Annotated in this window: 394 protein-coding genes, 2 tRNA genes and 2 riboswitches (2 of these 398 cut by a window edge); of the genes, 166 read left to right on the forward strand and 230 right to left on the reverse strand. The window is 64.0% G+C overall.

Annotation, left to right across the window (positions count from 1 at the left end; all coding sequences use genetic code 11):
* On the forward strand, positions 1 to 546 hold the 3' portion of the coding sequence (locus O0879_RS06055) for an alpha/beta hydrolase (RefSeq protein WP_289915367.1). 513 nt of this gene lie to the left of the window's left edge; 546 of the gene's 1,059 nt are visible here — the last part of the coding sequence; its start codon lies beyond the left edge, outside the window; it ends in the stop codon at positions 544 to 546.
* A 79-nt stretch (positions 547 to 625) separates the two neighbouring features.
* Positions 626 to 1,324, forward strand: coding sequence for an alpha/beta hydrolase (locus tag O0879_RS06060; RefSeq protein ID WP_289915370.1), 699 nt, complete (start codon positions 626 to 628; stop codon positions 1,322 to 1,324).
* 9 nt (positions 1,325 to 1,333) lie between these two features.
* Here the strand turns inward: O0879_RS06060 and O0879_RS06065 are convergent, their stop codons facing one another.
* A complete protein-coding gene (locus O0879_RS06065; protein ID WP_099664247.1) occupies positions 1,334 to 2,320 on the reverse strand; it encodes a magnesium and cobalt transport protein CorA in 987 nt (328 codons plus the stop codon).
* 185 nt (positions 2,321 to 2,505) lie between these two features.
* Here O0879_RS06065 and O0879_RS06070 point away from each other — a divergent pair, with 185 nt between their 5' ends.
* The 3 genes from O0879_RS06070 to O0879_RS06080 all read left to right on the forward strand — a co-directional run bounded on the left by O0879_RS06070 (position 2,506) and on the right by O0879_RS06080 (position 6,486).
* Entirely contained in the window at positions 2,506 to 3,033 is a 528-nt protein-coding gene (locus tag O0879_RS06070; RefSeq protein WP_289898178.1) for a sigma-70 family RNA polymerase sigma factor, read from the forward strand.
* Position 3,034: 1 nt separating this feature from the next.
* A complete protein-coding gene (locus O0879_RS06075) occupies positions 3,035 to 4,003 on the forward strand; it encodes a FecR domain-containing protein (protein ID WP_289915372.1) in 969 nt (322 codons plus the stop codon).
* A 62-nt stretch (positions 4,004 to 4,065) separates the two neighbouring features.
* A complete protein-coding gene (locus O0879_RS06080) occupies positions 4,066 to 6,486 on the forward strand; it encodes a TonB-dependent receptor (protein WP_289915375.1) in 2,421 nt (806 codons plus the stop codon).
* 72 nt (positions 6,487 to 6,558) lie between these two features.
* Here O0879_RS06080 and O0879_RS06085 read toward each other — a convergent pair whose 3' ends face one another.
* The 12 genes from O0879_RS06085 to O0879_RS06140 all read right to left on the reverse strand — a co-directional run bounded on the left by O0879_RS06085 (position 6,559) and on the right by O0879_RS06140 (position 33,215).
* Entirely contained in the window at positions 6,559 to 7,935 is a 1,377-nt protein-coding gene (locus tag O0879_RS06085; protein ID WP_289915378.1) for an OmpA family protein, read from the reverse strand.
* A 195-nt stretch (positions 7,936 to 8,130) separates the two neighbouring features.
* Positions 8,131 to 10,650, reverse strand: coding sequence for an ATP-binding protein (locus tag O0879_RS06090; RefSeq protein ID WP_099664252.1), 2,520 nt, complete (start codon positions 10,648 to 10,650; stop codon positions 8,131 to 8,133).
* Positions 10,651 to 10,660: 10 nt separating this feature from the next.
* Positions 10,661 to 11,689 (reverse strand): NrtA/SsuA/CpmA family ABC transporter substrate-binding protein, encoded by a 1,029-nt coding sequence (locus O0879_RS06095; protein WP_289915382.1) that lies wholly within the window; start codon positions 11,687 to 11,689, stop codon positions 10,661 to 10,663.
* Positions 11,686 to 13,323, reverse strand: coding sequence for a response regulator (locus O0879_RS06100; RefSeq protein ID WP_289915384.1), 1,638 nt, complete (start codon positions 13,321 to 13,323; stop codon positions 11,686 to 11,688). The genes O0879_RS06095 and O0879_RS06100 overlap by 4 nt, the downstream gene beginning before the upstream one ends.
* 133 nt (positions 13,324 to 13,456) lie before the next feature.
* Positions 13,457 to 15,655 (reverse strand): aldehyde oxidoreductase molybdenum-binding subunit PaoC, encoded by a 2,199-nt coding sequence (gene paoC / locus O0879_RS06105; RefSeq protein WP_289915386.1) that lies wholly within the window; start codon positions 15,653 to 15,655, stop codon positions 13,457 to 13,459.
* A gap of 4 nt (positions 15,656 to 15,659) precedes the next feature.
* Positions 15,660 to 16,619 (reverse strand): xanthine dehydrogenase family protein subunit M, encoded by a 960-nt coding sequence (locus O0879_RS06110; protein WP_289915387.1) that lies wholly within the window; start codon positions 16,617 to 16,619, stop codon positions 15,660 to 15,662.
* Complete coding sequence (gene paoA, locus O0879_RS06115; protein ID WP_289915389.1) at positions 16,616 to 17,263, reverse strand: aldehyde dehydrogenase iron-sulfur subunit PaoA; 648 nt, start codon at positions 17,261 to 17,263, stop codon at positions 16,616 to 16,618. The genes O0879_RS06110 and paoA overlap by 4 nt, the downstream gene beginning before the upstream one ends.
* Before the next feature lie 115 nt (positions 17,264 to 17,378).
* Positions 17,379 to 18,101 carry a sigma-70 family RNA polymerase sigma factor gene (locus tag O0879_RS06120; protein ID WP_289915391.1) on the reverse strand — a complete coding sequence of 241 codons (723 nt, stop codon included), beginning with the start codon at positions 18,099 to 18,101 and terminating at the stop codon, positions 17,379 to 17,381.
* Positions 18,098 to 30,742 (reverse strand): filamentous haemagglutinin family protein, encoded by a 12,645-nt coding sequence (locus O0879_RS06125; protein ID WP_289915393.1) that lies wholly within the window; start codon positions 30,740 to 30,742, stop codon positions 18,098 to 18,100. Before O0879_RS06125 ends, O0879_RS06120 begins: the two co-directional genes overlap by 4 nt.
* Positions 30,743 to 30,907: 165 nt before the next feature.
* Positions 30,908 to 31,891 carry a DUF4880 domain-containing protein gene (locus tag O0879_RS06130; RefSeq protein WP_289915394.1) on the reverse strand — a complete coding sequence of 328 codons (984 nt, stop codon included), beginning with the start codon at positions 31,889 to 31,891 and terminating at the stop codon, positions 30,908 to 30,910.
* 8 nt (positions 31,892 to 31,899) lie between these two features.
* Complete coding sequence (locus O0879_RS06135; protein ID WP_289915395.1) at positions 31,900 to 32,475, reverse strand: RNA polymerase sigma factor; 576 nt, start codon at positions 32,473 to 32,475, stop codon at positions 31,900 to 31,902.
* On the reverse strand, positions 32,472 to 33,215 hold the full coding sequence (locus O0879_RS06140; protein ID WP_289915399.1) for a hypothetical protein: 744 nt from the start codon (positions 33,213 to 33,215) through the stop codon (positions 32,472 to 32,474). The genes O0879_RS06135 and O0879_RS06140 overlap by 4 nt, the downstream gene beginning before the upstream one ends.
* Before the next feature lie 211 nt (positions 33,216 to 33,426).
* On the opposite strand from O0879_RS06140, the gene O0879_RS06145 reads away from it, so the two are divergent.
* The 3 genes from O0879_RS06145 to O0879_RS06155 are packed head-to-tail and all read left to right on the forward strand — an operon-like array spanning position 33,427 to position 36,295.
* Complete coding sequence (locus tag O0879_RS06145) at positions 33,427 to 34,443, forward strand: M14 family zinc carboxypeptidase (RefSeq protein WP_289909597.1); 1,017 nt, start codon at positions 33,427 to 33,429, stop codon at positions 34,441 to 34,443.
* A complete protein-coding gene (locus tag O0879_RS06150) occupies positions 34,440 to 35,255 on the forward strand; it encodes an alpha/beta hydrolase (protein WP_289915401.1) in 816 nt (271 codons plus the stop codon). The genes O0879_RS06145 and O0879_RS06150 overlap by 4 nt, the downstream gene beginning before the upstream one ends.
* Entirely contained in the window at positions 35,246 to 36,295 is a 1,050-nt protein-coding gene (locus tag O0879_RS06155; RefSeq protein ID WP_289915403.1) for a serine hydrolase domain-containing protein, read from the forward strand. The genes O0879_RS06150 and O0879_RS06155 overlap by 10 nt, the downstream gene beginning before the upstream one ends.
* A gap of 3 nt (positions 36,296 to 36,298) precedes the next feature.
* Here the strand turns inward: O0879_RS06155 and O0879_RS06160 are convergent, their stop codons facing one another.
* Together O0879_RS06160 and O0879_RS06165 are read right to left on the reverse strand one after the other, a co-directional pair.
* Entirely contained in the window at positions 36,299 to 37,429 is a 1,131-nt protein-coding gene (locus O0879_RS06160; RefSeq protein ID WP_289915405.1) for a YbfB/YjiJ family MFS transporter, read from the reverse strand.
* The gene (locus O0879_RS06165) at positions 37,426 to 38,298 is read right to left on the reverse strand and encodes a LysR family transcriptional regulator (protein ID WP_289915425.1); all 873 of its coding nucleotides are present in this window, start codon (positions 38,296 to 38,298) and stop codon (positions 37,426 to 37,428) included. Before O0879_RS06165 ends, O0879_RS06160 begins: the two co-directional genes overlap by 4 nt.
* A gap of 87 nt (positions 38,299 to 38,385) precedes the next feature.
* Between O0879_RS06165 and O0879_RS06170 the strand changes: the two genes are divergently transcribed.
* Positions 38,386 to 39,447, forward strand: a complete 1,062-nt coding sequence (locus O0879_RS06170; RefSeq protein WP_289915427.1) for a nitronate monooxygenase — start codon at positions 38,386 to 38,388, stop codon at positions 39,445 to 39,447.
* 20 nt (positions 39,448 to 39,467) lie between these two features.
* Here O0879_RS06170 and O0879_RS06175 read toward each other — a convergent pair whose 3' ends face one another.
* The gene (locus O0879_RS06175; protein WP_289915430.1) at positions 39,468 to 40,559 is read right to left on the reverse strand and encodes an agmatine deiminase family protein; all 1,092 of its coding nucleotides are present in this window, start codon (positions 40,557 to 40,559) and stop codon (positions 39,468 to 39,470) included.
* Positions 40,560 to 40,581: 22 nt separating this feature from the next.
* Positions 40,582 to 41,739: an agmatine deiminase family protein gene (locus O0879_RS06180; RefSeq protein WP_289915432.1), complete on the reverse strand. Its 1,158-nt coding sequence runs from the start codon at positions 41,737 to 41,739 to the stop codon at positions 40,582 to 40,584.
* Positions 41,740 to 41,863: 124 nt separating this feature from the next.
* Here O0879_RS06180 and O0879_RS06185 point away from each other — a divergent pair, with 124 nt between their 5' ends.
* A complete protein-coding gene (locus O0879_RS06185; protein ID WP_289915434.1) occupies positions 41,864 to 42,760 on the forward strand; it encodes a LysR family transcriptional regulator in 897 nt (298 codons plus the stop codon).
* Here the strand turns inward: O0879_RS06185 and O0879_RS06190 are convergent, their stop codons facing one another.
* From O0879_RS06190 to O0879_RS06225, 8 genes are all read right to left on the reverse strand, one after another.
* Complete coding sequence (locus O0879_RS06190; protein WP_289915435.1) at positions 42,761 to 43,312, reverse strand: phospholipase D family protein; 552 nt, start codon at positions 43,310 to 43,312, stop codon at positions 42,761 to 42,763.
* A gap of 803 nt (positions 43,313 to 44,115) precedes the next feature.
* Positions 44,116 to 44,457: a DUF2004 domain-containing protein gene (locus tag O0879_RS06195; RefSeq protein ID WP_205701141.1), complete on the reverse strand. Its 342-nt coding sequence runs from the start codon at positions 44,455 to 44,457 to the stop codon at positions 44,116 to 44,118.
* A gap of 126 nt (positions 44,458 to 44,583) precedes the next feature.
* A complete protein-coding gene (locus O0879_RS06200; RefSeq protein ID WP_289907219.1) occupies positions 44,584 to 44,883 on the reverse strand; it encodes a hypothetical protein in 300 nt (99 codons plus the stop codon).
* Positions 44,884 to 44,938: 55 nt separating this feature from the next.
* Entirely contained in the window at positions 44,939 to 45,370 is a 432-nt protein-coding gene (locus O0879_RS06205) for a hypothetical protein (protein WP_289915441.1), read from the reverse strand.
* A 156-nt stretch (positions 45,371 to 45,526) separates the two neighbouring features.
* Positions 45,527 to 46,381, reverse strand: coding sequence for a hypothetical protein (locus O0879_RS06210; protein ID WP_289915443.1), 855 nt, complete (start codon positions 46,379 to 46,381; stop codon positions 45,527 to 45,529).
* Positions 46,382 to 46,528: 147 nt separating this feature from the next.
* On the reverse strand, positions 46,529 to 47,578 hold the full coding sequence (locus tag O0879_RS06215) for a hypothetical protein (protein WP_289915445.1): 1,050 nt from the start codon (positions 47,576 to 47,578) through the stop codon (positions 46,529 to 46,531).
* 21 nt (positions 47,579 to 47,599) lie between these two features.
* Entirely contained in the window at positions 47,600 to 48,397 is a 798-nt protein-coding gene (locus tag O0879_RS06220) for a hypothetical protein (RefSeq protein ID WP_289915447.1), read from the reverse strand.
* 47 nt (positions 48,398 to 48,444) lie between these two features.
* A complete protein-coding gene (locus O0879_RS06225) occupies positions 48,445 to 49,977 on the reverse strand; it encodes an MFS transporter (protein ID WP_289915449.1) in 1,533 nt (510 codons plus the stop codon).
* Positions 49,978 to 50,100: 123 nt separating this feature from the next.
* On the opposite strand from O0879_RS06225, the gene O0879_RS06230 reads away from it, so the two are divergent.
* Positions 50,101 to 50,961 carry a LysR substrate-binding domain-containing protein gene (locus O0879_RS06230; protein ID WP_289915452.1) on the forward strand — a complete coding sequence of 287 codons (861 nt, stop codon included), beginning with the start codon at positions 50,101 to 50,103 and terminating at the stop codon, positions 50,959 to 50,961.
* Here the strand turns inward: O0879_RS06230 and O0879_RS06235 are convergent.
* The gene (locus O0879_RS06235; RefSeq protein ID WP_289915454.1) at positions 50,941 to 52,335 is read right to left on the reverse strand and encodes an MFS transporter; all 1,395 of its coding nucleotides are present in this window, start codon (positions 52,333 to 52,335) and stop codon (positions 50,941 to 50,943) included. The genes O0879_RS06230 and O0879_RS06235 overlap by 21 nt on opposite strands.
* 93 nt (positions 52,336 to 52,428) lie before the next feature.
* Here O0879_RS06235 and O0879_RS06240 point away from each other — a divergent pair, with 93 nt between their 5' ends.
* Positions 52,429 to 53,325 (forward strand): LysR family transcriptional regulator, encoded by an 897-nt coding sequence (locus O0879_RS06240; RefSeq protein ID WP_289915456.1) that lies wholly within the window; start codon positions 52,429 to 52,431, stop codon positions 53,323 to 53,325.
* Positions 53,326 to 53,433: 108 nt separating this feature from the next.
* A complete protein-coding gene (gene gstA, locus O0879_RS06245; RefSeq protein WP_289915457.1) occupies positions 53,434 to 54,048 on the forward strand; it encodes a glutathione transferase GstA in 615 nt (204 codons plus the stop codon).
* Between the two features lie 22 nt (positions 54,049 to 54,070).
* On the opposite strand, the gene O0879_RS06250 is transcribed toward gstA, so the two are convergent.
* Complete coding sequence (locus O0879_RS06250; protein ID WP_251349073.1) at positions 54,071 to 54,523, reverse strand: PaaI family thioesterase; 453 nt, start codon at positions 54,521 to 54,523, stop codon at positions 54,071 to 54,073.
* A gap of 151 nt (positions 54,524 to 54,674) precedes the next feature.
* On the opposite strand from O0879_RS06250, the gene O0879_RS06255 reads away from it, so the two are divergent.
* Positions 54,675 to 55,247, forward strand: coding sequence for a DUF4337 domain-containing protein (locus tag O0879_RS06255; RefSeq protein WP_251349074.1), 573 nt, complete (start codon positions 54,675 to 54,677; stop codon positions 55,245 to 55,247).
* Between the two features lie 21 nt (positions 55,248 to 55,268).
* Here the strand turns inward: O0879_RS06255 and O0879_RS06260 are convergent, their stop codons facing one another.
* The 4 genes from O0879_RS06260 to O0879_RS06275 all read right to left on the reverse strand — a co-directional run bounded on the left by O0879_RS06260 (position 55,269) and on the right by O0879_RS06275 (position 57,980).
* A complete protein-coding gene (locus O0879_RS06260) occupies positions 55,269 to 55,889 on the reverse strand; it encodes a ParB-like protein (protein WP_289915463.1) in 621 nt (206 codons plus the stop codon).
* Positions 55,890 to 55,937: 48 nt separating this feature from the next.
* On the reverse strand, positions 55,938 to 56,369 hold the full coding sequence (locus tag O0879_RS06265; RefSeq protein WP_289916159.1) for a sodium-independent anion transporter: 432 nt from the start codon (positions 56,367 to 56,369) through the stop codon (positions 55,938 to 55,940).
* A complete protein-coding gene (locus O0879_RS06270; RefSeq protein WP_289915464.1) occupies positions 56,272 to 57,624 on the reverse strand; it encodes a SulP family inorganic anion transporter in 1,353 nt (450 codons plus the stop codon). The genes O0879_RS06265 and O0879_RS06270 overlap by 98 nt, the downstream gene beginning before the upstream one ends.
* A 62-nt stretch (positions 57,625 to 57,686) precedes the next feature.
* A complete protein-coding gene (locus tag O0879_RS06275; protein ID WP_289898210.1) occupies positions 57,687 to 57,980 on the reverse strand; it encodes a hypothetical protein in 294 nt (97 codons plus the stop codon).
* A 119-nt stretch (positions 57,981 to 58,099) separates the two neighbouring features.
* On the opposite strand from O0879_RS06275, the gene O0879_RS06280 reads away from it, so the two are divergent.
* Positions 58,100 to 59,206, forward strand: coding sequence for an acyl-CoA dehydrogenase (locus O0879_RS06280; protein ID WP_289915466.1), 1,107 nt, complete (start codon positions 58,100 to 58,102; stop codon positions 59,204 to 59,206).
* A 27-nt stretch (positions 59,207 to 59,233) separates the two neighbouring features.
* Here O0879_RS06280 and O0879_RS06285 read toward each other — a convergent pair whose 3' ends face one another.
* The 3 genes from O0879_RS06285 to O0879_RS06295 are packed head-to-tail and all read right to left on the reverse strand — an operon-like array spanning position 59,234 to position 61,254.
* Positions 59,234 to 59,725, reverse strand: a complete 492-nt coding sequence (locus O0879_RS06285; RefSeq protein ID WP_289915468.1) for a cupin domain-containing protein — start codon at positions 59,723 to 59,725, stop codon at positions 59,234 to 59,236.
* Positions 59,726 to 59,761: 36 nt separating this feature from the next.
* Positions 59,762 to 60,148, reverse strand: coding sequence for a carboxymuconolactone decarboxylase family protein (locus O0879_RS06290; RefSeq protein WP_289915469.1), 387 nt, complete (start codon positions 60,146 to 60,148; stop codon positions 59,762 to 59,764).
* A gap of 20 nt (positions 60,149 to 60,168) precedes the next feature.
* Positions 60,169 to 61,254: an alpha/beta hydrolase gene (locus tag O0879_RS06295; protein ID WP_289915472.1), complete on the reverse strand. Its 1,086-nt coding sequence runs from the start codon at positions 61,252 to 61,254 to the stop codon at positions 60,169 to 60,171.
* A 239-nt stretch (positions 61,255 to 61,493) separates the two neighbouring features.
* On the opposite strand from O0879_RS06295, the gene O0879_RS06300 reads away from it, so the two are divergent.
* The 3 genes from O0879_RS06300 (at position 61,494) to O0879_RS06310 (ending at position 63,783) form a co-directional block, all read left to right on the forward strand.
* Positions 61,494 to 62,327 carry an HDOD domain-containing protein gene (locus tag O0879_RS06300; protein WP_289915474.1) on the forward strand — a complete coding sequence of 278 codons (834 nt, stop codon included), beginning with the start codon at positions 61,494 to 61,496 and terminating at the stop codon, positions 62,325 to 62,327.
* 92 nt (positions 62,328 to 62,419) lie between these two features.
* A complete protein-coding gene (locus O0879_RS06305) occupies positions 62,420 to 62,851 on the forward strand; it encodes a hypothetical protein (RefSeq protein WP_099664287.1) in 432 nt (143 codons plus the stop codon).
* Positions 62,848 to 63,783 carry a DUF2145 domain-containing protein gene (locus tag O0879_RS06310; RefSeq protein ID WP_289915476.1) on the forward strand — a complete coding sequence of 312 codons (936 nt, stop codon included), beginning with the start codon at positions 62,848 to 62,850 and terminating at the stop codon, positions 63,781 to 63,783. Before O0879_RS06305 ends, O0879_RS06310 begins: the two co-directional genes overlap by 4 nt.
* A gap of 5 nt (positions 63,784 to 63,788) precedes the next feature.
* Here the strand turns inward: O0879_RS06310 and O0879_RS06315 are convergent, their stop codons facing one another.
* From O0879_RS06315 to O0879_RS06330, 4 genes are all read right to left on the reverse strand, one after another.
* A complete protein-coding gene (locus O0879_RS06315) occupies positions 63,789 to 65,057 on the reverse strand; it encodes a nucleotide disphospho-sugar-binding domain-containing protein (RefSeq protein ID WP_289915477.1) in 1,269 nt (422 codons plus the stop codon).
* A gap of 159 nt (positions 65,058 to 65,216) precedes the next feature.
* Positions 65,217 to 65,666, reverse strand: a complete 450-nt coding sequence (locus O0879_RS06320) for a GNAT family N-acetyltransferase (RefSeq protein ID WP_099664290.1) — start codon at positions 65,664 to 65,666, stop codon at positions 65,217 to 65,219.
* A 46-nt stretch (positions 65,667 to 65,712) separates the two neighbouring features.
* Positions 65,713 to 66,342: an NAD-dependent dehydratase gene (locus tag O0879_RS06325; protein WP_289915479.1), complete on the reverse strand. Its 630-nt coding sequence runs from the start codon at positions 66,340 to 66,342 to the stop codon at positions 65,713 to 65,715.
* Between the two features lie 46 nt (positions 66,343 to 66,388).
* On the reverse strand, positions 66,389 to 67,669 hold the full coding sequence (locus O0879_RS06330) for an arsenic transporter (protein WP_251349086.1): 1,281 nt from the start codon (positions 67,667 to 67,669) through the stop codon (positions 66,389 to 66,391).
* Between the two features lie 153 nt (positions 67,670 to 67,822).
* On the opposite strand from O0879_RS06330, the gene O0879_RS06335 reads away from it, so the two are divergent.
* Positions 67,823 to 69,304, forward strand: a complete 1,482-nt coding sequence (locus tag O0879_RS06335; protein ID WP_289915481.1) for a phage tail sheath C-terminal domain-containing protein — start codon at positions 67,823 to 67,825, stop codon at positions 69,302 to 69,304.
* A gap of 24 nt (positions 69,305 to 69,328) precedes the next feature.
* Here the strand turns inward: O0879_RS06335 and O0879_RS06340 are convergent, their stop codons facing one another.
* Positions 69,329 to 70,984, reverse strand: coding sequence for a DUF4394 domain-containing protein (locus O0879_RS06340; RefSeq protein ID WP_289915482.1), 1,656 nt, complete (start codon positions 70,982 to 70,984; stop codon positions 69,329 to 69,331).
* Positions 70,985 to 71,180: 196 nt separating this feature from the next.
* Between O0879_RS06340 and O0879_RS06345 the strand changes: the two genes are divergently transcribed.
* Genes O0879_RS06345 through O0879_RS06355 form a run of 3 tightly spaced genes read left to right on the forward strand, consistent with a single transcriptional unit; the run spans position 71,181 to position 72,615 of the window.
* Positions 71,181 to 71,453 carry a DUF6150 family protein gene (locus O0879_RS06345; protein ID WP_289915485.1) on the forward strand — a complete coding sequence of 91 codons (273 nt, stop codon included), beginning with the start codon at positions 71,181 to 71,183 and terminating at the stop codon, positions 71,451 to 71,453.
* A gap of 42 nt (positions 71,454 to 71,495) precedes the next feature.
* Positions 71,496 to 72,071, forward strand: coding sequence for a type VI secretion system tube protein Hcp (locus O0879_RS06350; protein WP_289915488.1), 576 nt, complete (start codon positions 71,496 to 71,498; stop codon positions 72,069 to 72,071).
* A gap of 4 nt (positions 72,072 to 72,075) precedes the next feature.
* A complete protein-coding gene (locus tag O0879_RS06355; protein ID WP_289915490.1) occupies positions 72,076 to 72,615 on the forward strand; it encodes a contractile injection system tape measure protein in 540 nt (179 codons plus the stop codon).
* A gap of 44 nt (positions 72,616 to 72,659) precedes the next feature.
* Here O0879_RS06355 and O0879_RS06360 read toward each other — a convergent pair whose 3' ends face one another.
* Genes O0879_RS06360 through O0879_RS06370 form a run of 3 tightly spaced genes read right to left on the reverse strand, consistent with a single transcriptional unit; the run spans position 72,660 to position 78,355 of the window.
* Complete coding sequence (locus O0879_RS06360) at positions 72,660 to 74,048, reverse strand: efflux transporter outer membrane subunit (RefSeq protein ID WP_289915492.1); 1,389 nt, start codon at positions 74,046 to 74,048, stop codon at positions 72,660 to 72,662.
* Positions 74,048 to 77,194, reverse strand: coding sequence for an efflux RND transporter permease subunit (locus O0879_RS06365; protein WP_289909538.1), 3,147 nt, complete (start codon positions 77,192 to 77,194; stop codon positions 74,048 to 74,050). The genes O0879_RS06360 and O0879_RS06365 overlap by 1 nt, the downstream gene beginning before the upstream one ends.
* A gap of 33 nt (positions 77,195 to 77,227) precedes the next feature.
* Positions 77,228 to 78,355 carry an efflux RND transporter periplasmic adaptor subunit gene (locus O0879_RS06370; RefSeq protein WP_289915493.1) on the reverse strand — a complete coding sequence of 376 codons (1,128 nt, stop codon included), beginning with the start codon at positions 78,353 to 78,355 and terminating at the stop codon, positions 77,228 to 77,230.
* A gap of 163 nt (positions 78,356 to 78,518) precedes the next feature.
* Here O0879_RS06370 and O0879_RS06375 point away from each other — a divergent pair, with 163 nt between their 5' ends.
* On the forward strand, positions 78,519 to 79,268 hold the full coding sequence (locus tag O0879_RS06375; RefSeq protein WP_289909535.1) for a response regulator: 750 nt from the start codon (positions 78,519 to 78,521) through the stop codon (positions 79,266 to 79,268).
* On the forward strand, positions 79,268 to 80,350 hold the full coding sequence (locus O0879_RS06380) for an ATP-binding protein (protein ID WP_289915495.1): 1,083 nt from the start codon (positions 79,268 to 79,270) through the stop codon (positions 80,348 to 80,350). The genes O0879_RS06375 and O0879_RS06380 overlap by 1 nt, the downstream gene beginning before the upstream one ends.
* On the opposite strand, the gene O0879_RS06385 is transcribed toward O0879_RS06380, so the two are convergent.
* Positions 80,351 to 81,238, reverse strand: coding sequence for a LysR family transcriptional regulator (locus O0879_RS06385; protein ID WP_289915498.1), 888 nt, complete (start codon positions 81,236 to 81,238; stop codon positions 80,351 to 80,353).
* A gap of 115 nt (positions 81,239 to 81,353) precedes the next feature.
* Here O0879_RS06385 and O0879_RS06390 point away from each other — a divergent pair, with 115 nt between their 5' ends.
* Both O0879_RS06390 and O0879_RS06395 read left to right on the forward strand, forming a co-directional pair.
* Positions 81,354 to 82,352 (forward strand): aldo/keto reductase, encoded by a 999-nt coding sequence (locus tag O0879_RS06390; protein ID WP_289915499.1) that lies wholly within the window; start codon positions 81,354 to 81,356, stop codon positions 82,350 to 82,352.
* A gap of 121 nt (positions 82,353 to 82,473) precedes the next feature.
* On the forward strand, positions 82,474 to 83,112 hold the full coding sequence (locus tag O0879_RS06395; RefSeq protein ID WP_289915501.1) for an NAD(P)H-dependent oxidoreductase: 639 nt from the start codon (positions 82,474 to 82,476) through the stop codon (positions 83,110 to 83,112).
* 60 nt (positions 83,113 to 83,172) lie between these two features.
* Here the strand turns inward: O0879_RS06395 and O0879_RS06400 are convergent, their stop codons facing one another.
* The 3 genes from O0879_RS06400 to O0879_RS06410 all read right to left on the reverse strand — a co-directional run bounded on the left by O0879_RS06400 (position 83,173) and on the right by O0879_RS06410 (position 85,396).
* Positions 83,173 to 84,483 carry an ATP-binding protein gene (locus tag O0879_RS06400; protein WP_289915502.1) on the reverse strand — a complete coding sequence of 437 codons (1,311 nt, stop codon included), beginning with the start codon at positions 84,481 to 84,483 and terminating at the stop codon, positions 83,173 to 83,175.
* A complete protein-coding gene (locus tag O0879_RS06405) occupies positions 84,477 to 85,142 on the reverse strand; it encodes a response regulator transcription factor (RefSeq protein ID WP_289909527.1) in 666 nt (221 codons plus the stop codon). Before O0879_RS06405 ends, O0879_RS06400 begins: the two co-directional genes overlap by 7 nt.
* Positions 85,143 to 85,219: 77 nt before the next feature.
* On the reverse strand, positions 85,220 to 85,396 hold the full coding sequence (locus O0879_RS06410; RefSeq protein ID WP_289915504.1) for a hypothetical protein: 177 nt from the start codon (positions 85,394 to 85,396) through the stop codon (positions 85,220 to 85,222).
* A 249-nt stretch (positions 85,397 to 85,645) separates the two neighbouring features.
* Between O0879_RS06410 and O0879_RS06415 the strand changes: the two genes are divergently transcribed.
* Entirely contained in the window at positions 85,646 to 87,511 is a 1,866-nt protein-coding gene (locus O0879_RS06415) for a LodA/GoxA family CTQ-dependent oxidase (protein WP_289915506.1), read from the forward strand.
* Positions 87,508 to 88,608 (forward strand): tryptophan 7-halogenase, encoded by a 1,101-nt coding sequence (locus O0879_RS06420; protein WP_289915508.1) that lies wholly within the window; start codon positions 87,508 to 87,510, stop codon positions 88,606 to 88,608. The genes O0879_RS06415 and O0879_RS06420 overlap by 4 nt, the downstream gene beginning before the upstream one ends.
* Before the next feature lie 51 nt (positions 88,609 to 88,659).
* Here the strand turns inward: O0879_RS06420 and O0879_RS06425 are convergent, their stop codons facing one another.
* Positions 88,660 to 89,238 (reverse strand): TetR/AcrR family transcriptional regulator, encoded by a 579-nt coding sequence (locus O0879_RS06425; RefSeq protein ID WP_289915510.1) that lies wholly within the window; start codon positions 89,236 to 89,238, stop codon positions 88,660 to 88,662.
* Positions 89,239 to 89,330: 92 nt separating this feature from the next.
* Between O0879_RS06425 and O0879_RS06430 the strand changes: the two genes are divergently transcribed.
* The gene (locus O0879_RS06430; RefSeq protein WP_289915512.1) at positions 89,331 to 90,179 is read left to right on the forward strand and encodes a siderophore-interacting protein; all 849 of its coding nucleotides are present in this window, start codon (positions 89,331 to 89,333) and stop codon (positions 90,177 to 90,179) included.
* A 22-nt stretch (positions 90,180 to 90,201) separates the two neighbouring features.
* Here O0879_RS06430 and O0879_RS06435 read toward each other — a convergent pair whose 3' ends face one another.
* From O0879_RS06435 to O0879_RS06450, 4 genes are all read right to left on the reverse strand, one after another.
* Positions 90,202 to 90,831, reverse strand: coding sequence for a hypothetical protein (locus O0879_RS06435; RefSeq protein WP_289915515.1), 630 nt, complete (start codon positions 90,829 to 90,831; stop codon positions 90,202 to 90,204).
* Positions 90,832 to 90,968: 137 nt separating this feature from the next.
* Entirely contained in the window at positions 90,969 to 91,580 is a 612-nt protein-coding gene (locus O0879_RS06440; protein ID WP_225242261.1) for a DUF799 domain-containing protein, read from the reverse strand.
* Positions 91,581 to 91,627: 47 nt separating this feature from the next.
* A complete protein-coding gene (locus O0879_RS06445) occupies positions 91,628 to 91,996 on the reverse strand; it encodes a DUF4810 domain-containing protein (RefSeq protein WP_230521897.1) in 369 nt (122 codons plus the stop codon).
* Positions 91,997 to 92,004: 8 nt separating this feature from the next.
* Entirely contained in the window at positions 92,005 to 92,679 is a 675-nt protein-coding gene (locus tag O0879_RS06450; RefSeq protein WP_077403418.1) for a CsgG/HfaB family protein, read from the reverse strand.
* Between the two features lie 312 nt (positions 92,680 to 92,991).
* On the opposite strand from O0879_RS06450, the gene O0879_RS06455 reads away from it, so the two are divergent.
* Positions 92,992 to 94,191 carry a YbfB/YjiJ family MFS transporter gene (locus O0879_RS06455; RefSeq protein WP_289915517.1) on the forward strand — a complete coding sequence of 400 codons (1,200 nt, stop codon included), beginning with the start codon at positions 92,992 to 92,994 and terminating at the stop codon, positions 94,189 to 94,191.
* Between the two features lie 30 nt (positions 94,192 to 94,221).
* On the opposite strand, the gene O0879_RS06460 is transcribed toward O0879_RS06455, so the two are convergent.
* Positions 94,222 to 94,590: a cupin domain-containing protein gene (locus O0879_RS06460; RefSeq protein ID WP_215409092.1), complete on the reverse strand. Its 369-nt coding sequence runs from the start codon at positions 94,588 to 94,590 to the stop codon at positions 94,222 to 94,224.
* Positions 94,591 to 94,824: 234 nt separating this feature from the next.
* On the opposite strand from O0879_RS06460, the gene O0879_RS06465 reads away from it, so the two are divergent.
* A complete protein-coding gene (locus O0879_RS06465) occupies positions 94,825 to 95,358 on the forward strand; it encodes an ankyrin repeat domain-containing protein (RefSeq protein WP_289915518.1) in 534 nt (177 codons plus the stop codon).
* A gap of 751 nt (positions 95,359 to 96,109) precedes the next feature.
* Here O0879_RS06465 and O0879_RS06470 read toward each other — a convergent pair.
* From O0879_RS06470 to O0879_RS06500, 7 genes are all read right to left on the reverse strand, one after another.
* Positions 96,110 to 96,367 (reverse strand): hypothetical protein, encoded by a 258-nt coding sequence (locus tag O0879_RS06470; protein ID WP_289915520.1) that lies wholly within the window; start codon positions 96,365 to 96,367, stop codon positions 96,110 to 96,112.
* Positions 96,364 to 116,652: a hemagglutinin repeat-containing protein gene (locus tag O0879_RS06475; protein ID WP_289915521.1), complete on the reverse strand. Its 20,289-nt coding sequence runs from the start codon at positions 116,650 to 116,652 to the stop codon at positions 96,364 to 96,366. Before O0879_RS06475 ends, O0879_RS06470 begins: the two co-directional genes overlap by 4 nt.
* A 103-nt stretch (positions 116,653 to 116,755) precedes the next feature.
* Positions 116,756 to 118,528 carry a ShlB/FhaC/HecB family hemolysin secretion/activation protein gene (locus O0879_RS06480; protein WP_289915523.1) on the reverse strand — a complete coding sequence of 591 codons (1,773 nt, stop codon included), beginning with the start codon at positions 118,526 to 118,528 and terminating at the stop codon, positions 116,756 to 116,758.
* Between the two features lie 261 nt (positions 118,529 to 118,789).
* Complete coding sequence (gene guaA, locus O0879_RS06485; protein ID WP_101480991.1) at positions 118,790 to 120,400, reverse strand: glutamine-hydrolyzing GMP synthase; 1,611 nt, start codon at positions 120,398 to 120,400, stop codon at positions 118,790 to 118,792.
* 176 nt (positions 120,401 to 120,576) lie between these two features.
* Positions 120,577 to 122,037: an IMP dehydrogenase gene (gene guaB, locus O0879_RS06490; protein ID WP_034752206.1), complete on the reverse strand. Its 1,461-nt coding sequence runs from the start codon at positions 122,035 to 122,037 to the stop codon at positions 120,577 to 120,579.
* Between the two features lie 143 nt (positions 122,038 to 122,180).
* Complete coding sequence (locus tag O0879_RS06495; RefSeq protein ID WP_289915526.1) at positions 122,181 to 122,477, reverse strand: RnfH family protein; 297 nt, start codon at positions 122,475 to 122,477, stop codon at positions 122,181 to 122,183.
* A complete protein-coding gene (locus tag O0879_RS06500; protein WP_034752216.1) occupies positions 122,470 to 122,901 on the reverse strand; it encodes a type II toxin-antitoxin system RatA family toxin in 432 nt (143 codons plus the stop codon). The genes O0879_RS06495 and O0879_RS06500 overlap by 8 nt, the downstream gene beginning before the upstream one ends.
* 93 nt (positions 122,902 to 122,994) lie before the next feature.
* On the opposite strand from O0879_RS06500, the gene smpB reads away from it, so the two are divergent.
* The gene (smpB, locus tag O0879_RS06505; protein ID WP_034784131.1) at positions 122,995 to 123,444 is read left to right on the forward strand and encodes an SsrA-binding protein SmpB; all 450 of its coding nucleotides are present in this window, start codon (positions 122,995 to 122,997) and stop codon (positions 123,442 to 123,444) included.
* A gap of 313 nt (positions 123,445 to 123,757) precedes the next feature.
* Here smpB and O0879_RS06510 read toward each other — a convergent pair whose 3' ends face one another.
* The 5 genes from O0879_RS06510 to ppsA form a co-directional block, all read right to left on the reverse strand.
* Positions 123,758 to 124,066: an H-NS histone family protein gene (locus O0879_RS06510; RefSeq protein WP_010397665.1), complete on the reverse strand. Its 309-nt coding sequence runs from the start codon at positions 124,064 to 124,066 to the stop codon at positions 123,758 to 123,760.
* 634 nt (positions 124,067 to 124,700) lie between these two features.
* Positions 124,701 to 125,645, reverse strand: coding sequence for a stomatin-like protein (locus O0879_RS06515; RefSeq protein ID WP_099664320.1), 945 nt, complete (start codon positions 125,643 to 125,645; stop codon positions 124,701 to 124,703).
* A 15-nt stretch (positions 125,646 to 125,660) separates the two neighbouring features.
* The gene (locus tag O0879_RS06520) at positions 125,661 to 126,077 is read right to left on the reverse strand and encodes an NfeD family protein (protein WP_099664321.1); all 417 of its coding nucleotides are present in this window, start codon (positions 126,075 to 126,077) and stop codon (positions 125,661 to 125,663) included.
* A 177-nt stretch (positions 126,078 to 126,254) separates the two neighbouring features.
* Complete coding sequence (locus tag O0879_RS06525) at positions 126,255 to 126,752, reverse strand: Dps family protein (RefSeq protein ID WP_034752224.1); 498 nt, start codon at positions 126,750 to 126,752, stop codon at positions 126,255 to 126,257.
* A gap of 146 nt (positions 126,753 to 126,898) precedes the next feature.
* The gene (gene ppsA, locus O0879_RS06530) at positions 126,899 to 129,331 is read right to left on the reverse strand and encodes a phosphoenolpyruvate synthase (protein ID WP_077409088.1); all 2,433 of its coding nucleotides are present in this window, start codon (positions 129,329 to 129,331) and stop codon (positions 126,899 to 126,901) included.
* A gap of 152 nt (positions 129,332 to 129,483) precedes the next feature.
* Here ppsA and O0879_RS06535 point away from each other — a divergent pair, with 152 nt between their 5' ends.
* Entirely contained in the window at positions 129,484 to 130,332 is an 849-nt protein-coding gene (locus O0879_RS06535; protein ID WP_035818186.1) for a pyruvate, water dikinase regulatory protein, read from the forward strand.
* A gap of 124 nt (positions 130,333 to 130,456) precedes the next feature.
* Here the strand turns inward: O0879_RS06535 and O0879_RS06540 are convergent, their stop codons facing one another.
* The 17 genes from O0879_RS06540 to rpsB form a co-directional block, all read right to left on the reverse strand.
* Positions 130,457 to 131,659 carry an aminotransferase class V-fold PLP-dependent enzyme gene (locus O0879_RS06540; RefSeq protein WP_289915527.1) on the reverse strand — a complete coding sequence of 401 codons (1,203 nt, stop codon included), beginning with the start codon at positions 131,657 to 131,659 and terminating at the stop codon, positions 130,457 to 130,459.
* 11 nt (positions 131,660 to 131,670) lie between these two features.
* A complete protein-coding gene (locus tag O0879_RS06545; RefSeq protein WP_251349116.1) occupies positions 131,671 to 132,456 on the reverse strand; it encodes an RNA methyltransferase in 786 nt (261 codons plus the stop codon).
* Positions 132,453 to 133,091 (reverse strand): ribonuclease HII, encoded by a 639-nt coding sequence (gene rnhB / locus O0879_RS06550; protein ID WP_289915528.1) that lies wholly within the window; start codon positions 133,089 to 133,091, stop codon positions 132,453 to 132,455. Before rnhB ends, O0879_RS06545 begins: the two co-directional genes overlap by 4 nt.
* A 44-nt stretch (positions 133,092 to 133,135) precedes the next feature.
* On the reverse strand, positions 133,136 to 134,320 hold the full coding sequence (gene lpxB, locus O0879_RS06555) for a lipid-A-disaccharide synthase (protein WP_289915529.1): 1,185 nt from the start codon (positions 134,318 to 134,320) through the stop codon (positions 133,136 to 133,138).
* Entirely contained in the window at positions 134,304 to 135,095 is a 792-nt protein-coding gene (lpxA, locus tag O0879_RS06560) for an acyl-ACP--UDP-N-acetylglucosamine O-acyltransferase (protein WP_289915530.1), read from the reverse strand. Before lpxA ends, lpxB begins: the two co-directional genes overlap by 17 nt.
* A gap of 1 nt (position 135,096) precedes the next feature.
* Positions 135,097 to 135,591: a 3-hydroxyacyl-ACP dehydratase FabZ gene (gene fabZ / locus O0879_RS06565; RefSeq protein WP_071077748.1), complete on the reverse strand. Its 495-nt coding sequence runs from the start codon at positions 135,589 to 135,591 to the stop codon at positions 135,097 to 135,099.
* Complete coding sequence (gene lpxD, locus O0879_RS06570; protein ID WP_289915531.1) at positions 135,588 to 136,643, reverse strand: UDP-3-O-(3-hydroxymyristoyl)glucosamine N-acyltransferase; 1,056 nt, start codon at positions 136,641 to 136,643, stop codon at positions 135,588 to 135,590. Before lpxD ends, fabZ begins: the two co-directional genes overlap by 4 nt.
* A 70-nt stretch (positions 136,644 to 136,713) precedes the next feature.
* Positions 136,714 to 137,232 carry an OmpH family outer membrane protein gene (locus O0879_RS06575; protein WP_099379860.1) on the reverse strand — a complete coding sequence of 173 codons (519 nt, stop codon included), beginning with the start codon at positions 137,230 to 137,232 and terminating at the stop codon, positions 136,714 to 136,716.
* A 51-nt stretch (positions 137,233 to 137,283) separates the two neighbouring features.
* Positions 137,284 to 139,620 carry an outer membrane protein assembly factor BamA gene (gene bamA, locus O0879_RS06580; RefSeq protein WP_289915533.1) on the reverse strand — a complete coding sequence of 779 codons (2,337 nt, stop codon included), beginning with the start codon at positions 139,618 to 139,620 and terminating at the stop codon, positions 137,284 to 137,286.
* A gap of 83 nt (positions 139,621 to 139,703) precedes the next feature.
* Positions 139,704 to 141,065, reverse strand: a complete 1,362-nt coding sequence (gene rseP / locus O0879_RS06585; RefSeq protein WP_099664328.1) for an RIP metalloprotease RseP — start codon at positions 141,063 to 141,065, stop codon at positions 139,704 to 139,706.
* The gene (gene ispC, locus O0879_RS06590) at positions 141,062 to 142,246 is read right to left on the reverse strand and encodes a 1-deoxy-D-xylulose-5-phosphate reductoisomerase (RefSeq protein WP_289915536.1); all 1,185 of its coding nucleotides are present in this window, start codon (positions 142,244 to 142,246) and stop codon (positions 141,062 to 141,064) included. The genes rseP and ispC overlap by 4 nt, the downstream gene beginning before the upstream one ends.
* An 8-nt stretch (positions 142,247 to 142,254) precedes the next feature.
* On the reverse strand, positions 142,255 to 143,088 hold the full coding sequence (locus O0879_RS06595; protein WP_289915538.1) for a phosphatidate cytidylyltransferase: 834 nt from the start codon (positions 143,086 to 143,088) through the stop codon (positions 142,255 to 142,257).
* Positions 143,088 to 143,855: a polyprenyl diphosphate synthase gene (gene uppS / locus O0879_RS06600; protein WP_099664331.1), complete on the reverse strand. Its 768-nt coding sequence runs from the start codon at positions 143,853 to 143,855 to the stop codon at positions 143,088 to 143,090. Before uppS ends, O0879_RS06595 begins: the two co-directional genes overlap by 1 nt.
* A gap of 99 nt (positions 143,856 to 143,954) precedes the next feature.
* Positions 143,955 to 144,515 carry a ribosome recycling factor gene (frr, locus tag O0879_RS06605; protein ID WP_034784152.1) on the reverse strand — a complete coding sequence of 187 codons (561 nt, stop codon included), beginning with the start codon at positions 144,513 to 144,515 and terminating at the stop codon, positions 143,955 to 143,957.
* Between the two features lie 176 nt (positions 144,516 to 144,691).
* The gene (gene pyrH / locus O0879_RS06610; protein ID WP_034752258.1) at positions 144,692 to 145,408 is read right to left on the reverse strand and encodes a UMP kinase; all 717 of its coding nucleotides are present in this window, start codon (positions 145,406 to 145,408) and stop codon (positions 144,692 to 144,694) included.
* Between the two features lie 148 nt (positions 145,409 to 145,556).
* Positions 145,557 to 146,468 carry a translation elongation factor Ts gene (gene tsf / locus O0879_RS06615; RefSeq protein WP_034752260.1) on the reverse strand — a complete coding sequence of 304 codons (912 nt, stop codon included), beginning with the start codon at positions 146,466 to 146,468 and terminating at the stop codon, positions 145,557 to 145,559.
* Positions 146,469 to 146,626: 158 nt separating this feature from the next.
* Positions 146,627 to 147,379, reverse strand: a complete 753-nt coding sequence (gene rpsB, locus O0879_RS06620; RefSeq protein ID WP_010397614.1) for a 30S ribosomal protein S2 — start codon at positions 147,377 to 147,379, stop codon at positions 146,627 to 146,629.
* A gap of 390 nt (positions 147,380 to 147,769) precedes the next feature.
* On the opposite strand from rpsB, the gene map reads away from it, so the two are divergent.
* The 4 genes from map to O0879_RS06640 all read left to right on the forward strand — a co-directional run bounded on the left by map (position 147,770) and on the right by O0879_RS06640 (position 152,891).
* Positions 147,770 to 148,582, forward strand: coding sequence for a type I methionyl aminopeptidase (gene map / locus O0879_RS06625; RefSeq protein ID WP_099668116.1), 813 nt, complete (start codon positions 147,770 to 147,772; stop codon positions 148,580 to 148,582).
* A 34-nt stretch (positions 148,583 to 148,616) separates the two neighbouring features.
* Entirely contained in the window at positions 148,617 to 151,184 is a 2,568-nt protein-coding gene (locus O0879_RS06630) for a [protein-PII] uridylyltransferase (RefSeq protein WP_289913815.1), read from the forward strand.
* Between the two features lie 40 nt (positions 151,185 to 151,224).
* Positions 151,225 to 151,974 carry a pseudouridine synthase gene (locus O0879_RS06635; protein ID WP_289915539.1) on the forward strand — a complete coding sequence of 250 codons (750 nt, stop codon included), beginning with the start codon at positions 151,225 to 151,227 and terminating at the stop codon, positions 151,972 to 151,974.
* 152 nt (positions 151,975 to 152,126) lie between these two features.
* Positions 152,127 to 152,891 carry a PilZ domain-containing protein gene (locus tag O0879_RS06640; protein ID WP_289915541.1) on the forward strand — a complete coding sequence of 255 codons (765 nt, stop codon included), beginning with the start codon at positions 152,127 to 152,129 and terminating at the stop codon, positions 152,889 to 152,891.
* 177 nt (positions 152,892 to 153,068) lie between these two features.
* Here O0879_RS06640 and def read toward each other — a convergent pair whose 3' ends face one another.
* From def to O0879_RS06675, 7 genes are all read right to left on the reverse strand, one after another.
* Positions 153,069 to 153,605 (reverse strand): peptide deformylase, encoded by a 537-nt coding sequence (def, locus tag O0879_RS06645; protein ID WP_076569759.1) that lies wholly within the window; start codon positions 153,603 to 153,605, stop codon positions 153,069 to 153,071.
* Entirely contained in the window at positions 153,602 to 154,495 is an 894-nt protein-coding gene (galU, locus tag O0879_RS06650; protein ID WP_289905338.1) for a UTP--glucose-1-phosphate uridylyltransferase GalU, read from the reverse strand. Before galU ends, def begins: the two co-directional genes overlap by 4 nt.
* Positions 154,496 to 154,519: 24 nt before the next feature.
* Complete coding sequence (ligA, locus tag O0879_RS06655) at positions 154,520 to 156,871, reverse strand: NAD-dependent DNA ligase LigA (RefSeq protein WP_289915544.1); 2,352 nt, start codon at positions 156,869 to 156,871, stop codon at positions 154,520 to 154,522.
* 14 nt (positions 156,872 to 156,885) lie between these two features.
* Positions 156,886 to 158,049 (reverse strand): cell division protein ZipA C-terminal FtsZ-binding domain-containing protein, encoded by a 1,164-nt coding sequence (locus tag O0879_RS06660; protein ID WP_289915545.1) that lies wholly within the window; start codon positions 158,047 to 158,049, stop codon positions 156,886 to 156,888.
* On the reverse strand, positions 158,046 to 161,573 hold the full coding sequence (gene smc / locus O0879_RS06665) for a chromosome segregation protein SMC (protein ID WP_289915554.1): 3,528 nt from the start codon (positions 161,571 to 161,573) through the stop codon (positions 158,046 to 158,048). Before smc ends, O0879_RS06660 begins: the two co-directional genes overlap by 4 nt.
* Positions 161,574 to 161,763: 190 nt before the next feature.
* Entirely contained in the window at positions 161,764 to 162,399 is a 636-nt protein-coding gene (locus tag O0879_RS06670; protein ID WP_257218642.1) for a phosphatase PAP2 family protein, read from the reverse strand.
* A gap of 167 nt (positions 162,400 to 162,566) precedes the next feature.
* Positions 162,567 to 163,139 (reverse strand): ATP-dependent Clp protease proteolytic subunit, encoded by a 573-nt coding sequence (locus O0879_RS06675; protein WP_289913826.1) that lies wholly within the window; start codon positions 163,137 to 163,139, stop codon positions 162,567 to 162,569.
* Between the two features lie 169 nt (positions 163,140 to 163,308).
* Positions 163,309 to 163,395: riboswitch (glycine riboswitch) on the forward strand.
* 28 nt (positions 163,396 to 163,423) lie between these two features.
* Positions 163,424 to 163,529: riboswitch (glycine riboswitch) on the forward strand.
* A 74-nt stretch (positions 163,530 to 163,603) separates the two neighbouring features.
* On the opposite strand from O0879_RS06675, the gene gcvT reads away from it, so the two are divergent.
* From gcvT to gcvP, 3 genes are all read left to right on the forward strand, one after another.
* Positions 163,604 to 164,725: a glycine cleavage system aminomethyltransferase GcvT gene (gene gcvT / locus O0879_RS06680; RefSeq protein WP_251349130.1), complete on the forward strand. Its 1,122-nt coding sequence runs from the start codon at positions 163,604 to 163,606 to the stop codon at positions 164,723 to 164,725.
* A gap of 71 nt (positions 164,726 to 164,796) precedes the next feature.
* Complete coding sequence (gene gcvH / locus O0879_RS06685) at positions 164,797 to 165,177, forward strand: glycine cleavage system protein GcvH (RefSeq protein WP_077403327.1); 381 nt, start codon at positions 164,797 to 164,799, stop codon at positions 165,175 to 165,177.
* Between the two features lie 103 nt (positions 165,178 to 165,280).
* Positions 165,281 to 168,181 (forward strand): aminomethyl-transferring glycine dehydrogenase, encoded by a 2,901-nt coding sequence (gcvP, locus tag O0879_RS06690; RefSeq protein ID WP_289915556.1) that lies wholly within the window; start codon positions 165,281 to 165,283, stop codon positions 168,179 to 168,181.
* Positions 168,182 to 168,261: 80 nt separating this feature from the next.
* Here gcvP and O0879_RS06695 read toward each other — a convergent pair whose 3' ends face one another.
* Positions 168,262 to 168,420: a hypothetical protein gene (locus O0879_RS06695; protein WP_161789584.1), complete on the reverse strand. Its 159-nt coding sequence runs from the start codon at positions 168,418 to 168,420 to the stop codon at positions 168,262 to 168,264.
* A gap of 163 nt (positions 168,421 to 168,583) precedes the next feature.
* On the opposite strand from O0879_RS06695, the gene O0879_RS06700 reads away from it, so the two are divergent.
* From O0879_RS06700 to O0879_RS06715, 4 genes are all read left to right on the forward strand, one after another.
* Positions 168,584 to 169,801 carry a Bcr/CflA family efflux MFS transporter gene (locus O0879_RS06700; protein ID WP_289915558.1) on the forward strand — a complete coding sequence of 406 codons (1,218 nt, stop codon included), beginning with the start codon at positions 168,584 to 168,586 and terminating at the stop codon, positions 169,799 to 169,801.
* 22 nt (positions 169,802 to 169,823) lie between these two features.
* Positions 169,824 to 170,435: a TetR/AcrR family transcriptional regulator gene (locus O0879_RS06705; RefSeq protein ID WP_289905346.1), complete on the forward strand. Its 612-nt coding sequence runs from the start codon at positions 169,824 to 169,826 to the stop codon at positions 170,433 to 170,435.
* A 386-nt stretch (positions 170,436 to 170,821) separates the two neighbouring features.
* On the forward strand, positions 170,822 to 173,506 hold the full coding sequence (gene mgtA, locus O0879_RS06710; RefSeq protein ID WP_289913833.1) for a magnesium-translocating P-type ATPase: 2,685 nt from the start codon (positions 170,822 to 170,824) through the stop codon (positions 173,504 to 173,506).
* 36 nt (positions 173,507 to 173,542) lie between these two features.
* On the forward strand, positions 173,543 to 173,896 hold the full coding sequence (locus O0879_RS06715) for a DUF6677 family protein (RefSeq protein ID WP_289915559.1): 354 nt from the start codon (positions 173,543 to 173,545) through the stop codon (positions 173,894 to 173,896).
* A gap of 11 nt (positions 173,897 to 173,907) precedes the next feature.
* On the opposite strand, the gene O0879_RS06720 is transcribed toward O0879_RS06715, so the two are convergent.
* On the reverse strand, positions 173,908 to 174,474 hold the full coding sequence (locus O0879_RS06720; protein ID WP_251349136.1) for an Rrf2 family transcriptional regulator: 567 nt from the start codon (positions 174,472 to 174,474) through the stop codon (positions 173,908 to 173,910).
* 59 nt (positions 174,475 to 174,533) lie between these two features.
* Positions 174,534 to 175,742, reverse strand: coding sequence for an FAD-dependent oxidoreductase (locus O0879_RS06725; protein ID WP_289915560.1), 1,209 nt, complete (start codon positions 175,740 to 175,742; stop codon positions 174,534 to 174,536).
* 143 nt (positions 175,743 to 175,885) lie between these two features.
* On the opposite strand from O0879_RS06725, the gene O0879_RS06730 reads away from it, so the two are divergent.
* Positions 175,886 to 176,578: a ribonuclease HI family protein gene (locus O0879_RS06730; RefSeq protein WP_289915562.1), complete on the forward strand. Its 693-nt coding sequence runs from the start codon at positions 175,886 to 175,888 to the stop codon at positions 176,576 to 176,578.
* On the opposite strand, the gene O0879_RS06735 is transcribed toward O0879_RS06730, so the two are convergent.
* From O0879_RS06735 to O0879_RS06745, 3 genes are all read right to left on the reverse strand, one after another.
* Positions 176,575 to 178,221, reverse strand: coding sequence for a methyl-accepting chemotaxis protein (locus tag O0879_RS06735; protein ID WP_289915563.1), 1,647 nt, complete (start codon positions 178,219 to 178,221; stop codon positions 176,575 to 176,577). The genes O0879_RS06730 and O0879_RS06735 overlap by 4 nt on opposite strands.
* Positions 178,222 to 178,293: 72 nt before the next feature.
* Positions 178,294 to 179,934, reverse strand: a complete 1,641-nt coding sequence (locus tag O0879_RS06740) for a methyl-accepting chemotaxis protein (protein ID WP_289915565.1) — start codon at positions 179,932 to 179,934, stop codon at positions 178,294 to 178,296.
* Between the two features lie 309 nt (positions 179,935 to 180,243).
* Positions 180,244 to 180,735 carry a chemotaxis protein CheW gene (locus O0879_RS06745; protein ID WP_035818113.1) on the reverse strand — a complete coding sequence of 164 codons (492 nt, stop codon included), beginning with the start codon at positions 180,733 to 180,735 and terminating at the stop codon, positions 180,244 to 180,246.
* Between the two features lie 454 nt (positions 180,736 to 181,189).
* Between O0879_RS06745 and O0879_RS06750 the strand changes: the two genes are divergently transcribed.
* The 4 genes from O0879_RS06750 to O0879_RS06765 all read left to right on the forward strand — a co-directional run bounded on the left by O0879_RS06750 (position 181,190) and on the right by O0879_RS06765 (position 185,067).
* Complete coding sequence (locus O0879_RS06750; protein WP_289915567.1) at positions 181,190 to 181,840, forward strand: HD domain-containing protein; 651 nt, start codon at positions 181,190 to 181,192, stop codon at positions 181,838 to 181,840.
* Positions 181,841 to 181,996: 156 nt separating this feature from the next.
* Positions 181,997 to 183,280 carry a TCR/Tet family MFS transporter gene (locus O0879_RS06755; protein WP_099664352.1) on the forward strand — a complete coding sequence of 428 codons (1,284 nt, stop codon included), beginning with the start codon at positions 181,997 to 181,999 and terminating at the stop codon, positions 183,278 to 183,280.
* A 100-nt stretch (positions 183,281 to 183,380) separates the two neighbouring features.
* The gene (locus O0879_RS06760) at positions 183,381 to 184,202 is read left to right on the forward strand and encodes a transporter substrate-binding domain-containing protein (protein WP_289898344.1); all 822 of its coding nucleotides are present in this window, start codon (positions 183,381 to 183,383) and stop codon (positions 184,200 to 184,202) included.
* A gap of 7 nt (positions 184,203 to 184,209) precedes the next feature.
* Entirely contained in the window at positions 184,210 to 185,067 is an 858-nt protein-coding gene (locus O0879_RS06765) for a DMT family transporter (protein WP_289915569.1), read from the forward strand.
* Here O0879_RS06765 and O0879_RS06770 read toward each other — a convergent pair.
* A complete protein-coding gene (locus O0879_RS06770; RefSeq protein WP_289915572.1) occupies positions 185,064 to 186,953 on the reverse strand; it encodes a CocE/NonD family hydrolase in 1,890 nt (629 codons plus the stop codon). The two genes, O0879_RS06765 and O0879_RS06770, sit on opposite strands and share 4 nt — an antisense overlap.
* A 383-nt stretch (positions 186,954 to 187,336) precedes the next feature.
* Between O0879_RS06770 and trpS the strand changes: the two genes are divergently transcribed.
* The 4 genes from trpS (at position 187,337) to O0879_RS06790 (ending at position 192,152) form a co-directional block, all read left to right on the forward strand.
* Entirely contained in the window at positions 187,337 to 188,416 is a 1,080-nt protein-coding gene (trpS, locus tag O0879_RS06775; RefSeq protein WP_289913851.1) for a tryptophan--tRNA ligase, read from the forward strand.
* A gap of 129 nt (positions 188,417 to 188,545) precedes the next feature.
* Positions 188,546 to 190,135: a pyridoxal-dependent decarboxylase gene (locus O0879_RS06780; protein WP_289915575.1), complete on the forward strand. Its 1,590-nt coding sequence runs from the start codon at positions 188,546 to 188,548 to the stop codon at positions 190,133 to 190,135.
* A gap of 35 nt (positions 190,136 to 190,170) precedes the next feature.
* Positions 190,171 to 191,424 (forward strand): voltage-gated chloride channel family protein, encoded by a 1,254-nt coding sequence (locus tag O0879_RS06785; RefSeq protein ID WP_289915577.1) that lies wholly within the window; start codon positions 190,171 to 190,173, stop codon positions 191,422 to 191,424.
* Complete coding sequence (locus O0879_RS06790; protein WP_289915578.1) at positions 191,421 to 192,152, forward strand: class I SAM-dependent methyltransferase; 732 nt, start codon at positions 191,421 to 191,423, stop codon at positions 192,150 to 192,152. Before O0879_RS06785 ends, O0879_RS06790 begins: the two co-directional genes overlap by 4 nt.
* Before the next feature lie 7 nt (positions 192,153 to 192,159).
* On the opposite strand, the gene O0879_RS06795 is transcribed toward O0879_RS06790, so the two are convergent.
* The gene (locus tag O0879_RS06795) at positions 192,160 to 192,717 is read right to left on the reverse strand and encodes an XRE family transcriptional regulator (protein ID WP_289898350.1); all 558 of its coding nucleotides are present in this window, start codon (positions 192,715 to 192,717) and stop codon (positions 192,160 to 192,162) included.
* 51 nt (positions 192,718 to 192,768) lie between these two features.
* Here O0879_RS06795 and O0879_RS06800 point away from each other — a divergent pair, with 51 nt between their 5' ends.
* The gene (locus tag O0879_RS06800; RefSeq protein WP_289915580.1) at positions 192,769 to 193,674 is read left to right on the forward strand and encodes a DMT family transporter; all 906 of its coding nucleotides are present in this window, start codon (positions 192,769 to 192,771) and stop codon (positions 193,672 to 193,674) included.
* A gap of 3 nt (positions 193,675 to 193,677) precedes the next feature.
* Here the strand turns inward: O0879_RS06800 and O0879_RS06805 are convergent, their stop codons facing one another.
* The 6 genes from O0879_RS06805 to O0879_RS06830 all read right to left on the reverse strand — a co-directional run bounded on the left by O0879_RS06805 (position 193,678) and on the right by O0879_RS06830 (position 200,902).
* Positions 193,678 to 194,625, reverse strand: a complete 948-nt coding sequence (locus tag O0879_RS06805) for a cupin-like domain-containing protein (RefSeq protein WP_289915582.1) — start codon at positions 194,623 to 194,625, stop codon at positions 193,678 to 193,680.
* 52 nt (positions 194,626 to 194,677) lie between these two features.
* Positions 194,678 to 195,664, reverse strand: coding sequence for a chemotaxis protein CheB (locus tag O0879_RS06810; RefSeq protein WP_289915584.1), 987 nt, complete (start codon positions 195,662 to 195,664; stop codon positions 194,678 to 194,680).
* 126 nt (positions 195,665 to 195,790) lie between these two features.
* Entirely contained in the window at positions 195,791 to 196,534 is a 744-nt protein-coding gene (locus O0879_RS06815; protein WP_046684938.1) for a DNA-binding protein, read from the reverse strand.
* Between the two features lie 142 nt (positions 196,535 to 196,676).
* Positions 196,677 to 197,294 carry an LON peptidase substrate-binding domain-containing protein gene (locus O0879_RS06820; RefSeq protein WP_289913864.1) on the reverse strand — a complete coding sequence of 206 codons (618 nt, stop codon included), beginning with the start codon at positions 197,292 to 197,294 and terminating at the stop codon, positions 196,677 to 196,679.
* 67 nt (positions 197,295 to 197,361) lie between these two features.
* The gene (locus O0879_RS06825) at positions 197,362 to 198,600 is read right to left on the reverse strand and encodes a DEAD/DEAH box helicase (protein ID WP_099668119.1); all 1,239 of its coding nucleotides are present in this window, start codon (positions 198,598 to 198,600) and stop codon (positions 197,362 to 197,364) included.
* A gap of 118 nt (positions 198,601 to 198,718) precedes the next feature.
* Entirely contained in the window at positions 198,719 to 200,902 is a 2,184-nt protein-coding gene (locus O0879_RS06830) for a TonB-dependent receptor (protein ID WP_289915586.1), read from the reverse strand.
* A 283-nt stretch (positions 200,903 to 201,185) separates the two neighbouring features.
* On the opposite strand from O0879_RS06830, the gene asd reads away from it, so the two are divergent.
* Entirely contained in the window at positions 201,186 to 202,034 is an 849-nt protein-coding gene (gene asd, locus O0879_RS06835) for an archaetidylserine decarboxylase (RefSeq protein WP_251349155.1), read from the forward strand.
* Positions 202,035 to 202,051: 17 nt separating this feature from the next.
* On the opposite strand, the gene O0879_RS06840 is transcribed toward asd, so the two are convergent.
* The gene (locus O0879_RS06840; protein WP_099664365.1) at positions 202,052 to 202,957 is read right to left on the reverse strand and encodes a LysR family transcriptional regulator; all 906 of its coding nucleotides are present in this window, start codon (positions 202,955 to 202,957) and stop codon (positions 202,052 to 202,054) included.
* 124 nt (positions 202,958 to 203,081) lie between these two features.
* Here O0879_RS06840 and O0879_RS06845 point away from each other — a divergent pair, with 124 nt between their 5' ends.
* Positions 203,082 to 203,681 (forward strand): NAD(P)H-dependent oxidoreductase, encoded by a 600-nt coding sequence (locus tag O0879_RS06845; protein WP_099664366.1) that lies wholly within the window; start codon positions 203,082 to 203,084, stop codon positions 203,679 to 203,681.
* A 57-nt stretch (positions 203,682 to 203,738) separates the two neighbouring features.
* A complete protein-coding gene (locus tag O0879_RS06850) occupies positions 203,739 to 204,602 on the forward strand; it encodes a pirin family protein (protein ID WP_289915588.1) in 864 nt (287 codons plus the stop codon).
* A gap of 143 nt (positions 204,603 to 204,745) precedes the next feature.
* On the opposite strand, the gene O0879_RS06855 is transcribed toward O0879_RS06850, so the two are convergent.
* Positions 204,746 to 205,753 (reverse strand): restriction endonuclease, encoded by a 1,008-nt coding sequence (locus O0879_RS06855; protein WP_289915589.1) that lies wholly within the window; start codon positions 205,751 to 205,753, stop codon positions 204,746 to 204,748.
* Between the two features lie 235 nt (positions 205,754 to 205,988).
* On the opposite strand from O0879_RS06855, the gene O0879_RS06860 reads away from it, so the two are divergent.
* A complete protein-coding gene (locus O0879_RS06860) occupies positions 205,989 to 206,939 on the forward strand; it encodes a cation diffusion facilitator family transporter (RefSeq protein WP_289915591.1) in 951 nt (316 codons plus the stop codon).
* A 41-nt stretch (positions 206,940 to 206,980) separates the two neighbouring features.
* On the opposite strand, the gene O0879_RS06865 is transcribed toward O0879_RS06860, so the two are convergent.
* From O0879_RS06865 to O0879_RS06875, 3 genes are read right to left on the reverse strand one after another with little or no spacing between them, the layout of a single operon-like run.
* Positions 206,981 to 209,233, reverse strand: coding sequence for a bifunctional (p)ppGpp synthetase/guanosine-3',5'-bis(diphosphate) 3'-pyrophosphohydrolase (locus O0879_RS06865; protein WP_099664369.1), 2,253 nt, complete (start codon positions 209,231 to 209,233; stop codon positions 206,981 to 206,983).
* 39 nt (positions 209,234 to 209,272) lie between these two features.
* Entirely contained in the window at positions 209,273 to 209,623 is a 351-nt protein-coding gene (locus tag O0879_RS06870; protein WP_034784210.1) for a RidA family protein, read from the reverse strand.
* A gap of 39 nt (positions 209,624 to 209,662) precedes the next feature.
* The gene (locus O0879_RS06875) at positions 209,663 to 210,544 is read right to left on the reverse strand and encodes an alpha/beta hydrolase (protein WP_077403235.1); all 882 of its coding nucleotides are present in this window, start codon (positions 210,542 to 210,544) and stop codon (positions 209,663 to 209,665) included.
* Between the two features lie 226 nt (positions 210,545 to 210,770).
* Between O0879_RS06875 and O0879_RS06880 the strand changes: the two genes are divergently transcribed.
* Both O0879_RS06880 and O0879_RS06885 read left to right on the forward strand, forming a co-directional pair.
* A complete protein-coding gene (locus O0879_RS06880) occupies positions 210,771 to 212,108 on the forward strand; it encodes a dicarboxylate/amino acid:cation symporter (RefSeq protein WP_257218648.1) in 1,338 nt (445 codons plus the stop codon).
* 237 nt (positions 212,109 to 212,345) lie between these two features.
* Positions 212,346 to 212,756, forward strand: coding sequence for a DoxX family protein (locus O0879_RS06885; protein ID WP_077409084.1), 411 nt, complete (start codon positions 212,346 to 212,348; stop codon positions 212,754 to 212,756).
* A 50-nt stretch (positions 212,757 to 212,806) separates the two neighbouring features.
* On the opposite strand, the gene O0879_RS06890 is transcribed toward O0879_RS06885, so the two are convergent.
* Positions 212,807 to 213,457, reverse strand: a complete 651-nt coding sequence (locus tag O0879_RS06890; RefSeq protein ID WP_251349161.1) for a CoA transferase subunit B — start codon at positions 213,455 to 213,457, stop codon at positions 212,807 to 212,809.
* 21 nt (positions 213,458 to 213,478) lie between these two features.
* Complete coding sequence (locus tag O0879_RS06895) at positions 213,479 to 214,180, reverse strand: CoA transferase subunit A (RefSeq protein ID WP_077403224.1); 702 nt, start codon at positions 214,178 to 214,180, stop codon at positions 213,479 to 213,481.
* Between the two features lie 147 nt (positions 214,181 to 214,327).
* Between O0879_RS06895 and O0879_RS06900 the strand changes: the two genes are divergently transcribed.
* Positions 214,328 to 214,894, forward strand: coding sequence for a LuxR C-terminal-related transcriptional regulator (locus O0879_RS06900; RefSeq protein ID WP_166450196.1), 567 nt, complete (start codon positions 214,328 to 214,330; stop codon positions 214,892 to 214,894).
* Between the two features lie 100 nt (positions 214,895 to 214,994).
* On the opposite strand, the gene O0879_RS06905 is transcribed toward O0879_RS06900, so the two are convergent.
* Positions 214,995 to 215,771: an SDR family oxidoreductase gene (locus tag O0879_RS06905; protein ID WP_034752351.1), complete on the reverse strand. Its 777-nt coding sequence runs from the start codon at positions 215,769 to 215,771 to the stop codon at positions 214,995 to 214,997.
* A 264-nt stretch (positions 215,772 to 216,035) separates the two neighbouring features.
* Between O0879_RS06905 and O0879_RS06910 the strand changes: the two genes are divergently transcribed.
* The 10 genes from O0879_RS06910 (at position 216,036) to O0879_RS06955 (ending at position 228,343) form a co-directional block, all read left to right on the forward strand.
* Positions 216,036 to 217,712 carry an electron transfer flavoprotein-ubiquinone oxidoreductase gene (locus tag O0879_RS06910; RefSeq protein WP_174718100.1) on the forward strand — a complete coding sequence of 559 codons (1,677 nt, stop codon included), beginning with the start codon at positions 216,036 to 216,038 and terminating at the stop codon, positions 217,710 to 217,712.
* Positions 217,713 to 217,942: 230 nt separating this feature from the next.
* A complete protein-coding gene (locus tag O0879_RS06915) occupies positions 217,943 to 220,552 on the forward strand; it encodes a tetratricopeptide repeat protein (protein ID WP_289915593.1) in 2,610 nt (869 codons plus the stop codon).
* Positions 220,549 to 221,682, forward strand: coding sequence for a DegT/DnrJ/EryC1/StrS family aminotransferase (locus O0879_RS06920; RefSeq protein ID WP_289915595.1), 1,134 nt, complete (start codon positions 220,549 to 220,551; stop codon positions 221,680 to 221,682). The genes O0879_RS06915 and O0879_RS06920 overlap by 4 nt, the downstream gene beginning before the upstream one ends.
* The gene (locus O0879_RS06925; RefSeq protein ID WP_289915597.1) at positions 221,679 to 222,422 is read left to right on the forward strand and encodes a CatB-related O-acetyltransferase; all 744 of its coding nucleotides are present in this window, start codon (positions 221,679 to 221,681) and stop codon (positions 222,420 to 222,422) included. The genes O0879_RS06920 and O0879_RS06925 overlap by 4 nt, the downstream gene beginning before the upstream one ends.
* On the forward strand, positions 222,415 to 223,011 hold the full coding sequence (locus O0879_RS06930; protein WP_289915598.1) for an acyltransferase: 597 nt from the start codon (positions 222,415 to 222,417) through the stop codon (positions 223,009 to 223,011). Before O0879_RS06925 ends, O0879_RS06930 begins: the two co-directional genes overlap by 8 nt.
* Positions 223,012 to 223,183: 172 nt before the next feature.
* Positions 223,184 to 224,035 carry a flagellin gene (locus tag O0879_RS06935; protein WP_099664377.1) on the forward strand — a complete coding sequence of 284 codons (852 nt, stop codon included), beginning with the start codon at positions 223,184 to 223,186 and terminating at the stop codon, positions 224,033 to 224,035.
* 184 nt (positions 224,036 to 224,219) lie between these two features.
* Positions 224,220 to 225,071 carry a flagellin gene (locus O0879_RS06940; protein WP_099664378.1) on the forward strand — a complete coding sequence of 284 codons (852 nt, stop codon included), beginning with the start codon at positions 224,220 to 224,222 and terminating at the stop codon, positions 225,069 to 225,071.
* 184 nt (positions 225,072 to 225,255) lie between these two features.
* Positions 225,256 to 226,134, forward strand: coding sequence for a flagellin (locus O0879_RS06945; RefSeq protein ID WP_289915600.1), 879 nt, complete (start codon positions 225,256 to 225,258; stop codon positions 226,132 to 226,134).
* Between the two features lie 173 nt (positions 226,135 to 226,307).
* Positions 226,308 to 227,186, forward strand: coding sequence for a flagellin (locus O0879_RS06950; protein WP_099664379.1), 879 nt, complete (start codon positions 226,308 to 226,310; stop codon positions 227,184 to 227,186).
* Between the two features lie 56 nt (positions 227,187 to 227,242).
* A complete protein-coding gene (locus tag O0879_RS06955) occupies positions 227,243 to 228,343 on the forward strand; it encodes a hypothetical protein (protein ID WP_289915602.1) in 1,101 nt (366 codons plus the stop codon).
* Positions 228,344 to 228,411: 68 nt separating this feature from the next.
* Here the strand turns inward: O0879_RS06955 and O0879_RS06960 are convergent, their stop codons facing one another.
* The 7 genes from O0879_RS06960 to O0879_RS06990 form a co-directional block, all read right to left on the reverse strand.
* Positions 228,412 to 230,499 carry a flagellar biosynthesis protein FlhA gene (locus O0879_RS06960; RefSeq protein ID WP_099664380.1) on the reverse strand — a complete coding sequence of 696 codons (2,088 nt, stop codon included), beginning with the start codon at positions 230,497 to 230,499 and terminating at the stop codon, positions 228,412 to 228,414.
* Positions 230,496 to 231,635, reverse strand: coding sequence for a flagellar type III secretion system protein FlhB (locus tag O0879_RS06965; RefSeq protein WP_077403194.1), 1,140 nt, complete (start codon positions 231,633 to 231,635; stop codon positions 230,496 to 230,498). The genes O0879_RS06960 and O0879_RS06965 overlap by 4 nt, the downstream gene beginning before the upstream one ends.
* A gap of 137 nt (positions 231,636 to 231,772) precedes the next feature.
* Positions 231,773 to 232,570, reverse strand: coding sequence for a flagellar biosynthetic protein FliR (locus O0879_RS06970; protein WP_077403190.1), 798 nt, complete (start codon positions 232,568 to 232,570; stop codon positions 231,773 to 231,775).
* A gap of 11 nt (positions 232,571 to 232,581) precedes the next feature.
* Complete coding sequence (locus tag O0879_RS06975) at positions 232,582 to 232,854, reverse strand: flagellar biosynthetic protein FliQ (protein ID WP_034757874.1); 273 nt, start codon at positions 232,852 to 232,854, stop codon at positions 232,582 to 232,584.
* A gap of 3 nt (positions 232,855 to 232,857) precedes the next feature.
* Positions 232,858 to 233,628: a flagellar type III secretion system pore protein FliP gene (gene fliP / locus O0879_RS06980; protein ID WP_251349167.1), complete on the reverse strand. Its 771-nt coding sequence runs from the start codon at positions 233,626 to 233,628 to the stop codon at positions 232,858 to 232,860.
* Positions 233,625 to 233,990, reverse strand: a complete 366-nt coding sequence (locus O0879_RS06985) for a FliM/FliN family flagellar motor switch protein (protein ID WP_077403184.1) — start codon at positions 233,988 to 233,990, stop codon at positions 233,625 to 233,627. The genes fliP and O0879_RS06985 overlap by 4 nt, the downstream gene beginning before the upstream one ends.
* A gap of 1 nt (position 233,991) precedes the next feature.
* Positions 233,992 to 234,870, reverse strand: coding sequence for a FliM/FliN family flagellar motor switch protein (locus O0879_RS06990; RefSeq protein WP_257218649.1), 879 nt, complete (start codon positions 234,868 to 234,870; stop codon positions 233,992 to 233,994).
* 551 nt (positions 234,871 to 235,421) lie between these two features.
* Between O0879_RS06990 and O0879_RS06995 the strand changes: the two genes are divergently transcribed.
* From O0879_RS06995 to O0879_RS07075, 17 genes are all read left to right on the forward strand, one after another.
* The gene (locus O0879_RS06995; protein WP_034787870.1) at positions 235,422 to 235,760 is read left to right on the forward strand and encodes a flagellar hook-basal body complex protein FliE; all 339 of its coding nucleotides are present in this window, start codon (positions 235,422 to 235,424) and stop codon (positions 235,758 to 235,760) included.
* A gap of 60 nt (positions 235,761 to 235,820) precedes the next feature.
* On the forward strand, positions 235,821 to 237,551 hold the full coding sequence (fliF, locus tag O0879_RS07000; RefSeq protein WP_077403175.1) for a flagellar basal-body MS-ring/collar protein FliF: 1,731 nt from the start codon (positions 235,821 to 235,823) through the stop codon (positions 237,549 to 237,551).
* Positions 237,529 to 238,569, forward strand: a complete 1,041-nt coding sequence (locus O0879_RS07005) for a flagellar motor switch protein FliG (RefSeq protein WP_077403172.1) — start codon at positions 237,529 to 237,531, stop codon at positions 238,567 to 238,569. Before fliF ends, O0879_RS07005 begins: the two co-directional genes overlap by 23 nt.
* On the forward strand, positions 238,566 to 239,255 hold the full coding sequence (gene fliH, locus O0879_RS07010) for a flagellar assembly protein FliH (RefSeq protein WP_034787861.1): 690 nt from the start codon (positions 238,566 to 238,568) through the stop codon (positions 239,253 to 239,255). The genes O0879_RS07005 and fliH overlap by 4 nt, the downstream gene beginning before the upstream one ends.
* Positions 239,252 to 240,562 carry a flagellar protein export ATPase FliI gene (gene fliI / locus O0879_RS07015; RefSeq protein WP_289898369.1) on the forward strand — a complete coding sequence of 437 codons (1,311 nt, stop codon included), beginning with the start codon at positions 239,252 to 239,254 and terminating at the stop codon, positions 240,560 to 240,562. The genes fliH and fliI overlap by 4 nt, the downstream gene beginning before the upstream one ends.
* An 8-nt stretch (positions 240,563 to 240,570) precedes the next feature.
* Positions 240,571 to 241,008 carry a flagellar export protein FliJ gene (locus O0879_RS07020; protein ID WP_077403163.1) on the forward strand — a complete coding sequence of 146 codons (438 nt, stop codon included), beginning with the start codon at positions 240,571 to 240,573 and terminating at the stop codon, positions 241,006 to 241,008.
* Between the two features lie 89 nt (positions 241,009 to 241,097).
* Positions 241,098 to 242,507 carry a flagellar filament capping protein FliD gene (fliD, locus tag O0879_RS07025; RefSeq protein ID WP_289915603.1) on the forward strand — a complete coding sequence of 470 codons (1,410 nt, stop codon included), beginning with the start codon at positions 241,098 to 241,100 and terminating at the stop codon, positions 242,505 to 242,507.
* Positions 242,508 to 242,557: 50 nt separating this feature from the next.
* Positions 242,558 to 242,947 (forward strand): flagellar export chaperone FliS, encoded by a 390-nt coding sequence (gene fliS, locus O0879_RS07030; protein ID WP_070219791.1) that lies wholly within the window; start codon positions 242,558 to 242,560, stop codon positions 242,945 to 242,947.
* Positions 242,948 to 242,978: 31 nt separating this feature from the next.
* Positions 242,979 to 243,257 (forward strand): hypothetical protein, encoded by a 279-nt coding sequence (locus O0879_RS07035; RefSeq protein WP_289915605.1) that lies wholly within the window; start codon positions 242,979 to 242,981, stop codon positions 243,255 to 243,257.
* Positions 243,254 to 244,399 carry a flagellar hook-length control protein FliK gene (locus tag O0879_RS07040; RefSeq protein ID WP_289915607.1) on the forward strand — a complete coding sequence of 382 codons (1,146 nt, stop codon included), beginning with the start codon at positions 243,254 to 243,256 and terminating at the stop codon, positions 244,397 to 244,399. The genes O0879_RS07035 and O0879_RS07040 overlap by 4 nt, the downstream gene beginning before the upstream one ends.
* A gap of 11 nt (positions 244,400 to 244,410) precedes the next feature.
* The gene (locus tag O0879_RS07045) at positions 244,411 to 244,872 is read left to right on the forward strand and encodes a flagellar basal body-associated FliL family protein (RefSeq protein ID WP_306558280.1); all 462 of its coding nucleotides are present in this window, start codon (positions 244,411 to 244,413) and stop codon (positions 244,870 to 244,872) included.
* 33 nt (positions 244,873 to 244,905) lie between these two features.
* Complete coding sequence (locus O0879_RS07050) at positions 244,906 to 245,649, forward strand: FliA/WhiG family RNA polymerase sigma factor (protein ID WP_077403148.1); 744 nt, start codon at positions 244,906 to 244,908, stop codon at positions 245,647 to 245,649.
* Between the two features lie 56 nt (positions 245,650 to 245,705).
* Positions 245,706 to 246,620: a flagellar motor stator protein MotA gene (gene motA, locus O0879_RS07055; RefSeq protein ID WP_034757817.1), complete on the forward strand. Its 915-nt coding sequence runs from the start codon at positions 245,706 to 245,708 to the stop codon at positions 246,618 to 246,620.
* Complete coding sequence (locus O0879_RS07060) at positions 246,547 to 247,608, forward strand: flagellar motor protein MotB (protein ID WP_289915609.1); 1,062 nt, start codon at positions 246,547 to 246,549, stop codon at positions 247,606 to 247,608. The genes motA and O0879_RS07060 overlap by 74 nt, the downstream gene beginning before the upstream one ends.
* Positions 247,609 to 247,624: 16 nt before the next feature.
* A complete protein-coding gene (flgM, locus tag O0879_RS07065) occupies positions 247,625 to 247,915 on the forward strand; it encodes a flagellar biosynthesis anti-sigma factor FlgM (RefSeq protein WP_034757812.1) in 291 nt (96 codons plus the stop codon).
* Positions 247,912 to 248,352 carry a flagellar export chaperone FlgN gene (gene flgN, locus O0879_RS07070; protein ID WP_099664388.1) on the forward strand — a complete coding sequence of 147 codons (441 nt, stop codon included), beginning with the start codon at positions 247,912 to 247,914 and terminating at the stop codon, positions 248,350 to 248,352. The genes flgM and flgN overlap by 4 nt, the downstream gene beginning before the upstream one ends.
* Positions 248,339 to 249,091 (forward strand): glucosaminidase domain-containing protein, encoded by a 753-nt coding sequence (locus O0879_RS07075; RefSeq protein WP_289915610.1) that lies wholly within the window; start codon positions 248,339 to 248,341, stop codon positions 249,089 to 249,091. Before flgN ends, O0879_RS07075 begins: the two co-directional genes overlap by 14 nt.
* Positions 249,092 to 249,096: 5 nt before the next feature.
* On the opposite strand, the gene flgA is transcribed toward O0879_RS07075, so the two are convergent.
* The gene (gene flgA / locus O0879_RS07080; protein ID WP_289915612.1) at positions 249,097 to 249,744 is read right to left on the reverse strand and encodes a flagellar basal body P-ring formation chaperone FlgA; all 648 of its coding nucleotides are present in this window, start codon (positions 249,742 to 249,744) and stop codon (positions 249,097 to 249,099) included.
* 254 nt (positions 249,745 to 249,998) lie between these two features.
* Between flgA and flgB the strand changes: the two genes are divergently transcribed.
* From flgB to O0879_RS07140, 12 genes are all read left to right on the forward strand, one after another.
* Entirely contained in the window at positions 249,999 to 250,361 is a 363-nt protein-coding gene (flgB, locus tag O0879_RS07085; RefSeq protein WP_034758109.1) for a flagellar basal body rod protein FlgB, read from the forward strand.
* 8 nt (positions 250,362 to 250,369) lie between these two features.
* A complete protein-coding gene (gene flgC / locus O0879_RS07090; RefSeq protein WP_034757795.1) occupies positions 250,370 to 250,786 on the forward strand; it encodes a flagellar basal body rod protein FlgC in 417 nt (138 codons plus the stop codon).
* Positions 250,787 to 250,789: 3 nt separating this feature from the next.
* Complete coding sequence (locus tag O0879_RS07095) at positions 250,790 to 251,443, forward strand: flagellar hook capping FlgD N-terminal domain-containing protein (RefSeq protein WP_099664390.1); 654 nt, start codon at positions 250,790 to 250,792, stop codon at positions 251,441 to 251,443.
* Between the two features lie 58 nt (positions 251,444 to 251,501).
* Complete coding sequence (locus O0879_RS07100) at positions 251,502 to 252,680, forward strand: flagellar hook-basal body complex protein (RefSeq protein WP_289915614.1); 1,179 nt, start codon at positions 251,502 to 251,504, stop codon at positions 252,678 to 252,680.
* 26 nt (positions 252,681 to 252,706) lie between these two features.
* Positions 252,707 to 253,435 carry a flagellar basal body rod protein FlgF gene (locus O0879_RS07105; protein ID WP_099664392.1) on the forward strand — a complete coding sequence of 243 codons (729 nt, stop codon included), beginning with the start codon at positions 252,707 to 252,709 and terminating at the stop codon, positions 253,433 to 253,435.
* 32 nt (positions 253,436 to 253,467) lie between these two features.
* Positions 253,468 to 254,256, forward strand: a complete 789-nt coding sequence (gene flgG, locus O0879_RS07110) for a flagellar basal-body rod protein FlgG (RefSeq protein WP_171985002.1) — start codon at positions 253,468 to 253,470, stop codon at positions 254,254 to 254,256.
* Between the two features lie 11 nt (positions 254,257 to 254,267).
* A complete protein-coding gene (flgH, locus tag O0879_RS07115) occupies positions 254,268 to 254,930 on the forward strand; it encodes a flagellar basal body L-ring protein FlgH (RefSeq protein WP_180278556.1) in 663 nt (220 codons plus the stop codon).
* A gap of 9 nt (positions 254,931 to 254,939) precedes the next feature.
* A complete protein-coding gene (locus O0879_RS07120; protein WP_070219890.1) occupies positions 254,940 to 256,052 on the forward strand; it encodes a flagellar basal body P-ring protein FlgI in 1,113 nt (370 codons plus the stop codon).
* Positions 256,052 to 256,441 (forward strand): rod-binding protein, encoded by a 390-nt coding sequence (locus O0879_RS07125; RefSeq protein ID WP_251349231.1) that lies wholly within the window; start codon positions 256,052 to 256,054, stop codon positions 256,439 to 256,441. Before O0879_RS07120 ends, O0879_RS07125 begins: the two co-directional genes overlap by 1 nt.
* Positions 256,442 to 256,522: 81 nt before the next feature.
* On the forward strand, positions 256,523 to 257,884 hold the full coding sequence (gene flgK, locus O0879_RS07130; RefSeq protein WP_099664394.1) for a flagellar hook-associated protein FlgK: 1,362 nt from the start codon (positions 256,523 to 256,525) through the stop codon (positions 257,882 to 257,884).
* 10 nt (positions 257,885 to 257,894) lie between these two features.
* Positions 257,895 to 258,806: a flagellar hook-associated protein FlgL gene (gene flgL, locus O0879_RS07135; protein ID WP_099664395.1), complete on the forward strand. Its 912-nt coding sequence runs from the start codon at positions 257,895 to 257,897 to the stop codon at positions 258,804 to 258,806.
* 5 nt (positions 258,807 to 258,811) lie between these two features.
* Positions 258,812 to 259,855 (forward strand): hypothetical protein, encoded by a 1,044-nt coding sequence (locus O0879_RS07140; protein WP_289915616.1) that lies wholly within the window; start codon positions 258,812 to 258,814, stop codon positions 259,853 to 259,855.
* Here O0879_RS07140 and O0879_RS07145 read toward each other — a convergent pair.
* The 3 genes from O0879_RS07145 to O0879_RS07155 all read right to left on the reverse strand — a co-directional run bounded on the left by O0879_RS07145 (position 259,852) and on the right by O0879_RS07155 (position 263,581).
* The gene (locus O0879_RS07145; protein ID WP_289915617.1) at positions 259,852 to 262,017 is read right to left on the reverse strand and encodes an EAL domain-containing protein; all 2,166 of its coding nucleotides are present in this window, start codon (positions 262,015 to 262,017) and stop codon (positions 259,852 to 259,854) included. The genes O0879_RS07140 and O0879_RS07145 overlap by 4 nt on opposite strands.
* Before the next feature lie 118 nt (positions 262,018 to 262,135).
* Positions 262,136 to 262,981 (reverse strand): DUF5672 family protein, encoded by an 846-nt coding sequence (locus O0879_RS07150; protein ID WP_251349177.1) that lies wholly within the window; start codon positions 262,979 to 262,981, stop codon positions 262,136 to 262,138.
* A 144-nt stretch (positions 262,982 to 263,125) separates the two neighbouring features.
* Entirely contained in the window at positions 263,126 to 263,581 is a 456-nt protein-coding gene (locus tag O0879_RS07155) for a hypothetical protein (protein ID WP_289915618.1), read from the reverse strand.
* 182 nt (positions 263,582 to 263,763) lie between these two features.
* On the opposite strand from O0879_RS07155, the gene O0879_RS07160 reads away from it, so the two are divergent.
* Positions 263,764 to 264,231, forward strand: coding sequence for a PACE efflux transporter (locus tag O0879_RS07160; protein WP_099664399.1), 468 nt, complete (start codon positions 263,764 to 263,766; stop codon positions 264,229 to 264,231).
* Here O0879_RS07160 and O0879_RS07165 read toward each other — a convergent pair.
* Positions 264,207 to 265,088 carry a LysR family transcriptional regulator gene (locus O0879_RS07165; RefSeq protein ID WP_099664400.1) on the reverse strand — a complete coding sequence of 294 codons (882 nt, stop codon included), beginning with the start codon at positions 265,086 to 265,088 and terminating at the stop codon, positions 264,207 to 264,209. The genes O0879_RS07160 and O0879_RS07165 overlap by 25 nt on opposite strands.
* A 74-nt stretch (positions 265,089 to 265,162) precedes the next feature.
* On the opposite strand from O0879_RS07165, the gene O0879_RS07170 reads away from it, so the two are divergent.
* Positions 265,163 to 265,366, forward strand: a complete 204-nt coding sequence (locus tag O0879_RS07170) for a DUF3460 family protein (RefSeq protein WP_289905409.1) — start codon at positions 265,163 to 265,165, stop codon at positions 265,364 to 265,366.
* A 25-nt stretch (positions 265,367 to 265,391) separates the two neighbouring features.
* Here the strand turns inward: O0879_RS07170 and O0879_RS07175 are convergent, their stop codons facing one another.
* Complete coding sequence (locus O0879_RS07175) at positions 265,392 to 266,108, reverse strand: DUF882 domain-containing protein (RefSeq protein ID WP_099664402.1); 717 nt, start codon at positions 266,106 to 266,108, stop codon at positions 265,392 to 265,394.
* 158 nt (positions 266,109 to 266,266) lie between these two features.
* Positions 266,267 to 267,100 carry an EAL domain-containing protein gene (locus tag O0879_RS07180; RefSeq protein ID WP_077403090.1) on the reverse strand — a complete coding sequence of 278 codons (834 nt, stop codon included), beginning with the start codon at positions 267,098 to 267,100 and terminating at the stop codon, positions 266,267 to 266,269.
* A gap of 234 nt (positions 267,101 to 267,334) precedes the next feature.
* Here O0879_RS07180 and O0879_RS07185 point away from each other — a divergent pair, with 234 nt between their 5' ends.
* Positions 267,335 to 268,147, forward strand: a complete 813-nt coding sequence (locus O0879_RS07185; RefSeq protein WP_289915619.1) for a class II glutamine amidotransferase — start codon at positions 267,335 to 267,337, stop codon at positions 268,145 to 268,147.
* Positions 268,148 to 268,213: 66 nt separating this feature from the next.
* Here the strand turns inward: O0879_RS07185 and O0879_RS07190 are convergent, their stop codons facing one another.
* Positions 268,214 to 268,744, reverse strand: a complete 531-nt coding sequence (locus O0879_RS07190) for a GNAT family N-acetyltransferase (protein ID WP_099402317.1) — start codon at positions 268,742 to 268,744, stop codon at positions 268,214 to 268,216.
* 301 nt (positions 268,745 to 269,045) lie between these two features.
* Here O0879_RS07190 and O0879_RS07195 point away from each other — a divergent pair, with 301 nt between their 5' ends.
* A complete protein-coding gene (locus O0879_RS07195; protein WP_152252574.1) occupies positions 269,046 to 270,101 on the forward strand; it encodes a sulfate ABC transporter substrate-binding protein in 1,056 nt (351 codons plus the stop codon).
* Between the two features lie 58 nt (positions 270,102 to 270,159).
* Here O0879_RS07195 and O0879_RS07200 read toward each other — a convergent pair whose 3' ends face one another.
* Positions 270,160 to 270,660, reverse strand: coding sequence for a hypothetical protein (locus tag O0879_RS07200; protein ID WP_289915621.1), 501 nt, complete (start codon positions 270,658 to 270,660; stop codon positions 270,160 to 270,162).
* A 175-nt stretch (positions 270,661 to 270,835) separates the two neighbouring features.
* Here O0879_RS07200 and O0879_RS07205 point away from each other — a divergent pair, with 175 nt between their 5' ends.
* On the forward strand, positions 270,836 to 271,054 hold the full coding sequence (locus tag O0879_RS07205) for a TOBE domain-containing protein (RefSeq protein ID WP_034757699.1): 219 nt from the start codon (positions 270,836 to 270,838) through the stop codon (positions 271,052 to 271,054).
* A gap of 51 nt (positions 271,055 to 271,105) precedes the next feature.
* Here O0879_RS07205 and O0879_RS07210 read toward each other — a convergent pair whose 3' ends face one another.
* Genes O0879_RS07210 through O0879_RS07220 form a run of 3 tightly spaced genes read right to left on the reverse strand, consistent with a single transcriptional unit; the run spans position 271,106 to position 273,582 of the window.
* Positions 271,106 to 271,534, reverse strand: coding sequence for a DsrE family protein (locus O0879_RS07210; protein WP_289905411.1), 429 nt, complete (start codon positions 271,532 to 271,534; stop codon positions 271,106 to 271,108).
* Positions 271,535 to 271,576: 42 nt separating this feature from the next.
* Positions 271,577 to 272,326, reverse strand: a complete 750-nt coding sequence (locus O0879_RS07215) for a LytTR family DNA-binding domain-containing protein (protein WP_289915623.1) — start codon at positions 272,324 to 272,326, stop codon at positions 271,577 to 271,579.
* Complete coding sequence (locus tag O0879_RS07220; RefSeq protein ID WP_289915625.1) at positions 272,323 to 273,582, reverse strand: histidine kinase; 1,260 nt, start codon at positions 273,580 to 273,582, stop codon at positions 272,323 to 272,325. The genes O0879_RS07215 and O0879_RS07220 overlap by 4 nt, the downstream gene beginning before the upstream one ends.
* Before the next feature lie 416 nt (positions 273,583 to 273,998).
* On the opposite strand from O0879_RS07220, the gene O0879_RS07225 reads away from it, so the two are divergent.
* Positions 273,999 to 274,877, forward strand: a complete 879-nt coding sequence (locus O0879_RS07225; RefSeq protein ID WP_152255233.1) for a serine hydrolase — start codon at positions 273,999 to 274,001, stop codon at positions 274,875 to 274,877.
* Between the two features lie 119 nt (positions 274,878 to 274,996).
* Here O0879_RS07225 and O0879_RS07230 read toward each other — a convergent pair whose 3' ends face one another.
* Positions 274,997 to 275,929, reverse strand: a complete 933-nt coding sequence (locus O0879_RS07230) for a DMT family transporter (protein WP_289915628.1) — start codon at positions 275,927 to 275,929, stop codon at positions 274,997 to 274,999.
* 109 nt (positions 275,930 to 276,038) lie between these two features.
* On the opposite strand from O0879_RS07230, the gene O0879_RS07235 reads away from it, so the two are divergent.
* Complete coding sequence (locus O0879_RS07235; RefSeq protein WP_289915630.1) at positions 276,039 to 276,938, forward strand: LysR substrate-binding domain-containing protein; 900 nt, start codon at positions 276,039 to 276,041, stop codon at positions 276,936 to 276,938.
* Positions 276,939 to 276,945: 7 nt separating this feature from the next.
* On the opposite strand, the gene O0879_RS07240 is transcribed toward O0879_RS07235, so the two are convergent.
* From O0879_RS07240 to O0879_RS07265, 6 genes are all read right to left on the reverse strand, one after another.
* A complete protein-coding gene (locus O0879_RS07240) occupies positions 276,946 to 278,868 on the reverse strand; it encodes a methyl-accepting chemotaxis protein (RefSeq protein WP_289915632.1) in 1,923 nt (640 codons plus the stop codon).
* A 159-nt stretch (positions 278,869 to 279,027) separates the two neighbouring features.
* Positions 279,028 to 280,986: an exodeoxyribonuclease V subunit alpha gene (recD, locus tag O0879_RS07245; protein ID WP_289915634.1), complete on the reverse strand. Its 1,959-nt coding sequence runs from the start codon at positions 280,984 to 280,986 to the stop codon at positions 279,028 to 279,030.
* Complete coding sequence (gene recB, locus O0879_RS07250) at positions 280,976 to 284,659, reverse strand: exodeoxyribonuclease V subunit beta (protein ID WP_289915636.1); 3,684 nt, start codon at positions 284,657 to 284,659, stop codon at positions 280,976 to 280,978. Before recB ends, recD begins: the two co-directional genes overlap by 11 nt.
* Positions 284,656 to 288,075, reverse strand: coding sequence for an exodeoxyribonuclease V subunit gamma (recC, locus tag O0879_RS07255; RefSeq protein WP_289915637.1), 3,420 nt, complete (start codon positions 288,073 to 288,075; stop codon positions 284,656 to 284,658). Before recC ends, recB begins: the two co-directional genes overlap by 4 nt.
* A gap of 75 nt (positions 288,076 to 288,150) precedes the next feature.
* Positions 288,151 to 291,198 (reverse strand): CHASE domain-containing protein, encoded by a 3,048-nt coding sequence (locus O0879_RS07260; RefSeq protein WP_289915639.1) that lies wholly within the window; start codon positions 291,196 to 291,198, stop codon positions 288,151 to 288,153.
* 143 nt (positions 291,199 to 291,341) lie between these two features.
* Positions 291,342 to 292,232 carry a LysR family transcriptional regulator gene (locus O0879_RS07265; protein ID WP_289915642.1) on the reverse strand — a complete coding sequence of 297 codons (891 nt, stop codon included), beginning with the start codon at positions 292,230 to 292,232 and terminating at the stop codon, positions 291,342 to 291,344.
* Positions 292,233 to 292,340: 108 nt separating this feature from the next.
* Between O0879_RS07265 and O0879_RS07270 the strand changes: the two genes are divergently transcribed.
* The gene (locus tag O0879_RS07270; RefSeq protein ID WP_289915644.1) at positions 292,341 to 293,333 is read left to right on the forward strand and encodes a cyclase family protein; all 993 of its coding nucleotides are present in this window, start codon (positions 292,341 to 292,343) and stop codon (positions 293,331 to 293,333) included.
* 1 nt (position 293,334) lies between these two features.
* Here the strand turns inward: O0879_RS07270 and cobA are convergent, their stop codons facing one another.
* The 11 genes from cobA to O0879_RS07325 all read right to left on the reverse strand — a co-directional run bounded on the left by cobA (position 293,335) and on the right by O0879_RS07325 (position 306,308).
* Entirely contained in the window at positions 293,335 to 294,105 is a 771-nt protein-coding gene (gene cobA / locus O0879_RS07275; RefSeq protein ID WP_289915645.1) for a uroporphyrinogen-III C-methyltransferase, read from the reverse strand.
* Positions 294,106 to 294,119: 14 nt separating this feature from the next.
* Positions 294,120 to 295,298, reverse strand: a complete 1,179-nt coding sequence (locus O0879_RS07280; protein ID WP_289913942.1) for a CmpA/NrtA family ABC transporter substrate-binding protein — start codon at positions 295,296 to 295,298, stop codon at positions 294,120 to 294,122.
* Positions 295,299 to 295,455: 157 nt separating this feature from the next.
* Positions 295,456 to 296,094, reverse strand: a complete 639-nt coding sequence (locus tag O0879_RS07285) for an ANTAR domain-containing protein (RefSeq protein ID WP_099664422.1) — start codon at positions 296,092 to 296,094, stop codon at positions 295,456 to 295,458.
* Positions 296,095 to 296,170: 76 nt separating this feature from the next.
* A complete protein-coding gene (locus O0879_RS07290; RefSeq protein WP_289915647.1) occupies positions 296,171 to 297,670 on the reverse strand; it encodes a CoA-acylating methylmalonate-semialdehyde dehydrogenase in 1,500 nt (499 codons plus the stop codon).
* Positions 297,671 to 297,684: 14 nt separating this feature from the next.
* The gene (gene iolB, locus O0879_RS07295; RefSeq protein ID WP_289915650.1) at positions 297,685 to 298,479 is read right to left on the reverse strand and encodes a 5-deoxy-glucuronate isomerase; all 795 of its coding nucleotides are present in this window, start codon (positions 298,477 to 298,479) and stop codon (positions 297,685 to 297,687) included.
* Positions 298,476 to 299,390 carry a myo-inosose-2 dehydratase gene (gene iolE, locus O0879_RS07300; RefSeq protein WP_289915652.1) on the reverse strand — a complete coding sequence of 305 codons (915 nt, stop codon included), beginning with the start codon at positions 299,388 to 299,390 and terminating at the stop codon, positions 298,476 to 298,478. The genes iolB and iolE overlap by 4 nt, the downstream gene beginning before the upstream one ends.
* Positions 299,387 to 301,228, reverse strand: a complete 1,842-nt coding sequence (gene iolD, locus O0879_RS07305; protein WP_289915655.1) for a 3D-(3,5/4)-trihydroxycyclohexane-1,2-dione acylhydrolase (decyclizing) — start codon at positions 301,226 to 301,228, stop codon at positions 299,387 to 299,389. The genes iolE and iolD overlap by 4 nt, the downstream gene beginning before the upstream one ends.
* Complete coding sequence (gene iolC, locus O0879_RS07310) at positions 301,225 to 303,171, reverse strand: 5-dehydro-2-deoxygluconokinase (protein WP_289915657.1); 1,947 nt, start codon at positions 303,169 to 303,171, stop codon at positions 301,225 to 301,227. The genes iolD and iolC overlap by 4 nt, the downstream gene beginning before the upstream one ends.
* Before the next feature lie 8 nt (positions 303,172 to 303,179).
* Complete coding sequence (locus O0879_RS07315; protein WP_289915659.1) at positions 303,180 to 303,965, reverse strand: ATP-binding cassette domain-containing protein; 786 nt, start codon at positions 303,963 to 303,965, stop codon at positions 303,180 to 303,182.
* Positions 303,966 to 303,968: 3 nt separating this feature from the next.
* Positions 303,969 to 305,090 carry an ABC transporter permease gene (locus O0879_RS07320; RefSeq protein WP_289912220.1) on the reverse strand — a complete coding sequence of 374 codons (1,122 nt, stop codon included), beginning with the start codon at positions 305,088 to 305,090 and terminating at the stop codon, positions 303,969 to 303,971.
* Between the two features lie 171 nt (positions 305,091 to 305,261).
* Positions 305,262 to 306,308, reverse strand: coding sequence for a sugar ABC transporter substrate-binding protein (locus tag O0879_RS07325; RefSeq protein ID WP_251351991.1), 1,047 nt, complete (start codon positions 306,306 to 306,308; stop codon positions 305,262 to 305,264).
* A 251-nt stretch (positions 306,309 to 306,559) separates the two neighbouring features.
* Here O0879_RS07325 and O0879_RS07330 point away from each other — a divergent pair, with 251 nt between their 5' ends.
* The 3 genes from O0879_RS07330 to O0879_RS07340 are packed head-to-tail and all read left to right on the forward strand — an operon-like array spanning position 306,560 to position 309,456.
* A complete protein-coding gene (locus tag O0879_RS07330; RefSeq protein WP_034757651.1) occupies positions 306,560 to 307,426 on the forward strand; it encodes a MurR/RpiR family transcriptional regulator in 867 nt (288 codons plus the stop codon).
* Positions 307,419 to 308,405 (forward strand): inositol 2-dehydrogenase, encoded by a 987-nt coding sequence (gene iolG, locus O0879_RS07335; RefSeq protein WP_289916160.1) that lies wholly within the window; start codon positions 307,419 to 307,421, stop codon positions 308,403 to 308,405. Before O0879_RS07330 ends, iolG begins: the two co-directional genes overlap by 8 nt.
* Before the next feature lie 28 nt (positions 308,406 to 308,433).
* A complete protein-coding gene (locus O0879_RS07340; RefSeq protein ID WP_289915662.1) occupies positions 308,434 to 309,456 on the forward strand; it encodes a Gfo/Idh/MocA family oxidoreductase in 1,023 nt (340 codons plus the stop codon).
* 13 nt (positions 309,457 to 309,469) lie between these two features.
* On the opposite strand, the gene O0879_RS07345 is transcribed toward O0879_RS07340, so the two are convergent.
* Positions 309,470 to 309,808, reverse strand: coding sequence for an addiction module antidote protein (locus tag O0879_RS07345; RefSeq protein ID WP_099664432.1), 339 nt, complete (start codon positions 309,806 to 309,808; stop codon positions 309,470 to 309,472).
* On the reverse strand, positions 309,765 to 310,139 hold the full coding sequence (locus tag O0879_RS07350; RefSeq protein ID WP_289916161.1) for a type II toxin-antitoxin system RelE/ParE family toxin: 375 nt from the start codon (positions 310,137 to 310,139) through the stop codon (positions 309,765 to 309,767). The genes O0879_RS07345 and O0879_RS07350 overlap by 44 nt, the downstream gene beginning before the upstream one ends.
* Before the next feature lie 240 nt (positions 310,140 to 310,379).
* Here O0879_RS07350 and O0879_RS07355 point away from each other — a divergent pair, with 240 nt between their 5' ends.
* Positions 310,380 to 311,597 (forward strand): hypothetical protein, encoded by a 1,218-nt coding sequence (locus O0879_RS07355; RefSeq protein ID WP_289915663.1) that lies wholly within the window; start codon positions 310,380 to 310,382, stop codon positions 311,595 to 311,597.
* 3 nt (positions 311,598 to 311,600) lie between these two features.
* Here the strand turns inward: O0879_RS07355 and O0879_RS07360 are convergent, their stop codons facing one another.
* Positions 311,601 to 312,980 (reverse strand): MFS transporter, encoded by a 1,380-nt coding sequence (locus O0879_RS07360; protein ID WP_289916162.1) that lies wholly within the window; start codon positions 312,978 to 312,980, stop codon positions 311,601 to 311,603.
* A 229-nt stretch (positions 312,981 to 313,209) separates the two neighbouring features.
* Here O0879_RS07360 and O0879_RS07365 point away from each other — a divergent pair, with 229 nt between their 5' ends.
* The 3 genes from O0879_RS07365 to O0879_RS07375 all read left to right on the forward strand — a co-directional run bounded on the left by O0879_RS07365 (position 313,210) and on the right by O0879_RS07375 (position 316,617).
* Entirely contained in the window at positions 313,210 to 313,755 is a 546-nt protein-coding gene (locus O0879_RS07365; RefSeq protein WP_289916163.1) for a TetR/AcrR family transcriptional regulator, read from the forward strand.
* Positions 313,756 to 313,843: 88 nt separating this feature from the next.
* Complete coding sequence (locus O0879_RS07370) at positions 313,844 to 314,884, forward strand: ParB/Srx family N-terminal domain-containing protein (RefSeq protein WP_289915665.1); 1,041 nt, start codon at positions 313,844 to 313,846, stop codon at positions 314,882 to 314,884.
* Positions 314,885 to 314,961: 77 nt separating this feature from the next.
* Positions 314,962 to 316,617, forward strand: coding sequence for a ParB-like protein (locus tag O0879_RS07375; protein ID WP_289915667.1), 1,656 nt, complete (start codon positions 314,962 to 314,964; stop codon positions 316,615 to 316,617).
* Between the two features lie 67 nt (positions 316,618 to 316,684).
* On the opposite strand, the gene ugpC is transcribed toward O0879_RS07375, so the two are convergent.
* From ugpC to O0879_RS07400, 5 genes are all read right to left on the reverse strand, one after another.
* Positions 316,685 to 317,794: a sn-glycerol-3-phosphate ABC transporter ATP-binding protein UgpC gene (gene ugpC / locus O0879_RS07380; protein ID WP_099664438.1), complete on the reverse strand. Its 1,110-nt coding sequence runs from the start codon at positions 317,792 to 317,794 to the stop codon at positions 316,685 to 316,687.
* Positions 317,795 to 317,803: 9 nt separating this feature from the next.
* Complete coding sequence (locus O0879_RS07385; RefSeq protein WP_034777933.1) at positions 317,804 to 318,673, reverse strand: carbohydrate ABC transporter permease; 870 nt, start codon at positions 318,671 to 318,673, stop codon at positions 317,804 to 317,806.
* Positions 318,670 to 319,554, reverse strand: coding sequence for a sugar ABC transporter permease (locus O0879_RS07390; RefSeq protein WP_010397323.1), 885 nt, complete (start codon positions 319,552 to 319,554; stop codon positions 318,670 to 318,672). The genes O0879_RS07385 and O0879_RS07390 overlap by 4 nt, the downstream gene beginning before the upstream one ends.
* A 115-nt stretch (positions 319,555 to 319,669) precedes the next feature.
* Entirely contained in the window at positions 319,670 to 320,923 is a 1,254-nt protein-coding gene (locus O0879_RS07395) for an ABC transporter substrate-binding protein (protein ID WP_099664439.1), read from the reverse strand.
* Positions 320,924 to 321,279: 356 nt separating this feature from the next.
* Positions 321,280 to 322,593, reverse strand: coding sequence for a carbohydrate porin (locus O0879_RS07400; RefSeq protein ID WP_099664440.1), 1,314 nt, complete (start codon positions 322,591 to 322,593; stop codon positions 321,280 to 321,282).
* 346 nt (positions 322,594 to 322,939) lie between these two features.
* Between O0879_RS07400 and O0879_RS07405 the strand changes: the two genes are divergently transcribed.
* Positions 322,940 to 324,853, forward strand: a complete 1,914-nt coding sequence (locus tag O0879_RS07405; protein WP_289915669.1) for a glucokinase — start codon at positions 322,940 to 322,942, stop codon at positions 324,851 to 324,853.
* Positions 324,837 to 325,931, forward strand: a complete 1,095-nt coding sequence (locus O0879_RS07410) for a LacI family DNA-binding transcriptional regulator (RefSeq protein WP_289915672.1) — start codon at positions 324,837 to 324,839, stop codon at positions 325,929 to 325,931. The genes O0879_RS07405 and O0879_RS07410 overlap by 17 nt, the downstream gene beginning before the upstream one ends.
* A gap of 28 nt (positions 325,932 to 325,959) precedes the next feature.
* Here O0879_RS07410 and O0879_RS07415 read toward each other — a convergent pair whose 3' ends face one another.
* The 4 genes from O0879_RS07415 to O0879_RS07430 form a co-directional block, all read right to left on the reverse strand.
* On the reverse strand, positions 325,960 to 326,883 hold the full coding sequence (locus O0879_RS07415; protein ID WP_289915673.1) for a carbohydrate kinase: 924 nt from the start codon (positions 326,881 to 326,883) through the stop codon (positions 325,960 to 325,962).
* Positions 326,880 to 328,094: an AGE family epimerase/isomerase gene (locus tag O0879_RS07420; protein WP_289915675.1), complete on the reverse strand. Its 1,215-nt coding sequence runs from the start codon at positions 328,092 to 328,094 to the stop codon at positions 326,880 to 326,882. The genes O0879_RS07415 and O0879_RS07420 overlap by 4 nt, the downstream gene beginning before the upstream one ends.
* Positions 328,095 to 328,162: 68 nt before the next feature.
* Positions 328,163 to 329,164 (reverse strand): tetratricopeptide repeat protein, encoded by a 1,002-nt coding sequence (locus tag O0879_RS07425; protein ID WP_289915678.1) that lies wholly within the window; start codon positions 329,162 to 329,164, stop codon positions 328,163 to 328,165.
* Entirely contained in the window at positions 329,161 to 330,003 is an 843-nt protein-coding gene (locus tag O0879_RS07430; protein ID WP_289915679.1) for a tetratricopeptide repeat protein, read from the reverse strand. The genes O0879_RS07425 and O0879_RS07430 overlap by 4 nt, the downstream gene beginning before the upstream one ends.
* Positions 330,004 to 330,137: 134 nt before the next feature.
* Here O0879_RS07430 and O0879_RS07435 point away from each other — a divergent pair, with 134 nt between their 5' ends.
* Positions 330,138 to 330,527: a DUF1090 family protein gene (locus O0879_RS07435; RefSeq protein WP_180278561.1), complete on the forward strand. Its 390-nt coding sequence runs from the start codon at positions 330,138 to 330,140 to the stop codon at positions 330,525 to 330,527.
* Here O0879_RS07435 and mmsB read toward each other — a convergent pair.
* The 3 genes from mmsB to O0879_RS07450 are packed head-to-tail and all read right to left on the reverse strand — an operon-like array spanning position 330,524 to position 334,210.
* Positions 330,524 to 331,429 carry a 3-hydroxyisobutyrate dehydrogenase gene (gene mmsB, locus O0879_RS07440; protein ID WP_289915681.1) on the reverse strand — a complete coding sequence of 302 codons (906 nt, stop codon included), beginning with the start codon at positions 331,427 to 331,429 and terminating at the stop codon, positions 330,524 to 330,526. The genes O0879_RS07435 and mmsB overlap by 4 nt on opposite strands.
* Before the next feature lie 10 nt (positions 331,430 to 331,439).
* Positions 331,440 to 332,966: a CoA-acylating methylmalonate-semialdehyde dehydrogenase gene (locus tag O0879_RS07445; RefSeq protein ID WP_289915684.1), complete on the reverse strand. Its 1,527-nt coding sequence runs from the start codon at positions 332,964 to 332,966 to the stop codon at positions 331,440 to 331,442.
* A 26-nt stretch (positions 332,967 to 332,992) separates the two neighbouring features.
* A complete protein-coding gene (locus O0879_RS07450; protein WP_289915688.1) occupies positions 332,993 to 334,210 on the reverse strand; it encodes an ABC transporter substrate-binding protein in 1,218 nt (405 codons plus the stop codon).
* A gap of 124 nt (positions 334,211 to 334,334) precedes the next feature.
* Between O0879_RS07450 and O0879_RS07455 the strand changes: the two genes are divergently transcribed.
* The 3 genes from O0879_RS07455 to O0879_RS07465 all read left to right on the forward strand — a co-directional run bounded on the left by O0879_RS07455 (position 334,335) and on the right by O0879_RS07465 (position 337,805).
* Positions 334,335 to 335,252 (forward strand): LysR family transcriptional regulator, encoded by a 918-nt coding sequence (locus tag O0879_RS07455; RefSeq protein WP_289915689.1) that lies wholly within the window; start codon positions 334,335 to 334,337, stop codon positions 335,250 to 335,252.
* A gap of 43 nt (positions 335,253 to 335,295) precedes the next feature.
* Positions 335,296 to 335,826 carry an isochorismatase family protein gene (locus O0879_RS07460; protein WP_099664454.1) on the forward strand — a complete coding sequence of 177 codons (531 nt, stop codon included), beginning with the start codon at positions 335,296 to 335,298 and terminating at the stop codon, positions 335,824 to 335,826.
* A 107-nt stretch (positions 335,827 to 335,933) separates the two neighbouring features.
* Positions 335,934 to 337,805 carry a hypothetical protein gene (locus O0879_RS07465; RefSeq protein ID WP_289915693.1) on the forward strand — a complete coding sequence of 624 codons (1,872 nt, stop codon included), beginning with the start codon at positions 335,934 to 335,936 and terminating at the stop codon, positions 337,803 to 337,805.
* Between the two features lie 7 nt (positions 337,806 to 337,812).
* Here the strand turns inward: O0879_RS07465 and O0879_RS07470 are convergent, their stop codons facing one another.
* From O0879_RS07470 to O0879_RS07510, 9 genes are all read right to left on the reverse strand, one after another.
* Entirely contained in the window at positions 337,813 to 338,970 is a 1,158-nt protein-coding gene (locus O0879_RS07470; RefSeq protein WP_289915695.1) for a heparan-alpha-glucosaminide N-acetyltransferase domain-containing protein, read from the reverse strand.
* Positions 338,971 to 338,979: 9 nt separating this feature from the next.
* Entirely contained in the window at positions 338,980 to 341,067 is a 2,088-nt protein-coding gene (locus tag O0879_RS07475; protein ID WP_289915697.1) for a TonB-dependent siderophore receptor, read from the reverse strand.
* A gap of 70 nt (positions 341,068 to 341,137) precedes the next feature.
* On the reverse strand, positions 341,138 to 342,880 hold the full coding sequence (locus O0879_RS07480) for an ABC transporter ATP-binding protein (protein WP_289915698.1): 1,743 nt from the start codon (positions 342,878 to 342,880) through the stop codon (positions 341,138 to 341,140).
* On the reverse strand, positions 342,877 to 344,613 hold the full coding sequence (locus tag O0879_RS07485; protein ID WP_289915699.1) for an ABC transporter ATP-binding protein: 1,737 nt from the start codon (positions 344,611 to 344,613) through the stop codon (positions 342,877 to 342,879). Before O0879_RS07485 ends, O0879_RS07480 begins: the two co-directional genes overlap by 4 nt.
* Complete coding sequence (locus O0879_RS07490) at positions 344,610 to 345,395, reverse strand: ABC transporter ATP-binding protein (protein WP_289905452.1); 786 nt, start codon at positions 345,393 to 345,395, stop codon at positions 344,610 to 344,612. The genes O0879_RS07485 and O0879_RS07490 overlap by 4 nt, the downstream gene beginning before the upstream one ends.
* Positions 345,392 to 346,384: an iron ABC transporter permease gene (locus tag O0879_RS07495; protein WP_289905600.1), complete on the reverse strand. Its 993-nt coding sequence runs from the start codon at positions 346,382 to 346,384 to the stop codon at positions 345,392 to 345,394. Before O0879_RS07495 ends, O0879_RS07490 begins: the two co-directional genes overlap by 4 nt.
* A 74-nt stretch (positions 346,385 to 346,458) precedes the next feature.
* Complete coding sequence (locus tag O0879_RS07500; protein WP_289915701.1) at positions 346,459 to 347,583, reverse strand: ABC transporter substrate-binding protein; 1,125 nt, start codon at positions 347,581 to 347,583, stop codon at positions 346,459 to 346,461.
* A gap of 4 nt (positions 347,584 to 347,587) precedes the next feature.
* Entirely contained in the window at positions 347,588 to 349,747 is a 2,160-nt protein-coding gene (locus O0879_RS07505) for a TonB-dependent siderophore receptor (RefSeq protein ID WP_289915702.1), read from the reverse strand.
* Between the two features lie 119 nt (positions 349,748 to 349,866).
* Positions 349,867 to 350,727: an AraC family transcriptional regulator gene (locus tag O0879_RS07510; RefSeq protein ID WP_289915703.1), complete on the reverse strand. Its 861-nt coding sequence runs from the start codon at positions 350,725 to 350,727 to the stop codon at positions 349,867 to 349,869.
* 183 nt (positions 350,728 to 350,910) lie between these two features.
* Between O0879_RS07510 and O0879_RS07515 the strand changes: the two genes are divergently transcribed.
* Positions 350,911 to 351,234, forward strand: a complete 324-nt coding sequence (locus O0879_RS07515) for a tetratricopeptide repeat protein (RefSeq protein ID WP_289915704.1) — start codon at positions 350,911 to 350,913, stop codon at positions 351,232 to 351,234.
* A 7-nt stretch (positions 351,235 to 351,241) separates the two neighbouring features.
* Here O0879_RS07515 and bla read toward each other — a convergent pair whose 3' ends face one another.
* The 12 genes from bla to O0879_RS07575 all read right to left on the reverse strand — a co-directional run bounded on the left by bla (position 351,242) and on the right by O0879_RS07575 (position 362,463).
* Complete coding sequence (gene bla, locus O0879_RS07520; RefSeq protein WP_289915706.1) at positions 351,242 to 352,183, reverse strand: subclass B3 metallo-beta-lactamase; 942 nt, start codon at positions 352,181 to 352,183, stop codon at positions 351,242 to 351,244.
* 81 nt (positions 352,184 to 352,264) lie between these two features.
* The gene (locus O0879_RS07525; RefSeq protein ID WP_289915709.1) at positions 352,265 to 354,028 is read right to left on the reverse strand and encodes a M56 family metallopeptidase; all 1,764 of its coding nucleotides are present in this window, start codon (positions 354,026 to 354,028) and stop codon (positions 352,265 to 352,267) included.
* Complete coding sequence (locus tag O0879_RS07530) at positions 354,025 to 354,417, reverse strand: BlaI/MecI/CopY family transcriptional regulator (protein WP_099664459.1); 393 nt, start codon at positions 354,415 to 354,417, stop codon at positions 354,025 to 354,027. The genes O0879_RS07525 and O0879_RS07530 overlap by 4 nt, the downstream gene beginning before the upstream one ends.
* A 63-nt stretch (positions 354,418 to 354,480) precedes the next feature.
* Positions 354,481 to 355,980: a hypothetical protein gene (locus O0879_RS07535; protein ID WP_289915711.1), complete on the reverse strand. Its 1,500-nt coding sequence runs from the start codon at positions 355,978 to 355,980 to the stop codon at positions 354,481 to 354,483.
* Between the two features lie 104 nt (positions 355,981 to 356,084).
* The gene (locus tag O0879_RS07540; protein ID WP_289915713.1) at positions 356,085 to 357,431 is read right to left on the reverse strand and encodes a DUF3422 domain-containing protein; all 1,347 of its coding nucleotides are present in this window, start codon (positions 357,429 to 357,431) and stop codon (positions 356,085 to 356,087) included.
* A 99-nt stretch (positions 357,432 to 357,530) separates the two neighbouring features.
* Entirely contained in the window at positions 357,531 to 358,739 is a 1,209-nt protein-coding gene (locus O0879_RS07545) for a multidrug effflux MFS transporter (RefSeq protein ID WP_289915715.1), read from the reverse strand.
* Positions 358,736 to 359,410 carry a CerR family C-terminal domain-containing protein gene (locus tag O0879_RS07550; RefSeq protein ID WP_289915718.1) on the reverse strand — a complete coding sequence of 225 codons (675 nt, stop codon included), beginning with the start codon at positions 359,408 to 359,410 and terminating at the stop codon, positions 358,736 to 358,738. Before O0879_RS07550 ends, O0879_RS07545 begins: the two co-directional genes overlap by 4 nt.
* A 122-nt stretch (positions 359,411 to 359,532) precedes the next feature.
* Positions 359,533 to 360,003: a copper chaperone PCu(A)C gene (locus tag O0879_RS07555; RefSeq protein WP_251351251.1), complete on the reverse strand. Its 471-nt coding sequence runs from the start codon at positions 360,001 to 360,003 to the stop codon at positions 359,533 to 359,535.
* A gap of 20 nt (positions 360,004 to 360,023) precedes the next feature.
* Positions 360,024 to 360,620: an SCO family protein gene (locus O0879_RS07560; RefSeq protein WP_251351250.1), complete on the reverse strand. Its 597-nt coding sequence runs from the start codon at positions 360,618 to 360,620 to the stop codon at positions 360,024 to 360,026.
* A 62-nt stretch (positions 360,621 to 360,682) separates the two neighbouring features.
* A complete protein-coding gene (locus O0879_RS07565; protein ID WP_289911530.1) occupies positions 360,683 to 361,048 on the reverse strand; it encodes a DUF2946 domain-containing protein in 366 nt (121 codons plus the stop codon).
* Between the two features lie 57 nt (positions 361,049 to 361,105).
* Positions 361,106 to 361,699: a hypothetical protein gene (locus tag O0879_RS07570; RefSeq protein ID WP_289915723.1), complete on the reverse strand. Its 594-nt coding sequence runs from the start codon at positions 361,697 to 361,699 to the stop codon at positions 361,106 to 361,108.
* Between the two features lie 62 nt (positions 361,700 to 361,761).
* Positions 361,762 to 362,463, reverse strand: coding sequence for a Crp/Fnr family transcriptional regulator (locus O0879_RS07575; RefSeq protein WP_251351247.1), 702 nt, complete (start codon positions 362,461 to 362,463; stop codon positions 361,762 to 361,764).
* Positions 362,464 to 362,576: 113 nt separating this feature from the next.
* On the opposite strand from O0879_RS07575, the gene O0879_RS07580 reads away from it, so the two are divergent.
* Positions 362,577 to 364,211: an acyl-CoA synthetase gene (locus tag O0879_RS07580; protein ID WP_289915725.1), complete on the forward strand. Its 1,635-nt coding sequence runs from the start codon at positions 362,577 to 362,579 to the stop codon at positions 364,209 to 364,211.
* A gap of 2 nt (positions 364,212 to 364,213) precedes the next feature.
* Here the strand turns inward: O0879_RS07580 and O0879_RS07585 are convergent, their stop codons facing one another.
* The 8 genes from O0879_RS07585 to O0879_RS07620 form a co-directional block, all read right to left on the reverse strand.
* A complete protein-coding gene (locus O0879_RS07585; protein WP_289911533.1) occupies positions 364,214 to 365,629 on the reverse strand; it encodes an MFS transporter in 1,416 nt (471 codons plus the stop codon).
* A gap of 73 nt (positions 365,630 to 365,702) precedes the next feature.
* On the reverse strand, positions 365,703 to 366,419 hold the full coding sequence (locus tag O0879_RS07590) for a hypothetical protein (RefSeq protein ID WP_289915726.1): 717 nt from the start codon (positions 366,417 to 366,419) through the stop codon (positions 365,703 to 365,705).
* 69 nt (positions 366,420 to 366,488) lie between these two features.
* The gene (locus O0879_RS07595; RefSeq protein ID WP_289911536.1) at positions 366,489 to 367,589 is read right to left on the reverse strand and encodes a branched-chain amino acid aminotransferase; all 1,101 of its coding nucleotides are present in this window, start codon (positions 367,587 to 367,589) and stop codon (positions 366,489 to 366,491) included.
* Positions 367,590 to 367,706: 117 nt separating this feature from the next.
* The gene (locus O0879_RS07600; RefSeq protein WP_289915730.1) at positions 367,707 to 368,204 is read right to left on the reverse strand and encodes a transcriptional repressor; all 498 of its coding nucleotides are present in this window, start codon (positions 368,202 to 368,204) and stop codon (positions 367,707 to 367,709) included.
* Positions 368,205 to 368,337: 133 nt separating this feature from the next.
* Entirely contained in the window at positions 368,338 to 370,686 is a 2,349-nt protein-coding gene (locus O0879_RS07605) for a TonB-dependent siderophore receptor (RefSeq protein ID WP_289911539.1), read from the reverse strand.
* A gap of 93 nt (positions 370,687 to 370,779) precedes the next feature.
* Positions 370,780 to 373,185 carry a TonB-dependent siderophore receptor gene (locus O0879_RS07610; RefSeq protein ID WP_289915731.1) on the reverse strand — a complete coding sequence of 802 codons (2,406 nt, stop codon included), beginning with the start codon at positions 373,183 to 373,185 and terminating at the stop codon, positions 370,780 to 370,782.
* Positions 373,186 to 373,276: 91 nt separating this feature from the next.
* Positions 373,277 to 374,293 carry a FecR domain-containing protein gene (locus tag O0879_RS07615; RefSeq protein WP_289915732.1) on the reverse strand — a complete coding sequence of 339 codons (1,017 nt, stop codon included), beginning with the start codon at positions 374,291 to 374,293 and terminating at the stop codon, positions 373,277 to 373,279.
* Complete coding sequence (locus O0879_RS07620; RefSeq protein WP_289915733.1) at positions 374,280 to 374,870, reverse strand: sigma-70 family RNA polymerase sigma factor; 591 nt, start codon at positions 374,868 to 374,870, stop codon at positions 374,280 to 374,282. Before O0879_RS07620 ends, O0879_RS07615 begins: the two co-directional genes overlap by 14 nt.
* A gap of 184 nt (positions 374,871 to 375,054) precedes the next feature.
* Here O0879_RS07620 and O0879_RS07625 point away from each other — a divergent pair, with 184 nt between their 5' ends.
* The 4 genes from O0879_RS07625 to O0879_RS07640 all read left to right on the forward strand — a co-directional run bounded on the left by O0879_RS07625 (position 375,055) and on the right by O0879_RS07640 (position 378,926).
* Positions 375,055 to 377,601 (forward strand): sulfite reductase flavoprotein subunit alpha, encoded by a 2,547-nt coding sequence (locus O0879_RS07625; protein WP_289915734.1) that lies wholly within the window; start codon positions 375,055 to 375,057, stop codon positions 377,599 to 377,601.
* 137 nt (positions 377,602 to 377,738) lie between these two features.
* Positions 377,739 to 377,921, forward strand: coding sequence for a hypothetical protein (locus O0879_RS07630; protein ID WP_251351239.1), 183 nt, complete (start codon positions 377,739 to 377,741; stop codon positions 377,919 to 377,921).
* A 151-nt stretch (positions 377,922 to 378,072) separates the two neighbouring features.
* A complete protein-coding gene (locus O0879_RS07635) occupies positions 378,073 to 378,228 on the forward strand; it encodes a hypothetical protein (RefSeq protein WP_180278567.1) in 156 nt (51 codons plus the stop codon).
* Between the two features lie 299 nt (positions 378,229 to 378,527).
* A complete protein-coding gene (locus O0879_RS07640; protein ID WP_099664476.1) occupies positions 378,528 to 378,926 on the forward strand; it encodes a hemerythrin family protein in 399 nt (132 codons plus the stop codon).
* A 3-nt stretch (positions 378,927 to 378,929) separates the two neighbouring features.
* Here the strand turns inward: O0879_RS07640 and O0879_RS07645 are convergent, their stop codons facing one another.
* Positions 378,930 to 379,793 (reverse strand): hypothetical protein, encoded by an 864-nt coding sequence (locus O0879_RS07645; RefSeq protein WP_289911550.1) that lies wholly within the window; start codon positions 379,791 to 379,793, stop codon positions 378,930 to 378,932.
* Between the two features lie 324 nt (positions 379,794 to 380,117).
* On the opposite strand from O0879_RS07645, the gene O0879_RS07650 reads away from it, so the two are divergent.
* Positions 380,118 to 382,352: a TonB-dependent siderophore receptor gene (locus O0879_RS07650; protein WP_289911551.1), complete on the forward strand. Its 2,235-nt coding sequence runs from the start codon at positions 380,118 to 380,120 to the stop codon at positions 382,350 to 382,352.
* Between the two features lie 15 nt (positions 382,353 to 382,367).
* Here O0879_RS07650 and O0879_RS07655 read toward each other — a convergent pair whose 3' ends face one another.
* Entirely contained in the window at positions 382,368 to 383,129 is a 762-nt protein-coding gene (locus O0879_RS07655; protein WP_289915736.1) for a nucleotidyltransferase domain-containing protein, read from the reverse strand.
* 94 nt (positions 383,130 to 383,223) lie between these two features.
* Between O0879_RS07655 and O0879_RS07660 the strand changes: the two genes are divergently transcribed.
* The 3 genes from O0879_RS07660 (at position 383,224) to O0879_RS07670 (ending at position 384,737) form a co-directional block, all read left to right on the forward strand.
* Complete coding sequence (locus O0879_RS07660) at positions 383,224 to 383,790, forward strand: methylated-DNA--[protein]-cysteine S-methyltransferase (RefSeq protein WP_289915738.1); 567 nt, start codon at positions 383,224 to 383,226, stop codon at positions 383,788 to 383,790.
* Between the two features lie 58 nt (positions 383,791 to 383,848).
* Entirely contained in the window at positions 383,849 to 384,223 is a 375-nt protein-coding gene (locus O0879_RS07665; protein WP_289915740.1) for a DUF1294 domain-containing protein, read from the forward strand.
* A 124-nt stretch (positions 384,224 to 384,347) separates the two neighbouring features.
* Positions 384,348 to 384,737, forward strand: coding sequence for a hypothetical protein (locus O0879_RS07670; protein WP_251351233.1), 390 nt, complete (start codon positions 384,348 to 384,350; stop codon positions 384,735 to 384,737).
* Between the two features lie 88 nt (positions 384,738 to 384,825).
* Here O0879_RS07670 and O0879_RS07675 read toward each other — a convergent pair whose 3' ends face one another.
* On the reverse strand, positions 384,826 to 385,545 hold the full coding sequence (locus O0879_RS07675; protein WP_289898943.1) for a hypothetical protein: 720 nt from the start codon (positions 385,543 to 385,545) through the stop codon (positions 384,826 to 384,828).
* Positions 385,546 to 385,703: 158 nt separating this feature from the next.
* Here O0879_RS07675 and O0879_RS07680 point away from each other — a divergent pair, with 158 nt between their 5' ends.
* Both O0879_RS07680 and O0879_RS07685 read left to right on the forward strand, forming a co-directional pair.
* The gene (locus O0879_RS07680) at positions 385,704 to 385,883 is read left to right on the forward strand and encodes a hypothetical protein (RefSeq protein ID WP_289915742.1); all 180 of its coding nucleotides are present in this window, start codon (positions 385,704 to 385,706) and stop codon (positions 385,881 to 385,883) included.
* Between the two features lie 124 nt (positions 385,884 to 386,007).
* Entirely contained in the window at positions 386,008 to 386,220 is a 213-nt protein-coding gene (locus O0879_RS07685) for a hypothetical protein (protein ID WP_099664484.1), read from the forward strand.
* 63 nt (positions 386,221 to 386,283) lie between these two features.
* Here O0879_RS07685 and cydX read toward each other — a convergent pair whose 3' ends face one another.
* The 5 genes from cydX to cydD form a co-directional block, all read right to left on the reverse strand.
* Positions 386,284 to 386,409 (reverse strand): cytochrome bd-I oxidase subunit CydX, encoded by a 126-nt coding sequence (gene cydX / locus O0879_RS07690; protein WP_077402854.1) that lies wholly within the window; start codon positions 386,407 to 386,409, stop codon positions 386,284 to 386,286.
* A 22-nt stretch (positions 386,410 to 386,431) separates the two neighbouring features.
* Positions 386,432 to 387,586, reverse strand: coding sequence for a cytochrome d ubiquinol oxidase subunit II (gene cydB, locus O0879_RS07695; protein ID WP_099664485.1), 1,155 nt, complete (start codon positions 387,584 to 387,586; stop codon positions 386,432 to 386,434).
* 13 nt (positions 387,587 to 387,599) lie between these two features.
* A complete protein-coding gene (locus tag O0879_RS07700) occupies positions 387,600 to 389,177 on the reverse strand; it encodes a cytochrome ubiquinol oxidase subunit I (RefSeq protein ID WP_289905483.1) in 1,578 nt (525 codons plus the stop codon).
* 114 nt (positions 389,178 to 389,291) lie between these two features.
* Positions 389,292 to 390,974: an ATP-binding cassette domain-containing protein gene (locus O0879_RS07705; RefSeq protein WP_289915744.1), complete on the reverse strand. Its 1,683-nt coding sequence runs from the start codon at positions 390,972 to 390,974 to the stop codon at positions 389,292 to 389,294.
* A complete protein-coding gene (gene cydD, locus O0879_RS07710; protein WP_289915747.1) occupies positions 390,971 to 392,659 on the reverse strand; it encodes a thiol reductant ABC exporter subunit CydD in 1,689 nt (562 codons plus the stop codon). The genes O0879_RS07705 and cydD overlap by 4 nt, the downstream gene beginning before the upstream one ends.
* 138 nt (positions 392,660 to 392,797) lie before the next feature.
* On the opposite strand from cydD, the gene O0879_RS07715 reads away from it, so the two are divergent.
* The 3 genes from O0879_RS07715 (at position 392,798) to O0879_RS07725 (ending at position 394,530) form a co-directional block, all read left to right on the forward strand.
* Positions 392,798 to 393,349, forward strand: coding sequence for a GbsR/MarR family transcriptional regulator (locus tag O0879_RS07715; protein WP_175560510.1), 552 nt, complete (start codon positions 392,798 to 392,800; stop codon positions 393,347 to 393,349).
* A gap of 289 nt (positions 393,350 to 393,638) precedes the next feature.
* Positions 393,639 to 394,205, forward strand: a complete 567-nt coding sequence (locus tag O0879_RS07720) for a PEP-CTERM sorting domain-containing protein (RefSeq protein ID WP_099664489.1) — start codon at positions 393,639 to 393,641, stop codon at positions 394,203 to 394,205.
* 145 nt (positions 394,206 to 394,350) lie between these two features.
* Positions 394,351 to 394,530: a hypothetical protein gene (locus O0879_RS07725; protein ID WP_251351227.1), complete on the forward strand. Its 180-nt coding sequence runs from the start codon at positions 394,351 to 394,353 to the stop codon at positions 394,528 to 394,530.
* Between the two features lie 84 nt (positions 394,531 to 394,614).
* Here O0879_RS07725 and O0879_RS07730 read toward each other — a convergent pair.
* From O0879_RS07730 to O0879_RS07755, 6 genes are all read right to left on the reverse strand, one after another.
* Positions 394,615 to 394,689 (reverse strand) — tRNA-Arg (locus O0879_RS07730).
* 94 nt (positions 394,690 to 394,783) lie between these two features.
* A tRNA-Pro gene (locus O0879_RS07735) sits at positions 394,784 to 394,860 on the reverse strand.
* A gap of 81 nt (positions 394,861 to 394,941) precedes the next feature.
* On the reverse strand, positions 394,942 to 396,279 hold the full coding sequence (glmM, locus tag O0879_RS07740) for a phosphoglucosamine mutase (RefSeq protein WP_077402831.1): 1,338 nt from the start codon (positions 396,277 to 396,279) through the stop codon (positions 394,942 to 394,944).
* Between the two features lie 40 nt (positions 396,280 to 396,319).
* Positions 396,320 to 397,153, reverse strand: a complete 834-nt coding sequence (gene folP, locus O0879_RS07745; RefSeq protein ID WP_289915751.1) for a dihydropteroate synthase — start codon at positions 397,151 to 397,153, stop codon at positions 396,320 to 396,322.
* Positions 397,154 to 397,258: 105 nt separating this feature from the next.
* Positions 397,259 to 399,139 carry an ATP-dependent zinc metalloprotease FtsH gene (gene ftsH / locus O0879_RS07750; protein WP_035817778.1) on the reverse strand — a complete coding sequence of 627 codons (1,881 nt, stop codon included), beginning with the start codon at positions 399,137 to 399,139 and terminating at the stop codon, positions 397,259 to 397,261.
* Between the two features lie 202 nt (positions 399,140 to 399,341).
* The gene (locus tag O0879_RS07755; RefSeq protein WP_034757436.1) at positions 399,342 to 400,025 is read right to left on the reverse strand and encodes an RlmE family RNA methyltransferase; all 684 of its coding nucleotides are present in this window, start codon (positions 400,023 to 400,025) and stop codon (positions 399,342 to 399,344) included.
* A 42-nt stretch (positions 400,026 to 400,067) separates the two neighbouring features.
* Here O0879_RS07755 and O0879_RS07760 point away from each other — a divergent pair, with 42 nt between their 5' ends.
* On the forward strand, positions 400,068 to 400,538 hold the full coding sequence (locus O0879_RS07760; protein ID WP_010397237.1) for a YhbY family RNA-binding protein: 471 nt from the start codon (positions 400,068 to 400,070) through the stop codon (positions 400,536 to 400,538).
* 98 nt (positions 400,539 to 400,636) lie between these two features.
* On the opposite strand, the gene O0879_RS07765 is transcribed toward O0879_RS07760, so the two are convergent.
* The 6 genes from O0879_RS07765 to O0879_RS07790 form a co-directional block, all read right to left on the reverse strand.
* Positions 400,637 to 401,080: a DUF4149 domain-containing protein gene (locus O0879_RS07765; protein WP_289915752.1), complete on the reverse strand. Its 444-nt coding sequence runs from the start codon at positions 401,078 to 401,080 to the stop codon at positions 400,637 to 400,639.
* The gene (greA, locus tag O0879_RS07770; protein WP_034757428.1) at positions 401,080 to 401,556 is read right to left on the reverse strand and encodes a transcription elongation factor GreA; all 477 of its coding nucleotides are present in this window, start codon (positions 401,554 to 401,556) and stop codon (positions 401,080 to 401,082) included. Before greA ends, O0879_RS07765 begins: the two co-directional genes overlap by 1 nt.
* Positions 401,557 to 401,719: 163 nt before the next feature.
* Positions 401,720 to 404,950, reverse strand: a complete 3,231-nt coding sequence (gene carB, locus O0879_RS07775) for a carbamoyl-phosphate synthase large subunit (protein ID WP_099664494.1) — start codon at positions 404,948 to 404,950, stop codon at positions 401,720 to 401,722.
* The gene (gene carA, locus O0879_RS07780; RefSeq protein ID WP_251351224.1) at positions 404,943 to 406,121 is read right to left on the reverse strand and encodes a glutamine-hydrolyzing carbamoyl-phosphate synthase small subunit; all 1,179 of its coding nucleotides are present in this window, start codon (positions 406,119 to 406,121) and stop codon (positions 404,943 to 404,945) included. Before carA ends, carB begins: the two co-directional genes overlap by 8 nt.
* A gap of 295 nt (positions 406,122 to 406,416) precedes the next feature.
* The gene (locus O0879_RS07785) at positions 406,417 to 406,824 is read right to left on the reverse strand and encodes a heme-binding protein (protein WP_034786036.1); all 408 of its coding nucleotides are present in this window, start codon (positions 406,822 to 406,824) and stop codon (positions 406,417 to 406,419) included.
* 59 nt (positions 406,825 to 406,883) lie between these two features.
* Positions 406,884 to 407,795 (reverse strand): patatin-like phospholipase family protein, encoded by a 912-nt coding sequence (locus O0879_RS07790; RefSeq protein ID WP_289915753.1) that lies wholly within the window; start codon positions 407,793 to 407,795, stop codon positions 406,884 to 406,886.
* Between the two features lie 238 nt (positions 407,796 to 408,033).
* On the opposite strand from O0879_RS07790, the gene O0879_RS07795 reads away from it, so the two are divergent.
* From O0879_RS07795 to O0879_RS07815, 5 genes are all read left to right on the forward strand, one after another.
* Positions 408,034 to 408,477, forward strand: a complete 444-nt coding sequence (locus O0879_RS07795; protein ID WP_289911560.1) for a hypothetical protein — start codon at positions 408,034 to 408,036, stop codon at positions 408,475 to 408,477.
* 119 nt (positions 408,478 to 408,596) lie between these two features.
* Entirely contained in the window at positions 408,597 to 409,259 is a 663-nt protein-coding gene (locus O0879_RS07800; RefSeq protein WP_289915754.1) for a hypothetical protein, read from the forward strand.
* Positions 409,260 to 409,273: 14 nt separating this feature from the next.
* Positions 409,274 to 409,543, forward strand: coding sequence for a barstar family protein (locus O0879_RS07805; RefSeq protein ID WP_289915755.1), 270 nt, complete (start codon positions 409,274 to 409,276; stop codon positions 409,541 to 409,543).
* 352 nt (positions 409,544 to 409,895) lie between these two features.
* Positions 409,896 to 411,602 carry a 2-isopropylmalate synthase gene (leuA, locus tag O0879_RS07810; protein WP_099664506.1) on the forward strand — a complete coding sequence of 569 codons (1,707 nt, stop codon included), beginning with the start codon at positions 409,896 to 409,898 and terminating at the stop codon, positions 411,600 to 411,602.
* Positions 411,603 to 411,769: 167 nt separating this feature from the next.
* Positions 411,770 to 413,371, forward strand: coding sequence for a methyl-accepting chemotaxis protein (locus tag O0879_RS07815; RefSeq protein WP_289915756.1), 1,602 nt, complete (start codon positions 411,770 to 411,772; stop codon positions 413,369 to 413,371).
* Between the two features lie 5 nt (positions 413,372 to 413,376).
* On the opposite strand, the gene egtB is transcribed toward O0879_RS07815, so the two are convergent.
* On the reverse strand, positions 413,377 to 414,618 hold the full coding sequence (egtB, locus tag O0879_RS07820; protein WP_289915757.1) for an ergothioneine biosynthesis protein EgtB: 1,242 nt from the start codon (positions 414,616 to 414,618) through the stop codon (positions 413,377 to 413,379).
* A 9-nt stretch (positions 414,619 to 414,627) separates the two neighbouring features.
* Entirely contained in the window at positions 414,628 to 415,620 is a 993-nt protein-coding gene (gene egtD, locus O0879_RS07825) for an L-histidine N(alpha)-methyltransferase (RefSeq protein ID WP_289915758.1), read from the reverse strand.
* 322 nt (positions 415,621 to 415,942) lie between these two features.
* On the opposite strand from egtD, the gene O0879_RS07830 reads away from it, so the two are divergent.
* The 3 genes from O0879_RS07830 (at position 415,943) to O0879_RS07840 (ending at position 422,843) form a co-directional block, all read left to right on the forward strand.
* Positions 415,943 to 416,635, forward strand: coding sequence for an ABC transporter ATP-binding protein (locus O0879_RS07830; protein WP_289905495.1), 693 nt, complete (start codon positions 415,943 to 415,945; stop codon positions 416,633 to 416,635).
* Between the two features lie 181 nt (positions 416,636 to 416,816).
* Complete coding sequence (locus O0879_RS07835; RefSeq protein WP_034786045.1) at positions 416,817 to 417,104, forward strand: hypothetical protein; 288 nt, start codon at positions 416,817 to 416,819, stop codon at positions 417,102 to 417,104.
* Positions 417,105 to 417,365: 261 nt separating this feature from the next.
* On the forward strand, positions 417,366 to 422,843 hold the full coding sequence (locus O0879_RS07840) for a CHAT domain-containing protein (protein WP_289915759.1): 5,478 nt from the start codon (positions 417,366 to 417,368) through the stop codon (positions 422,841 to 422,843).
* Here O0879_RS07840 and O0879_RS07845 read toward each other — a convergent pair.
* Positions 422,776 to 423,537 carry a GNAT family N-acyltransferase gene (locus tag O0879_RS07845; RefSeq protein ID WP_099664512.1) on the reverse strand — a complete coding sequence of 254 codons (762 nt, stop codon included), beginning with the start codon at positions 423,535 to 423,537 and terminating at the stop codon, positions 422,776 to 422,778. The two genes, O0879_RS07840 and O0879_RS07845, sit on opposite strands and share 68 nt — an antisense overlap.
* Before the next feature lie 145 nt (positions 423,538 to 423,682).
* Here O0879_RS07845 and O0879_RS07850 point away from each other — a divergent pair, with 145 nt between their 5' ends.
* Positions 423,683 to 426,007, forward strand: a complete 2,325-nt coding sequence (locus O0879_RS07850; RefSeq protein ID WP_289915761.1) for an FdhF/YdeP family oxidoreductase — start codon at positions 423,683 to 423,685, stop codon at positions 426,005 to 426,007.
* On the opposite strand, the gene fdhD is transcribed toward O0879_RS07850, so the two are convergent.
* The 4 genes from fdhD to O0879_RS07870 form a co-directional block, all read right to left on the reverse strand.
* Complete coding sequence (gene fdhD, locus O0879_RS07855) at positions 425,983 to 426,810, reverse strand: formate dehydrogenase accessory sulfurtransferase FdhD (RefSeq protein WP_289911571.1); 828 nt, start codon at positions 426,808 to 426,810, stop codon at positions 425,983 to 425,985. The two genes, O0879_RS07850 and fdhD, sit on opposite strands and share 25 nt — an antisense overlap.
* Positions 426,811 to 426,877: 67 nt before the next feature.
* On the reverse strand, positions 426,878 to 427,570 hold the full coding sequence (locus tag O0879_RS07860; RefSeq protein ID WP_289915764.1) for a hypothetical protein: 693 nt from the start codon (positions 427,568 to 427,570) through the stop codon (positions 426,878 to 426,880).
* Positions 427,571 to 427,663: 93 nt separating this feature from the next.
* The gene (locus O0879_RS07865) at positions 427,664 to 429,121 is read right to left on the reverse strand and encodes a Ppx/GppA phosphatase family protein (RefSeq protein WP_289912227.1); all 1,458 of its coding nucleotides are present in this window, start codon (positions 429,119 to 429,121) and stop codon (positions 427,664 to 427,666) included.
* Positions 429,122 to 429,285: 164 nt separating this feature from the next.
* Entirely contained in the window at positions 429,286 to 430,368 is a 1,083-nt protein-coding gene (locus O0879_RS07870) for an ionic transporter y4hA (protein ID WP_289915765.1), read from the reverse strand.
* 295 nt (positions 430,369 to 430,663) lie between these two features.
* On the opposite strand from O0879_RS07870, the gene O0879_RS07875 reads away from it, so the two are divergent.
* Entirely contained in the window at positions 430,664 to 430,993 is a 330-nt protein-coding gene (locus tag O0879_RS07875; RefSeq protein ID WP_251351213.1) for a hypothetical protein, read from the forward strand.
* A 6-nt stretch (positions 430,994 to 430,999) separates the two neighbouring features.
* Here O0879_RS07875 and O0879_RS07880 read toward each other — a convergent pair whose 3' ends face one another.
* A complete protein-coding gene (locus O0879_RS07880; RefSeq protein WP_289898968.1) occupies positions 431,000 to 432,151 on the reverse strand; it encodes a GGDEF domain-containing protein in 1,152 nt (383 codons plus the stop codon).
* Between the two features lie 37 nt (positions 432,152 to 432,188).
* On the reverse strand, positions 432,189 to 432,464 hold the full coding sequence (locus O0879_RS07885; RefSeq protein WP_034757372.1) for a hypothetical protein: 276 nt from the start codon (positions 432,462 to 432,464) through the stop codon (positions 432,189 to 432,191).
* Between the two features lie 154 nt (positions 432,465 to 432,618).
* Between O0879_RS07885 and O0879_RS07890 the strand changes: the two genes are divergently transcribed.
* Both O0879_RS07890 and O0879_RS07895 read left to right on the forward strand, forming a co-directional pair.
* Positions 432,619 to 433,389: a transferase spermidine synthase gene (locus O0879_RS07890; protein ID WP_289915774.1), complete on the forward strand. Its 771-nt coding sequence runs from the start codon at positions 432,619 to 432,621 to the stop codon at positions 433,387 to 433,389.
* 154 nt (positions 433,390 to 433,543) lie between these two features.
* The gene (locus O0879_RS07895) at positions 433,544 to 436,423 is read left to right on the forward strand and encodes an EAL domain-containing protein (protein ID WP_289915776.1); all 2,880 of its coding nucleotides are present in this window, start codon (positions 433,544 to 433,546) and stop codon (positions 436,421 to 436,423) included.
* On the opposite strand, the gene O0879_RS07900 is transcribed toward O0879_RS07895, so the two are convergent.
* From O0879_RS07900 to O0879_RS07920, 5 genes are all read right to left on the reverse strand, one after another.
* Positions 436,413 to 436,661, reverse strand: coding sequence for a hypothetical protein (locus O0879_RS07900; RefSeq protein ID WP_099664520.1), 249 nt, complete (start codon positions 436,659 to 436,661; stop codon positions 436,413 to 436,415). The genes O0879_RS07895 and O0879_RS07900 overlap by 11 nt on opposite strands.
* Positions 436,662 to 436,670: 9 nt before the next feature.
* Positions 436,671 to 437,552 carry a LysR family transcriptional regulator gene (locus O0879_RS07905; protein WP_099664521.1) on the reverse strand — a complete coding sequence of 294 codons (882 nt, stop codon included), beginning with the start codon at positions 437,550 to 437,552 and terminating at the stop codon, positions 436,671 to 436,673.
* A gap of 91 nt (positions 437,553 to 437,643) precedes the next feature.
* The gene (locus tag O0879_RS07910; RefSeq protein ID WP_289915778.1) at positions 437,644 to 438,261 is read right to left on the reverse strand and encodes a hemolysin III family protein; all 618 of its coding nucleotides are present in this window, start codon (positions 438,259 to 438,261) and stop codon (positions 437,644 to 437,646) included.
* Positions 438,262 to 438,397: 136 nt separating this feature from the next.
* Complete coding sequence (locus O0879_RS07915) at positions 438,398 to 439,903, reverse strand: NYN domain-containing protein (protein WP_289915781.1); 1,506 nt, start codon at positions 439,901 to 439,903, stop codon at positions 438,398 to 438,400.
* Between the two features lie 111 nt (positions 439,904 to 440,014).
* On the reverse strand, positions 440,015 to 441,202 hold the full coding sequence (locus O0879_RS07920) for a CocE/NonD family hydrolase (protein WP_289915783.1): 1,188 nt from the start codon (positions 441,200 to 441,202) through the stop codon (positions 440,015 to 440,017).
* Between the two features lie 168 nt (positions 441,203 to 441,370).
* Between O0879_RS07920 and O0879_RS07925 the strand changes: the two genes are divergently transcribed.
* Positions 441,371 to 441,742 carry a flagellar basal body protein gene (locus tag O0879_RS07925; protein ID WP_289915785.1) on the forward strand — a complete coding sequence of 124 codons (372 nt, stop codon included), beginning with the start codon at positions 441,371 to 441,373 and terminating at the stop codon, positions 441,740 to 441,742.
* Positions 441,743 to 441,779: 37 nt separating this feature from the next.
* Here O0879_RS07925 and O0879_RS07930 read toward each other — a convergent pair whose 3' ends face one another.
* Complete coding sequence (locus tag O0879_RS07930; RefSeq protein ID WP_289911585.1) at positions 441,780 to 442,379, reverse strand: TetR/AcrR family transcriptional regulator; 600 nt, start codon at positions 442,377 to 442,379, stop codon at positions 441,780 to 441,782.
* A 139-nt stretch (positions 442,380 to 442,518) separates the two neighbouring features.
* Between O0879_RS07930 and O0879_RS07935 the strand changes: the two genes are divergently transcribed.
* Genes O0879_RS07935 through O0879_RS07945 form a run of 3 tightly spaced genes read left to right on the forward strand, consistent with a single transcriptional unit; the run spans position 442,519 to position 445,408 of the window.
* Positions 442,519 to 443,580 (forward strand): sugar phosphate isomerase/epimerase, encoded by a 1,062-nt coding sequence (locus tag O0879_RS07935; protein ID WP_099664526.1) that lies wholly within the window; start codon positions 442,519 to 442,521, stop codon positions 443,578 to 443,580.
* A 35-nt stretch (positions 443,581 to 443,615) separates the two neighbouring features.
* Positions 443,616 to 444,482, forward strand: coding sequence for an alpha/beta hydrolase (locus tag O0879_RS07940; protein ID WP_289905513.1), 867 nt, complete (start codon positions 443,616 to 443,618; stop codon positions 444,480 to 444,482).
* A complete protein-coding gene (locus O0879_RS07945) occupies positions 444,479 to 445,408 on the forward strand; it encodes an alpha/beta hydrolase (protein WP_289915786.1) in 930 nt (309 codons plus the stop codon). Before O0879_RS07940 ends, O0879_RS07945 begins: the two co-directional genes overlap by 4 nt.
* Positions 445,409 to 445,459: 51 nt before the next feature.
* Here O0879_RS07945 and O0879_RS07950 read toward each other — a convergent pair whose 3' ends face one another.
* Both O0879_RS07950 and O0879_RS07955 read right to left on the reverse strand, forming a co-directional pair.
* Entirely contained in the window at positions 445,460 to 445,996 is a 537-nt protein-coding gene (locus tag O0879_RS07950; protein ID WP_289915788.1) for a molybdopterin-dependent oxidoreductase, read from the reverse strand.
* 30 nt (positions 445,997 to 446,026) lie between these two features.
* The gene (locus O0879_RS07955; protein ID WP_289915789.1) at positions 446,027 to 448,033 is read right to left on the reverse strand and encodes a TonB-dependent receptor; all 2,007 of its coding nucleotides are present in this window, start codon (positions 448,031 to 448,033) and stop codon (positions 446,027 to 446,029) included.
* A gap of 277 nt (positions 448,034 to 448,310) precedes the next feature.
* Here O0879_RS07955 and O0879_RS07960 point away from each other — a divergent pair, with 277 nt between their 5' ends.
* From O0879_RS07960 to O0879_RS07995, 8 genes are all read left to right on the forward strand, one after another.
* Positions 448,311 to 449,135: an IclR family transcriptional regulator gene (locus O0879_RS07960; RefSeq protein ID WP_099664531.1), complete on the forward strand. Its 825-nt coding sequence runs from the start codon at positions 448,311 to 448,313 to the stop codon at positions 449,133 to 449,135.
* A 39-nt stretch (positions 449,136 to 449,174) separates the two neighbouring features.
* Positions 449,175 to 450,329 carry an acyl-CoA dehydrogenase family protein gene (locus tag O0879_RS07965; protein ID WP_034782861.1) on the forward strand — a complete coding sequence of 385 codons (1,155 nt, stop codon included), beginning with the start codon at positions 449,175 to 449,177 and terminating at the stop codon, positions 450,327 to 450,329.
* Positions 450,330 to 450,340: 11 nt separating this feature from the next.
* Positions 450,341 to 451,879 carry an AMP-binding protein gene (locus O0879_RS07970; RefSeq protein ID WP_289915795.1) on the forward strand — a complete coding sequence of 513 codons (1,539 nt, stop codon included), beginning with the start codon at positions 450,341 to 450,343 and terminating at the stop codon, positions 451,877 to 451,879.
* 60 nt (positions 451,880 to 451,939) lie between these two features.
* Entirely contained in the window at positions 451,940 to 453,106 is a 1,167-nt protein-coding gene (locus tag O0879_RS07975) for an ABC transporter substrate-binding protein (protein ID WP_099664533.1), read from the forward strand.
* A gap of 105 nt (positions 453,107 to 453,211) precedes the next feature.
* Positions 453,212 to 454,084 (forward strand): branched-chain amino acid ABC transporter permease, encoded by an 873-nt coding sequence (locus O0879_RS07980; RefSeq protein WP_035817692.1) that lies wholly within the window; start codon positions 453,212 to 453,214, stop codon positions 454,082 to 454,084.
* Positions 454,081 to 455,043, forward strand: coding sequence for a branched-chain amino acid ABC transporter permease (locus O0879_RS07985; protein WP_289915797.1), 963 nt, complete (start codon positions 454,081 to 454,083; stop codon positions 455,041 to 455,043). The genes O0879_RS07980 and O0879_RS07985 overlap by 4 nt, the downstream gene beginning before the upstream one ends.
* Positions 455,036 to 455,749: an ABC transporter ATP-binding protein gene (locus O0879_RS07990; RefSeq protein ID WP_077402687.1), complete on the forward strand. Its 714-nt coding sequence runs from the start codon at positions 455,036 to 455,038 to the stop codon at positions 455,747 to 455,749. The genes O0879_RS07985 and O0879_RS07990 overlap by 8 nt, the downstream gene beginning before the upstream one ends.
* Complete coding sequence (locus tag O0879_RS07995) at positions 455,742 to 456,443, forward strand: ABC transporter ATP-binding protein (protein WP_289915800.1); 702 nt, start codon at positions 455,742 to 455,744, stop codon at positions 456,441 to 456,443. The genes O0879_RS07990 and O0879_RS07995 overlap by 8 nt, the downstream gene beginning before the upstream one ends.
* Here O0879_RS07995 and O0879_RS08000 read toward each other — a convergent pair.
* Positions 456,440 to 456,904 (reverse strand): alpha/beta hydrolase, encoded by a 465-nt coding sequence (locus tag O0879_RS08000; RefSeq protein ID WP_289915801.1) that lies wholly within the window; start codon positions 456,902 to 456,904, stop codon positions 456,440 to 456,442. The genes O0879_RS07995 and O0879_RS08000 overlap by 4 nt on opposite strands.
* 262 nt (positions 456,905 to 457,166) lie before the next feature.
* On the reverse strand, positions 457,167 to 458,096 hold the full coding sequence (locus tag O0879_RS08005; RefSeq protein WP_289915803.1) for an HDOD domain-containing protein: 930 nt from the start codon (positions 458,094 to 458,096) through the stop codon (positions 457,167 to 457,169).
* Positions 458,097 to 458,130: 34 nt separating this feature from the next.
* Between O0879_RS08005 and O0879_RS08010 the strand changes: the two genes are divergently transcribed.
* The 5 genes from O0879_RS08010 to O0879_RS08030 all read left to right on the forward strand — a co-directional run.
* Positions 458,131 to 458,337 carry a hypothetical protein gene (locus tag O0879_RS08010; protein WP_289915805.1) on the forward strand — a complete coding sequence of 69 codons (207 nt, stop codon included), beginning with the start codon at positions 458,131 to 458,133 and terminating at the stop codon, positions 458,335 to 458,337.
* Positions 458,334 to 458,918 carry a DinB family protein gene (locus tag O0879_RS08015; protein ID WP_289911607.1) on the forward strand — a complete coding sequence of 195 codons (585 nt, stop codon included), beginning with the start codon at positions 458,334 to 458,336 and terminating at the stop codon, positions 458,916 to 458,918. Before O0879_RS08010 ends, O0879_RS08015 begins: the two co-directional genes overlap by 4 nt.
* Positions 458,919 to 458,950: 32 nt before the next feature.
* On the forward strand, positions 458,951 to 459,490 hold the full coding sequence (locus O0879_RS08020; protein WP_289915807.1) for a GNAT family protein: 540 nt from the start codon (positions 458,951 to 458,953) through the stop codon (positions 459,488 to 459,490).
* A 111-nt stretch (positions 459,491 to 459,601) separates the two neighbouring features.
* The gene (locus O0879_RS08025; RefSeq protein WP_289915809.1) at positions 459,602 to 461,200 is read left to right on the forward strand and encodes an oleate hydratase; all 1,599 of its coding nucleotides are present in this window, start codon (positions 459,602 to 459,604) and stop codon (positions 461,198 to 461,200) included.
* A gap of 126 nt (positions 461,201 to 461,326) precedes the next feature.
* A protein-coding gene (locus tag O0879_RS08030; protein ID WP_289905532.1) for a hypothetical protein crosses the window boundary here: on the forward strand, positions 461,327 to 461,373 show its 5' end (the start). The gene runs 205 nt beyond the window's last position; the window shows 47 of its 252 coding nt (coding positions 1-47); the start codon lies at positions 461,327 to 461,329; its stop codon lies off the right edge, out of view.

Below are 461,373 nucleotides of genomic sequence, written 5' to 3' on the forward strand. Positions count from 1 at the left end.
TTCGATTACCTGGCCAGCGGCGGCTATGAAGAACCCGCACCGACGCCCTACGACGAACCGCCGCCCGGCCCGGCCGACCTGGCATCGCTGGACGCCTCGATCGCCTATGCCAGGCGCATCAACAAGCAATGGTGGCCCGCGCTGGAAGCGAACTGGCGCGATGCGCTGGAAGTGCTGCCCGACGGTTCGGTGCGGCCGAACACGCCGCCCGCCATCGCCAGGGCCATGGACGTGGCCGCGCACAATTTTTCGCCCGACTACCGCCGCGTGCGCGCGCCGGCGCTGGTCGTCACCGTCGATCCCGGCACCTTGCGCAACCTGTTTCCATGGCTGCTGCAAGCCGATACCGCCACCCGGGCCGCCGCGCAGGAAGTACTCGACTTTATCCGGCCGCTGCGCCTGGCCGACGGCGAGCGACTGGCCGCCGCCCTGCCCGGCAGCAGCCACCTGGTGATGCGCAACGGCTTCCACAGCGATTTCTTCATCGAATACGAGAGCACGGTGGTCGACGCCATCGAGGCCATGCGCTGGGAAGGTCTACAATAGGCGTGCAGCCAGCCGCCGCGCAGTGCCGCCTCGCACACGGCGCGGTCTTCTCCGTTTCCCTTGTCCCAAGGAGTTCCGCATGAGCAAGCAAGCCACCATCGTCCTCGTCCACGGTTTCTGGGGCGGCGCCGCCCACTGGAGCCGCGTCATCGTCGAATTGCGGCGCCACGGCCACACGGCCATCCGCGCCGTCGAACTGCCCTTGACGTCGCTGGCCGACGACGCCGAGCGCACGCGCAAGATGGTGGCGCAGGTCGATGGCCCGGTGTTGCTGGTGGGGCACTCCTACGGCGGCGCCGTCATCAGCGTGGCCGGCAATGCGCCGAATGTGGCGGGCCTCGTGTACATCGCCGCCTTTGCCCCCGACGCGGGCGAAAGCCCGGGCAGCATCACGCAGGAACACCCGCCCCTGGGCGCGGCCAGTCTGGAAGGCGACAGCGACGGCTATCTGTGGGTCAAGCCCGAGCAATACCATGACAGCTTTTGCCAGGACCTCGACGCGGAAGAAGGCGCCGTGCTGGGCGTGGTGCAGAAAGCGCCGCTGGCCAGCACCTTCGGCGACACCGTCAGCGACCCGGCCTGGAAACATAAGCCCAGCTGGTACCAGGTGTCCAGCGCCGACCGCATGATTTCCCCCGTCAACCAGGAGCGCATGGCGGCGCGCCTGCAGGCGAGAAAGGTCATCACCCTGAACGCCAGCCACGCCTCGCTGGCTTCGCGCCCCGTGGAAGTGGCGGCGCTGATCCTGGAGGCGGCGGGCTCGCTGGCCGCAGCGTAAGCTTGCCGGCTACAGCCAGCCTTCGCGCTTCAGGCGCCGGTGCAGCCACCAGCAGCCGGCGATGATGACGACGATCACGGCCGGATAGCTGCCGCGCCACTTCAGCTCCGGCATGAATTCGAAATTCATGCCGTACAAGCTGAAGACCATGGTGGGCACGGCCAGGATGGCGGCCCAGGCGGCCAGGCGCTTGACGACCTCGTTCTGGCGGATCGAAATTTGCCCCAGCGCCACCTGCATGGCCGAATTGACCAGCTCGCGCATCTGCCCCGCCGTGTGCGTGACCCGTTTGACGTGGTCGAGAATGTCGCGGTAATAGATGCGGTTTTCCTTGGGCACAATATCGCCATGGAAACGGATCAGCTGGGTGCAGATGTCATGCAGGGGATTGACGGCCGCGTCGAGCTTCAGCAGTTCCGTCTTGAGCTGGTAGAAGTCCTGCAGCTTGTCCTCGCTCAAACTGGGCTTGAACAGCTGCAGTTCATGGTGCTGGAAGCGGGCCTGCAAATGGTCGATGCACGGCTGGTACTGGTCGACGATGAAATCGATGATGGAATACAACACGTAGCCGGGACCGCTGGCCAGCTTCTCGGGCATGCTTTCCTTGCGTTCGCGCAACTTCGCATAGCCGGCAGAGGCGCCGTGGCGCACCGTGATGATGAAGCGGGGACCGAGAAAGACGTGGGTTTCGCCGTAGACGATGGCCTCGCCATCCAGGGTGGCCGTGTGCATCACCATGAACAGGGTGTCGCCGTACTCTTCCAGCTTGGGGCGCTCGTGCGCGCCCTGCGCATCCTCGACGGCCAGTTCGTGCAGGCCGAAGGCCGCCTGCAGCGCGTGCATGGCCGTGACGTCGGGGCTGGCCAGACCGATCCACACGAAACAATCGGGGTCGCCGAGGAAGTCGCCCACCTTGTCGATATCAAAGTGCGCGATCTTCTTGCCGTCGCGATACGCTTCGCAATTGACGACGGCGGCGTGGGTACTCAGGTCCATGGTGTTTTTCGGCCAGGGGCAACAATATTGGGGGGCCAGTATAGCGGAAAGCGCATGATTGCCATGCCAATCCGGCTACCGCATTGACATTCGGGCACGCCAATGTAAAATGAGAACCATTCGCATTTAAGAAGAGCCTGCATGCGCCAGCGGCACGGGACTTCCGCGCCAACCTGGAGTGTGCTGTGACGTATGCCGTATCGCCTGCCGCCGATTCTCAAAGCCCCATGTCATTGAGTCAGCTGTATGGCCAGCACCATCCGTGGCTGTTGCGCTGGCTGCGCGGCAAATTGTCCTGTACGGATCACGCGGCCGACCTGGCGCAGGATACCTTCATCAAGCTGCTGGCCACGCCCGGCGAGCGCGCCGTCACCCTGCGCGAGCCGCGCGCCTACCTGACCACCGTGGCGCGCCGCCTGCTGATCGACCATTACCGCCGCCAATCGCTGGAACAGGCCTGGCTGGCCACCCTGGCGCAGCTGCCCGCCCCCGTCACGCCGTCGGCGGAAGACCGCTTGCTGATCCTGGAAACCCTGCACCAGATCGACGCCATGCTCGACGGCCTGGGGGCGAAAGTGCGCACGGCCTTCCTGCTGTCGCAGCTGGAAGGCATGGCGTATGCGGACATCGCCGCGCGCCTGAAGGTGAGCGAGCGCACCGTCAAGCGCTACATGGTGCAGGCGTTCGAACAATGCATCCTGCTGCTGGCCTGACATGAGCGCGCCCCTCGATGCGCGCGCCGCGCGCGAAGCGGCGCACTGGATGATGCGCCTGCAAGGCGGCGAACTCGACGCTGCCGCGCAACAGGGGCTGGCTCGCTGGCGCGCCGCCCACCCCGACCATGAAACGGCGTGGCAGCGGGCCGAGCAAGTGTGCCGCACCTTCGGCATGCTGCCCCCGCCGCTGGCCATGCCCTTGTCCAGGCAAGTGCTGGACCGCCCGTCCGGCGCGCAGCGCCGCGCCATCCTGAAGACCCTGGCCGTGCTGATCGTCGCCGGCCCAGCCGGCTGGGCCATGCTGCGCGTGGCGCCATGGCAGGCATGGACGGCCGACCTGCGCACGGCCACGGGAGACATCCGCCATTTCCCCCTGGCCGACGGCAGCGGATTGAGCCTGAATACGGCCAGCGCCGCCGATGTCGCCTTCGGCGCATCCCTGCGCCTGGTGCAGCTGCGCGGCGGAGAGATACACGTGGCGACCAGCCCCGATCCCCTCGGGCGTCCCTTCATCGTGCGCACCAGCAACGGCAGCATCCGCGCCCTCGGCACGCGCTTCACGGTGCGCCAGGACGACAGCCTGCTGGGCGCGCGCACCCACGTGGCCGTCTCGCAGGGCGCCGTGGAAGTGCGGCCAGCCGAAGGCCGGCCCGTCACCGTGCAGGCGGGCTGGCAAGCCAGTTTCGATGAAACGGCCGCCGGCGCGGCGCAGCCGCTGGCGCCGCACGCAGCGGCCTGGCTCAAGGGCTTGCTGTACGCGGACGACACGCCGCTGGAGCAGGTGCTGGCGCAGCTGGCCCGCTATCGCCACGGCGTGGTGCGCTGCGATCCGGCCGTGGCGCGGCTGCGCGTGTCGGGCGTGTACCAGCTGCGCAACACGGATGCCCTGCTGGCCCTGCTGCAAGCGTCGCTGCCCATCCGCGTGCGGCGCCACAGCCGTTGGTGGATTTCTGTCGAGCCCGCATAAAAATTTTTGAGAAGAATGTCCCTTTCCGTCATGTGCCCCGTCAATCCACACAGGACCAACACATGAACGAAGGGAAACAAGCAATGAAGCACTACCGCCACACCAGCATCACCCTGGCCCTGCTGGGCAGCCTGGCCCTAAGCGCGCCCGCATCCGCCCAGCAGCAACCGCAGCAGGCGCCCGCGCGCCACTACCAGGTGGCCGCCGGCCCCCTCGGCGCCGTCCTGTCCGCGTTTGCGGCCGACGCCGGAGTCAGCATTTCCGGCGCCGCCAGCCTGTATGCGGGCTTGAACAGCCGCGGCTTGAACGGCAACTACCAGGTGGCCGACGGTTTCGCCCGCCTGCTCGATGGCAGCGGCCTATACGCTGTCGACCAGGGTGGCGGCCACTACGCCGTGCGCAAGCTGCCCTCGGCGGCCGATGCGGCCACCCTGCCCGGCATCGCCGTGCGCGCCACGGCCGAGCGCAGCACGAGTACGGAAGGCACGGGCTCGTACACGACGCCGGCCACGGCCAGCGCCACGGGCCTGGTGCTGTCCTTGCGCGAGACGCCGCAATCGGTCAGCGTCATCACGCGCCAGCGCATGGACGACCAGGACTTGCTGACGGTGCGCGACGTGCTGCGCAACACGCCCGGCATCGCCGTCAACCAGTTCGACACGGAACGCAGCACCTTTTCCGCGCGCGGCTTCGACGTCGACAACTTCCAGTACGACGGCGTGCCCACCACCTATAAGGTGCAGTATTCGGGCGGCGAATCGGAAATGGATTCGCTGATCTACGACCGCGTGGAAGTGACGCGGGGCGCCACGGGCTTGCTGACGGGCGCCGGCTACCCGTCCGCCTCGATCAACCTGGTGCGCAAGCGGGCCAGCGCCAGGCAATTCGAAGGGCAATGGTCGCTGGCGGCCGGCTCGTGGAGCGATTACCGGGGCACGCTCGACCTGGCCGCGCCGTTGAACGGGGATGGCTCCGTGCGCGGCCGCGTGGCGGGCGCCTGGCAGGACCGCAAGTCGTTTACCAATGGCTATTCGAACCAGCGCCAGCTCGTCTACGCCACCGTCGAAGCGGACCTGGCGCCCGGCACCGTGGCCATGCTGGGCGCCAGCTACCAGAAGAACGACCCGAAAGGCAGCAACTGGGGCGGCTTCCCCCTGTGGTACAGCGACGGCACGCGCACGAATTTCGACCGCTCCGTCACGACGGCGCCCCGCTGGGCCGCCTGGGCCACGGAACAGACGAATGTGCACGCCACCGTGGAACATGCGCTGGGCCAGGGCTGGAAAGCGCAGGCGCAAGCCATGTACAGCAAGCACACGGAAGACACGCCGCTGGTATTCCTGGCCGAACGGCCCGATAGAATCACGGGCCTGGGCATGCTCGGCTATCCGAACCGCTACATCGGCGCGCGCGACCAGAGCAGCGCCGACGTGAAGCTGTCGGGGCCATTTTCCCTGGGCGGACGCCAGCATGAAGTCATCGTCGGGGCCAATTACACGGTGCAGCACGCCGAGTTCAGCGTCAAGGAAGCGCTCGACCCTGAACCGATCGGCAATTTCCTCGCCTGGGATGGCAGCTACCCGCAGCCCGCCTGGGGCGAACTCGTGCTGTCGGAAAAATACACGACCAAACAATATGGCGCGTATGGCGCGGCGCGGCTGAACCTTGCCGACAACACCAAATTGATACTCGGCGGTCGCTTGAGCCGCTGGGACAAGGACCGCATCGGCTTTGACGGCAGCGCCCGCTTTGCCTTCGCCAAGAGCAAGTTCGTGCCGTATGCGGGCGTGGTGGTGGACCTGAACGACACCTATTCGGCGTATGCCAGCTACACGGACATCTTCCGCCCGCAGGAAAACCAGGACCGCACGGGCGCCTGGCTGGACCCGCTGACGGGGCAAAGCATGGAAGTGGGCTTGAAGGGAGAACTGGCCGGGGGCCGGGCCAACGGTTCCATCGGCATCTTCGAGATCAAGCAGGACAAGCTGGCCCAGCCGGCCGGCGCGCACAGGATTCCCGGCACCACCACGCAAGCGTATTATGCGGCGCGCGGCGCCACCAGCCGCGGCATCGAGGGAGAATTGTCGGGCCGCTTGGCGCCGGGCTGGAACGTGACAGCCAGCGCCAGCCACTTCCGCGCCAGGGACCGCGAGCAACAGGATATCAACACCCTGTCGCCCCGCTCGACGGCGCGCCTGTTCACCACCTGGAAGGTAAAGCCCGACCTCACCGTGGGCGGCGGCGTCAACTGGCAAAGCAAGTTCTACTTTGACGACGAAGGCCCGAACGGCAAGGAAAGAGTGACGCAGGAAGCCTACAGCACAGTCAGCCTGATGGCCACGTACCAGCTGTCGCGCCAGCTGACGACCCAGCTGAACGTGGAAAACGCGCTGGACAAAAAGTACATCAACATCAACACCTACGCACAAGGCACGTATGGCATGCCGCGCAGCGTGCGGGGGACGTTGACGTACCGGTTCTGATATCGCATCCAACGGCATAACACGCCAGGCGAGTTGCGGAAACGGCTGCAAACGCCGCTGCCACCGCTCGCCTTACTGCGTTTGCGCGTACAGCACGCGCACCTCCACCCTGCGGTTCAAGGCATTGCACTGTTCCGTTTCATATGCGGTAGTGCTTGCCTCGACAGGGCATTTCACGCGCGGCTCCCGCGCACCCGCCCCTTCCGATCGCATTGTCAGATTCTTTCCATCCAGCGCAGTTCTGAGTACATTGACAATCGCCTCTGCGCGCAGCTCCGATAGACGTTGATTATCCACGGCTTTTCCAGCAATACTGCCCGCGAAAGGACGGGCGTCACTGTGGCCGCGCACCATAATGTCATGCGGCGTACCCGATGCCAGAATGGCTGAGGCAAGAGCCTGCAGACGCGGTTGTGCCGTTGGCAATAATTGCTCGCTGCCGGTTTTGAACAGCAAGTCGTTGGATAGGTCGAAACAGGGATTCAAGACAGGCCGGCTCTTGATGATGCGCATCGTTGCCGCATCCAGACGCAAGGTGGCAACCTTGAGGACGACCGGTTCAGGGCTGAAAATACTGGCCTCCGGCTTCGTGCGTACGCTGAACGTGACAAGCGACACGCCGCCAACGCCGGTCCACAATACATCGGCATGATGTACCAGCAATCGCCCCCCGGCGCTCCTGCGGCAGTCAAGGATGGGGCGGCCGACGACTTCCGTGACGCGCTCGATTTCACCGAGCTCGGTCTCGGGCACTTCGATGCTGACGTCGGGAATACGCACACCCAATAGCTGGAAAGCCATATGCACCATCTTCATGAACGGCCCGAAGAACAGCACGAGTACCAGCGGTGCGACGAACACTGCGGCAAGCTGCGCCAATCTGCGCTGCGGCTTCGGCTGCGCACCTGCGACCGTGATACCCGCTTGCGTACCAGCCGTGCCTAGAAAGAGGGTAAGAAAACCGGCACAGAAAAAGATCAATATCAGTAAAAACAAAGAAGGTCTAGCACCGGCGAATGCATACAGCAAGGACAGCAAAAAAAAGAAAAGCGATACCAGGCAATAGCCAACGCCACGCAGCCCGGCTGGAACGACAAACAGGGTCGCCTGACCACAGCCAGCGTACCTCCTGGAAACCCGCTTTTCCAGCCAGGAGCACAGCTGGAGCAGCCACACTGCGGACATGGCCCCGAACAACAGGAAGATACAGTACAGAAAACCGAACATCAGTGCCACAAAGATAAAGAATACCACTTCGCCTGGCGTCAAACTGCTGGGAAAAAACTGAATGTCAAACAGATAGGTCAGCGTGACGATGGCGCCCACTGCAACGGCCAGTTTATATGTCAAGGTCGTCACGAGATCGAGGATCGCTATTTTCTTGCTCAGCGAATCGCCGCTATACGTCGGGACAGGTGCTGCTTCTGGCGGGGGTCTCGGTATGATCACAGTATCGCCTTACGAAAGACAAGACGTTTGACTCGCTTGGACAGACAACAGACATACTCATCACTCCTTTGGCAAAGGCTGGAATGACGGGTCCATCTATACAAGTCTAGTGAATCGTCACGCCGCTGTGCGGCCATCGCAGCGAAGCTTGATACAGATTAAACAAGGACGATCTGGCTCGAACGAGCTCGCCACCTACCCCGTCGAAATGACCATGTTCAAGGCGCGCCGCAATTCCTTCAGCCGCGGCGGCTTGCCCAGCACGCAGTTGACGTGTTCCGGGTAGTCGCTGTCGGCCGCCAAGCGCTGGCCCCAGCCCGTGAGCATGATGATGGGCGTGGCCGGCGAATGCTGGCGCACGGCGCTGGCCACCTTGCGCCCGTCCACGTGGGGCATGCCGAGGTCCGTGATGACCACCGCGAAATGCTCGCCCCTGTCGCAGGCGGCCAGGAAACAGTCGATGCCGGCCTGGCCGCCATCGGCGGACACCACGTCGTGGCCGTCGATTTCCAGGATATCGCGCAGGGACTTGAGCACCATCGGGTCGTCGTCCACCACGAGGATGCGCAGGCGCGGCGGCACGGCGTGGGCCGTGTCGGGCACTTCGACCCCCTCGCCTTCCGCGCAGGCGGGAAACGCCAGGCGCACCGCCGTGCCCTGCCCCGGCGCCGTGACGATGTCGATGCCGGCCCCATGGCGCTCCATCATGCCGTACACCATGGCCAGGCCCAGGCCCGTGCCCCGCTCGCCCTTGGTGGTGAAAAACGGCTCCAGGCAGCGGCGGCGCGTATTTTCGTCCATGCCGATGCCCGTATCGCCCACTTCGACCTGCACCTGCCGTACCCCGGCCTGGCCCGGCGCGCCGATGCAGGCCGTGCGCACGGTCAGGGTGCCGCCTTCCGGCATGGCGTCGACGGCGTTGAAGACCAGGTTCGTCAGCGCTTCGCGGATTTCGCCCACGCTGCCGGGCAGCATGGGCAACCCGTCCGCCAGCTCCATGCGCAGGGCGATGACGATGCCGCGCTGCTGCGGCATGTCGCTCCAGCGCGCGCGCGTCAAGTCCAGCACTTGCTGCACCACCAGGTTGACATTGATCGGCGACAGCGCCAGTTGCGGTTCGCGCTGGCGGTAAAATTCGCGCATGCGCGCCACCGTGGCAGCCACGTCGTCGATGGCCCGTTCGATGACTTCCAGACAATGCCGGCCCTGCGGACTGAGATTGGTTTCCGTCTCCAGCAAGGACTCGGTGTACAGGGCCACGGGGGAAATGGCGTTATTGATATCGTGCGCGATGCCGCTGGCCATCTGCCCCAGCGCGCGCAGGCGCTCCTGCTGCATCACCGACTGCTGGGTCTGGCGCAAATCGTCATACGCGCGCTGCAGCGCGCCGTAGAGCTGCGCCTGGTTGGCGGCCAGCGCCACGTGCTCGCTCAGCTGGCTGAGGAATTCGCATTCGCCGCTGGTGAAGCTGTGCGCAGCACGGCGCGCCACGATCAGGATGCCGAAGACCGTGTTTTCAGCCAGCAGCGGCGCCATGACGAGGGCGCGCAGCCCCCCTTGTGCCAGCCGCTGCGGGAACGGAAACGCCACATCGGCGATGTCGGCTTCATACACGAGCTTGCCGCGCACGCAGCTCGACAGGCCATTTTCGTCGATGGGAATGTGCGCGTGTTCGCTCATCATGAAGGACTGCGCCAGCGCCTCGCTGCGCACGCCCACGCACGTCACCTGCAGCGCGTGCTGCGACGGCTCATACAGGCAGATGCAGCTGAAATCGATGGGCAGCTGCTCTTCCAGGCTGCGCACCACCACCTGGAAGATGCTGCGCAAGTCCTGCCGCTCGCCGATCGAACGCGTGATCTGCTGCAGCAGGTTCAGGCGCTCGAGCTGCTCATGCACCTTGCGCTCGGCCAGCTGGCGTTCGGCGATCTGCGTTTCCAGGGCGGCATTCGTGTGCGCCAGCTCGTCGCGCGAAACGGTGGTGCGGCGCAGCTTTTCCGTCATGCCGTCGAAGGCGCGCGCCAGGTCGCCGATCTCATTCTTGGTGTGCACGCCGAGCGCAAAATCGAGCTTGCCGGCGCCGACGATCAGGGTGCCCTGGCGCAGCTTTTCCAGCGGTCCCGTGACGCTGGTCATGGTGAAGTAAATCAAGCCGGCCACCAGCGCGATGATCATGCCGCCAAACAGCATCACGGCCACGTTGGCTTGCTGCTGCGCCTCCAGCACGCCTTGCCGGCTCAATTCGGACAGCCGCATCGCATCCGAAATCATGCCCTGCACCTTGCCCATGATCTGGCCCGACAGGCGCGCTTCCAGCTCGCCCAGCACCTCGCGCCGCTGCGGGTCCTGCCCCAGCTCGCGGTGATTCGCGACAAACAGCTCGAACAGGCCGCCCACGCCGGCCAGGTCGCCCTGCAATTCGCGCAGCAGCTTGCGCTCTTCGTCGCCGTTGAAGGCGGGCGTGGCCAGCAGCCCCGTGGACAGCGACTCGCTGCGCAGCTGCCACTGGGCGCGCGTGCGCGCGCCATGGTGCAGCGCATACTCGATCGACAGGTAGCGCAGTGACGTGACAGCTTGCAGGATATCGGCCGCCGCCTTGTTCTTCGCCAGTTCGCGCTGCATCGCCATGGTGGTGGAGAACAGCACGGCGACGATGATGGCCACCAGCACCACGCAAAACAGTTGGGCCAGCTTGAAGCGCGTGACAATTTTCACGGTGGCCCTCTCAATGAATGACCGTCACGGCCGATGGCGCCACGGCTTCCAGGCCATCCAGGTAGACGGCGTCGAGGAAGTTCGGCATGTCGCCGCGCTCGCCCAGGCGGTTCTTGATGGCCCAGCGCGCCTCGTCTTCCAGCGCCAGCAGCAAGCCCTGGTCGAGCACGACGCCAAACTGATAGCCGTGCCAGGCCGCCTGCAGGCGCGCCGCTTCGCCGGGCGACGCCCTGGCAAACAGGGCGCGCGCGGCGTCGGGCTCGTCCTGGCAAAAGCGCGCGCCGGCGATCAGCGCGCGCAGCACCTTGCGCATCGTCGCCGGGTGCGCACGCACGTAATCGCCCGCGCCGGCCACGTTGAACAGGCCCGCGTACACGTCCTCGCCATAGAAGATGGCCGCCTTGCCCGCGATGGCGTGCGTCATGGCCGTCAGGAACGGTTCCCAGCCGGCCGCCGCATCGACCTCGCCCCGCGCCAGCGCAGCGGCCAACTGGTCCGGCGCGTAGTTGTGCAGGGTGACTTCGCCGGGCAGCAGCTTCTGGCGGTTCAGGAAGGCGTCCAACGCGAACTGGCCGGAGGTGCCCAGGGTCACGCCGATGCGCTTGCCCTTCAGGCTGGCGGGCGTGGACACGCCGCGGTCCAGGCGCCCCACGATGCCGTGGTCGCGTTCGGCCTCGAAGATGCTGGCGATGATGACGACGGACTGGTTCTTCAGACTCGCCAGCACCACGGGAATATCGGACACGGTGCCCAGGTCGGCCTGGCCCTGCAACACGGCTTCCAGCGAAGCCTTGCCCGACGAGTAGGATTGCAGCCGCGCGTGGATGCCTTCGCGCGCGAAATAGCCCTGCCCGTGCGCGGCCAGCACGGGGCAGCTGCCCACGTATTCCGCGTTCACGGCCAGGCGCAGCTCTTCCACGGGGCCGGGCGGCGGCGCGGGACGGGCAAACAGCCGCCACAGGGCGATGGCGGCCAGCATCGCCAGCAGCAGTGCGGCCGCCAGCCAGACCGTCCGCCGCGCTGGCGTCGGGCCGCTCATGCGCTGCACTGCGCCGTGGCCAACTCCAGCGCGCTGTTGACGGCCTCGGAAAACGCCACCACGTCGACCGGCTTGGTGAGATAGCAGTAAAAGCCGGCCGCCAGCCCCTGGCGGACATCGCCGGCCCCCGCCACGGCCGTCAGGGCGATGACTGGAATATGCGCCGTGCGGGCATCGGCGCGCAGCAGCTGCATGACTTGCGTGCCGCTGATGTCGGGCAGGTCGATATCCATCAGTATCAGCTGCGGCAGGTGGCGGCGCGCCATCTCCAGGCCCGTTTGCCCGTCGCCGGCCGACAGCAGGTCGAGATCGGGGCGAAAATGGATCAGGCCCGCCACCAAAGTCACGTTCAGGGGATTGTCTTCTACATACAGCAGCGTCTTGCGCTCCGGCAACGTTATCGGCTCGGCGGGACGGGCGATGGCGGGCAGGCGCGGGCTTTCCTGCAGCGGCTGGCGCGCCGGGCAACTGGCGATATCGAGCCAGAAGGTGCTGCCGCGCCCCGGCGTGCTGGCCACGCCCAGCCTGGCCTGCATGGCTTCGGCCAGGCGCTTGCTGACCACCAGCCCCAGGCCCGTACCCTCCTCGTCGCGCGCATCGCGTCCAAGGCGGTTGAAGGGCTGGAACAGCGCCTCGAGCTGCGCGGCGCTCAGCCCGGCGCCCGTGTCGCGCACGGACAGGCGCAGCCGCTGCGCATCGACGGGCTGGCAATCGACGTGGATCTCGCCCTGTTCGCGGTTGTACTTGACGGCGTTCGACAGCAGGTTGATCAGCACCTGCTTGAGGCGCGTGCGGTCGGCCAGCACATGCAGGCCGACCGCTTCCACGAACGTCAGGGTGATGCCGCGCTTGTGCGCCAGCGGTTCCATCATTTGCCAGCATTCGTGGTAGATGCCGGCCAGGTCCACGGGCTCCATCGACAGCGACATATTGCCCGACTCGATCCTGGCGATGTCGAGGATATCGTTGATCAAGGTCAACAAATGCCGGCCGGCGCCGAAGATGTGCGAGGCAAAGGTTTTCCTTTCCTGCGCCGTCGAGGGGATGGAATCGGATGTCAGCATCTGCGAAAAGCCCAGGATGGCGTTGAGCGGCGTGCGCAACTCGTGGCTCATGCTGGACAGGAAATTGGTCTTTTCCTGGTTCGCCCGCTCGGCCACTTCGCGGGCCAGCTGCAAATCCTTGTTCATGGCGTCGAGTTCGGCCGTGTGCTGGCGCAGCAGCAATTCCAGGCGCGCATTGGCGATGCGCAACTGGCGCGTTTCCAGCGCCCGCGCCAGTATCAGCAGGATGCCCGACACCTTGAACGGCTTGACGACGTAATCGAGCGCACCCGCCTGCATGGCCTGCACGGCCGAGGCAATCGTGCCTTCGCCCGTCATGATGATGCAGGCCAGGTCGGGATCGATCTGCCGCGCCGCTTCCACCACGGCGATGCCGTTCATGCCCGGCATCATCAGGTCGACCAGCAGCAGGTCGAACGATTCGACGGCCAGCAGGGACAGCGCCGCCTCGCCCGAGGCGAGCCCCGTCGTGTCGTAAGCCTGGCCGCGCAAGGTGTCGCACAGCGCGCGCACATGCGCCAGCTCGTCATCGACGATCAGTATCCGCGGCGGCATTGGTGAGCTGTTCATGCATTCTCCTGGCGGCATGGCCTTGCGGACCTGAAACCTGCCCCGCAAGATGCGTTCCGAGCATAGCACTTGAAAATTACCAAAAATACACGCTTTGTCACGCGCGCGGCGGCGCCAGGACGCCAGGCCGAGGCTAGGTCATGGCGGGCAGCCCCCGCAGCAGCTTGTCGAGGGTCAGCGGATAGTCGCGCACGCGTACCCCCGTCGCGTTATAGACGGCATTCGCGATCGCGGCCGCCACGCCGCAGATGCCCAGTTCGCCCACGCCCTTGGCTTTCATGGGCGAGGACATGGGGTCCGTTTCATCGAGGAAGATGACGTCCTGGTGCGGGATGTCGGCGTGCACGGGCACTTCGTAGCCGGCCAGGTCGTGGTTGACGAAGTAGCCGCGGCGCTGGTCGACCACCAGTTCTTCCATCAGCGCCGCGCCCGCGCCCATGGTCATGGCGCCGATCACCTGGCTGCGCGCCGCTTTCGGGTTCAAAATGCGGCCGGCCGCGCACACGGCCAGCATGCGGCGCACGCGCACTTCGCCCGTGTCGCTGTCCACGCCCACTTCGACGAAATGCGCGCCGAACGTCGATTGCTGGAATTTTTTATCGAGGTCGCCATATTCCATGCGGTCTTCCGCGACGACGTCGCCATGGTAGGCGGCCGCTGCGAGCGGCACGCTGCGCTCGCCCTGGCTCACCTGGCCATCCGAAAAGCGCGCCTCCTTCTCATCGAAACCCAGCTTGGCGGCGATGGCCTGGCGCAGGCGCACGCAGGCCGCGTACACGCCGGCAGTGGAACTGTTGCCGCCCCACTGCCCGCCCGAACCGGCCGAGACGGGAAAATCCGAGTCGCCCAGGCGCACGACGACCCGCGTCAAGGTCACGCCCAGCATTTCCGCCGCCGTCTGCGCGATGATGGTGTAACTGCCCGTGCCGATGTCCGTCATGTCCGTTTCCACGGTCACGATGCCGTCGGCGTCGAGGCGCACGCGGGCGGCGGACTGCATGACGAGGTTGTTGCGGAAGGCGGCCGCCACGCCCATGCCCACGAGCCAGCGGCCATCGCGCCGCATGCCCGGCTGCGTCGACCTCTCCTTCCAGCCGAATTCCACGGCGCCCGTGCGCAGGCAATCGATCAGGCGGCGCTGGGAAAACGGTCTGCCCGGTTTTTCCGGGTCCACTTTCGTGTCGTTCAGGATGCGAAAGACGATGGGGTCCATTTTCAATTTATCGGCCATTTCGTCCATGGCGACTTCCAGCGCCATCAGCCCCGGCGCCTCGCCCGGCGCGCGCATGGCATTGCCTTCCGGCAAATCGAGCACGGCCAGGCGCATGGCCGTCATGCGGTTCGGCCCCGCATACAGCAGCCGCGTCTGCATCACGGCCGTTTCCGGCTGGCCCCCTTTCAAGTCGCCCGACCACGATTCATGGCCGATGGCCGTGATCTTGCCATCGCGCGTGGCGCCGAGGCGCAGGCGCTGGATGGTGGCGGGCCGGTGCGTCGTGTTGTTGAACATCAAGGGCCGCGTCAGGGCCACCTTGACGGGACGCTGCGCCGCGCGCGCCCCCAGGGCTGCCAGCAAGGCTTCCGCGCGCACGAACAGCTTGCCGCCGAAACCGCCGCCGATGTAGGGCGAGACGATGCGCACCTTGTCTTTCGGCACGCCCAGGGTGCGGGCCAGGTCGCCGCGGCCCCAGTCCACCATCTGGTTCGCCGTCCACACCGTCAATTTATCCCCTTCCCAGGCGGCAATCGAAGCGTGCGGCTCCATCATGGCGTGCGACTGGTCGGGCGTCGTATAAGTGGCGTCCAGGCGCACGGGGGCCTGGGCATAGGCGACGGCAAAGTTGCCCGTCTTGCTGTCGGGCTGGCCATCCTTCGGCCTGGTGGCCGTATTCTTCGCCTTGGCCAGGTCGAAAACACCCGGCTGTTCGACATACTTAACGTCAAGCAACTGCGCGGCCGAGCGGGCTTGTTCGAAGGTTTCCGCCACCACCAGGGCGATGGCCTGGTGGTAATGCTCGACCTCGGGGCCGCCCAGCAGCCTGGCCGTGTTCATCTTGCCTTTGCCCAATTTCCCAGCCGATTCCGCCGTCACCACGGCCAGCACGCCGGGCGCGCGCCGCGCCGCGCTGGTGTCGATGGAGGCGATGCGGCCCCTGGCGATGGCCGCGCCGACGACCTGGCCGTAGGCGGCGTGCGGCGCGGCCTTGTTTTGTTCATAGGCGTACGGCGCCGTGCCCGTGGTTTTCAGGGGGCCGTCGATGCGGTCCGTGGGGCGGCCCACGACTTTCAGCTGGTCGATGGGATTGGTGGTCGCCGGTGTCGTAAATTTCATGGCCCTAGCCTTTCTGTGCGGATGCGTGCGCCATCACGGCGGCGATCGTGCGCTGCGCCAGGGTCACCTTGAAGGCGTTGTCGGCCGTCGGCAGGGCGCCGGCCAGCAGGCGTTCGCTCACGGCGGCGGCGCCTTGCGGCATCGATTGCTCCGCCGCGGCAATTCTCCACGGCTGCGGCGCGACGCCGCCCAGGGCCAGCCTGCCCGTGCCGTCCGGCAAGATAATCGCCGCCACGGACACCAGCGCGAACGCATACGAGGCGCGGTCGCGCACCTTGCGGTAGACGTGCATGCCGCCGACGGGCCGGGGCAAGGTGACGCTGGTGATCAGCTCGCCCGGCTGCAGCACGGTTTCCAGCTGCGGCGTGCTGCCCGGCAAGCGGTAGAAATCGGCGATGGGGATGGTGCGCACGGCGCCGTCGGCCCGCACCGTGTCGATGGAAGCGTCGAGCACGCGCATGGCCACGGCCATGTCGCTGGGATGCGTGGCGATACAGGCTTCGCTGCCGCCCAAAATCGCCAGCGGCCGGCTGAAGCCGGCGATGGCCGAACAACCGCTGCCCGGCACGCGCTTGTTGCACGCCTGGTTCGTGTCATAGAAGTACGGGCAGCGCGTGCGCTGCAACAAGTTGCCGGCCGTCGTCGCCTTGTTGCGCAATTGCGCCGAAGCGCCGGCCAGCAAGGCGCGCGACAGCACGGCATAATCGCGCCGCACCGTGGCGTGCGCCGCCAGCGCCGTGTTGCGCACGAGGGCGCCGATGCGCAAGCCGCCGTCCTTTGTAGTTTCCACCTTGTCCAGGGCGAGGCCATTGACGTCGATCAAATGCGCGGGCGTTTCGATGTCCAGTTTCATCAGATCGAGCAGATTCGTGCCGCCGGCGATGAACCTGGCCCCCGGCGTGTTCACGGCGGCGGCCGCCGCTTCGGCCAGCGTGGCGGGCTTCTGGTAGCTGAACACTCTCATGCCGGCCTCCCCGCCACTTCCGTGATGGCTTCGATGATGTTGGAATACGCGCCGCAGCGGCAGAGATTGCCGCTCATGCGTTCGCGCAATTCTTCCGGCGTCGCCTGCGGCGCCGCATTCAAGTCGGTGCTGACGTGGCTGGGGATGCCCTGGCGGATCTCGCCCAGCGCGGCCACGGCCGAACAGATCTGCCCCGGAGTGCAATAGCCGCATTGATAGCCGTCATGCGCGATGAAAGCCGCCTGCATGGGGTGCAGTTTGTCGGGCGTGCCCATCCCCTCGATGGTGGTGACCTTCGCGCCGTCATGCATCACGGCCAGGGTCAGGCAGGCATTGATGCGCTGGCCGTCGAGCAGGACGGTGCAGGCGCCGCATTGCCCGTGGTCGCAGCCCTTCTTGGTGCCCGTCAGGTGCAGGTGTTCGCGCAAGGCGTCGAGCAAGGTGGTGCGCGTGTCGAGTTCCAGGCTGCGGCGCTGGCCGTTGACGTCCAGGCTGACTTGCATCAGGACGGGCGGCGCCTGGCCGGACGTGCTCACCGCTTGCGCCGCTCCCGCCACGCCGGGCACGGCCACCGCCGTGGCCGACAGCGCGCCGGCGATCAGCACGCCGCGCCTGCCAGCATTGATGTGATTACACTCGGTCATGTCGCGCTTCCTCCTGGCAGTGGGCTGGGTGGGCGCATGCAGGCCCGGAGTTCCACTCTGTCAGCGGAATTTCTGCGCGTCTGTACGCGAACGAACGTAAAACATGGGGGAGCGCCTATCCTTGGCGCAAGCGCAGGCCGCGCCGGGTCGTGCCGACGCCCCCCTGCGCCGCGTAACCCGTGTGGCGCGCGCAATGGTCGAGCGCCTGGCGCAGGGCCGTATCGACGTTGCGCAGCGACATGTCGTGCCGCTCGGCCACTTCCTGGCGGGTCAGTTCATCCACGCGCAGCGCTTCGAGCACTTGCCGGTGGCGCCGCGGCAGCAAGTCGACGGCCTGCGCCAGGCGCCGCACGTCCGCCTGCAGCTCGGCCAGGCGTTCCGGCCCGGCCGCCGTATCGGCCAGGAAATCGACCAGGCCGGCGGCGCCATCGTCACCGCCCTCGTCCGCATACAGCCAGGCGCGGTTGCGGCGCAGGCTGTCCATGGCCGCATTGCACGCCACGCGGAAGACATAGGCGACGGGGCTGTGCGCCAGCGCCGCGCCGTCGCCGGCCGCCAGCGCGCCCAGCCGCAGCCAGGCGTCGTGCAGGCTGTCGCTGGCCAGCTCGGTGCAGCCCAGGTGGCGCGCCAGGCGCCGGTGCAGTCCCGCGTAATTGCCTTCCAGCACCGCCTGCAGCCGGGCGCCCTGAGCGGGAAACGATGGCGGCGGGGCTACATCGTTGGCCGCCCGCAGGCGGGGCCGGATGGCTGGCCGGTACCAGGCCATGCCCGCATGCCCGCCAGCGCCCGGCATGCGCAAGGGCAAGGCATCGGCCGCCTTCGCCATGCCGGCCATCATGGCGACAACCTGCTGCGCTCTTGCGCCGTCAGCTGGCGCGTGGCCGATTCCGGCAAGGTGCCCAGGCCCAGCACGCGCACGGCGCTGCGCGGGTTGTAGTCGGCCGCCTCGATGCGCGCGCCCTCCTGCGGCGTCGCTTGCGCGCTGTCGGGCGGCGCCTCGCTGCCAAAGCCCAGCACGCGCACCGTGAACACGGATGGCTGCGCGGAACGGGTGGCTGCGCGCTCGCGCTGCACCACGTCCTGCGCCGCCGCCGTGGCCTGGGAAGCGGCCGCGCTGGCGTTCGTCATGGCCGCCACGTTGACGGACGCCGCCGTCGGCATGCCCTTCGCTTCGCCCTTGACCTGGATATTCGCCGCATTCATCACCTTCAGCGCGGCCAGGTTGACGTTGCCCGAGACGCGGATGCCCGCCTCGCCCGCGTCGATGGTGCCCAGCGGGGCCAGCAAGTCCACGTCGCCGGCCGGCACTTCCGCGATCGGCGCCAGGGTGGCGATGCCGGCGCCCGTGCTCGGCACGTCGGACGACAGGCTCACGTTGCCCCAGTTGTCATACACGCGCTTGGGCGGCGTGTAGACGATGGTCGACTTCGAACCGCGCCCCGCGTTGATGTCGCCTTCCGACGACCAGCCGAGGATATCGCCGCCAAACGTCGTCATGATGCGGCTCTGGCCCAGCAGGATGCTGCCGTGCGAAAACAGCTCGATATTGCCGCCGCCCTTGGTGATGACGCCCGAGGTCGCCGGCGGCGCCTCGCCTTCGATGCCGAACACCTGCTTGCCGCCTGGCGTCAGCAGCTGGATGTCGCCGCCGAAGTTCGTGTGCACATAGCCGCTGCGGGGAAAGTAATCCCAGCGCTGCTCGCCGTCATTGCGCACCGCGTACAGGCCGCGGTACATGACGATGTCGCCCGCATAGGCAAGCGCCTTGCCATTGGCGTCCGTGGCCGGCGCCAGGGCCGCGATGGCGTTGCGGCTGCGCAGGAAACTGCCATAGCGCGAGCTGTCCCAGTCGTTGTATTCGCGCCCGCCCGCCTTCAGTTCCGCGAAATACACATTGCGGGCAAACACGCGCTGCTGCGGCTCGGGCAGGGCCAGGTAAAAGGCCAGAACCTCGGCGGCCGTGCCCTTGAAACCGTAGCGTTCGCCCAGCCACGCCGCCAGTTCGCTGTCGTACGCTTTCACTACCTTGCCGGCCTGGTCGGCCAGCGGCACGCCCTTCTGCGCCACGTTCGCCGGGTCGAGATACGGCTTGACGAAGCGCAGGTAGTCGAGTCCGGCCGCGCCCACGCCCGCCTGCATGGCGATGCCGGCGCCCGGACGCTTGTCGCCCGCCACCACGGGACCGAGGCTGACGACGCTGCCCTTGTCCTGCATCAATATGTTGCGCCCGGCGCTGATGTCCAGCGTGCCGGGACCGGCCACGTTGAAGGAACTGTTCAGGATGTCGCGCCCGGCCGACACCACCGATACGTCAAATGCATTATTGTGCACGAACAGGTTGCTGTAATTGCGGAACATCATGTCGCCGTCGCCCCTGGCACCCACGGCTTCCAGCTGGGCCGTGCCGCTGCCGACGATATCGCGGCCCGCCTTCATCCACACCGGCTGCGCCCCCTCGTACCAGGTGACGCCCGCCCGCGGGGCATCGTAAAACGCGACCATGCGGCCGCTGTTCACGCCCATCAGGTCGCCCGTGACGGCATAGATGCGCGCCGCCTGCGTGCCGCTGTTGGCCGGGCCGGCGGCGGAATCGGGGCCGAAGGCGAACAGGGGATAGTTCACTGTCGACGATGGCACGCCCGTGCTCGCGACATTGTCGGCCAAGGGCGTCAGGCTGCCAGGCCTGAGGTTCCACGCCGCGAAGGCGGGCTTGAACGGCGTCGCCATGCTGTCGGCGGCAGCGCCGGACTGGCTGATGGCATAGCCGCCCGCATAGATGGAGTCGCCGGCCAGCCATTGCAGCTGGGCGTTGGGCGACGGCGCCAGCAGCAAAGGCGCGGCATACAGCGATGCGGAGCTCCAGTCCGTGATGGCCTTGCCATAGTACAGGCTGCCATGCGGCGCCGCGACCCGCACGATGGACGGGTAGACGATGGCCAGGTCGGTGGCCGTGTCGATGCCCGCCGTCAGCGGCGTCATGTTGCCGCCGGCGGAGAGCAGGTCGAGCGCCGTGCGCGGCGTCCACAGGCTGAACCAGCTGTAGCCGGCGCCCTGCTCGCCCGACGCGCTGGTATAGGACGAGGTATTGAGCTGCAGGACGCGGCCGGGATCGGCCACTTCCTGCAGCACCTGGTCGCCCAGGGTTGCCACGCTGAAGGTGGCGTCGCCCGGTACCAGGGTCATGCCGCCCCGTGGCGTCGCGCGCGTGGCGCGGAAGGCGTCGAAGGCGCGCGTTTCCAGCGGCACGTGGTCGGTCCCCCAGGTGCCGTACTGCAGCGCAACGGTGCCCAGCTGGCCCGCCGCCACGTCGGCATGGCCGCGCAGGTCGGCCAGCGCGCCATTCAAGTGTCCGTCACCGGGCTTGCTGGCGGGATTGAGGGCGCCGCCCACGCGCAGGTCCAGGTCGCCGCCGCCCGTCAGTTGCAGGCTGCCATCGGCGAGCACGCGGCCGGTGCTGCCTACGGCCAGCAGCAAGCCTTGCGAGCGCACATTGATGTTGCTGTCGTAGATAGCGCCGACCTGCCGCGCCAGCATGCCGGCGTCGCCCGCCACGTCGGCGCGCACATTGCCGCCGCCCAGGGTGCCGAAGCCCGTAAAGCCCAGCACGGTGTCGGCCAGGCCGCTGCGGGCAGCATAGGTGCCGAAATTGATCCACCACGCCGTCGGCTGGGCCGGGCCGCCCGTGGCCACGCCACCGCTGCCCTGGCGCCACAGCCAGTTGCCCACCGCCACCGAACCGCCCAGGCCATCCTTGTTGACGGGACGCCCGTTGCTGGCCGCCGCCGCGCCCACCAGCGAACCGCTCAGGTCGCCAGCCACCTGCAGCAGCAGATTGCCGCCCTGGTCCGGATACCAGGCGCGGTAGAGGCTGTCGCTGCCGCCGTCGACGAGGCGCTCATGCGCGCCGTCGGGGTTGGACAGCACCGTGCCGTCCAGCCCCCGCGCGCGCGGCAGGTTGTACGGGTCGCCGGCCGCCGTCGCCACCGACGACGTGCCGGCCGTGTACACGCCATACAGGCTGTCCATGCGCAAGTTGCCGCCGCTGACCAGGTCCAGGTCGCCCGTGCCCGTGCGCAGCACGCTGTAGCGCAGGCTGGACGCCTTGTAGTCGAACGTGGGCTGCGACGTGCCGCACCAGGTGGGATTCTCCTCGCACATGGTGGGCCAGCCCAGACCGTCGAGGTCGACCACGTCGCCCGCCTTCACGCTGGGGTCAGCGAACTCTTCCGCGCCCGCCCTGGTCCACACGTATGCCACCTTCAGCACGCACAGGCTCGGGTCGTTGGCGCAAAATACCTCGACAGTCTGGCCGAACTGGCTGGTGAATTCCTCGGTGATGGGCTCGCCCGCCACGATTCCGGGAATGCCTTCGCGCTCGCCCAGTTCCTGCGCTTCCTTGGTCCAGTACTGCACGCCCTTCGGCGGTATCAACACGCCATACATGCCGTAATGGCTGTCGGCCAGGCGCAGGGTGCCGTGCGCGGGATGCGCCTGCACGGCGCGCGTGTCGGCCCCGTCCAGGTCGGCGCCGGCTACCAGGCGCATGCCCCACGCCTGCGAGCCGTCGGCCAGCATGGGCGCGATGGCCCACAACCGGCCCTGGCGGCCCGCCACTTCCGGGCGCAGTTCGATGGCGTCCACGCCCGGCAGCAGCTTGACGTTCGTGCCATTCGGGATCAGCGCGCCGACGGGCAGCACCACCTTGCCGCTGAGGGTGACGACGTTGAGCTCGCCCAGCAAGCCGGGCAAGGCGACGCCTTTCGGCCAGGTCATGGCGCGCACCTTGATCAGCTGCCCAATCACGCTGCCCGCGTCGAGGCGCGTGCCGGATGGCAAGGTTTGTGCCGTGGCCAGCAAGGTGCCCGCAGCGTGGAGGACCTTGCCGGTGCTGTCGCGCACAGCGGCCGCCAGCACCGTGCCGGCCGGCAAGGTGAGCACCTGGTTCAGGACCACGTCCACGGGCAGACGCGTGTTGGCGCGGACATTGAAGGCCTTGACGGGCACGTCGTAATTGAGCGTGACGCCGCCCGGGAAGATGGTGCCGTCGGCCAGGGTCACGCCCTTGCCCGGCACGATGACGTCGCTGCCGTTGAAGTCGCGCCCCGGCAGCAGTTTCCAGCCGCTGTCGTCCTGGGTGGCAGGCGGCGGCGCGAAGCCGTCATTGATACTGCCGTAGATGCTCAAATCGCCGCCGGCGCGCAGCAGCAGGCTGCCCACCTCGCCCGAACCGCGCACGGTCGTCTGCTGGAAGCGGGGATTGAGGCTGGCGTAGCGCATGCCCGACAAATCCAGGTCGCCCTGCACCACCAGGTCGCCGTCCGCCGTCTTGCTGACGATATCGACGCCGGGACGCACATGCAGCGCATCGGCATACGCGGCCGTGGCCAGGCCCGCCAGTTTGCCGTTGCGCAAGGCCGTATTCGCCAGCGCCGCGTCGATGAAGGCCGTGCTGTCGCCGTGCTTGCTGTCAAGATACGCCTGGTTGATCACCTGATAGGGACGGCCGCTGGCCGCAAGGTCTGGCACGGGCTGCCCATCGGCGCCCGGCACAGTGGCGTAGGCCGCGTCGTCATAGCGCTGCATGGCGTTGACGGCGATGGATTTCGCGCCGCGAATGGTCAAACCGCCGCCGGCGGCGATGGCGATGTCGCCAAAGGTGGCGGCGTCCGCATCCGTGCGGGAACCGCCGCTGCCCAGGCGCGGCGCGTTCAGTTCCACCGTGCCGCGCGCGGCGCCGTCGTGCTCGCCCTTGCCCTTGCCGGCCACGGCGGCCGTGCCATGGCGCACGTCGATCTGCGCGCCGCCGGCCAGGTTCAATGCGCCTTCGCCCGCATTCAGTTCCACCATGGCGCGGTTCGGGCTGTCGATGATCTTGCCATAGCTGTCGACGCGCAGGACGGTGCCGTGCGCATCGAGCACGGCGCTGCCGGCCAGGGTCAGGCCATGCTTGCCGGCCAGGCGGATGCTGCCCACGCGCTCGCCGCTGGCATCGATCATGCCAGCGACGGTGAGGCGGCCATTGTCGACGGACACCTGCACCTCGCCCGCCTTGACCTCATTGCCGATCGTCAAGTCTCCCTGTTTCAGCTGGAAGCTGCGCGCGCCCGTCACGCCGCCGTCCGTCAGGCGCTTGTTCAGCGAGGCGAACTGGCTGTCCAGAGTGCCGCCGGCGCCCAGGGTCTGCGCGCGCACGTCCACGCTGCCATGGTTGTAGGGCACCACGGTGCCGCCCGCGTCGTAGCTGCCGCTGGCGCCGCCCAGGATCTTGCCCTGCAAGTCCACCATGCCGGCCCCGCCGTCGAGGGCCACGGCCTTCAGGCTGCCGGCGCGGTTATGCTCAGCCGACAGGTCGATCACGCTGCCCGCCCCCTGGCGGATGTCGCCGGCGCGGCTGTCCAGGATGACGTCGCCGCCCCAGCTGTATTTATCCACGTCAAAGAAGGTGCTCTTGCGGCCCGCCATGTCGATGCGCGCCGCGTCGGCCACGCTGATGTCGTGCAGGGCGTTGATGGTGAGCTTGCCGCTTGGCAGCACCACGGCCGTCGCCACGCTGACGCTGTCGCCGTTCAAGCTCAGCTGAGCACCGAGCCCATCGTTGTTCTTGACGGGCGCGGCGGGAGCCACGCCGGCCGGCGCCGCCACCGTCAGGGCGCCGCCCGCCGTGTAGCTGTGCGCGGAACCGGCGTCGCCCGTCAGCAGCGGCGTGCTGATGTGCAGGTTGCCGCCGCTGTACTGGAAGCCCTTGCCCGTCTCATATGCGCCCTGCGCCTGGTAGACGGACAGGCTGCCCTTGTGGTTGGCCGTGACTTGTCCCGACGCTTTCAGGTTGACCGTGCCAAAACCGAGCGCCAGGCGGTCGAACGAGGCGACACCGGCCGGCTGGGTGAACGGGCCGAAGCCGAAATCGATGCGTTCCGCTTCCAGGTTCAGGGTGCCGCTGCCCGTGCCGGCGCCGTGCGCGATCACGTTGCCGGCCGCCGACACGGCGCCGCCCCAGATCAGGTTGGCCGTGCGGATGGTGGCCGCCGTGCCGGCCCCGCCCTGGCCATACATGGCCGGCGTGGTCAGCACCAGGCGTTCCAGGTTCGATTTGCCGCTCGCCTTGTCGTAGGTGTCGAGCACCACGTCGCCATAGAAATTGACGCTGTCGGCCGCGCTCAGCATCAGCGCCTGCAGGGCGGGCGCGCCCGTGCTGGTATCGCCGCGCAGCAGGCGGTCCAGCACGCCCTGGTTCAGGGTCAGGCCGGAGGGACGCGTGCCGCTGGCCTGGGCCGCCGCCAGCGCCTCGTTCGAGCCGATATTGATGGCGCCCACGGCCAGGCTCAGGTTGCGCGTGCCGTAGCGGGCCGTGTCGTGCAGCTGGAAGCTGCCGCTGGTCGACAGCAGCAGGGTGCCTTCCGAGTACAGGCTGGCCGTGTCCGTGCACGCCAGCGCGCACATGCCGATGCGGATGCCGCCGCGCGCCGTGCCGCCCACGGGCGCCACGTTGAGCAAGCCGTTCGACGCTGCCAGCATGTGGATGTCCGCCTTGCTCTTGTAGATGAAGCCGTCGTTGGCGTCGTAGGCTGCCTTGCCCTTGCCCAAGGTGCTGATGCCGGCGCCGGCGGCGATATCGATCACGCCGATGCCCAGCTCGGTATTGCTGGGGTCCTGGGCGATCAGGAATACTTCAGGGGCGGACAGCACGGCGCCCGCGCGCAGATAGATGGCGCGCGCAAAATTGTTGCCGAAATTCACATAATTGCCGCCCTGGCCAAATTCCGTGATCGGCGAGCTGCCCACCACGATGCGCGCCGCGCCGATATTGTTCAGGCTTGAAGCGCGCACGCTGACCTGCCCGGCGCCGCTGGTGCCCGGCGCGCCGTCGCCAAGGATCTCGATGTCGCCAGCGGAAGGAATGCTCGACATCAGCACCACGGTGCCGCCGTAGCCCCCCTCGGCGGCGGCGAACTTGCCCGTGCCGCGGAACTGGAGCGTGTCCGCCCCGCCGCCGGGCGCCATGGTCAGCTTGAGCGTTTTCGCATCGGACGGCAGCAGCGCGCGGGGAATGCCCCGCGTTTGCGCGTCGGCCAGCGCGAAGGCGGCATAGCCCGTTTCGTTGTACTGCGAATACGTGCGCAAGACCTTGGCCGGCGTGAGTATCAGCTGGCTGGCCAGCGGCGCGCGGATGTCCGTGCCCGCGATCGACAGGGTGCCGGGCGCGGCCCAGGAACCGTTGCGCAGCGGCTGCGCCACGCTGCCGGCGCCGCCCTGGCCCGCCAGGCCGTTCAGTTCCACGCGAAAGGCGCCCGGCAGCAAGGCATAGGTGGACGGCATCAGCGTGTAGGTGCCGGCCGCCAGGCCCGGCACGCCGCTGCCTATCGTCACCTGCCGGCCCACGGCCGGGTCGGACGCCGCCTTTTCGCCGCCCGAAGGCGCTTGCGGCGCCTGCACGCCCGGCACGATGGCGTACACGGGGTTGGTGGCCAGGCCCGGCAGCACAAAGCCGCCGTTCGCTCCCACCTGCAACAGCGGATGGTAGCGCGCATCGGTGGAGCCGCCGCGGCCGGCGATGAAGCCGGCGCCCGTCAGTTCACCGCCGCCGGACAGGTCGAGCAGCGCGCCCGGCTGCACATCCACGGCTACGCCGGCCATTTCCACGCCGATGTGCAAGCTGCCCTGCGAATTGACGCCGCCCACGCCGATGAAGGTGGCCGCCTTGCCATCCACGTTCCAGTTCTGCCCGTCGACGGTGCCGCCATACGGCATGACCATGCCGGCGCCGCTGACGGAGGTGATGCTGTTGGCCAGCAGATTGACCGTCAGGCTCTTGTCATTGTCATAGCGGGCCACGCCGATCTCCAGGCGGCCCAGCGGCGCGCGCACGACGCCGCCCTGCTCGATATGCGCGGCCGCCAGCTCCAGCGAGCCGAAAGCGGAAGACGGCATGGCCGGCACGTCCGCCGTGCTCCGGCCGATGGTCAGGCTGTGCGCCGGATCGTAGCCGAACTTGCCGCCAACGGAACCATAGCCCACGCGCACGGCGGCGCCGGCGCCCGTGGCCGGATACAGCTGGGCCACATTGAGGGTCATGTCGCCGGGCGATGACAATACCGTCGACGGCTGGTTGCCGTCCCAGCCCAAGGGCGACAGCAGGAAGCGCAGGTCGCCGCGGCTGCTCAGGCGCACGTCGTCAGCCAGCATGTTCACCATGCCGCGCACGTCGATCAGGTCGCCCGCAATACTGATCTGGCTGGCAACCGGCGACGCCCCCGCGCTGCCCGGCGTCGTATAGAAATCGCGGCCGGCCGGCTTGATGCTGGCCAGGCGCACATACGGCGCCGCAATGCTGATGCGCGCACCGGGCTGGCTGCCGGGCGTGAGCACGGGCGCGCCGTACAGCTGGAAGCTTTGCTGCAGCCGCAGCGCCACGTCGCCGTCGAAGGAGGCGGCGCCCAGCAGCGCCAGGTTGGCGAAACCGCCCGCCTCCACCTGCTCCACGGAAAAACGGCCGTGGCCATACTGCAGCGTTGCCGCGGCGTCCTGCGCGCTCACGTGCGCGGCCAGGTCGCTGGCGCCCTGGCGCTGCGTCATGGCCAGCTGGCGGCCCTGCAGCACCTTGGGCGTGGCCAGCACTTTCAGGTACTCGGGCGTGCCCGTGGCCACGGACAGGGTGCCGCCCGCCGCGCCCGCGCCGCCGGCCCTGGCCCGCAGCTGGCCATCGAGGTACAAGCCATTGTTCGACGCCAGCGCGATGCTGCCGCCCGCGCTGGCCACGTCGATGGCGTCGCCATTGACGTCGAGCACGGCATGCGCGCCGGACGCATCGAGCACGGCGCCGTCGCGCACGACGACGAACAGGCTGGCCGCCGAAGTGCTGCCCTGTGCATGGTCGATCTCGCCGCCGACGACGATGCTGCCGCCATCGACCACCTTGCCGTAGCGCCGGCCCTGCGCATCCGTGGCGCTGACGGCGCGCGCGGCCACGTCCAGCACGGCATGCTCGCCGATCCAGATGGAACGGCCATGGCCGGCCGCTTCCACCGCTTCGGAAACCGTCCGGTCAACGCCCACGCCGCCCAGGCTGATCTTGCCGCCCCACGCGTTCAGGCGCCCTTCCACCGTCAGCTGGCCCACGCTGGACAGCTTGATGGACTGGCCCGCATCGACGCTCACCACGGCGTTCTTGCCCATCAGCAATTCGGCGATGGCCATGTCGGCCGCGCCGGACTGGATATCGCCCACCTGCACGGCAAGGCTGGCGCCCTTGCGCTGCGTCAAGGTGCCATTCAGCGGATTTTCCGTGACCTGTTCCGGCATCCACAGGGCCAGTTTCTCATTGTCCGCCACGCGCAATACCGGCATGCGCACGTCCACCTGCGTGCCGTCCGCTACCGTGACGCCTTGCTTGCCGACCAGGCTGTAGCTGGAAAAACCCTTGTCGAAGAAGCCGCCGTCCAGCTGCAGGGCGCCCGCCTCGGGTTTTTCAATGTGGCCGATCATGATCTTGTTGGCCTGCAATTCCAGCTTGCCGCCGCCCGCCACGCCGTGGCCGCGCACTTGCGCACCCTTGCCCAGCACCAGGTCGGCCTTCGGTCCGTAGCTGGCCAGGGTCACGTTGCCGCCCTTGCCGCCCTGCTGTTTCGCCTGCGCCAGGATGGCCGCGCCGGAACTGACGTCGACCAGGCTGCCATTGCCGATGCGCACGTCACCATACGTTCGCAACGATACGCTGCCGCCGTTCATATAAGGCAGGCCGGCGGCGGCCAGCGGATCGCGCAGCACGTTACTGAGCAGGCCGCTGGCATCGAGGCTGACGCCGTCGGCCAGCACCAGCGTGCCCGGAGGCACGCCAGGATTGACGAAGGTATCGAGCATGCCCAGCGAACCGATCTGGTTCAGCACGTTGCCGGCCGCGATGCTGCCGCCGCGGCTGCGCAGGCTGGCATTGATGGCCACGTCCTTGCCGAACAGGGTGATATTGCCGCCATCGGCCACCTGCAGCGCGCTGTCGACGGTGATCGCGCCCTTGGCGGCGATGCGCAGGGCGCCCAATTGCTGATTGTTCAGCAAGGTGGTGTCGAGCAGCAGCTTGCCCTCGCGCTCGGTAGACAGCACGCCAGTCACGTCGAGGCCGGCGGCGATGCCGTCCTGCACGCGCGTCAGGCGCACCTCGTCCATGACGGCCGACAGCGCATGCTGCAGCACGCCCGTGCGCTTGTCGAACATCGGCACGTACTGGCCCACGATCAGCTGCCCCCGCTGCGCGGCCGCCAGCTGCGACTGCTGGTAGCCGTCAAGCAGCGCTTGCGGCGCCTGCGCCTGGCGCTCGCCCTGGAAGACGTCGCCCGCGATGCCCCCTTCCAGCACGGCCGACCCCGTGGCCACCACCAGCTTGCCCGCGTCGCGGCCCACCGTGTAGCCGTTTTCCAGGCGCTTCTGTGCGGCGATCAATGGATTGGCGTAAAAAGCGCTGGCATCCTTGCCCCAGCGCACATGCTCTTCCTCGTAACCCTTGTAAACGCCCGCATACGGCAAGTCGGCGGGCGCGCTGCCGGCCTCATACAGCTTGCCGTCCGCGCCTTTCAGCCAGGTCTGGCGCAGCGCGCCCGTCTGCACGTCCAGGGTGCCGCCCGACAGGTTGATACTGGAGCCAAGCTGCGTGACGACATCCTTGCCGCCGAAGGTGACCGTGCCGCCCTGCGCCATCCATTCGCTGACGGAGTGGCCCTGCGTGCCCAGGTAACCGGCCACTTCCAGCAAGCCGCCCGCCGTGTACCAGCGGTCGCTGTCGTAGCCGTTCGTGCCTTTTGGCACGAACACCAGCTTGCGGCGGTCCACCCAGATATTGTTATTGATCAAAGCCTTGCCGTCGCGGTTGACGGGCGCATCGCGCTGCTCGTTGCCCTGCACGTTGATCTCGACATTGTTCGCTTCCATCGCCACCTTCACACCCACGGCGCCGGAAACGTCGAGCTGGGCGCCGTCGCGCAGCAGGCTGCGGCTGGCCGCGTTGACGGCGATCTGGCCGCCCGTGGCCAGGGTCAGGGAGTCGCCCATGAATTCCACCGTGCCGGCGCTGCCGATCTCGATGCGCGACTGGTCGCGGCGGTCGTTGACGGCGAGGATATTTTCCGTGGACGTCACGGCCGGGCCGCGCATGGCGTCGCGCTGGCTGTCGAGCGCCGTCGTCTTGCCGTCATCCTCGACGAGAATGGCCGTGGTGGCGCCGCGTCCCACGGTGACGGCCGCGTCGCTGCCCAGGGCATTGAGGTGGATGGTGCCGCGCGTGGCCGTGGTGGTGGACGCCAGCAGCACGCCATCCTGCTGCACCGTGCGCCCGGCCAGGGTGACGTCGCCTTCGCGCGCCTGGATCAGGCCCGTGTTGACCACCTTGCCCGCCGTGCTGCCGGCCGCGAACTGCGGCGTGACTTCGCTGCCGCGCGTGGTCGACAGCGGGTTGCCATCCGTGCCCACGCCTTTTTTAATGGTAAAGCTGTCGCCGGCGGCCAGCAGGGCCTGGCCTTTCGGCGTGCTGATCTCTCCCCCGTTGTGGACTTCCTTGCCTAGCAGCATCACATAGCCGCCCCCTTCCGTGCTGCCCTTGGGCGCATTGCTGGCGATGCGCGCCCCCGCCTGCACCTGCACCTTGCCGGCCGCGTCCGTGAACGTCGTGGCACCGGCCGTGCCGGCGCTGTAGATGCCGTTTTTCTGGAATTGCGCATCGCTGATGCGGGCCGCGGCCGCCACCAGGCTGCGCGTGTCGACCTGGCTCGCGCCGTTGAAGACGATGCCGTTGCGGTTGACGAGCAGCAGCGTGCCGTCGGCCTTGATCTGGCCCTGGATCTGGCTGGGACGGGCTTGCGGATCGTTGACCCGGTTCAGCACGGCCCAATCCTTTTGTTGCTGGAACGTCAAGGTCGTGTCCTTGCCGACGTTAAACGTTTCCCAGTTCAGGATGGCCTTGTCCGCCGTTTGCTGCACCACCACGGCCGTCTTGCCGTTCGCTACCGTCTGCACGGGCGCCTGGGCGTTGAGCCAGCCGGCCGTCAGGCTGTTGGTGTCGACCTGCAAGCCGCCTTTCACGAGGCCATCGGGTGCGCCGGGCACGCCAGCCGCCGCCTGGCGCGCCTGCGCCTGGGCCGCTTGCTGCGCGGCGATGGCGCGCGCGGCCAGGTTCAGGTTGTTGAGCGAGCGCTGCAACTGCTGATTTGCCTGCTGTTGCTGGCCCTCGGGCCGGCTGCCCAGCGGCAGCGGCTGGCCATTCGGCAGGCGGCCCGAAGTGGCCGCCGTATTCTGCGCCGCGCCCTTGGCCGCGAACCAGCCGCCGCTGAACGCCTGCTGCGCGCGGGCCGGCGTGGCAAAGGCGCCCGCCATCAGCATGGTGGTCAGTGCGTAGGCGAGCGGCGTGAGCCGCAAGCGGCTGCCCAGCGTGGAGGTACGCTGCGCGTCCATGTCGACGTTCGGGACTGGGCGCTGGGCAGTGTGAAGCTTGGTCATGGCAATGGTTTCCTGGCTAGAGAGAAGGGAACGGAGCCTGGCGGTAGCGCAAGCGTCCATGCCTCCATGACGTAGCCGGATGGCGGAAGGGATAATGTTTTTTGAAAAATATTTTCAGATATTTTCAAATAAGCCTGCCAAAGGGAAACCTGGAATCAGCGGAAATCAACTGAGCAGCACGATTCCGCCCGGCAAACTGGTCATTTGCGCGCCGTACAGGTCGCGTATCATCGCCAGCGCGCCATCGGTTTGCCCGATGGAAAAACGCATGCGCACGAGGCGGCGGCCCAGCTCGGCATTGCGCAGCACCACCCGGCCCGGCCGGTAGCGGTTGATTTCATCGACGACCTCGGCCAGCGGCTTGCCGACAAACGACAGCGCGCCCGTGCGCCACGCGCTGGCTTCCTCCGCTGGCGCGGCCGTGGCCGCCTGCACGCCCCGGTCATCGTAGACCAGTTGCTGCCCCGCATCGAGGGTCTGGCGCCGCTGCTGCCAGACCACGTCCACGGCGCCCGCCAAACAGGTGACGCAGACGGCATCGTCCGTGTGGCGCACATTGAAGCGGGCCGACTGCGCCAGCAGGCGCCCCGCGCCCGCCACCACCGTGACGGGCTGGCGCGCGCCGCTGGCGAGGATTTCCGCTTCGCCGCCCAGCAATTCGATGGCTTCCGGCGCCCGCACATCGATGCGCGTCTGCGTATTCATCTGTACCGTCATCTGCTGCGACACGGCCACCTGCCGCTGCTCGCCCGTGCCCGTGCGGTAGTCGGCGCTCCATTCCTGCAGCGACGGCCAGGCGCCCAGCGGCGGGCGCAAGGCCAGCACGGCCACGCCGGCCGCCAGCGCGCCGCCCAGGAAAGCCCGGCGCCCGGGGCGCGCCGGGAACGCCAGCACGTTCGCCCGCTGCGGCGCGGCATCGGCAGCGCGGTCCAACGCGGGGGCCAGCGCCTGCCACACTTGCTGGAGTTCGCGCCAGGCGCGCGCATGCGCGGGGCTGCGCGCGCACCAGGCGCGCAAGGCGTCGGCGTCCGCCTGCGTGAAATCGTCGCCGCGCAGCCGCGCCCACCAGGCAGCGGCTTGCCGGTCGATGTCAGCGTCGCTGTCGGCGGTATGGGAAGGGGCGCGTGGATCGCGGTCAGGAGCAGTCATGAGATTCATCAATATTTACGGCGGCCCGACACATCGCTGCGCTGGGCGGCATCGGCGTCGGCCATGCACGTTTTACAGTGTTGCATGGCAGCCTGCAATTCTTTCTTCACCATCGCCACGGAAATGCCGAAGCGCTCGGCAATGTCCGCATTGAGCAAGCCATCGACCCTGGCGGCCGTCAGGATGGCGCGGCGGCGCGGCGACAGGCCCGCCAAGGCCGCGTCGAGCGCCTGCACGTCGAGGCGCGCCGAGACGATGCGCGCCGGGTCGCTGATGTCGTCGCCGGCCTCGTCGGCCATGTGCATCAGTTCTTCGCGCTCGCGCTCGGTGACGATGATGCGGTCGCGGCGGTAGGCATCGGTGGCGATATTGGCCGCCATGCGCAGCAGGTAGGCGTCGGGGTTGTGGACGGGCGCGGCGGCGGGACCGGGCGCCACCATCGCTTCGAGGCGCAGCCACGTTTCCTGCAGCGCATCGGCCGCATGGTGCTTGCAGCCGACCACGCGCTCCAGGCGCCAGCGCAACACGGCGTAGCGCGAACTGAGGTGACGTTTCAGCTTGGTGCGCAGGTCGGGCATGCTCATGGCGCGAGCCTTCCCATTGTTCCGGGGGCACAATCGACTTCGCTGCCCGGCCCCTGCGGCAGCAGCAGGATGGAAACGGGCTGCGGCATCGAGGGCTGCGGCGCCGCGCCCACGCGCATGCCCAGCACCAGGCGCGCGATGGCCGTGTCTCGCGCGCGCAAGCCCGTGCTGTCGAGCAGGTGCACGCGGTCCACCACGCCGGCGCGGTTCAGATACAGCTGCAGGGCCAGGCGGTAGCCGCCGGGACGCGTCTGCGCCGCGCGGCACAGCAAGCCCAGCAGCACGTGCTGCAGGCGGCTGACATAGGCCGCATGGTCGCCGCCGCCCTGCACGGCGCCCGGGATGTCGGCGGCGGCCACGACGGCGGCCTGCGGCAGCTCCGCCGCGGCAGCAGCGGCAGCGCCGGCCGGGGTATACACGATGACGGCTTGCGCATCGGACAGGCGCGATTGCAGGCCCGTGCCTTCCAGCAAGGCTTGCAGGGCCGCGCCGGCCGCATAGGCGCCGCGCACGGCCCCCGACTGGCGCTGCGCGTAGCGCTGGTCCATCAGCACGGCGATGCCCGTGCGGCGGCTGTACAGGTCCAGCGCGTCGCCCAGGTTTTGCGCGGCGATATCGAACTGCAGCACGGGGCCGTCGGCCGGCTGCGCCCGCACGGGCCCCACCGCGGCCAGGAAACCCAGCAAAACCAGGTATCCTGCCAGCGCAAGCACATGGACGGATGCCGGGCTGCCTGTCATATCGCTATCGAGTCGCTATCGTGTGAGGGGGGGGAATTGCGTGGAAACAAGGCATTGCCAAGTAACAACTCTTGCATCAACTGCAATAGCCTACACAGAAAAAATGACGGCTTCGTGACATCGTCAGCGTGCATAAATTTCGCCATGCGGGACGTCCGGCGCGCCACCTATTTCGGCTACACTGGCTGTCACTTTCCCTTTCAGACGCCTGATGATCGAAAAGAATCTGCCCGAGCTGGTCTTGCTGAAGCGCCTCATCGACGAGGGCGGCAGCCACCTGGAAGTGGCCGCGCCCTGCAGCATCGCCATGGATGGGCGCGAGTTTCCCGTATACTCCATCGCGCTGGGCAATCCGAGCCCAGACGTGCCCGTGCTGGGCTTTTTCGGCGGCATCCATGGCCTCGAGCGCATCGGCACGCAAGTCATCCTGTCTTTCCTGGAAAGCCTGGTCGCGCGCCTGCGCTGGGACGCCACCCTGCACCAGCAGCTGGAAAGCATGCGCCTCGTGTTCATGCCGCTGGTCAATCCAGGCGGCATGTGGCAAGCCACGCGCTGCAATCCGCGCGGCGTGGACCTGATGCGCAACGCGCCGTTGAGCGCGCGCGAAAAAGTGCCGTTCATGCTGGGCGGACAGCGCTACAGCGCCCGCCTGCCCTGGTACCGGGGCGCGGCCGGGGGGCCGATGGAGCTGGAAAGCGCCGCCGTGTGCGACCTCGTCGAGCGCGAACTGCTGTCGCGCCAGTTCAGCATCGCCCTCGATTGCCACTCCGGCTTCGGCTTGCGTGACCGCATCTGGTTTCCCCACGCGCACACCAAGGTGCCCATCGAACACCTGGCAGAAATCGGCGCGCTGGAAGAGCTGTTCAGCCAGAGCTATCCCAACCACAACTATGTGTTCGAGCCGCAAAGCCGGCAATACCGCACGCATGGCGACCTGTGGGATTATCTGTACCTGAACGGCACCAGCTATACCGGGCGCGTGTTCCTGCCGCTGACCCTGGAAATGGGTTCCTGGCTGTGGGTCAAGAAAAACCCGCGCCAGCTGTTCAACCGGGTCAGCATCTTCAACCCCACGGCCGCGCACCGCCTGCAGCGCGTGCTGCGGCGGCACCTGGTGTGGTTCGATTTCCTCATGCGCGCCGCCAGCAGCCACGGCCGCTGGATGCCGGAAGGATTGCTGCGCAAGGCACAGCGCCGGCGCGCCCTGGCGCAATGGTATGAATCATGACGCAGATCAACACGCACGATAACTGGGTCCTGCTGCGCGGCCTGATGCGCGAACAGCGCCACTGGGGCAGCTTCCCCGCCACCCTCGCGCGCGCCCTGCCCGGCGCCCGCATCGTCACCCCCGACCTGCCCGGCAACGGCACGCGCCACCTGCAAACGAGCGCCGCCCGCGTGGCCGACATGGTGGAAGACTGCCGCCGGGAGTTGCTGGCGCGGGGCATCCCGGCGCCCTACCACTTGCTGGCCCTGTCCCTGGGCGGCATGGTGGCCGTGGAATGGGCCAGCCGCTACCCACAGGAAATCGCCCGCTGTGTGCTCATCAACACCAGCATGCGGCCGTTCAATCCCTTCCATCAACGCCTGCGCTGGCAAAACTATGGCGTCCTGCTGCGCCAGCTGCTGCTGGGCGATGCCGCCAGCCAGGAAGCATTGATCTTGCGCCTGACGAGCCGCCGGCATGCTGGCGGCACTCCCGCGCTGGTGGCCGACTGGTTGACTTACCAGCAGGAATACCCGGTGAGCCGCCGCAACGCGCTACGCCAGCTGCTGTCGGCCGCCCGCTACCGCGCCCCCCTCGTGCGCCCCACCATGCCCGTGCTGGTGATGGCCGGCGCGCAAGACCAGCTGGTCGACCACCGCTGTTCGCAGCGCCTGGCACGCGCCTGGCAAGCCGATTGCCTGATCCACGGCGACGCCGGGCACGACTTGCCGCTCGACGAGGGGGAATGGCTGGCGCAATCGGTGGCGCGCTGGCTGGGCGTGGCAGCGGCAGGCGATGAGCAGACCAATACGGCACGATCATCATGCCGATAGCCTATCGCACGGAGCAACTGACGGCGCTGGCAGAGGCCGGCGTGCAGGAACGGATTTTCCCAGGCGCGGCCTGGGCCGTCGGCACCGTCGACCACGGCGTGGCGGGCGCGGCCGGGCGGCTCACGCCGGAGCCCGCCAGCGCCGCCATGCAGGTCGACACCCTGTTCGATATCGCTTCGCTGACCAAGATCGTCAGCGTCTGGTCGCTGATCGGCAGGCTGATTGGCCAGCAACACCTGCGCCTGGACGACCGGCTGGCCGACGTCTTGCCCGGCACGGCGGGCTACGCGCTGGCGCCCATCACGATTTTCCAGCTGCTCACCCATACGGCCGGCTTGCCGCTGCGCGCCCGCCTGCGCGCCAGCTATGGCGAGGTGTACGACGATATCGTGCGCGGCGTGCTGCGCGAGCCGCTGGAAGGCACGCCGGGCCAGGCTGTCGAATACACGGACCGCGCCGCCCTGATCCTCGGCTTTGTCATCGAGCGCCTGCTGGGCCTGCCGCTGGAACAGGCGCTTGCAGAGCATGTGCTGCAGCCGCTGGGCATGGCCGCCACGGGCTATGGCCCGCTGGCGCCACGCCACGGCCAGTTAGTGGCGCCGACCGAGTATTGCGAGCAGGCGGGCGCCCACCTTGCGGGCGTGGTGCATGATTTTTCGGCCCGCCTGCTGGGCGGCGTGTGCGGCATCTCCGGCCTGTTTTCCAACGTGCCCGACTTGCAGCGCTTCCTGCGGGCCATGCTGGCGCCGGGCCTGCATGGCGCAGGCCAGGTGTTTGACGCCGGCTGGGTGCGCTCCTCGCTGACGGTGCAGACGGGTTCGTTAAATCCCTCGCGCGGCCTGTTCTGGCACCCGGCGGCAGGCACCGGGCCGGCAGACGACGTCTGGTGCCACCAGGGGTTCACCGGCACGGCCATGTGGCTCAGCCCCCGGCGCGGCCGCTATGCCGTGCTGCTGACGAACAAGCTGTATTACACGCGCGATTCCTCCCGGGTCAACGCGCTGCGGGGCGACTTCATGCGCTGCGCATTCGGCCTCTGAGGTTTACAGGCGCCAGCTCACCGCGATGGCCAGCAGCAGCGCGCCGGCCGCCACCACCAATGCACCATTGAAATTGTGCGACTGCGCATACAGGCTGCCGGCCAGCACGGGGCCGATAATCTGTCCGATGCCATACACCACCGTCATGATGGCCATCATGCTGGCGCCCGCCTTGCCGGCTGCCCGCTGCGCAGCCGGCATGGCGATGGTCACCGTGCCGACGAACGTGCCGCCGACGAGGATGGCGCTGAGCAGATAGCCGGCGGCCGAGGGCGCCAGCACGGGCAGCGCCACGCCCAGCGCCTGCAGCAGCAAATTCAGCCGCAGCGCCTGGCGCGTGCCCAGGCGCTCGTGCAGCCGGTGCCACAGGAAACACGAAGGCGCCGCGCCTAGGCCGAACACGGCCCACACGTGGGCGGAATTGAGATTCGGCAAGGCCACGCCCACCAGCACGGGCAGATAGGTGGCCGTGACGATGTAGCCGAGTCCCGCCAGTCCATAGATCAGCACCAGCGGCCAAGGCGCCACGGGCGCCAGCGCCGGCGCGGCCGGTGCGGGCGGCGCATTGGGGGTCGCCTGGCCGCTCACGGCAAGCGCGGGCGCGGCCGCCAGCCCCGCCAGCACGGTGACCCCGGCCAGCAGCAGCCACATGCCGGCGCTGCGCCAGCCCAGGTGCGACGCCAGCACCAGCAATTCAGCCGAGACGGCGATGCCGGCGCCCACGCCCGCGTACAGCAACGGCGCGCCGCGCGCCTGCCCGCGCTGCACCAGCAGCCACAGCGACGCCGCCACCATGGCCAGGGCGCTGAAGACGCCCGCCACGCCGCGCACCGTCACGATGAGCCAGACGGGCATCGGCCAGGCCAGCACGCCCAGGCACAGGGCCGTGCCGGCCACCGACCATAAACACAGCCGGTGCGCACCTTGCGCCCGCGCGCGCATGGCCAGGATGGCGCCCAGCAAGTAACCGGCATAGTTGGCCGAGGCGGCCAGGCTGCCGTCGCGCAAGGTCAAGACGCCCTCGCCAACCATATGCGGGTAGATGGCCGTGAAGGCGAAGCGGCCGAAGCCCATGCCGATGGCGAGGATGACGGCCGCGGCGATGGCCGCGCGCAGCCCGACCGCCCCGCTCACGCCGCCTCGCCGAGCTGCGTCAACAAGTGCTGGAACGCGGGCACGTCGAATCCCGCGCGCCACACCAGCACGGTGTCAATTTGCCCAGCGGAAATAGTCGCCAGGGTGGCCGGCGCGCCGGACAGCGCCAGCACACTGGCAGGCAGCAGGGTCACGCAGGCGCCGGCCGCCACGCAGGCGATCATGCAGTGATACGAACTCATTTCCTGCACCCGCCACTGCGTGCTGCCGGCCACGCCCAGCACCTCTTCCGCGATGCCGCGGTAGGTGCAGCCCTGCGGAAACGCCGCCAGCGAACGCGTGCGCACATCCATGGCGCGGCGCACGGGCCCTTCGCTGGCTGGCAGCAGCAGGCACAGTTCCTCGCGCCACAGGGGCCTCGACGCCAGGCCCAGCTCCGCCAGGGCGGCGGCGCCGCCGAACGCTGGCGGCAAGGCCACGAAAGCGCAGTCGAGCAAGCCCGTGCGCACTTGCTCGATCAGGGGCCGCGACGGCCCCGTGCCCAGCGCCAGGCGCGTCGCCGGATAGCGCGCGTGATACGCGGCCAGCAAGGCCGGCAAGCGGCTGGCCGCCGTGCTTTCCATGCTGCCGACGCGCAAGGTGCCCCCCTCGCGCCCGCCCGTGACGACATGCCGCGCCTCTTCCGCCAGCGCCAGCAGGCGCTGCGCATACTCGAGAAAGCGCTCGCCCGCCGCCGTCAGGGCCATGCGTTTATTGGTGCGCACGAACAGTTCCGCGCCGATATCGGCTTCCAGCTGCTGGATGCGCGTGGTGACGCTGGACGGCGCGCGCCCCAGCCGCGCGGCGGCCTGGGTGACGCTCAGTTCACTGGCGACCGAGCAAAAAATCCGCAATGATTCCGAATCCATCGTATTCTCTTTTTGAAAATGATTATGCTATTATATTCTTAAAATACGAATCAAATGCAGCATCCTCAACTTCATGAAGGAATCATCATGACGTCAATCCAGCGCTTCCTCGACCGTCTCGGCTTGCAATTGCCCATCATCCAGGCGCCGATGGCGGGCGTCTCCACACCGCGCCTGGCCGCCGCCGTGTCGAACGCGGGCGGCCTCGGTTCGCTGGGCATCGGCGCCGGCACCGTGGCACAGGCGCGCCAGATGATCGCGGACACGCGCGCGCTGACGGACAAGCCCTTCAATATCAATGTGTTCTGCCATGCGCCGGCCGTCAGGGATGCGCGGCGCGAAGCGGCTTGGCTGGCCCATCTGGCGCCCCTGTTTGCGGAGCTGGGCGCGGCCCTGCCCACACAGCTGGAAGAGATCTATAAAACGTTCATCGGCGACGAGGCGGCGTTTGCCCTGTTGCTGGAACAGCGTCCCGCCGTCGTCAGCTTCCATTTCGGCTTGCCCACGCAGCGGCAGATCGCCGCCCTGCGCCAGGCCGGCATCTACACGATGGCCACGGCCACCAATGTGCGCGAGGCGCTGCTCATCGAACAGGCGGGCGTCGACGCCATCGTGGCGCAAGGCGTGGAAGCGGGCGGCCATCGCGGCGTCTTCGACCCGCAAGCGCCGGACGAGCGCCACAGCACCACCGTGCTGCTGCGCCTGCTGGCGGGCCGCACCGCCCTCCCCCTCATCGCCGCCGGCGGCATCATGGATGGACATGGCATCCGCGCCGCGCTGGACCTGGGCGCCGCGGCCGCCCAGCTGGGCACGGCGTTCGTGCTGTGCCCGGAATCGTCGGCCAATGCAGGCTACCGGGCCAACCTGAAAAGCGAACGGGCGGCCAGCACCCGGCTGACCAGCGTGCTCTCGGGCCGCCTGGCACGGGGCATGGTGAACCGCCTGATCGAATACGCCGAAGCGCCGGGCAGCCCGCCGCCGGCCGACTATCCCGTCGCCTACGATGCTGCCAAGCAATTAAACGCGGCGGCCAGCCAGCTCAGCGACAGCGAATTCGCCGCCCAGTGGGCCGGCCAGGGCGCCCCGCTGGCGCGGGAAATGGGGGCGGAGGAATTGGTCGCCACCCTGGCGCGGGAAATGGCGGCCTGACTTTTCCGGGGCCATCCGCCTCACGCCGGCTGCTGCTGCGTGGTGCAGTGGATGCCGCCGCCGCCGGCCGCGATGGCGTCGATATTCAACTGCACGATGTCGCGACCGGGAAATTGCTCGCGCAGGATGGCCTTGGTGTTGCGGTCGGCTGCCGCATCGCCAAATTCCGGACACAGCACGGCGCCGTTGCAGACATAGAAATTGATGTAGCCGGCGGCGAAGTCCTTGTTTTCATAGCGCGGACGGACTGACCCAGGTCCGGGCAAGACCACCACCTGCAGCGCACGGCCGCGCGCATCCGTGGCCTTGCGCAGGATGTCGAGGTGGCGCTGGGTGACGGCCCGTTCGGGCGACGCCGGGTCGCTGTCGAAGCCGGCCGCCACGACGCCGGGGGCGCAGAAGCGGGCATAGAAATCCGTGTGGCCATCGGTGATGTCCTGGCCGGCGATGCCGGGCAGCCAGATGACTTTTTCGATGCCCAGCAGCCGGCGCAATTCGCGTTCGCATGCTGCCTTGCCGACGCCGGGATTGCGGTTGGCGTTCAGCACGCAGCTTTCCGTGATGATGGCCGTGCCCTGGCCGTCGACTTCGATGCCGCCCCCTTCCAGCACCAGGCTGCTCTCCAGCACGGCCACGTCGGCGCGCCCGGCAACAAAAGGGGCCACCCGCGCATCGTCGTCGTAGTCCTGCTTTTCGCCCCAGCCATTGAAATTGAAATTCACGCCGGCCAGCGCCCCGCCCGCCTTTTTCACGAAGACGGGGCCCGTGTCGCGCATCCACAGGTCGTCGATGGGCTGTACCAGCAGCTTGACCTTGTTGCCGCACAGGCGAGCCGCCACGTCGTAATCTTCCTCGTTGACGAGCATGTGCACGGGTTCGACGCTGGCGATCGCTTGCGCGATGCGCGCCAGATCCGCCTGCGCGCCCGCCTTCAGGCGCTTGCCCCACACGTCGTCATTCGCACCGAAGGCCATCCACGTCGCGGCGTGGCGCTCGCCTTCGTCGGGCATGCGCCAGCCGGCCCCAGCCGCCAGCGCGGACAAGGCCGGCAAACCGGCTGCGGCGCTGGCCGCCAGGCCCATGGCGCTGGTCAGAAAATGTCGTCGTTGCATGCTGTTCTCCTGTGCGGCGCGCTTACGCCGGTTCCTGTTGCGTGGTGCAATGGATGCCGCCGCCACCGGCCGCGATGGGGTCGATATTGATCTGGATCACGGCGCGTCCCGGATACAGCTGCGCATACTGCGCCTTGGCGCTGGCGTCCGCTTGCGCATCGCCGAATTCCGGCAGGAAAATGGCGTTGCTGGTGGCATAGTAATTGATGTAGCCGGCGGCGAAGGTGTTCGGGTTGTTTCCAGGCCGAATTTTCTCGGGGCCGTCGATGACGACGATCTGCAGCGACTGGCCATCCGCATCGGTGGCGCCGCGCAGAATCTCCAGGTGGCGCCGGGTCAGCGCGTAATCGTACGATGCCGGGTCCATCTCGCGGTGCGCCGCCACCACGCCGGGGCGCACGAAGCGGGCGTAAAAGTCCGTGTGGGCATCCGTGATGTCCTGGTTCTTGATGCCTGGCAGCCAGATCACCTTGCGGATGCCCAGCAGCCGGCCCAATTCCGCTTCGCAATCGGCCTTGCTCCAGCCCGGATTGCGGTTGCTGTTGAGCACGCAGCTTTCCGTGATGATGGCCGTACCCTTGCCATCGACTTCCAGCGCCCCGCCTTCGAGCACCAGGCGCGTGGCCAGCAGCGGCACCTTGGCCTGGGCGGCGACCACGTCGGCCACCTGGCCATCCTTGCCGGACTGCTGCTTGTTGCCCCATCCATTGAAGTTGAACTTCACGCCGGCCCGCTCGCCATTCGGCTTGCGCACGAAGACAGGGCCCGTGTCGCGCATCCAGACATCATCCATCTCGGCGGGAATCAGGTTCACGCGGGCGTCGAGCAACTGCCGCGCACTGGCCAGCTCGGCGGGACGCACCAGCATGTTGACGGGTTCGTAGGCGGCGATCGCGTTGGCGATGCGCACCAGCGCCAGCTGCACTTGCGGCACTTGCGCGCGCGTCCAGACGGCGTTCGAGGCGCCATACGCCATCCACGTCGCCTTGTGGGCTTCGGCCTCGTCGGGCATGCGCCAGCCGTCGGTCTGGTTGACGCCACCGCCGCTATTGATCGGAGGCAATGGCGCCACCGGGCCAGTTTCCGGCGTGCCGCCGCCGCAGCCGGCCAGCATGCCGCCCATGGCCAGCGCGCTGCCGCCCAGCATGCAATGGCGCAAGAAATATCGACGTGTATTCATATCCATCCTTGATTAGTTAGTCAGAGTGCCGCGCAGTCGATGCGTTGGCATGGACGGCATTGTGGAGCGATCAAGATATGAAAACAAATGATATGATTTACGTAAATTGATTAGGTTTTCTCATATGTCAGGACATCGCATTCCCTCGCTGAAGTTATTGATGGGCTTTGAAGCGGCCGCCCGCCACGGCAATTTCTCGCGCGCGGCCGACGAGCTGCACGTGACGCAGTCGGCCATCAGCCATCAGGTGCAATTGCTGGAAGAACAAGTCAAGCAACCGCTGTTCCGCCGCGCGGGACGGGGCGTGGAACTGACGGTGGCGGGCGAAGTGCTGCTGCGCAGCGTGCAGCGCTCGATGACCGTGCTGCGCAGCGGCCTGGGGCGCATCGCCACCTATCTCGATCCGGGATTGGTCGTGCTGGTGTGTCCGGCGCCCCTGCTGCACGGCTGGCTGCAGCCCCGGCTGCGGGAACTGGAAACGCGGCTGCCCGAACTGTGCTTGCTGCTGTCGGTCGACGAGAGCGCCCGCTTCGTCGATGAAATCGACGTCGATATCGCCATCGGCGAGCGCCCCATCCTGCAGCCGGACTTGCAGGAAATCCCCCTGCTGCGCGATGAGTGGGTGATGGTCGCCAACAGCGAGCTGGCGGCGCGGCTGGCCGGCGTGCCGCAGGATGCGCATCACCTGCACGCGGATCTGGTGTGCCTGGAAGAAAGCTTGACGGGCGACACTACGGCGCCATTGTTCCTGGGGCCGCTGGCGCGCTTTCGCAAGCGGGCCATCTACGACGATGCGCGCCTGTTGCTGGACGCCACGCTCGACGGACGCGGCATCGCCTGCCTGCCGCGCCTGCTGGTCGATGCCAGCCTGGCGCGCGGCTTGCTGCACGTGTTGCCCGCTTATCCCAGGGTGCCGGGCGCCACCTGGTGGCTGTCGGGCGTGGCGGAACATCCCCGTTCGGCCATCGTCGGGCAAGTATTCGACTGGCTGCGCGCGCAAGGTGCGGCGCAGGGGCAATGATCAGGGCTGCGGCGCGCGCGCATAGTCGACGCCGCTGGCCCAGCGGTTTTCCCAGTGCGCCAGATACGACTGCGCCAGGCGCTCGCTGTGCCACACGACGAGCACGTTTTCGCTGTTGGCGGTGGCCGCATCGGCCGTGTAATTGAAGCTGCCGTTTTGCACGGTCACGCCATCTGCCACGATATACTTGTCGTGATGCAAGGCATAGCGGGAAATCAGGCGCGTGGGAATGCCCGCGCCGACGAGCCGGTCCAGCGCGGCCCGGCTGTTCTTGCGCGCGTTGCGCCGCGTATCGGCCAGCACCCTGACATCCACGCCCCGCTGCCGCGCCCGCAGCAAGGCCTCGACCACATGGGGCGAACTGAACGAATAGGCGGCCAGCCGGATGCTCGACGCCGCGCTATCGATGACCTTGAGCACCAGCGCCTCCGCCCCGCCATCGGGAGAAAACGCGTTCTCGATGGTCACCACGGGCGCGGTGTCGGCGGCAAGCGCCGCTGACGGCGCACCAGTAGCAAGACACAGCGCAACGGCAAGCAGGATATTCTTCATCGCTGGCATTTCCCTGTTTCAATAATCGGGGGTGGACGAACAAAAAATGTGGACACAGCCTGCAGGCAGACTCGTCGCCTGGGCGAGCGTCCGCTGTCGCCCCATAGCGGACCTTCAGACTCATGCTAGACCTGCGGGCCATGCATTGTAAGGGACTGCACGAGGACTTGATTCCGTTCAGTCAGTAACCATCCGTCTGCAACAGGTTCAAGGTCAACGTACTCCACCACGACCGCAACATTGTGGCCCGTCCTAGCACCGCCCTTTCGAAAGCCACTTGGTTCGAGACTGATAACCTTAACTGACATCCGCCCATTCGGAGACTGCAAGAAAAGATTGTCGCCTACACGGACTTCGCCACTCCCGACTTTTCCCGTAAAAATGATGCATCGCTCTGCAATCAGGAGCACATCAACCACAGCGTATTCGAAGGTCATATAGTTTTGAAGTGGTAAATATTCAGAGCAGCGTTTCGACGTGCTGGATACCAAATCCCGTAAATCCTTCTGCACGAAGTTCTGGAGCCAGGTGAACCTTGATAATGGTTTCGATACGCGTAGTTTCAATGGACATTGTGCTTCCCAAAATTCAAAGTAACGGGCTACTGGTAGGTGCAGCGTGGAGTTAGACCGTAATGCTGCGCGAAATAAATGGCGTCACCGCCATCCAACTAGCGACTTTGTCATCCCATGAGATGAACGACTGCTTCTGGCCGCTTTGCGACAGCCAACTACGTCTAAAGCAGACCCGCGTCGGAGCGCTAAAGCAAGTCCGAGTCGGTTGCAAGATTGAGCATGCTGCGTTTAACTTTCCATGGAAATTTCCTCGATGGCACCTGTTTCATCGAATCGGACGCTAAGTACGTAATTTGTGACCTTGCCAGGCAAAGTGAAATCGAACACATCAATGCCGTTCTCATCCTCGTCACCCCAGTGAGACTTCAATTCCAAGAGGCCAAGAACCTGTTCGGGTTCGGGGGACGTAGTGGCCAGATTCGACTGCCAATAGGTGGCGTCCAACTCTTCGAGGTGGTGAGAGACGAATAGAGTTCCACCGTATTCATCAGCTTCGGTACCGAACGCATCACGAATCGCGGCTAGCGCAGACATCTCACGCCGCTTAATTTCATCTAACTGTGGTTGCACTCGGTTCTCCTAAAAGGTGTCCAATTTTCACTGGGGATACAGTTTTGCCCTTCGTGGGTCGAATCTGACTGACCGCTACTGGTTGGTTGCCGTCATTGGCAGGTTCCGCCCCATTGCAGACGACTGTTACTTGTTAGCTTTCCGGTCCAAGACTTCGCCCAAAGAAGTGTCCGGGAACTTACGCCAGTCTCGAGGTTCCGTACTCCGAACAAGATTTTCAACAGCAGCCAGAGCGTCGCTGTTCTCAACACCAACTGCTGTCGCGAGAACGTGATTTTGCGTGTGCCGCTCTGAACGGTTCGCTCGTGCTTTAGCTAATGGGATGCCTTTGCGTGAGGCCTTGCTGTTTTCACCGTACGTGTTGCGGCGGTCTTTCTCGTAGCTGAGGCACTTTTTCTCTTGAGGAGTTTTCGGTTGCACTGCCATGTATCTTTCCCTTTCACATCCATAGCTGAAGGTCCGTTTCTGGCCGGAACCGGCATCACAGTTTCTGATACAGGAATGTTGGACACGTTCCCGCCCCATCTTTGCTAAATTTAACCACCTGCGTCAGCACAGCGGCGACGTCATGATACTCGGTCAGCGGTACCACCTTGTCTTGGTCGGTATCACGCTCACAAGACAAGACAGCGTTGGATTCGTAGCGCAGAACATGCAACAACGCTTGCAAAAACATATCTGGGTTTGGCCAAAGATATGCACGTTTACGGTCAAGTGTAGGCAGTAGAGCAATCACTTTTCCATCACCGTCGCCACACTTCACAAGCTTGCCAAGCAAAGTCTCGCCCACATAGCAAAGCAATTCGTCAGTCTCTCCGAAGGGCGTGACAAACGGTTTTATCGAAATAGTTTCTACTTGTGCCGGAATGCGTAGCCAAAATGAATCCGGTGAGAATACGAACGTTGAGGTCATTACAAATCTGGTGAGGTTGAAGTAAGGTACTGACTGTCTGCTCTTGGCCGATTTCAGCCAACCTCTCCACCTTCAAAACGAACCGGAACCCCACGACGTCTTGCATCACTGCTACGTCTCTCTACATACTCTGGGAACCTGACACACCGCATCAGTTCATTTTTTCGACTTCTGACCATTTGAATACACCAGCACACCTTGCTCGTTGAACTGCTGGGTACTCAGCAGCACGCCCTTATCACTGTAAACCTGACGAATGCTTACCTTACCGTTGAGATGGTAACTATTTTGCACACCCACGGGCTGGCCATCGCGCCATTGCCCCTGCGACTCCAGCTTGTCATGACTAAAATACGTAGTTGCTACGCCGTGTTGGCGGCCATGCTCATCTAGCTCTACCTGCGATTTGATATTGCCATCTCGATCATAATAGCGGTAACCGCCAACCATCTTGCCAGAAACAAAATCGGCTGCATTGGTCTGTCCGGAGATTCGTACCAGATCGCTCTTGATGGTATCGAAAATCTCCACCTTCCAAGTGCCGGGCAACGCTGCTTTTGGTAAGGGCAGCACCAGCACATAAGGCGAGCGATGCTTGACCTGCGGCATCAGCTGTTCGTCCAGGTAGAGGCGCGCCTTGCCGTCGGGACAGGAGTCCGGGCCACAGTCGGTCATCATGCGCGCAAACGGAATGGCCTCATCGCCGGCTTTCCCGACAGGGCAGCCAAACAAGGTCACGACCATTGCTGTCTTGTCACGGATGCGCTCGGCGAGTGCGGGTCTGAGGCTCGCATACTCATCTTTGTTTTCCAGCATCCCCTCTTTTATGCGCAGCTGATTGCCGCCGCAGGCCGTAGATTCCGCCACGGTCAGCACATCGGCGCCTTTGCTATCTTTCTCGTTAGAAATAGCCGTAAACACGTGTCGCTGAATAATATCGGCCTGCGCCACTACTGGCCACAACAGCATCGCACCTAGCGCCACGCATATCATTTTCTGATGTTTTTTCAAGTACATCTCTAATCAAGTGCAACTGTAATATTGACTGGGTTAGCGGAAAAGTGCTTTCCCATAGCCGCTTGTGGCTGCTGTCGTTGGCAGCTTACGCCCCATTGTGCCGCCCGAAATCACATTCAACGTCAAAGTGATCGCCGCGCTTCAGTCCGTCAAATGCACCATAGTGTTATCCATTTGCTTCAACTTTGCTTCGATCTGATCCAAAGCATGTAGCTTTTCTTCGCGATGAGACCAGTCCCCCGCAGCCAGCGCCTGGGCTCTTTGCTGCCCGATAGCGTCCAATGCCAGTTGTCGCGCCTGTTGGTTGCATGCCGCTCTTAACTTTATATCCGCAAATGCGAGAGCAATCGACGCTTCGCAGCGCACGTCATCGTCCATGGCGTGTATGTCGGCGTATCCCCACTGCTTTGCCAGTTTCTCGAGGAATCGAATTGGCGTGACATCCTTGTGCGTCTTGTGCCAATCGCGATAGCTCTCCAGAAGATCAGCGCCAGTATCATTACCGTTCGGCGAGAAATCATCCGCGCAATTCCAAAAAAATGGATCATCCAATATCTCGCGTGCCTTGGGATGAAAGTCTTCCCAGTCGATTCCCAACTGCTCCCAGGCCGACATCCCGTCACGCTTGGCTTGTGCCGCTGCCTTCAAGCCGGATGCCAGGAGTTGCAGAGCTTCCTCGGAATCCGGGACGCGTTTCCTGGCAGCTTCACAGTGGTCCAGAAATTTCTCCAAGCTAAAATCATCGGTGCGCTTCAATCGCTTGCTCAATAGCCCTAATGCATGGATGACTTCATCAACACCTGCCTTAAAAAGTGGCAAAGACAATGTTGAGGAATGCGTCCAGTCCCGGCCTTCCATCAACTCGCTGGCGATGGCGATCTCGACCTTGCCCTTTGCTCTTCGATAAGTGACCTTCGGTAGCGTTGCGCGGAAATTATTGTGCGCCTCCAACAGAGATTCCAGTGTCTTCTTTGCCGGACCAGAGTCCCTGAAGTGAAGCGTGACCGCAATTTCCTGAATCGCGTCGCCAAAACTGCCGCTGCCCGCGAGAAGAAAATCCCCGATCGGAGACAACGTTGTGTGACCACCGTAGCAATTATAGGAATTTGCGACTACATGGAAATCCATTGAATACTGCCTTTCATCCGAAATTTCAATTGTTCTGAATGTCGATATATATTGCTTGTTCACCTCAAGCCAGCCATGCCGTGGCTACGGCAACCGGTGGCGGAAGGTCGGTTCGATGTTGCGCGCATGCAGCCAGCGCACGATGTCTTCCAGGGTGGCGTCCTGCAACAGCAAGCCGGACGCGCTGACGGAAGATGCAACAGGCGATGTGACCACGGGAACAGGCGCTGGCGAAGACTCCGAAAGGCCCGCATGTCCCTGCAATTTCGCCAGCGCCTGCGCGAACTGGGCTGGGTTGATGCTGCGCAAACTTTCCAGGAAGCCCAGCTGGGCGGATGGCGGCGGCGGCATGTCCAGGCCCGGCTCATCGACGAAGGCGGCGCCCATGCTGGGGTGGATGAAGGCGGCCCACTTGCCCGACGGCTGCAGGCTTGGCGGCAGCGCCACCTGTTCCACGTCGGCGGGCGGCGCGGCGGCAAGAATGTCGGTCGAGGCAGGCAAAAAGGTCGAGCGCAGCAGTTGCACGAACTGGCGCGCCTGGGCGACGGGCACGGGCGTGGCCAGCGACAGCCATAACTGGAACGCCGTGCCCGAGATGCTGACGGCGGGCGCCGGCAAGTCCAGCTCGTGTTGCACGGCATTGGCGATCGTACACAGCGCGCTCCAGTGCGCCTCGCCGCCGCCCTTGCCGCCAAACTCCAGCACCAGCGCGCGCGTCAAGCCGCTCCCGGTCACGAGTCGCACCGCTACCGTCTGCTCGCCCGACAGATGGCGCGCCAGCACGGCCGGCGTCAGCGGCTGCACGCCGCCCTCGCCATCGACATAGTGCTGCTGTTCATCGAACAGGTACAGGCGGGTGAGTTCGGAAATCAGTTTATGCATGGACGGCCTCGTAATGACGTTGAGCAACACTTGTCAACGTGCCCAGATTATAGCCTCCCAAGCCTTGGCGCACCCGCACCTCCAACGCCAAACACGAGCCAGCTGGCCACGGCGAACAGGCAGGCGGCAACGCCGCCGTACAGCATCACGGCGCCAAAACCTTGTGCCAGCGCAAGCTTCGCCACGCCGGCCGGCAGCGCGCCGCCCTTGCCTGCCGACACTTCCTCCGCCAACGCCCGCAATGCCGCCCCGTCAATCCCGGCAGGCATATGCCGGCGCAAGGCGGACTGGATGGCTGCGACGAGGATAAAACCCATCAGCGCGATATTGATGGACAGGCTGACCATGCGCGCGCTGATGTCGATGCTGGACGCCATGCCCGCCCGTTCGCCCGGCACGGCAGCCGTCGTCGTGTTAGTGACGGGGGTATTGGTCAGCCCCAGGCCCGTGCCCGCCAGCAGGCAGCCGGGCAGGATCGTCAGCCAGCTGGCGGCGTCCGCGCGGCTGCCCCAGCACATCAGCAGCAAACCCGTGCCGATGGCCAGCAAGCCGGCGGGAATGACGGCATCGGCCCGGTAGCGCAGCGCCAGCCGCTCGGCCAGCGGCGGCACGAGCAAGGTGGGCAAGGTATAGGCCAGCAAGGTCAGGCCCGTGTCCAGGCTGCTGTAGCCGAGGCCATGCTGCACGTACAGGGGCAGATAGATCATGACCGGCCAGAAACTGCAATTCATGCCCGCCGAACCGAGCAGCGCGCCCGAGAAGCGGCGGATGCGGAATACGGAAAAGTCGATCATCGGTTCCGCCTGACGCCGTTCGATGACGGCAAACGCGGCAAAACCGGCCAGCGCCACGGCCACGCTGGCCAGCGCACGGGGATCATCGAAACCCAGCGCCGGCCCCTGCGTGAGGCACCACGCCAGGCTGAACACGGCCAGCGACAGGGTGGCGATGCCGGCCACGTCCAGCTTGCGCCGCTGCGGGTCGCGCGATTCGCTCACGCCCAGGGCCGCCAGCAGCAGCGCGACGACGGCCAGAGGTCCGTGCACGAGGAATACCCACTGCCAATTCGACAGCGCGACGATGGCCGCGCCAATGATGGGGCCGAAGCCCAGGCCCAGGCCAAACACGATGCCCCAGGCGCCAAACGCCCGGCCCCGCGCGGCGCCGGCCGGGAACTGCTGCGACAGCACGGCTACCTGGCAAATCAGCATGGCGCCGCCGGCCATGCCCTGCAGCGCGCGCGCGGCGATCAGCACGCCCGTGCTGCCGGCCCAGCCGCAGGCCAGCGAACTGAGGCCGAACAGCGCCAGGCTGGCGAGCAGCAGGCGCTTGCGGCCATAGCGGTCGGCCAGGGTGCCCGTGGCCATCAGCACGGTGGTGCAAGCCAGGGTGTAGGCATTCATGATCCATTGCAAGTCCTTGAAGTCGCCATGCAGCACGGTTTCCAGCGTGGGCAGGATCACGGGCACGCTGGAAATTTCCAGGCCAAACTTGAGCGAGGCCAGGCACACGGCGGCCAGGGTCAGTGCGTTTTGTTGCGTAGTAGTCAGTAGCATCGAAGCCTTGATGTCGGTAGTCATGGAGGCGCGCATGGTGGCGGCGCACCGCGAGCCCGCATTCTAGAAAACCCCGACTCATGAGGGAAATGATAAAATTTTGTACAATTCATTCATTTTCGTCATGAATCACGGGAGCGTCACGCCATGGACTTCGATACCGCCCTGCTGCGCGCCTTGGTCGCCGTCGCGGACACGGGCGGCTTTACTCGCGCCGCCGAACGGCTGCACCTGAGCCAGTCCGCCATCAGCCACCAGATCCGCCGCCTGGAAGAGCAAGCGGGCACGGCGCTGCTGGTGCGCACGACGCGCAGCCTGCGCCTGACGGAAGATGGCGAGGATTTCCTGCGCCACGCGCGGCAGGTGCTGGCGGCCCAGGAGGCGCTGTCGCGCCGCTTCCAGCGTTCCTCGCTTGCCGGCGCCGTGCGCTTTGGCGTGCCGGAAAATTTCATGGGCGCACGCTTGCCCGCCCTGCTGGCGCAGTTCGCCCACCTGTTTCCCGCCGTGCGCCTGGATGTGACGGTCGGCACCTATCTTGACTTGCAAAAACTGGTCGCCGCCGATGCGCTGGACCTGGCCGTCGTCATGGCCCTGGCGGACGGGCAAGATGAAGCGGCCGTGCTGCGCCGCACGCGCTTCGTCTGGGCCGCGGCGCAGGATTTCCGGCACGATGGCGCGCTGCCCCTGCCGCTGGCGTTTTCACCGGCGCCCTGCATGCACCGGCAAGTGGGCGTCGACGCCCTCGAGGGCGCCGGCCTCGACTGGCGCGTGGCGTTCACCTCGCCCAGCCAGCAGGGCTTGCGCGCCGCCGTGCTGGCGGGCCTGGCCATCACGGCCCTGCCGCAAGGCGACCTGGAGCCCGGCATGGTGGTCATCGACGGCCAGCATGGCTTGCCCGCCCTGCCCGCTGCCCGCTTCCAACTGCTGTGGCGCGCCGCCGGCAGCACGGCGGCGGCCGAAGCGTTCGGACAGTTGCTGCGCGAATGGTCAGCCGCCGCGGCGGCTTGACAGCACCAGCAGCAAGGCCAGCGCCAGCATGGCGCTTGCGCCCCCCAGGGACACCGTCACGCGGTGCGCCAGCAGCGCCGCGCCAACGCGCTGGTGTGCGCCAAAGGACGAGATCGCCACCAGCACCGCCAGCCCCAGCGAATTGCCCAGCTGGTGCGCCACGTTGACGACGCCCGCGGCGGCGCCCGCATCCTGCGCGGGCACGCCCGCCACGCCGGCCGCCGTCAGCGGACTCAAGGCCATGCCCTGCCCCGCGCCGATCAGCACCATGGGCAGGGCCACGCCCAGCCAGTACGCCGTGCCCGCATCGACGCGGCTCAGCCATGCCATGCCCAGCAGGGTTGTCGCCAATCCCATGGCCAGCAGGCGCGCATTGCCCAGGCGACGCGTCAAACGCGGCACGCACAGGGCCATGCCGAAGTTGACCAGGGTCATGGGCAGGAAAGCCAGGCCCGTCAGCGATGGCGGATAGCGCAGCACCACTTGCAGAAATTGCGTGGTGAAAAAGAAGAAACCGATCATGGAGCCCAGGAACAGCACCCTGGCCCCGTACGCCGCATTGCGCTGCGCATCGGCGAACAGGCGCAGCGGCAGGATCGGCTGCGCGGCGCGCCGTTCGATGGCAATGAAAGCGGCCAGCAGCAGCACGCCCGCCGCCAGCGCACCTTGCGTCAAGGAATCGCCCCAGCCGGCGCCGGCCGAGCGGATCAAGCCATACACGAGGGCCGACATGCCGAGGGTGGAACTGGCCGCGCCAGCCACGTCAAAGCGGCCCCGGCTGCGCGGGCTTTCCGCGATGAATCGGCGCGCGGCCAGCAGCATGGCGGCGCCGATGGGCAGGTTGATGAAGAAGCCCACGCGCCACGACAGCCACTCGGCCAGCACGCCGCCCAGCACCAGCCCCACGCTGGCGGCAATGCCCGCCACGGCGCTGTACAGGGCGATGGCCCGCGTGCGTTCGCGTCCCTCCGCAAATGTGGTTTGCAGCAAGGCCAGGGTGGATGGCGCCAGGATGGCCGCGCCCACGCCCTGGATGGCGCGCGCGGCAACCATCGTGGCAGGCGAGCGCGCCAGGCCGATGGCCAGCGACGCGAGCGTGAACAGCGCCAGGCCCAGCTGCAGCAGGCGGCGCCGGCCAACCACGTCGCCGGCGCGCGCGGCCAGCAGCAGCAAGCCGCCAAACGTCAGCGTATACGCGCTTTGCACCCAGGCCAGGCCCGTATCCGTAAAGCCCAGTTCCTGGTGGATGTTCGGCAAGCCCGTCAGCACGATGGACGTGTCGAGCACGATCATCACGTAACTGACGAGAATGATGGCGAGGATGGCCGCCTTGGGCGGCGCGGCAGAGGGAGTAGCAACTGGCGGATTGTTCATGCCATCACTGTAAGCCGTATGCATTACCATGAATAGATGGTAAAGTCCGCATGAACTTATTAGCGCAACTAATGAATTGGAAAGACATCCGCCATGGCACAAACCAACTTCAACGACATCCTCGCCTTCGTGGCCGTGGCCCGCGAAGGCAGTTTTACCCGGGCGGCGGCCAAGCTGGGCGTGTCGCAGTCGGCGCTGAGCCAGACCGTGCGCGCGCTGGAGGAACGGCTCGACTTGCGCCTGCTGGTGCGCACCACGCGCAGCGTCTCGCCCACGGAGGCGGGCGAACAGCTGCTGCGCACGGTGGCGCCCCGCTTCGACGAGATCGAGGCGGAACTGGCCCTGCTCAGCGCACGGCGCGACAAGCCGGCCGGCAACATCCGCATCAGCGCGGGCGAGCATTCGGCACTGACGGTGCTGCAGCCGGCCATCGCCCGTTTGCTGCCCCACTACCCGGACATCCACATCGAAGTCATCGTCGACAACGGCATGACCGACATCGTGGCCGCGCGCTGCGACGCGGGCGTGCGCCTGGGCGAGCAAGTGGCCAAGGACATGATCGCCATGCCCATCGGTCCCGATTTCCGCATGGCCATCGTTGCCTCGCCAGCCTATTTCAGCCGGAATCCGCCGCCCGTCACGCCGCAGGACTTGATGGCGCACAACTGCATCAACATGCGCCTGCCCACCCTGGGTGGCCTGTTTGCCTGGGAATTTTCCAAGGATGGGCAGGAACTGAAGGTACGCGTGGAAGGTCAAATGATCTACAACAACATGGCCATGCGCCTGCAGTCGGCGCTGGACGGCCTGGGCCTGGCCTGCATGGCGGAAGACGTCGTGCTGCCCTACGTGGCCGATGGCCGGCTGGTGCGCGTGCTGGACGACTGGTGCCCCGCGTACGCGGGCTACAAGCTGTATTACCCGAGCCGGCGCCACCCTTCTCCCGCGTTTACCTTGCTGCTCGACACCTTACGCTATCCCCGGGTTTGAGCCAGCGCAATCGTCCACCGGGCGTGGACAGTCGCCAAACGAACATGCGTTTACCGTGCGGCGGCGCAGGACTATAGTGGCTACTTTCCCACCTGTTCAAGGATCGCCATGAAACTCTTTTATTCGCCGGGCGCCTGCTCGCAGGCGCCGCACATCATCCTGCGCGAAACGGGCACGCCTTTCACCCTGGTCAAGGTCGACCTGGGCCAGCACCGGACGCAGGAAGGCGGCAATTACTACGAACTCAACCCGAAAGGCCAGGTGCCGCTGCTGGCGCTCGCCGATGGAACGACCTTGAGCGAAGGCCCCGTCATCGCCCAGTACATCGCGGAACAGGCTGGCCGACAGGACTTGCTGCCGTCCGTGGGCAGTTTTGCCCGCTACAAGGTGCTGGAATGGCAGAACTACATCACGTCCGAGCTGCACAAATCGTTCAGCCCCCTGTTCGATCCGCGCATCGACGCGGCCGCCAAGGCCTTGTTCGTCCAGCAACTGGCCAAGAAATACAAATGGGTCGACAGCCGCCTGGAAGGCCGGGCCTACCTGACGGGCGACACGTTCACGGTCGCCGACGCCTATCTGTTCGTCATCACGGGCTGGGCGCCAGGCGTGGGCGTGGACTTGTCCGCGCTGGCGCATGTGCAAGCCTTCCTGGCCAGAGTGGCCCAGCGCGACAGCGTCAAGGCGGCTTTGGAAGCGGAAGGACTGGCCAAGGCGGCTTGAGCGCCATCGCCCGGTGCACGGCTCACGTCTTTTCCGACTTGCCGTGCATCACCATGATGGTTTGCTGCATCAGCGCGCACAGGGTTTCCTTGCCATCGCGCACGGCGAACACTTCGGCTTGCGTGACGATCAGGGTGCGCCCCGGGCGCACCACCTTGCCGCGCGCAATCAATTTCTCGCCATCGGCGGGCGCCAGCAAATTCATCTTGTATTCCACCGTCAGCACGGACGCGCCGTCGGCCACCATGGTCATGGCCGCGTAGCCGGCGGCCGAGTCCGCGATCATGCCCACCACGCCGCCATGCACGAAACCGTGCTGCTGCTCGATGCCGCGCCAGTGCGGCACGTGAATTTCCGTGCTGCCGTGACTGACCACGGGCAGGCTGGCCTGGATCAGGGTCATGGCGTTTTGCAGATCGAAACTGGCGCGGACTTTCTCGGCGAAGTGCGGGTCGGGCCGACGGGACGTGCTCATGGGCTGTGCGCTTTCAAGGGGAGAACGCCTTACTGTACCCGCTTATGCCCGTTCGCACCATGTCGCAGCGCCCGCCGGCTTGCACGGCGGATGCGGTAGTATCGCCATGTCGACACATGATCCCTCCTCCTGCCCCCGCGAAAGGTCCGCCATGGAAGAAGAATACGAAGTACCCAGCCCCCATGAGCACGCCGTGGAAGAGGCGACGGAGAAGGAGCGCGATGGCCTGACGCAGAAAATCGCCCTGATGACGGCCATCCTCGCCACCATCGGCGCCCTGATCAGCTACCAGAGCGGCAATGCGCAGAACGAGGCCATGTTCCTGAAGAACGAGAGCATCCTGAAACAGGCACAGGCAAGCGACCAGTGGGCCTTGTACCAGGCGAAGTCGACGAAGGGCCATATCGCCGAAGCGACGGCCGCGCTGGCCAGCGTACCCGAGGTACGGGCCCGCTTCCTGGCGGAACAGGCTAGGCAGGAACGGGAAAAGCCCCTGGTGCAGGCGCAGGCGCGCCAGCTGGAAGAGCAGTCGAGAAAGCTGGGCGAGGCGTCGGAAGCCAAGCTGCGCCCGCACGAACGGCTGGCCATGGCCCTGACCTTCATCCAGATCGCCGTGGCGCTGGCCGCCATCACCGTGCTGACGCGGCGCCGCTGGCTGCTGTGGGGCTCCGTGGGCGCGGCGGCGGCCGGCATACTGGCGGCCGGCAGCGCCTTCCTGCTGTAGCGGCAGGCGGTTCAGGCGGGGTCAGGCGGGCGGCAGGACGCCGCTCCAGCCCGGCAAATAGCGCGCCTGCTGGCTGCGCGCCAGCTTCATGGCCTGCGCCAGTGCCTTGGGGAAATTTTTCTGCAGGCTGGCGGGCGCGATGCGGCTGCGCAAGAAATCGGCCCACAGGAATTCGCTGAACGGCGTCACGTCCTTGGCGTAGCCGCCCGCGCTGCGCAATTCGCCGGCCAGGCTGCGGTAGGGATCGTCGTGCAAGCCGCTCAGGTGCCGGGGGATGGCGGAAAAATCGCGGCGCAAGCCTTCGCTGTCGTACGGGTGCACCCACTGGTGGTGGTCCATCACATGCCAGAAGTGCAGCGGCTCCAGCCAGGACAAATCCTTGAGGATCATCAAACTGACGCTTTTCACGCCTTCCTGGTGCAGCGCCAGGCCGAAATGGTGGTGGTCGACGATGTAGTGGCGCCCTTCCGGACCGATAATGCTGGGAAACCAGTGGTCGGCCAGCGCCGCCGCCCGCGCCTTCCGGCCCAGGCTGGCCCAATGCGCGCGCTTGAGCGCCACCTCGGCCATGCCCACCGTGATTTGCGTGGGCAGCAGCTTGTTCAGCCTTCCCTTGACCAGTTGCGGTTTCGCGCTTGTCATACCGTCTCCCAGATGCATGGCCTAGCCGCCAGCGTAGCATAGTCGCCGCTACTTTTCAGGCGTGGCGCAACCCAGCAGGCGCACGGCCTCGGCCACGCTCAATTCGCTGAGCAGCAGCGCCGGCGCCGCCTCGGCGGCCAGCATGTCGCGCAGCGCCAGTTGCAGTACGGCGCACGCCGGCTCCTTCAGCCGCGCCAGCGCCAGGGCCAGCCCCCGCAGGCGCGCAAACGCGGCAAAGTCGCGCAGGGCTTCGACGCTGCTGCCATCGAGGTCGGGCGACTCTTCCAGGCTGAGGATCACCTTGCGCAGCGGACCGGCCCGCTCCTCCAGCAGGGTGCGCGCCAGGTGCAGGCTGCGCTCGGCATTGACGAAGAACAAGGGTTCATCGAGGCGCAGGATCAACGTGTCGGGCTGCGCGCGGGCCGCCGGGTACAACGCCAGTTTCACGTAATCGTGGCTGTCGCCCAGCCGGCCCAGCACGGACAGGCCCGGCCGCGACAGGCGGCGCAGCATCAGTAGCAGGCTCATGGCGATGGCTGCCAGCAAGCCGTCGAGTACGCCGAACAGCAGCACGCCGGCAATGGCCGCCAGCACCAGCAGGCGGTCGCGGCGCCAGCACCAGCAGGCGGTCGCGGCGCCAGGTGAAATAAGGCAGCAAGGAAACAGGGTTCAGGGTATGACTGACGGCATGGATGACCACGGCGGCCAGCACGGGCACGGGAATCAGGGCCACCAGCGGCAGCAGGGTCAGCACGATGACGCCCACAACGGCGGCCGCCACCAGCCCCGCCAGGCGCGAGGTGGCGCCGGCCGCCTCGTTGGCGGAGGTGGCCGAATAGCCGGTGCCCACCGGCATGGCCTGGAACAGGCCCGCCACCACGTTCGCCGCGCCCAGCGCCAGCAAGTCGCGCTCGGGCGCCACGGCGTCGCCATGCTTCAAGGCAAAACTGCGGATGGCGCCATACGATTCCGCATACAGGATCAGCGCCAGCGCAAACGCCAGCTCGGCCAGGCGCGTCCATTCCTCCTGCGTCAGGCGCGGCAGGACAGGCATGGCCAGGCGGACATCGATGGCGCCCACCAGGGCCACGCCATGGCGCGGCAAGTCCAGCCATTGCCCGGCGGCGATGCCCAGCGCGATGACGATCAGGCCGGCGGGCCAGCGCTGCAACCGCCGCAGCAGGAACAGCGACAACAGCGCCGCCGCGCACAGGCCGGCGCCGCTGCCGTTCCACTGCCCTGCGCCTGCCAGCAGGCCCGCCAGCAGATGCGGCACGTCGCCGTGCGCCGGCTGCACGCCCAGCACGCCGGGCAACTGTTTCACGATGATCACGATGGCCAGGCCGAAGGAAAAGCCCCGCAGCACGGGCTTGGCGATGAATTCCGTGATGCTGCCCAGCCTGACCAGCCAGGCCAGCAGGAAAAATGCCCCCGTCAATATCACCAGTCCCGCCATCAGCATCAGCCGGTGCCCCGCCGTGCCGCCTGGCATGGATGCCATGGCGGCGGCCAGCACGGCGGCCGAGGACGACGTGGCCGAGACGATGGCAAAGCGGCTCGTGCCCAGCACGCCGTAGCACAGCAAGCCCGCAAACAGGGCCAGGATGCCCGCCTGCGGTGCCAGGTTGCCGATGCTGGCATACGCCACCGCTTCCGGCAGCAGCAGGCCGGCGATCGACAGGCCGGCGCTGGCATCTTGCCAGCGGTTCGTTTGCGTCGCAGCCGATGCGCTCATGGAGGCTCCTGGTGGGTGGCGCCGGTCCGCGCCATGATGCGGCAAAACGGCGGCATGCAGGCTTACGGCGCTGCGGCGCCCACTTCCGACACTTTCCTGCCGGCGCGGAAGATGGAATAGATCACGGCACCGACGCGCTCATACGGCACGTCCGGCTGCGTGCGCAAGGCAACGCTGGCAATGTGCTCCTCGGACAGGACGGCCAGCATCTCGTCCACCGTGTGGACGCGCCGGCCCGCCACGGTGATGTCTTCCTTGCCCAGCATGACCACGGGTGGCGGTGGCGGCACGCTGGCGCAAGCCGCCAGGCACAGCAGCAATGCCGCCGCGCTCCCCGCATGGACGAATCTGCACATGTTTTTCCCCTTTTCCTGCAGCTTACAGGCGCGGGACTGGCGCCGCAACAGGCGCCGACTATCGCTGGCCCCCCGCGCCGTGCGAAAATGCCCGCCTTCGCCATTGCCGGATTCTGCCCATGCCGCACGCTGCCCTCGCTACCCCTGCTACCCTTTCCGCGCGCGACGCGCGCCGCATCGCGCGCCATGCGCCGGCCGCCGACGCCGCCCGCTTCCTGCATCCGGCCCAGCAAGCCCTGCTGCACCGGCGCGGCTGGCTGACGATGCTGGCGCCGCGCGGCGCGGGCGGCGCCGAGCTGCCCTTGCCGCAAGTGGTGCGCCTGGAAGAAGCCGTGGCCGCCGTCGACGGCAGCATGGGCTGGGTGCTGACCCTGTGCGCGGGGGCGGGATGGTTCGCGGGCTTCCTGGCGCCCGACATGGCGCGGACCATCATCGGCACGCCCCGCGTCTGCCTGGGCGGCAGCGGCGCGGCCACCGGTGAAGCGGAAGAGGAAGGCGACGGCTACCGCATCACGGGCAGCTGGGACTACGCCAGCGGCGCGCCGATGGCGACCCACTTCACGCTGAACGCCCGGCTGCGGCGCGATGGCCAGCCCCTGCTCGATGCGGAAGGCAAGCCGCGCATCCGCGCCTTCCTCGTGCCCGCCGCCCTGGTGCAGCTGGTGCCTTCGTGGAACAGCATCGGCATGCGCGCCAGCGCCTCGCACAGCTACCGCATCGACGGTCAATGGGTTGCCAAGGAGCACGGTTTCACCATCGATCCTTCGGCCGCGACGGCAGACGGCCCCCTGTACCGCTATCCGTTCTATTCGCTGGCCTACGTGACCCTGGCGGCCAACGTGGCCGGCATGGCCAGCCATTTCATGCAGCTGGCCGAAGAAGGCATGCGCCACCGCCGCCATGCGCGCGCCGGCTTGCCGCTGCTGGACGTGCCGGAAGTGGCCGCCATGCTGCAAGCCGGGAAACAAGCGTTCACATCCGCCCGCACCCGCTTCTATGCCGTGCTGGACGACAGCTGGGGGCAGGTGGCGGGCGGCGCGGCGCTCGGCGCGGATGCCATGCAAGCCGTGCAGGACCGTTCGCTGGACCTGGTCGCCGCATGCCGCGCGGCCGTCGGTGATTTGTATCCGTATTGCGGCCTGTACGCGGCCCGCGAAGACAGCGCCATCAACCGCGTGTGGCGCGATTTCCACACGGCCAGCCAGCATGCGCTGCTGCTGCCGTAAGCTGCCTGAACGCCCGGCGCGGCATCGTCATTGAGCGCCTTGGCGCGGATAGCTGTCATCCGTCACCTGTTCCAGCCACGTCACCGCCGTGCCATCTTGCGCCTCGGCAATAGCGACGTGCTGCATGGCGGACGTGGCCGTCGCGCCATGCCAGTGCTTGACGCCGGGCGGTATCCACGCCACGTCGCCCACGGCCAGCTGCTGCAGCGGGCCCTGCCAGTGCTGCACCCAGCCCTGGCCTTGCGTGACGATCAGGGTCTGGCCCAGCGGATGCGTATGCCACGCCGTGCGGGCGCCGGGCGCGAAGGTGACGATGGCGCCGCCCACGCGGGCCGGCGCCAGGCGCTGGAACCGGGCGTCGACTGCGACCTTCCCCGTGAAATAGGCGGCGTCACCGATGCTGCTGGGCATGGCGGCGGCGCGCGTGACGGTGACGGCCGCTGGCGCGGCAGCCGGCTCGGCGGACGCGGCCCCGGCGGGCAGGCAAAGCGGCAAGAGTGCCGCGGCGTATCGGTGCATGTGGATATCCTTTCTTGCCGCGCGGGGCGGCGGTCGTTATTTGCGGAAGACTTCTTTCGCCACGGCCAGCGCCGAGACGGCGTTCGGCCAGCCCGCATAGAAGGCCAGGTGGGTGATCGCCTCGACCAGCTCGTCCTCCGTCAAACCGTTCTGGCGCGCCAGCAACAGGTGCGATTTCAGCTGCTCGGGACGGTGCATGGCCACCAGCGCGCTGACGGTCACCAGGCTGCGGTCGCGTTTGGACAGCTGGGGACGCTCCCAGATGTCGCCGTACAGCACCTTGTCCGTGAGGTCGGCCATCTTCGGCGCGAAGTCTCCCATCAATTGCTGCGCGCGCGAGGGCGGCTTGCTCTGCGCATCCAGCGTTTGCGCTGGCGCAAAGACGGGCAGCGCCAGGCAGGCCGCCAGGAAGCCTATTTTCATGCTGTTCGAAAAAACGCCCATCACGCCCCCAGGTGCTGGCGAAAGAAGGCATCCAGCCTGGCCAGCGACTGCGCGATGTAAGGCGGCCGGTCGTACAGGTCCACGTGCGAGGCGCCGGGCACGACGAACAGTTCCTTCGGCTGCGCCGCCCTGGCGTACGCATCGTCGCTGAAATATGCCGAGACGGCGCGCTCGCCGACGATCATCAGCAACGGGCGCGGCGCGATCGTCTCGATCTGCGCGAACGGGAAGAAATTCATCATCGGCGCCAGGCTCGTCAAGGCATACAGGCTGGTCGAGTGCGGGTGCTGGCCCCGGGGCGTGGCGTAGTAGTCGAGGAATTCGCGCACGATTTCCGGCGCGTCCGGCCCGGCCGACTCGGGCAGCGCGCGGATGTCGCGCCGCGGTTCGCCGCGCGCCTCGCGCGTGCGCTGTTCGCCGACCTCGTCCAAGGTCTTCATGCGCTGCTCGTAGGTGAGCGTGTCGCCCAGCCCCTGGCGGCGCGCGCGGCCCATGTCGTACATGCTGACGGTGGCGATGGCCTTGATGCGGTGGTCGACCTGCGCCGCGCTGACGGCATAACCGCCGCCACCGCAAATGCCCAGCACGCCGATGCGCGCCGGGTCCACGGCCGGATGATTGCTGAAGAAATCCACGCAGGCGCTGTAATCGCCCACGCGCGTGCCCGGCACTTCCGTGTAGCGGGGCAAGCCGCTGCTGTCGCCGTAATGCGAAGCATCGAACGCCAGGGTCACATAGCCCAATTCCGCCAGCTTTTGCGCGTGCAAGCCGGCCGTCTGTTCCTTCACGCCGCCGAACGGGTGGCCGATGACGATGGCGGGATATTTTTTGGCCGCATCGAAGCGCGCCGGCGTGAACAGGTTGGCCGCGATGACCGTCTGCGCGCTGGTGTTGGGGAACGCGACGCGTTCGATAGCGACGCCGTTGCGCCGGGGATGGCCCACGACCATGGGCCGGGTGGGCGCGGACGCCGGTGCTTGCGCCTGGGCCGCGCCTGCCAGGGCCATGCCGGCGCCGCCGGCCACCATGGCCAGCGAGGTGTTCAGGAACGTGCGCCGCTGCGGCTGGGGGAGTTCATCACGCATCTGTATTTTCCTTGTAAACATTGATATGGAACAAGCCGCGTACGAGGCACGCTTGTGGCAGATCAAGCGTACCCGCCCTCGCCCACCATGAATAGACAGGCAAATCCACTAAAGTCTATAAGTACAGCTTATGAATGGCACCATCGGCCAGCCGTGCCTGACAGCAAAGGCAGCCGGGCGCCATGCGGCCTGGATTGCCTGATAAGATGGGGACATTGCTACTTCCCGCTCCCCTATCCATGCACGTCAACACGCTCAGCAGCCTGGCGCAACTTTTGGCCAGCGCCGAAACGGAAACCCTGGCTTTTCCCACCAGCATCAATACGGCCCTGCTCCTGCAAAAGGAACTGGCCAACCCGGATTGCCACTCGGCCGACATCAGCCGCTTGCTGCTGTGCGAACCGACCTTGTCGGCGCGCGCCGTGGCGCTGGCCAATTCGGCCCTGTTCTCGCCCGGCCAGGCGCCCGCCATCACCAGCGTGCGCGCCGCCGTCGAGCGGCTGGGCCACCGCAACCTGTATGCGCTGGCGACGGCGGCCGTCATCCGCCAGCTGAACGCGGGCATCCGCGACGAAGCCTTGCGCGCCCGCGCCACCCAGCTGTGGGCGCACACCGTGCACGTGGCGGCGCTGGCGCACGGGCTGGCCACAACCGTCACGCAGACGGATGCCGATACGGCGCTGTTCGCCGGCATCGTGCATGAAGTGGCCGGCTTTTATTTGCTGGCCCAGGCCGACAAGACTCCGGGCCTGTACGCCCAGCTGGAAACGCAGATGGCGTCCACGCTGGAAGTGATCGGCCGCGCGCTGATGCGCCAGCTGGGCGTGCCGCTGCCGGTGGCCGACGCCGTCAACGCCTTGCCCGGCTCCACCATCATGCTGCCGCCCGAGGGCTTGCGCGACACCCTGCTGCTGGCCAAGGCGCTCTCTCCCGTCCCTTCGCCGCTGCCGCAGGCCAGCGTCACCGTCAGCGAGGCGCTGCAAGCCTATCTGGAACACGATCCCGTGCTGCAGGCGCTGCGCACGCAGCCGTCGGCCGAAGCGAAGGGCCTGATCGAGGTACTGCTCAGCTGATAGCCGATCTGCTATGATGGCGCGAGCCGGGATGGACCCGGTCCGCTTTCATTGATGCTCACTGGAAAACTGCCTTGACTACCTCCTTACGCATGCTCGGCCTGGCCGCAGCTCTGACCATGGCGTGCAACGCCAACGCCGACAGCTTCGTTTCCTCGGCCTCCAGCGCCGGTTCCCAGTCGAGCGGCAGCATTTCCGATTCGCTCAACGGTTCGAGCAACAGCTCTTCGCGCGACAACAAGGTGGCCAATGGTCCCTACCGCATCATCGACGTGGCCGCCGTGCCGGGCCGCGCCGGCATGACGCGTTTGACCATGCAGGCCGACGCCACGGCCACGCCGCTGGTGCTGGACTTGCCGCAAGCGGCGCTCGACAAGCAGCAGCTGGCGCAGGGCGACGTGGTGCATGCGCAAAACCGCGCCTACGGCATCGAATTCTCGCGCAACGACACGCGCGCCGCCTTCTTCCTCGTGCTGGCCGATGACTGGTACGGGGAAATGGCCACGCGTCCCGTCAGCCTTTGATCTTGCGCAAACTGGCGCCGCTGCTGGCCGGCTGCGCCGCGCTCGTCCTGGCTGGCGCCGCCCAGGCGGGCACCTCCATGTCTTCCTCGCGCTTTTGCGACCGCGCCCAGGAACTCACGGCCACGGAACAGGACCGGCTCTTGCGCTTTGCCGCCGTCGTGCGCGAGGAACTGGCCGCCAGCGAAGGCAGCGTGGCCCTGATCAGCCGTTCCGGCCTGGACCTGGCCCGCTTCGGCATCCGTTATTCGCACGCGGCGCTGGCCTGGCGCCACGACAATGACAGCGGCTGGTCCGCGCGCCAGTTGTACTACGCCTGCGACGAAGGCCGCCCGCGCATCTTCGACCAGGGCACAGCCGGTTTCGCCATGGGCACGGAAAACCCGGCGCTCGGCTACATCTCGCTCGTGAAATTGCCGGCCGAAACCGTGCCGCCCCTGCGCCGCGCCCTGCTCGACCCCGTGCGCGTGCAGCAGTTGCTCGCGGGCCGCTACAGCGCCAACGCGTATGCTTTCAATTTGACATACCAGAATTGCAATCAGTGGGTGGTGGAAATGCTGGCCTCCGCCTGGGGCGAACTGGCGGCAGGCGGCGACTTGCGCGCCCGCGCCCAGGACTGGCTGCGCGCCGCCCAATATGCGCCCGCCCCCGTCGACGTGGGTGCGCGCTGGCTGATGCTCGGCTCCATCTTCGTGCCCCTCGTGCACATGGATGACCACCCGCCTGAGGCAATTCGCTCGATGCAGCTGGCGGTGAGCCTGCCGGCCAGCCTGGAAGCGTTCGCGCGCCAGCGCCTGCCCGCCAGCGAACGCGTGGAAATCTGCCACGACGGCAAGCAGGTAGTGGTGCACCGGGGCTGGGAACCGATCGCCGACGGCTGCGTGCCCGGCACAAACGACCGGGTCATCGCCCTCGACGATACCTGGCTTCCCTAGGCAGACTAAGCGGCCAGGGCCGCTTCGACGTGATCCAGCAGGCGCGCTGATTCGAGCCCCTGATTCATCCGGCGGGCCACCTCGCCGCACGCCAGCCTGACTTCGGGCGCGGCCAGCAGGCGCGCCAACTGCCGCTGCATGCGCCCGGCAGACAAGCGCTTGGCCAGCAAGACCTCTCCCACACCGAGCCGTTTGGCGCGCCAGCCGTTGTCGAACTGGTCGTACGCGAACGGCACGATCAGTTGCGGGATGCCCGCGCGGAAGGCGTCCGCGCTGGTGCCGATGCCGCCGTGATGCACCACGGCCGCCACGCGCGGCAACAGCGCCGCGAACGGCGCGTGCGCCTGCCACAGCACGCCAGCCGGCAAGTGCTGCGGCACTTGCGCCGCATGGGGCGTGAGGAACAGGCCGCGCCGCCCCAGCCGCCGCAAGACGTCCAGCGCGATGCTGAAGTAGGTTTGCGCATGCTGGTGGCCGGTACCGGGCGTAAACACGATGGGCGGCTCGCCCTCGCCCAGAAAGCGTTCCAGTTCCGGCGGCAGCGCTGCGGCGCCAGGCATGGCGGCGGCGGTGAAATCGGCTTGCGCGAAGTGCGGCGGCCAATCCGCCTGCGGCGCGGCGAACCAGGCGGGAAACAGTCCCAGCGAGGCGTCCGGCGCGGCCAGCATGTGCCCAAAAAAATGCGCTTCCGGCGGCAAGCCGTGCTGCGCGCGCGCGCCGTTCAGCCCAGGCAGCAGCACCGGGTCGATCATGGCGCGGTGGATCATCCGCCACAGGGCCTGGCGCCAGGCCAGCGGCACCCACGCGGGAATGCGCAGCGAACCGGCCGTCAGGAAATCATGGCTGCTGCACAGGTTCGATGGCGCGAGATACGCCGCGACGATGCGCAAGTCCGGGCGCACAGACCGCGCCAGGGCCGCCATCGGCACGAGGATGGGATGGCACAGCACCACGCAAGCCTCATCGGCCGGCAAGCCTTGCACGATGTCGCGCACGGCGCCCAGGTGCGGCACGAGGCCGTTCCACACCACGCCCCAGCCCTTGCGTTCATCCCACAGGCCGGGGTTGCCCAGCATGGCCTGCCCCTCTTCCGCGCTGCCGAAGGTGCGATACGGCAACTTTGACGCCTGCGCGGCCGCTTCCTGCCAGCCCGGCACCAGCAGCAGCACGCGCCGGCCCCGTTGCTGCAAACCCTGCGCCAGCGCGATAAACGGCTGCATGTCGCCGCCGGTGCCGCTGCTGGCGATGATGACGAGCGGGGATGGGTCAGCCATGCGGCCATCCTTGCCTGGCGGCAATTTTCAGCGGAAAATCAAGCAAGAACGAGGGGTGCATGGGCATCTTTCCTAGTTGAAACACCCAACGATAGTAAGCGATTAACGTTAGCATTTCAATCAATTATTGAGCACGGCACGGCGCCATGCCTGCCGCTGCTACAGCGGCAGTTGCAATACCATGTCCCATTGATCGATGCCCGGCCCGAAGCCGTCCGGCGTCACGTTGACCGTCACGAAACCGTAGCCCGCATAAAAGCCTTGCGTGTGCTGGCTGGTATTCATGCGCACGCTGGCGATGCCCGGCACGGCGCGGATGGCGTCCAGGCGCGCCTGCGTCAGCGCCCGGCCCAGTCCCTGGCCATGCGCATCCTGCGCCACCATGCCCCAGCACAGGCTGGCGACGCTGCCGCCCGCCTCGATGGCATGGCCGCCGCAGGCGACGATGCGGCCGTCGCGCAGAATGACCAGGTAGGGATGCGTCGAGGTATCGAGCCAGGCGGCAAAGTCCGCGCGCTCGGACGGGTCGAAAAAGCGCGGCGTATTGCCGTCGAACAGGGCCAGGCAGGCGTCGCGGTCGCCGGCCTGGTAAGGGCGTACAGTCTGCATTGCTATCCTTTTCAGAAACAGGAAGGGAAATTACACGGGCGCGCACTCACAGCAGCTGCTCCGACGTCACCACGTGCACGCCCGGCGCGGCGGCCAGCGCCGCTTCCAGCAAGGCGCTGGCGATGCGCGGCGCGGGATTGATGCGCCAGCGGCGCGGCAGCACGGGACCGAGCACGCGCAGGATGCGCAAGGCGGCGCCCTCGCCCGCCCGCGCCACGGCGCGCTCGCCGCCGATCAGGCCCGGGCGCACGTACGTGAGCGAACGAAAACCCAGCGCTTGCAGGTCGCGTTCCAGCTCGCCCTTGACGCGGTTATAGAAGATGCGCGAAGCGGCGTTGGCGCCGGCCGCGGAATTGAGCACGTACGTGCCCGTGCCGGCCGCCAGCGCCAGCCGCGCCACGGCCAGCGGATAGTCGTGGTCCACGCGGGAAAACACTTGCCGCGTGCCGGCCACCTTCATCGTCGTGCCCAGGGTGCAGATGACGGCGTCCGCCTGCCACCAGGATGCGTCCAGCGGCAATTGATCGAAATCAATGAGAGGCGCGGCCAGCTTGGGATGCGGCGGCAAGGGCTTGCGCACGGGCGCCACGATGGCCGTGATCCGCGCATCCATCAGCGCCAGGCGCAGCACTTCGCTGCCGACGAGCCCGGTAGCGCCTACGAGCAGTAATTTCATTGCATCCCAGTATAAAGTTGCTCACAGCCACCACCATACACGGAACTCAGGACAGGCGCAGCGCCAGCGCGGCCAGCGTCACCAGCAGCACGGGCACGGTCAGCACGATGCCGACGCGGAAATAGTATCCCCAGGAAATGTGGATGTTCTTGCTGTCGAGCACGTGCAGCCACAGCAAGGTGGCCAGGCTGCCGATCGGCGTGATCTTCGGCCCCAGGTCGCTGCCGATGACGTTCGCGTAAATCATCGCTTCGCGCACGGCCCCCTGCGCCGTCGTCGGGTCGATGGCCAGCGCGCCCACCAGCACCGTCGGCAGATTGTTCATCACGGACGACAATAACGCCGTCAGCACGCCCGTGCCCATGGCCGCGCCCCACACGCCGTACTGGGCGAAGTGGTTCAGCATGCCCGTCAGGTAAGCCGTCAAGCCCGCATTGCGCAAGCCGTACACGACCAGGTACATGCCCAGCGAAAAGACGACGATGTGCCATGGCGCATGGCGCAGCACGTAGCGCGTGGAAATCACGTGTCCCTTGCCTGCCACGCCCAGCAGCAGCGCGGCGCCCACGGCGGCGATCAGGCTGATGGGTACGCCAAGGCTTTCCTGCGAGAAAAAGCCCACCAGCAGCAGCGCCAGCACCAGCCAGCCGGCGCGGAAGGTGGCCAGGTCGCGGATGGCGGCGTCCGGACGTTTCAGCTGCGCCACTGCATAATCACGGGGAATATCCTGGCGAAAAAAGAGCAGCAAGGCCGCCAGGGTGGCCAGCACGGCGACGACGTTGACGGGCACCATCACGGCCGCGTACTCGGCAAAGCCGATCTTGAAGAAATCGGCCGAGACGATATTCACCAGGTTCGACACCACCAGCGGCAGGCTGGCCGTGTCGGCGATGAAGCCGGCCGCCATCACGTAGGCCAGGGTTGCCTTGGCGGAAAACTTCAGCGCCCGCAGCATGGCGATGACGATGGGCGTGAGGATCAGCGCGGCGCCGTCGTTGGCGAACACGGCGGAAACGAGGGCGCCCAGCAAGACCAGCAGCACGAACAGTTTTCTGCCGCTGCCGCCGCCCCAGCGCGCCACGTGCAAGGCGGCCCATTCGAAGAAACCGGCCGCGTCCAGCAGCAGGCTGATGATGATCACGGCGATGAACGTGCCGGTGGCGTTCCACACGATGTGCCAGACGACGGGGATGTCGCCCCAGTGGATGACGCCCGCCAGCAAGGCGACGCAGGCGCCGATGACGGCGCTCCAGCCGATGCCCAGGCCGCGCGGTTGCCAGATGACGAGGATGAGGGTGGCGAGGAAGATCAGGAAAGCGGTCAGCATGGGTGGGGCATCCGAAAATAGACAATGAATTCAATATTTCAATAATACTGGAAATATCAAATAGATGTGAGCATAAATTCCCATGCCAGTCTGATAACTGATTATACTAGCCCATCGCTCGACCCCGCCCCCCCTCTGACCCACCAGGAAAGCATGCATATGGCGCAATACCAGACTCCCGGCGTGTATATCGTGGAAAAAACCGCCTTCCCCAATTCAGTCATCGAGGTCGCGACGGCCGTGCCAGCCTTTGTCGGCTACACGGCCGGCGCCAGCCATCAAGGAAAATCGCTGCACAACAAGCCTTGGCGCATCACCTCGATGGAGGAATTTGAAGCCTGTTTCGGCGGCGCGCCCGTGCCGGAATTCACGCTTGAGGCGGAAGCGGCCCCAGGCGCTGCAACGCCCTTCGCGCTGCACCAGGCCGGCGGAAGATTCCTGCTGTATCACAGCATGCGGCTCTTTTTCCGCAACGGCGGCGGTGCCTGCCATATCGTTTCCGTCGGCAACTACCATGACGCGCCCGATGTCGGCGCACTACGCGCCGGCATCGATGCCCTGCGGCAGGCGCCGGAAGTCACGCTGCTGGCCGTGCCCGACGCCATGCTGCTGGCGCAGGATGACTGCCATGCGCTGCAACGGCACATGCTCGAGCATTGCGGCCAGGAAATGCGCAACCGCTTCGCCATCCTCGACATCCATGCCGGCGCAGCCCCATTGACGGATGGGCCCGTGGCCGCTTTCCGGAACGGCATCGGCAGCGCCGCGCTGGCGTATGGCGCCGCCTATTATCCGTGGCTGGAAACCACGGTGGTTTCGCTGGACGAGCTCAACTTCACCTGCCTTCGCGCCAGCCAGTGGGACGCGCTGAAAAACCTGCTGCCGCAGGCGCTGGACGCCGGCCGGCAGCGGCAAGTGTCCGCCCTGTTCGAGCAGATGGCCAGCGTAGCTGCGTCAGCGGACGATCAGGCCAGCCGCATCGCTGCCATCCATCAGTCGCTGCTCGCCCTCTGCCCCGTGTACGCGCAACTGCTGCTGGCCATGCAAAGCCAGCTCAATCTGCTGCCGCCCGGCGCCGCCATGGCGGGCATATATACGATGGTCGACAACGCGCGCGGCGTGTGGAAAGCACCGGCCAATGTGAGCCTCGACGCCGTCAGCGCACCGGCCGTGCACATCTCGCACGATGAGCAGGAAGACCTCAACGTGAGCGGCAGCGGCACGTCGGTCAACGCCATCCGCAGCTTTGTTGGCGAGGGCACACTGGTGTGGGGCGCCCGCACCCTCGATGGCAACAGCCTCGACTGGCGCTACATTAATGTCCGCCGCACCGTGATCATGCTGGCGGAATCGCTGCGCCTGGCCTACCTGGCCTATGTGTTCGAGCCAAACGTGTCCGGCACCTGGGTCACCGTCCGGGGAATGACGAACAACTTCCTGACCGGCGTCTGGAAGCGCGGCGGCCTGGCGGGCGCCTCGCCGGAGGATAGCTTCAGCGTGTCCGTCGGCCTGGGCGAAACCATGACGCCGGAAGACATCCTGGAAGGCATCTTGCGGGTCACCATCCTGGTCGCCGTCAGCCGCCCGGCCGAATTCATCGAGCTCACATTCCAGCAGCAGATGCAGAAATCGTGACACGCCGGGCGGCGCCAGCCCGCCTTACTTGAGCGCGATGGCGATATCGGTCAGCCCCACCGCCCCGTTGCCGATGGCGGATGCCGCCGGCGCGGCCGCGCCGCCGCTCAGCACGGCCGCGCCTGTTGCCAGGTCGATGCGGTACAGGGAGCTCGGTCCCGCGGCCGACGTGCGCAGGGCCGCCAGGGCCAGGCCGTTCGCCCCGCCCGCGATATCGAAGCCCGCGTCGCCCGCCGCCGCCACGCCCAGCAGGCCCACATTCACCAGGGTGCCGTCATTGGGCGGATTTTGCAGGGCGAGCGCGGCGCTGGCCGTGTCGATATCGAACAGCATGGTAGCCGTCGTGCCGGCAAAGCTGTTGGTGTAGGCCGCCGCCGTGACGACGGGCGCCGCGCCCGCGCGGTTGACGGCGCCGTCGGTCGTGGTGGCGCCCGTGTCGACGTTGATGCGCAGGCTTTGTCCCGTGTTGCCGATCACGCGCAGGCGGTCGGCGACGGGGTTGAAGTCGACACCGAAGGCCGTGCCGGCGATGGCCGTGTACGGCGCGGTGACATCCGCCGCATCGGCGGCGAGCGTCGCCTTGACGGTGGCCGCGCCCGTGGCCGGGTCGATGGTGACGATGCGCCCCGCCGACGAGATTCCGTACAGCAAGCCATCCTTGGGACGGATGTCAAAGCCCAGCAAACGCTCGCCCGCCGCCAGGCCCGTGACGGCCACGTTGGCGTCCAGCGTGTTCGGCGTGGCCGTCTTGAAGGTGACGATGCGGGCGTCGTCCGTCAAGCCGTAGGCGATTGGCGCGCCCGGCCCTGCCAAGGCGATGCCGCGCAGGTCCTCCGTCACGCCGATGGCCGCCACCAGGGTCGCCGGGACGGTGGTCGCGGCCAGGTTCACGGTGTACAGGTTGCGCACGCCGGCCACCGTCATGACGGCGTAGCCCGTGTTGTTGCGCGCATCGATGTCGAAGCCCGCCACGCCGGTGGCCGCCACGCCCAGCGGCACGGCGCCGGCCAGGGTGCCGTTGTTGGGCGGATTTTGCGTGTACAGGGTGGCGTTGGCCGCATCGATGACGAACAGCGTGGTGCTGGCCGTGCCGGCGAAGCTGTTGGTGTAGGCCGCCGCCGTGATGGCCGTGTTGCCCGCGCCGCCGTTGATATTGCCATCCGTCGTCGTGGCGCCCGTGTCGACATTGATGCGCAGGCTTTGTCCCGTGTCGCTGACGATGCGCAGGCGGTCGGCGACCGGGTTGAAATCGACGCCGAATTGCGTGCCGGCCAGCGCCGCATAGGGCGCCGTCGTGTCGGCCGCGTCGGCCGCCAGGCTGGACTTCAGCGTGGCGGCGCCCGTCGCGCCGTTCAGGGTGTAGATGCGCCCCGTGCTGCCGACACCGTACAGCTGGCCATCGGCGGGACGGAAATCGATGCCCAGCAGGTTTTCACCGGCCTGCAGGCCCGTCACGGCGACCGTGGTGCGAATGGTGGCGGGCGTGGCGCGGTCGAACGACAGCAGCTTGTTGCTGGCGGTAAGCACGAAGACGTCGCCTGCCAGCACCACGGGCGGCGGTGGCGTGACGGGGTCGTGGTGGCTGCTGCTGCCGCCGCAGGCGGTGAGCGACATGGCGACGGCGGAAGCGAGCAGCAGCTTGGCGAATGGCAAGGTTGGCAAGGTCGGAAGGATCGGCATGGTCGTGGCCCCTGTAAGAGTGAGTGGAAGTGCCGCCCATGCCGCGGTCGCAGCGAGCGCACCCCTGTACTACTCGCCAGGCGCCCGTTTGGATGCAGCGGCGCAAAAAAAGTTATTCTTCGCGCCTTTATGATTGTCTTTAAGCAACTTAACCGGTGTATAGTCACGGGCACGATGGCAACGGGGAACAAGACAGGTGGCACGCATATTTCAAGCGCAGAGCATGGGAGAGGCCGACGTGCGCGTGGCCCTGGTGGATCGCGGCAGTGCCGACCTGCTGGTGCACCGCGTGGCCAGCTGGGGCCTGGCGCACGGCGATGCCCTGTGGTACATCACCCGCGACCGGCAAAGCGCCACGGCCAGCGTATTTTTCGTCTCGCAGGGCATGGCGCAGCTGAAAATCTGTTTTGTCGACAGCCACGGCGAGGCAGGCTGGCAAGCGCCCCGCCCGCGCAATCTCCACCTGTAGCAGGGTGGCATCCGTGTTCACTCACTGGAAGGGAGCATCGCCATGGATTTGATCTTACTGGAACCCGGCGACGGGGAACTCGTGTTCGGCAAGGCGCCGGACGGTGAAAGCAAGAGCGGCGGTATCGACGCCATCTGGCGCGACGCCGCCACGCTGCGGGGCATCGGCCGGTGCTTCGAGCTGGTGTCATTACATCAAGGCATGAAGCAGCAAGTGACGACCGACGTCAGCAACTCTGCGCGCACGTCCGGCCGGCCCGTCATCACCGAATTTACCTGCGTCAAGTATGTCGATGCGACCTCGGTCAAGCTGTACGATCTGTGCCTGCGGGCGAAGCCGCTGGGCAGCGGCCCGGACCAGCCGACCAGGCTGTACATCACCCGCCAGACGGGCGACAAGACGGCCAACCTCATCACCATCGCCCTGCACGACGCCCTGATCAGCGAAATCCAGCTGCAAACCCATCCCGACGACATGCCCACCGAGCAGTTCAAGCTGAACTTTACGGAAATCCTCTGGACGTACAGCGTGCAGCAGGCCGACGGCCAGCCCGGCGACCAGCAGACGACGGGCTGGAGCCTGGCGCGCAACCGCCCGATCAGGGCATTTACAGGATAAGCACATGAACGACGCTGTACACGCTACTGACATCGCCGACATCGGCAACGCCGGCCTGGCGCTGCTCCACCCGTTCCTGCCCACAATGTTTCAGCGGCTGGACTTGCTCGCCACTGGCGGCGATGGCAGGCCGCGGCTGCGCGGCGAACACGGCGCGCGCGCCGTTCACTTGCTGCAATACCTGGTCGATGGCAGGAGCGACGCGCCGGAACCGGCACTGCTGCTGAACAAGCTGCTGTGCGGCCTGGAACCGGACTTCCCTGCTCCACCCGTCGACCTCGGCGAAGAAGAACGGGCCCTGTGCGAACAAGTGCTGGCCGCCGTGATGCGCCATTGGCCAGCGGTGGGACAAACCTCGACCGAGGGATTGCGCCAGGTCTTTCTGCAGCGCGAAGGCCGACTGCAAAAAGGCGACGGGAAATGCACGCTGGCTGTCGCGCGCAATCCCTTCGATGTACTGCTGAGCCGCTTGCCGTGGAACCTGGCTGCCATCCGGCACCCGTGGATGCCGCAACCGCTGTTGATCGACTGGCCCGGCGCATAGCCCGGCAAGCCCACGCCCGGCTGGCCGCCATCCCGCAAAGCGGGCTACTCTTCCAGCCCGCCCCCCAGCGCCTTGTACAGGGCCACGGCCGACTTGAACTGGTCGCGCCGCGCGTCGAGCAAGGCTTGCTGCGCCGCATACGACTGGCGCTGCGCGTCGAGCAATTCCAGCCGGCTGTCCTGGCCCGCGTCGTAGCGCAGCTGCGACAGGCGCTGGCGCTGCTGCGCCGCCGTCACCACGCGTTCCTGCGCGGCGATCTGCTGCGCATACGTGGCGCTGCCCGCCAGGCCGTCGCGCACGTCGCGAAACGCCGCCTGGATGGCTTGCTCGTATTGCAGCACGGCCACATCCTTGCGCAGGCGCGACAGCTGCAATTCCGCGCGCAGCTGGCCGCCCTGGAACAGCGGCTGCGTCACTTGCGGCGCGAACGACCAGCTGCGCGCGCCGCCGCGGAACAGGTCACCCAGTTCCGGGCTGGCCAGGCCCAGCTGCGCCGTCAGCGACAGGCGCGGGAAGAAGGCGGCGCGCGCGGCGCCGATTTCCGCATTCGCCGCCACCAGCGCGTATTCCGCTTGCAGGATGTCGGGACGGCGCGCCAGCAAGTCCGACGGCAGGCCGGGCGGCAGCTGCGTCAGCACGGGCTGGCCATCGAGCGGCCGGCCCGCCGGCAAGTCGGCGGGCAACGGCGCGCCCAGCAGCAATTCCAGGTTGTTGCGCGCCAAGGCGCTGGCACGTTCCCGCGCCTGCACGTCCGCTTCCGCCGTGGCCGCCTGTCCTTCCGCTTGCGCTACATCAAGACCGCTGCCCTGCTGCGCGCCGTGCAGGCGCTGCGTCAGGACCAGCGCCTGGCGCCAATCGAGCAGGGTTTGCCGCGCCAGCGCCAGCTGCTCCTCGGCCAGCCGCTGTTCCAGGTAGGCGTCGGCCACGGCGCCGATCAGGGCCATGTGGGCGGCCCGCTGGCCCTGCTGCGTGGCCAGGTAGCGCGCAAAGGCGGCCTCCGACAGGGAGCGCAGGCGGCCGAACAGGTCGATTTCGAACGCGCTCATGGCGATGCCGGCCGTAAATTGGTTTTGCACCGTGGGATTTTGTCCCGTGGCATCGGCAGCGCGCTGGCGCGTGCCGCCACCGTTGAGACCAATCGCCGGATAGCGGCCCGCATCCTGGATCTGGTACTGGGCCCGCACGGCTTCCACGTTGAGGGATGCCACGCGCAAGTCGCGGTTGTTTTCCAGCGCGATGTCGACCAGGCGCTGCAGGCGCGCGTCCAGCAGCATCTGGCGCCAGCCCAGGTTGGCCGCCGTGTCGGCCGTGCCTGGCGCGGCGGCCTCGGCATACGCGGCGGGAATCGGCGGCGCCGGCTTGACCAGCGGCGGCGTCAATGAACAGGCCGACAAGGCCAGCGCGGCCAGCGGCGTGATAAAAATCAAACGCATTACAACTCTCCTTCCACCGCCTTGACGGCGATGCGATTACTGCGTTTGTTGAAGTACGTGTCCATCTTGTCGACGGCGCCCAGCACCACGACAAAGAACACGGGCACGAAAAACACGGCAAGCACGGTGGCGGTGATCATGCCGCCGAACACGCCCGTGCCGATCGCATGCTGCGTCTCGGCGCTGGCGCCAGTGGCCAGCATCAGCGGCACCACGCCCAGCGCGAACGCCAGCGACGTCATCAGGATCGGGCGCAAGCGCAACCTGGCCGCTTCCACCGTCGCCTCGACCAATCCCTTGCCCTGCGCCTGCAACTGGCGCGCATATTCGACGATCAGGATGGCGTTCTTCGCGGAAAGACCAATAATCGTGATCATGCCCACCTTGAAGAACACATCGTTCGGCATGCCGCGCAACATCACGGCCAGCACGGCGCCCAGCAAGCCCAACGGCACGACCAGCATGACGGAGACGGGAATGCTCCAGCTTTCATACAGGGCCGCCAGCACGAGGAAGACCACCAGCATCGACAGCGCCATCAGCATGGGCGCTTGCGAGGCCGATTCCTTCTCTTGCAGCGATTGGCCCGTCCACGCCAGCGCGAAACCGGGCGGCAATTGCTTCACGAGGCGCTCCATTTCCAGCATGGCGTCGCCGCTGGACACGCCGGGCGCCGCGCTGCCCGAAATGCGCGCCGCCGGATAACCCTGGTAGCGCACCAGCTGCAGCGGCGATTCGCTCCACACAGGGCGCACCAGCTCGCCCAGGGCCACCATGCCGCCCGCGTTATTACGAATGCGCAAGGCCAGCACGTCGTTCAGCTGCATGCGCGACGGCGCATCGGCCTGGATGATCACTTGCTGCATGCGGCCCGCATTCGGGAAATCGTTGACGTAGGTCGACCCCATGGCCGCCGTCAGCATGTCGGCGATGGCCGTAAACGACACGCCCAGCGCTTCCGCCTTGGTGCGGTCGATATCGAGGCGCACGCTGGCGCCGGGCGGCAAGCCGTCCGGATACACGCCCGCCACCTTGGCGCTTTGCGCGGCCAGGCCCAGCAGCTGGTTTTGCGCCGCCTGCAAGGCAGCGATGCCCTGGTTGGCGCGGTCTTGCAGGCGCAGGGAAAAGCCGGACGAGTTGCCCAGTTCATCGATGGCGGGCGGCATCAGGCTCATGATCACGCCCTCCTTCGCCTGCGACATGGCGGCCTGCGCCAGCGCCACTTCTTCCTGCGCCGTGGCGCCGTTGCGCTGTTTCCAGTCCTTCAGCATAGTGAACGCCAGGCCCGCATTCGGCCCCGCGCCGGAAAAGCTGAAGCCAAGGATCGATTGATTTACCTCAATACCGGGCCGCGTGGCCACGTGCTGTTCGTACAGCTTGACGACATCGAGCGTGCGCTCCATGGTGGCGTCGGACGGCAGCTGGATCGAGGTGATGAAATAGCCCTGGTCTTCTTCCGGCAAAAAGGCCGACGGCAGCTGCATGAAGGCCACGCCCAGCGCCGCGACGATGGCGCCGTACAGCACCATCGAGCGTCCCGCGCGTTTCAGCATCGCCACCACGCCCTTTTCATAGCGCGCCGTCATGCGCTCAAACTGGCGGTCGAACCACAGGAAGAATCCCTTCTTGTCATGGTCGTGCGGGCCGATGGGTTTCAACATCGTGGCGCACAGGGCCGGCGTCAGGGTCAGCGCCAAAAACGCCGAGAACAGGATCGACACGGCCATGGCCAGCGTGAACTGGCGGTAGATGGCGCCCACGGAGCCGCTGGCCAGCGCCATCGGGATGAACACGGCCGTCAGCACCAGCGTGATGCCCACCACGGCGCCCGTGATTTCGCGCATGGCCTTGGAAGTCGCTTCCTTCGGCGACAGGCCTTCCGTCGCCATCAGGCGCTCGACGGCTTCCACCACCACGATGGCGTCATCGACGATGATGCCGATGGCCAGCACCATGCCGAACATGGTCAGCACGTTGACGGAATAGCCGGCCAGCAGCATCACCGTAAACGTCCCCATCAGGGCGATCGGCGCGACGATGGCGGGAATCAAGGTGTAGCGTATCTTTTGCAGGAACAGGTACATGACGAGGAACACCAGCACCATCGCTTCCAGCAGGGTGACGATGACCTTCTCGATCGAGATCTTCACGAACGGCGCCGTATCGAACGGCACCGAATACTTGATCCCGGCCGGCATGGTGTGCGCCAGTTCGGCCATGCGTGCGCGCACGGCGGCCGCCGTCTGCACGGCGTTGGCGCCGGGCGACAGCATGATGGCGGCGCCCGACGCGGCTTGTCCGTTTTCGCGGATGCTGAAATTGAAGCTTTGCGCGCCCAGCGACACTTTCGCCACGTCGCCGATGGTCACTTTCGAGCCGTCGGGATTCGCGCGCAGCACGATGGCGGCAAATTCCGCCGGGGTTTGCAGCTGGCCCTGCACCGTCAGCGGGATGGTCACGCGCTGGCCGTGCACGGCGGGCGAGTCGCCCAGGCGGCCCGGGGCGATCTGCGCATTTTGCTGCGCGATGGCGGCCGTCAGCTCGCCCATGGCGATGTTGTACGACACCAGCTTGGCCGGATCGACCCAGATGCGCATGGCGCGCTCGGAACCGAACAGCTGCACCTTGCCCACGCCGGGAATACGGCGCAGTTCTTCCGTCACGTTGCGCGCCAGGTAGTCGCCCAGCGCCACTTCATCGTGCTGGCCATTGTCCGAGATCAAACTGACGATCATCAAAAAGCCGGACGACGCCGACTCCACCGTCAAGCCGTTTTGCCGCACGGCTTGCGGCAGGCGCGGCTCGATGGCTTTCAGGCGGTTTTGCACGTCCACCTGCGCCATTTCCGGATTCGTGCCCGGCTGGAAGGTGACGGTGATCGAAGCCGAGCCCGACGTATCGGTGGACGACTCGAAATACAGCAGGTGCTTGACGCCCGACAGTTCGCGTTCGATCAAGCCCACCACGGAATCGTTCATGGTTTGCGGCGTGGCGCCGGGATAATTGGCGCTGATGCTGACGCTGGGCGGCGCCACCGAGGGGAAGCGCGCAATCGGCAATTGCGGTATGGCGATCAGTCCGAACAGGACGATGAAGACCGCCACCACCCACGCGAAGACGGGGCGGTTGATGAAAAATTGAGGCATATCATTAGACTTTCATTGTATTCAAAGTGTGCATCAACGCGCCTTGGCGGCAGCCGCCGTTGCCACGACGGCTGGCTTCCACGGTTGCGGCGCGGCCGTGGCGCCCGGCTGCAGGCGCTCCTGGCCTTCGATGACGACGGTTTCGCCAGCCTTCAAGCCGCCGTTGACGACGTACTGGTGCTCGATCACGTCGCCCACGGCGATCGTTTTCAGGCTGGCTTTGTTCGTGCCATCGAGCACCCAGGCCTGCGCCTGGCCGCCGCTGCTGTGCAGAACGGCTTGCTGCGGCAACAGCACGCCATTCGCCTGCACGGCGCGGGCGATGCGGGCGCGCACGAACATGCCCGGCAGCAACTGGCGCTGCGGATTGTCGACCAGCACGCGGATGACGGCGTCGCCCGTGCCCGCATCGACGCTGATGCCCGAGAACAGGATGCGCCCCGTGACGGGATGCGGCTGGCCATCGGCGCCCAGGATGGTCACGGGCAGCTTGTCCGCGCCGCCCGTTCCCGACGCTTGCAATGCCGCCAGCGCGGCGGCCGGCTGGCGCACGTCCACATACACCTTGTCGATCTGCTGGATGCGCGCCATCGGCGTGGCATCGGCCAGGCCCACCAGCGCGCCTTCCGTCACCAGCTCCGAGCCGATGCGCCCGGCAATAGGCGCCTCGATGCTGGCGAAGGCCAGGTCCAGGCGGCGGCGCGCCAGGCTGGCCCGCGCCTGGGCCACGGTGGCCACGGCTTGCTCGCGCTGGGCCACGGCGTCGTCATACGCCTGGCGGCTGATGGCGTCCGCCTCCACCAGCGGTTTCAACCTGTCAGCCTGGCTGCTGGCGCGGTTGGCCGTGGCCACCGCATGCTGCAGGGCGGCGGCGGCCGAATCGACGTCCGCCTGGAACGGCGCAGGGTTGAGCTGGAACAACTTCTGTCCCGCCTTCACTTCGGCGCCCTGCTCGAACTGGCGGCGCAGCACGATGCCGCCCACTTGCGGGCGGATGTCGGCCGTGCGGAAGGCGGCCACCCTGCCCGGCAATTCATCGCTGAGGACGACGGGCGCCGCTTGCAGCTTGAGTACCGTCACGGCGGCGGGCGGCGCCGCGCCTTCTTCCGGCGCGGGTTTGGAACAGGCGGCAAGGCTGAGCAGTGCCGCGGCGATCAACATGTTTTTCTTGGTGAGGTACTTTACTGGCATGACTTTTCTCTATGACTGATCCCAACCGGCGGTCCGGTCGACAGATAACAAGAGCATAGAAGGCCAACATGGATGTTCCGTCAAAGAAATGTGGAGATTCGATGGAGAGCGCGAAGAATGCTAGACTATTTGCATGAACTATCATCACAGCGCCAGCCAGCCCTCGTTTCTTGCCACCACGCCCCCTTCCGCCCTCGTCCTGATCGCCGAAGATGAACCGCAAATCGCCCGCATCCTCGCCGGTTACCTGGAGCGCGACGGCTACCGCACGGCCTTCGCGCACGACGGCCAGGAAGCGCTGCAGCAGCACCTGGCGCTGGCGCCGGACCTGCTGCTGCTCGACGTGCAAATGCCCAGGGTCGATGGCTGGGGCGTGCTGGCGGAAGTGCGGCGGCGCGGCGAAACGCCCGTCATCATGCTGACGGCGCGCGACCAGGATGCGGACAAACTGGCCGCCCTGCGCGTGGGCGCCGACGACTACATCATCAAGCCCTTCAATCCGGCCGAGGTGGTGGCGCGCGTGGCGGCCGTGCTGCGCCGCTCGCGCGTGCGCCACCACCCGGTGGGCGGCCAGCGCCTGCGCTGCGGTCCCATCGACATCGACCAGGAAACGTACGTGGCCAGCGTGCTGCGCGACGGCGCGCCCGTGCCCTTGAGCCTGACGTTGACGGAATTCCGCCTGCTGGCCCACCTGGCGCGCACGCCGCGCCGCGTCTGCAGCCGCCTGGAATTGCTGGAGTCATGCATGCCCGAGAGCAATTCGCTGGAACGCACGGTGGACAGCCACGTCAGCAAGCTGCGCAAGAAGCTGGAAGAAGCGGGCGTGATGAACATGCCGGCCAGCCTGCGCGGCGTGGGTTACCGCCTGGAAAGCGACCTCTGATGCGCTTCACGGGCTTGAACCGGCAGATCGTGCTGTCGATGTCCGTGCTGATGGTCAGCGGCATCCTGATCATCTGGATCGGTTCCTGGACCTTCTTCGCCATCGCCTTCAAGATCGATCCCGGCATGCTGTCCGAGCCGGACGACTGGTCGCCGACGACGGCCGAATGGCTGTGGATCTTCGCCATCACCATCTTCGGCCTGGGCCTGGCCGCGTTTTTCGCCATCAAGCTCGCTTCGCGCATTCTCAAGCCGATCAATTCCGTGATGGACAGCGTGCGCCGCGTGGCGCATGGCGACCTGTCCGCGCGCGCCTTCGCGGGCGACCGCAGCTTGGGCGAAACGGCCATGCTGGTCGATGACTTCAACAGCATGGCCGAGCGCCTGCAGCGGGCGGCCAAGGAAAGCGAGACGTGGAATGCGGCCATCGCGCACGAATTGCGCACGCCCGTGACCATCCTGCGCGGCACCTTGCAAGGCGTCGTCGACGGCGTCTTCAAGCCCGAGGAAGTGCCGTTTTCCAGCCTGCTGGCGCAAGTCGAGGACCTGGGCCGCCTGATCGAAGACTTGCGCACCCTGAGCCTGGCCGACAGCGGCCACATGCAGCTGCGCATGGCGTGGACGGACCTGACCCTGGAAATCGGGGAAGTGCGCCGCCTGCTGGCGCAGGAGATGGAAGCGGCCGGTTTTACGCTGCAACTGCACCTGTCCGACCATCCCGTCTGCTGCGACGCGGCGCGCATCCGGCAAATCGTGCTGGCCCTGCTCGACAACGCGCGCCGCTACGCGCATCCGGGCCTGCTGCGCGTGCGCACCCGCGTGCAGGCCGGCCAGTACTACCTGAGCGTCGAAGATGCGGGTCCCGGCATTGCCGACGACCTGGCGCCGCACGTGTTCGAAGCGTTCCGCCGCGGCGACAGCGCCAGGGTCGACCTGAACGCGGGCAGCGGCCTGGGACTGGCCGTGGTCGAAGCCATCGCGCGCGCCCACGGCGGCAGCGCCGTCTGCACGCGTGGCAAGGCGGGCGGCAGCCTGTTCACCATCAAGTGGCCGGTCGAACACGGCGCCCCGCCCGCCGGCTGACTACGCGGGCGGCGCGCGTAGCATGTCGACGAAGGCGCGCAGCACGGGCGGCATCTGGCGCCGGCTCGGGTAGTACAGGTAGTAACGGGGCGGCGGCGGCAGGCAGCGCTCCAGCACGCACTCCAGGCGCCCCGCCGCGAGATCGGCGCGCGCATCGGCCTCGTACACATACGCCAGTCCCGCGCCATCGCGGGCCGCGCGCAGCATCATCTCATCGTCGTCGAACACCAGCGGGCCGCCGACGGCGATGCTGACGGCGTCCCCTCCCAGCTCGAACTCCCACGCATACTGGCGCCCGCTGGGAAAACGCCGGCCGATGCAGGCATGGTCCAGCAAGTCGCGCGGCGTGCCTGGCGCCCCATGCACCGCCAGGTAGGCGGGCGACGCCACCACGACGAACGGTTGCGGCGCGCCCACGGGCACGGCGACCATGTCGGCCGCCACCTGCTCGCCAAAGCGGATGCCCGCGTCAAAACCGTCGCGCACGATATCGATCATACCGTCATCCGTCACCACTTCCACCTGCACGCGCGGATAGCGGGCGACGAAGCTGGCCAGCATGGGCGCGAGCAGCAACCGGGCGGCCGGACGGGGCACGTTCAGGCGCAACTTGCCTGCGGGCACATCCTGCAAGGCGCTCAGGTCCAGCAAGGCATCGTCGATTTCGCGCATGGCCGGCGCCAGCCGCGCCAGCAACTGCTGCCCCGCCTCCGTCGGCGTGACGCTGCGCGTGGTGCGGTTCAGCAGGCGCACGCCCAGGCGCTCTTCCAGCGTCCGCAGCGCATGGCTGAGGGCGGACGCGGAGACGCCCCGTTCGAGGGCCGCCTTGCGAAAGCTGCGCAGGCGGGCGACGGCGGCAAAGGCCGTCAATTCATTCAGGTCAGCCATTATTCAGGAAGCAATTCATGAGCAATATTCAGTAATACATGCAGGATTAGACATCTTATCGCATGCTGTTGCTTCATCCATACTCCTTGCATCTTTTTTTGAAGAGGAGTGAAAAATGGAACACAGAACACTGGGCAACTCCGGCTTGCGCGTCGCCCCCATCGGCCTGGGCTGTATGGGCATGAGCTTTGCCTACGGCGGCGCGGACGAAGCCGCCTCGCTGCGCGTGCTGCACCGCGCCGTGGAACTGGGCGTGACCCTGATCGATACGGCGGAAGTCTACGGCCCCTACGCCAACGAGGACTTGGTAGGCCGCGCCCTGAAGCAGCTGCGCGGCAAGGTCAGCATCGCCACCAAGTTCGGTTTCAAGATATTGCCCCACGGCCAGGGCGTGGAGCGCATGGCGGGCGTCGACAGCCGCCCCGAGCATATTCGCCAGGCGGTGGAGGCGTCGCTGTCCCGGCTGGGCATCGAGTGCATCGACTTGCTGTACCAGCACCGCGTGGACCCCGCCGTGCCCATCGAAGACGTCGTCGGCGCCATGGCCGGCCTGGTGCGCGCAGGCAAGGTGCGCCACCTGGGGCTGTCGGAAGTGTCGGCCGCCACCCTGCGCCGCGCCCACGCCGTGCACCCGATTGCGGCCGTGCAGTCCGAGTATTCGCTGTGGAGCCGCGACGTGGAAGCGGAGGTGCTGCCCGCCTGCCGCGCCCTCGGCATCGGCTTCGTGCCCTACAGCCCGCTGGGCCGGGGCTTCCTGACGGGCCAGCTCACGTCCAGCGCGATGCTGGCGCCCGACGATTACCGCCACAGCCTGCCCCGCTTCCAGCCGCAGGCGATGGCGGCCAACGCGCACCTGGTGGCAGAACTGCAGCGCCTGGCGGCGGCGCGCGGCGTCACGGCGGCCCAGCTGGCCCTGGCCTGGCTGCTGGCGCAAGGCAGCGACCTCGTGCCGATACCCGGCGCCCGCAGCCTGGCGCACCTGGAAGAAAACGTGGCCGCCGTGCGCATCACCCTGAACGAGAGCGAGCTGGCCGCCATCGGCGCCGCCATCGCGCCCGCCGCCGTGCAAGGCGCGCGCTACCCGGAAGTGGAACTTGCCATGCTTGGCCTGTAGACAAGCGTACTCGAGTACGTTAATTTGAGTACGAATACCGCTTCTTTTTGCCCGCCGCACTTGAAATGCGTGAATCCGCTATCATTTCCAATCTGAACTATTCATTATGAAAGGGATTTACATGTCCGATTTGCTCGAAACACTGCAATGGCGCTACGCCACCAAGAAAATGGACCCGACGAAAACGGTGCCGCAAGACAAGGTCGAGCGCATCCTGGAAGCCGTGCGCCTGACGGCCAGCTCCAGCGGACTGCATCCTTACGAAGTCTTCGTCGTGACGAATCCGGCCCTGCGCGAGCAGATCAAGCCGCATGCATGGAACCAGGGCCAGGTGACGGATTCCTCGCACCTGCTGGTGTTTGCCGCCTGGGACAATTACACGGTGGAACGCATCAACGCGCGTTTCGACCTGGTCAACGAGGTGCGCGGCTTCAAGAATGAAGGCTGGGAAGCGTACCGCCAGCAAATCCTGGCCACGTATCCGCAGCGCGATGCCGAGACCAACTACCAGCACGCGGCACGCCAGGCCTACATCGGCGTGGGCACGGCCCTGATCGCCGCGGCGCAGGAACAAGTCGATTCGACGCCGATGGAAGGTTTTGATCCGGCCAAGGTCGATGAAATCCTGAACCTGCGCGAAAAAGGCTTGCGTTCCGTCGTCATGCTGCCGCTGGGCTACCGCGCCGACGAAGGCGACTGGCTGGTGGACTTGAAAAAAGTGCGCCCTGCTCGCGAGCAATTCATCACCGAGCTGGCGTAAGCGCTACGCCAGTGACTGAAAAGCGGATGCCCTGACCGGCATCCGCTTTTTTTTGTCCGTTCAGGCCGCCTGCGGGAAGCGTACCGTCACCTGCAATCCCCGCCCTGCCTCGCCGTCGGCCAGCGCGATATCGGCCTGGTGGTGCTCGGCGATGTGGCGCACGATGGACAGGCCCAGGCCGCAGCCCCAGGCGTCGTTGCCGTCGGGACGGAAGAAGCGGTCGAACAGGCGCGCATGGTGCTGGCGCGGCACGCCGGGGCCGTTATCGGACACGCGCAGCAAGGGCCTGCCCTCTTCCACTGCCGCCTGCAAGTCGACCCGGCCACCCTGCTGCGTGTAACGCAAGGCATTGTCGATCAAGTTGTTCAGCAACACTTGCAAGCCGTCGGGATCGGCCTGCACCAGCACCCTGGCGGGCAGCGCTTCCACCACGCCCAGGTCGATGGCGCGGCTGTCGGCCAGCGCGCTGTGGTCGCCCACGGCCGCTTCCAGCAATTGTCCCAAGTCCACCGTGTGCAGCTGGCTGGCCGTGAGCGCCGTTTCATGGCGCGCCAGACTGAGCAGTTGCCGCACCAGGTGCGTGCTGCGGTCCAGCCGTTCGTGCAGCCGCGCCAGCGCAACGCGCCGTTCTTCCTCGCTGCCGGCCCGCTCGGCCACCTGCAGCTGCAGTTTCAATGCCGTCAGCGGCGAACGCAATTCATGCGCGGCATCGGCGACAAAGGTGCGTTGCGCCGTCAGCGCCGCCTCGAACTGCCCCATCAGGCTATTCAACGCCAGCGCCACGGGCCGCAGTTCGGGCGGCATGTCGTCGGCCGCCAGCGGCGTCAGGGCGTCCGGCGAACGGCCCGCCACGGACTCGGCCAGCCGGTGCAGGGGTGCCAGCGCGCGTCCCACGACGGCGACGATCAGCAGCGCCAGGATCAGCGCGAACACCAGCAGGGGCGCGCCGGCCCGCATGGTCATCCGCCAGGCCAGCTGGTCGCGCACGGCCTGCGCCTGCGCCACCTGCACGTAGCGGCCGCGCCGCGTCTCGCCGTACAGGCGCCAGTCCTCACCGTGCAACTCGACATCGGCAAAGCCGGCCAGCGCATAGCGCGGCAGTGCCGGCTGCTCCTGCAGGACGGGCAAGGGCTGGCCATCCTCGTCCCACGCCTGCAGCACGAACGCTTCTTCCGGCTCTTGCGCGGCGGCCAGTCCCTCCTGCGGCTCGAACTCGTCGGGCAAGGCCACGGCCAGCTGGCGCAGCTGCAAGTCGGCCAGCTCATTGGTTTCTTCCAGCAACGAACGGAACAGGGAAATGCCGGCGCCCAGCACGCACAGCAGGGTGGCGGCCAGCAAACCGAGCAATAATTGGCGGCGGATGGTCAGCAAGATGCTACCCGCATCTTGTAACCCACGCCGCGCACGGTCTGGATGCAATCCGCACCGAGCTTCTTGCGCAGCTGGTACACGTACACGTCGACGGTATTGCTTTCCACTTCGCTATCCCAGCCGTACAGCTTTTCGCTCAGCTGGCGCTTCGACACCACCTTGCCCGGATGGTCGAGCAAGGCGCGCAGCACGGAAAACTCGCGCGGCGGCAGCTTGATCAGCTCGCCCTCGAACGTGACGTCGTGGCTGGCCAGGTCGAGGATCAGCGCGCCATGCTCGATGACGGAGCGCGAACGGCTGACGCGACGGCGCAGCAGCGCGCGGATGCGCGCCAGCAGCTCGTCGAGGTCGAACGGCTTGACCAGGTAATCGTCGGCGCCGCTGTCGAGCCCTTCCACGCGGGCCGGCGTGCCGTCGCGCGCCGTGATGATCAGCACGGGCAACTCGGCGCCCCGCGCGCGCATGGCGCGCAGCACGTCCATGCCCTCCTTGCCGGGCAAGCCCAGGTCCAGCAGCATCAAATCGTAGGCGAAGCCGGCCAGCGCCAGCTCCGCATCGTGGCCATCGCGCACCCAGTCCACGGCATAGCACTCGCCGCGCAAGCCCTCGACCAGGCTTTCCCCGATCATCGGATCGTCCTCCACCAGCAACACGCGCACGCGGGCCTCTCAAAGTCTTGAAAAAGCCACCATCTTACCTTGACTGGCGCCGCGCCGCAGGGGCTGCCGCGGTGGCCTTACCTGGATCCGGACCCGCGGAACGGCGGGATATTGCCTTCTTGCGGATACAGCACCACGCCTGTCGCAAGCGGTGCCGCCGCAGCGAGCGCCTCGCCGGGCTGGGCCGCTTGGGATACGGGCAGAACGGCCAGCAGGGATACCGCGCCAACACAGAAAATAGCCTTGATTTTCATATCATTCCTTCAAAGGTTGCATAGAAAAATATCGGATCAATACATTGTTTCATATATTAATAAACAGGCAATTCCAGTCCAAGATAGCTACATGCCGGCAACAAGTCAATCTCCGCAGCAACTGAATTGCCCCCGTGTCCGCCCATGCCAGGCATGGCGTGAATTCGCGATACCGTGACTATGTGCGCATTTGGCGCGTTTTTTATGCGGTATATTTTCCTTCCCTCCACGCATCTGGAAAGGCATGCCATGTCCAGTTCCACCCAAGATACCGTCATCGTCAAGGCGGCGATTTATCCGCCCATCGGCATTGCCCGCGTGGGCAACAGCCCCAGCGAATACTTTATGGGACCGGAGGTGCCGGAACCGGCGCCGCGGCCGGCCGGCTATTACCGCGATGCGTCCGGGGCCATCAAGCGCCAGGCAGCGGGCTTTCGCATCTACGGCTTGAACGCCGCCGGCGTGGCCGTGGCCGAGTTGAACGCCAGCAATGCCGACATCGAATGGTCCGTCACGCTGGCCAATACCAAGGCGGCGTGGTACCAGTTCCAGATCGCGCTCGACATTCCCGAGGCGAATGTCACCCAGCCCTCGTTCCTGCGCAACATGGCCGTCACGGACCGCGCACAACTGTCCATCACGCCCGGCGAGCGCAAGATCGGCGGCAGCGAACAGCCGGCCGTCGCCTTCGACAGCGGCCGCTTCATGGGCACGCCCGTCTACCTGGGCGAATTGCGCACGGACGCCATGGGACGGCTGATCGTGCTGGGCGGCCATGGCAAGTCCGCCTCGTGGAATGGCGCGCGCGCCATCACCTTTGCCAACAACGAAGGCTGGCATGACGACACGGCCGACGGCCCCGTCTGCGCCACGGTGCACTACCAGGGCCAGGCCTTGCCCGTCGACATGGCCTGGGTGGTCGTCGCGCCGCCCGACTACGCACCGCAGCAAAAGTCGGTGCGCACCATGTGGGACTTGATGCGCGACTTGTTTGTTTCCGAAAACAAAATTACCGCGCCTGCCGTTCCCTCGTTCCAGGACGACATCCGTCCCATTTTCGAGCGCCTGTCCAACCTGCAATGGGTCAACGCCGGCTTCGCGGCCGCCTTCGGCTGGGATGGCAGCACGCCATTCAGCCGCGACGAATGGATGGCGCGCCTGGCCAGCCCGTCCGAAAACCGCAAGGAGTGGCGCAACGTCATCTATAACCAGTTCCGGCAATTCGAGCGCGACGCCTGGGCGCCGTCGCCGTGGCCGTGGCTGTATGGCGACGCGATGGCCATCCCGCCGGCAGACACGCCGCGCCAGAACTGCGCGCTGAGCAATTTGCAGTTGCGCTTCCTCAAGCAATGGGCCGACGGCAAGTTCACGGACGACTATGCGCCCGGCAAGACGCCGCCGCAAAGCCTGGCCGACGTGGAAGTGGCGCAGCAACCGGACACCCTGCTGCGCGCCGCCATGGAATTCTGCCTGGCAGACGCCTTCCACCCCGGCTGCGAAATGACCTGGCCCATGCGCCAGGCCAGCATGTACAGCGCGCCGTTCCGCCTGGCGCACCGGCCGCCCGGCTGGGTGGAGCCGGATTACGGTGCAGTGTTGACGCCGGACAATATCGGCAGCCCCTGCTCGGCGCAGATCGCCGGCGGCGTCACGCGCTGGATGGCCGTGCCTTGGCAAACGGACACGGCCAGCTGCCGCTCCGGCTACCAATCCGACTACGATCCCTACGTGCCGACCTTCTGGCCCGCGCGCGTGCCGAACCAGGTGATGAGCAAGCTCGCCTACGACACGGTGATGAACCGGGAAGCCCCCACCGACGACCGCCTGGCCGCCTTCGCCCGGCGCGCCGCGTGGATACGTCCGCTGGGCAACATCAGCTATGAAGAGCAGATCAACAACATGATCGCCGACCTGGCGCAAGTGGGCGTGGTCGAGGTGCGCCCCGGCCCCACGGACGTGAGCGGCTTCCCCGCCTTCCTGCAGGTGGAAAACCTGCCGCAAGCGATCGCCGGCAAGCATACATTGCGCGCCGCGGCGCCCATACCGGACGAGTTTGTCGACGTCGACCTGGAAGGCACGGAAAAAGCGCGGCATCTGCAGCGGCACCGCTTGTGACGGTGCTGCAGGCCGACGTGCTCGTCGTCGGCGCCGGTCCGGCCGGCGCCACGGCCGCCCTGAACCTGGCGGGGCGGCACCGGGTCTTGCTGGTCGACCGGCTGGCCGCGCCGCTGGCGCGCATCGGTGAATCGCTGCCGCCCGCCGCCGCGCGCCTGCTGCAGGACATGGGCTTGCTCGACGCCTTCCTGCGCCAGGGCCATGCGCCCTACCACGGCAACCGCGCGTGGTGGAACGGCGCCTGGGCGGAACACCACTTCCTCAGCGACCCCGATGGCCACGGCTGGCACCTGGCGCGCAGCACCTTCGACCTGTGGCTGCGCGACGAGGCGCGCCAACGCGGCGCCGCCCTGCTGGCCTCGGCCAGGGTCGCGGACATCGCGCCGGACGATGGCGGCTGGAGAGTACGGCTGGAAACGCAGCACGGCCCGTGCGACGCGGCGGCGCGCATCGTCATCGACGCCACGGGACGCAGCGCCCGGCTGGCCCGCAAAGCGGGCGCGCAGCGCCGGCACAGCGACCGGCTGATATCTATATGGCAATACGGACATGAACGCACGCCCTCCGCGCGGGGCTTTGCCCACATCGAGGCGTGCGAATACGGCTGGTGGTACAGCGCGCCCCTGCCCGGCCAGCGCCGCGTGCTGGCCCTGCATACGGATGCGGACTTGCTCGGCAGCACCGCCCTGCGCGATGCCGGCTGGCTGGAAGCGGCGGCGCGGCGCTTGCCGGCCACGCGGGAATTGCTGGAGCAGCAAGGCTACGAGGCCGATACACCGGCCCTGGCCACGCCCGCCCATACGGCCGCCCTGGACGCCGCCGCAGGACCAGGCTGGTTCGCCGCCGGCGACGCGGCCCTGAGCTTCGACCCGCTGTCGTCGCAAGGCATCTTCAACGCCCTCTACACGGGCCTGGCCGCCGCCGAAGCGGCCGACCGCACGCTGCAGGGCGACGCCACGGCTTGCCAGCAATACAATGCGGAACTGGCGGCCATCGGCGCGGCATACGGACGCCACCTGGCATACTGTTACGGCCAGGAAACACGCTGGCCGTCGGCGCCATTCTGGAGCCGGCGCCGACCGCTCGCGGCCCGCTGACCCGCCGGCCCGCAAAAAATCGCCGCGCCGCCGTGCTGCCACGCGCTGCCGCTATGGCTGCATGGCAAGCGCCCCGATCACGAGCGCGCGCATGCCCAGGTCGAACTCGGCCTCGATGAGCGCATCGTCCTCTGCTTCCCAGGCGTCGCCGGCCGGCGCATACACGGTGTCGGCCAGGGCCACGCAGTGGAAGGCCACGGTCGACAGCAGCCAGCGGGCGCGCTCCCTGGGCAGCCGGTAGCTGTCCGCCACGTGCGCCTGGTGGGCGTCGATCCGGGCCAGCATGGCCGGCGTCGTCGCTTTTCTGCGCAGCAAGTACGGCGCCAGCCCCGGATGCGACTTGACCAGCGCGCGCAGCGAAGCGCTGAAACGCAGCAGATAGCCCTCCAGGTCGTCGTTGCCCGTCGCTGGCAGTTTCCATCGAACAAAAATTTCCTCGGCCACCAGCAGCTTGAGCGCCGCCAGGTTCGCCACATGCTTGTACAACGCCACATGGCTAACGCCGAGCAAGGTGGCGACACCGGTAAACGTCATGGCGGGCAGGCCCAGCGCCATGCCGGCGTCGGCGATGCGTTCGCGCGTGATGCTGGGGGGACGCCCGGGGCGGGGCGATGTGCTTGCAATAGTCATCGTTATTGTCCGTGGCGGCAGCTGCGTTGTCGGTTTCAGCTAATTAGTTTAGCATGGTGAAACTAATTACCCAATACCAAGGAGTGCTTACCATGGCAACACCCGTAGAACAGCAATCCGGCGGCCAGCTGCGCAATGCCGAGCATGACCGCAGCCTGCATGAAGTCACGGCCGCCGTCAGCGCCATCGCGCACCCCGTTCCCAGCGTGCTGCGCGTCACGGCCCGCCTGGACCGTTCCGGCGACGATCCCCACTGGGCGCTGCCCAACGTGGCTTTCCGCATCCATCTCGACGGGCCAGCGTATGGCGGCGCGTCGCGTATCTACACCGTGCGCAGCTTTGACGCGCAGGCAGGTGCGTTTACCTTCGATATCGTGCGGCATGCACACGCGAGTCCGATGATGCACTGGGGTAACAGCCTGCGCGTGGGCGAGGTCTTCCGCCTGACGGGGCCGCGCCCGCAGTTCATCGTTCCTGCCGGTGCCGAAAAGAAAATCGCCCTTTTCCTCGACGAAACAGGCATACCCGCGCTGTATGCCATGTTGCAGCAGTGGCCCGCCGGCGCGAGCGGCATCGGCTGGGTGGTGACGGATGATGCGGCCGCCTTTGCCGAGCTGCCCACCGTGCCGGGCCTGGCGTTGCACCGCCTCGGCACGGCCCACGTGGCGCCGGACGGGCCGCTGGCGGCCCAGGCCAGGGCGTTGCAAGATCCGCACGATTACGCGATCTGGGGCGCCGGCGAACGCGATGAAATGCGCGCCATCCGCCAGCATTTTCGCGTCGACGCGGGCCTGTCCAAGGAACAGGTGCTGGTGGCCGGCTACTGGAAACGGGGAGTCAGCAACACGGACATCGATCTGCGCCGCCGGCAAAATTTCGAGCAGCTGATCGCCAATGGCGGCACCCTGGCCGATTTCGACGACCTGGCCGTCGAAGTGTGAGCGGCGCCGGTCGCGGCGCGCGCTAGCGGGCGGCGAAGTCGAAGCGCCACGCGTCCTGGCTGCGGCGCAAGGTAACGTCCACTTCGGTCGCCGACACCGGCATCGCATACTGCGTCATGTCCTGGAAACTCTCCAGGCTGTAGGTCTGGCCCGCTGCCGGCCGCATGGCCACCACAAAATACAGGCTGGGCAGGTATTCGAAACCGACCGTCATGTTGGCATCGACATCGGGCATGGTCGCAACCGGCCGGTCGTTCACGTACCAGTTGCAGCTGAATGGGGTGAATGGGCTGGTCTCGTTCATGACGCCGCATTGCGACGGCGTCAACTTCGATTGCGCCAGCGAGGCGGCGGCTGGCTGCAGCAGCGGCGACAAGCCATGCGGGCTCACGGCCGACAGCAGCTGGCCCGGCGCGATGACCTGGCGGCCCGAGACGATCTTGTTCCCGGTGATGCCGAAACTGTTCACGTCGGTCGAGATCCTGTCCTCGTAGTGGAACGATTCGGTGGCGCCGGCCGACCCCGTCAACACCTGCCAGGCATGGCTGCGGTAATGGCCCTGCGGGTTGTGCAGCTTCAGGAAGACCAGCACGGAGTTGCCTAGCAAATCGTCTGTTTCCACGTTGTAACGGACGTAGAATTGAATGCCCATCGCTTGCTCCCTGCCTGGAATCTGCACGAACTCAGGAAAGACAGCGCCGGAGGACGAGTCCACGATTTCCTCCGGCGCCGGTTGTCACTGCCCCTGCCCTGCCTGATGCAGGGCGTGAGCACGCTACTCGCGAACGATTACTGCGCCAGGTAGCGCTCCGAACGGGGACCGTACAGCAAGCCATTCGGCACGCCGGCCGACAGCATGCGCGCATTTGCCGTGCCGGCGAGCGGATGGCTGGCATCGGTGCTGGTATTGATGATCTGCTTGACGGCCGCCGTCACCAGCATGCCGACCAGGCCGCCGCCACCGCTGTTGTTGCCTTCGTTGCTGGACGCGCTGGCCGCGCCCTGCCACAGCAAGGCGCCCGTCTTCAGGTCGACCAGCTTGGCATCGACCGACACCACCGTCACGCTGTCGATCACGGCGTAAGTGGTGCCGTACTTGGAAATCGTCACGTACAGGCCCGCATCGGCGCCAAAGATCTCGTTGAGCTTTTTCGCATCGACGCCGTGGATATCGGCGGCGTTCGTCAAGCCGTTCTGCTTGAAGGTTTCACCGACCACGGCCACCGGCAGCACATAGTAGCCCGCTTCGGCCAGCGGATACGTCACTTGCGCGTAGACGCTGTTGCCGGCATTGACTTCCGGCGAGTTGTTCAACGGCGGCAAGACCACGATGGAACGGGGCTTGGCTGCCTTGAAGGCGGTGTAATCGTATGCCGCCTGCTTGGTGGCGCAACCGACCATGAAGATGGCTGGACCCAGGCACAAGGCCATTTTCAACATACGCGACATCATAATTTCTCGCCTTTTTTCATTTTACCCAACAGGAAGTCCATGTACGGCGTCGATTCCGGGAACAGTTTTTTCTCGTCTTCGAACTGCGCTTCGACCTGCTCCGGCTTGCCCGCGATCGAGTACAGCATGCCCAGGTGGGCATGGAAACCCGGCGGCGCGTGGTTGCCCTTCGCACCGATCACTTGCAAGTCTTTTTCCATGGCGGCGATCTGCTGTTCCGGGCTTTCACCCTTCAGGTATTCGTACACTTGCGGCTCGTAGCCTTCCCATTGGTACAGGGTCTTCGATTGCGTGGCGCAACCGGTCAGGGCGGCACAGGCGAGCAGCGCCAGCAGGGCTGCGCCCTTGTTCATCATTGTTTTCATGGGATACCTTATTGTTTGCGCATTGCGCCCGCTTCGACACCAGCCACCAGGCGCTCGACCGCTTCGCGCATGGCCAGGTCCAGCACCTTGCCGTTGAGGGTGGCGTCATAGCTGGCCGTGCCGCCAAAACCCAGCACTTCACGGTTCGACAGGCTATATTCACCGGCGCCGGCGGCCGAAAACACGACTTCCGAGGTAGCGATGTTGACGACGTTCAAGGTGACCTTGGCATATGCCACTTGCGTCTTGCCGCGGCCCATGATGCCGAACAATTGCTTGTCGCCAACTTCCTTGCGGCCGAATTCGGTCACGTCGCCCGTGACGACGAAATCCGCGCCCTTGATATTCTGGCCCTGCTTCTTGAACTCGGCTTCCTGCTTGAGTTCCGCCATGTTGTCGCGGTCGAGCACATTGAAACGATTGGACGTCTGCAGGTGCGCAATCAGAATTGTTTTCGACTGGCTGCCCAGGCGGTCGACGCCATCGGAAAAGATGCCGCGCATGAAGTTCGAGCGATTGTCGAATTTGCCGACAGCGATCAGGGTGCGTGGACCAACGTAGGGACGGGCTGCGCTGGCAACCGTGGGGACAGCCAAAGCTTGCGAGGATTCGGAAGCGCAACCAGCCAACGCCGCGCCAATCAGCGCTGCAATCAACAACGCGCCGGGTTTATTCTTGTTCATAGTGCCCTTATGATATGGAGGATCAGGAGCAACCTGCGAAATTGATTTTTGGCAAGTTAATTTCCTAATGGCAATTATATGGTATTGCATGTCTCACAATTCTCTCCAAAAGTAACGATGGCAAGGATTGCATGATTGCCGGCGCTACTCAGCGCTCGGCCCTGCTTGACTTCCCCGGGCCGATTCATTAACTTAGTAGTAAAAAAGCGCGCCGTCAGCGCCCTGTGCCACTGTCCCTCACGGACTTCGCCCGCCGGCCCGCCCCACTCCGGCGCCAACTCCACGCTTTCCACCTGGACGGGTCTCCTGGCTATGCCGATACACGATCATTCCCCGGCCCATCCGCTGGCCACGGCGCTGGCGCTCTCGCTGGGCGCGGCCGTCGCCCTGGGCCTGTCGCGCTTTTCCTATGGCTTGCTGCTGCCGCCCATGCGCGCCGACCTGGGCTGGTCCTACCTGCTGGCAGGGGCCATGAACACCTTCAATGCGCTCGGTTATTTTCTCGGCGCCCTGGCCACGCCGGCCCTGATGCGCCGCCTGGGCGTGTGGCGCTTGCTGATCGTCGGTTCCGTGCTGGCCAGCATCTTCATGCTGATGTCGGGCCTCGTCAGCGACACGGCCACCCTGTTCCTGCAGCGCGTGTGCGCGGGCGTGGCCAGCGCCTTCATCTTCATCGCCGGTGGCGTACTGGCGGCGCGGCTCGGCTCCATGCACAGCCAGCGCGCCGGCTTCTACATCGGCCTGTATTACGGCGGCACGGGATTCGGCATCGCGCTGTCAGCCCTGCTGGTGCCGGCCGCATTGACGTCCGCCCAGCAGCACGGCGCCGCGCATGCCTGGCAATGGCCGTGGCTGGCACTGGGCATCGCCTGCCTGCTCGCCACCGCCATCATGGCCGTGCCGGCGAAAGCCATCGGCGAAGCGCCGCGCGCCGTCGACACGTCACGGCGCTTCGCCTGGCGCGACTTTTCCCCCAGCCTGGCCGGCTACTTCATGTTCGGCGTCGGCTACATCGGCTACATGACCTTCGTCATCGCCCTGCTCAAGCAGCAAGGCATGCCGCCCAACTTGATCACGGTGTTCTACATGGTATTGGGCCTGGCGGTGGTGGCGTCGTCGCGCATCTGGGCGCGCATGCTGGACCGCTACAAGGGCGGCGAGTCGCTGGCGATATTGAATGGCGTGCTGGGCGCGGTGACCATCCTGCCCGCGCTGACGAGCTTTGTCCCCGTCGTGTTCCTCTCCGGACTCGTCTTCGGCGCCGTGTTCCTGTCGGTCGTGGCGTCGACCACGGCCCTGGTGCGGCATAACCTGCCGCAACAATCGTGGACGGCCGGCATCAGCGCCTACACGACGGTATTCGCGCTGGGCCAGATCGTCGGCCCCATCGTCGTCGGCTGGATCGCCGACGGCCCCGCCGGCCTGGAACGGGGCTTGATCGCCTCGGCCATCGCCCTCTTCATCGGCGCGGCGCTGGCCGCGCGGCAAAAGGCGCTGGCGGCGGGCGCGTAAGCGACTGTCTCGCACATGCATTGGCCCCGCTTATTGCGGTTTGGCATACTTTGCGACGCCTGTTACATCGAACAATACACAACGCTGGTTTCCAACCACCCAGGCGTCGTGCCCTGGTGGCATATAGAAGACATCACCCGGGCCATATTCCATTTCGGCGCCATCATTCATCCTTACCACCATCCGTCCCTCAAGGACCATGCCGGTATGAGCTGCCTGGCACGAATCGGTTCCTGCAATCGGTTTTACGTGCAGACTCCAACGCCAGCCAGGCTCAAATTCGCCGCGCCCCATGGTCTGTTCGCCAAGCGTAAAGACAGCCATCCGGCCGGCTCCGTCCTTGAATGGGCGGACTTCGTCCGGCTTATCCAAGGATTTCTTTTCTAACATCGCACTCATGACCCGTCCCTCCTTTGGAATTTCTGGAAGTATTAAATTTCCGAATTGGAGTAACTGACACAATATAAAAATCACATCATTTTCCAATATAGTTTAATAATGGAAATTTACAAGCAAAGCACCTGCCGCACTTACCTCAAATGCGGAGCCGGATCGTACAATTGAAACTTCCGGGCCAATGCTTCAACATCCATTTACACTGCAGGCATAGCCCACCTTCGCGGAAAGAAAACGATGAACACCGATGCACGAAAAATCCCGGCAACGATGGATGCGGAAACGCTGGAATTCATCCAGGGCCTGTTCGCCCTGGTGCGCGAAGGCGATACGCAGCAACTGGGTGCCATGCTTGTCCAGGGCGTACCAGTAAACTTTCGCAATGAAAAAGGCGACAGCCTGATCATGCTGGCCAGCTACCATGGCCACCTTGAAACGTCACGCCTGCTGCTCGCAGCGGGCGCCGACGCCAACGTCCCCAACGACCAGGGCCAGACACCGCTGGCCGGCGTGGCCTACAAGGGTTACCTGGACATCGCCGAACTGCTGCTCCAGCACGGCGCCAAGGTGGAAGGCAACAGTCCGGACGGCAAGACCCCCTTGATGATGGCCGCCATGTTCAACCGCCTGGCCATCCTCGACCTGCTGCTGCAACACGGCGCCCGCATCGATGCCGTGGACAGCCGCGGCATGACTGCCGCCTCGCTGGCCAAGTCCATGAATGCGCAGGAAACCCTGGGCCGCCTGGCCAGCTTGGGGCAGACGGCATAGCTGACGCTGACATCACCGACAGTTTGCAAGCCCTTCGGCAAAAAAAGTCCCTGATAAATCAGGAACTTGGCGATGTCGCTGAGCAAGCGTCAGCTTACGCTGCCGAATGAACGATTGTTCCCATTCGATGGTCAATGAGGTGGCTAAGCGTTTGATTTTTCAGTGTTTTCCAAACCATTCAGTTACTGATACCCTCAAAAATACCCTCATCAGAAAAAACCGTTATTGACGGTTTGTCGCGGCTGGGATGGGAGACACTAGTCCGCTCGCTCGCACCTGCCAGCCGATTCTTCCTGCGATGAAGCCTTCGTATCGGCACATCAGCAATCGCCGCGTTCCGCAGCATTCAAAGATACGCCAAGGCAGCAGCGCTGCGCGGTCACACTGTCACTCGCGCAATATCAGGTCCGCTATAGTGACAGAGACGAAACAATGGCACGCGCTTATCTGTCTACCGCTTTTACCATGTCCCACATCACCGCCGCTTTTCACGTCTCGAGCAGGACAGTCAGTCGAGCCGTATCGGCATTTAATAAAGCGCAACCTGCTGCAGATCGCGACGGCCAGGGCTGAGATCGTGTACGAATGGCGGACCTGACCCTAGGGACTCTTGTACGCCCCCCCGGCCGCACCGGGGGATTACTGGCAAGTCCCCGATGTCACGGTTCGGATCCAGTCCGAATAACCTCTTGCAACTTCACAACTAGCTCAACTGATGCCTACCTCGTGGTCGCGCGCATGCACCATTCAACTACTCGAGTCCTAACGCATCTGGCAAGTTAAAAACAAATAACTTTCTTTGTTCATCGTCATATTTTACGCTGACTTCTCTAAATTTATCAGAGACACTTTTTTTATCATCTTCACTCATAGCTTTTAGTCGCATAGACAATTGCTCCATCATCTCAATAGAAGCATCAGAATCCAAGACTTCCTCATCTGCATATTCAAAAAATATTGCAATATCTGATATTGCAATAACCAAGTTATCGAAAATTATTTCTTTCATGGCTTAACCACCCTAACTTTGATGTTGGTAATTTTTAATTCATCAAAAATCTTCATTGCTCTTTTAGCCTCAGCTTCCGATGGCACCTCCCACATACCAGTTAAACCATTCTGTTTTAGAGCATCTGATTGACGCAAAGCCTGATTTTTAGACTTCTCAGTTGTCACGACAGCTATTTTTCTATCTATAAGTACATCACCTTCAATTCCGTCAAATCTAACTATTTTTTTAACCTCATCACTTATTTCACGTTCAAGCGCCGGCGCTTGACCTTTTTTTGTCAAAGGATTAGATCGAGCCCCAGTAGCACTATCATTATAATCACGTGCATTTTGCCCCATACCAGCTCTTTCATCAACCCATTTAACTTTTGAACTATTTGAATCTGTATAATCAGGACTGCTTTCGCTATTTTTCTCACCAGACGATTCTCCATTTCTGTTCGAAAAAATTGCATTTCCTGGCTTATACCCAACACCCCCAAGAACCGGAGTTGATGCCAACCTACACGCGAGGGATCGACATAATACCTGAGGTAAAAACGCAACGACACTGCTACCACCTGCCGTAGGACCATTGAAATCGTCAAAGTTTCCCGGCAAGTCAAGCGGATTCACTTGATTCTCAGTTCTTCCGGGTCCATTTTTTCCCAATATATAGGCTAAGTTAATAGCCCCACGTCCAACACCGGAAAATTCATCGCCTAGCCAAGCACCTGTCTTTTTCCCACCATCATAAATGTCATTAAGTGTTGATTTACCAAGTTGGAATATTGCGTCGCTTGAACGAAAAGCACTATCAAATAAATAATCGTTTTTGAAGCTATATTTAAATAGTCCTGTTGCCTCCAGAATACGCGTCTCCTCATAATACGTTACTCCGCGCGCCTCCTTTGCTTGGTATGCTGCTTTCTCAGGGTTAGCATCCGACAACTGATTGGAACAATGGACCAAAGCGCACGCTGCATCATCTAGCCTACGTTGTGCCGCTTCGTTTTTTCCGGTTTTCAACTCCTTAAGTAATTGTTTCTCATTGTCATGGAATTGACGGTTATAGATATCCACTGTATTGGCACTGGCGCCCCCCTGTGCCGCTCCCGATAGCAGGCCAACGCCATCTTGCCCACTGATGCCTCCCGCAGTCAACCCTGCAACCGCACCACCGACAGCCGACCATATTTGCTGGTAACTATTGATCAACTCATCCTTCGCCGCACCTGTCAACTTTAATCTTTCAGCCTCCTTGGCCCCCAACTCAGCGCCTAAACGATGTCCAAGATTGCCACCCGCGACACCTGCCACGCTATTAATAGCACCGGCTCCTCCACCCGATAATGCACCGATCATGCCCTGCGTAGCACCATGCAGTGCAAGGCGATATGCGCCATCATCACCCCATGCCGCTGCCTTCTCTTGCGACTGCTTTGCCAATGCAGTGAACTCTGCTGCTGCGGTATAGTCGCCAGCCGCATCGGCCTTCTTCGCCGCGGCAGTAAAACTATCAGCGTCAATTTGCGCCGCGTCCTGATATTTCCCGGCAAAGTCGCCAATTTCCTTTGCTGCCAGTGGGGCAACGGCCTCCGTAAAAGCCTTGGCTACCTCCATCGTCGCCTGCAACGCAGCCTTGTCGAAGTTATTACCAATCTTGCCGCTGGAATCCACCCCGGTCGTCACATCGCGATTCACACCCGCGATAGCGTCGTCCGCGCCCTTACCCGTCGCCGCATGCTGAGCCGCATCGTCGGTGATGACCAAAGTGCCGCCGCTGATGCCGCTACGGGTCGTGCTGCTGGAATTTTCGCTGAGGGAAACGATGGCTGGCAGGCCCGCTGTCGTAGCATCTTTTTTGCCACCGACATCCGTCAGGTTCTCATTTCGTGTTCCCGTGCCAGCAAAGGACATACCACCCGACACCCCAACACTGCTGCCCTTCGATATCGCATGATTGGCAATGTCGCTGTGCGTCAGGGTCGACGTAATCAGGCTGCTGTTTGGCTTGCCCGCCTCCGTGGCACTGATGACTGCACCCTTCAAGTCCGTATTGCCGCCCACCTTGATCTGGAAGCCGCCGTCGCCCGCCTTGATGCCGCTTTGCTCCTGCACGCTAGCGTAGTCGTTGTGCATGTTGCTCTGGCTATAGCTGCCGCTGACGCTGGCGCCAAAGCCGACCGTGCCGCTGGCGGACAGGCTCTGGTTCTTGCTGTCGAACTTGGCCGTATCCTGCAGGCTTTCCACGTTCAGGTTGCCCTTGATATCGGCAATTACCTGGTTGGCGCTGGCCACGGCGCCCTTGATGTTGGTATCGCCGCCGCTGCTGATCACCAGCTTGTCGCCCGCATTCACATGCGTGTTGAGCTGCGTCGTGCCGTCACCATCCTCATGGCCCTTGCTGCCGCTGACGCTGGCAGTGAAACCGAACGAGGTGCCCTTGGTGCTGACGATGGCTTGCACCCCCATTGACGCGCTCAGGCTTGAGCTCTTGCTGTGCTGGCTTTCCGTATCCTGCGCCGCCAGCAGGTTGACGTTATTGTCGGCATGCAGGCGGATATCGTTCTTCGCGTTCAGGTCGCTGCCCAGGATGGTGATGTTGCTATCCTTGCCGCCCCCCGTGGCCGTGATGTTGATATTGTTGCCCGTCAACACGCTACCGCTATGCGTGGTGCTGGCCGTGGTTTGCGTCTGCTGGCTTTCCGAGTGGCCCGCCGTCAGGCTGATGCTAATGCTTGGCCCGCCCTCCTTCATCATGTCCTTGGCAGCGTCCTTGGCGGCCATGGCCGCCGTGGCCGCCGCCATGGCCGTAACGCGGCCATCCTTGGCCGTGCTGGCCGCCGAACTCATGGTTTGCAGGGTCTGGATGGCGCTGATCACGCTGCCGCCCAGAGCCAGGGTCAAGCCATCTTGCGTGGTCTTGACTTCAAACTTGCCCTTCTCATTGTCCTGGCCCGGCTTGATGGTGACGCTCTTGCCGATGATATCGAGATCGGTAGCGGCAAGAATATCGCTGCCGCCTATCGTCACGTTATTGCCGGCGACCATCGTCAACGCACCGCCTGTGGCGCCGATCGAACTGCGCGCCTCGCCGCTTTGCAAGGTGGCGTCCCGCTCCTGATCCACCGTCGTGGTCTTGGTGCCATAGCTGAAGCCAATGCCGCCGCTACTCATGAAACCGCTTTTCTTGGTGCTGGAATGGTGTAGCTCGTACACGGTATTGGTGGCCGCATCGATCGTGATGTTGTTACCCGCAAGTAATTTCGTCGCATCGTCGCTCAAGATGCTCGAACCCGTAACTTGCAAATCATGCCCGGCCTGCACCGTCACGCTGCTGCCGCCAAGCGAAGTGCCGATCGCCGTGGTGGTATCGACCACATCATGTTTGGTGGTGGTAGTCTTGTTCCAGAAGCCCTTCTTCGTCGATTTGCTGGCAACATCGGTCACTTCGTTCTGGAAACCATTGACCAAGCTGATGTCATTGCCCGCCACCAGGCCCAAGGTGCCGCCCGCCTGCACGTCCGCCGCGCGCGCCGTCAGATCATGGCCCGCCTGCAAATTGACGTTGCCGGCGCCGATGATCTGGCTGCCCACTTCGCCTGTCTTGCTTTCTTTGCGGTAATTGTCCGCATTGCGCACTTCATCGTGCGTCGAGGCGACGGCGACGGTATTGAGGGTCAGGTTATGGCCCGCGATCAGGCTGGTCTGGCCATTTGCGCCCGCATTGGCGATGACGCCTCCGGTCAGCGTCATATCACGGCCCGCCTGGGCGACCAGCGTATTGCCTTCACCCGTGCCGGTCACATACAGGCCCGCCACCTTGTCGACGACGGTGCTGGTCTCGCTGTTGCCTGCCCATTTAGAACTGGCGTTGCTGACAGTAGTCGTGACGATGTTGATGTCTCGTCCCGCGCTTGCAATGAGCTTGTCTGTCGCGATCACCTGGCCGCCAGTATTATTAATGTCATTGCCGGCCAGCATGACGATCTGCTTGCCGCCCAGCTCGCTGCCTTGGCTAGTGCCTTTGGTCGAGCTGTTGCCATACCAGCTTTGACGCGTTTCTGTATCCCGTGCCGTAGAAATGTCGATATTGCGTTCCGCAGACAGCTGCAGCGTTTCCGCTGCCTGGACATTTGCCGCTTTCAGCTGGATATTGTCACCGGCACTCAGGCGAATATCGCCGGCAGATGCAATCGTGCTGGCGGTTTCTTTGCTGGACGTATCGGTCATATGCCGCTTCCCAGGACCTGCCAATGTGAACTCACTACCGCTGTTCACTGTCGTGACGGCAATATCACGGCCAGCTGCGATGCCAATGCCGCCACCGGCATCCGTATTCACGACGGATGCACCCGCGATAGTCACGTCGCGCCCCGCAGATACCAGCAAATTACCGCTGCCGGCCGTGCCATTGCCTGTGACATACAGGCCCGCCAGATTATCCAGGGTGGTACGACTGAAGCTGTTTTTGCCATCGCCGCCGCTGGACGTCAGCGTGGACGTCTTCACGTTGATATCCCTTCCCGCACTGACTTGCAGCTCGCTATTGGCAGAAATGGTGCCGCTGATGTTGTTCAGGTCATTCCTGGCATGGGCCGAAATGGCGTCGCCAGTAATGCGCCCGCCCAGGTTGTCGATATTTTCGGCATTCAGCTTGACGATCGTGCGTCCGGCGATCGTACCGCTATTGGTCAAATCGCCTTCGAGATTCAGATTGACTTCCTTGCCGGCCAACAATCCGCCCTGGCCATCGATATCGCCCTCACGCACGCGCACATACACTTGCGGCGCCAGCACTTTTTGCGTACTGCCGTCGGCCAGCACGACGTCCTGCTCCACCAGCCAGACGATATCGCTGGTCAGCCCCGCCATTTGCTCCGCTGTCAGCGCAATACCGGGACGAAGGTCCCATTGCTTGGCAAACGCGACACCTTGATCCATCAGTGCCTTGTACTGCTGTTCGTCACTGGTGTAATCGCCGACGAAACGCTGCCCTGTCAGCTCTGCGACTTGCTCGCGCACCAGGCGCTGCTCATAAAAACCGTCGCCCAGGCGCTTTTGCGTCACGGAGGGATCGTTTTTTACCTGGTTGAGCAGATAGTCGGAACCCGTCCATTCGCGGTAGCTGGCAAAGCGCGGATCGGTTTCCACCAGATAGCGGGACGATGGCGCAGAGCTCACTTTATACAAACTGGCGTTCGGAATCTGCAGCGATGACCCCGTGGTCCGCACCACTTGCGCACGCGTGGATGGGTTGCCCAGTTTCACTTGGGTAATGCCATTCATGCGTACCTGCCCCACTCCACCGACGGCGCCTGCGTGTGCCGCGCTGCCTGTCGAGGCTGCGATAGCCACGTCTTTCAGCGGGTTCAATCCGGTTCCGGTGCTTGCTTGCGCGCCGTTGACACCGGCCAGCGCAGTCGGCGCCAGCGTTGCAATTTCGCCGGCCCGGCCAAGCTTGGCGGCATCGGCAATACCGCCTGGTCCGCCCTTGCCCTGCACTTGATCTGCCGCAATGCCGGCCCCGGCTACGGGACCAAGGCCTGTGTGCGAGCTGGCTTGGCTGCCGGCAATGCCACTCAACTGAGCAGCATTCACCGTCCCAAGCTCTCCAGCTTGGCCAAGGACGCCACCATGAGCCGCGCCGCCGGGTTCATTGCCGCCCGACACGGCCGTGACCGCCCCCACAGACGAGCGAGACAGCAAGGCCGCATCAACGCCTGCACCATGCTGGCCAGCACCGCTGGCCGCATCAACGCGCGCGCCGGAAACCGTGTCAACGGCAACAGTACGGGCCGCATCGCCCGTACGCGTGCTGCCCGTCGCACCGTGAGCGCCCGACACCGTGGCTGCGCCCTGTGCGGCAACGCTACCTGCCGCGCCTGTCGACACGTGGTTCAGTGACGTCCCTGTATCCGCAGCGATGCCTGTCGCGCCATCAAGCTTGCTGCCTGGCGTGACGCCAACAGCCGCATCGGTGACGGGATTGCCAGCGCGGTCAGTCTTCTGGACAATCCCGCCGCCATCGACCCGACTAGTTCCTTGACCGCTGATATCGGCTTTCCGGATTTCTGTTGTTTCCGTAGAGAAAGCCGAAGTACGCACCTGCGTTTCCGCACCACCTATGCGCTCGCCCGTTCCGCCAACGCCGCTTTTGACGGCACTGCCTGGTTTTGTGCCCTGGCCGCCGGTATTGGCATTTCCTTCATTGCGTGAGGTGCTGGCAGAACTGGAGGGCTCAGTTACAGTCCGCTCGAAGGGGGTGTAAGTCCCTTTCGAGTAAACTTCATTGTTTCCGCCACGAGCTGTTGTAAAAACTGTCAACACTCCTTTCTCATGTACCGTTTTCTGCCCCTTCGTTGTCTTATTATTGAGAATCGCCCGATCCATATCCAACGTACCACCAGCAATGATATGACTATTGTCATTCACAATAGCGCTGGCGTTAATTTTCAAATTATTGCTTGCAATAATTCTCCCTGGATCGGAACTGATGACAACGCTCTCAAGGCTTGTACGAGTGACTTCACGTTTTGTAAAGTGAACAAAACCCCCACGATCCGGCAAAGTCAAGATAGTACGGAGGTTAACTTGAGTGATCGGCTGGGCGGACATGCCTGGCGTACCCTCTCCATACGTGATATCGCTCCCTGGCAGTTGATACTCAGTTGTCGTCTCCGTCGTCATCCGCCCTTCCTCAAAAACCAGATGGTTATTGAGCACATTGACCTGACTCGCGCCCAGGTTCAAGCTCCCCAGCGCCTCGATCGTCGCGCTGGCATTCGTCACCGTTCCCGCCCAGCCCGTGGCGATGCGGTTGCCGTCCAGGTAGCCGCCGATGGCCATGTCACCGCCGCTGAAGATCAGGCCGTGCTCGCGGTTATTGAGTGTGGTGACGCCGATATCGAGCCGCTCGCGCGCCGCGATGGTGGCCGCCACGCCGCCTTCCACGTCGTTGTTGACGGTGCCGCCTGCTATGCTCAGATGGTCGCCATAGATGCGGCCCGTGCCGACGTTATTCAGCGTGCCCACGTTCAGTTGCGTGCTGATGCCGTCGATCACGCCCCGGTTGTTCAGCACGCCGCCGACGTTGACGCGCGTCGTGCCCGCATTGATGTCGCCCGTGCTGGCATTGTCGAAATTGGCGGCGCCCAGGGTCAGCATGCTGAGTGCCTGGATTTTCCCGGCATTGGCCAGTTGTCCGCCGATGGTGATATCCGCATTGCCGTTGGCCATGATCTCGGCGCCTGCGTTCAGCGTAAAGTTGCCGGCCAGGTCCAGCGCCATATCTTTCTGTGACAACACCTTGCCATCGCCGGTCAAGCTGCCCGCGCGGATGTCGGTACGCTGGCCGCCGATGATGGTGCCGCCCGAGTTGGTCACGGCCAATCCCCGGCCGGAGCCAGTGTCCTGCAGTGCCAGCGCGCCGCCGGCGCTGAGCATGCCCAGTGTGTTGTTGATAATGCCTGCGCTGTTGATCGCCAGGTTGCCATCGGCGCGCACCGCGCCCTGCACATTGCTGACATTGACACTGTTCAGGGTCACATGGATGCCTTCGATGCCCTGGTTCGCGCCCAGGGTGCTGGCATTGTCGATAGCGCCGCCCGTCACCGTGACGGCCGCGCCGGAGCGGATCAAGCCTTGCTGGTTGTTGATACTGCCGCCACCCGCGTTCAAGCCAATATTGCCCAGCACCTGGATTTGCCCGCCCTGGTTTTGCAAGCCGCTCAAGGCCAGGTCCAGCGCCGACTTGCCGACGAGCTGGCCGCCACGGTTATCCAGCTGGCCCACGCTGCCCGTGATGTTGCCGGCCGCGCCCAGATAGCCGCCCGCATTGTTCCAGCTGCCCGTTTGCAGGGTCAATCCTGCGCCGCTGCTGATGCCGCCCGCGCTGCCCGGATGGCGCACCGCGTACGCGCCCGCATTGGTGTTGAGCAAGGCATTACCGTGCGTGTCGATGGTCATGGCGCCGCCCGACTGCAGCAAGCCGCCATCGTTGTCCAGGATGCCCGTCTGCAAGTTGACGGTTCCGGCACCCGCCAGGGTGCCCTGCGTATTGTTGAAAACCTGGCCGTGCGTGTCGAGCGTGACGTTCGCGCCCGCAATGGTGCCCTGCCCGTTCCACAGGCCGCCATTGCGCAGGATGATATCGCCGCCCGCTTGCAAGGTGCCGCCATTGTTGACGGTGGCGCCCGTGGACGTGACCGTCAACAGGCCTTGTACCGAGGCCAGCTTGCCCCCGGCGCTGTTATCGACGCTGGCCGCGTTCACGGTCATATTGCCTGTGGCGGCCAGCAAGCCGCCCGTATTGTTGAATGCCTGCGCCACATTTGCAGTCAGCTGCCCGCCTGCCGTGGCGCTGCCGCCCTGGTTCAGCAGATTTCCGGCACCCAGCACGACATTGCCGCCGCCGGCGATGGCGCCGCCATGGCTGTTGTCCAGCACATTGCTTGCCGTCACCGTCAGGTTGGCCGTGCCGGCCGCCTGCAGCTTGCCGCCCTGGTTGTTCAGGGTCGGTGCGACGATACTGGTGTTGCCGTTGCTGGCGATGGTGCCGCCACGGTTGTCCAGGCTGGTCGTCAGTTGAATGGTGGTATCGCCTTTACCCAGCTGCGTCAGGTTGCCACCGCCATTGTCCAGAGTGCTACCCGTCACGCTGATTTGCTGCGCGATGGTACTGGCGTTGCGGTGGTCAATGGCGCCGGCCGTCACGACCAGGGCGCCATTGCCCGTGATCTGTCCGCGCAGATCGTTCAGCTGGTTCGCTTGCAGACTCAAGGTACCGCTGCCCGCATGCTCGATCTTGCCATCCGTATTCGTCAGCGTACCCGCTTTCAGGCTCAGATTGGCACTGTTGACGGCGATGCGGCCGCCCGTGTTGTCCAGCACGCCTGCCGGCGCCGTCAGCTCGATGGCTGTATTGCCAGCACCGGTCTGCACAATGCCGCCTTGCTGGTTGTTCAGGTTGCCCACAGCCACCGCCAACTGACCCGCACTGACATCGCCGCGCTGGTTGTTCCACGTCTGGCTATTCGCACCGGCCGTGATCGTCAGGGCGCCCGGCGTGGTGACCACGGCGCCGCTGGTGCTGACATCGCCGCTTGTTGCCGTGAGGCTGATATTGCCGGCGCTGCTGCGGCTGCCGCCCAGGTCGACACTGCCGCCGCGCAGGACGGCATTGCCTGCCGCCAACACTTGCCCATGCGCTCCCAATGCCTGTTGTGCCGTGACCTGCAAGTTGCCGCTCGTCTGCAGGCTGCCATCGGCTTTCACGCCCGCGCCGATCAGGCTGGCCGCGCCGCTGTTGACGCTGTTGGCACTGATCGTGTTGTTGCCCTGGGCCAGGATCACGCCGGCATTTTCCAGCGCGCCCGTCACGGTGAGCGTTTGTTCTGTGCCGGCAAACAGGCTGCCGCTGTTGCGCACGCTGCCCGCCGTCGTCGTCAGATTGCCGCTGGCAACGATACTGCCCTGTGCGTTGAGTAGCTCGTCCATCGTCAATTGCGCATTGCCGCCCGCCGCCTGCAGCTGACCCAGTGTATTGTCCACCTTGCCACCGGCCAACGTCAGGTCGCGCCCGGCAATGATCACGCCGCTAGTATTGTCCAGCTTGCCCGTCGCCGCCACATTGACATCTTGCGCAGACGCAATACGGCCATGCTCATTGAGCAACTCGCCCGTTTCCACGCGCACATTGCCGTTCGCTTCAATCTTGCCGCCGCTATTGTCCAGGCGCGTGCTGGCCAGCACTGTTGCCGCGCTCGTGCCCAGCTGCGTGATCTGTCCCTGGCGATTGTCGAGGATGCCGGCGGAGACGTTCACCTGCTGCGCCAGCAGGCTGGCGTTGCGGTGATCGATGTAATTGGCCGCCACCTGCAACGCGCCATTGCCCGTCAGCTGGCCCCGCTGGCCATACAGATTCGTTGCACGGATCTCCAGCACGCCCTTGCCGGCATGCTCGATCTTGCCGTCGATATTCGTCAAGTCGCCCGCCTGCAGGCGCAGGTTGGCGCTGTTGACGGCGATGCGCCCGCCCGTATTGTCCAGCTTGCCTGTTTCGATGAGCGTGTCGCCAGCACCCGTCTGTATCAAGGTGCCTTTGGCGTTGTCCAAGTTGGCAACGCGCAGGGCCAATTGCCCAGCGCTCAAGCTGCCGCCCTGGTTGACCAGTGCCTGCCCGTTGGCGGCATTCGCCGTGATGCTCAATAGACCATTCGTCGACACGACCGCCTTGCTGGTCGTCACATTGCCCGTCAAGGCCGTCAAACCGATATTCGTCGCGCTGGTCTGGCTGCCGCCCGCGTCGACCGATGCGCCCGTCATCTGCAGCTGACCGGCCGCCATGTTCTGGCCGCCAGCCTGCAAGGCGCCATGGGCCGTCACGGTCAGATCACCGGCCGAGGCAAAGCTGCCATCGGCGCGCATGCCTGCCGCCAGCAATCCATTACCGCTCAGACTGCCCGCCGTGATCGTCGTATTGCCGAGGGCTGCCAGCGAACCTGTATTGCTGAGCAAGCCGCCGATATCCAGGGCCTGGTTGCGTCCCGCATACAGCACGCCCGCATTGAGCACATCGCCGCTGACCTTGGCCGTGATATCCGTGCCCGCGCTGAGCGTGCCTTGCGCATTGCGCAGGCTGGCCGCGTCCAGGCTCAAGGCGCCGATCCCCGCCTGCAGCAAGCCACGCGTGTTGTCGATGGCGCCGCCCAGGTGCAAATCGGTCGCCGCCGCGATCACGCCATCGGTATTGACGAGCGCGCCAGTGCTGGCGATGTCGGCGGACGTGGCCGAGGTAATCTTGCCCTTGGTATTGTCCAGGCTACCGGTCTGCACCGACAACACTCCATTGCCGGCGATTTCACCACTCGTATTGTCCAGCAATCCTGTGACGGCCACCGTCATGCCGCCCGCGCCCGTCTGCAGCAGATGGCCGCCACGGTTGCTCAGGCTGTCTGCCTGCACGTTCAGGGACCGCCCCGTGGTGGTGGCGTTGGCGTGGTCGAACAAGCCTGCCTTCAGATCGACGGCACCATTGCCAATGATACTGCCGCCTGCGCCCTGCAAGGTGGCCGCCGTGATGGCCAGGGTACCGCTGCCAGCATGCTCGATCTTACCGCCCGCATTCGTCAAGCTGGCCGCACCCAGAGTCAAGTTAGCGCTATTGACGGCGATGCGACCGGCACTGTTGTCGAGATTGCCCGTCTGGATGACGGTGTCGCCCGTGCCCGTCTGGATGACGGTGCCCTTGGCGTTGTCCAGATTGCCCACGTGCAAGTCGAGCTGGCCCGCCTGCACAGTGCCTTCCGTGTTGTGCAAGGTGGCGTTGCTCGTGATGTTCAATGTGCCTGGCGTCGTCACCACCGCCTTGTTCGTGCTGACATCGCCCGTTGTTGCCGTCAGGCCGATTTTGGCGGCGCTGGTCTGGCTGCCAGACAGATCCACACTGCCACCTGTCAGATTGGCGCTGCCCGCCGCCAGGTTCTGCCCGTACGCGGCCAGCGTTTGCGCGGTGTTGATGGTCAGATCGCCAGTCGTGCCCAGCTTGCCATCGGCCTGCATGCCGGCGCCAATCAGGCTGCTCGCGCTGCTGTCGAAGCTATTCGCCGTGATACTGTTGTTGCCCTGTGCGGCGATCACGCCCGTGTTGACGATGGCGCCGCTGGCGCTCAGGGTTTGATTGCCAGCCGCGTACAGGCTGCCCGTGTTGTTCAGGCTCGCCAGGGTAGCGTTCAGGTTAGCGCCGGCAAACACGCTGCCCGCGTTGTTGTTCAGTTCGCCAACGTTCAAGGTTGCATCGCCCGCCACGGCTTGCAGCTGGCCCTTGGTATTGTCGACATCACCGCCGGACAGTGCCAGATGACGCCCAGCCGCCACCGTGCCTTCCGTATTGTCCAGACTACCCACTGCAAGCTCAGCATCCTGCGCCGCCACGATGCGGCCCTTGTTGTTCAACAACGTACCTGCTTTCACCAGCGCATCGCCATTGCCTTCGATCTTGCCGCCCGTGTTGTCCAGCAAACCCGTGCTGTTGATGCTCATCAAGCCTGTACCCGTTTGCGCCAGGCTGCCGGCACGGTTATCCAGGCTGCCCGCGTTCACCGTCAGCTGATGGGCCACGGTGGTGGCATTGCGGTGGTCCAAGGTCGCAGCGGTGAGGTCCACTTTACCGTTGCCCGTAATCTTGCCGAACTGGTTGTTGAACTGGCCCGCGTTGATAGCCAGCACGCCCACTCCCGCGTGCTCCAGCTTGCCATTGATGTTCGTCAATACCGTGGCGTTCAAAGCCAGGTTAGCGCTGTTGACGGCGATACGACCAGCCGTGTTGTCCAGCTTGCCTGTGGTGATGACGGTGTCGCCCGTGCCCGTCTGCACGATGTCGCCGCTGGCGTTGTTCAGGTTGACCACGTTCAGTTGCAACTGGCCGGCCACCAGCTGGCCCTGCGTATTTACCAGTGACTGCGCGTTATGCGCGTTGGCCGTGATGGCCAGCACGTTGCTGGCGGAAATCACCGCCTTGTTCGTCACTACATCGCCAGTATTTGCCGTGATGGCGATATTCGTTGCGCCAGTCTGGCTACCCGACAAATCGACCGATGCACCTGTCAACTGAGCGCTGCCCGCTGCCAGGTTCTGCCCGCTCGCTTGCAACACGCCATCGGCATGGATGGTCAGATCGCCTGCCGTACCCAGGCTCCCATCCGCTTTCACACCGGCGCCCAGCAAGCCGCTGCTGGTCACTTTACCAGCGGTAATATGGGTGTTGTTGACGGAGGCGATCGACCCCGTGTTATTCAGTACGCCGCCCACCATCCACTGCTGGTTACGGCCTGCGTACAGCAGGCCAGCATTGTTCAGGTCACCGCTCACTTTCGCCGTCAGGTCCATGCCAGCGCTCACTGTCCCTTGCTGGTTCAGCAAGGTCGCCGCGTCAAGATGTAAATTGTCCGCCTGCAATACGCCGCGCGTGTTGTCCAGTGCAGTACCGCTAACCTGCAGATTGGTGGTGGCGGCGATCACGCCATCCGTATTGTTCAGCACACCTTTGCTGATGACAGAGGCTGCTGCCGCCGACGTAATGCGGCCCTTGTTGTTGTCCAGCCCACCCGCCTGCACATTCAGCATCCCCGTGCCCGCATGCTCGATCTTGCCATCCTGGTTCGTGACCTTGACAGCATCGATATTCAAGTTCGTGCTGTTGACGGCGATGCGGCCAGCCGTGTTGTCAAGATTGCCCGTCTGGATGACGGTATCGCCCGTGCCCGTTTGCAAGACAGTGCCCTTGGCGTTGTCCAGATTGCCTACATGCAGGTCGAGCTGGCCCGCCTGCAAGGTGCCTTCCGTGTTGTGCAAGGTGGCGCTCGTCGTGATGTTGAGCGCGCCTGGTGTCATCACCACCGCCTTGTTCGTGCCGACATCGCCCTGAGTGGCCGTCAGGCCGATGTTCGTCGCGCTGGTCTGGCTGCCGCCGATGTCGATGCTGGCGCCTGTCAGGGTCGCCTTGCCCGCCGCCAGATTCTGGCCGTGTGCAGCCAGCGTTTGCGCGGTGTTGATGGTCAAGTCGCCAGCCGTGCCCAGCTTGCCATCGGCCTGCATGCCGGCGCCGATCAGGCTACTTGCGCTGCTGTCGAGCGTCTTTGCCGTGAGGCTGGTGTTGCCTTGTGCCGCGATCACGCCTGTATTAATGATGGCGCCTGTTGCGGTCAGGGATTGATTCCCGGCCGCATACAAGCTGCCCGTGTTGTTCAAGCTGGCCAGTGTCGCGTTCAGATTACTGCCAGCAAACACGTTGCCTGCCGCATTGTTCAAGTTCGCCACGGTCAAGGTAGCGTTACCGGCCACAGCCTGCAACTGGCCCTTGGTATTGTCGATGTCAGCACCGCTCAATGCCAGGTTGCGGCCGGCAGCCACCGTACCATCCGTATTGTCCAGGCTGCCCACTGCAAGCTCAGCATCCTGCGCCGCCACGATGCGGCCCTTGTTATTCAGCAAGGTAGTGGCCTTTACCAGCGCATCGCCATTGCCTTCGATCTTGCCGCCCGTATTGTCCAACAAACCAGTCGCATTGACGTTCATCAAACCTGTACCCGTTTGCGCCAGGCTGCCGCTGCGGTTGTCCAGCGTGCCCGCATTGACCGTCAGCTGGTTCGCGATGGTCGTGGCATTGCGGTGGTCCAAGGTCGCAGCGGTGAGATCCACTTTACCGTTGCCCGTGATCTTGCCGAACTGGTTGTTGAACTGGCCTGCGTTGATGGCCAGGATGCCCGCGCCCGCGTGCTCCAGCTTGCCATTGATGTTCGTCAATATCATGGCGTTCAAAGCCAGGTTCGCGCTGTTGACAGCGATACGACCGGCCGTGTTGTCCAGCTTGGCCGTGGTGATAACGGTATCGCCCGTGCCCGTTTGCACGATGTCGCCGTTGGCGTTGTCCAGATTCGCGATGTTCAGCTGCAGCTGGTCTGCCACTAGTTGGCCCTGGGTATTGATCAGCGACTGTGCGTTGGCCGCATTGGCGGTAATCGCCAGCAGCTTGCTCGCAGAAATGACCGCCTTGCTGGTGATGACATCGCCAGCAAGGGACGTGATGGCGAGGTTCGCCGCGCCTGTCTGGCTACCCGACAGGTCCACATTGGCGCCCGTCAGCACGGCATTGCCCGCCGCCAGATTCTGGCCGGTCGCCTGCAAGACGCCATCGGCATTGATGGTCAGATCACCTGCCGTACCCAGGCTCCCATCGGCTTTCACACCGGCGCCCAGCAAGCCACTGCTGGTCACTTTGCCAGCGGTAATATGGGTGTTGTTGACGGAGGCGATCGACCCCGTGTTATTCAGCACGCCGCCCACCATCCATTGCTGGTTACGGCCTGCGTACAGCAGGCCAGCGTTGTTCAGGTCACCGCTCACTTTCGCCGTCAGGTCCGTGCCGGCGCTGAGCGTGCCTTGCTGGTTCAGCAAGGTCGCCGCGTCCAGACGTAAATTGTCCGCTTGCAATACGCCTCGGGTGTTATCCAGTGCAACACCTCCAACATGCAAGTCGGCAATCGCGGCAATTACGCCATCCTTATTGTTCAGCGCGCCATTGCTGACAATGTCCGACGACGCGGCCGACGTGATACGGCCCTTGCTGTTGTCCAGCACGCCTACCTGCACAGACAGGATGCCGGTTCCCGCATGCTCGATCTTGCCATCGCGGTTCGTCAGCGTAGTCGCATCGAGGGTCAACTTGTTGCTGTTGACGGCGATGCGGCCAGCCGTGTTGTCCAGATTGCCCGTCTGGATGATGGTGTTACCCGTGCCCGTTTGCAGCAACGTACCCTTGGCGTTGTCCAGGTTTGCCACATGCAAGTCGAGCTGGCCCGCCTGCAAGGTACCGTCCGTGTTGTGCAACGCGGCGCCGGTCGTCACGTTCAACGTGCCCGGCGTCGTCACCACGGCCTTGTTCGTGATGACATCGCCCTGTGTTGCCGTCAGGCCGATGTTGACCGCGCTGGCCTGGCTGCCACTGATGTCGAGCGTGGTGCCTGTCAGATTGGCATTACCGGCCGCCAAAATCTGGCCGTGTGCATTCAGCGCTTGCGCGGTGCTGATCGCCAGGTCGCCAGACGTGCCCAGCTTGCCATCGGCCTGGATACCCGCGCCGATGAGGCTGCTCGCACTGCTGTCGAGGCGATTGGCCGTGATACTGGTATCTCCCTGCGCCGCGATGACGCCCGTGTTCACGATGGCGCCTGTTGCGGTCAGGGATTGATTTCCGGCCGCATACAGGCTGCCCGTGTTGCTCAAGGCATCGAGCGTGGTGGCCAGATTGCCGCCTGCAAACACGTTGCCTGCCGCATTGTTCAAGTTCGCCACGGTCAAGGCAGCGTTACCGGCCACGGCTTGCAGTTGGCCCTTGGTATTGTCGATATCAGCACCGCTTAATGCCAGGTTGCGCCCGGCGGCCACGATCCCTTCCGTATTGTCCAGACGATCTACATTCAACGTGGCATCCTGCGCCGCCACGATGCGGCCAGTGTTGTTCAGCAAAGTGTTTGCCTTCACCAGCGCATCGCCATTGCCCTCGATCTTGCCGCCCGTGTTGTCCAGCGAGCCGGCGGCATTGAGGCTCATCAAACCTGTGCCCGTTTGCGCCAGGCTGCCGGCACGGTTGTCCAGGCTGCCGGCGTTGACGGTCAGCTGATTCGCCACCGTCGTCGCATTGCGGTGGTCGAAGGCAGCGGCCGTGATGTCAAGCTTGCCGTTGCCCGTGATCTTGCCGTACTGGTTGTTGAACTGACCTGCGTTAATGGCCAGAACGCCCGCACCCGCGTGTTCCAGTTTGCCATTGATGTTCGTCAAGACCGTCGCGTTCAACGCCAGGTTCGCGCTATTGACGGCGATACGGCCGGCCGTGTTGTCCAGCTTGTCCGTCCTGATGACGGTGTCGCCCGTGCCCGTCTGCACGATCTCGCCGCTGGCGTTGTTCACATTCGCCACGTTCAGCTGCAACTGCCCACCCACCAGTTGCCCTTGGCTATTCACCAGCGATTGTCCATTGTTCACATTGGCGGTAATAGCCAGCAGATTACTGGCGGAAATCACGGCCTTGTTCGTCAATACGTCGCCGCTGCGCGCGGTGATGGCGATGTTGCTTGCCCCAGTCTGGCTGCCCGACAAGTCCACATTGTTGCCCGCCAGCACGGCGCTGCCCGCCGCCAGGTTCTGCCCGCTTGCTTGCAAGACGCCATCGGCGTTGATAGTCAGGTCGCCTGCCGTACCCAGGCTACCGTCGGCTTTCAAGCCGGCGCCCAGCAAGCCGCTGCTGGTCACTTTATTAGCGGAAATATTGGTGTTGCCAACGGAGGCGATGGAACCGCTGTTGTTCAGCAAGCCACCCACCGTCAGTTGCTGGTTACGGCCTGCATACAGCAGGCCGGTGTTGCTCAAGTCTGCGCTGAGGCGCGCCGTCAGGTCCGAACCGGCGCTGACCGTGCCCTGCTGGTTCAGCAAGGATGCCGCCTCCAGACGTAAATTGTCCGCCTGCAATACGCCACGCGTGTTGTCGAACCCAATACCGGTCAACTGCAGCGCCTGCGTGGCCGCGATCACGCCGTCCGTGTTGGTCAGCGCACCCTTGCTGGTGATATCTGCCGAGGCAGCGGACGTGATGCGGCCCTTGCTGTTGTCCACCACAGCAGCCTGCACTTGCACGCCGCCATTGCCGGCGATGTTGCCGCCCGTATTGTCCAGCGCCTGCGCCACGTCCACGCGCATCTGTCCTGGTCCCGTCTGCTGCAGGGTACCGTCGCGGTTGTCCAGATTGTCGGCCTGCACTGTTATCTGCTGCCCGGTCGTGACGGCATGGCGGTGATCAATTGTTTCCGCCTGGATATCAACCAGGCCATTGCCCGTCACCTTGCCGCGCTCGTCATCGAAACGCACCGCGTCGATGCTCAGGCTGCCCGTGCCCGCGTGCTCGATGCTGCCGTCGCGATTAGTCACAGTTTCCGCAGTCAGCGCCAGCTTGGCGCTGTTGACGGCGATGCGTCCGCCCGTGTTGTCCAGGGTGCTGCCTGTCAATACCGTGTCGCCAGTGCCCGTCTGGATCAGGGTGCCGCCGCGGTTATCGAGCGATCCCGTTGTGATATCCAATTGCCCGGCGCTCAGGGTGCCGCGCACGTTCGACAGGGCCTGGCCGCTGCCGGCAGCCGTCACGGACAGCAGGCCCGTCGTGGTCACCAGCGCGCTATCGGTGACGACGTTGCCGGCGCTGGCGTTCAGGCTAATCGCCGCGCCGCCCGTCTGGCTGCCGCTCAGGTCGATGGCGGAAGCATGCATGCTGGTCTTGCTGGCGGCCAGGTTCTGGCCGTGGGCTGCGATCGCCTGCGTGGCCGTCAGTTGCAACTGGCCGCTAACGGCCAGGCTGCCGTCGGCACGGATGCCGGCGCCCAGCAAGCTGCCAGTAGCGCTGTCGATGCGGCTGGCGTCGATGCGGTTATCGCCTTGCGCGGCAATGACGCCGCTGTTGCTGACGACGCCGCTGACCTGCAGCGCTTGGCTGCCGGCCGCATACAGGTTGCCGCTATTGAGCACTTCGTTGGCCCGGGTGGCAAGATTGCCACCGGCAAAGACGCTGCCGGCCGTATTGTTCAGCTTTGCCACCGTCAAGGCCGCATCGCCCGCCACTGCCTGGATCTGGCCGCGCGTATTGTCGACGTCGCCGCTGTCGAGGCGCAACTTGCCGCCCGCCGCCAGGGTTGCTTCCGTGTTGTCCAGCGCGCCTGTCGACAGCGCCACATCGGTGCCCGAGACGATACGGCCCTTCTGATTTTGTACATTGCCCGCCTGCACGCTCAAAGCGCCATTGCTTTCCAGCGCGCCACCGCGGTTATCCAATCCGCCGCGCACCTGGACGCCGGTCGCGCCCTGGCCGCTCTGCGCCAGGCTGCCGCCCCGGTTGTCCAGGGTAGCGGCATTGATGCTGAGCTGCCCCGCCACCGTGCGCGCATCGCGGTGGTCGATGTGCTCGCCCGTCAGCGCCATGGCGCCATTGCTGAGGATGCTGCCGCGCTGCAAATTGACTTGCGCTGCGCCGATCTCCAGCGCGCCCGTACCCGCATGCTGGATTTGCCCATCCTGATTGCTCAGGCTGGCAGCCTGCAGACGCAAAGCCTGGCTATTCGTGGCGATGACGCCGCGCGTATTGTCCAGCGCACCCGGCAAGCGGATGGCAAGATCACCGTTGCCCAGTTGCATGATCTGGCCGCCCACGTTCGACAAGCCGTACGCATTCACGCCCAGCTGCTGGCCAGTCAACTGCGCCGCATCGCTGCGCACGGTGTGCGCCGCGTCCAGTTGCAGGCGGTCACGGGCAGTGACCTGCGCGCGGCTGGCATCGAGGTCGCCCGCGCTGGCACCCAGGCTGATATTCCCGCCCGCGACTTGCGCGCCAGTAATATCCAGCTGGCGCGCCGCCAGGCTGCTGTCGCCGCCAGCCACGGCCGTGCCGTGCACGGCAATGGTGTCGCCAGCAGAAACACTCAGCTTGCCGCTGGCGGCCAAGGTATTGTCCAGATTCAATCCAGCCGCCAGCACCGAGCCAGCGGTGGCATCGATGCGCGCCGCCGCCCCCGTGGCATGTACCTTGGCATTGCCCTGGGCCGCGATCACGCCGCTGTTGGCAATGTTGCCCTGCGCCTGCACCTGGCTGTCGCCGCCCGCATACACGGTGCCGCTATTGGCTACGTCGCCCGTCACGGCAATGCTCGTCTGGCTGCCCGCGCCGGCGGACTGGATATTGCCGCTGTTGCTCAGCCAGCCATTCGATTGCAGCACCAGATTACCCGCCGTGGCCGCCAAGACGCCCGCATTGCGCACACCCAGGCCCGCTTCCGTGCCGATGAGGGTGATCTTGCCCGCGTACATGCCGCCCAGCTGCGCCACGTCCAACGCATACGCCGGAGCCGGCCCCGCGCCAGCAATACCGCCCGCCACGCCATGCGCCGCATCGATCTGGTTCGCGCCCGTCACCACTTTCAATTCCTGCGCCCAGATGCCGCCATTGATCTGTGCGGCGCGCGCCAGGATGGCTGTGTAGTCGCTCAGCGACGTGTCCAGTCCACGCCCGTTGATGCTGACCACCCCGCGCTGCACCATGTAGCCGTCCAGGCTGCCGCCGTTGAGGATCGGCGTGCCCGTCGTCAGCGTGACCCGACTCGCATTGATGAAACCGCCGCCGTCGATGGCCACGCCGGCCGGGTTGGCGATGACAACCTCGGCGCGCTGGCCGGCCACCTCGACATAACCGCGCAGCTGGCTCGGGTTGGCCGAGTTGACTTCGTTCAATATCACGCGCGCGCTGCCGCCGGCCAGCCATGGATTGCCTTGCACCCAGCCGCCCGTCTGCGTCTGCACGTTGCCGCGGCTATTGTTCAGGATGGCGCCATTCGCCGTCACGTCGAACTGGCTGTAGGTATTGCGCGACACGCCCGCCGCGCTCGGCGTCTGGATGTTGACCTGTGTCACGCCATTGGCGCTTTGCACCACCGTCGGACGCTGGCGGCCCGGCGCACTCGGGTCGGCCACGATCTGTCCCATGGCAGGACCGGCGACAAAGGCCACCATGCCCAGCGCGCCAAATATCGCCAAGGCCAGCGGCCGCAATTTGGCATTGACCCCGCCACCGCCATCACCGCCGAAGACACCGCTGTCCAGGCCTCCCTCCCCCTTGGCAGCCTTGCCTTGCGAAGAAGCATTTTCGGCCACGACCATCAATTGGCCACGGCGTTTGTTGAAGATGATGCGGTACAGGTTCTTGTTCATGAAAGTCCTAATAGCGGCCAAATACAGAGAAAGGAAAACGTCTGGCGGATGGCTGCGTTTAGTGACTTAATTCTTTAAAACTACATAACTACATTGCTAAATATCAATAACTGGCGTTCAGGCTGAAACCGGCCGTATGGCTGGCCGTGCGGAAGAGTTCAGATTTATGCACGGGCCAGCCGACAAAGGCGTCGTACTGCATGCCCAGCCATTGCCCCCGCAAGCCGACGAAACCGCCCGTCAGGCGGCGCGCGATCAGCCATTCGGCGGATGGCCCCGATACCTCGCCATGATCGAGTCCCGCATACGCTTGCTGGCCGCTGCTGCCCAGCGGCACGCCGACTTCGTTGCGCAGCAGCCAGCCACGCTCGGCCGACAGGCTGCTTTCGCCGTCATAGCCGCGCACGGTATACCGCCCGCCAATCGCAAAACGGTCTTGCGGCACCAGCGGCGTACGGTTGTGCTGCATGCGCCAGCTGCCCGTGTAGTGCAACGGCTGGCCAGCCAGCGTGAACGGCGCCGACACGGCCATGTCGGCCAGCAGCAAGCGCATACGCGAGGTACCCTCGCCAAACGCTTCCTCAGGCGCGGCCAGCGCCTCCATCGCGCCCGTGCCGCGCCGGTATTGCAGGTTGACGTCAAACGTGGCCTGGCCGAAGAATTCGCGGTGGCCGATACCGATTTCCCAGCCGGCCATGCGGCGGCGCTGCACTTCCACTTCCGTGTCGTCGATGAAGTTTTGCGCGGAACGTTGCCAGCCCCGTAGCGACACCGTCGTCTTGCGCGAGGCGTCGCGGTACACCAGGCGCGACAACTTGACTTCGCGATTCTGGCTGGCGCCGCTGTAGTTGTAGTCCTGGCTGATGCCGGCCACGGACTGGTGGTAATGGCTGTCGCTGACCGTGAAGGCCAGCAGCCAGTAGGCGTAGGGAATCGAATAATGCGCCACCATGCCGGCCGTGCCGCGCGGGCCGTCGCGGTCGCCGTCGACGTTCTGGTTCAGGCTCAGGTAAAACAGGTCGTTCAGGGTCAGCCAATGGTCGTACGACAGGGTCACGCTGCCCTGCAGCTTGCCCGTCGAGCGCGAACCGCCATCGTCGAGGCCTAGTGCCAGGCGGAATGGCAAGCCCTGCTTCCACTGTATCTGCAAGTCGCTCTCGCCCGGCTTCGCATTGCCGCCCTCGGCCGGCATGATCTGGATATCGGCTTCCGCTGTCGGCACGCGCTTGAAGTTTTCCAGCGCCTGTTCCGTATCTCGCACATTGAGCAAGTCGCCCGGGCGCGCCGGCACGGCATTCCACCACGTGGCGCGGGGATTCGTGCCGGGCGCAAAGCCGATCTGGCGGATACGCCCCGGCATCACGCTCAAGGCCAGCGTCCCCTTGCTCAAATCCTGCGGTTCGGCCAGCACGCGCGTCGTGACATAGCCGCGCGCGATGATGACGTTCTGCAGCCGGCCCATCAGTACATTGATGGCCTGCGTGCCCAGGCAGCGCCCCAGCGCAGAGTCCGGCGCGCCCAGGTCGTCGCGCCCGGCGGCGGCCAGCGCCCACTGGAATTGCACGGCGTCCTCGCCTCGCAACACCAGCTGGTCAATCGTGAAGCATGGCGATTCTCCCGCAGGCAGGCGGTTGGCGGAGGCGGCCACGGGCGCCTCGAGCAGGCGCACGTCGGGAGTGCGTTCCTGCTGCTGGCGCAGGAGGCGCTCACGTTCTTGCTGGCGGATAAGTTCTTGGCTGGCATCGTCGCGCTGGCTGGCGCCAGGCGGATTGGGAAGGGGCGGTGCAATTTCAGGACGGGTCTGCGCGGACACGGCGGCACACAAGGTGCCGCTTAACAAAAATACACCGCACCATGGCGTCAAGCGCAGGTGCATATGTTGCCTTAGGTAATTATTTACGTAATGAAATTATAAATTAATTATTTCTATAGGGCAACTATATTTATTTCTTGAGAACTTTACCTCTTTGGTAACTGCCTCTCATCTATCGAATTACCACTAGTAAACGGGCACGCGGCCTCGTGGCGTCAGAGCCGGCATTGGGAGCCCCGGCATCGAGGCCATAAAAAAAGCCCTGTAAAAACAGGGCTTTCACTTACTCAGTCATTCCGGGATGCAAAGCTTCCTAGAGGAAACTTACTCCCATTCGATGGTCGCCGGCGGCTTGCCCGAAATATCGTAGACGACGCGGTTGATGCCGCGCACTTCATTGATGATGCGGTTGGAGACCTTGCCCAGCAAGCTGTGCGGCAGGTGCGCCCAGTGGGCCGTCATGAAGTCCTGCGTTTGCACGGCGCGCAGGGCCACCACGTATTCGTAGGTACGGCCATCGCCCATCACGCCCACCGATTTGACGGGCAGGAAGACGGCGAACGCCTGGCTGGTCGCTTCGTACCAGTTCGCTGGCAGCGCGTCCGGGTCGACGGCCTGGCCGGCGACGAACTCGTACGGCGTGTTGCGCAGCTCTTCGATGAAGATGGCATCGGCGCGGCGCAGCAGGTCGGCATAGTCTTTCTTGACTTCGCCGAGGATGCGCACGCCCAGGCCCGGGCCCGGGAATGGGTGGCGGTAGACCATGTCATGCGGCAAGCCGAGCGCGACGCCCAGTTTGCGCACTTCATCCTTGAACAGTTCGCGCAAAGGTTCGAGCAATTTGAGCTTCATGGTGTCCGGCAAGCCGCCCACGTTGTGGTGGCTCTTGATGGTCTGGCCCTTTTTACCTTTGCCGGCCGATTCGATGACATCCGGGTAAATCGTGCCTTGCGCCAGCCATTTGGCGTTGACCAGCTTGCCCGATTCGACCTGGAAGACTTCGACGAATTCGCGGCCGATGATCTTGCGCTTTTGCTCGGGATCGGTGACGCCGGCCAAATGGCCCATGAACTGGTCTTCCGCATCGACGCGGATGACTTTCACGCCCAGGTTCTTGGCGAACATGTCCATCACCATCTTGCCTTCGTCCAGACGCAACAGGCCGTGGTCGACGAAGACGCAGGTCAGCTGGTCGCCGATGGCGCGGTGGATCAGGGCTGCCGCGACGGACGAATCGACGCCACCGGACAGGCCCAGGATGACGTCATCCGTACCGACTTGGGCGCGGATCTTTTCCACCGCTTCGCTGATGTAGTCGGGCATGTTCCAGTCCGACTTGCAGCCGCAGATTTCATGCACGAAGCGGCCGATCATGGCCTTGCCCTGCACCGTGTGCGTCACTTCCGGGTGGAATTGCACGCCGTAGAACTGGCGCTCTTCGTCGGCCATGGCGGCGATCGGGCAGCTCGGGGTGTTGCCCATCAGCTTGAAGCCTGGCGGCATTTCCAACACCTTGTCGCCGTGGCTCATCCACACTTTCAGCATGCCGTGGCCTTCATCGGTGACGAAGTCGGCAATACCGTTGAGCAACTTGGTATGGCTGCGGGCGCGTACTTCGGCGTAGCCGAATTCGCGCACCAGGCCGTTTTCCACCTTGCCGCCCAGCTGGGCCGCCATGGTTTGCATACCGTAGCAGATGCCCAGCACGGGCACGCCCAGCTCGAACACGGCTTGCGGCGCGCGCGGCGAATCGCCGTCCAGGGTGGAATTGTGGCTGCCCGACAGAATCACGCCGGCGGCGCCGTAGTTGCGCACGAATTCGTCGCTGACGTCATACGGGAAGACTTCGGAAAACACGCCGGAATCGCGCACGCGGCGGGCGATCAACTGGGTGACTTGGGAACCGAAATCGAGAATGAGGATTTTAGAGTGCATGGTCGGAGCTTTATTCAGGGTCAATTGCAAAACCGGCGCACTGGGCGCCGGTCTGGACTTTCGCTACCACAATAGCGTAGCTGGAAAACTGTTCAGGGCAAGGCGCAGTGCCGAAGACAGTACGAATAGTACGGCGAGGCACTGGAACGCAGCCATGGACAGTTTCTCCAGTACGCTTACTCGGAGCGGTAGTTAGGCGCTTCTTTCGTGATCTGCACATCATGGACATGCGACTCGCGCATGCCGGCCGAGGTGATTTCCACGAATTCCGCTTTTTCGCGCAGTTCGTCGATAGTAGCGCAACCGCAGTAACCCATCGATTGACGCACGCCGCCCACCAGCTGGAAGATGATCGCCAGCACGCTGCCCTTGTAGGCCACGCGGCCTTCGATACCTTCAGGCACGAACTTGTCGGCCTTCATCGTGGCGTCCTGGAAATAACGGTCAGCCGAGCCATCGGACATCGCGCCCAGCGAACCCATGCCGCGGTACGACTTGTAGCTGCGGCCCTGGTACAGGATCACTTCGCCCGGTGCTTCTTCCGTACCGGCAAACATGGAGCCCATCATGACGGTCGAGGCGCCAGCGGCCAGCGCTTTCGAAATATCGCCCGAGAAGCGGATGCCGCCGTCGGCGATACATGGCACGCCCGTGCCTTCCAGTGCTTCCGCCACGTTCGAGATGGCCGTGATTTGCGGCACGCCCACACCGGCGACGATACGCGTGGTGCAGATGGAGCCAGGACCGATGCCAACCTTGACGGCGTCGGCGCCGTATTCCACCAGTGCCTTGGCGGCAGCGGCCGTAGCGATGTTGCCGCCAATCACTTCGACTTGCGGATACTTGGTCTTGATCCAGCGTACGCGGTCGAGGATGCCTTGCGAGTGGCCGTGGGCCGTATCGACCACCAGCACGTCGACGCCGGCAGCGACCAGCAGGTCGATGCGCTCTTCATCCTTGGCGCCTACGCCGACGGCAGCGCCGACCAGCAGCTTGCCCTGGCTGTCTTTCGACGCGAACGGGTGGGAAGTCGACTTCTGGATATCCTTGACGGTGATCAGACCGCGCAGTTCGAACGCGTCGTTGACGACCAGCACGCGCTCGAGGCGGTGCTTGTTCATCAGGCGCTTGGCTTCGGCCGTATCGGCGTCTTCCTTGACGACCACGAGTTTTTCGCGCGGGGTCATCTTGGCGGAAGCTTCCGCGTCGAGTTCCTGCTCAAAGCGCAAATCGCGGTTGGTGATGATGCCGACGACTTCCTTGCCTTTGACAACAGGGAAACCGCTGATGCCGTATTGTTCCGTCAGGGCGATCACGTCGCGGATTTTCATTTCCGGCGGAATCGTGATCGGGTCGCGCAGCACGCCGGCTTCGAAACGCTTCACGCGGGCCACTTCACGTGCCTGGTCTTTCGGATTCAAATTCTTGTGAATGATGCCGATGCCGCCTTCCTGGGCCATCGCGATCGCGAGGCGGGCTTCCGTCACCGTATCCATGGCTGCGGACAGCAAGGGAATATTCAGGGTGATATTGCGGGTCAGGCGAGTTTTGAGGGACGTATCGGCGGGCAGAACGTTGGAGTAGGCTGGGACGAGCAGCACGTCATCGAATGTGAGTGCTTTTTGAAGTAGACGCATAGCATTTCCTATTGGCGCAAAAGCAGATTATACAGAAAAAAGCGCCCTCCGTCCTTGCAGCATAGAAAAGATATTTGGAAATAGCAAAAAAATGTCCCGCCAGGGCCTGCCGCAAGCCGCAGCCCTGCCCTCTTCCAGACCCGTCAGGTCTTGGCGGGCTTGCCGCTGGCACGCCGACGGCGCGCTTCTTTCGGGTCCGCCTGCAGCGGACGGTACACCTCGATACGGTCATGCTCGCGCAAGACGGTGTCCAACGGCCTCTTCTTGCCATAGATGCCGACCATATTCACGGCCAGGTCGATGCCGGGGACTTCCTGCAGCAAGCCGCTCTGCTCCACCGCCTGGCCGATGGTGGCGCCTGCAGCCACTGTCAAGGTGCGCAGGAAGCTGCTATCGGGCAAGGCATGGCAAACTTGCACCTGGATGCTCACTTCAGCCATACACCGTCTCCGCGCGCTTGCAGAAGGAATCGACCATGCTGTTGGCGATCATGCCGAAGACGGGGCCGATGATCTGCTCGAGCACGCGACTGGAAAACTCGTAGTGCAGGTCCAGTTCGATCTTGCACGCATCTTCACGCAGGGCCTTGAAGGTCCACACGCCGTCGAGGGTCTTGAAAGGACCGTCCACCAGCTTCATCTTGATGGAGCTCGGCGGCACGTTCTCGTTGGACGTGGTGAAGCTTTGGCGCACGCCGTGGTAATGTATGCCCACGCTGGCGACGACCGTGTTCTCGCCCCGCTCGCGAATCTCGACCGCACCGCACCAGGGCAGGAATTTGGGATAATCCTCCACCGCCGCCACCAGCGCGAACATTTGTTCGGCGCTATAGCCGAGAAAAACTGATTTATGTACTACTGCCATTGAAGAACCATTTGCTATGATGTTGGATACATTTGATTTTATCGCGCTTGCGCGAGACAGTAGTTTAACCGACCCGCGCACATTTACCATCTCATGACCATAGCAGACAACAGAAAAGCCTTCCACGACTACTTTATCGAGGATCGCTACGAAGCCGGCATCGTGCTGGAAGGCTGGGAAGTCAAAGCCATCCGCGACGCCCGCGTACAAATCAAGGAAGCCTACGTTGTCGTCCGCGGCGATGAACTCTTCCTGTTCGGCGCGCATATCAGCGCCCTGCCGACCGCCTCTACCCACATCCACCCGGAAGCCGTACGCACGCGCAAGCTGCTGCTGCACCGTGCGGAAATGGATAAACTGATCGGCAAGGTGGAACGCTCCGGCTATACGCTGGTGCCGCTCAACCTGCACTACAAGGGCGGCCGCGTCAAATGCGAAATCGGCCTGGCCAAAGGCAAGAAACAGCACGACAAGCGGGCAGCGGAACGCGACCGCGACGGCGCGCGCGAAGTGCAGGCGGCAATGAAGTCGCACCGCCGCTGATCCGGCACCACGCGCAGCGATCTGCGCCGATACCACCAAGCCCGGCTATATGCCGGGTTTTATTTTGCCGGTACCTGCGGCAAACGGAAATGCACAGCGCGATGGGATGAAAACAGGAAAAGGAAGAAATACTGCGGGAATAAGACAGGTACTATCGAAAATACCATGGAGATAAACGAATGAATCAGCTTTGCCTGCCTGGCCAAAGACGATTAATCAGGAAAGTTCCGGATGCTTGCATGCTGCCTTGTACTACACCTGTACTACTCCACAGGACAAGCATCCGAATGAACGGTTTGTTAAACCTTCAGGATCAAACCTTCAGCAGATCGCGCGACTTGCCCGAATCGGTCCACTCTTTGACCCATTTCGGTTGACGGCCACGGCCAGTCCATTGCTGCGTCGCATCATCCGGATTGCGATAGCGTACTGCGACCGTGCCGGTTTTAGCGCGGATACCGGTACCAACCAGATCTTTTACGGAAACGCCAACGCTCTGGGCGATTGCCAGGATTTGTTCACGCGCTTTGGACAGATCGTCCTGTTCGCGTTTCTTCATTTGCTTCTTGATGTCGTCCTGCAAGGTGCGCAGTTCGGACAGGGATAAGCTGGACAGATCCATGATATTTCCTTGTGTGAGTTGAAAAATATAACTGAACAGTTAAATTCTATCCAATTGTAACGCGACTGAGGTGATTTTTCTTGAGATTTGATTGTTTTTTACAATTCTTTTACCAAAAACCCGACTTCCCCGACCTTCAGATGATGTAAGTCTTCAATCCAGGGAGCGGACATCGCGCCGGACCGACTGCCTGCGCCGACTTCCCTTCCTTGTGCGATCGCGATTCAATGCAGCACCATCGGCAGTATTTATTTTGCAGCACTTTCTGCTTCATTGCAATTTATAGTAATCATAAATTGCAATTCAAAATATACATGGGAGCAATACTATCGCCAATTATGCCTCGACTCCCAATCACTACCCAAGTATCCGCCGCGGATATCAGTTGAATCATCGTAATGCATGAGCAGCAGATTCTACTTCAATCAAAAAGATAAGCGTCGCACGACAGCATATAATCCCGAAAGTGCGCACAGCATAGCATAAAGAAAATATTTTCAACATTGCCATTTAAAGCGCAGATACTCGAACCCTGTTTCCAGCATATATTCCAGCAGCGCAAATGAAAACTGCCCGCGATATGGCGGGCAGTTTTGACGACTAACTTGCTACGAGTTTGCTATTCACCAGGCAATCAGGGAATAGCCACGCCGCTTTTCGGCTTTTGCGTTTTCACCACCTGCATCGCCGTGGCGATCAAACCACTCATATCGCCCAGATTGGCCGGCACGATAATCGAGTTATTTGTTTTCGCCAATTGCGCGAACGCGCCCACATACTGCTCGGCCACTTTCAGGTTGACGGCATCTTCGCCGCCCGGCTCGCGGATGGCGGCGCCCACCTGGCGCAGCGCTTCGGCACTGGCTTGCGCCAGTGCGACGATGGCCGTGGCCTGGCCTTCGGCGCGGTTGATCGACGCCTGCTTTTCGCCTTCCGAGCGGGCAATCGCCGCTTCGCGCTCGCCGCTGGCGATATTGATCTGCTCCTGCTTGCGCCCTTCCGAGGCGGCAATCAGCGCACGCTTTTCGCGTTCAGCCGTAATCTGCGCCTGCATCGCATGCAGGATTTCCTTGGGCGGCGTCAAATCCTTGATTTCATAGCGCAATACCTTGACGCCCCAATTCGCCGCCGATTCATCGATGGCATTCACGATGGCCGTATTGATATGGTCGCGTTCTTCAAATGTCTTGTCGAGTTCCATTTTACCGATCACCGAACGCAAGGTCGTTTGCGCCAGTTGCGTAATGGCGGCGATATAATTCGACGAACCATACGAAGCACGCATGGCGTCGGTAATCTGGAAATACAGAATGCCATCGACCTGCAATTGCGTATTGTCGCGCGTAATACATACCTGCGGCGGCACGTCGAGCGGAATTTCCTTGAGCACATGCTTGTAGGCGATACGGTCGACAAAAGGCACGACGATATTCAAGCCAGGACCCAATACCGCATGGAACTTGCCCAGGCGCTCCACCACCCAGGCATGCTGCTGCGGTACCACATTGACCGTCTTGAAGACAAATACCAATGCCAGCAATAACAAGATCAACGACATGCTTCCGATGCTTACTTCCATAATCTACTCTCCAGGTTATCCAACAATCAAACGGCTGCCACGCACGGCGCGTATGGTGTAATGGCCGGCCTGCGTATCGCTGCCGGGAATCAGTTCCACATCCCACAAGGCGCCGCGGTACATGACGCGCGCCGCGCCATCGACCCAATGCGCGACCGCCACGCTTTGGCCGATATCGAGATTGACATTCGGATCCTGCGCCGCATCGCGCCGCGCCGCCTTGCCAAAACGGCTGCGCCGCAATAACAGGGTGGCCGCCACGCCGACAATGGCGGCCGTCAGGGCTTGCCAGCCGCCATTGCCGCCAGCCAGCGCCACCAGTCCTCCGGCACTGATACCGATGGCGATCATCAGCAAATAAAACGTGCCCGTAAACAGCTCCAGGATCAATACCGCGCCAGCCGCCACAAACCAGCCTACCCATTCAGCCATGATGCCTCCATCTTTGCGAATCCGAAAATAAAAAACCCCGCAGCCTATATAAGCGACGGGGTTTAATGCGTATTACTGCCTGATATTATTCTTGCCAAACACCTATATACAAGCAGTCTAACGCAATTCCTGATGGCGTCAATAGGCAGGGGCGAATTAGCGCCGCAGGCCCGGCAATTACTCTTCCAGCAGGCTGCGCAACATCCACGCCGTCTTTTCATGCAAATCGAGGCGCTGCGTGATCAGGTCGGCCGTCGGCTGGTCATTGGCTTTTTCCAGCAGCGGGAACAGGCGGCGCGCCGTGCGCGCAGTCGCTTCCTGTGCCGATACCAGGTGGCTGACCATGTCCAGCGCCGGCGGCACGCCGTCGATTTCCTTGATCGAGGCCAGCTTGACGAATTCCTTGTAGGTACCGGGTGCAGGATAGCCGAGAGCGCGGATGCGCTCGGCGATCAGGTCCAGCGCGGCCCACTGTTCCGTGTATTGCGTCATGAACATCAGGTGCAGGGTGTTGAACATCGGCCCCTTGACGTTCCAGTGAAAATTATGGGTCATCAGGTACAAGGTGTAGCTGTCGGCCAGCAGGCCGGACAGGCCTTCCGCAATCTTCGCGCGGTCCGCCTCGGAAATGCCGATGTCGATCTTTGCCACTTTGCTCGGTTTCTTGCTTGCCATGAGAACTCCCGTTTCAATGTATTGGTGGAATCATTTTAGCTGATCTGGCGCAATGCCATCGAATACAGGCGTGCGCCGCATGGCAGGCATAAAAAAACCCGCTGCCGGGTGAGCGGCAGCGGGTTTTCAGAGGGCGGACAAGACGCTTACGCTTTCAGCGCAGCGAGCTTTTGCCAGGTATCGATCACCGAGTCCGGATTCAGCGACATAGATTCGATGCCCTGCTCCATCAGCCAGACGGCGAAGTCCGGATGGTCGGAAGGACCCTGGCCGCAAATGCCGATGTACTTGCCGCGTGCCAGGCAAGCCTTGATGGCCAGGGCCAGCAGGGCTTTCACGGCAGGATCGCGCTCGTCGAAGTCGGCGGCCAGCAATTCCATGCCGGAATCGCGGTCCAGACCCAGGGTCAGCTGGGTCAGATCGTTCGAACCGATCGAGAAGCCGTCGAAATGGTCGAGGAACTGGTCGGCCAGGATGGCGTTCGACGGCACTTCGCACATCATGATGACGCGCAAGTCGTTCTCGCCGCGCTTCAAGCCATTCTTCGCCAGCAGGTCGATGACTTTCTCGGCCTGGCCCAGGGTGCGCACGAAGGGCACCATGATTTCCACGTTCGTCAGGCCCATGTCATTGCGCACGCGCTTCATCGCTTCGCATTCCATGTTGAACGCTTCGGAGAAGTCGGCCGACAGGTAGCGCGCCGCGCCGCGGAAGCCCAGCATCGGGTTTTCCTCGTCCGGCTCGTAGCGCGAACCGCCGATCAGCTTCTTGTACTCGTTCGACTTGAAGTCGGACAGGCGCACGATGACTTTTTTCGGCCAGAACGCGGCGGCGATGGTGGCGATGCCTTCGGCCAGCTTGTCGATGTAGAACGCTTTTGGCGAAGCGTGGCCGCGCGCCACCGATTCCACGGCCTTTTTCAGGTCGGCGTCGATGTTCGGGTATTCCAGGATCGCGCGCGGATGCACACCAATATTGTTATTGATGATGAATTCCAGGCGCGCCAGGCCCACGCCGGCATTCGGCACGGACTGGAAGTCGAACGCCAGTTGCGGATTGCCCACGTTGAGCATGATCTTGGTGTCGAGCTTCGGCAATTCGCCGCGCGACACTTCCGACACTTCCGTTTCCAGCAAGCCATCGTAGATCTTGCCTTCGTCGCCTTCGGAGCACACCACAGTGACGAAGGTGCCGTCCTTCAGCACGTCGGTGGCGTTGCCGCAGCCGACCACGGCAGGCACGCCCAGCTCACGCGCGATAATTGCCGCGTGGCAAGTACGGCCGCCACGGTTGGTGACGATGGCCGAAGCGCGCTTCATGACCGGTTCCCAGTTCGGGTCCGTCATGTCGGCAACGAGCACGTCGCCTGGCTGCACGCGTTCCATGTCGGCCGGGTCGTGGATCACGCGCACGGGGCCGGCGCCGATCTTCTGGCCAATGGCGCGGCCGGAGGTCAGCACGGTGCCGGTGCTTTTCAGCTTGAAGCGCTCCTGCACGTCGGTCGCCTTTTGCTGCGACTTGACGGTTTCAGGACGCGCCTGCAGGATGTACAGCTTGCCGTCGCGGCCATCCTTGCCCCACTCGATGTCCATCGGACGGCCGTAGTGGTTTTCGATGATGACGGCGTATTTGGCCAACTCCACCACTTCGCTGTCGTTCAGCGAGTAGCGGTTGCGCATTTCGACGGGCACGTCGACGGTTTTCACGGAACGGCCGGCTTTCGCTTCATTCGTGAATTCCATCTTCAGCAGTTTCGAGCCGATATTGCGGCGGATCACGGGCGACTTGCCTTTTTCCAGCATCGGCTTGTGCACATAGAATTCGTCGGGATTGACGGCGCCCTGCACCACGGTTTCGCCCAGGCCGTAGCTGGAAGTGACGAAGACCACGTCCTTGAAGCCCGATTCGGTATCGATGGTAAACATCACGCCAGCGGCACCCAGGTCGGAGCGCACCATGCGCTGCACGCCGGCCGACAGGGCCACTTCAGCGTGCGTAAAGCCCTTGTGCACGCGGTACGAGATGGCGCGGTCGTTGTACAGCGACGCGAACACCTGCTTCATGGCCTCGAGCACGTTGTCGATGCCGACCACGTTCAGGAAGGTTTCTTGCTGACCAGCAAAAGACGCGTCCGGCAAGTCTTCCGCCGTGGCCGAGGAACGTACGGCAAACGACATTTCGGTATCGGAATCGGCCACCAGCTTGGCGTAGAACTGGTCGATTTCGGCGGCCAGGCGGGGCTGGAATGGTGTTTCCACGATCCATTGACGGATCTCGGCGCCGGCTTGCGCCAGCGAGCGCACGTCATCGATGTTCAGCCCTTCGAGGCGCTGGGCGATGCGTTCGGCCAGCGGCAAGCCGCCGTTGGCGCTATACGACAGGAAATCGCGGAATGCCTGCGCCGTGGTGGCAAAGCCACCGGGCACGCGCACGCCGGCTTCCGCCAGTTGGCTGATCATTTCGCCCAGGGAGGCGTTCTTGCCGCCGACGGATTCGACATCCGTCATGCGCAAATGCTCGAACGAGGCAACATACACCGCGTCCTTGTCTTCCTGCTGTTGCGATACTGCGTTGGTCATAATGACACCCTTACTGATGATAGAAATCTTTACGCGCGGCGCACAGACAGTCTTCTTGTTATTCTTGGCGTCGTGCAGCACAATCATACCGTTGCAGCCATTTTACCTTGTGCGGCGCAAATTGACGACGCACAATCTTGATCCGAAAACCCATGACACAAGAACCACGCCCTCCTCTGCCCTCCGCGGCCCGCACCGTCTTCTTCGTTTCCGACGGCACCGGCATCACCGCCGAGACGTTCGGCCACTCGGTGCTGACGCAGTTCGATCTGCGCTTCCGCCAGATCCGCCTGCCCTTCATCGATACCATGGACAAGGCCTACGAGGCGGCGCGCAAGATCAACGAAGCCTTCGCCACCGATGGGCAGCGCCCGATCATTTTCTCGACCCTGGTGAAGAACGACCTGTCGGCCGTGATCCGCAAGTCCAGCGGCATGCACATGGACCTGATCCAGACCTTTGTCGCCCCGCTGGAGCAGGAGCTGGGCGTGATGTCGACCCATACCATCGGGCGTTCGCACAACATCGTCGACAGCGAGGAATACAAGAACCGCATCGAGGCGATCAACTATTCGCTGGCGCACGACGATGGTCAGTCGCACAAGAACCTGTCCTCGGCCGATGTCATTCTGGTGGGTGTTTCGCGCTCTGGCAAGACCCCGACCAGCCTGTACCTGGCCATGCAATATGGCATCAAGGCGGCCAATTATCCGCTGATTCCCGACGATTTCGAGCGCGACAAGCTGCCATCGGCCTTGCTGGAATTTAAGAATAAAATTTTCGGATTGAGCATTACGCCCGAACGTTTGTCGGAAATACGCAACGAAAGACGCGCTGGAAGCAAGTATGCGGCCATCGAAAACTGCCGTTACGAGGTCAACGAGGCGGAAAAAATGATGAAACGCGAGGGTATCCGCTGGCTGTCGTCGACCACCAAGTCGATCGAAGAGATCTCCACGACGATCCTGCAAGAGATCAAGCCGAACCGCCGCGAGTACTAGAACGCTTGACCAAACCTGCTGCGCGTCGGTATAGGCGGCTTGCGATGCTCACCGGCTCGGCGCCCCCGTACCAAGTACGGTTGCGCTTCTCGGCCACCTCTCCCTTCCGCTCGCTACGGTTTTGTCAGGCGTTCGTTTCGCTCGAAAGCACCGTCAGCGCGGCGACCAGCTGATCGAGTTCACTGGTCTGCGTCGTGATGGCCACCGTGGCGCGCACGACATCGGTGTCGCCGATATTGCGCTCCACCGTGAAGATGCCAAAGCGCTGCAGCAAGGCTTGCTGCAACTGGCGCGAGCTCATGCCGTCGACGGCAAACGCCACCAGCGCCGTGCCCCGTTTCGCATCGAGCGGCGACAACATGCGTACGCCGGGCAGGTGCGCAGCGCGGCTGACCCAGTAATTGCGCAGCCAGGCCAAGTGCTCCATCTTGGCCGGCGTACCGCCCAGGCGCGCATGGAACTCCAATGCGGCAGGCGCGGCCAGGATGGCGCCGATCGGCGGCATGCCCATGTGCAGCCGGCTGCGGATATCATCCAACGGATAATCCTCGTCGCCAAAATGCGGCTCGATCTTGTGCAGCTGCGAGGCGCGGATATACACGACACCCAGTCCCGCCGGCGCCCCCAGCCATTTGTGCAGATTGAAACCGGCGAAATCGACGCCCATGGCCTGCACGTCCACGTCGACCTGCCCCAGCGCATGAGCGCTGTCGAGCAGCACGTCGATACCGTGCTCGCGCGCCAGCGCCATGATGTCCCGCACCGGCAGTTGCTGGCCGTTGGCCGGCGTCACCTGCGACAGCAACAGCAATTTGGGCTTGACGGCCTGGCGCATGGCTTGCGCGTAACTGGCGACAATCTCGTCATCGCTGATGGGCAAGCGCAATGTGACTTGCGTGCTGGTGACGCCACGGCGCTGCGCCAGCCAGCGCATGGCCGTGCGCATGGCCGGATAGTCGAGATTACTCCACAGCACCGTATCGCCGGGCGCCAGGCCGTGGTATTGCGTGATCAGCACCTGCATGGACTCGGTGCCGCTGCGGGTCAGCAGGATTTCGTGCGGTTCGGCATGGATCAGTTCCGCGACGCGCCGGCGCAGGATATCCACATGCGTGCGCGTGAATTCGCCGCGCACGAAAGGACTCAGCTGTTCATTGGTGTAGCGCACGGCCTGCTCGAAGGCCGCTTGCACGGGCGCGGCCATGGCGCCGAAATAGCCGTGTTCGAGATTGACGATGGCGTCCGGCGGCGCGGGATACAAGGCGGCCACCTGGCGCCACCAGGCTTCGTCACGTGCGGCGCCGTCGGCAAGCAGGGGGAAAGACATGGCTACCCTGTTCAGGCCTGGCCCTGGCGCAGCTGCTCGAAGAAGCAGACGGCGGCGCAGGCGGCCACGTTCAGCGATTCGATCTGGCCCAGGTGGGGAATGACCACCTGGTGCGTCGCCATCGACAGCAGATCGTCGGCCACGCCCTGCCCTTCATGGCCGAACAGCCAGGCGACGGGCTGGCGCAGGTCGACGTCATACAAGCGCTGCGTGGCATAGCCGCTGGTGGCGAGCGTCGCCACCTTGGCGCCGGAAACGAGCGCTGCCAGGTCGACGTTTTCAAAGATGTCGAGCACGAAGTGCGCGCCCATTGCCGCGCGCAGCACCTTCGGCGACCAGCAGAAGGCCGTGCCGGCGCTGCAATACACCTGCGTGATGCCGGCGGCGGCCGCGCTGCGCAGGATGGAACCCACGTTGCCCGGATCTTGCAGGTTATCGAGCAGCACGGCCGACACGCTCAGCGGCTGCGTGACGGCCCGTTCCGGCGTCTCGATGAGGAACATCACGCCCACGCCGTGCTCTACCTGGCTCACGGCGTGATACAGCGCGTCGGGCAAGCCCAGAACGTGCGCGCGCTGGCTTTCCAGCTGGCCGACGATGTCCGCCACTTCCGGGTTCTGCAAGGCGCTTTCGCTGACGATGCACTGCTCCGGCATGCCGCGCAGCTGCAGGTAGGACTGGCACAGGTGCACGCCGTCGAGCAGGGTGCGGCCCGACTTGCGGCGCGCCTGCGAACTGCCCGCCAGTTTCAGCAAATCCTTGTATTGCGCATTGTCGCGCGAGGTGATCGTCTTCATGCCACCACCTCCTGTCCGCCAAACAAGGCGATCACGTTGCGCACGGGCGCGAACGAGCGGCGGTGCACGGGCGAGGCGCCGTGCAGGTGCAGGCGCTCCAGGTGCAATTTCGTGCCATAGCCCTTGTGCTGATCGAAGCAGTATTCGGGATAGGCCGCATGCAGGTGCACCAGTGCCGCGTCGCGCGCCGTCTTGGCCAGGATCGAGGCGGCGGAAATCGAATCGACCTTGTCGTCGCCGCCGATGATGGCCATGCCGCGTATCGGCATCACGGGGCAGCGGTTGCCGTCGATCAGGGCCAGGGTCGGCACGGTAGTCAAAGCCTCGACGGCACGGCGCATGGCCAGCATCGACGCCTGCAAAATGTTCAGGCGGTCGATTTCCTCTTCCGACGCTTCGGCGATGGCCCAGGCCAGGGCCTTGGCCTTGATTTTCGGCGCCAGCAGGTCGCGCCTGGCTTCGGTGAGCTTTTTCGAATCGCGCAAGCCGTCGATGGGCCGGTTCGGGTCGAGGATCACGGCGGCGGCGAACACGGGGCCGGCCAGCGGACCGCGCCCTGCCTCGTCGACACCGCAGATGATTTCATCGAGCGAGAATGGCAAGTCGTCAAACAGGCCGGGATAGATATTTTTCACGTTGAATCTTTGGTTGGTACTGCAGTTGAAGCGGTGATCGGGAGTTACTTGCGGTTGGCGGCGATGACTTGCATGACGGCGTTGGCGCTTTCGCGCGCGCTGTCGCGCAGCAGGCTGTGGTGCATGTCCGTGAAGCGCTGCACCAGGCGCAGGCGGCCCGGCACGTCGCTCAGCTGCTGCCACATGGCCTCGGCCAGCGCTTCCGGGCTGGCCGCGTTCTGCAGCAGCTCGGGCACCAGGTAGTCGCGCGCCAGGATATTCGGCAAACCGATCCACGGCTGGTAACCCATGTGGCGCATGATTTCCCACGACGCCCGCATCATCTTGTAGGCGATAACCATGGGTTTCTTGTACAGCGCCACTTCCAGCGAGGCTGTGCCGGACGCCACCAGCACCGCATCGGCGGCGCAGATGGCCGTGTGCGAGCCGCCATCCGTCAGCAGTATCTCGATGTCCTGCAGGCCCGCTTCGCGGATCAGCTGCAAAAAGTACTGGCGCTGTTTTTCGCCGGCCATGGGCGCGACGAAACGCAAGGAGCGGTCGCGCGCCAGCAGCAGCTTGCAGGCAGCCACGAACGCCACCGTATTGTATTTGAGCTCGCCCATGCGGCTGCCCGGCATCAAGGTCACGACGTTCGCGTCTTCCGGCAAGCCCAGGGTGCGGCGCGCGGCCGCTTCGTCGGGCTGCAAGGGGATCATTTCGGCCAGCGGATGGCCGACATAGGTGACGGGCACGCCCGCCTTGCGGTAGATCTCTTCCTCGAACGGGAAGATCACCAGCATGTGCGAGACGGCCTTGATGATTTTCTTGATGCGCCCGCCGCGCCAGGCCCAGATCTGCGGCCCGATGTAGTGCACGGTGGGGATGCCGCCTTCCTTGAGCTGCTGTTCCAGGCCCAGGTTGAAGCCGGGATAATCGGCGCCGATGAAGACGGCCGGCCGTTCCGCCAGCAACTGGTCGCGCAGCGCGTTCTGGATGCCCTTGATTTCGCGGTAGCGGGGAATGATCTCGAAGAGGCCCCGTACCGTCAGCTTGTCGAGCGGCCAGTCGGAGATAAAGCCCTGCTTGGCCATGTGCTCGCCGCCGATGCCGTGGAAGCGCGTGCCGGGCAGCTGCGGCACGAGGCCAGACAGCAGCCGGCTGGCCAGCAGGTCGCCCGACACCTCGCCGGCGACGATGGCGACGTTGGCGACAGCGAGGCCGCTGGCCTGGTCAGCGGACGATGCCACGCGAGGCCACGCCAAGGAATTCGCGCATGGCGCGAATGTGTTGCGCCACCTCGGGCGACGACGCCGCTTCTTCTTCGAACAGGGCTGCCTTCGATTCCTCCAGGGTCAGTCCCGAGCGGTAGATGATTTTATACGCGGCGCGGATGCCGTTGATCTGCTCGCGCGTAAAGCCGCGGCGTTTCAAGCCCTCGATATTGACGCCATGCGCCTGCGCCGGATTGCCGTTCAACAGCACAAAAGGCGGCACGTCCTGCGTCAGGCTGGTGCTCATGCCGACAAAGGCATGCGCGCCGATCTTGCAGAACTGGTGCACGTTGGCGAAGCCGCTCATGATGACCCAGTCGCCGATCTCCACGTGGCCCGCCAGCTGGGCATTGTTCGAAAAGATGGTGTTATTGCCCACCAGGCAGTCATGCGCCAGGTGCACGTATGCCGAAATCCAGTTGTCGTTGCCCAGGCGCGTCACGCCGCCGCCCTGCACGGTACCCGTGTTGAAGGTGCAAAATTCGCGGATGGTGTTGCGGTCGCCGATTTCCAGGCGCGTCGCCTCGCCCGCCCATTTTTTATCCTGCGGCTGCGCGCCGATGGAAGAAAACTGGAACAGGTGGTTGTCGCTGCCGATCGTCGTATGGCCGTCGATGACCACGTGCGGGCCGACCTTGGTGCCGGCGCCGATGCGCACGTGCGGACCGATGATGGTGTACGGACCCACCTCGACCGAGCTGTCGAGCTCGGCCTTCGGGTCGATCACTGCCGTGGAGTGGATGGCCGCCATATTACTGCCCCGCTGGCTGGCTCGCAGACTGGCTCGCATCCTGCGCGCTGCGGATGGTGCACATCAGTTCCGCTTCCAGCGCCACCTTGCCGTCGACGGAGCCGACTGCCTTGTATTTCCAGATGCCGCGCGAGACGCGCAGGATTTCCACATCCATCTTCAGCTGGTCGCCCGGTTCGACAGGACGCTTGAAGCGCGCATTGTCGATGCCGACGAAGTACACCACCGAATTTTCGTCCGGTTTCACGCCCATCGACAGGAACGACAGCAAGGCCGCCGTTTGCGCCAGCGCTTCGATCATCAGCACGCCGGGCATGACCGGTTTGTGCGGGAAATGGCCCTGGAAGAACTCTTCGTTGACCGTCACGTTCTTGATGGCGGTGATGGTTTTGTTCGCTTCCCAGTCCAGCACGCGGTCAACCAGCAGCAGCGGATAGCGGTGCGGCAGCAGCGATTTGATGGCCAGGATGTCGAGGGTCTTTTTTTCAGTAGTCATTTTTCGTCTTGCGTGGTCAGTGTTTTAATTGTTTTTTCAAGCGCGCGGATCTTCTCGCGCATGCTTGACAGGTTGCGCACGATGGCGGCGCTCTTTTCCCAGTCGGCGTTCTTGGCCAGCGGATAAAAACCCGTGTACTGGCCCGGCTCCGCGATCGAACGCGAGACCATGCTGCCCGAGCCCACGTGGACGCGGTCGGCAATGGTCAGGTGGCCCAGCACCATGGCGGCGCCGCCAAAGGTGCAGTACTTGCCGATGATGGCGCTGCCGGCCACGCCGACGCAGCCGGCCATGGCCGTGTGTGCGCCGATATGGCAGTTGTGGCCGATCTGGATCTGGTTATCGAGCTTGACGCCATCTTCGATGATGGTGTCGGTCAGTGCGCCGCGGTCGATGGTGGTGTTGGCGCCGATATCGACATCGTCACCGATCACCACCCTGCCCGTCTGCGGAATCTTGATATACACGCCGCCTTCGTTGGCGAAGCCGAATCCGTCGGTGCCGATCACGGCGCCCGAATGGATGATGCCGCGCTGGCCGATCACGCAGCGCGCATGGAAGGTCACGTTGGCCAGCAGTTGCGTGCCTGCGCCGATGACGGCGTCGCGCCCCACCACGCAGCCAGGCCCGATGACGCAGCCGGCACCGATCACGGCGCCCGCTTCGATCACCGCATGCACGCCGACGGAGGCGCTGGCGTCAACCTGCGCGCTGGCGTCGACAAAGGCGCCCGGGTGGATGCCGACCGGGGCCTTGATCTCGTGCAAGGCGGCGAAATACTGCGCCGCGCGCGCAAAATACACATAGGGATTCGGTGTGACGATGCGCGCACCGGCATACTCGGCGCCGATCAGTGCGTCGTCGGCCGGCGTGAGGATCAGCGCGGCAGCGTCGCTGCTGGCCGCCTGTGCGCGGAATTTGCTATTGCTGAGAAAGCTGATGTGCGAAGCGCCGGCGTCGGCCAGCGGTGCGATGCCTGTGACTTCCAGGTTCGGATCGCCCGCCAATTGCCCGCCGAAGCGTTCGACCAATTCTCCTAGTCGAGTGCCCATCTGATTACCTTTATAAATACGCCTGCCAGTGCACGCAGAACATGCACTGGCAGGCTTGAAACCGTTTCGATTACTTGTCCAGCGCCTTCAAGACCTTGTCGGTGATGTCGATGCGCGGGCTGGCCCACAGGGCTTCCTGCAGCACGATGTCATATCCTTCGATATGCGCCATCTGCTGGATGATGGTGTTGGCTTTTTCCGCGATGGCGCTGCGCTCTTCGTTCGTGCGCTGGCTCAAGTCTTCGCGGAACTCGCGCTGGCGGCGCTGCAGCTCCTTGTCCAGCTCGAAAAACTCGCGCTGGCGCTTGGCGCGCTCCGCCTCGCTCAGGGTCGGCATGTCCTTTTCCAGGGCTTCGTTGGCGACCTTGAAGCGGCTGGCCAGTTCCTGCACGGCTTTTTCACGCGAGCGGAACTCTTCGGCCAGCTTGGCGCTGGCCAGCTTGGCCAGCCTCGATTCGTTATAAATACGTTCGCTGCTGATCCAGGCGATCTTCGACTCCTGAGCCTGCGCCTGCACCGGCAACAGCGAACTCCAGCACAATGCAATCATGGCAAGGGACTTGGGCAGGGTGGCGGATGCGGTGTTCATGATACTCCATGGTCAAAAAGTAAAAGCTGTCGCCCCGTTTCAGATGGCCGGTTAGAAACCGGTGCCCATCTGGAACTGGAAGCGCTCCAGGCGGTCCGTCGGCTTGGCGTTCAGCGGCTTGGCATAGCTCAGCTTGAGCGGGCCCACCGGTGAAATCCAGCTGATGCCCAAGCCAGCAGAATAGCGCAATTGCGAGATCCGCATTTTTTCGCCTTCCTGATAGACCTGGCCGCCGTCAAGGAAACCGAACCAGCGCAGACTGCGGTCATTGCCCGAACCGGGGAATGGCATCTGCAGTTCCGCGTTACCGATCAGGCGCGAAGCGCCGCCCAATGCATCGTTGGTGCTCGGTTCAACCGCGCCCAGCGAAGAACTCAGGTAGCCGCGCACCGAACCGATACCGCCGCCGTAGAAGTTCTTGAAGACGGGGTACACGTGATTGCCGATACCGTGGCCGTAATCGATCTCGCCCTTCAGCGCCAGGGTGACCTTGCTGAACAGCGGACGGAAATACTGGTGCTCGTAGATGGCACGGAAGTATTTCTGGTCGCCGATCAGGTCAGCCTCCAGGTTGATGCGCTGGTAGCGGCCGATCGATGGCGTCAGGGCGCTGTCGCGGCTGTCGCGCTGCCATGCCGCCGTCAGCGGGATGGAATTCGTGGTAGCCGAACCGATACCGTCCGACGGGCCGCCATTGTCGATCACGTACTGCTTGAAGCGGACCGGGCTGGTGACGTCGGTTTCGATGCGCGAGCGCTCGGCGCCGATACCGAAGAAGACGGTGTCGACTTCGGAGAACGGCACGCCGAAACTGACGCGGCCACCGGTTTGCTTGATCTTGTAGCTGCCGATGTTCAGCGCTGGCGGTTCCGTCGTCCGCAGGTAGACTTCAAAGCTGCGCGAAATGCCGTCGTCCGTGAAGTACGGATTGGTTTGCGAAAACGCAATCGTGCGGCTGTAATGGCTGGTATTGAGTTCAATGCCGACCGTGTTGCCGCTACCGGCAAAGTTGGCCTGCGAAATCGACGCCGACAGGGTGAATTTTTCCGACTGCGAGAAAGCGCCGCCGATCAGGAAGTTACCCGTTGGTTTTTCCACCACCGTCACGTTGACGTCGACCTGGTCGGTCGTGCCCTGCGCTTCCGGCGTGTCGATGGTCACGTCCTTGAAGTAGCCCAGACGGTCGACACGGTCGCGCGACAGCTTGATCTTGTTGCTGTCATACCAGGACGATTCGAACTGGCGGAATTCGCGGCGGATGACTTCATCGCGCGTGGTGGTATTGCCGGCGATATTCATGTGGCGCACGTAGACGCGCTTGCCCGGATCGATGAAGAAGGTGAAACCGACTTCATGCTTTTCACGGTTGATTTCCGGATTGGCGTTGACGTTGGCAAACGCGTAGCCGAACGTGGCCAGGCGATCCTGGATGCGCTTGTTCGTCGCCGTCAGGCGCGCGCCCGAATAGATTTCGCCTTCGCGCATCAGGTTCAGGGCTTTCAGCTCTTCTTCGCGGCCAAACATCTCGCCTTCGAACTTGGTGCCGGCGATCTTGTACTTTTCACCTTCGGTGATATTGATCGTCAGGTAAATGTCTTTTTTATCGGGCGTGATCGACACTTGCGTCGAGTCGACCTGCATCTCGATATAGCCGCGGTCCAGGTAGTAGGACTTGAGCGACTCGATGTCGCCCGTCAGCTTGGTCTTCGAATATTGATCGGCCTTGGTGTACCAGCTGAACCAGCCGCCCGTGTTCAGGGCCAGCTGCTCGCGCAGTTCCTTGTCGGTGAAGGCCTTGTTGCCGACGATGTTGATCTGCTTGATGCGGGCCACGTCGCCCTCGTCGACGGCGAACACCACGTTGACGCGGTTGCGCTCGATCGGCGTGACGGTGGTGGTGATCTTCACGCCGTACAGGCCATGCGACAGGTACTGGCGCTTGAGTTCCTGTTCCGCGCGGTCAACAGACGCCTTGTCGAAAATCTTGGCTTCGCCCACACCGATTTCCTTCAATGCCTTGACCAGCACATCCTTTTCAAATTCCTTGGTACCCGTAAATGCCACGGAAGCGATGGCCGGGCGTTCCTCGACCAGCACCACCAGCACGTCGCCATCGGCTTCCAGGCGCACATCCTTGAACATGCCCGTCGCATACAGGGCCTTGATGGCGGCAACGCTCTTCTCGTCGGAGAACGTTTCGCCGACCCGCACCGGCAGGTAGGCAAAGACGGTGCCCGCCTCGGTACGCTGGATCCCTTCGACCCGGATGTCCTTGACAGTAAATGGCTGGACGGCCAGCGCGTGGCCGGAACAGATGGCCATGACGGCGGCGCCGATCAGGCTGCGACGAAAGGAAGGCAAGGCAAAACGAGCAGAATGTAATTTCATTGGGGTTATTCAATGGGTAAATCAATGGACAACATACACAAAAGATTGCTTGTGCGACTCACGCAATGGCATCAACCACCGCCCTAATTCAGCAATCGCAACACGTCATTAAAGACGGCAAGCACCATCAAGGTCAGCAGCAAACCGATCCCCAGGCGCTGGGCAATCTCGCCTACGCGCTCCGGCAAGGGGCGTCCGGTCAAAACTTCCAGCGAATAATACAGCAAATGCCCGCCATCCAGAACAGGAATGGGTAGCAAATTCATCACGCCCAGACTGATACTGATGAAGGCAATGAAGCTCAGGTAGCTTACCAGGCCGATGCGCGCCGTCTGGCCCGCGTAATCGGCGATGGTAATGGGACCCGTCACATTCTTCAGCGAGACCTGGCCGGTGATCATTTTGCCCAGCATTTTCAGGCTCATGACACTGGTATCCCAGACCTTGGCGGACGCCTTGCCCACGGCAGAGAACGGTCCGGAGGCCACGGTGATCATATCCGGCACCTGTCCCAGCTTTGCCTGTATCTTACCAACTGTTACAGCTCCCTCTGCCCCGGCGCCCGGCACGGCGTCCGGCGTAATGGACAGGGTCAGGTCCTGGCCCTGGCGCAAGAGCTGCAATTGCAAGGTCCGGCCCGGCGCCTGGCTCAGAGTGGCGATGACGGCCGCCACGTCGTGCACGGGCTGTTCGTCGATGGCCAGGATCTGGTCGTTTTTCTGCAGGCCGGCGCGCGCGGCGGCGCCATCGGGCATGATTTCCATCAAGGTGGGCGCGGAACGGGCCAAGGTCAGGCCCAGCTTGCCCAGCACGTCGCCTTCCAGGTCCGCTTCCGTCAGGCTGGCCGTCGGCAAGGTCGCTTCCTGCTGGCCACGGTCGGGACGGCGCACTTCGATGCGCGCCGGCTGCTTGTCGAGGGTGGCCTGGATCAGTTCCCAGCGCAGCTCGGACCAGCTGGCCACGGCCTTGCCATTCACCGCTTCGACCGTATCGCCGCTGCGCAAGCCGGCCGCATAGGCGGCGGTCTGCTCGGCCACAGGGCCGAGCTTGCTCGACGGCTCTTCGATGCCATGCATGAACAGGCCCGCGTACAGCACGATGGCGACGAGGAAATTGGCCAGCGGGCCGGCAGCCACGATGGCGATGCGGCGCCACACGCTCTGGCGCGTGAATTCGCGGCGCAATTCGCTTTCCGGCAAGTCGCTGAGGTCTTGCGCGCGGCTGTCGAGCATGCTGACATAGCCGCCCAGCGGCAGCGCGGAAATCGCCCATTCCGTCTGGTCCTTGCCAAACTTGCGCGAATACACCACTTTTCCCATGCCGATCGAGAAACGCAGCACTTTTACGCCGCACCAGCGCGCCACCAGATAGTGGCCCAGCTCGTGCAGGGTGATCAGCGAGCCCAGCGCGACGATGAACGCCAGCAAGGTGGTAATCAGGGTCATGCGGCCAGCCTGCGGGCAATGTACGCGTGCGCGGCCGCTCTGGCCAGGCGGTCCTGCTCCATCACGGCCTCGATGCTCGAAGCGGCGCCGTGCGGCACCGTCTCGATCACGTGCGCGATGACGCGGTCGATCTGGCGGAAGCCGATCTGTTCATCGAGGAAGGCTTGCACGGCCACTTCATTGGCCGCGTTCAGCAAGGCCGGCGCCGTGCCGCCCGCGCGCAGGGCGTCGAAGGCCAGCGCCAGGCAGGGGAAGCGGCGGAAATCGGGACGTTCGAACTGCAAGGTGGCCACTTGCGCCAGGTCAAGCTGCGCCACGCCAGAGTTGATACGCTGTGGATACGCCAGCGCATGCGCGATCGGCGTGCGCATGTCCGGATTGCCCAGCTGGGCCAGCACGGAACCGTCGATGTACGACACCATCGAATGAATCACGCTTTGCGGGTGGATCAGCACTTCGATCTGCTCCGCCGGCGCGCCGAACAGCCAGTGCGCCTCGATCACTTCCAGGCCCTTGTTCATCATGGTGGCCGAATCGACGGAAATCTTGCGCCCCATGGCCCAGGTCGGATGCTTGCAAGCCTGGTCCGGCGTGACCGTGTCGAGCGTCTCGACGTCGCGCGTGAGGAAGGGGCCGCCTGACGCCGTCAGCACGATTTTCGCTACGCCCGCGGCGCCCGGCGCGCGGCCATGGGCATGCGGCATGCATTGGAAGATGGCGTTATGTTCGCTGTCGATCGGCAGCAGTACGGCGCCGTTGTCATGCACGGCATCGATGAACAGCTGGCCGGACATGACCAGCGCTTCCTTGTTGGCCAGCAATACTTTCTTGCCGGCACGTGCCGCCGCCAGGGTCGGCGCCAGACCGGCCGCGCCGACGATGGCCGCCATCACGCCCGTCACTTGCGGCGCGCTGGCGATGGCGCACAGTGCCTCCACGCCGTACTCGACTTGCGTATCGACGCCCTGCCCGCGCAGCAAACGCGTCAGCTCAAGGGCGGCGTCAGCCGTGCCGACGACGGCGCGCTGGGGACGGAATTGCAGGCACTGGGCGGCCAGTTCGGCGACACGGCTGTGCGCGCTCAACGCGTACACGCTGTATTGCTCCGGGTGACGCGCGAGCACGTCCAGGGTGGACACGCCGATCGAACCGGTCGCGCCAAGGATGGTGATGTATTGCATGAGTTTCCTTAAAGCCAGCTGGCCACGAGGGCGGCAAATGGCAGGACCGGGATCAACGCGTCGATACGGTCGAGTACACCGCCATGGCCAGGCAGCAGGTTGCTGCTGTCCTTGATGCCGGCGCGGCGCTTCAATTGGGATTCGAACAGGTCGCCGACGATGCTGGCGGCGACGATCAGCAGCAGCACCAGCAAAGCTACCAGCCAGCCGCGGCGCAATTGCAGCTGCACGGCAAAGGTGTCTTGCAAGACCGGCAGTGCTGGCGCGGCGAAAATCGTGATGGCGGCGATGACGAGCACGGCGATGCCGCCGCCGATGGCGCCTTCCCAGGATTTACCAGGAGAAATACTTGGCGCCAGCTTGCGCTTGCCGAAAGCCTTGCCCGAGAAATAGGCGCCGACATCGGCGATCCACACGAGGGCCATCACGGACAGCAGGTACAAGGGGCTATGCAGGAACAAGGCGATGATGGCGACGAAGCAGCCGACGATGGTCACCGGATACACCAGGCTGAGCAAGGTATTGCCCAGGCCTTCGGTGGGCGGCAAGCCCGTCGCCAGCGAAGGCACGAAGCGGATCAGCCAGATGGCCACGCACAGGGCGAACCAGAAATTGAGCTGCGCCATGCCGTTGCCGACAAAAAACGTATAAGCGAAGGCGGCAGTCCAGATGGCGGCAATCAGGAGCGCCTGGCGATTTTTGAAAATGCGGAAGCTTTCCCAGATGGCGGCGCCGAAGAACGCCGTGGCGATCACGGCGAAGGCGGGGAAGTAATTCAGATACAGAACCGGCAGCAAGACCGCCAACAAGACCAGGGCGGTGATTATCCGTGTTTTCAGCATCAGTTTGTCTTTTCAGTTAATTGCGCGCTGGTACGGCCAAAGCGCCGTTCGCGCTGCTGGTAAGACGCGATTGCCGCGTCGAGGCACTCGTCATTGAAGTCGGGCCAGAAAGTCTCGGTGAAAAACAACTCAGTGTACGCCAGTTGCCACAGGAGGAAATTGGAAATGCGCTGCTCGCCGCCCGTGCGGATAAACAGATCGGGCTCGGGCGCGTAAGCCATGGCCAGGTGCGGCGCCAGTTGCTCTTCCGTGTAGGCGTGCCCGGCGCTCTGGCCGTTGGCTGCCGCCTCGGCCGTCATTTTGTTGACTGCCTGCATGATATCCCAGCGGCCGCCGTAATTGGCGCAGATGGACACCGTCAGGCGCGTGTTGTTCGCCGTCTTGCGTTCCGCATTGGCGATCAGGGTTTGCAACTGCTCATTGAAGCGCGACAGGTCGCCCACGACCTTGAGGCGGATATCATTGGCGTGCATCTTGACCACTTCGCGTTCCAGCATCGTGACGAACAGGCGCATCAGCATCGACACCTCTTCTTCCGGGCGGCGCCAGTTTTCCGAACTGAAGGCAAACAGGGTCAGGTACTCGACACCGCGATCGAGGCAAGTCTCGACGATGCCGCGCACGGCGTCGGCGCCCTTGACGTGGCCAGCCACGCGGGGCAGGAAGCGCTTGGTTGCCCAGCGGCCATTGCCATCCATAATGATTGCCACATGGCGCGGCACCGTGCCCACCTCAGGTACTGCCGTTGTCGAACTCGAATAGATCATGAAAACACGAATACCAAAAATAAAAGATAGCTATTATGCGCCAAATAGCACTGCCCGGAAAAGCCATGCTTTTCCGGGCAGTGTCAAAAGAACTGAAAACTAGACCGTCAGCACTTCTTTTTCTTTGTCGACCACCATCTTGTCGATGTCGGCAATAAACTTGTCCGTCAGCTTCTGCACTTCTTCCGACGAGCGGCGCTCATCGTCCTCGGAGCAGGCTTTTTCCTTGACCAGTTTCTTCAGCGACTCGTTCGCATCGCGGCGAATGTTACGCACGGCAATCTTCGCGTCTTCCGCTTCGCTCTTGACCAGTTTGACCATTTCCTTGCGGCGCTCTTCCGTCAGCGGCGGCGTCGGAACGCGGATCAGGTCGCCCTGTGCCGACGGGTTCAAACCCAGGTCGGCGTCGCGGATGGCTTTTTCGATGGTGTTGGCCATCTTCTTTTCGTACGGCTGCACACCGATGGTGCGCGCGTCGATCAGGGTCACGTTGGCAACCTGGGTCAGCGCCGTCGGCGAACCGTAGTAATCGACCATCACGTGGTCCAGGATACCCGTATGGGCGCGGCCGGTACGCACTTTGGCCAGGTCGGCGCGCAGTGTTTCCAGCGACTTCGTCATGCGTTCCTGGGTGTTCTTCTTAACGTCAGCTAAGGACATTACCTACTCCTTGTCTTGATAATAATGAATATTCTATTGCGCTTGCGGGTTGAATGGTACCGCAGCCGGGAGTGCCGAAAACCGTTCAGGGCAAGGCGCAGCGCCGAAGACAGTACTTAATGTACGGCGAGGCGCTGCAACGCAGCCATGAGCGGTTTCTCGGCGCTCCGCTTCCCTTATACGTGAACCAGCGTGCCTTCATCTTCACCCATGATGACGCGCATCAGCGCGCCCGGCTTGGTGATCGAAAACACTTTGATTGGCAGTTTCTGGTCGCGGCACAGGGCGAATGCGGTGGCATCCATCACTTGCAGGTGCTTGGCGATGGCGTCGTCGAACGTAATCGTGTGGAACAGGGTGGCGTTCGGATCCTTCTTCGGATCGGCCGTGTAGACGCCGTCGACCTTGGTGGCCTTCAGGACGATCTCGGCGCTGATCTCGGAACCGCGCAGGGCGGCTGCCGTGTCGGTGGTAAAGAACGGATTACCGGTACCGGCAGCGAAGACAACCACTTTACCTTCTTCCAGGTATTGCAGGGCTTTCGGGCGGACGTACGGCTCGACCACTTGCTCGATGCCGATGGCCGACATGACGCGCGCGGTGATGCCGACGTGGCGCATGGCATCGGCCAGGGCCAGGGCGTTCATCACCGTGGCAAGCATGCCCATGTAGTCGGCGGTGGCGCGGTCCATGCCTTGCGCACCAGGCGCGACGCCGCGGAAGATATTGCCGCCGCCAATCACGATTGCCAGTTCCACACCCAACTTTGCCACCTCGGCCACATCGGCCACCATGCGCTCGATCGTGGCGCGGTTGATGCCGTAGGGATCATCACCCATCAGGGCTTCGCCGGACAACTTGAGGAGGACGCGCTTGTAGGCTGGTTTTGACATGAGCTGGGGCTCCATAAATGAGGTTATTCGAGTATGACATGGCGCAGCGCCTTGCAGCGCCGGATAGGCGGGAGGAAGCTGCCCATGCCGCCGCCCGGCACGACAGGTGCGGGCGGGCCAAAAAAACGGGCCTCTCGGCCCGCTTTACTTACGCTCCCTGGGAGGCAGCCATCTGTGCTGCGACTTCTGCTGCGAAGTCGTCTTGCTTCTTCTCGATGCCCTCGCCCACTACGTACATGGCGAAACCTTTGACGCTGGTGTTAGCCGCCTTCAGCATTTGCTCAACCGACAGCTTGTCGTTTTTCACGAAAGCTTGGTTCAGCAGGGAAACTTCTTTCAAGAACTTCTGTACGGAACCTTCCAGGCGCTTGGCCAGGATTTCCGGCGATTGCGCTGGCTTGCCTTCGGCGGCCGCTTTGGCTGCGTCTTCTTCGGCTTTCAGTTGTGCAACCGAACGCTCTTTTTCGATCAGTTCCGCAGGAACTTCGTTCGACGACAGCGACACTGGCTTCATGGCAGCGATGTGCATGGCCACGTCTTTGCCGACTTGCTCATCGGCGCCGTCGAATTCGACGATCACGCCAATGCGCGAACCGTGCAGGTACGAAGCCAGCTTGGCGCTGGTTTCGAAACGCTGGAAGCGGCGGATCGTCATGTTTTCGCCGATTTTGCCGATCAGGGCAGCGCGCACGTCTTCCAGGGTCTTGCCATCGAGTGGCAGGGCCAGCAGAGCAGCGACGTCAGCCGGGTTGTGTTCCGCTACCAGACGGGCAGCGTTGTTGGCCAGTGCCAGGAAATCGTCGTTTTTCGCAACGAAGTCGGTTTCCGAGTTCACTTCGACCAGGGCGCCTACGCCATTGGCGATGTAAGTTGCCACGACGCCTTCAGCGGTGATGCGTGCCGATGCTTTCGATGCCTTGCCGCCCAGTTTGACGCGCAGGATCTCTTCCGCACGAGCCATGTCGCCTTCGGCTTCGGTCAGTGCTTTTTTGCATTCCATCATTGGTGCGTCGGTTTTGCCGCGCAATTCGCCTACCATCGCTGCTGTAATCGCTGCCATGTGTTTCTCCTGATTCGGTGAGTCGATAGTCGCGGCCGGGCATGCATGCCTCGCCAGCGGTCACTATCGTTTTTTTGTTAAAAAAAAGGGGGAGCTGCTGCCACCCCTTTTCCCTTACTGCTGTGCTTACAAACGGCTATCCTGCGATAGCCTGGCCATTAAGCCTGTTCGTTTACTTCGACGAATTCGTCGCCAGCGGCTGCTTTAACCATTTCAACAACTTCGTTACCGGCAGCTGCACGGCCTTCGATGATTGCATCAGCAACACCGCGAGCGTACAACATGATGGCTTTCGAGGAGTCATCGTTACCTGGGATCACGAAGTTCACGCCTTCTGGGGAGTGGTTGGTATCGACAACGCCGATGACCGGGATACCCAGTTTAGCTGCTTCGGTGATCGCACCTTTGTGGTAGCCGACGTCGACGACGAAGATTGCGTCAGGAATGCCGCCCATGTCCTTGATGCCGCCGATCGATTTTTGCAGCTTGATCATTTCGCGGGAGAACATCAGCGCTTCTTTTTTCGACAGCTTCTCGATCGAACCGTCTTCGATCATCACTTCCATGTCTTTCAGACGCTTGATCGAGGTTTTGATCGTTTTGAAGTTGGTCAGCATGCCGCCCAACCAACGTTGATCAACGAAAGGCACGCCAGCGCGTTGTGCTTCAGCAGCGATGATTTCGCGAGCTTGACGCTTGGTGCCAACCATCAGGATGGTGCCACGGTTTGCAGCCAGTTGACGCACGTGCTTCATTGCGTCCTGGTACATCGCCATGGTTTTTTCCAGGTTGATGATGTGGATCTTGTTGCGATGGCCGAAGATGAACGGTGCCATTTTTGGATTCCAAAAACGGGTTTGGTGACCAAAGTGGACACCGGCTTCCAGCATTTCGCGCATTGTTACGGACATTATTAACTCCAGGGTTGGGTCTGGAATCCGATCAGTCACCATACAGGCACCCTTGTCGACCGGATTCGCGTGTTTATATAAATTAAAGACACTGTTTTACTACATTGCTTAAAAGAGAATTCAAGCAACCCGGGATTCTACACCGAAATGCCCATTTCATCAAGTCCACGGCGCAAATCGCGCGCGCAGCGACGGCAAGCGTTGCACCACGCTGGTGCAACGCGTATCCGCCATGGCCATTCCCGCAAAAAACGCCTGCTCGCCCTAGGATGGAGGCGGCGGATACAGGGCGCCTCGTTTATAATTTCGACATATTTGCAGACTTTTCCTCCTACGCTGAGATTCGTCTGTGCTTTTCACCCGAACAACTTGCAGATTGCGAATTACATCATGTCCACCATCCGTATCAATACCGCCGCCGACATCGAAGGCATGCGCGTTGCCGGCAAACTCGGCGCCGAAGTGCTCGACTACATCACTCCCTTCGTCAAGGTCGGCGTCACGACCGGCGAACTGGATCGCCTGTGCCACGAATACATGGTCAACGTGCAAGGCACCATCCCTGCCCCGCTGAACTATTGCCCGCCCGGCTACACGCCCTACCCGAAAGCCATCTGCACCTCCGTCAACGACGTCATCTGCCATGGCATCCCCGGCGACAAGGTCTTGAAAAGCGGCGACTCCGTCAACCTCGACATCACCGTCATCAAGGATGGCTACCACGGCGACAACAGCCGCATGTTCCTCGTCGGCACGCCGACCATCCTGGCCAAGCGCCTGTCGGAAATCACCTATGAATGCATGTGGCTGGGCATAGCCCAGATCAAGCCGGGCGCCCACCTGGGCGATATCGGCCACGCCATCCAGCAGCACGCGGAAAAGGCAGGCTACAGCGTGGTGCGCGAATTCTGCGGCCACGGCATCGGCAAGGTCTTCCATGAAGAACCGCAAGTGTTGCATTACGGCAAGCCAGGCACCCTGGAACGCCTGGAAGCGGGCATGATTTTCACCGTCGAACCGATGATCAACTCGGGCCGCCGCGAAATCCGCGAAATGAACGATGGCTGGACCATCAAAACCAAGGACCGCAGCCTGTCGGCGCAATGGGAACACACAGTGCTGGTGACGGAAACGGGCTATGAAGTGCTGACCGTCTCGCCCGGCATGCCGCCACCACCGGCCTTGATCCTGAACAAAGCCTGATCCTCCACCCCACGCACCGCCACCCAGGGCCCAGATGAAAAAGCAAGTTCGGGAACAGCTGAAACAGCAACTGAAAGCCGACCGCCAGGTCGTCATTGCGGCCTTCCAGGCCGACGGCAAGCCTGAAAAACTGCTGCGCAGCCTGCGCCACAGCGTCGACGGCGTGCTGGCGCGCGCCTGGCAGGAAGCGGGCTTGCCACCAGGCACTTCCCTGGTGGGCGTGGGCGGCTATGGCCGCGGCGAACTGTTTCCGTATTCCGACGTCGACCTGCTGATCCTGCTGCAACAGGCGCCCGATGGGGCCACGCAGGAAAAGCTCGAGGAACTGGTGCAGCTGCTGTGGGACCTGGGCCTGGAAATCGGCCACAGCATCCGCACGGTCGATGAATGCCTGGTCGAATCGAAGGCCGACATCACCGTGCAAACGAGCTTGCTCGAAGCGCGCCTCGTGTGCGGCAACGCGGACTTGTTCGCGCAATTGCAGCAACGCTATGACGCGGCCATGGACCCGCAGGCGTTTTTCCAGGCGAAAACGGCGGAAATGCGCCAGCGCCATGCCAAATATGAAGACACGGCCTTCAGCCTGGAACCGAATTGCAAGGAAAGCCCGGGCGGCTTGCGCGACTTGCAGGTCATCCTGTGGGTAGCCAAGGCGGCGGGCCTGGCAAACTCGTGGCGCACCCTGGCCACGGGCGGCCTGATCACCCTGACGGAAGCGCGCCAGCTGATGGAAAAGGAGCGCGCCTTCAAGGATATCCGCGTGCGCCTGCACCTGCATGCGGGGCGGCGCGAAGACCGCCTCGTGTTCGACGTGCAGACGGCCATCGCCGAATCGCTGGGCTTGCAGGCGACGGGCAGCGGGCCGCACATGCGCCGCGCCAGCGAATTCCTCATGCAGCGCTACTACTGGGCCGCCAAGACGGTGACCCAGCTCAACACGATCTTGCTGCAAAACATCGAAGCGCGATTGTTTCCACAAGACAATGTGGCCGTGCCCATCAACGCACGCTTCAATGAAGTCAATAGCCTGATCGACATCAGCGCCGACGATACCTTCGAACAATACCCATCGGCCATGCTGGAAGTCTTCGTGCTGATGACGGAACGCCCCGCCCTGAAGGGCATGACCTCGCGCGCCACGCGGGCCCTGTGGCACGCGCGCTTCAAGATCGACGCCGCCTTCCGCCAGGACCCCGTCAACCGCGCCCTCTTCCTGCGCATCATGCAAGCGCCGGTCGGCATCATCCATGCGCTGCGGCGCATGAACGAGATGAGCATCCTGGGGCGCTACCTGCCAAATTTCCGCCGCATCGTGGGCCAGATGCAGCACGACCTGTTCCACGTGTACACGGTCGACCAGCATATTTTGATGGTGGTGCGCAACATGCGCCGCTTCACCATGAGCGAACACGCGCACGAATACCCGTTCTGCAGCCAGCTGATGGCCGATTTCTCGCAATCGTGGCTGCTGTACGTGGCGGCCCTGTTCCACGACATCGCCAAGGGTCGCGGCGGCGACCATTCGAAGCTGGGCGTGGCCGACGCCACCCAGTTCTGCCAGGAGCATGGCCTGTCGGAAGAAGACACGGAACTGGTGGCTTTCTTGGTGGAAAATCACCTGACCATGTCGCAAGTGGCGCAAAAGCAGGATTTGTCCGATCCCGACGTCATCGCCGCCTTTGCAAAGGTGGTCAAGGACGAGCGCCACCTGACGGGCCTGTACCTGCTGACGGTGGCCGACATCCGCGGCACCAGCCCGAAAGTGTGGAATGCCTGGAAGGGCAAGCTGCTGGAAGACCTGTACAAGATCACCTTGCGCGTGCTGGGCGGCGAACCGCACACGGCCGACCGCGAGCTGAAGAACCGCCAGCAGGAAGCGCTGGCCACCTTGCGCCTGTACGGCTTGCCGCCGGACGCCCATCTGAAGCTGTGGCAGCAGCTGGACGTGGCGTATTTCCTGCGCCACGACGCGTCCGACATCGCCTGGCAAACGCGCTCGCTGTATGACAAGCTCGACAGCAAGTTGCCGGTGGTAAAATGCCGGCTGGCGCCCATCGGCGAAGGCTTGCAGGTGGCCGTGTATATTCCCGACCAGCCCGACCTGTTCGCGCGCATCTGCAGCTATTTCGACCGCAAGAACTTCAGCATTCTCGACGCGAAGATCCACACGACCAAGAATGGCTATGCGCTCGACACGTTCCTTGTCACGGAACAAAATTTCGCCAAGAGCTACCGCGACATCATCAGCCTGATCGAGCATGAGCTGGGCGAGCTGCTGCAGTCGCAAACGCCGCTGCCGCCGCCGGGCAAGGGACGGCTGTCGCGCCTGTCGCGCACCTTCCCCTTCCAGCCGACCGTGGATTTGCGGCCCGATGAAAAGGGCCAATACTATTTGCTGTCGGTGGCGGCCAACGACCGCACGGGGCTGCTGTATGCGATCGCCAACGTGCTGACCAAGTACCGCATCAACTTGCACACGGCCAAGATCATGACCCTGGGCGAGCGGGTCGAAGACGTTTTCCTCGTCGACGGTCCCGCGCTCAACAATGCCCGCAACCAGATATTGCTGGAAACCGATTTACTCGATGCGCTGAAAGTGTAGACTTTCCGCGCAGCGCCTACCTTACTGAAACTGAAACAACATGACCGAAGAATTATTACGCTTGTCCAAACGCATGTCCGAACTGGGCCTGTGCTCCCGCCGTGAAGCCGATGAATGGATCGCACGCGGCTGGGTCCGTGTGGATGGCAAGGTGGTGTCCGAGCTGGGCAGCAAGGTCTACCCGAGCCAGCGGGTCACCGTGGAACGCCAGGCGGCGGCCGAGCAATCGAAGCGGGTCACCGTGCTGATCAACAAACCCGTCGGCTACGTCAGCGGCCAGGCCGAAGACGGCTACACACCCGCCGTGGCCCTGATCAAGGCGGAAAACCGCTGGGCGGAAGACCGCAGCCCGGAACAATTCCACCCGACCCAGCTGCGCAGCCTGGTGGCGGCGGGCCGCCTGGACATCGATTCCGTCGGCTTGCTCGTCCTGACCCAGGACGGCCGCGTGGCCAAGCAGCTGATCGGCCACGATACCGATATCGACAAGGAATACCTGGTGCGCGTGAGCTATACCAAGGGCGGCACCCTGCCCGACAGCGAACTGAAAAGGCTCAACCACGGCCTGTGGCTCGACGGCAAGCCGCTGCTGCCGGCCAAGGTGCGCTGGCAAAACGAAGACCAGCTGAGCTTTACCTTGCGCGAAGGCAAGAAACGCCAGATCCGCCGCATGTGCGAAGCCGTCGGCCTGAAAGTGCTGGGCCTGAAACGCGTGCGCATCGGCAAGGTTAAGCTGGGCGACTTGCCGACGGGCCAATGGCGTTACCTGAGCGCGGACGAACAGTTTTAAGCGACGGCATCAAGGTGGCATGCCGCGTGGCATGCCAAGCCATATAAGCAACAGGAATATAGTGATATAAAAACAATTATTGTGATTTACTTAGTAAATATTGCTTTAAACCTATACACTATTCCCCATCAGAACAAAAGAGATACGCTGTCGTGAACGATCCCATCCCCAATCCCCTGCGCAAAGGCGCGCCCAGCCTGGCTGACGTGGCCGAGCCGATGGCGCCAGGCACCAAGCCGCACCATATGAGCGATCCGTGGGATATCGGCGAAACCCTGTGCAGCCTGGCAGACAACGGCGACGCCATTTCCATCTACCCGGCGGGCGGCGAAGACGTCATCATGGCGCGTATCCTGTCCGTCGACGACGACTTGCCGCAATTCGTGCTGGAGCTGAATGAAGGCGCCACCCTGCCCGAAGGCGGCGCCACGTTTGTGTCGTGGGTGCAAAGCGCCAAGTTGCAATTTACCATCAATGGCGAATGGGAAGCATATCCCGAGCGGCCGAACGTGTACCTGACGAACTTCCCCAGCCATTGCCTGGTGCTGGAACGGCGCGAATCGGCACGCCTGGAAACGCCGCTGGGCGTGTACTACCTGGCCGCCTTCGTGCTCGAGGGCCGTCCGTATGAATTGCAGCTGTATGATTTCTCGGCCGGCGGCATCGGCATGCGCGCCCATCCGCGCGACACGGTAGGCCTGTACGTGGGGCGCAAGCTGTCGCGCGTGCGCCTGGAGCTGGGACCGAACAAGGTCATGATCGCCGACCTGGAAATCCGCCTGTCGCGCACCTTCCGCTCCTTCCTGCTGGGCGAGCAGGTGCAGATCGGCTGCCGCTTCCTGAACCTGACGGAAGCCATGCAGGATGAATTGAAATTGCTGCTCGATAACCTGGGCAGCAGCCGCAAGGTGCGCTAGCTTTGCTTCATGCATGAAAAATGGCCGCCCAGCTCATGCTGCGCGGCCATTTTTTGTTTAACAGCCAAAGTCACGAGGCGCCTGAAAAACGTTCAGGGCAAGGCGCATTGCCGAAGACAGTACGAAGAGTACGGCGAGGCAATGCAACGCCGCCATGGGCGTTTTCTCAGGCGCCGATCAGTCGTCGTCGTTTGGGTCGAGGTCGGGAAACATGACTTCCGTGTAGCCGAATTGCGTAAAATCAACGATACGCATCGGATACAAAATGCCGTGCAAGTGGTCCACTTCATGCTGCACCACGCGCGCATGGAAACCGTCGCAGTCGCGGCTGATGGGCTGGCCGAACTGGTCCACGCCTTCGTAATGCAGCTCGCTCCAGCGCGGCACGCTGCCGCGCAGGCCGGGCACGGACAGGCAGCCCTCGAAACCCTCTTCCTTGCGTTCCGACAAAGGCGTCAGCACAGGGTTGATCAGCACGGTTTCCGGCACTTGCGGCGCATCGGGATAGCGCAAGTTCTGCTTGAAGCCGTAGATCACCAGCTGCAGGTTGACGCCGATCTGCGGCGCCGCCAGGCCCGCGCCATTGGCCGCATGCATGGTGTCGAACATGTCGGCGATCAAGGCATGCAGTTCGGGCGTATCGAATTCACGCACGGGCTCGGCCATGCGCAGCAGGCGCGGATCGCCCATCTTGAGGATGTCACGTACCGTCATTTTGTTTCCAGTGTCGCTTGCAGTTGTTGCAGGTAAGTGCGGAAGGCGGCGCCCGTTTCCGGATGCTTCATGCCCATCGCCGTCGTTGCCTTCAGGTAACCAAGCTTGGAGCCGCAATCATAGCGCTGCCCCTGGTAGCGGTATGCCAGCACGCGCTCTTCGCGCATCAGGGCGGCGATGCCGTCCGTCAACTGGATTTCGCCGCCGGCGCCCGTGCCGATATTTTCCAGGTGGTTAAAGATACGGCTGGTCAGCACATAACGGCCCACCACGGCCAGGGTTGACGGCGCCTCTTCGGGCGCGGGCTTTTCCACGATGGCCGAGACCAGTTCCAGGTCGGGCTGATAATTCTTCGCCGACACAATACCGTACTGCTTGGTTTCCGCGCGCGGCACGTCCTGCACGGCCAGCAGCGAGCAATTTTCATACTGGAAGACATCGGTCATCTGCGCCAGCACGGGGCGCACGCCCTCTTGCACATCCATAAAATCGTCGGCCAGCAAGACGGCAAACGGCTCGTCGCCGATCACGGGACGAGCGCACAGCACGGCATGCCCCAGGCCCAGCGGCGCGGACTGGCGGATGTAAATGCAATTGATATGCTTGGGAATGACGTTTTGCACCATGTCGAGCAACTGGCGCTTGCCGGCCGCTTCCAGCTCCGATTCCAGCTCGTAAGCCGTATCGAAATGGTCTTCGATGGCGCGCTTGTTGCGTCCCGTGATGAAGATCATTTCCGTGATACCGGCCGCCACGGCTTCTTCCACCGCGTACTGGATCAGCGGTTTATCGACGATGGGCAACATTTCCTTCGGTTGTGCCTTGGTCGCTGGCAAGAAGCGGCTGCCCAGGCCGGCGACGGGAAAGACTGCTTTTCTGATTTTTTTCATGGGTCTTCTGTAATATTTTAAGAATTAATCCTGCGCGAGCAAAGCCAGCAAACCAGCCTCGTCGAGGATGGCCACGCCCAGTTCCTGGGCCTTGGCCAGCTTGCTGCCGGCGTCCGAGCCGGCCACGACATATCCTGTCTTCTTCGAAACAGAACCGCTGACCTTGCCACCGGCCGCTTCGATCAGCTCCGCCGCCTCGTCGCGGCTCATATTGGGCAAGGTGCCCGTCAGGACGAAAGTCTTGCCGTCCAGCTTGCCGCCAGCGGCTGGCATTTCAGGCAATTGTGACAGTAATTCATGGCGCAGGGCGTCCAGTTGACCAAGCAGCTTGACATTGCCCTCATCGACCAGCCATTGCGCCAGCGACTCGGCCACGGCGGCAGGCAAGCCCGCATGGAAGCTGGCGCCTTGCGCGGCCAGGGTGGCCAGAGTCACGCCCCGCTCCACCAGCTGCTTGCTGCGCGGCTCCGTCAGCTTCGGGATGCCGATGGCGGCCAGCAAGGTGGTTTGTTCGAGCTGCGTGCGCAGCTTGGCGCTGGGCGCGTGTTCGCCTTGCGGCGCGACACCGGCGTCCAGCAACGCCTGCAGCGCCTGCTGGTTCTTTTCTTCGGCAAAGAAATCGGCAATCGACTCGGCGACCGTGCCGCCGATGTCGGGCAGCACGCGCAGCAAGGCCGCGGGCGCTTGCCGCACATACGCCAAGCTACCCAGCCACTCGGCCAGGGTCTTGGCCGTCGATTCGCCCACGTGGCGGATACCCAGCGCGAACAGGAAACGCTCAAGCGGCGGGCGCTTGCTCGCTTCTATACCGGCCAGCAAGTTTTCCGCCCACTTGGTGGGAATCTTGCCTTGTTGTACTGTTTCTGGCGTCGAACCGTCGCGCTCGTCGGCGCGCACTTTCATTTCCAGCAATTTATCCAGGGTCAGGCTGTACAAGTCGGCCAGGCCGTGCACGTATTCCAGTTCGACCAGGGTATCGATATAACGTTCGCCCAAGCCTTCGATATCCATCATGCGCCGGCCCGCGAAATGGCGGAACGCTTCCTTGCGCTGCGCCGAGCAGAACAGGCCGCCCGAGCAGCGGGCAATCGCCTCGCCCTCTTCGCGCACCACGTGCGAGCCGCACACGGGGCACGTTTCCCGCATCTTGAACGGCGGCGGCGCCGGTTCCGGCCGCTTTTCCAGTACCACGGACAGCACTTCGGGAATCACGTCGCCCGCGCGGCGCACGATAACCGTATCGCCCACGCGCACATCCTTGCGCAGCACTTCATCTTCATTGTGCAAGGTGGCGTTGGTGACCGTCACGCCGCCCACGGAGACGGGCGCCAGGCGCGCCACGGGCGTCATGGCACCCGTGCGGCCCACCTGGATATCGATGCCCAGCACCTGCGTCAGCGCCTCTTCGGCGGGGAATTTGTGCGCCAGCGCAAAACGCGGCGCGCGCGACACAAAACCCAGCTCTTGCTGGTCTTCCGTCGCGTTCACCTTGTAGACGACGCCGTCGATTTCATACGGCAAGGCGGGACGGCGCGCGCCGATGTCCGCGTAATAATCGAGCAAGCCTTGCGCGCCCTGCACCACACGGCGCTCCTTCGACACGGGAATGCCCAGGGTGTCGTACCAGTCCAGCAAGGCCGAATGCGACACCGGCATGGCGGCGCCATCGAGGGCGCCGATGCCATACGCATAGAAACGCAGCTTGCGCTGGGCCGTGATGCGCGAATCGAGCTGGCGCAGGCTGCCGGCCGCCGCATTGCGGGGGTTGGCGAATTCCTTCTGGCCCGCTTCGCGCTGGCGTTCGTTCAAACGGGCAAAATCGGCCTTGAACATCATGACTTCGCCGCGCACGTCGAGCACGGCCGGAATCCGGTCGCCATGCAGGCGCAGCGGGATGCCGGAAATGGTGCGGATATTCGCCGTCACGTCTTCGCCCGTGGCGCCATCGCCGCGCGTGGCCGCCTGCACGAACAGGCCGTTTTCATAGCGCAGGTTGATCGCCAGGCCGTCGAATTTCACTTCGGCCGCGTAGTCGACCTCTGCACCGTCAAGGTCCAGGCCTTCGCGCACGCGGCGGTCGAAGTTGACAATATCGTCATCGGTGAAACCATTGTTCAACGACAACATCGGCACCGTGTGCGTGACTTGCTCGAATTGCGGCAAGGGCGCCGCGCCCACGCGCAAGGTGGGCGAATCGGGCGTGCGCAATTCGGGATGGGCCGCTTCCAGCGCCTGCAGTTCGACGAACAGCTTGTCGTACTCGGCGTCGGGGATGGTGGGATTGTCGAGCACGTGGTAGGCGTGCAGATGCCGATTGAGTTCGGCCGTGAGTGCCAGGACGCGCTGGGCGGCGTCCTGGTTGATCGGATCAGTCATTGTTGCGGGATTCTTCAGCTAAATAAACGCAGGGCGCGGGTGGAACCGGCCGGAATGTCGGCCGCGTCCATTTCCTGGTAAAACTCTTGCACCTGGCCGGCGATCTCGGCCAGCGCCGCATCGGACAAGGCCTGGTTGTAATCGTCGACGATGGTGGCGTCCAGGCGGCCCACCAGTGCCTTGGCGCAAGCGACCATGGCGCCGAAGCCGTCGCGCGCGGGCGCCACGCATGGCACGTCCAGCAGCAAGGTCAGGCGCGGCGTCGTTTCCTCGGCCAGGGTGACATTCGTCGACAGCGAGAACAGATAGCCGCCTTCGCCGTCCGGCATGACGAAACGGCCGTCCGGACGCACGTCGAAGCCCTGCTTTTCCAGCGCGAACAGCAAGGTGGAAATGGCCCATGGCGCGCCATTCGTGTGCAGGTTGACGCCCAGCTGGGCATCGTGACCGGCCACGAAGCGGTGCAGATTGCGCGCTTCGGCCATCACTTCCATCATGTCGGGCACTTCCGGCTCGGCGCCGATCTCGTCAGCCACGCCGCGCAGGCGCGTGACCAGTTCCGAGTATTCCAGTTCATTCAAGGCCGTGCTGCGGCTGGCCAGCTGCACGCCGCCCTGCATCTTGGTGTAGACACCGCCATGCGTGATCGGTTCCCAGTCGCCATTCACGTGCAAACCGATGAAGTGGACGGGCTTGTTGCCCACCAGGCGCAGGGTTTGCAGCACGGGCAGGATCTTGTCGCCGCGCACGGGCGCTTCCAGCGACAAAGGCAGCAGGCAATCGATCAGCGGGTCGACCAGGCTGGTCGCCTGTTCGCTGGCGGCGCTGACTTCCGGCTGCGCCGGCGCGGCAGGAGCGGCGGGTGCAGGGTCGGCATCGGCCAGCGACGGTTCCGCATGCACGGGCGCGTCCGGCACAGCGGCCGCTGGCGGCGCGCCGAACGACGGTTCGGCCTTGGCGGCGGGCGCCGCGTCGAAGCGCGGTTCCTGGCGCAGCACGGGTTCCTGGGCTTCCACGGCAGGAGCGTCGCCCTCGCGCATCAGCACGTCGTCGTGGTCGGTGGAAAAAGCCCGTTCCACGCTTTTCTTGGCCTTGTATTCCTGCCATTTGTTGTACGAGAAAACACCGACGATAAAGACGCCGCCGGCGCCGAACAAGGTAATTTGAAGGTCTGTCATGCTGCTTGTGCCTCGGTTGCAAAATTTGCGGCGGACTCCATGTCCACCGCCACGATGCGCGATACGCCCTGCTCCTGCATCGTCACACCGATCAATTGATGGGCCATTTCCATCGCAATCTTGTTATGCGAAATGAAAAGGAATTGGGTCTGGTCGGACATGCGCTTGACCATGCGGCAGAAGCGTTCCGTGTTCGAATCGTCCAGCGGTGCATCGACTTCGTCGAGCAGGCAGAACGGCGCCGGATTCAGGCGGAACATGGAAAACACCAATGCGGTCGCGGTCAGCGCCTTCTCTCCACCCGATAACAGGTGGATGGTGGCATTTTTCTTGCCGGGAGGCTGCGCCATGACTTGTACACCGGAATCGAGAATCTCGTCGCCCGTCATGGTGAGCCTGGCCTGGCCGCCGCCGAACAGAATCGGAAACAGTTCGGAAAAGTGATGGTTGACCTTGTCGAACGTGTCTTGCAGCAAGTCGCGCGTTTCCTTGTCGATCTTGTGGATCGCGTCTTCCAGCGTATTGATCGCTTCCGTCAGGTCGGCATTCTGGGCGTCGAGGAAATTCTTGCGCTCGGATGCCTGCGCCAGCTCGTCCAGCGCGGCCAGGTTGACGGCGCCCAGACCCGTGATGGCGTTCGTCAGGCGCGTCACTTCGCCCTGCAGATACGATGGACGCATGTCCGGGTGCAATTTTTCCGTCAGCGCGGCCTCGTCGGCGCCCGCTTCCAGAAGTTGCTGGGCGAATTGCTCCTGGTTCAGGCGCGCAGCCTGTTCCTTGAGCTGCATTTCCATGATCTTGTCGCGCTGCGGCTGCAAGCTGCGTTCCGATTGCGTGCGCGCATCTTCGGACAGGCGCAGCTGCTGCGTAATTTGATCGAGTTCGTGGCGCGCGTCCGCCAGCGCCCGCTCCTGCGTCGTGCGGCGTTCGAGCAAGTCCTGCAAGCCGTCGGCGGCCGCGCCGCTTTCCAGGTTGGCCAATTCCAGTTCGCCCGCCTGCAGGCTTTCCGTCACTTGCTGCGCCTGCGTGCTGGCCGTGGCGATGCTGCGGCGCAATTCCTCGATCTTCGCGCGGTGGGCTTTTTCCGCGTATTCCGTATCCTTGGCGGCCCGTTCCAGGTCGCGCAAGGCTTCGCGTGCTTCGGCCAGACGCTGTTCCTTCTGCAGGAAATCCGTGTGGCCGTCTTCGTGCGCTTCCTGCAAGTTACCCAGCTCCATGTCCAGCTGTTCGAATTTCTCTTCCGATTCCAGCTTGGTCTGCATCTGCTCCGCTTCCTGCGCGGCGATCTCGGCCAGGTCGGCGCCGATCTGCGTGCTGCGCTGGTTGAAGCGCGCTTCCACTTCCGACAGTTTCACCACGTCCAGTTGCAGAGTATGCACGGAAGACGTCAGTTGCTGTATGCGCAAGCGCAAGTCGGACAGATTGCGCGTCAGGGTGGCAACGGCCGCATCGGCCCGCACGGAACGGGCGCGCGCCTCTTCGGCCAGCAATTGCTGGGCACGCAACTGCTTGCCGATATTGTCGATTTCCTGCTGGCGGCCCAGCATGCCTTCCTGCTCCGAATCGGCCGCATAGAAGCGCACACTGGTGGCCGTCACGACGTGACCGGCGCGCGTGACGAAATAGCCGCCCGGCGGCAATTTAGCGCGTTCGGCCAGGGCTTCGGCCGCGTCTTCCACGGCATAGGCGTTGTACAGCCAATCCTGCAGCAAGCCGCGCAAGCCCGGATCGTTGAGTTTCAACAAGTTCAGGAACGGTTTCAGGCCGGCGATTTCCGGCAGCGGCAGGGGCGCCACCGTGGATGGCGCGTACAGGGCCAGCTTGGCCGGCGGCGCGTCGGCAAAGAAGGCCTTGGCCCAGTCGATGTTCGACAATTGCAAGGCCGACGTGCGCTCGCGCAAGATCGATTCCATGGCCGCTTCCCAGCCCGCTTCGATCTGCAGCTTTTGCCACAGACGCGGCAAGGTGTCGAGCTCGTGCTTTTTCAGCCATGGCTGGACCTTGCCCTGCGTCTGTACCCGTTCCTGCAATTGTTTCAAAGCGGAAAGACGCGCTTCCAGCTGGGCATTCGCCGCCGTCTCGGCATTGACTTGCGCCTGCGCCTCGGCCCGCTCCTGCTCCAGCTTTGGCTGCTGCTCCAGCGCTTCTTCCAGGTAGAAACCCTGTTCTTCCAGGGTTTGCTGCTTTTCTTCCAGTTGGAGCTTCAGGTTTTCCAGGTGGCTGCTGTCGGGCAAACTGAGGCTGTTCTTTTCCTGCTGCAGGCGCTCGCGGCGGCTCAAGAGGCTGGCCAGGATGTTCGAGGCATTGCGCTGGTGCGCCGATTCCAGCTCCAGCTGCTGCTGCGCCTGCATGATGCGCGCGCGCGATTCCGTGCTCTTGTTTTGCGCGGCGCGCCAGGCGGCGTCGAGCTCGGGCAATTGCTCGCCCTTCTGTTCCGCCATCATTTGCGATTGTTCCACCTTCGCGGCCAGTTCTTCGAGGTGGAATTCCGCCTCTTCGATCTGTTCCTGGTATTCGCCGCCCTGGCTGGTCCACTGGTCGCGCTGGGCCGTCAGGGTGGCCAGCTGTGCCTGCAGGCGGGCGCGCGATTCGATGACGAACTTGATCTGCGCTTCCAGGCTGCCGATTTCCGCATTCGTCTGGTACAGATGACCTTGCGCCGTATGCAGGCGGTCGCCCACGGCAAAGTGCGCCTGGCGCATCTGCTCGAGGGTCAGTTCCACGTTGCGCAGCTTGGCCGTCTGCTCTTCCAGGTCCGTCTGCGCCTGTTCCACTTCGCGGAAATAGCGCGTCTGCTCGTTTTGCGCCTCGTTCTTGCGCAGCAGCCACAACAGCTTCTGCTTTTCTTCCTGGTCCGCCTGCAAGGCGTGGAAACGGGTGGCGACAGCGGCCTGCGCTTCCAGCTTTTCCAGGTTGGCATTGAGTTCGCGCAAGATGTCTTCCACGCGCAACAGGTTTTCGCGCGTGTCCTGCAAGCGGTTTTCCGTCTCGCGGCGGCGTTCCTTGTATTTCGATACGCCGGCCGCTTCTTCGAGGAAGACGCGCAATTCTTCCGGGCGCGATTCGATGATGCGGGAAATCATGCCCTGGCCGATGATGGCGTAGGCGCGCGGCCCGAGGCCCGTGCCGAGGAAGATATCCTGGATGTCGCGCCGGCGCACGGGCTGGCCATTGATGTAATAGGTGGAGGTGCCGTCGCGCGTCAGGGTGCGCTTGACGGCGATCTCGGCGTACTGGCCCCACTGGCCGGACGCCTTGCCATCGTTATTGTCGAACACCAGTTCCACGGAAGCGCGCCCGGCCGGTTTGCGGTGGGTGGAGCCATTAAAAATGACGTCCTGCATCGATTCGCCGCGCAATTCCGACGCTTTCGATTCGCCCAGCACCCAGCGCACGGCGTCGATGATGTTCGACTTGCCGCAGCCATTCGGCCCGACCACGCCCACGAGCTGGCCTGGCACCTGGAAATTGGTGGGATCGACGAAAGACTTAAATCCCGACAACTTGATGGAAGAGAGACGCACGTGTTTTAGAGTTCCTGGCCTATGCTGGCGGTTATATTTGGGTGAACCCGGTTCATATTCAGTTCATGGCCACCTTGGCCACCCTTGCGGCAACAGTCTAGCCACTCACCGCAGGGAGTGGTTCATCATACCATTTCCTGATGCTTTTCTGGCCAAAAAACCGCAGCGCCAGGCGCCGGCGTGCCCCGCCTTACGGGGCTGGGCGGCCATCCTGCGCCAGTTTCCAGTCTTCGCGGGAAAAAACACGCTCATGACCGGACAGCGCCAGGGCCAGTTTTTGCAGCCATTGCTCGGTCGGCATGGGCTCCGCCTTGAAGCTGAGCCCCACCATCAGCACGAGGCTGGCCAGGGCCAGCGCATGGCTGACGGCGATATTCACGGCGCCGCGGGCGCTCCACATGAAGCCCAGGGCCAGCGCCAGGCCCAGCACGCAGCCGCTGACGGCTTCCGACACGCTGTGCGCATGCACGACCACGCGCGAAATGGCCACCAGCACGGCAAAGGCCACGCCGACAAGCACGCCGGCATGGCGCCAGCGCGGTGCGGCCCGCTGCAGCAGCACATACATCAGCACGGGAAACACGGCGCCGGCGCGCATGGCGTGGCCGCTGAAGCCCGTAAAATCGAGCGCGCTGCTGCCCACGCCCCAGCTCATGAAGGCCAGCTTCGACAGCACCACGAGGGCCAGGCCGCCGCCGTACCACAGGCTCCAGCTGAGCACGAGGCGCCATTGGCGCGAGACGAGCAGCCACAGGGCAATCGCCACGCCAGCCGGCCCCATCACGGACATATCGGCCGCAAAAGAAATCCCATTCCACCAAGTCATCGCGCCTGCACTTATTTCATGATCAGCTTGCACTATGCCACGACTCTGCCCTGTTCCGCGCGGCTTTTGCTGTGCTGCAGCGAAGAATTACATTCGATTACAAACTTTCCACGCCGAAACCATCGGCCCGGCATGGCATGGCATGGCATGGCGGGGCGCGGCAGGCGTCAGATATTCGTCAGACGCTTGCCCTTGGGCGGCGCAAAGTCGCGGATCGATTCGATCATGCCCACTTCCAGCGCCTGGTCGGCCGTCAGGTGCAGGTCGGAATACGCGTGCACCTGCCACTGCTCTTCCGTCAGGCTGACGTGGCCGCGCAGGATGCGCTCGGTACGCATGTCATCGGCGCGCAAGCCCTCGACGATGATGCTGAGCGCGTCGGGGCGGGAACCGGGCGAGGCTGTCGCATGCGACTTGTGCACCATGAAGCGGGCCGTGTCGCTGGCATGGCGGCGCCGCCCCGCCAGGAACAGGGTGACGGCGATGGAGGCCACGGCGCCCGCGTTATAGGTGATGATGTCGAGCGGCAACTTGCTGAGGAAGTTGTACAGACAGATGCCGTCGCTGACGTAGCCGCCGTTCGACTGGATCAGGATGTGGGCGGTGGTGAGCTTGTCTTCCGTGATGTCGGCCGCGGCGTTGAAGACGCGCCGCACCATATCGCTGTTGACGTCGCCCGAGAGGGTAAAGTAACCGTGCTGCTCGGTGTTGTTTTGCGTCTCGCTTTGTGTAGTGTTCATGGCAGGCACCCGCAAGAAAGCCAGAATTTCATCATAGCGCATTCCCGCGCGGCCGGGCGCCCTTTTGCGGCGCCGCCAGCCCCCTGACAGCCCCGCAAACCGGGGCTTTTGCTGCAATTTGACAATGTCTTTTCAGATTGACAGAAACACCCTGCTGGCATATATTCCTCCCACTTGATCGGGAGAGGGCAAACCAGCGTTGCCGCCGAAGGGGCACTACCCAAAAACTCTCAGGCAAAAGGACCGATCAGGCGGACTGCAGCTGTTGCTTTGGCGACACGTTTCAGCTCAACTCTGGAGAGCGGCCGCGGCTATTGCCGGCGGCCCACCGAAGGGGCGCACGGGGCAAGCCCCCGTAATCTCTCAGGTACAAAGGACAGGGGGGTCAGTGATCACGCTGGAAAGCCGTGTTTGGCTATTCTATGTTTTGTTAACTCCCCTTTTACCTTCGTCCCGAGGAATCCATGACGCTCAAAGCGACCCCACTCAATAACGCCCACCGTGCCCTCGGCGCCCGCATGGTCGATTTCGGCGGCTGGGACATGCCCGTCAACTACGGCTCGCAAATCGAAGAACACAACGCCGTGCGCGGCGATGCCGGCATGTTCGACGTGTCCCATATGTGCGTGGTCGATATCGAAGGTCCGAACGTGCGCGCCTTCCTGCGCGGCTTGCTGGCCAACAACGTTGACAAGCTGCAAGTGTCGGGCAAGGCGCTGTACTCGTGCATGCTCAATGCCGAAGGCACCGTCATCGATGACCTGATCGTCTACTTCTTCAACGAAAACTGGTTCCGCCTCGTCGTCAACGCGGGCACGGCTGAAAAAGACGTGGCGTGGATGCAGCAGCAAAACACCAACACCAACAGCGGCCTGACGATCACCGAGCGTCGCAATGCCAACAATCCGATGGCCTTGGTGGCCGTACAAGGCCCGAACGCGCGCGCCAAGGTGTGGCAAGTGCTGCCGGAAACGCAAGCCGCGTCCGAAGCCATCAAGCCGTTCAATGTCGTCATCGTCAAGGACACGGCTTTCGGCGAAGTCATGCTGGCGCGCACCGGCTACACGGGCGAAGACGGCTTTGAAATCGGCGTGGCCGCCACCCAGGTGGAAGCGCTGTGGAACGCCCTGGCGGCGGCCGGCGTCAAGCCTGCCGGCCTGGGCGCGCGCGACACCCTGCGCCTGGAAGCGGGCATGAATCTGTACGGCCAGGACATGGATGAAACCGTCAACCCGCTCGACGCGGGCCTGGCGTGGACCATCGACCTCGTCAGCGAGCGCGACTTCATCGGCAAGGCGGCCCTGCTGGCCAAGGGCCAGAACGCGCAATTCGTGGGCCTGATCCTGCGCGAAAAAGGCGGCGTGCTGCGCGCCCACCAGAAAGTCATCATCGCCGGCAGCGAAGCCACGGGCGAAATCACCAGCGGCACCTTCAGCCCGACGATGCAGGAAGCGATCGCGCTGGCGCGCGTGCCGAATGGCGTCGCCGTGGGCGACACCGTGCACGTGGAAATCCGCGGCAAGCAGCTGGCCGCTTCCGTCGTCAAGCTGCCTTTCGTGCGTAACGGTAAAATCCTGGCTGCGTAAGGTTTTATAGAGCCGCCCGCAAGACCGTACAACCATAATCAATAACGAACACTTACCATCTGGAGCCACACATGAACATTCCTGCAGACCTGAAGTACACCGCTTCCCACGAATGGGTACGCCTTGAAGGCGACGGCACGATCACCGTCGGCATCACCGAGTACGCGCAGGACGCCCTGGGCGACATCGTCTTCGTCGAACTGCCAACCGTGGGCAACACCTACGGCGCCGGCGACGACGCCGCCGTGGTGGAATCGGTCAAGGCAGCGAGCGACATCTACGCGCCGATCGCCGGCGAAGTCGTGGCCGTCAACGACGACGTGGTCAACTCGCCAGAGTCGATCAATGCCGACGCCTACGCCAACTGGCTGTTCAAGATCAAGCCAGCCGACGTGTCGGCCCTGGACGGCTTGCTCGACGCTGCCGCCTATGGCGCCACCACCGGCGCCTAATCGCGTTTGACTCACGGGCCGCAATCGCGGCCCGTTTGCATTTTTTCTGCGCTGCGCCCGCGCGCCGCATCCCGGTTTTTCAGTCTTTTTTGGCCTCTATATCATGACCCGCACCAGCCTGACCCAACTCGAAGCACGCGATGCCTTCATCGCCCGCCACATCGGCCCTTCCCACACCGAACAAGCAGCCATGCTGGCGACCCTCGGCTATCCATCGCGCGCCGCGCTGATCGACGCCCTGGTACCGGCCAACATCCGCAACAAGGGCGCCCTGCCCCTGGGCGCGTATTCGCAGCCGATGCCGGAACAGGAAGCCCTGTCGCGCCTGAAAGCCATCGCCGGCAAGAACCAGGTTCTCAAATCCCTGATCGGCCAAGGCTACTACAACACATTCACGCCCGGTGTCGTTTTGCGCAACATCTTTGAAAATCCGGCCTGGTACACGGCGTACACGCCTTACCAGCCTGAGATTTCGCAAGGCCGCCTGGAAGCGATCCTGAACTTCCAGCAAGTGATCACGGACCTCACCGGCATGGGCATCTCGAACGCCTCGATGCTGGACGAAGGCACTGCCGCCGCCGAAGCGATGACCCTGATCCAGCGCGTGGGCAAGTCGAAGTCGAACGTGCTGTATGTGGCCAATGACGTGCTGCCGCAAACGCTGGAAGTGGTGCAGACGCGCGCCCAGCCGATCGGCATCGAAGTGCGCACGTTTGATCCGGCAGAAATCGAGTCGCTGGACGCCTGCTTCGGCGTGCTGCTGCAATACCCTGGCGTGAACGGCGTCGTGCGCGACTACCGCGCCGGCGTGGAAAAACTGCACGCGAACGGCGCCATGGTCATCGTCGCGGCTGACCTGCTGGCCCTGACCATGCTCACGCCTCCGGGCGAATGGGGCGCCGACGTCGTCGTCGGCAACAGCCAGCGCTTCGGCGTGCCGCTCGGCTTCGGCGGCCCGCACGCGGGCTATCTGTCCACGCGTGATGAATTCAAGCGCAATATGTCGGGCCGCCTGGTAGGCGTGACCGTCGATGCGCAAGGCAACAAGGCGTACCGCCTGGCCCTGCAAACGCGCGAACAGCATATCCGCCGCGAAAAAGCGACCTCGAACATCTGCACGGCGCAAGTGCTGCTGGCCGTGATGGCCTCGATGTACGCCGTCTACCACGGCCCGGCCGGCCTGCTGCAGATCGCCCGCCGCGTGCACCGCTTTACGGGCGTGCTGGCGGCCAACCTGAAGACCCTGGGCTATGGCGTCGTCAATGCGAGCTACTTCGACACCCTGACCATCAACGTCGTCGATGCGGCGCAACTGCACGCGACGGCCATGCACCACGGCGTCAACCTGCGCAAGATCGACAATACCCACGTGGGCGTGTCGCTCGATGAAACCACCACGCGCGACGATATCGCGCTGCTGTGGAAAGTGTTCGCGCACGGCCTGGCCAACGCGCCTGCCGCCCCGGACCTGGACAGCGTGGAAGCAAATGTGACCAGCGCGCTGCCGGCGCAACTGGCGCGAGAAAGCGCCTACCTGACCCACCCCGTCTTCAACAGCTACCACTCGGAACACGAGATGCTGCGCTACCTGCGCAGCCTGGCCGACAAGGACCTGGCGCTGGACCGCACCATGATCCCGCTCGGTTCGTGCACCATGAAACTGAACGCGACGAGCGAAATGATCCCCGTCACCTGGCCGGAATTTTCGAACATCCACCCGTTCGCGCCGGATGCGCAAACGGTCGGCTACCGCGAGATGATTTCGCAGCTGGAAGAGATGCTGTGCGCCTTGACGGGCTACGCGGCCGTCTCGCTGCAGCCGAACGCCGGCTCGCAGGGCGAATACGCGGGTCTGCTGGTGATCAAGGCCTACCATGAATCGCGCGGCGAAGGCCACCGCAACATTTGCCTGATCCCGTCGTCGGCGCACGGCACCAACCCCGCCTCGGCCAACATGGTCGGCATGCAGGTGGTCGTCACCAGCTGCGACGCCAACGGCAACGTGGACCTGGCCGACCTGAAGGCGAAGGCGGAAAAGCACAGCGCCAACCTGGCTTGCGTGATGGTCACCTACCCATCCACCCACGGCGTGTTTGAAGAAGGCATCCAGGAACTGTGCGAAATCATCCATGCGCACGGCGGCCAGGTCTACATCGACGGCGCCAACATGAACGCGCTGGTCGGCGTGGCCGCTCCCGGCTCGTTTGGCGGCGACGTGTCCCACCTGAACCTGCACAAGACCTTCTGCATCCCGCACGGTGGCGGCGGACCGGGCGTCGGCCCGATCGGCGTCGGCGCCCACCTGGCGAAATTCCTGCCGAACCAGCGTTCCTCGGGCTACCAGCGCGACGCCGCCGGCATCGGCGCCGTCAGCGCCGCGCCGTTCGGCTCGGCCAGCATCCTGCCGATTTCGTGGATGTACATCGCCATGATGGGCGCGGAAGGCTTGACGGCCGCCACCGAAACGGCGATTTTGGCGGCGAACTACATCGCGCGCCGCCTGGCGCCGCACTACCCCGTGCTGTACTCGGGCCACGACGGCCTGGTCGCGCACGAGTGCATCCTGGACCTGCGCCCGATCACGGACGCCACCGGCATCAGCAACGAAGACGTGGCCAAGCGTTTGATGGACTTCGGTTTCCATGCGCCGACCATGAGCTTCCCCGTGCCGGGCACCCTGATGATCGAGCCGACGGAAAGCGAATCGAAAGTGGAGATCGACCGCTTCATCGACGCCATGATCGCCATCCGCGCGGAAATCGCCAAGGTCGCCAGCGGTGAATTCGACCACGACGACAACCCGCTGAAAAATGCGCCGCACACGGCACAGGTATTGATGTCGGACAACTGGGAACGCAAGTACAGCCGCGAAATCGCCGCCTACCCCGTCGCTTCCTTGCGCCAGCGCAAATACTGGCCGCCGGTCGGCCGCGCCGACAACGTGTACGGCGACCGCAACCTGTTCTGCGGTTGCGCGCCGATCAGTTCCTACGAAGAAGAGTAAACGCCATCTGCCCGGCTAGCCGGGCAGGAGGAACACAGAACGGCAGGCCGCAAGGTCTGCCGTTTTTTTTATGCGCCGCGTTACAGCGCCAGCAAGGCCGCGCCCGGCAATCCCAGGACGGTGCCCAGCATCGTCAGCAGCACGACATCGCGCCGCTCGCAGCGGGCGCGGTGCGAACTCCAGGCGGCGAACAGCAAGGCCACGGCCACGCCGCTGAGCGAAATACCCACTTCCGTCATGTCCGCTCTCCCAGCAGATGCGGCGCAGCCGCCATTGTTACGTTCATCATCGTCGTCATCCTTTGCCTTTATTGAGTTAACTACCTATCGGTAGGTAGTCAGTGTACAATAAAAAGGACGGCAGTGTCCATGCCGTGTTTTTTGACGATACAAAGGAAGCGCAATGCAGCAGCAAACCACTCTCCCCGCCGCCAGTCTCGGGCTGGCGGCTTCCCTGGCCCTGGTGGCCGTGCTCGGCCCGGCCGGCATCGACATGTACCTGGCCTCGATGCCCGCCATGGCGCGCGAGCTGCACACCTCGTATGCGAACGTGCAGCTGAGCCTGACGGTTTTCCTGCTGGCCCTGGGCGGCGGGCAATTGCTGTGCGGGCCGCTGACCGACATGCTGGGCCGGCGCCGTCCGCTGCTGGCCGGCATCGCCGTGTACATTCTTGCCGCCGTGTGGGCGTCGCAGGCGGATCAATTGAGCACCCTGCTGCTGGCGCGCTTGCTGCAAGGCCTGGGCGCCGCGCTGACCCTGGTCGTGGTGATGAGCATGGTGCGTGACGTGGCCGATGGCGTCAAAGCGGCGCAGCTGTTTGCCCTCTTGATGACCATCGTCGGCCTGGCGCCCGTGCTGGCGCCCGCCGTGGGCGGCTTGCTCGACGCGCATTACGGCTGGCGCGCCGTGATGCTGGCCCTGGCCGCGCTGGGTCTCTTGACCCTGCTCAATAGCGCGCTGTTCCTGCCAGAAACCCTGCCAGCGGCCCGACGCGTCGCGCCGCGCGGCATGCACCGCACGTATGCGCGCATCGCGCTGGACCGCGCCTTCCTGCTGCCCGCGCTGGCCCTGTCCGCCACTTTCTTTTTCCTGTTTGCCTATATCGGCGGAGCGTCGCTCGTGTACCAGCGCGATTTCGGCCTGTCCGCCGGCAGCTTCGGCCTCGTGTTCGGCGCCACGGGCGTGGCCGTGCTGCTAGGCGCCATGGCCAGCGGCCGCCTGGTGGAAAAGCACGGCGTGGCGCGCCTCTGCGTGGCGGGCAGCGCGGCCATGCTGGGCGGCGCGGGGCTGGCGCTGCTCGGCGCCTGGGCGGGAGCAGGCATCGCCGCCGTCGTGCCGGGCATGTTCGTGGCCCTGTTTGGCCTGGGCATCGCGGAAGCGGCGCTGATGGCCATGGCCATGGGTTCCCAGCAGCGCGCGCTCGGTTCCACGGCCGCGCTGCTGGGTGCCATCCAGATGACCTTGTCGTCGCTGGCCACGCCGCTGGCGGCCAGCCTGTCCGAATGGGGGCCGCTGCCGTGGCTGCTGTTCTTGACCGTGGCCGGCCTGCTGGTATCATGGCTGACCCTGGCCACTGCGCGCGTCCATCCGGTCCATGCCAGCAGCCTGGGAGCGCACTGACGCCTCACCCCATATCACCCCCATGATGAAAAAACGCTCGGCCTCGGCCGATAACATCTGTGCCGTCGCCGTCGTCCACTTTTCGGAACACGGCTACGACGCTTCGTCCCTCAGCGACATCGCCGCGCAGGCGGGCATGCGCAAGGCTTCGCTGTACTCGCACTTCGCCGGCAAGGACGCCCTCTTCCTCGACGTGTTTGCCGACGCCCTGGCCGAAGAGCAAGCCTTCATGGACAGCTGCTTCGCCGACGAAGCGGCGCTGGCGGCGCCCGGCGGCCAGCAAGCCGGCGCCCTGTACTGCGACCGCATGGCGCAGCGCTATGCGGATTCGGCCCATTTGCGCTTTCTGCTGCGCACGGCATATTTGCCGCCCGCCCCCCTGCGCGTGGAAGTGGGCACGGGCTACGAAGCCTTGCTGGCGCAGCTGCAGCAGTATTACGTGCAGAGCCTGGCCCGTCTCGCGCCCACGTTATCGCCGCAGCGCATCGACCTGTATGCGCAAGCCTACCTGGGCATCGTCGACAGCCTGCACGTGGAACTGATCTACGCGGGCGGCGCCGCGCTGCAGCAGCGTCATGCGGCGCTGTGGCAGATACTGTCCGATTCGCTGGCGATGGCCACGCAACATGGCTGAGCATGCGGCCTGCCACAGTCACATTACACTTTGGAAACCTAAGATTTCTTCAGTTGACACTCTTGCAGCATGTGCATAAGATGCCCCCATTATTCATTTACGGAGTCCCACGTGGGTACTTGTTCTAGTGACAGTAGCCGATCTTGTATCGGCGATTGCCTCGGCAGCTAAACAGCAAGCAACGCGGAACTCTCTTTCCTCCGTGCCTTGCTGAGCAAGGTGCGGTGTCTCGCGCGGCCAGTACGGCCGCACGCCTCCTCCCCCTCTTTCCGATCGCGACCGGCTACTGACCCGGATTGCCCGCCAGCACTATCGTGCTTTGGCGGCACGCAAGTCTTGCCTGCGGCTGCGCCGCCCGTCAACACCTCGTCGTGAAAGGAAGAGCAATGAATCTCTTCACCCGCTTATTCGAATCGTTCCTGCGCAAACGCCATACGGCAGGCAACTTCCGCCGCCGCGCCATGCCGCTGGAAAACAGCACGGCCCGCCCCGTGCCCGACCACCTGGCGCGCCAGTTGCTGGCCGCCGCCCATGAAGACCTCGATAGCGCCCTGAACCGCCTGCACACGCGCCTGGAAGGCTTGCGCGATGCCGAAGCGCAAGTGATCGGCGCGCAAACGGGTCCGAACGAGGTCGAGCATGAAAAACCGCTGGCCTGGTACCAGCACCTGTGGCTGTGCTACAAGAATCCGTTCAACCTGCTGCTGACCGTGCTGGCCATCGTTTCCTACCTGACGGAAGATCCGAAGGCAACCATCGTCATCGGCACCATGGTGATCTTGTCGACCCTGCTGCGTTTCGTGCAGGAAGGCCGCTCGAACCGGGCCGCCGAGCGCCTGAAAGCCATGGTCAGCAATACAGCCACCGTGCTGCGCAATGGCCAGCAAGTCGAGCTGCCGATCCGCCAGCTGGTGCAGGGCGACCTCATCGTGCTGTCGGCAGGCGACATGATCCCCGCCGATTGCCGCCTGCTGTCCGCGAAAGACCTGTTCGTCAGCCAGGCCGCCATGACGGGCGAATCCTTGCCCGTGGAAAAGATGGCCGAGCTGGCCGACGCCCATGGCAAAGATCCCATGGAACTGGCCAATCTGCTGTTCATGGGCACGAACGTGATCTCGGGCGCCGCCACGGCGCTGGTATTGGCCACGGGCAACCGCACCTATTTCGGCACCATCGCCACGCGCGTGACGGCCACCGAGCGCACGCCGACGGCGTTCGAAGCGGGCGTGAACAGCGTCAGCTGGCTCTTGATCCGCTTCGCCCTCGTGATGGCGCCGCTCGTCTTCCTGATCAACGGCTGGACCAAGGGCGACTGGATGGAAGCATTCCTGTTCGCCCTGTCCGTGGCCGTCGGCCTGACGCCGGAAATGCTGCCCATGATCGTCACCAGCACCTTGGCCAAAGGCGCCGTGAAACTGTCGAAAAAGAAAGTCGTCGTCAAGCGCCTGGACGCCATCCAGAACTTCGGCGCCATGGACGTGTTGTGCACGGACAAGACGGGTACTTTGACGCAGGACAAGATCGTGCTCGAGCGCCATACCGACGTGTTCGGCCAGCAATCCGATGAAGTGCTGCAATTCGCCTATTTGAACAGCCACTACCAGACGGGCTTGAAAAACCTGCTGGACCGCGCCGTGCTCGACCACGTGGAATTGCAGACGGAAATGCAGCTGGCGCGCGACTACGTAAAGGTCGATGAAATCCCCTTCGATTTCGTGCGCCGCCGCATGTCCGTCGTCGTTTCCGAAAAGAATGATCACCATGAACTGATCTGCAAGGGCGCCGTCGAGGAAATCCTCGCCGCCTGCAGCCACCTGCGCCTGGGCGGCGTGAATATTCCCCTCGACGCGGCCCTGCTGGACAAGGTGCTGGAAACCACGCATGGCCTGAATGCGGAAGGTTTGCGCGTGGTGGCCGTGGCCGTCAAGGAAGTGCCGCCCCACAAAACCGTGTACGGCGTGGCCGATGAAACGGCGCTCACGCTGATCGGTTATGTCGCCTTCCTCGATCCGCCGAAGGAATCGACGGCGCCCGCCCTGCGCGCGCTGGCGGAACACGGCGTGACCGTGAAAGTGTTGACGGGCGACAACCACCTCGTGACGGCAAAGATTTGCCGCGAAGTGGGCCTGGCCGTGCATGGCGTGCTGCAAGGCCCGCAACTGGACGACATGGACGACGCCACCCTGGCGAAAGCGGCCGAGGACAACACGGTGTTTGCCAAGCTCAGCCCGCTGCACAAGGAGCGCCTCGTGCGCGCCCTGCGCGGCAATGGCCACATCGTCGGCTTCATGGGCGACGGCATCAACGACGCGCCCGCCCTGCGCGCGGCCGATATCGGCATTTCCGTCGATTCCGCCGTCGATATCGCCAAGGAAGCGGCCGACATCATCCTGCTGGAAAAGAGCCTGATGGTGCTGGAAGAAGGCGTGCTGGAAGGCCGCCGCACCTTCAGCAACATGCTGAAATATATCCGCATGACGGCCAGCTCGAACTTCGGCAATGTGTTTTCCGTGCTGGTGGCCAGCGCCTTCCTGCCGTTCCTGCCCATGCTGCCGCTGCACTTGCTGGTGCAAAACCTGCTGTACGACGTGTCGCAGATCGCCATCCCGTTCGACAATGTCGACGCCGAACTGATCCAGCAGCCGCTGAGCTGGAACCCGCGCGACATCGGCCGCTTCATGGTGTTTTTCGGCCCCATCAGCTCGATCTTCGACATCAGCACGTTTATCCTGATGTGGCATGTGTTCGGCGCGAATACCCCGGAACAGCAAACCCTGTTCCAGTCCGGCTGGTTCGTCGTGGGGCTGTTGACGCAAACCCTGATCGTGCACCTGATCCGCACGCCGAAGCTGCCCTTCATCGACAGCATCGCTTCCGTGCCCCTGCTGGTGGCCACGACCCTGATCATGGCCGTGGGCGTCTTCCTGCCGATGGGACCGCTGGCGACTTACTTCAAGCTGCAAGCCTTGCCATTGGGCTACTTCCCCTGGCTGCTGGGCATCCTCGTCTGCTACACCCTGCTGACGACGTTCATGAAACGCGTGTACCTGCGCAAATTCGGCTGGCAATAGTATGATGGGCCGCTCATACCCCTACACAAGGCACGCATGAGCGGCTCCCCCTCACCTTCATCCATATCCAAACGCACGCAGGCCCTGCTGCTGTCGGGCCTCGTGTTTCCCGGCAGCGGGCATTTCTTATTAAAACGCAAGGCGCGCGGCTGCCTGTTCCTCGTGCCCGCGCTGGTCGCGCTGGTGCTCGTATTGCGCCAGATCATGGCACGATTGGATCAAGTTATGGCACAGATCGACAGCGGCGCCCTGCCCCTCGACATGCAGCTGATCGTGGAAAAAGTCGATGCGCTGTCGGCCCATGACGGCCCCGCCATGACGGTGGCCGTTTGTGTGCTGGTGGCGTGCTGGATCGGCAGCCTCGTCGATACCATGCTATTGAAGCCGTAAGGTCGCTGGCGTCAAACGGCATCGCCCTTGACGCGGCGCGGCTTCGGTCCGCGCACGGCGGCGATGCGCGCTTCGCTGCGCACCTGCACGCGGTCGCTGAACCAGCCCTGTAAATCCTCGCCAAAGCCGGCCGGCGCCGCACTGCCCACGCCTTGCGCCAGGTCGGCCAGGGTCGTCTTGGCCAGCTCGGCGCGCATGCTTTTCTCGGCGCGCAGCATCAAGGCATGGATGCCGCACACGCCGCTGGTCATCCAGCCGGGCGGCTCGCCTTCGTACAGGGTGCAGCGGCTGCGGATCTGCTGGCAATCGAACAGCGGTTTCGGCCCCTCGATGGCGTCCACCACGTCGAGTACGCTGATCTCGGCAGCCGGACGCGCCAACTGGTAGCCGCCGCGTATGCCTTCCGACGCCGTCACGATGCCCGCCTTTTCCAGCTTGGGGAAGATTTTTGCCAGGAAAGAGACGGAAATGCCCTGCAATTCCGCCAGGTCGCGGCTGCTGGCAGGCTCGGCAAGCGGCTGCGCCAGATACAGCAGGCAATGCAAGCCATACTCGGTGCCGCTTCCATAATGTGCCATGATGCCATTCCTCCGTTGCAAAACGGGGACTGTAGCACTCCCCGTTTGCAGCCGCAAGGCTACAGCGACAGCTCGAACGCGGGATCGGCGGCTGCCAGCGCCGCCGCGCTGTCGGCCGGCGGATAAATCACGCGGCCATTGATGGCCACCTTCAAGGCCTTGCCTTCGCTGCCCGTCATCCACACCTTGCGCTCCCAGCCCTGCGTGACGACCGCTCCCCACGCCCCCAGGTCCAGGCACGTCACATAATACGGCTGGCGGTAAGGCCGCGTGGCCAGGCCCAGCAGGTCTGCCACGGCATTGTCGCCCGAGGAACGTCCGAGGAACATGGCGTGCTGGCAACTCATCAGCGTGTGATTGCCGGCGTCGTCCGTGGCGGCGACAGCCGCGTCGCCCGTGGCAAACACATTGGGGGCAGCAGGCACGCGCAAGTCGTTCGCCACCCGCAGGCGGCCCGCCGCATCCTTGTCGCCGGGAATCTGCGCCGTCAGCGCGCTGGCCCGCACGCCCGCCGTCCACACCACGGTGGCCGCCTCGATGCGCTCGCCATCGGCCGTCGTCAAGCCATCCCCGTCGATGGCGGCGACGGCCGAACCGAGCCGGCATTCCACGCCCAGCTCCGCCAGCGCCTGCTCGATCACGGGACGCGGTCCCGGTCCCAGGTCGGGGCCGATGTCGGGCGCCCGCTCGACGATGATCACCTTGATGTCGGCATCCTGCCCCAGGATGGCGCGCAGGCGGGCCGGCAGCTCGGCCGCCAGTTCGATGCCCGTGAAACCGCCACCGGCCACGATGACCGTATTGCGCGCGGCCGATGCGGGCCGGCAAGCCAGCGCATGCAGGTGCGCATCGAGCGCCACCGCGTCGTCGCGCTGATCGGTGCTGAAGGCAAATTCTTGCAAGCCAGGAATATCCGGCCGGAACAGGCTGCTGCCCGCCGCCAGCACCAGGCGGTCATAGGCCAGGGTCGAACGGCTGCCGTCGGCGGCCACGATATCGACCTCGTCGCTGGCGCTGCGGATGGCCTCGACCTTGCCCGCGATGAAGTGCACGCCCGTGTCGTCAAACAGTTGCTGCAACGGCGCCACCATGCCGGCAGGCGCCGGCTCGTACAGGCGCGGGCGCATCGTCAGCACCGCTTCCGGCGCCACCAGCGCCACTTCGATGTCGCCTGCCGCAACGTTTTCCAGCCGCAGGCGGCGCACGGCGGCCAGGGCACTCCACAAGCCGGCAAAGCCGGCACCAATGATCAATACGCGCTGTGTCATGTTTTTTCTCCTTGATTTGATAACACAGACTATATCACTCCTCGTTATTGGACGCAAGCGGACATGGCGAAAAAGGCGCAGCCTGTCTTGCGGTCCGCGCCGCACTCGCGTAGATTCGCGGCACAACGAACAGGGAAAGTCCCATGCAAGAGGAATTGGAAACATTGCTGGCAGCAGCGTTCAAGAGCGAGCGGATACTGGCGCGCCGGCTGGCGGCGCAGGAAGGCATCGCCGGCGACGCGGCGCTGCAGCGCATACTGGAACAGGCGGCCAGCACGCAGGGCCTTGCCGCCCTGCTGGCGGCGCGGACGCAGGCGCGCGCGGCCGACGCGCAGCGCAAGGCGCAAAAGATCAGCGACCGCCAGCAGGCGCAAGCGGCCAAGCGCCTGCCGGCTGGCCCCGCTTCGGCATGGCGCGGCTGGTTCGACGGCTCCGCCCACCCGAATCCGGGCAAGCTGGGCATCGGTGCCCTGCTGCTGGGGCCGAACGGCGAACGCATCGAAGTGAGCGAGGCGGCCGGTTATGGCAGCAGCAGCGACGCGGAATATGCGGCCCTGACGGCCGTGCTGCAGGCGGCACTCGGCGTGCGCCCGCCGCCCGCGCAACTGCTGCTGTACGGCGACAGCCAGGTGGTGATCAACGATGTATTGGGAACGGCGGCGGCAGGCGCCAAGGGACTGGAAATACACAGGGCCACCGTAGTGGCCCTGCTGGAACAATTACACGATGTAACGCTGCGCTGGCTGCCGCGCCACCGCAATGGCGAGGCGGACCGGCTGTCGCAGCTGGCGATCGCCGGCTGGGTGGAGGACGACCCTCCACCCCTTGCCGTTTAGGCGGCGCGGCCGATCTGCAATGCCTCTTGCGGCGCCTTGGCCGCCGAGCGCTTGCTGCCCCCCACGGCCTTCAAGCCGCCGGCGCCGGCCTGCTGGCCATTGAGTTTAAACACGCTGACCACTTGCGCCAGGTTGTGCGCCTGGTGCTGCATCGATTCGGCGGCAGCCGCCGACTCTTCCACCAGGGCCGCGTTTTGTTGCGTCACAGCATCCATCTGGCCGATGGCCCGGTTGATCTCATCGATGCCCACGCTTTGCTCGCTGCTCGCCGCCGTGATTTCCGTGATGATGTCGCTCACGCGCTGCACGCTGTCGACGATGTCGTTCATGGTCGAACCGGCTTGCGCCACCAGCATGCTGCCCGCGTTGACTTGCTCCACGGAAGCACCGATCAGGGTCTTGATCTCTTTCGCCGCCGACGCCGAACGCTGCGCCAGGTTGCGCACTTCGGACGCCACGACGGCAAAGCCGCGGCCCTGCTCGCCCGCGCGCGCCGCTTCCACGGCCGCGTTCAAGGCCAGGATATTCGTCTGGAAAGCGATGCCGTCGATGACGGAAATGATGTCGACGATCTTGTTCGACGAAGCATTGATCGATTCCATCGTGCCCACCACCTGCGCCACGACTGCGCCGCCCTTGACGGCCACTTGCGCCGCCGAGGCCGCCAACTGGTTCGCCTGGCGCGCATTGTCCGCATTCTGTTTCACGGTGCTGGTCAGTTCTTCCATCGACGACGCCGTTTCTTCCAGGGAACCGGCCTGCTCTTCCGTGCGGGAAGACAGGTCCTGGTTGCCGGCGGCAATTTCCGTCGATGACGTGGCGATGCTGTCCGTACCTGCGCGCACTTCGCTGACGATGTTGAGCAAGCTCGTGTTCATGTCCTTCAGGGCCAGCAAAAGTTGCCCAGTTTCATCTTTGGCGCTGGCGTCGATCTGCGCCGTCAAGTCGCCATCGGCTACCTTGCGGGCGATTTCCACGGCCGTGCGCAGGGGGCGCACGATGCCCGTCGTCAACAGCCAGGCGCAGACGACGCCAAAGCCCAGCGCCAGCACGGCCAGGGTCAGCAGCAAGTTGCGGCTCGTCTTGGCGACCTCGTCGATCTCGCGCGCCGTCGTGTCGATGCTGGCGCGCTGGTGCTGCAGCATGTCGTTGACCACTTTCAGGTATTTCGTCGAACCGGGCACGAAGATGCCCTGGAACGCCTTTTCTGCCTCGGCTTCCTGCCCATCCGCCTTCAGCTTCGACACTTGCGCGCGCGAATCGAGGTAAACCTTGCGCTGCTCGCTCACCAGGCGGAACAGTTCCTTTTCTTCCGGGCTGGAAATCAAGGCTTCGATTTTCTTTTGCAATTCGCCCGACACGACGGACGATTGCTTGGCCTCTTCCGCAAAATACGCGCCCAGTGACGTGTCGCTGCTGCGCGCGATGGCCGTGGTGCGGCGCACGCCGCTATCGATCTTTGCATACCAGTCGGAAATATAGCGTTCCTTCGCCAGCGGCAGCTCCATCATGGTGCGCGTAGCCATGGCCACGTCGTGCAAACGCCACACGCTGATGCCCGTAATGAGCATGGAAAACAGCAAAATCACGGCAAAACCCAGGCCGAGGCGCACACCAATACTGACGTTTCTTAACAAATTCATGTGAATATCCTAAAAAAGCGGAACCAGACTATATAAAAGGGGTTGCGGCTGCCTGGGGCAGCCGCGGCGGCATCAGCGCGTGCCGATGCGCAAAGTGGTTTGCGGTGCTGCCGGGCGTTTCTGCGCGTGTTGCACACCCTTCACGCCGCCGGCGCCGGCCTGCTGGCCATTGAGTTTAAAGACGCTGACGACTTGCGCCAGGTTGTGCGCCTGGTGCTGCATCGATTCGGCGGCGGCCGCCGACTCTTCCACCAGGGCCGCATTTTGTTGCGTCACGGCATCCATCTGGCCGATGGCGCGGTTGATCTCGTCGATGCCCACGCTTTGCTCGCTGCTGGCCGCCGTGATTTCCGTGATGATGTCGCTCACGCGCTGCACGCTGTCGACGATGTCGTTCATGGTCGAACCGGCTTGCGCCACCAGCATGCTGCCCGCGTTGACTTGCTCCACGGAAGCGCCGATCAGGGTCTTGATCTCTTTCGCCGCCGACGCGGAACGCTGCGCCAGGTTGCGCACTTCGGACGCCACGACGGCAAAGCCGCGGCCCTGTTCGCCCGCGCGCGCCGCTTCCACGGCCGCGTTCAAGGCCAGGATATTCGTCTGGAAGGCGATGCCATCGATCACGCTGATGATATCGACAATCTTGTTCGAGGAAGCATTGATCGATTCCATCGTGCCCACCACCTGCGCCACCACTGCGCCGCCCTTGACGGCCACTTGCGCAGCCGACGCTGCCAACTGGTTCGCCTGGCGCGCATTGTCCGCATTCTGTTTCACGGTGCTGGTCAGCTCTTCCATCGACGAGGCTGTTTCTTCCAGGGAACCGGCCTGCTCTTCCGTGCGGGAAGACAGGTCCTGGTTGCCGGCGGCGATTTGCGTCGACGACGTCGCGATGCTGTCCGTGCCGCTGCGCACTTCGCCCACGATATTGAGCAAGCTCGTGTTCATGTCCTTCAGGGCCAGCAGCAGTTGCCCAGTTTCATCCTTGGCGCTGGCGTCGATCTGCGCCGTCAAGTCGCCATCGGCCACCTTGCGGGCAATGTCCACGGCCGTACGCAGGGGGCGCACGATGCCCATCGTCAAGACCCAGGCGCACACGACGCCGAAAGCCAGCGCCAGCGCGGCCAGCACCAGCATCAGGTTGCGGCTGGTATTGGCGACGGCGTCGATCGCGCGCGCGGTGGCGTCGATCGTGGCGCGCTGGTGTTCCAGCAAGTCCGAGACCATCTTCTGGTATTTGGCGGCGGCCGGCACGAACGTCTTTTCAAACACGTCGTTGGCGGCATCGACCTGCGCTTCGCCCTTCAGCTTGTAGACCTGGTCGCGCGAACCGATGTACACCTTGCGCTGTTCCAGCAAGCCCGCGAACATGGCTTTTTCCTCCGGCTTGTCGATCAGCGCCTCGATTTTCTTTTGCAGCTCGGCCGAGCTGGACGACGAGACTTTCGATTCTTCGGCAAAATAGCCGCTCAGCGAGGTATCGCTGCTGCGGGCAATGGCGATGGTGCGACGCACGGCGCTGTCGATACGGCCATACCAGTCGGAAATATAGCGCTCCTTGGCCAGCGGCTGCTCCATCATGACGCGCGTGGCGCTGGCCACGTCGTGCAAGCGCCAGACGCTGATGCCCGTAATGAGCATGGAAAACAGCAAAATCACGGCAAAACCGAGTCCCAGGCGGACACCGATGCTGACGTTGCGTAATAAATTCATGTGACTATCCTAAAGAGCCCTGATGCCATGGCTGGCAGTTTCGCGCTGCTGCGGGCTGGCTGCCATGGCGAAACGGGCGTAAAAAGTGAAACTCAAGTGAAACTGGCGCACGGTTCGGCTGAACCGTGCGCCAGGAAATGCGCTAGCGTGCGCCTTGCAGAAAAAGCAAACAATGCTTGGGGTCAATTGTTTCTAAAAAACCCTCTCGCACTAGGGTGTCAGGAAATGTTCAGTGCAAGGCGCGTTGCCGAAGACAGTACGAATGTACGGCGAGGCAATGCAACGCCGTCCTGGACTTTTCCTGGCGGCCTAGGCTGCCAATTTTTCGATCAAGCCCATATCGGCGCTGGACATCAACTGGTCGATATCGACCAGGATCAGCATGCGCTCGTCGATGGTGCCCAGGCCGATCACGTATTCCGTGTTGATCGAACGGCCCATGTCCGGCGCCGGCTTGATCTGTTCCGGCATCAGGGTGGTGACGTCGGAGACGCGGTCGACGACCATGCCGACGACGCGGTTGCCGATATTGAGGATGATGACGACGGTGAACTGGTCATAGCTGGGCGTGCCCAGGTTGAACTTGATGCGCATGTCGACGATGGGCACGATGATGCCGCGCAGGTTGACCACGCCTTTGACGAACTCGGGCGCGTTGGCGATGCGGGTCGGCGTTTCATAGCTGCGGATTTCGCTGACTTTCTGGATGTCGATGCCATATTCTTCCTGGCCCAGGGTAAAGGCCAGGTATTCGGCAGCCTTGGCAACGGTTGCGCCAGTGTCGCTGGAAATGGTGTTCATGATATTCCTTTCGTTAACTCGCCTGGGGCGCAGGCCAAGGCACGCTGCAAGCAAGCCTTGGACGTGGCAGAGTCACCCAACAGGGGATGGCCGCCACTTGTGTGTTTTTGCAAATATTTTCTAGCAATTAGCTTATGCCTCTAATTTCCGTGCGGCAATGTTACCCCATGTAAATTTTACATGCACTAAAAAAGAGCGACCGTCTGATTTTTGATTTTCAAAGATGCAATTTATGTGGCGAATACAGCACGCCGGCGCGCCAGGCCCCCGCCGCACTGGCGGCCCTTGCTTTATGTAAATTTGACATGCACTAAAAAAGAGCCATCGACGGCTTGATAATTTTCAAAAATACAATTCATGTGGCAAATACGGCACGCTGGAGCACCAACCGCCCCGCCACGCGCTGCGACGTTTTATGCCACACTGGCGGCCCCTGCTTTCTACGACTGTGAACATGCATTCTTTGCTTTCCCAATGGCAACCACGCCTGCTGGCGCTGGCCACGGCCGGCCTGGGCGATGACGGCGCCCACGACCTCAACCACCTGCACCGCGTCTGGCGCAATGCCAGTGTCCTGCTGCAAGACCATGCGGACGCGGACGCCCTCACCGTGATGGCCGCCTGCTACCTGCACGACCTGGTCAACCTGCCAAAGAACCACCCCGAGCGCCACCTGGCCTCGCGCCAGGCGGCAACGCTGGCTTGCCGCCAGCTGGCGGAACTGGATTTCCCATCAGAAAAATTGGCCGGCGTGGCTCACGCCATCGAGACGCACAGTTTTTCCGCCAACTTGCCGCCGCACACGCTCGAAGCGCAAATCGTGCAGGATGCCGACCGCATCGATGCGCTGGGCGCCGTGGGACTGGCGCGGTTGTTCTATACGGCGGCGCGCATGGATAGCGCGCTGGCGCATGGCACGGATCCGCTGGCACAGCAGCGTCCGCTCGACGACAAGGCTTACGCGCTCGACCATATCGTCACCAAGCTCGACAAGCTGCCCGGCAAGATGCAGACGGCGGCGGGCCGCGCGCTGGCCGAACAGCGGCTGGCCGTGCTGACGGATTTCCGCGCCGCCTTTGCGGACGAATGGGGAATTGCTCTCTAGCATGGGTGGCGATAGCCAGCATGGCCCACGCTGTCTATAATGCAAGGCTCAGCTATCGCGCCGCGCGCCAGCAGGAAGCTGCCACGCGCCGGCGCCACGCCAACAACTGAACTCCGCACGCCGCACGGCGGCGCGGGGTGCGCGCCGAAAGCATGCATGTCCGATAAAACCAGCCCCGACAGCCATTCACCGTCATCGCCCGCCGCGCCCGCGCGCGCCGGCAACCTCAATTTCATCCTCGTCTGCGTCTTCATCGACATGCTGGGCATCGGCCTGGTCGTGCCCGTGCTGCCCATCCTGATCGGCGACTTTGTCAACGGCAAGGATGAGCAGGCATTCTGGTACGGCATCATGGCGGCCGTCTTCGGCTTGCTGCAATTCATCTTCATGCCCATGCTGGGCGCCATCAGCGACCGCGTGGGACGCCGCCCCGTGCTGCTGTATTCGATGGCCGGCATGGGCATCAACTTTCTCGCCACGGGCTGGGCGCCGAACCTGGCCTGCCTGTTCATCGGCCGCATCATCGGCGGCGTCTCGTCGGCCAGCATGTCGGTCGCGTCCGCCTATGCGTCCGACGTCTCCACGCACGACAACCGCGCCAAGAGCTTCGGCAAGATCGGCGCCGCCTTCGGCCTGGGCTTCATTTGCGGCCCCATGCTGGGCGGCCTGCTGGGCGAGATCAACCTGCACCTGCCGTTTTACGTGGCGGCGGGCCTGTCGGCGGCCAATTTCATCTACGGCTATTTCTGCGTGCCCGAATCGCTGCAGCCGGGTCCGCGCGCACCGTTCACCCTGGCGCGCATCAACCCGTTTGCCGCCCTGCTCAAGCTGGTGCGCCGCGTGGAAATCCGCGGCCTGGTGCTGGCTTTCGGCCTGATGACGTTTGCGCAAATGATGCTCAACACCACCTGGGTGCTGTACACGCACTTCCGCTTCGACTGGACGCCGCGCCAGAACGGCATCGCCCTGTTCTGCGTGGGCCTGTGCGCGGCCGTCGTGCAGGCGGGCTTGCTGGGCATCCTCATCAAGCGTTTCGGCGAAGTGCGCCTGTCCCTACTGGGCATGGCCTCGGGCGCCCTCACCTATCTGCTGTACGGCCTGGCAACGCAGGGCTGGATGATGTATGCGTTGATCCTGTGCAACCTGCTGGCCTTTGCCGCCGGACCGGCGCTGCAAGGCATCATCTCGAAATCGTCCAACGCCAGCGAACAGGGAGAATTGATGGGCTCCTTGCAATCGATCAGCAGCCTGGGCATCATCTTCATGCCTTTGCTGGGCAGCATGATCCTCGGCGAAGTGAGCCACTTGCCGCCGCAAGACTGGCGCATCGGCAGCACCTTCTACCTGTGCGCCATCATGCAAACCCTGGGCATCCTGGTGGCCTGGCGCTACTTCAAGGCGCAACGCCAGGCAAGACTTATGGTTTCCACCACAAAGTAGTCGGCGGGATAATATTGTATTTGGGAAATAAATAGGCGAGAATGGGATAATCAAGCGGGCGTTGCCGACGCCGGCGATACGATGGTGAGCAAGGATGGGTATGACTGACTTTTATTCCAGCGCCTGGCGCCGAACCGTGGCCATGCTGGCGCTGGCGCTGCCATCGCTGGCGGGCGCGCAATGCTCGCGCGACATCCAGGTGCCCGTCTCGGCCATCGGCGCCAGCGTCGTGGTGAATGGCGCCACCATCAGCGGCATCTATCCCGACTTGCTGCGCGGCATGGGCGCCAAGCTCGGCTGCAATTTCATCTTCACGGCCGTCCCCCGCGCGCGCCTGGAAGCGATGTTCGAGGCAGGCAAGGCCGACTTGCTGATCCCGGCCAGCAGCACCTTGCGGCGCGACCAGCATGGCCTGTTCATCCCCATGCTGGGCAGCCGGCCCCTGCTGATCTCGCTCCAGGGCGCGCGACCGCCCATCAACACCATGCAGGAATTGATCGAGCGGCGCGAATTGCGCGTGGCGCTCGTGCGCGGCTACGACTATGGCGCACCGTACCAGGCGCTGGCGAAGGAATTGAGCAGCCAGGGCCGCCTGTTTTATGAAGTCGACGCCCTGTCCGTGGCGCGCCTGATGCAAAGCGGCTTCATCGACGCCACCATCATGGCGCCCACCATCCTCGCCGGCGTGGCGCAAAACGATGCGCGCGTGTATGGCCTGGCCGACCGCCTGCGCCTGGAAGCGCTGCCGGAATTGCCCTGGGGCATGAGCGGCGTCTACCTGTCGCGCAAGTCGCTGACGGCGGAAGACCAGGCGACCCTGCGCGAACTGCTCGACAGGGCGGGCCGCTCCGGCTCCGTGATGGACGGCTTCCAGCGCCATCACCGCCAGGAACTGTTGTCGCTGAGCATACGCCCCCGCTAAGGCCTGCATGTCCGGTCTGGTCGTCGCCGTCGTCCTGTTTGCCGCCCTGCTGCACGCCAGCTGGAACGCCATCGTCAAGTCGGGCAAGGATACCTTCCTCAGCACGGTGCTCGTTTCCGTGAGCGCGGCCCTGATTTCGCTGACCGTCTTGCCCTTCGTCAGCACTCCCGCGCCCGCCAGCTGGCCCTACCTGGCCGCCTCGGCCGTGGCACAGCTGGCGTATTACTCGCTGCTGGCGGCTGCCTACAGGGCGGGCGACATGAGCCATGCCTACCCCTTGATGCGCGGCAGCGCGCCATTGCTCGTGGCGCTGGCCAGCTGGCCGCTGATCGGCGAACGCCTTTCCCCCATGCAGATGGGCGCCGTCGCCTGCATCTGCGCGGGCATCCTCGGCCTGTACGTGGCCGCGCGTACGGGCACCATCGGCAGGATGCCGAAAAACACGGGCCGCGCCACCGCCTTTGCGCTCGGCAACGCCTGCGTCATCGCCAGCTATACCTTGATCGACGGCATCGGCGTGCGCCTGTCCGGCGCGCCGGCCGCCTACACCATGTGGATTTTTGTCTTGAACGGCGCAGGACTGCTGCTGTGGACGGCGTTGCGCCGCCCCGCCGATTTGCTTGCGTATGCGCAAACGCAATGGCGCCTGGCCGCCGTTGGCGGCTTCGGCACCCTCGCTTCGTACGGCCTGGCCCTGTGGGCCATGACGCAAGCGCCCGTGGCCGCCATCGCGGCCCTGCGCGAGACGTCGATCCTGTTCGCCATCGCCATTGCGGCCCTGTTCCTGCGCGAAAAGATCAGCCCCCGCCGCTACCTGGCCATCGGCCTGATCGCGGCGGGCGCCATCCTCATGCGAATCGCTTAGCGGGCGTCGAGCGACGCAATCGGCAACTCGATCGCGCTGGCCGCCCCTGCCGCGTGGTACACGCGCTGCGTCGCCTTTCTATAATGGCCCGGGTCGGCCAGGAAGATGTTCGGCACGTAGTTTTGCGGGTTGCGGTCGTACAGGGGGAACCAGCTCGACTGCACTTGCACGGCGATGCGGTGGCCGGGCAGGAAGACGTGATTCGCGTTCGGCAAGGCGAAGCGGTAGCGTTCCACTTTACCTGCCGGTATCGGCGTCGGGTGCTCGAAGCTGTCGCGGTAGCGGCCGCGGAAGATATCCATCGCCACGCCCAGCTGGTAGCCGCCCATGGCCGGCTGCGACGGCACTTCGTCCGGATACACGTCAATCAGTTTCACCACCCAATCGGCATCCGTGCCGCTGGTGGCGGCAAACAGGTTCACCATCGGCGCGCCGGCGATGCGCACGGCCGTCTTCAACGGTTCGGACACATAGCTGAGCACATCCGTGCGGTCGGCATAGCCGCGCTGGTCGCTGACCAGCCATGGCTTCCACACATCGGGGTCCGTGAGACGCACGGGACGGGGCACGAAAGGCACGGGCTTGGCGGGATCGGCCACGTATTCATCGAAGGCGCCTTCAGCCGCATCCGCAGCGCCCGATGGCGCCGCAAAACCCAGCCTGGAACCGTCCTGCAGGTAGATCGGCGTCAGCTTGGTGTCGCACGTCTCGCAGGCCAGCGGCCACTGCTGCAGGCGCTGCCACTGGTTGGTGCCGGTCTGGTACGACACCACGGGCGCCGTGTTCGCTTCCGGCGCACCATCCTTCAGGTATTGATTCAGGAACGGCTGCATGACTTTTTCGCGGAACTGGCGCGCCGTGTCGCCGTCAAACTTCAGGGCACCCAGGCTGGAGCCGTCATAGTTGACGCCGCTATGGCGCCACGGGCCGATGGCCAGGTAATTGAGGTTGTTGCGCTTGTCGCGCCCCTCCATCGCCGTGTAGGTGGCGTACGGGCCATAGATATCTTCCTGGTCCCACTGCCCCACCACGTGCATGGTGGGCACGATCAGCGGGCGCTTGGCGAGGATCTTGTCGAGCGCCTGTTCCTGCCAGTAACTGTCATAGGCCGGGTGCTCGAACAGCTTTTTCGTGTAGGTCAGCTTGTCGATGCCGAACTTCTTCGCGTAATCGCCGGCCGAGCCGATGCGCAGATACGCATCGTATTCGTCATACACGCCCAGCGCCGGCGCCTCGCTACTGCCGCGCGCGCTCGTCTGCCACGCCAGGTAGGACAGGCTCGGCATGCGGAAGGCGCCGTTGTGGAACCAGTCGTCGCCGCGCCAGCCATCGACCATGGCGCTCATGGGAACGGCCACCTTCAGCGCCGGATGCGGGTCGACCAGGGCCATCAGCACCGTATGACCCTCGTACGAGGAACCGAGCATGCCCACCTTGCCATTCGTTTCCGGCACGTTTTTCACGAGCCAGTCGATGGTGTCCCACGCATCGGTCACGTTATCGACCTTGGTATGGTTCAGCGGTCCGCGCACGGGGCGCGTCATGACGTAATCGCCTTCCGAGCCATGCTTGCCGCGCACGTCCTGGAACACGCGGATGTAGCCGTTTTCCACCAGGGTATCGTCGCCCTGCGGCAAGGCGGCCAGCATGCTGGGGCTGGCAGCGCGCTGGGCGCGGCGGGCCGCATTGTACGGCGTGCGCGTGAGCATGATCGGCGCTTTCTGGGCGCCTTTCGGCACGACGATCACCGTGTACAGCTTGACGCCGTCGCGCATGGGGATCATCACCACGCGCTTGACGTAGTCATTCACATCGGGCATGACCAGCTTGGCGCCGATATCGGGCGTCATGGGCGGCGTTTGCGCCATCGCGGGTACTGCAAACAAGGAACTGAATAGGGAACTGACAACAAAAGCCAGGCCGGTGAGCCGGACGGGGGACGACATGCGCATACTGTTCTCCAATGATTCATGCCACGCAAAAGTGGCCGAACGGCAATAGTACCCGGAAAGCAAGTTTTACATAAGGCAAGCCTCTGACGCAGCGCAGCAGATAAATCCGGGCGCAAACTTGACAGAACGCGCCCGAACTGCAACCATAACGCCATGAAATTTATCCCTTCACAACACGCCTGCTTGAATTGGTGGTCCCGCTCACTTTCGCGCGGCCACTGCATAGTGATGTGAATTTGATCCACGCCGCCTCGATCGGTGGCGTAACAGGCTCAGCCTGGATCATCCCCGATGCAGGCGGCTCAAAAGGAAACTTGATGAGCTTGCCTAATACGCCCGATACCCCCGACAGCCAGGACCAGAACGACGCCGCGCCGCTGTCCGCCGCCGCCATCGCTTCGCAATCCGTGATCCTGACGGGCGACCGCCCCACCGGCCCCTTGCACCTGGGCCACTACGTGGGCAGCCTGCGCGACCGCGTGCGCTACCAGAACAGCTACAAGCAGTTCATCATGCTGGCCGACGCGCAAGCGCTGACGGACAATATGGACGACATCGACAAGGTGCACCGCAATGTCGTCGAAGTGGCGCTCGATTACCTGGCCGTCGGCATCGACCCGACGAAAACCACCGTGTTCATCCAGTCGCAGATTCCGGAACTGGCCGAACTGACCTTTTACTACCTGAACATCGTTACCGTGGCGCGCCTCGAGCGCAACCCCACCGTCAAGGAAGAAATCCGCCTGCGCGGCTTCGAGCGCGACATCCCGGCCGGCTTCTTGACCTACCCGGCCAGCCAGGCGGCCGACATCACGGCCTTCAAGGCGGGCGTGGTGCCCGTGGGCGAAGACCAGATCCCGATGATCGAGCAAACGAATGAAATCGTGCGCCGCTTCAACCGCATGTATAACCGCGAAGTATTGATGGAATGCAAGGCGCTGGTGCCGGACATCGGCCGCCTGCCCGGCATCGACGGCAAGGCGAAGATGAGCAAATCGCTGGGCAACACCATCAACCTGGGCGCCACCCCGGCCGAAATCACGGCCGCCGTGAAAAAAGTCTATACCGACCCGCTGCACCTGCGCGTGGAAGATCCGGGCCACCTGGAAGGCAACATCGCGTTTACGTACCTGGATGCGTTTGACCCGGAAAAAGCGGCGCTGGCCGAAATGAAAGCCCATTACGTGCGCGGCGGCCTGGGCGACAGCATCGTCAAGAAGCGCCTGGACCTGGTCTTGCAGGAAATGCTGGCGCCGATCCGCGCCCGCCGCGAAGAGTTCGCCAAAGACAAGGGACAAGTCATCCAGATGCTGAAAGAAGGCACCTTCAAGGCACGCGAAGTGGCGGCCCGCACGGCTGATGAAGTCAAGTCGGCCCTGGGCTTGAACTACTTCTGATCAGCAACAATAGCAAACTGACATAGCAAACTGATGCGCTCAGGCGGAGTCGGGTAAAATCCCGCTTCCGCCTGGGCGCAATTCGTTTGTCACCGTGGCACCAGCAATCCGTAGAGAAAACAACGCGCCATGACCGATACCCCTGTCGAACAGCTGCTGCAGCAGCATTTTTCCATCGATGCATTGCAGCAGGCGCCCGCGCCCCTGCGGCAGGCGCTGGGCATGCTGGGCGGCTGGCTGGCCGCCGAGCGCGACACGGCCTATCCGCACACGCCGTATGCGGAACTGCTGACGCAGCTGTCCGACACCCGCCTGCCCGCGCACGGCATGCCCGTGGCGGATTTCCTGCAAGAACTCGACACCACCGTGCTGGCCAATACGGCCCAGCTGAACCACCCGCAATACATCGGCCACATGACCCAGGCCTTGCCGTGGATCAGCGTGCTGGCCGAAGCGTTTACGGCCACCCTGAACCAGAATCAGGTCAAGATCGAGACGGCGTATGTGTCGACCCTGATCGAAAAACAGATCCTGGGCTGGCTGCACCGCCAGGTGTACCAGCAGCCCGAACATGTCTACACGCAAGCGATGGCCGCCACCAGCGGCGCGCTGGGCAATGTCGTCAATGGCGGCACCATGGGCAACCTGACGGCCCTGGCCGTGGCGCTGGAACAGCAGCTGCCCGGCACGCGCAAGCGTGGCCTGTTTGCCGCCATGCAAGAATCCGGCTACGCGGGACTGGCCGTGATCGGCTCGGCCCGCAGCCACTATTCCGTCAAGAAGGCGCTGGCGACCCTGGGCCTCGGTGAAAACGCCTTGCACCTGGTGGCCGTCGACCGCGACAACCGCATCGACGTCCAGGCGCTGGAAGCGACGATTGCCGACTTGAAATTGCGCAATATCAAGGTCGTCGCCATGATCGGCATCGCCGGCACGACGGAAACGGGCGCCATCGACCCGCTGGCCGCCATGGCAGCCATTGCCGCGCGGGAAAGCATCTGGTTCCATGTGGATGCGGCCTGGGGCGGAGCGCTCTTGATCGCGGAACAGTACCGCGCGCTGTACGACGGCATCGCGCTGGCCGACTCCGTCGTCATCGACGGGCATAAATTGCTGTGGGTGCCGATGGCGCAAAGCATGGTGCTGTTCAAGGATAGCGCCAGCCTGAACTTGCTGAAGCACAACGCCAACTACATCTTGCGCGACAACTCGGGCGACCTGGGCCAGACCTCGCTGGAAGGCTCGCGCCGCTTCGACGCCTTGAAACTGTGGACCTCGTTCAAGGTGCTGGGCGTGTCCGGCTACACGACCTTGCTGCAGCAGGCGGCCACCTTGTCCGGCCAGTTGCAGGACTTGTTGGCCGACCAGCAGGATTTCGAACTCGTCACGCGCTCCGACACCTTCATCCTGACCTACCGCTACGTACCCGCGCATTTGCGCCAGCGCATGGAGGCCTTGCTGGCCGGCGGCCAGGTGGACGCGGCGACCGAACTGAACAAGCAACTGAACACCTTGAACGCCAAGCTGCAAAACCGGCAAAAGGCGCAAGGCCACAGCTTTGTGTCGCGCACGGTACTCGAATCGACGCGCTACCCCGGCCCGACCAATGTGCTGCGCGTGGTCATGACGAATGTCAAGACGCGCCCCCACCACTTGCGCGCCATCCTGGCCGAACAGCGGGCCATCGGCCAGGCGCTTGTGGCGGAACTGGGATTGTAAGAACGTTCCACCCATCAACCTTGACTGGATGCCCGATGCACCGCCTCAGCGCCCTCACCGATCTGTTAAAGCATCTGTTGAAATGGCTGCTGCTGGCGAGCGTCGTGGCCGTGCTGGCGGGCTCGGCCTCGGCCGCTTTCCTGTTCGCGCTGGACTGGGCGACACGTACGCGCCTGGCGCACGCCTGGCTGATCTGGCTGCTGCCCGTGGCGGGCTTTGCCGTCGGCTGGCTGTATTTGCGCTACGGCAGCAGCGTCGAAGGCGGCGCGAATCTGCTCATCGATGAAATCCACGACCCGAAAAAAATCATCCCCTTGCGCATGGCGCCGCTGGTGCTGGGCGGCACCGTCGTCTCGCATTTGTTCGGCGCCTCCGTCGGACGCGAAGGCACGGCCGTGCAGATGGGCGGCGCGCTGGCCGACCAGCTGACCCGCATGTTTCGTTTGAACAATGAAGACCGCCGCATCATCCTGATGGCCGGCATCAGCGCCGGCTTTGCCTCCGTCTTCGGCACGCCGCTGGCGGGCGCCCTCTTCGGCCTGGAAGTGCTGGCCATCGGCCGCCTGCGCTACGAAGCCATGCTGCCCTGCCTGGCCGCTGCCGTCATCGCCGACCAGGTGGTCCTGCTGTGGGGTCCGCTTTTGCACATTGCTCACACGCATTACGCCGTACCTTTGACCCCCGCCATTTCTGCCTGGACCTTGTCCGCGATGGTCATCGCGGGCGTGCTGTTTGGCGTGACCGGCAAAGTGTTTGCGCAAGCCACGCACGGCTTGAGCGGCTGGATGAAACGCAAGATTGCCTACGCTCCGCTGCGCCCGCTGATAGGCGGCCTCGTCGTAGCGCTCGCCGTGTGGCTGCTGGGCACGGATCGCTACATCGGCCTGGGCATCCCCACCATCGTCGATGCGCTCAAGGAACCGCTGCCCGCCTGGGATTTCCTGGGCAAGATGGCGTTTACCATCGTCTCGCTGGGCACGGGTTTCAAGGGCGGCGAAGTGACGCCATTGTTCTTCATCGGCGCCACCCTGGGCAATGCGCTGGGGCCGCTGCTGCACCAGCCCGTCACCTTGCTGGCCGCCATCGGCTTCGTCGCCGTGTTTGCGGGCGCCGCCAACACGCCCATCGCCTCGACCCTGATGGCGATGGAACTGTTCGGCGCGGAGATCGGCGTGTACGCGGCCATCGCCTGCGTCGTGGCCTACCTGTTTTCCGGCCACGCGGGCATTTACCGGGCGCAGCGGGGCGGCCACGCCAAGCGCACGCCCCGCGAGGAACCCGAGCCATGACGCAGAACATCTACGACAACGACGCCTTCTTCACGGCCTACAGCCAGTTGCCGCGCTCCGTCGGCGGACTCGACAGCGCCCCCGAATGGCCAGCCCTGCGCGCCATGCTGCCGGAGATGCAAGGAAAAAGCGTGCTGGACCTGGGTTGCGGCTATGGCTGGTTCTGCCGCTGGGCTGCCGAGGCCGACGCGGCGCGGGTGCTGGGCGTGGACGTGTCGGAAAAGATGCTGGCGCAGGCAGCCGGCATGGGAGAGCATGCGGCCGTCAGCTATGCCCGGCTTGACCTGGAACAACTGGCCTTGCCGCAGGCCAGCTACGACCTGGTCTACAGTTCGCTGGCCTTCCACTACATCGAACGGTTCGCTACGCTGCTGGCCGCCATCCGCCAGGGTTTACAGCCGGGCGGCAAGCTGGTGTTTTCCATCGAGCATCCGATCTTCATGGCGCCGCGCCAGCCCGGCTGGCTGACGGATGCACAAGGCCGCAAGCGCTGGCCCGTCGACAGTTACCAGCAGCAAGGCCCGCGCGTGTCGGACTGGCTGGCGCCGGGCGTGATCAAGCAGCACCGCACCCTAGGCACGACCATCAATGCGCTGCTGCAAGCGGGTTTCCAGCTGGAACATGTGGAGGAATGGGGTCCCAGCGAAGAGCAGGTCGCCCTGCAGCCGGCCCTGGCGGAAGAGCGCGAGCGGCCCATGCTGCTCCTCATCGGCTGCGGCCTGGCGTAGTCTCCCCTCAGCTGGCCACGTTGCGCGTGAAACGCAAGGTGGATGAGCCAGCGTTGACATAGCTGTACGCTTGCGCGCTGCTGAACACGAAGAAATCGCCCGTGCCCAGCGTTTTCGTCCCGGCCGCCAGCTCCAGCTGCAGCTCGCCTTCCAGCACATACAGCATTTCGCTGAAGCCGGCCGGGTCAGGCTCGGCATCGTAGCGCTCGCCCGGCGCCAGTATCCACGACCATAGCTCCACCTGGCGGCTGGCGGGGGCCGCCCCCAGCAGCACGGCCTGGCTGGCTTGCGATGCGCTTTGCCACATCAGCACGCGCAAGCTGTCGTGCGGCTGCCGCGGCGGCTGGACCAGGTCGACGAAGGCCACGTTCAAGGCGGCGGCCACGTGGTCGAGGTTGGCCAGGCTGATGTTGGTGCCGCCCGCCTCGACGCCGTTGACCATGCGCCGGCTCAGGCCCGACTTGCGCGCCAGCTCGTCCTGGCTGAGGCCGGCGGCCAGGCGCAAGCGCCGCAGATTTTTGGCCAGGTGTTCCAGCACGCCACCGGCCTCGACTTGACTGCGCAATATATTGCTCCTATCATGATGGGAAATATTTTGCTCATAGCATAGCTCCCCATGAAAACACACGCAAGTCCCCCGCCCGCCCTCGGCATGCCCGAACTGGCCCTGATCGCCATCACCTTCATCTGGGGCGGCACTTTTCTCGTGGTGCAACATGCCATGACGGTCAGCGGGCCGCTGGCCTTTGTCGCCGCCCGCTTTGCCGTGGCCGCCAGCATCGGCGCCCTGATTTGCCGGGGCCAGCTGCGCCAGCTGACGAAAGCGGAGTTGCTGACGGGCATGGCCATCGGCGTGAGCATCTTTGGCGGCTATGCGCTGCAAACCTATGGCTTGATGTATATCACGAGCAGCAAGTCCGCCTTCATCACGGCTTTTTATGTGCCCATCGTGCCGCTGGTGCAATGGCTGGTCTTCAAGCAGCGGCCCCACCCTGCCGTGTGGGCGGCCGTCGTGCTGGCCTTCATCGGCTTGCTGTTATTGACGGGCACGGATGGCTTGAGCATGGGTTTTGGCACGGGTGAGCTGATCACGGCCGTGGGCGCCATCGCGATCGCCCTGGAAATCATCCTCATCAGCCGCGTCTCGCCGCAATTGAACATCCTGCGCGTGACCATCGTGCAACTGGCAACGGCGTCCCTGATCGCCCTGCTGCTGATGCCCGTCATGGGCGAAGCGCCGCCAGTCCTCAGCAAGACCTTCATCTTCAGCGTGCTGGCACTGGGCTGCGCCAGCGCGCTGATCCAGTACGTGATGAACTGGGCGCAAAAGCGCATTTCCGCCACCAAGGCCACCTTGATCTATGCGGGCGAACCGGTCTGGGCCGGCGTGATCGGACGCATCGCCGGCGAGCGCCTGCCGGCCTTGGCCATCGTGGGGGCGATTCTGATCATTTGTGCGGGCATCCTCAGCGAATGGCGGCCGAAGCGGGGCCGCGGCGCGGCCAAGGCCGTGCAGCCATAAGCTTCAGTCCCCGCCCCGCCGCAGCGCCGCATCGCCATGCAAGGCCAGCGGCACGGCCCTGGCCCAGCGGTTCGAGGACAGGGAAAACGTCAGCGCCCGCACCTGGTGGTACCAGCCGGCAGGCACGTACAGCATGTCGCCCGGCTCGACGAGGCACTCGATCATGGCAGCCTGGCGCGCGAGGGGAAAACGCTCGAAATCGGGCGCTTCCGGGTCGAAGGGCGAGCCGAACAGGATGGCGTTCGCCTCGCTCGGATACAGAAAGGCGTCGTGGTGCGGCGGCGATAACATGATGCGCTTGCGGCCCCACACTTGCGCGAAGATATTGTCGTCGTAATCGCAATGCAGGGGCGTGACCGTGCCGGCCGGCCCCACCCAGAAGCGCGGCGGACCCATCTTGTCGAAATACGTGGGCCAGTGGCACAAACGGTTCAGTTCGCGCAATTCCAGGTTGCCCAGGTAAGGCGGCAACGCGTGCCTGCCCTCTGCCACCAGGTCCAGGTATTGCCCCATCGACATATCCTGCATGGCGCGGTCGGCCGCAAAAGCCGTGTTGATGTAGTCGCCCACGCGCGCCCGCACGGGCACGTGGCTGAACTGTTCGCGCAAGACGTCGGGCGCCAGGGCCGACAGGGGCCAGCGCTGCACCAGCCCGCGCATCAGGAAAGGCAGGCCCAGCGCGGCCCGCGCGCGGAAGGCGGCGGCGTCCAGCATGGCCAGACGCGGCACCTCGGTGATGCTGGGCAAGTCGCGCGCCGCCTGCTTGATGGCCTCGCGCATGGCGTCGATCGAGGTGACGCCGCGCACCTGCGCATCCTTGGCTTCGCGCGCTTGCTTATGCGCAAGAGCTGTTGCGGCAGAACTGAATTCTGCTGGCGGCCTGGGCGGCAGTGCGCGCGTCGATATGGGGGCTGCCGCAAGCGGGAGCGGCTCTTTTTTTTCTGCAGACATAAATCTTCTTTGCAATCAGGGGCCGCGCGGCATGGCGCGGCAGTGCGCTATTTTAAGCCAGCAAGGTCCGTTTCAGCACATCGGCCTGCTCGCCCGCCTGGCGCGCCTTGGCGGCATATTCGCTGGCCGTGCCCGGATGCAGCCAGGCCTGGGCCTTGGCGGCCAGGTTCAGGTAGAGCCTTTCTTTTTCCTGCAACGCCCTGACGGCGGCCCAGATGGCATCTTCCGCCTTGTCATGCTGCAACTCGCCGAGCATTTGCGCCGTGAAACTGTGGCCCGTATGGCAGCGAAAACGCTGCGGCTGCTGGCCGTGCAGCTCCCACAGGGTGCCCTGGCATTCGGGACACGTGAAAGTCGATGGCGTGGCAATTTTTTCCAGTTGGTCCATATTTCCCACTCCCCGGGCAAAACGGTTTTCCACGGCAATCCATGGGGGCGCAGGCGGCAAGGGCTGCGCGGCGCGGGCCGGCGAGCCGCTGGCCAGCGCCAGCAGGGCCGGGCCGATCTCGGCGGCCGGCAGGCGCCAGTCCACCCCCGCATGCTCGATCGCGCTTTGCGGCATCGACGGCGCCACCGCGTCCTGCGGCTCCTGCACCAGCGCCTTGCCGCCGCAGGCCTTGATGGCTTGCAAGCCTGCCGTGCCATCGTCGAGATAGCCGCTGAGAATCACGCCCACCACCTTCGGCCCGAAAGCGGCGGCGGCACTGCGAAACAGCGGGTCGATGGCGGGACGCGTATGGTTTTCCTTGGGTCCTCGGCTCAGCCCGACCGTCGCCTGGCCGGCCAGGTTGGCAACGAGCATGTGCCGGTCCGGCGGCGCCAGCAGGATGCGCCCCGCGCGCACGGGTTCGCGCTCTTCGGCAAAGCGCACGGGCAAGGCGGAGGTTTTAGCGAGAATCTCGGGCAGCACGCTGCTGCGCCGCCCCACATGCGCGACCACCAGCACGGGCGCCGGCATATTGGCAGGCAAGGCGGAAAAGATGGCGGACAGCGCTTCCACGCCGCCCACCGAGGCGCCCATGACGATCAGCGTTTCCATGCCGGCCCCTTTCGCGCGCAGGTCCAGCAGTTATTCTGCTGCGCCTTGCATCGCGATTCCGTGCGCCGCCTAACACAGGGTCACATGACGTCACGTCACCCTGGGACGCATCGGGGCCAGGCGTCCTCAGACGGGCGTCTTGAAAATCGGATCGACGATGAATTGCTGCGCCTTGATGCGCAAGGTGCGCTCTTCATCGAGCTCGGCGCGCGTTTCGCCCAGCTCTTCGCGTTCCGCTTCCAGTTCCAGGCGCGCGGCCGCCAGTTCCGTTTCCACGCGCGTCAGGCTTTCCAGCTTCAGCTGGGCCTGGATCAGTTCGGCGCGTGCCGCTTCGGCAGCCTCTTCCAGGCGCGGGATGCCTTCGAGCTTGAATTGCGCCTTGGCCAGGTCCATGCGCGCCTGCTCGGCCGCTTCTTCCAGGCGCGGCAAGCCTTCCAGGCGCAGCTGCGCCTTGGCCAGGTCCGTGCGGGCCTGGTTCGCCACTTGCCGCTCCCGTTCCAGCTCCTCGCGCAAGGTTTCCAGCTCGCCGGCCTGCAAGTCGAGCAACTCTTGCTGGCGCTCGTTCTCGCTGGCCAGGTCCATCAATTCCTGTTGATTGTCGTTCATCTCGGCTTCATGCGCGCTGTGGCTGGCGCTTAATTCCTGTCCTACATAATCGAGGATGGCTTGCTGCAGCACGGGCGACAGTTCGGCGGCGGCAGCGATCTGGCGCTGCGCACCCGCCTTGCGGCGCTGCAAGAGCTTGCTGATGGTGCCCAGGCAGGCGCCGTTGCCCAGCCGTTCGCGCAAGGCGCGCACCGTGATGGCCTGGCCTTCGCCCGCCATCGCTTCCATTGCCGCATTGATCTGTTCCGCGCTTACTTTTGCCATGTCGTTTACTCTTGAATATTGCTCAGGGCAATCTTGCCCAGGGGCATTATCTTATGCCAGCGGCGGCAAAGCGTAAAGTATTTCTCAATAGAAATTGCAATTGCACAACGGAAGCGTGTGCAAACATGCGGCTTCGGCTGATTTATTCTTCCAGCAAGCCATTCTCCGTCAGCATATCCTGCACCAGTTCCAGGCGCAGCACGGGATTGTCCTGGCTGAGCAAAAGCTGCTTCTGCATGGCGTTCAGCGACAGCAGCTCGCACCAGCGGTTCGCCACCCAGCCGCACTCGTCGAGCCGGTATGGCGGCTGCAGGGGCATTTGCTCCGGCGGGATCTTTTGCTCCTGCAAGGTGCGGATCAGGGCGCCGAGCGCGTCGGCCACGTTCTGCTGCTCTTGCGGGATGGGGATGGTCTTGTCGGGTGCCAGAGTTTCGATCCGCGCCACCCACAAGCCGTGCTTCAGCTGCTCGCTGGACACGATGTGAAAGCGCTGCATGCCCATGCATTTGATTTGCAGCAAACCCGACAGGGGCGCGGCCCAGTCGACGATGCGCGCCAGAGTACCCACGGGCGCCAGGGTTTCCTGCTGGCCCGGCTTGCGCACTTCCGCGCCGTCCAGCAGCTGCACCACGCCGAACGGCTGCTCGCCCATGATGCATTGACGTATCATGTCCAGGTAGCGTACCTCGAATATCTGCAGGGGCAGATAGCCATCGGGATACAGCACCGTATTGAGCGGGAACAAAGGTATCGAGGTCATAGGCGCATGATGGCACGAATGGCATATCCGTGCTGCGCGCCTTGCCCTGCCTGGCCAACTTCCCCGCTTACTTGTAGAAGCGGCGTTTTTTCGCCCGCTCCGCCGCCTTCGGCGCCAGCACCTTCACGGCTTTCTTCTGTATCGTGCCGCCGGCGGACGTGCCCGGCACGCGGTGTTCCGCCTCGAAACCGGCTTCCTCGTTGCGTTTCAGGGTTTGCCGGGTCAGCGCTTCCACGGCCGACAGCAATTCCACCTCGTCGGCGCAAACGAGCGAGACCGCTTCGCCCGAGGCGCCCGCGCGGCCCGTGCGGCCGATGCGGTGGATATAATCTTCCGCCACGGTGGGCAAGTCGAAATTGACGACGACGGGCAATTGATCGATGTCCAGGCCGCGGGCAGCCACGTCGGTGGCTACCAGTACTTGCACTTCGGCAGATTTGAAGCGGGCCAGCGCGCGCAGGCGGTTCGGCTGCGTCTTGTCGCCGTGAATCGAATCGGCGCGCACGCCCTGCTCCAGCAAGGTGTTCACCAGCAGCTCGACACCCTTGCGCGTCTTGACGAAGACCAATACCTGGCCCCAGCGCTTTTTCTTCAGCAAGTGCAAAAACAATTCCGGCTTGCGTTTCTTGTCGCACACGATCACCGACTGTTTCACGGCCTTGACCGTGCTGTTGCGCGCGCTGACCTCCACCGAGACGGGATCCTTCAGCATGGTTTTCGCCATGGCGCGGATGGCGTCCGAGAAGGTGGCCGAGAACAGCAGCGTCTGGCGCTGCTTGGGCATGGTCATCAGCAATATGTCGAGTTCGCGCTCGAAGCCCAGGTCCAGCATGCGGTCCGCCTCGTCCAGCACCAGGGTTTGCACCTGCTCGAACTTGACGGCGCCCTGCGTCTGCAGGTCGAGCAAGCGGCCCGGCGTGGCCACCAGCACGTCGAGGCCCTTGCGCAACTTGCTGATCTGCGGCTCGATGGGCACGCCGCCGTAGGCGACAAAGCTGCGCAGCGGCAAGTTGCCGCCATAGCTGCGGAAGCTCGCATACACTTGCTCGGCCAGTTCGCGCGTGGGCACCAGCACCAGCACGCGCACGCACTGGGGCGCCACCACCCCTTCCAGGGTCAGGCGCTGCAGCAGCGGCACGGCAAAGCCGGCCGTCTTGCCCGTGCCCGTCTGGGCGGCGGCCATCAGGTCGCGCCCGGCCAGTACGGCAGGAATCGCTTGCGCCTGCACGGGCGTGGGCTTGGCATAGCCGAGCTCGTCAAGTTTGCGGACCAGGGGATCGATCAGGCCGAGGGAGGAAAACGTCATGGGAAAAGCAATCTTGGCAAAGGAAAAGGTGGCGCGCACGGACGGGCCGTGCGCGCAATTGCCGAGATTATAGGCCAGCGGGGATGCCGGCCGGGGTTTCACAACTAAAACATCGCCATCAGAACTTCATTTCCATGGTCGCGCGCGCCTGCGGCGAACTCGGCGAAATGTTGTTGCGCACGATCGTGCCGCTGGCATCCGCATACGTGGTGGTGCTTTCAAAATCCTGCGCCAGCAGGTTCGACACGGCCAGGCGCAACTGGTTCTTCGCATCGAATTTCCACAGCGCATAAATGTCGAGATCGCGCCGCGGCGACGTGTAGGCGCTCTGACGCTCCGTGATGCGCACGGGGCCGCCATTGCGGAAATTGAAGCTGCCGCCCGTGGTGAGCATGCCATCGGGCGTCTTGTAGTCGAGGCCAAAGTTGCCGCTGACGGGGGTTTGCTGGTCGAGCCGGTTGTCCGGTCCCGGCACGTGCTCCACCTGCGACCAGTTGCGGCTGACGCTGGCGCGCAAGTCGATGGCCGGCACGGGAGCGGCCAGCACGGCGCGCAGCGGGAACTTCGCTTCCAGTTCCAGTGTCTGCGTATTCGCGCGGCCGTCGTTGACGGGCGTCGATACCCAGCGCTCATTGATATATAACAAACCCTGGCGCGTGTAGCCATCGATGCGGCGGGCCGAGGCGCGCGCGCTGAGCAAGGCGCCTTCGGCCCAGTAATGTTCGTAGGAAGCGTCGATGCCCAGCGCCAGCTCCGGCTTCAGGTTCGGATTGCCTTCGCGGTCAGGCTCGGTCTGGCTATTGTTCGTCGACATCATACGGCGTGGAATCAGGCTGGAAGTGGCCGGCGCCTTGTAGGTGCGCGTCAAGGCCAGGCGCACCTGGTCGCCCTTGGTATCAGGCAATTTCCACAAGGTTTGCAGCAACGGGCTCCAGACGCTGCTGCGCTGCTGCACCTCGTCATAGGTATTGCCGATACTGCGCGTATCGATGCCTTCCCAGCGCACGCCCGCATACATGGACCAGCGCGGCGTGATCTCCCACTCGTCCTGCGCATACAGCGCCAGGCGCTTGATGTCGGCATTGAAGTCTTCATCGACGTTGAATGGAGGGCGCCCGCCCGGCAAGGCCAGCTCGCGCTGCCAGCGCTCTTCATCCCGCTTGCCGTAGCTGCCATCCCAGCCCATCGACAAGGCATGGCCCGGGATGAGCGGCGAAGAATACTTGCCGGTGGACGACACGCTCTTTTCCGACGCATCCACGCGCGCGCTACGGTCCAGCGCCAGTCCCACGCCATCGATATGGCCGAGCGGATGGTTATCGGAGGAATTATTGCTCAGGCCTACGCGCAGTCCCAGCTCCAGCCTGGCGCCGCCATCGAGCTTGCGCACCCAGGTCAGATCCGTACGGCCAAAGACATAATGGTTGCCGCCGTCGCTGTCATTCGTATCGTAGTCCGGCCGCAAGCCCATGAGCGTGTCGGTACGGCTGTGCGTACGGCTTTCGTTGCGTCCCACATTCAGGAAAAATTGCGCCGTCAGATTGTCGCCGCCGGCAAAAGCCCAGTTCAGGCGCGGCGACATATTGATACCTTCCGAACGGCCATCGCCCGTGCCTTTGCTGCTGCGCAGCAGATTTTGCTGGCCTTCCGGCGCATAGCCCAGGTCCCGTGCCGGGTTTGCATAGTGATAATCGTAGCGATAAAACGAGGCCGCCAGCGAATAGGAAAAAATGCCATCCTTGTCCGACAATTGCAGGTTGCCATTGCTGGAAAACGCATCGCGCCCGCCCCCCACGCCCAGCTTGACGTCGCGCTGCGCCGTCTTGACGGCCTTTTTCAGCACCACGTTGATGGTGCCGGCGATCGACTGCGTGCTGTATTCGGCGCTGGCCGCATGCAAGATCTCGATGCGCTCGATCACGTCGGGCGACAGGGTGTCGAGCGAAAAACCGGCCGGCGCACGCTCGCCGTTGAGCAATATCTGCGTGTAGCCGCTGCCCAGGCCCCGCATGCGGATTTCGCCGCCCGAGCGCCCCGCCGCGCCGGACACGGTAATGCCGGGCAAGCGCTTGAGCACGTCGGTGACATTCGTGTCGCCATACTTGAGGATTTCCTCGCTGCCCACGATCATCTTGCTGGCCGTATCGTCGCGGCGCGGATCGTAGCCGCTGCCCTTCACTTCCACGGTCTGCATGGCGGGAGCGGCGGATTTCTCGGCCTTCTCTGCCTTCAGCGGCGCAGCGGCGGCATCCGCGGCTGGCGTTTCGGATTGCTGGGCCTGGACATTCCAGGCAAGTAACACGGAGGAACAAAGGACGGTAAGGCGAAGGCAACGGCGTGGCATCATGACCTGGCTAAAAAGTTGGCTGAATAAAAATGGCTAAAAGCTAAAAAACAGGCCGCTGTATTGTGCTGTAATTTTTTCCGCGTGGCACAGTTTCCTGAAAATATTTCCTATGGCAAATTAAATTCGGTAGCCGGCTGCGCTATGCCCCCTTGCATACGGTACATATCATTGCGCGCCACATCGCCGCTATAATGCGTTTTCATCATTGTTCCCATCACCCCGTCAAAGGCTTCCCATCGTGTCTGACCGTCTTGCCGTTTTGCCTCAATATCTGCTGCCCAAGGGAGCGTTGACCAATTTTGCCGGCCGGATCGCCGGCGCCAAGGGCGGCGCCATGACGACGCGCCTGATCCGCTGGTTCGTCGGCCGCTACAACGTCAACATGGATGAGGCGCTGGACCCGGACATCACGCACTACGCGAGCTTCAACGACTTTTTCACGCGCGCGCTGCGCCCGGACGCGCGTCCGCTGGCGCAAGCGGACTACGTCTGCCCCGTCGACGGCCGCATCAGCCAGTTCGGCACGATCGACAAGGACCAGATCTTCCAGGCCAAGGGCCACCATTTCAGCACGACGGCCCTGGTCGGCGGCGATGCGGCCCTGGCGGCCCAGTTCGAACACGGCAGCTTTGCCAATCTGTACCTGAGCCCGCGCGACTACCACCGCATCCACATGCCCTGCGATGGCCGCTTGACGCGCATGATTTATGTTCCCGGTGAACTGTTTTCCGTCAACCCGACCACGGCGCGCGGCATTCCCGGCCTGTTCGCCCGCAACGAGCGCGTCGTCTGCGTGTTCGACACGGCCAACGGCCCCTTCGTCATGACCCTGGTGGGCGCCACCATCGTCGGCAGCATGGCCACCGTCTGGCACGGCGTCGTCAACCCGCCCCGCACGGGTGAAATTCGCGACTGGAGCTATGCCAACGACAATGTCGTGCTGAAACAAGGCGACGAGCTGGGCCGCTTCCTGCTCGGTTCCACCGTCGTCATGCTGTTCCCGAAAAACACGGTCGATTTCAATGCCAGCTGGCAGCCGGCCGGCCCCGTGCAGCTGGGCGAAGTCATGGGCAAGCTGCCCAAGTAAGGCAGCAAGACGCGCGCCTAGACGGGCGCGTCGGTCCGGTACATTTCCTCCATCAAGTCCAGAAATGCGCGCGTCTTGGCCGGCATCAAGCGCCGGCCGGGAAACACGGCCCAGCCCGTGACGAGCGGAAAACTCCATTCCGGCAAGACCCGCACCAATTCCCCCGTCGCCACATACGCCTTGGCAAAACGGTCCGTGCTGGCCGCGATGCCCACGCCCGTGCACGCCATGCGCACCAGCAATTCCGGCGAGTTCGCCAGCAGGCGCACGGGCAAGTCGCGTTCCCACGTCGTCTTGCCGCGGATCAAAGTCCAGTGCACGAGGCCATGCACGGACCGTGGCAAACTGAGCAAATCGTGGCCATACAGATCGTCGGGATGCTCGGGCAAGCCGTGCACGCTCGTGTATTGCGGCGAGGCATACAGCGCCAGGGTGCTGAAGGCCACGCGGCGCGCGGCCAGGCTAGCGTCGTCGGGCAAGTTGCCCATGCGGATGGCCAGGTCGAAGTTCTCTTCCAGCAAATCCACGCGACGCGCCGACAAGTCCAGTTCCAGCGAAATGGCCGGATAGCGGCGCACGAACTCGGCCAGCACCTGGCGCATCAGCGTGTCGCCAAAATCGGCCGGCATGGAAATGCGCAGCAAGCCGCTGGGGCCTGCCTGGCGGTGCTGGGCCAGCGCGCCGGCCGCCTCCGTTTCTTCCACCACCTTGCGCGCATGCTCGAGCAGGCTGGCGCCGAATTCCGTCAGCGCCAGCTTGCGCGTGGTGCGCAGCAGCAGCCGTTCGCCTAATTTCGCTTCCAGCAGCGAGATGCGCCGCGACAGGGTCGACTTGGGCAAGTCCACGCGCACGGCGGCGCGCGAGAAACTGCCGCATTCGACGACGCGGGCGAACAGCAGCAAATCTCCAGGATCGATATCCATCACTGACCTTTACGTTCGATTGTTCCATTAGTGGATTAATGTTATCCATTTTAACGGCTTCCGCATCAATTTTGGAATTGCTATAGTTCATCCATCGCAAGACACCTCACAACGGAGAAACAAGATGAACATCCTGCAAATCAATTCCAGCGCCCGCAGCACCGGTTCCGCCTCGACCCGCCTGGCTGACGCCATCGTTACCCGCGTACAAGCGGCCAACCCCGGCGCCGCCCTGGTGCGCCGCGACCTGGCTGCCGCACCGCACCCCGTGCTCGACGAGCCGACCCTGCAAGCGCTGTTCACGCCAGCGGACAAGCGTACGCCGGAGCAAGCGGCCCGCATCGCCCTGGACGACGCGCTGATTGCGCAAGTGCAAGCGGCTGACGTCATCGTCATCGGCGCGCCCATGTACAACTTCGGCATCACCGTGCAACTGAAAAGCTGGTTCGACGCGATTGCCCGCGCCAACGTCACCTTCAAGTACACGGAAAACGGCCCCGTGGGCCTGCTGACCGGCAAGAAAGTCTACGTGGGCCTGTCCCGCGGCGGCTTGCACCGCGACAGCGCCAACGATAGCCAGGTGCCTTACCTGAACACCATGTTCGGCTTCCTGGGCCTGACCGACGTGCAATACGTGTATTCGGAAGGCATGGGCATGGGCCCGGAAGCCGTGGCCAAGGCGCAAGCCCAGGCGGACGCCGAGATCAACGCGATCCTGGTGTAATCCCCAGCAGTGAAAGGGGCGGCGCACTGGCGTCGTCCTGGCCTAGAGGAGAGAACAATGAGCGATACCACCACCGTCAACAAACCACGCGCCGTCGAGCGCGTGATCGCCGGCCAGGCCGTCATGGATGGCGCCGGCGTGAAGATCAACCGCGTGCTGACGCAGCAGCTGCAGCGCCGCCTCGACCCGTTCTTGATGCTCGACAACTTTGCCAGCGACAAGCCGAACGACTATATCGCCGGCTTCCCCGAGCATCCGCACCGCGGCTTCGAAACCGTCTCGTACATGATCACGGGGCGCATGCGCCACAAGGACAGCGCGGGCCACGAAGGCTTGCTGACCTCGGGCGGCGTGCAATGGATGACGGCCGGCAGCGGCGTGATCCACTCGGAAATGCCGGAACAGGAAGAAGGCGTGATGGAAGGTTTTCAGCTCTGGCTGAACCTGCCCGCGCGCGACAAGATGCGCACGCCGTGGTACCGCGACTTCGACAGCAGCGAAATCCCCCGCTACACGACGGACGCGGGCGTGACCGTGCAAGTGATCGCCGGCGCCAGCCATGGCGTGACGGGCGCCGTGCAGCGCGAGCTGACGGAACCGCTGTACCTCGACATCGACTTGCCGGCCGGCGCCAGCTTCGAGCAGCCCTTGCCGCCAGGCCATAATGCCTTCCTGTACACGTTCCGTGGCGAAGTGCAGGTCGATGGCAAGGCCGTGCCCGCCCTGCGCATGGCGATCTTCGCCAACACGCCAGGCAGCGACGGCGTGCGCATCGAAGCGCCGCAAGGCGGCCGCGTGATCCTCGTCGCCGGCCAGCCCTTGAACGAACCGATCGCGCAGTATGGCCCGTTTGTCATGAATACCCAGGCGGAAGTGTTCCAGGCCGTGCAGGATTTCCGTGAAGGCAAGTTTGGCGAGTAACAAGGAGAAACCCCAAGAATTTTTGGGGCTATTCTTTGGGGCTATTCAATAGTGAATAAATCGAAAGAGAGAACCAACGCGTACATGCGGGTCCTCTCTTTCAACGACGACGCTTAACAATACCATGCGCTTCACTAGACGAACTACGCTGGAAAGTAAGTTCGTTTAAGTGGTACAAGGCGCTTAGTCTCGGAATCAGTTTGTTCGTAATTTTCGACCAGTGCGCGTACTAAATTATCCAACGTCCATAAAGTCAACGGCACATTCGCACGCTCTGCTTCGTAATAGGCCTCTTTTGAAAATCCGCCGGTACTAACATACAGGCCACGATCATCTTTGTGACGACCGCCCAGAAAGCTACGAATCTGCTGCGTGCCCATTTGTCCCTTCCGATGTTTTACCTCAACAATTATTCGAGGATTTTCAAAACCAAAACCATCCGGTGAGGCAATAATATCCTTTCCCCTATCTGGGCCAGCAGGCGAGACTTGCGTTTTGTAACCCATTGCTCGCAGCAAACCTGCGACCAAATCTTGCATCTCTTCCCAATCAAGTCGACTTATCAAGTCTTTGATACGTTCAATCGCGAGGATTTCCAACCCGGCAAGCGGATCTGCTTCCGGCTCCAGCTCTTCAGTATCTGCAATCATGGACGAAGTCCCAAAGCCGCTCGACACCTTGGAATCAGATAGCAACTCTTGCATGACCGTGTCAGGCAGCAAAAAGACCGTTAACGTAGCACCCAAGGTATTTTTGCTGCGAACGCTCAACATATCTCGTTCAACTTCAATGGTTTTCCATTGAACTGGCCGGATCAGTGGCATATCATCTTCTGTCCATTCCGGGCGATATTGATATGGGCCCGTCACCTTGCCGACCAAATAAGTACGATTTGCTGGCGAGTAAGTGACGACCCAATCCCCCTCCTGAATCTCGTTTATGAAACGCCATACTTGGGAAGCACCAGAAATGGCAGTCCCGAGCTTTACATTCGGTTCTACTTGTTGATAGATTACCGTTAACTCTTTCCTGCTCATTCCTGGCTTTGCTTTAGGAGCAAGTTCCGCCCAACCGATTGCAGCGGCCTTCCTTTCCCGAAAATCATCATACAAACGCCCGCCTTCACCCCGAATCATCCACATCTTTGCCATCGACGCTACCCTTTATTAAATATCTGCGCGGAAAGATAACATAAATGTCATTTACCCTGGCGATGTGCGTCGTATTGCCAACCAGCAAAGCCCGCCGCTTAGCCTATTAGGCAATTAATAAAATAGCCTTTCAAGCAATTTCACGACATCTTGGCATCCCAACACCAGGATGCGCGTTAGCCGCCTTGTTACTTTTCAATTACACTGGCGGCAACATCATTCCACAAAGCATTCCATGCATCCGACGCACACCGAACACGACGCCACCCATTTGCACGCCCACCTGAAGGGCGACGCCAAGCACACCCACTCGTTCGAGGGCCGCAGCCAAAGTATCCTCGCCTGGGCGCTGGGCCTGACCCTGTCATTTGCCGGCATCGAGGTGGCGGCCGGCTTCCTGTCCAATTCGCTGGCCCTGATTTCCGACGCGGGCCACATGGTCACGGACGCGGCCGCGCTGGGCCTGGCCCTGCTGGCGCAACTGATCGCGCGCCGCCCTCCTTCGCCGCGCCACTCGTTCGGCTTTGGCCGCGCCGAGGCGCTGGCCGCCTTCGTCAATGGCCTGGCCATGCTGTGCGTGGTGGGCTGGATCTGCTACGAAGCGGCGCTGCGTTTTTCCTCCCCGCAACCCGTGAAGGGCGGCATGGTCTTCATCGTCGCCTTCATCGGCCTGGCGATCAATGTGGTGGTGGCGTGGGTATTGTCGAAAGACAAGCAAAGCGTGAACACGCGCGCCGCCCTCGTGCACGTGATGGGCGATTTGCTGGGCTCGGTCGCCGCCATCGTCGCCGGCGCCGTGATTTACTTCACGGGCTGGATGCAGATCGACCCGCTGCTGTCCGTGCTGGTGTCGCTGCTGATCTTAAAGTCGACATTCGGCGTGCTGCGCGAGTCCTACCATTTCCTGATGGAAGGCGTGCCCATGCATATCGACTACATCCAGGTGGGTGCGGACGTGGAACAAGTGGACGGCGTGATTGCCGTGCACGACTTGCACGTGTGGGACATGTCGCCGGGCCAGCCGGCCCTGATCGGCCACGTGGAAATCGAGCACCTCGACCATTGGCCGAAGGTATTGCGCGCGATCAAGAAAATGTTACTCAGCAAGCACGGTATCGACCACATTACTTTGCAGCCGGAGACGGCCACGATGGCCGGTTTGCATGCGAGCGACAAGACGCATTGACAGGGAGACGTGGGAATCCGGGCCGGATTCCCACAGATAAATTAACTTCTTCTTGCTTCCAGCACGCCACTGACGTCCTTGATCACATTCAGCGCTTTTAGTAACTGCGCCGTCGAGCTGATCTCGGCCGTAAACGTCATGCGGGCCTGGCCCTTGGCGCTTTGGGTGTTGACGCCGATCACGTTGATCTTTTCGCGCGAAAAGATTTCGGAGATGTCGCGCAGCAAGCCCTGGCGGTCGCCGGCCAGGATGAAGATGTCGACCGGATACACGGTATCGTGCCCGCCCGTGCTGCCCCACTCCGTGAAGATCACGCGCTCGGGCGACTTGGCGCGCATTTCCTCGAAGTTCTTGCACGTGGCGCGGTGGATGGAGACGCCCTTGCCGCGCGTCACAAAACCGACGATGCTGTCCGGCGGCGCCGGCTTGCAGCACTTGGCCAGCACCGTCATGAGGCCTTCCGTGCCCACCACCAGCACGCCGGACTTGGCGCCCTGCTCCACGCTGGACGCGCGGCTCTTGCCGACCAGCACGGCGTCTTCCGGCACCACCACTTCACCATTGTCGTGCAGCGCCTGCTCCACGTGGCGCAGGCTGAATTCATCCTTGCCCACCGACAGGAACAATTCGTCGACTTTCGCAAAGCCCAGCTTTTGCGCCAGCGCTTCGAGGTTGACGGCCGTCTTGCCTTCGCGCTGCAGGGACTTTTCCACCAGCGCGCGGCCGTGGGCCAGGGTTTCCTGCATGTCGATGGCGTGGAACCAGGCGCGTATCTTCGAACGCGTGCGCGTGCTGACGGCGTAGCCGGCGCTGAGCCAGTCGCGCGACGGCCCCGCCGTACCCGGCGCGCCCTTGGCCGTGATGATTTCGCAGGTCTGGCCGTTCTTCAATTGCGTATTCAGGGGCACCATGATGCCGTCGACCTTGGCGCCGCGGCAGCGGTGGCCCACGTCCGTATGCAAGTGATACGCAAAATCGACGGGCGTGGCGCCCACGGGCAATTCCAGCACCCGCGCCTGCGGCGTCATGACGAAGATACGGTCGTCCAGGGTGGCGGATTTGAGCTTTTCCACCCATTCGCGCTGGATTTCTTCTTGGCCCACGACGGCGTCGGCCACCTCGGTTTTCCACGCCAGCAACTGGCGCAGCCAGGCGATCTTTTCGTCGTATTTCTGGCCGGCAAAGTTCGAACCGCCCTCTTCCTTGTAGCGCCAGTGCGCGGCCACGCCGTACTCGGCAAAGCTGTGCATTTCATTCGTGCGGATTTGCACTTCCAGCGGACGGCCATCCTCGGCCGTCACCACCGTGTGCAGCGATTGATAACCGTTGGGTTTCGGCCGCGAAATGTAATCGTCGAATTCTTTCGGGATGGGGGTCCAGATATTGTGGACCACGCCCAGCACCGTGTAGCAGGTTTTCACGTCGGCAACGATGACGCGGAAGGCGCGCACGTCGTACAGGGCTGTAAAGTCCAGCTCCTTGCCGCGCATCTTGTTCCAGATGCTGTAAATGTGTTTCGGGCGGCCAAATACTTCTGCCTGGATACCGGCCGAGGCCAGCTCCGTCTGCAGGCGCAAGATCGCCGAGGACACGAAGCCCTCGCGCATCATGCGCTTTTCTTCCAGCATCTTGGCGATGCGTTTATACGCTTCCGGCTCGATGAAGCGGAACGACAAATCTTCCAGTTCCCACTTCAGCTGCCAGATACCGAGGCGGTTGGCCAGCGGCGCGTACAGGTCCAGCGTTTCCTTGCCATACTCGCGCGTCATTTCATTGAACAATTTCAACTCGGCGAAATAGCGCAAGGTGGTCACGCACGAAGCCAGGCGCACCAGCACGACGCGCATGTCGGACGCCATTGCCAGCAACATCTTGCGCAGGGTTTCCACCTGGGCCACGGCTTGCTGCGCCGCATTCTTGCCGCGCCCGCCAGCGCTGCCGTGCTGCGCCTGGGTCAGCGCGCGCAAGCGGATCAACTGGCGCACGCCTGTTGCCAGGTCGCACACCTGCTTGCCGAAGCGCGGCTCGATATCGGCTGCCGTGTCCGGTTCCAGCAGGGTCAGCTCGAACATCAGGCCGGCGATGCGCGTTTCCGCATCGCTGCGCAGGAAAGCGAGCGTGGTGGCCACGCCGAGGGCGAACTCCAGCGCGGAGCGGCCGGCAAAGGTCAGCTTGTCGCCATACGCTTCGGTGGCATACGCGAGCGCGTCCAGCACGCGCGCGCTGTCCGGCGCACTCAAGCCCTCTACCAGTTGTTCCGAGGTGACGCTATTCGGGGCCGAGATGGAAACCATGTAATACCTTTAAACTTAATAACTCAACAACTAAATAACTTAACGCTCTGCAGCGATGATGACGATTTCCACCAGGCAAGCCGGATTGGCCAGCTTCGCTTCCACCGTGGCGCGCGGCGGCGTGTGGCCGGAAGCCACCCAGTCATCCCACACTTCATTCATGCCGGGAAAATCTTTCATGTCGGCGATGTAGATCTGGCACGACAGGATGCAAGTCTTGTCGCTGCCCGCTTCCATCAGCAGACGGTCGACGTGACCGAGCACTTCGCGCGTCTGGCCGACGATGCCCTGCGTGGTGTCTTCCGCGATCTGGCCAGCCAGGTAGATGGTGTTGTTGTGTATGGCTACTTCGGAGAGGCGTTTGCCTACGTGCAGTCGTGTAATTTCCATGCTTCTTCTTTCGGTTGTTTCAAAATCTGTACAGCGGTATTACTTGCCCAGCAAAAACTTGCGGGCGATGGCGATCTGGTCGTCGTGCACGAACGTGGGCGCATGGCCGACGCCGGCGATTTCCACCAATTCCGCCTTCGGGCCGCGGCCCAGCATGAGCGTGGCCGTCTCGTGCGACAGCAGATCGGATTCCGAGCCCCGCACCAGCAAGGTGGGGCAGCGCACGGCATCATACGCGGCCCACAGCATGGCTTCGTCGCTGGCCGCCGATTCCGGCGTGGCCGAGCGGAACGGCATGGCCAGTCCCATATCATAGTGGCGGCGCCAGTGGCCATCCTTATCCTGGCGCAACACATCCACCGCCAGTTTATGCCATTCCGCGTCCGTGTGCGGGCCGAAGCTGGCGGACACGTCGCGCACGAACCTGGCGCCTTGCTCGAATGTCTCGAAACGCAGGTCCTGGCCGATGTAGTCGCCGATGCGCTGCAAGGCTTCCGGCGCCAATGTCGGGCCGATATCGTTCAAGACCAGCTTGCTGATCGGGCTGTCCGGCAACGATGCCAGGCCCAGGCCGATCAAGCCGCCCATCGAGGTGCCGAACCAGTCCACCGTCTGGCGCTCGCCATTGGCCAGCACGCGCGCCAGCAGGGTCACCATGTCGCTCACATATTGCGGCACGCGGTAAAACTGCGGGTTGGCCAGCCAGCCCGAGCGCCCGCGTCCCACCACGTCGGGGCAGATCACGCGGTAATCGCTGGCCATGGCGCGCGCCAGGTTGTCGAAGTCGTCCGCCACGCGCGTCACGCCATGGGCGCAGACGAGCACGTTCGGATTGTCCGCCGCGCCCCACTCTTTATACGACATGGTGTGCAAGCCTGCGGGGGAGATACATTGCACTGACTTGATGCTCGCTTCGATCATGCGATTTCCTTATTCGATATAAAAAGAGCACCGCTTCCTGCCAGCCATGGGGTGTCCCGCGCGCGACGCTACGGCAGTGTAGCGCAGCGCGGGCAATGCTCCAAGCGCGCGCCTGAAATGCTGCGCCGCAGCACAGCACTGGCACCTTCGCCATGGCGCAATACCCGATATAGCGAAAATGCATATCTGCGGTTATCCACAATTGAGCCTGCCTGGCAATGGGCGGATGATCGCAGCATCAACCCGCAAGAGGAGACCACTCGTGAAAAAACCATTCTATAAAATCCTGTACGTACAGGTGCTGTTCGCCATCGTGGCTGGCGTGCTGCTGGGGGTGTTCTACCCATCGAACGCCGTCGACATGAAACCGCTGGGCGACGGCTTTATCAAACTGATCAAGATGATCATCGCCCCGGTGATCTTCTGTACCGTGGTCTCCGGCATCGCCGGCATGCAGGATGTGAAGAAAATCGGCCGCGTGGGCGGCAAGGCGCTGCTGTACTTCGAAGTGGTCTCCACCTTCGCGCTGGCCATCGGCTTGCTGGTTGCTAACATCCTCAAACCGGGCGCCGGCTTCAACGCCGATCCGGCCCACCTGGACGCCAAGTCGATCGCGCAATACACGCACGCCGAAGGCATGAGCACCGTCGACTTCCTGATGAATATCATCCCGAAGACCTTCGTCGACGCCTTCGCCAAGGGCGACATCCTGCAAGTGCTGCTGATCGCCATCCTGTTCGGCTTTTCGCTGTCCCTGCTGGGCGAGCGCGGCCGTCCCGTCACCAAGCTGATCGACGAGCTGTCGCATGCCATCTTCGGCATGGTCAACATCATCATGAAAGTCGCTCCCATCGGCGCGTTCGGCGCGATGGCCTTTACCATCGGTAAATACGGCCTGGCTTCGCTGATCCCGCTGGCGAAACTGATGGGTTCCTTCTACCTGACCTGCTTCCTGTTCGTCTTCGTCGTGCTGGGCCTGATCGCCAAGTACACGGGCTTCTCCATCGGCCGCTTCTTGTTGTACATCAAGGAAGAACTGCTGATCGTGCTCGGTACCAGCTCGTCGGAATCGGCACTGCCGGCCCTGATGAAGAAACTCGAGCGCCTCGGTTGCTCCAAGCCAGTCGTCGGCCTGGTCGTGCCTACCGGCTACTCGTTCAACCTGGACGGCACCAATATCTACATGACCATGGCTGCCCTGTTCGTGGCGCAAGCTACCAACACGGAACTGACCATCTGGCAGGAACTGACCATCCTGGGCGTGGCGATGCTGACCTCGAAAGGCGCGTCCGGCATCACGGGCGCCGGCTTCATCACCCTGGCCGCCACCCTGGCCGTGGTGCCGACCATCCCTGTGGCCGGCATGGCGCTGATCCTGGGCATCGACCGCTTCATGAGCGAATGCCGCGCGCTGACCAATTTCGTCGGCAACGGCGTGGCCACCATCGTCGTGTCGAAATGGGAAAAAGAACTGGACATGGACAAGCTGCATAGCGAGCTGGCCCATCCAACCCACCCGACCGACGACGCGTATGTCGCGCCCAGCGTGAATATCGTCAAGTAAGCTGTACTCTTCATTGAAAAGCCCCGCAGAGCGATCTGCGGGGCTTTTTTCATGCGCGCAGGCTTTTGCCGGCATCATCAACAAACAGTAAATCATCCATCAATATTTCATTGGATGATCAATGAATGAAAAACCATTACAGTACGATCACCTGTTCGCCACCTGGTTCCCGCATAATGACATTGCGTTAATGCAAGCCTGACACCGAACCATCCTCACCTTTGAATGGAGTACGTCATGTCCCTCTCGCCCGCCTTCTACGCCACCTGGAACCCACGCCTGCTGGGCCTGCTGCGCATCATCCTCGGCTTCCTCTTCCTGCAACACGGCACGGCCAAACTGTTCGGCGCGCCGCACGTGGCCATGTTCGACGGCTTGCAACTGTTGTCCGTGATGGGCGCGGCCGGCGTCATCGAGCTCGTCGGCGGCAGCTTGCTGCTGGTGGGCCTGTTCACTCGCCCCGTCGCCTTCATCCTGTCGGGCCAGATGGCGGCCGCCTACTTCATGGCGCATGCGCCTGCCGGCTTCCTGCCGATCCTGAACGGCGGCGAAATGGCCGTCATGTATTGCTTCACCTTCCTGTATTTCGCAGTGGCAGGCGCCGGCGCCTACAGCCTGGACGGCTTGCGCGGCAAGGCAGGCGCATAAAAAAAGGGCGGACATCGCTGTCCGCCCTTTCATTGCCTGCAATGATCCGTTTATACGGCGGAAACGTCCAGTTCAGCGCCCGTGGCCGCCTGCACCTGTTCCTTGGTCACGCCCGGCGCCAGTTCCACCAGCTTCAAGCCGTTTTCCGTCACGTCGATCACGCCCAGGTCGCTGATGATGACGTCGACCACGCCCACGCCCGTCAGCGGCAAGTCGCACTGTTTCAGCAGCTTGTGCGACGTCGTGCCATCCTTGGCCGTGGCCACGTGTTCCATCAGCACGACGACTCTCTTGACGCCGGCGACGAGGTCCATCGCGCCGCCCATGCCCTTGACCATCTTGCCTGGGATCATCCAGTTCGCCAGGTCGCCCTTTTCCGACACTTGCATGGCGCCCAGGATGGCCAGGTTGATCTTGCCGCCGCGGATCATTCCGAACGAGTCAGCCGAGCTGAAGTAGGCGGCGCCCGGCAAGGCCGTCACCGTCTGCTTGCCGGCATTGATCAGGTCGGCATCGACTTCCTCGTCCGTGGGGAACGGGCCGATGCCCAGCAAGCCGTTTTCCGACTGCAGGAACACTTCGATATTTTCCGGCACATAGTTCGCCACCAGGGTCGGCAAGCCGATGCCCAGGTTCACATAAAAGCCATCCTGCAATTCCTTTGCCGCGCGCGCGGCCATTTCGTCACGTGTCCAAGCCATAATAATCTCCGTATTCTATTTTTATGCTTCGGCGCGCACGGTGCGCTGCTCGATGCGTTTTTCCGGGTTCGCGTTGACCACGATGCGGTGCACGAAGATGCTGGGGGTATGCACCTGGTCCGGGTCGATCTCGCCCACTTCGACCAGTTTTTCCACTTCGACGATGGTGATCTTGCCCGCCATGGCCACGTTCGGGTTGAAATTGCGCGCCGTCTTGCGGTAGACCAAATTGCCCGCGCGGTCGGCCATGTAGGCTTTCACCAGCGACACATCGGCCACGAGGCTGCGTTCCATCACGTATTGTTCGCCGTCGAATTCGCGCAGTTCCTTGCCGTCGGCGACGATGGTGCCCACGCCCGTCTTGGTGAAGAAGGCGGGAATGCCGGCGCCGCCGGCGCGCAGCTTCTCGGCCAGGGTGCCTTGCGGCGTGAATTCCAGTTCCAGTTCGCCGGCCAGGTACTGGCGCGCGAATTCCTTGTTTTCGCCCACATAGGAGGCGATCATTTTCTTGATCTGGCGCGTGGTCAGCAGCTGGCCCAGGCCGAAACCGTCGACGCCGGCGTTATTCGAAATGGCCGTCAGGCCCGTCACGCCCGAATCGCGCAAGGCGCCGATCAGGGCTTCGGGTATGCCGCACAGGCCGAAGCCGCCAACGGCGATGGTCTGGCCATCTTGGACGATACCGGCCAGCGCCGAGGCGGCGTCAGGATAAACTTTATTCATGGGTGTCCCTCTATCTTTTGTTAAGCTTTGGTCTTGAGTCCATGACTCAGGCAGCGACTCAGCATAAAATACGCGAGTGGAAAGTACAATACCGTAGAACTACCGGCGCCGTGCCGGCAATCCCCCTGTGAGAGTGATACGTATCAGATGAACGCCGCGTCAGCCATCGATTATGAAAGTATCTTCCTGCACGCGCCCGTGGGCATGTGCATGTCGGAAAACCGCATCATGCGCAGCTGCAACGAAGCGCTGGCGGCCATGTTCGGCTATGCGCGCGCCCAGCTGGACGACCAGTCGTTCGAAGTACTCTACCCCACGCACGACGAATTCCTGCGCACGGGTGACCGCATCATCCCCATCATGAACGCCAAGGGCCGCTATTCGGACGAACGCATCATGCGCCGCAGTAATGGAGAATTGTTCTGGTGCCACGTCACGGGCCACGCCATGCTGCCGCGGGAACCGCTGGGGCCGGGCATCTGGACGTTCGAGGATGTCAGCGAGAAACGTCCCGTGACGGCGGAACTGACGCCGCGCGAGCGCGAAATCGCCGCCCTGCTGGTGGAAGGCAAGACGAGCAAGGTCATCGCCCGCCAGATCGACCTCAGCCCCCGCACGGTGGAAATGCACCGCGCCAAGCTGATGCGCAAGTTCGCCGCCTCGACCTCGTCCGAGCTGGTGCACAAGCTGGTGGGCTTGCAGCTGCAGCGCTAGGGCTGCAGCCAAGGTCACTATCGTTTAACGCCAAGTAAAACCGTCGCGAGCGGCAGCGATTTGTGGCCGCAAAGCGCAACGCGCAGCAGGTTTTATGGCGTTAAAAGGTGCTCATGCCGCCATCGGCGGAAATGATGGCGCCATTGATGAAATGCGAATCCTCGCCCGCCAGCAACAGCAGCAGGCCGTCGAGGTCTTCCGGCTTGCCCGGACGTTTATTCGGCAGCATTTCGATCAATTTCTTGCCCTGTTCGGTGGCAAAGTAATCTTCGTTGATTTCCGTGGAAATGTAACCGGGGCAGATGGCGTTCGTGTTGATGCCGTACTTGCCCCACTCCACAGCCATGGCGCGCGTCATGTGCACCATGCCCGCCTTGCTCATGCAGTACACGCCGATCTGCGGCAGCACTTGCAAGCCCGCCATCGAGGCGATATTGATGATGCGGTGCTGCTTCTTCGGGTCGCCCTTGGCGCGCGCGATCATGCGCTTGGCCGTTTGCTGGGCCACGAAGAACGATCCGCGCAGGTTGGTATCCATCACGAACGAGTAATCCTCGGGCGTGACGTCGACCAGGCGTTGCGTGGTGGAGACACCGGAATTGTTGACGAGGATATCGATGGGGCCCGCTTCCGTTTCCGCGTGCGCGATGGCCGACTTGATGCTGGCGAAGTCGGTCACGTCGAGCGACACCACGTGCGCGGCGCCGCCATCGGCTTCGATTTCGGCGCGCAATTCCTTCAGGCGTTCGGTGCGGCGCGACGCCAGCACGACCTGCGCGCCAGCCTGGGCCAGCACTTTCGCAAAGCGCGCGCCGAGGCCGCTCGATGCGCCGGTAATCAGGGCAATCTTGCCCTCGAAATTGACTTCTATGCCCACGAGCTACTCCTGTTTTATTTTAGATAACACTTTACGCCGTGCCGATGGCGCAGGGGCAAAATACCCTGCGTCGCACTTGAGCAAAGGTAAACGCCATCATTACACAAAATGGCCGGATTTAGATTGCGGCGAGGGGCAATGTCACGCAAAATGGCGCCAAAGTTGCAATCCTCGTCAAAAACAAGCACACTCGTGCTTAAATTTCCCCGATGATGCTTTATTCCCTATCCTTGCTACCTAATTGAGTGACTATAAATCGAGACCATGACACAGCCTAATAACTTAGTTGAACAGTACGGACCGCGCGAAACCATGGAGTATGACGTGGTGATCGTCGGCGGTGGCCCCGCAGGCTTGGCCGCGGCGATCCGCCTGAAGCAGCTGGCCGCTGAAAAGAGCCAGGAAGTGTCCGTCTGCGTGCTGGAAAAAGGCGGCGAACTGGGCGCGCATATCCTGTCGGGCGCCATCATGGACCCGAAAGCGCTGACCGAACTGATTCCGAACTGGAAAGAACTGGGCGCGCCCCTGAACACGGAAGTGACGGAAGACCGCATCCTGTTCCTGACCGAAACGAAAGCGTATAAGACGCCAGGCTTCGCCGTGCCGGCCTGCTTTGAAAACCACGGCAATTACATCGTCTCGCTGGGCAATGTGGTGCGCTGGATGGGCCAGCAGGCGGAAAACCTGGGTGTGGAAATCTTCCCCGGCTTCCCTGCCGCAGAAATCCTCTACAACGACGACGGTTCCGTCAAAGGCGTGGCGACTGGCAACATGGGCGTCAAGCGCGATGGCGAACCGGGCCCCGACTTCCAGCTGGGCATGGAATTGCACGCCAAGTACACCCTGTTCGCCGAAGGCGCGCGCGGCCACCTGGGCAAGCAATTGATGGCCAAGTATGACTTGAATGCCGGCAAGGACCCGCAGTCCTACGGCATCGGCATCAAGGAATTGTGGGAAATCGACCCCGCCCAGCACAAGCCGGGCCTGGTGATCCACTCGAGCGGCTGGCCGCTGGACACGAAAACCTACGGCGGCTCCTTCCTGTACCACCTGGAAAACAACCAGGTCATGGTGGGGTATGTGGTCGGCCTGAACTACGAAAACCCGTACCTGTCGCCGTACGAGGAATTCCAGCGCTATAAAACGCATCCGGAAATCCGCAAGTTCTTCGAAGGCGGCAAGCGCATCTCGTACGGCGCGCGCGCCATCGCGGCCGGCGGCCTGCAATCGTTGCCGAAACTGGTGTTTGCCGGCGGCGCGCTGATCGGCTGCGATGCGGGCTTCCTGAACATGAGCCGCATCAAGGGCAGCCACGCGGCCATCAAGAGCGGCATGCTGGCGGCGGACGCAGCCTTCGGCGCGCTGGGCGAACAGCGCCAGCACGACGAACTGACGAGCTACCCTGTCGCCTTCGAACAATCGTGGCTGCATGAAGAGCTGCACGTGGCGCGCAACGTCAAGCCATGGCTGTCGAAAGGCCTGTACCTGGGCAGCCTGATGACGGGCATCGACCAGCTGATCTTCCGCGGCAAGGCGCCGTGGACCCTGCACCACTCGCATGGCGACCACGAATGCCTGAAACCGGCCGCCCAGTCGAAGAAGATCGTGTATCCGAAACCCGATGGCAAGTTGACCTTCGACAAGATGTCGTCCGTGTTCATTTCGAACACGAACCACGCGGAAGACCAGCCGATCCACCTGACGCTGAAGAACGCCAGCGTGCCCGTCGACGTCAACCTGGCCACGTATGCGGGTCCGGAAGCCCGTTACTGTCCCGCCGGCGTGTACGAGTTCGTGAAGAACGACGACGGCGCCGAACGCCTGCAGATCAATGCGCAGAACTGCGTGCACTGTAAAACCTGCGACATCAAGGATCCGACGCAAAACATCGTGTGGGTGACACCGGAAGGCGGCGGCGGGCCGAACTATCCGAATATGTAATCGCAAGGTTCCGCGGCACCGGCTGACAATCGGCCAGAACAGCGCACTCCCATCCGGCAGTGCGCTGTTTTTTTGTCGGAAGGATCAGAATTGCCCGCACTTTGGACCAACTGCAACAGCAAGTGCGCATTCGCGCGGCGTGCGTCAACAAATTCCCCTCGGAAAGTTTCTCACGGGCACTGTCACCAGTTACAATTCCCGTTGCTAAACATTTCTGCCAGCCTCAGCCCATGCACCCGACCCTCCCTCCCGCAGTCTCCCCCGACACCGAATTACAGCAAGCCATCGCTGAACACCAGGCAGGGCGTTTTGCCGAGGCGGAAGAGATTTACCTGTCGATCCTGCAGGCCCATCCCTACCATGCCATCGCCAACCACAACCTGGGCTTGCTGGCCGGACAAGTAGGCCAGCACGTGGCCGGCCTGCCGTATTTGCGCAAGGCGCTGTCCGTCGCCCCGGACGAAGGCCAGTTCTGGCTGTCCTATGCGCAGGGATTGCTGCAGGCGGGACAGCCCGACGAAGCGCTCGACATCGTCGACACCGCCATCGGCCGCGGACTGGACAACGATGCTTCGCAAGCGCTGCGCCGGCAGGCGCAGGAAGCCGTCGCGCTGGCGGCCCTGTCGCCGTCGCAGCCGGAAATGGACCACATCGTACAGCTGTACCAGGCAGGCCAGCATACGCAGATGGAAGCGGCCTGCCGGCAATTGCTGGCAAGCTATCCCGACTCGCCATTCGGCTGGAGCGTGCTGGGCACGGCCCTGCAACTGCAAGGCAAGGATGCCCTCGCCACGCTGCAGCGGACGGTGGAACTGACGCCGCACGATGCGCAGGCGCATGGCCACCTGGGCAATGCCTGGCAAACGGCCGGCAAACTCGATGCAGCCCGCGACTGCTACCTGCGGGCGCTGGAAATCGAGCCGGCGTTCGCCGAGGCGCACTGCAACCTGGGCAACCTGCTCCAGGCGGAAAACCGGCTGGACGAGGCCGTGGCGAGCTATCGCCGCGCCCTTGCCTTGAAGCCGGACTACGCGCTGGCGGCATTTAACCTGGGCAATGCGCTGCTGCGCCAGAAACAGTTTGGCGCCGCTGCCGACAGCTTCCGCGCCGCCACCCTTGCATTGCCCGACGACGCCGAAGCGCACAACCGGCTCGGCCAGGCGCTGCACGAAAACAAAAATGTGCAGGACGCCGTGCGCAGCTTCCAGCGCGCGCTGCAGATCAAACCCGATTACCGGGCGGCACGGAACAATCTGGTCGCCGCCTACCTGGCGCTGAAACAGTATCAGGATGTATTGACGTGCCTCAATACGGCCATGGAATCCGAACCAGATGATGAAGAATTGCACTTTCATTTAGGTAATGTCATGCGCACCATGGGCAAAAGCAAGGAGGCGCTGGCCGCGTTCCAGCGCGCCCTGGAAATCAAGCCCGACTACGCAGCGGCGGAAATCAACCTGTGCTCGCTACTCCATGCCGAAGGCCACCTGGAAGAAGCCATCGCCAGCGGCTATCGCGCGCGGACGGTGGCGCCGCATATTCCGGAAAGCCACAGCGGTCTGCTGTTTTGCCTCAGCCATAGCATCGATATCGACGCCCAACGCCTGTTTGAGGAACATTGCCGCTTCGGCGACGCCTTCGACCACCCATCCACGGCCGGGACGGCGGAAGGCCAAGGTTTTCACAACGACAACGATCCCGCGCGGCGCATCAGGGTCGGCTTTGTCTCGGGCGACTTCAATTCGCACGTGGTGTCCAATTTCGTCGTGCCCGTGATCGCGCACCTGAGCGCCAGCCCCGGCCTGAGCCTGTATGCCTATTACAACAATACGCTGGAAGACGCCGTCACGCAGCGCCTGCGCGGCTATTTCCCGCATTGGCAAAATATCATCGAGGTGAGCGACAGCAACTTGCAGGAAAAGATCCGCGAAGACGGCATCGACATCCTGGTCGACCTGTCCAGCCATACGGCCTTCAACCGCCTGACGGCCTTTGGCCGCAAACTGGCGCCGATTCAGGTCAGCTGGATCGCCTATCCCGGCACAACGGGCCTGAAAACCATGGATTACTACCTGACGGACCCGCAATTCGACGTCGATGAAAAGTACTTCACGGAAAAAGTCGTGCTGCTGCCCGCCAGCGTGCCCTTCCTGCCATCGTCGGACTCCCCGGAACTGGTCCGCGCGCCCGCGCTGGGCAACGGCTACCTGACCTTCGGCAGCTTCAATCGGCTCAGCAAGCTCAATCCAGGCGTCATCGCCCGCTGGGCAAAGCTGCTGCGGGCCCTGCCAGAAGCGAAAATGCATCTGGCTGCCATGCAAAAGGACAGCGACATCGCCACCTTGCAAGCCTGGTTCGCGCAGGAAGGCATCGCCGCCGACCGTCTGACTTTCCACGGCCGCACCCACCTGGGCGGCTATCTGGCCCTGCACCAGCAAATCGACCTGTGCCTCGACACCTTCCCGTACACGGGCGGCACCACCACGCTGCACGCGCTGTGGATGGGCGTGCCCACGCTGACGCTCAAGGGTACAAGCGTACCGAGCCATGCCGGCGCCTGCATCTTGCAGCATGTGGGTCTCGACGCCTTCATCGCGACCGACGACGACGATTTCGTCCGGAAAGGAATATTCTTGTCTAGCAACATCATGCAACTGGCCGTCCTGCGCGCAGACTTGCGCAACCGCATGCAAGTGTCGGCACTAGCCGACTCCCGGGCGATTGCCCACAATATGGAACAGGCTTTCCGCACCATGTGGCAGCGCTGGTGCGGCGGCTTGCCGCCCGCATCGTTCGCCATTGCGCCCGACGACGCCAGCAAGCAGGCGGTGCAGTCATGAGCGACAAGAAGCCCATTTACGTCACGCAGCCGCTCATGCCGGATTTGCAAGATTTCCTGCCGTATCTGGAGGAGATCTGGGAAAACAAGATCCTCACCAACGGCGGCCCGTTCCACCAGCAACTGGAACAGGCGCTGTGCGACTATCTGGGCGTCAAGCACATCTGCCTGTTTACCAATGGCACGCTGGCGCTGATCACGGCCCTGCAGGCGCTGCGCATCACCGGCGAAGTGATCACCACGCCCTATTCCTTCGTCGCCACCGCCCATTCGCTGCTGTGGAATGGCATCAAGCCCATTTTTGTCGATATCGACCCGCTGAGCCTGAATATGGATCCCGCCAGGATCGAGGCAGCCATCACGCCCCACACCACCGCCATCATGCCGGTGCACTGCTATGGCCGTCCCTGCGACGTGGAACGCATCGAAAAGATCGCCGACAACTATGGCTTGAAAGTCATCTACGACGCGGCGCATGCGTTCGGCGTGCGGCACAAGGGCAGCAGCGTGCTCAATTGCGGCGACCTGTCCGTGCTGAGTTTTCACGCCACCAAGATTTTCAATACCTTTGAAGGGGGCGCGATCGTCTGCCCCGACGCCAAGACCAAGCAACGCATCGACCATCTGAAAAATTTCGGCTTCGTCGACGAAGTGACGGTGGTGGCACCCGGCATCAACGGCAAGATGAGCGAGATCAACGCCGCATTCGGCCTCCTGCAATTGAAGGGCATCGACGCGGCTCGCCTGCAGCGCCGCGCCATCGATGGCCGCTACCGGGAACGGCTGGCGGCCATCGCCGGCATCGACTGCCTGCCGGCGGGAGAGGAAGAATCGGCCAACCATTCCTACTTTCCCATACTCGTCAAGGAAGCCTACGGCATCAGCCGCGACGCACTGTTCCAGCTGCTGCGGGACGAGAATATCTATGCGCGCCGCTATTTCTATCCGCTCATCAGCGACTTCCCCATGTACCGCAGCATGCCGACCGCCGCCCACAGCAATCTGCCGAACGCGCTGCAGGCATCGCGGCAAATCATCTGCCTGCCCATCTATCCCGGCCTGGGTCTCGATCAGGTCGATGCCATCTGCGCCATCGTCGAGCGTCACGCACAGGCCGACCTGACTCCATGAATATTTCCACAGACACCGACTTTTTCGGCACCATCGACGACCATCGCTGGGCGGCACAATTTACCGTGCTGTCCTACAAGGACGGCGGCCAGACCCTGATACCGCATGGCTTTTTCCGTAACTGGCTGGGCAATGAGCCGGACTTCGGGCAATTTACCATCGGCCGCTGTTCCGGCATCGGCATCGGTTCGCAAGCCAAATACGATTCGACCGCGCAGCACCTGCAAATCGGGCGCTACGTTTCCGGCGGCGCGAATCTGCGCTTCATCCTCAACGGCCAGCACGACATGCGCACCATTTCCACGTATCTTCTGGCATTGGGCGGCATGGGCCTGGAAAACAGCCCGATTCCCCAATATGCCGATACGGTCATCAAGAACGATGTGTGGATCGGCGACGAGGCGATGATATTGGGCGGCGCGGTCATCGAGAATGGCTGCGTCATCGGTGCGCGCACGCTGGTGCCGCCCAATTTCCGCAGCGAACCCTACGGCATTTACGCAGGGACGCCGGCGCGGCTGCTGCGCTTCCGCTTCAGCGAGGAAGTGCGCGCAGCCCTGCTGGCGCTGGCCTGGTGGGAACTGCCGCTGAGCTGGATACGCGAGAATAATGCGCATTTCCTGCAAAACATGACGGCCGACGACGGCGAGGCGCTGCGCGTCATAGCCGAACTGGCAGAAAGCAAGCGCCGCCACCTGGAAGCCGGCGCCGCACACCCGCACAAGGATGACCATGTCTGAACTTTTCAATCCCGGCTATTACACCGAAGAAGACTTGCACGGCGCGGGGTTTCGCAGCCTCGGCCACAACGTGCGCATCGCCAGGAACTGCGTCATCATCGGCATCGACAATATCGCCATCGGCAACAACGTGCGCATCGATGGCTACAGCACGCTGGTGGCGGCAGGTGGCCATATCCGCATCGGCAGCTACGTTCACATTGGCGGCGGCTGCTTTCTCTCCGGTGGCGCCGGCATCACACTGGAAGACTACGCCGGCTTGTCGCAAGGCGTGCGCCTGTACAGCAAGACCGATGACTACAGCGGAGCGAGCATGACCAACCCCACCGTGCCGGCGGAATTTACAAACTGCAAAAGCGGCGCCGTCCACCTGGGCAGGCACGTCATCATCGGCTCGGGCAGCGTGGTGCTGCCCGGCGCGCAGCTTGGCGAAGGCGTCGCCGTGGGCGCGCTCAGCCTGGTCACCAGGTCCCTGCCGGCGTGGGGAATCTATGCGGGCACACCGGCGAAGCGTATCAACAGCCGCGACCAGGGGCTGTTAATTGCGGAAGAGCAATTGCGCGCGCGGGATGCCGTGATAAATAGTTAAAGGTGCATTTTTAATCATAATTTCCATGGCAATAAAAAATCACCGCAGGCCAGCGGCCAGCTAAAAAATATTTCCATGTAGCATTTAATACATAAGCAGAAATAGCCGCCTTGTGCTTGTGAGAGCAGAAAAATAGCGCGTCTCGCTGAATATATCCTACAGGAGCAATACAATGCTGAGCCTTCACACCAATAACGCATCGCTGTCCGCACAAAACTCGATCGCCAAGACCCAATCGCAACTGTCGACCTCGATGACCCGCCTGTCGACCGGCTACCGCATCAACTCGGCAATGGACGACGCTGCCGGCCTGCAGATCGCCACCCGCCTGAAAGCACAGACCAGCGGCATGACGGTCGCCATGAGCAACACGCAAAACAGCACCTCGATGCTGCAAACGGCTGAAGGCGCGTTCGGTGAAGTCACCAACATGCTGGTGCGCATGAAAGATCTGGCCACGCAAGCTGCCGATGCTTCGTCGAACACGGCCGACAAGGACGCCATGCAAGCCGAGTACGACGCACTGGGCCTGGAATTGTCCAACGTGATGAACAACACCACGTTCGGCGGCCAAGCTCTGCTGACCGGCGGCACCATCGCCAGCGCCATGACGTTCCAGATCGGCGCCGCGAAGTCGGAAACGATGACCATCAACCTGTCCACCTCGATGGGCAGCGTCGCCACCGCACTGGGTTCGGCCACCGCCAACTTCACCGGCACCGCCGGCGGCACCGAACTGAAAACCCTGGCCAACACGGCCATCGGCAGCCTGGTTTCGGCCATCGACAGCATCGGCGTGGTACGTTCGGCACTGGGCGCCGCCGCCAACCGCCTCGACCACGTCAACAGCAACCTGTCGAACATCTCGACCAACACCAAGGCCGCTACCGGCCGCATCATGGACGTTGACTTCGCCACCGAAAGCTCGAACATGACGTCGTCGCAGATGCTGCTGCAAGCCGGCACCGCGATGCTGAAACAAAGCAACAGCATGTCCTCGATGGTCATGTCCTTGCTGCAATAATCACCGGCGCCTCGCGCCACATGAAAGCCCCGGCAAGCGATTGCCGGGGCTTTTTTTCATGGCCGCGCGCCAGATAAAAAATTTCCATGTGGAATTTAATGAAAGGCGCTCTCCTGTCGCCTTGTAGGGGTGAGGGCAAGAAATTACCTGCCGCTCGACGAATTCACTTACCAGGAGCAATACAATGCTGAGCCTTCACACCAACAACGCATCGCTGTCCGCACAGAACTCGATCGCCAAAACGCAATCGCAACTGTCGACCTCGATGACCCGCCTGTCGACCGGCTACCGCATCAACTCGGCAATGGACGACGCTGCCGGCCTGCAGATCGCTACCCGCCTGAAAGCACAGACCAGCGGCATGACGGTCGCCATGAGCAACACGCAAAACAGCACCTCGATGCTGCAAACGGCTGAAGGCGCGTTCGGTGAAGTCACCAACATGCTGGTGCGCATGAAAGACCTGGCCACGCAAGCTGCCGATGCTTCGTCGAACACGTCCGACAAGGACGCCATGCAAGCCGAATACGACGCACTGGGCCTGGAATTGTCCAACGTGATGAAAAACACCACGTTCGGTGGCCAAGCCCTGCTGACCGGCGGCACCATCGCCAGCGCAATGACGTTCCAGATCGGCGCCGCGAAGTCGGAAACGATGAGCATCAATCTGTCCACCTCGATGGGCAGCGTCACCGCCGCGCTGGGTTCGGCCAGCGCCAACTTCGGCGCCGCCGGCCTGGGCACCGAACTGACCGCCAGCGCCAACGCCGCCATCGGCAGCCTGGTTTCGGCCATCGACAGCATCGGCGTGGTACGTTCGGCACTGGGCGCCGCCGCCAACCGCCTCGACCACGTCAACAGCAACCTGTCGAACATCTCGACCAACACCAAGGCCGCTACCGGCCGCATCATGGACGTCGATTTCGCCACCGAAAGCTCGAACATGACCTCGTCGCAAATGCTGCTGCAAGCCGGCACCGCGATGCTGAAACAAAGCAACAGCATGTCCTCGATGGTCATGTCCTTGCTGCAATAATCACCGGCGCCTCGCGCCACATGAAAGCCCCGGCAAGCGATTGCCGGGGCTTTTTTTCATGGTGGCGCGCCAGATAAAAAATTTCCATGTGGAATTTAATGAAAGACGCTCCCCTGTCGCCTTGTAGGGGTGAGGGCAAGAAATTACCTGCCGCTCGACGAATTCACTTACCAGGAGCAATACAATGCTGAGCCTTCACACCAACAACGCATCGCTGTCCGCACAGAACTCGATCGCCAAGACCCAATCGCAACTGTCGACCTCGATGACCCGCCTGTCGACCGGCTACCGCATCAACTCGGCAATGGACGACGCTGCCGGCCTGCAGATCGCTACCCGCCTGAAAGCACAGACCAGCGGCATGACGGTCGCCATGAGCAACACGCAAAACAGCACCTCGATGCTGCAAACGGCTGAAGGCGCGTTCGGTGAAGTCACCAACATGCTGGTGCGCATGAAAGATCTGGCCACGCAAGCTGCCGATGCTTCGTCGAACACGGCCGACAAGACCGCCATGCAAGCCGAATACGACGCACTGGGCCTGGAACTGTACAACGTGATGACCAATACCACGTTCGGCGGCCAGAATCTGCTGGGCGCCGGCACGACCGGCACGGGCACCCTGTCGGAAGCCAAGATGACCTTCCAGATCGGCGCCGCCAAGTCGGAAACCATGGACTTCACCGTGCAAGCAGGCATGGTCACGCTGGACGGCGCGCTGAAAGGCCTGTCCGCCAACAACTTCAAGGCAGCCAGCGCCGGCGTCGGCACGGAACTGACCGGCACGGCAAACGCCACGATCGACCTGCTGAAAAATGCCATCGACAATGTCGGCACGATCCGCTCCTCCCTGGGCGCCGCCGCCAACCGCCTCGACCACGTCAACAGCAACCTGTCGAACATCGCCACCAACACCAAGGCCGCTACCGGCCGTATCATGGACGTTGACTTCGCCACCGAAAGCTCGAACATGACGTCGTCGCAAATGCTGCTGCAAGCCGGCACCGCGATGCTGAAACAAAGCAACAGCATGTCCTCGATGGTCATGTCCTTGCTGCAATAATCTTTGCCGGGCCGCTTGCGGCCAGCAACGCCAAGCCAGACTGCGGTCTGGCTTTTTTTATGCGCGAAACGTATTTATTTGACTATATTGCCTTTCGATTTAACAATGCGGGCGGCGCAGTCGCCTATACAAGGTAGACCCGATTCACCCTCACCGCCCACCGGAGCCGCCTTGTGCTGAGCATTCACACCAATATCGCCGCAATGTACGCCCAAAGCGCCGCCGCCAGTGCGCAAAGCCGGCTGGCGACATCGATGCAGCGCCTGTCCACCGGCTTTCGCATCAACTCGGCCATGGACGACGCCGCCGGCTTGCAGATCGCCACGCGCCTCAGCGCCCAGGTCAGCGGCATGACGGTGGCCATGCGCAACACGCAGAACAGCACCTCGATGCTGCAGACGGCCGAAGGCGCGTTTGGCGAAGTCACCGACATGCTGGTGCGCATGAAAGACCTGGCCACGCAGGCGGCCGACGCTTCGTCCAACCAGACCGACCGCGACGCCATGCAGTCCGAATACGATGCGCTGGGGCTCGAGCTGTACAACGTCATGACCAACACTTCCTACGGCGGCGGCTTGCTGCTGGGCAACGGCAGTGCCGGCAAGGGCACCCTGTCGGAGGCGATGACCTTCCAGATCGGCGCCAGCAGCAGCGAAACCATGCAGTTCGACGTGTCAGGCAAGATGGGCGGCCTGGACACCTTGCTGAAAGCCATTTCGGCCAACTTTGCCGCCAGCGGCACGGCCGGCAGCGAAATCGGCACGAATGGCAGCGCCAACAACATGATCGACCAGCTGGCGGCGGCGCTCGACCAGGTCGGCGGCGTGCGCTCGGCCCTGGGCGCGGCGGCCAACCGCCTCGACCACGTGCACAACAACCTGGCCAACATGGTCACCAATACCAAGGCCGCCATCGGCCGCATCATGGATGTCGATTACGCGGCGGAAAGCGCCAACATGGTGTCGGCACAAATGTTGCTGCAGGCGAGCACGGCGATGCTCAAGCAAAGCCAGAGCATGCAGAAAATGATACTGTCCCTGTTGCAGCCATGATGGCTGATACCGCCTGATTCACCGGCTCTTATAGACTTTCATCTGGACACAGTGGCATGGCGATAGACCGCATTTCATCGGGCAACCCGGTTCCCCTGATTACCCAGCGCTTCGACGTCAGCCCCGCAACGCCGATGGTGCCGGGCGTGGTTCAGCCGCTGGTGCCCATCGGCCCCTACATGGCGCCCGCGCCCGACGCCGGCACCCTGCCCGCCCAGCTGCAACAGCAGGGACAGGACAGCCTGGCGTCCCTCATCAAGCCGAATGCCGACGGGACGGGCGGCGCTATGCCGCGCGACAGCAGCGCCATGCAAGTCAATCAACTGTTCTTCACGCGCCAGCTGGTCTGGCAGCCGCCCGACGCGGCGCAGCTGGCCGCCTCATGGCGCGTGATGGTCAAGACGTATGGCGAGCAATACGCGGCCTTGCAGGAACAGGCGCGCGGCCAGCACGTGCCGGGCAACCTGTTCATGGCCGAGCAGCAACCGGCCCTGCTGCGCGAAGGCGCCCGCCCACCGTTGACGGTCGACAGCGAAGCGTGGCGCTTCGCCGTGTATGGCTGGGGCGGCCAGCGCCTGCTGCTGCGCGTGCTGGCCAGCGACGAGGAAGACGATGCAACGCCCAAGCGGCGCGGCAAGGTGGCGCTGCGCGTGGAACTGATCATCATCGGCATCGGCCGGGTCGTGATCCAGATGGAACCGTCCGGCGACGGCGTGCTGCTGGAGCTGGCCGCCGACGAGGAAGCCGCATTGCGCCATGTGCGCCTGGCCTTGCCCGAGATCGCCGACGCCGTGCGGCGCGCCGGCCTGCGCGTGGTGCGCTGCCGCCTGAACCGCCAGCTGCACGCGCAGCGCGTGCACGGCAATTACTCGATGCAGGCGGGCGCCGCCTCGCTGTCGCTGGCCCTGTTCCGCGCCATGGCCGAAGTGGCGCTGCTGCTGACGCAGCCGGAAGCGGAAGCGGCGGCCGATCCCGATGCGCGCGCGGCCCCCGCGGACGCGGCCGAAGAGGAAACCATCATCGTTTCGAAGGAAGTGGCGGCGCCGCTCGGTTACGACTATGGCGACGAAGAAGAAACGGCGCAAGGCCGCACCGTGCTGCTGCTGGCCGACGGCCAGGAGCACGACCTGCTGCCGCCCATCGACGAGCAGGATTGACGCAACAGAATTGATACAGCATAAAAAAACGGCGCCCGCAGCGCCGTTTTTCTTTTCATGCCAGCGTTTTATCCCACCGTGCCGATGATGCTCACTTCGCGGTTTTCCGGGATTTCATTATACGACAGCACATGCAGGCCCGGCGCGAACAGGCGCGCATAGCGGGCCAGCAGCGGACGGATCTGCGGCAGCACCAGCAACAGCGGCGGCGTGGCCTGCTGCTTCATCTGCTCGCGCGCCACCGGCATGTTCACTTGCAGCTGCGACAGCAGGTGCGGATCGATCGGATAATTATCCAAAGTCACCTTGCCCGCCTGGCGCGCCTGGTTCAGCGAACCGAGCAACATGTTTTCCAGTTCGCCGCCCAGGTTAAACGCCTGCATTTCCATCTTCTGGCCGAACAGGCCGCTGACGATCTGGCGCCGCAGCGCGCAACGCACCTCGGCCGCCAGCAAAATCGGGTCCTTGGTCGTTTCCGAACTGTCGAGCAAGGTGGTGGCGATGGGCACGATATCCTTCAGTGACACATTTTCCGCCAGCAAGACGCGGAACACGCGCAACAGCTGCGTGTGCGTGAGCGCCTTGTCCAGCGCGCCGGCGAGCTTGGGCGACAGGGCCGTCAGGCGTTCCATCATGTTCGAGACGTCTTCGTGGCGGAACAGTTCCGGCAAGTATTCGCGCACCATTTTCGACAAGTGCGTGGCGATCACGCTGGGCGCCTCGATGACCTGGTAGCCGAGACCCAGCGCATGCGCCTTCTCGCTGGGCTCGATCCACGTGACGGGCATGCCGTAGGCCGGCTCGATGCCGGGAATGCCGTCCAGCTGGCCATACACGTTCGGCGACGGGATCGCCATCAGGCGGTCGGCCTGCACTTCCGCCTGCGCCACCACGGTGCCCGACAGCACGATCGCGTATTGCGACGGCTTCAGGGCCAGGTCGTCGCGCACGCCGATATTCGGCAGCAGCAAGCCCATCGCTTCAGACAGACTCTGGCGCACGCCCTTGACGCGCTTGTTCAACGGTTCGCCTTGCGTTTTATCAACCATGCCGACCAGTTTATAGCCTAGCATCACCATCAGGGGCTGCACGGCAGGCAATTGCTGCCACTCCAGCTCGGCCGGGCGCTCCTCGCGCAAGGCTGCCTCGATGGCCGCCATGCCGGCCGCGTCCGGTCCCTTCACGCGCTTGGTCAAACGCCAGGCCACGAAAGCCAGCACGGCCGCAAACGTCATGAACATGAACCACGGCATGCCCGGAATCAGGGCCAGCGCCACCATCATGCCGGCCGCGCTGAAGATCACCGTCGGCGACGTCAGCACCTGTCCCGCCACTTGCTGTTCGAAGTCGCCCGAATCGCTGATGCGGGTCACCAGGATGGCGGCCGCGGCCGACAGCAGCAGCGCCGGAATCTGCGCCACCAGGCCATCGCCGATGGTCAGCAGTGCGTACTGGCGGAAAGCGTCGCCGAACGACAGGTCGTGCATCAGCGAGCCGATGGCCACGCCGCCCACCATGTTGATGATCAAAATCAGGATACTGGCGACGGCATCGCCGCGCACGAACTTCGACGCGCCGTCCATGGCGCCGTAGAAATCCGCTTCGGCGGCCACGTCCTTGCGGCGGATCTGGGCTTTTTCCTGGTTGATCAGGCCGGCGTTCAGGTCGGCATCGATGGCCATCTGCTTGCCCGGCAAGGCATCGAGGGTAAAGCGCGCGGATACTTCCGAGATGCGCTCGGCGCCCTTGGTGACGACGGCGAAGTTGATAATCATCAAGATCACGAAGACCACGATACCGACGACGAAGTTGCCGCCGATCACGACGTTACCAAACGCCTCGATCACCTTACCGGCCGCATCCGCGCCCGTGTGGCCGTGCAGCAGCACCACGCGCGTGGACGCCACGTTCAGGGTCAGCCTGAGCATGGTGGTGGCCAGGATCACCGTCGGGAAGACGGAGAAATCGAGCGGCCGCTTGGCCGACACGCTGACGAGGATGACGATCAGTGCCAGCACGATATTGAAAGTGAACAAGATATCGAGCAGCACCGGCGGCAGCGGCAGGATGATCATTGCCAGGATCACCAGCAGGAACAGCGGCGTGGCGAACTTGTGGCGGCGCATTTCGGCAACCAACCGGTTCAGGAAATTCATGAAGGTACTACCTCGCTCAAATGAGATGGCACGACCACCTCGGTGGGAAATGGGGGCTGGGCAGCGCGCTGCCCAGAACGGAATGCTTTCAGCTGCAGGATGTAGTTGAGCACCTGCGACACGGCCTGGTACAGCTGCACGGGAATCTGCTGCTGCACCTGGCTGGTGTTGTAGATGGCGCGCGCCAGCGGCGGCAACTCCAGCGTTTCAATATCGTGTTCCTTCGCCACTTGCCGGATATACAGCGCCATCTCGTCGACGCCCTTGGCAACGACAAACGGCGCCTCGGCGCGGTCCTGGTCATACTTCAATGCGACGGCGTAATGCTCGGGATTGACGATCACCACGTCGGCGTCGGGCACGGTCTTGCGCACGCTGCGCCGGCCGATCTGCTGCTGCAGCTGGCGGATGCGCTGGCGCACTTCGGGACGCCCTTCGCTGCTTTTATGTTCTTCCTTGACATCCTGCTTGCTCATGCGCTGGTTGCGGGCAAAGAAGAACGCCTGCGCCGGCACGTCGATGATGGCAAACAGGACAAAGACGGAAATGAGCGCCATCAAGCCGTCGAGCATCAGCGCCGAGCCGTCGAGCATGGCCTGCTGCAGGGGCCTGTGTTGCAAATCCACGTACTGCGTCAGGCTGGAGCGGCTCACATGCACGAGCACCATGCCCAGCACGGCGGCCTTGGCGATGGACAGGCCGAATTCAAAAGCATGCTTGGGCGCAAACAGACGGCCCAGGTTCTTGGCCGGGCTCAGACGCTCCATCTTCGGCATCCAGTTCTTCGTGCTGATGACCCAGCCGCCAGGGATCAAGGAGCCGAGCACAACGAACAGGGGCACGCAAAACAGCGGCACGATCATCTTGATCAGCAAGCCCACCGACGTCGTAAACGCCATCGACATAGCATTTTCCAGCGCGCCCTTGCTGTCGAGCGGCATGAAAGCCATGGCGAACAGCTCGCGAAAGCTCAGCAGATAGCTTGGCAGCAGGTAAATGAAGACCTTCATGCTGATCAGGATGCCCAGCGCCGTCGACAGGTCGCGCGAACGCACCACCTGCCCTTCCTGGCGCGATTTCTTCAGCTTTTGCTGTGACGCCTTTTCTGTCTTGTCGCCCGTGCTGCTATCCGCCATGCGCCACACCTTTCCGCACGTGCCCTGCAAGCGTAGCGAGCAAGTTCAATGCCGGTTTGAGTAGCGCAGCTGTACGGAGGTACAGCGAGCAACGGATGCCCGGAAGTGGACTGCGCAGTAGCTTGTTGGCACGTGCGCTATCCATGGGCCACCCGCATCTGTTCGGCGATCATTTCCAGCACGCGATTCGTCATGGCGATGTAGTGCTCGGGGATAAAGCGCACGATCTGCCCCAGCATCAGCAGGCCGAACACGGTGATCATGGAAAAACCCAGCGAAAACAGGTTCAGCGACGGCGCAACCCGGTTCAGGAAGCCAAAGCCCAGCTGCACCACCATGGTGGAAAAGACGATGGGCAAGGCCAGCAGCATGGCGGCGGCGAAAATCCATGCCACGTTATACGCCACCGTCTGCAGCAGCAGCGGTCCGTAGCCCTGCCCCACGGGCCAGGCCGTGAAACTGGCGCCGATCACGCCCGTCAGCACGAGGTGACCGTCGATGGCGAAAAACACGATCATGCACATGATGGTGAGCATCCCCGTGATCACGTCCGACGAGGTGCCATTGAGCGGGTCGTTCATCACGGCCATGGAAAAGCCCACCTGGCTCGACACCAGGTAACCGAGCACCGACATGACGGACATGGCGAAGTGGAAGGCCAGGCCGAGGACGAAGCCGATGATGGCCTGCTCCAGGGTGGCGACGGCGGCGTGCAGGGAAAACGGATCGATCTTCAGCAAGTCCTGCGAGATGCCCGACGCCTGCATCACGGGCAGCATCAGGATCGCCAGCACCAGCGACAGCAGCACCCGCACGGGGACGGGCACCATCGCGTCGCCGATCACGGGCGAGGCGCTGAGCATGGCCAGGATGCGGCAGAACGGCCACCACACGGCCAGCAGAAACGGCAGCACCTGATTGAAAATCTGATCCATGGCGCGCGGCGCTATCCGACCAGGGTGGCGGCGCGCTGAAAAATGGACACGCAATAATCCATCAGGTAACCGGCCATCCAGCGGCCGGCCAGGATCAGGGCCAGCAGGGTGACCAGCAGGCGCGGCAGGAAACTCATGGTCTGTTCATTGATCGAGGTGGCCGCCTGCACCAGCGCGACCAGCAAGCCCATGAGCAAACCGGGCACGACCAGGATCACCACCAGCAGCATCACGACGTGCAGCGCTTCGATGATCAGGTCGACGGCGACTTCAGGGGTAAACATGGATCAATAGCCCTGTATGCTGGTAACAAGCGTGTTGACGGTCAGGGTCCAGCCGTCGACGAGCACGAACAGCAGCAGCTTGAACGGCAGCGAAATCACCAGCGGCGAGAGCATCATCATGCCCATGGCCATCAGCACGGACGCCACCACCAGATCGATGATGAGGAACGGTATGAACAGCATGCACCCGATCTGGAACGCCGTCTTGAGTTCGGACAACACAAACGCGGCCAGCTTGACCGTGAAACTGTGGTCTTGCGGGCGCATGGTCGACGGTTCGCCGGCCAGGTGCGCGATCTGCGCCAGCGCGGCCTTGCTCGTCTGCGCCAGCATGAAGCGCGAAATCGGCACTTCGGCGATCTTCAGCGCTTCCTGCATGCCGATCTGGTCGCGGTCGTAAGGCACGAACGCTTCCTTCCACACCTGGTCGCCGATGGGGCGCATGACCAGCAGGGTGAGGATCAGGGCGATGCCCGTGACGATGCGGTTGGGCAAGCCCTGCTGCAGGCCCAGGGCCTGGCGCAGCAGGGACAGCACGATGACGAAGCGGGTAAAGCTGGTCATCATCATGACCATCACGGGCAGCAGCCCGAGCAGGGTCATGACGACGAGGATCTGCATCTTCACCGACAGGTCGGTCTTCGCGCCCGGCACCACGCCGGACAGCAGGTCCTGCGCGCCAGCGGCATTGCAGCACAGCATCAGAACGGGAACAGCCAGCGCGGCAGCCAGCGCGCCGCGGCGCCGGCTCAAGCCGGGTACCGCCAGCTTCATGCTGTCATCAGGTCGAGATTGAGGCCGTCGAGGTCGATGACTTTCAGGCCATAGTTCTCGCCGGCCACCACCACTTCGGCACGGCCGATCGGCGTGCCGTTGACCTTGATCACCAGCGGTTCGCCGGCCAGCATGTCGAGTTCGATCACGCTTTCCGGGCCGATGGCCATCAATTCTTCCAGCGAAATGCGGGCCGAACCCACTTCCAGGGTCAGGGTGACGGGAATCTTGCGCATCATCTGCGGAATGTCGCGCCGCGCGCGGCCGCTGGCCACGTCGGACACGTCGCCCTGGTCGATGATCATGTCATCGCCCAGGTCTTCCAGCAGGGTTTCGCTCTGGTTGGTATCGGTCATATTCATATTATTCGACATCTTCAAAGGAGGTTAAACAGAGCTTGCCCTTGTGTTCGGAAACAGCAGCTGTAAAGAGACGGGAGTCGTCGAGCATGACGTCGGTGCGGCTGAGGCTAACGGGAATCACGTCGCCCACGCGCAAGTCGAACAAGGCGCCCAGCTGCACCTGTTTGCTGACGAGCCGGCCTTCCAGGGTCACTTGCAGGCGCGACGCGAGCGGACGCACGCTGCCGCGCAAGGCTTTCTTCGCCTGCGCGCGCTCTGGCAGCAAGCCGCGCAGCACGTCGGCCATCAGGCGCTTGTCCAGCGAGAACCAGAACTGGCCGCTCTGCCCCGCCTCGACGTCGCTGAGCGCCACCGTGACGATCCAGCTGCCACGTGCCGGATGCACACCCGACTGCGCGGCGACCTCGGCACTGGTGTCGATGTCGCTGCTTTTGCCCAGGGTTTGCAGGTTCTTGTGGACGCGGGAGAACAAACTGTTCACCAACTGTTGTCCAAGCACCACAGCGAGGCGCTCTTCCGTGGCCGTCACGCGCACCTGCGCCGGATCGGGCAGCGCGCCCTTGGCGCCGGCACTACCATAGCGATAGTTCAGCACGCTCAAGAGTATCTGCCGTTCGAGGGCAAAGCCCGTCTGGCTGGCCGGCGTGGAGAAACTCAGCCAGCGGTTCACGCTGTCCTCGTTTTCCACGCGCGACAAGGTCACGGCATCGATCTGGAAATTCCCCCAGTAGCGGCGACTCATCGGCTGGCGCAGGGCCACGGCCAGGTCGTCGCGCAGCTGGGCGCCGAATACATGCAGCAAATGGACAGGACGTCCAAGCAGACAGGAATCGAGGACTTGATGGCGCACAGTTTGATCTGTCTTGGTAAGGATTGTCATGTAGTGGTCATGTCGGTATTGCGGTGGCAGAACAAATTATACGGATCGCCCGAAATTAAATACAGCATCATCTTGACCTGGCGTACCGGTCTGCAAGCAAACGATTGCGCATCGTATCGCATGCTGGATGACTACGGTGCTGAACAATACATGAAAAAGCTAAATATTGCCATGTATCAATATTCCTTGAGGCAATCCTCTCTTTACTTTATAGTTGCCGCGAGGTAAGCTTATAGCGACAAAATATAGATTTGCAGTGCGCCATTCCGCTTACCTGATTCCGGTTTTTATGGCAGTTTCCAGTCCCGCTTATTGCCACCAGAAGAAACTTTTATCAGATAATTATTAGTTGTCATGGCCATGTGAATCACGTCGGCGCAGGTCTGCCGGGTTTGTTTGAATCTGCTTGAGCGGATGGTGTGGCAACTGATAAAACTGATGGGCCCTGTAAGCGGGCCGGGCAAGATGGCGCGGGATGTCATGCCTGCCGGAATGGCAACACCAGTAATTTCTGATTGATACGTCACCGCATATTGAAAGTAGAGGGCACGATGAGCAACGAACTCGCAGGTCTGATCAAGGCCGATCTGGCAGCACTGAGCAATGACGCGCGCGCCCTGGGCGCCAGCATCGCTCCCGCCGCCCAGTTCGGCGCGCCGGAACAATCCGGCTTCTCCTTTGCGCAAAGCATGAAAGACGCCATCGGCAAGGTCAACGGCGATGACCGCATGGCGGCGCAGAAAATGAGCGACGTCGACAGCGGCAAGAGCGACGACATGGTCGGCGCCATGCTGGCCAGCCAGGAAGCGAGCCTGTCCTTCTCCATGTTGATGCAAGTGCGCAACAAGGTCATGGGCGCCGTCGACGAACTCATCAAACTGCCTCTGTAATCTTCACGTCCTGATCCACGCCCAGCCTCCCAGCGAAAGTTACCCCAAGTGATTACCCCCATGAAGTCCGCATTTGCGCGCTGGCGCCTTGGTGCCCAGCCCGCCATCCCGCCCGCCCTGCTGAAAAACCTGGTTCCCATCGTCGTGCTGGCCATCGGCATCACCGCCATGGTGACCATGTATGCCTGGCGCGACCAGGCCAACTACAAGCCGGTGTTTGGCGCGCGCGAAAAAGTGGCCGTGACGGACATGATGGCCACGCTGGACGCCGAACACATCCCCTACCGCCTGCATCCGGACAGCGGTCAGGTGCTGGTGCCCGACGCCATGCTGGGCAAGGTGCGCATGCTGCTCGCATCGAAAGGCGTGACGGCGCAACTGCCGGCCGGCCTGGAACTGATGGACAAGAATGACCCGCTGGGCGTATCGCAATTCGTGCAGGACGTGCGCTTCCGCCGCGGCCTGGAAGGCGAACTGGCGCAAAGCATCATGACGATGGACGCGATCGCTTCGGCGCGCGTCCATCTGTCGATTGCGAAATCGACATCGTTCGTCGCCAGCGACGGCGACAAATCGTCCGCCTCGATCGTCGTGGCGCTGAAGCCGGGCCGCACCCTGGCGCCGGAACAGATCGCCGCCGTCATCAACATGGTGGCCGGCAGCGTCGCCAGCCTGGCGCCCACGCGCGTGAGCCTGGTCGACCAGGGCGGCAACCTGCTGTCCGCGCACGTCGACCTGACGGACGGCTTCGATGCCTCGGCCGCCGGCAATGAAGGCGCGAAACGTTTCCAGGATGAAATCCGCCGCAACGTCACGGGCTTGCTCGGCCCAGTCATCGGCGAAGACAACTTCAAGCTCAGCGTGACGGCCGCCGTGAACAACGACCGCGTGGACGAAACGCTGGAAAAATACGGCGAAGCCCCGAAAGTGACGAGCGAAGCGATGCGCGAAGAGCAGGAACGCAACCGCACCGTGGCCGGCATTCCCGGCAGCCTGTCGAACCGTCCGCCAGCGGCCGCCGTGCCGGCACCGGCCGACGCAGCAGGCGCCGCCCCCGCCGACGGCGCACCGAAACCGTCCGACGACGGCACGGCCCGCAAGAACGCCACCACGCGCCAGTACGCCTACGACCGCAGCATCACGCAGATCAAGCGCAGCCGTGGCCGCCTGGAAAAACTCAGCGTCGCCGTGGTCCTCAACAGCGCCGCCGCACCGAACCCGAAAACGGGCTGGACTCCTGCCGAACTGGGCAATATTGAAAAAATGCTCAACAGCGGCCTGGGCATCAACGCCCAGCGCGGCGACAGCCTGAGCCTGACGGCGCTGGCCTTCCCCGCCAAGCCGCCCGTGGCGCAGTGGTGGGAAGAGCGCGACACCGTCGTCGATTTCAGCAGCTGGCTGCTGTACGCCCTGGGCGCCATCCTCGGCTACTTCCTGATCCTGCGTCCGCTGCTGCGCCTGCTGACCACGCGCCTGGCGCCGCCGGCACTGAAACAGCTCGACCCTGCCCTGGCGCTGGGCGGCAGCGCCGCCGCCGGCGCCAACGGCGCGGCCGTTGCCGGCGCGCCAGCCCTGGGCGTGAATGGCACACCGCTGGCGCTCGAAGGCGAAGCCGCCGGCGGCAGCATGCCGGTCGTGCCGCTGCTGGAAAACTATGACTTGCCGCCACCTGGCTCGGCGGTCGACGTGATGGTCGACCACCTGAAAGTGCTGGCTGAAAAAGAACCCGAGCGTGTCGCCGAAGTCGTCAAACAATGGATGCAGAAAAATGGCCGAACTCAACAACAATAATCCCTCCGACGGCGCCGAATACGAAAGCGCCAGCCTGAACCCCGTGGAACAGGCGGCCATCGTGCTGCTGAGCATCGGCGAAGAGCAGGCGGCCAACGTGCTGCGCTGCCTGTCGCGCGAAGAATTGCTGGAAGTCACGCAAGTGATGTCGCGCATGAGCGGCATCAAGGTCGAGTCCGTGAAAACGGCGATGCAGACCTTCTTCGACGACTACCGCCAGCAAAGCGGCGTGCACGGCGCCTCGCGCAGCTACCTGAAGCGTTCGCTGGACATGGCGCTGGGCAGCGATATCGCAAATAGCGTGCTGAACAACATCTACGGCGATGCGATCCGCCCCAAGATGGCGCGCCTGCAGTGGGCTTCGCCAAAATGGCTGGCCGAATACATCGTCAATGAACACGTGCAGATGCAAGCCGTGTTCCTGGCCTTTTTGCCGCCCGCGCTGGCCGGCCAGATCCTCGACGCCCTGCCCGTCGAAGGCCGCGACCTGGTCTTGCTGAACCTGGCGCGCCTGGACGAGATCGACCGCGACCTGCTGGTCGAGCTCGACGAACTGGTGGGCCGCTGCCTGGGCACGCTCGACACGCAAAGCACCAGCGTGGAAGGCATCCGCCAGGCGGCCGAGATTCTCAACCGCATGCCGGGCAACCGCGCCGCACTGGTCGAACTGCTGCGCGCGCACGACCCGGAAGTCGTGTCGGAAATCGAACTGAGCATGTACGACTTCCTGATCCTGGCCACGCAGAGCGATGTCACGCTCACGCGCATCCTGGAAGACGTGCCGATGGAACAGTGGGCCATCGCCCTCAAGGGTGCGGAACCGTCGATCCGCGACGCCGTGCTGAAAACCATGCCGCGCCGCCAGGCACAGAGCTTCGAAGACATGATGCGCCGTTCCGGCCCCGTGCCTTTGAGCCGTATCGAACAAACGCGCCAGGAAATCATGGCCACCGTCAAGGGCCTCGCCGATGCGGGCGAGATCGAAGTGCAACTGTTTGCCGAAGCGGTGATCGAATGAAACACTTCCGCTCGTATCGTTTCCCGCCCCTGTCGCAATTCATCGCCGCCGGCCAGCGTGCCTCCAACGAGGACACGGACGGCCAGTGGCAGGCGTCCGTCTCGGAAGGCTTCGAGCAGGGCCAGCGCGACGGCTACGAAGTGGGCCTGGTGCAAGGCCAGCAGGACGGCTACGACACCGGACGCAACGACGGCATGGCGCAGGGCCGAGAAGAAGGCCGCAATGAAACCCTGGTGGCGCTGGACCGCCTGGCGCGCCCCGTCGACGCCATCCTGCGCGACCTGAAAAAAGTGCGCGCCGATTACCGCGAAGCGCAGCGCAAGGAAGTGGTCGACCTGGTGGCCAAGGTGGCGCGCCAGGTGATCCGCGCGGAACTGGCGCTGCAGCCGGTGCAATTGCTGGCCCTGGTCGACGAGACCCTGGCCTCGATGCCGCCCACGCGCGAGGAAATCGACGTCTTCCTCAATCCGGAAGAACTCAAACGCATCAGCGAACTCGATCCGAAGCGCGCCAAGCGCTGGAACCTGATCGCCGACGCGCGCCTCGACGCGGGCGAATGCCGCATCAAGGCGGGCGACAATGAAGTCGACGCGGGCTGCCATCAGCGCCTGTCGGCCTGCATGGAACAAGTCAGCAGCCACCTGGCGCTGGCCGCCGAACACGCAGACCAGGGCGCGCCTGCATGATCGCCGACACGCTGCGCAGTTTCGAGATCGGCGATATCCCGGTCGCGACACCCACCGGCCGCCTGGTCGGCGCTTCCGGCCTGCTGCTGGAAAGCGCCGGCTGCCGCCTGCACACGGGCCAGCGTTGTCAAATTGAAACTGTAAGCGGCGAGTGGCTCGATGCGCAAGTCGTCGGTTTTCGCGAAAAACTGTCCTACCTGATGCCGTTCAAGAAGGCCACGGGCCTGACCACCGGCGCCAGGGTTCTGCCCTTGCCCGACAAGGCCAGCCTGCAGATCGGCCCGTCATGGCTGGGCCGCATGGTCAATGGCCTGGGCGAGCCGATCGACGACCTGGGCCGCCTCGGTGGCGAACACATCCTGGAAGTCACGCCGCCAAAGATCAATCCCCTGAAGAAACAACCGGTGGTCGAACCGCTGGACGTGGGCGTGCGGGCCATCAACAGCATGCTAACCCTGGGCAAGGGCCAGCGCGTGGGCCTGATGGCCGGTTCCGGCGTGGGTAAGAGCGTGCTGCTGGGCCTGATCACGCGCCAGACGGTGGCCGATGTCGTCGTCGTCGGCCTGATCGGCGAACGGGGCCGCGAAGTGCGCGAATTCGTCGAAAAGTCGCTCGGCGCCGAAGGCTTGAAAAAAGCCGTGCTGGTGATCGCCCCGGCCGATGAATCGCCGTTGATGCGCATCATGGCCACCGAACTGTGCCATTCGATCGCCGCCCATTACCGCGACCAGGGCAAGCACGTGCTGCTGCTGGTCGACTCGCTGACGCGCTATGCGATGGCCTTGCGCGAAGTGGCGCTGGCCCTGGGCGAGCCGCCGGCCACGCGCGGCTACCCGCCGTCCGTGTTTTCGAACTTGCCGCAACTGGTGGAAAGCGCCGGCAATGGCGCCCACCCGGACGGCAGCATGAGCGCCATCTACACGGTGCTGGCCGAAGGCGACGACCAGCAGGACCCCGTGGTCGACACGGCGCGCGCGATTCTCGACGGCCACATCGTGCTCACGCGCGAACTGGCCGAGCGGGGCCACTACCCCGCCATCGACATCGCCGCCTCGATCAGCCGCTGCATGGCGCAGGTGATCACGCCCACCCACATGCAGGCGGCGCGTGCGCTGAAAGCGTCGATGGCGCGCCATGCGCGCGTGCGCGACCTGATCCCGCTGGGCGCCTACGTGCCCGGCGCCGACCCGATCACCGACCGCGCCGTCCAGCTGCACGCGCCCATCGAAGCCTTCCTGTGCCAGGGCACCAAGGAAGAGGCGCCGATGGGGCCGTGCATCGAACAACTTGAACAGATCATGGCCTAGGAGCATACGTGAGCGACGCGCATACCATCCGCAACCTGACCACCCTGGTCGGCCTGCGCAGCACCGAAGTGGAACGCCTGCAAGGCGAAATGGCGGCGCAGACGGCCGTGCGCGAGCGCTACCAGAAAAACCTGGAACGCTTGACGGGCCTGTACACGGATAGCGGCCCCAGCGGCGCCCTGCCCCTGGCCCTGTCCGTCAACTGCGGCAACTTCAAGCAAGCCGTCATGCAGATGGCCGACCAGCACCGTACCGACCTGCATTTGCACGAAGCCAACATGGCCGTTTCGCAACGCGCGCTCAATACGGCCTGGGCCAAGCGCGAAGTGCTGGACCAGGTCCTCACGCAGAAACAAAAGTATGTTGCAAATGAGCAACAACGTGTCGATGCCAAGCGGCAAGACGAGCTGGCGACGCAATTCTGGTTCCGCGGGCAGGTAAAATGAGGTTTGTGTAAGTTTCTTTCAGGAAAACTTCACAAAACGGGAATGGGGGTCGCCTTGTACCGGTATATCCCTTTATTCAGGAGTCTGGCATGGCAAGCGTAATTACTGCACCGCAATACGATCCGATCCCAACGGCCGAAAAACTGGCTACCAAGGCTGTCGCCGCGCAAAAGGCCGCCCTGCAGGCGCAGAACACGCTGGCCAGCAATACCAGCACGGCGCTGGGCAACCTGAAGTCGGCCATCTCGGCCTTCCAGAGCGCCATGTCGTCCATGACCAGCAGCAAATCGGTGCTGAGCCAGTCCGCCACCTTTCCGGCCGCCGGTTACGGCACGGCCACGGCCGGCATCAATGCGACGCCGGGCACCTATTCCTTTTTTGTTGAAAAACTGGCCACGGCCAGCCAGATGTCGTACGGCGGCTTGAGCAGCGTCAATACCGCCGATGGCACGGGTACGCTGAAAGTGAAAATCGGCGATGGCGTGGGCGACAACACGCTCGACATCGACCTGGCCGCCGCCGACAAGGATGGCAACGGCACACTGACACCGCAGGAAATCGCTGCCGCCATCAACGGCAACAGCAAGAACAATTCGCGCGTCACCGCTTCCATCGTAACCATCAATAACCAGGCGCAACTGGTACTGACGTCGAATGCGACGGGCATTGCCAACGCCGCCACGCTCGACGCCAGCGCTGTCGACAATATCGCGCTGAAAGGCGCGCTGATCGCTCCGGCCAACATCAAGGAAGTCGTCAAGGCTGACGACGCCACCGTCTGGCTGGGCGGCAAACCTGGCGGCACGGCCATCACGCAGGCATCGAATACATTCACCAACGTGCAGGATGTGAAAATCACGTTCACGCGCGCCATGACTGCCGCCGAAGCGCCCGTCACGCTGACCGTCGCCACGGACAACTCCGGCACCGCCGCCAACGTGCAGGCGTTCGTCGATGCCTACAACAAGCTGAAAACCCTGATGGATGGCCTGGCCAGCCCCGGCAATCCGGAAAAGAACATCGCCGCGGGCATCTTCGCCCATGATTCCGGCCTGAATGCCCTGCGCAGCAGCATGGGCAATGCTCTGCGCCTGAACGTCAATGGCGTCTCGCTCGTGTCCTACGGCATTACGGCCCAGCGCGACGGCACCATCAGCCTCAACGCCGCCAAGCTGACGGCCAAGCTGGCAGACAACCCGACGGGCCTGGACAAGCTTTTTGGCAACAACAGCCTGTCCGCCCCGGCCGGCGTGCTCGGCAGCCTGGACAAGGTACTGGGCCAGTGGAGCAATGTCACCAAGGGCCAGATCACCCAGCGCCAGGCCGCCACGGACAAGCTGCAGAAAAGCCTGGTCAAGAGCGGCGAGCGCCTCACGGCCCAATATGACACGGCATACAAACGCTTCCTCGATCAATTTTCACGCCTGCAAGTAATGCAGGAGCAAATGAGCAAGACGTCCGATATGTTCGATGCCATGTTTAGCAACAATAAATCCTAAGGCGGATGCGCCTGCCGCGCCGCCACAGTTAACATAGCGAGAATACAATCATGTTAAACAATGAAGCTTACGGCAACTACCACGCCGTCAACCTGGATGCCCAGACCGCCCGCGCCACACCGGTCGAGCTGGTACTGGTGCTGACGGACGGCCTGCTGGAAGAACTGGCGCGCGCGCGCGGGCATATCGTGGGCAAGCGCTACGAACAAAAGGCCATCAGCCTGGATAAATGCACGCAGATCATCAACGGTCTGTCGAGCTCGCTCGATTTCGACAATGGCGGCGAAGTGGTCGTCAACCTGGCGCGCCTGTACGACTATTGCGTGGCGCGCCTGTACACGGCCGGCATCAAGCTCGACCCGACCCTGATCGACGAAGTGACGACCTTGATGACCACCATCAAGCGCGGCTGGGTGGGCGTCCAGGCCAACAATGCCTAGGCGCGCCGCGCTGCAGCAGCTGAGCCGGCAATTGAGCGCGGCCATCGCGCAGCCGGACTGGGAGGCGATGGCAAAACTCTCGGCCAGCCTGGCGAAAAACATCCCGCTGCTGGCTGAACGGGGCGCATGGAATGCGCTGGAACAAACAGAATTGTTGCAATTGCGCAAAATTCACGCGCAAGCGGTTAAAATTTGCTCTGAGGAAAAAGAACGCCTGGGATTACACCTGGGTGCATTACAGGCAAATAAGGAAGGTTGGGTCGCCTACGCCGCGCTCGGCGAATACGACTCGGACGGGAATCAAGCATGATCATGAACTTCAACACGGCGCCGGCCGCTCCGGCACCGGCAGCCTCCGCTGCATCCGCACCGGCGCCAGCGCCGGCACAGGCCGCTGCCTTGCCCGGCACGCCGGGCTATGGCAGCAGCGGGACGGCGCCCTCCGCCCTGCCCCTGTTTGCGCAGGTGCTCGATGTGACCGCCGTGGAAACGGCCGATGCCGGCACGCCCGCGCCTGCACCCGCCAAGGACGGCGATAGCGACACCCAGGCCGACAGCAGCCTGCCGGCCATGGCCGCCCCCGTCATCGGCTTGCCGGTGACGATGCTGCCGCCAACGGACGCGGCCGCAGCCGAGGCGCGCGCCGCAGCCCAGACACAAACACAGACACCGGTGCAGGCGAATGCGGCGCAAGCCAACCCTGCACTCAACATCAGCCTGCATCCCGCGGCCGTCACCCTCACCGCGCAGGCAATGGCGCCAGCGCCAGGGCGCGACACGCGCGAACCGCTGGCCGCCGCCAACCCGGCGACCGCCGCCAAGGGCAGCGCGCCGGCACAGCCGTTCGAAGCGCTGCTGCAACAGGGCGCTCCCGTGACGGCCGCCGCCGCCCCTGCCGCCCGCGAAGGCGAACGCGGCGCCGCGACGCCGGCTCCCGCCACGCCCAACCTGGGCTTGACGGGCGCGGTCGGCAATACGGCCACGGCGGCCCCGTCCGGCGACACCATCAAGCTCAACGGCCCTGCCCAGCAATGGCAGGAACCGCTGCGCGAAGCGCTGGGCGAACGCCTGCAGACGCAGATCGGCCGCAACAGCGAACACGCGACGATCCGCCTCGACCCGCCCATGCTGGGACGCATTGAAATTTCCATCCGCCACACGGCTGGCGCGCTGCAGGTGAACGTCACGGCGTCGAACTCGGAAGTGTTGCGCCAGTTGCAAGGTATCGGCGAAAACATGCGCAGCGACCTGGCGCAGCGCCAGTACACCGAGGTGGCCGTGAATATCAGCGCCACCCCGCGCAGCCCCGCCGCCCAGGCGTTTGCCGAAGGCGATGCGCGCGGCCAGCGTCAACCGGGCCGCCAGAACGACGACGCGGAACCGGGGCGCGCCCTGTCCGACGGCAGCCCTGCCGGTACCACTTACGCCATGCATGAGCGAGAGACTGCCTGATGAATATGAAAATGAAACTGATAGGCGGCTTTGTCGCCGTGGCCGTGCTGGCCGCCGGCGCCGCTGGCGGCGCCATGTGGTACCTGGCCAAGCCGGTTGCCGGCCATGCCGAGGTGGCCGAAGCCAAGACCCCGCCGCCGGCCACGGGCAAGAAGGCGCGCAAGTTCCTCACGCTGGACAAGGTCATCGTGATGCTGCGGCGCGGCCCCGGCGAAGGCGAAACGCATTACCTGTCGGCCGACCTGGTGATCGCCACCACCGAGGAAAAGGAAAAGCTGACCAAGGACCACTTGCCGCTGATGCGTTCGATCGCCGTCAGCACCCTGTCGAGTTTCCCGATGGACAAGGCACAGACGATGACGGTGGAGCAATTTGCCGAACAGATCAACAAGGCCTTCAATGTCAGCTATGAACGCGAACAGATGGAAAAACCGTTCACCGAAGTCATGGTCGGCAAGCTGATCATTGAATAAGCCAACACGCCAGCCGACCTAGTGGGAGATCCCTTGGCCTATGTAGAGCAATACCAGGAAGCGTATGGCGCCGGCGAATATGCCGCCGCCAGCGCTTGCGCGGCAGTGCTCAGTGTTGCCGAAGAACAACAACATCTGGTGGCGTACTCCCCTTTGGTGAAACGCATCGTGCGCCAGCTCAATTCGCAGGTGTCGGGCGCCATCGACCGCGACGACATGGAACAGATCGGCCTGATGGGCTTGCTCGAAGCCTTGCGCCGCTACGGCGTGCCGGACCAGTCGTTCGGCAGCTATGCCAGCCTGCGCATCCGCGGCGCCATCCTCGATGAATTGCGGCGCCAGGACTGGCGTCCGCGCGCCGTGCGCCAGGAAAGCCACCGCCTGCGCGACAGCGTGCGCGCCCTCACCCGGCGCCTGGGACGCGAGCCGCTGGAAGCGGAAATCATGGCGGCCCTGAAGCTGACGCCGGAAGCCTTCCAGGAGTACCAGCTGGCGGAAAACGCCGAGCTGATCGCCAGTTTTGATGAAGTGCTGCAGGAAAGCCTGGGACAAGCCGACAGCGCACCGAGCCCGGAAGAGCAATTGATGGTGCGGCGCAGCCTGGAACAGGCGCTGCGCACGCTGGACGAACGGGAACAGCGCGTGATCCAGATGTATTACGAATTCGAACTGAGCTATAAAGAAATTGCCGCCGTGCTAGACCTGAGCGACGCCCGCGTCTGCCAGTTGAACAAGACGGCGCTGGGCAAGATGAAAACCATGCTGCAAGACGCATAAGTTTCAGCACTATCCATCAAATTGACGCAGCACAATGACGCAGAAAGGCAGTTGACATGGTAATTATCGGTATCTTAATCGTGATGGGGTGTGTATTCGGAGGCTTCGCCCTGATGGGCGGCACCGTCCACGCGATCTGGCAACCGGTCGAGTTGATCATCATCATCGGCGCCGCCGTCGGCGCCCTGGTGCTGGGCAACCCCAAGCATGTACTCGGTGAAATGCTGCACCAGATGCGCAAGATCGTCACGCACAAGAAGCAAGGCTCGGAATTCCAGCGCCAGTTGCTGCTGCTGATGTATGAACTGCTGCAAACGGCCGCCGGCGGCCTGAAGGCGCTCGACGCCCACGTCGAGGCGCCGCGCGAAAGCGCCCTGTTCCAGCGCTATCCGCTGGTGCTGGAAGAGCCGAAGCTGCTCGCCTTCATCGTCGACAACTTCCGTTTGATGGCGATGGGCAAGATCAACGCGCATGAGCTGGAAGGCGTGCTGGAGCAGGAACTGGAAGCCATCCACGACGAATTGCTGCAACCGTCGAAATCCTTGCACAAGATCGCCGAAGCCATGCCCGGTTTCGGTATCCTGGCCGCCGTTCTGGGCATCGTGATGGCCATGAATTCCGTGGCCGACGGCGCCGATGCGGCGGAAATCTCGGAAAAAGTGGGCGCCGCCATGGTCGGTACCTTCATCGGCATCTTCTTCTGCTACGGTGTGCTCGATCCGATGTGCAACATGATGAAACAGCTGGTGGGCGAGGAAGGCTCGACCATGGAATGCGTGAAGGTCGTGCTGGTCACGCACGTGGCGGGCAAACCGCCCCTGCTGGCCATCGATGCGGGCCGCCGCCTGGTGCAGCTGAACATCAAGCCTAGCTTCGCCCAGCTGGAAAGCTGGATCAATGCGCTGGAAGATGGCGGCGCCGAACAAGAGCAAGGCCAAGGCCGGGGAGGCCGCCGTGCTAAAGCCGCATGAGAAACATGAACAGGCCATCATCAAGCGTGCCGGCCGCAAGCACGACGACGATGGCCATGGCGGCGCCTGGAAAGTAGCGTTCGCCGACTTTTGCCTGGCCCTGCTGTCGCTGTTCCTCGTGCTGTGGCTGATGGCCGCGCGCGAGCAGCAGGCGATGAAGGAAATCATGATGGATGCGTCGGCAGGCAGCCGCCAGGGCGAAGGCCAGGGCGTGATGCCGGAACAGAAAGGCGGTCCGCGCGGCAGCCTGATCGAGCGCTTCCCCATGCCCCGCAAGGGCACGGGCGACACGCGCACGGAAGGCAAGCAGATGCAGGACGGCAAGGCTGGCGCCGCGCCGCAAAACCAGACCAAGGTCAGCTACCAGTCGCCGGAAGACTTGCTGAGCCTGTCGCGCGCGCTCGATAAGCTCAGCGATGAAGCGGGATTGAAGAGTAATTTGCAATCCGTGATCACGCCGTACGGCTTGCGCGTCATGCTGCACGACACGGACAAGCAAGGCATGTTCGTGCGCGGCAGCGCCGTGCCGACCGACCGTTTCCGCAAGCTGCTGCGCCAGATGGGCCCCGTGTTTGCGCAAATGGATAACCAGATGCTGATCGTCGGCCACACCGATTCGATGCAATACGCCAATACCGGCTATGAAGGCTTTTCGAACTGGACCCTGTCGGCCAACCGCGCCATGTCGGCGCGCGCGCAATTGTTGATCGGCAGCATGAGTCCGGACAGCGTGCTGCAAGTGGTCGGCATGGCCGACCGCGCGCCGCTGGACGTAAAAAACGCCAGCGCCGGCATCAACCGCCGCATCGAACTGTTAATATTGACGCGTGGCCAGGCTGACAGCATCGCCGCCATGTTCGGCATGGCCGGACAAAAGCCGCAGGGCGAAGAATTGCAAGTGGGTGAACCGGATGCGGGCACCTTGCAGCGCCTGCGCGAGAAACTGGGCTTGCCCGCAAAGAAGGAGCGGGATGAGCATGCAAATTAAGGGCAAGGGACAACGTATGAAAATCTCCTCCGGCAATACCGGTGCTGCCGTACGCAGCAGCGCCGTCGCGCCGGCCGAGGCGATCGCCGAGAACGCGGGCGCCGCCGGCGCCATGGGCGGCTCGTCGGCCGGGGCGGAACTGCAATCGGCCGTGCTGCAACCGGCCATGGCCGCCCTGCGCGCCATGCCCGAAATCGACCATGAGCGCGTGGCCATGCTGCGCGATGCGCTGGCCAAGGGCGAATTGCCGTTCGATCCGTCGAAACTGGCAGGCTTGATCCAGCGTTTCCACGGCGGCGAATCGTGACCGCGCCGCGCAAGGGCATCACGCGCCAGGAAGCCATGCGCCGCGTGCTGCAAGGCATGAAAGACGACAGCATCGGCTATGCCGCCCTGCAAACCGTGTTGGAAGAGCAATTCCAGGCGACCTTGCACCATCAGAGCGCGCAATTGACGGCACTGGCGGACCAGGTCATCGCCGCCGTCGAGCCCCTCGATGCGCGCCGCCGCCAGCGGGTCAGCCTCGTCACTGCCCTGCTGGGCCCGCAAGGCGATATGCCGCAATTGTTTGCGTTATTGCAAGATGACGCGCGCACCACCGCCGAGCGCGACTGGGCTGCGCTCGAGCAGATGGTGCTCGAATGCAAGCGCCTGAATGCCCGCAACAGCGATTTATTAACAGAGCAGTACAGCATCATGCAGCGCGTGCTGCATGGCGAGGAAGATACGTATGCGCCAGGCTGATTTTTCACAGATGCGCGCCATGGCCGCCACGCCGTCGACGATGGCGACGAATGCCGTGCAAAGCAATATGCACGCAACCCCTGCCACGGCAGGCGCCGGCGGTTTCAGCAGCGTGTTCCGGCAAGTACAGGGCGAAGTGGCCCGCTTCATCGAACAGGGCGGCGGCAACGCCACCAGCCTGAACCCGCAAGGCCGCGCCTACCTGGAACAGAGCCAGCCCGTCAATGTGCTGGGCAGCATCAACCAGGGTGGCGAGATCGGCGAAACGCAGCAGCAATTCCTCGCCTCGATCAAGCCATGGACGCAGGAAACGGGCGCGCGCCTGGGCGTGGCGCCGGAAATCGTCGCCGCCCACGCGGCGCTGGAATCGGGCTGGGGCCAGCGTCCGCTGCGCCAGGGCACGGGCGCGGACACGAATAATCTATTCGGCATCAAGGCCGGCGGCAAATGGCAAGGCGACGTGGCCAGCAATGTCACCACCGAATACGAGGCGGGCAGCGGCGCGGCCCTGAAGAAAACGGAACGTTTCCGCAGTTATCCGGACCAGGCCAGCGCCTTCCGCGACTATGCGCAAGTATTGCTCGACAATCCCCGCTACCGCACTGCCCTGAACACGGGTAGCGACGCGGGCGCTTTCGCGCAAGGCCTGGCGCGCGGCGGCTATGCCACCGACCCCAACTATGCCGCCAAGCTGACCCAGTTGGCGACGCGTTTGCAGCGCACGGCCGCCGCCGAGTAGTTTCCTTAACGGCCGGGAAGTTCGGCCGGTTCCACCACGCCCGCATCGACCACCCTGGCACGTATTACCGTGCCGCTGGTGGCGTTGCGCACGCGAATCACCTCGCCCAGCGCGCCCGGATCCAGCGCTTCGCCGGACATGCTCACCTCCACCTGCTCCTTGCGGGCCACGATATTCACCGCACTGCCCCGCTTGATCAACACGGGCGACGCCAGTTGCCCTTGCCGCAGCACTTCGCCGGCACGCAAGCTGCGCCGGCTCGACAGGCCAACGGCGCCGGGCAAGGAGGAAATACTGTCCGGCACCATCGTCACGTCGCGCCGCGCCAGGGTCACGTCGCCCGCCTGCAACGGCGTATTTGCCGTCACGGGGGCGCTCGTCACCGCGACCTGGGCCGTGATGCTGCCGCGCGCCAGCATTTCATAGCGCCAACCGTTGCTTCCAGGACACACTGCCACGAAGCGCATGCGCTGCGCCGAACGGCTGTCCGCCGTTTCCAGCGCGACGGGCGCCGCGCACGCCGGCACGGGGCGCGTGCTTTTTACCACGGCCACTTGAAACTGCGGTTCCAGCAGTCCCGCCGAGGTTGCTTGCTGCACCAATTGCTCGCGCGCCAATTGTTCCACACGCGAAAATATATTGTCGGCTGGCAATTCTGCGCATCCTGCACTACTATATAGGCTGGTCAGTAAAAAGAGGCCCGGAAGCAGTATGTGACGACATTGCGCCTTGTTCCACATCACGGAATAGTTCTCAAAGTAAATCATTGCTAACCTTAATCAAAGATACTGAAGCGGCATGACCTTACCATGCGTCAACATGACCAGGCTGGGATTTTACCTCTGCACCACCTATTTTCTGGCCCGAACCGCAAAAAGCACGATCGAATTCAACACAAAGGATGACCATGGGGATTAATTTCAAGGATGCGCTGGGCGTGCACGCCGATGCACTCGCGCTGCGTGCCGACCGTACACGCGTACTGGCCGCCAACATCGCCAATGAAAACACGCCCGGCTTCCAGGCCATGGACATGGATTTCGGCAGCGCCCTACAGCAGTTGCAGGACAATGAGGCGGGCCTGCTGTCGACCGATGACGATGCCAGCGCCCTGTACCGCGTCCCCTACCACCCTAGCCGCGACGGCAACACCGTCGAAATCGGCGTCGAGCAGGCGGCGTTCTCGCAGAATGCCACCGACTTCCAGACCAGCCTCACTTTCGTCAACATGAAACTGAAGGGTCTGTCCAAGGCCATTTCCGGACAATAAGGATCAGCATGAGCTTCCAGGACATTTCCAAGATCGCCGGTTCGGCGATGGCGGCGCAAACCGTGCGCCTCAATACCATCGCCAGCAACCTGGCCAATGCCGATTCCGTTGCCGGTTCCGAAGGCGAAACCTACCGCGCGCGCAAGCCCGTGTTTGCGGCCGTGATGGACGGCCCGGGCGCCAGCGGCGCCGGTGGAAGAGTACAGGTACTCGACGTGGTGCAAAGCGATGAGCCGCTGCGCAAGGTCTATGAACCGGGCCACCCGATGGCCAATGCCGATGGCATGGTGTTCTATCCCAACGTCAATCAGGTTGCCGAGATGACCGACATGATGTCGGCCTCGCGCGCGTTTGAAACAAATGTCGAAGTTCTGGGCCGCATCAAGTCGATGCAGCAATCGCTCCTCAAATTAGGTGAAGCATAATCCATGGAAACCAACCTCTTTACAAATAACACCAGCGGCAGCAATAGCAACAGCAATGCCGTCAAGTCGCAAAGCAATGCCACCCAGGATATGTTCACCAAGTTGCTGGTCGCGCAGATCAAGAACCAGGATCCCCTCGCGCCGACCGATCCGAGCCAGTTCGTCAATCAATTGACGCAGCAGGCGCAGACGGAAGCGATGCAAAACCTGTCGGCGCTGACCAGCGCCAATGCCAGCGTGTTGCAATCGATGCAAGTGCTGGCCCTGGGCGCGCAAGTGGGCTCGGAAGTCATGGTCAACACCGAAACAGTCCAGCTCGACAAGAGCAAGGTCAGCGGCACCATCGCGCTGGCCGCCAGCACCACCAAGACCACCGTGACCCTGAAAGGGCTGGACGACAAGGAATACAAGATCGAACTGGGCGCCAAGGCGCCCGGCACGGTGCCGTTCACCATCGATCCCGTGGCCTTGGGCTTGCCTGCCGGCACCTACAGCATGACGGTCAGCACCAGCGGCGCCGAAAAACCAACGGTCGACATTGCAGGCAAGCTCAACAGCGTGCGCCTGTCGTCCAGCGGCAGCATGATTTTGAGCGTATCGAACCTGGGCGAAGTCAACCCTGGCGCGATCACCGGCTTTAACGGCAAGACGGCCTGATCCGCTCGCCCCTTCGTTTCCTGCACACTAATCTCGTCCTTCACTAAAGGAAGTCAACATGAGTTTCGACATCGCCCTGTCCGGTATCCAGTCCATCAACCAACAGTTGAACAGCACCAGTAACAATATCGCCAATGCCGGCACCTACGGTTTCAAGAGCAGCCGCGCCAACTTTTCGGCCATGTACGCCGGTTCGCGCGCCACGGGCACGGAAGTGGGTTCGATCACGCAAAGCATGTCGCTCAATGGCGGCGTGCTGAACACGGGCCGCGCGCTCGACGCAGCCATCGATGGCCGCGGCTACTTCGTTGCGCGCGATGCGCAAAACACCATGACCTACAGCCGCGTCGGCATCTTTTCGGCCAGCAATGAGGGCAAGCTGATCGATTCGAACGGCCGCCTGGTGCAGGGTTATGCCGCCGTCAAGGGCAGCACCACCCTGGGCACCATGGGCGACATGAACATTCCGACGGGCCAGATTCCCGCCGTGGCGTCGACCAAGCTGGCGTATGCCGCCAACATGTCGTCCGAATGGACCATCAAGACCCCGGCTTTCGACAAGACCAATGAATTGAGCTACAACAGCGCCAAGTCCTCGATCGTCTACGATTCGCTGGGCGCCAAGCACTCGGTGGGCCAGTACTTCGTCAAGACGGCAACGGGCGTGGACGTGCACTACACCCTCGACAACGCCGATCTGGGGCCGGTGACGAGCATGACCTTCAATACCTCCGGCAAGCTGAACCTGACCGCGCCGGTCAACCTGGCGCTGGGCACGCCGGCAGGCGCCGCGCCGCTGTCGATCGCCATCGACTACACGGGCACCACCCAGTTCGCCGGCGAAGCGACCACCTCGACCGACCGTGCCGACGGCTATGCCTCGGGCACCTACACGGGCGTGGAACTGGCCGATGACGGCTCCGTCGTGGCGAAATACACGAACGGCCAGAAGCAAAGCATCGGCGTGATCGCCCTGGCCACCTTCCCCGACGAAGGCGCATTGACGGCTGTCAACGATACCAGCTGGGTCGCCTCGACCACGTCCGGCACCGCCATGTATGACCGTCCGGGCGTCGGCATGGCCGGCAAACTGACGACGAGCTCGCTGGAACAGTCGAACGTCGACATCACCTCCGAACTGGTGGGCCTGATGACGTCGCAGCGTAACTACCAGGCGAACTCGAAGGTCATCTCGACCGAGAACGCCATGCTGCAATCGCTGATGCAAGCGCTGTAATCCACGATACGCAAAGGTAAAGAGCAATGGATGCGCTGATTTATACCGCCATGAGCGGGGCCGACCGTGCCCTGCGGGCACAGCAGGTACACGCCAACAACCTGGCCAACATCGAGACGGGCGGCTTTCGCGCCAACCTGGAAGTGTCCACTGCCCAGCCGTTGCAAAACGGCTATGGCTACGACGACCGCCACATGACGCAGACGCAGTCGAGCGCCGTCGGCACGCGCACGGGCGCCATCAAGGAAACGGGACGCGAACTCGACGTGGCCGTCACGGGCCCCGGCTTTCTTGCGGTGCAGTGGCAAAACGGCGAAGCCTACACGCGCGCCGGCGCCATGGACCTCGATGAAACGGGTGCGCTGACCATCAATGGCCGGCCCGTGCTGGGCGAAGGCGGCCCGATCACGATTCCCGAGCACACCAGCCTGTCGATCGGCAGCGATGGCACGATTTCCATCCAGGTGCCGGGCACCGCGCAAATGCAGACGGTCGACAAGCTCAAGCTGGTCAACGCCGAAGCGGGCGAGCTGACCAAGAACGAGGCGGGCCTGATCGTGGCGCGCAGCGGCGAAGACTTGCAGGCCGATCCGGCGGTACGCATCCGCGACCGCCACCTGGAAGGCAGCAACGTCTCGGCCGTCGAGGAAATGGTCGCCACCATGAGCCTGAACCGCAGTTTCGAGATGCAGATGAAAGTATTCAAGGCCAGCGATTCCATGACGGAATCGGGCAACCGCCTGCTGGGCGCTTGAGCCCCACGCCAATCTATTACTAGGAGCAACACATGAATCCAGCAATGTGGATCAGCAAGACCGGCGTGCAGGCACAAGATGCCAAACTGCAAGCCATCGCGAATAACCTGGCCAACGTCAACACCGTCGGTTTCAAGCGCGACCGCGTCGTCTTCGAAGACCTGTTTTACCAGGTCGAACAGCAGCCGGGCACGCAGCGCGCCGACAACACCCTCTCGCCTTCGGGCGTACAGCTGGGTAACGGCACGCACATGGTCGGCACGCAAAAGGTGTTTACCACCGGCAGCCTGCAAACGACGAGCCGCGAATTCGACGTCGCCATCACCGGCAACGGCTTCCTGCAGGTGCTGCGCCCGAACGGCGAAGCGGCCTACACGCGCGCCGGCCAGCTGGGCATCAATGAAAACGGCGTGATGGTCAACGCCCAGGGCTTGCCCCTGGTGCCGCAGATCACCGTGCCGAACAACGCCACGGCCATCACCATCGGCGAAAACGGCATGGTCACGGCCACCGTGCCGGGCAATGTCAACGGCACCCAGCTGGGCCAGCTGAACCTTTCCAGCTTCGTCAACCCGACGGGCCTGCTGGCACTCGGTGAAAACCTGTTCCAGGAAACGGCATCGAGCGGCACGCCGACGGAAGGCCGTCCCGGCGAAGGCGCCCTGGGCAAGCTGAAGCAGTTCGCGCTGGAAGGCTCGAACGTGCAGGTGGTCGAGGAGATGGTCGACATGATCGCTGCCCAGCGCACCTATGAAATGAACACCAAGGTGCTGTCGGCCGCCGACAATATGCTGCAATACCTGGCGCAAGCGGCACGCTGATGACGGTCGCCATGAAAGCCACGGCAGCCATGCTGCTGGTATTGATGGCCGGTTGCGCCAGCCAGCCGGCCGCGCCGGTGGCACCGAGCTTTTCCGACACGCCGCTGCCCGTGGCGCCGCGCAGCGCTGCGCGCGGCGGCGTGGCCGGCGGCGTGTTCAATCCCGACGCAAGCCTGGACCTGATCTCGGACAGCCGCGCCTTCCGCGTCGGCGACGTCGTCACTGTGGCGCTGCAGGAAACCACGCAGGCCAGCAAGAAGGCGGGCACCTCGTTCAACAAGGGCTCGTCCGTCGGCGTGAAGGCAGCCAATATCCTCGGCAAGACCCTGCCCAAGACGGGCGTCGACCTGTCGGCCGACCGCAACTTCGCCGGCGACTCGACCAGCACGCAGCAAAATGCGCTGTCCGGCGCCATCACCGTGATCGTGCAGGAAGTCCTGCCGAACGGCTTGCTGCGCGTACAGGGCGAAAAAACCCTGACCCTGAACCAGGGCGAGGAATTCGTACGCCTGCGCGGCTACCTGCGCGCGGCCGACATCGATTCCAGCAACCAGGTCTCGTCCTTGCGCATTGCCAATGCACAGATCGCCTATTCCGGCCAGGGCACCCTGGCCGAAGCCAATACACCAGGCTGGCTGACGCGCTTCTTCGTCGGCCCATGGATGCCGTTTTAAGGTGACCTCATGAAATTTCGTTCCGCCCTGCCCCTGGCAGCCATGCTGGCCGCGCTCTCCGGCTTTGCCCTGCCCGCCAGCGCCGCGCAAGTGCTGCGCAACCTGGTCAGTATCGAGGGCGTGCGCGACAACCCGCTGGTCGGCTACGGCCTCGTCGTGGGCCTGAACGGCAGCGGCGACACCACCCAGGTGAAGTTTTCCAGCCAGTCCGTGGTCAACATGCTCAAGCAGTTCGGCGTGAAGATGCCGGACGGCGCCGAAGCGAAAAGCAAGAACGTCGCCACCGTCATGGTCAGCGCCGTGTTTCCACCAGGATACCGCCGTGGCCAGGCCATCGACGTCACCGTGTCGTCCCTGGGCGATGCGAAAAGCTTGCGCGGCGGCACCCTGCTGCTGACGCAATTGCGCGCGGCCGACAATGAAACGTATGCGCTGGCGCAAGGCAACGTCGTCGTCGGCGGCCTGAACGCCACCGGCAAGAGCGGCTCGTCCGTCACCGTCAATACGCCCACCTCGGGCCGCATTCCCAATGGCGCCAACATCGAGCGCGAGATTCTCAGCGATTTCTCGACCAAGCCGACCGTCACCCTGAACTTGCGCCACCCGCATTTCGAGACGGCCATCAATATCGTCGAAGCCGTCAACCGCCGCTTTGGCGCCGTCGCCACCACGCGCGACGCCACCAGCGTGGAAGTGCTGGCGCCGGAAAACCCGACCCAGCGCGTGGCCTTCATGGCCAAGCTGGAAGCCTTGAGCGTCGACGTCGGCGTCGATACGCCGAAAGTGGTCTTCAATTCGCGCACGGGCACCGTCGTCATCGCCGAAGGCTTGCGCGTGAAGGCGGCCGCCGTCACGCACGGCTCGCTCAAGGTCGTCATTTCCGAAAGCTCGGCCGTCAGCCAGCCGGCGCCGTTCGGCCGCGGCCAGACCACCGTCACGCCGCAATCGAAGGTGTCCGTCGACCAGGGCAACGGCAATATGTTCAAATGGCCGGCCGGCGCCAAGCTGCAATCGATCATCGACGTGGTCAACAGCCTGGGCGCTTCGCCCGATGACATCATGGCAATTTTACAAGCCCTCGACCAGGCTGGCGCCATCGAAGGCGAACTGGTGGTCATATGATCAATATCAACGACAGCAGCAGCGCCCTGCCCTCGGCGCTCGACGACCGCTCCCCTGCCGCCGCCACGCCGGCCGACCCGCGCTATGCGGCCAAGGCCACCGAGGCGGCCGTCAAGTTCGAAGCGTTCTTCATCTCGCACATGCTGCGCCAGATGCGTTCGGGCACGCGCGAGATGGCGGGCGAAGACAGCGTCTTCAAGGACCCCATCAACAGCGACATGCTGGAAATGGCCGACAACCTGGTGGCCGACAAGATGGCCGGCCAGCGCGCCTTCGGCATCGCCGACGCCATCCTGCGCCAGCTGCTGCCGGCGGCCGGCGCCCCCGTGGCCGCCAAAAGCACTGTCAATACCGACAATATTGCGGCACCGCTTAATAAATCCGTCTGAAGCGTCGCCTGTACAAGGTAACAACGATTCAATGCTTGCCCACCCGCACGCGCCACACTCTTCACGAAAGAAACTTGCCAAATGAGCATCATCAGCAATGCATTGTCAGGCAGCATCGCCGCCCAGGCCGCACTCAATGCGGCCAGCCAGAACATCGCCAACCTTCAAACGGCGGGCTACACGCGCCAGGGTGTGTTGCTGTCATCGCTGGGCGCCACCGCCGGCGTACGCTCGGCCGGCAATGGCGTGGAAGTGTCCGCCTTGCTGCGCTTTGCCGATGCATATAAAAGCCAGCAAATGTGGCGCGCCGCGTCCGACCAGGGCGCCCGTTCGCAGACCCAGCCTTACCTGACCCAGCTCGAGCGCGTGATGGGCGACGATGCTTCCAGCATCAGCAACGGCATCGACGGCTTTTTCGCCGCCCTCAACGCCTCGGCCGTCGACCCGACGTCGACGCCGCTGCGCCAGCAGATCATAACCTCCGCCGACTCCATGGCGCAGCGCTTCAACAGCATCAGCACCGTGATGGGTAACCAGTTGCTGTCGTTGCAACAGCAACGCGCAGCGATCGTGCCGCAAGCCAATACCACCCTGGCCAATATCGCCGCGCTGAACCAGCGCATCAGCACCGCCACGGCCTCGGGCACGAACGTGTCCTCGTTGATGGATGCGCGCGACCAGCTGATCGACGGCCTGGCCTCGCAAATGGGCATCGACGTCCTCGACCAGCCGGACGGCTCGCGCAATATCGCGCTGAAGTCGGGCCAGCCGCTGGTCATCGGCAGCCTGGCCGGCACCTTGACCAGCAGCATGACGAACACGGGCGACCAGGTCCTGAGCCTCGATTTCGCCAAGTCGTCGTACAACCTCGATCTGGTCGCCATCGGCGGCCAGATGGGTGGCCTGGGCGAATTCGAGAAAAATACCCTGAAACCGCTGCAGCAATCGCTGCAAGACATGGCCACGCAGCTGACCAGCAAGGTCAACGCGCAACTGGCCCTGGGCAAGACCATGGCTGGCACATCCGGCGGTCCCCTGCTGGCCTACGCGAATGGCAAGCTGAGCATTACCCCCGGCTTCAACGCCAAGGACCTGGCCCTGTCGTTGACAGGTGCGGCCGGCGACAGCGGCAATTTGCAGGAATTGATCAATATCAAGAATCAACCGATCAGCGTCAGCTGGGTGGGTTCGGTCCTGATGAGCGATGCGGACACGCAGCTCGTCGGCAAGCTGGCCATCTACAGCCAGCAGAACCAGGCCCTGCTGAAGACTTCCAACACGGTGCGCGCGCAAGCCATCGACGACTGGAAGTCGACCAGCGGCGTGAACAAGGACGAGGAAGCGATGAACCTCGTCGAATTCCAGAATATGTACCAGGCAAACATGAAAGTCATTTCCGTGGCGAATACCTTGTTTGATGCCACTTTGCAAATGATGGGTTAAGGAGAAGATCATGCGTGTCGCCAGCAGCCAGTACCAATCACTGATTAATATTTCTCTTCAGCAAAATCAAGAGCGCATCAATTACCTGACCCAGCAGATGGCTTCGGGCTTGCGCATCCAGCTGCCATCGGACGATCCGATCGGCAACGTGCGCATTTCGCGCCTGACGCGCGAGCAAGCCATGGTCACGCAATACCAGGACAATATCGCCACGGTGAAAGTGCGCCTGCTGAAAAACGAAAACTATCTGACCAGCATGGTCACCGACATGGGCCAGGCGCGCGACCTGCTGGTGTGGGCCGCCGACGGCGGCAATGCGCCGGACGACCTGAATGCGATGACGCAATCGCTGATCGCCATGCGCGACAGCGTGCTGTACACGGCCAACCTGAAGGACCAGGAAGGCCGCTACATGTTTTCCGGCACGGATACCGACAAGCCGGCCATCGCGTTCAATCCCGCTGCAGCCCCCGGTTCGCGCTACACGTATAACGGCAACACCGCCACGCAGACCGTGGTGGTGGGCAATGGCGTGACGCAGGCGGCCAACGTCGACGTGGACAAGCTGGAAGTGTGGCTGAACAAGATCGACCAGGCCATCGATACGCTGGGCAAGCCTGGCGTCAGCCCGAACGACCCGGCCGTACGCAGCGTGGTGGGCGCGGCGCTCGATGGCACCGATGACGGCATGGATTTACTCTCTGGCAAGATCGCCATCTTTGGCGGCGCGCAAAACATCCTGACCACGCTCTCCGGCAACCTGGCCAACGTCTCGTTGTCGAATGACATGGCCTTGTCCGACTTGAAGAAGACCGACATGGGCGCGGCCGCCATCGAGCTGAACGGCTACCAGACGGCCCTGCAGGCAACATACAAGGCGTACGCCAAGGTTGGCACCCTTTCTCTGTTTGATCTTCTCTGACCATCATGCAAATCGTTCAGACTTCCTCCTCGTCCGGCGTCAATGCCAAAGGCGCCGGCACAGCCCGCGTCGTCGATGACGCGTCCGCCGCGGTCAAAAGCGGCGCCAGCGCACGCAGCGACGCGCCGGCGGCGAGGAGTTCGACGGCGAGCCTGCAGCGTGGCCTGAGCAACTGGGATCACCAGCTGCAGGGAGAAATTTCTAACGCGCAACAAACCCTCGACTACCTGGACCGCAGCAGCAGCCAGTTGCAAGCGCTGAAGAGCGAACTGGCGGCCAAGCTGGCCGCGCGCCAGGGCCGCGAAGGACAAGTCGAGGCCAGGGTACGCCAGTTCAGCAATACCTGGCGCCAGCGCGCCAGCGCCTCGGGCGGCACGCTCGACGCACAGCTCAGCTATACCAGCCCGCAGGCGGCGCAACAGAACTTCAGCATCCGCGGCCTGACCATGGCCAGCCTGCAGGAAGGCCCGCAGGAAGTGCTGGCCTTTTCCGTCGGCGGCGCGAACCAGGCCTTGCGCTCGGTCAACATCGAACCTGGCTTGAGCCAGAGCGAAATCGTTTCCCGCTTCGACCGCGCACTGATGCCGTCCGGCATCGGCGTCAAGCTGGGCCAGAATGGCGAACTGGTGTTCAGCACCTCGGAAGCGGCCTGGGCCAACGTGCGCGACAGCCTGTCCGTGCGCGGCAGCGGCATCCGCTACCCGACCGGCCAGATGAGCCGCGTGCGCACGGATGCGGAACCGGCCGCCATCGCCCCGGAAGAATGGAATACCGGCGACACGGAAGCCCTGCGCGCCACCTTGCAGCAAGTGGTGCAGGCGCTGGCCCAATTGCAGGCGGCGCGCAGCTCCGTCAGCCTGGCCCTGGCGCAAGCCACGGGACGGGTGGCCCGCGCGCAACCGGTGCAAGTGCATGTCAGCATGGATACCTTGGCGGAAAACTTCATGGAAAAGGCCCGCCAGCCCGGCTATGAATCGCTGCTGGCGATCAGCTCCGCGCTGGTCGGCATCAGCCGCGAACGCGTCGTTGCACTGCTGGGCCTGGATTAAAAATGCCGGCCCGCGGCCAGCATTGCACTGAGCTGCTCCACAGGCACCGCGCCTGAAAATACATAACCCTGCGCATAATCGCAACCGGCGGCCCGCAGCAAGTCACGCTGCGCGGCCGTTTCCACGCCTTCCGCCACCACTTTCAGGCCCAGCCCCTGCGCCAGGCTGATGATGGCCGCGCAGACGGCCGGCGCCGCGCCTCCCGCCCCCAGTTCCCGTACCAGCGAAGGGTCGAGCTTGAGTACCTCGAGATCGCCCCGCTTCAGGCAAGCCAGCGAAGTGTTACCGGCGCCAAAGTCGTCGAGCGCCAGCGCCAGGCCCATGGCGCGGAACTGGCGCAGACGGTCGGCCACCGGGCGCGTCTCGTCGAGCAGCACGGCTTCCGGTGCCTCGATGACAATGGCGCCCGGCGCCAGGCCCGCCCGCGCCAGCGCATTGCCCCAGTCCTGGTAGAGCGCGGCATCGCAGCGAAATTCCACGGCCGACTTGTTGATACATATCTGAAACACGGCGCCATGCGCCGTTTGCCACTGCCGCGCCTGGCTTACGACCTGGCGGAAGACCCACTCGCCGATATCGATGATCAGGCCGTTGGCCTCGGCGAAGGCGATGAAATCGGCGGGCAGCAGCAAGCCGCGCAGCGGATGGCGCCAGCGCAGCAGCGCCTCTGCCCGCTCGATGCTGCCATCGCACAGGCGGATGATGGGCTGGTAATGCACTTCGAACTGGTCCTGCGCCAGCGCCAGGCGCATCTCGCGCACCGTCGCGCGGCGCAGGTCGGCCGCCTGCTGCAAGGCCGGCGTGAAGTAGCTGTAGCCGTTGCGCCCCGCGCTCTTGGCCGCATACATGGCCTGGTCGGCATGCCGCAGCAAGCTGTCCGTTGCCTCCGCGTCGGCCGGATACAGCGCCACGCCCACGCTGGCCGACACGTGCGCCGTGTCGCCGTCGAGCACGAAAGGCAGGGCCAGCGCCGTCGTCAATTCCTGCAGCACGCGCTCGATGCCGCCCAGCTGCCGCACGCCGGCCAGGATGACGGCGAACTCGTCGCCGCCCAGGCGCGCGACCGTATCGCTGGCGCGCACGTGCTCGCTGATGCGCAGCGCCGCCTGGCGCAGCAGCATGTCGCCCTTCTCCTGACCGAGGCGGTCATTCACCAGCTTGAAATAGTCGAGGTCGATGAACAGCAAGGCCAGGCAACCGCCTTCGCGGCTGGCGTGGCGCACCTCGTGCTGCAAGCGGTCGAGCAACAGGTGGCGGTTCGGCAAGCCCGTCAAGGGGTCGAAATTGGCTTGCCGCCAGAGGCGCTCGGACGCCGTGCGCTGCAGCGTGATATCGCTGACCAGCGCCAGCGCGCCCAGGTAGGCGCCACCGGAGTCGAAGATGGGATTGGTGGCCAGGGTGGCCCACAAGGTGCTGCCGTCACGCCGCAGGAACTTGAATTCGTGGCGCTCGACGATGCCATCCTGACGCCGCGCAATGTTACGCTCCAGGATGGCGCGCCCCTCGTCATCCATGAAGGCGGCCAGCGGCTGGCCCAGCATATCCTCGATCTGGCAACCGAGCATCTGCGCCATCTTCGGATTGACAAAGCTGGTCAGCGCCTGCGCATCGATTTCCCAGATGCCCTCCTCGGCGCTGTGCACGATGCGCCGGAAACGCTCTTCGCTGCGTTCCAGCGCGGCCAGCTTGCCTTCGGCCTGCTCCAGCACCAGGCGCAGCGCCTGGCCGTTCGGATCGGCGCTGCCCAGCAGGCTGACGGGCAAGCCGGCCTCGCGCGCGCCGGGACGCCGCCGCACCTGCAGCTGGATGCGTTCGGGCTCGCTGCTATTGAGTACGCGCTGCACGAATTGCTCGAAATCGTGGCGGAACGCCTCGTGCACATACGAACGGAACAGCACGTGGCCAAGGCGCTCGCGCACCAGGCCGAACAATTCGGCCGCCACCAGGTTGACTTGCACGATCACGCCATCGAGACCGAGCACGAAATAGGCGACGGGCGCCAGCAGGTATAAATCGTTGAAATAGGCTTGCTCGCGCTCGGCCTTCACCCGTTCAGGGCTGAAGACGCCATCGTCAAGCAAGGGAGTGGCCGGCCACGGCACGGGGTCCTGGCCATGCAGGGAGGAATCAGGAGCTGAGACCGCATGCGGTGTATTGTCCATGGCTATCCTTTGCACCACCGCCCAGGCGATCAGGCGGATGCTGTCCCGAGACTAGCATGCGCAAGGCTCAGTGTCGAGCGATGCATGGCGGCAGCCGGCCCGGCAGCCGCCAGGACGGCTAGGCGCGCGGCGACGCTGGGCGCGAGCGGGCGTGCGTGAGCGCGTGCATGCCTGTACGCAAGGCAAGCAGGCAGGCATCGCCGAATAGCGCCGCGCCGCCGTTGATGCGCCGGCGCAATATCCGGGCCGCCATCCGGTAGCGGCCGGAGCGGTACAGCTGCTTGATCAGCCCGCGCGCGGTTGGCGCATGCATTATGGCATCGTCGCACTTGCGCAGGTAATCGGTCAGTTCCGTGTCGTCCAGCACTTCGCCAAAGTTGAAAAAACCATGGAAACCGAACGTGGGGCCGGCCGGCATGATGCCTTCGAAGGCAAAGCTGGAGGCCAGGCCCGCATCGGCGAAACGCACGCCAAACTCCTCGCGCAGCCGGTCGCCATGCAATTCGCAGATCGCATAATCCTCAGGATGGGGTTGCGTGATGGCCAGCTGCGGCAAGATGTCATACAGGCGCCGCGAACGCAGCGAGAAGCCGCCATTGCCGACGGCCACCGGGCGATGCGACCACGGTGCGCCGATATAATCGCAGTCGAGGAAAGCACTCTGCCATTGACGCGCATCAACGATGAAACTGTCCCACTGCATGACGAGCGCATGCGTGCCGCTGAAATGGGCGCCCAGCTCATGCACCATGAATGCCGAATACGCTTCCACGCTCTCGATGGGGGCGATCAGCACCTGGCGTATATGCGGGGGCAAGTCATGCAGGCGGGAAGTGAACAGCAGGCATTCCTTGAAATCGGCGCCGGCCAGGCAGCGCTCGATGGCAAAGCTGGCCAGTTCGGGATAACGCGTTTCCACGCACACCAGACTGATGTCGCGGAGGTCCAGCTTGTCTTTATGCATTACAGGCTTTTCATCGAATGTAGGCGGAAGGCATGCCAGGCGCGGGCATGGCATATTTTGCAACGCCCGCATGATACAGCGCAAACGGGAGCGGGACAAGAGGCATGGAGCATGGCCGCCCGGCCCCGGCGGCGCGCGAACGGCTCAGCGGCCCATGCCGCGCCGGCGCAAGCCGAAATCATGGCCCACCACCAGCAAGGTGCTGGCCACCAGGCTCGATAGCCCCACGATCAGCTGGATCAACTTATCGTCAGGCAAGATCCACAGCGCCCCATCCGGCGTCTCGCAGCCCGTGGCCGCGCTGATCAGGGGAGAGACCCAGGCCGCGTCCGGCGTCACGTCGAGCACGACGGCGCCGTCGGCGCTCGTCTGCATATAGATATCGCCCCCTTCGGCCAGGGTAAAGCAGATGCCCACGCCCGTTTCCGTGGCGCGGATATTGTCCTGCATGCTGCGGTTATGTTCTTCGATCCACACTTCCACGTCGTACGGCGTTTCCAGGTGCTCCCACGGACGGGGGCGGAAACGGGGACGTTCGTCCGCGCCGGCGGGGGTATCGGCGGGGGTATCGGGGATGTTGCTGTCTGCTGCGCCTTGCATGCTCGTTGACCTTTTCTGCGGTGATGCGGCGGGACCGGTTGCCTGCCAGCCGCCATTATCCACCGTTCGCGCCATGCACGGTATTCCCACAGCGAATTCATCAGAAAAACTGACAGCTATCGACTTCAAACATCAGCACACCTGACTTAAAATACGCACCATCTCTTCTTTACAGGCTTTACATGCAAGGCATCAAACGCAAAATCGTCTACGTCACCGCCTTTGAAATCATCGGCATGGCCATTTCCACGGCCTGGCTGACCCTGCTCTCGGGCGAGTCGCCCACCAGCACGGGGCCCCTGGCGATCATGATCACCACCATCGCCGTGATCTGGAACCTGCTCTACAACACGGCCTTCGAATACTGGGAAATCCGCCAGGTGTCGCGCACGCGCACCGTCTGGCGCCGCATCCTGCACGCGATCGGCTTCCAGATCACCCTGGTCATCTACCTGATCCCGCTGATCGCCTGGTGGCTCGATATCAGCCTGTGGCAAGCGTTCGTGCTGGACTTCGCGCTGATGCTGATCATCCCGTGCTACAGCTTCATTTTCAATTACTTCTTCGATGGCCTGTTCGGCGTACCCCTGTCGGCGCAGCAGCCGAAGGAAGAAGCCACTGACGTTCAGGCTGCTTCGCTGAGCAACTGAAGAAAGGACCGCGCCGCCATGCCCAGCGGCCGGTCCTTCATCCACACCAGGTGGATGGGCACGACCAGGCCATTGCCCGTATTCTTGAACGCCACGCAACGCACCCGCCCCGCCGCCAGAGAATGCTGGATGGCCGAGGCGGCAAAGTTGCCCCATCCCAAGCCCGCTTCCACCATGGCCAGCGCCATCGGCAAGCTGTCCGTGCGCCAATAGGACAGCCCCACCACGGGGCGCGCATCGGCCAGGTCGAGTTCGCGGCTGGCGACGATGATCTGGCGCAAATTCACCAATTCCTCGATATACAAGGGCTGACCCGCCGCGCTGGGCGGATGCTGGGTGGAAATAATCGCCAGCAAGGCATCGCTGCCCACCAGCTGGAACTGTTCCTCGTGATTGATGCGCCCGCCTGCGAAAGCCATGCAGGCGCTGATGCGGCCCCGGTGCAGCATGTCGAGCACATCGTCCTGCGGCGCCGTCAGCACTTCGATGTCGAGCAGCGGATGGCGCTGCGACAACGCGCGCACGGCGGCCAGGAAGGGCGTATGGTCAAGCTCGGCCGCGATGCCCAGCGAAATGCGGCTTTCCAGCCCCTGCGACAATTCCTGCACGTGCAAGTGCAACTGCTTCAACTGCTCGGCGATCAGGCGCGCGTGGGGAAGCAGGGCCAGCGCGGCCGGCGTGGGCACGGCTTCGCGCGCGCCCCGGTCGAACAGGGTGATGCCCAGTTCCGCCTCGATGTTGGCCATCGCCATGCTGACAGCCGACGGCGCCCGCCGCAAGGCGCGCGCGGCGGCCGAGAACGAGCCGCCGTCGACGACGGCCAGGAACAGTTCGATGTTATGGCTGGAGAGTTTCATGGGAAGCTGGAAACGGGCGGCGCTTTTCCGCCGCTGGCGATAGAATGAAAGAAATGTCAACAGCAGGAGGAGCCATGACTCGTCCACTTCCCTACCGCCGCGGCGGCTATGTCTCGGAATTCACGCGCTTCATCGACGCTTACCTGCAAGCGCATCCCGAGGCGCAAACGAGCCAGCGCCTGGGCTGGCGCATTTACTGGGAACGCCCCGTGAATTTCGACGCATGGCGGCGCGCCGGCAACGACAGCGTGCCGGAACCGCCGTATCACTATGACTAACGTGACTAGCGCTCAGTGCTAACGCTTAACCCTTCCAGGTGCGCTGCAGGCCCGTATCCGCATGGATCCAGCCGCCACGGGGGCCGGAGCGGTAATAGAAGCCCACGCCGCCCTGCTTGAAGCTGCGCACGAGCGAACCGAGCACTTCCGCGTTCAAGTTCGCCACGCGGATGTCGGCGGCGCGGCCCGAGATGTGCAGCGACTGGCGCGCCGCCGGCACGCCCGCTTCGCGCAGGCGGCTGTTCGACTCGGCCGTGCGGTAGCCCGACAAGATTTCCAGCGGCTGCTCGATGCCGTAGCGGGCCACGAACGCCTGCGTGCCCCACAGGGTTTCCAGCAGTTTCGGGTCGATGGGCGCCGTCTTCTTGCCGTTCACGTCGCGCAGCAAGTGGCACAGTTCCTGGTAGGCCGAATCGATGACTTCGCCATCTTTCCAGTACAGCAACCTGGCTTTTTCATTGCTGGCCGGGCGCACCACTTCCAGGGTGCGGGGCTTGAGCCAGAATTCCAGGTCCAGCGCCTGTGCGTCGAAGATGTCGGGAGGCGGTTCCATCTCGGTGATGGCCGCGCGCGGCTGCGAGGTGATCGAGCGGTCGATGCTGGCCAGTTGCGTCGGCTGGGGCGGCACGCCCGTGCGCGGCGCGCGCGGCTTGGCGCTGGCCGAAGCCGAGGCGGGAGCGGCCGTGCGCGAGGCGCAGCCGATGAGAGGAGTGGCAACCAGGCCCAACGCGGCCAGGCCCATACCATGGTGTAGAAAGTTTCTGCGCGATGCCATAGTCAGTCCAATATAACGATGGGAATACTATAGCGTATTGTGCTGCGAAGAAAAACCCTCATTTTCTATCGTCTCTGCCTGTTTCTCACGTATTTTCCGCTGAGGCTGCTTAAGCGGGAAACCGCTCACGCGGCGGCGCTGGCGGCCGCGTCCTGCTTTGCCTGCGCCAGCGCCGTCAATGGCTTGTCGAGCAGATAACCCTGGGCCACGATGGGCAAGCCCGTGATGGCGGCGACGCGCTGCAGCGCGGCCAGCGCTGCCGGCGTGTCGAGGCGCTTGAAGACGACGCGGATTTTCGCCGCATGGCACAGGGTGACGAAGCTGGCGACGGCCTGCTCGTCGCTGAGGTTGCCCGCGTCGAGCTTGAACGCATGCGGGTGCAGGCGCTCCAGCATGCCCGTGGCTTCATGCACGCTGGCCACGTTGATGGCCAGACGGAAACCATTGCGCCGGTAATTGTCGGCCACATAGTTGAGCAGCCAACCCTGGTTTGGCGTCACCGTCGGCAATTGCAGCACGATGCGTTCGATGGGCAAGCCCAGCGCGTCGAGGATGCGCTGGAAGGCGTGGCCGTGATTGCTGCTGACGGCGCTCAGCAGGCGGTCATGCACGTTCAGGTACAGGTCGGCCTGCTCCGCTTCCGCCTGCCGGAAAAAATTAATGGCGTGCAACATGCGGCACAACCGGTCCAGCTCCACGGATTCATCGTCGCTGGCCGCATGGTCGAGCAAACGCCACAGCGACAAACCCTCGTCCGCCTTCGACACGCTGCGCGCCAGGCCCTCGAACGCCACCAGCTTGCCGCTTTCGAGTTCGCGCAGCGGCTGGAAGGCGCTGGTCATGGTGCAATTGAAGAAACGCCCCAGCGCCCTGCCCTCCCCGTCGAGCCAGACACTGGTGCCGGCCTGGGTTTGGTGCGACAGGCGGGCCAGGTAGTTTTTCAGGACGGGAAATGGCATACGTGCTCCTTCATCGGGCTGCGCCAGCTGCCCTCATGGGGAAGGCGGCGCCAAAGTGTGCAGAGTAAGGCAGCGCCAACCAAAGGAGAACGAATGGTTTCGCCATTTGATATGCGTCCAGCATATATGGCCGCAACAACGGACAGCGCATAACGATAGTCGGAAACATTCGTTCCGGCGGCCTGTCCCGGCCTTTACTGTGGGCGTGTACCGATACCATCTGGAAGGGCCGCCATGTGCCAGTTACTCGCAATGAACAGCAGCAAGCCAGCCGCGCTGGGATTTTCCTTTGCCGGCTTTGCCGAACGGGGCGGACGCACGGACGAGCACCGCGACGGCTGGGGCATCGCCTATCATTCCAGTAGCGGCTGCACCCTGCTGACGGATCACCTGGCGGCCATCGATTCGCCGCTGGCGGCCCGGGTGCAGCAGCATCCCGTGAAAGCGAAAAACATCGTCGCGCACATCCGCAAGGCCACGCAAGGCCGCATCGCGCCTGAAAACACGCACCCGTTCGCCCGCGACCTGTGGGGCAAGACCTGGTCCTTCGCCCACAATGGCGACTTGAAAACGTGGCGCGCTCCCGCCAATGCGTACTACCACGCCAGCGGCGACACGGACAGCGAACAGGCGTTCTGCCACTTGCTGGCCCGCTTGCGCACGCAGTTTCCCACGGGCGAACCCGCGCGCGCCGACTTGCGCGCCGCCATCGGCGAAGTGGCGCGCGAGATTGCCGCGCACGGCACCTTCAATTTCATCCTGTCGGACGGCGAACTGCTGTTTGCCCACTGTTCCACGCATTTGCACTACGTGATACGCGAATACCCGTTTTCCGTGGCGCAACTGATCGACTGCGAGCGCAGCATCGACTTTCGCCAGCATAATCACCTGGACGACCGCATCGCCGTCATCGCCACGCATCCATTGACACAAAACGAGGATTGGCTGGCGTTCGCGCCCGGCGAACTGAAACTGTTTGCCGGCGGCACCTTGCTGCCGGCAAACGATAGCGCGCAACAAGGCGTGTATATCCAGATCAGTTACTGAAGGGAAATATTCAAAGAGAGGAAATGGCCCGCCGCCAGATGGGCGGGCTGAGGTGCAAGACCGGCGTCAGGCCGAATTGCAGTTGCAAAAGCGCTTGCGCTTGGGGTCGCCGCTGGCGATGCCTGCGGGGTCAATCTGTTTCCAGCAAAAAATCGTTTCCACGCCATATGGCGAGCGGACATTGCCCGCCTCGACATACCCTTGCTTGACGAAAAAGGCCTGGCTGCTGGCCGTGCTGTGCAGTTGCAGGGCCTTGATGCCCCACTCGCGCGCCTGCGCTTCCAGTTGCTCCACCAGCGCCTTGCCGGCGCCGCGGCCTTGCGCCTCGGGCAGCAGGTAGCACAGGGCCAGCTTGCCGGCGCGCGTCAGCAAGCCGACGCCGACGACGGCGCCCGCTTCGACTGCGACCAGCGAAAAATTGGTGGGCGACGCGAACCAGCACGCCACCATCTGCGGTGTTTTATTGCCCAGCCAGGCTTCCAGGATGGCCGGATCGTCCCGATGATCGAGGCTGCAGCATTCGACGATGGAGCGTCGTAATACGTTGCACGCCTCGAAAGCGTCGGTCGATGTTGCAATACGAATTTCAAGACTCATGTACGCTCACAAAATATTCCAGTTGCCGATGCAGGCGGTTTTACCCCTGTATCGTGCGATTCGACTATACACCAAGCGGCGCTTTCGGGTTTTTTGCCGCACGCCACGGACCGGTTTTGCCTATGGCGCCATGCGTGCAGACTAAGTGCTGATGCGCATCTTGCCCACGAATGTTTCCAGAAATCGATATATGTTTTTTAGCGCAAACGGGAATCGAATCTAAGCATATTACGAAAAATTCGTTTCTTTTCCGGCCGGAATTTTAGACTATGTCTATCTATTCTCACAACAAGAGTTCAACATGACCCATTCCAACGCCGTATCGACTGCCGCAGCAACGCTCACCCAACGCTCGCGCCGCTGGTTCCTGGCCAGCGCCCTGGCCGCTTCCGCTGCCGCCATGAGCCTGCCGATGGCCGCCAGCGCCGCCGAACCGGTGGTCTTGCTGAATGCGTCCTACGACGTGATGCGCGAACTGTTCAAGGACGTGAATCCCGCATTTATTGCAGATTGGAAAGCCAAAACGGGCGAAACCATCACCATCAAGCAATCGCACGGCGGCTCCAGCAAGCAGGCGCGCTCCGTCGCCGATGGCCTGGAAGCGTCCGTCGTGACCATGAACCAGGCCAATGACATCGACATCCTCGTCGACCGCGGCCTGGTGGTGGCCGACTGGGCCAAGAAATTCCCGAACAATGCAGCGCCGTTCTATTCCACCATGGTGTACCTGGTGCGCAAAGGCAACCCGAAACACATCAAGGATTGGGACGACCTGGCCAAGCCCGGCATCAAGGTCATCGTGCCGAACCCGAAAACCTCGGGCAATGGCCGCTACACCTATTTGGCGGCGTGGGGCTATGCCGTGAAAAAAGGCGGCAGCGAAGCGCAGGCGCGCGACCTCGTTACCAAGCTGTTCAAGAACGTGCCCGTGCTCGACGGCGGCGGCCGCGGCGCCACCACCACCTTCACGCAGCGCGAAATCGGCGACGTGCTGGTGACGTTTGAAAATGAAGTGCAATTGGTGCGCGCCGAATTCGGCGACAACTTCGAAGTCGTGTATCCAAGCATCTCCATCCTGGCCGAGTCGCCGGTGGCCGTCGTCGACAAGGTCGTCGACCGCCGCGGCATCCGCAAGGAAGCCACGGCTTACCTGCAATACCTGTACTCGGAACCGGGCCAGGAACTGGTCGCCAAGCACTATCTGCGCCCCCGTTCGGCGGCAGTGGCGAAGAAATACGCAGCCAGCTTCAAGCCGATCACCCTGTTCACCATCGATGACGTCTTTGGCGGCTGGAAACAAGCGCAAAAGAAACATTTTGACGATGGCGGCGAGTTCGACAAGATTTATCAGAAGTAAGCTTGCGCCACATCAATAAAAAAACCGGGACGAGTCCCGGTTTTTTATTGCCGCCGCGTCACTGCTTTTTCAGCAGCAGCTTGAATTGCGGCAGCCAGCGCCCGTCCACCAGCATCTCGCTGACCGCCTCATAGGCATCGCCCGACGGCGTCCAGCGCACGCGGTACATCAGCGCCTTGCCGCCGGCGCCCACGTATTGCGTGGCAGGAAAATCGAGGCCGCCGTCCGCCGGCAGCATCGTGCCGCGGCTGTAGCCGCCGCTGTTTTCCACATACAGAAAGGCCACCTTGCCTTCGGCGGCGTCGTGGTAATACGTGGTTTCGCCCACGTAGTCGGGCTTGCCGGGACTGCGCACCGTGTGCACGTCGCGCAACATCCGGCCGCCATACAGCCACTGGAAACAGTGCTCATCCGTCTGCTTACCACCAGGAAACTCTCCTTTCCAGCAATGCCCGGCCAGGAAAGCCATCGGTTGCAGGGCAGCGACCGGTTGCGCCAGTGCGGCAGAGGTGGGCAACAGCAGGGGCAACAACAGGATCGACAGCAAGCATGGACGCATGGCAAACCTCCGCGTGGATAGACCGACGAGTATAGGCGAATAATATGCTTGCGGCGGCATCCGCGCACCATTTCCGCATATCGATATGCGCATCGATTCGTGGTCAAAAGCGCGCGCGCGCCGTACTCTGGCCATGTCGCGCCGCACGGCGTATTACGGGTACAAAGGAAATATCATGGCTATCTCGGAAGTGAATGTACGCAACCAGTTTCGCGGCAAGATCAAGGAAATCATCTTTGGCCCCGTGGTGTCGGAAGTGGACGTGGAAACGCCGCACGGCATCGTCACGTCGGTGATCACCTCGCGCTCGATCAAGGACCTGGACCTGAAAGTGGGTAGCGAAGTCATCGCGCTGGTGAAATCGACGGAAGTGTCGATCGCCAAGATCCAGTAAGCATCGCCTGTCCATGCGCCGCGCCCTTGCCATCTGGCAACGGCGCGTGCGTCAGGGCTTGATATACACATAGCCTTCCTGCGCCTGCAGGCGGCTCAGTTCGGCCACGCCCGACGGCACGATGACGGCTTCGGGCAGCACGCGCTGGCGGTCGATATTGCGTCCTTGCAAGGTGTTATTGCAGACGCGAAAGCTCACGCCCCGCTTGACCAGCTCGCGCACCACCACGTCGTACGGAGTGCCCTGCTTGTCGATGGCGCCGTCGAGCAGGAAGTCGATGCCGGGACCGTGGGCGACCAGCACGATGGTCGCCTGCGGGCTGGCATCGAGGTGGTTGCGGATATTCCTCAGCGCAGCCGTGGCATTGCTGGCGTCATTGACGTGATACACGACCTTTTCCTCCTTCTGCGCCCCGTGGGCGGCAGTACAGGAGAGCAAGGAAAGAAGGATGGCGGCGAACCAGCGGCGTAGAATTGTCATGAGAAGTCCATATGGTGGCAGATTAAAAACATTGCCATCATATCAATCCCTGAACAAATAGGTAAACGTGCGGCTGACGGGCAGCTTTTCCGTGCTGCCGCGCAGCAGCACCTGCATGCGCTCCGCGTCGATGCGCTCGGCCGCCTCGATGGCTTTCACGTTGACCATGGTGCCGCGGTGGATTTGCCAGAACTGTTCCGGATCGAGGCCGCCCAGCAAATCCTTCAGCGGCGTGCGCACCAGCGCTTCCGAGCCGGCCAGCACCACGCGCGTGTACTTGGTGTCGGCCTGGAAGAACAGCACGTCGTCGATGTCGATCAGGCGGATCTGCTTGCCCACGCTGGCCTTGATCCATTTCAGTTTTTCGCGCGGCGGCGCCGGCAGCGCGGCGCGCAGCGACTGCAGCAAGTGGGCCATGTCGGCCGGCTGGGCGCCCAGCTTGTCGCGCAGCCGGGCCAGCGCCCGCTGCAGCCGCTCGGCCTGCACCGGTTTCAACAGATAATCGACGGCGCCCGCGTCGAAGGCATCGACGGCATACTGGTCATACGCGGTGACAAATATCACGTGTGCCCGCGTGCCGATACGCTCGGCCACTTCCAGGCCCGACAGGCCCGGCATGCGGATGTCGAGGAAGACCACGTCCGGCTCATGCTCGAGGAAACCGTCCCAGGCATCGTTGCCGTTTTCCGCCACCAGCACGATGCGCGCCTCGGGCCAGGCCAGCGCCAGCATCGTTTGCAGGCGTTCGCGCATCAGGGGTTCGTCTTCGGCGATCAGGATGGTGGGGTTCATGCGGCAAGTTCTTTCAGGCTGGATGCAATTTTAATGGGAAGCAATATCTCGGCGATCACGCCGCCCTCGTCGCCGTCGCGCACGCTCAGGCTGGCGGACGGATCGGACAGCGACAGCCGGCTGCGCACGTTTTCCAGGCCCAGGCCGCCTCCGTGGGCGCTGCCCGTGCCGCCTTCCGGCAACCCCATGCCCGTATCCTGCATGCGCAGGCGCAGCATGCCGTCCACCCGCAGCGCCGACAGGCTGATCTCGCCGCCGCGCAGGGATGGTTCAATACCGTGCTTGATGGCATTTTCCGCCAGGGTCAGCAAGATCATGCTGGGGATCGTCGCGTGCGCAAACTCGGCCGGCAAGTCCAGCGCATAACGCAATCGGGAACCCATGCGCGCCTGCATCACGCGCAGATACGCGGCCACCATGTCGAACTCGCTTTGCAGGGGCACTTGTTCGCTGCGCATCTCCGCCAGGCTGGCGCGCAGGAAGGCGATCAGGTCGGCCGTCAGCGCCGCGGCCCTGCCGGCGCCTTGCGCGCCCTGCTCGGCCAGCTGCTGCACGGCGCCCAGGGTATTGAACAGGAAATGCGGTTCGATCTGCGCGCGCAACAGGCGCAGCTGCGATTCGCTCAGTTCGCGCGCCAGACGGTCGCGCTCGGCATCCTGCTGCAGCTGCAAGGTCAGCGCCTCGTACTGCCGGTTGCGCCAGGTGGTCACGATTGCCAGCGGCACCATGTAAAACAGGCTGGCCACCAGCAAGGCGATGCCGCCCACGCGCAGCAAGCGCTCGAAAGCCATGCCCATGGAACCGGTATCGTTCAAACCGGCCAGCAGCACGCCGGCCGATACCCCTGCCGCGCAGGTCGACACGATCAGCAAGAGTTTCTTGAACTTGTTACGCACGGAACTGCGGTAATTGAACCAGACGCCCACCAGGCCCCACGCCAGCGCAAAACCCAGGCCGTTGCTGAAGATGACGGCTTTGAGCAATTCGAACTTGGCCGGCAGCAGCAGGTGCAGGACGGCGCCGATGGCGCTGAACAGCAGCATCAGCTTGAACGCGGCGATATAAAAACCGGCGCCGCGATACTTGAGCAGGAAATCGTGCAGCTGCTGGCGCTCGATCGGCGTCAGCCCGGCCAGCTTCATGGCGACGTAGCGGCGCCCCCGTCCCTGGAGCTGCGCCGCCATCTCGGGATGTTTCAATACGCGCAGCGCTTCTTCGTCAATGCTGCGGTACCAGTCCATACATTTTTTTAACACGATGCGTTCTCCGTGGTCTGTGATTCAGGCATGAACGCAGTCTACGGCGCCCCCGTTGCAGGGCATAGCGTGGGGCGACGAAGCACGAAGCGGTAGGCATCAACGACGAAGCGCGCGGCGCCTGCCGGACCATGGCTGCCAATATTGCTGAAATAATACGAAGTTTCCAAGACGAAATCAATAATCGCGCAACAATTTTCACTACGGCAAGAATAGCCCCGTTTATTTGCCAAATTGGCCGCTACACAGCCTGTGGCGCCCTTATCCCGTAGACATCGCTTGATCTTTAATGGTATTGTTTAAGCTTGGCAAATATTGCCTCCGAGATACACGCCGCGTCCCCGCGCGGCCCGCTTCCGGATTTGCGCGCAGCGCCCACGATGGCGCCCCAAAACTGCTTTCCCACATACAATCCCATGCTCAAAAAAATGTTCGCCGCGGTGCTGATGACGCTTTCGACAGCGGCCATCGCCGTGCCCTTCGGTTCCCAGTCGATACTGGTGGTCGAAGATGGCACAGGCAAAGTCTTGCTTGAAAAAAATTCCAACGTGGTGGTGCCCATCGCCTCGCTGACCAAACTCATGACGGCCATGGTCGTGCTCGACTCCAAGGCCAATATGCAGGAAGAGATCAGCATCGACCGCGAGGATGTCGACACCTTGAAGCACAGCACCTCGCGCGTGCCCGTGGGCGCCACGCTGAGCCGCCACGACGTGCTGCAGCTGGCGCTGATGTCGTCCGACAACCGCGCCGCCGCCTCGCTGGCGCGCACCTTCCCCGGCGGCCCGACGGCGTTTGCCGTGGCCGTCAACGCCAAGATCAAGGCCCTGGGCATGCACCAGACCGTGATCGAGGAACCGACGGGCTTGTCGCCGAACAACCAGTCGACGGCAGCGGACCTCGTCAAGATGGCCGTGGCCGCTTCGCGCTACCCGGAAATCAGCCGCATCACCACCGATTCGAAGGACGTGATCCAGATCAAGGGCCGCGATGTGGAATACCACAACACGAACCGCCTGGTGGGCGCCAAGGGCTGGGATATCGGCCTGTCGAAGACGGGCTACACGAATGAAGCGGGCCGCTGCCTGATCATGCGCATCAAGTCGGCCGGCAAGTTCGCCACCATGATTTTGCTCAACGCGCGCGCCAATTCCGTGCGCGCCATGGACGCCGTCAACATCCGCCGCATGCTGGCGGCCGAAAACGGCATCGAAGAACCGAAGGTGATGCGCGCTTCCGTCAGCCGGCACAAGAAGGCGCCGGCGAAGCCATCCAAACGCCGCCGCGCAAAATAAGCACGGCTGAGAAAACGCCCATGGCGGCGTTGCGGTGCCTGGCCGTACTAGCGTACTGCCTGCGGCACTGCGCCTTGCCCTGAACGTTTTTCAGGCGTGCTTTCATATTGGAAAACTACTTACTTCGCTTGCCGGTTGGTCATCACCACGCCGGCAATCGTCACCGCGCCGCCCACCAGCATCGAGGCGAGCACGGGTTCGCCCAGCAGCCCCGCCGCCAGCACGATGCCGAACACGGGCACGAGGTTGTTGAACACGGCCGTGCGCGACGGTCCCAGCGCCTTCACGCCTTCGTAATACCAGACAAAGCCGATCACCGTGCCGAACACGCCCAGGTAGCCGATGGCGGCCCACACTTGCCAGCCGAAGCTGTGCCACGGCACTGTCGGAAATTCCACGGCCGCCCCCAGCAGCAGGAAAGCCAGGCCCCACATAGCCGCATACGTGGTGGCCGCTATCGGCGACAAGCCCTTCAGCGCGACCCGGCCGATCAGGGTATAGGCGGCCCAGCTGGAAATACCGCAAAACATGAATACTTCGCCCATGCCGATGCCGCCGCCCGTGCCGTGCAGCACGCCGGCCAGATCGCCGCGCGTGATGACGATGGCCGTGCCGCAAAACGCCAGCATGATGCCCAGCCACTTGAAGGAACCGAGCCGTTCGCGGAACAGCATGGCCGAGGCCAGCGCCGTGACGATGGGATTCAGGGCAACGAACAGGGCTGTGCGCCCCGCCGGCATGCGCGACAGGGCCGCCAGGAAGCACAGGTTATATAAAAAGATGCCCGTCAGGCCCAGGGCCGCCGTCGTTGCCAGCTGCTTGCGGTCCAGGCGCGGCAAGCCCCCTTCCAGCTTCCACGCCAGCACGAGCAGCAACAGCACGGCCACGCCGAAACGGCCGCTGGCCGCCGTCATGGGCGGCATCTGCTGCGCCAGCACGCGCCCCGCGATAAAGGTGCCGCCCCAGAACAGGGCGACGAAAATCAGTTTGATGTAAACGAGCGGCGACTGCGCGGCGAGCAGCGGAGCCTGGGGTACGGCGGAAGAAGACATGGGATATCCTGTAAAGCCGCTTGTGCGGCGGGTGGTGTGCATATATATTAATACTAATATCAACTCATGAAATAATGAGTAAATACTCATAACTCAACAAAACCACACCATGACCTTCACGCAACTGGAAATTTTTACCCTGGTGGCCGAACTGCACGGCTTTTCCGCCGCCGCCGCGCAGCTGGGCATCAGCCAGTCGGCCGTCTCGCATGCATTGAAAGCGCTGGAAAAGGAGATGGGCGTGGACCTGATCGTGCGCCACCAGGCCTCGGCCGAGCTGACGGACGTGGGCCGCCAGCTGCTCGTGCGCGCGCGCGAAATCCTCGGCCTGTCGGAAGCCATGCGCCAGGAAGCGGCCGACGTGCTGGGCCAGCGCCAGGGCAGCCTGCGCATCGGCTCCTTCGGCCCGACGTCGTCCTTGAATCTGCTGCCGGCCATCACGGCGCAATTCCGCCTGCGCTATCCGGGCATCGACCTGCGCATCGACGAGGGAGCAGACCATGAGGTGGTGCAGTGGATACGCGAACGCCGGGTCGATGTCGGCTTCGTCGTGCTGCCCGACGAGCGTTTCGACACGGCGCCGCTGGTGGAAGACCAGATGATGGCGCTGGTGCCGCGCAGCCATGCGCTGGCTGGCGAAACCGCCATCACCCTGGCGCAGCTGTGCGAGGGGCCGTTCATCATGTCCGAGGCGGGCTGCGCCTGCCTGATCGAACCGCTGTTCGCCAACGCTGGCTTGCAGCCGCACGTGCCCTACCGCATCAGCCAGGTGATCACCATCCTCGACATGGTCAGCCGCGGCGACGGCCTGTCCATCGTCGCCGAACTGGCCCTGCCGCAGCGCTTGCGCGAGCAGTATCCGGAGCTGGTCGCCCTGCCGCTCAATCCGCCCGTCAGCCGCAAGGTGGGCCTGGCCGTGCGCGACCGGCGCCAGAACACGCCCGCCACCAACGCCTTTTTCGACGTGGCCAGGCAGATGGCGCCGACCCTGGCGCCCCGGCGGGTCTAAACACGACTTAAAAAGTCTCCCACTCCTCGGACTGTTCCGTCTTGCGGGCGGCCGCCTTGGCGGCAGGACGGCTGGTGATGCGCTGCACGACAGGTGGGCGCGCCACCGGTTTGACAGGCGCCGGCGCCTGTCCGTCATCGAGCTTGAACACGCCGACCACCTGCGCCAGGGTGCTGGCCTGGTCTTGCAGGCTTTCCGCCGCGGCGGCCGCCTCCTCCACCAGGGCCGCATTCTGCTGCGTCACCTGGTCCATTTGCGCAATCGCCTGGTTCACCTGCTCGATGCCGGAGCTTTGCTCGGCGCTGGCGGCCGTAATCTCGCCCATGATGTCCGTCACGCGGCGCACGCTGTCGACGATTTCCTGCATCGTCGCACCCGCCTCGTCGACCAGGCGCGCGCCCGAATCGACCTTGCCCACCGAATCGTCGATCAGCAGCTTGATTTCCTTGGCCGCGCCGGCGGAGCGTTGCGCCAGGCTTCGCACTTCCGTCGCCACCACGGCAAAGCCCCGTCCCTGCTCGCCCGCGCGCGCCGCTTCCACGGCCGCATTCAAGGCCAGGATATTCGTCTGGAAGGCGATGCCGTCGATGACGCTGATGATGTCGACGATCTTCTTCGACGAATCGTTGATCGAGGCCATGGTATCGACCACCTGCGCCACCACTTGCCCGCCCTTGCTGGCCACGCCGGACGCCGATTGCGCCATCTGGTTGGCCTGGCGCGCATTGTCCGCATTCTGTTTCACGGTGCTGGTCAGCTCTTCCATCGAGGCGGCCGTCTCTTCCAGCGAACTGGCTTGCTGTTCCGTGCGCGACGACAGGTCCTGGTTGCCGGCGGCGATTTCCGAGGATGACACCTTCACCGATTCGCTGGCCGTGCGGATTTTCACGAGAACGGCGGCGATCTTGTCGATGAAGCGGTTGAAGGCGCCGGCGATCTGCGCCAGTTCATCCACGCCGGAAGCGTCGAGGCGGCGCGTCAGGTCGCCTTCGCCCGAGGCGATATCGTCGAGCGCATCGCGCACCAGTTCCAGGCGCTTGAGCATTTTAAAGACCAGCAGCGACAGCAGCAGCGCCGCCAGCCCCGTCAGCAGCGCGGCCGTGACGGTGGCCGTCGTCAGCATCGTCTGCAACGCTTGCATGGCTTCCTGCTGGTCCAGCACCACGGCCAGCAGCCAGTCGGTGCCCGCCACGCGCGTGACATACAGCTTGCCGTCACGCTCGTTCAAGCGCACGGCATCGCTCGTGCGCGTGCTTTCCAGGCGATTGACCTGCGCGGCCGACAGCGCCGCATCGAGTTTCGCCACCGGCTGCAGGCTCAAATCCTTGTTCGCATGGGCGATGATGGTGCCGCTCTGGTCGACGAGGAAGGCAAAGCTGTGCGGCGTCGGCTTGATCGCCACCACGTTGGCAATCACCGTATCGAGCAGCACGTCCGCGCCGGCCACCCCGCTCGGCGCCTCTTTCGGCCCGACAGGCGCCGTGAACGACACCACCAGCTTGTGGCTGGCCGCGTCCACATACGGCGGCGTGAGCATCGGCACGCCCGCCTTGACGGTGTCCGTGTACCAGGCGCGCGCAGTGGGATCGAAATCGGCCGGGCGGCCCGGATGGGTAAACACGGAGCGCTTGTCCGCGTAACCGATGAACACTTCTGCAAAATCGCCGGCCTTTTCCGCGATCTGGAAGGCGCGCAGCGGATCGGGCGTCTCGGCGGACATGACGATGGACGCCATGACCTTTTTCTTGCCATCGACCCATTGCGCCAGCACGGCCGACTGGCTTTGCAGCAGTTGCTGCATCTGCTGGTCAGACGACGCCAGCATGCTGCTGCGCGTGGTGACGTAATTGGCGACCGACAAGGCCAGCATGGACAGCACGACGATGGCCACGCAAATCAGTACCAGCCGCGTGCGAAGGGAAGACAACATGATGGGCTCCTCGTTTCGATTTTATTGGCGTGAAACAGTGCTTTTGCACTACTTTCTCTACGAAAGCATTCTCACACAAAAATCGGAACAATTTCCATCAATATTCGGAATGCAACACATATATTTCCACATGGAAACCTGTCTAACCCGGTCAAGCCATCAGCCGATCACCCCCCTTAGGCCGCTGGCCCGCTGCGTGCGGCGCAGGATGGCGTCGAACAGCACGGCCTGCGTGGGCGAGACGAGGGTGAAGAAGTCGCGCGCGCGCGTGATGCCCGTGTAAACCAGTTCGCGCGCCAGCATGGCGCCGCCTTCCTGCGGCAACACCAGCACAGTATGGCGGAATTCCGAGCCTTGCGACTTGTGCACCGTCATGGCGAACGCCGTCTCCACGTGGCGCAAACGCGTGGCCAGCACGCTGCGCACGTTTTCGCCTTCCAGGAAATACACGCGCAGGGAGCCGGGCCGCGCAGGGTCGCGCAGGGTCAGCCCGATGTCGCCATTGAACACGCCCGTGCCGTAGTCGTTGCGCGTGACCATCACGGGACGGCCCACATACCATTCGCTGCGGCGTATCAGCCCTTCCTTTTCCAGCCGCAGCTCGATGGCCGTATTCAGGCCCGCCACGCCCCATTCGCCCTCGCGCACGGCGCACAGGATGCGGAACGCTTCAAAAGCGTGCAGCACGGCGCGCACCCAGTCGTCGTGCTGCGCATAGCCCTCCTCACCCGCATTCACCAGTTCCAGGTAGGGCTGGTAGCCGCCCGGCGCATCGCTCCTGCCGCGCAGGGCCAGGCGCAGCACCTCGTCCGGCTGCGCGGTCACGCTCCACGCCAGCTGGCCGCCGCTGTCGCCGGCGAAACAGGCCTTGGCCAGATCCGGCCTGCCGCCGTTCACGGCCAGCGCCAGTTCGCCAATCGGACCGCTGAAACGGTGGCTGTGACGCAGCATCACCGTCTGCTGCGCCAGCGCGCCCGCCGCCCCCGCAAAGGCAGGTGGAATGGCCACGCCGCTGGCCGCCTGCGCATACGCGATGGTATCGGCCGTATAGCCGCCCGCCTGCGCGTCGTGGCACAAGTCGCCCAGCACGGCGCCCGCTTCCACGGACGCCAGTTGGTCCTTGTCACCCAGCAGGATCAGGATCGCCGTGGGCGGCAAGGCGTCGAGCACGGACGCCATCATCTCCAGGTGCACCATCGACGCTTCATCGACGATCAGCACGTCGACCTCGAGCGGATTGCCCGCGTGGTGGGCAAAGGCGCGCGTATCGGGCCGCGCGCCCAGCAAGCTGTGCAGGGTACGCGCCGCGCCCATGCGCCGCGCCAATTCCAGCAGGGGCAAGGCATCGCCCGCCTTCGCCGCCAAGCCTTCCAGCGCCTTGTCGATCGACTGCTTCAGCCGCGCGGCCGCCTTGCCCGTGGGCGCGGCCAGCGCGATGCGCAGCTGCTCCGGCTGCGGCGAGACGGCAAACAGCAAGGTCAAAAGGCTGGCCACCGTGTAGGTTTTTCCCGTCCCCGGGCCGCCCGTGATGATGGCCACCTTGCCGCGCAGGGCGACGGCGCACGCCACCTTTTGCCAGTCCGGGCCACCGTCCCGGGTCGGCTGATCGAACAGGATGTCGAGCCATTGCCGCACCTGCGCCAGCGGCGGCGTGCTCAAATCCTGCGCGCGCAAGGCGATTTTCCCGCCCACCAGGGTTTCGTCGCGCCAGTAGCGGCGCAGGTACAGGCGGTCGCCATCGAGCACCAGCGGCTGGCGCACGTCGGCGGCGCCCACCAGCCACACCTGCGGCGCGCGGGCCAGCAGCGCGCGCCAGCCTGCGGCGCTGTCGGGCAGCGGGCCGGAAACGGCCAGCACGCCATGCCACAGCTCCTCGCTCCAGCCCAGCAGCTGCGACGGTTCGCCGGCCAGGTCAGCCAGCATCAAACAGCTGTGGCCCCGCCCTTCCAGCTCGGACAGCACCACGCACGCCACGGCCACGGCGGGCGCATCCGGCGCCTGCTCGTCCAGGCTGGCGATGAAGCGGGCAAAGGCGGCGCTCAGGCGGCGCAGATGGCCATCCTCGGCGACGCCGTCGACATGGGCAAACAAGGCGTTCATCTGTGCGTCATGCTGCATGGTGTTCCGTTTCTTCTAACAGTTGATCGAGGCCGTCCAGCAGTTCCAGCTGCGGCGCCAGCCAGTAGCAGCCATGCGTATCCGCATTCGCGATACCGCGCAGGAACAGGAAAATGGCGCCGCCCAGGTGTTCGGCCGGGTCGTACGCGTCGCCAAGGCGGCTTTTCAGCAGCCGGTGCAGGGCCAGCATGTAGATGGCGCCCTGGATATCGTAGCGGTGCTGCGCCATGCCCGCCGCCAGCGCGGCCGTGTGGTAGGCCGCGTCGTTGGCGCCCAGCGCATTCGACTTGTAGTCGAGCACCCAGTAGCGGCCATCCTGTTCGATGACCAGGTCGGCAAAGCCTTTCAGCATGCCGTGCAGCTGGCGCCGCGGCAGCACGGGACGCGGCGCGCCGTCCAGCAGCAGGCGCGTGCACAGCTGGTCGAGCGCCCCCGTGGACAAATGCTCGCTGGGGAACCAGAACTCCATCTCGGACAGGGTGCTATCGAGCTGCGACAGCGACGCATCGAGCAGCGGCAGCGGCGTGAGCGCGATTTCCCTGAGCCAGGCGATGGCGTCTTCCTGGCGGTGCCCCCAGCCCGCCCGCTCACAGCGCGCGGCCAGGCGCGTGTCGAAGTGCGCCTCGTGGACGCTGTCGAAGCCTTCGCTGCCCATCCATTCGAGCTGCTCGTGCAGGAAATTGCCGGGCACGGAACCGCGCGGGAAGCGGTGCCATGGCGCGTCGCCCGTCTGCAGTGGCGACGCGGCGGGCACGCCCGTGCCATCTTCCAGCAGGGTTTCTTCCAGCGCCCGCTGCGGCACGTGCGCGGCCGCCACGGCGCCGATCTGGCGCGTCAGCGACGTGAAGCTGCCCACCGACCAGTCGCGCTCGAATTCGCCCGCGAACACGGGGGCGGGGCGCAATTCAGGGCGCCGCTCGACCCGGTCCAGCACCGTGCAGGCGTCGGGCTGCGCCAGGGAAGTCACGTAGATGGCGTCGCAGTCGCCCGCGACCTGCTGCCAGCGCAACAGCAATTGCTCCGTCGGCAGCTTGTCGCCGCCCGTCAGCAGGTAGCCGAGCGCCGATTCGTGCAAGGTATTCTCGCCCGCCTTGCGCGCCGCCTGGGCGGCCACGCCCAGCCACAGGAAGTGGCGCGCGCGCGTCAGGGCCACGTACAACAGGCGCAAGTCTTCCTCGATGCGCGCTTCCTCGACCGCCGCCATGGCTTCGTCGGACAGCGACAAGTCGAGGCGGCGTTCGCCTTTGTCATCCGCATAGTCGAAGAAACTGCGGTTGCGCTTATCCACCTTGCGCGCCGTGACGGCAAACGGCAGATACACGAGCGGGTATTCGAGGCCCTTGGATTTGTGCACGGTGATGACTTTCACCAGCTCCGCATCGCTTTCCAGGCGCAGCACGCGCTCGTCGCCGCCCTCGCCTTCGCCGGCGATCTGCTCGGCCAGCCAGCGTATCAGCGCCTGTTCGCCATCGAGCTGGCGGCTGGCCGATTGCAGCAGTTCGGCCAGGTGCAGCAGATTCGTCAGGCGCCGCTCGCCGCCCGTCTGCTGCAGCAGCATGGCGGGCAATTGCAGCTCGTGGATGAAGCGGCGCAGCATGGCCAGCACGCCCTGGCGCTGCCAGATCAAATGCAGCGCCTTCAGTTGCTCGACCCGGCGTTCCCATTCCAGTTCGTCGCTGGACAGGCGCGCCAGTTCGCCCAGCGACAGGCCGATGGTGCGCGTGGCAAACGCGGCGCGCGCCAGTCCCCCGTCGAGGGGATTGGCCAGCGCCGCCAGCCAGCGCAGCACGTCTTGCGCTTCCTCGCTGTCGACGACGGAATCCTTGTCGGACAGGTAGACGCTGGCGACCCGGCGACGCGCCAGCGCGCGACGGATGGCCGCCGCTTCCTTGCGGTCGCGCACGAGGATGGCGACGTCGGCCGGCTGCAGGCGCGTAAAACCGTCGGGGCCATCGAAGCCCGCCTGCGGGTCGCCCAGCATGGCGACGATGTGCTCCGCGCAGTGCTGCGCGAAATACTCGCGGTAGCTGTCACCGCGCAGCCCTTCATCGCTGGCGCAAGCGGCCAGCAGGGCCGGCAGCGGACCGCCGGCGTTCACCAGGTGCTCGGCGCGGCCCTTGGCGTCGACGGCTTCGAACGGCAGCGGATTGTCATCCCCTTTGCGGTAGCGGAAGGCGCCAAGTGGCACCTCGTCGCGCTCGGCGTGCAGGAACAGCTGGTTGACGGCCGCCACCAGCGGTGCCGTCGAGCGGTAGTTGGTGCCCAGCTGGTAGTGGCGCCCGGTCGTCGCGCGGCGCGCCGCCAGGTAGCTCTGGATGTCGGCGCCACGAAAGCCGTAGATCGACTGTTTCGGGTCGCCGATCAGGAACAGGCCCAGGGCCGGGTCGTTGTCGGCGATGCGGTACAGCAGGTTGAAAATCTGGTACTGGGCCGGCGCCGTATCCTGGAATTCATCGACCATGGCCAGCGGATACTGGTCGATGATGCGCTGGCGCAGGGCCGCGCCATTCTCGCCGGCCAGCGCGTCGTGCAGGCGCTGCAGCATGTCGGCAAAGCCGAACTGGCGCGACTGGCGCTTCAACTGATCCATGCGCCGCGCGATGGCCGCCGCCGCATGCAGGTGCAGCTTGTGCGCCAGCGGCGTCAATGCGGCCAGGGCGATCCCCAGCGCCTCCGTATGCGCGAAGCACTCGGGCACCTGCGCCGAGAAACTCTTGGCAAACGCATCTTCGATGCCGAACGGCGTCAAGCGTTCCCACGCCTTGGCCGTGATGGCCGGCAGCAGCAACAGCGGGTCTTGCGCCCACTTGCGCAAACCGTCGAACCACTTCGCCAGGTTCTCCGGCTTCATCTTGACGCCGTTGAAACACTTGGGATTGGCGGCGCGGTGGTCGTTGATCCAGGCGGCCATCTGGTCGACGCGCTCGACCCAGCCCGCCTTCAGGGTGGCCAGCTGCGCGGCCAGCGCCCGCTGTTCGCGCGCGATCAGGGCAGATAGCGGTTCTTCGTCGGCCATGCCCATGATGTCCGCGCGGCGCGCCAGTTCGCGCGCGCCCTTCTTCAGCGCCCCCACGTCGGGCCAGCAGGCCAGCAGCACGTCGAGCGCCTGCGGCGGCAAGGGATAGACTTGCTGGCGCCAGTAATCGTGGGCCGCATCCTCGAACAGGGCTTGCTCGTCGCTGACCAGCTCTTCGTCGAACAGGCTGCCGCTGTCGAACGCGTGCTCGCGCAGCATGCGCTGACACCAGGCGTCGATGGTGAAAATGGCCGCTTCATCCATCGTCTCGGCGGCCAGCATCAGCCGGTGCGCGGCCTTTTGCCGTTCGCTCTCGTCCGGATAGGACTCCAGCAAGGCGTCGAGAAACGGGTCGCTGCCGCCGGATCCAATGCCGAATTCGTGGCGAAACTCATTACGAAAATAAGCCGCCGCCTCGATCAGGCGCTCGCGCACGCGGTTCGACAATTCGCGCGTGGCGGCGCGGGTAAATGTCATCACGAGGATGTCGGCCGGCAGCAGGGGACGCGTGAAACGGCTGTCGTCGTCGCCATGCCCCAGCACGAGCCGCACGTACAGCGCGGCGATGGTCCAGGTCTTGCCCGTGCCGGCCGAGGCCTCGATCAGACGCGAGCCATGCAGGGGGAACGCCAGGGGGTTGAGCAGATGGCTCGTCATTGTTCTTCTCCCGCGCCGTCATCGGGCGCGCTGATCGGGTCGATGGTGATGTGTTCTTGCAGCCAGTCGGCCAGCGGGCCATACAGCTCCCGCGTGCAGTCCTGCCACGCTTCCTCGGCGGCCAGCGCGGAAAACTCGGGCCACAGGCGCGCCAGGCACAGTTCATCGCGCTCGCCCGAGATATCGAAGCCGCCATCGTAGACGGCGCGCGGATCGCCCTGCTGCACCAGCGCTAGCCCCGTCTTGCACGCCGTGGGCAGCGGATGGTTCATGCCTTCGCGCCACAGCGCCAGCAGGGTGGCCAGCGCTGCGCGCGAAGCAGCCGGATCGAGCGGCGCCATGCTGACGATGGCGTCGCGCGCCACCAGGTAGCCGGTGACGGGGAAGCCGAGGGCGGCGGCGGCCAGCTGGCGCAGCCACATCAGCATCAGCTTGTCGCCGCGCGCCTGGCCCGCCTTGTCCGTCACCTTCGAGGAAATCTGCATCAGCCAGGCCGTTTCCCGCCCGTTGCTGCACAATTTGTCGAGCCAGTCGTCGATCTGCACTTCGCCAAACGGCAGGTTGATGGCGCGCTTGTCGGCCGCGTACGGGAACGAGGCGCGCAAGGACAGCCACGCGCTGCGCACGGGCACCAGAGCCTCGACCAGTTGCGCCTGCACTTGCTGGCCGATCAAGCCGATGGGCAGCACGCCTTCGCGCGCCAGCTTCGCTGCACGCGCTTCCAGGCTGGCGCGCACATCGTCCGCCGCTTCCAGGGCGCCGCCGTCGTCCAGCATGGTGTCTTCCAGCAGATAGCGCTCGAGCGCATTCAGGCCGAACGGCTCTTCATCCTCGCCCAGCATGGCCGCGTCGGCGAAATACACGCTCAAGCGGCGGCGGAAAAAGTACTTGACGGGCTGGCGCAAAAAGCTGGCCAGCTCGCCCAGCTTCAGGCGGGTGCCGGGATCGAGCTCGTAAGGGCCCAGCGGCAGCACGGCGGCCTGCGCATCCGCATCGGCATGCGCGACACGCCATTCGCGCGCATAAGTCAGCAAGCCATCGGCCTCGAAATAGCGGCGGCTGAACGGCTGCAGCGCATGCTCGGTGGTCAGCGATACCAGGTGCCGGTCCAGCGACCAGCCGGCGGCCAGATAATCGCGCAGCTGCGACACCAGCACGGACGGCGGCTGCTCGGAATTGTCGCGCACATTGCGCCCCACCCAGCTCACGTACAATTTATCGCGCGCGGCCAGCAAGGCTTCGAGCATCAGGTAACGGTCGTCGTCGCGGCGCGAACGGTCGCCCGGGCGCGCCATGCCGGGCAGCGCCAGCAAGTCGAAATCGGCCTTCTGCGCGCGGCGCGGGAAATCGCCATCGTTCATGCCCAGCAGGCAGACCACGCGGAACGGCACGGCGCGCATCGGCATCAGGGTGCAGAAAGTCACGCCGCCGGAGACGAATTGATGGTTCAGGGTGGGCTCGTCCAGCGCGCCCAGCCACGCCACACGCAGCACGGACAGCGGCACCGGCTCGACGAAGCCCGCGTGTTCGCAGGTTTCCAGCCAGCCCTGCAAGGCGCCTTCGAGCTGCGCCAGGGTCAAACGGTCGCCTTCGTCGTCGGCGTCGAAAAACGCGGCCAGCAGCGCGCGCGCCTGCACGCTCCACTCGGCTGGCGTGCGCGCGCCGGCCAGCACCGTGCGCCAGTGCAGCAGCGCCTCGACCAGTTGCGCCAGCGAGCCCGCCAGCGCCGCATCGAGGCCGCCCACTTCCGCATACGGTTCGATGCCGCCAAAGCTGGCGCCACTGCCGCTGGCATAGCCGAGCAGCATGCGCCGCACGCCGAAGATCCACGCATTCTGCTCGCCCGCCGCGCCCAGCCCCAGGCCGGCGCGGTGTTCCTGGTCCAGGCCCCAGCGCACGCCCGCCCCTTCGATCCAGGCGCCCAGGGTGGCCAGGTCGTCCGGCTGCAGGCCGAAACGTGCCGCCAGCGCGGGCACGTCGAGCAAGTCGCGCACTTCGCTCTGGCGGCAGCGCTGCTGCGGCAGCTGCAGCAGCCACTCGAGCGCGACGAGCAGCGGATTGACGCTGCGGTCCTTCACGTCGCCGATCTCGAACGGGATGAAACGCTCGTCATTGCGCCGGTACTGGCCGAAGACGGCGTGGATGGCGGCCGTGAAGGTGTCGATGTCGGGCACCATCACCACCACGTCGCGCGGGCGCAGGCCCGTCTGGGCGCTGTGCGCGAACATGGCCAGCAACTGGTCGTGCAGCACTTCCACTTCGCGCTGCACGCTGTGCGCCACGTGAAATTCGATCGAACGGTCGGCCGCATCGGGCGGCGTTTGCTCGTGTTCCGCCAGCGGGCGCAGTTCGCGGATGGCCACCTGCACCTGCTGCAGCAGGGTCTCGCCCACCTCCTCGCCAAACAGGTCGATGCGCAGGCTGTCGTCGCGCCCCTCGGCTTGCGCGTGCTCGTCGAATTCGTCGAGCATGCGGATGAAATCGCGCCCTTGCCTGCCCCAGCTGGCCAGCAACGGGTGGCTGTGCGCATGCAACGCTTCGAGCGGGATTTGCGCCAGGTCGGTGCCGTTGCGCTGCCGCTGGCGCTTGTTTTCCGCGCGCAGCAAGTCGCGCCCGTCGATGATGTCGCCCCAGTAGAACTGGCACGGATTCGGCACGGCCAGCACCACCTGCGTGTGGCGCGCCAGCGCGGCCAGCGCCTGCAAGGTCTGGTACGGCAAGGCCGACACGCCGAACAGCACGACGCGGCGCGGCAGCTTGCCCACCGGCGCATCGCCGGCGGCAATCGCCGCCAGGAAGGCGTCGTGGATGTCGGCGCGGCCCGTGTCGCGCTCGAAGGCCTCGACGTCGGCAGCCACGGCGCGCCACAACTGCGCCTGCCAGCGCTGGTCTTCCTTCAGTGCGATGGTTTCATTGCGCGCCGTGCGCAGCTGGTCGCGCCCCGCCGCCCAATCTGCCAGCCAGTCGGCGCGGTAGACCTGGTACTGGTCGAACAAGTCGGCCAGGCGTTCGGCCAGCTGCAGCCGGCGCTCGCTGTCGCCATCGGCAAGGAAGTAGCGCAGCGGCGCGAAGACCGGGTCGGCCAGCAAGGACGGCAACAGGCGCATCAAACGCCACGTCAGCGGGGATTTATCGAACGGCGACACGCGCGGCACGCGCTCGCGCCCCAGCATGCCCCGGTAGCTTTCCCACAGCAGGCGCGCCGGCAGCGCGATGCGCGTGGCGGCGCACACCCCCATCTCCTCGGCCAGGGCGATCTTCAGCCATTCGGCCACGCCGTTCGACTGCACCAGGAAGATATCCGTTTCCAGGGGCGCCAGCGGATGCTGGCGCAGCCACTGGAAGACGGCGGCGCGCAGCTGTTCCAGCTGGTTGCCATGCAGGATGAGGAGGCCGGGCGTGACGGGAGTATGCATGCTGATCCGATGGGTTGCCGCGTCTCGGGCCGGGTGGCCGGAGACGTCAAACGCGTATTATCGCCGCTGCCTGCGTCAGGGAGCGTCGCTGGCGGCAAATTCCACGGAAATTTGTTCCGCCACCTGCGCCAGGGCCGGCCCCAGGGCCGTCAGCAGGGCGCGCGCCTGCTGCAAGTCGCCGCCAAGGCGCAAGCCTTCGATCGACGCGCACAGGCTGGCAAAGGCATGGGCGCCGACGGCCAGCGCCGACGATTTGCTGCGGTGGCCCAGGTCGGCCAGGCGCCCCAGGTCTTCCAGCGCCATGGCTTGCTCCATTTCGGCGATGCCGTCGCGCGCCGTATCGAGAAACAGCTGGGTGTACTTGCGCATCTTCACGGGGTCATTGCTGAACGTGAGCGCCAGGGTGGCCAGGTCGAGGATGGCCGTATCGCGCAAGTCCGGCGAGGCGGCCGATGGCGGCGCTTTCGGCACCGCCACCAGCCTGTCGCCCGCGCGCACATGGCCGATGCCGCCGATGCCGCCAATCCCGCCACGCAGGCGAAACCATTTCGCCAGCAGGTGGAACAGCAGATTCGGGGCGATCGGCTTGGTCAAAAATTCGTCCATGCCGGCCGCCAGGCAGCGGGCGCGGTCTTCGCTGCCCGCATTGGCCGTCATGGCGATCACCAGCAGGCCGGCAAGCTGCGGGTCGGCGCGGATGCGGCGCGTCGCCTCGAAGCCGTCCATCTCCGGCATCTGCACGTCCATCAACACGCAGTCGTAGCGCCGCTGGGCCAGCAATTCCAGCGCTTCGCGGCCATTGCAGGCGACGCAGACGGTGGCGCCTGCGTCTTCCAGCAATTCGCAGCCCACCTGCTGGCTGAAGACGTTATCTTCCACCAGCAGGATGGATGCGCCGCGGATCACGCCCAGCACTTCCGGTTCCACTTCGGCGATGCGCTCGTCGCTGGCCTGCGCGCTTTTCTCCAGGCGCGCCGTGAACCAGAAGGTGCTGCCCAGGCCAGGCTGGCTGTACACGCCCACCTTGCCACCCATGAGCTCCACCAGCTGCTTGCTGATCACCAGCCCCAGGCCGCTGCCGCCATACTTGCGCGTGGTCGACGGGTCGGCCTGGTGGAAGGAGCGGAACAGCTGCGCCACCTCTTCCTGATTCATGCCGATGCCGCGGTCCTGCACTTCGAAGCGCAGCATGCCGTGGCTGCCCCGCTCCTCGGACTGGCGCACGCGCACGAAGATGCTGCCATTGTCGGAAAACTTGATGGCGTTGCTGGTCAGGTTCAGCAAGACCTGCTCCAGGCGCAGCGGGTCGCCGCGCCAGCGCTGCGGCAGTTCCGGCGCGATATCGAACTGCAGCGCCAGGCCCTTGACGGCGGCCGCGTCGCCCAGCTGGCTGGCGATGTTCGCCAGCAGGGTATCGAGACGGAAGTCCAGCACTTCCAGTTCCAGCTTGCCCGCCTCGATCTTGGAAAAGTCGAGGATATCGTTGATCAGGCCCAGCAAGTGCTGGCCCGAATGGAAGATCTTCTGCAGATAGTCGCGCTGGCGCGCGTCGGCCACGGATTTCAGCGCCAGGTGCGCCATGCCGATGATGCTGTTCATCGGCGTGCGGATTTCATGGCTCATGTTCGACAGGAAGTCGCTCTTGGCCTGGCTGGCCGCGTCGGCCTGTTCCTTCAGGCGGTGCAGTTCCGTCACGTCGGTGGACAGGCCGATCAGGCCCGTGACGGGACCGGGCAAGCCCAGCGGTACCTTCACGCTCCACAGGTGATGCACCTGGCCCTGCGCATCGACGAAGCGCTCCTCGCCGACGAACTTGGCGCCGCTGTCGAACACCTGGCGCTCCGTGCGCTGCACGGACGCCGCCGCATCGCCGAGCATCAATTCGCCATCCTGGCGGCCGATCAGCTGCTCCACCGAACGGCCCAGTATCTTCGCCGTGCGCGCATTCACGTAGCGGTAGCGCAGGTCGGCGTCCTTCATGTAGACGTAGGCGTCGACGCTGTCGAGCACCGTATCGAGCAGGGTGCGCTGCGCCACCGCGTTGCGGCGCGAACGGTACAGGGTAAAGATGTAGCCATAAATGAGCAGGGTGCCGGCCACGCCGACGGCCAGCGCCAGCCACGGGAAATAGCGGTCGAATGGGCTGTACAGCTCCGCCTTGCGCACGCGGAAATGGGCTTTCCACAGGCCGCCCTGGTACGCCACGGGCAGCACCTGGTCGAAATAGTCGGCATCGCTACCCGGTTGCGGCGGCGTCGCCGCCAGGTCGCCGTCATCGTTGAACAGCAGGCGGTCCTGCGGCGTGATGCGCAGGGCGCCATCGGCGGGCGTCGCGTCGGCAGCGCTGTACAGGGTCAGGTGCAGCGGCTCCAGGGCGCTGCGTTCGAGCGCGCTGTGCACCAGCTGCGCCACGCCAAAGCCGATGCCGACGGAACCCTGATAGGCGGCGCGGCGCTCGGCCACGCTGCCTTGCGGCATGCCGTTGCGGTACACGGGCAGGCGCATGCCCAGGCCCACGTGCGCGGGCGGCCCCTTGATCATGATCACCTGGCCAGACGCGCTGACTTCGCCGCTGTCGCGCGCCTGCGCCAGGGCCTGCGCCACCAGCGGGTTGGCGCCGATATCGACGCCCATGCGTTCGGCCAGCAGGGAATCGGGTTCCAGATAGGTGAGCACCGCGTATTCCGGCCGCTCCCCCGCGGGACGGATGGTGAAGGCGGGATAGCCGCGCGGCGCCAGGCTGGTGTCGCGGCGCACTGCCTCGATGAAGGCCGCGCGCTGCGCCGACGGCACGGCCACCGCGTAATTGACCGATTCGATGGCCGGGAACTGGCGCGCGATATCGAGGCCGGCCACGTAATCGTGAAACTGCCGGCGCGTCAGCTGCTCGCTCGTGCGAAACAGGGCTTCGAGGCCGCGCAGCAGGTCGGAATAGCTTTTTACGCGCGTGATCAGGCTATGCTGGGCGCCATGCGTGAGGTTGTCGAAACGCTGTTCGGCATCGTCATCGACCGTGCGCGCCGCGCCCGCATACAGGGCGCCGCCCACCGCCAACGCCAGCAGCAAGCCCCCCGCCCATATCCTGATGCCTGATCCCGCCCCGCGCTTGCTCAAATTGTGCATTGTCGATCGCTTATTCCGGTTTCCTTGAATGTGCGGCGCCCCGGCCGCCCAGCAAGTACGAGGATACTATCAAAGCCCCTGTGCGACGCACCTGTACATGAAAAAAAGCGCGTTCGATGGTTGCCCTGGAAAACACCTGGCGCCTAGGCCCCCCGCAGCGCCCCGGCCAGGAAGTCGCAAAAGGCGCGCACCTTTTCCTGCACGTGGCGTCCGTCGGGCGTCAAGGCATACACGCCGCGCCTGGCCATGCCGTGCGACGGCAGCACGCGCACCAGGGCGCCGCTGGCCAGCAGCGGCGCGGCGACGAACGACGGCAGCGCGCCCACGCCGATGCCCGCCGCCAGCATGTCGGCCAGCAGCAGGCTGCTGTCGGCGGAAAAGCGCACGGGCAGGACGATGCTGCTGCTCCCTTCCGGGCCGTCCAGCTGCCAGACCCCGGGGCTGTCCGCCAGCCGGTAAGCCAGGCAATCGTGGTCGTGCAAGTCCTGCGCCAGCCGGGGCGTGCCGCGCCGCGCCAGATAGGCGGGCGATGCGCAAATCATTTGCTCGACGTCGCCCAGGCGGCGCGCCACCAGGGACGAATCGGCCAGCGCGGCGCGGATGCGCAGCGACACGTCATAGCCCTCGCCCACCACGTCGCGCAGGCGGTCGTCCAGCGTCATCTCGATTCTCACTTCCGGATGGCGCGCCATGAACACCGGCAGCAGCGGCGACAGCACCTTCAGGCCAAACGACAGCGGCGCGTTCACGCGCAAGCGCCCCGCCACCTTGCCGGTGCAGCCGCGCGTGGCCAGTTCCAGCGCGTCGATTTCATCGAGCAGCCGGCAGCATTCCAGATAATAGGCACGTCCGCCGTCCGACAAACTCATGCGCCGCGTCGTGCGTACCAGCAGCACCGTGCCCAGATGTGCTTCCAGCTGGCGCACCTGCTTGCTGATGGCCGCCGCCGACTGGTTCAGGTCCAGCGCCGCCTTGCTGAAGCTGTCGCGCTCGACCACCTTGCGAAACACGCGCATGTGCGCCAGGACATCCATGATTCTTTCCTTGCAGTTGAATATCTTATTATTTTATCGCTGATTATCATTGGAATTGAAAATAATATGATGGCGGCTTCTTCATTCATGTCACGCAAGGAGTACCCCATGTTCAAACCATCCGCCACCCTGGCCACCCTGCTGCTGGCGCTGCTGGCCGGCGCAGTACAAGCCGCCCCGGCCACCGCCCTGCCCGAAGTGGGCATCAGCCCCTGGGGCCCGAAAGACGAGATCGGTCGCCTGAACCTGATGACGGCCGCCTCGCGCGCCGCCATCCTGGCCCGCATCGACGGCGGCAAGAGCTACGACCTGGCCGTCGATTTCTATGTCGGCATGCCCAGCTGGCAGGCGGCAGGCGACCCGCCCTACCAGATGTGGATGACGCACACGCCGAAGGGCAACGTGGTGGCCGACTCGATGCACGTGGGCGAACAGATGAACCGCCACGTCAGTTACACGGGCTCGGCCGTCTCCATGTATGCGCACATGGGCACGCATATCGACGCGCTCAACCACTTCGGCTTGAACGGCAAGATCTGGAACGGTTTTACGGAAGAGCAATACCTGGGCGACCGGGGCTGGACCGTGACGGGCGCGGAAAAACTGCCGCCCATCGTCGCGCGCGGCGTGCTGATCGACGTGGCCGTGGCCAAGGGATTACAGCAGCTGCCCGACAATTACCGCGTGACGCGGCAGGATTTGCGCGCGGCGCTGGCGCAACAGAAGGTGACGCTGGAAAAAGACGACGTGGTGCTGATACGCACGGGCCGCATGCAGCACTATGAGCAGGCGCAAGCCTATATGGCGAACCCGCCCGGCCTGTCGCTGGACGCGGCGAAATTCCTCGTGGAAGATGGCGGCGCCATGGTGGTGGGCGCGGACAACCTCAGTTTCGAGGCGTTTCCCTCCGAAGTGGCCGGCAATTACCTGCCCGTGCACACCTACCTGCTGGCGCAGCAGGGCACGCCCATCCTGGAACTGGTCGACCTGGAAGGCTTGTCGCGCGACAAGGTCTACCAGTTCGCCTTCATCGGCGCCTCCCTGAAATTCCGCGGCGGCGACGCGGCGCCCATCCGCCCCGTGGCCCTGCCGATCCGCTAAATCACACGGCCGCGGCCAGCAAGCCCTGTGCGCCATGGTCGTCCCAGGCATCGGCGCAGCGCACCACTTCGCCCACGACGATGATGCTGGGGCTGCCCAGGCCGCTGGCCAGCAAATCGTCCGGCAAGCGCTGCAAGGTGCTCAGCAGCTGGCGCTGGGCCGGCAAGCTGGCCGATTGCACCACGGCCACGGCCGTGCCGGGCGCCATGCCGCCAGCGAGCAAGCCGGCCTGGATGGCCGCCACCCTGGCCACGCCCATGTAGATGACGAGCGTCAGGCCGCTTTGCGCCAGCGCAAGCCAGTTCGGTTCCGAAGCGCTATCCTTGCCATGGCCCGTGACAAAAATGGCGCCCTGGCTCCAGCCGCGGTGCGTCAGCGGCACGCCGATGCTGGACGGCGCGGCCAGGCCGCTGCTGATACCAGGGATCACCTCGACGGCCACGCCGTGGCTGCGCAGGTAGGCGCGCTCTTCGCCGCCGCGCCCGAACAGATAGGGGTCGCCCCCTTTCAGCCGCACCACGTGCAGGCCGGCGCGCGCTTCGGCCAGCATCAGTCGCTCGATGAAGGCTTGCGGCGTGGAAGCACAGCCGCCCCGCTTGCCCACCTCGACCACGCGCACGCCGGGCGCCGCATGCGCGAGGATGGCCGGATTGACGAGGTCGTCGATCAGCACCACGTCGGCCCGCGCGATGGCCTTCACGGCCTTGATGGTCAGCAAGTCCGGATCGCCGGGACCGGCGCCGACCAGGGTCACGCTTCCAAGTTGCGCCATGATGAACTCTCCAATTAGAAAAAATGGCCGATGGCAAACGATGCCGCGTACGCTTCCGGTGCGCTGCCGTCCCACACGACGCCGTCGCACAGGGTCGAGCTGCGCAGCGGTGACGACGGCAAGGGCGTGGCCGTCATTTCCGCCGCCTGGCGATACAGGTCGATGCGGTTGACTTGCCTAGCCACCGCCAGGTAATCGGGTTCGTCGCGCAGCAAGCCCCAGCGCCGGTGCTGGGTCATGAACCACATGCCGTCCGACAGGTAGGGGAAATTGACGGCGCCGGCGCCATAAAACTTCAAACCGTGCGCCTCGTCCCACGTCTTGCCCAGGCCATCCTGATAATGACCGAGGATGCGCGGCGCCAGCGTTTCCTGCGGCGTATTCAGATAAGCAGGCTCGGCCAGGGTGGCCGCCATGGCCAGCCGGTTGGCATCGCTGGCATCGATCCAGCGCCCCGCCTCGAGCACGGCGGCGATCAGGGCGCGGCAACTGTTCGGATGCTGGTGGGCAAACGCGGCGCTGGTGCCCAGCACCTTGCCCGGATGGTCGGGCCAGATGGCGCCGCTGGTGGTGGCCGTCACGCCCACGCCATCGACGATGGCCTTGTAACCCCATGGTTCGCCCGCGCAAAAACCATCCATCTGCCCCGCGCGCAAGGCGGCCACCATCTGCGACGGCGGCACCGTCATCACGCGCGCGTCGCGCAGCGGATCGATGCCCTGCGCGGCCAGCCAGTATTGCAACAGCATCGCGTGGTTGCCGGTCGGGAAAGTATGCGCAAACGCAAAGGGCCGCGCCGCGCCGCGCATGTGCCGCGCCAATGTGGGGCCATCGTGGGCGCCCTCGCGCGCCAGCGCCGCCGACAGGGTGACGGCCTGGCCGCTGTGATTGAGATTCATCAATACGGCCATGTCGTGCCGCTGCCCGCCAATGCCCATCTGCACGCCATACACGAGACCGTACAACACATGGGCAGCGTCGAGTTCGCCGCTATTCAATTTGTCGCGCACGCCGGCCCACGACATCTCCCGGCTCAGTTCGATCTTGATGCCATATTTTTCATCCAGGCCCAGCTTTGAAGCCATCACCAGCGAGGCGCAATCGGTCAGCGGCAGGTAGCCGATGCGTATCGTCTGTTTTTCCGGCTGCAGTGGGCGCGTCGGGTGGGCATTGGCGCCCGCTTGCTGTGTCATACCATTCCTTGCTGATAAATACTGTTTTGCCGTGCCGACATGGGCAAGGTCATGCCCATCCAGCAGCAAGGACCGTGCCTGTGCATGCCCTGTCCCAGGCAGCTGGAAGCGCACCGGAATGGTGCACTGCACCAGCATGTGTCAGGAAATGGACGATTCATCCCAGCAAGTCCTCCACGTCGAGGATGCGCTGGGCAATGTCCGCCAGCTTGAGTTTCTTGTTCATGGCCATGCTGCGCAAGCGCTGGTAAGCCTGGTCTTCCGTCAAGCCGTGATGCGTCATCAACAGGCCCTTGGCCCGTTCGATCACCTTGCGCTCAAACAACTTGTGCCGCGTGTCGAGCAATTCGGCGCGCAATTTTTCTTCCTGGCGAAAGCGCGCCAACGCCACGTTCAGCACGGGCAAGATGCGCTCGGCATGCAAGCCGGCCACGATATAGGCGGACACGCCGGCCGCCATGGCCGCGTCGATGCTGGCCGTGGCGCCGTCTTCGGTAAACAGCACGATGGGGCGGCGCTCGTCGCGCGTGGCGATGACGATGTGCTCGAGTACGTCGCGCGCATCCGATTCGGCGTCGATGATGATGAGGTCAGGCTGCAGTTGCGCGATGCGCTCGGGGAGGTAGAGGTCGGCTGGAAGGGAGGCGACGATGTCGAAGCCCGATTCCAGCAAGCCGATGCGCAAGGCATTGCCGCGCTGCACTTGGGCAGCCAGGGCCGCATTCTCGTGCACGCCGTGCTCGACAATGGTGTTGACGACAACGATGCGCAAAGGCTGGGTACGGCTGGACGTCATGGGAGCGATCTGCAATGGCTAAACAATTAACCATTGCAGTAAGCAAGAAGCGAACCAGCCGGTTTTACAGCGGATTTTACTTCAAGGTCGGCATGGCAAACTCGGCCCCGGCCGCCGTCGAAGCCGGCCAGCGCTGGGTGACGGCCTTCTGTTTCGTGTAGAAGCGCACGGATTCCGGGCCATGCGCGTGGTGGTCGCCGAACAGGCTGCGCTTCCAGCCGCCGAAGCTGTGGAAGGCCATCGGCACGGGGATCGGCACGTTCACGCCCACCATGCCCACCTGCACGCGGTGCGTGTATTCGCGCGCCGTATTGCCGTCGCGCGTATAGATCGCCGTGCCGTTGCCGTACTCATGCGCGTTGACGAGGTCCAGCGCGGTAGCGAAGTCGGGCACGCGCACGATGCACAGCACGGGACCGAAGATTTCCTCTTTATAGATCGTCATCTCCGGCGTCACATGGTCGAACAGGCTGCCGCCGAGGAAAAAGCCCTGTTCATGGCCGGGCAAGACAAAGCCGCGCCCGTCACTGACCAGCTTGGCGCCTTCCTTGACGCCCGTGGCGATGTAGCCGGCAATCTTCTCCTTGTGCACTTGCGTGACCACCGGGCCCATTTCCGCTGTTAAATCCATGCCTTGGGTGATTTTCAGGGCCGCGATGCGCGGCACCAGCGCCTCGACCAGTTGGTCGGCCACATTGCCCACCGCCACGACGACGGAAATGGCCATGCAGCGCTCGCCAGCCGAACCGAAGGCGGCGCCCATCAGGGCGTCGACCGTCTGCGGAATGTCCGCATCCGGCATGACGACCATGTGGTTTTTCGCGCCGCCCAAGGCTTGCACGCGCTTGCCCTGCGCGCAGCCGGTGGCGTAGATGTACTCGGCAATCGGCGTGGAACCGACGAAACTGACGGCGCGCACGTCCGGGTGGTGCAGCAAGCCATCCACGGCTTCCTTATCTCCCTGCACCACGTTGAAGACGCCATCGGGCAAGCCCGCGTCCGTCAACAGCTGCGCCAACAGCAGGCTGGCCGACGGGTCGCGCTCGGACGGTTTCAAGACGAAGGTATTGCCGCAGGCGATCGCCATCGGGAACATCCACATCGGCACCATCACGGGGAAATTGAACGGCGTGATGCCGACGCACACGCCCAATGCCTGGCGGATCGACCAGGCGTCGATGCCGCCGGCCACTTGCTCCGAATATTCGCCCTTCATCATTTGCGGGATACCGCAGGCAAATTCCACCACTTCGATGCCGCGCGTCACTTCCCCTTTCGCATCCGTGAACACCTTGCCGTGTTCGGCCGTGATCAGGGCCGCCAATTGATCCGCATGTTCTTCCAGCAATTCCTTGAACTTGAACATGACACGGGCGCGGCGCAGCGGCGAGGTTTGCGACCAGGCGGGAAAGGCCGCATGGGCGGCGGCCACGGCCGCGTTCAGCTCGGAAGGCGTCGCCAGCGATACTTTCGCCGTGACGGCACCCGTGGCAGGGTTAAAAACGTCGCTGGTGCGCTCGGAGCGCGACGCCATGGGGTTGCCACCAATAAAGTGGCCGATCATCGGGGTAGTCATTGTCTTGTCCTTGGTTATTTCGTCATCAGCCAGTCATGGGCCGGGTCGTTTTTAAAGTGCCACACGCGTTTCGGGCCGGCCATCACGTTCAGGTAATAGCCATCGTAGCCATACGGCACGGTGACGGGGTGGTAACCCCTGGGCACCATCACCACATCGTGGTTTTCCACGGCCATGGCTTCGTCGATGGAACGGTCGTCCGTGTAGACGCGTTGGTACGCAAAGCCCTGCTCGGGATTGAGGCGGTGGTAGTACGTTTCTTCCAGCGAACTTTCCAGCGGAATATTGTCGCTGTCGTGCTTGTGCGGCGGATAGCTGGACGAATGGCCGGACGGCGTGACCACCTCGACCACCAGCAAGCCATCGGCCTCGGCCGTCTGCGGCAGGATGTCGCACACATAGCGGGTATTGGCCCCCTTGCCGCGCACGGAGCGCGTCATCGACTGCGGGTCGATCAGGCGCGCCGGGCGATAGGTCGTGGCCGGCGCGCTGCACAGCGCCACTTCCGCGTTGCCCACGGCCGTGATGCCGACCGTGGTTTCCAGCGGCACATACACGGCGTAGGGCGAGACATCTTCAAACACGCTCTGGCGATTGCCGATGGCTTCCCAGGTCTGCCCGCCCGCCTGCACCGTCACCGTGCCCGTCAGCACGACGAGGCACAGTTCGCGGCGGCCCGTCTCCAAAGTCAGCTGTTCGCCTGCCGCCAGCCGGTGCGCGGCAAAGCCCACGTGCGTCCAGCCGGCCGACTCTGGCGTCACTTCGACGATGGCGGAACCGGCCCTGGCCTTGACCAGCAGCGGGCTCATGCCGCCTCCCGTTTCAATCGCGGAATCGCGTCGACCAGGCGCGCCAGGTAATCGTGGCCCATCTTGGCGTACTGATAGCTGGGGGCCACGGCCGGATCTTGCTCCGCCTCCACCACCAGCCAGCCCTCGTAGCCATGCAGATACAGGCGCGTGAGGATGGCAGGAAAGTCGATGCTGCCGTCGCCCGGCACGCTGAAGGCGCCATTGATGACGGCCTGCAGGAAACTCCAGTGGCCATTTCTCGCCAGTTTCACCACGTTGGGGCGCACGTCCTTGCAATGCACGTGGCAGATGCGATCGATGTGCTTGTTCAAGACCGCCAGCGCGTCGCCGCCGGCAAAGGTGATGTGGCCCGTGTCGAACAGCAAGCCGACTTGCGGCCCCGTCAAGGCCATCAACTGGTCCACGTCGGCGGGCGTTTCCACGTAGGCGCCCATGTGGTGGTGGTAGGCCAGGCGCACGCCGTGGTCGAGCAAGTGTTTCGCAAACGCCGTCAATTTGTCGGCGTACGCCTGCCATTGCTGCGGCGACTGGAAACGCGGACGTTTATACAACGGGCGGGCTTCGCCCTGGATGGCGTCCGCCACTTCGCCGTACACCATGACGGTGGCGCCGCTGTCGGCCAGCAAGCGCAGATGCGGCCCGACGGCGGCAATCTCCTCTTCCACGGACCGGTGCGCCAGCCGTCCCGAATACCAGCCGGAAACACAGGCGAGATGGTATTTGCCCAGCACGGCGTTCAGGGCGGGGGCATCCTTGGGAAACTTGTTGCCCAGTTCAAAACCCACGTAGCCGATCTCGGCGCCTTCCTTCAGCGCTGTTTCCAGCGGGGTTTCGCCGCCCAGGCTGGGTAAATCGTCGTTCATCCACGAGATCGGGTTGATGCCGATCTTCACATTCCATGTAGTCATTTTTGTTGTCCTTGGCGGTCAAGTTCATAACGGGCGCGCGCCGCTTGCACGCCGGCTTGCGTCGAGACTTCGGGTACGGCCACTTCCCACCAGCAACCGCCCTCCTCGGTCGTGCGCGTGGCGTCCGTATTGATGCAGATCAAGTAGGTGCGGCTGGCGGCGCGGGCGCGCAGCATCGCCTGTTCCAGTTCGGCAATGTTGGCCACGTGTTCGGACAGCGCGCCCAGCGCTTGCGCATGCAGGGCGAAGTCGATGGCGGGTGCGCTGTCGGGCAACATATTGTTGAATGACGCGTTGCCGCACGCCTGCTGCAATCGGTTGATGCAGCCGTAACCCCGGTTGTCGAGCACGACGATGATGAGTTTTTTGTCCAGCATGACGGAGGTGGCGATTTCCGAATTCATCATCAAATAACTGCCGTCGCCCACCATGACGACAACCTCGGCATCCGGTTTCGCCATCTTGACGCCCAGGCCGCCGGCGATTTCATAGCCCATGCACGAATAGCCGTATTCCATGTGGTAGCCGCCGGCTGTCGACGTGCGCCACAGTTTGTGCAGTTCGGCCGGCAAGGTGCCCGCCGCGCAGACGACGATGTCGCGGCTGGTGGAATCAGGAGCGGAACGCTGCACGGCGCCGATGACTTCGCCGTCATACGGCAAGCCGGCCACCTCGCGCTGGCCAGTAATGGCCAGCACGGTATCGCGCCATGCGTTCCCAGCCTGCTGCGCGCGCTCCAGCCAGTGGCCCGCGCTGTTCCAGTTAGGCAAGTACCGCGACAAGCCCTGCAAACCAAGTGTCGCGTCCGCCTGCACGCCCAGGCCACGGCGTTTCAGCGCATCGAAAGCGTTGACGTTCAGGCTGACCAGTTGCGCTTGCGCAAACAGGGAGTTCGAGCCCGTCGTAAAATCCTGCAAGCGCGTGCCCACGGCCAGCACCACGTCCGCCTGCGCCGCCAGGGCATTCGCAGCGGGCGAGCCGGTGACGCCGATGGCGCCCAGCTGCAGCGCATGATCCCAGGGCAGGGAACTTTTGCCGGCCTGGGTTTCCGCCACGGGGATGCCGTGGCGCTCGGCAAACGCCTGCAAGGCGGCACCGGCCTTGCCGTACAGCACGCCGCCACCGGCCACGATCAGCGGCTGTTTCGCGTGTTTCAGCAAGGCGGCCGCTTCTTCCAGTTCCTGCTCGATGGGCGGCACGGCGCGGAAACGCACGGTGCGCGGCTCGAAAAAGTCGGCCGGATAGTCATACGCCATCGTCTGCACGTCTTGCGGCAGAGATAACGTGACGGGACCGCAGGCGGCCGGGTCCGTCAAGGCGGCGATGGCGCGCGGCAAGGCCGTCAGCAATTGCTCCGGATACACGATGCGGTCGAAATAGCGCGATAAAGGTTTAAAGGCATCATTCACCGACACGCTGCCGTCGCTGGCGTCTTCCAGCTGCTGCAGCACGGGGTCCGGCGCGCGCGAGACGAACACGTCGCCGGGCAACAGCAATACCGGCAAGCGATTCACGTGCGCCAGCGCGGCGGCCGTCAGCAAATTGGTGGCGCCGGGGCCGATGGAACTGGTGACGGCCAGCATGCGCCGGCGCATGTGGGCTTTCGCGTAGGCAATGGCCGAATGCGCCATCGCCTGCTCGTTGTGGGCGCGGTAGGTGGGGAAGCTGTCGCGGTATTGGTACAGCGCCTCGCCCAGGCCCGCCACGTTGCCGTGGCCAAAGATGGCGAAGGCGCCGCCGAACAGGGGGGGCAAGGAACCATCGCCCTCTTCCGTGCGCAAGGCGGCCAGATAGCGGACTAAAGCCTGCGCCATGGTCAATCTGATCGTGGCGCTCATGCTGCACGCTCGAGGCGGTTGCGCGTACGCTGCCACAGGGCAATGAGCTGCTCGAAGTTGGCGCGCACGGCGGCGATCAGGCCCGCATCGTCGAGTTCGCCCGCCAGCCAGCGGCGGCTCGGTTCCTGGAAGATGGTGCGGCCCACCATGAAGCCGCGGCACGTCGTGCTGGCACTGGCTTGTTCAAAACTGGCGGCCAGGGCGGCGATCGGCGCGTTCAAGCCCAGCAGGACGACGCCACGGCAATACGGATCGCGCTCGTGCACGAGGGCATCGATGGCTTGCCATTGCTGGGCTGACATGCTTTCCAGCTTCCACCATTCCGGGTAAATGCCCAGGTTGTACAAGCGCTTGACGGCGCGCAAGACCGTGTCGTCGCCGTGCGGCAAGGATTCCGACGGTATGACTTCCAACAACAGTTCGTGACCGCTCACTTGCGCCGCGTCATACAGGGCCTTGATCTGCGCTTCCTGTTCCAATCGGTTTTCCACGGTATCGTCCGGATGCAACTGCACCAGGCACTTGATCACGTGTTCCTTCGGCCAGCTGAGCAGGTGCGAACCGATGGAGCGGCCCCAGTCAAATTGCAGCGGATTGGAACCGGGCAATTCCACGGGACGGCCTATCCACCAGCCGCGCCCCGTCGCGTCGTTGAGCGCGTCGACGCCATAGCGTCCATCGATCAGCACGCCCGTCTTGCCAGCCAGTTGCAAGGCCGTTTCCGTCTGCGCCACGGCTTGCACCATCAGTTGCTTCAGGGCGCAAATAGCCGATTCGGGCGCGCCCGTCTGTTGCGCCAGCTCAAAAAATTGCGTGCGATGATCAAACGCAAACACGCACAGCTCGTCCCATTGCGGGCGCGCCACCGTCATGCGATGCAGGCGGGACAAGGTGGCATCCTGGTCAGGACGGGCCAGTTTGGCCGCATTGGCGAGGAAATAGTCGAGTTCCACGGGCGACGGCATGGCCGGTGCGCAGCCGTGGCGCGACACGACGAGGGCGCCGCAGCCATTCGCGTAACGGCAGCACGCCTCGTAATCCTCGCCGCGCAGCCAGCCTTTCAAAAAGCCCGAGAGAAACGCGTCCCCGGCACCCAGCACGTTGAGCACTTCGACGCGCACGCCCTGATAGTTGAAAGCCGCATCGAGACTGGCTGGAATGGCCGCGTCGATGACGGCGCAGCCCAGCGGGCCCCGCTTGACGACCAGGGTGGCCAGGGTAACGGCCCGCACGGCGCGCAGAGACGCCATGATGTCGGCGCCGCCGCCGGCGATCATGAATTCCTCTTCCGTGCCGACGATCAAATCAAATTGCGGCAGGATCGCCTGCAGGTGGCGCGTCACGCCGTCGTTCGAAACGAAGCGCGTTTCGCCGTCCGCCTTGCCGGAGAGTCCCCACAGCACGGGACGGTAATCGATGTCGAGCACGGTGCGCACGTTATTGGCACGCGCCAATTTCAGGACCTGCGTGCTGACGGCGTGCATCGTAGCCGTCGAAAAATGCGTGCCGGTGATCAACAGCGCCTTGCTGGAAGCGAGAAAGGCGGCGTCGACGGCGGATGGCTCGATGGCCATGTCGGCGCAGTTTTCACGGTAGAAAATCAGGGGAAACGTGTTTTTATCCTTGATGCCCAGCATGACGAGGGCCGTCAGGCGGTCGTGGTCGATGCCGACATGGCTGACATCGCAACCCTCTTTCGCCAAGGTGTCCGTCAAAAAACGCCCCATGTGGTCGTCGCCCACTTTCGACAGCATGGCGGACTTCAAGCCCAGGCGGGCCGTGCCGAAGGCGATATTCGCCGACGAGCCGCCCAGGTACTTGGCGAAACTGGTCGCGTCTTCCAGGGTGCTGCCGATCTGCTGCGCGTACAGATCCACCGCCAGGCGGCCCAGGCAGATGACGTCCAGCGCGCGGCCCTGGGCAAATTGTGTCGGGTTATTCATGGTTATCCTTAAATCGTGACACCGTCGAGTTCACTCATCAGCGTTTGCATTTCCGCACCGCCCGCCATCATGTCGAGTACTTCATCCTTGGAAACAGTTTCCTTGGTGTAAGTGCCCAGCGATTTGCCCCGGTTCAAGAGGGTGAACGAGTCGCCCACGGGGTAGGCATGGTGCACATTGTGGGTAATAAAGATCACGGACAGGCCCCGTTCGCGCGCCTTGTAGATCAGTTTCAGCACATTGAACGACTGTTTCACGCCCAAGGCCGCCGTCGGCTCATCGAGGATCAGCACGCGCGCGCCGAAGTGGATGGCGCGGGCAATCGCCAGGCATTGCCGCTCGCCGCCCGACATGGTGCCCACGGCCTGGTGCGGGTCGCGCACCATGATGCCCATTTCGGCCAGCTTGTCGCGCGCCGTGGTGGCTGCGTATTCCATATCCATCACGGGCAGCACGCCAAACATTTTACGGATCGGTTCGCGGCCCATGAAGAAATTGCGCGCCACGGACAGCAATGGCACCAGCGCCAGGTCCTGATAGACGGTGGCCACGCCCAGGTCGAGCGCTTCCTTCGGCGAATTGAAGCTGACGGGCTTGCCGTCAACCAGATACTGACCGTCGGTCGGCCTGTGCACGCCGGCCAAGGTCTTGATCAGGGTCGACTTGCCGGCGCCATTGTCACCGAGCAGGCAATGCACTTCGCCCGGTTTCAGGCGCAGGGTGACGTTTTGCAGGGCGATGACGGAGCCGAAACGTTTGCTGATGTTTTCCAGCGCAAGGATGTATTCGCTCATGGCTTATCTCGCTTCCGTGACACGGGCACGGACAAAGTTGTTGAACAGTACCGCGATCAGCAGCATGACGCCGAGGAAGACGCGGAACCAGTCCGAATTGATATTGGTATAAGTAATGCCGATCTGCACCACGCCGAAGATCAGCGCGCCGAAGCAGGCGCCGACGACGGAACCGTAGCCGCCCGTCAGCAAGGCGCCGCCGATGACGGCCGCGATGATGGCTTCGAATTCCTTTTGCATGCCGCGGTCGGCGGCGGCCGAACCCACGTCAAATACTTGCAGCGTGGCAAACAGGCAAGCGCAGAACGCCGTGAAGACAAACAGCGATACCTTGATGGTCTTCACGGGCACGCCCACGTTCTTGGCCGCGTTGGCGTCGCCGCCGACGGCGAAGATCCAGTTGCCGATGCGGGTGCGAGCCAGGACGAAGCCGGACACCAGCGCCAGGCCGGCCCACCAGACGATGACCTTGGGAATGCCCTTGACCAGCGGCGCGCCATTGTCGAGCGCCGTGATCCAGCCCGCCTTGGCCATCCAGGCGAACAGCGACGTGCCCACTTCGCCATGGAACAGGGTCATGGCCAGCCAGTCGTCGGCGGCCAGCGCGCCGATGCCGCTGACGATGGTGCGGTTGGCAAACATGATGGACAGGGCCAGGGTCAGGCCGCGCAGGATGAACAGGAAGGCCAGGGTGACGATAAACGAAGGCAAGCGCGTCTTGATGACCAGGTAGCCGTTGAGCCAGCCCAGCGCCATCGAACCGGCAAAGGCGAACAGGATGGCGGCCCACACGGGCCAGTGGAAGTAGACGGAAGGGATGGCGATCATCATGCCAGCAAAGCCGATCATGGAGCCGATCGACAGGTCGAATTCGCCGGCGATCATCAATACGCAGGCGCCGATGGCGATGATGCCCAGGTAGGCGGCCACTTGCGCCCAATTGATCACGCCGTCGAGGTTGAACATGCCGGAGTCGCCGGCCGTCAGGATAAAGAAGGCGAACACCAGGATGGCGCCCGAGATCGAGGCGAATTCCGGGCGGCTGAACAGCCGCTTGAGCCAGCTGACCTGCCCCACGCGCTCATCAACGCCCTGCTTTTGCGGCGGCGTGCCCGAGGCGGCCATGCCACCCTGCTCCACGCTTAATTTCACGGTACTCATGCTATGTCTCCCTTGTTTTATAGCAACCTACCAGCCTCGACAGCAATTCCAGGGCGGCAGGACCCGCGCGCCGGCAAGCATGGCCTGCGCGCGGGGACAACGACTAAGGTCTTGATTGAACTGAAAAGCGGGTGCTTAACGGAACTGGCCGGCGTATTTCTCTACCTTGCCGATATTGTCCTTGGTGACATAACCAGGACCGGAACCGATATGGCGCGGGCCATACGATGGTGCCAGGCCGTACTCGGCCAGGCGCGCCTTGAATTTGGCGTTATTGATCAGCTTTTCGCGTACCTTGGCCAGGTCCGTGGTCTTGTCCTGCTTCATGATGGCCAGCACGGCAACGGGAATATAGCCTTGCAGGTAAGGTTGCTGGTCGATGGCGAACTGGATGCTGCCATCCTTGATGCCCTTCGAGATTTCATCGGACAGGTCAAACGTGGCGAACCACATCTTGCCCTTCAAACCCATTTTTTCCAGGGCCTTCAGCGAAGCGTGGGCCGAGGTGGGGCCCAGCGCCAGCACGGCCTGGGTTTTCGGGTTATTGCGCAGGTAGGCGCTCAACTTGCTTTCGATGGTGGTCGGATCTTCGCCCGCATCCAGGGTGGCGGCCTTGAAATCGACGCCGATGGCTTCGGCAAAGCCGCGGCAGCGCTCGAATGACGACGGATTCGTCGCGTAGTGGTTGACGCAAACGAAGGACTTGATGCCGGCCGCCTTGGCTTTTTCGCCGGCGCCCTTGCCTGCCTCGTATTCAGGCTGGCCCACGTGCATCACGGCGCCCAGCTGCTCGCTTTGCGTCAGGGTGCCCGAATTGATCGTGACAAACGGAATCTTCTTGGCAGCAACAAGGCCCAGCGGTTTTTGCAGCACGCTGAAGTCGGCGATGCTGACGATCACGCCGTCGTAGTTGCGGGCAGCCGATTGCTCGACCAGGCGCGCCATGTCGGCCAGGTCGCCGTTCGGTGGATTGCGGTAGTCGACGGTGACATTGAAGTCTTCGCCTGCTTGCTTGACGGAATTTTTGATCGTATTCCACCAGGAATCTGAATCGGGCGCATGGCTGATCAGCACGAATTTCTCGCCTGCCGCGTGGCTGGCGCTCATGCCCAGACCCAGTCCCAGACCAAGGCCCAGCACGGCCAGGTGCTTCAGAAATCCCTTACGCTTATTGCTTTGCATGAATGTCTCCTTGAAGGATTAATTTTTATAGTTGCCAGCTTTTGTCGCGTGTCAGCGGGGAGCCGGAAAACCGGCAAGACCCGATGCACTGCGCACAGCTTAGGCCACAAAAAAGACAAATGCAATAAAATTTTCAAAATAAATATAAATAGAAAATCATTTCTATTTTCTGGATTCACTCCTATAATTCTCGCCAGAACCAGCCGCCGCAATCATGTTGCGCGGCCCAGCAAGCAACCGAGGAAAACACCATGGCAGCCACCGCCCCCATCGAACAGCTGATGCAGCACATTGCCGCCGAGTACGACAATCTGTCGCGCCAGCTGAAAGTCATCGCGCAATACATTGAAAAGCACCGTGCCAGCCTGATGCTCGAACGCATCAGCGACATCGCGGCCGCCTGCGACGTGCAGCCGTCCGCCATCGTGCGCTTCGCGCAGCGCTTCGGCTATACGGGCTTTTCGGAAATGCAGGACGTGTTCCGCCAGGCGTACACGGACCAGGCCGGCGCCACGCCCGACTACCAGCAGCGCATCCGCAAGCTCATTTCCACGCGCGACGCCGCCCTCAGCGCAGGCGACCTGACGCGCGAATTCGTCGGCGCCAGCCGCGCCGGCCTCGACGACCTGGCGGCCGGCCTCGACGATGCGCAGCTGGAAGCGGCCGTCAACCTGCTGTTGAAAGCGGAAAACATCTATGTGATCGGCGTGCGCCGGTCCTTTCCGATCGCCTCCTACATCGCCTACGCGCTGGAACACACGGACAAGCGCGTGCACCTGATTAGCGGACTGGGCGGCATGCACCGCGAACAGATGCGCAGCGTGCGCGAACGCGATGTGGCGATCGCCATCAGTTTCTCGCCTTACGGCAAGGAAACCCAGCAGTGCATCAAGGCGGCGCAAGACAAGGGCGCCAAGGTCCTGGTGATTACCGACAGCAAGCTGGCCCCGCTCGCGCGGGCCGCCGACGCGCTGCTCACCGTCACCGAGGGCAGCGCCTTCGCCTTCCGTTCACTGACCAGCACCATCTGCCTGTGCCAGGCGCTGTTCATCGCGCTGGCATACAAATTAGAGCTCGACATCGAAGAAATCCACACCCCAGGAGAACATGATGATTGAAGTAGCGTTGTTCGGCGCCGGACGCATCGGCAAAATCCACGCGGCCAACCTGGCTGCCCAACCCGGCGTGCAGTTCAAGTACGTGGTCGACGTCAACCAGGAAGCGGCGGCCGCCCTTGCCGGCTTGCACGGCGGCAGCAGCGCAACTGTCGAAGCGGCGCTGGCCGACCCGGCCATCAAGGCCGTCGTCATCGCTTCCAGCACGGATACGCACGCGGACCTGATCCTGCGCTCGGCCGCCGCCGGCAAGGCCATCTTTTGCGAAAAACCCGTCGACCTGACCATCGACCGCGCGCGCGCCTGCGCCGCCGCCGTCAAGGAAGCCAAGGTACTGTGCATGCTGGGCTTCCAGCGCCGCTACGACCCGACTTTCAATGCCGTCAAGACACGCATCGAAGCGGGCGAGATCGGCACGCCGGAATTGCTGGTGGTCACCAGCCGCGATCCCGGCCCGCCGCCCGTTAGCTACATCAAGGTCTCGGGCGGCATCTTCAAGGATATGCTGATCCACGATTTCGACATTTTCCGCTGGATACTCGACGATGAAGCCGTCAGCGTGCACGCCACGGGCAGCTGCCTCGTCGACCCCGCCATCGGCGAGGCTAGCGACCTGGACACGGCCGTCGTCACCATCCGCACGGCGAAAGGACGTTTGTGCCAGATCAATGCCTCTCGCCGCGCCGCCTACGGCTACGACCAGCGCTTCGAAGTGCTGGGCAGCGCCGGCATGCTGCAGGCAGGCAACCACAAGCCGACGGAAGTGACGGCCTATGGTTCGGTGAACGTCAGCGTGGACAAGCCGGAAGATTTTTTCCTGGAACGTTATCGCGTGGCCTACGCGCAGGAAATGGCGCACTTCTTTGACGCCCTCACCCACGGCACGCCACTGCGCACCACCGTCCACGATGGCTTGAAGGCACTGGAACTGGCCGAGGCGGCCACCTTGTCGTGGCGCGAACAGCGCGTGGTCACTTTATAAACCCATAATAAAAATATCTGGAGACACCATGTCATCCCCAACATTAAAAGTCGGCATCGTCGGCCTGGGCCGGCTGGGCCAGCGCCACGCCATCAACCTGGCACAGCGCGTGCCGAATGCCGAGGTCGTGGCCGCCTGCAGTCCTGTGCAAGCCGAACTGGACTGGGCCGCCAGCACGCTCGGCATCACCAATGCTTATGCGGATTACGACGCCCTGCTGGCCCACCCGGGCCTGGACGCCGTCTTCCTCGTTACGCCCACCTCGCTGCACGCGGACCAGATCATCGCCGCCCTGCGCGCCGGCAAGCACGTATTTTGCGAAAAACCGCTGTCGCTGGACCTGGCCGATTGCCTGAAGGTGGAAGCGGAAGCGGCGCGCCACCCGCAGCTGACCATCATGATCGGCTTCGTGCGCCGCTTCGACGCCAGCTACCATGACGCGCAGCAAAAGATCGCGCAAGGGCTGATCGGCAAGCCCTACCTGGTGCGTTCGCAAACCTGCGACCAGAACGACCCCAGCGGCGCCTTCATGCGCTTCGCCCCCACCAGCGGCGGCATCTTCCTCGATTGCAGCGTGCACGATATCGACCTGGCGCGCTGGCTGCTGGGCAATCCCGTGCCCAAACGCGTGTATGCCAGCGGCACCAACGCCATCCACACGGGCTTGCAAGCGTTCGGCGACGTCGACAATGGCCTGGCAACGGTCGAGTTTTCCGATGGCAGCATGGCCAGCTTCATGGCGTCGCGCACCATGGCGCATGGCCATGAAACCCTGACGGAAGTGTTCGGCACGGGCGGCCGCCTGGCCGTGGGCAGCAATCCGCGCCTGAACAGGGTGGAAATTTCGGATGCGCATGGCGTGCGCAATGAATGCACACCGGACTTCTATGCCCGCTTCGCCGACGCCTTTTTGATCGAGGCGCAGGAGTTTACGGATGCGGCGCTGGGCCGGCGCACCTTGTCCTTGACCTTGCACGACGCGACGGAAGCGACGCGCATCGGCCTGGCCATGACGCAAGCGATGCGCGAAGCGCGGCCCGTCGAGTTTTAAGCTGCCGGTGGACTCAGGCAGCCGGTGCAGGAAACGGTTGCTTGGGTTCCACGGCCAGCCGCAAGCCCATGGCATCGAGGATGGCCGTCAAGGTGCTCAGCGAGGGATTGCCTTCGGGCGACAGGGTGCGGTACAGCTGGGTAGGATTGAGCTTGGCCGCCTGCGCCACGGCCGGCACGCCGCCAAAGGCGCGCGTCAGCTGGCGCAGCACGGCCAGCAGTTCGCCATGGTCGCCATCGACGAGGATATTGTTGATCAATTCCAGGGCGAAGGCGGGATCGTCGCGGTACAGCTCAGCCATCGCTTCGTCATGCGAGCGGTCTCTTGGTGGTTTGCGGATGTCCTCGTTCATGTTCTCTCTCATGTCCCCTCTCCTTCCAGTCGTGCCAGCAGGCACAGGCGTACTCGATATCTTTCGGTTGCGTGCGCTTGTCGCCACCGCACAGCAATAAAATGATCTGTTCGCCGGCAATGGCATAGTAGATACGGTAGCCGGCCCCCACATCGATGCGCAACTCCCACACGCCGTCGTGGCAAAACTTGTGGTCGCCAAAATTGCCAGGAATCATACGCAGCACGCGGCGCACGATGGCCACCCTGGCCGTGTTGTCGCGCTGGCGCTTCAGCCATTCCGTATATAAATCCCTGCCCGATGACGTCAGGTAGTGCCGGATCTCATACATCATATTCGTCCATAAACGAAGAAAGATCAAGGAGAAAATCACGTGTACATGTAAAAAAGAAGACCACGCCATCTTGCTACCAAACCCACTCACACAGGCCACGAATGCCAGGTTCACTGAGCTACATCAAGATGCCTTTCGCTCATTGTTATAGGGAAATGATGTCGCCCGACCGTGCCTCACGTCTGGCTGATTGCGCTATACAATAAGCGCTGTCCAACCGTGAAGAACCCTGCCTCCATGAGCAACAACGACAGCAACTCCCCTTCCCTCACCGACGTGGCCGAACGCTACGTCAAGCTGGTCCTGGCCATGGGCCAGCACGATGCCTCGTATGTCGACGCGTATTACGGCCCGCCTGCGTGGCAGGCAGCAGCGGTCAAACAGCCGCAGAGTTTGAGCGATATCAAGGATGGCGCAAACGCGGCGCTGGCCCTGCTGGCTGACGCCTCCTGCCTGCGCGCCCTCAACCTGCGCAAGCAGTTGCAAGCCGTGCTGGCCAAGGCGGACATGCTGCAAGGCACACGCCTGGATTTCGACACGGAAAGCGCGCGCCTGTACGACGCCGTCTCGCCCCACCACAGCCGCGCATATTACGCAGAACTGGTGGCGCAGATCGACGCCCTGCTGCCTGGCGACGGCACGGTCAGCGACCGGGTCAACGCCTTGCGCGCGCAACTCATCATTCCCGCCGACAAGCTGCGCGCCGTCATGGATGCGGCCATCCGCGCGGGCCGCGAACGCACCTTGCAGTACATCGCCCTGCCCGAAGGCGAGGATTTCGTGCTGGAATTCGTCACCGACAAACCGTGGAGCGGCTACAACTGGTACAAGGGTAACTACCAGAGCGTGATCCAGATCAATACCGACTTGCCCGTGTATATCGACCGCGCGGTCGATCTCGGCTGCCACGAAGCGTATCCCGGTCACCACGTCTACAACGTGCTGCTCGAGCGCGACCTAGTGCGCGGCAAGGGCTGGATGGAATACTGCATCTATCCGCTGTACTCGCCGCAATCGTTGATCGCCGAAGGCACGGCCAATTACGGCATCGAACTGAGCTTTACGGATGCAGAACGGCTGGCATTCGAACAGCAGGTGCTGTACCCGCTGGCCGGCCTCGATCCGGTGCTGGCGCCCCGCTACGCACAGCTGAACCAGTTGCTGGCCAAACTCGGCTACGCCGACAACGACATCGCGCGCCAGTACCTCGAAGGCAGCCTGACCCGCGAGCAAGCGCTGGAATGGCTGGTCAACGTGCGCCTGTACCCGGCCGAAAAATCCGCGCAGCGCCTGCAGTTCTACGACGCCATGGGCGCGTACGTCATCAATTACAACCTGGGCCAGGACATGGCGAAAGCCTATGTCGAGCGCCAGGGTGCGACGCGCGCCGAGCACTGGGCCGCGTTCCGCGACCTGATGTCGTCGCCGCGCGTGCCCAGCCATTTGCAGGCATAAGCCTTACTTCGGCGGCAGCCAGTACAGCGGCAAGGCCACGGCCAGGCACGCCAGCCCCGCCAGCAGCATGGCCAGCTGAAAACCGGCTGCCAGGGCGGCAACCTGCCCCGCCCGCTCCAGCAAAGCGGCGGCGCGCAAGCTCATCACGCTGCCCAACACGGCCACGCCCAAGGTCATGCCCGCCTGGCGCAAGGCATTCATGATGGCCGAAGCCATGCCGGCTTGCTCGCCGCGCACGGATGCCATCACCAGCAAACCGGTGGCCGGCACGGCCAGGCCCATCGCCAGGCCCAGCAGGCCGAACAGGCTGCCGACGATGGCGTAGGGCGTCCGCGGCGCCAAGGTCGCCGTCGCCAGCAGCACCAGGCCCGCCAGCACATAGCCGCCCAGCATCATTCGCCGCAGGGACAAGTGGCGGCTGAGGCGGCCGAAACACAGGGAAACGACGCCCATCGCCGCGAACTGCGGCAACATGCGCCAGCCGCTGGCGCCCGCCGGCCAGCCCTGGATTTGCTGCAGGTACAGCGAGAAAAAGAACAGGCTGCTGTAGCAGGCAAACCCCAGCACCAGCGACGCCAGGTTGATCAACGCAAAGGTCCGGTCGCAAAACAGCCGCAACGGCAACAGAGGACGTGGCGTGCGCGCTTCGACAGCCAGGAAGGCGACGAAGGCCAGCAGCGCCACACCCAGCGATGACCAGGCAGCCATGCCGCCCGGTCCGTTCACCTCGCCCAGCGCGATCAAGCCGTAGGTGAGCGCACCGAGCCAGACGATGCTGAGCACCTGTCCCGTCCGGTCCAGCGCCGCCTGTTCCCGGTAATGGCGTTCCGTCATGCCCCAGGCGCCCAGCAGCACGGCCAGCACGCCCAGCGGCAGGTTGATCAGGAAGATGCTTTGCCAGCCCGTGGCCTCCAGCAGCATGCCGCCCAGCAGCGGTCCCAGGATCAGCGCCAGCGCGCTGAAGGCCGACCAGCCGCCGATCACGTGCGCCCGTTCGCGCGGGTCGGGAAACGCGTGGCTCAATATCGGCATCGCGCCCGGAATCAGCAAGGCGCCCGCGACGCCCTGCACGGCACGGCCCGTCAGCAATAGCGGCAGGCTGGCGGCCAGCGCGCACAGCAGCGAACCGGCCGTAAACAGGGCCACGCCCAGCAGCCAGATGCGCTTGTGCCCATGCCGGTCGCCCAGCGGACCGGCCGACAGCATGCAGGCCGACAGGCACAGCGCATACGCGTTGACCACCCACTGCAAACCCGCCATATCCGTCGCCAGCGCCGTTTGCAGGGTGGGCAAAGCCACATTGACGATGCTGATGTCGAGCGAGGCGAGAAAAGTGCCCAGGTAGGCGGCGGCCACCAGGGCCGCGCGGCGATAGCGCTGCATGGCGTGTCTCCAATTCATGAGTTCGCCTTTATCATAACTATCGACTGACCGTCAGTCAATTGAAAGATACAGGCTTGCATGGCGGCTACTTGGGCGGCGCCCGCGCTTCACTTATACTGGGCGCATGACCACGACACGACACGCCAACCCCGCCCTGCCCGATGCCGCCGCCGCGCCGACCCCCGTTCGCCCGCGCACCAAACCAGCCGAAGTGCGCCTCGATGAATTGATGGCCGCCGCCGAGCGCCTGTTTCTCGACAAGGGCGTGGAAGCGACCACCGTCAGCGACATCACCACCCTGGCCGGCGTGGCGAAAGGCACGTTCTATCACTATTTTCCGTCCAAGCACGAGATGCTGGCGGCGCTGGCCGGACGCTATACGCAGCACTTCCTGGCCAGCCTGGAAACGGCCGTCGACCTGTGCATGCCCGGCGACTGGGAAGGCCGGCTGCGCGCGTGGGTGCAGGCGAATGTGGCCACTTACCTGCGCACCTGGCAATTGCACGACGTCGTCTACACGAGCCACAGGCGCAGCATCGGCATCGATTCTGCGGACAATCCCGACAAGAATGCCATCCTGGCCCAGTTGGGCGCCATCCTGGCGGGCGGCGCGGCGGCCGGCACCTGGCCTTTGCCGCAGCCGCGCCTGGCGGCCCTGATGATTTACTCGGCCGTGCATGGCGTGACGGACGACGCCATCGCCGCGCAGTTACAGGACAGCAGCGCCTTCGCCGCCGACGTGGCCGACGCCTGCCTGCGCATGCTGGGCCGCTGACGGCGCGCAGCGATGTGAGCCACTCCTGCGCGGCATCAAGGTACGGCGCCTGACGTCATCCATACTGTATCGATTGGAGACACAGGCAATGAACCGGATTCTCTCCCGCATCCCCGCCCTGCTGCTGGCCCTGGCCTGCCTTGCAGCCTTCCTGCCGCCGGCACTGGCCCGCGATGCTGCCGTCGCGCCCGCCCTCAGTGCGCGCCAGCAGGCGCTGATGGCGACCGTCGCGGGCAGCGCCGCCCATCCGCGCATCCTGCAGGTGCGCCTCGATGAACTGCACCCGACCCAGCCGGCCATCGGCTACGACCAGGTGTACTACAAGCTGGGACGCTATGCGGCCGAAGAAAAACATATCGCCGACATCGCCAAGCCAAAGAAATTCGCCGACCTGTGCGAAGCCAATGGCCAGGGCGACGTCTTGCCCGGCACGGCCAATGTGGCCGGTGCCACCCTGGCCACGCCACCGCCCGGCTACCGCTGCAAGGCAGCCGTGGGCAGCCGTCCCGACGACATGAAGACTGTCGTCATCGGCCCGCGCGGCACGGTATACCTCACCGATGGCCACCACACGTTTTCCACTTTCTGGGATGCCGATGGCGGGCGCAACCACCAACTCAAGGTGTGGGTCAAGGTCAGCGACAATTTCAGCGCGCTGGGCGAAACGGCCTTCTGGGCCCGCATGCGCGCGGAAAACAAGGTATGGCTGAAAAACGGCCGGAACCAGGCCATCACGCCGCAGCAGTTGCCATCCGCCATCGGCCTCGCATCCCTGGGCGACGATCCCTACCGCTCGCTCGTGTACTTCACGCGCGGGATCGGCTACAAGCCGCCCGGCCAGGCTACGGAATTTCTCGAATTCTACTGGGCCGACTGGCTGCGCCGCAAACCGGCGCTGGATCTGGCGCGTGTCGACCTGCTCGATCCCGCCGCGTATGCCAGCATCATCCTGCTGGCGGCGCAGGCGATGGCGGCGCTGCAACCGGCGGAGCCCGTCAGCGGCGGCAAGCGCGCGGCGGACCTTGGCGCCCTGCGCGAAATCGACCATGCAGCGTTCGACGAGCTGACCGAAGACAAGGGCAAGCTGGGCTACGCCATCGACTACCGCAAGTCGCTGCTGCGTCAGTAACATCCAGGCGTGTCATCATCCTGACATCTGCGCCCGCTAGCATGTCGGCACTTTTCAGGCCGACATCACGGGACACCATGTACAAGCACAGCATCCGCCGCAGTACCTTATCGATTGCCATCGCCCTCGCACTGGGCGCCAGCCTGGCCGCCTGTGGCGGCACAGACTATCGCGACACCACGGCGCCCGTCGCCCCGGTGAACCCCGTCACCCCGGCACGCATCCTGAACGTGGTAGCGGCGACCGGCAAGGCCGTGGCGAATGCTTCCGTCTCCGTGCTCGACGCCGGCAAGAATGTCGTCGGCAGCGGCACCACGGACGCGACAGGCAAAGTGGCCATCACCCTGGCTGCCGCGGCGAAGGCTCCCTTCCTCGTCTCCGTCACGCCGGCAGGCGGCACCACCCTGTACGCGCTGTCGCTGAAGGAAAGCGCCGTCAACCTGACGCCGCTCACCTCCGTCATCGCCATGCAGCTGCTGGGCAGCATCCCCTCAAGCGCGTCCCCCGCCAGCCTGGCCGCCATCGATGCGGCCAGACTGCAAACGGCGCAGACGCAGCTGGGCACGGCCCTGGCGGCGCCCCTGCAAACCCTGGGCATGGCGGCCAACTATGATTTCGTCAATGGCGCCCTGACGCCGAACAGCAAGGACCCGGCCGACGTCCTGCTCGACAACCTGCAGGTAAAACAGAGCGGCACGGATATCGACATCGTCAATGCCAGCGGCAGCATCGTCGCGCAAATCATCGATGGCGGCGCGCCACTCGCCACCGGCAAGAGCGTGCTGGAAACGCCGCCCGTGCTCGGCGCGCGCCAGCAAGTGCTGGCCGCCACCGTTGCCGGCACCGATGCGGCGCCCGTCTTCCTGCAAGTGTCGCTCGACGAACTGCATCCCACGCAGCCAGCCGTCGGCTACGACCAGATCTACTACAAACTGGGCCGCTACGGCGCGGAAGACCTGGCCATGACCAAGACCAACAAGCCGAAGAAATTCGCCGAACTGTGCGAAGCCAACGGCCAGGACGACGTGGTGAGCAAGACGGCCAACGTGGCCGGCGCCACCCTGAGCAATCCACCGGCCACGTTCCAGTGCAAGTCCGCCGTGGGCACCAAGCCGAGCGACATGAAGACGGTCGTCATCGGCCCGAACGGCACCCTGTACCTGACGGACGGCCACCACACGTTCAGCGCCTTCCGGGATGCCGACAATGGCCAGAACCTGCAGTTGAAAGTGTGGGTCAAGGTGACGGACAATTTCAGCAAGCTCAGTGAATACGATTTCTGGGCGCAGATGAAGAAGGTCAACAAGGTCTGGCTGAAGGATGGCGGCAACAAGGCCATCGCCACCAGCCAGCTGCCCGCGTCCATCGGTTTGAAGTCGCTGGGCAACGACCCGTACCGCTCGCTCGTCTACTTCACGCGCGACGCCGGCTACGTGGTGCCGTCGACGGCCACGGAATTCCTCGAGTTCTACTGGGCCGACTGGCTGCGCACGCAACCCGGCATCGACCTGGCCAAGACGGACACGCGCGACGTTGCCAGCTACATGGCCACCATCAAGAGCGCATCGACGGCGATGGCGGGCCTGAAGGCGAACGATATCGTCAGCCGCGGCGTGACGGCGCAAACCCTGGGCTGGACGGGCGTCTTCAGCCAGGCCGCGCTGGACGACCTGGTCACGCCGACGGGCAAGCTGAGCTACGCCATCGCGTATAAAAAATCGCTGGCCAAGTAAGCGCGGCGCAAACGACAACGGCCCGCCTGTCAGCTGACAGGCGGGCCGTTTTTATGGGCAACGTCGCTTACGCGATGCGTTCACCATTCTCCGGATCGAACAGGGCCGCTTTCGACAGGTTGAACGACAGCTGCATCGTCTGTCCTGGCAGCACGGCTTCGCGCGGATGCGTGCGGCAAGTCACGGCGGCGCCGTTCAGGCGCGTCGTCAGCAGGGTATCCGGGCCGGTCGGCTCGACCAGGTCGATCAGGCAACCCAGTTCCTGGCCCACGTCGCCGTGCGCACTGCTCATGTCCGTGATCTGCTCCGGGCGCACGCCCAGGATCACGTCGCGGCCCGCATAACTGCGCAGCTTGTCGGTGGCGAACGGCAGGGCCAGACGCATGCTCTTGCCTGCGTTCTCGATGGCGACAAACACCTCATTGCCTTCGACGACGGGCTTGACGGTGATGAAGTTCATCGATGGCGAGCCGATGAAGCCGGCCACGAACAGATTCGCCGGATTGTCGTAGATTTCCTGCGGCGTGCCCAGTTGCTGCACCACTCCATCCTTCATGACGGCGATCAAATCGCCCATGGTCATCGCCTCAATCTGGTCATGCGTGACGTAGACGATGGTGGCCTTCAGGCGCTGGTGCAGCAGCTTGATCTCGGCGCGCATTTCCACGCGCAGCTTGGCGTCCAGGTTCGACAGCGGTTCGTCGAACAGGAACAGCGACGGCTTGCGCGAAATGGCGCGGCCCATGGCGACCCGTTGGCGCTGGCCACCGGACAGCTGCGCCGGGCGGCGGTCCAGCAAATGCGTGATCTGCAGGGTTTCGGCGACGCGGGCGACGATTTCTTCCTGCTCCGCCTTCGGCACTTTTTTCACGTTCAAGCCGAACGCGATGTTTTCGCGCACCGTCATCGACGGGTACAGCGCATACGACTGGAACACCATGGCGATGTCGCGGTCCTTCGGCGGCAGGTCGTTGACCACCTTGCCGTCGATGAGGATTTCACCGGAAGTGACGCTTTCCAGGCCGGCTACCATATTGAGCAAGGTCGACTTGCCGGAGCCGGAGCCGCCGACGAGGATCAGGAACTGGCCATCCTTGATCTCGATGTCGATGCCCTTGAGGACTTCGACGCCATTCGTGTACACCTTGCGGATGCTGCGTATCGATAAACTGGACATATTCTTTCCTTAACCTTTGACTGCGCCTGCGGTCAGACCGCGCACAAAATAACGGCCTGCGACCAGATAGACCAGCAGGGTCGGCAGCGCGGCAATCACCGCGGCCGCCATGTTGACGTTGTATTCCTTCACGCCCGTGGACGTGTTGACCAGGTTGTTCAAGCCCACCGTGATCGGTTGCGAATCGCCGCTGGCGAAGACGATGCCGAACAGGAAGTCGTTCCAGATCTGCGTGAATTGCCAGATGATGCAGACGACGAAAATCGGACCCGAAATCGGCAGCACGATCTTGCGGAAGATCAAGAAGAAGCCGGCGCCGTCGATGCGGGCCGCCTTGATCAATTCTTCCGGCACGCCGATGTAGTAGTTACGGAAGAACAGGGTCGTGAACGCCGTGCCATACACCACGTGGACGAAGACCAGGCCGGTAGTCGTGTTGGCCAGGCCGAATTCGCCCAGCAGACGCGCCATCGGCAGGATCACCACCTGGAAAGGAATGAAGCAGCCCACCAGCAAGGCGGCAAACAGGATTTCCGAACCGCGGAAGCGCCAGTGCGCGAACACGTAGCCGTTGAAGGCGCCTAGGAAGGTCGAGATCAGCACGGCGGGAATCACCATCTTGATCGAGTTCCAGAAGAACGGCTGCATGCCGTCGCAGGTGACGCCCGTGCAGGCCGAGGACCAGGCCTTGGACCAGGAGTCGAACTGCCACACGTGCGGCAGTGCCAGCAGGTTGCCGCTGCGGATCTCGTCGAGCGACTTGAACGACGTCGACAGGGTCACGTACAGGGGCACGATGTAGTACACCGCAAACAGGATCAGCAGCAGATATACAACCACCCGTCCGAGGGTGAGGCGATTATTGCGTGTAGGTGTCATCTCATCGCCTTTGCGCTGCGCGTTTCCAGGTACATCAGCGGCACGAGCACTGCCACGATGGTGGCCAGCATCATCATTGCCGATGCCGAGCCCAGGCCCAGCTGGCCGCGGGTGAAGGAAAACTGGTACATGAAGATGGCCGGCACGGACGACGAATTGCCAGGTCCGCCAGCCGTCAGTGCGATGACCAGGTCGAAGCTCTTGATGGCGATATGCGCGAGGATCAGCAGCACGCTGAAGAACACTGGACGCATGGCGGGAATCACGATGCGCCAGTAGATCGTCGGCAGGGATGCGCCATCGACTTGCGCCGCCTTGATGATTTCATCATCGATGCCGCGCAGGCCCGCCAGGAACAGGGCCATGACGAAGCCCGACGATTGCCACACGCCGGCGATCACCACCGTGTAGATGGCCATGTCGGAATTGACCAGCCAGTCGAAGGTAAACGAGGTCCAGCCCCAGTCGTGCATGACCTTTTCCAGGCCCAGGCTGGGATTGAGCATCCATTTCCACGCCGTGCCGGTGACGATGAAGGACAGCGCCATCGGATACAGGTAGATGGCGCGCAGCGCGCCTTCGGCGCGGATTTTCTGGTCCAGCAGGATGGCCAGGAACAGGCCGATGGCGATGCTGCAACCGATGAACAGGACACCGAAGATGCCGAGGTTCTTGAGCGAGGTCCACCAGCGCTCGTTGTCGAACAGCTCGACGTATTGCACCAGGCCGGCGAACTCGTAGTTCGGCATCAGCCGCGATTCGGTCAGCGACAGCCAACCGGTCAAAAAGATAAAACCATAGACGAATACCAAGCTGGCGATGAGCGTGGGGCCCAGCACCATCTGCGGTATCCATCGGTCGAATTGCTTGCGTATGGACATAGGACAGCCGTAGAAGTAGAACTGCGTGTGGCGCCGGCCTGGACGAATGCCAGGGCGGACGCCTGCGATGCATGCGATGCAGAGGGCGCCGGCGGGAGTGCCGGCGCCGTCGTGATTACTTCACTTTTGCCGCTTTGGCCAATGCAGCAACCGCGTCTTTCGAGCTCATGTTGGTGTTCATGAACTTGGCGATGACGTCGGTCACGGCGCCTTGCGTGGCCGATGCCAGCGCCATGCCGTGGGCGAACGATGGCACCAGGCCGCCGTTCTTGTTGGTGGCGTCCATGTCTTCCATCGATTTCAGGGCGCAAGCGTCAAACTTGTCCTTCGATACGCCGGAACGCACGGGGATGGAACCCTTGTTCAGGTTGAAGATCGACTGGAACTTCGGATTCATGATGGCGTTGGCCAGGGCGATCTGCCCTTTCTTCGCATTCGCATCCTTTTGCGTGAACATGGCAAACGAATCGATGTTGAAGGTGTAGGCCTTGTCCGTGCCAGGAGCGGCCACGCACAGGTAGTCCTTGCCCGGCACCTTGCCGGCGGCCGTGAACTCGCCCTTGGCCCAGTCGCCCATGAACTGGAAGCCGGCCTTGTTGTTGATGACCATGGCGGTGGCCAGGTTCCAGTCGCGGCCTGCCGCATCCTTGTCGATGTAGGTCTTCACCTTGCCCAGGGTGTCGAACACCTTGAGCATGGTCGGGCCGGTCAATTCCTTCTGGTCCAGCTTGAGGATGGCCTTCTTGTAGAATTCCGTGCCGCCCACGCCCAGCGCGACGGATTCAAACACGGTAGCGTCCTGCCATGGCTGGCCGCCGTGGGCGATCGCGATGCCGCCCGATTTCTTGATTTTCTCGGCCGCGTCGAAGAACGCATCCCAGGTGGTCGGGGTGGTGGCCACGCCGGCTTTTTTCAGCACTTCCGGGTTGACCCACATCCAGTTGACGCGGTGGACGTTGACAGGGGCGGCAACGTAGTGGCCCTTGTATTTCATGATGTCGGCGACGACTTTCGGCAGCACGGCATCCCATTTGCCTGGAATGGCGGCATCATCGATATTGGCCAGTACGCCTTCCGCGCCCCACTCCTGGATCGACGGGCCCTTGATCTGGGCGGCCGTTGGCGGATTGCCGGAAATGACGCGGGTTTTCAGCGCGGTCGCGGCGTTTTCGCCAGCGCCACCGGCCACGGCGAAGTCTTTCCAGCCGAAGCCGCTTTCCTTCACGATTTGCTGCAACTGGCCCACGGACTTCGCTTCGCCGCCGGAGGTCCAGTAGTGCAACACTTCCACGTCGGTCGCAAAGGCGCTGCCGGCAAATGCCAGGGTGGTCAACGCGGCCAGTTGGGTAATCTTGAATTTCAGTTTCATCTCCACATTCCTTTTTTGATCAAGCTTTTAGGGGGCTTCGGCATACGGGGGCCGAAAAAGGTGAAATCTGCGCCTGTACCGGCGCTCTTGTGCTCAGACCCGCTTGCAAACGGGCATCATCTTGGTGTAAAGACGGCGCCGTGATCCATGAAACGACTACATTGCATTTATATCACGGGACGGCGCCAAAAACGCATCCGCGAAGGATGCGCCAGGTTGATCTGCATTACAAACATCAACACTGAACAAAACCGTCGCGAGCGGCAGTGATTTGTGGCTAAGAAGCGCAACCGTGCTAGAGCACGGTGAGCATCGCAGGCCGCAAAGCGCGCCGCGCAGCAGGTTTGGTTCGGTGTTTAGAACCAAGTTTCTACCTGGAAACCATAAGAGGTGCCGCTGGTATTGTTGTTGTAGATCGGGCCGCCGTTGTTCGACGCATTGACCGACGCGGTGGCCGCATCGTTCCATTTGCCGTAGGTCACGAAAGCGCGCAGCTCAGGACGCGACCACAGGCCAGGACCAGCCGAGATCGTCGGGGCGATGGTCAGCTTGGTCAGGCGCTTGGCCGGCAGGCCGCCCGCTTGCGTCACGCGGTCCGTGCCCAGTTCGCCCACCAGCTTGAAGTTGTCGGTGAATGCGTACACAGGGCGCACGCCAACCGAGGTCCAGGTCGAGGAACCGTTGGCGTTCGACTCGTCTTTTTGCCACAGGGCGACGAATTCCATGCCGAAGTTGGCCATCGGCTGGATCGCCATGTCATTGAAGATACGCGTGCGCTTGACGTCCGAACCGAAACTGGTGTCGCCCGAAGCGCCGAACTGCGCGCCCTTGCCCGTGCCGGGACCGACGCCGTACTGCACGCCGAAGGTGTTGCCGCCGCCAAACACTTTACCTTGACGGTGGAAGGCCGACAGCTGCCAGCCATTGTGTTTCTTACCGTACAAGTCGTTGTCCTTGCCTTCACCGATGATGTAGGTCGCGGCCAGGTCCAGGGTGCCGTTTTCATTGACGGGAATCTCGCCGTAGATGAAGTTCTGGCGCACGGCCGAACGGGTGCCGAGCAAGGCGCCCGGCTTGCCGCTGATCGTGCCGAGGCTATCATCGAACTTGTTGAAGTCGTTGTCCTTGAAGAAGGCATACGAGAATTTACCGGGACCAGCAGGAATGCGGTCCAGGCCGGCGCCCGTGCCGTTCATATTGATGTATTGCAAGTCCAGCATGTGGATGTCAGGACGGTAGTAGAAGCGTTTGCCGATCCAGGCCGTGCCGCCGTTCAGGAAATCGAGTCCCTGCGCTTCGACATAGGCCTTGACGATGCCCAGCTTGTTGTCGCCGAAATCCGAGTTTGGCGCATAAGCGTTGACCCAGATGGTGGCCAGGTAGTTCACGCCGCCGGACTTGGCAATGGACTTGGTGTAGCCGAATTCCGTGTAGGCGTCGCACTCATTGCCCAGACGGTATTTCATGGTATTGCCACCCAGGCCGAAGCAGCCTTGCGAACCGCCGTCGCCCGACGTATTGCTGCCGGCGCCGGCGCGCAGGTAGCCGTGGAAGCCTTCGGAGTCGGATGGGTACATCGGGTCGGCGGCAGCGGAACCGCTGGCGATGGCTAAGACGATGGCAGCTGGCAGTGTTTTCAACACGGCCTTCAACATGGTGCGATGCAGCATGGTAAGTCTCCTCAGTAATTTATTTTTTATCTAGTCATTCGTGGCCGAATGTACTGGCCAGAATTCTTTCCAGCAGGGACATAGTAACTATACTACGAACAAATATCAACATATTATGTTGTAATCCTACGACTACTCTGCGACACTTTATTTGCGTACCGACAGGCGCGTTGACTGCCCTGTTTATTCCGCCGGCGCCGCCCGTTTCCGGCACTGCGGACAAGCATTTATGCAGGCGTCCCGCATTTTTCGGCACGCGGCACGTATACGAATTAAAATCCTTGGTTTTTGCCATAACGACAGTGCGCCGCCAAGACAGCGCACGCAGACGAGACTAGGCACCGCCATGAAAATAGATGAAAAAATGGAAGTAGCAGGCAGCGATCCGGCGGAGCGTTTCAGTGAAGGGCCGCGCTTGCTGGCCGACATCGGCGGCACCAACGCCCGCTTCGTGCTCGAAACGCGCCAGGGCCACCTGGAAGCGGTCGCCGTGCTGCCCTGCGACGACTACGCGTCGCTGCTCGACGCCATCACCGCCTATATGGATAGCAGCGAAGCGCGCGCCGCCGGTTCGGCGCGCGTGCGCCATGCGGCCATCGCCATCGCCAATCCCATCGACGACGACAATATCCGCATGATGAACCATCACTGGTTCTTCTCGATCGAGGCCATGCGCGCCACGCTGGGCCTCGACACCCTGCTGGTGGTGAATGACTTCACGGCGCTGGCCATGGCCCTGCCCTATCTGCGGCCCGACCAGCGCCTGCAGATCGGCGGCGGCATGGCGCGTGCCGACAGCGTCATCGGCCTGCTCGGTTCGGGCACGGGCCTGGGCGTGTCGGGCATGATCCCCGCCGAAGACCGCTGGATCGCGCTGGGCAGCGAAGGGGGCCACGTCAGCTTCGCGCCCTGCGACCAGCGCGAGATGGACGTGCTGTCCTTCGCCTGGCGCGAACTGTCGCACGTCTCGGCCGAACGCCTCGCTTCCGGGCGCGGCCTGGAACTGATCTACCGCGCCCTGTCCGAGCGCGCCGGCAAGCCAGATGCGCTGCCGCTGCTGGCCGCCGAAATCACCAGCCGCGCCCTGAACAATGAATGCGACGTGTGCCTCGAAGCGGTAGACTGCTTCTGCGCCATCCTCGGCTCCATCGCCGGCAACGTGGCCATGACCCTGGGTGCGCTGGGCGGCATTTATATAGGCGGGGGCATCGTGCCGCGCCTGGGGCCCCTGTTCGAACAGTCGCAGTTCCGCGCCCGCTTCGAGCAAAAGGGCCGCCTGAACGAGTACCTGGCGCAGATTCCCACCTTTCTGATCACGGCCGAACTGCCGACTTTCCTCGGCATCGCCGCCATCCTCGCGCAAAAGCTCAAGCGCGCCCATTCCGGCGCGCCCGTACTCGAATCCGTGCGCCAGGCGCGCGGCAGGATGAGTCCCTCGGAATGCAAGGTGGCCGACTGGGTCTTGAAGGAGCCGAACGCCATGCTGACCCTGCCGATTGCCGAAATCGCCCAGCGCGTCGGCGTGAGCCAGCCGACCGTGATGCGCTTTTGCCGCTCGATCGGCGTGCAGGGCCTGGCCGACTTCAAATTGAAGCTGGCGTCCGGCCTGACGGGCGGCGCCATCACGGTGGCCCACTGCCACGTGGAGATATCGGATTCCGACGCCGAACTGGCGCGCAAGGTGCTGGGCAATAACGCCTCGGCCGCGCTGGCCCTGCGCGACATGCTCGACGTCAAAGCGCTGACGGCCGCCATCGAACTGCTGCGCGGCGCGCAGCGCGTGGAATTGCTGGCCGTGGGCAGCGCCCGCGTGGTGGCCGACGACATGCAGCACAAATTGCTCAACCTGGGCATCGTCAGCAGCTTCTTTGCCGACCCGCAGGCGCAGGAAATGAGCGCCGCCATGCTCAAGCCAGGCGACGTGGCGCTGGTCATTTCCCGTTCCGGCGCCCTGCCCGACCTGCTGCGCACCGTCAAGGTGGCGCAGGGCTGCGGCGCGCGCGTGCTGGCGATCACGGCCAGCGGTTCGCCGCTGGCCAAGCTGGCCGACGTGCTGCTGACCTTGAACCACCCGGAAGGCAACCTCAATTTCGTGCCCATGATCGTGCGCCTGCTGCAGCTGATGATGCTCGATATCCTGTCGGTGGGCCTGGCGCGGCGCGACACGGCGCAGCGCACCAGCGCCGCCCAGCTGGAAGAGGGTCAATTGCACGGCATGCGCATCAGCGGCAAGCTGAAATTCGGTGGCCACCTCGAATAAGGCGGCGCACGCCGCCCCCACCTCCTCCGACGCCGCCAGCGGCGCCACCGTGCACGACGTGGCGCGCGTGGCCGGCGTGTCGGCCATGACGGTGTCGCGCGTGATCAACGGGCGCGCCAGCGTCAGTGCGGCCACGCGCGACAAAGTCGAGGCGGCGATCGCCAGCCTGCACTACCAGCCCAATCTGGCGGCCAGGGCGGCCCGCACGGGCACCCTGCGCATCGGCCTGTTGTACAGCAATCCGAGCGCGGCCTTCCTCAGCGAATTTTTAGTCGGCGCCATGGATCAATGCCGCCAGGGCGGCGGCCAGCTGCTGCTGGAACGCTGCGAAGACCTGGACAGCCAGCGCGCCGGCATCGATTGCCTGGTGGCGGCCGGCGTGGACGGCATCCTCGTGCCGCCGCCCCTGTGCGATTCGCCGGAAGTGCTGGCGCAGTTGAACCGGATGGGCATCCCCGCCATCGCCGTGGCGACGGCGCGCCCCTCGCCCGGCGTTTCGGCCGTACGCATCGACGATTACGAGGGCGCGCTGGCCATGACACGCCATTTGCTCGCGCTGGGCCACCGCGACATCGGCTTCATCGAGGGTGATCCGGCGCACACGCCCGCCCTGCTGCGCCGCCAGGCTTTCGAGGACGCCATGCGGGAAGCGGGTTTGCGGGTAGCGCCGCACAGGGTGGCGCAAGGTTACTTTACGTATCGTTCGGGTCTCGACGCGGCGCGCCAGTTGCTGGCGCAAGCGCCACATCCCAGCGCCATCTTCGCCAGCAACGACGACATGGCCGCCGCCACCCTGGCCGTGGCGCACGGCATGGGCTTGCAGGTACCGACGCAATTGAGCGTGTGCGGCTTCGACGACACGCCCGTCGCCACCACGGTCTGGCCCGAGCTGACCACCATCCACCAGCCCATCGCCGACATGGCGCGCGCCGCCGTCAATCTCGTCATCGACGAAATCCGCCAGCGCCGCGCCGGAGAAACGGCGCCCGCCACGCATCATTTGATGGCGTTTACCTTGATGGCGCGGGCGTCGACGGGGGAATGTGCTCCGGTCGGGCACATTCCGGTCGCGAAGTGACTGCCCCCACCAACCCGTCGAACGCCCCTTAGCGCACCACCGTGCGCTGCACCAGCGACTCCACCAGCTCCACCGAAGGGGGCGCGCCGCCGGCCGCCAGGCAGGCGCCCGCGCCCGCCGCGACGGCAAAGCGCAAATGCTGGCCGCCATCGGCCTCGGGCCGGTACATCAGGCTGTACAGCAAACCGCCAATGCTGGCGTCGCCCGCCCCCACCGAATCGACCACCTCGATGACGGGCGGCGCCGCCTGCCATGTCTGCTCGCCCCGGTACAGCGCCGCGCCTTGCGCGCCCCGCGTATACAAATACGTGGCTTGCGGATTCCAGCTGCGCAGCATGGCAAACGCGCCATCGATGTCATCATGGCGGAACAGGCCCGCCAGGTCTTCGTCCGACACCTTGATCACGTCGGCCAGCTGCGTCATGCGGCGCAAGGTGGCGTCGTAGCGTTCATCCATCATGATGCGGAAATTCGGGTCGTAGCTGATTTTCACGCCAGCCGCCTTCAATTCCTGCGCCAGCGCCACCAGCTTGCCCGCCAGCGGTTCGCGCGCCAGGCTGATGCCGCCGAAATGCACCCATTGCGCCCCCTGCATCCAGCCGGCCGGCAGGAGCGACGCGTCGAAATGCAGGTCGGCGCTGTCGTCGCCGATGAAGTAATACGTAGGCGGATGCAGTTCATGCACGATGGCCAGCAGCGGCGACTTCGCATGGCGCTGCAGGAAGCGCATGTCCAGGCCCGCCGCCCCGGTGGCAGCGGCCAGCGCATCGCCGAAGACGTCCAGGCTGACGCCGCCCGCAAAGGCGCTGGGCACGCCAAGGCGCGCCATCACGCGCGCCACGTTCCAGGTCGAACCGCCCACCTGGCTGTTCCAGGAGTCGGCGCCCGTGCGCAGCATGTCCGTCAGCGCTTCGCCGGCCGACACAAAGCGTGGGAAATTGGCGGCGCTCATACTGCACCGCCGATCACGTTCAGCACTTCATAGCAGGCGCCCATGGTGTGGTAATCGGTCTTGCCGGCCGGGCTTTTCTCGTTGCTGATTTTTTGATTTTCAGGCGTCAGGATGCGGTACCAGGCGCCGTGTTCGTGGTCGACAAAGTGCGTCCAGCTGTAGTCCCAGATCTTGTCGTAGCTATGCCAGTAAGCCTCGTCGCCCGTGCGCACGGCCAGCACGGCGGCCGCCGCGAAGCTTTCCGCCTGCACCCAGAAGTATTTGTCGCCGTCGCAGATCTCGTCCTGCGGGCCGAAACCGTAGTGGATGCCGCCATGCGCGCCATCCCAGGCCTTGGCCAGCGCCGTGTCGTACAGGGTGCGCGCACGCGGCAGCAGCCAGTCCGATGGGCCGGCCATGAACCGGCTGTGGCGCTCCATGATCAACAGCAGCTTGGCCCATTCCGTGAAATGGCCGGGCTGGTAGCCCCACGGACGGAAGATATTGCTCTTGTCGTGCAGGTTATAGTCCCAGTCGATCGACCAGTCAGGCTTGTAGTGCTCCCAGATCATGCCGTTCGCCAAGCCCGCCTGGCGCACCGTGATGTTGTGCGCCAGGGTCTCGGCGCGGTGCAGATATCTCGCTTCGCCCGTCGCCTCGAACGCTGCCAGCATGGCTTCGCAGGCGTGCATATTGGCGTTCTGGCCCCGGTAGCCGTCCAGGGTGGACCAGTCGGCGCTGGCCACGTCCGCATACAGGCCGTGTTCGGGCAGCCAGAAACGCTGTTCCATCAATTCGAAGGTCTCGTCCAGATACGCGCGCGCTTCCGTCACGCCAGCTTGCAAGGCGTGCGCATAGGCCAGCAGCACGAAGGCCAGGCCGTAGCAGTGGTTGGCGCCGTCTTCCACCGTTTTGACGCCGTCTTTCCAAGACAGTTGCCAGGCATAGCCGCCCGTGGCTGGGTCGCGGTGCACGTCGCGCAGGAAGGCCACGCCGTGGCGCAGGGCCGCCTGGCAACCTTCATCGCCGAAGTGGCGGTACGCCATGGCGTAATTGAAGATGAAGCGCGTGCTGCTGACCAGGTGACGCGTGCTGGCGTCGTACACCGTGCCGTCATCGAGGAAGTAGTGATAAAAGCCGCCGCTGGGATCAATCGCGCGCGGGTGATAAAAACTCATCGTGTGCTGGATATGCTTTTCGAGCATGTCCCTGGAGCGGAAATCGGGATTCATGGGTCTCTCATGATATTGTTATCGATAACAATGATGATAGCATGCCGTCCCCGCGCCGTCATGCCGGCTCAAGGAGTCTTGGCCAGCCTGAGTTTTTCGCGCCACAGGGCCGCTTGCGCGGGGTCGGCCGCCTGTTCCAGCTCGCCCTTATCGTACACCTTGACCAGCCGTTCGATGGCTTCCAGGTCGCCCTGCTTCGCCGCCAGCAGGTACAGCGCGAAGGGCTTGGGCGCCGGCCCTTGCCGGGTCGGACCGCCCCGGCCCTGCTCCAGCAACCGCGCAAAGCCCGTCTGGCCGGGCGGACTTTTGGCGATGGCGGCCATTTCGTACCAGCCCAGGGCCGCCTCGTCGCTCTGTGGCGCGCCCTGTCCCACTTCATACGAGTACGCCACATTGTTCAAGCCGGAGGGATCGAGCGCCTTGGCCGCCCGCATGTACCAGGTGAATGCCTGCTTGCGCTGCGCCTCGTCCTGCGCCGTCATCATCAGGCGGTAGCCGATTTCATTGTAGGCGGGGATGAAGCCGTTCTCGGCATAGAACTTCAGCCAGTGCAGCGCGTGCGCCTGTTCTTCCGCGCTGCTGTGGATATTTTCAAAGTGCTGGGCCACCGTGAAGTTGGCCAGTTCCACGCCTTGCGCGGCGCCCTTGCGCGACCAGTATTCGCCCAGCTTGCGGTCGATGGCCATGCCCTGGCCAAGCGTATAGGCGACGCCCAGGAAGGCTTGCGCGGGACCGTTGCCGCCTTCGGCCGCCTTCTTCAGCCACGCCAGGCCCAAGTCGCGGTCGCGCGACGTGCCCGCGCCCTCGTGCAGCATCTGCGACAGTTCCAGCTGGGCGGCCGTATCGCCCCCTTCCGCCGCGCGGCGCGCCTTGTCGAAAGCGGCGACCTTGTCCGGCGACAGGTCGGCCGGGCGCTCGATCACGGCCTGCACGCGCGCGCGCATGTCATCGAGGCCGGACATATCGAATTCGACCAACGCCGGATGCTGGCGCGGCTCGCTGGTGGACGCCGGCTGCGCCAGCACGGGCTGCGCCAGGGCCAGGCTCAATACAAACAGGATGGTCTTCATTTCTTTTCTGCCTCCGCCAGTTTGCCGCGCCATTCGGCGGCGTCTTCGGCATTCGCCTGCTCTCCCAGTTCGCCCTTGACATACACCTCGATCATGCGCCGCATGGCGGGCAGGTCGCCGCTCCATCCGGCCCGCTCGTACCAGACCAGGGCCCACTTGTCCGACTGCGCCACGCCCAGGCCCAGCTCATGTGCTCGGGCCAGATTGCGCATGCCGGCCGGCTCCTTTTCACGCGCCGATCTGTAATACCAGTGGAAAGCCTCGCCGCGATCCTGTTCATCGACGGCTGCGCGCATCAGGTGCTCGCCCAGCGCATTGTAGGCGGGCACAAAGTGCTGCTCGTTCGCCGCCGCCTTCAGCCAGGTGATGGCCAGCGCCTGCTCTTCGGCACTGCTGTCGCCATCGATGTATTCCATCGCCAAGATGGTTTGCGCCTCTGCATCGCCCTGCGCCACGCCCCGGCGCAGCCAGTACTCGCCCTGCGCGCGGTCGATGGGCACCTTGCCGCCCAAGGTGTAGGCCACCCCCATGGCCGCCTGCGCCGGCGCATAGCCGCCTTCGGCCGACTTGCGTATCCAGGCCATCGACTGTGCCGTATCTTGCGGCGTGCCGACGCCCAGCTGCAGCATGCGCGCCAGGTCCAGCTGCGCCTCCACGTCGCCCGCTTCGGCCGCGCGCCGTGCCTCGGCAAATTCGGCGATGCTTTCCGGGCTATGGCTAGCCGCATCCGCCCTGACCTTGATGGCGAGCAGCTGCAGGTCGAGCAAGGTGGGCGGGGTCTGGGCCAGGAGCGGCAACGGCAGCAGGAAAGGAATCAGCAAGAGGAGTTTCTTGGGCATGCGACGGTATCGGGAAGAAGAAAACACGCATGGTAGCCGATGCCATGCCAGACAGGCGCGCACTGCACAAGAAGTTTGACAGGGCAAGCCGGCAGGCTTACATTGCACGAGCCCACCACTTACACAGGAATGCCATGAACCGCCTCGCCACAACCGCCTTGACCCTGCTGCTCGCCGCAGCCTCCGTGGGCGCCAGCGCCGCCGACACCCAGCTGGCTGGCTGCGCCGCCAAGCGCGAAAGCATCCGCAGCGAATTGCACCAGGCGCAGGAACAGGGCCTGTCCGACAAGGTCGCGGGCCTGACGCGCGCGCTCGACGAAGTCAACGCCCACTGCCGCGACAGTACCCTGATCGAGCGCCACAACAAGAAAATCGTCAAGGCGCAAGCCAAGGTGAACCAGACGGAGCGTTCGCTGCGCCTGGCCCAGGAAGCGAACAAGGAGCCGAAGAAGATCGCCAAGCTGGAAGGAAAGCTGGAAAAAGCCAGGGCCGAGTTGGCGGCCCTGCAGGCGCAACAGCCTTAAGCCTTCTCGCCCAGCAGTTGATAAATGCTGGAAAAATCCAGCGCGCCCGCCCCTGCCTTGCTGTGCAAACTATATAGGTTGCGCGACAAGGCGCCCAGCGGCACGCTCGCTCCGCTGGCCAGCGCGCTTTCCACGGCCAGCCCCAGGTCTTTCAGCATCAGGTCGACGCCAAAGCCGCCCGTGTAGCCGCGCGACGCGGGCACGTTTTCGGCCACGCCGGGGCACGGGTTGTAGACTTCCAGGGTCCAGTTGCGGCCCGAGCTTTTCGCCATCACGTCCGACACCACCTTCGGGTCCAGGCCATTGGCCACGCCCAGGCGTATCGCTTCGCTGGTGCCGATCATGAGTATCCCCAGCAGCATGTTGTTGCAGATCTTGACCGTCTGGCCGCAGCCCGAGCCGCCCGCGTGGAAGATGGCCTTGCCCATGACGTCCAGGTAGGGCCGCGCCGCCGCCAGCGCGGATTCTTCGCCGCCCACCATGAAGGTCAAGGTGCCGTTGGTGGCGCCCGCCGTGCCGCCCGACACGGGCGCGTCCAGCATCGGCATGCCCTTATCCTGCGCCGCGCGGCCCACCTGGCGCGCCGCCTCGGTGGAAATCGTCGAGCAGTCGATCAGCAGGGTGCCGGGCCGCGCCTGCGCCAGGATGCCAGAGTCCCCCAAAGGGTTACCCAAATAAGCACCCAGCACGTGGCGGCTGGCCGGCAGCATGGTGATGACGATGTCGGCCTGGCCTATCGCCGCCGCCTGGTCATCGGAGACCAGGCCGCCGCCATCGGCGAATTGCCGCACGCTGGCCGGCAGCAAGTCGAAACCCGTCACCGCATGGCCGGCCCGCACCAGGTTCTGCGCCATGGGCAAGCCCATGTTGCCCAGGCCGATGAAAACGATATTGGTGCTCATCGCCGCCTCCTTACTTCATCGAGATGGTGGTATTGACGCCGCTGCCGCCGTCGTCCGGGGCGAACCAGCGTGCCGTGACGGTCTTGGTCTGCGTCCAGAAGTACAAGGCTTGCTTGCCGTTCGGGCCCAGATCGCCCAGCTTCGACGCGCGCGACCCCGTGAAACTGAAATAGGCGACGGGCACGGGAATGGCCACGTTGATGCCTACCTGCCCCACGTCGATCTCGTTCTGGAACTTGCGCCCCGCCCAGCCGGACGAAGTGAAGATCGAGGTACCGTTGCCGTTCGGGTTGGCGTTGATGAAGGCGATGGCCTGGTCCAGGGTGTCCGTCTCCACCACGCACATGGCGGGGCCGAAGATTTCCTGCGTGTAGACGGAATTCGACGCTGCCACCTTCGAGAAAATCGTCGGCCCCATGAAATTGCCGCCCTCGTAGCCGGCCACCTTGTGGCCGCGGCCGTCGAGCAGCAGCTGCGCGCCTTCATCCACGCCTGCCTGGATCAGCTTTTCCGCCCGCTGCATGGCCGCTTTCGACACCATCGGCCCCAGGTCGGCATCGCGGTCGCTGCCCGGCCCCACTTTCAGGGCCTGCGAACGGGCGACGATTTCCGGCAGCCAGGAACGGGCCTCGCCCACCAGCACGACGACGGAATTGGCCATGCAGCGCTGGCCGGCCGCGCCGAAGGCGGCGCCGATCAGGTTATTGATCGCCTGTTCCTTGTTGGCGTCAGCCAGCACGACGCAATGGTTTTTCGCGCCCATCATCGATTGCGCGCGCTTGCCCGATTCGCTGGCGCGGCGGTACACATGCGTGCCCACGTGGGTGGAACCGATGAAGGAGACGGCCTTGATGTCGGGATGGTCGCACAGCATGTTGACGACGTCGGCGCCGCCATGCACGACGTTCAGCACGCCGGCCGGCAAGCCCGCCTGGTACATCAGTTCGACCAGATACATGGTCGAGGACGGGTCCTGCTCGGACGGTTTCAAGACAAACGTATTGCCGCAAGCGATGGCGATAGGGAACATGAAGCACGGCAGCATGACGGGGAAGTTGAAGGCCGTGATCCCGGCGCCCACGCCCAGCGGCTGGTAGATATTGTAGACATCGACACCATTGGCCGCGTTTTCCGCGATTTCGCCCAGCTGCAGGGTGGCGATCGAGCACGCGTGTTCCACCACTTCCAGGCCGCGCATGACCTCCCCTTCCGCGTCGGGCAAGGTCTTGCCATGTTCGCGCGTGATCAGTTCGGCCAGGGCGACTATGTTTTCGCGGATCAGGTGCTGGTACTTGAGCATGATGCGCATGCGCGCCGCCAGCGGGGTATTACGCCAGGTTTTAAAGGCTTCCTTGGCCGTGGCGACGGCCAGATTGACTTCGTCGGGCGTGGAAAACGGCACCCTGGCGACGATTTCCTGCGTGGCCGGGTTGACGACGTCGCGCCATTCGCTGCTGGTCGAGGCGTGGTGCTTGCCGCCGATGTGCAGGGGGACGGCGGGGACCGGGGTGACTGCGTGAGTGAGGGCTTGGTTCATGTGAGGCTCCGTAAGGTATTCGATGGTTATTTCTTGACCAGGTTGCACGCCGCCGCATCCATCGGCTTGAATGCCTGGTCGGCGGGGATGGTCGACAGCACTTTCAGGTAATCCCACGCGCCTTTGGATTCGGCCGGGGTTTTGACCTGCACCAGGTACATGTCGTGGATCACGCGGCCGTCGGGGCGGATGGAAGCGTTGTTCATGACGGCATCCTTGATGGGCAGCTCGCGCATCTTCTGGGCGACGACCTTCGAATCGTCGCTTTTCGCGGCCGCCACCGATTTCAGGTAGTGGTAGACGCTGGAATACACGCCCGCCTGCACCATGGTCGGCTTGGCGCCCTTGTTGAGCGCCTCGAAGCGCTTGGCGAAGGCGCGGCTGCGGTCATCGAAATCCCAGTAAAAGCCGTCCGCGTAGACGAGGCCCTGGGCCGTTTCCAGCCCCAGTGCATGCACGTCGGAGAGGAACACCAGCAAGGCGGCCAGGCGCTGATCCTTGCCGCTGCCGATGCGGAACTCGCGCGCCTGCTTGATGGCCGATACCGTGTCGGCGCCGCCGTTGGCCAGGCCGATCACCTGCGCTTTTGACCCTTGCGCCTGCACCAGGAAGGACGAAAAGTCGGACGCGTTCAGCGGATGGCGCACGGCGCCCAGCACCGTGCCGCCGTTGCGCTTGACGACTTCGCTGGCATCCTTTTCCAGCGAATGGCCGAACGCGTAATCAACGGTGACGAAGTACCACGATTTCTGCCCCAGTTTTGTCAGCGCCGCTGCCGTGCCGGCCGCCTGCGAATAGGTGTCGAACATCCAGTGGAAGCCGTTCGGCGAGCAGTCTTCATTGGTCAGGCGCCCCGTGGCCGGGCCGCTGAACATGGCGATGCCGCCCTTCTCTTTCATCAGCTTTTGCACGGACAGAGCCACCGAGGAATTGGTCAGGTCGGCGATGGCGTCGACCTTGTCGCGGTCTATCCATTCGCGCGCCTTGGAGGCGGCGATGTCGGCCTTGTTCAAATGGTCGGCCGACAGGATTTCAATCTTCATACCCTTGCATTCCGCTTTCAGGCAATCCTCGACGGCCATCTGGCTGGCGACGACGGAGCCGCGCCCGCCCATGGCCGAATACGGGCCGGACATGTCGGTCAGGATGCCCACCTTGACGACGCCATCGGAAATTTGCGCGTGCGCGCCGGTGAAAGACAGGGAAAGCGCCAGCGCGCCCATGGCCAGAACGGTTTTTTTCATGCGTGTCTCCTGAGGGGTGAGGGTTTTTCTTATATGTATATCTGCATTCTGCATGTGTAAAAATATGCGCTCAAGTTAAATTAATGCATAATTCCTTTGCAAAAATGCACAGAGAGGGTTTGCCATGCTCGATTGGGACAATGTACGGGTCTTCCTGGAACTGACGCGCAGCGCCGGCCTCGTCGATGCGGCGAAAAAGCTGGGCATCGACCATTCCACCGTGTCGCGGCGCATGCGCAAGTTCGAGGAGCAAGTGGGCACGCAACTGTTCGACCGCAACTACGTGGGCTACCAGCTGACGCCCGAAGGCCACCGCCTGATGGAATACGCGGAAACCATGGAAAGCACGGTGTTTGCCGCCACCGAGGAACTGGGCGAACACAATCGCCTGCTGTCGGGCCAGGTGCGCCTGGGCGCTACCGAGGGCTTCGGCGCCATCGTGCTGGCGCCCCACCTGGCGCAGTTTTGCGGCAGATACCCGCACATCAGCGTGGACCTGATCGCCGTGCCCCGTTTCGTCAGCCTGTCCAAGCGCGAAGCGGACGTGGCCATCTCCATCGAGCGCCCCCTGTCCGGGCCGTATGTCGTGACCAAGCTGTCCGACTACCGCCTGAAACTGTACGCCACGCCAGGCTACCTGGCGCGCCACGCGCCAATCACCAGCGTGGCGCAGCTGGCGCTGCACCCGATCATCGGCTACGTAGACGACCTGGTCTTCAGCGCGGAGCTGCGCTACATGGATAACGTGGCGCCCGATTCCCTGCGCGCGTTTCGCAGCACCAGCGTCATTGCCCAGTACCACGCGGCGCGCGCGGGACAGGCGCTGGCCATTCTGCCATGCTTCGTGGCGCAGCAGTCGAACGAACTGGTGCCCGTGCTCGACGGCGAGATCGACCTGCTGCGCGCCTTCTGGATGATCTCGCCCAGCGAGCGGCGCAATATCGCCCGGGTCAGCGCCCTGTGGAACTACCTGCGCATCGCCATCGACCTCAATCACGCCTACCTGATGGGCGAAACGGCCACGCCCAGTTGGCCAAGCTGACTGCGCGCTACACTGTCGCCACAAATGAATAAGGGAGAACGCCATGCTGATGGATGCAAACCAGGCCGTTTTGGTCATTGTCGACCTGCAAGGCCGCTTGATGCCGGCCATCCACGATGCCGGCCTGGTGCTGGCACAAAACCTGCGCCTGGCGAAGATCGCCCGCCTGCTCGACGTGCCCGTGCTGGGCACGGAACAGAACCGCCAGGGGCTGGGGCCGAACGTGGAAGAGATCGCCGCCCTGTGCGAACGGACCTTGCACAAGACGCATTTCGGCGCCTGTTTTGATGGCTTGCAGGACATGCTACCCGCCGGGCGCAGGCAGATCGTCGTCACCGGTTGCGAAGCCCATGTGTGCATGCTGCAGACGGCCATCGGCCTGCTGGAACGCGGCTATGACGTGAGCATCGCCATCGACGCCGTCGGTTCGCGCCAGGCCGCCAGCCGCGACGCGGCGCTGGCCCGCCTGGACAAGCTGGGCGCCCACCTGGTGACGGTGGAGATGCTGGCCTTCGAATGGTTGCGCGACTGCAAGCATCCGCGTTTCCGCGAAGTGCTGGCGTTAATTAAATAATACGCGAGGTTTAAGCCAGATCAAGCCCTTCGGCGGCCCATTTGCTAGCTTGGTAACAGCGCCGCCATTGCGAGCGGCGCGCCGTCCATCTCAGCAAGGGAACCATCATGGCCTATATCCTGCGAGGCAAGCTGTGCGGCTTGATCTGCGCCGAGTGTCCTGAAGCCTTATCCCACGTCATCGTGCGCCTGTACCGGCCGCGCGCGTCGCAAAACGTCACGGCCCTGGCCGTGGCCAGCGCCAAGGAAACCTTCGCCATCCTCACCGATGAAGAAGTGCAGGCCAAGGCGCCCTTCCTGCTGGCCGAAACGCGCACGGATGACGATGGCAACTACAGTTTTACCCTGGCAGGCGATTACCAGGGCGAGGCCGTCGAAGTCGACATCCTGTGCCCTACCGTGCCGCATCTGAAACCGGGGCCGAAAGACCCCGTGCCGCTGCAGTTTTCCATCACCACGCTCCAGCCGCGCTGGCGCCAGGCCGACAATGATTTCCTCGCCGTCTGGGACTATTGCCTGCCGCAGCGCTTCTGGTGCCTGGTGCGCGCCCGCTTCGGCGCCTGGACCATCTGCGGCCGGCTGCGTACCTGCGATGCGCCGCATGCGCCGATCGCCGGCGCCACCGTGCGGGCGTTCGACGCCGACTGGCTGCAGGACGACGCGCTGGGCCAGGCAATCACCGATGCCGGCGGACGCTTCCGCATCGATTACCTGACGTCCGACTTCACCTTGACGCCCTTCTCCCCATTCATCAACGTGGAGTTCGCCAGCGGGCCCGACGTGTATTTCACGGCGCAGCTGGGCAGCGTGACCATCCTGGCGGAAACGCAGGCCAACGGCCGCCAGCCGGGCCGGGAAAACGTGGGCCACTGTTTCTGCGTGGAATTGTGCTCGAAAGAAGTCTTGCCGCCCGACGTGGAAGGCGTGCCGCACTGGCAACAGGTGGAAATCTTCGACATCCACCCATTTCCCTCGCTGGCGGGCTTTTCCCCGCAAGGCTATGCGGGCGGCGCGGGCGCCTCGTATGTCTTCGCCGGCGGCGTCACCCTGAAGGGTAATTGTCCGCTGCGCAACAGCGCCATCCCCGCCAACCCGCTCGAATACCGCTTCCTGATCGGCGAATGGTCCTGGCCCGGCGGCACGGACGATCCCACGGCGCTGCCCACGGTGGCGCCGGCCAGCCTGGCGCCGTTGACGCAAATCCTGGGCACGCATGTCGGCTATGTGTTTTATACGAATGGCCTGGGCCTCGCCGATTCGGCGCCCGTCATCGTCGATGCGGGCGATCTGCAAGCGGGCGGCTGGATACGGGTGGACGGCAAGCCCGTCACGGTGGACATGCGCGATGGCACGACGGCCATCGTCAACGTGGCGCCCAACATCTTCCTGCGCACGTTTGATTTGCTGACGGTGAATACGCCGGCCATCACCAGCCTGCATCCGGCCAAGCTGCCGGGCGGCTTGCCCATCCTCGACGCGGGCCGCAGCCTGACGGCGGCCGAGAGCGAACCAATACGCCGCTACCGCCTGGGCTTCGAAGTGCGCGACGGCATCAGCCTGGCGCAGGTGGCGACGGACGGGCTCGACTCCATCGTCTTCGACAACTCGCCCGTCATCGTGGCGCTGGACCTGGAAGAGCTGCGCAGCAATGCCTGCAACCCCATCGCGGGCGGCCTCGTGCATATCCTGTACACGATCGACCATCCGCATTTGCGCTTCTTCAATATCACGATATCCAACAACAACGGCATCCAGCATCCGCCGCCACCGCTGCCGGCCGCCAGCTTTACCCCACCGCCGCCACCGAGCAACTATCTGTTCCGCGGCGGAGCGGGCGGACCGCATTTATCGGGCAACAATGGCGGCTTCCCCGTCAACGTGGCGCTCGATCCTCCGTGCGCTTACCGCGTGGCGATTGCGTGGCAGACGCGGCATTACCTGGCGTCCAGCCACAGCATCGACAGGCTGTACTGCAAGTAGGCATGCTTCAGAAATAGCGCACCCACGCCCGTTGCGAGGTGCGCTTGTAGTTGGCAAACGCGCGGCAGGGAAAGTACAGCACGGGCATCAGGGCCAGCGCGATCAGCCACACTTGCCAGACATGCTCGACGCCGTAGCGGGTGCCGTGGTTGGCGCCCAGCACGGCCGTCAAGGTGATGCCGATCACCAGCAGCAAATACAGGTGCAGCAGATAGTAAAACATGGGTGCGCCGCCAAAGGTGGCGCAAGCGCGCGTGAACCCGTTATCGACGCTTTCCAGCCAGGCCAGGCCCAGCAAGCCCAGGCCCAGGGTGAACAGGAGGAAATCCAGCGACGGCGGATACTTGGTGAAGTTCAGCACGCTCATGACCGTGCGCAGGGCCGTGTCGCCGGCCACCCACGGCAGGGTTTCGCCGTAGATATTGAAGCCGCGCAGCAGGCCCAAGAGCAGCAAGCTGCCGGCACCCAGCGCCAGCAACAGGCGACGCCGTCCCTCCGGCGCACGACTGCGCGCATACAGGGGCCCGGCCGCATAGCCGAGCACGATCACGCCTATCCATGGCAGCAGCGGGTAGCTGACCTTGATTTTCATGACGCCGTCGGCCACCAGGTAGCCCCGTTGCAGCAGCACCGTCAGCAGATAATAGGCAAAGCTGCCCTCTTCCGCGCGCAAGCCGGTCAACAGATGCTGGCCCGCGATGATCGCCACGCCCAGCAGCGCCAGCACTTTCAATGGCAGCCGGTGCAGCACGGCCAGCGCCATCATGGCCAGGCCGATGACCCAGATCACCTGCAGATACAGCACGGCCGGTGGAAACGCCCCGCTCCAGGCGAAGTTGACGAACACCAGTTCCAGCAGCACCAGCAGCAAGCCCCGCTTGAACAGGAAACCGCTGGCGCTGCGGGACCCGGCCGCCGGATGCGCGTACAGCCAGGCGGACAAACCCGTCAGGAAGACGAACATGGGTGCGCACACGTGGGCCGCCAGGCGCGTGAAGAACAGGGCCGGATCGACGCTGGCAGCATCCATCGGGTCGCTCACCTGGTGGTGCAGGAAGACCGTTTCGCGCACATGGTCGAACAGCATGATCAGCATGACGAGGCCGCGCAATACGTCGATGACGGCGATGCGGGCGCGCAGGGTAGCAGAAGAAGTCGATGTCATGGTGATAGCTTAAAAACGGTAATGCGCATTCAGGGTCAGCGTGCGCTCGGCCCCCGGCGCCACCCACAGCTGACTATAGGAACTCGCATAGTAGCTGCGGTTGAAGATGTTTTCCACATTCACCGCCAGGCGCAGTTTGGCGTTGGGCGAATACGAGGCCAGCAATTTGGCCGTCGTGTAGGCCGGCAAGGTAAAACTGCTGCTGACGGCGACGTCGCCCAGGCGCTCGCCCACGTACTGCACGCCGCCGCCCACGCTGGCCGTGCCCGTACCCAGCGCGAACTGCTGCGTGGCGAGGACATTGGCGCTGTGGCGCGGCACGTTGGCGAAGCGGCTGCCCGTCACGATCGTATTGTCGCCGCGCGTGACGCTGGCGTCCGTATAAGCATAGGCGCCCGAAACGCGCAAGCCGCGCACCACTTCGCCCGACACGTCGAGCTCCAGGCCACGGCTGCCCACCTCGCCCGCTGCGATGGCGAAGTCCGTGTTGGCGGGATTTGTCGTCAGCACATTGCGCTTGCGGATGTCGTACACGGCCACGGTACCTGTCAGCTTGCCCGTTTCCAGCTTCGCGCCCAGTTCATACGAGCGGCTGCGCTCGGCCGGGAAAGCCTGGTTGGCGATGCTGATGCCGCTGTTGGGCCGGAAGCCCTTCGCCGCGCTCGCATACAGCGACCATGCCTTCGTCGGCTGGTAGACGAGGCCCACGCGGGGGCTGGTGGCCGACAGCGACTGGCGGTTGCTGACATTCAGGCGCCTGTTCGTCACGTCCTGCGTGTACGTATCGTGGCGCACACCGACCAGCGCCTTCCACTGCGCACCCAGGTCGACCTGATCCTGCGCATACAGGCCGCGCGCCCGTTGCCCTTCCTGCGTATCGATGGACAGGGCTAGCGGATCGGCCTTGCCGCCATACGCGGGATTGAAGATATCGATGGCATAGGCATTTGCTGCCGAGGGATTGCGCCGCAGCTGCACCCGGTGGTCGTCGAAATGATAGGCGTCGACACCGGCCAGCACTTCGTGCACCAGGGCGCCCGTCCTGAACTTGCCCAGCAACTCGACGCGGGCCGACGCGTCGGTGGCCGAAAAATCGCGGTGGCGGCGCTGGCGGTTCAAGGTGCGGCCATCGGCCAGCAGCTTGTTCGCCTCGGTCGAGTAACCGGTCAATTCGCTGTCGCGGTAAGAAACGCCCGCCTGCACCGTCCAGTCGTCGGACAGCGCGTGGTGGATGAACAGCTGCTGCCCCAGCGACTTGACGGTCATGGGTCCGTCGCCCGGTTCGCCCAGGAAGCGCGAGACGGGGACAAGACCCAGCTTGCCGTTGACGGCCACCACGCCCCGGTCGAACGGCGCGCGCTGCCGCACGGCTTCGATTTCATACGACACGGTCGTGTGTTCGCCCAGCAGCCAGAGGAAGGAAGGCGAAAACAGGCTGCGCTCGACCTTCAAGGTATCGCGGAAGCTGTGCCCCTCTTCATGCGCCGCGTTGAGGCGGTAGGCGATGGTGCCGCTCACGGGACCCGTCAAATCGACGGCGGCGCGGCGCGTCTGGAAACTGCCGAGTGAAAAATCCACGCCATATTCGGGCGCGAACTTCGGCTTTTTCGTCGTGATATTCACCGTGCCGCCCGGCTCGCCCCTGCCATACAGGGCCGATGCGGGGCCTTTCAGCACTTCCACCGCTTGCGTATTGCCGCCGTCGCGCATGCCGTTGTAGCCGCGGCTGGAACTGAAACCGTTGACCATGTAGTCGGAACCGAAATTCGGGTCGCCCGTGAAGCCGCGCATGGCGTAGCTGTCCCACAGGCCGCCCAGCGGACTTTGCTTCGCAATGCCGCTGGCCAGCTCCAGCGCGCCAGCCAGGGTTGTCACGCCCGCGTCGCGCAGCAGGTCGCCGGTGAACACGCGCACGCTTTGCGGCAAATCCATCAGCAAGGCATCCGTCTTGGTGGCGCCCGTGGCCGACAGGCTGCGGTAATGCTGGCGCTCCGCGCTGACGGTGACGACATCCTGCCCAGCGGGTCCATCCGCCAGGGCCAGCGGACTGGCAGCGGCCAGCAGCAGCGCCATCGGACGCTGTAAAAAGAGGCACATGGGGATTCCTGAAAGAAAATTACATGCAAACGAATTGCATTATAAATGATAATTCACTCTCAATAAAAGCCTAGACTCCCAGATGCCAGCCCCGTGCCTGGCCCGCCTGGCGCTGCATGCCGCTGTAAACGCCGCCCTGCCGCAGCAATTGCGCATGCGTGCCCCGCTCGACGATGCGCCCCGCCTGCATCACCAGGATCTGGTCCGCCTGCGCGGCAATCACCAGCCGGTGCGTGGCGACCACCACGGCATGGGTACGCGCCAAGCCGGCCAGGGTGGCGATGGCGCGCCGTTCGCTGATGGCGTCAAGTGCCGACAGCGGTTCGTCGAACAGCATCAGCGGCGCGGGTTTCAACAAGGCGCGGGCGAACGCCAGCCGCTGGCGCTCCCCGCCCGACAAAGCCCAGCCGCCTTCGCCCACCACCGTGTCCAGGCCCTGAGGCAAGGACTGCGCCAGCGATGCCAGGCCGGCCGCCGACAGCGCCGCCAGCAGATCCTGCGCCGCGATCTGCCGGCCCAGGCTCAGATTGTCGCGCAGGCTGGCCGGCAGCAGCCAGGCATGCTGGAACATCGGTGTCGCCAGTTTGGCCAGCGCGGCGTCGTCCTTGGTCCGCATATCGACGCCGCCGGCCAGCAGCACGCCGCTATCGGGATCCATCTGGCGGCACAGCAATTGCAGCAAGGTCGTCTTGCCCGAGCCGGAAGCGCCCGCCAGCACCGTCAGGGAACGCGGAACAATCTCCAGCGAGACTTCATCGACGATGGGGCGTCCGCCGCGCCGCACGCAGACATGGCGCGCCTCGGCGGCTGGCGCCCCCTGTTCCGGCGCGCCGCCGGGCAACGCCAGCACGGGCAATTCCCGCTCCGCCAGCACGCCATCCAACTGGCGCAGGGCGTGGGCCACCTGTTGCAGGGCAGCGCCCGTGTGCACGACGGCGGCCATCGCCTCGGCCAGCACGGTGGCGACGATCAATGTCGCCAGCAGCGCCGGCACATCGAGGGCGCCGGCCAACACCTGGCGCAAGCCGATGGCCAGCAACAGCGCATACGCCAGCTGCGCCGCCACGGTAAACCCGAGAGCGGCGGGGAACAGCAAACGCTGGGAACGCCTTTCCGCCTGGCGCTGCGCCATGAGCGACTGTTCCAGCATGGCGCTGCCCAGCCCGGACCGGCCCGTGGCGCGCAGCACGGGTTGCGCCGCGATATATTCCAGCACGCGGCCGTTCGCCTCGGCGCTGCTGGCCGCCAGCGCCGTCTCGGCCCGGCTGCCGCAGGCCAGCGCCCAGCGATACACGAACGACAAGGGCGGCATGGCCAGCAGCAGCACCGCACCCAGGCGCCAGTCGACGGCCAGCCAGAGCAAGCCGACCACCAGCGGCGCCAGCACGGCATCGAACAGGGGCTGCAGCAAATGCGCGGGCGCGCCCATCACGGCCATCACGCCGCCAGAGGCCAGCTGGCGCATATCGCCGGCGCGGCGCGGCGTGCACCAGGCCAGCGGCAGGCGCACGATTTTATCGGCCAGGCGCCGGTGCAGCGCATGCGCGCAGTGGGCGCCGGCCGCATAGCCTTTCAAGCGCGTGACATGGCGCAGCGCGGCGCTGGCCGTTGCCAACAGCAGAAAAAGGACCAGCCATGCACCTTGCGCCTGCCCCGGCTGCGGCGCCAGCCAGGCGCGCAGCAGCGGCAGCAGCATGCACAGGGCCAGCGCACTCAGGATACTGTTGGCCCCCATCAGCGCCAGCGCAAGGCGCAACTTGCCGGCGGCCGCGCCATCAAGCAGGCGCAACAGCAAACGCACGGCGGCGATCATGCCGCCACCTCGTCAACCAGGCTTTGCGCCTCCCACAGGGCCGCATACGCGCCCCGCGCGGCCAGCAGTTGCGCATGCGTGCCCAGCTCACACAGGCGGCCGCCGTCGAGCAATGCGATCTGGTCGGCCTGCACGATGGTCTGCAGCCGGTGCGCCACCACCAGCACCGTGCGTCCCGCCAGCAAGGCCGACAGGCCAGCCTGCACCTGCGCTTCCGACTCGGGGTCGAGGGCTGCCATCGCCTCGTCCAGCACGACGATACGGGGATCGGCCAGCAGGGTGCGGGCGATCGCCAGGCGCTGCGCCTCGCCACCCGACAGCGCCAGGCCTTCGCCCAGCAAGGTGTCATACCCTTGCGGCAAGGCCGTGATGCGGGCATGGATGTGCGCGGCGCGCGCCGCCGCTTCCACCTGGGCATCGCTCGCCTCCGGCCGCCCCAGGCGGATGTTGTCGCGCGCGGACAGGCGCAGCACTTGCGCGTGCTGCAAGACAAACCCCACACGCGCATACAACACGGCGGGATCGATCTGGCGCACATCGACGCCGCCGACGCGCACGGCGCCGGCCGTCGCGTCCCACAGGCGCGGCAACAGCATGGCCAGGGTCGACTTGCCGCCGCCCGACGGCCCCACCAGGGCTGTCACGCTGCCCGCAGGCAGGCATAAATCGATGCCGTGCAACACATCGGTACCGCCCGGATAGGCAAAACGCAGCTGTTCAAAACGCACATCGTCGCCGGCGGGCAGCAACGGCGCTTCCGCCTGCGGCATGGGCGCCTCGGCCAGCAAGGCGCCTATCCTGCGCGCCGCCGCCAAGCCGCCCTTCAAGCCATCGGCGCCGTGCCCCAGCGCGGCCACGGGCGCGCACAAGGCCATGCCCAGCAAGGCAAACGGCAGCATCTGCGCGGGCGCCATCGCCCAGGTTTGCGCACCCAGCCAGGCGCCGCTCACGACAAAAGCCAGCACGACGGGCGGCGACAGCAGCACATCGACCAGCGCGCCCATGCCGCCCCAGCGCCGCACCCAGGCCAGAAACTGCCGCGCATGGCGTCCCGCCACCGCATCAAAGCGTGCTTGCGGCAATGTCTGCTGCGCATACGTCTTGAAGACGGCCATGCCCTGCACCAGCTCCACCATCGCCGCCGCCAGTTCGCCGCCCGTGCGCTGCAACTGCGCCAGCCCCTCGCGGAAGGCTGGCGCGGCCATGCCCCGATAGCGCCACCAGGCCAGGGCTGGCGCGACCAGGGTGATGGCCGTCATGCGCCAGTCCGCATGCAGCAGCCAGGCCAGGCATGCCACGGGAGCGACGACCACGGCGGCCAGGTCGGACGGCGCATGCGCCACCAGGCGGTGCAGCGCAGCCACGTCAGCGTGCACGATTTCGTTGACCCTGGCCGCATTGCTGCCCGCGTACCAGCCCAGCGGTACCCTGGACAACTGCCGCGCCAGCCGCAGGCGCAACTGGCACTGCAAGTCCGCATCGGCCAGGTGCGTCAGGTGCAGCCCCAGCGCCGTCGTCAGCTGACGCAGGCACAGCGCCGCCAGTGCCAGCCACAGCACTTTCCAGGCGCGGCCGGCATCGACATCCGATGCCAATAGCAAGGCGCCCAATTGCGCCATGGCAACATATGGCAGTACGCCGCACAGGGCGGCCAGCGCCTGCAGTGCGCCAGCCCCCAGCAAGCGGCCCCGCACGGGCGCCAGCAAGGCCGATAATTCGCGCCAGTCGCTCACAGTGTCCCCTCCACGCAGACGACGGCACCCGCGTCGAGCTGGCGTACCCTGGCTCGTACCCGGTAGACGCGAGCGATCAGGGCGGCGTCAATCACGGCATGCGGCGCGCCGGACGCCGCCAGCACGCCATCGTGCAGCACCATCACCTGATCGGCGCAGCCCAGCGCCAGGTTGATGTCGTGCAGGACGATGACGGTAATCAAACCATGTTCGCGCGTGGCGCGCCCTATCGCCTCGATCACCTGGAACTGGTGATACAGGTCCAGCGCGCTGGTGGGCTCGTCCAGCAGCAGCACCTTGGGCTGGCGCACCAATGCCTGGGCCAGGCCCACCAGTTGGCGCTGGCCGCCCGACAGCGCCTCGACCTGGCGGCTGGCCAGGGGCAGCAAATCGAGGCGCGCCAGCACGGCCTCCACCCTGGCCACGGCGCCCGCATCGACCTTCGCCCCCAGCCAGCCTTCGCTGCGCCCCGCCATCGCGGCGCTGAGCACAGCCTCGAACACGCCCAGCCGCGTGCGCGAGGGCAGGCTTTGCGGCAGGTACACCATGCTTTGCGCGCGCCGGGCTTGCGGCCCGCAGGCCAGGTCCACGCCATCGAGCAGCACGGCGCCCTGCATCGCCTGCAAGCCGGCAATGCCGCGCAACAAGGTCGATTTGCCGGCCCCGTTCGGGCCGATCAGGGCAGTCACGCTGCCCGGCAACAAGGGCGGCAGGCTGACGCCGAGCAGCACGTCGCGCCGTCCGTACGCCACGCAGGCATTGCGCACCAGCAAGCCGCTCATGCCGCACCTCCCCGCTGGCGCATGACGATGGCCATGAAAAACGGGATGCCGACCAGCGCCGTGACGATGCCGACGGGGATCAGCACGCCGTCGATCAGCGTCTTGCTGCAAATCGAGGCCAGCGACAGGATCAGCGCACCGGCCAGCGCGGACGCGGGCAACAGCAGGCGGTGGTCCTCGCCCACCAGCAGGCGCGCGATATGCGGCGCCACCAGGCCGACGAAACCGATGGTGCCGACAAAGGACACGGCCAGCGCCGACAGCAGGCTGATACGCAGCAGGGACAGCATGCGCAAGCGGCCCACATCGACGCCGAAGCTGCGCGCGCGGTCCTCGCCCATGGTCAGCGCCGTCATGGCCCAGCTGTCGCGCACGGCCCAGGGCGCGATCACGGCAAGCGCCGCGGCCAGGATGGCGATCTTGTCCCAGGAAGAGCGCGACAGGCTGCCCATGGTCCAGAACACCAGTTGCTGCAAGCTGTCCTGGCTGGCGACAAACTGCAGCAGGGCCACCAGCGCATTGAAGGCAAACACCAGCGCAATGCCGAACAGCACCAGGCTTTCCACGCCGAAGCCCCGCCAGCGCGTCAGCAGGTGCAGCAGGCCGACCGACGCAAAGGCGAACAGGAAGGCATTCGCCGACACCACGTACTGGGGCGGCACCCCGGGCAAGCTCCAGTTCAGGACGATGGCCAGCGCGGCGCCGAACGAGGCGGCGGCCGACACGCCCAGGGTGAACGGGCTGGCCAACGGATTGACGAGGATGGTCTGCATCTCGGCGCCCGCCAGCGCCAGCGCGGCGCCCACCAGCACGGCCATCAGCGCATATGGCAGGCGCACATCCCACACGATGACCTGCTCCATGCGCGGTACGCCATCGGGCTGCAGCAGCACCTGGAACAGGCGGGACATGCCCATGCCGGACGGTCCCGTGGCGATGTCCAGCGCCAGCGAGACGGCCAGCGCGCACAGCAGCGCGCCCACCAGCATGACGCGGCGCACATGGCGCTGGCGGTACGCCACGCCCGCCGCCATGGCAGGCAGCGCTTGTGTCAGCACGGCGCTCACGGCTGCATGTCCACGAACAGCACGCCCGTGGCGGGAATCGGCATGAAACGGCGATACATTTCAAGGCGCGTGCGGGCCGGGTCCAGGTCCGCAAACAGCTCAGGATGCAGCCACTTGGCCAGCGCCTGCACCGCCACCAGGTGTTCGGGCGAGTCGTAGAACACATGCCATAGGCCGTGCGAGCGCCTGCCATTTTTTTCGCGCACGGCGCGCAGTTGGGCCGTTTCCGTGCGCGAGGCCACGGCGCGCAGGCTGCTGCGCGCCTGCGGCAAGGTGGCCTGGTAACCGAGGGTCACGCCCCCCTGCCCGCTGGCGAACACGCCCGTCGCCACATACACGTCGGGATCGCGCGACAGAATGTATTCCGGGTTCAGGGTGCCGATGGGGCCGGGAATCTTGCCGGCGCCGATATTCTCGCCACCGGCCAGGGCGATCATCTCGCCGAAATTGCCCGTGCCGGGAGAGCCGCAACAGCCCTGCAAGCCCGCCAGCATGTCGACAAAGATGCCGGGACGGCGAAAGCCCGGCCTGGCCTGCGCCGCTTGCACGGCGCGCGCCACTTGACCCACCTGCTCCTCGTAAAAGGCGATGAAGGCGGCGGCCTGCGCCTGGCGGTCCAGCGCCTGGCCCATCAGGCGCATGCTGGGCACGGTATTTGCCAGCGGATGGTTGCTGAAGTCGACAAAGATCACGGGCACGCCGGCCGCTTCCAGCTGGCGCACGGCGTCGCTGCCCGGCGCGGGACCGTGGCCGCCCGACAGGGCCAGGATGGCCAGGTCGGGCCGCAAGGACAGCGCTTTTTCCACGCTAAAACTGTCGGCCGACGTGGCGCCCACCAGGGGCACCTGCTCCGCTTGCGGAAAGACCTTGCGATAGGCCGCGTAGCCCTGCACATCCAGGTGGCGGAAATCACCCTGCCAGCCCGCCAGGCGGGCAAAGGGATTTTTTCCTTCCAAGATGGACAAGGTGTAGATCAGGCGGCCCTCACCCAGCACGACGCGTTGCACCTTGTCGGGTACGTTCACCGTGCGTCCCGCCAGGTCGGTGACGGTGACGGCTTCAACCGACAAACTGATGCAGGACAGCAACGCGGCGGCCAGCATGGATACGATTTTTCTCATGGCATCACCACGCATGCTTGACGGTCAGCAGCAAGCGGCGCGCATCGCCCGTGCTGCAATTGCTCGATGAACAACTGTCGTAGTAATGCTTGTTGCTCAGATTCGTCACGTTCAACGCCAGCTGCGTGCCCCGCAGGGACGGCGACAGCCGCAGCAGATCCAGGTCCAGCGCCAGGTCCGTCAGCAGGTAGGACGGTACGTCGATACGGTTGGCGGCGTCGGCCTTGGTGGCGCCCGTGTAGCGCAGGCCCAGGCCTATGCCCAGTCCCGCCAGCGGGCCTTGCACCAGTTTGTACTTGCCCCATACGCTGGCCATGGTCTCCGGCATGCCGACGGGACGCTTGCCCACTTCATTGACGTTATTGCTTTTACTCACTTCCAGGCGGTTCCACGTGACGTTGGCCGCCACGTTGAAATTGCGCGTGAGATTGGCCAGCGCATCCAGTTCCACGCCATGCGATTTGATTTCGCCCGTCTGCAAACGGTTCAGCGAATTGTTCGGGTCCAGGGTCCGCACGTTTTCCTGACGCAAATCAAACACGGATGCCGTGAAAAATCCGTCGAAACCGGGCGGCTGGTATTTCACGCCCACTTCCGCCTGCTTGCCCTTGGTGGGGTCGTAGGATTTGCCATAGAAATCGTTGCCCAGCACGGGGTTGAACGAGGTCATCAGGCTGACGTAAGGTGCCAGGCCGTTCTCGGCCAGATAGACGGCGCCCGCCTTCCACGTCAGCGCGTCATCCTTTTGCGACGGCGGCGTGACGCCGTCCAGGCGGTCGCGCGTGGACGTGTCCGACCAATCCTTGCGCAGTCCCGCGCTGAGCACCCATTGCCGCGCCAGCTTGATCTGTTGCTGCGCGTACAGGCCGTACTGGTCCGAGCTTTGCACGGTGCTGGCATAGCGCTCCGGCGTGGGCAGCATATGGCCCAGGTAGACAGGCTGATATATATCAATCTCGGCGCCGGCCGGGCCGCCATTGAGCACATAATCCTCTTTCGTGTGACGGTAGTCGAGGCCCACCAGGGTTTCGAATTCGGCGCCGCCGCTGCGCCAGCTGGCCTTGGCATTGTTATCCAGCGACCAGCTCTCGCCATCGATATCGAAGAAATATGGCGTGCGGCGCAAGGTGCGCTGGTCGGCCAGCAGGCGGCCCTGGATGGTTTCCGTGATCAGGTTGACCCGCCCGTAGCGGGCCTTGGAATGCACGCTCCACACGTCGTCGATGCGGTGTTCCAGCAGATAGGCCAGCGAGTATTGCACGCGGTGATTGTCCAGGCCCTTTTCGTTGAGCATCTGGTTGTAGGGAAGGCGGCCATGGCGGTTTGGCAACAGGGTGCCCTGGATGGGCGCCACCACGGCGGGCGGACCGAACTTGTCGCGCGTGTAATCGGCCAGCAAGGTCAGGCTGGTGGCCGCGCTGGGGCGCCAGGCAAGGGCGGGCGCGAAATATACCTTGTCGTCCGGCACGCCTGTGAATTGGGAATCGCTATCGCGCAGCAAGCCCGTCATGCGGTAAGCCCAGTCGCCGCCCTCGCCCACGGGGCCGCTCACATCGCCCTGCACCTGCTTGCGGTGGAAGTTGCCCGTCTGCAATTGCAACTCCCGGTATGGCTGAAACAGCGGCTGTTTGCTGATCTGGTTGACGATGCCGCCCGGCGAATTCTGGCCATACAGCACGGAACTGGGTCCCCGCAACACTTCCACCGCTTCCAGGCCATACGGCTCGACCTTGGGCCAGGCTTGCACTGTGGTGCCGCGCAAGCCGTCGCGCAGCATGCCGTTGCTGCCCACGTCGAAGCCGCGGATCTTGACGTTATCGAAACGATCATAGCGCTGCGAAGCGGCCATCGACGGACTGGCCAGCACGCCGGCCGAATAACGCAGCGCCTCGCCGACAGACTGGATGCCCTGGGCATCCATCTGGTCGCGCGTGATGACGGAAACGGAAGCGGGCGTTTCGATCAGCGCCGTATCCGTCTTGCTCGATGTCGTGCTTTGCGTGGCGATTTTCAAGCGCTGCGCTTCGATCGTCACGCCTTGCATGGCTTGCGGCGCCTCCGGCGCTGCGGCGGCATAGGCGGCGCGGCAAGCCAGGACCAGCACGAGAGGAATGGGAACGGCGCGCACAAGGCGCGGCAAACGGTGGGACTGCGAGCGTGACATACGGTGTGTCCTTCCAGACTTTAAATGAGAATGAATATCATTCATCATAAAATCTGGCAGCACCGGCTGCTTTCGTTATCGGGCCTTCGGCTTACGAAAAACGGAAAAGATGCAACCGGCTATGCGCGCGCAAGCTGGCTGGGCGGCATGCCGAAACGCTTGCGAAACAAGGTGGAAAAATGCGGAATGGCATAGCCGACAAAGCACGCCACCTGCGTCACCGTATAGCCGCCCGCGCTGAGCATGCGATAGGCTTCCTGCAAACGGTAATCCTGCACATGCTCGAACACGCTGACGCCAAACAGCTGGCGAAAGCCGGCCGTCAGCTTCTTCACGTTCAAGCCGCTCAATCTGGCTATTTCAGGCAAACCCAGCGGTTGCTGGAAATGCTGCTCGGCCAGCTCGCGCGCCTGCTGCAGGCGCTCAATCTCGAAGGCGCTCAAATCCGCGCCGCCAGCGCCGCCCCGCGACCGTCCCAGTACCCGGTCGCTGGCCACGGCCGCCATCTCCAGCGCCTTGCCCGCCATATACATGTCGCGCACGGCGCCGTCGAAGGGGCACATCAGGATCTGCGTGGCGATGGCCCGCAGGGCCGGCGTCAACACCTGGCGCATCACCAGCACGCCATCACGGTGCAGCTGCTGGCCGCCCGTGACGGCCAGGCGTTCCAGGTCGAAACCGCTGCGCTGCGCATGGCCCGCGTCGAGTCCCACTTTCACGTAGCGCTGCAAGGTATTCGCTTCAAAGCGGTCGCAGCCTTCGTGGCGGCCCCGCGCCAGCACCAGGTAGACGCCCGCATCGGTAATGGCGAACGGCGCGCGGCCATCCACGCTGCCGCTCAACTTGCCGTTCAGCGAGACGATGACTTGCAAACCCTCGAACACGGGCGTATTGACGGTGATGGGAGTGGGTGACAGCACGAAACCGGCCGACAAGGTCAGTTCGGAAGACAGATGCCGCGTCCACACAGTCGATACCACGCCCTACTCCATATGAGAATAATTCTCATTTATGGTAACACAGCGAAGTCTCGGATGCGTGCCGGCCATGGAAGATCTGCGCCAGAAAATCCACGAACGCTTGCACGGTCGAACGCCGGCTTGTTACAGGCACGCGGAAGCGTTAATATGCAAGAATATACTTGCATATTAATGAGGCCGGGCATGCGTGAAAAGCTGGAAAAACTGTTGGCGCAGGGGCGCGACAACGCGCTGCTGCGCTTTGGCTTGGGCGACGCCTGCCTGAAAGAGCATGACGCGCAGCAAGCGGCCCTGCACCTGGCGCAAGCCACCGTGCAGCAACCGGGCTATTCCGCCGCCTGGAAGCTGCTGGGCAAGGCCTTGCAACAACTGGGCCGGCTGGATGACGCGCAAGCCGCCTGGACCACCGGCATGACGGTGGCCCGGCAGCAAGGCGACTTGCAAGCGGTCAAGGAAATGACGGTGTTCCTGAAACGCCTGCAAAAACAGCAGCAGGCGACACAGTAAAAACGGTTTAGTGCGCGTGCGCCGCGCCCTTGGCCTCCGCAGGCAGCGTTTCACCCCGCTCCTTCGCCAGGCGCTTGGCCAGCAAGCCGCCCGCTTCGGCCGCATAGGCGCGGCAGGCGCTGGCGTCGATCAGGGGATTGTCCGTACCGCTGCGCCTGGCGGCCTTGCCCAGCACGTCCGTCGTGCCCGGATGCACGGGGATGATGATGTCGCATGGCAAGGCCGCCACCTTGGCGATGCTCGCTTCGAACGAGGCTGAGATGTCAGGCGTGCCACCCTTGCCCGCGCCCTTGCCCGTATAGCGGAAATCGCCGCTCGCATACGGGTTCAAGCTGTCCGCATACACGACGTCCAGGCAGCGGTCGCCTTCGCACGAGGTCCACGTCCACGTCGTGCCGCCTGGCGTGTGGCCCGGCGTCATGTGGGCCGTCAAGGTCAACGGTCCGACCTTGACGGTATCGCCCTCGCCCACCAGGCTGACCTTGCGCACCTTGGCGACGTGCACGACGGGATTGGCCTGGTACTGCGGATCGTCCTTGCCGTTCGTGCCGCTTTGCAGGCCAAGGGCGCCCGAGGCGCTGGCCATCACGGTGGCGCCGCTGGCCCTTTGCAACGCGGCAATGCCACCCGCATGGTCCCAATGGGCATGCGAATTGAGGATGACTTTCACGTCCTCGATGCGAAAGCCCAGCGCCTGGATATTCGCGATGATCAGGGGTGCCGATTGCGGCAGCGCGCCGTCGAGCAGGATATGGCCCTGCGGACTCGTCACCAGCACGGCGGACAGGCCAGCCGTGCCCACATACCAGGTATTGCCAAAGACATTGAACGGCTTGACGGGCGCGTTCCATTCCTTGCAACTATCACAATTAACAGGTTTATCCTGCACCGGTGCGGGCGTCTTCGCCTGCACCGTGCCAGCCGCCATGGTCGCAACCGTAGCCAGCATCAACTTCGCCAATAGTGTCATCTTCATCTCCAGAGTGTCAAAAAGAAGGGCGCCCGCACTGGCGCGCCCGGGGGGGGGGTATCAATGCATGCGGCCGGTCCTGTCGGCCAGGGTGTCGCGGATGTGTCCGGCGTCGAGCGAGCGACGCTGCGCGCCGGCGGCGTCCAGCAGCACCACGGTGACGTGCTTGCCGCCGCTGCGCATGCGCATCGTCAGGCAGCTGCCCGCCGCGTTGCTGCTGCCCGTCTTGGACAGCAAGATGTCCCAGCCCTTGCCGCCCACCAGCGGGTTGGTATTGTGCAAGGTGCGCGTCCTGCCGTTGACGGCCACGCTGGCCTGCGGGTGGCTGGTGATGCGCGCGATGTCCGGATAGCGCGCGGCCGCCGCGACGATCTTCGCCACTTCGCTGGCCGTCGACGTATTCGCCGGTGAACTGCCGACCGGATCCGTCAGGGTGGTGCGCGTCAAACCCAGCTGGCGTATCTTCGCTTGCAAGGCTTGATGAAACGCCACGCTGCCACCGGGATAAGTGCGCGCCAGCGCGGCGGCGGCGCGGTTTTCGGATGGCAGCAGCGCCAGTTGCAACAGCGCGCCGCGCGACACGGCCACGCCCTCGGCCAGCAGGCTGTGGCGCTGCATCGAGGAATCGCCATCGGCGCGCACGATGCGCAGCTGTTCCTCCGGGTCGAGGCCCGCATCGAGCACCACCATGGCCGTCATCAGCTTGGTGATCGAGGCGATGGGCACGACGGTGTCCGCATCCTTCGCCATCAGCACCTTGCCGCTGGCGTCATCGAACACCAGCATGTGTTTCGCGCTGACGGGCAAGGCCAGCATGCCGGAGGCGGCCTCGGCCAGGGTCGCCCCGTTGACGGCGGGCTTGCCCTGCACCTGCAGCAGCAGGGTGGCGCAAGCCAGCAACAAGGCGGGCACGGCCAGTTTCCAGCCGGCCGTATCCGGGCCGGGCGCCATCAGGCGTTCTATGCGCGTCAGCAAAGCTCCGCCCCGTGCCGACATCAGCAAGCCGGAATGCTGCGGCACGGCAGCGTGCAGGGATAGCGCATGCAGCGCCGTGGCCAGCTGTTGCGGGTCTTGCAGCGCTTGCGCCGCCAGGGCGTCGGCCACCTGCTCCCTTTCGGCCCGCATGCGCGCCGACAGCCACCAGACGACGGGGTGAAAAAACAGCAGCGCCTCGGCCACGCTTTGCAACAGGTTGACCAGGTAATCCCAGCGCCGCACGTGGGCCAGTTCATGCGCCAGCAGCGCTTCCAGCAAGGCGACGGGCATGCCGCTCAGCAAGGCGGCCGGCAGCAGGATGATGGGGCGCCAGAAGCCCACGGTGACGGGGCTGGCCAGGCCCGCGTGCAGCTTCAGCGGAATCGGGCCACTGCGGCGCAAGCCCATGCGCTGCGCCAGCGCATCGAGGCGGGCCTGCCAGATGGCTGGCGCGGCCACAGCCTGGCGGCGCAGCTTGCCGACCCAGGCCAGGCCCAGGCACAGGCGCAAGCTCATCAGGGCAACGCCCGCGCCCCAGGCCAGCACCAGGGCCGGCATCCACGCTTGCAGCGCGGCACGCCAGGCGGGCGGCGCGTCCACCGGCAGCCGGGCCGGCGAGACGCCCGACAGCAGAGACAGCAGGTGCACAAAGGGAATACACAGGCACAGCAGCAAGGCCAGCGCGCAGACGGCATAGCGCCAGCGCGCGCTGGCGTGGCGCAGCAGCCGGAGCAATACGGCAGATACGGCGCCGACGATCAAGCCTTGCCAGACGAAATACAGCAAGACCCAGCCCAGCGCGGGGACAAGGTTGCCCACATCGATGCCGAGGTGCATGTCCACGTTCATGGCGCCTTGCCATCCTTGCTGCTCAGAATTTTTTCAATTTCCAGGCGTTCCGCGTCGCTCACGTGCTCGCGCAGCGCCGTCAGCACGAGCGCCTTGCCGGAACCGGAAAACACCTTGCCGATCAAGTCCTTGAGCAAGCTGGTCTGCAGCTTTTCCTGCGCTTCGACGGCGGCATACAGCTGCGGCCGCTGGCTTTCATCGCGGCTCAGCAAGCCCTTGCCATGCATCAATTGCAACTGGCGCAGCACGGTGGCGTAACTGGCGTCGGCACGCTCCGCGGCCAGGGCGTCATACACGGCGCGGGCGTCGGACGGACCGCGCTGCCACAGGATGCGCAGCAGGTCCAGTTCGGCGGCCGTGGGATGGGGAGTGGAGGTATTTTTTAGCATGACGCTAGAATACCCAGTCTAGAACGCCCTGTCTAGAACTTTTTTTCTAGATTGCCGGCAAGCCTAGAATTCGCGCAAGCGGTCGAACAAGTCCAGCAAGGCCGCCTCATCGACGAGTGCCGCTCCCTGCCCGCCCGCTTGCTGCAATTGCTGCCGCAGCTGGGCAAGCAATTCCGCCAGCACCGTGTAGATTTCCTCGCGCTCGACCGTCTCGATGATGCTGGCGCGCCGCTCGATCTTGTTGAATGCCTCCACATAGGCGGTGACCATCGCTTCCAGCGCGGCGGCGGCGGCCGTCGCCGCCATGGCCGCATCGATGCTGCGCGTCACGGCCAGCATGTTCTTGTAGGCCAGCGCCGCCTTTTTCGCATACGCAGGGGAAATTTGCTCGCGGCCATCCCAGTCGCGGAACGGGTTGAGCAGGTTTTCAGCCAGCCATTCCGGCTTGCGCGCCTTGGTGACCGACAAGTCCAGCCCCTGCGCCGCCGCTTTCTTGTAGCCGGCCTTGATGGCCTTGGCGACATCGGCTGGCAAGCTGGTCAGCCACAAGGCCGACAGCTGCGGCAATTGCGCGGCCGATGGGAACTCCTCCGCCGTGAAGCCGAACAGGTCATAGGCGGTGAACGTCCGCAGCCGGGTCAGCTGCGCAAGGCTGGCCATCTGCGACGCCATTCCGGGTTTGCCCCAGATGCGCAAGGAGGTCAGATGGGGAAAACGCCGCGCCACTTGCGCCAGATCAACTTCTTTCATGCCGATCAGCGACAGGCCGCCCAGCTGGCCGAGGCCGTGAAACGGCGGCAGCGCGTGCTTGCACTGCAGTGTCAGGTGGCGGCCATCGGCGCCATCTTCGATGCGCAGCGCCGGCGATGGCGCGCTGTCCAGCGCGAGAAGGTTCAAGCCTTCGTTCAAGACGAGGCTGGTGACGCCATCGGGCTGCAGGATCAGGCGTTCCAGGCCGCTGCCGCTGAAATCGAGCGCATGCACCGTCGATGATTGCCAGTCCAGCTCATTGATGAAGGGATTGCCTTGGATAAACTCCATCAAGGCTTGCGTGCCGTTGCCCGTCTCGATCGACATCAGGCAAGGCAGTTGCTCCAGCTCGGACACGTCGCCCAGCGCCTGCAAGACGCTGTCATTGATTTTCGTCGCGTCTTGCCGGAAGACATGGCCGCCCAAGGTCACTTCACGCTTGTCCGACGCGGCCTTGAACTGCTGGCGCCGCAGCGGATCGATGCGCTCCCAGTTGCGCTGGCGCAGCACGCTGTCGCCCACGTACCAGGCGCTGCGGTAGCTGTTGACTTCCACATCCACCAGCGGCGCGATATTGCCAACGAGCGTATAGCCAGGCGGCACGTTCGCCGTGGCATAGCAGTGATCGTGGCGATTGTTCCAAAAGAAATAATCGCACAGCAGCGGCCGCATGGCTTGCACGGCCGCCGCATCGGGCAAGGCGTCGCCGGTCCAGTCCAGCTCCAGCACGGCAGCTACCGGCCTGGACGAGGATGCATCCTTGATGCGGGTGACCTGGCAAGCCACATACTGCTGCAGCTCGGGCGAAAACACACTGTAAACATCTCCAACATTCGCTAGCACGCAACTTCCTTTTCAAAACACCTGACGGTCGAATGTTGAAAGATAGCAAAAATGACAGCGCGATGTCGTCCTGTTCAGTCCGCGTGCAGCTTGTGGTGCATGCGGCGCAGTCCCAGCCACACGGCGGCCGCCACGAACGGCACCAGGGCGCCGACGAGGATTTCCGGATTCACGGGCAAGCCCAGCACCTTGGCCGCCTTGCCCGTGTAGCTGAACAGGCCGATCACGTAATACGAAATGGCGGCCACGGACAAGCCTTCCACCGCTTGCTGCAGGCGCAGCTGCTGCGCGGCGCGGGCGTTCATCGATTGCAGGATTTGCCGGTTCTGCAACTCCTGCACGATGCCCACGCGCGTGCGCAGCAAGTCATTCGTGTTGGCGATGCGCTGGGCCATCGCTTCCTGGCGGCTGGCCATCGCTGCGCACGTATTCATGGCGGGCGTCAAACGGCGGTCCATGAATTCCTCGACCGTGGGGATGCCTTCGATGCGCACTTCGCGCAACTCGTCGATGCGCGCCTTGACGAGGCCCATGTAGGCTTTCGAGGCGGAAAAACGGTAGCTATTGTCGAGCGACAGCTTTTCAATGCGGGCCGCCAAACGCGTGATGCGGTCGAGCAAGGTTTGTTCGGCCACGCCTTCATCGGCCTTGACCAGGCCAGGGGCATCGTCCGTGTCGACCATGGCGGCCGCCAGGGTCGCCAATTCATTCTCGATGGCATTCAAGGATGGCGCCGCCTGCATGGCGTAAGGCAAGCCCAACAAGGCCATCATGCGGTAGGTTTCGATTTCCAGCACGCGCTGCACCAATCGGCCCGACTGCTGCGAACGCATGCCCGCGTCGCGGATGACGAAACGGCTGAAGCCGTCGGACTGGATGGTGAAATCCGTCCACAATTCGCCGCCCTGCAGCACCTTGCTGCCGGCCAGGGTATTGCCTTCGAACACGCGCGACAAGCCCTGCATGAAAATCTCGGCCGGCTCGGTCGCCTGCTCCAGCACCACGTGCGCCGCCACCATCAGCTTGCCCTTCAAGCCCGCCAGCCATTGCTGCGGCAATTGCGCCAAAGGCATGCGCTCGAACGCCTGCTCCAGGGGCAAGGCGCTACCGGGATGCTCGGCGAAGGTGAAGGTGGCAAATTCCGTGTGGCATTCCCATTTCAGGCGGAAGCGGCCGAAGTCGTAATAAAAATACTTGGCTTCGGTGCTTGGCGGCGTGACGCCGAAATGCGTGCACAGGGCCGCCAGGGTGGCGTGCTGGGCCGCCATATTCGACGCACCCGGCGCCGCGCTGTCATCTTTATACACGGCCAGATGGGTGATCAGCTCGGGGGCGTCGAGCTGCAAGAATGGCCGCGAGTGGATTTCCGCGGCCAGCGGCACGCGCAAGGCGTGGTTCAAACTGGAGTTAATCAAGTGCATGATAGCCAAAGGTAAAGTTGCAAAACTGCTTAGACCCTCGCGGGTCTGATTGTCACAGTGTAACAAAGCAGAAAGCATGCCATCCTTTTCAAACTCCGCTCATGCTGTTTTGGCAACTCCCATCGCGCCCTGCGCCGCGTCCTGGCGCGTGCCCAGCCACCAGAAAAACGCGGCCAGCGCCACGGCCGAAGCCTGTCCCAGCGCCAATTTCAATGCGCTGTCGAACAGCAACGGTGCGACAAAACCGGACACCAGCGCAAACACCAGCATTTGCACGAAGTTTTGCAACGAGGCGGCAAGGCCCCGCATCTGCGGGAAGATGTCGAGCGTCGACATGGTCATGCCCGGCAAGGCCAGCGACATGCCGAACGCGTACAGCATCACGGGCACGACGGCGAACGGGATGCTGGCCGCGAACCAATGGTTATATGCAATGTTGAGCGCTCCCGTGGCGACCATGGCCAGCAAGCCCCAGCGCACCAGCACGGTGCTTTTCACCGCATGGGCCAGTTTGCCCGACAGCGCCGAGCCGCCCACCAGGCCCGCCACCATGGGGATGAACATCCAGCCGAACGCCGTTTCCGGCAAGCGCAGCAATTCCAGGATGAAATGCGGCGCGGACGCGATGTACAGGGCAAAGCCGCCAAACGCGAAGGCCACGGCCAGCGAACGCAGCAGGAAAGCGCGGTGGCGCAAGGCCAGCCAGTAATTGCGCGCGATGTTGCCTGGGTGGAAGGATTGGCGTTGCTCGACGGCTAGACTTTCCGGCAAGCCTTTCAGGCAGGCGAGCGCCAGCAGCACGGTGACGGAAAACGTGAAGACGAACGTCGATTGCCAGCCGTAGGCCACATGCAGCCAGCCGCCGATGATGGGGGCGATGGCGGGCGCGATGCCGAACACCATCATGATATTGGCCAACATCTTTTGCGCGGCCGCGCCTGACAAACTGTCGCGCACGATGGCTTGTCCGATCACCCGGCCCGCCCCCGCCGAGGCGCCCTGCATGCCGCGGAAGAACAGCAGCCAGCCAAAACTGGGCGCGAAGGCGGCGCCGATGGAGCCCACGGCAAAGATCAGCAGCGAAGCGAGGATCACGGGACGGCGGCCGAAGGAGTCGGACAAGGTGCCGTAGAACAAGGTCATGAAGGCATAGGCGGCCAGGTAGACGCTCAGGGTCTGCTGCACCAGCACGCTGCTGACGTCGAAATGCGTGCCGATCGCGGGAAACGACGGCAGGAAGGTATCCGTGGCGAACGGGCCCAGCATGGCCAGCCCCGCCAGCACCAGGGTCAGGTTGCGCGCCTTCATGCGGCCGCCTGCGCGGCATGCTGGCGGCGCAAGCCATCGAGGGCGGCCAGCGAGAACGCGGCGACATGCTGCGCAATGCTGGCGGTGCCCGCCTCGTCATAGGTGATTTCCGGCGCCACCAGTTCATGCACGATGCGAGAACGGGCGTAGAACACGGCCTGGCCGATCACGCTGAACACGCATTTCTGCACCACGTCCGCCGGCATGGCCTGCCCCACCACGCCACGGATCAAGCCCGTAAACAGCGCATGGTGCGCGCGCACATCGCGGTCTGCCAGCATGTGGATGGCGGCCGTCGGCTCGATCAGTTCGCGCGCCACCAGGCGGCTGAACAGCGAAGCCGGTCCCGGACGCAGCATGTCGAATACCATCGATTGTATCGCCAGGCGCAACTGTTCCACGGGCGCCACGGCTGCCGCAGGGCCGGCTTCCGGCGCGGCAGCGGCCGAGGCACGCGCCAGCGCGCGCGCATGGTCGAAGGCGGCCAGGTACAGCTCTTCCTTGCCATGAAAGTAATAATTGACCATCGCCACGTTGACGTGGGCCGCTTCGCAAATCCGGCGCACGGACGCGAGCCGGTAGCCTTCGTCGGCAAACAGCTGCACCGCCACTTGCAGGATGCGCGCGCGGGCCGGTTCCGTTTCCTGGTCGCTTCTCTTTTCTTCCGTCATGCCATTCCCATCGTTTAAACAGCTGTTTAATATTGGATGGCATTATATCAAACAGCCGTTTAACTTTCAGGCGAACACAAAAAAGCCCGGCGAACCGGGCTTTTCAAGGGCGTATCGGCAGCTTAATGCTTCATCGCCGGCATCGGGGCCGAGGCGGCGCCCAGCGGACGGGCCACGGCATTGACTTCGATGGTTTCGCGGCGCTTGTCCTCGCCTTCGACGACGAGGGTCAGCGGAATCTTGTCGCCCGCCTTCACCTGTCCTTTGAGTTCCAGCAGCATGACGTGGTAGCCGCCCGGCTTCAGTTCGACGGCTTTGCCGGCTGGCAAAGCGATTTCCTTGACCTGGCGCATGCGCATCATATTGTCCGTCATGCTCATTTCGTGGATTTCCGCCACGCCCGCCACGGGCGAGCGCACTTCCAGCAGGCGCATGGCTTTCGGCGCCGTGATCTGCATGAAGGCGCCCGTGGCTTTTTGCTGCGGCACGGTGGCGCGCACCCACGGGTCGGTGATTTGCACGGACGTCTGGGCAATGGCGGAGAAGGACAGCACGGTCAGGGCCGCAGCCAGCAGGGTTTTGACATGGGTCATGATTATTCCTTTCGTGATAGTTACAAGGTGTATTTCGATTTCATCAAGGTCTTGATGTCCTGCACGCACTCGTCGCCCGTCAACTGGTGCTTCAAGCCCAGGCGCATGCGCCCCTCGTTATCGAGCACATAGCTGATGGCCGTGTGGTCCATCGTGTACGAGCTGCCGCTGGGCACGCGGCGGTAGAAGACCTTGTAATTGAAGGCCGTCTGCGCCGTCGCCTGCGGGTCCGTGCGCAAGCCGAGGAAGCTGGGGTCGAAGGCGCGCATGTATTCGCCCAGCAACTCGGGCGTATCGCGCTCGGGGTCGATGCTGATGAAGATCACTTGCAGCTTGTCGGCATCGGCGCCCAGCTTCTGGCGGATTTCCAGCGCGCGCGACAACGCTGTCGGGCACACGTCCGGACATTGCGTAAAGCCAAAGAAGACCATCACATACTTGCCCTTGAAGTCGGCCAGGGTGTAGACCTTGCCGTCGGGGCCGCTCAATTTGAAGTCGGGCTTGTAATCGCCTCCCGTCAAGTCGAGACCGTTGTAATGGGGTTTGGGCGCTTGTTCGCAAGCGGCAAGCGTGAGCAATCCCGCCGTGCCGGCGAGAAGGAAAAGACGACGTTTCATGGCATTCTGGCCCGATGGGCGTAGTGGATACAGTTAAGACGTGGAAAGCGTGACGGCTGCGTTCAGGCAGCCGCAGGGGGGCCGCGCGGGCTGGCGGCCAGCCACGCGAACGGAGCCCGCGGCGCCTGGTAAAACAGGGGCGGATACAGGTCGTGGCCCGTGATGACGGGCAGCGTCGATGACGACGATGGCGGCAAGCCCACGCTGCCCGCATGGCTCATGCAAAACGGGCAATGCTCGATGTGGTGCAGCACGGAATCGGTGGTGGACTTGGCGGCCGGGGCCAGGTCCGCTTGCGTGTAGACGGCGCCGCTGGCCGAGCAGATCTCGACGGCGGCATTGTTCGCGTTGGCGTGCAGCGAGGCAAACGCATACGACAGGGATGGCGACAGCGCATTGAGCAGTATCGCCAGGCAGGCGAACCACATATGCCACTGTTTGCGCTTCAATAATGATCCCATGGCCCCGATTATAACGGAGTCTGGCTATCCGGGCGCCTGGCCGCGCAGGAACAGGCTGGGACGCACGCCCGCCACGTCCACGCAGGCGTCGCAAAACGCGGGGATCGAGGCAAAGCCGGAACCGGCCGCCACTTGCGCCAGGTCGCGTTCGCCGTCTTCGCCGTCGGCATCCGCCTGCGCCGCCGTGTGCAGCGCGTGCGCCAGGCGCTGTTCGCGCACCAGACTGAGCAGTGCCTCGCCCTCGGCAAACAGGCGCGCCCGCGCCTTGTGCGGCGTCACTTGCCACAGGGCCGCCAGGCGGGCCGCCGTCCACTTGCCTTGCGGCGTATCAAAGATGTGCTGCGCCAGCGCCTGGCTCCAGCGCTTGCCGCCGCCGTGGCCGCCCTCCGCCTCCTCGCCTTCCAGCGCCAGGGTGAACACGGCCGGCTTGCCCCGCCCCGGCATCACGTCGCAGGCAAAGCGCAAGAAGGCGGGCACGACGAAACTGTCGCCGCTGGCCAGTTTCTTGGTGGCGATTTCATTGTGCAAAGTCACAAAACCCTGGCGCACGGTAACGCGCAGCCGGAGCGGAAAGCGCAAGCCCAGCAAGTGCAAGGGATGATCGGAAACGAGGGCCATGCGTCAGGTCAAGGTGGTGAACGAGCCGCCAGCATGCCACACATCGCGCGCCGGGTCTGTCATCACAGTGACGCCACGCCGTAGCGGCGCAAGCCGTCGAGGTCGACGACGCGGATGGATTGGTAGGCGATGCTGATCAGGTTCAATTCTGCCAGATGGCCCAGCGCCTGGTTCACGCGCTGGCGCGAAATGCCCGTCAGCAAGCCGATTTCTTCCTGCGACAGCTCAAGCACGCTGGACGTGCGCGGGTATAACATGGGGTGGAACAGTTGCGCGATGGCTTGCGCCACTTGCGCGTCGACGGCCAGCAGGCGCTGGTTCTGGATGGTGGCGATGAATTGGCCCATGCGCTCGTTCAACTGGCGGATGACGAAGGCATTGAAGGAGAGGCTCTCGGCCAGCAACAGGTGAAACAGGTCCACCGGCACAAGGAGGATGCTCGATGCGCGCACAGCCACCACGTCGTAGCGGCGCAATTCGCGCTTGAGCACGCTGCCCTCGCCGCACCAGCCGCCGGCCGGCACGCCGGAAAACGTGGCGCCGCGCCCATCGGCATTGTAGACGGCCAGCTTGATCAAGCCCGTGTGCACGCCGATCCAGTGCGCCGACGGTTCGCCGCGCCGCGTGATGAAGGCGCCCGCCTCGTAATGCCGCAGCACGCTGTCGGCGCGCAACAGGGTCTGATGCCGCGCGTCGAGGGCCGTGAACCAGTCGTGGCTGTCGAGTTCTGGCACGGCAAGGCCTACACTATCGTTGCTATCCATTCCACCCTTCAGTTGTCACTAAGATGACAGTGATTTTCCAGCACCGGTGCTATGCTAACCGGTATCAATCCCGAAACAGGGAGCTATAGAATTTTATTTACCAGGAGACAAGCATGACACCTGATTTCAATACCTGCCTCGGCAAAAACAGCGCCAACTACGCCGCCCTCACCCCGCTCGACTATATCGCCAGGGCAGCGGCAGTATATGGCAATCGCCTGGCAATTGCACATGGCGCCGTGCGCCAGACGTGGCGTGAAACATATGCGCGCACGCGCCGCCTGGCGTCAAGCCTCGTCAAACTGGGCGTGGGCACGGGCGACACGGTCGCCGTGATGTTGCCGAACACGCCCGCCATGGTGGAAGCGAGCTTCGGCGTCCCGATGGCCGGCGCCGTCCTCAACGCCCTGAACATCCGCCTCGACCTGGCCTCGCTGACCTTCATGCTGCGCCACGGCCAGGCGAAAGTCTTGCTGGCCGATACGGAATTTGCCGAGCTGGCACGCCAGATGGCGGCGCAGATTCCCGGCTTGCGCGTGATCCAGGTCAACGACGTGCTGGGACCGGAAGTGGACGCCTTTTCCGACCTCGACTACGAAAGCTTGCTGGCCAGCGGCGACCCCGATTACGACTGGCAGCCGCCCGCCGACGAGTGGGATGCCATCGCCCTGAACTACACGTCCGGCACCACGGGCGACCCGAAAGGCGTCGTCTACCACCACCGCGGCGCGGCGTTGAACGCCCTGTCGAACATATTAGAGTGGGACATGCCCAAGCATGCCGTGTATTTATGGACATTACCGATGTTCCACTGCAACGGCTGGTGCTTCCCGTGGACGGTGGCCGCCCGCGCCGGCGTCAACGTGTGCCTGCGCAAGTTCGAGCCGAAGCTCGTGTTCGACCTGATGCGCGAATTGCGCATCACCCACTATTGCGCCGCACCCATCGTGCACGCAGCGCTGGCCAACGCGCCCGCCAACTGGCGCGACGGCATCGATTGGACCGTGCGCGGCATGGTGGCTGGCGCGCCGCCGCCGGCGGCCATGGTGGCGAAGATCGAAGCCATGGGTTTCGACCTGATCCACTCGTATGGCTTGACGGAAGTGTACGGCCCGGCCGCCATCTGCGCCGAGCAGGACGAGTGGGCGGCCCTGTCGCAGGAAGAACGCGCCGTACTCAAATCACGCCAGGGCGTGCGCTACCACTTGCAAAGCGCCGTGGCCGTGATCGACCCGGAAACCATGCAGCACGTGGCGGCCGACGGCGAACAGATTGGCGAAATCATGTTCCGCGGCAACATCTGCATGAAGGGCTATTTAAAGAATGAAAAGGCGACGCAAGAAGCGTTCGCGGGCGGCTGGTTCCACACGGGCGACCTGGGTGTCATGTATCCGGACGGCTACATCAAGCTGAAGGACCGCAGCAAGGACATCATCATTTCCGGCGGAGAGAATATTTCCAGCGTGGAAGTGGAAGACGCCCTGTACCACCATCCGCAAGTGCTGGCCGCCGCCGTCATCGCCCAGCCGGACGAAAAATGGGGCGAGACGCCGTGCGCCTTCGTCGAGCTGCGCGAAGGCGGCACGGTGACGGAAGCGGAATTGATCGCCTTCTGCAAGAACAACCTGGCCGGTTTCAAGGTGCCGAAAGCCATTTATTTCGGTCCCCTGCCCCGCACGTCGACGGGCAAGATCCAGAAGTTCGAATTGCGCAAGCGCATGCAGTCGGACAAGGCCATCGACGTCTAGGCTTAGCTGCCCTTGCCTGTCAGCCACGCCGGCTGCGCCACCACCAGGCGCGAGAAGCTGGCGATGCTGGCCACGGCGGCGAAGCCTGCCGCCAGGCACAACGCATACGTCGTGCCCCGGCTGGCGGAAACCGTGAAGCAATACGCGACCAGCGCCGCGCCCGTCGCTTGCCCGATCAGGCGCGACGTGGCCACCACGCCGCTGGCGCCGCCGGCCCGTTCGGGCGGCGCGCTACCCATGATGGCTTTCAGATTGGGCGCCTGGAAGAAACCGAAACCGATGCCGCACAGGGCCATGCGCCAGCCGATGTCGAACACGCTGGGGTGGGCCGGTATCCACACGAGTGTCAGCAAGCCACCGGCCAGCGCCGCCAGGCCGATGCCGCCCAGCACGCCCGGCGAATAGCGGTCGCTGAGGCGCCCGGCGACGGGCGCCATCACGGCCACCAGCACGGCCCATGGCGTCATCAAAAAGCCCGTCTCGACGGGTGAACGGCCCAGGGTGACTTCAAAGTAAAACGGCAGCGAGACGAAGGCCAGCCCCTGCGCGGCAAACGTGCAGATGGCCGTCAGCGACGACAGCAAAAAAAGGGGACGGCGGAACAGGTCGATCGGCAGCATGGGCGCCGCATGCCCCGCCTGGCGGCGCAGCAGCAAAACAAAGAACACCACCACCGCCACCAGTTCCGGCAGCAAGGTCGACAGCGCCGCGTGATGGGCCGCGTCGCCAAACAACAGGATCAGCAAGCCGAAGGCGCCCACGTTGTACAGCGCCGTGCGCGCATCGAGGGTATGCCCGGACAACTTGGTGGCCGGCAGCATGCGGCTGGCGAGGAAGAAGCCGGCCACGCCGAGCGGCACGTTGATGGCGAACAGCCACGGCCACGAGGCCGTCGCCAGGATCAAGGAGGCGGCCGTGGGCCCGATGGCGAACGCGACGGCCACCACCAGCGCATTGTTGCCGAACGCGCGGCCCAGCAAGTGTTTAGGGTACAGGGCGCGCAGCAGCGCCGTATTGACGCTCATCATGGCGCTGGCGCCGACGCCCTGGAACAAACGCGCCACCACCAGCGACGGCAAGGACCAGGCCAGCGCGCACGCGAGCGAAGCCAACGTAAACAGGAACATGCCGGAGATAAACACGCGCCGGTAGCCGGCGATTTCACCCAGCGCGGAAAACGGCAGCAGGGTCGCCACCATGGCCAGCTGATACACGTTGACGATCCAGACGGAAGCGGCCGGCGTCGTGTGCAGCTCGCCGGCGATGGCCGGCAAGGCCGTGTTGGCGATCGCCGTATCGAGCGAAGCCATGCCCACGCCGATGGCCAGCGCCAGCATGGCCCATACACGGGCGCCGGGCGGCAAGCCGTCCTCGCCCACCATCACGGCTTGCGTTTGCTGCCGCATAGACTGCTGCATACACTACCTGTTCATCTTGCTGATCCGGCCAATACACTAACATGTATGTAAGAAACCTGCAGGACAGGCCAGCTTACTTCTGGCAATCGATGACCTTGAAATCTTTCGAGTAGCAGATGCGCAACTCGCCCGAATGCTTTTCATAGCCGAGCCAGCGGCCCTTCAATTGCGGATTATGCTGCTTCATCCACTGGAACAACTCATTCTTGGGCATGCTGGAGTCCGGCAACTTCAAGGCCTGGAACAGCTCGCGTTCCTTCTCGAAATACTGCTTGGCCGTATCGAAATCGCAGGCGCCATGCTTTTCCCATTCGCCCTGCAGCAAGGCTTCGCCCGGCTGCATGCACATATAGGGCAGGATCTCGGACGGCGCCAGCTTCGGCAAATTGCCCTTGCAGTAACGCGGGTGCAGTTCCGTCTTGCGCGGCGGCGTCACGGAAATGTCGTCGCAGCTGGCCGGGTTGTTCGACTGCGCCCACAGGCCATGCACGATCCAGCCGAAGTGATTGCTATCGGCGCACTGGAAGGCAGCCTTTTTCGACACGGCGCCACGGCGGCGCTGGCTGTCGCAAAATCCTGGCGACCACGACAGCGCCAGCATGAAGTAATCGGTGGGCACGTTGGTGCTTTGCTTGTAGCACGTGTTTTTCTCGTCCGACGGCTTGACGTCGTAATCGTAGTAGCTGACGTTGCGGGGAATGGCGCAGCTGGCGTCGGCCGCGTGGACGGCGCCGGCAGACAGGCTGATGAACACGGCGGCCAGCGCGGGCAAGACAGTTCTCAATTGCATCGGGTTTCCCTTTCAGAATATAAAACGCCGGCAACTGAGTGCCGGCGCGGTATCAATCAAACAAACTGATTAACAAACCTTGTGCATCCAGCCATGCGTATCAGCCGCCGTGCCATGCTGCAAGCCCAGCAGCGCTTCGCGCAGGGCCAGCGTGACGGCGCCGTTTTCATTGTTGTTGATGGTCATTTCAAAGCCATTGGCCTTGGCCACGCCCACCGGGGTGATGACGGCGGCCGTGCCGCAGGCGAACACTTCGGTCATGCGGCCCGAGGCGATGTCGTCGCGCCATTGCTGGACAGACAATTTACGCTCTTCCGTCGCATAGCCAAGGTCTTTCGCCATTTCCAGCAGGCTGCGGCGGGTGATGCCTGGCAGCAAGGTGCCCGTCAATTCCGGCGTCACGACGGTGACTTTCTCGCCATCCTGGTAGACAAAGAACAAGTTCATGCCGCCCATTTCTTCGATGAATTCGCGGTGCACGGCGTCCAGCCAGACGACCTGGTCGCAGCCCTTCTCTTGCGCTTGCGACTGGGCCATCAGGCTGGCCGCGTAGTTGCCCGCGCACTTGGCTTCACCCGTGCCGCCCGGCGCGGCGCGCACGAAGTCTTCGCTGATCCACACGGTGACGGGTTTCACGCCTTTCGGGAAATAGGCGCCGGCCGGCGAGGCGAACAGCACGAACAGGTATTCTTCCGATGGACGCACGCCCAGGTAAGGGTCGGTGGCGATCATCAGCGGACGCATGTACAGGCTCTCGCCCGTGTTCTTCGGCACCCAGTTACGGTCTTGCGCAATCAGCGCGTCGCCCGCTTCCAGGAACAGCTCGACAGGAATGGCCGGCATGGCCAGGCGCGCGGCGCTGCGGTTGAAGCGTTCCGCGTTTTGTTCCGGACGGAAAGTCTTGATGCTGCCATCGGGCTGCGCGAAAGCCTTATAGCCTTCGAAGATGGCCTGGCCGTAGTGCAGCGACGACGCGGACGGGTCCAGCATCAGCGGGCCGTAAGCCTTCAGTTCGCCCTGCTGCCATTTGCCGTCGCGGTAAGGAATCACCACCATGTGGTCGGTGAAGATGCGGCCGAAGGCGGGATTGACCATGCGCGCGGCGCGTTCGGCGTCGGACAGGGGGTGGGCGGATGGGGTGACGACGAGATTCGGTGTGGAAGTGGTCATGGCAGCAGAAGACGAGTCAGGGAGAATAAAGAGATTCCCTATTGTAGCGCCTAATGCGCGCGGCGAGGCGGCGGATGGCCTTGCAGCAATGTTGCGCCGCATCAAAAGGCGGCGCCGTCAGGCGGCCCGCAGGGGCTTGCCCCGCCCTGCTTGCGCTTCCCCGGCGCACTGGCTGCAGCGCATCTGCACGGAAATCACGTTGGCGCCGATGTCCATGCCGTGCGCCAACGCCACCTGGCGCAGCTGCTCCACCAGCGGCGCATCCTGCACCAGCACGCTGCGTTCGCACACGCGGCACACGAGGTAGCAACTGTCCGTTTCCACCTGGTCCGGCTTGATCAGGTAGCGCGCCTTGTTGCCGCTGGCGCTAGCCTCGCGCTCGCGCAGCAGCAAGCCGGCCAGTTCCATTTCCTTGAGCACGCGGTAAATCGTGCCCAGGCTGACGGCAATGCCGATGTGCAGCAGTTGCTGATAAATGCTTTCCGCATTCATCGCTTGCCGCTGCGTGCCGGCCAGCACTTGCAAGATGCAGATGCGCGCGCTGGTCGGGCGCAGGCGCACGGCGCGCAAGCGCTCGAACACGCGGCCATCGCCCTGGTATTGAATGTCTTGCATGGGATTCTCCGCTTGTGCGTTCTGCTCTACTGACATTGCCAAGCGAGAAGCGCAAAAGGGAACCGGGAAATGAAAAAAAGCGCCGTTCCCGACTACTGGAACGGCGCCTTGCGCTACCTCAAACCGGCAAACATCAGAACTTCATGTTGGCCGTCAGGGTTGCCGAGCGGCCCGGTGCCACGCCAGCGTAATGCGGCGAGGAAACCTTGTCGAAGTACAGCTTGTTCGTCAGGTTCTGGATGTTCAGCTGCAGGGTCACGTTGCGGTTGACCACATAGCTGGCCATGGCGTCGAAACGCGTGTAGGCCGGGGCAAACTTGTTGTTGGCCACGTTCGCGTAGACCTTGTCGACGTAGTTCACGCCGCCGCCCACCGTGATGGCGGGCGTGACCAGGTAGGACGTCCACAGCGAGGCGCTGTTTTTCGGCGTCGTCGGGAACTGGTTGCCGTTGTATGGCGACGGTGCATATACGGGTACCGCCGTCGTGCCCGTATTGACGTAGCCATTGTTTTCCACGATGGCGTTCAGGTGCGTGTAGCCGCCGAACACCGACCATTCCTTGGTGATATTGCCGCTCACGCCCAGCTCGATACCCTTGACTTGCTTGTCGCCCACGTTTTGCGTGGTGCCGTCCGGTGCCGTCACGCGCGCATTGCTCATGTCGCTCTGGAAATAGGCGCCGCTCACGGACAGGCGGCCACCCGGCAGCACTTCCCATTTCGTGCCCAGCTCGAAGCTCTTGCTTTCCTGCGGCTTCAGGTTCTGGATGGCGACCGTCAAGCCGTCGATGCCGTCGCCGCCGTCATTGCCCGGTGGCGTGGACGAGGTGCCGTAGGAAACATACACGCTGCTGTTGGTCGATGGCTTGTACACCAGACCCGCCTGGTAGCTGGCGAAGGTGGCGTGCACCTTGGCGCTGGTGGCGGCGGTGGTCTTGCCGTCGAGCGTGTATTGCGGCGTGTTCAGCGAACTCTTGTAGTCATCCCAGCGGATACCCACGTTGAGCAGCCATTGCGGCGTGAACTCGATGGTGTCGAAGCCGTACACGGAACGCGTGTTGGTGACGATATTCGTGCGTGCCGGCGACACCGTGCGCGTGTAGACCCACGGGTCGTTGGCGTTCGGGTTGAGCAACGGTGCGCAGTTGTACAGGGTGGCCGCGCCATAGGTCGGGCAGTTGGAACCGACTTTTTCCAGCGGGTTGTTCGCCCCCGGGCTGAACATATAGGAGCTGCGATCCGTTTCCTCGCGGCCGATTTCCAGGCCCACCGTGTAGGTGTGCTTCACGCCGCCGGCCAGGAATTCGCCGCCCAGGCTGGTCGCATTGGCCAGCGCGTCCGTATCGGTCGTGCGCGTGTTGGCGCGGCGCCAGACGGTGCCGTACAGCATGGTGTTGCCCTTGGAATCATCGGGCTGGGTCCACACGTAGTCGTTGCTGGTCTTGCCGTAACGGGTCACGTTGCGCAAAATCAACTTGTTGCCGAAGTCGTGGCGCACGTCGATGGTGCCGATATCGCTTTGCGTGTCGCGGAAATCGCGGTTGACCAGGCCATAGAAGGTGTCGCGCGGCACGTTGACGGGGGTGCCGTTGCCATTTTTCGATACATTCGCGCCCGACGAGAACGGGTTGTTGAACGGCAAGCCGGTGTCCGGCAATTCGCTCGACTGCATGTGGTAGTAGCTGAGGGTCGCCTGCGTGGCCGATTTCAGGCCGAAGGTGATCGATGGCGCGATGCCCCAGCGGTCGCCATTGATGTAGTCGCGGCCGGCCACATGGGCGTCATGCGCCATCACGTTCAGGCGCACGGCCACGTCGTCGCTGATGACGCGGTTCACGTCGGCCGTGGCGCGGCGGTACTTGGCGCTGCCCAGGCCCACGGTGGCGTTGGTGAAATTGTCGACTTTCGGCGTCTTGCTGATCAGGTTGACGCCGCCGCCCGCGGACGAACGTCCACCGTAGGCAGAGTTCGGGCCCTTGACGACTTCGATTTGTTCCAGCGCAAAGATTTCACGCGATTGGGAACCCGTGTCGCGGATGCCGTCGATATACGTATCCGTTTGCGCGTTGTAGCCGCGGATGAACAGGTTGTCGCCCACAGGGTTGCCGCCTTCGCCGGCGCCGATGGTGATGCCCGGCACGGTGCGCAGCGCATCCGTCAGCGAGACGGCGCCCGTTTGCGAAATGATTTCGGCAGGAATCACGGTGACGGATTTCGGCGTGTCCAGCAGCGGCGCCGTCAGCTTGTCGTTGGCCGATTTGACGGGCGCCTGGATCAGGCGGTCAGCCGTGCCCACGACCTTGACTTCCTGCAACTGCTGCGGCTTGTCCACCGTTTGCGCGTGCAGCGCCAGCGGCATGGCCAGGGTGGCAAACGCGGCCAGGGCCGTGCCATGCATGCGTGGCGCGGAAGTGGTGTGGTGCTTGCGGCTGCGGATGAGGGCTGCCGGCTTGGCGGCGCCCGCTTGGTCTTTCAATGTCATCGCTATCTTTCACTCTATCGGATGGATTAAATTATGGCTGGCTACTGCGCCGTGGCGCCTGGCTGGCTCGTTGATTGCTTGGGTACGACAAAACTAGAACCGCCACAGCGCCGTCATGCGCAACGCCCGGGGCGAGCCGGGCGCGATGTTGTCGTTGCTGTGGGCGGAGGCAAAATATTTTCTGTTGAACAGGTTTTCCACATTCAGCTGCAGCTGAAAATTTCCTTGCGGCTTGAAGTAGACGGCGCCATCGACGCGGGCAAATCCCGGCAGCGCCACCGTATTCGACACGGACGCATACACGGCGCTGCGGGCAATGATGCCCAGCGCCGCGCCCCAGGCAGGCGAAAAATCGTAGCGGTTCCACAGCGACAGGCTGTGCCGGGGCACATGGGCCACCGTGGCCCCCTCGAATGCCGTGGCCGATTGCGTGGCCGTCAACACGGCCCGCTGCCAGGCATAGCCGCCCGCGATGCTCCACCCGGGTTGGACCTTGCCCTTCACTTCCAGTTCCAGCCCCTCGCTGCGCTGGCCATCGACCAGCATGGCCCGCGTGGCGTCATTCGGGTCGGTGACGGCGACCTTGCTGCGCGTCAAACGGTACAGGGCCGCGCTGGCCGACAGGTCCGGCGTGGCTTCCCATTTCACGCCCGCTTCCACGTTGCGAAAACGTTCAGGTTCAAACACGGCGTTACTGGGCGTCAATGACGCCAGCTGTTCGCCCGCGCGCGGCAAGAACGATTGGCTGACGCTGGCATACAGCGACAGGGCCGGCACGGGCTGATAGATCAGGGCTGCGCGCGGCGACCACGGCGCATCCGTGCGGGCGATGCGCGCGCCATTGCGGCGGTTGACGAAATCGACGGCGAAGCGCTCGTAGCGCAGGCCGGCAATCGCCTGCCATTGCGGGCTGAAACGGACCTGGTCCTGCAGGTACAGGGCGGCCGTGTCGGCCACGCCATGGTTGTCGGCATCCGTGGCGCTGGGGCGGAAGGTCACGGGCAAGTCCGTCACGGGGTGCGAAGTGGGCAGGCTGATGTGCGTGACGCCCTCGCCCAGGGTGGTGAAATAGCCGGTGTTGCGCAGATTGTCCGTCGTCTGGCGGCCCAGTTCCCCGCCCGCCGTCAGGCGGTGCCGCACGGCGCCGCTGCTGACCGTCCACTCCACGTCCGTCTGGTTGAACAGGTTGCGCCGCAAGGTGGCGCTGTTGTACGCCAGCACCGTCACGCTGGCCCCATCCGCGCTGACGGGGCCGGGAAAGGCATTCTGGTACAGCTTGTCGTAATCGGCCAGGCGCGTGCGGTTGCGCAAGACCGCACCGCCGGCGAACGCATGCTCGATGGTCACGCCCAGCGCGTCGATGTAAGCCCACGACGGGCTGCTGCCGGCGATGCCGAAAAACGTGGACGGGTCCGTGTCGAACGGCCGGCCCCGGTACGACGGCAGGCCCCGGTCGGTCACGCGGTCGTCGCGAAAATGTTCATAGCTGGCTTGCACGGTGGTGCGCGGCGACAGGCGCCAGGCCACGACGGGGTTGACGGCGCTGCGGCGCACCTTGACGCCCTGGCGAAACGAGCCGCTGTTTTCCGCCATGGCGTTGACGCGCACGGCCACGTCGCCTTTCACGACCTGTTGCAGATCGATGGCGGCGCGCCCGTTGCGCCAGGCGCCCAGGCTCAGCGTTGCTTCGCCGTCATCGACCCACTGCGGCTGCTTGGTGGCCCGGTTGATCACGCCACCGCCGCCGCCATGGCCGAAGACGAGGGCGTTCGGCCCCTTGATGGCCTCGACCGCTTCGATATTGTAGAAATCGCGGTAGTACTGCACGTCGTCGCGCATGCCGTCCAGATAGAAATCCGATGTCGAGCTGTTGCCGCGCATCACGGCCGTATCGCGGTTGCCCTCGCCTGCGGCCGTGCCCACGCCCGGCATGTAGCGCATGGCGTCGGCCAGGGTGCGCATGTCCTGGTCGCGTATCAATTCACGGCTCACCACGCTGACGACCTGCGGCGTGTCATGCAGGGCCGTGTCGTTGCGGCTGGCGGCGGAAGAACTGGTACGGCGGTAGCCATCGTCGCCGCTGCCCTGCACGGTGACGGGCGCCAGCACTTGCAAGCCGGCGCCCTCCCCGTCCAGGTCGGCGCGCAGGGGCGTCGGGGCCAGGCGCACGATGTAACTTCCGTCCGGCAACTGCACGGCCACGAGGCCCGTTCCTGCCAGCAATTGCTGCAAGCCCTGGCCCGTGGCCACGGTGGCGTTCAAGCCGGCGCTGCGTTTGCCCTGCGTCAAGCCGCCCTCGGCCGACAGCAAGATTCCCGCCTGGCCCGCGAACTGGCGCAGGGCCTGGCCCAGGGGCGCGGCGGCGATGCGGAAGCTGTGCACGGTCTCTTCCGCCGCCGCTGCCATCGCATGCATGGCAGGCACGGCCAGCAGCGCCGCGGCCAGGGACAGCGGCAGCAGACGGCGGGCAAACGGCAGGGAGACAAGGTACGGCGGCACGGCATTCCTTATTGATGTTGAGCAGCTTACTTCTACCTTGCCAAACAACTTTTCAAAAAGGGAACTACTTTTTGAGAAATATTCTCATTTACTATTTTGACTGCGGCAGCTGGGCTTCCACCGTCACCCACCAGTCATGCAGGCGATGTACTCTCACGGGCAAGGTCGCTTCCAGCGCCGCCAGGATGCGGTCCGTATCGGCCAGCGGGTAGCTGCCCACGAGGCGCAGGTGGGCCACCTCGGGCGCGCAGCCCAGGTGGCCGCGCCGGTAGCGCGACAGTTGCGCGAGGAAATCATCGAGCCGCATCTGCTCCGGCTGCAGGCGGTACTCGATCCAGGCGGCCCCGTTCGGGTCGGCGGCGTATGGCTCGCCGATGAAGCCGTCGCCAAAGCGCACTTGCTGGCCGGCCGGCACGATGCGCGGCACGCCGCCATCGCGGGGCGCCACCTCGACGCTGCCCTCGTAGACGGCCAGCAAGGTCGCATCGCCCTGCGGCTGCACGCTGAAACGCGTGCCCAGCGCGCGCAGGCGGCCGTGCACGGTGTCGACCACGAGCGGGCGCGCCGGCTGGCGGCTGTCGCGCGCGGAGGAAAGATAGATTTCGCCGCCATGCAGGGCGATGCGGCGCAGCGCGTCGCTGTAATCGATGTCGAGGGACGTTGCCGTGTTCAGCCACAGTTGCGAGCCGTCGGCCAGCGCCAGCTGGCGGATGGTGCCGACCGGCGTTTTTTCACCCGCATGCAGGCTGGCAACCCAGCTGCGCGTATCGCGCCGCAGCAGCGCGGCGCCGCCCGTGCCGGCAGTCAGGCACAGCGCCAGCAAGCCCTTGACCAGGCTGCGGCGCGCGGCGTCGCTCTGGCGCGGGCCTGCGGCGTCGAGCGCCTGGCGCGCCGGTTCCGCCGGCACCTGGCGAAATTCGGCGCTGACGGCTTCCACCCTGCGCCAGGCGGCGCGGTGGGCGGGCGAACTGGCATGCCAGCGCTCCCAGGCTTGCTGGTCGGCAGGACCGGCATCGTCCCCGCGCAGCACGGCGAACCATTCGGCCGCTTCCTGCAGGATGGCGTAGTCGGCCGGCGGCATGGCGGTGCCTGGCTTAGGCGGCATCATCCATGCACAGCATGCATTGCAGCATGGCTTGCGCCATGTATTTTTTCACCATGCGTTCGGATACATCCAGCTGGCCGGCGATCTGCGCATACGTCAGGCCGTCGAGCTGCGCCAGCAGGAAGGCCTGACGCGCGCGCGGCGACAGGGTATCGAGCATGGCGTCGATGCGGCATAGGGCTTCGACCACGAGGGCCCGCTCTTCCGGCGACGGCGCCGTCATTTCGGGATGGCTAGCCAGGGCCGCCAGGAACGTGCGTTCCAGGGTCAGGCGGCGCCAGTGGTTGACCAGCAAGCCATTGGCCACCGTGCTCAGGTAGGCGCGCGGCTCGCGCAGGCTGTCCGCCGATTGCGTCGCCAGCATGCGCACGAAGGTGTCCTGCGCCAGGTCGGCCGCACCGTCGCGGCAACCGAGCTTGCGCCACAGCCAGTTATACAGCCAGCCATGGTGGCTGGCGTACAGGTCGCTAAAGGTATCGAGGGAGGGAGAAATGGTGGACACGGGCAAACAAACAAAGGGGCTGCCATACTTGCCGGTCAAGTGGGTCAGCATTGCATCACGAATGAGAATGATTTTCATTTTCACACAATTTCACGACGATGTAAATTATCAAAAGCATCATCCTGGCCTGGCGCGGGCATTTTGCGCAACAGTGCCAATGCTTCATCATTTGCGAATGATTCTCGTTTGCGTTAAAATGTCAGCCTTCCTTCTTCCCCGCCATGCCTGACGCCTCTGCATGGCGGCGCCATCGAAAGCCGCCATGACGACCTCCTCCCTTCCACAACCCCAGTTGCGCGCCAGCGCCGACGAGGCGCCGGAGACCCGCCAACAGCAACGCCTGCCTGCCGCCAACCCGCCGCAACGGCGCTGGCACTGGAGCTGGAAACAGGCGTGGTTTCAATTGCACTGGTTTATCGGCATCACGGCCGGCACGGTGCTGGTGATCATCGGCCTGAGCGGCGCCACCCTGGCGTTCAAGGATGAATTGCTCGATGTCATGAACCCCGGCGTGCGCCATGTCGCCGTGGAGACGCGCGCGCCGCTGACGCCTGGCCAGCTGAGCAACATTGCCGCTGACGAACATGGCCAGCGCGTCGCCTCCATCACCATGTATGCCGAAGCGGGCGCGGCGCCACGCGTCTTCTTCGCGCCGAAGAATGGCCAGCGGCGCGGCGAGTCCATTTATGTCCACCCCTACACGGGCGCCACCCAGCCGGCACTGACGGGCGCGGGCTTTTTCGAGTGGACGGAATCGCTGCACCGCTGGCTGCTGCTGCCCCGCGATCCGGGCCGGCAAGTGGCGGGCGCGCTGGCCCTGTGCCTGCTGGGACTGGCCCTGTCCGGCCTGTATCTGCGCTGGCCCCGCCGTCCGCTGGACTGGCGCACCTGGCTGACCTTCGACCCTGCATTAAAAGGCCGCTCCTTCCTGTGGAACCTGCACGCCGTGGCCGGCACCTGGTGCCTGGTGGTCTACGTGGCGCTGACCCTGACGGGCATTTACTGGAGCTATGACGTGGTGCGCGACAATATCGACGCCTGGGCCGGCAAGCCGCCCCGCGTGGCGCAAGCGCCGGGCAAGCAAGGCCAGTCCAGGGAAAAGAAAGAAGCGCCTGCCGTCGACCTCGGTCCGGCCTGGAGCAGCTTCCAGCAGCACGCCCCCGGCTGGACCCTGGCCAGCGTGCGCCTGCCGACACGCGCCGGCGAAGCCGTGCAATTCACGTGGCTGGCCAGCGACGCGCCGCACGAGCGGGCGCGCAGCCGCATGAGCATTGCAGCGGCCGACGGCGCGGTGACGGAAAACGAACCGTACAGCCAGCAAGCGCTGGGTGCGCGCCTCGTCAACATCATTTATCCGCTGCACATGGGCACGTATTTTGGCTTGCCGGGCCGCATCATCGTCACCCTGGCCAGCCTGGGCCTGCCCCTGTTCGCCATCACGGGCTGGATGCTGTACCTGGGCCGCCGCAAGGCGAAACGCGCCGTGCAGGCGCAGCGCGCCATGCTGGGCGCCGGCGCGCCGGGTAAGACGGACACGGGCTTGCCCACCCTGGTGGCCTACGCCAGCCAGTCAGGACAAGCCGAGCGCCTGGCCCTGGAAAGCGCGCGCGCCCTGCAGCAGGCGGGCGTGGCCGTCGACGTGCAATCGCTGGACCAGTTCGATCCCGCGCAATTGCGCCAGTACGAACGGGCCCTGATCGTCGCCAGCACCTTTGGCGAAGGCGAGGCGCCGGACGGCACGCGCCGCTTCGCGCGCCTGCTGCAGCAAACCTCCGGCACGCCGCTGGCGGGCCTGGAATTCGGCATGCTGGCCCTGGGCGACCGCCATTACAGCGCCTTCTGCGGCTTTGGCCATGCGCTGGCGCAACAATTGCAAACGCTGGGCGCCACGCCCCTGTTCCCCCTGATCGAAGTGGACAAGCACGACCCCGCCGCCCTGGCCGACTGGTCCACAGCGCTGGCCCGCTGCAGCGGCAGCGCCATCGACGCCATCGGCGTGCAGGAAGAAGCGTCATATGCCGAGTGGCGCCTGGCGCGCCGCGTGCTGCTCAACCCGGGCAGCCAGAGCGGCGAACTGCATGAAATCACCTTGACGGGCCCGGCCGGCGCCAGCTGGGAAGCGGGCGCGCTGGCGGAAATCATTCCCTGCAATGCAGACGGCAGCGATGGTGATGCCAGCAATGCCCATCACGCGCCGCGCAGCTACTCGATCGCCTCGCTGCCGTCCGATGGCGAACTGCAGTTGCTGGTACGCCAGGAACGCCATGCGGGCGAGGAAAATCAAGGCCATGGCCTCGGCTCCGGCTGGCTGACCCGCTTCGCCCCGCTGGACGCCATCATCCGCCTGCGCCTGCAAGCCAATCCGGCCTTCGCCCCCGCCCTGGTCGACGTGCCCTGCATTTATATCGGCAACGGTTCCGGCCTGGCCGGCCTGCGCTCGCACTTGCGCGCGCGCCAGCGGGCGGGACTGGCCCGCAACTGGCTGCTGTTCGGCGAGCGCCAGCAAGCTTTTGACAGCGTCTGCGGCACAGAGTTGCAAGGCTGGCTGGACGCTGGCCACCTGGCGCGCCTGGACCGCGTCTTTTCGCGCGATGGCGCCGATGCCGGCAAGCGTGAATACGTGCAAGACCGCCTGCGCGCCAACGCCGGGACGCTGCGCGACTGGCTGGCGCAAGGGGCCATCGTCTACGTGTGCGGCAGCCTGCAAGGCATGGCGGCAGGAATCGATGCTGTACTGCAAGAAATGCTGGGCCAAGAAGGTCTCGACGCCCTGCTGGCGGCCGGACGCTACCGCCGCGACGTGTATTGACCTGGCTCAAGCCATCGCCGGCGCCGCCCGGCTATGTGGGCCGGCGCACGGTCGGCGCCAATCATCGGACTACAGTGAGGGCATGGCGGCAGGGCGATAAACCCGCGCCGCCCCACTCACTGTCTGCGAGGCTTCCCATGAAAAACCCCTGGATGAGCATGTACCTGAGCGCCGCCAACCGCATCGCCAACACGGCGCGCGGCCATGCGACGGCCGCCGTCAAGCGCGAAGCGGCGAAAAATACCGGCGTGACGCAAGTGTGGTTCGATTCCTTCCTGCCCCCGACAGGCAAGCCGCGGCGCAGCCGCAAGGCGAAATAAGCTCCTGGCAATGGGCGAACTGGTGCGGTGCATCACAGCAATAAATTGAAGTTTCAATCAGATGAACTAAACTGCAAGCATGGTAGTACATAAGGAAGTGACCGGCAGGCGCCGCATCCCCGCGCCGCCGCCGGGACACCGGGAGACGACCATGTTGACGCTCAAAGTGCTGGCTTGCCTTGCCCTGTCGGCCTTGCTGCTCGTACCCCTCGTGCTGCGCGACGCGATGCAGACGTCCGCCGGGCAGCAGTTGCAGGTGCCGAATGTCGATGCGCAAGGCATGTGGGCCCACTGGCCTAAGCAATAAGACGCGCGGCTGAGAAAACACCGCTGACTGCGTTGCCGTGCCTAGTCGTACATTCGTACTGCCTTCGGCGCGGCGCCTTGCCAGCGGCGTTTTTCAGCGGCGCTCGGTAACACGTCGCATCGATGAAAACCGCTTTGTTGCGGGTGGGGATTTGTTCCCTTATGTACTTTGCTTTTTTCGTATTGCCTTCCTTCCCTCTTCATCACACTTTTGATCCAGATCATGGATTTCCACCTTTGCTGCGCCCAAACTGGAACAGTCCGCTTCGCACCGTGACGGACTTAACCTGGAGCATCAGCATGGGTAAATCGGATTGGAAGGATGAGATGGCGCTGGGCGTTCCCGTCATCGACGAGGCGCATGAGGCGCTGTTTCAGGAACTGGCGCGGCTGCAGCAGTTGGGCGACCAGCATTTCAGCATGGCGTTTCGCGAGCTGATCGCGGCCGTCGAACGCGATTTCCGCGAGGAAGAGGATTTGATGGAGCAAATCGCCTTTCCCTCGCTGGCCAACCACCGCGAACAGCATGCGCGCGTGCTCAGCGGTCTGCACCATGCCTGGGCCGCCGTCGATGAAGGCGACCTGGAACAGGGGCGCCATGCGCTGTCGCTGTTGCCGCAATGGCTGATCTTTCACCAGGCCACGATGGACCTGGCCCTGGCGGCGGCGCTGGAGCTGGTGCAGCGCCAGCCTAGCTAGCTTCTACAGCAGCAGCACCGTGGCTTGCTCGGGCAAGACGACGCGGTAGTGGCCCGGGTATTTGTCTTCGCCATCGAAAATCTTGCAAAACACGGGCTGGTTGATGTCGTTGACGGCGGCCTCGTTCATGGGCAGGGTGGCGATCAGCTGCTCGCCTTCGACCAGTTGCAGCGCGCTGCCCCGCTCGGCAGCGCAAAACGCCAGCGATTGCACATCGCTGGCGAACGGCCGCTTGTACCACGGCGTGATGGCCCGCACGGCGCGCCGGGCGTCCTGCAAGACCTGCCCCACGCGCTTGACGTTCCAGGCATCGCGCGCCACGGACGGCTGAAGCACGATATTCGCCGTCAACTCGCCCCTGTTCTTATTCACCAGGAAAGTACCGTCCTGCGCGGCGATGTCTTCGTTGAGCGGCACGACGAACACGCCGCCGTCGGACACCTTGATCGGCATGGGCGCGCCATTGCCTTGCAAGGCCACGCGCACGTCGTCGATGGTGGCGCTCAGCTTGGCCGGAATCAGGCGCAGGGCCATGACCACGCTGCCGCTCGACACTTGCCACACTTTCCGGGCCGTCAGATAACTGTCGCGGTAAGCCGTGAAGCGCACGCGCGGCGCCTTGGCGTCGCTGCTGGCGGTGACCGTCACCGTTTGCGATGGCAAGGTTTCCTCCGCGCCCGCCGGCGCCGCTGGCGCCACGGGCGTGGCTGGCGCAGGGGGTGGCGGCACGAGCGGCGGTGGCGCGACGGCGGCGGGCGGCACGCTGGCGCTCTGCAGCGGCGCGGGGATAGCCGGCGGCGCGTGCTCCTGGGCCTGGCCCAGCGACACGACACACAACCATCCGGCACAAGCGATCCATGTACGCATGCATTTCTTTCAATAAGGAAAATATTTTATCAGCGCCTGCATTATCGCAGAAGGCCAGCCCATGCGCCGCCCTTGGCCTGGCCGCACTCTTTTGGTGCGCACGCTTGATTATTTAACAAATACCACTTATATTGATAATGATTCTTATTCACATAAGTGAAGGGAATCGCGCGCCCTTCTTTTCCACTGCCCGCACGCGCCGGGCCTTGCGGTGGAACTGCTATCCAAGCCAGACCACGGGCCAGCGTCACGCCATCCCCCAGCTACTGCGCACCTCGCCAGACGAGATAGGAAAACACACAACTACAATATGCCAGGAAAATGATGCAATCAACGACAGTCTTCCCTCCTTCGCGCCAGCCCGCCTTGCGCCCCCTCCCCCGCCTGTTACACGTCGCCCTGCTGAGCCTAGCCGCCGGCACAGTCTTGCCGGCCCAGGCCGCCGACGCCGCCGCGGCCGACGTCACCATGCCGGCCGTCACCGTGCTGGGCCAGTCGATGGCCGGCACGGAAGGCACGCAGTCGTACACGACAGGCGAAGCGCGCAGCGCCACGCGCATGGACCTGTCCCTGCGCGAAACGCCGCAATCGGTCAGCGTCATCACGCGCCAGTTGCTCGACGACCTGGGCGCCGTGCGCCTGGACCAGGCGCTGGCGCAGACGACGGGCATCCAGGTTGGCCAGAATGACACGGAGCGCACGACCTTTTATGCGCGCGGCTTCGGCATCAACAATATCCAGATCGACGGCATGGCGCGCGGCGGCAATGCGCCGCTGCAAGACACGATTTTGTACGACCGCATCGAGGTCGTGCGCGGCGCCACCGGTCTGATGGGCGGCAAGGGCGACCCGTCGGCCACCATCAACATGATACGCAAGCGGCCGACGAAGGAATTCCAGGCCAGCGCCGGCCTCATCATGGGCCGCTGGGATGATCAGCGCGTCGAGGCCGACCTGTCCACGCCGCTGAACGCGCAGGGCAGCGTGCGCGCGCGCACGGCCCTGGCGTGGCAAAAACGCGACTCCTACCTGGACATGTATCACGAACGCAAGACGGTCGGCATGCTCATCGTCGAGGCGGACCTGCGTCCCGGCACCCTGCTGACGGCGGGCGTCGACTTCCAGGACAACCAGCCCACGGGCGCCACCTGGGGCGCCGTGCCCTACTGGAACGCGGACGGCAGCCTGGCGAATTTGCCGCGCAACACCAGCTGGACGGCGCCATGGAGCACCTGGGCCGAAAAGCAGCACACGGTGTTCACCTCGGTGGACCAGCGCCTGCCGGGCAACTGGAATCTGCACCTCGGCTATGCGCGCACGGAAAGCACGAACCGCACCACCGTTCTGTATGCGGGCAAAGGTTATCCCGATCCCGCCACGGGTAAAGGCATGGAACTGTGGACGGGCGCCCGGGGTGCGGGAGAAAGGAACAGCGACAATTTCGACGTCTACGCCAGCGGACCATTTACCTTGCTGGGACGCAAGCACACGGCCATCATCGGCTGGAATGGCAATAACGGCCAGGATCGCTCCCCCGGCGGCAAGGCGAAAATCGACTATGAACCTTTGGTCCCCGATTACCGCAGCTGGACGGGCAACATCCCCCGCCCCGTGTTCACCCCGGATGGCTCGCACACGGAAAGCGTGACGCGCCTGGCGGGCGGCTATGTGGCCACGCGTTTGAGCCTGGCCGACCCGCTGCACGTGATCATCGGCGCGCGCAGCAGCACCTATCGCACGGACACGCGCAGCTACAACACGCAAGGCGTGTACACGGGCAGCAGCGACTTTGTGGAAACGCGCAATGAAGTCACGCCGTACGTGGGCGCCGTGTTCGATATCAACAAGCAATATTCGGCCTACGCCAGCTTCACGCAGCTGTTCAACCCGCAAACGAGCAAGGACCGCAACAACCAGTTCCTGGCGCCGGAAACGGGCGACAATGCCGAGCTGGGCGTCAAGGGGGAATTCTATGAAGGCAAGCTGAATGCGTCGGCCGCCCTGTTCCACACGAAGAAAAAGAACCTGGCGGAACTCGACCGTTCCGTGCCGCCCGGCTTTTTGCTGCCCGACGGCGGCCAGGCCATGGTGGCCAACGGCGCCGGCGTGACGGCCAAGGGCGTCGAATTCGACGTTTCCGGCCAGTTAACGCCCGCCTGGGAAGCGAGCGGCGGCTATACCTATCTGCACGCGGCCGAGGCCGATGGCCGCCGCGCCGCCACCACGCAGCCGCGCCATTTGTTGCGCCTGGCCACCAGCTACCGTTTCGACGGCCGCCTGGCAGGGCTGAAAGCGGGCGCCAGCATGACGGCGCAAAGCGCCACCTACAGCGAATCGTGGTACGGCCGTCCGCCGTCAAGCGAGATGACGAACATCCCGCAAGCCGGTTATGCGCTGGTCAACGCCATGGCCAGCTATGCCATCAACCGCCATGCCAGCGTGCAGCTGAACGTGAATAACTTGCTCGACAAAAAGTACTACCGCAACGTGGGCTTCTTCGACGGCGTGTTCTGGGGCGAACCGCGCAACATCAGCCTGGCCGTGCGCACGGCATTTTAAGCGGGACGCAGTGCATCAGGCTGCCGGCGCGCTGCGCCAGTGCGCGGGCGCGGGCAAAGTGAAGCCTTCGAGCAAGGGACCGCCCACGGGCGCCAGCACGGCGCCGGCCACCTGCCCGAACGCACGCTGGCCGGCCGGCAAGTCGCTGGCGACCAGGCGCAGCGCGCCGTCCAGCTGCCCGGCGACGGCGGCGTCGAACGCCTGCAGGCGGCGGAACAGATGCTTGCCGCCGCCGCTCCATACGCCCGCCGCGCGCAAGTGCAGGTCGGCCAGCGCTTCGTACAGCTGGCAAGCCACGGCCAGCGCCTCGCCCGGGTGCACGCTGTCGACCAGGTCTTCCAGCGCGGTGGTGATGGCGTAGCGGCGGCGCTGCAGGTTTTCCACGTCGAGCAAGGGCGGCCCGGCTGCGGCGATGGCTTGCGCCAGCGCCAGCAGCTGCGCGTGCTGCGCTCCGGGCGCAAGGATGTTTTCCCCTTCCACCACCATCATCACCAGCGGCACCTTGCCGCCCGGCGCATCGATTTCCTTGCAAAAATACGTGAACGTGGCCATGTCGTGCGCGAACAGTTCCACCGTGCGCCCTTCGGCCACGAGCGTGTCGCGCCAGGCGCAATCGACGTGGTCGAACAGCAGCAGCAAGTCGATGTCGGAAGTGGGCGTCTGCCGGCCCGTGGCGAACGAACCGCCGATGATGGCCGCCACGGCCGTGGGATAGCGTTCACGCACCAGCCGCAAGGCGATCGCGCGGATAGCGTCATAGGTGGAAATGTCTGTCACAGCCAGTGCTCCTTGCCGAAAAGCACTATCCTACACGCGATACGCGGCCTGCCGCCATCCTGCTACACTGGCGCTCTCTGATCAAGGAACCAACATGGAATACGATTGCATCGTGGTGCCCTCGCCCGTGGGCGAGCTGACGCTGGTGGCGCGCGGATCGGCCCTGGCCGCCATCCTGTGGGAAAACGACAAGCCCAACCGCGTGCGCCTGGGCGCGATGCGCGTCGATGACGGTTGCGCCGTGCTGCAGGAAACAGCGCGCCAGTTGGCGGAATATTTCGCCGGCACGCGCCAGCGTTTTGACGTGCCGCTCGATTTCGCCGGCACGCCTTTCCAGCAGGAAGTGTGGCGCGCACTGCTGACGATACCGTATGGCCAGACGCGCAGCTATGGCGAGATCGCACGCCAGATCGGCCGTCCCGCCGCCGTGCGCGCCGTGGGCGCCGCCAACGGCAAGAATCCCATTTCCATCATCGCCCCCTGCCACAGGGTCATCGGCGCCACGGGCGAGTTGACGGGCTTTGCGGGCGGCCTGCATGCCAAGGAAACCCTGCTGGCGCTGGAAGGCATCGCCCTGTCCAGCGACCGCGAAGCGCTGAAAACGGGTCACGCCCGCCGCCGCGCCGTGCCCATCGATACAGCGCAGGGCTGCTTGTTTTAGGCGCGGCATCGCTCCCCTTGTGGGATACTCACGTCCTCCGTTCAAGCAAACACACCCTATGCCCTACCTTGTCATCCTGTTCTTTGTCGTCCTGTATTTGCTGGCCACGTTCTTTTTCCACATCCCCGCCCTAGTCGCCCTCGTGTATGGCGTGCTGAGCCTGAGCTGTTTCGTTGCCTATGCGATCGACAAATCGGCCGCCAAAGGGGGCCGCTGGCGCACCTCGGAACGCACCCTGCTGCTGCTGGGGCTGCTGTGCGGCTGGCCGGGCGCCGTGCTGGCACAGCAATGGCTGCGCCACAAGTCCAGCAAGCGCTCGTTCCGCATCCTGTTCTGGATCACGGTCGCCCTCAATATCGGCTCCTTCGTGTATTTCAGCATGCATTACGCGGCGCCCGATATCGGCACCGAGGTGGCGCCCATCGAACTGTAAAACTGCTTCCTGCCAAGATGTAACAATTATTGCAGCCCGTTGTTCTTGAAATGATCGCCTGTCAGAATATCAATATTCACGATATTCAAGCCAATTCATTTACACGGGAAAGCCCTTTTCGACCATGCGTACCTTGCAATTCCACAATTCCTTCCTGTTCCGCCTTGCCGCCGCGATTTGTTTCGCTATCACCTTGGCGGGCTGCACAAGCTATCGCTTTATTCCCCCGGACTCCGATGCGGGGCGTCAATGCGTGACGAGTTGCGGGACCAATCGGCAAATATGCATAGCCGGCAAGGAACAAGTTGCCGCGGCCCAGGCGCAAGCTTGCGAGATGCGCAACGTCAGTACCGTTTCCCTCTGCCTGGCCGTGGCGAAAACAGATGCGGACCGGGAACTGTGCTCGAAGAAACGCCAATATTGCGCCTCAAACAACTCTGCAACGTGGCAATGCGAGGCGGATTACCGCAGCTGCTATACGCAATGCGGCGGCAGGATCGAGGAAAGCGAATAAACGCTGACAGCCTGATACCGTCGAACAGGATGCCGCGTGGCGAGCGCAAGGCGCGATGAACGACGCGCGGCAGGCTTGATGCATCTGCTTACTCACCCAGCAGGCGCAGCGATTCCAGCCAGTCCGCCTTCCATTCGCGCAGCAACGGTTGCGTGGCGAACGCCTTCTTCAGGTGCGCCATCGGCACGCGGTGCACGTCGTGCAAGCCGAACGCCAACGTCACCGGATGCCACAGATGGCTGTTCTTGCCGCCACGCGAATTCTTGCGCACGCGCGCGCCATCGTCACCGAAGATGCCCACGCCGCTGGCCAACCCCTTGTCCAGGTCGACCTTGCCCACGCCGGCAAAGGCCAGCAGAATCTGCTCGCGCCCCAGGCCCTTCAAGGCGCTGGGCAAGACCACGGGGCCCTTGTCCGCCTCTGCGACATCCGGCTGCGGATGCTGCAACTCCTTGAGCAAACGCAACAGGTCGCGCTCCTGGAAGTGCAAGCCGTCCAGCGGCGCGCGCAATCCCGGCGCCTTCAGTTCGATGGCGATATTGCCCGAGTCGCGCGTAAAACGCAGCCACACGTCGTCCGCGCCCGAGGCCAGGTGCTGCTTGTCCCCGATAAACACGACGGGCGCCGCATAGCGCGTCACGCCGTCATGGAACAGCTCGGCCCATGCGTCGCTGTAATCGAGCCAGACGTAGGGCAAGCCGCCCTGCTCCAGCAAGCGCGCCAGGGTCCACGGCGTGCCGGTCTGTTCAGCCAGCCAGGCACAGGCGTCAAGGGCGGTGGCGCGGTATGGCAGGGATATGGCAGTCATGGCGGTTCCATCGATAAAAGTGGAGCGCAGTGTAGCAGACCTCGTCCTCATCCCCTTCGGCAGGCGCAGCGGGACGCTGCGCGATGTGCTAGGCTGGAAGCATCAGCACGCGCCATGCCCATTCCGGCCGCCTGGCGCACTACCGCGAGGGGATCACCATGCATTCGAGCACCAACGCCGCCACCGCACCTGCCCCGCCACCGGAACGCGATTCGCCCACGCCGGCCAGCGAAAGCCATGCCGAGGAAGCGCTCGATGAAGCGCTGAAGGAAAGCTTCCCGGCCAGCGACCCGATCGCCATTTCCACGCCAAAACCAGCCGGCAAGACGCCGCCCTGATGGCGCGCCTTGCCAGCCACCGTTGCGGTGGCTTTTTTTTGCCTGAACTGAATCCGGACGCCCCGCCCCCGCGTAGATGGCTATGCCACGACCGAACGAAGTTACTACGCGGAAAGGAAACGCCATGCAGCATTACAGCAAAAAGACGGATCCCCTGGACCAGCGCCTGTACCTGGCCCAGCGCATCGACCGGGCCGATGCGCGCCTGCAACGCTTGCACGATGCGGCCGAGCGCGAACGCTGCGCGCAATGGATCACGGCCTGGGCCGTGGCGGCGGGCGCCGACGCGCCGCGCGGCATGAAGCTGCGCATCCGCGGCGAATTCATCCTGCTTTGATCCAAAACAAAAGCCCCGCCCGGTGCATGCGCACGGGGCGGGGCCTGTCAAACCGGCACGGACTTAATCTGACGTGTCGCGGTACTGCTCGGGCGTCGTGTCGCCATCGGCGACTTCATACCACATCGCATTGAGCACGGCGAAGGTCGCCGCCAGCGGAAGACCCAGTATCCAGGCGAAATACCACATAGTTATATCCTTTCGTTGATTCTTAGTAGGCGTGACCGCTGTCGTCCTTGATTGCTTTTGCATCAACCTTGCCCCACAGCACTTTATATACCCACGTCGTGTACGCCACGATGAGGGGAATGAAGACGGCCGTGACGACCAGCATGATGAACAGGGTCATATGGCTGGACGAGGAATCCCACACCGTCAGGCTGGCGCGCGGGTCGATCGACGATGGCAGGATGAACGGGAACATGGCCGCGCCCACGCCGAGGATGATGCCGGCGATGCCAGCCGCGCTGGCCAGCAAGGCGGGCACTTCGCGGCGCGCGCGCTGGAAGGCGAAGGCCAGCAGCGGGCAAAGCAGGCCCAGCGCAGGGGCGATCCAGGTCCAGGGATGGGCGGCAAAGTTGAGGAACCAGGCGCCCACGTGCACTTCCGCCGTTTTCAGCATCGGGTTCGACGGACCGTCGACCACCACCGTGCTGCTGATGCGGTAGCCATCGACCCACAGCCACAGGGCCACGCCGGCCAGCGCATACAGCACGACGGTGGCAAGCGCCGCCACGCTGCCGTAGCGGCGCGCCCGTTCGGCAACCGGGCCGTCCGTTTTCAGCTGCAGCCAGGTGGCGCCGTGCATCACCAGCATGGCCACCGAGACGAGGCCGCACAGCAGCGCGAACGGGTTGAGCAGCGCAAAGAAGCTGCCGTCATAGAAGATATGCATGTCTGGCGAGAAACGGAACGGCACGCCTTGCAGCACGTTGCCGATGGCCACGCCGCAGATCAGGGCCGGCACGAAGCCGCCCACGAACAGGGCCGCATCCCAGCGGGCGCGCCAGCGCGGGTCTTCGCGCTTGCTGCGGAACTTGAAGGCCACGGGGCGCACGATCAGCGCCACGAGGATGACGAACATGGCCAGGTAAAAGCCCGAAAACGACACGGCGTACAGCTGCGGCCAGGCGGCAAAGATGGCGCCGCCGCCAAGGATCAGCCACACCTGGTTGCCTTCCCACACGGGACCGATACTGTTGATGACGACCCTGCGCTCGAGGTCCGTCTTGCCGACGAAGGGCAGCAGGATGCCCGTGCCCAGGTCGAAGCCGTCCGTGATGGCAAAGCCCACCAGCAAGATGCCGATCAGCAGCCACCAGATCAGGCGCAGTGTTTCGTAAGAAATCATTTCATGCAAAATCATGGTCTGGCCCTCCTTAGGCGCGTTGAGTATGAATGGCTGCGGGGGCTGGCACGGGGGCCGGCGCCTTCTCTTCCGGCCCCTTGCGGATGGCCTTGAGCATGAGCTTCATTTCAATAATCAACAGCACCGTGTAGATGGCGGCAAAGCCGGCAATCGTGATCAGGAGGGTCGAAGCGCCCAGGTTCGAGACGGCCACGGCCGTCGGCAGCACGCCTTCGATCACCCACGGCTGGCGGCCCACTTCGGCCACGATCCAGCCCGCTTCAATGGCCACCCACGGCAGCGGGATGGCGAATACGGCCAGCTTCAGCAGCCAGCGGTGCTTGTCCAGGGTGCGGCGCGTCGACAGCAGGAAGAACGTGCCGGTCAACAAGATAAAGAACATGCCCAGGCCCACCATCACGCGGAAGGACCAGAACAGGGGCGCCACGGGCGGCACGGTATCGAGCGCGGCCTTGCGAATTTGCTCGGGCGTGGCCTGGCGCGGGTCGTCGACATAGCGTTTCAGCAGCAAGGCATAGCCCATGGACTGGCCTTTCGACTCGAACATGTCCTTCGCATCCTGCGGCACGGGGCTGCCCGGCGCCACGCTGCGGATGGTTTGCAGCGCGTCATACGCCTTGATGCCATCCTTGATCAGCAGTTCGCCGCGGTCGACCAATTGCTCGATGCCGGGGATTTCCGTCGTCAGCGAACGCGTGCCGATCAAGCCCATCACCATCGGGATGTGCACGGCGTAATGCGTCTCGCGCGCTTTCGCGTCGGGGAAGCCGAAGGCCGTGAAGGCGGCCGGGGCCGGCTCCGTGGTCCACATGGCCTCGATCGCGGCCAGCTTCATCTTTTGGTGTTCCGACGACAGGTAGCCGCTTTCATCGCCCAGTACCACCACCGACAGCGAGGCGGCCAGGCCGAACGAGGCGGCGACCGTCATCGAGCGCTTGGCCAGCTGCACGTGGCGGCCCTTCAGCAGATACCAGGCGGAAATACCCAGCACGAACACGGCTGCGGCCGTATAGCCGGCCGACACCGTGTGCACGAATTTCGCCTGAGCAACAGGATTCGTCAGCACGGCGCCGAAATCCGTCACTTCCATGCGCATGGTTTGCGGATTGAAGGCCGCGCCGACGGGATTTTGCATCCAGCCGTTGGCGATCAGGATCCACAGGGCCGAGAAGTTCGAACCGATGGCCACCAGCCAGGTCGTGACCAGGTGGCCCCGCTTCGACAGCTTGTCCCAGCCGAAGAAGAACAGGCCGACGAAGGTCGCTTCCAGGAAGAAGGCCATCAAGCCCTCGATGGCCAGCGGCGCGCCGAAAATGTCGCCCACGTAATGGCTGTAGTAGCTCCAGTTCATGCCGAACTGGAATTCCATGACGATGCCCGTCGCCACGCCCATGGCGAAGTTGATGCCGAACAAGACACCCCAGAACTTGGTCATGTCGCGCCAGATGGGGCGGTTCGTCATCACGTAAACCGTCTCCATGATGGCGAGGATCACTGACAGGCCTATCGTCAGCGGAACGAATATAAAGTGGTACAGGGCTGTCAGCGCAAACTGCAGTCTGGATAAAGCGACAATATCGAAGTCCATATGATTTCCTTGGTGTTTCCCTACTGTAATTGTAAACTTGGTATCTATCTGATGCGATTCGATTGGTTCCGCCGCCTTCGGGCTGGCGTGCGGCACCGCCTGTCTCCGTTCTTGTCAATCCCCCCGCAAGCCCGCCAGGGCCGCTTCGAAGCCATCCGTGCCGCGCCGCAGCTCTTCGACGATGCGGCCGTCGCGGATGCGCAGCAGCCGGTCCGCCAGCGCCGCTTCGCGCCGCAAGTGGGTTGCGATCAGCAAGCTGCGCCCTTCGCAGCGCGCGCGCAAGCGCTGCAAAACGTCGCTTGCCGTCCCAGCATTCAGTGCTTCCGTCGCTTCGTCGAGCAGCCACAAGGTCGATTCGTGCAGGAACAGCCGCGCCAGCGCCAAACGCCGTGCCTGGCCGCCCGACAAGCCCAGGCCGCCCTCGCCCAGCATGGTGTCGAGGCCGCCTGCCAGGGCGCGCACCTCGTCGTCCAGGCCGGCCGCCTGCAGCGCCGCCCACAGCTGCGCATCGCTGGCGGCGGGGTCGGCCAGGCGCAGGTTGTCGCGCAAGCTGTCCTGGAACAATTCCGTCTTCTGCGTAAACAGACAGGCACGCGGCGCGCTCACCTTGCCCGACAATGGCGCCAACTCGCGCGCGGCCAGGGCCAGCAAGGTGGACTTGCCCGCGCCGCTGGGGCCGATCAAGGCCACGCGCTCGCCGGCGGCGATGTGCAGCGATACGTCATGCAGGATGGCAACGTGGCTGCCCGCATGCGCGGCGCTGACGCGTTCCAGGCGCAAGCCCGGTGCGGCATCCAGGGGCAGCGTGGCGACATCCTGCTGCTCCAGGCGCGGCGCCAGGCGGCGCATGGCCAGCAGCATGCGCCCCGCTTCCAGCGCGCCGCGGCGCAGTCCCGCAAACGGTTCCACGGCCGTCAGGGCGATCAGCAGGGCCAGCGCCGCGGCCGGCACGCTCAGCGCCTGCTGCTGCACCAGCGCGGCGACGGCCAGCAGCACCCCGGCCAGGGTCGCGCTGCCGGCCACGCCATACGCGGCGCCCGCCGCCGTTTCCAGGCGCAGCAGGGTGAAATCGGCTTGCGCCAGCGAGCGGTCGATCCGCGCCAGCGCCGCGCACTGGGCGTCGATGCGGCCCGCCATCACCAGGTCCGTCTGGCCGGCCACCAGGTCGATGGCGCCGGAACGCAGTTTTTCGATGGCGCGCGAGCGCAGGATGGCCGGGCGGCGGGCGCGGCGCGCCACGCTCCAGCTGATGCCGCCGCCGGCGGCCAGCAGCCACGCGGCCAGTCCCAGGCCCAGCTGCCACTGCATCACGCCCAGCGCCACGCCCGCCAGCAAGGCCGCGCACAGGGCCGTGAAGGCGGGCACCAGCAGGCGCAGGTACAGCGATTCGAGCGCATCGATATCGGCCGTCAGGCGGAACAGCAGCTTGGCGGGCTGGCGCAGCAGGCGGCTGGCCGCTTCCGGGCGCGACCAGCCGCGAAACAGTTGCACGCGGATGCTGGCCAGCGCGGCGAACGTGGCGTCGTGCGTGACGAGGCGTTCCGCATAGCGCGAACCCGTGCGGCCGATGGCCAGCAGGCGGATGCCGGCCGACGGGCCGAACACGTCGAACAGGATGGCCGTCGAGGCATGCAGGCCGGCAATCGACGTGGCCGTGATGAACCAGCCGGACAAGCCCAATAAGGCCATGCCGGACACCGCCGTCAGGGCCGCCAGCAAGGCGCCCCCGATCAGCTTGCCTGGTTGGGCCAGCAGTAATTGCCGCAGGACGGGATGCGAGATCAATGTGGTGTTCATGCGCGCAACTCCTGTGCCTGCGCCAGGGCATCGACCTGCACCGTGCGCTGCAGGCGCCCGGCCAGCACGGGGTCGTGCGTGGCGACGATCATCGTCTTGCCTTTCGCCAATTCCAGCAAGGCGTCCGTCACGCGCGCCGCCGTTTCGCTGTCCAGGTGGGCCGTCGGTTCATCGACCAGCAGCAAGTCCGCGTGCGGATGCAGGACCACGCGGGCCAGGGCCAGGCGCACGGCTTCGCCGCCGGACAAGCCCTGCCCGCCATCGCTGAGCATGACGGCCGGCTGCGCCTGCGCCACGGCAGCCAGGTCGGCCAGGTGCAGCGCCTGCGTCACTTGCGCGGCATGCGCGCCGACGCGGCCCAGGGTCACGTTCTGGCTGACGGAGGCGGCAAACACGTGGGGACGCTGGCCCATCCACGCCATGCGCTGGCGCAAGGTATTCACGGTGCCGTCGGTCAGGCGCACGCCGCCGATGCGGATCTCGCCGCCGCTGGCGGGCAGCAGGCCGGCCAGCAGGGACAGCAAGGTGGTCTTGCCGGCGCCGCTGGCGCCCAGCAGGGCCACATGTTCGCCGGCGCGCACGGTCAGGTCGAAGCCGTCGAAGACGGGCGCCTCGCCGGGATGGGCAAAGCGCAGTTGATGGATATCAATAGCGGGCGGCGGCGCCACCGCCATGGCGGCGGCGGAGACGGCAGCGGCTGCCACGCCGGCGCCGGGCAGGGGCACGCCTTCGGCCGCCAGGTCGTGCAGGCCGGCCAGGCCCGCTTCGCCGGCCGCCTTGTCGTGCCAGACGGCGGCCAGTTCGCGCAAGGGTTCGAAAAACGCGGGCGCCAGCAGCAGGATGAACAAGCCCTGCCCCAGGCTCAGTTCGCGGCCCCAGGTGCCGAAATTGATGCTGCCCAGCAAGGAGAAACCGATAAACGCGGCCACCATGGCGACACCGAGCGCGGAAAACAGTTCCAGCACGGCGGACGACAGGAAGGCGATGCGCAGCACCACCATCGTGCGCCGGCGCACGGATTGCGACGAAGCATCCAGGCGTTCGGCCGTGACATCGACGGCATCGAGCGCGCGCAGGGTGGCCAAGCCGCGCAGGCGGTCCAATAGAAAGGCGTTCATGCTGCCCATCTCCACCATCTGCGCGCGGCTGGCCGCTTGCGCACCCATGCCCACGAGGGCCATGAAGACGGGAATCAGGGGCGCGGCGATGAGCAGGATCAGCGCGGCGATCCACGACAGGGGCGTCACCACGGCGAGGATCACGAGCGGCACGAGCATGACTTTCCAGCGCGCGGGCTTGTAGCGCACCAGGTAGGGCACGATGGCTTCGGCCTGCTCGGCGATGACGCTGGCCGCCTGGCCCGACTGGGCGCGCTGGCGGTCCAGCGGCGAACGGTGCGCCAGCGCTTGCGCCACTTGCACGCGCAAGGTGGACAGGTGGTCGCGCGCCGCCGCATACATGCGCCGCGCGCCCCACGCTTCGCAGCCGGCGCGCAGCACGCCCAGCAGCAGCACGCCGGCGGCCGGCAACAGGGCCGCGCGCCAGGGTGCACCGGCCAGCATGGCTTGCACGGCCCAGGCCAGCAAGGCCGCTTGCGGCAGCCACAGCAAGGCGGCGCCGCCCTGCGCCAGGCTGGCGGCACGGGGAAGGATAAAGCGGGGCAAGGACAGCGGCGTGGTAGGCATATCTATACTTTTTGAGTTTTCAGAATTTTCTGTAAATTCGATATTTTGTATAATACTGCGAAACATGACATATATCAATTGACCCTGCGGGTGTGGCGTGAAAAAATTCAGATAATTATGAAAACTCAACATATCCAAATGACGCCGCTGATCCTGACCTTCGTCAGCCATTTCGGCGAGATGGGCAGCCGCTGGGGCTTTAACCGGACAGTGGGGCAAGTGTACGCCTTGTTGTTTGTCGCAGAGCATCCTTTACACGCGGATGAAATCGCGGAACACCTGAGTTTTTCACGCTCGAACGTGAGCATCGGCTTGAAGGAATTGCAGGGCTGGGGCTTGATCCGCCAGTCGCGCATCCCCGGCGACCGGCGCGAGTATTTTTCCTCGCTGGGTGATGTGTGGCAAATCTTCCGCGTGGTGGCCGCCGAGCGCCGCCGCCGCGAAGTGGCGCCCACCCTGACGGTGCTGCGCGAATCGCTGCTGGCGCCGGCCACGGAACCCGTCGACCAGTATGCGCAGGAGCGCATGCGCGAAATGTATGAACTGGTCGACCTGGCCAACACCTGGTTCGACGACTTGCAGCGCCTGTCGCCCGAATCGATGGCGCAGCTGATGAAAATGGGCGCCAAGGTGCAAAAGCTGCTCAATGCCAAGGATCGCTTGTTCGGCGTCAGCAATAACAACGACTGAAACCCGCCTCCCCTCTCCCTACTCAATGCATTGCTAGCACAAGCTAGCGTGCCTTGTCACGCCATTTCCGCTCGCCGCGCAGGCTTTCGCCAGCACAGCCATACATAGCCGTATGCGATGTTGTCAAGCATGCCAATAGCATTATTTAAATTGTATTAATTTACATCAAGACTAAGCTTGCATATGCGTACTCACGCAAAGGCGACCGGGCGACAAGTCGACCTCCCTGACCGGACGGCGCGCACCCTGAAGCAGTGAAATGTCTGCAATAAAATAAAAGGGGATTTTCATGAAAAGCATAACAAGCATTGCCATACGGGCATCCATGCTGGCCGCCCTGACGGCCTGCATGGGCGTGGCACAGGCTGCTACATGGGTCGATGTGGGACCGGCCAGCGGTTTCAGCATCGAAGGCAGCACCGTCACTTACTCGCCGTCACCTGCCCTCATGGTGAAATACTATAACGACAATCTCGTGCCGCAGAGTCCCACCGACATCCAGGGCTATATCAACGGCGTTTTCGGCACCAGCCTGGGTGCGGCCGTCTCGTTTTGCGACAATGCCACCTCAGGCTGCACCGCGGGCACCACGGCAGGCGCCAGCGGCGGGGTGAATTCCTTCACGAGTGCGGCGGCCTATGATTACCTGGCCATCCATTTCGGCCAGGGCGAACTGGTCTTCCAATGGGCAGCGCCCGTCGCAGCCGGCACGACCTTCACGGTGGCAGGCTTGCCCAAGGACCTGAGCAATTACCGCGCCTACGTTTCCGCCGTCCCTGAACCGGAAACCTATGCCATGCTGCTCGCCGGCCTGGGCCTGCTCGGCGTCCTGGCGCGCCGCCGCCAGGCAAAATAAGAGCATCGGGCAAGACCCGCAACACGGCGCCGGCGCACCCATGTTTACAGCGCGCTTGCGCCGCGCCACCCACTCTTTACACCGCCTTTATGCCTCTCCCGCTATGCTGACCGGCATCTTCAGTCACCGTTGCGAGGGAGCCCACATGCATGAATCCCCATTCCAGCCGCGCGCGCGCCATGCGCTGCGCCAGCACTTGCCCGTGCGCGAACGGCTGCGCCTGGCACGCCTGGCCAGCAAGAAAGTGCTGTCGCTGTGTTCCGCGCTGCTGTGCGCGGCGCCGCTGCTGTATTTGCTGAGCTTAGTGCTGGGCGCGCAGCCCTGAACAGCTGCGCGGAAACCGGATGTGGGGGAAAGATGGGGTGCGTTGCGGCAGCTTGGCGCCGCATGATCGTGGCCAGTATGAAACTGGTCCGCCCAGAGGGAATCGAACCCCCATTCACGGTTTAGAAGACCGTTGTCCTATCCGTTGAACGATGGGCGGAGAGGTGCAGTATTTTAATCCATGCGCGCCAGCAATGAAATGCCAGCGCGGAATAGAAAACGGGCTGTCATTTCTGACAGCCCGCTTATGACTTTGGTCGGAGTACAAGGATTCGAACCTTGGACCCCCTGGTCCCAAACCAGGTGCGCTACCGGGCTGCGCCACACTCCGAAGACAAGATAATAACGCCCCCACCCAATTTCGTCAATTGCCATAGACGAATTAGATGGAAATAACTATCGCTCCCTGCCTTTATGCACCGACCTTGTCGGCAATGCGGCGCGCCATCGACTCGGCCTTTTCCTTATCTTTCGCCTCCACCATCACGCGGATCAGCGGCTCGGTGCCGGAAGCGCGGATCAGCACGCGGCCCGTGTCGCCCAGCTCGGCCTCGACCAGTTCTTTCTCGGCCACCATGGCGGCATTTTTTTGCCAGTCGAAACCGGGCGCCACGCGCAGGTTGATCAGGGTTTGCGGGAACAGCACCAGTTCGGCCAGGCATTGCTGCAGGCTCTGGCCGCTGCGCTTGAGGGCGGACAATACTTGCAGCGCGGAAACGATGCCGTCGCCCGTCGTGTGCTTGTCCAGGCACAGCAGATGGCCGGAACCTTCACCGCCCAGTATCCAGCCCTTTTCCTTCATGACTTCCAGCACGTAGCGGTCGCCCACCTTGGCGCGCGCAAAGCCGATGCCCTGCTGCTTGAACAGCACTTCCAGCGCCATATTCGTCATCAGGGTGCCGACGGCGCCGGCCACGGGACCTGTCGCCAGGCGGTCCTTGACCATGACGTATAACAATTCGTCGCCGTTATACAGGCGGCCCGTGGCATCGCACATGATCAGGCGGTCGGCGTCGCCATCGAGGGCGATGCCCAGGTCGGCGCCGTGCTCGACGACGGCTTCGGCCATGGCCTTGGTTGCCGTGGCGCCGAAGCCCGCATTGATATTGAAACCGTCGGGCTTGTTGCCGATGGCGATGACTTCCGCGCCCAGCTCATGGAACACGTGCGGCGCGATATGGTAGGCGGCGCCGTGCGCGCAATCGACGACGATCTTCAGGCCGCGCAAGTCCAGCTCGTTCGGGAAGGTACCCTTGCAAAATTCGATGTAGCGGCCCTGGGCATCGTCCAGGCGCTTGGCGCGGCCCAGCTTGTCCGATGGCACGCAAGCCATGGGCTCGTCGAGTGCCGCTTCGATTTCCAGTTCCACGCTGTCGGGCAGCTTGGTGCCCTGGCCGGAAAAGAACTTGATGCCATTGTCGTGGTACGGGTTGTGCGAGGCGGAAATGACCACGCCGGCCGACAGGCGCAGCGCCCGCGTCAGGTAGGCGATCGCCGGGGTCGGCATGGGACCGGCCAGCATCACGTCCACGCCGGCGGCCGACAGGCCCGCTTCCAGCGCCGCTTCCAGCATGTAGCCGGAAATGCGCGTGTCCTTGCCGATCAGCACCGTCGGTCGCGTCTTGCCGCCTTGCGACTTGGCCAGCACCTTGCCGGCAGCATAGCCGAGGCGCATGACGAAGTCGGGGGTGATCGGAGCCGTGCCCACCAGGCCGCGGATGCCATCCGTGCCAAAATATTTACGCGTCATAGTATTTCTCTTTTTGTTGTTTATGATAAATCTTACAGGCTCAGTGTGCCATGCGCCAGACCTTCAGTGCATCGACGGTTTCAGCTACATCATGCACACGGATAATTTCCGCACCTTGCGCTACCGCAGCAAGTGCACCGGCGACACTGCCGGCCAGGCGCTGCTCGACGGGACGTCCCGTGACGGCGCCGATCATCGACTTGCGCGACAGCCCGGCCAGCACGGGCAGGCCCAGTTCGCTGCGCAACTGGCGCGTGGCGCGCAATAAGGCGTAGTTCTGCTCCACCGTCTTGCCGAAGCCAAAGCCGGGATCGACGCACAGGCGCTCGCGGGCGATGCCGGCCGCCGTCATCGTGTCGATGCGCTCGCGCAGGAAGTCGATGACTTCGCGCACCACGTCTTCGTACTGCGGCTGGGCTTGCATGGTTTCCGGCACGTTCTGCATGTGCATGATGCACAGCGCGCAATCGCTGTCGCGCACGGCGTCGACGGCGCCCGGCGCGCGGAAACCGTTGATATCGTTGATCATGTCGGCGCCCGCCAGGATGGCTTCGCGCATCACTTCCGGCTTGTAGGTGTCGACGGACAGGGGCTTGCCGCAGTCGCGCAAGGCGTACAGCACCGGCATGACGCGCTGCAGCTCGTCTTGCAGCGGCAGCGGCGGCGCGCCGGGACGGCTCGATTCGCCGCCGATGTCGATGATGTCGACACCGTCCATGATCATCTGCTCGGCGCGGGAAATGGCAAATTCCAGGTGCTGGTACTGGCCCGCATCGGAAAACGAGTCGGGCGTGATGTTCAGGATACCCATCACCAGCGCCTGCGTGCCCTGCAGGTTGAAGCCGAAACGGCCGAATTGCAAATAGTGTCGCATGTAAATCTTTGTAGTCGTCAGGAAAAAACTGCGGCGGCAACGAAAAAGGGCAAGGATTGCTCCTTACCCTTCTCTTGCATGCCGCTAATCAGGCAGTGGTCGCTATCAGGCTGGCGCCGTCACGTTAGGCGAGATGCCGCCCGTGCCGCTGTCGCCCGCATTGCGGCGTGGCGGGATGACTTTCGGTGGACGCGGCTCCAGGCCGGCCATGATGTCATTGATTTGCTCTGCATCAATGGTTTCCCATTCCAGCAAGGCTTTGGTCATCATTTCGACCTTGTCGCGGTTGCCTTCCAGCAAGGTGCGCGCCAAAGCATATTGCTTGTCGAGAATGTTGCGGATTTCAGCATCGACCTTTTGCTGCGTCGCTTCCGAGATCGTCTTCGTGGCGCCGCCGAAGAAACCTTCGTTTTCGCTGTCTTCGTAGACCATCACGCCCATGCTGTCGGACATGCCGAAGCGGGTCACCATGGAACGGGCCAGCTTGGTGGCGCGCGAAAAGTCGTTCGACGCGCCCGTGGACATTTGTCCCACGAAAATCTCTTCGGCGATACGGCCGCCGAACAGGATGGAAATTTCTTCCAGCATCTTGTCCTTGTAGGCGGACAAGTTGTCGTGTTCCGGCAACTGCCACGTCAGGCCCAGGGCCCAGCCGCGCGGCATGATCGTTACCTTGTGCACGGGATCGGCCTTCGGCAGCAGCTTGGCGACGACGGCGTGACCGGACTCATGGTAAGCCGTATTGCGACGCTCTTCCTCGCGGATGATCATCGATTTACGCTCTGGACCCATGTAGATCTTGTCTTTCGCATCTTCGAAGTCCGCCATTTCCACCAGGCGCTTGCTGCGGCGCGCAGCGAAAAGGGCTGCCTCGTTGACCAGGTTGGCCAGGTCCGCGCCCGAGAAACCGGGGGTGCCGCGGGCCAGGATATCGGCTTTCACGTCGGTACCGATAGGTACTTTGCGCATGTGCACGTTCAAGATCTGCTCGCGGCCGCGGATATCGGGCAAGCCGACGGACACCTGGCGGTCGAAACGGCCCGGACGCAGCAGCGCTTTGTCGAGCACGTCGGCGCGGTTGGTGGCGGCCACGACGATCACGCCGGAGTTCGCTTCAAAACCGTCCATCTCGACCAGCAACTGGTTCAAGGTCTGTTCGCGTTCGTCATTGCCGCCGCCCATGCCGGCGCCGCGGTGACGGCCGACAGCGTCGATCTCGTCGATGAAGATGATGCATGGCGAATGCTTTTTCGCGTTTTCAAACATGTCGCGCACGCGGCTGGCGCCCACGCCGACGAACATTTCCACGAAGTCGGAACCGGAAATCGAGAAGAACGGCACCTTGGCTTCGCCGGCGATGGCGCGCGCCAGCAGGGTTTTACCCGTGCCCGGAGGACCGACCATCAGTACGCCGCGGGGAATGCGGCCGCCCAGTTTCTGGAATTTGCTCGGATCCTTGAGGAAGTCGACCACTTCGTTGACTTCTTCTTTCGCTTCGTCGCAACCGGCGACATCGGCGAAGGTGACGGTGTTGCTGGCTTCATCCATCATGCGCGCCTTCGACTTGCCGAACGAGAATGCCCCGCCCTTGCCGCCGCCTTGCATCTGACGCATGAAGAAGACCCAGACGCCGATCAACAGCAGCATGGGGAACCAGGAAACAAAAATAGTTTGCAGGAAAGACGCTTCCTCGGGCGGACGCACATCGAAATGCACGCCATTGTCGCGCAAGTCGCCGATCAGGCCCTTGTCGAGGCTGGTGGCGGTGGTACGCACCTTGGTGTCGTCCATCAGCTTGGCGGTGATCGACGAACCTTCGATCACGACATCCTTGACGCGCTTGGCTTTGACTTCATCCAGCAAATCGGAATAAGCGATGGCCTTGCTGCCGCCTGTGGCGCCATGACTGTCGAATTGCTTGAACAGCATGAACAACAGCAGCAATACGACTACCCAGATGGCAGATTTGGAAAACATGTTATTCACGAAGACTCCTTGGATGCAGTGCGCATCTCTTTACCTATAGCTAGAAACACGATTTTACTCGCAATAAGCGGGCCGTGCCAAAGCCCGCCGATCCGTGCGCGCGAAAAAATCGCGTTCACGCAAAAAAATGCAGTATAAACAATTTAGGCTTTTATGCCATCAGACGCTACTGCACTTCTCGTTCCCATGTGCGGATTCCCTCTTAAATATCAAGGGCGGAATCATCTTCTTCCACGGCATTTTTCAGCGGATTCTTGATTCCACGGCCCATCAGGAAGATTTCCGACGATTTATCGCGGCTGGCCTTGGGCTTTTTCTGCACGACGACCTTGAATTCGGCGCGGAATTTCTCCACGATCTGGCTGAAACCCATGTCCTTGAAGCATTTCACCAGCAGCACGCCAGACGGCTTCAGGTGCAATTGCGAGAATTCGATGGCCAGGTCGATCAAGTGTTCCATGCGCGCGGCATCCGCCGTGGCGATGCCCGACAGGTTGGGCGCCATGTCCGACAGGACCAGGTCGACCTTGCGGCCCTGCAACACCACTTCCAGCTGGCGCAGCACGCGCGCTTCGCGGAAGTCGCCCTGGATGAAGTGGAAATCGGCGATCGGCTCCATTTCCAGCATGTCCAGGCCAATCAGGGTACCATTGACCCCGCCGCCGTCCTTGCCGGCCAGCTTGCGCCGCGTGTACTGGGCCCAGCTGCCAGGAGTGCAACCCAGGTCGACGATCACCTGGCCAGGTTTGATCAGTTTCTCGTCTTCATCGATTTCTTTCAGCTTGTATGCTGCCCGGGCGCGGTAGCCCTCTTTTTGCGCCAACTTCACATATGGATCATTTATGTGGTCGTGCAACCAGTTTTTGTTTAATTTCTTCTTTGCCATTCGCGTAGAATACTGCTTTTAAGGGAATTACTAAATATTATTATGCTAAAACTTACACCCGTAGAGCGCAGCGCACTGCGCGCCGAAGCACACGCGCTGAAGCCTATCGTCATTATTGGCGAAGCGGGCTTGACACCTGCTGTCCTCAAAGAGATCGACCTTGGCCTGGATTCGCACGGTCTGATTAAAGTCCGCGTGTTCGGCGACGACCGCGAAGCCCGCGTCGGAATGTACGATACGATTTGCGGCAATCTCGGCGCCGCCCCGGTACAACATATTGGCAAACTGCTGGTAATCTACCGTCCGAAAAAAGAAGTGGTTAAGGAGAAGGTCAGCGCCGGCAAAGGCATGCGCGAAGTGACCATCGTCAAGGCCAGCGCCAGCGGCACCAAGCGCCCGAGCGTGACGAAAGTCATGATCAAGGGCAATGAGCGCGTTACCGAAGGCGGTTCCATCAAGCGTGCCAAGCCACGTCAGAAAAGCGCCAAGAAAAGCGCACTGGGCAGCAAGTAAGCCTGTTCACCCGGCCACCGCAAGGCGGCCGGGCTTGAAACAAGAAGCGGAGCACGGGATATTCCCTGCTCCGCTTTTTTATTGCTGCTGAATCAAGATTACTGTTGCTTCCAGATCAGCACGCCCGCCAGCAGGCTCTGCACGGCAAAGATCAGGGTCGACACGCCATGCAGCATGCCGAAGCGGCTGCGCATGGCCTCGTCCATGATGCCCGACGGCGCTTGCGCCTTGAGTTCGGCCATCAGGGGCGAAATGCCGAAATGGCTGAGCAGCGCGCACACCAGCATCGACAGTACCAATGCGGCCAGCAAACGGCGGCGCTTGAGTTCCAGCGCGCCGGGAGCCCATTGCAACAGGGCCAGCAGCACCAGCGCACAGGCGATGGACAGCCAGGCCTCGGCGCGGAACATGCTGCCAGCAATATTGCCCGCCAGCACGCGGTCACTGAGGGTGCCGAACAGGGTGGGCGCCACGATGAAGCCGATGGTCCACAGGCTGCCGGCCCACAGGGTGGCAACGAGGAGGCGCACGCGCGTCAGCATCAGATGTACAGCACTTCCAGGATTTCGTATTCACGCGGGCCGGACGGCGCCTGCACTTCCACCACGTCGCCGGCGTACTTGCCGATCAGCGCGCGGGCGATCGGGGACGTCACGGAAACCTTGTTCATTTTCAAGTCGGCTTCATCGAGGCCGACGATCTGGTACGTGACTTTCTGGCCCGATTCCAGGTCTTCCAGGTTCACGGTCGAGGCAAACACCACGCGGCCTTCCGCGTCGAGCGCGGTCGGGTCGATGATTTGCGCTGCGCCCAGCTTGCCTTCGAGCTCGGCGATGCGGCCTTCGACGAAGGCCTGGCGTTCCTTGGCGGCATCGTACTCGGCGTTTTCCGACAAATCTCCGTGCGAACGCGCTTCGGCGATCGCATCGATGACGATGCGGCGTTCCTTGGTCTTCAAATGATGCAGCTCTTCCTTCAAGAGTTCTGCGCCGTATTTGGTCAATGGGACTGAGGTCATGTTATCTCTACTATCTGCTAGTTATCGGCGCCGCTGTCCGTGTTTTGCCACGGTTAACGGACTTACCAAGTGAAAACCACAGAGGCCGCGCGCTGCTCTGCACGGAACTCTGTGGTTGATAAGCATGCAGTGTACCGCCTAACGGCGGCCACTGCAAACGCACTTAGTTCAAGGTCTTGTGCAGACCTTGCAAATCGTACACACGCAGCTCATCCAGGTGGCGGATGCCTTCGACGGCCGCTTCCGCGCCGGCGATGGTGGTGTAGGTCGTCACGCGCGACGCCAGGGCCGACGTGCGGATGGCCCGCGAATCGACGATGGCGCTGCGTTTTTCTTCCACGGTGTTGATCACCAGCACGATTTCATGGTTCTTGATCATGTCGACCACGTGCGGACGGCCTTCGATCACCTTGTTCACTGGCGTGACGGCGATGCCGGCAGCAGCGATCACGGCGGCGGTACCCTTGGTGGCGACCACGGTGAAGCCGGACTCGACCAAGTCACGCGCCACTTGCACGGCGCGCGGCTTGTCCGACGCTTTCACGCTGATGAAGACCTTGCCCGATTTTGGCAGGTTCACGCCGGCGCCCAGTTGCGATTTCACAAACGCTTCGCCGAACGTCAGGCCCACGCCCATGACTTCGCCCGTCGATTTCATTTCAGGGCCCAGGATGGTGTCCACGCCAGGGAACTTGACGAACGGGAACACGGCTTCCTTGACGCTGAAGTATGGCGGCACGACTTCCTGCGTGATGCCTTGCGACGCCAGCGACTGGCCCACCATGCAGCGCGCGGCGATCTTCGCCAGTTGCAAGCCGGTGGCTTTCGAGACGAAAGGCACGGTGCGCGAAGCGCGTGGATTGACTTCCAGCACGAAGACGACGTCTTTCAGTTGGCCATCGATCTCTTGCTTCTGGATCGCGAACTGCACGTTCATCAGGCCAACCACATTCAAGCCCTTGGCCATCAGCGCCGTCTGGCGTTTCAGTTCTTCAATGGTTTCCGGTGCCAACGAGTATGGCGGCAAGGAGCAAGCCGAGTCGCCCGAGTGGACGCCAGCCTGTTCGATGTGTTCCATCACGCCGCCGATGAACGTCGTTTCGCCGTCGGAAATGCAATCGACGTCGCACTCGATGGCGTCGTTCAGGAAGCGGTCCAGCAGCACCGGCGAATCGTGCGAAACCTTCACGGCTTCGCGCATGTAGCGCTCGAGGTCGCGTTGCTCGTGGACGATTTCCATGGCGCGGCCGCCCAGCACGTACGATGGACGCACGACCAGCGGATAACCGATTTCCTGCGCCAGCGCCAAAGCGTCGGCTTCCGTGCGCGCGGTGCGGTTAGGCGGCTGGCGCAGTTCCAGCTTGTGCAGCATTTGCTGGAAACGTTCACGGTCTTCGGCCGCATCGATCATGTCGGGCGAGGTACCGATGATGGGCACGCCATTCGCCTCCAGGTCCAGCGCCAGCTTCAAAGGCGTCTGGCCGCCGTACTGCACGATCACGCCCACCGGTTTTTCGATGGCGACGATTTCCAGCACGTCTTCCAGCGTCAAGGATTCGAAGTACAGACGGTCCGAGGTATCGTAGTCGGTCGAAACCGTTTCTGGGTTGCAATTGACCATGATGGTTTCGTAGCCGTCTTCGCGCATGGCGAGGGCCGCGTGGACGCAGCAATAGTCAAACTCGATACCCTGGCCGATACGGTTCGGGCCACCGCCCAGCACCATGATCTTTTTCTTGTCGGTCGGATTCGATTCGCACTCTTCGTCGTACGTGGAGTACATGTACGCCGTGTCGGTCGAGAACTCGGCCGCGCACGTGTCGACGCGCTTGTAGACGGGACGGATGTTCAGCGCATGGCGCTGCTGGCGCACGGCCGTGTCGGTCGTCTGCAGCAGGAAGCCCAGGCGGCGGTCCGAGAAGCCCTTCTGTTTCAACTTGTACAGGGTGTTCTTGTCCAGGTTTTCCAGCTTTTGCGTATCGAGCCACAGTTCCAGGTCGACGATTTCCTTGATCTGGATCAAGAACCATGGGTCGATCTTCGTCAGGTTGTGCACTTCTTCCAAAGTGAAACCTTGGGCAAACGCATCGCCCACGTACCAGATGCGCTCAGGACCAGGCTCGCCCAGTTCTTCTTCGATCTTTTCGCGGTCCTTGGTCTTTTCATTCATGCCGTCCACGCCCACTTCCAGGCCGCGCAAGGCTTTCTGGAACGATTCCTGGAAGGTACGGCCGATGGCCATCACTTCGCCGACGGATTTCATCTGCGTCGTCAGGTGGTGGTCGGCGGTCGGGAATTTCTCGAACGTGAAACGGGGAATCTTGGTGACGACGTAATCGATCGACGGTTCGAACGATGCCGGCGTGGCGCCGCCCGTGATTTCATTGCGCAGCTCGTCCAGGGTGAAACCGACGGCCAGCTTGGCGGCGATCTTGGCGATCGGGAAACCCGTCGCTTTCGATGCCAGGGCCGACGAACGCGATACGCGCGGGTTCATCTCGATGACGATCATGCGGCCATCGACAGGGTTGATCGAAAATTGCACGTTCGAGCCACCCGTGTCGACGCCGATCTCGCGCAGCACTGCCAGACTGGCATTGCGCATGATCTGGTATTCCTTGTCCGTCAAGGTTTGCGCTGGCGCAACCGTGATGGAGTCGCCCGTGTGCACGCCCATCGGGTCGAGGTTTTCGATCGAGCAAATGATGATGCAGTTGTCCGCCTTGTCGCGCACCACTTCCATCTCGTACTCTTTCCAGCCCAGCAACGATTCTTCGATCAGCAACTCTTTCGTCGGCGAAGCTTCCAGGCCGCGCTTGCAGATGGTTTCGAATTCTTCTTCGTTGTAGGCGATGCCGCCGCCGGAGCCGCCCATGGTGAACGACGGGCGGATGATGGTCGGGAAGCCCAGGGTGCGCTGCACAGCCCACGATTCTTCCATCGAGTGCGCCACGCCGGAACGGGCCGAACCGAGGCCGATCTTGGTCATCGCGTCCTTGAACTTGGAACGGTCTTCCGCCTTGTCGATGGCTTCCGGCGACGCGCCGATCAGCTCGACGTTGTATTTTGCCAGCACGCCATTGTTGAACAGGTCCAGCGCGCAGTTCAGCGCCGTCTGGCCGCCCATCGTCGGCAGGATGGCGTCAGGACGCTCCTTGGCGATGATGCGTTCAACGACCGACCAGGTGATCGGTTCGATATAGGTCACGTCGGCCATTTCCGGATCGGTCATGATGGTCGCAGGATTGCTGTTGACCAGGATGACTTTGTAGCCCTCTTCGCGCAGGGCCTTGCACGCTTGCGCGCCGGAATAATCGAATTCGCAGGCCTGGCCGATCACGATCGGGCCAGCGCCAATAATCAGAATACTTTTGATATCTAAACGTTTAGGCATTTTTCTTTTTCTCCTCCGCAGCCATCAAGTTGATGAAGCGGTCAAACAGGTAAGCAACATCCATCGGGCCCGGCGACGCTTCAGGGTGGCCCTGGAAGCAGAAGGCCGGCTTGTCCGTGCGGGCAAAGCCCTGCAGGGAACCGTCGAACAGCGATTCATGGGTCACGCGGCAGTTCGCGGGCAAGGTTGCCGCGTCGACTGCGAAACCGTGGTTTTGCGAGGTGATCAAGACCTGTTTCGTTTCCAGGTCTTGCACCGGGTGGTTGGCGCCGTGGTGGCCGAACTTCATCTTCAGCGTTTTCGCGCCGGAAGCGATCGCCATGATCTGGTGGCCGAGGCAGATGCCGAAGGTCGGGATGCCCTTCTCAATCAATTCCTTGGTCGCCGCGATGGCGTAGTCGCACGGTTCCGGGTCGCCGGGGCCGTTCGACAGGAAGATGCCGTCCGGATTGAGCGCCAGGGCGTCGGCAGCCGTCGCTTGCGCGGGCAGCACGGTGACTTTGCAGCCGCGCGCCGTCAGCATGCGCAGGATATTGCGCTTGACGCCGTAGTCGAAGGCGACCACGTGGTATTTCGCGTCCGCGTCGGCCAGCTGGCCATAGCCTTCGCCCAAGGTCCATTCCGTTTCGCGGTACTCGTAGGCATCCTTGCTGGACACGACCTTGGCCAGGTCCATGCCGGCCAGGCCGGGGAAGGAACGGGCCAGTTCCAGCGCTTGCGCGGCGGATGGCTCGTTGCCTTGCGTACCGACGAGGATGGCGCCGCCCTGCGCACCTTTTTCACGCAGGATGCGCGTGAGCTTGCGAGTATCGATGCCGGCGATGGCGACGATATTTTCAGCTTTCAGGTAATCGGACAGGGAGAGGGTGGAACGGAAACTGGATGCCAGCAATGGCAGATCGCGGATGATGAGGCCAGCGGCGTGAACCTTGGAAGATTCGACGTCTTCCGGATTGACGCCCGTATTGCCGATATGCGGATAGGTCAGGGTGACCATCTGGCGGCAATAGCTTGGGTCGGTAAGGATTTCCTGATACCCGGTCATCGAGGTGTTGAAAACAACCTCGCCCGTGGTATGACCGGCGGCACCGATCGAAAAACCTTTAAAGATCGTTCCATCAGCAAGCGCTAATATGGCTGGAACGGCAGGGCCAGAAAAAAATGGCGGCAAGGGCAACTCCTGATAAAGTTACCGTAGCTGCGCCACGTCAGACCGACCGCCTAGATACCCGAGCCAGATGCACTCAGGGTGTTTCAACGGTCATTTTGAATGAGGGGATGGGTAGTCGCTACGGTATATGTGTGATTGGCTAAACCTTTGAATTATAACCAAAAGGAAGCTTTTCCACAAGGAAGAAAACTCGGAATCGGCGGCATTTTTTTGCGCAGCAGCATAAATCCCCCGCCCCATGAAAAAAGCCGCCCGGCTTGCGCGGGGCGGCTCATTCTGCAACTGCGGCTACTACTTAGGCCGTCAGGGCCGCAATGCCCGCTTTCGCGATTTGCGCATCTTCCGCCGACTTGACGCCCGAGACGCCGACGGCGCCCACGTAGTGGCCATCGAACACGATGGGCACGCCGCCTTCCAGCAAGCCGTCGATTTCCGGCGCGCTCAGGAACGAGACGCGGCCGCCGTTGATCATCTCTTCATAGATGCGCGATTCGCGGCGGCCCAGCGCGGCCGTCTTGGCTTTCGATGGGGCGATGTGCGACGAGATCGGCGCCACGCCATCCATGCGCTGCAGCCACAGCAGGTGGCCGCCGTCGTCGACGATGGCGATCGTGACCGCCCAGTTATTCTTGACCGCTTCCGCTTCGGCGGCGGCAGCGATTTTCTTTACGTCGTCCAGGGTCAAAATCGGTTTCGATTGCATGGTGCATCCTTGTTATGTTGAATCAAAATTGTATACGAAATGCGCAGCGGCGCTATCCCCTACTGCTCGCGCTTGGCTTTCAGCTTTTGCTTGAGCTGCGCCATCACGGCAAAGGTCGCCTGCTCGCCCGCCAGGATCGCCTGGTTGCGGCTGTTGAAATCGTTGCCCTTCATGGTGCCCAGGCTGGGCTGGATCACCACGTCCGCATCCTTCAGCTCGAACTGGTTGATGCGCTGGCCCATGATAGCGAAGGTCTGCATCAGCACTTCCATCGAGCTGATGGCCTTTTGCGTATCCGTTTGCGACGAAATATTCACGGCGATGATGAAATCGGCGCCCATGTCGCGCGCGAAGCGCACGGGCACGGGAGCGACGAGGCCGCCATCGACATAGGTGTGGCCCGCGATCGTCACGGGCTGGAACACGCCGGGCACGGCCGACGAGGCGCGCACGGCCATGCCGGTGTTGCCGCGCTGGAACAGGATCGGCTGGCCATTTTTGAGGTCGGTCGCCACCACGCCAAACGGAATTTTCAGTTTTTCCAGCGGCACGCCGCCCACGGCCTTGTTGACATAGCTTTGCAGCGCTTCGCCTTTCAGCACGCCGGACGACTTGCCGAACAGGGGCAAGGCCCAGTCGGAAATGGCCGCCTCGTCCATGTCGAACGCCATCTTTTGCAGGGCGAAGCCGGAATTGCCCGCCGCATACATGGCGCCCACCACGCTGCCCGCGCTGGTGCCCGTGACGATGTCGGCGTTGATGCCCTGCGATTCGAGCGCCTTGATCACGCCGATATGCGCGAAACCGCGCGCCGCGCCGCCGCCCAAGGCCAGGCCGATCTTGATCTTGCGTGGCGTGACGACGATGGACTCGGGTGGCGTCAATACCTGGATAGGTTTCGGGGCGGTGGTTTCGCAGCCGGCCAGCGCAAAGGCGGCCAGGGCAAGCAGGGTCAGGCGTTTAGGGAACATGGTGGAGAATGAGAACCGCGCGCGGCAGTGGCAACAAAGGAGAGCCGATTGTAGCGCAAGCGGGGCCGCCCGCACTGAAGGCCGCCTTAAATGTTTATAAATGACAAGATTCTGAATCGTGCGCGCCACTGCGGCTGCTAGACTGGCGCCTGGCTTACCGCATCATTAATGTTGTTTTTAATATAATTTATTGCGCGCACCAGCCTGGCGCCGCAAGCCAACCTATATTGATCGGCTTATGAAAACAGACCTGTTACGCCTCATCGCCCATCCATGCCTGCTCGCTGCCGCCCTGCTGGGTGCGGCCGGCGCCAACGCCGTCGCGGCGACACAGGGTGCCAATAACATCGCGGAGAAAATGGCGGGCTTTACCTGTACGGGGAACTTGCAGATGCCCATGGATCCGGGGGAGCACACGATAGCGCTCAGCTTTGACGCCCCCGACCAGCACGGGGCGCAAGGCACCCTCATGGTTGACGAGCGCGGCAAGGCGAGCAACTTCTACGACTGCCGGCAAAGCGGCGACAACCTCGCCTGCACATATGACGCGGGACCGGCCAGCGGCCCGCTGACCATGCGCTTTAGCGGCAAATTGAAGGAGGTAAAGGGCGAGATCAATTCCCCGTTTGAAAACAGCGCCACCATGCACTTTTCCGCACGCTGCCAAAAATCGGCGCAGTAGCCGCCAACCCTCCGGCGTCGCAGCGTCCGATGTATTGCTCAACCCTGCTTGCTCAACCCTGCCCCTGGCCTGGCAGGCAGTCAACCTATAAACTCTTCTCACTCGCCGAATCACAGAACATGTCTGACGCATATCAATTTTCCGACAGCCGCGCCTTGAGCGACCCGTTTACCCAACAGCTATCGCAGCAGCCGCCCGACGGCGCCCTCGCCTGGCTGACCGCCATCCTCGCCACGCAGGCGCCCGCGCTGCGCTCGTCGAACGCCACCTTGCTGGCCTACACGGGCAATCCGGCCGCCCTCGCCTGGATCGACGCCAATGTGGGCTCGCCCGTGGCGGGACAATGGGGCGTGGCGGCGGCGCTGCTGGGCACGCCGTGGCCGCGCATCCTGGACTGGCTGCAGCGCGGCGGCCCGCACCGGCTGATGGCGCTCGACACCTTGCTCGCCTACCGCAAGCCGGCCGTCAACATGTCGCCGCTGGAACAGATCGCCGCCCCCGTACTGCCGCAGACACCCGCGCGCGCCGAACTCGACGCCGCGCTGGCCGCCTGCCTGGCCGCCTCCGCGACGCCGCGCATCCAGGCGGCCGTCAACTCGATCCAGCAGCATGCGGACGACATCCTGCGCGGCGGCCCGCGCGGCGTGGCCGTGGCCGACTTGCCACGCCTGTATCTGGACCCGGCGCCATTCCAGGATGCGCCCGCTATCCTGGAACGGCACGAAACGGTGGTCGCCGGCATGCGTGCAAACCTGCAGAACTTGCTCAAGGGAATAGTGTGAAGAGACCAACCCTTGTGTCAATCGACTTGAGCGATATCAACTCGCCGCGCCAGCTGCACGCGGCGCTGGCCGCCGCACTGGGTTTTCCTTCCTTCTATGGCATGAACTGGGATGCTTTCCACGATGCCATCACGGGCCTGGTGGACATGCCGCAACAACTGGAGCTGCGCGGCTGGCCAGCCTTCGCCGCGCGCCTGCCCGACGAAGCGACCATCCTGCAGCGCATCCTGGCGCGCATGGCGCAAGATGCGCCGGACGGGGCGGCGCACGTGCATTACGTGTAGAACGGAAACGCTTGACAGCCCCGCCTGATTTCCCGTACATTAAGTGCATGTCCTCCTTCAAACATTCCTCCCCTTCCCTGCTGTCGCTATCGCGACTACTACTAGCACGCGCATAAGTTTGCCGCATTGCTTCGCCTGGCCACACGCCGGCGTGTTTCAAAAACCCTGGAAGGTTTGATGATGTTTGCACCATCCCCATTCGTACACGTAATCCCCACTGCGACCGCCCCCGCTGGCATCGTCGCTGCACTGCTATCGCTACCGATCGCTTGCCTGGCCTAGTGTTGCGTGGCCGCCCGGCAAGCTTGCGCCACAACCATTGATTTCCCCCTATCTTCAGGAGTACCCGATCATGATGTTGCAAAACCCAGCTTCCAAATACCGCGCCTTTCCTCCCGTCAAATTGACCGACCGTCAATGGCCAAACCAGATCATCAGCAAACCGCCTATCTGGATGAGCACCGACTTGCGCGACGGCAACCAGTCGCTGATCGAGCCGATGAGCGCGGAAAAGAAGCTGCGGTTCTTCGACATGCTGATCGCCATCGGCCTGAAGGAAATCGAAGTGGGTTTCCCATCGGCATCGCAGACGGATTTCGATTTCGTCCGCAAGCTCGTCGATGAAGGCCGCATCCCGGACGACGTCACCATCATCGTGCTGACCCAGTCGCGCGAAGAGCTGATCCGCCGCACAGTGGAGTCCGTCGTCGGCGCCAAGCGCGCCATCGTCCACCTGTACAACTCCGTGGCGCCCGTATTCCGCAAGGTCGTGTTCGGCATGTCGCGCGAAGAAATCACGAATATCGCCACCACCGGCACCACCCTCGTGAAGCAATTGGTGGCGCAGCATCCGGAAACGGAATGGGGTTTCGAATACACGCCGGAATCGTTCTCCACCACGGAACTCGATTTCTCCAAGCATATCTGCGACGCCGTCAGCGCCATCTGGAAGCCGACGCCGGCCAACAAGATGATCATCAACCTGCCGTCGACCGTGGAATGCAGCACGCCCAACGTGTATGCGGACCAGATCGAATGGATGTCGCGCAAGCTGGCCCGCCGCGATTCCATCATCATCAGCGTGCACCCGCATAACGACCGCGGCACGGCCGTCGCGTCGGCCGAGCTGGCCGTGATGGCGGGCGCCGACCGCGTGGAAGGCTGTTTGTTCGGCAACGGCGAGCGCACCGGCAACGTCGACCTCGTCACCCTGGCGATGAATCTGTACACGCAAGGCGTGCATCCGGGCCTGGATTTCTCCGACATCGATACCGTGCGCAAGTGCGTGGAAGAATGCAACCAGTTGCCCGTCCACCCGCGCCACCCGTATGCGGGCGACCTCGTGTTCACGGCTTTCTCCGGTTCGCACCAGGATGCGATCAAGAAAGGTTTCGCCAAGCAAGAAGCCGGCGCCATCTGGGAAGTACCGTACCTGCCGATCGACCCGGCCGACCTGGGCCGCAGCTACGACGCCGTGATCCGCGTCAACAGCCAGTCCGGCAAGGGCGGCATGGCGTACTTGCTGGAACAGGAATACGGCCTGGTCTTGCCGCGCCGCCTGCAGATCGAATTCTCGCGCGCCGTGCAAGCCGTGGCCGACGCCACGGGCCGCGAAATCGCCGCGCAGGATATCCACGACATCTTCCAGCGCGAATACCTGGAGCAGACGGCGCCGTACGCCTACGCTTCGCACCGCATGGTGGAGGACACGAGCAGCGACGAATCCGTGCAGATCGACATCAGCCTGTCGCACCGCCAGACGCCGCTGGCCCTGCAAGGCGGCGGCAACGGTCCCATCGATGCCTTCGTCAATGCGCTGGGCCTGGACATCAAGCTGATGGATTACCATGAGCATTCGATCGGCTCCGGCGCCAATGCGCAAGCGGCTTGCTACGTGGAATTGCGCCTCGACAACGGCCCGACCCTGTTCGGCGCCGCCATCGACAGCAATATCGTCACCGCCTCGTTCAAGGCCGTGCTGTCCGCCGTGAACCGCCGCATCGGGCAAACGGAAGCCGAAAAAACAACAGCGGCCGACGTGGCTGCCAGCGCCGCCTAAGCAATTTCGGCGCGCTCCAGAGGGAGAAAAAGCGGTACGGCTTGATCGCCGTGCCGCTTTTTCATTTCTATAGGGCAATTAGTAGTGCAAATCAGGTATCACCAGCCGTATAATTGTTTCATAACAAGACCACCGGAGACAGATCATTAGCTACCGAGGGAATCAGTATGAAATTAACGGATATGAAGATAGGCGTGCGCCTGGGTGCCGGTTTTGGCGTGGTGCTGCTGCTGATGGCAGTGCTGGTGGGCACGGGCCTGCTGCGCCTGGATAAGATCGGTGCGCTCAGCGAAGCCATCATCGAAAAAGACTGGGCCAAGGCCGACGCCATCGCCACCATCCGCAGTACCACGCGTTCGAACGCGGCACTGGTGCTGGAACTGTTCATCCATGAAGATCCCGCCCGCGCCAACGCCATCCACGGCGAAATCGACGCCAACAAGGCCACCATCACCGATGCGCTGGTCGTGCTCGACCGCCTGATCGTGCTGCCTGAAGGCAAGGAACTGCTGGCCACCCTGAAGCAACAGCGCAAGGCCTATGTCGTGTCGTTCAGCCAGGCCGACAAGCTGCTGGTGGCGGGACAGCGGGCGGAAGCGGCCGTGCACGTGCGCGACGACACCCTGCCCGCCCTGAACCAGTTGCAAAAGACGGTCAACCACCTGAATGAAATCCAGCGCGGCGTGGTCGTGCATGGCGGCCAGCAAATCAAGCAGAATATTTCCGCCGCCAATGTGCTGATGGCCAGCCTGGGCACGGCCGCCCTGCTGCTGGGCGTGCTCTTTGCCTGGTGGGTCACGCGCTCGATCACCACGCCGATCGCGTATGCCTTGCGCGTGGCGCAAGCCGTGGCCGGAGGCGATCTGAGCAGTAAAATCGTGGCCGACGGCAAGGATGAAGCGGGCCAGCTGCTGCAGGCGCTGCGCGACATGAACACCAACCTGGCCACCCTGGTGGGCCAGGTGCGCGGCGGTACGGGCACGATCGCCGTGGCGTCGAGCCAGATTGCCAGCGGCAATGCCGACCTGTCGGCCCGCACGGAAGCGCAAGCGAGCGCGCTGGAAGAGACGGCCTCCTCGATGATCGAGATGACGGGTACCGTGCGCAGCAACAGCGACAATGCGCGCCAGGCCGACAGCCTGGCACGCTCGGCATCGGCCATCGCGCAGCGCGGCGGCTCGGCCATGGCGGAAGTGATCGGCACCATGGACGCCATCAATGCCTCGTCGCGCAAGATCGTCGACATCATCGCCGTCATCGACGGCATCGCCTTCCAGACGAATATCCTGGCCCTGAACGCGGCCGTCGAGGCGGCACGGGCCGGCGAACAGGGACGGGGCTTTGCCGTCGTGGCTTCCGAAGTGCGCAACCTGGCGCAGCGCTCGGCGGCGGCCGCCAAGGAAATCAAGGAACTCATTGCCGACTCCGTCAGCCGGGTCGACCAGGGCGCGCAGCTGGTCAACCAGGCGGGCGCGACAATGGATGAAGTGGTGGCCAGCGTGGGCCGGGTCAGCGCCATCGTCGGTGAAATCAGCGTCGCCAACCACGAGCAAAGCGAAGGCATCGAGCAAATCAATGCCGCCATCATGCAGATGGATCAGACGACGCAGCAAAACGCGGCCCTCGTCGAGGAAGCGGCCGCGGCGGCGGCAGCCATGCATGAACAGGCGGGCGACCTGGAAACCCTCGTCAGCCAGTTCAAGCTGGAACGGAGCGCTGGAGGCCAATCGCCAGGCCGCCCTGCCCCGTCCGTTCCGCGCCTGCACTAAGCCGCTTATTCCACCTGGCGCGCCAGGCGGATGCCGGAAAATTGCCAGCGCGCACCGGCCGGGAAGAAATTGCGGTAGCTGGCGCGCGCATGGCCGGCCGGCGTGGCGCACGACGAGCCGCGCAACACGTATTGATTCAGCATGAACTTGCCGTTGTATTCGCCGAGCGCCCCGGGCGCCGTACGGTAGCCCGGATACGGCGCGTAGCTGCTGCTGGTCCACTGCCAGCAGTGGCCGAACATTTGCCGCAAGCCTGCGCCCGGCGCGCCGGCTGCCGGATGCAGCTGGCCCGTTTCCACGGCGACGCCTTGCGCCGCCACTTCCCACTCCGCTTCCGTCGGCAGGCGCGCGCCGGCCCAGTGCGCATAGGCGTCCGCCTCGAACAGCGATACATGCGTGGCCGGCGCCTGGAGATCGAGCGGCCGCAAGCCGAACAAGGTGAATTCCTGCCAGCGGCCCGCGTCATCGCGCTGCCAGTACAGCGGGCATTGCAACTGCCCGCTGCGCACCCAGTCCCAGCCTTCGGCCAGCCACAGGTGCGCCGTGCGGTAGCCGCCCGCCTCGATGAAGGCGAGATAGTCGCCATTCGTCACCAGCGCGCTGGCCAGTTCGAAGGGCGCCACGTATTGCGGATGGCGCGGCAATTCGTTGTCGAAGCAAAAGCCGTCGCCCGCATGCCCGATCTGCGCCAGGCCGCCGTCGAAGGCGAGCCAGGCCGTGGGCTGCGCGTGTTCTTGCGCTGGCGCAAGCCCGCTGTCCCCGCGCTCCAGGTAGGCGGGAAACAGGGCGCTTTGCGCCAGCAGATGCTTGACATCCGTCAACAGCAACTCCTGATGCTGCTGCTCGTGCTCGAGCCCCAGCGCCAGCAGCATGGTCAGCCGTTCGCGCTCGTCGCGCGCCAGTTCGCCCGCCAGCAGGCGCGCGATGCGCGCATCGACATTGGCCCGGTAGGCGCGCACGACCTCCATGCCGGGGCGCGTCAGCAAGCCCCGCTGGGCGCGCGGGTGCTTCTCGCCCACGCCGTTGTAATACGAATTGAACAGCACGCGGAAGGCCGGGTGGAAAGGCGCGAACGCCGCTTCCATGCTTTCCAGGATAAACGTTTCGAAAAACCAGGTGGTATGCGCGAGGTGCCACTTCACGGGACTGGCGTCCGGCATCGATTGCGCGCCGCAATCCTCGTCGGACAGGGGTTCGGCCAGCCGCAGAGAATGCTGGCGCACTTGATGGTAATGATCGATCAGCATCGTCGCCTTTTAGTCGCGAATCACGCGTGCGTAAATGACGGCAAACCACTGCTGCGGGTCCGTCCAGACTTGCACGGTGGAAAATCCTGCCTGCTCCAGCAAGCCGACGAAGGTGGCGCGCGTGTATTTGTAGCTGTCTTCCGTATGGATGCGCTCGCCTTTCGCGAAGCGCCGCTGGCCACCTTTCCAATGGACAACTTGTTCGCTGCGCGCTTCCAGGTGCATTTCGACGCGGCGCTCGTCGGCATTGAAAAAGCCGTGGTGCTGCCACGCGCGCACGTCAAAATCGGCGCCGATCAGCCCGTTCACGTGGCGCAGCATGTTCAGGTTGAAGGCGGCCGTGACGCCCAGCGCGTCGTCATAGGCGGCGTCGAGGATGGCGTCGTCCTTGACCAGGTCGACGCCGATCAGCAGGCCGCCATCGCCATCCGCATTCGCGCGCAGGCGGCGCAGGAAGGCGGTCGCTTGCTCTGGAGCAAAATTGCCGATCGACGAGCCGGGATAGAAGAACAGGCGCCTCGCCTCGCGCACGCTGTCGGGCAAGTCCAGGCGGCTGGAAAAATCCAGGCCCAGGCCCGTCATCTCGATGTGCGGAAAGCGCTGCTGCAGCCGGCTCAGCGATTCGCTGAGGAAATCGTAGGAAATATCCACGGCCACGTACTGGGCCGGGTGCAGCAGCGGGAACAGGCTGGCGGCCTTGGCGCAATTGCCCGCGCCCAGGTCGATCAGGGTGCTGCCCGGCCCCACGGCATGCGCGATCTCGGCGCCGTGGCGGGCGAAGATGGCCGCTTCCGTGCGCGTCGGATAGTACTCGGGCAAGGCGCAGATGGCTTCGAACAGTTTCGAACCGAGCGCGTCGTACAGGTACTTGGGCGAGGTCCAGGCCTGGCGCGCGAGCAGGCCGCTGCTGATCTCGGCTATCGTGGCAGGAGTGGCGCTGGCCGCCGCGGCGTGGCTGGCGGGGCGGAAATCGGACTGCTGTTGCGCAAGTGGCATGGTCATGGGCTGGCGTCGTCAATGTTAGGTTCACTAGTTTCACGAAAGGCTTGCACGGTCGGCCACCGGGCGCGCCGCCCCTGCCGTAGTGCTTGGCGGGCGCCTTGCCGATGACTTTTTTCCATCATAGCGGAATCCGCGCAAGCCAGCCGTGCGGCAGGTAACTTAGGGTCCATATCGGCGGCGTGCACGCAAAAGTGGTATTGCCAAGCAAAAAGCATAAGCCTGTCGTATACTACACATTGCCGGCCAAACAATCCGCGCCCCTTTGCAGTTCCCAGGCCCCCCTCTCCCCCGCGTGCCTCCCTTTACGATAGCCGTTAACACCATGCTCGAATTGCGCCATCTGTCGAAGTCCTATGCCAATGCCCGTCCCGTGCTGGCCAATATTTCCTGCCGTTTCAAGGCGGGGGAATTCATCGCCATCATGGGCGACTCGGGCGTGGGCAAGTCGACCTTGCTGAACCTGATCGCCGGCCTCGATACGCCCGACGCGGGTGCCGAAGCGCACCCTATCCTGGTGGACGGCATTGCCATGTCCAGCCTCGATGACGCCGCCGCCACCCGGCTGCGTCGCGCCCGCATGGGCTTTATTTTCCAGGCTTTCCACGTCTTGCCGCACCTGACCCTGCTGCAAAACGTGGCCCTGCCGCTGCTGCTCAACGGACTGCCCCAGGAGCGTGCCGCCAGCATGCTCGAGGCGGTCGGCCTGGGCGGACGCGGCGGCGACTTTCCGCAGCAATTGTCCGGCGGTGAAATGCAGCGCGTGGCCATTGCCCGCGCGCTCGTGCACAAGCCGGCGCTGGTGCTGGCCGACGAGCCTACCGGCAACCTCGACCCGGACACGGCACACGGCATCCTGCAATTGCTGCGCGCCGAAATCAAGGCCAACGGCAGTTGCGCGATCATGGTCACGCATTCGCTGGCCGCCGCCGAAATGGCGGACAGAACCATGATATTAACCAAAAGCGGACTACAAAATACAACAATCGTCAACCAAATTGATCAAACAATCAGTTAATTTAACTGACCATCTGTCACAAGTTTTGTTATCGTAGTATTATTGAAAACACTTGCCTGGTTATCAATGTTTTAACGCGAATGTTGTACTACGTCACCCAGACAGCCGTACTGCGATGACGAACTATAGCCGGGACCACCCAAAGTGGTCTCGTCCCTTGCATAACCTGAAGGAGGAGTAAATGAACGTTCGGCAAAAGAAGCTGGAAATGATTGAAGCGATGAACCGGGCGCGTGCGCTCGAACCATCGAGTTTTGTGCCCAACAAGCTGCTCGACACCCTGATCGAGAAGATGAACCTGAAAAATGATGCGGAACTGTGCCGTGTACTGGAAGTGCAGCCTCCCATCATCAGCAAGATTCGTCACGGCAAACTGTCGGTCGGTGCAACGATTTTATTGCGCATGCATGAAAAATCGGACATCACCATCCGCGAACTGAAGGAACTGTCCGCCACGCCAGTCCATTGAGTTACCCGCTGTTGTAATGCCATGCCAGGCACCCAGGTTCCCGGCGCCATGAACTTTTGCCATACAATTCGCGTAGTTCGTTCACCGCACCGCATCCGGACACGATAGCGAAGAGACCCAGCCCAAACCATGCTGACCGTTTCTCTGCCTTCCAGCGCCCTCCCAGCTTCTCCCCTGCATTTCCACTCAAACTTGATCTGACACAACACGCATGGTCCGCGCAGGCATCAAGGTCAGCTTTTAACCAGCGATCCCAACCGCATGTCCAGCGATCCCCTTGCGCCGCCCGTGCTGCGCCTGACGCTCACGCGCGATCCCCTCGCCAGCGCCGGCGACTGCCCCGCCGCGCCCGGCTGGCATAGCCAGACCCATGTGCTGTCCGGCGCGCGCGGCATCGGCAGTTGCCGCATCGCCCTCGATATCGGCCCGGACGACGTCGTGCAATTGCTGCTGTGCGACGGCAGTTCGCTGCTCGCCGGCAGCCTGGACCTGCCACGCTACCTGGGGCCGGCCACGCTTGCGCGCGACGGCGCGCCCGCCAGCATCGAAGTGGGACTGGCCTTGCGCCCGCAGGCGGCGCGCCCGCCGCCCGGCGCCAGCCGCGACGGCCTGGGCGCCTGGATGCTGCGCGCCGTGCGCGTGTACCGCTGCGGCGGCGCCGCCATGACGGCGCTGGCGGCAGCGGGCGCCTTCCAGGACCGCCAGCTGGAACAACGCCTGGGCCTGTACCGCTGCGGCATCGAGGCGGGCAGCATGACGGCCGTCGCCAGCCTGCCCGCCGGGCCGGAACCGCTGCTGCTGTTGTTGCACGGCACGGCTTCGTCGACCCAGCGCAGCTTTGCCGGCCTGTGGCGCAACGGCCTGGCGCCGCAACTGGCGGCGCAATACGGCAACCGCATCTATGGCTATGAGCACCGCAGCCTCAGCGACAGCCCCATCGAGAACGCGCTGGCCCTCGTGCGCCAGTTGCCGCACGGCGCCGTGCTGCACCTGCTGAGCCATTCGCGCGGCGGCCTGCTGGGCGAATTGCTGGCGCGGGCGCAGCGCATCGACAGCCGCGGCGCCGTCGACCTGGCAGGCGACGGCCTGGAGCGGCTGAGCGAAAACACGGTGGGCGGCGAAGCGTTCAACAGCCACGATATCGACCACTTCACGGCGCAGACGCGGCTGGGCGGACGCGGCGGCTACGACGGGGATGCGGCGCGCCTGCGCGACCTGAGCATGGAGCTGAAGACGCGCGCCATCCGCATCGCCCGCTTCGTGCGCGTGGCTTGCCCGGCGCGCGGCACCACCTTGATGTCGGGCCGCCTCGACCGCTGGGCCAGCGCGATGTTCAACCTGCTGCTCCACGGCGGCCTGCCCGACGGCGCCATGGCTTTCCTGCTGGCCGTGGTGCAGCAGCGCTGCGACGCGCGCATCCTGCCGGGCCTGGAAGCGATGATGCCCGACTCGCCCCTGGTGGCGCTGCTCAATGCGCCCGACGTGCGCGTGGCCAGTCCGCTGCATGTACTGGCCGGCGCGTGCAGCGGCGATGGCTTGCTGGGCTGGCTGGGCGACTGCCTCGACGACCAGCTGTATGGCGGGCAGAACGACCTGGTGGTCAATTGCGCCTCGATGGCCGGCGGCGCCACGCGCAGCACGCCCGTGCGGCAACTGCTGCTGCGCGGGCCGCACGCGCACCACCTCAACTATTTCGAGCGCGCGCCGTCCGGCCTGGCCGCCGTGCAGGCGCTCACCGGCGACGAGACCGCCTACCTGCCGCTGCCCGGCATCGAGCACGGCCCGCTGGCGCGCGGCGGCGAAGTGCCGAAACGGCGCGCGCACGCGCCCATCGTGCTGCTGCTGCCCGACATCATGGGCAGCCACCTGCAAGTGGGCAGCAACCGCATCTGGTTCGACCCCGTCAACCTGGTCGAAGGGCGCATCGAACGCCTGGCCGTGGGCCAGCCGCACATCGTCAGCGCCGGCTGGGTCGAATCCTGCTATGAACCGTTTGCCCGCTTTCTCGCGCAAAGCCAGGAAGTACGGCCCTTTGCCTATGACTGGCGCTTGTCGCTGCAGCACTCCGGCAACGCCTTCCTGCCCGTGCTCGACGAGGCCATGCGCGACGCCGAACAGCGCGGCCAGCCGCTGCGCATCGTTGCCCACGGCATGGGCGGGCTGGTGGCGCGCCTGGCACTGAAAGACCGCTGGCAGCGCTTCGGCGCCCTGCCCGGCAGCCGCCTGCTGCAGGTGGGCACGGCCAACCGCGGCACACAGGCGATGGTGCAAGTGCTGCTGGGGCGCGACCGGCTGGTGCAGATGCTGGCGTGCTGGATAGGCTGGAAGCACACGCGGCGTCAGTTTCTCGGCTTCGTGCGTGCCTTTCCCGGCGTGCTGGACATGCTGCCGTGGCCGCAGCCGGGCGGCATCGATTATTTCGACGCCGGCGCCTGGGCACAGCTGGCCGCCGGCGACGCGCAGGCGGGCCTGCCCGGCGGCTGGCAGGCGCCCGAGGCCCAGGCGCTGGCCGTGGCGCGCGCCACCGTGGCCCTGCTGGAAGCGGCACCGCCCGACGCCCGCCATTGCAGCTACCTGGCCGGCTGCGCCGACACGCCGGTGGCCCTGCGCCTGCGCGACGGCGGCATCGAGACAGCCTGGTCGCCGGACGGCGATGGCCGCACGGCCTGGCAAGGCGCGGTGCCGGAAGGCGTGGCGGCCTGCTACCTGCCGGTGGCGCATGGCGACCTGCTGCTGCAAAAGGAATACTACCCGGCCATCGCACAACTGCTCGACAGCGGCCAGGCCGCAGCCCTGCCGCGGCACCCGCCGCACGCGCCTGGCGGCGCCCCGCCCCGCTTCCATCCGTATGCCCCCGACGCCACGCCGCTGTACCCGCAGCCGCAGGAATTGCTCGACGCCGCCCTTGGCGCAGCCGGCCCCGCCATCGCGCCGGAGAGCCGCGCGCCGCAGCTGAGCCTATCCATCATCCACGGCAGCATGGCCTCGGCCGACGCGCCCGTCATGAGCGGCTGCTACGCCGCCGAATCGCTGCGCGGCAGCATGAGTTTTCTCGACCGCCTGCTGGCGGGCAAGCTGCAGGAAATCCACGCGCTGGGACGCTTTCCGCAGCGCCCCGACTCCGCCCTGGTGGTGCTGCAGCCCGATGCGGCGCGCCGGCCCGGCGGCGCCATCGTCATCGGCCTGGGCGCGCTGGGCGAGCTGACGCCGGGCGAACTGGCGCGCGCCTTTGCCGGCGGCCTGCTCGAATACGCGTGCGTCTGCCTGCAGGTGCGCGCCGCCGGCCATGCGGCCGCGCCGCCGATGGGCGAGCACGGCTTGCGCGTGGCCAGCCTGCTGTCCGGCTCCGGCTATGGCGGCTTGAGCATCGCCCTGTGCGCGCGGGCCCTGCTCGACGGCGCGCGCAGCGCCAACCGGCGCCTGGAAGACGCGGGCATGGCTTGCCGCATCGGCCACATCGCCATCTACGAACAGTCGGAGGCGCGCGCCATCGCCGCCGCCATGGCCATCGAGCAGATCATGGCCGAGGCGCGCTACCAGGGCAGCTTCACGTTCGAGCAGCGCATCCGCCACAGCCCCGGCGGCTACCGGCGCATCTTGCCCAGCCTGAGCGGCGACAATGGCTGGCGCCGCGTGCAGATCGTCGCCGCCGACCTGTCCGGCGCCCTGCGCTTCACCGTGCTGACGGACCGCGCCCACAACAGCGTCGACGAAGAGCCGAACCAGCGGCAAGCCGTCGATGGCCTGATCATGGATGCCACCGACAACACCACCGACCAGCCGGGCCTGTCGCGCGCGCTGTATGAACTGATGCTGCCCAATGGCCTGAAGGCGGCCATCCCCGAGATGCGCGGCCTGATCCTGGCCGTCGACCAGAGCGCCGCCATCTATCCGTGGGAGCTGATGCGCGACGAGGCGGGCAGCGAGGAAAGCCCGCTGTCGACGCGCATCGGCATGGTGCGCCAGCTGGCCAGCCTGCGCGAGCAGCCATCGGCCGTCAGCCCGCCCAGCAACAGCGTGCTGGTGATCGGCGACACCGATTCCGGCCTGCCCGAGCTGCCCGCCGCGCAGGCCGAGGCGCAGGACGTGGCGCGCATGTTCGGTGCGTACGGCTACCAGGTGCGCGAGCTGCTGCGCCCGCAGGCGCAGCGCGTGCTGGTGCACCTGTTCGACGAGCGTTATTTCGCCATCCACCTGGCCGGCCACGGCGAAGTGGCCGGCCCCGGCATCGCCCATACGGGCCTGGTGCTGGGGCCGAAGACGCGGCTGACGGCGGCGCAGGTGGGCAAATTGAAGCGCGTGCCGCAATTCGTCTTCATCAATTGCTGCCACCTGGGCGACATGCGCCCGGACGCCATCGCGCCGTGGTCGAAACTGGCCGCCAGCCTGGCCACGGCCTTCATCGAAATGGGCTCGCAGGCGGTGATCGCGGCCGGCTGGCGCATCGACGACCAGGCAGCCAGCATCTTCGCGCACAGCTTTTATCACGCCATGCTGAGCGGCGAATATTTCGGCGACGCCGTGCGCCTGGCGCGCGAGGCGGCGTACCTGCAGTTCCCGGCATCGAACACCTGGGGCGCCTACCAGGCGTATGGCGACGACCGCTACCGCTTCCCAAACACGCAGAGCCGGCCCTGGCAAGCGCCCGACTACCACTACCACGGCCACCTGCTGGCCGACCTGGAAACGCTGCACGCGCGCCTGGCGGGCGCCGATACGGCGCGCCGCGCGGCCATCGAGGAAAAGCTGGGCAGCATCGAGGAAGCCGTGCGCGCCCGCTTCTTCGGCTGCGCCGACATCCGCGAAAACATGGCCGCCACGCGGGCCGGCCTCGGTGGCCTGGAGAACACCCTGCGCGCCATCGAACACTACCGGGCGGCGCACAGCGCGGCCGACGGCAAGGTGGGCTTGCGCGCGCTGGCGCACTGGGCGGAACTGGAAATACGCCAGGGCGCGGCCCTGTGCGGCCTCGATGCGGGCGCCGGCATCGAGGTGCCGGCCGTGCCCGATATGGCGCAGGGACGGCAGTTGCTGCAGGATGGAAAACAGCATATCGACCTGCTGGTGGCGCTGGCGCCCACGGCGCAGCGCCTGGCCCTGCTGGGCCGCTACTGGGCCTTGCAGGCGCGCCTGGCCTGCCGCGCAGGAAGCTCCGGCGCGCCGGCCCTGCGCGCCATGACGGACGCCTGCCTGGCCGCGCTGGAAGAAGCGCGGCGGCGCAGCGGCGTGGCCGACTGCGACCTGATTTTCCAGCTACTGGCAGGCGCCCTGCTGTTGAAAGCCCATGGCGACAGCGGCGCCTGGCGCGCGCTCGATCCGCAGCTGGGCGACCTGCTGCACGACGCCATCGCCTATGCGCGCCAGCGCCACGCGGACGAACACCGCGCCATCGACGCCGGCGCCCCCGTGCGCGCCGCCCTGCTGGCGGCCCTGTGGCAGGCGCCGGACGGCCAGCCTTTCGACGCGTCCGCGCGCACCGCTTTCCTGGCCCTGTACCACGACGCCGTGCGGCGCCACGGCAGCATCGGCGAACCCGAAGCGATCACGGCGCCGCTGCGCTTCCTGCTCGAACTGCTGCCGCCCGACGGCGCGGAAACCGGCTTGCGCAGCGCCGTGCAGGCGCTGGCCAGCCAGCTGCAGGCGTCACTGCCCGGCATTCACCTCAATAGCCTTAGCCAGGCACCACGCCATAATGGCGCGCATAGCGCTCGTCCAGATTCGCCAGCGGCATCATCATGAACATGTCGGCGCTTTCGAAATCAGGGTCCCACGCCGGTTCGCCGCAAATCCAGGCGCCCGAACGCAGATAGCCCTTGATCAGCGGCGGCACCTGCGGCTTGTGCGCCGCTTCCACCTGGTGGATGGGGAAAGGCAGGTGCGGCGTGACGCGGTATTCGCTTGGAGCCATGTGCTTTTCGGCCAGCGCCTGGTACACGGCGACGGCGTTATGGCCGCCATCGGCCAGGCTGATGCTGGCGCAGCCGACCAGGTAGTCGCAGCGCTCGCGGCGCATGTACTCGGCCAGGCCGGACCACAGCAGCATGATCACGCTGCCGCCCCGGTATTTCGGGTGAATGCAGGCGCGGCCCGCTTCGACCATGCGTCCGCGCAGGTTCTTCAGGCGGCTCAGGTCGAACTCGTTTTCCGAATACAGGCGGCCGATCTTGGCTGCCTTTGCCGCGCTCAGCACGCGGTAGGTGCCCACCACTTTCAGGGTATCGGCGTCGCGCACGATCAAATGATCGCAGTGCGCGTCGAATTCGTCGCTGTCGAGGCCATCGGCGTTGGCCAGCGACGTCAAGCCCATGGTCTCGATAAACACCTTGTAACGCAAACGCTGGACTTCGCGCAATTCCGCCGCGGTCGTGGCCTGGCTCAGCACCAGTTGGACCGGCCGGGCCTTGGCTTCGTTTGATGCGACTATGTTCTGCATGGTTTCATCCCCTGTGATCAAGACGACTCCAGCGTACTTGTCTAATATGTCAGGAAAATGACAGCCGAATGTCATTTCCATGACGCAAGTCAATGTCATCCGGGGATCGTGCATAATTACCACACTCGCCCAGCCGAAAGAGCCCATGAAAGACCAGGACGCACCGCACATCACGCCCTACACCAGGCCGGCCGCCGGCTGGGACGCCTTGAAGCACGTGGCCATCAGCCTGCGCCAGGAGCGCGTCGCGCCCGGCAACCTGAAGGCGCTGCTGGCGCAAAACCAGCCGGACGGCTTCGATTGCCCCGGCTGCGCCTGGCCCGACCGCGACCACGCTTCCACGTTTGCCTTTTGCGAAAACGGCGCCAAGGCCGTCGCCGCCGAAGCGACCAGCCGCCGCGCCGGCCCGGAACTGTTCGCCAGCCATACCGTCACGCAGTTGCTGGCACAGTCGGACTACGCGCTAGAACAGCATGGCCGCCTGACGGAGCCGATGGTGTACGACGCCGCCAGCGACCGCTACGTGCCCATCGCCTGGGATGACGCCTGCGCCCTTGTGGGCCGCCACCTGCGCGCCCTGCCCGACCCGAACCAGGCCGCGTTCTATACGTCGGGCCGCGCCAGCAACGAGGCGGCCTTCCTGTACCAGCTGATGGCGCGCCTGTACGGCACCAACAACTTCCCCGACTGCTCCAACATGTGCCACGAGGCGACCAGCCGCGGCTTGCCGGCCACCGTGGGCATCGGCAAGGGCACGGTGACCCTGGCCGACTTCGAGCTGGCCGACACCATCCTCATCTTCGGCCAGAATCCCGCCACCAACCACCCGCGCATGCTGGGCGAATTGCGCGACTGCGCGCGCCGCGGCGGCAGCATCGTTTCCATCAATCCCCTGCGCGAACGGGGCTTGCAGCGCTTCATGGACCCGCAAAGCGCGCTGGAAATGGCGACCCTAGGCAGCACGCGCCTAGCCGGCCTGTTCGTGCAACCGACCTTGGGCGGCGACTTCGCCCTGATCAAGGCCGTCGCCAAGCGCGTCGTCGAGCATGACGACGCAGCGCAGGCGGCGGGCGCGCCCGCCGTCATCGACCACGCCTTCATCGCTGAACACTGCAGCGGCTTCGACGCCTTCCGCGACGACTTGCGCATGGAAAGCTGGGAACTGCTGCTGCGGGAGTCGGGCGTGGCGCGCGCGCAGATCGAGGCATTGACGGACATCTTCGTCAAGGGCCAGCGCATCATCGCCACCTGGGGCATGGGCTTGACGCAGCACAAGCACAGCGTGGCGGCCATCCGCATGCTGTCGAATCTGATGATGCTACGCGGGCAGATCGGCAAGCCGGGCGCCGGCCTGTGCCCCGTGCGCGGCCACTCGAACGTGCAGGGCGACCGCACGGTGGGCATCGAGGAAAAGCCGACCAAGGCCTTCCTCGACCGCCTGGGCCAGGTGTATGGATTCGAGCCGCCGCGCGCGCATGGCCACGACGTGGTGGCCACCATCGCAGCGATGCAGCGCGGCGAGGTAAAAGTGTTCATCGCGCTGGGCGGCAATTTCGCCGCCGCCACGCCGGACACGCCGCTGACCTTTGCCGCCCTGCGCCAGTGCGCGCTGACGGTACAGGTGGCCACCAAGCTCAATCGCAGCCACCTGGTCATCGGCAAGGAAGCCTTGCTGCTGCCCACCCTGGGGCGCACGGAAATCGACTTGCAGCACGGCGTGGCGCAGGGCGTGACCGTGGAAGACTCGATGAGCATGGTGCATATCTCGTACGGCCGCAATGCGCCCGCTTCGCCGCAGCTGCGCTCGGAAGTGGCCATCGTGGCCGGCATGGCCGAAGCGACGCTGGGCAGCGCCCTGGTGGACTGGCGCACCTATGCGGCCGACTATGCGCGCATCCGCGACGACATCGAAAAGGTATTCGACGATTTTTACGACTACAACGCCAGGGTGGCGCAGCCGGGTGGCTTTCACCTGACGGTTGCGTCGCGCGAGCGCGTGTGGAAGACGGCCAGCGGCAAGGCCAGCTTCCTCGTCGCCCCGCTGGACCTCGATACGCCGCTGCACCGCGCGAAACAGCGCCATGGCGAGCGCCTGATGGTCCTGATGAGCACCCGCTCGCACGACCAGTACAACACCACCATCTACGGCATGGATGACCGCTACCGCGGCGTGTACGGCACGCGCAAGGTGGTCTTCGCCAACGAGGAAGATATCGCCATGCTGGGATTTGCCGATGGCGAGCTGGTGGACCTGATCGGCGCCTGGGACGATGGCGTGGCGCGCCGCGCCGACGGCTTCCGTCTCGTCGCCTACGACATCCCGCGCGGCTGCCTGGGCGCGTATTATCCGGAAACGAATGCGCTGGTGCCGCTGGCCAGCACGGCGGACGGCGCCGGCACGCCCACGTCGAAGTCCGTGCCAGTTTTGCTGGAGCGCAGCGGAAGCTACAAGGTGATGCCGGGCGTGTAATCGACGTACGCATCCTGGCGGCAGAAACCCACCAGCTTCATGCCCGCCTGCGTGGCGATGGAAATGGCCAGCGAGCTGGGGGCGGAAATCGTCGCCAGCAGCGGAATCTGCATGCGCGCCGCCTTGCGCGCCAGCTCGTAGCTGCCGCGGCTGGACAGGAAGACGAAGCCGCGCCGCATGTCCGCCCCGCTCAGTGCCAAATGGCCGATCAGTTTATCCAGGCCATTGTGGCGGCCGACATCCTCGAAGACGTGCACGATATCGCCGTCGGGCGTGCACCACGCGGCCGCATGCACGCCGCCCGTTTCCCGCATCAGCGCCTGGTGCGCGCGCAAGCCGGCGGAGGCACGCGCCAGGGCAGCCGGCAGGTCGACAAGGATCAGGGCCGGCGGCAGCGCCTGCGGCTGCAAGTCCAGCATCTCGATGCTGTCGATGCCGCACACGCCGCAGCCCGTGCGGCCCGTCAGCTGGCGGCGCCGGTCCTTCAGGCGCACGAAATCCTCCTGGGCGATGCTCAAAGCCACTTCGGCGGAGTCGGGACGCAGGAACACTTCGCAATCGAAGATGGCGCCGGCGGAAGCGACCACGCCTTCCGTCAGCGCGAAGCCATAGGCAAACGCTTCCAGGTCGCGCGGGGTGGCCATCATGACGACGTGGGAAATGCCATTGAAGACCAGCGCGACGGGGACTTCCTCGGCGACGCGGTCGATGGCTGGGGTAGAGACGCCCGCCTGGTGGCGGACGATGGCGCGCTCGACGAAGCCGGCGCGTTCGATATCTGTATCTTCTGACATGGCAACCATGGGGGAACTATCACAGGCCCCATGGTAAACCAGAATGGACAGGCAGGGGCGGCCCCTGCCCGCGCCATCAATCCTTCTTCGGGCGGCCCGTTTTCAGCTGCGGCAGGCCGGCCAGCACATTTTGCAGGGTCGCCAGGTCGATCTGGCTGATCAGCGCCACGCCGATGCGCAGCAATTCGCTTTTCTTGATCTCGAAACCGGCCTTCAGGCAGGCTTTCTTGACCTGGCCCAGGACTTCGTATTCCGCTTCCGGCATGGTGAAGCTGTCGCGCACCAGTTTCGGCTTGCGGGCTTTTTCCTTGACGGCGGCGACCTTGGCGACCGGCGCTTTTTTCGCTGGCGCAGGCTTGGCGGCCGCCTTGGCTACCGGTTTGGCGGCGGCTTTCGCGGCCGGCTTGGCGACGGTCTTCACCGCAGGCTTGGCGACAGCTTTCACGGCTGGCTTGGCTGCCGGCTTGACGGCAGCTTTGACGACGGCTTTGGCTGCAGGCTTGGCAACGGCGGCCTTCGCTGCCGGCTTGGCGGCTGGCGCCTTCGCCGCGGCTGGCTTGGCCGCCGCTGGTTTGGCTGCCGCTGGCTTGGCGACTGCCGGCTTGACGGCGGCTTTTGCCACAGGCTTGGCGGCTGGTTTCGCAGCTGGTTTAGCGGCGGGCTTGGCAGCCGGGGCGGCCTTGGCCGCTGCCGCATTGATCGAAGCGCTGGTAGGGAACATCGATACGGGCGCGCTGTCGGCTTTTTTCGCTGGGACGATTTTGGTCATGGATTTTCCAATCTAGTAATTAATATAAACAATATATACTGTTTTTTGAAATCTTGCTTGCTGCACATCAAGTCATGTGCACGACATGACCTCCTAGGCGCTGGCGCGGATGGTGAAATCGACCCCGACCTCATCCCAGAATTCCTGCTCCTTCTCGATCCAGAACGACACGGTGGGATGGTGCGCCACCCAGCCGCGCTTGATATCGAGTTCGATGCGGCTCTTCATGCGCAGGCGCAGTTCGCTGAAATCGGCTTCGATGCGCGCATGCATGAGCAGGATCGACAGGCGCAGCGCCAGCACGGCCTTGGCAAAATCGGGGTCGGACAGCACTTCGCCGATCTTGCGCAAGTTGCCCTTCTGCGCCAGGATCAGCCGGCTCATGGTCTTCTGTTCGCGCGTGGTAAAACCGGGCAAATCCGCGTTCTCCACGATATACGATGCATGCTTGTGGTAGCCCGTCTGCGACACGGCCAGGCCCACCTCGTGCAGCAGGCTGCTCCAGCGCAGGGATTTCACCAGGGCGTCGGACGTGGGCTTGAGCTGCGCATACATGGCCAGCGCCTGCTCGGCCACCCTGCCGGCGCGCTGCTGGTCGATATGGAATTTCTCCATGCAGCCCTGCACCGACTGTTCGCGGCGGTCGCGCTTGGTCGAGCGCAGGTACAAATCCCACATCACGCCCATGCGCAGACCCGCCTCGATCGGCGTCATGACTGGAATGGCCAGTTCGCGGAACAGGCCGATCAAGATGGCCAGGCCGCCGACGATGGTGCTGGCGCGGTCGGGGCGCAAGCCGGGCATGTCGATGCGGCTGGTGTGACCGAGCTCGATGAAGCGGCGCGCCAGTGCGTCGAGGCTGGCGCTCGTGAGCAAGCCGTCGCCCAGCTTGTTGCGGGCGATGATGTCGGCGATGGTGCGGATGGTGCCGGAAGAGCCGTAGGCCGTCTTCCAGTGCTGCGGGCGGTACGGCGGCGCGGCATCCTCGAAATGGCTGCGCGCCGACAGGATGGCCGCCTCGAACGACGGCGCGTCGATGCGCCCGCCGATGAAGAACGACAGGCTTTGCTTGACGGTGCCCAGGCTGAAGGACTCGACGCGCTCGATATCGTTGCCGCGTCCCAGTATCAGTTCGGTCGAGCCGCCGCCGATATCCATCACCAGCCGGCGTTCGCCGGGAATGGCCAGCGCATTGGCCACGCCCATGTAGATCAAGCGCCCTTCTTCCTCGCCCGAGATGATCTCGATCGGATGGCCGATGGCTTGCTCGGCCAGCGGCAGGAAGACGGCGCCGTTGCGCGCCACGCGCATGGCCGACGTGGCCACCACGCGCACGGCATCGAGTTCGAAGCCGGCGAGAATGGCGCGAAAGCGCTGCAGGCAGGCCAGCGCGCCCTGCATGGCCGCCTCGGTCAGGTCGCCATTGGCATCCAGGCCGGCGGCCAGGCGTATCGGGTCGCGCACGCTCTTGACCACGCGGATCGTGTCGCCATCATGCTTGCCGACGTGTAAACGAAAACTGTTGGACCCCAGGTCCACCGCTGCATACATACTGGCCTCTTGTCTTGTCATTACTGTGCCAACTGAAAAAGTTGGCAAAATCAGTTACTAAACTATATAAATCATTTAAACGATTTAAAAATCCTACCACACTACCCTCATCGTATGACAGCGGCGTGACAGGATTGTGACAAAACGGCGGGCAGCCGTGGCGCTTACGGCACGATGGTGGTAAATAAATAAACGGCGAAAATCACCAGGTGCACCGTACCCTGCATGACCGTGGTGCGGCCCGTGCCCAGCGACAGGGTGGCCACCATCAGCGACAGCAGCAGCAGCACCGTCGACTTGATATCGAGACCCAGGGTAATCGTCAGGCCCGTGGCCAGCGACACCACCACCACAGCCGGAATAGTCAGGCCGATGCTGGCCAGCGCGGAGCCGAGCGCCAGGTTCAAGCTCGTTTGCAGGCGATTCGCGCGCGCGGCGCGTACGGCGGCCAGGCCTTCGGGCAGCAGCACGATGGCGGCGATGACGATGCCGACCAGGGTTTTCGGCGCGCCCATGGCGGCAATCGCCGTCTCCAGCGCGGGCGCCAGCGACTTGGCCAGCAGCACCACGGCGCCCAGGCACACCAGCAGCGCGCCGGCGCTGACCCAGGCGACGGTGGCCGTGGGCGGCGCCGCATGCACCTCTTCATCGCCGACGGCTTCCTTAGGCAGGAAGTAATCGCGGTGGCGCACCGTCTGCACCAGCACGAAGGTGCCGTACAGGACCAGGGAAATGACGGCGATGAAGATCAGCTGGCTGGAATTGTAGAAGGGGCCGGCGGCGCTCGAGGTGTAGTTCGGCAGCACCAGGGTCAGGACGGCGATGGCCGCCAGGGTGGCCAGCGAAGCGCTCACGCCCAGCAGGCCGAAGCTCTGCTCGCGGTGGCGCCCGGCGCCCAGCAACAGGCAGATGCCGACGATGCCGTTCAGGATGATCATGATGGCGGCAAACACGGTATCGCGCGCCAGCCCCGTCGTTTCCGGTCCGCCGGCCAGCATCAGCGAGACGATCAGCGCCACCTCGATCAGGGTCACGGCCAACGCAAGCACCAGGGTGCCATACGGTTCGCCGATGCGGTGCGCCACCACTTCCGCGTGGTACACGGCGGCCAGCACGCTGCCGATCAGGCCAGCCACCAGCAGGATCTGGTAGGCGCCGCCGACATTGAAGGTGGAACCGAACAGGAACAGCCAGCCGGCAACGGGGGCGGCAAGCGGCCATACAGGCAGGGATTTGAGCATTTTCATTATGGGCCTGGCAAGAGTAAGAAAGAGGAACTGCGGTGCGGACGGCACAGGGCAGCCTGGCGTGCGCTCGATAGCATAACTTGCTTAGCTTAAATGAAAGTTAGGGAATGCACACGTTCGGGCAGTGGCGACCCGCGCCTTGCTCACCGTTCGAGCGCCTTGCTGTGATGCACCTGCTTGCTACCAGTAACTATAGTCCCTTTGGTAACATGCCGTTGCAATTTTCTTGTGTTTTTGCTTCCGGCTAGCATCATAATGCAAGGCCCGCCCTCGCGGCACCGACCAAGGACAGACCATGATTTCCGTAAACAGCGCCGCCATGCGTGCATTCATCCTCGCGGGCAGCTTGCTGAGCGCCGCCGCACACGCGGACACACCGCCAGCGCAGGTCGACGCGAACTGGGCCACCGCGCCCGCGCCTGCCGCAGAGCCAAGGTGGCAAGACAGCCTGCCGCCCGCGCCGCCCGTGGAACCACGCGAAGAAAAGATCCTGCCCAAGAGCGAATGGCTGACCGTCGAACCGATGAAGGCGCCTGACCATCGCTGCGATCCCGGCCTCGATGCCTTGTTCTTGCCCAAGGAATGCGGCAAGGAGCCCAGCTGGCTCGGCTCGCGCAAGAAGTAAGCGGGCTTACACGTCCAGCGTACTGGCGCCTTGCGCTTCGACGACGCGATTGCGGCCCGCCTGCTTGGCCGCCTGCAGCGCCTCGTCGGCCCGCTTGAACAGGCTGACGGTGCTGTCTTCGGCACGGATGGTGGTCACGCCCAGGCTGGCCGTCAGTTGCAGCACGGCGCGCTCCGTCTTGACGGGCAATACTTCGACGGCGGCGCGGATGCGCTCGGCCACCATCAGCGCATCGGCCAGGGTCGTGCGCGGCAGCTGGATGGCGAATTCGGCGCCGCCCAGGCGGCCCATCAGGTCGCTGTCGCGCAATTGCTGGCGGCAGGTGTCGACGATGGTTTTCAGCACCGCGTCACCCACCGGATGACCGTAGCTGTCGTTGACTCTTTTAAAGTGGTCGATATTGAGCACCACCAGCGCCGTCGGCAAGCCAGGCCGGCGCGCCAGCGCCATCCACGGTGCCAGCGCCTGGTAAAAGCCGCGCCGGTTCGGCACGCCCGTGGCCGCGTCGAGCACTTCCAGGCGCGCCAGTTCGCCACCCAGCTTTTCACGCGACAGCAGCAGATAGCCGAAAGCGTTCGTCAGCATCATCAGGTACAGGGCGCCGAAGCCGGCCAGCTGCATCAATTCCGCGTCGAAGCCCGGCACGGCGGCGGCCAGCACCCCGCGCGCGGCGATCAGCAGCGACAAAATACCCATGCTGACGACGAGGAAGCGGCGCAGCATGCTCGCCTCGCGCCATTTCAGGCACAAGGCCGCCACGCCGGCGAGGAAAAAGCCGGCCACGATCAGCGAACCGCCGGCGCTGCGCAGCAGCGGCGCCACGTCGAACAGATAGCAGGCGGCAAACAGCGCCACCGACAGCCCCAGCGCCGGCAGCACGGTGCGGCGCCAGCCGCTGCGCCCGGCCGCCTGCCACAGCGCGCCCGCATCGAGCGCCATGCCGGCAAACAGCAGGCTGTTGCCCAGCAAGATGGAGAGAAAATCGGGCAGCACGCCGCGGAAATACAGCAGGCACCAGGCCACGGCCTGGCATTGCTTGGCCACCGCCCAGGTGGACATGCTGAGCGACTTCTTGCGCTCATACTCGAAGAAGAACAGGGCCGCGCACAGGCTCAGGTTGCCGAGCGCCAGGGCCAGTACCAGGGTCTTGATATCCATGGGTTACACCGTCGCCGCGCAGGCGCGGCAGGCCAGGTCAGATTTCGTGTTCGACATTGGTGCTGCCGTCGCCGATCTTGCTGGCCCACGCCTGCACGAAATACTGTTTTTCCACCTCGCTGGGCGCCTCGTGCCAGAAGACGATGAGGGTGCCCTTGTGGTCGTGGATTTGCGCCACTTTCTCAATGAAGCCGACGTTGGCGGCCTGGTCGGCCAGCGCCGCCGCGTAGCCGTACACGCGCGTCAAGCGCTCGATGCGGTCGGGCTCCGTAAAACTGTTCGTCGCCGTAATGATGGGGTGATCCAAAAACATGCTTGTCTCCATGGTGCCCGACTGCGCGGCCGTGCCGCCGCGCGCCGATATACGCATGCTCGGCGCGGATTAATCGGGTATGCTCACGGGAGCTTATCAGATTTCTCTGAATGCAACAAAGCATCTCCCCCAGTCCACTCAGCGAAGTCGTCCCATGCCGGAAAACAGAAGCACTACCCCGCTTGCCCCGCAGGTGCATACCTGTGGCGACCGGCGCCGCCTGGAATTCCAGCCCGGCATGATCCAGAGCGAAATGCTGCTGTCGCGCCCCGACCATCTGCTGCTGCGCTATGCGCGCGCCATGATGTGCTTTACCCTGTTCGTGCCCCGTCCCCGCCACATCCTGATGGTGGGACTGGGCGGCGGTTCGCTGCTGAAATTCTGCCACCGCCACCTGCCCGACACCCGCATCACGGTGCTGGAACTGCGCGCCGACGTGATCGCCCTGCGCGAGCAATTCATGCTGCCGCCCGATGACGCGCGCCTGCGCATCATCGAGACGGACGCCGTCAGCTATATCCGCCAGCATCCGGGCTGCGCCGACGTGCTGCTGCTCGACGGCTATGACGAAACGGGCTTGCCGCCGGCACTGGGCAGCGCGCGCTTCTACGCGGACTGCCTGCGCGCCCTGCTGCCCGGCGGCGTATTGGTAGCCAACCTGTTCAGTTATGACGAGCACTACCCCGCCATGCTGGCGCGCCTGATGCTCACCTTCCGTGGCGCCGTGTGCCACTTCGACGGCATCGCCGGCAATAACCGCATCATCTTCGCCGCCAGGCCCGGGCAAGGCGCCGACGGCCGCGCCGTGCGCGTGGTGCGCCTGGTGCGCTGGCGCCGGGTATGCGGCCTGGCTTTCCTGAACCGCTGGCTGCCGGCATGGCAGTTGTGGCGCCTGCGCCGCCGGTCAGGCGCGGGCAGCGACTGAAAGTCGTCTTCCCCGGTCATAGATATTGTTGCTTATTGGCAGTAATTTGGTGCAAAATCCGCATGATGGATGTGGTTTATGACAAACTACCGCCTGCGTGGGGCCGGCAGGCGCCGCCGAACCCAAGTGTCCATGAAGTGAGATAGGAAAAACCATGCTGCGTGGCCGCCTGCCATTGTCGATTTCCGCCGCGGCCGCGCTGACCTTTGCCTGCGGCGTCAGCGTGACGGCCGTGCTGTTTGCCGCCATCAGCCAGCTCGAATACGACAAGATGGGCCTGAGCCTGCAGCAGCGCGCCGGCGCCAGGGTGGCCGCCATCGAGCAGGGACTCGACGACGCGGTCGAGGTGCTGACGACAACGAACCAGCTGTTTGCCGCCGTCGTGCCCGTCACCCGGGAACAGTTCCACGACTTCACCACGCCGCTGCTGCAGCGCCACCCGTTCATCCAGGCCTTCAATTTCCACCGCATCGTGCCGCATGCGCAGCGCGCCGCCTTCGAGACGGAGTTGCGCCGCATCGTGCCCGACTACGCCATGACGGAAATGCGCGCCGGCGTCGTCGTGCCGGCGACGACGCGCGCCAGCTACCTGGTGGTCGACTACCTCGAACCCCTGCAGGGCAACCGCCCCGCCTTCGGCCTGAACGTCAGCCCGAGCGGCGTGCTGGCGCGCGCGCTGGAACAGGCGATCGTCAGCGGCCAGACCACCGCCACCGGCCTGCTGGCCCTGGCGCAAGGGCCGCAACGGGGCTTCGTCATCGTGCGCCCCGTGTACCGCCACGGCGTGCCCCTGCAAACGATACAGCAGCGGCGCGCGGCGCTGATCGGCGATACGGCCGTCATCGTGCGCGCCGGAGAACTGGTGCAGAAAATCCTCGCCGGCGCCGACCTGCTGGGCGACTCGCAGCTTGAACTCAGCGTCTACGCGGACGCCGGCGCCGACCCGCACCAATTGATCTTCCGGCATGGCCAGGCGCCTGCCGACGAACCTGGCGGTGCCTGGGAGTCGCTGCCCCGCTGGCTGCACTTTGCCTACCACAGCCATTACGACCGGGCCTTCGTTTCCGCCGGCCGGCCCTGGCATGTGCGCGTGGTGGCCCATCCGCGCCCCTTCCTGGCCGACCATCTGGGCTCCCTGTTCACCCTGATCACGGGTTTGCTGTTCAGCGTACTGACGGCCGCCTTCGTGCAATCGCTGACGCAGCGCTCGCGCCGCGTGCAATTGCTGGTGGAGCAGCGCACGGCCGACCTGAAACGCAGCAATGAGCTGCTCAGCGCCGACGTGCGGGCGCGCCAGCGCACGGAGCGCGCCTTGCAGGAAAGCGAAAAGCGCTTCCGCCGTCTGCTGGCCCTGTCTTCGGACTGGTACTGGGAACAGGACGCCAACTTCTGCTTCACCCACATCACCAGCGGTTTCACGGACAAGTCGAACATGCCGCTGGAACGCTTCATCGGCATGACGCGCTGGGACAACAACCCGGAAATGCGCAATTCGCGCTGGGGCAAGCAGCATATCGCCAACCTGGAAGCCCACCTGCCCTTTTCCAACCTCGAATATGCGATGCACGACCGCGATGGCCAGCTGCGCTGGTTCAGCATCAATGGCGAGCCGCTGTTCAACGAGCTGGGCGACTTTCGCGGCTACCGGGGCACGGGGTCCGAAATCACGGAACGCAAGCTGGCCGAGCAGCAAATCCAGCACATCGCCCACCACGACGTGCTGACAGGCTTGCCCAACCGCGCCCTGCTGCGCGACCGCCTGGCGCAAGCGATGGCCCTGTCGCGCCGCAAGAACCGCGCATTATGGGTGCTGTTGATCGACCTGGACCGGTTCAAGTTCGTCAACGACAGCCTCGGTCACAAGGCGGGCGACCTGCTGCTGAAAACCATCGCCACGCGCTTGCAGTCCAGTCTGCGCGAAAGCGACACGGTGGCGCGCCTGTCGGGCGATGAATTCGTCGCCATCCTGTGCGAGCAGGCCGACGAAGTGCTCAGCGGCGCCATCGTGCAGCGCGTGATGGATGCCGTAGCGCAGCCGGTGCTATTGGATGGCAAGGAATTTTTCGTCACCTGCAGCATCGGCGTGGCCGTCTACGACATGTCGCGCTACGACGCGCCCGGCGACGTTACCCTGAATGGCGAGACGCAGAACCTGATCGAGCAGGCCGACATCGCCATGTACTGCGCCAAGAAACAGGGCCGCAACAATATCAAGTTCTACACGACGGCCATGAACCAGGCCACCCTGGAGCGCCTGCGCATCGAGACGGCGCTGCGCAACGCCCTGGAACGCGAGCAGTTCGTGCTGCATTACCAGCCGCAGGTGGACCTTGCCAGCGGGCGCATCGTCGGCGTGGAAGCGCTGCTGCGCTGGCAGCATCCGGACCTGGGCATGGTGGCGCCGCAGCGCTTCATCGCGCTGGCCGAGGATACGGGCCTGATCGTGCCGATCGGCGCCTGGGTCATGCGCGAAGCGTGCGCGCAGGTGAAGCGCTGGCATGCGGCGGGACTGGACACCTTGCGCCTGGCCGTGAACCTGTCGGCGCGCCAGTTCAACGAGCCGAACCTGGTCGCGTCGATCGCCGACGTGCTGCTGGAAACGGGCTTGCCGCCCGCCTGCCTGGAACTGGAACTGACGGAAAGCCTGTTCATGCACGACGTGGCGCTGGCCGTCAGCCAGCTGCACGACATGAAGGCGCTGGGGGTGCAGCTGTCGATCGACGACTTCGGCACCGGCTATTCCAGCTTCGCCTACCTGCGCACCTTCCCCATCGACGTGCTGAAGATCGACCGCAGCTTCGTCGGCGACGTGGCGCGCGACGCGGACGACGCGGCCATCGTCGTATCCATCATCGCCCTGGCGCACAATTTGAAGCTGCGCGTGGTGGCCGAAGGCGTGGAAACGGCGGAGCAGCTCGATTACCTGCGCCGCCATGGCTGCGACGAGGCGCAGGGCTATTATTTCAGCCGGCCGCTGCCCGCCCATGAGGTGGAAGCCCTGCTGCGGGCGGAAGAATCGCACGTCATGCTGTAGGCGACGGCGGCACCCTTGCCCCGAGTTCGAGCTCGTCCCAGTCGTCGTCCAGGCCGGATTGCGCCAGCAGGGAAGCCACATCCGTGGCATGCGCCGGATCAATGTCCTGCTCCGGATGCGGCCACACGAAATCGCATTCCGTACAGACGATCACTTGCTGGCCCGTCTTGCGGACCGTGGCGTGCACCAGGTCGCCATATTCGTCGCAGGTGGGGCATTGCATGCCATGTGCGCTCATGTCCGGGCCTTACAGTTTCTGTTGCAGGAATTCGAGGAAGCAGCTGATGCGCTGCGCCAGTTGCGTGTTGCGGTAGTAGACGGCGTGGATCTGCTGGCGGTAGCCCGTGTAAAACGGCTGCAGCACCCGCACCAGCCGGCCGGCCGCGATGTCGTCCTTCGTCATGAAGTCGGACAGGCAGACGATGCCCTGGTCGTGCAACGCCAGCTGGCGCAGGGTTTCGCCGCTGGACGCGGCCAGCGCCGGCACGATCTGCAGGCTGTTGCCCGCTTCGTGGCGCAGCGGCCAGTTATTCCCCAGCTCATATTGCGCAAAACCCAGCAGCGCATGGCCGGACAGCGCTTCCGGCGTGGCGGGTTCGCCGTGACGCGCCAGGTAGGCGGGCGTGGCCAGCACGTGCAGCGGGCTGGCACTGAGCGGGCGCGCATGCAGGGTCGAATCGACCAGGGCGCCGATGCGGATGGCGATATCGGTGCGGTGTTCGAGCAGGTCGGCGATCTGGTCGTTGCTGGTCAGCTCCAGGCGGATGTCCGGGTACATGGCGCGAAACTCGGCCACGTGGGGCACCACGCAATGGAGCATGAAGGGCGAGGCGGCATCGACGGACAGCCGCCCGGCCGGCTTCTGGCGGCGGATGCGGATCGACTCTTCCACGTCTTCCATCGACGCGAGGATGGCGCGCGCCTTGTCCAGGAACAGCTGTCCCTCTTCCGTCAACTCCATGCGGCGCGTGGTACGCGTCAGCAGCGACGTGGCCAGCTTGTCTTCCAGGCGCGACAGGGCGCGGCTGACGCCCGATGTGGTTTGTCCCAGGTGCACGGCGGCCGCGCTCAGGGTGCCGCTGTCGATGACGGTGACGAAGATTTTCAGGTCGTCCGAATTGATATCCATTGTTGCCTTATTATTGCCGCATTGTTGCGCTATTTTCACATATCGCGCCATTATAATGGAATCATGGCAACAGTGATGGCAAGGGATAACGTCAGGCAACGTAGAACAAAATGGCGATAAAATGACAGCTACTGCCGCCCAGCACGAACAGGTGCCAGATGCCGTGGCCATGGCGCAGCTTGTGGTCGGTGGCATAGAAAGCGATGCCGCCCGTGTAGCACAGCCCGCCTGCCACCAGCCACAGGAAGCCGTTCCACTCGAGCGCCGCCAGCAGCGGCTTGATGCCGATGACGATCAGCCAGCCCATGGCCACGTAAATCACCAGTGACAGGATGCGCGCGCCTTTCGCGTACACGTATTCCTGCACGATGCCCAGCAAGGCCAGGACCCAGACGACGCCGAACAGCGACCAGCCCCACGGCCCGCGCAGGGTCACCAGCATGAAGGGCGTGTATGTGCCCGCGATGAGCAGGTAGATGGCGCAGTGGTCGAGCCGCTGCAGCACGGCCTTGGCCTTGCCGCGCACGCTGTGGTACAGGGTGGAAGTGAGGTAGAGCGTGAGCAGCATGGCCGCATACACGCTGCAGCTGACGATTTTCCAGGGGTCGCCCGTGCGGGCCGCCGCGACGATCAGGATGACGCCGCCGATGGCCGCCAGCGCGGCGCCCACCGTATGGGAAATGCTGTTGAACCGTTCACCGTGGTACATGCTTAACCGCCCGCCGCGTTAAAAACAGGCTCATCGTACACGCTTGGGGAGATCGGGGTGCGCGGTTTGCGCAAGGCAGGGGCCGGAAAAGCGGGGGCGCATGCGCTTGCCGCCCCGCTTGTTGCCGTTCAGGCTATCAGGCAGCTTCCGCCTTCTTGCGCGCGGGACGGCGCGCCGGCGTCTTGCGCGGCGCCTTGGCCGGCTTGTCTTCCGCCACGGCAGCCACTTCCACCGGCGCCGCTTCAACGACAGGCGCAGCTTCCACCACAGCTTCGGCCGCCTTCTTGGCCGGTTTCTTCGCCGCAGCCGCCTTGCGGGCCGGCGTGCGCGGCTTGGCCTTTGGCTTGGCTTCGGCGGCGGCTTCCACCGGCACTTCGGCTACCGGCTCAGGCGCAGGCACGGCTTCCACCACCGGCGCCACCTCGACGGCGACGACTTCGGCGCGCGCTTCGCGGGCGCCATCGCCATTCTTGCGGCCACCGCGGCCATTGCGGCGCGAACCGCGCTTGGCGTTGCCCTCTTCTGCAACCACCTCGGCCACCGCTTCGGCGGCGGCTTCGGCTACTTCGTGCTGGACTTCCGGCTGCGGCGCCGGCGCATACTGCTCGATGATGACGGCTTCGGCGTCGGCCACCGGCACGAAGGCCTGTGGCGCGGACTCGCCGCGGCGTTGCTCGTTCTGCTTGCGGCCGCCACGGCCATTGCGGCGCGAATCGCGGCGGCTGCCGCCTTCGCGGTGATTGCCCTCTTCCGCCGCCACGCCGGTCTCGCCGCTGACCTCATTGGCTGTATCCGCGTTCGCGGCGGCCGGCACGGCCACCAGGCCGCTGCTGCGGTAGACATAGGCACCCGATTTTTCATCGCGGCCAAATTCCAGCAAGCCGCGCGTCTGCGCCTCTTCCAGCAGGTTGCCGAAGGTGCGGAAACCGTAATAGGACTCGCTGAAGTCCGGCTTGCGGCGCTTGATCGCTTCCTTCAGCATCGAGGCCCAGATCTTGCCGCTGTCGCCGCGTTCGGACACCAGCGCGTCGAAGGTCTCGACAGCCATTTCGATCGCTTCCGTCTTGCGCGACTCGTATTTTTCCTTGCGGCGCACTTCCTCGTCCGGCGAGCGCTTGGCGGCAGGCGTGTCGCGCGCGTCGCGCTTGGCGGCCGTGCGGCGGCTTTCGCGCACCAGGTCATCGTAGAAAATGAATTCGTCGCAGTTGGCCACCAGCAGGTCGGAGGTCGACTGCTTGACGCCCACGCCGATCACCTGCTTGGCGTTTTCGCGCAGTTTCGACACGAGCGGCGAAAAATCGGAATCGCCGCTGATGATGACGAAGGTGTTGACGTGGGCCTTGGTGTAGCACAGGTCCAGCGCATCGACCACCAGGCGGATGTCGGCCGAATTCTTGCCGGACTGGCGCACGTGAGGAATTTCGATCAGTTCGAAGTTCGCTTCATGCATGGTGCCCTTAAAACTTTTATAACGGTCCCAGTCGCAATATGCCTTCTTGACAACAATACTGCCCTTGAGCAGCAAGCGTTCCAGGATGGGCTTGATATCGAATTTTTCGTAATTTGCATCTCGCACGCCGAGCGCGACGTTCTCGAAGTCGCAAAACACGGCCATGCTGAGGTTTTCTGGGGATGACGCCATAAGGGTGAATTCTCGCTGATGATAAGGGCGGACGGGAAGCGCAACGCCTCCCTTTTCGCCTAGTATATTCGCCCATCCCCCGTTTCGGCGACAACTATCGTGCGCGGCGGCCTATTGCGCGCCGCCGGCGGCGCTTGCGCTGGCGCCGGCGAGCGGCCAAACGACGCTTTCATCGACCGAATACAGCTGGCACGGCAGGCTGCTGCGCCGCTGGCACGAGGCCAGCGCGCGCACATCGGGACTTTCACCCTCCTCGGCCCAGCCCCAGGCGCCGCTGGCCGACAGGGCAAAGGCGCGCGGCGCGGTTTTCTCCAGGAAGACGCGGTAGGCGGCGCGCCCCTGCTCTTCCAGGTAGGGCACGGCGGCGATATCGTCCTGCAGCGCGAAATGCGTGGCGGGCGGAGACGGCGCATCGGCCACGCGGTAGACCTGCCGCACCGGCATGCCGATTTTCTGCAGGAAGCGCTCGGTGGCGGGCAACCACACGGCCACGCCGTCGCGGCTGCCCAGGGTCAGGTGCGCGTCGCGCTTGAACGGGCCATAGGCGAGCAATTGCGCCCGGCCGCCCGAACCGGTAAAGGAATTGAACAGCCGCCGCACCAGCGCCGGCGAAAAATACGAGTCATTCGCGCCATACAGCCACAAGCTGGGGATGTGGTTGTAGGCGCCCAGCGTGGCGAAGGACTTGGCCAGCGCCCCTTGCCAGTCGCAGCCGGGCATGTCGACGCGCAGGCCGCCGGAAAAATTGAGCACGCCCCGCACGCCGGGCAGCACCCGGGTGGCCAGCGCCAGCGCCGCCATGCCGCCATACGACTGGCCCGCGACGACGATGCGTTCCGGGTCGACCCAGCTCTGGCGCCGCGCATACGCGAGCGCAGCCAGCACGTCGCGCGCCTGGCCCTGGGCGTTGCCCAGCATGTCGCAGCCAAAATCGCGGTAGGCGCCCGTGGAGCGCGCAAACCCGGCGCGCATGGGCAGCATCACCGCATAGCCGCGGCGCACGAATTCAGCGGCCATATAGATGAAGCGCTCGCGCGCCTGCAGTTTCGCCGGCCCGGCCTGCTTGCCGTGATTCATCAGCAACAGGGGAAACGGGCCGGGGCCGGCGGGGCGGAACACGGTTGTTTCCAGCACGTCGCGCAAGCCGTCGCCGGCCGGCACCATGATGACCTGCTCGTTCAGGCGCGCATCGAGCGGCAGTGAGGCAGAAGCAGGCTGGGCTTGCAGGGTCAGACAAGACCAGCTGAGCAGCAAAGCCAGGCAAAGGCGGCGTACGAGGGGGGAAATGGCAGGCTCCATGCGAGATTTCCCAGCCAGTCTAGGCAGTGAAAGGGCGCAGGACAATATTAAAACATTATGGATGGGTAACTTTTTTTGCGGTCATCGACGACGCGGAAAAATGTTGCCTTGCACCAACCACATAGCGCCCGCATGGGAGTAAACTAGGAGCATTCTGAAGGAGCCGCCATGTCCATATCCGCCCTCACCACCGGTACCTCGGGGCTGACCGCCAACCAGCGCGCGCTGGATGTGGCCGCCAACAACATCGCCAATGCGAATACGCCGGGCTTCCAGCCGCGACAAGCCGAGTTCCAGGAGTCCAGCCCGGCCGGCACGGGCGTCACCCTCTCCGTCGAAGGGCGCAAGCTGGCCGCCGGCGAAAGCGTCAGCGGCGCCAATGCGAATGCGGCCAAGGCGGCCGAAAGCCGGCCGAACGGCGTGGGCCTGGCGTCTGAACTGACGGATAACCTCGTCTACAAGGCCGGTTTTAATTTGTCGGCGAATGTCGTCAAGGCGGCCGACCAGGCCCTGGGCAGCCTGATCGACGTCAAGACCTGAAGCAGCAGACATCCACGGCGACTATCGGCAAGATAGTCTAATTTTTCATTTCCAGCGCCAAGGGCGCCATCGCCGGCGTGATCAGCGCCAGCAGCCGTTCGGCGGGAATGCCGTCGCGCGCCTGCACCGACAGGCCATGCAGCAGCGCCGCATAATAGTCGCCCAGCGCCTGCACGTCCGCCTCCTCTTTCAATTCTCCCGCCAGCTGCGCCGCGCGCAGGCGCTCGATGACAGCCTGCGTGCGCGCGCGGCGGTGCTGCGCCAGCCAGTCGGCGATGCCCGCGTTGTCCGCGCTCGTATTCGTGGCGGCCGTGACCACCATGCAGCCTTGCGGCTGCCCGCTGCGCGTATATAGCAGCACGGCTTCTTCCAGCATGCGCGCCACGGCGTCGCGCACATTCAGGCTGGCCGCCAGCGCATGCACGGCAAATGCGCCCTCGCCCGTTTCATACAGTTCCACGGCTTCGCGGAACAGCTGCTCCTTCGAGCCGAACGCCGCATAGATGCGCGCCGAGGCAATGCCCAGCGCCGCCACCAGGTCGGCCATCGATACGCCTTCATAGCCGCGCGTCCAGAACGCGTCGCGCGCTTTTGCCAGCGCCAGCGCGCGGTCAAATTCCCTCGGTCTTCCTGCCATTTTCATCCTCTGCTTGCAAACTGGCGGCCAGTATAACGCTTGCAAGCCATACCGATTCCGCATTTATTTTGCATCACGGCCTTGACCGTGCAGAAAATTTCGCCTATTCTTTGTCGATCGACAAACAATAGGAGCCGATATGAAAACCATCCAAGGACCAAGCCTGCACCTGGCACAATTCGCCGCCGATACGGCGCCCTTCAACACCCTGCCCGCCATCGCCGAGTGGGCGGCCGGCATGGGCTTCAAGGCCCTGCAGATCCCCGCCTGGGATGCACGCCTGTTCGACGTGGCGCAAGCAGCCCACAGCCAGCAATACTGCGACGACCTCGTCGCCATGCTGGCCAGCCATGGCCTCGTCATCAGCGAACTGACGACGCACATCCTCGGCCAGCTGGTCGCCGTGCACCCGGCCTACGACGCGCTGTGCGACAGCTTTGCGCCGGCACACCTGCACGGCCAGCCGGCGGCGCGCACCGAGTGGGCCATCGAGCAAGTGAAACTGGCGGCCATGGCCTCGAAGCGCCTGGGCCTGACCGACATGGGCACGTTCTCCGGCTCGTTCGCCTGGCCCTACCTGTTCCCGTTCCCGCAGCGCCCGCCCGGCCTGATCGAGGCGGCCTTCGACGAACTGGCGCGCCGCTGGCTGCCCATCCTCGACGTGTGCGAAGAACAAGGCATCAACCTGTGCTACGAAATCCACCCGAGCGAAGACCTGCATGACGGCATCAGCTTCGAGATGTTCTACGAGCGCGTGGGCCGCCACCCGCGCTGCAAGATGCTGTTCGATCCGAGCCACTTCGTGCTGCAGCAATTGAACTACCTGGAATTCATCGACATCTACAAGGACCATATCCGCATGTTCCATGTGAAGGATGCGGAATTCAATCCGACGGGACGACAAGGCATCTACGGCGGCTACCAGTCGTGGGAAAACCGCGCCGGACGTTTCCGCTCGCTGGGCGACGGCCAGGTCGATTTCAAGGCGATCTTCTCGAAGATGGCGCAAAACGACTACGCGGGCTGGGCCACGCTGGAATGGGAATGCTGCCTGAAGGACCAGGAAGTGGGCGCGCGCGAAGGCGTGGCGTTCATCAACGCCCACATCATTCCCGTAACCGACAAGATCTTCGACGACTTCGCCGGCGCCCCCGTCAGCGCGCAGCAGATCAATACCCTGCTCGGCATCACGCACAACTAATCAACTAATTAACTGAATCAATACAAGGACTTGCCATGCATCAGAATGAAGACAGCTACACCCACGACTATGTGCGCATCGACGGCCAGCGCCTGCATTGCGTCATCGCCGGCGAAGGCAAACCCGTGCTGCTGATCCCCGGCTGGCCGCAAACCTGGTACGCCTGGCGTTACGTGATGGCGGCCCTGGCCGCCCAGGGCTACCAGGCGATCGCCATCGATCCGCCCGGCAGCGGCCACTCGGAACGTCCGGCCGGCGGCTACGACACGGGCGCCGTTGCCGCCACCCTGCACCGCGCCATGCTGGCCCTGGGCCATGCGCAGTACGATGTCGTCGGCCACGACATCGGCATGTGGGTCGGCTATGCGCTGGCCAGCGACTTCCCGCAGGCCGTGACGAAACTGGCGCTGACGGAAGCCGTCATTCCCGGCCTGGCACCCGCGCCGCCGATTTTTGTCGCGCCGTCCGACAACATCTTCCTGTGGCACTTCATGTTCAACCAGGTGCTGGACTTGCCCGAGATGCTCACGGCCGGCAAGGAGCGCGAATACATCCGCTTCATCCTGGACCGCTGGTCGTACCGCCGCGACAAGGTGGCCGTCGACGTATATGCGGACGCCTACGCCACACCGGGCGCCCTGCGCGCGGGCTTCGCCTACTACCGCGCCATTCCGGAAACCATCCGGCAAAACCTGGAGCGGGCGAAAAAGAGCCTGGCCATGCCCGTGCTGGCCATCGGCGCCGACCATGCGACGAACGACGCGCCATTGCTGACCATGCAGGGCAAGGCGGACATCTTGAAAGGCGCCATCGTCGCCGAATGCGGCCACTTCATCATGGAAGAACAGCCGGAAGCGTTCATCGCCCACCTGTTGCCGTTCCTGGCGGGAGAAGCCGCATGAGCCTCGATCCGCTGATCGCCGCCTGGCTGGAACAGACAAGGAATGCGCCGCCGCCCGCCTCGCTGGCGGACTTGCGGGCCGCCACGGAAACGGGGCTGCGCCAGCTGCACGGGCCGCTGGAAGACGTCGCCTCGATCAAGGACTACGTGCTGCCTGGCGAGCACGCGCTGACCGTGCGCGCCTACGTGCCCGCCGGCGCGGACACAAGCAAGCCCCTGCCGGCCATCGTCTTTGCGCATGGGGGCGGCTGGTGCCTGTGCTCGCTGGACCTGTACGATAATCCGTGCCGCGCACTGGCCAACGCCACCGGCTGCGTGATCTTTTCCGTCGACTACCGGCTGGCGCCCGAGCACAAGTTCCCCGTGCCGCTGAACGACTTTTACCGGGCAGTCTGCTGGGTGGCGGACCATGCCGAGGCGCTCGGCATCGATGCGAAGCGGCTGGCCGTGGGCGGCGACAGCGCGGGCGGCAACCTGGCGGCGGCCGCGGCCCTGATGGCGCGCGACCAGGCCGGTCCCGCGCTGGCGCACCAGTTGCTACTGTACCCGGCGCTCGATTTCGCCTTCGACACGCCGTCCTACCAGCGCTATGCGGAAGGCCATTCGCTGACGCGGGAAGCCATGCGCTTTTGCTGGTCGGCCTACCTGAACGAGCCGGCTGACGGCGCGCAGCCCTATGCGGCGCCCCTGCGGGCAACGTCGCTGAAGGACTTGCCGCCGGCGACCGTGCTGGTGTGTGAATACGACCCGCTGCATGACGAAGGCGAGGCCTATGCGCGGTATTTGCGCGACGACGGCGTGGCGGCGCAATGCGTGCAGCTCGACGGCATGATCCATGCGTCGATCCACATGCTGGGCTTGACGCCAGCGGCGCGCGGCCTGTTCGACGTGGCGGGCCAGGCCATGCGGCAAGCGCTGGCGGCATAAAAAAACGCGCCGGGGATGGCTCCACGGCGCGTTTTTTCCATCAGCTTATCGTCACTCCACCAGCTTGCGCACCTCGATGCCGTTCAGCCACTTCACGTGGCGCGGTCCCGTGCGGATGTCTTTTGCCGAAATGAGGGCGATTTCGCCATCGTTGTCGTCGAGCGTCTTGCCGTTTTTTTCGTAGTAGACGATCACGCCCTCGCCGGCCGGCGAGTTATACAGCTCGCCCCAGGAAAACACCACCGCATAACCATCGGTTGCCGTGGCGATGATGGCGAGCTTCTTGACGTCGTTGTGGCCCGGCGCATCGAGCACCGCCTTGTCGAGGATATCGCGCAGGAGCACGCCCTTGTAGCTGGTGATGGTTTCGGCCTTGTCTCCGTTATGGCGCGTGACGGCGATTTTCCCACCGTTGGCCGGCGGCAGCTGGCGCAGGTCGACCACCTTCAGGGTCAAGGGCGTTTCCACCACGCCCGTCACGGTCAGCGCGTGGCTCATGTTGTCGCGCGCCGGCGCCGGGTCTGCCCATGCGGGCACCGCGGCCAGCAGTGCCGCCGAAACGAGGCTTGTCAGTATTGTCTTCAACATGCTGTGTCCTTTCATGAAACATTCAAAAAATCAGAATTGGTACTGCGCATTGGCCAGCCAGGTGCGTCCAGCGCTGGGAAAACCGTCGGCCAGCGCGTAATTGCGGTCGCCCAGGTTCGCCACGCCCGCTTCCAGGGTCAAGGCCGGCAAGGGACGGTACACAGCCTTCAGGTTCACGGTCGTAAAGCCGCCGAGTTCCAGGGTGTTCGAGACCCAGCGCCCGCTGTTCGTTTCCGCGATGGCCACCAAGTCCACCTGGCGCGCCGCGTGCAGCACAGCGTGCGCCGTCAGCTTGTGGCGCGGTACGTCCGTCAGACGCGTGGCGCGGTCGCTGACGTTCTTCATGTCCGTGTAGGTGTAATTGCCGCCGAAATCCAGCCAGGCACCAGCGTTGCCGCGCAAGCCAAGTTCCAAGCCGCTGATGTGCGCCCTGCCCGCGTTGCGCATCTGCGAGCGCACGCCCGAGACATTCGCCACGCTCTGGATCTTGTCCTTCACGTCGCTGTAGAACAGCGCCGCTTCCACCTTGGCGCCCTGCACGTTTCCTTGATACCCCAGCTCATAATTCATCGCCTCTTCCGCGCGCAGGGCCGGGTTTTCGATATACGTGCCCAGGCGCTGCGAGTAGCGGTCCTTCAGGGTCGGCAGGCGCGACTTGCGCGCCACGGTGGCGTACACGCGCGCATCAAGACCGACCTTGCGGAACAGTCCCGCCTGCAGGTCCGTGGCCGATTGATTGGCTGGCAAGGTGTAGGCATTGCCGGCGCTGTAGACAGTGTCCGGGCGCAGTTCATTGCGCGAGACGCCCAGCGACAGTTCCGTCGCCGCATCGAGGGCGATGCTGTCTTCCGCGCCCAGGGTCCACAAGGCATCCTTGTACCAGGTGGTGCGCACGCCTTTTGCATCGAGTTCCTGGTGTTCGTCGGCCTTGTAGCTGGCCACAAAACGCAGGCTGTGCGCGGCCAGGCGGAACGATTCGAGTTCCACCGCGCCGCCATTCGTACGGTCGTTATAGATGCTGCGCCCGCCGCTGACGCTGCCCTGGCCGCTGGTTTTCAGGGTCGCGTAGCTGCCGTTCGTGTAGGAGGTGATTTCATTGTCGTAGCTGTCGTGGTACAGGCGCAGTTTCAGGCGCTCGGCGTCGCCCAGGCGCGTCTGCGAGACGAAGTACACGCTTTCCTTGTTCCAGTACGGCCATTGCCAGTAGCGCGCGCCCACGGGATTGGTCGATGGCGGCTGGCCCTTTTCGCCATGCTGCTTATAGTAGCTCAGTGCATACTCGTCGCCTGCCTGCGCGCCATCGGGCGTGTAGCCCACCTTGAACGACAGTTTATGATCCTTGCGATAGGAATTGTTGCGCGTGCCGCCGTCTTCCGTGGCCGTGGGGCGGAAGTCCGACGACATGGGAAAACCGTCGCTGTCGATATACGACACGCCCGCCTGCAGATACCACAGGCCCTGGTTGGTGCCCACGTTGGCCGACACCCGGCGCTCGCTGCCCGAGCCGAAACCGATGGACGTATCGCCTTCCATCCGCGCGGACGGCTTGCGCGACACCAGGTTGATGGCGCCGCCCAGGGTATTGGCGCCATACGCCACGGAACTGTAGCCCTTGGCCACCTGAATGGCGGCCAGGTCGTTGGTGGTGAAGCGGTTGAAATCGACATAGCCGTCGTACGGCACGTAGACGGGAATGCCGTCGATGTACAGCGGCACCTGGCGCGCATCGAAGCCGCGGATGGCGACGGTTTTTTCATTGCGCGAATTGGTCGACAGCGACACGCCGGACAGCAGATTCAATGCATCGCCCACATTGTCGCGGTTAAAGCGGCGCATCTCGGCGCGGTTCACTTGCGCGCCCACCTGTTGTTCCATTTGGCCTGCCTGCTCGCGCTGGCCGATCACCGTCACCGTGCCCAGCACGAACGGCGCCGCCGCATCCACGCCATCGTTGCCCGCCGTTTGCTGCGCCTGCGCCGTCTGTGCCATTTGCGCCAGCGCCAGCATCACGGCGCCAGCCATTACCTGTTTCAACATCGTCTAGATCTTTCCACTCTCGTTATATATCGTCTTATATAGCGATACTCAAAAAAGCGGCCACGCATGCGGTGGCCGTCACCCAACAGCGCAATATACAGACGTATATAGCGATGCTCAAGCGACAAGACCAAAAGCACGCGCGCAGGTCAATTTTTCACGCTTTTTTCATGCACCGCAGCATTTCGCTGTGCGAACGAATGTTTCACAAAACGATTGACATGCCAGATTCGGCTAGGCAAACTGATTTCCAGGGAGCCTGAAAATGAATGCAAATATGACAAATATTCAGACCGCAGCAGATCCGGAACTCATCGTCTTCAGCGATGACGAGGAAGGCAAGGACCGCCAGTTCGTCAACGCGCTGGCGCGCGGGCTGGAAGTGCTGCGCTGCTTCCGTCCCGGCGAAGTGTTCCTGTCGAACGCGGACATGGCCAAGCGCACGGGCATCCCGAAACCGACGATTTCACGCCTCACCTATACCCTCACCAAACTGGGCTACCTGAATTACTCGGACAGCCTGGGCAAGTACCAGCTGGGCGCCGGCGTGCTGGCCCTCGGTTACCGCATGCTGTCGAACCTGGACGTGCGCAAGATGGCGCGCCCGCTGATGGAAGAACTGGCCGAACATGCGCAAGCGTCCGTCTCGCTAGGCACGCGCGACCGCCTCAGCATGGTGTACGTGGAAACGTGCCGCAGCAGCGCCAACGTCACCCTGCGCCTCGACGTCGGTTCGCGCATCCCCCTGATGACGACCGCCATGGGCAAGGCCCTGCTATGCATCCTGCCGCAGGCCGAACGCGACTACCTGATGGATCACGCCAGGGTGCACGAGACGGAACGCTGGCCGCGCATCAAGGCCGGCATCGAACAAGGCTTCAAGGATTACCAGGACCGGGGCTTTTGCATCTCGGCCGGAGAATGGCAGAACGACGTGCATGCCGTGGGCGTGCCCATGCTGGGTGCCGACGGCGAACAGGTGATGGCCTTCAATTGCGGCGGCCCCGCCTTTTTGCTGTCGCGTGAAAAACTCGAGTCCGACCTGGGACCGCGCCTGGTCGCCCTGGTCAAGACAGTGGAAAAAAACCTGGGCCGCGGTTAGACTGCGCGCCCCCTCTTAATTACAGTACCGAGGACCCCGATGATACGCGACGAAGAAACCCTGAACATTCTGCTCGACAGCATCGCCCGTTTCGTGCGCGAAGTGCTGGTGCCGAACGAGGCGCTGGTGGCCGAAACGGATACCATCCCGCCCGCCATCGTGGCGCAGATGCGCGAACTGGGCCTGTTCGGCCTGTCCATCCCGGAAGCCTACGGCGGCCTGGAGCTGAGCATGGAAGAGGAAGTCCGGGTCGCGTTTGAAATCGCCCGCACCTCGCCCGCCTTCCGTTCGCTGATCGGCACGAACAACGGCATCGGCTCGCAAGGCATCGTTATCGACGGCACGGAAGCGCAAAAACAATACTATCTGCCTAAGCTGGCGGCCGGCGAGATCATCGGCTCGTTCGCTTTGACGGAAGCGGGATCGGGTTCCGACGCCGCGTCCCTGCGCACGACGGCCGTGCGCGACGGCGACTTTTATATCCTCAACGGCAGCAAGCGCTATATCACCAACGCGCCCGAGGCCAGCATCTTCACCGTCATGGCCCGCACGGACCCTGTCAAGCGGGGCGCCTCGGCCATTTCCGCCTTCATCGTGGAAAAGGACACGCCCGGCCTCTCGCTGGGCAAGATCGATAAAAAGATGGGCCAGCAAGGCGCGCATACTTGCGACGTCATCTTCGAGAACTGCCGCGTCCCGGCCGCGAATATCATCGGCGGCAAGGAAGGCGTGGGCTTCAAGACGGCCATGAAAGTGCTCGACAAGGGCCGGCTGCATATCGCCGCCGTCTGCGTGGGCGCGGCCGAACGCATGCTGGCCGACGCCCTGGCGTATGCGATGGAACGCCAGCAGTTCGGCCAGCCCATCGCCGAATTCCAGCTGATCCAGGCCATGCTGGCCGACAGCAAGGCCGAAATCTACGCGGCGCGCAGCATGGTGCTCGACGCGGCGCGCCGCCGCGACAACAAGGAAGATATTTCGACGGAAGCGTCGTGCTGCAAGCTGTTCGCCTCCGAAATGTGCGGCAGGGTGGCCGACCGCTCCGTGCAGATCCACGGCGGCGCCGGCTATATCAGCGAATACGCGGCCGAACGCTTCTACCGCGACGTGCGCCTGTTCCGCATCTATGAAGGCACGACGCAGATCCAGCAGATCGTCATCGCACGCAACATGATCAAGGCAGCGCAAAAGTGAAGGAGGCCGCCATGGACATTCCCGCCCTGCTGGCCGGCTTGCCGGCGCGCCTGTCGGCCATTCCCGCCCACTGGGCGGCACGCGCGCCGGACGCGCCCGCGCTGCATGAAGCTGGCCGCAGCTGGACCTATGCGCAGCTGCAGCACAGTGTGGAAGATGCCGCTCGGCTGCTGCGTCAGCTGGACGTGCGCGCCGGCGACCGCCTGATGGTGGTGGGCGAGAACGGCGCGCTGCAGGTGGCGCTGATCTTCGCTTGCGCCAGCATCGACGCGTGGATCGTCAACGTCAACGCGCGGCTGTCGGCGCGCGAAATCGATACCATCGCCACGCACAGTTCCGCGCGGCGCGTGCTGTTCCTGGCCGGCGCCTCGCCGGAAGCTGCCGCGCATGCTGCACGTCTGGGCGCGGCCAGCGCCACGGTCGACGGCATGGGCGAGCTGCTGGTCGGCGACTTGAACGAGACAACTATCGTCGAAGACACGGTCCCCGGCAACGAACAGGTGGCCGCGCTGATCTACACGACAGGCACGACGGGGCAGTCGAAAGGCGTGATGCTCACGCACCGCAACCTGCTGTTCATCGCCGCCGTGTCCAGCACATTGCGGGGATTGAGCAGCACCGACCGCGCCTACGGCGTGCTGCCGATTTCGCACGTATATGGCCTGGCCTCGGTGGCGCTCGGCACCCTGTATGCGGGCGCCGCCCTGTACCTGGTGCCGCGCTTTTCCGTCGACGGTCTGCTCTCGGCCCTGAAGGACGACGAGCTGACCATCGTGCAGGGCGTGCCCGCCATGTACGCCAAGCTGCTGCAAACCCTGGGCGGCGCCGATACCCCGCTGCCGACGAAGCTGCGCTTCGCGTATGCAGGCGGCTCGCCGCTGGCGCCGTCGCTCAAGCACGAGGTGGAAAAGCTGCTGGGCACCGCGCTGCACAATGGCTACGGCATGACGGAAAGCGCGCCCACCATCAGCCAGACGCGCCTGGAAGCGCCGCGCCGCGACGATTCCGTCGGCACGCCGATACCGGGCGTGGAAGTGCGCGTGGTGAGCGTTGACGGCCTTGATGTGGCACCGGGCGAGCCGGGCGAACTGTGGATACGCGGGCCGAACATCATGGCCGGCTATTACCGGGAACCGGCCATGACGGCGGCCACCATGCGCGATGGCGGCTGGCTCAATACGGGCGACATGGCGCGCCAGGATCCCGACGGCGCCCTCTTCATCGTCGGCCGCACCAAGGAGCTGATCATCCGCTCCGGCTTCAATGTGTATCCGCTGGAAGTGGAAACGGCGCTGAACGCCCACCCGTCCGTGGTGCAGTCGGCCGTGGTGGGCCGCACCGAGGCCGATGGCAACGAGGACGTCATCGCCTACGTGGAGCTGGACCCGCGCCAGCCCGCCAGCGTGGCACAATTGCAGGCCTGGCTGGCGCAGACCCTGTCGCCATACAAATGCCCGTCCGCCATCATCGTCATGGACGCGCTGCCGGCCGCCGCCACGGGCAAGATTTTAAAGGGGCAGCTGCGGCAAATGGCGCAGAATGCACGATAAGTTGACCATGTATTACCAGAACCGACAATAAAACCAAGCCACATCACCGGAGGAGACACGATGAAACGCACCTACACACGCATCGCCATGGCAGCACTGGTTGCCAGCGCCTGGATGACGCAGGCCAGCGCCGACGAATTCCTGGTCGGCGCGGAAATCCCGCTGACGGGCAACCTGGCGCGCGTCGGCGCCGGCATGCAGGAAGGCATCATGGTCGCAGCCGAGGTCTTCAACAAGACCAACGGCAAGCACACCATCAAGATCATCACCGTCGACGACGAATCGGCGCCCGCCAAGGCCATCGCCGCCGTGGAAAAGCTGGCCAGCCAGGGCGTGGTGGCCATCACGGGCGGCTATGGCTCGAACAATATCTCGCCCGCCTCGGACACGGCGAACAAACTGGGCCTCGTCTACATCACCTCGGGCGGCGTGGACGACAGCCTGGTGTCCAGCGGGCGCAAGAATTTTTTCCGCATCAATAACACGGCCGGCTACGAAAAAGCCATGCTGGGACTGCTGCAAGACGTGGGCGCCAAGTCCGTCTCCATCGTGTACTCGACCAAGGATGCCACCACGGGCCTGGCGAAGGATGTGGAAAAAGCCCTGGCAGCCAAGGGCGTGAAAGTGACGACGCACTCGTTCGACCCGGCGATTACGGACTTCAAGCCCATCATCAACAAGATCAAGCTGCAGGACAAATCGGAAGTGGTGGCCATGGTCGGCTATGAAAACGACTACGTGGGCATCATCCGCGCCGCCCGCGTCCTGAAGCCGAAGATCAAGGCCATGGTGGGCGTGTGGTCGCTGGCCACGCCAAAAATGGCGGCCGACTTCCCCGACCTGATGCCGAACGTCTTCGGCACGGCCCTGCTGCCCTTCCCTACCGAATTCAAGACGGCCGACGGCAAGGCCTTCAGCGACGCCTACAAGCAGCTGTACAAGAAGGAGCCGGACTACCTGGGCCAGTTCGGCTATGTGCAGTCGATGCTGCTGTTCGAAGCGATCGCGCGCGCGGCCGACAAGGGCACCATCAAGAAAGGCGGCGTGGCCGAGGAAATGCGCAAGACGGACCGCGAAACCCTGATCGGCCGGGTGCAGTTCGCCGCCAACGGCGACAACCAGAACTTCGTGCACCGCATGGCGCAGCACCAGGACAAGAAAGTGGTGATCGTCTGGCCGAAGGAACACGCGACGGGCAAGCTGGCCTATCCAGCCCTGCCCTGGTAGGCAGCCTCCCGCTGCGCACGCGCGCGTCCGCCCGGGCGCGCACCGATGAACGGCAGCCCTGGCGCATCCTCGCGATGCTCTTGGGCTGCCTGACGGGATGACGACATGACAGAATTAATCTTGCAAGCCCTGTATTCGGGCTTGCTGCAGGGCGGCTCCTACGCCCTGATCGCACTGGGACTGGCGCTGGTCTTCGGCACCATGAAAGTGATCAACCTGGCGCACGGCGAACTGGTGCTGCTGGCCGCCTACATCGCCTACAGCGTGGAATCCGGCCTGGGACTCGGTCCCATGTTCGCCATTCCCATCGCGCTGGTGATCGTCAGCCTGACGTCCGTGGGCGTCTACCTGATCGTCAGCCGCATCAAGAAGGACCGCGAAATCAATTCGCTGATCCTCACCTACGGCATCGGCGTCATCCTCACCAATTTCATCCTGCTCGTGTGGAAGGCCGACATCCGCTCGACGTCGTCCAGCTGGCTGCAGGAAGGGTTTGAAATCGGCCCGTTTTTCAGCATGCGCAGCGAAGTGATTTTCTTTGGCGTCAGCCTGGTGCTGATGGCGGCGCTGTGGCGCTGGCTGTCCACCAGCTGGTATGGCCGCGCCGTGCGCGCCGTCTCCAGCAACCGCGACGCGGCCAAGCTGATGGGCATCGACCCGGGCCGCACGGAACTGGTGTCCTTCCTGGTCGCCGGCATCCTGGCCGCCTTCGCGGGCGTCGCCCTGTTCAGCTATGGCGTGATCCAGCCGGCCTACGGCGGCGCGCTGACGGTGAAAGCCTTCATCATCACGGTATTGGCCGGCATCGGTTCCATTCCCGGCGTGCTGCTGGCCGCCGTGCTGCTGGGCGTGGCCGAGGCGCTGACGGTCACCCTGGCCAGCTCCGCGCTGCAGGAATTGTCCGGCATGGTGCTGTTCCTGCTTGTGCTGTTCATCATGCCGAACGGCTTGTTCGGCGCACAACGGAGGCGCGGATGAAGCGCTCGACACTGATTTCCACGGCGGGCCTGCTGCTGGCCGCGTATATCGTCGTGCCGCTGGCCCTGGGCGCCAACCAGTATGTGATGAGCATGGTGGTGGCGGCCCTGATCATCGGCGGCGTGGCCATGTCCTGGGCCCTACTGGGCAACCTGGGCGGCATGGTCAGCTTCGGCCACGCAGCCTTCTTCGGCGTAGGCGCGTATGTCTCCGCGCTGGCCACCGTAAAACTGGGCTTGCCCGTGTTTGCCGCCATGCTGCTCGGCGGCGCGGGCGCAGCCGTCGCCGCCGTCATCATGCTGCCCGTGCTGCGCCTGCGCGGGCCATACTTTGCGCTGGCCATCCTCGCCTACGCCCACATCTTCCGCATCCTGGCCACGGAATGGAGTTCCGTCACGGGCGGCGCCGGCGGCATCAACAATATCCCGGCCCTGCCCACCGTCTTCGGCTTCGACCTGGCCAGCAAGACGGGCGCCTACCTGGTGGTACTGACCCTGGTGGTGGCGTGCGCGTTTGCCTACAGCCGCATCCGCGCCAGCCATTACGGCATCGCCCTGCGCGCCATGCACGACAGCGAAGACGCCACGCGCGTCGTCGGCGTCAACAGCACCTTGCTGAAAGGCGCCATGCTGCTCGTGTCGGCCTTCATGGCGGGCCTGTTCGGCGCCTTCAACGCCCACTACATCAATTTCCTGGAACCGGACTACGCCTTCAACAGCCTGTGGGTGACCTTGCCCATCGTGGCGGCCATCTTCGGCGGCTACCGCACGATACTCGGCCCCGTGCTGGGCGCCGTGGTGGTCTACCTGGTCGACCAGCTGATTTTCAAGTCGCTGATCCCCACGGGCCACCAGCTGGTGCTGGGCGTGCTGCTGGTGGCGATGATCGTCTTCAGTCCGAACGGCTTGCTGCCGCTGCTGCGCAAACTCGTCAAAGCGAAGGAAAAAGCACATGCTTGAACTCGATAATGTGTCCGTGCGCTTCGGCGGCCTGACGGCCGTCGATTCCGTCACCCTGAAGGTGGGCAGCCACGACGTGATCGGCCTGGTGGGCGCGAACGGCGCCGGCAAGACCACCCTGTTCAACGCCATTTCCGGCCTGGTGCGCCCCACCAGCGGCGGCATCCGCTTCGAGGGGCGCGACATCATGGCCACGCCCATGTATCAGCGCGCGCGCCTGGGGCTGGGCCGCACCTTCCAGATCCCGCAGCCCATGCATGAATTGACGGTGCGCGAAAACCTCGTCGTGGCGCAGCGTTTCGGCACCGGCAAGGTGGATATGCGCAAGATCGATGAAATCCTCGATTTCACGAGCCTCGCGGACAAGGCGCAGCGCGACGCGGCCAGCGAACTGGCGCTGACGGAATTGAAGGCGCTGGAAGTGGCCAAGGCGCTGGCGACGAACCCGAAACTGCTGCTGCTCGACGAAGTGCTGGCGGGACTGGAAACGAATGGCAAGCGCCGTTTCATGGGCATGCTGAAGGATTTGCATGCCGCCTTTGGCGTGGGCATCGTCATGATCGAGCACGATATCGAAACCATCAGCAATCTGTGCCAGCGCGTGGCCGTGCTCAATTTCGGCCAGCTGATCGCCGACGGCACGCCGGATTGCGTCTTCCGCGACCCTGCCGTCATCGAAAGCTACACGGGAGCCGCGCATGCTTAACATAGAGAATCTGCGCGCCGGCTATGGCGCCATCAATGTGCTGTGGGATGTGTCGCTGTCCATCCAGAAGGGCAAGCTGACCACCATCATCGGCCCGAACGGCGCCGGCAAGACGACCCTGCTGCGCGCCATCATGGGCTTGCTGCCCGTCGGCGCGGGCAGCATCGCGCTCGATGGCACGCCCATCAACGGCACGCCGACGTGGAAAATGAGCGACGCGAGGGTCACGATGATACCCGAGGGGCGCATGACGTTCCGCGACATGAGCGTGGAAGAAAACCTGATCATGGGCGCCTTCCCCAAGGAGCACCGCAGCCACATGCCCGCGCGCCTGGCCGAAGCCTACGCCATGTTCCCCCGCCTGCACGAGCGCCGCAGGCAGCTGGCCGGCTCACTGTCCGGCGGCGAGGCGCAGATGCTGGCCATGGCGCGCGGGCTGATGTCGGATCCATCGCTGCTGATCATCGACGAACCTTCGCTGGGCCTGGCGCCGCTGGTGGTCAACGAACTGTTCGACATCCTCGCGCGCCTGAACGACGGCAAGCGCACCATCATCCTCGTCGAGCAGAACACAGCGCGCGCCGTCGGCGTGGCCGATCACGTCTACTTGATGCAAAGCGGCAAGGTGGCGCTGTCGCAGGCCGCTGCCGAGGTCGACCTCGAGCACCTGCATGCACTCTACTTTGCGCGCTAATCGGCGGCAAACACCAGCTCCGGCATCTTCGCCACGCAATCGAGGTTCAAGGGCGCGCGCGGGTCGCGCAAGAATGCCAGTGTCAGCTGTCCGCCGCAGCGGTTGAACATGGCGCCATGCGCCTGGCCCGCTATCTGCACGAAGCGCGCGTTGGGCATGCTGCGCAGCAGGCGCCGGCCCCAGGCTGGCGGCGTGACGGGATCGAATTCGCCGGCCAGGATCAGCACCGGCACGTCGCTCTTCACGGCATCGTTTGCCTGCGCCGCAGCCGCTGCAACGCGCCAGGCGCCGCACATCCCGGGCGTCGCCGTGCGGTTATCCATGCCGCCCAGCCCCAGGGCCGGCGCCACTTGCACGGCCATGCGGTCGGGCTGCTCGAACGGCATCTCCTCGCCGCACCAGATCGACAGGCGCAGTCCCCAGTTGAAGCTGGAAGGAGCGCTGCGCAGCAATGGCAGCAAGCCTTGCGGACGGTGCGAAGGCCGGTTTGACGGGCAGTGTGTCCGGCGCGGCGGCGCAGGGCTGCGCCGCTGTTACCAAACACGCGGCGGCAAGCATGGAACGGCGAAATGGAAGCAAGGAACCTCCTCGGCAGCATGGGCGTACGACAGGATGGAATGGCAGACGGGCCACTCATTTAGTTGCCAGATTACCACGCAATCGCGGCCCTGGCCGCAAGAATCTGCTACCGGGCCGGGGTGCCGTTCGACCGGCCTGCGGCCGTCACTCGTCGTCCTCGTCGTCCTCGTCGTCCTCGTCATCGGCCAGCTTGTCAAACACCTGCAGCTCGGCCTTGCTCAGTCCCGTCATCACGAAGGGATCGTCGGCAGGAAAGCGGCCAGTATCGACCAGCATGCGCAGCTTGCTCAAGCGGTCGCCCAGCGCCAGCGCTTGCGCCTGCGGATCGGCGTGGTCATCGGCGCCGGCCTGCCCGATCGCGCGGGTCACGGACTCGGGAAACTCCCATAACTCGGCGATCCGTACCGACAAGTTGCGCGCTTGCGCAAACACCTGGGCAATGAAAGCGTCCGATTGCGGAAAGGCATCGGGCGCGTGCATCTGGTCGATCAGGCGGAACGCCACCACCAAGCCCACATTGGCCATCAGCCCCGCCAGATAGGCGTCGAAGGCGTTGGCCTGCATTGCGGGCGCGACCAGGTTGGCCGCCAGCGCACATTTCTCGGACTGGCGCCAGATCAGCGGCGCCGTGCGTATGGTCAACCCGCCGCTTTGCATGCTGACGATGGGGCGGAAGGCGACGCGGGCGAGCAGCATGCGCATGCCGTTTTGCCCGAGCAGCATGATGGCGCCTTCCATATTGTTGATCGACGGACTGGCGTTGTAGCGCGAATGGTAGCGGGGCCGGTTCGCTTCGCGGTAGACCTCGGCGACCAGCGGCACGTCCTGGGCCAGCTGGCGCGACAGCTCGGCCGCGCTCATGTTTTCGTTTTGCAAGGTACGCATCAACTGCGGAATGATGGCCGGAATGCGCGGCACCAGCGCGGCACCGGCGATCGGTTCACTGGCCAGGCGCGTCAATTCATCCAGAATCTGCTGTTCGGCCTGCGCTGTCGCCTGCGCCGAACCAGCGGCCGCCAGCCAGCGGTAGTAGATGGCATCGATTTCAGTGATGGTCGCTGGCTGCCGTGTCATCTCGGGCGCCGCCGCTGCCGTGACTGGCGCAAGCTTGCTTTTTTCGCCGCCGTTCAGTAATTTTCCTATCCAACCCATTTTGCTTTTCCAGCCCTATATGCATCACTATCGCGACATCCGCTGCGCGATTTTACTTGATGACAGCCGTGCCGGTGCGGCGGGCGTGGCCGCCTTGGTCCACCTGCCGCAAAGTGCTACAGTGGCGCTCTCGCAGTTCCCCTCTTTGCAAGGTAAATCATGAGCAACATGCTGGCCCGCTACGTCACCACCCAGGCGTACAACAACGCCTGGAGCAACCACCGCCTGCTGAAAGCCTGCGGCGAGCTAAATCTGGCCGAATTCCAGGCGACGCGCGTCAGTTTTTTCCCCACCATCCAATTCACCCTGAATCACATCCTCACATGCGACTGGTTTTATCTCGACGCGCTGGAGCGCGAGCTGCGCGGCGAGGCGCCGCATGCCGACTGCTATGCCTTCTTTGAACAGGACGAGCCATTTACCGACTGCGCCACGCTGCAGGCGGCCCAGCATGCATCCGACGCGCGCCTGATCGCCCACTGCCGCAGCCTGTGCGACACCGACCTGGCGCGGCCCGTGACGATCCTGCGCGACACGCCGCAAGTCGATACGCGCCAGCGCATGCTCGCGCATTTGTTCCAGCACCAGATCCACCACCGGGGGCAAGTGCACGCCATGCTGGCCGGCACGCGCATCGCGCCGCCCCAGCTCGACGAATTCTATTGCGCCGGCGAAGCGGGCGAGCGGGCGCAGGATTTTGCGGAACTGGGGTGGACGGAAGACGACGTCTGGGGACTGCGTTGACGCCTTCCTCGCTCATGCTCCCACACGATCCCATGCCAGACCTCGACCGCCTTCAGTTGTTCCCGCCCTCCAGCGCCGACCTTCCCGCTTTGCTGGCCTTCGAACTGGAAAACCGCGCGTATTTTGAAAACTGGGTTACGGCGCGCGCGCCGTCCTATTACCACCAGGAAGCCATCGCCGCCGCCATCGAACAGGCGCAGCGCGAACGCCAGCAAGACCAGGCTTACCAGTACCTCGCCAAGCTGGACGGGCAGATCATCGGCAGGGTCAACCTGACGGCCGTCACGCGTCCCTATTTCAACAAGGCGACGCTCGGCTACCGCATCGGCGAACGGTTCGGCGGACGCGGCTACGCCACGCGCGTGGTGGCCCTGCTGCTGGAAGAGGCTTTCGGCACACTGGAACTGTGGCGCCTGGAAGCGACGGCGCGGCCGCAAAACCTGGGCTCGGTCGCCGTCATGCAGCGCAACGGTTTTCACCAATATGGCCGTTCGGAAAAAGCCATGCGCTTCCAGGATGCCTGGTCGGACTTGCTGTACTTTGAACGACGCAAGGAACACGCGGGCGCCTAAAAAAAACCGAGCAACTGCTCCATAAAGCAGGCAATCCTCACCTGATGTTGTAAAATAGGCAAATTTGGCGCGACGTCGGCCATGTCGCTTGCCAGCCTTTCGCGCACGCGGATGCACTCACACTCAGGGAACAACATGCGCAATACAGACAAGAAAGCCTACCTCGTCGGCGGCGGCATCGGCTCGCTGGCCGCGGCCGCCTTCATGATACGCGACGGCGGCATGCAAGGCAGCAACATCACCATTTTCGAAGCGTCGCCCGTGACCGGTGGCAGCCTCGATGGCGGCGGCAATGCCGAAGATGGCTATACCCTGCGCGGCGGGCGCATGCTGACCACCGACAATTACGAGTGCACCTGGGACTTGTTCAGGAGCATCCCCTCGCTCGAGCATGCGGGCCAGAGCGTCTACGACGAAACCGTCGCCTTCAACGAACTGCACCTTCCCCACTCGCGCGCGCGGCTGGTCGACCGCAACCGTTTCAAGGTCGACGTCAGCAGCATGGGCTTTTCCATGCAGGACAGGCTGGAACTGCTGAAGCTGACGGAAGCGGACGAAGACACGCTGGGCAGCAGCGCCATCACGGACTGGCTCTCGCCCGCATTCTTCGACACCCGGTTCTGGACCATGTGGGCCACCACGTTCGCCTTCCAGCCCTGGCACAGCGCCGTCGAGTTCAAGCGCTACCTGCACCGCTTCATGCTCGAGTTTTCGCGCATCGAAACCCTGGCAGGCGTCAAGCGCACCGTCTACAACCAGTACGATTCGCTGGTGCGCCCGCTGGTCGCCTGGCTGCAGGCGCAAGGCGTGAACCTCATCATGGATTGCACGGTGACCGATATCGAGGTGCAAGAATCCGATGGCCGCCTGAGCGCCACCGCCATTGCCTGCCAGCGCCGCGGCCTGGCCGACGTGGTCCCCGTCGCCGCGGGCGACCTGGTGTTTTTCCAGAATGCCTCGATGACGGATGCATCCAGCTATGGCAGCATGCACCGCGCGCCCGCCAGGCGCACGAAGCACGACAGCCATGGCTGGCGCCTGTGGGAAAAGCTGGCCGAGGGCCGGCCGGAACTGGGACGCCCCGCCGCCTTCAACAGCAGCATCCCCGAATCGTACTGGGCCTCGTACACGGTCACCTTGAAGGACAGCGCCTTCTTTGACCGGATGGAGCAATTCACGGGCAACAGCGCGGGCACGGGCGGCCTCGTCACCTTCAAGGACAGCAACTGGCTCATGTCCATCGTGCTGGCGCACCAGCCCCATTTCGCGGGCCAGCCCGAGGGCGTGCAAGTGTTCTGGGGCTATGCGCTGCACCCTGACCGCATCGGCAACTTCGTCGCCAAGCCCATGTCCGACTGCAGCGGCGAGGACATCCTGCGCGAGCTGTGCGGCCACCTGAACTTCGACCTCGACATCATGGCCACGGCGAACTGCATTCCCTGCCGCATGCCATACATCACCAGCATGTTCATGCCCCGCGCGAAGAGCGACCGTCCCCTGCCCGTGCCGGCCAACTCCGTCAACCTGGCCTTCGTCAGCCAGTTCGTGGAAATCGCCGACGATGTCGTCTTCACCGTGGAATACTCGGTGCGCGCGGCGCAGACGGCCGTCTACCAGTTGCTGGGCGTGCAGCGCGCAGTGCCGGCCATCCACGCGCACGACAAGTCGCTGAAGGTCAAGCTGGACGCCGTCATCAAGGCGTTCAAATAGCCGTATTTTGCGGGCTCAAGGCCGTTTTCAGGCTATCGGCCGCGACTTTGTGGCAGCGCAAGGCACCGTGATAATGGACTGATAACGTCAAGGTTCGGGAATCTTATCTATCTTGCAAAGTCCAACATGAAAGTGCGGCTACGCCTGTTCGAACATGTGCTGCTGGTGCTGGC

It is taken from the genome of Janthinobacterium sp. SUN120, assembly GCF_030397735.1.
GTDB classification, from domain to species: Bacteria; Pseudomonadota; Gammaproteobacteria; order Burkholderiales; family Burkholderiaceae_D; genus Janthinobacterium; species Janthinobacterium kumbetense.

Excerpts from the sequence above, each read along its gene's own strand:
- ppsA (WP_077409088.1), bottom strand. The coding sequence starts at position 129,331 with ATGACCAACGCAGTATCGCAACAGCAGGAAGACAAGGACGCGGTGTAT.
- O0879_RS06630 (WP_289913815.1), top strand. The coding sequence starts at position 148,617 with ATGAAAAAGCAAGTTCGGGAACAGCTGAAACAGCAACTGAAAGCCGAC.
- O0879_RS06395 (WP_289915501.1), top strand. The coding sequence starts at position 82,474 with ATGTCCGATTTGCTCGAAACACTGCAATGGCGCTACGCCACCAAGAAA.
- O0879_RS06935 (WP_099664377.1), top strand. The coding sequence starts at position 223,184 with ATGCTGAGCCTTCACACCAATAACGCATCGCTGTCCGCACAAAACTCG.
- flgG (WP_171985002.1), top strand. The coding sequence starts at position 253,468 with ATGAATCCAGCAATGTGGATCAGCAAGACCGGCGTGCAGGCACAAGAT.
- lpxD (WP_289915531.1), bottom strand. The coding sequence starts at position 136,643 with ATGGGCACTCGACTAGGAGAATTGGTCGAACGCTTCGGCGGGCAATTG.
- O0879_RS07475 (WP_289915697.1), bottom strand. The coding sequence starts at position 341,067 with ATGTGCCTCTTTTTACAGCGTCCGATGGCGCTGCTGCTGGCCGCTGCC.
- O0879_RS06170 (WP_289915427.1), top strand. The coding sequence starts at position 38,386 with ATGACGTCAATCCAGCGCTTCCTCGACCGTCTCGGCTTGCAATTGCCC.
- O0879_RS06340 (WP_289915482.1), bottom strand. The coding sequence starts at position 70,984 with ATGCCGATCCTTCCGACCTTGCCAACCTTGCCATTCGCCAAGCTGCTG.
- O0879_RS06260 (WP_289915463.1), bottom strand. The coding sequence starts at position 55,889 with ATGACAAGCGCGAAACCGCAACTGGTCAAGGGAAGGCTGAACAAGCTG.
- O0879_RS06415 (WP_289915506.1), top strand. The coding sequence starts at position 85,646 with ATGTCCAGTTCCACCCAAGATACCGTCATCGTCAAGGCGGCGATTTAT.
- recB (WP_289915636.1), bottom strand. The coding sequence starts at position 284,659 with ATGACGAGCCATCTGCTCAACCCCCTGGCGTTCCCCCTGCATGGCTCG.
- leuA (WP_099664506.1), top strand. The coding sequence starts at position 409,896 with ATGATGTTGCAAAACCCAGCTTCCAAATACCGCGCCTTTCCTCCCGTC.
- O0879_RS07615 (WP_289915732.1), bottom strand. The coding sequence starts at position 374,293 with ATGATGCCGCCTAAGCCAGGCACCGCCATGCCGCCGGCCGACTACGCC.
- O0879_RS06955 (WP_289915602.1), top strand. The coding sequence starts at position 227,243 with ATGGCGATAGACCGCATTTCATCGGGCAACCCGGTTCCCCTGATTACC.
- fliP (WP_251349167.1), bottom strand. The coding sequence starts at position 233,628 with ATGAAGCTGGCGGTACCCGGCTTGAGCCGGCGCCGCGGCGCGCTGGCT.
- O0879_RS07160 (WP_099664399.1), top strand. The coding sequence starts at position 263,764 with ATGCAAGGCATCAAACGCAAAATCGTCTACGTCACCGCCTTTGAAATC.
- O0879_RS06295 (WP_289915472.1), bottom strand. The coding sequence starts at position 61,254 with ATGCGTGATGAACTCCCCCAGCCGCAGCGGCGCACGTTCCTGAACACC.
- O0879_RS07700 (WP_289905483.1), bottom strand. The coding sequence starts at position 389,177 with ATGGACTTCGATATTGTCGCTTTATCCAGACTGCAGTTTGCGCTGACA.
- O0879_RS07315 (WP_289915659.1), bottom strand. The coding sequence starts at position 303,965 with ATGAGCGAATACATCCTTGCGCTGGAAAACATCAGCAAACGTTTCGGC.
- mgtA (WP_289913833.1), top strand. The coding sequence starts at position 170,822 with ATGAATCTCTTCACCCGCTTATTCGAATCGTTCCTGCGCAAACGCCAT.
- O0879_RS06440 (WP_225242261.1), bottom strand. The coding sequence starts at position 91,580 with ATGGTCGGTTGCGCCACCAAGCAGGCGGCATACGATTACACCGCCTTC.
- O0879_RS07590 (WP_289915726.1), bottom strand. The coding sequence starts at position 366,419 with ATGCAATTGAGAACTGTCTTGCCCGCGCTGGCCGCCGTGTTCATCAGC.
- O0879_RS07260 (WP_289915639.1), bottom strand. The coding sequence starts at position 291,198 with ATGCACAATTTGAGCAAGCGCGGGGCGGGATCAGGCATCAGGATATGG.
- O0879_RS07605 (WP_289911539.1), bottom strand. The coding sequence starts at position 370,686 with ATGACATTGAAAGACCAAGCGGGCGCCGCCAAGCCGGCAGCCCTCATC.
- O0879_RS06200 (WP_289907219.1), bottom strand. The coding sequence starts at position 44,883 with ATGGCAGTGCAACCGAAAACTCCTCAAGAGAAAAAGTGCCTCAGCTAC.
- O0879_RS06365 (WP_289909538.1), bottom strand. The coding sequence starts at position 77,194 with ATGCCTCAATTTTTCATCAACCGCCCCGTCTTCGCGTGGGTGGTGGCG.
- O0879_RS07570 (WP_289915723.1), bottom strand. The coding sequence starts at position 361,699 with ATGGCCCTCGTTTCCGATCATCCCTTGCACTTGCTGGGCTTGCGCTTT.
- O0879_RS06755 (WP_099664352.1), top strand. The coding sequence starts at position 181,997 with ATGTCCGATAAAACCAGCCCCGACAGCCATTCACCGTCATCGCCCGCC.
- O0879_RS07345 (WP_099664432.1), bottom strand. The coding sequence starts at position 309,808 with ATGAACGAGGACATCCGCAAACCACCAAGAGACCGCTCGCATGACGAA.
- O0879_RS07420 (WP_289915675.1), bottom strand. The coding sequence starts at position 328,094 with ATGAATCCCGATTTCCGCTCCAGGGACATGCTCGAAAAGCATATCCAG.
- O0879_RS07625 (WP_289915734.1), top strand. The coding sequence starts at position 375,055 with ATGACGACCTCCTCCCTTCCACAACCCCAGTTGCGCGCCAGCGCCGAC.
- rseP (WP_099664328.1), bottom strand. The coding sequence starts at position 141,065 with ATGACCCTGATTACCACCTTGCTGGCGTTCATCGTCGCGCTGGGCTCG.
- folP (WP_289915751.1), bottom strand. The coding sequence starts at position 397,153 with ATGCGACACTATTTGCAATTCGGCCGTTTCGGCTTCAACCTGCAGGGC.
- O0879_RS06500 (WP_034752216.1), bottom strand. The coding sequence starts at position 122,901 with ATGGCAGTAGTACATAAATCAGTTTTTCTCGGCTATAGCGCCGAACAA.
- O0879_RS07630 (WP_251351239.1), top strand. The coding sequence starts at position 377,739 with ATGAAAAACCCCTGGATGAGCATGTACCTGAGCGCCGCCAACCGCATC.
- O0879_RS06635 (WP_289915539.1), top strand. The coding sequence starts at position 151,225 with ATGACCGAAGAATTATTACGCTTGTCCAAACGCATGTCCGAACTGGGC.
- paoC (WP_289915386.1), bottom strand. The coding sequence starts at position 15,655 with ATGAAATTTACGACACCGGCGACCACCAATCCCATCGACCAGCTGAAA.
- O0879_RS07575 (WP_251351247.1), bottom strand. The coding sequence starts at position 362,463 with ATGGATAGCAACGATAGTGTAGGCCTTGCCGTGCCAGAACTCGACAGC.
- fliH (WP_034787861.1), top strand. The coding sequence starts at position 238,566 with ATGAAACACTTCCGCTCGTATCGTTTCCCGCCCCTGTCGCAATTCATC.
- flgM (WP_034757812.1), top strand. The coding sequence starts at position 247,625 with ATGAAAATCTCCTCCGGCAATACCGGTGCTGCCGTACGCAGCAGCGCC.
- O0879_RS06315 (WP_289915477.1), bottom strand. The coding sequence starts at position 65,057 with ATGGCTGACCCATCCCCGCTCGTCATCATCGCCAGCAGCGGCACCGGC.
- O0879_RS06190 (WP_289915435.1), bottom strand. The coding sequence starts at position 43,312 with ATGAAGAATATCCTGCTTGCCGTTGCGCTGTGTCTTGCTACTGGTGCG.
- O0879_RS07185 (WP_289915619.1), top strand. The coding sequence starts at position 267,335 with ATGTGCCAGTTACTCGCAATGAACAGCAGCAAGCCAGCCGCGCTGGGA.
- O0879_RS06155 (WP_289915403.1), top strand. The coding sequence starts at position 35,246 with ATGCCGATAGCCTATCGCACGGAGCAACTGACGGCGCTGGCAGAGGCC.
- O0879_RS06445 (WP_230521897.1), bottom strand. The coding sequence starts at position 91,996 with ATGAAAACAATGATGAACAAGGGCGCAGCCCTGCTGGCGCTGCTCGCC.
- egtB (WP_289915757.1), bottom strand. The coding sequence starts at position 414,618 with ATGCTGATCGATCATTACCATCAAGTGCGCCAGCATTCTCTGCGGCTG.
- O0879_RS06510 (WP_010397665.1), bottom strand. The coding sequence starts at position 124,066 with ATGGATCTGTCCAGCTTATCCCTGTCCGAACTGCGCACCTTGCAGGAC.
- O0879_RS06165 (WP_289915425.1), bottom strand. The coding sequence starts at position 38,298 with ATGGATTCGGAATCATTGCGGATTTTTTGCTCGGTCGCCAGTGAACTG.
- O0879_RS07925 (WP_289915785.1), top strand. The coding sequence starts at position 441,371 with ATGTCCATATCCGCCCTCACCACCGGTACCTCGGGGCTGACCGCCAAC.
- O0879_RS07935 (WP_099664526.1), top strand. The coding sequence starts at position 442,519 with ATGAAAACCATCCAAGGACCAAGCCTGCACCTGGCACAATTCGCCGCC.
- ugpC (WP_099664438.1), bottom strand. The coding sequence starts at position 317,794 with ATGTCCAGTTTATCGATACGCAGCATCCGCAAGGTGTACACGAATGGC.
- O0879_RS07100 (WP_289915614.1), top strand. The coding sequence starts at position 251,502 with ATGAGTTTCGACATCGCCCTGTCCGGTATCCAGTCCATCAACCAACAG.
- fliS (WP_070219791.1), top strand. The coding sequence starts at position 242,558 with ATGTTAAACAATGAAGCTTACGGCAACTACCACGCCGTCAACCTGGAT.
- iolG (WP_289916160.1), top strand. The coding sequence starts at position 307,419 with ATGATTGAAGTAGCGTTGTTCGGCGCCGGACGCATCGGCAAAATCCAC.
- O0879_RS06375 (WP_289909535.1), top strand. The coding sequence starts at position 78,519 with ATGAACTATCATCACAGCGCCAGCCAGCCCTCGTTTCTTGCCACCACG.
- O0879_RS07550 (WP_289915718.1), bottom strand. The coding sequence starts at position 359,410 with ATGACGGAAGAAAAGAGAAGCGACCAGGAAACGGAACCGGCCCGCGCG.
- O0879_RS06810 (WP_289915584.1), bottom strand. The coding sequence starts at position 195,664 with ATGGAAACGCTGATCGTCATGGGCGCCTCGGTGGGCGGCGTGGAAGCG.
- O0879_RS06255 (WP_251349074.1), top strand. The coding sequence starts at position 54,675 with ATGGAAGAAGAATACGAAGTACCCAGCCCCCATGAGCACGCCGTGGAA.
- flgB (WP_034758109.1), top strand. The coding sequence starts at position 249,999 with ATGGGGATTAATTTCAAGGATGCGCTGGGCGTGCACGCCGATGCACTC.
- O0879_RS07235 (WP_289915630.1), top strand. The coding sequence starts at position 276,039 with ATGACCTTCACGCAACTGGAAATTTTTACCCTGGTGGCCGAACTGCAC.
- O0879_RS06285 (WP_289915468.1), bottom strand. The coding sequence starts at position 59,725 with ATGCACCGATACGCCGCGGCACTCTTGCCGCTTTGCCTGCCCGCCGGG.
- O0879_RS07665 (WP_289915740.1), top strand. The coding sequence starts at position 383,849 with ATGCCCTACCTTGTCATCCTGTTCTTTGTCGTCCTGTATTTGCTGGCC.
- O0879_RS06895 (WP_077403224.1), bottom strand. The coding sequence starts at position 214,180 with ATGAATAAAGTTTATCCTGACGCCGCCTCGGCGCTGGCCGGTATCGTC.
- O0879_RS07585 (WP_289911533.1), bottom strand. The coding sequence starts at position 365,629 with ATGCAGCAGTCTATGCGGCAGCAAACGCAAGCCGTGATGGTGGGCGAG.
- recC (WP_289915637.1), bottom strand. The coding sequence starts at position 288,075 with ATGCATACTCCCGTCACGCCCGGCCTCCTCATCCTGCATGGCAACCAG.
- O0879_RS06380 (WP_289915495.1), top strand. The coding sequence starts at position 79,268 with ATGCGCTTCACGGGCTTGAACCGGCAGATCGTGCTGTCGATGTCCGTG.
- O0879_RS07715 (WP_175560510.1), top strand. The coding sequence starts at position 392,798 with ATGACGCCGCTGATCCTGACCTTCGTCAGCCATTTCGGCGAGATGGGC.
- O0879_RS07790 (WP_289915753.1), bottom strand. The coding sequence starts at position 407,795 with ATGTTCCCTAAACGCCTGACCCTGCTTGCCCTGGCCGCCTTTGCGCTG.
- O0879_RS07045 (WP_306558280.1), top strand. The coding sequence starts at position 244,411 with ATGAAACTGATAGGCGGCTTTGTCGCCGTGGCCGTGCTGGCCGCCGGC.
- O0879_RS06150 (WP_289915401.1), top strand. The coding sequence starts at position 34,440 with ATGACGCAGATCAACACGCACGATAACTGGGTCCTGCTGCGCGGCCTG.
- O0879_RS07970 (WP_289915795.1), top strand. The coding sequence starts at position 450,341 with ATGGACATTCCCGCCCTGCTGGCCGGCTTGCCGGCGCGCCTGTCGGCC.
- O0879_RS07325 (WP_251351991.1), bottom strand. The coding sequence starts at position 306,308 with ATGCAAAGCAATAAGCGTAAGGGATTTCTGAAGCACCTGGCCGTGCTG.
- O0879_RS07165 (WP_099664400.1), bottom strand. The coding sequence starts at position 265,088 with ATGAAACTCTCCAGCCATAACATCGAACTGTTCCTGGCCGTCGTCGAC.
- gstA (WP_289915457.1), top strand. The coding sequence starts at position 53,434 with ATGAAACTCTTTTATTCGCCGGGCGCCTGCTCGCAGGCGCCGCACATC.
- O0879_RS06225 (WP_289915449.1), bottom strand. The coding sequence starts at position 49,977 with ATGACTACCGACATCAAGGCTTCGATGCTACTGACTACTACGCAACAA.
- O0879_RS06790 (WP_289915578.1), top strand. The coding sequence starts at position 191,421 with ATGACGCAGAACATCTACGACAACGACGCCTTCTTCACGGCCTACAGC.
- O0879_RS07555 (WP_251351251.1), bottom strand. The coding sequence starts at position 360,003 with ATGACCCATGTCAAAACCCTGCTGGCTGCGGCCCTGACCGTGCTGTCC.
- O0879_RS07400 (WP_099664440.1), bottom strand. The coding sequence starts at position 322,593 with ATGCTGCATCGCACCATGTTGAAGGCCGTGTTGAAAACACTGCCAGCT.
- O0879_RS06705 (WP_289905346.1), top strand. The coding sequence starts at position 169,824 with ATGATGAAAAAACGCTCGGCCTCGGCCGATAACATCTGTGCCGTCGCC.
- O0879_RS06875 (WP_077403235.1), bottom strand. The coding sequence starts at position 210,544 with ATGATCGAAGCGAGCATCAAGTCAGTGCAATGTATCTCCCCCGCAGGC.
- O0879_RS07225 (WP_152255233.1), top strand. The coding sequence starts at position 273,999 with ATGCTCAAAAAAATGTTCGCCGCGGTGCTGATGACGCTTTCGACAGCG.
- O0879_RS07430 (WP_289915679.1), bottom strand. The coding sequence starts at position 330,003 with ATGCCCAAGAAACTCCTCTTGCTGATTCCTTTCCTGCTGCCGTTGCCG.
- O0879_RS07705 (WP_289915744.1), bottom strand. The coding sequence starts at position 390,974 with ATGAACACCACATTGATCTCGCATCCCGTCCTGCGGCAATTACTGCTG.
- O0879_RS06960 (WP_099664380.1), bottom strand. The coding sequence starts at position 230,499 with ATGAATTTCCTGAACCGGTTGGTTGCCGAAATGCGCCGCCACAAGTTC.
- gcvT (WP_251349130.1), top strand. The coding sequence starts at position 163,604 with ATGACGCTCAAAGCGACCCCACTCAATAACGCCCACCGTGCCCTCGGC.
- O0879_RS07320 (WP_289912220.1), bottom strand. The coding sequence starts at position 305,090 with ATGGCCGCCTCGGGCACGCCGCCGCAAAAGCAGGGCGTTGATGAGCGC.
- O0879_RS06350 (WP_289915488.1), top strand. The coding sequence starts at position 71,496 with ATGGATTTGATCTTACTGGAACCCGGCGACGGGGAACTCGTGTTCGGC.
- fliD (WP_289915603.1), top strand. The coding sequence starts at position 241,098 with ATGGCAAGCGTAATTACTGCACCGCAATACGATCCGATCCCAACGGCC.
- iolE (WP_289915652.1), bottom strand. The coding sequence starts at position 299,390 with ATGACTACATGGAATGTGAAGATCGGCATCAACCCGATCTCGTGGATG.
- O0879_RS07830 (WP_289905495.1), top strand. The coding sequence starts at position 415,943 with ATGCTCGAATTGCGCCATCTGTCGAAGTCCTATGCCAATGCCCGTCCC.
- O0879_RS07675 (WP_289898943.1), bottom strand. The coding sequence starts at position 385,545 with ATGACTGCCATATCCCTGCCATACCGCGCCACCGCCCTTGACGCCTGT.
- fabZ (WP_071077748.1), bottom strand. The coding sequence starts at position 135,591 with ATGACTACTGAAAAAAAGACCCTCGACATCCTGGCCATCAAATCGCTG.
- O0879_RS07850 (WP_289915761.1), top strand. The coding sequence starts at position 423,683 with ATGAAAGACCAGGACGCACCGCACATCACGCCCTACACCAGGCCGGCC.
- O0879_RS08015 (WP_289911607.1), top strand. The coding sequence starts at position 458,334 with ATGAGCAACATGCTGGCCCGCTACGTCACCACCCAGGCGTACAACAAC.
- O0879_RS07365 (WP_289916163.1), top strand. The coding sequence starts at position 313,210 with ATGGCCGCCGCCGAGCGCCTGTTTCTCGACAAGGGCGTGGAAGCGACC.
- O0879_RS07765 (WP_289915752.1), bottom strand. The coding sequence starts at position 401,080 with ATGCTGACGCGCGTGCGCCTCCTCGTTGCCACCCTGTGGGCCGGCAGC.
- O0879_RS06670 (WP_257218642.1), bottom strand. The coding sequence starts at position 162,399 with ATGACTTGGTGGAATGGGATTTCTTTTGCGGCCGATATGTCCGTGATG.
- O0879_RS06120 (WP_289915391.1), bottom strand. The coding sequence starts at position 18,101 with ATGATGGCCGGCATGGCGAAGGCGGCCGATGCCTTGCCCTTGCGCATG.
- recD (WP_289915634.1), bottom strand. The coding sequence starts at position 280,986 with ATGCAGCATGACGCACAGATGAACGCCTTGTTTGCCCATGTCGACGGC.
- O0879_RS06465 (WP_289915518.1), top strand. The coding sequence starts at position 94,825 with ATGAACACCGATGCACGAAAAATCCCGGCAACGATGGATGCGGAAACG.
- O0879_RS07940 (WP_289905513.1), top strand. The coding sequence starts at position 443,616 with ATGCATCAGAATGAAGACAGCTACACCCACGACTATGTGCGCATCGAC.
- motA (WP_034757817.1), top strand. The coding sequence starts at position 245,706 with ATGGTAATTATCGGTATCTTAATCGTGATGGGGTGTGTATTCGGAGGC.
- carB (WP_099664494.1), bottom strand. The coding sequence starts at position 404,950 with ATGCCTAAACGTTTAGATATCAAAAGTATTCTGATTATTGGCGCTGGC.
- O0879_RS07280 (WP_289913942.1), bottom strand. The coding sequence starts at position 295,298 with ATGACACAGCAAGCGGGCGCCAATGCCCACCCGACGCGCCCACTGCAG.
- O0879_RS07210 (WP_289905411.1), bottom strand. The coding sequence starts at position 271,534 with ATGACAATTCTACGCCGCTGGTTCGCCGCCATCCTTCTTTCCTTGCTC.
- O0879_RS06435 (WP_289915515.1), bottom strand. The coding sequence starts at position 90,831 with ATGGGCATTCAATTCTACGTCCGTTACAACGTGGAAACAGACGATTTG.
- ispC (WP_289915536.1), bottom strand. The coding sequence starts at position 142,246 with ATGCAATACATCACCATCCTTGGCGCGACCGGTTCGATCGGCGTGTCC.
- lpxA (WP_289915530.1), bottom strand. The coding sequence starts at position 135,095 with ATGGCGGCCATCCACTCCACGGCAGTGATCGACCCGAAGGCCGAGCTC.
- O0879_RS07785 (WP_034786036.1), bottom strand. The coding sequence starts at position 406,824 with ATGCAATCGAAACCGATTTTGACCCTGGACGACGTAAAGAAAATCGCT.
- O0879_RS06845 (WP_099664366.1), top strand. The coding sequence starts at position 203,082 with ATGAACATCCTGCAAATCAATTCCAGCGCCCGCAGCACCGGTTCCGCC.
- O0879_RS06250 (WP_251349073.1), bottom strand. The coding sequence starts at position 54,523 with ATGAGCACGTCCCGTCGGCCCGACCCGCACTTCGCCGAGAAAGTCCGC.
- O0879_RS07330 (WP_034757651.1), top strand. The coding sequence starts at position 306,560 with ATGGCAGCCACCGCCCCCATCGAACAGCTGATGCAGCACATTGCCGCC.
- gcvH (WP_077403327.1), top strand. The coding sequence starts at position 164,797 with ATGAACATTCCTGCAGACCTGAAGTACACCGCTTCCCACGAATGGGTA.
- O0879_RS06450 (WP_077403418.1), bottom strand. The coding sequence starts at position 92,679 with ATGAACAAGAATAAACCCGGCGCGTTGTTGATTGCAGCGCTGATTGGC.
- smpB (WP_034784131.1), top strand. The coding sequence starts at position 122,995 with ATGACCATAGCAGACAACAGAAAAGCCTTCCACGACTACTTTATCGAG.
- O0879_RS07895 (WP_289915776.1), top strand. The coding sequence starts at position 433,544 with ATGCTGCGTGGCCGCCTGCCATTGTCGATTTCCGCCGCGGCCGCGCTG.
- O0879_RS07930 (WP_289911585.1), bottom strand. The coding sequence starts at position 442,379 with ATGGCAGGAAGACCGAGGGAATTTGACCGCGCGCTGGCGCTGGCAAAA.
- O0879_RS06720 (WP_251349136.1), bottom strand. The coding sequence starts at position 174,474 with ATGGCACATTATGGAAGCGGCACCGAGTATGGCTTGCATTGCCTGCTG.
- O0879_RS07835 (WP_034786045.1), top strand. The coding sequence starts at position 416,817 with ATGAACGTTCGGCAAAAGAAGCTGGAAATGATTGAAGCGATGAACCGG.
- O0879_RS06660 (WP_289915545.1), bottom strand. The coding sequence starts at position 158,049 with ATGACAGACCTTCAAATTACCTTGTTCGGCGCCGGCGGCGTCTTTATC.
- O0879_RS07370 (WP_289915665.1), top strand. The coding sequence starts at position 313,844 with ATGAACCGGATTCTCTCCCGCATCCCCGCCCTGCTGCTGGCCCTGGCC.
- cydX (WP_077402854.1), bottom strand. The coding sequence starts at position 386,409 with ATGTGGTATTTCGCCTGGATACTGGGTCTTCCGCTGGCGGCGACCTTC.
- O0879_RS07140 (WP_289915616.1), top strand. The coding sequence starts at position 258,812 with ATGCAAATCGTTCAGACTTCCTCCTCGTCCGGCGTCAATGCCAAAGGC.
- iolB (WP_289915650.1), bottom strand. The coding sequence starts at position 298,479 with ATGAGCCCGCTGCTGGTCAAGGCCAGGGCCGGTTCCGCCATCGTCGAA.
- O0879_RS07120 (WP_070219890.1), top strand. The coding sequence starts at position 254,940 with ATGAAATTTCGTTCCGCCCTGCCCCTGGCAGCCATGCTGGCCGCGCTC.
- O0879_RS07905 (WP_099664521.1), bottom strand. The coding sequence starts at position 437,552 with ATGGATATCAATTCGGACGACCTGAAAATCTTCGTCACCGTCATCGAC.
- O0879_RS07960 (WP_099664531.1), top strand. The coding sequence starts at position 448,311 with ATGACAAATATTCAGACCGCAGCAGATCCGGAACTCATCGTCTTCAGC.
- O0879_RS07190 (WP_099402317.1), bottom strand. The coding sequence starts at position 268,744 with ATGAGTCTTGAAATTCGTATTGCAACATCGACCGACGCTTTCGAGGCG.
- O0879_RS06110 (WP_289915387.1), bottom strand. The coding sequence starts at position 16,619 with ATGAGAGTGTTCAGCTACCAGAAGCCCGCCACGCTGGCCGAAGCGGCG.
- O0879_RS06715 (WP_289915559.1), top strand. The coding sequence starts at position 173,543 with ATGAGCGGCTCCCCCTCACCTTCATCCATATCCAAACGCACGCAGGCC.
- O0879_RS07425 (WP_289915678.1), bottom strand. The coding sequence starts at position 329,164 with ATGAAGACCATCCTGTTTGTATTGAGCCTGGCCCTGGCGCAGCCCGTG.
- O0879_RS06545 (WP_251349116.1), bottom strand. The coding sequence starts at position 132,456 with ATGAAGACGATCACCTCGCGCGACAATGCGCAATACAAGGATTTGCTG.
- O0879_RS07490 (WP_289905452.1), bottom strand. The coding sequence starts at position 345,395 with ATGAGCGGCTTGCTGGTGCGCAATGCCTGCGTGGCGTACGGACGGCGC.
- O0879_RS07965 (WP_034782861.1), top strand. The coding sequence starts at position 449,175 with ATGATACGCGACGAAGAAACCCTGAACATTCTGCTCGACAGCATCGCC.
- O0879_RS06495 (WP_289915526.1), bottom strand. The coding sequence starts at position 122,477 with ATGGCTGAAGTGAGCATCCAGGTGCAAGTTTGCCATGCCTTGCCCGAT.
- O0879_RS06390 (WP_289915499.1), top strand. The coding sequence starts at position 81,354 with ATGGAACACAGAACACTGGGCAACTCCGGCTTGCGCGTCGCCCCCATC.
- O0879_RS07470 (WP_289915695.1), bottom strand. The coding sequence starts at position 338,970 with ATGACATCGACTTCTTCTGCTACCCTGCGCGCCCGCATCGCCGTCATC.
- O0879_RS06860 (WP_289915591.1), top strand. The coding sequence starts at position 205,989 with ATGCATCCGACGCACACCGAACACGACGCCACCCATTTGCACGCCCAC.
- O0879_RS06300 (WP_289915474.1), top strand. The coding sequence starts at position 61,494 with ATGCACGTCAACACGCTCAGCAGCCTGGCGCAACTTTTGGCCAGCGCC.
- greA (WP_034757428.1), bottom strand. The coding sequence starts at position 401,556 with ATGACCTCAGTCCCATTGACCAAATACGGCGCAGAACTCTTGAAGGAA.
- glmM (WP_077402831.1), bottom strand. The coding sequence starts at position 396,279 with ATGACGCGTAAATATTTTGGCACGGATGGCATCCGCGGCCTGGTGGGC.
- O0879_RS07845 (WP_099664512.1), bottom strand. The coding sequence starts at position 423,537 with ATGCAGAACATAGTCGCATCAAACGAAGCCAAGGCCCGGCCGGTCCAA.
- O0879_RS06480 (WP_289915523.1), bottom strand. The coding sequence starts at position 118,528 with ATGCACCTGCGCTTGACGCCATGGTGCGGTGTATTTTTGTTAAGCGGC.
- flgC (WP_034757795.1), top strand. The coding sequence starts at position 250,370 with ATGAGCTTCCAGGACATTTCCAAGATCGCCGGTTCGGCGATGGCGGCG.
- O0879_RS06995 (WP_034787870.1), top strand. The coding sequence starts at position 235,422 with ATGAGCAACGAACTCGCAGGTCTGATCAAGGCCGATCTGGCAGCACTG.
- map (WP_099668116.1), top strand. The coding sequence starts at position 147,770 with ATGTCCACCATCCGTATCAATACCGCCGCCGACATCGAAGGCATGCGC.
- O0879_RS07265 (WP_289915642.1), bottom strand. The coding sequence starts at position 292,232 with ATGGATGTCCTGGCGCACATGCGCGTGTTTCGCAAGGTGGTCGAGCGC.
- O0879_RS06900 (WP_166450196.1), top strand. The coding sequence starts at position 214,328 with ATGAACGCCGCGTCAGCCATCGATTATGAAAGTATCTTCCTGCACGCG.
- O0879_RS06430 (WP_289915512.1), top strand. The coding sequence starts at position 89,331 with ATGGCAACACCCGTAGAACAGCAATCCGGCGGCCAGCTGCGCAATGCC.
- O0879_RS06725 (WP_289915560.1), bottom strand. The coding sequence starts at position 175,742 with ATGACACAGCGCGTATTGATCATTGGTGCCGGCTTTGCCGGCTTGTGG.
- O0879_RS06125 (WP_289915393.1), bottom strand. The coding sequence starts at position 30,742 with ATGACCAAGCTTCACACTGCCCAGCGCCCAGTCCCGAACGTCGACATG.
- O0879_RS07875 (WP_251351213.1), top strand. The coding sequence starts at position 430,664 with ATGATTTCCGTAAACAGCGCCGCCATGCGTGCATTCATCCTCGCGGGC.
- O0879_RS07755 (WP_034757436.1), bottom strand. The coding sequence starts at position 400,025 with ATGGCAAAGAAGAAATTAAACAAAAACTGGTTGCACGACCACATAAAT.
- O0879_RS06870 (WP_034784210.1), bottom strand. The coding sequence starts at position 209,623 with ATGGAAATTACACGACTGCACGTAGGCAAACGCCTCTCCGAAGTAGCC.
- O0879_RS07890 (WP_289915774.1), top strand. The coding sequence starts at position 432,619 with ATGCCGGAAAACAGAAGCACTACCCCGCTTGCCCCGCAGGTGCATACC.
- O0879_RS07985 (WP_289915797.1), top strand. The coding sequence starts at position 454,081 with ATGAAGCGCTCGACACTGATTTCCACGGCGGGCCTGCTGCTGGCCGCG.
- gcvP (WP_289915556.1), top strand. The coding sequence starts at position 165,281 with ATGACCCGCACCAGCCTGACCCAACTCGAAGCACGCGATGCCTTCATC.
- O0879_RS07530 (WP_099664459.1), bottom strand. The coding sequence starts at position 354,417 with ATGCTAAAAAATACCTCCACTCCCCATCCCACGGCCGCCGAACTGGAC.
- O0879_RS07950 (WP_289915788.1), bottom strand. The coding sequence starts at position 445,996 with ATGTTGAAGACAATACTGACAAGCCTCGTTTCGGCGGCACTGCTGGCC.
- O0879_RS07670 (WP_251351233.1), top strand. The coding sequence starts at position 384,348 with ATGCGTACCTTGCAATTCCACAATTCCTTCCTGTTCCGCCTTGCCGCC.
- O0879_RS07435 (WP_180278561.1), top strand. The coding sequence starts at position 330,138 with ATGAACCGCCTCGCCACAACCGCCTTGACCCTGCTGCTCGCCGCAGCC.
- O0879_RS06750 (WP_289915567.1), top strand. The coding sequence starts at position 181,190 with ATGCATTCTTTGCTTTCCCAATGGCAACCACGCCTGCTGGCGCTGGCC.
- O0879_RS07390 (WP_010397323.1), bottom strand. The coding sequence starts at position 319,554 with ATGTCCATACGCAAGCAATTCGACCGATGGATACCGCAGATGGTGCTG.
- O0879_RS06080 (WP_289915375.1), top strand. The coding sequence starts at position 4,066 with ATGAACGAAGGGAAACAAGCAATGAAGCACTACCGCCACACCAGCATC.
- O0879_RS07455 (WP_289915689.1), top strand. The coding sequence starts at position 334,335 with ATGCTCGATTGGGACAATGTACGGGTCTTCCTGGAACTGACGCGCAGC.
- O0879_RS06425 (WP_289915510.1), bottom strand. The coding sequence starts at position 89,238 with ATGACTATTGCAAGCACATCGCCCCGCCCCGGGCGTCCCCCCAGCATC.
- O0879_RS06865 (WP_099664369.1), bottom strand. The coding sequence starts at position 209,233 with ATGGTTTCCATCTCGGCCCCGAATAGCGTCACCTCGGAACAACTGGTA.
- O0879_RS06945 (WP_289915600.1), top strand. The coding sequence starts at position 225,256 with ATGCTGAGCCTTCACACCAACAACGCATCGCTGTCCGCACAGAACTCG.
- O0879_RS06175 (WP_289915430.1), bottom strand. The coding sequence starts at position 40,559 with ATGCAACGACGACATTTTCTGACCAGCGCCATGGGCCTGGCGGCCAGC.
- O0879_RS06220 (WP_289915447.1), bottom strand. The coding sequence starts at position 48,397 with ATGCATAAACTGATTTCCGAACTCACCCGCCTGTACCTGTTCGATGAA.
- O0879_RS07865 (WP_289912227.1), bottom strand. The coding sequence starts at position 429,121 with ATGTATGCAGCGGTGGACCTGGGGTCCAACAGTTTTCGTTTACACGTC.
- O0879_RS07650 (WP_289911551.1), top strand. The coding sequence starts at position 380,118 with ATGCAATCAACGACAGTCTTCCCTCCTTCGCGCCAGCCCGCCTTGCGC.
- bamA (WP_289915533.1), bottom strand. The coding sequence starts at position 139,620 with ATGAAATTACATTCTGCTCGTTTTGCCTTGCCTTCCTTTCGTCGCAGC.
- guaB (WP_034752206.1), bottom strand. The coding sequence starts at position 122,037 with ATGCGTCTACTTCAAAAAGCACTCACATTCGATGACGTGCTGCTCGTC.
- O0879_RS06695 (WP_161789584.1), bottom strand. The coding sequence starts at position 168,420 with ATGACGGAAGTGGGTATTTCGCTCAGCGGCGTGGCCGTGGCCTTGCTG.
- O0879_RS07840 (WP_289915759.1), top strand. The coding sequence starts at position 417,366 with ATGTCCAGCGATCCCCTTGCGCCGCCCGTGCTGCGCCTGACGCTCACG.
- O0879_RS06885 (WP_077409084.1), top strand. The coding sequence starts at position 212,346 with ATGTCCCTCTCGCCCGCCTTCTACGCCACCTGGAACCCACGCCTGCTG.
- O0879_RS06990 (WP_257218649.1), bottom strand. The coding sequence starts at position 234,870 with ATGACAATCCTTACCAAGACAGATCAAACTGTGCGCCATCAAGTCCTC.
- O0879_RS07205 (WP_034757699.1), top strand. The coding sequence starts at position 270,836 with ATGGCTATCTCGGAAGTGAATGTACGCAACCAGTTTCGCGGCAAGATC.
- O0879_RS07900 (WP_099664520.1), bottom strand. The coding sequence starts at position 436,661 with ATGAGCGCACATGGCATGCAATGCCCCACCTGCGACGAATATGGCGAC.
- O0879_RS07465 (WP_289915693.1), top strand. The coding sequence starts at position 335,934 with ATGGCCTATATCCTGCGAGGCAAGCTGTGCGGCTTGATCTGCGCCGAG.
- O0879_RS06800 (WP_289915580.1), top strand. The coding sequence starts at position 192,769 with ATGAAAACACACGCAAGTCCCCCGCCCGCCCTCGGCATGCCCGAACTG.
- O0879_RS06760 (WP_289898344.1), top strand. The coding sequence starts at position 183,381 with ATGACTGACTTTTATTCCAGCGCCTGGCGCCGAACCGTGGCCATGCTG.
- O0879_RS07395 (WP_099664439.1), bottom strand. The coding sequence starts at position 320,923 with ATGAAACTGAAATTCAAGATTACCCAACTGGCCGCGTTGACCACCCTG.
- O0879_RS07725 (WP_251351227.1), top strand. The coding sequence starts at position 394,351 with ATGCATGAATCCCCATTCCAGCCGCGCGCGCGCCATGCGCTGCGCCAG.
- O0879_RS07195 (WP_152252574.1), top strand. The coding sequence starts at position 269,046 with ATGACCCATTCCAACGCCGTATCGACTGCCGCAGCAACGCTCACCCAA.
- O0879_RS07005 (WP_077403172.1), top strand. The coding sequence starts at position 237,529 with ATGGCCGAACTCAACAACAATAATCCCTCCGACGGCGCCGAATACGAA.
- ligA (WP_289915544.1), bottom strand. The coding sequence starts at position 156,871 with ATGACTGATCCGATCAACCAGGACGCCGCCCAGCGCGTCCTGGCACTC.
- O0879_RS07385 (WP_034777933.1), bottom strand. The coding sequence starts at position 318,673 with ATGACACCTACACGCAATAATCGCCTCACCCTCGGACGGGTGGTTGTA.
- O0879_RS06325 (WP_289915479.1), bottom strand. The coding sequence starts at position 66,342 with ATGAAATTACTGCTCGTAGGCGCTACCGGGCTCGTCGGCAGCGAAGTG.
- O0879_RS07215 (WP_289915623.1), bottom strand. The coding sequence starts at position 272,326 with ATGAACCCCACCATCCTGATCGCCGAAGACGAACCCCTGATGCGCGAA.
- O0879_RS06460 (WP_215409092.1), bottom strand. The coding sequence starts at position 94,590 with ATGAGTGCGATGTTAGAAAAGAAATCCTTGGATAAGCCGGACGAAGTC.
- O0879_RS07980 (WP_035817692.1), top strand. The coding sequence starts at position 453,212 with ATGACAGAATTAATCTTGCAAGCCCTGTATTCGGGCTTGCTGCAGGGC.
- def (WP_076569759.1), bottom strand. The coding sequence starts at position 153,605 with ATGACGGTACGTGACATCCTCAAGATGGGCGATCCGCGCCTGCTGCGC.
- O0879_RS07910 (WP_289915778.1), bottom strand. The coding sequence starts at position 438,261 with ATGTACCACGGTGAACGGTTCAACAGCATTTCCCATACGGTGGGCGCC.
- trpS (WP_289913851.1), top strand. The coding sequence starts at position 187,337 with ATGAGCTTGCCTAATACGCCCGATACCCCCGACAGCCAGGACCAGAAC.
- tsf (WP_034752260.1), bottom strand. The coding sequence starts at position 146,468 with ATGGCAGCGATTACAGCAGCGATGGTAGGCGAATTGCGCGGCAAAACC.
- O0879_RS06930 (WP_289915598.1), top strand. The coding sequence starts at position 222,415 with ATGTCTGAACTTTTCAATCCCGGCTATTACACCGAAGAAGACTTGCAC.
- O0879_RS07815 (WP_289915756.1), top strand. The coding sequence starts at position 411,770 with ATGAAATTAACGGATATGAAGATAGGCGTGCGCCTGGGTGCCGGTTTT.
- O0879_RS07795 (WP_289911560.1), top strand. The coding sequence starts at position 408,034 with ATGAAAACAGACCTGTTACGCCTCATCGCCCATCCATGCCTGCTCGCT.
- O0879_RS07540 (WP_289915713.1), bottom strand. The coding sequence starts at position 357,431 with ATGCACTTGATTAACTCCAGTTTGAACCACGCCTTGCGCGTGCCGCTG.
- O0879_RS06360 (WP_289915492.1), bottom strand. The coding sequence starts at position 74,048 with ATGCGTTTGATTTTTATCACGCCGCTGGCCGCGCTGGCCTTGTCGGCC.
- O0879_RS06765 (WP_289915569.1), top strand. The coding sequence starts at position 184,210 with ATGTCCGGTCTGGTCGTCGCCGTCGTCCTGTTTGCCGCCCTGCTGCAC.
- O0879_RS06535 (WP_035818186.1), top strand. The coding sequence starts at position 129,484 with ATGACACAAGAACCACGCCCTCCTCTGCCCTCCGCGGCCCGCACCGTC.
- O0879_RS06140 (WP_289915399.1), bottom strand. The coding sequence starts at position 33,215 with ATGACAGGCAGCCCGGCATCCGTCCATGTGCTTGCGCTGGCAGGATAC.
- mmsB (WP_289915681.1), bottom strand. The coding sequence starts at position 331,429 with ATGAGCACCAATATCGTTTTCATCGGCCTGGGCAACATGGGCTTGCCC.
- O0879_RS07545 (WP_289915715.1), bottom strand. The coding sequence starts at position 358,739 with ATGAAGGCGCGCAACCTGACCCTGGTGCTGGCGGGGCTGGCCATGCTG.
- O0879_RS06855 (WP_289915589.1), bottom strand. The coding sequence starts at position 205,753 with ATGGCAAAGATGTGGATGATTCGGGGTGAAGGCGGGCGTTTGTATGAT.
- cydD (WP_289915747.1), bottom strand. The coding sequence starts at position 392,659 with ATGCCTACCACGCCGCTGTCCTTGCCCCGCTTTATCCTTCCCCGTGCC.
- O0879_RS07415 (WP_289915673.1), bottom strand. The coding sequence starts at position 326,883 with ATGAGCGCCGCCAATTTCCCACGCTTTGTGTCGGCCGGCGAAGCGCTG.
- O0879_RS07720 (WP_099664489.1), top strand. The coding sequence starts at position 393,639 with ATGAAAAGCATAACAAGCATTGCCATACGGGCATCCATGCTGGCCGCC.
- O0879_RS06975 (WP_034757874.1), bottom strand. The coding sequence starts at position 232,854 with ATGTTTACCCCTGAAGTCGCCGTCGACCTGATCATCGAAGCGCTGCAC.
- O0879_RS07515 (WP_289915704.1), top strand. The coding sequence starts at position 350,911 with ATGCGTGAAAAGCTGGAAAAACTGTTGGCGCAGGGGCGCGACAACGCG.
- O0879_RS06735 (WP_289915563.1), bottom strand. The coding sequence starts at position 178,221 with ATGAATTTGTTAAGAAACGTCAGTATTGGTGTGCGCCTCGGCCTGGGT.
- O0879_RS06455 (WP_289915517.1), top strand. The coding sequence starts at position 92,992 with ATGCCGATACACGATCATTCCCCGGCCCATCCGCTGGCCACGGCGCTG.
- O0879_RS06235 (WP_289915454.1), bottom strand. The coding sequence starts at position 52,335 with ATGAACAATCCGCCAGTTGCTACTCCCTCTGCCGCGCCGCCCAAGGCG.
- O0879_RS07955 (WP_289915789.1), bottom strand. The coding sequence starts at position 448,033 with ATGTTGAAACAGGTAATGGCTGGCGCCGTGATGCTGGCGCTGGCGCAA.
- O0879_RS06240 (WP_289915456.1), top strand. The coding sequence starts at position 52,429 with ATGGCACAAACCAACTTCAACGACATCCTCGCCTTCGTGGCCGTGGCC.
- O0879_RS07860 (WP_289915764.1), bottom strand. The coding sequence starts at position 427,570 with ATGACCAAAATCGTCCCAGCGAAAAAAGCCGACAGCGCGCCCGTATCG.
- frr (WP_034784152.1), bottom strand. The coding sequence starts at position 144,515 with ATGTCCTTAGCTGACGTTAAGAAGAACACCCAGGAACGCATGACGAAG.
- O0879_RS07180 (WP_077403090.1), bottom strand. The coding sequence starts at position 267,100 with ATGCCATTTCCCGTCCTGAAAAACTACCTGGCCCGCCTGTCGCACCAA.
- O0879_RS07145 (WP_289915617.1), bottom strand. The coding sequence starts at position 262,017 with ATGGACAATACACCGCATGCGGTCTCAGCTCCTGATTCCTCCCTGCAT.
- iolC (WP_289915657.1), bottom strand. The coding sequence starts at position 303,171 with ATGAATAACCCGACACAATTTGCCCAGGGCCGCGCGCTGGACGTCATC.
- O0879_RS07525 (WP_289915709.1), bottom strand. The coding sequence starts at position 354,028 with ATGAACGTGGACATGCACCTCGGCATCGATGTGGGCAACCTTGTCCCC.
- O0879_RS07230 (WP_289915628.1), bottom strand. The coding sequence starts at position 275,929 with ATGTCTTCTTCCGCCGTACCCCAGGCTCCGCTGCTCGCCGCGCAGTCG.
- O0879_RS06700 (WP_289915558.1), top strand. The coding sequence starts at position 168,584 with ATGCAGCAGCAAACCACTCTCCCCGCCGCCAGTCTCGGGCTGGCGGCT.
- O0879_RS06780 (WP_289915575.1), top strand. The coding sequence starts at position 188,546 with ATGACCGATACCCCTGTCGAACAGCTGCTGCAGCAGCATTTTTCCATC.
- O0879_RS06475 (WP_289915521.1), bottom strand. The coding sequence starts at position 116,652 with ATGAACAAGAACCTGTACCGCATCATCTTCAACAAACGCCGTGGCCAA.
- O0879_RS06850 (WP_289915588.1), top strand. The coding sequence starts at position 203,739 with ATGAGCGATACCACCACCGTCAACAAACCACGCGCCGTCGAGCGCGTG.
- O0879_RS07075 (WP_289915610.1), top strand. The coding sequence starts at position 248,339 with ATGCGCCAGGCTGATTTTTCACAGATGCGCGCCATGGCCGCCACGCCG.
- O0879_RS07635 (WP_180278567.1), top strand. The coding sequence starts at position 378,073 with ATGTTGACGCTCAAAGTGCTGGCTTGCCTTGCCCTGTCGGCCTTGCTG.
- guaA (WP_101480991.1), bottom strand. The coding sequence starts at position 120,400 with ATGCACTCTAAAATCCTCATTCTCGATTTCGGTTCCCAAGTCACCCAG.
- O0879_RS06785 (WP_289915577.1), top strand. The coding sequence starts at position 190,171 with ATGCACCGCCTCAGCGCCCTCACCGATCTGTTAAAGCATCTGTTGAAA.
- O0879_RS07360 (WP_289916162.1), bottom strand. The coding sequence starts at position 312,980 with ATGCAGCGCTATCGCCGCGCGGCCCTGGTGGCCGCCGCCTACCTGGGC.
- O0879_RS06940 (WP_099664378.1), top strand. The coding sequence starts at position 224,220 with ATGCTGAGCCTTCACACCAACAACGCATCGCTGTCCGCACAGAACTCG.
- O0879_RS07175 (WP_099664402.1), bottom strand. The coding sequence starts at position 266,108 with ATGGGCCTGGCCGCGTTGGGCCTGGTTGCCACTCCTCTCATCGGCTGC.
- O0879_RS07945 (WP_289915786.1), top strand. The coding sequence starts at position 444,479 with ATGAGCCTCGATCCGCTGATCGCCGCCTGGCTGGAACAGACAAGGAAT.
- O0879_RS06985 (WP_077403184.1), bottom strand. The coding sequence starts at position 233,990 with ATGAATATGACCGATACCAACCAGAGCGAAACCCTGCTGGAAGACCTG.
- O0879_RS07480 (WP_289915698.1), bottom strand. The coding sequence starts at position 342,880 with ATGATCGCCGCCGTGCGTTTGCTGTTGCGCCTGCTTGATGGCGCGGCC.
- O0879_RS06805 (WP_289915582.1), bottom strand. The coding sequence starts at position 194,625 with ATGTCTGCAGAAAAAAAAGAGCCGCTCCCGCTTGCGGCAGCCCCCATA.
- egtD (WP_289915758.1), bottom strand. The coding sequence starts at position 415,620 with ATGACCATGCCACTTGCGCAACAGCAGTCCGATTTCCGCCCCGCCAGC.
- cobA (WP_289915645.1), bottom strand. The coding sequence starts at position 294,105 with ATGGCGCAACTTGGAAGCGTGACCCTGGTCGGCGCCGGTCCCGGCGAT.
- O0879_RS06920 (WP_289915595.1), top strand. The coding sequence starts at position 220,549 with ATGAGCGACAAGAAGCCCATTTACGTCACGCAGCCGCTCATGCCGGAT.
- O0879_RS07285 (WP_099664422.1), bottom strand. The coding sequence starts at position 296,094 with ATGACGTCCAGCCGTACCCAGCCTTTGCGCATCGTTGTCGTCAACACC.
- O0879_RS06230 (WP_289915452.1), top strand. The coding sequence starts at position 50,101 with ATGGACTTCGATACCGCCCTGCTGCGCGCCTTGGTCGCCGTCGCGGAC.
- O0879_RS06730 (WP_289915562.1), top strand. The coding sequence starts at position 175,886 with ATGCAAGAGGAATTGGAAACATTGCTGGCAGCAGCGTTCAAGAGCGAG.
- O0879_RS07885 (WP_034757372.1), bottom strand. The coding sequence starts at position 432,464 with ATGTTTTTGGATCACCCCATCATTACGGCGACGAACAGTTTTACGGAG.
- O0879_RS07270 (WP_289915644.1), top strand. The coding sequence starts at position 292,341 with ATGTTCAAACCATCCGCCACCCTGGCCACCCTGCTGCTGGCGCTGCTG.
- O0879_RS06100 (WP_289915384.1), bottom strand. The coding sequence starts at position 13,323 with ATGAACAGCTCACCAATGCCGCCGCGGATACTGATCGTCGATGACGAG.
- O0879_RS06890 (WP_251349161.1), bottom strand. The coding sequence starts at position 213,457 with ATGGCTTGGACACGTGACGAAATGGCCGCGCGCGCGGCAAAGGAATTG.
- flgH (WP_180278556.1), top strand. The coding sequence starts at position 254,268 with ATGAAAGCCACGGCAGCCATGCTGCTGGTATTGATGGCCGGTTGCGCC.
- O0879_RS08025 (WP_289915809.1), top strand. The coding sequence starts at position 459,602 with ATGCACTCACACTCAGGGAACAACATGCGCAATACAGACAAGAAAGCC.
- O0879_RS06515 (WP_099664320.1), bottom strand. The coding sequence starts at position 125,645 with ATGGAAGTAAGCATCGGAAGCATGTCGTTGATCTTGTTATTGCTGGCA.
- O0879_RS07355 (WP_289915663.1), top strand. The coding sequence starts at position 310,380 with ATGAGCAACAACGACAGCAACTCCCCTTCCCTCACCGACGTGGCCGAA.
- O0879_RS07600 (WP_289915730.1), bottom strand. The coding sequence starts at position 368,204 with ATGCAAGACATTCAATACCAGGGCGATGGCCGCGTGTTCGAGCGCTTG.
- O0879_RS06280 (WP_289915466.1), top strand. The coding sequence starts at position 58,100 with ATGCCGCACGCTGCCCTCGCTACCCCTGCTACCCTTTCCGCGCGCGAC.
- O0879_RS06820 (WP_289913864.1), bottom strand. The coding sequence starts at position 197,294 with ATGACCTCGATACCTTTGTTCCCGCTCAATACGGTGCTGTATCCCGAT.
- O0879_RS07915 (WP_289915781.1), bottom strand. The coding sequence starts at position 439,903 with ATGGCGTCATCCCCAGAAAACCTCAGCATGGCCGTGTTTTGCGACTTC.
- O0879_RS07920 (WP_289915783.1), bottom strand. The coding sequence starts at position 441,202 with ATGGAGCCTGCCATTTCCCCCCTCGTACGCCGCCTTTGCCTGGCTTTG.
- O0879_RS06270 (WP_289915464.1), bottom strand. The coding sequence starts at position 57,624 with ATGAGCGCATCGGCTGCGACGCAAACGAACCGCTGGCAAGATGCCAGC.
- O0879_RS07870 (WP_289915765.1), bottom strand. The coding sequence starts at position 430,368 with ATGAAAATGCTCAAATCCCTGCCTGTATGGCCGCTTGCCGCCCCCGTT.
- O0879_RS06910 (WP_174718100.1), top strand. The coding sequence starts at position 216,036 with ATGACACAGCCTAATAACTTAGTTGAACAGTACGGACCGCGCGAAACC.
- O0879_RS07375 (WP_289915667.1), top strand. The coding sequence starts at position 314,962 with ATGTACAAGCACAGCATCCGCCGCAGTACCTTATCGATTGCCATCGCC.
- fliF (WP_077403175.1), top strand. The coding sequence starts at position 235,821 with ATGAAGTCCGCATTTGCGCGCTGGCGCCTTGGTGCCCAGCCCGCCATC.
- O0879_RS06740 (WP_289915565.1), bottom strand. The coding sequence starts at position 179,934 with ATGAATTTATTACGCAACGTCAGCATCGGTGTCCGCCTGGGACTCGGT.
- O0879_RS06915 (WP_289915593.1), top strand. The coding sequence starts at position 217,943 with ATGCACCCGACCCTCCCTCCCGCAGTCTCCCCCGACACCGAATTACAG.
- O0879_RS07060 (WP_289915609.1), top strand. The coding sequence starts at position 246,547 with ATGCGCTGGAAGATGGCGGCGCCGAACAAGAGCAAGGCCAAGGCCGGG.
- O0879_RS07560 (WP_251351250.1), bottom strand. The coding sequence starts at position 360,620 with ATGAAACGTCGTCTTTTCCTTCTCGCCGGCACGGCGGGATTGCTCACG.
- O0879_RS06385 (WP_289915498.1), bottom strand. The coding sequence starts at position 81,238 with ATGGCTGACCTGAATGAATTGACGGCCTTTGCCGCCGTCGCCCGCCTG.
- O0879_RS06825 (WP_099668119.1), bottom strand. The coding sequence starts at position 198,600 with ATGACGTTTTCCTCCCTCGGCCTGATCGATCCCCTGGTCCGCAAACTT.
- fdhD (WP_289911571.1), bottom strand. The coding sequence starts at position 426,810 with ATGGTTGCCATGTCAGAAGATACAGATATCGAACGCGCCGGCTTCGTC.
- O0879_RS06060 (WP_289915370.1), top strand. The coding sequence starts at position 626 with ATGAGCAAGCAAGCCACCATCGTCCTCGTCCACGGTTTCTGGGGCGGC.
- O0879_RS06970 (WP_077403190.1), bottom strand. The coding sequence starts at position 232,570 with ATGGATCAGATTTTCAATCAGGTGCTGCCGTTTCTGCTGGCCGTGTGG.
- O0879_RS07660 (WP_289915738.1), top strand. The coding sequence starts at position 383,224 with ATGGAATACGATTGCATCGTGGTGCCCTCGCCCGTGGGCGAGCTGACG.
- O0879_RS07150 (WP_251349177.1), bottom strand. The coding sequence starts at position 262,981 with ATGCATAAAGACAAGCTGGACCTCCGCGACATCAGTCTGGTGTGCGTG.
- O0879_RS07170 (WP_289905409.1), top strand. The coding sequence starts at position 265,163 with ATGACTCGTCCACTTCCCTACCGCCGCGGCGGCTATGTCTCGGAATTC.
- O0879_RS07760 (WP_010397237.1), top strand. The coding sequence starts at position 400,068 with ATGCTAAAACTTACACCCGTAGAGCGCAGCGCACTGCGCGCCGAAGCA.
- O0879_RS07340 (WP_289915662.1), top strand. The coding sequence starts at position 308,434 with ATGTCATCCCCAACATTAAAAGTCGGCATCGTCGGCCTGGGCCGGCTG.
- O0879_RS07495 (WP_289905600.1), bottom strand. The coding sequence starts at position 346,384 with ATGCTGGTGGGCGCGCTGCTGTGCGCGCTGGCCGTCTCGCTGGCGCTG.
- O0879_RS06840 (WP_099664365.1), bottom strand. The coding sequence starts at position 202,957 with ATGGATATCGATCCTGGAGATTTGCTGCTGTTCGCCCGCGTCGTCGAA.
- O0879_RS08005 (WP_289915803.1), bottom strand. The coding sequence starts at position 458,096 with ATGACACGGCAGCCAGCGACCATCACTGAAATCGATGCCATCTACTAC.
- O0879_RS06145 (WP_289909597.1), top strand. The coding sequence starts at position 33,427 with ATGATCGAAAAGAATCTGCCCGAGCTGGTCTTGCTGAAGCGCCTCATC.
- O0879_RS06180 (WP_289915432.1), bottom strand. The coding sequence starts at position 41,739 with ATGAATACACGTCGATATTTCTTGCGCCATTGCATGCTGGGCGGCAGC.
- O0879_RS06410 (WP_289915504.1), bottom strand. The coding sequence starts at position 85,396 with ATGAAAATCAAGGCTATTTTCTGTGTTGGCGCGGTATCCCTGCTGGCC.
- O0879_RS06205 (WP_289915441.1), bottom strand. The coding sequence starts at position 45,370 with ATGACCTCAACGTTCGTATTCTCACCGGATTCATTTTGGCTACGCATT.
- O0879_RS06185 (WP_289915434.1), top strand. The coding sequence starts at position 41,864 with ATGTCAGGACATCGCATTCCCTCGCTGAAGTTATTGATGGGCTTTGAA.
- O0879_RS06135 (WP_289915395.1), bottom strand. The coding sequence starts at position 32,475 with ATGAGCATGCCCGACCTGCGCACCAAGCTGAAACGTCACCTCAGTTCG.
- O0879_RS07680 (WP_289915742.1), top strand. The coding sequence starts at position 385,704 with ATGCATTCGAGCACCAACGCCGCCACCGCACCTGCCCCGCCACCGGAA.
- O0879_RS07595 (WP_289911536.1), bottom strand. The coding sequence starts at position 367,589 with ATGACCACTTCCACACCGAATCTCGTCGTCACCCCATCCGCCCACCCC.
- uppS (WP_099664331.1), bottom strand. The coding sequence starts at position 143,855 with ATGATCTATTCGAGTTCGACAACGGCAGTACCTGAGGTGGGCACGGTG.
- O0879_RS07995 (WP_289915800.1), top strand. The coding sequence starts at position 455,742 with ATGCTTAACATAGAGAATCTGCGCGCCGGCTATGGCGCCATCAATGTG.
- O0879_RS07640 (WP_099664476.1), top strand. The coding sequence starts at position 378,528 with ATGGGTAAATCGGATTGGAAGGATGAGATGGCGCTGGGCGTTCCCGTC.
- O0879_RS06370 (WP_289915493.1), bottom strand. The coding sequence starts at position 78,355 with ATGTTGATCGCCGCGGCACTGCTCAGCCTTGCCGCCTGTTCCAAACCC.
- flgK (WP_099664394.1), top strand. The coding sequence starts at position 256,523 with ATGAGCATCATCAGCAATGCATTGTCAGGCAGCATCGCCGCCCAGGCC.
- O0879_RS07620 (WP_289915733.1), bottom strand. The coding sequence starts at position 374,870 with ATGAAAATCATTCTCATTCGTGATGCAATGCTGACCCACTTGACCGGC.
- O0879_RS07405 (WP_289915669.1), top strand. The coding sequence starts at position 322,940 with ATGAAAATAGATGAAAAAATGGAAGTAGCAGGCAGCGATCCGGCGGAG.
- O0879_RS06355 (WP_289915490.1), top strand. The coding sequence starts at position 72,076 with ATGAACGACGCTGTACACGCTACTGACATCGCCGACATCGGCAACGCC.
- O0879_RS07450 (WP_289915688.1), bottom strand. The coding sequence starts at position 334,210 with ATGAAAAAAACCGTTCTGGCCATGGGCGCGCTGGCGCTTTCCCTGTCT.
- O0879_RS07290 (WP_289915647.1), bottom strand. The coding sequence starts at position 297,670 with ATGACTACCCCGATGATCGGCCACTTTATTGGTGGCAACCCCATGGCG.
- O0879_RS06335 (WP_289915481.1), top strand. The coding sequence starts at position 67,823 with ATGCATATGGCGCAATACCAGACTCCCGGCGTGTATATCGTGGAAAAA.
- O0879_RS06540 (WP_289915527.1), bottom strand. The coding sequence starts at position 131,659 with ATGTCTTTCCCCCTGCTTGCCGACGGCGCCGCACGTGACGAAGCCTGG.
- rpsB (WP_010397614.1), bottom strand. The coding sequence starts at position 147,379 with ATGTCCGTAACAATGCGCGAAATGCTGGAAGCCGGTGTCCACTTTGGT.
- O0879_RS06525 (WP_034752224.1), bottom strand. The coding sequence starts at position 126,752 with ATGGCAAGCAAGAAACCGAGCAAAGTGGCAAAGATCGACATCGGCATT.
- O0879_RS06290 (WP_289915469.1), bottom strand. The coding sequence starts at position 60,148 with ATGAAAATAGGCTTCCTGGCGGCCTGCCTGGCGCTGCCCGTCTTTGCG.
- O0879_RS07500 (WP_289915701.1), bottom strand. The coding sequence starts at position 347,583 with ATGAGAAAAATCGTATCCATGCTGGCCGCCGCGTTGCTGTCCTGCATC.
- O0879_RS07565 (WP_289911530.1), bottom strand. The coding sequence starts at position 361,048 with ATGTGGTTCGCCTGCCTGGCGATACTGCTCAATGCGCTGTCGCCATCC.
- O0879_RS06470 (WP_289915520.1), bottom strand. The coding sequence starts at position 96,367 with ATGAAAGAAATAATTTTCGATAACTTGGTTATTGCAATATCAGATATT.
- O0879_RS07040 (WP_289915607.1), top strand. The coding sequence starts at position 243,254 with ATGATCATGAACTTCAACACGGCGCCGGCCGCTCCGGCACCGGCAGCC.
- O0879_RS06130 (WP_289915394.1), bottom strand. The coding sequence starts at position 31,891 with ATGACTGCTCCTGACCGCGATCCACGCGCCCCTTCCCATACCGCCGAC.
- paoA (WP_289915389.1), bottom strand. The coding sequence starts at position 17,263 with ATGACCGAGTGTAATCACATCAATGCTGGCAGGCGCGGCGTGCTGATC.
- O0879_RS06075 (WP_289915372.1), top strand. The coding sequence starts at position 3,035 with ATGAGCGCGCCCCTCGATGCGCGCGCCGCGCGCGAAGCGGCGCACTGG.
- O0879_RS07445 (WP_289915684.1), bottom strand. The coding sequence starts at position 332,966 with ATGAACCAAGCCCTCACTCACGCAGTCACCCCGGTCCCCGCCGTCCCC.
- O0879_RS07800 (WP_289915754.1), top strand. The coding sequence starts at position 408,597 with ATGTCTGACGCATATCAATTTTCCGACAGCCGCGCCTTGAGCGACCCG.
- O0879_RS06745 (WP_035818113.1), bottom strand. The coding sequence starts at position 180,735 with ATGAACACCATTTCCAGCGACACTGGCGCAACCGTTGCCAAGGCTGCC.
- iolD (WP_289915655.1), bottom strand. The coding sequence starts at position 301,228 with ATGAGCGCCACGATCAGATTGACCATGGCGCAGGCTTTAGTCCGCTAT.
- O0879_RS06925 (WP_289915597.1), top strand. The coding sequence starts at position 221,679 with ATGAATATTTCCACAGACACCGACTTTTTCGGCACCATCGACGACCAT.
- O0879_RS06520 (WP_099664321.1), bottom strand. The coding sequence starts at position 126,077 with ATGGCTGAATGGGTAGGCTGGTTTGTGGCGGCTGGCGCGGTATTGATC.
- O0879_RS07105 (WP_099664392.1), top strand. The coding sequence starts at position 252,707 with ATGGATGCGCTGATTTATACCGCCATGAGCGGGGCCGACCGTGCCCTG.
- O0879_RS07505 (WP_289915702.1), bottom strand. The coding sequence starts at position 349,747 with ATGTCACGCTCGCAGTCCCACCGTTTGCCGCGCCTTGTGCGCGCCGTT.
- O0879_RS06330 (WP_251349086.1), bottom strand. The coding sequence starts at position 67,669 with ATGCTGACCGCTTTCCTGATCTTCCTCGCCACCCTCATCCTCGTCATC.
- O0879_RS07580 (WP_289915725.1), top strand. The coding sequence starts at position 362,577 with ATGACACCTGATTTCAATACCTGCCTCGGCAAAAACAGCGCCAACTAC.
- bla (WP_289915706.1), bottom strand. The coding sequence starts at position 352,183 with ATGCTGGCTACGGTTGCGACCATGGCGGCTGGCACGGTGCAGGCGAAG.
- pyrH (WP_034752258.1), bottom strand. The coding sequence starts at position 145,408 with ATGTCAAAACCAGCCTACAAGCGCGTCCTCCTCAAGTTGTCCGGCGAA.
- O0879_RS06675 (WP_289913826.1), bottom strand. The coding sequence starts at position 163,139 with ATGAACACTACACAAAGCGAGACGCAAAACAACACCGAGCAGCACGGT.
- O0879_RS07095 (WP_099664390.1), top strand. The coding sequence starts at position 250,790 with ATGGAAACCAACCTCTTTACAAATAACACCAGCGGCAGCAATAGCAAC.
- O0879_RS07155 (WP_289915618.1), bottom strand. The coding sequence starts at position 263,581 with ATGCAAGGCGCAGCAGACAGCAACATCCCCGATACCCCCGCCGATACC.
- O0879_RS06305 (WP_099664287.1), top strand. The coding sequence starts at position 62,420 with ATGCTCGGCCTGGCCGCAGCTCTGACCATGGCGTGCAACGCCAACGCC.
- O0879_RS06965 (WP_077403194.1), bottom strand. The coding sequence starts at position 231,635 with ATGGCGGATAGCAGCACGGGCGACAAGACAGAAAAGGCGTCACAGCAA.
- O0879_RS07240 (WP_289915632.1), bottom strand. The coding sequence starts at position 278,868 with ATGTTGTCTTCCCTTCGCACGCGGCTGGTACTGATTTGCGTGGCCATC.
- O0879_RS07645 (WP_289911550.1), bottom strand. The coding sequence starts at position 379,793 with ATGCGTACATGGATCGCTTGTGCCGGATGGTTGTGTGTCGTGTCGCTG.
- O0879_RS06275 (WP_289898210.1), bottom strand. The coding sequence starts at position 57,980 with ATGTGCAGATTCGTCCATGCGGGGAGCGCGGCGGCATTGCTGCTGTGC.
- O0879_RS07200 (WP_289915621.1), bottom strand. The coding sequence starts at position 270,660 with ATGCGTCCATGCTTGCTGTCGATCCTGTTGTTGCCCCTGCTGTTGCCC.
- O0879_RS07460 (WP_099664454.1), top strand. The coding sequence starts at position 335,296 with ATGCTGATGGATGCAAACCAGGCCGTTTTGGTCATTGTCGACCTGCAA.
- O0879_RS07685 (WP_099664484.1), top strand. The coding sequence starts at position 386,008 with ATGCAGCATTACAGCAAAAAGACGGATCCCCTGGACCAGCGCCTGTAC.
- fliI (WP_289898369.1), top strand. The coding sequence starts at position 239,252 with ATGATCGCCGACACGCTGCGCAGTTTCGAGATCGGCGATATCCCGGTC.
- O0879_RS06065 (WP_099664247.1), bottom strand. The coding sequence starts at position 2,320 with ATGGACCTGAGTACCCACGCCGCCGTCGTCAATTGCGAAGCGTATCGC.
- galU (WP_289905338.1), bottom strand. The coding sequence starts at position 154,495 with ATGAAAAAAATCAGAAAAGCAGTCTTTCCCGTCGCCGGCCTGGGCAGC.
- flgL (WP_099664395.1), top strand. The coding sequence starts at position 257,895 with ATGCGTGTCGCCAGCAGCCAGTACCAATCACTGATTAATATTTCTCTT.
- O0879_RS06095 (WP_289915382.1), bottom strand. The coding sequence starts at position 11,689 with ATGAGCGGCCCGACGCCAGCGCGGCGGACGGTCTGGCTGGCGGCCGCA.
- O0879_RS06815 (WP_046684938.1), bottom strand. The coding sequence starts at position 196,534 with ATGGCAAAAGTAAGCGCGGAACAGATCAATGCGGCAATGGAAGCGATG.
- O0879_RS07990 (WP_077402687.1), top strand. The coding sequence starts at position 455,036 with ATGCTTGAACTCGATAATGTGTCCGTGCGCTTCGGCGGCCTGACGGCC.
- O0879_RS07975 (WP_099664533.1), top strand. The coding sequence starts at position 451,940 with ATGAAACGCACCTACACACGCATCGCCATGGCAGCACTGGTTGCCAGC.
- O0879_RS07880 (WP_289898968.1), bottom strand. The coding sequence starts at position 432,151 with ATGGATATCAAGACCCTGGTACTGGCCCTGGCGCTCGGCAACCTGAGC.
- O0879_RS06320 (WP_099664290.1), bottom strand. The coding sequence starts at position 65,666 with ATGCAGACTGTACGCCCTTACCAGGCCGGCGACCGCGACGCCTGCCTG.
- O0879_RS06575 (WP_099379860.1), bottom strand. The coding sequence starts at position 137,232 with ATGAACACCGCATCCGCCACCCTGCCCAAGTCCCTTGCCATGATTGCA.
- O0879_RS07350 (WP_289916161.1), bottom strand. The coding sequence starts at position 310,139 with ATGTATGAGATCCGGCACTACCTGACGTCATCGGGCAGGGATTTATAT.
- cydB (WP_099664485.1), bottom strand. The coding sequence starts at position 387,586 with ATGATTTTGCATGAAATGATTTCTTACGAAACACTGCGCCTGATCTGG.
- O0879_RS08020 (WP_289915807.1), top strand. The coding sequence starts at position 458,951 with ATGCCAGACCTCGACCGCCTTCAGTTGTTCCCGCCCTCCAGCGCCGAC.
- O0879_RS06595 (WP_289915538.1), bottom strand. The coding sequence starts at position 143,088 with ATGCTGAAAACACGGATAATCACCGCCCTGGTCTTGTTGGCGGTCTTG.
- O0879_RS06880 (WP_257218648.1), top strand. The coding sequence starts at position 210,771 with ATGATCGCAGCATCAACCCGCAAGAGGAGACCACTCGTGAAAAAACCA.